The 415,652-nt window shown below is 65.5% G+C and carries 358 protein-coding genes, 2 tRNA genes, 3 pseudogenes and 2 riboswitches; of the genes and pseudogenes, 210 read left to right on the top strand and 153 right to left on the bottom strand.

What is annotated here, in order from left to right:
* Positions 1 to 1,003 precede the first annotated feature (1,003 nt).
* From PMO31116_RS08165 to PMO31116_RS08105, 13 genes are all read right to left on the bottom strand, one after another.
* Positions 1,004 to 1,750 carry an ABC transporter ATP-binding protein gene (locus PMO31116_RS08165; RefSeq protein ID WP_150566266.1) on the bottom strand — a complete coding sequence of 249 codons (747 nt, stop codon included), beginning with the start codon at positions 1,748 to 1,750 and terminating at the stop codon, positions 1,004 to 1,006.
* On the bottom strand, positions 1,750 to 3,546 hold the full coding sequence (locus tag PMO31116_RS08160; RefSeq protein WP_150566265.1) for a branched-chain amino acid ABC transporter ATP-binding protein/permease: 1,797 nt from the start codon (positions 3,544 to 3,546) through the stop codon (positions 1,750 to 1,752). Before PMO31116_RS08160 ends, PMO31116_RS08165 begins: the two co-directional genes overlap by 1 nt.
* Positions 3,547 to 3,564: 18 nt before the next feature.
* Positions 3,565 to 4,620, bottom strand: a complete 1,056-nt coding sequence (locus PMO31116_RS08155) for a branched-chain amino acid ABC transporter permease (RefSeq protein ID WP_150566264.1) — start codon at positions 4,618 to 4,620, stop codon at positions 3,565 to 3,567.
* A gap of 275 nt (positions 4,621 to 4,895) precedes the next feature.
* Positions 4,896 to 5,396 carry a homoprotocatechuate degradation operon regulator HpaR gene (hpaR, locus tag PMO31116_RS08150; protein WP_150566263.1) on the bottom strand — a complete coding sequence of 167 codons (501 nt, stop codon included), beginning with the start codon at positions 5,394 to 5,396 and terminating at the stop codon, positions 4,896 to 4,898.
* A gap of 241 nt (positions 5,397 to 5,637) precedes the next feature.
* Entirely contained in the window at positions 5,638 to 6,783 is a 1,146-nt protein-coding gene (locus tag PMO31116_RS08145) for an ABC transporter substrate-binding protein (protein WP_150566262.1), read from the bottom strand.
* Between the two features lie 240 nt (positions 6,784 to 7,023).
* Positions 7,024 to 7,806, bottom strand: coding sequence for a sulfite exporter TauE/SafE family protein (locus PMO31116_RS08140; protein ID WP_150566261.1), 783 nt, complete (start codon positions 7,804 to 7,806; stop codon positions 7,024 to 7,026).
* Positions 7,807 to 8,358: 552 nt separating this feature from the next.
* On the bottom strand, positions 8,359 to 9,357 hold the full coding sequence (locus PMO31116_RS08135; protein ID WP_150566260.1) for a branched-chain amino acid ABC transporter permease: 999 nt from the start codon (positions 9,355 to 9,357) through the stop codon (positions 8,359 to 8,361).
* A 10-nt stretch (positions 9,358 to 9,367) separates the two neighbouring features.
* Positions 9,368 to 10,252, bottom strand: a complete 885-nt coding sequence (locus tag PMO31116_RS08130; protein WP_150566259.1) for a branched-chain amino acid ABC transporter permease — start codon at positions 10,250 to 10,252, stop codon at positions 9,368 to 9,370.
* Between the two features lie 78 nt (positions 10,253 to 10,330).
* Positions 10,331 to 11,524 (bottom strand): ABC transporter substrate-binding protein, encoded by a 1,194-nt coding sequence (locus PMO31116_RS08125; protein ID WP_023872647.1) that lies wholly within the window; start codon positions 11,522 to 11,524, stop codon positions 10,331 to 10,333.
* Positions 11,525 to 11,600: 76 nt separating this feature from the next.
* Positions 11,601 to 12,362, bottom strand: a complete 762-nt coding sequence (locus tag PMO31116_RS08120; RefSeq protein ID WP_150566258.1) for an ABC transporter ATP-binding protein — start codon at positions 12,360 to 12,362, stop codon at positions 11,601 to 11,603.
* Positions 12,363 to 12,370: 8 nt separating this feature from the next.
* Positions 12,371 to 13,150, bottom strand: coding sequence for an ABC transporter ATP-binding protein (locus tag PMO31116_RS08115; RefSeq protein WP_150566257.1), 780 nt, complete (start codon positions 13,148 to 13,150; stop codon positions 12,371 to 12,373).
* 538 nt (positions 13,151 to 13,688) lie between these two features.
* Positions 13,689 to 15,323, bottom strand: a complete 1,635-nt coding sequence (locus PMO31116_RS08110) for a GMC family oxidoreductase (protein WP_150566256.1) — start codon at positions 15,321 to 15,323, stop codon at positions 13,689 to 13,691.
* A gap of 154 nt (positions 15,324 to 15,477) precedes the next feature.
* Positions 15,478 to 16,986: a CoA-acylating methylmalonate-semialdehyde dehydrogenase gene (locus PMO31116_RS08105; RefSeq protein WP_425494771.1), complete on the bottom strand. Its 1,509-nt coding sequence runs from the start codon at positions 16,984 to 16,986 to the stop codon at positions 15,478 to 15,480.
* Positions 16,987 to 17,181: 195 nt separating this feature from the next.
* Here PMO31116_RS08105 and PMO31116_RS08100 point away from each other — a divergent pair, with 195 nt between their 5' ends.
* The 7 genes from PMO31116_RS08100 to PMO31116_RS08070 all read left to right on the top strand — a co-directional run bounded on the left by PMO31116_RS08100 (position 17,182) and on the right by PMO31116_RS08070 (position 25,355).
* Positions 17,182 to 18,057: a LysR family transcriptional regulator gene (locus tag PMO31116_RS08100; protein ID WP_150566254.1), complete on the top strand. Its 876-nt coding sequence runs from the start codon at positions 17,182 to 17,184 to the stop codon at positions 18,055 to 18,057.
* Positions 18,058 to 18,365: 308 nt separating this feature from the next.
* Positions 18,366 to 19,754 carry a class II fumarate hydratase gene (gene fumC, locus PMO31116_RS08095; protein WP_150566253.1) on the top strand — a complete coding sequence of 463 codons (1,389 nt, stop codon included), beginning with the start codon at positions 18,366 to 18,368 and terminating at the stop codon, positions 19,752 to 19,754.
* 22 nt (positions 19,755 to 19,776) lie between these two features.
* Positions 19,777 to 20,679 carry a LysR substrate-binding domain-containing protein gene (locus PMO31116_RS08090; protein WP_150566252.1) on the top strand — a complete coding sequence of 301 codons (903 nt, stop codon included), beginning with the start codon at positions 19,777 to 19,779 and terminating at the stop codon, positions 20,677 to 20,679.
* A 217-nt stretch (positions 20,680 to 20,896) separates the two neighbouring features.
* Positions 20,897 to 22,186 carry an MFS transporter gene (locus PMO31116_RS08085; RefSeq protein ID WP_023598308.1) on the top strand — a complete coding sequence of 430 codons (1,290 nt, stop codon included), beginning with the start codon at positions 20,897 to 20,899 and terminating at the stop codon, positions 22,184 to 22,186.
* A 68-nt stretch (positions 22,187 to 22,254) separates the two neighbouring features.
* Positions 22,255 to 23,487 carry a metal-dependent hydrolase family protein gene (locus PMO31116_RS08080; protein ID WP_150566251.1) on the top strand — a complete coding sequence of 411 codons (1,233 nt, stop codon included), beginning with the start codon at positions 22,255 to 22,257 and terminating at the stop codon, positions 23,485 to 23,487.
* 238 nt (positions 23,488 to 23,725) lie between these two features.
* Positions 23,726 to 24,853, top strand: coding sequence for a hypothetical protein (locus PMO31116_RS08075; RefSeq protein WP_150566250.1), 1,128 nt, complete (start codon positions 23,726 to 23,728; stop codon positions 24,851 to 24,853).
* Between the two features lie 37 nt (positions 24,854 to 24,890).
* On the top strand, positions 24,891 to 25,355 hold the full coding sequence (locus tag PMO31116_RS08070) for a hypothetical protein (RefSeq protein WP_150566249.1): 465 nt from the start codon (positions 24,891 to 24,893) through the stop codon (positions 25,353 to 25,355).
* A 130-nt stretch (positions 25,356 to 25,485) separates the two neighbouring features.
* Here PMO31116_RS08070 and trpS read toward each other — a convergent pair whose 3' ends face one another.
* Positions 25,486 to 26,514 carry a tryptophan--tRNA ligase gene (gene trpS / locus PMO31116_RS08065; RefSeq protein ID WP_023872653.1) on the bottom strand — a complete coding sequence of 343 codons (1,029 nt, stop codon included), beginning with the start codon at positions 26,512 to 26,514 and terminating at the stop codon, positions 25,486 to 25,488.
* A gap of 250 nt (positions 26,515 to 26,764) precedes the next feature.
* Positions 26,765 to 30,382: an indolepyruvate ferredoxin oxidoreductase family protein gene (locus tag PMO31116_RS08060; RefSeq protein ID WP_150566248.1), complete on the bottom strand. Its 3,618-nt coding sequence runs from the start codon at positions 30,380 to 30,382 to the stop codon at positions 26,765 to 26,767.
* A gap of 228 nt (positions 30,383 to 30,610) precedes the next feature.
* Between PMO31116_RS08060 and PMO31116_RS08055 the strand changes: the two genes are divergently transcribed.
* The 6 genes and pseudogenes from PMO31116_RS08055 to PMO31116_RS08030 form a co-directional block, all read left to right on the top strand.
* Positions 30,611 to 31,072, top strand: coding sequence for an Lrp/AsnC family transcriptional regulator (locus PMO31116_RS08055; RefSeq protein WP_010806630.1), 462 nt, complete (start codon positions 30,611 to 30,613; stop codon positions 31,070 to 31,072).
* Between the two features lie 317 nt (positions 31,073 to 31,389).
* Positions 31,390 to 33,834 (top strand): TonB-dependent hemoglobin/transferrin/lactoferrin family receptor, encoded by a 2,445-nt coding sequence (locus tag PMO31116_RS08050; RefSeq protein WP_150566247.1) that lies wholly within the window; start codon positions 31,390 to 31,392, stop codon positions 33,832 to 33,834.
* Between the two features lie 108 nt (positions 33,835 to 33,942).
* Positions 33,943 to 35,055 carry a hemin-degrading factor gene (locus tag PMO31116_RS08045; RefSeq protein WP_150566246.1) on the top strand — a complete coding sequence of 371 codons (1,113 nt, stop codon included), beginning with the start codon at positions 33,943 to 33,945 and terminating at the stop codon, positions 35,053 to 35,055.
* The gene (locus PMO31116_RS08040) at positions 35,052 to 35,975 is read left to right on the top strand and encodes a heme/hemin ABC transporter substrate-binding protein (RefSeq protein WP_150566245.1); all 924 of its coding nucleotides are present in this window, start codon (positions 35,052 to 35,054) and stop codon (positions 35,973 to 35,975) included. The genes PMO31116_RS08045 and PMO31116_RS08040 overlap by 4 nt, the downstream gene beginning before the upstream one ends.
* A 92-nt stretch (positions 35,976 to 36,067) precedes the next feature.
* Complete coding sequence (locus tag PMO31116_RS08035; RefSeq protein WP_425494770.1) at positions 36,068 to 37,198, top strand: FecCD family ABC transporter permease; 1,131 nt, start codon at positions 36,068 to 36,070, stop codon at positions 37,196 to 37,198.
* 118 nt (positions 37,199 to 37,316) lie between these two features.
* Positions 37,317 to 38,099 (top strand): annotated as a pseudogene (locus PMO31116_RS08030) (ATP-binding cassette domain-containing protein); the annotation flags it as partial.
* 81 nt (positions 38,100 to 38,180) lie between these two features.
* Here PMO31116_RS08030 and PMO31116_RS08025 read toward each other — a convergent pair.
* The 4 genes from PMO31116_RS08025 to PMO31116_RS08010 all read right to left on the bottom strand — a co-directional run bounded on the left by PMO31116_RS08025 (position 38,181) and on the right by PMO31116_RS08010 (position 48,416).
* Positions 38,181 to 39,152, bottom strand: a complete 972-nt coding sequence (locus PMO31116_RS08025; protein ID WP_023598297.1) for a delta(1)-pyrroline-2-carboxylate reductase family protein — start codon at positions 39,150 to 39,152, stop codon at positions 38,181 to 38,183.
* A 173-nt stretch (positions 39,153 to 39,325) separates the two neighbouring features.
* The gene (gene pbpC, locus PMO31116_RS08020) at positions 39,326 to 41,578 is read right to left on the bottom strand and encodes a penicillin-binding protein 1C (protein WP_246185197.1); all 2,253 of its coding nucleotides are present in this window, start codon (positions 41,576 to 41,578) and stop codon (positions 39,326 to 39,328) included.
* A gap of 53 nt (positions 41,579 to 41,631) precedes the next feature.
* Entirely contained in the window at positions 41,632 to 42,372 is a 741-nt protein-coding gene (locus PMO31116_RS08015; RefSeq protein ID WP_150566241.1) for a lysoplasmalogenase, read from the bottom strand.
* A gap of 17 nt (positions 42,373 to 42,389) precedes the next feature.
* On the bottom strand, positions 42,390 to 48,416 hold the full coding sequence (locus PMO31116_RS08010; RefSeq protein WP_150566240.1) for an alpha-2-macroglobulin family protein: 6,027 nt from the start codon (positions 48,414 to 48,416) through the stop codon (positions 42,390 to 42,392).
* Between the two features lie 188 nt (positions 48,417 to 48,604).
* Here PMO31116_RS08010 and PMO31116_RS08005 point away from each other — a divergent pair, with 188 nt between their 5' ends.
* Positions 48,605 to 49,120 carry an FUSC family protein gene (locus PMO31116_RS08005; protein ID WP_150566239.1) on the top strand — a complete coding sequence of 172 codons (516 nt, stop codon included), beginning with the start codon at positions 48,605 to 48,607 and terminating at the stop codon, positions 49,118 to 49,120.
* A gap of 206 nt (positions 49,121 to 49,326) precedes the next feature.
* On the opposite strand, the gene PMO31116_RS08000 is transcribed toward PMO31116_RS08005, so the two are convergent.
* On the bottom strand, positions 49,327 to 49,818 hold the full coding sequence (locus PMO31116_RS08000; RefSeq protein WP_150566238.1) for an Lrp/AsnC family transcriptional regulator: 492 nt from the start codon (positions 49,816 to 49,818) through the stop codon (positions 49,327 to 49,329).
* Positions 49,819 to 49,959: 141 nt separating this feature from the next.
* Here PMO31116_RS08000 and phhA point away from each other — a divergent pair, with 141 nt between their 5' ends.
* Both phhA and PMO31116_RS07990 read left to right on the top strand, forming a co-directional pair.
* Positions 49,960 to 50,805 (top strand): phenylalanine 4-monooxygenase, encoded by an 846-nt coding sequence (gene phhA / locus PMO31116_RS07995; protein ID WP_150566237.1) that lies wholly within the window; start codon positions 49,960 to 49,962, stop codon positions 50,803 to 50,805.
* Positions 50,806 to 50,960: 155 nt separating this feature from the next.
* Positions 50,961 to 51,266: a 4a-hydroxytetrahydrobiopterin dehydratase gene (locus PMO31116_RS07990; protein WP_023598290.1), complete on the top strand. Its 306-nt coding sequence runs from the start codon at positions 50,961 to 50,963 to the stop codon at positions 51,264 to 51,266.
* Positions 51,267 to 51,290: 24 nt separating this feature from the next.
* On the opposite strand, the gene PMO31116_RS07985 is transcribed toward PMO31116_RS07990, so the two are convergent.
* The 6 genes from PMO31116_RS07985 to PMO31116_RS07960 form a co-directional block, all read right to left on the bottom strand.
* On the bottom strand, positions 51,291 to 51,743 hold the full coding sequence (locus PMO31116_RS07985) for an SET domain-containing protein (RefSeq protein WP_023872663.1): 453 nt from the start codon (positions 51,741 to 51,743) through the stop codon (positions 51,291 to 51,293).
* Positions 51,744 to 51,900: 157 nt separating this feature from the next.
* Positions 51,901 to 52,542, bottom strand: a complete 642-nt coding sequence (locus PMO31116_RS07980; protein WP_174970974.1) for a MarR family winged helix-turn-helix transcriptional regulator — start codon at positions 52,540 to 52,542, stop codon at positions 51,901 to 51,903.
* Between the two features lie 1,413 nt (positions 52,543 to 53,955).
* Positions 53,956 to 55,071, bottom strand: a complete 1,116-nt coding sequence (locus PMO31116_RS07975) for a YbdK family carboxylate-amine ligase (protein WP_150566235.1) — start codon at positions 55,069 to 55,071, stop codon at positions 53,956 to 53,958.
* A gap of 3 nt (positions 55,072 to 55,074) precedes the next feature.
* A complete protein-coding gene (locus PMO31116_RS07970) occupies positions 55,075 to 56,280 on the bottom strand; it encodes a cation:proton antiporter (RefSeq protein ID WP_150566234.1) in 1,206 nt (401 codons plus the stop codon).
* Between the two features lie 471 nt (positions 56,281 to 56,751).
* Positions 56,752 to 58,803: a bifunctional tRNA (5-methylaminomethyl-2-thiouridine)(34)-methyltransferase MnmC2/FAD-dependent 5-carboxymethylaminomethyl-2-thiouridine(34) oxidoreductase MnmC1 gene (gene mnmC, locus PMO31116_RS07965; RefSeq protein WP_246185190.1), complete on the bottom strand. Its 2,052-nt coding sequence runs from the start codon at positions 58,801 to 58,803 to the stop codon at positions 56,752 to 56,754.
* Positions 58,800 to 60,575, bottom strand: a complete 1,776-nt coding sequence (locus tag PMO31116_RS07960) for a ClcB-like voltage-gated chloride channel protein (protein ID WP_425494769.1) — start codon at positions 60,573 to 60,575, stop codon at positions 58,800 to 58,802. The genes mnmC and PMO31116_RS07960 overlap by 4 nt, the downstream gene beginning before the upstream one ends.
* Before the next feature lie 711 nt (positions 60,576 to 61,286).
* Between PMO31116_RS07960 and PMO31116_RS07955 the strand changes: the two genes are divergently transcribed.
* Positions 61,287 to 61,742 carry a MarR family winged helix-turn-helix transcriptional regulator gene (locus tag PMO31116_RS07955; RefSeq protein WP_150566232.1) on the top strand — a complete coding sequence of 152 codons (456 nt, stop codon included), beginning with the start codon at positions 61,287 to 61,289 and terminating at the stop codon, positions 61,740 to 61,742.
* A 78-nt stretch (positions 61,743 to 61,820) separates the two neighbouring features.
* On the opposite strand, the gene PMO31116_RS07950 is transcribed toward PMO31116_RS07955, so the two are convergent.
* Positions 61,821 to 62,768 carry a DedA family protein/thiosulfate sulfurtransferase GlpE gene (locus tag PMO31116_RS07950; RefSeq protein WP_150566231.1) on the bottom strand — a complete coding sequence of 316 codons (948 nt, stop codon included), beginning with the start codon at positions 62,766 to 62,768 and terminating at the stop codon, positions 61,821 to 61,823.
* A gap of 146 nt (positions 62,769 to 62,914) precedes the next feature.
* On the bottom strand, positions 62,915 to 64,486 hold the full coding sequence (locus tag PMO31116_RS07945; RefSeq protein WP_150566230.1) for a DHA2 family efflux MFS transporter permease subunit: 1,572 nt from the start codon (positions 64,484 to 64,486) through the stop codon (positions 62,915 to 62,917).
* Positions 64,487 to 64,914: 428 nt separating this feature from the next.
* On the opposite strand from PMO31116_RS07945, the gene PMO31116_RS07940 reads away from it, so the two are divergent.
* Positions 64,915 to 65,709 carry an MHYT domain-containing protein gene (locus tag PMO31116_RS07940; RefSeq protein WP_150566229.1) on the top strand — a complete coding sequence of 265 codons (795 nt, stop codon included), beginning with the start codon at positions 64,915 to 64,917 and terminating at the stop codon, positions 65,707 to 65,709.
* Between the two features lie 102 nt (positions 65,710 to 65,811).
* Here PMO31116_RS07940 and PMO31116_RS07935 read toward each other — a convergent pair whose 3' ends face one another.
* From PMO31116_RS07935 to rpmH, 10 genes are all read right to left on the bottom strand, one after another.
* A complete protein-coding gene (locus tag PMO31116_RS07935; protein WP_023872669.1) occupies positions 65,812 to 66,027 on the bottom strand; it encodes a hypothetical protein in 216 nt (71 codons plus the stop codon).
* 56 nt (positions 66,028 to 66,083) lie between these two features.
* A complete protein-coding gene (thpR, locus tag PMO31116_RS07930) occupies positions 66,084 to 66,668 on the bottom strand; it encodes an RNA 2',3'-cyclic phosphodiesterase (protein ID WP_150566228.1) in 585 nt (194 codons plus the stop codon).
* 83 nt (positions 66,669 to 66,751) lie between these two features.
* Positions 66,752 to 67,192, bottom strand: a complete 441-nt coding sequence (locus PMO31116_RS07925; RefSeq protein WP_150566227.1) for a hypothetical protein — start codon at positions 67,190 to 67,192, stop codon at positions 66,752 to 66,754.
* Between the two features lie 84 nt (positions 67,193 to 67,276).
* Positions 67,277 to 67,876, bottom strand: coding sequence for a YMGG-like glycine zipper-containing protein (locus PMO31116_RS07920; RefSeq protein WP_246185189.1), 600 nt, complete (start codon positions 67,874 to 67,876; stop codon positions 67,277 to 67,279).
* Positions 67,877 to 67,890: 14 nt separating this feature from the next.
* Positions 67,891 to 68,244 (bottom strand): hypothetical protein, encoded by a 354-nt coding sequence (locus PMO31116_RS07915; RefSeq protein ID WP_150566226.1) that lies wholly within the window; start codon positions 68,242 to 68,244, stop codon positions 67,891 to 67,893.
* 202 nt (positions 68,245 to 68,446) lie between these two features.
* Positions 68,447 to 69,841 (bottom strand): tRNA uridine-5-carboxymethylaminomethyl(34) synthesis GTPase MnmE, encoded by a 1,395-nt coding sequence (gene mnmE, locus PMO31116_RS07910; protein WP_150566225.1) that lies wholly within the window; start codon positions 69,839 to 69,841, stop codon positions 68,447 to 68,449.
* Positions 69,842 to 69,945: 104 nt separating this feature from the next.
* A complete protein-coding gene (gene yidC / locus PMO31116_RS07905; protein WP_150566224.1) occupies positions 69,946 to 71,604 on the bottom strand; it encodes a membrane protein insertase YidC in 1,659 nt (552 codons plus the stop codon).
* A 24-nt stretch (positions 71,605 to 71,628) separates the two neighbouring features.
* Positions 71,629 to 71,985 (bottom strand): membrane protein insertion efficiency factor YidD, encoded by a 357-nt coding sequence (gene yidD / locus PMO31116_RS07900; protein WP_023872673.1) that lies wholly within the window; start codon positions 71,983 to 71,985, stop codon positions 71,629 to 71,631.
* Between the two features lie 77 nt (positions 71,986 to 72,062).
* Positions 72,063 to 72,500, bottom strand: coding sequence for a ribonuclease P protein component (rnpA, locus tag PMO31116_RS07895; RefSeq protein WP_246185195.1), 438 nt, complete (start codon positions 72,498 to 72,500; stop codon positions 72,063 to 72,065).
* Positions 72,501 to 72,561: 61 nt separating this feature from the next.
* The gene (gene rpmH / locus PMO31116_RS07890) at positions 72,562 to 72,696 is read right to left on the bottom strand and encodes a 50S ribosomal protein L34 (protein ID WP_010806664.1); all 135 of its coding nucleotides are present in this window, start codon (positions 72,694 to 72,696) and stop codon (positions 72,562 to 72,564) included.
* Positions 72,697 to 73,511: 815 nt separating this feature from the next.
* Between rpmH and dnaA the strand changes: the two genes are divergently transcribed.
* The 3 genes from dnaA (at position 73,512) to gyrB (ending at position 79,046) form a co-directional block, all read left to right on the top strand.
* Positions 73,512 to 75,044 (top strand): chromosomal replication initiator protein DnaA, encoded by a 1,533-nt coding sequence (dnaA, locus tag PMO31116_RS07885; RefSeq protein ID WP_150566222.1) that lies wholly within the window; start codon positions 73,512 to 73,514, stop codon positions 75,042 to 75,044.
* Positions 75,045 to 75,283: 239 nt separating this feature from the next.
* The gene (gene dnaN, locus PMO31116_RS07880; protein WP_023598268.1) at positions 75,284 to 76,390 is read left to right on the top strand and encodes a DNA polymerase III subunit beta; all 1,107 of its coding nucleotides are present in this window, start codon (positions 75,284 to 75,286) and stop codon (positions 76,388 to 76,390) included.
* Between the two features lie 178 nt (positions 76,391 to 76,568).
* Entirely contained in the window at positions 76,569 to 79,046 is a 2,478-nt protein-coding gene (gene gyrB, locus PMO31116_RS07875) for a DNA topoisomerase (ATP-hydrolyzing) subunit B (protein ID WP_023872675.1), read from the top strand.
* A gap of 335 nt (positions 79,047 to 79,381) precedes the next feature.
* Here gyrB and PMO31116_RS07870 read toward each other — a convergent pair whose 3' ends face one another.
* Entirely contained in the window at positions 79,382 to 80,233 is an 852-nt protein-coding gene (locus tag PMO31116_RS07870; protein ID WP_150566221.1) for a LysR family transcriptional regulator, read from the bottom strand.
* A gap of 176 nt (positions 80,234 to 80,409) precedes the next feature.
* On the opposite strand from PMO31116_RS07870, the gene PMO31116_RS07865 reads away from it, so the two are divergent.
* Genes PMO31116_RS07865 through PMO31116_RS07850 form a run of 4 tightly spaced genes read left to right on the top strand, consistent with a single transcriptional unit; the run spans position 80,410 to position 82,984 of the window.
* Positions 80,410 to 80,724 carry an EthD family reductase gene (locus PMO31116_RS07865; protein ID WP_150566220.1) on the top strand — a complete coding sequence of 105 codons (315 nt, stop codon included), beginning with the start codon at positions 80,410 to 80,412 and terminating at the stop codon, positions 80,722 to 80,724.
* A 59-nt stretch (positions 80,725 to 80,783) separates the two neighbouring features.
* Complete coding sequence (locus PMO31116_RS07860) at positions 80,784 to 81,779, top strand: alpha/beta hydrolase (protein WP_217424726.1); 996 nt, start codon at positions 80,784 to 80,786, stop codon at positions 81,777 to 81,779.
* Positions 81,780 to 81,794: 15 nt separating this feature from the next.
* Positions 81,795 to 82,082 carry a hypothetical protein gene (locus PMO31116_RS07855; RefSeq protein WP_150566219.1) on the top strand — a complete coding sequence of 96 codons (288 nt, stop codon included), beginning with the start codon at positions 81,795 to 81,797 and terminating at the stop codon, positions 82,080 to 82,082.
* Entirely contained in the window at positions 82,046 to 82,984 is a 939-nt protein-coding gene (locus tag PMO31116_RS07850) for an NAD(P)-dependent oxidoreductase (protein ID WP_217424725.1), read from the top strand. The genes PMO31116_RS07855 and PMO31116_RS07850 overlap by 37 nt, the downstream gene beginning before the upstream one ends.
* A gap of 242 nt (positions 82,985 to 83,226) precedes the next feature.
* Here PMO31116_RS07850 and PMO31116_RS07845 read toward each other — a convergent pair whose 3' ends face one another.
* Positions 83,227 to 84,129 carry a hypothetical protein gene (locus tag PMO31116_RS07845; RefSeq protein ID WP_150566217.1) on the bottom strand — a complete coding sequence of 301 codons (903 nt, stop codon included), beginning with the start codon at positions 84,127 to 84,129 and terminating at the stop codon, positions 83,227 to 83,229.
* Between the two features lie 271 nt (positions 84,130 to 84,400).
* Between PMO31116_RS07845 and PMO31116_RS07840 the strand changes: the two genes are divergently transcribed.
* Positions 84,401 to 85,726 (top strand): ferredoxin reductase family protein, encoded by a 1,326-nt coding sequence (locus tag PMO31116_RS07840; protein WP_150566216.1) that lies wholly within the window; start codon positions 84,401 to 84,403, stop codon positions 85,724 to 85,726.
* Between the two features lie 56 nt (positions 85,727 to 85,782).
* On the opposite strand, the gene PMO31116_RS07835 is transcribed toward PMO31116_RS07840, so the two are convergent.
* Entirely contained in the window at positions 85,783 to 86,721 is a 939-nt protein-coding gene (locus PMO31116_RS07835; RefSeq protein ID WP_174970971.1) for a LysR family transcriptional regulator, read from the bottom strand.
* Positions 86,722 to 87,153: 432 nt separating this feature from the next.
* Between PMO31116_RS07835 and PMO31116_RS07830 the strand changes: the two genes are divergently transcribed.
* The 3 genes from PMO31116_RS07830 (at position 87,154) to PMO31116_RS07820 (ending at position 91,563) form a co-directional block, all read left to right on the top strand.
* The gene (locus PMO31116_RS07830; RefSeq protein ID WP_150566214.1) at positions 87,154 to 88,254 is read left to right on the top strand and encodes a porin; all 1,101 of its coding nucleotides are present in this window, start codon (positions 87,154 to 87,156) and stop codon (positions 88,252 to 88,254) included.
* Between the two features lie 26 nt (positions 88,255 to 88,280).
* Complete coding sequence (locus tag PMO31116_RS07825; RefSeq protein ID WP_150566213.1) at positions 88,281 to 89,729, top strand: amidohydrolase family protein; 1,449 nt, start codon at positions 88,281 to 88,283, stop codon at positions 89,727 to 89,729.
* Positions 89,730 to 90,018: 289 nt separating this feature from the next.
* Entirely contained in the window at positions 90,019 to 91,563 is a 1,545-nt protein-coding gene (locus PMO31116_RS07820) for an amino acid permease (protein WP_150566212.1), read from the top strand.
* A gap of 98 nt (positions 91,564 to 91,661) precedes the next feature.
* Here PMO31116_RS07820 and PMO31116_RS07815 read toward each other — a convergent pair whose 3' ends face one another.
* Together PMO31116_RS07815 and fmdA are read right to left on the bottom strand one after the other, a co-directional pair.
* A complete protein-coding gene (locus PMO31116_RS07815) occupies positions 91,662 to 92,006 on the bottom strand; it encodes an FmdB family zinc ribbon protein (protein ID WP_150566211.1) in 345 nt (114 codons plus the stop codon).
* 28 nt (positions 92,007 to 92,034) lie between these two features.
* Positions 92,035 to 93,282, bottom strand: a complete 1,248-nt coding sequence (fmdA, locus tag PMO31116_RS07810; RefSeq protein ID WP_023872695.1) for a formamidase — start codon at positions 93,280 to 93,282, stop codon at positions 92,035 to 92,037.
* Between the two features lie 336 nt (positions 93,283 to 93,618).
* On the opposite strand from fmdA, the gene PMO31116_RS07805 reads away from it, so the two are divergent.
* Positions 93,619 to 94,155: a hypothetical protein gene (locus PMO31116_RS07805; protein ID WP_150566210.1), complete on the top strand. Its 537-nt coding sequence runs from the start codon at positions 93,619 to 93,621 to the stop codon at positions 94,153 to 94,155.
* Between the two features lie 164 nt (positions 94,156 to 94,319).
* Positions 94,320 to 94,898, top strand: a complete 579-nt coding sequence (locus PMO31116_RS07800; RefSeq protein WP_150566209.1) for a hypothetical protein — start codon at positions 94,320 to 94,322, stop codon at positions 94,896 to 94,898.
* Between the two features lie 57 nt (positions 94,899 to 94,955).
* Here the strand turns inward: PMO31116_RS07800 and PMO31116_RS07795 are convergent.
* The 3 genes from PMO31116_RS07795 to PMO31116_RS07785 all read right to left on the bottom strand — a co-directional run bounded on the left by PMO31116_RS07795 (position 94,956) and on the right by PMO31116_RS07785 (position 97,740).
* Positions 94,956 to 95,040, bottom strand: a tRNA-Leu gene (locus PMO31116_RS07795).
* Between the two features lie 92 nt (positions 95,041 to 95,132).
* On the bottom strand, positions 95,133 to 97,019 hold the full coding sequence (locus tag PMO31116_RS07790) for a methyl-accepting chemotaxis protein (RefSeq protein ID WP_141570544.1): 1,887 nt from the start codon (positions 97,017 to 97,019) through the stop codon (positions 95,133 to 95,135).
* A 301-nt stretch (positions 97,020 to 97,320) separates the two neighbouring features.
* Positions 97,321 to 97,740, bottom strand: a complete 420-nt coding sequence (locus tag PMO31116_RS07785; protein ID WP_150566208.1) for a low affinity iron permease family protein — start codon at positions 97,738 to 97,740, stop codon at positions 97,321 to 97,323.
* A gap of 247 nt (positions 97,741 to 97,987) precedes the next feature.
* Here PMO31116_RS07785 and PMO31116_RS07780 point away from each other — a divergent pair, with 247 nt between their 5' ends.
* Positions 97,988 to 98,650, top strand: a complete 663-nt coding sequence (locus tag PMO31116_RS07780) for a hypothetical protein (RefSeq protein WP_150566207.1) — start codon at positions 97,988 to 97,990, stop codon at positions 98,648 to 98,650.
* A gap of 133 nt (positions 98,651 to 98,783) precedes the next feature.
* On the opposite strand, the gene PMO31116_RS07775 is transcribed toward PMO31116_RS07780, so the two are convergent.
* Together PMO31116_RS07775 and PMO31116_RS07770 are read right to left on the bottom strand one after the other, a co-directional pair.
* Positions 98,784 to 99,437 (bottom strand): ABC transporter ATP-binding protein, encoded by a 654-nt coding sequence (locus PMO31116_RS07775; protein ID WP_246185188.1) that lies wholly within the window; start codon positions 99,435 to 99,437, stop codon positions 98,784 to 98,786.
* Entirely contained in the window at positions 99,434 to 99,703 is a 270-nt protein-coding gene (locus PMO31116_RS07770) for a metal/formaldehyde-sensitive transcriptional repressor (RefSeq protein WP_023598248.1), read from the bottom strand. Before PMO31116_RS07770 ends, PMO31116_RS07775 begins: the two co-directional genes overlap by 4 nt.
* A gap of 115 nt (positions 99,704 to 99,818) precedes the next feature.
* Between PMO31116_RS07770 and PMO31116_RS07765 the strand changes: the two genes are divergently transcribed.
* The 3 genes from PMO31116_RS07765 (at position 99,819) to PMO31116_RS07755 (ending at position 102,470) form a co-directional block, all read left to right on the top strand.
* Positions 99,819 to 100,781, top strand: a complete 963-nt coding sequence (locus PMO31116_RS07765; RefSeq protein WP_150566297.1) for a nickel/cobalt efflux protein RcnA — start codon at positions 99,819 to 99,821, stop codon at positions 100,779 to 100,781.
* A gap of 119 nt (positions 100,782 to 100,900) precedes the next feature.
* Entirely contained in the window at positions 100,901 to 101,761 is an 861-nt protein-coding gene (locus PMO31116_RS07760; RefSeq protein WP_145864896.1) for a class I SAM-dependent methyltransferase, read from the top strand.
* Positions 101,762 to 101,897: 136 nt separating this feature from the next.
* Positions 101,898 to 102,470 (top strand): DUF1993 domain-containing protein, encoded by a 573-nt coding sequence (locus PMO31116_RS07755; protein WP_150566206.1) that lies wholly within the window; start codon positions 101,898 to 101,900, stop codon positions 102,468 to 102,470.
* 39 nt (positions 102,471 to 102,509) lie between these two features.
* On the opposite strand, the gene PMO31116_RS07750 is transcribed toward PMO31116_RS07755, so the two are convergent.
* Positions 102,510 to 103,388: a LysR substrate-binding domain-containing protein gene (locus PMO31116_RS07750; protein WP_150566205.1), complete on the bottom strand. Its 879-nt coding sequence runs from the start codon at positions 103,386 to 103,388 to the stop codon at positions 102,510 to 102,512.
* Positions 103,389 to 103,591: 203 nt separating this feature from the next.
* Here PMO31116_RS07750 and PMO31116_RS07745 point away from each other — a divergent pair, with 203 nt between their 5' ends.
* From PMO31116_RS07745 to metC, 7 genes are all read left to right on the top strand, one after another.
* Entirely contained in the window at positions 103,592 to 104,416 is an 825-nt protein-coding gene (locus tag PMO31116_RS07745) for a transporter substrate-binding domain-containing protein (RefSeq protein ID WP_150566204.1), read from the top strand.
* A 15-nt stretch (positions 104,417 to 104,431) separates the two neighbouring features.
* Complete coding sequence (locus PMO31116_RS07740; RefSeq protein ID WP_150566203.1) at positions 104,432 to 105,124, top strand: amino acid ABC transporter permease; 693 nt, start codon at positions 104,432 to 104,434, stop codon at positions 105,122 to 105,124.
* Positions 105,125 to 105,128: 4 nt separating this feature from the next.
* Complete coding sequence (locus PMO31116_RS07735; RefSeq protein WP_150566202.1) at positions 105,129 to 105,821, top strand: amino acid ABC transporter permease; 693 nt, start codon at positions 105,129 to 105,131, stop codon at positions 105,819 to 105,821.
* A 35-nt stretch (positions 105,822 to 105,856) separates the two neighbouring features.
* Positions 105,857 to 106,624 (top strand): amino acid ABC transporter ATP-binding protein, encoded by a 768-nt coding sequence (locus PMO31116_RS07730; RefSeq protein WP_150566296.1) that lies wholly within the window; start codon positions 105,857 to 105,859, stop codon positions 106,622 to 106,624.
* 103 nt (positions 106,625 to 106,727) lie between these two features.
* A complete protein-coding gene (locus PMO31116_RS07725) occupies positions 106,728 to 107,324 on the top strand; it encodes a cysteine dioxygenase family protein (protein ID WP_150566201.1) in 597 nt (198 codons plus the stop codon).
* 163 nt (positions 107,325 to 107,487) lie between these two features.
* Positions 107,488 to 109,107, top strand: a complete 1,620-nt coding sequence (locus PMO31116_RS07720) for a rhodanese-like domain-containing protein (RefSeq protein ID WP_150566200.1) — start codon at positions 107,488 to 107,490, stop codon at positions 109,105 to 109,107.
* Between the two features lie 89 nt (positions 109,108 to 109,196).
* The gene (metC, locus tag PMO31116_RS07715; protein ID WP_150566199.1) at positions 109,197 to 110,384 is read left to right on the top strand and encodes a cystathionine beta-lyase; all 1,188 of its coding nucleotides are present in this window, start codon (positions 109,197 to 109,199) and stop codon (positions 110,382 to 110,384) included.
* A 12-nt stretch (positions 110,385 to 110,396) separates the two neighbouring features.
* Here the strand turns inward: metC and blaPNC are convergent, their stop codons facing one another.
* From blaPNC to PMO31116_RS07700, 3 genes are all read right to left on the bottom strand, one after another.
* On the bottom strand, positions 110,397 to 111,605 hold the full coding sequence (gene blaPNC / locus PMO31116_RS07710) for a PNC family class C beta-lactamase (protein ID WP_150566198.1): 1,209 nt from the start codon (positions 111,603 to 111,605) through the stop codon (positions 110,397 to 110,399).
* A 300-nt stretch (positions 111,606 to 111,905) separates the two neighbouring features.
* The gene (locus PMO31116_RS07705) at positions 111,906 to 112,379 is read right to left on the bottom strand and encodes a DUF3331 domain-containing protein (RefSeq protein ID WP_174970967.1); all 474 of its coding nucleotides are present in this window, start codon (positions 112,377 to 112,379) and stop codon (positions 111,906 to 111,908) included.
* A 2-nt stretch (positions 112,380 to 112,381) separates the two neighbouring features.
* Positions 112,382 to 113,674, bottom strand: coding sequence for an NAD(P)/FAD-dependent oxidoreductase (locus PMO31116_RS07700; protein ID WP_150566196.1), 1,293 nt, complete (start codon positions 113,672 to 113,674; stop codon positions 112,382 to 112,384).
* Between the two features lie 155 nt (positions 113,675 to 113,829).
* Here PMO31116_RS07700 and PMO31116_RS07695 point away from each other — a divergent pair, with 155 nt between their 5' ends.
* Together PMO31116_RS07695 and PMO31116_RS07690 are read left to right on the top strand one after the other, a co-directional pair.
* Positions 113,830 to 114,489, top strand: coding sequence for a TetR/AcrR family transcriptional regulator (locus tag PMO31116_RS07695; protein ID WP_023598233.1), 660 nt, complete (start codon positions 113,830 to 113,832; stop codon positions 114,487 to 114,489).
* A gap of 97 nt (positions 114,490 to 114,586) precedes the next feature.
* Positions 114,587 to 114,940, top strand: a complete 354-nt coding sequence (locus PMO31116_RS07690) for a RidA family protein (protein WP_150566195.1) — start codon at positions 114,587 to 114,589, stop codon at positions 114,938 to 114,940.
* Positions 114,941 to 115,068: 128 nt separating this feature from the next.
* On the opposite strand, the gene PMO31116_RS07685 is transcribed toward PMO31116_RS07690, so the two are convergent.
* Positions 115,069 to 116,760: an SH3 domain-containing C40 family peptidase gene (locus tag PMO31116_RS07685; protein ID WP_150566194.1), complete on the bottom strand. Its 1,692-nt coding sequence runs from the start codon at positions 116,758 to 116,760 to the stop codon at positions 115,069 to 115,071.
* A 310-nt stretch (positions 116,761 to 117,070) separates the two neighbouring features.
* Between PMO31116_RS07685 and uvrA the strand changes: the two genes are divergently transcribed.
* Both uvrA and PMO31116_RS07675 read left to right on the top strand, forming a co-directional pair.
* Positions 117,071 to 123,010: an excinuclease ABC subunit UvrA gene (uvrA, locus tag PMO31116_RS07680; protein WP_174970964.1), complete on the top strand. Its 5,940-nt coding sequence runs from the start codon at positions 117,071 to 117,073 to the stop codon at positions 123,008 to 123,010.
* A gap of 298 nt (positions 123,011 to 123,308) precedes the next feature.
* The gene (locus PMO31116_RS07675; protein WP_150566193.1) at positions 123,309 to 123,614 is read left to right on the top strand and encodes a DUF4148 domain-containing protein; all 306 of its coding nucleotides are present in this window, start codon (positions 123,309 to 123,311) and stop codon (positions 123,612 to 123,614) included.
* Positions 123,615 to 123,999: 385 nt separating this feature from the next.
* Here PMO31116_RS07675 and PMO31116_RS07670 read toward each other — a convergent pair whose 3' ends face one another.
* Positions 124,000 to 124,920 carry a dienelactone hydrolase family protein gene (locus PMO31116_RS07670; protein ID WP_150566192.1) on the bottom strand — a complete coding sequence of 307 codons (921 nt, stop codon included), beginning with the start codon at positions 124,918 to 124,920 and terminating at the stop codon, positions 124,000 to 124,002.
* Positions 124,921 to 125,259: 339 nt separating this feature from the next.
* Here PMO31116_RS07670 and PMO31116_RS07665 point away from each other — a divergent pair, with 339 nt between their 5' ends.
* Together PMO31116_RS07665 and PMO31116_RS07660 are read left to right on the top strand one after the other, a co-directional pair.
* On the top strand, positions 125,260 to 126,576 hold the full coding sequence (locus PMO31116_RS07665) for an O-acetylhomoserine aminocarboxypropyltransferase/cysteine synthase family protein (protein ID WP_150566191.1): 1,317 nt from the start codon (positions 125,260 to 125,262) through the stop codon (positions 126,574 to 126,576).
* 176 nt (positions 126,577 to 126,752) lie between these two features.
* Positions 126,753 to 127,604 (top strand): undecaprenyl-diphosphate phosphatase, encoded by an 852-nt coding sequence (locus PMO31116_RS07660; protein ID WP_150566190.1) that lies wholly within the window; start codon positions 126,753 to 126,755, stop codon positions 127,602 to 127,604.
* 53 nt (positions 127,605 to 127,657) lie between these two features.
* On the opposite strand, the gene PMO31116_RS07655 is transcribed toward PMO31116_RS07660, so the two are convergent.
* Positions 127,658 to 128,521 carry a LysR substrate-binding domain-containing protein gene (locus PMO31116_RS07655; protein ID WP_150566189.1) on the bottom strand — a complete coding sequence of 288 codons (864 nt, stop codon included), beginning with the start codon at positions 128,519 to 128,521 and terminating at the stop codon, positions 127,658 to 127,660.
* A 158-nt stretch (positions 128,522 to 128,679) separates the two neighbouring features.
* Here PMO31116_RS07655 and psrA point away from each other — a divergent pair, with 158 nt between their 5' ends.
* On the top strand, positions 128,680 to 129,777 hold the full coding sequence (gene psrA, locus PMO31116_RS07650; RefSeq protein WP_150566188.1) for an iron-containing alcohol dehydrogenase PsrA: 1,098 nt from the start codon (positions 128,680 to 128,682) through the stop codon (positions 129,775 to 129,777).
* A 280-nt stretch (positions 129,778 to 130,057) separates the two neighbouring features.
* Positions 130,058 to 131,365 carry an MFS transporter gene (locus PMO31116_RS07645; protein ID WP_150566187.1) on the top strand — a complete coding sequence of 436 codons (1,308 nt, stop codon included), beginning with the start codon at positions 130,058 to 130,060 and terminating at the stop codon, positions 131,363 to 131,365.
* Between the two features lie 121 nt (positions 131,366 to 131,486).
* On the opposite strand, the gene PMO31116_RS07640 is transcribed toward PMO31116_RS07645, so the two are convergent.
* Entirely contained in the window at positions 131,487 to 131,741 is a 255-nt protein-coding gene (locus PMO31116_RS07640) for a hypothetical protein (RefSeq protein ID WP_150566186.1), read from the bottom strand.
* 777 nt (positions 131,742 to 132,518) lie between these two features.
* Between PMO31116_RS07640 and PMO31116_RS07635 the strand changes: the two genes are divergently transcribed.
* Positions 132,519 to 132,830 (top strand): DUF4148 domain-containing protein, encoded by a 312-nt coding sequence (locus tag PMO31116_RS07635; protein WP_023598219.1) that lies wholly within the window; start codon positions 132,519 to 132,521, stop codon positions 132,828 to 132,830.
* A 601-nt stretch (positions 132,831 to 133,431) separates the two neighbouring features.
* Positions 133,432 to 134,139 (top strand): hypothetical protein, encoded by a 708-nt coding sequence (locus tag PMO31116_RS07630; RefSeq protein ID WP_150566185.1) that lies wholly within the window; start codon positions 133,432 to 133,434, stop codon positions 134,137 to 134,139.
* A gap of 51 nt (positions 134,140 to 134,190) precedes the next feature.
* On the opposite strand, the gene PMO31116_RS07625 is transcribed toward PMO31116_RS07630, so the two are convergent.
* The gene (locus tag PMO31116_RS07625; RefSeq protein WP_150566184.1) at positions 134,191 to 135,477 is read right to left on the bottom strand and encodes a DUF445 domain-containing protein; all 1,287 of its coding nucleotides are present in this window, start codon (positions 135,475 to 135,477) and stop codon (positions 134,191 to 134,193) included.
* Positions 135,478 to 135,807: 330 nt separating this feature from the next.
* Between PMO31116_RS07625 and PMO31116_RS07620 the strand changes: the two genes are divergently transcribed.
* Positions 135,808 to 136,467, top strand: coding sequence for a hypothetical protein (locus PMO31116_RS07620; RefSeq protein ID WP_150566183.1), 660 nt, complete (start codon positions 135,808 to 135,810; stop codon positions 136,465 to 136,467).
* Between the two features lie 133 nt (positions 136,468 to 136,600).
* Here the strand turns inward: PMO31116_RS07620 and PMO31116_RS07615 are convergent, their stop codons facing one another.
* Complete coding sequence (locus tag PMO31116_RS07615) at positions 136,601 to 138,781, bottom strand: malate synthase G (RefSeq protein ID WP_150566182.1); 2,181 nt, start codon at positions 138,779 to 138,781, stop codon at positions 136,601 to 136,603.
* A gap of 443 nt (positions 138,782 to 139,224) precedes the next feature.
* Here PMO31116_RS07615 and pepE point away from each other — a divergent pair, with 443 nt between their 5' ends.
* Positions 139,225 to 139,938 (top strand): dipeptidase PepE, encoded by a 714-nt coding sequence (gene pepE / locus PMO31116_RS07610; protein ID WP_246185187.1) that lies wholly within the window; start codon positions 139,225 to 139,227, stop codon positions 139,936 to 139,938.
* On the opposite strand, the gene PMO31116_RS07605 is transcribed toward pepE, so the two are convergent.
* On the bottom strand, positions 139,939 to 140,361 hold the full coding sequence (locus PMO31116_RS07605; protein ID WP_023598213.1) for a hypothetical protein: 423 nt from the start codon (positions 140,359 to 140,361) through the stop codon (positions 139,939 to 139,941).
* Positions 140,362 to 140,520: 159 nt separating this feature from the next.
* On the opposite strand from PMO31116_RS07605, the gene PMO31116_RS07600 reads away from it, so the two are divergent.
* Entirely contained in the window at positions 140,521 to 140,874 is a 354-nt protein-coding gene (locus tag PMO31116_RS07600) for a DUF2288 domain-containing protein (protein ID WP_150566181.1), read from the top strand.
* Positions 140,875 to 140,915: 41 nt separating this feature from the next.
* On the opposite strand, the gene PMO31116_RS07595 is transcribed toward PMO31116_RS07600, so the two are convergent.
* A complete protein-coding gene (locus tag PMO31116_RS07595) occupies positions 140,916 to 141,290 on the bottom strand; it encodes a hypothetical protein (protein ID WP_150566180.1) in 375 nt (124 codons plus the stop codon).
* Between the two features lie 49 nt (positions 141,291 to 141,339).
* Positions 141,340 to 142,233, bottom strand: coding sequence for a LysR family transcriptional regulator (locus PMO31116_RS07590; RefSeq protein WP_150566179.1), 894 nt, complete (start codon positions 142,231 to 142,233; stop codon positions 141,340 to 141,342).
* 320 nt (positions 142,234 to 142,553) lie between these two features.
* Between PMO31116_RS07590 and PMO31116_RS07585 the strand changes: the two genes are divergently transcribed.
* On the top strand, positions 142,554 to 143,924 hold the full coding sequence (locus PMO31116_RS07585; RefSeq protein WP_150566178.1) for an MFS transporter: 1,371 nt from the start codon (positions 142,554 to 142,556) through the stop codon (positions 143,922 to 143,924).
* 79 nt (positions 143,925 to 144,003) lie between these two features.
* On the opposite strand, the gene PMO31116_RS07580 is transcribed toward PMO31116_RS07585, so the two are convergent.
* Positions 144,004 to 144,912, bottom strand: coding sequence for a LysR family transcriptional regulator (locus PMO31116_RS07580; protein WP_150566177.1), 909 nt, complete (start codon positions 144,910 to 144,912; stop codon positions 144,004 to 144,006).
* A 235-nt stretch (positions 144,913 to 145,147) separates the two neighbouring features.
* Between PMO31116_RS07580 and PMO31116_RS07575 the strand changes: the two genes are divergently transcribed.
* Positions 145,148 to 146,341, top strand: a complete 1,194-nt coding sequence (locus tag PMO31116_RS07575; RefSeq protein ID WP_150566176.1) for an MFS transporter — start codon at positions 145,148 to 145,150, stop codon at positions 146,339 to 146,341.
* Between the two features lie 36 nt (positions 146,342 to 146,377).
* On the opposite strand, the gene PMO31116_RS07570 is transcribed toward PMO31116_RS07575, so the two are convergent.
* Positions 146,378 to 147,181: a TOBE domain-containing protein gene (locus PMO31116_RS07570; RefSeq protein ID WP_246185186.1), complete on the bottom strand. Its 804-nt coding sequence runs from the start codon at positions 147,179 to 147,181 to the stop codon at positions 146,378 to 146,380.
* Positions 147,182 to 147,351: 170 nt separating this feature from the next.
* Here PMO31116_RS07570 and PMO31116_RS07565 point away from each other — a divergent pair, with 170 nt between their 5' ends.
* Positions 147,352 to 147,753: a hypothetical protein gene (locus PMO31116_RS07565; RefSeq protein WP_150566174.1), complete on the top strand. Its 402-nt coding sequence runs from the start codon at positions 147,352 to 147,354 to the stop codon at positions 147,751 to 147,753.
* Positions 147,754 to 147,830: 77 nt separating this feature from the next.
* Here PMO31116_RS07565 and PMO31116_RS07560 read toward each other — a convergent pair whose 3' ends face one another.
* Entirely contained in the window at positions 147,831 to 149,453 is a 1,623-nt protein-coding gene (locus PMO31116_RS07560; RefSeq protein ID WP_150566173.1) for an EAL domain-containing protein, read from the bottom strand.
* Between the two features lie 470 nt (positions 149,454 to 149,923).
* On the opposite strand from PMO31116_RS07560, the gene PMO31116_RS07555 reads away from it, so the two are divergent.
* Positions 149,924 to 151,159: an MFS transporter gene (locus PMO31116_RS07555; protein WP_150566172.1), complete on the top strand. Its 1,236-nt coding sequence runs from the start codon at positions 149,924 to 149,926 to the stop codon at positions 151,157 to 151,159.
* Positions 151,160 to 151,289: 130 nt separating this feature from the next.
* Here the strand turns inward: PMO31116_RS07555 and PMO31116_RS07550 are convergent, their stop codons facing one another.
* Together PMO31116_RS07550 and PMO31116_RS07545 are read right to left on the bottom strand one after the other, a co-directional pair.
* Positions 151,290 to 151,703 carry an RT0821/Lpp0805 family surface protein gene (locus tag PMO31116_RS07550; protein ID WP_150566171.1) on the bottom strand — a complete coding sequence of 138 codons (414 nt, stop codon included), beginning with the start codon at positions 151,701 to 151,703 and terminating at the stop codon, positions 151,290 to 151,292.
* Between the two features lie 146 nt (positions 151,704 to 151,849).
* Complete coding sequence (locus tag PMO31116_RS07545) at positions 151,850 to 153,214, bottom strand: aminotransferase-like domain-containing protein (RefSeq protein ID WP_174970961.1); 1,365 nt, start codon at positions 153,212 to 153,214, stop codon at positions 151,850 to 151,852.
* A 142-nt stretch (positions 153,215 to 153,356) separates the two neighbouring features.
* Here PMO31116_RS07545 and PMO31116_RS07540 point away from each other — a divergent pair, with 142 nt between their 5' ends.
* Positions 153,357 to 154,559, top strand: coding sequence for an MFS transporter (locus PMO31116_RS07540; RefSeq protein ID WP_150566169.1), 1,203 nt, complete (start codon positions 153,357 to 153,359; stop codon positions 154,557 to 154,559).
* Here PMO31116_RS07540 and PMO31116_RS07535 read toward each other — a convergent pair.
* On the bottom strand, positions 154,543 to 155,451 hold the full coding sequence (locus PMO31116_RS07535; RefSeq protein WP_150566168.1) for a MurR/RpiR family transcriptional regulator: 909 nt from the start codon (positions 155,449 to 155,451) through the stop codon (positions 154,543 to 154,545). The genes PMO31116_RS07540 and PMO31116_RS07535 overlap by 17 nt on opposite strands.
* Before the next feature lie 275 nt (positions 155,452 to 155,726).
* Here PMO31116_RS07535 and PMO31116_RS07530 point away from each other — a divergent pair, with 275 nt between their 5' ends.
* From PMO31116_RS07530 to PMO31116_RS07485, 10 genes are all read left to right on the top strand, one after another.
* Complete coding sequence (locus PMO31116_RS07530) at positions 155,727 to 157,070, top strand: aspartate aminotransferase family protein (RefSeq protein ID WP_150566167.1); 1,344 nt, start codon at positions 155,727 to 155,729, stop codon at positions 157,068 to 157,070.
* Positions 157,067 to 157,909, top strand: coding sequence for a beta-keto acid cleavage family enzyme (locus PMO31116_RS07525; RefSeq protein ID WP_150566166.1), 843 nt, complete (start codon positions 157,067 to 157,069; stop codon positions 157,907 to 157,909). Before PMO31116_RS07530 ends, PMO31116_RS07525 begins: the two co-directional genes overlap by 4 nt.
* A 218-nt stretch (positions 157,910 to 158,127) precedes the next feature.
* Entirely contained in the window at positions 158,128 to 159,777 is a 1,650-nt protein-coding gene (locus PMO31116_RS07520) for a methyl-accepting chemotaxis protein (protein ID WP_150566293.1), read from the top strand.
* A gap of 71 nt (positions 159,778 to 159,848) precedes the next feature.
* A complete protein-coding gene (locus tag PMO31116_RS07515) occupies positions 159,849 to 160,355 on the top strand; it encodes a chemotaxis protein CheW (protein WP_150566165.1) in 507 nt (168 codons plus the stop codon).
* Positions 160,352 to 161,818 (top strand): CheR family methyltransferase, encoded by a 1,467-nt coding sequence (locus PMO31116_RS07510; RefSeq protein WP_150566164.1) that lies wholly within the window; start codon positions 160,352 to 160,354, stop codon positions 161,816 to 161,818. Before PMO31116_RS07515 ends, PMO31116_RS07510 begins: the two co-directional genes overlap by 4 nt.
* A complete protein-coding gene (locus tag PMO31116_RS07505) occupies positions 161,815 to 162,465 on the top strand; it encodes a chemotaxis protein CheW (RefSeq protein ID WP_023598193.1) in 651 nt (216 codons plus the stop codon). Before PMO31116_RS07510 ends, PMO31116_RS07505 begins: the two co-directional genes overlap by 4 nt.
* Positions 162,462 to 164,936 (top strand): hybrid sensor histidine kinase/response regulator, encoded by a 2,475-nt coding sequence (locus tag PMO31116_RS07500; RefSeq protein ID WP_150566163.1) that lies wholly within the window; start codon positions 162,462 to 162,464, stop codon positions 164,934 to 164,936. The genes PMO31116_RS07505 and PMO31116_RS07500 overlap by 4 nt, the downstream gene beginning before the upstream one ends.
* A complete protein-coding gene (gene cheB / locus PMO31116_RS07495; protein WP_150566162.1) occupies positions 164,933 to 165,940 on the top strand; it encodes a chemotaxis response regulator protein-glutamate methylesterase in 1,008 nt (335 codons plus the stop codon). The genes PMO31116_RS07500 and cheB overlap by 4 nt, the downstream gene beginning before the upstream one ends.
* Positions 165,941 to 165,953: 13 nt before the next feature.
* The gene (locus tag PMO31116_RS07490) at positions 165,954 to 166,997 is read left to right on the top strand and encodes a diguanylate cyclase (RefSeq protein ID WP_425494768.1); all 1,044 of its coding nucleotides are present in this window, start codon (positions 165,954 to 165,956) and stop codon (positions 166,995 to 166,997) included.
* Between the two features lie 15 nt (positions 166,998 to 167,012).
* Positions 167,013 to 167,750, top strand: coding sequence for a glutathione S-transferase (locus PMO31116_RS07485; protein WP_150566161.1), 738 nt, complete (start codon positions 167,013 to 167,015; stop codon positions 167,748 to 167,750).
* Between the two features lie 42 nt (positions 167,751 to 167,792).
* Here the strand turns inward: PMO31116_RS07485 and PMO31116_RS07480 are convergent, their stop codons facing one another.
* The 3 genes from PMO31116_RS07480 to PMO31116_RS07470 all read right to left on the bottom strand — a co-directional run bounded on the left by PMO31116_RS07480 (position 167,793) and on the right by PMO31116_RS07470 (position 170,968).
* A complete protein-coding gene (locus PMO31116_RS07480; protein WP_150566160.1) occupies positions 167,793 to 168,389 on the bottom strand; it encodes a GNAT family N-acetyltransferase in 597 nt (198 codons plus the stop codon).
* Positions 168,390 to 168,538: 149 nt separating this feature from the next.
* The gene (locus tag PMO31116_RS07475) at positions 168,539 to 169,972 is read right to left on the bottom strand and encodes a TAXI family TRAP transporter solute-binding subunit (protein ID WP_246185185.1); all 1,434 of its coding nucleotides are present in this window, start codon (positions 169,970 to 169,972) and stop codon (positions 168,539 to 168,541) included.
* A 75-nt stretch (positions 169,973 to 170,047) separates the two neighbouring features.
* Positions 170,048 to 170,968 carry a LysR family transcriptional regulator gene (locus PMO31116_RS07470; RefSeq protein ID WP_023598186.1) on the bottom strand — a complete coding sequence of 307 codons (921 nt, stop codon included), beginning with the start codon at positions 170,966 to 170,968 and terminating at the stop codon, positions 170,048 to 170,050.
* A gap of 116 nt (positions 170,969 to 171,084) precedes the next feature.
* On the opposite strand from PMO31116_RS07470, the gene PMO31116_RS07465 reads away from it, so the two are divergent.
* Both PMO31116_RS07465 and PMO31116_RS07460 read left to right on the top strand, forming a co-directional pair.
* Positions 171,085 to 172,275, top strand: a complete 1,191-nt coding sequence (locus PMO31116_RS07465) for a M20 aminoacylase family protein (protein ID WP_023598185.1) — start codon at positions 171,085 to 171,087, stop codon at positions 172,273 to 172,275.
* The gene (locus PMO31116_RS07460; protein WP_425494767.1) at positions 172,272 to 173,600 is read left to right on the top strand and encodes an MFS transporter; all 1,329 of its coding nucleotides are present in this window, start codon (positions 172,272 to 172,274) and stop codon (positions 173,598 to 173,600) included. The genes PMO31116_RS07465 and PMO31116_RS07460 overlap by 4 nt, the downstream gene beginning before the upstream one ends.
* Positions 173,601 to 173,663: 63 nt before the next feature.
* Here the strand turns inward: PMO31116_RS07460 and PMO31116_RS07455 are convergent, their stop codons facing one another.
* The 8 genes from PMO31116_RS07455 to PMO31116_RS07420 all read right to left on the bottom strand — a co-directional run bounded on the left by PMO31116_RS07455 (position 173,664) and on the right by PMO31116_RS07420 (position 182,613).
* Positions 173,664 to 174,848, bottom strand: a complete 1,185-nt coding sequence (locus tag PMO31116_RS07455; RefSeq protein WP_150566159.1) for an acetyl-CoA C-acyltransferase — start codon at positions 174,846 to 174,848, stop codon at positions 173,664 to 173,666.
* Between the two features lie 169 nt (positions 174,849 to 175,017).
* Positions 175,018 to 176,517, bottom strand: coding sequence for a M81 family metallopeptidase (locus tag PMO31116_RS07450; protein WP_150566158.1), 1,500 nt, complete (start codon positions 176,515 to 176,517; stop codon positions 175,018 to 175,020).
* Positions 176,514 to 177,776 carry a Zn-dependent hydrolase gene (locus PMO31116_RS07445; protein WP_150566291.1) on the bottom strand — a complete coding sequence of 421 codons (1,263 nt, stop codon included), beginning with the start codon at positions 177,774 to 177,776 and terminating at the stop codon, positions 176,514 to 176,516. Before PMO31116_RS07445 ends, PMO31116_RS07450 begins: the two co-directional genes overlap by 4 nt.
* 120 nt (positions 177,777 to 177,896) lie before the next feature.
* Positions 177,897 to 178,598, bottom strand: a complete 702-nt coding sequence (locus tag PMO31116_RS07440; RefSeq protein ID WP_150566157.1) for an ABC transporter ATP-binding protein — start codon at positions 178,596 to 178,598, stop codon at positions 177,897 to 177,899.
* Complete coding sequence (locus PMO31116_RS07435; protein ID WP_150566156.1) at positions 178,595 to 179,362, bottom strand: ABC transporter ATP-binding protein; 768 nt, start codon at positions 179,360 to 179,362, stop codon at positions 178,595 to 178,597. Before PMO31116_RS07435 ends, PMO31116_RS07440 begins: the two co-directional genes overlap by 4 nt.
* The gene (locus tag PMO31116_RS07430) at positions 179,359 to 180,384 is read right to left on the bottom strand and encodes a branched-chain amino acid ABC transporter permease (protein WP_150566155.1); all 1,026 of its coding nucleotides are present in this window, start codon (positions 180,382 to 180,384) and stop codon (positions 179,359 to 179,361) included. The genes PMO31116_RS07435 and PMO31116_RS07430 overlap by 4 nt, the downstream gene beginning before the upstream one ends.
* A complete protein-coding gene (locus tag PMO31116_RS07425; protein ID WP_023598179.1) occupies positions 180,384 to 181,241 on the bottom strand; it encodes a branched-chain amino acid ABC transporter permease in 858 nt (285 codons plus the stop codon). Before PMO31116_RS07425 ends, PMO31116_RS07430 begins: the two co-directional genes overlap by 1 nt.
* A 166-nt stretch (positions 181,242 to 181,407) precedes the next feature.
* Positions 181,408 to 182,613, bottom strand: a complete 1,206-nt coding sequence (locus PMO31116_RS07420) for an ABC transporter substrate-binding protein (protein ID WP_150566154.1) — start codon at positions 182,611 to 182,613, stop codon at positions 181,408 to 181,410.
* A gap of 251 nt (positions 182,614 to 182,864) precedes the next feature.
* On the opposite strand from PMO31116_RS07420, the gene PMO31116_RS07415 reads away from it, so the two are divergent.
* A complete protein-coding gene (locus PMO31116_RS07415; RefSeq protein WP_246185184.1) occupies positions 182,865 to 183,845 on the top strand; it encodes a FadR/GntR family transcriptional regulator in 981 nt (326 codons plus the stop codon).
* Between the two features lie 17 nt (positions 183,846 to 183,862).
* Here the strand turns inward: PMO31116_RS07415 and PMO31116_RS07410 are convergent, their stop codons facing one another.
* The 3 genes from PMO31116_RS07410 to PMO31116_RS07400 form a co-directional block, all read right to left on the bottom strand.
* Positions 183,863 to 185,035, bottom strand: a complete 1,173-nt coding sequence (locus PMO31116_RS07410) for an agmatine deiminase family protein (protein WP_150566153.1) — start codon at positions 185,033 to 185,035, stop codon at positions 183,863 to 183,865.
* 75 nt (positions 185,036 to 185,110) lie between these two features.
* Positions 185,111 to 185,710 (bottom strand): molybdopterin-dependent oxidoreductase, encoded by a 600-nt coding sequence (locus tag PMO31116_RS07405; RefSeq protein ID WP_150566152.1) that lies wholly within the window; start codon positions 185,708 to 185,710, stop codon positions 185,111 to 185,113.
* A 140-nt stretch (positions 185,711 to 185,850) separates the two neighbouring features.
* A complete protein-coding gene (locus PMO31116_RS07400; protein WP_150566151.1) occupies positions 185,851 to 189,615 on the bottom strand; it encodes an AfsR/SARP family transcriptional regulator in 3,765 nt (1,254 codons plus the stop codon).
* 943 nt (positions 189,616 to 190,558) lie between these two features.
* On the opposite strand from PMO31116_RS07400, the gene PMO31116_RS07395 reads away from it, so the two are divergent.
* Positions 190,559 to 192,802, top strand: coding sequence for a TonB-dependent receptor (locus PMO31116_RS07395; protein WP_150566150.1), 2,244 nt, complete (start codon positions 190,559 to 190,561; stop codon positions 192,800 to 192,802).
* 34 nt (positions 192,803 to 192,836) lie between these two features.
* Positions 192,837 to 193,523, top strand: coding sequence for a Fe2+-dependent dioxygenase (locus PMO31116_RS07390; RefSeq protein WP_150566149.1), 687 nt, complete (start codon positions 192,837 to 192,839; stop codon positions 193,521 to 193,523).
* A 132-nt stretch (positions 193,524 to 193,655) separates the two neighbouring features.
* Here the strand turns inward: PMO31116_RS07390 and PMO31116_RS07385 are convergent, their stop codons facing one another.
* Together PMO31116_RS07385 and PMO31116_RS07380 are read right to left on the bottom strand one after the other, a co-directional pair.
* Positions 193,656 to 194,225 (bottom strand): Spy/CpxP family protein refolding chaperone, encoded by a 570-nt coding sequence (locus tag PMO31116_RS07385; RefSeq protein WP_150566148.1) that lies wholly within the window; start codon positions 194,223 to 194,225, stop codon positions 193,656 to 193,658.
* Between the two features lie 232 nt (positions 194,226 to 194,457).
* On the bottom strand, positions 194,458 to 194,865 hold the full coding sequence (locus tag PMO31116_RS07380) for a DoxX family protein (protein WP_150566147.1): 408 nt from the start codon (positions 194,863 to 194,865) through the stop codon (positions 194,458 to 194,460).
* 381 nt (positions 194,866 to 195,246) lie between these two features.
* Between PMO31116_RS07380 and PMO31116_RS07375 the strand changes: the two genes are divergently transcribed.
* From PMO31116_RS07375 to PMO31116_RS07365, 3 genes are all read left to right on the top strand, one after another.
* Entirely contained in the window at positions 195,247 to 195,834 is a 588-nt protein-coding gene (locus PMO31116_RS07375) for a hypothetical protein (RefSeq protein WP_150566146.1), read from the top strand.
* A 122-nt stretch (positions 195,835 to 195,956) separates the two neighbouring features.
* The gene (locus PMO31116_RS07370) at positions 195,957 to 196,358 is read left to right on the top strand and encodes a PaaI family thioesterase (protein ID WP_023598168.1); all 402 of its coding nucleotides are present in this window, start codon (positions 195,957 to 195,959) and stop codon (positions 196,356 to 196,358) included.
* 154 nt (positions 196,359 to 196,512) lie between these two features.
* Positions 196,513 to 197,361 carry a patatin-like phospholipase family protein gene (locus tag PMO31116_RS07365; RefSeq protein ID WP_150566145.1) on the top strand — a complete coding sequence of 283 codons (849 nt, stop codon included), beginning with the start codon at positions 196,513 to 196,515 and terminating at the stop codon, positions 197,359 to 197,361.
* A gap of 37 nt (positions 197,362 to 197,398) precedes the next feature.
* Here the strand turns inward: PMO31116_RS07365 and PMO31116_RS07360 are convergent, their stop codons facing one another.
* Positions 197,399 to 198,409 (bottom strand): D-2-hydroxyacid dehydrogenase family protein, encoded by a 1,011-nt coding sequence (locus tag PMO31116_RS07360; RefSeq protein WP_150566144.1) that lies wholly within the window; start codon positions 198,407 to 198,409, stop codon positions 197,399 to 197,401.
* Positions 198,410 to 198,888: 479 nt separating this feature from the next.
* Between PMO31116_RS07360 and PMO31116_RS07355 the strand changes: the two genes are divergently transcribed.
* On the top strand, positions 198,889 to 200,775 hold the full coding sequence (locus PMO31116_RS07355) for a phosphoenolpyruvate carboxykinase (GTP) (RefSeq protein WP_150566143.1): 1,887 nt from the start codon (positions 198,889 to 198,891) through the stop codon (positions 200,773 to 200,775).
* Positions 200,776 to 201,060: 285 nt separating this feature from the next.
* Here PMO31116_RS07355 and PMO31116_RS07350 read toward each other — a convergent pair whose 3' ends face one another.
* Both PMO31116_RS07350 and PMO31116_RS07345 read right to left on the bottom strand, forming a co-directional pair.
* Positions 201,061 to 201,693: a response regulator gene (locus PMO31116_RS07350; protein WP_063598767.1), complete on the bottom strand. Its 633-nt coding sequence runs from the start codon at positions 201,691 to 201,693 to the stop codon at positions 201,061 to 201,063.
* A complete protein-coding gene (locus PMO31116_RS07345; RefSeq protein ID WP_150566142.1) occupies positions 201,690 to 203,075 on the bottom strand; it encodes a cache domain-containing protein in 1,386 nt (461 codons plus the stop codon). Before PMO31116_RS07345 ends, PMO31116_RS07350 begins: the two co-directional genes overlap by 4 nt.
* Positions 203,076 to 203,463: 388 nt before the next feature.
* Here PMO31116_RS07345 and PMO31116_RS07340 point away from each other — a divergent pair, with 388 nt between their 5' ends.
* Positions 203,464 to 205,530 carry a carbon starvation CstA family protein gene (locus PMO31116_RS07340; protein ID WP_150566141.1) on the top strand — a complete coding sequence of 689 codons (2,067 nt, stop codon included), beginning with the start codon at positions 203,464 to 203,466 and terminating at the stop codon, positions 205,528 to 205,530.
* A gap of 21 nt (positions 205,531 to 205,551) precedes the next feature.
* Positions 205,552 to 205,749 (top strand): YbdD/YjiX family protein, encoded by a 198-nt coding sequence (locus tag PMO31116_RS07335; protein WP_023598160.1) that lies wholly within the window; start codon positions 205,552 to 205,554, stop codon positions 205,747 to 205,749.
* Positions 205,750 to 205,898: 149 nt separating this feature from the next.
* Here PMO31116_RS07335 and hemN read toward each other — a convergent pair whose 3' ends face one another.
* Positions 205,899 to 207,266 carry an oxygen-independent coproporphyrinogen III oxidase gene (gene hemN, locus PMO31116_RS07330; RefSeq protein ID WP_150566290.1) on the bottom strand — a complete coding sequence of 456 codons (1,368 nt, stop codon included), beginning with the start codon at positions 207,264 to 207,266 and terminating at the stop codon, positions 205,899 to 205,901.
* Between the two features lie 613 nt (positions 207,267 to 207,879).
* Here hemN and PMO31116_RS07325 point away from each other — a divergent pair.
* A complete protein-coding gene (locus PMO31116_RS07325) occupies positions 207,880 to 208,848 on the top strand; it encodes a LysR family transcriptional regulator (protein WP_150566140.1) in 969 nt (322 codons plus the stop codon).
* A gap of 118 nt (positions 208,849 to 208,966) precedes the next feature.
* Here PMO31116_RS07325 and PMO31116_RS07320 read toward each other — a convergent pair whose 3' ends face one another.
* From PMO31116_RS07320 to dprA, 3 genes are all read right to left on the bottom strand, one after another.
* Positions 208,967 to 211,657 (bottom strand): DNA topoisomerase III, encoded by a 2,691-nt coding sequence (locus PMO31116_RS07320; RefSeq protein ID WP_150566139.1) that lies wholly within the window; start codon positions 211,655 to 211,657, stop codon positions 208,967 to 208,969.
* Between the two features lie 218 nt (positions 211,658 to 211,875).
* Entirely contained in the window at positions 211,876 to 212,262 is a 387-nt protein-coding gene (locus PMO31116_RS07315; RefSeq protein ID WP_150566138.1) for a thioredoxin family protein, read from the bottom strand.
* A 52-nt stretch (positions 212,263 to 212,314) separates the two neighbouring features.
* Complete coding sequence (gene dprA, locus PMO31116_RS07310) at positions 212,315 to 213,658, bottom strand: DNA-processing protein DprA (RefSeq protein ID WP_246185182.1); 1,344 nt, start codon at positions 213,656 to 213,658, stop codon at positions 212,315 to 212,317.
* Positions 213,659 to 213,786: 128 nt separating this feature from the next.
* On the opposite strand from dprA, the gene def reads away from it, so the two are divergent.
* The 38 genes and pseudogenes from def (at position 213,787) to PMO31116_RS07120 (ending at position 250,959) form a co-directional block, all read left to right on the top strand.
* The gene (def, locus tag PMO31116_RS07305; RefSeq protein WP_023872755.1) at positions 213,787 to 214,290 is read left to right on the top strand and encodes a peptide deformylase; all 504 of its coding nucleotides are present in this window, start codon (positions 213,787 to 213,789) and stop codon (positions 214,288 to 214,290) included.
* Positions 214,291 to 214,437: 147 nt separating this feature from the next.
* Entirely contained in the window at positions 214,438 to 216,156 is a 1,719-nt protein-coding gene (locus PMO31116_RS07300) for an ArnT family glycosyltransferase (protein ID WP_150566137.1), read from the top strand.
* 30 nt (positions 216,157 to 216,186) lie between these two features.
* A complete protein-coding gene (gene fmt, locus PMO31116_RS07295) occupies positions 216,187 to 217,170 on the top strand; it encodes a methionyl-tRNA formyltransferase (RefSeq protein ID WP_150566136.1) in 984 nt (327 codons plus the stop codon).
* Positions 217,171 to 217,382: 212 nt separating this feature from the next.
* The gene (gene htpX, locus PMO31116_RS07290) at positions 217,383 to 218,243 is read left to right on the top strand and encodes a zinc metalloprotease HtpX (protein WP_023598151.1); all 861 of its coding nucleotides are present in this window, start codon (positions 217,383 to 217,385) and stop codon (positions 218,241 to 218,243) included.
* Positions 218,244 to 218,426: 183 nt separating this feature from the next.
* Complete coding sequence (gene rsmB, locus PMO31116_RS07285) at positions 218,427 to 219,740, top strand: 16S rRNA (cytosine(967)-C(5))-methyltransferase RsmB (protein ID WP_150566135.1); 1,314 nt, start codon at positions 218,427 to 218,429, stop codon at positions 219,738 to 219,740.
* Positions 219,737 to 220,321 (top strand): annotated as a pseudogene (locus tag PMO31116_RS24020) (DUF4390 domain-containing protein); the annotation flags it as partial. The gene rsmB and the pseudogene PMO31116_RS24020, both read left to right, overlap by 4 nt.
* A 295-nt stretch (positions 220,322 to 220,616) precedes the next feature.
* The gene (locus tag PMO31116_RS07275; protein WP_425494780.1) at positions 220,617 to 222,908 is read left to right on the top strand and encodes an ATP-binding protein; all 2,292 of its coding nucleotides are present in this window, start codon (positions 220,617 to 220,619) and stop codon (positions 222,906 to 222,908) included.
* Positions 222,909 to 223,649, top strand: a complete 741-nt coding sequence (locus PMO31116_RS07270; protein WP_150566132.1) for a response regulator — start codon at positions 222,909 to 222,911, stop codon at positions 223,647 to 223,649. It begins immediately after the preceding gene.
* 74 nt (positions 223,650 to 223,723) lie between these two features.
* A tRNA-Phe gene (locus tag PMO31116_RS07265) sits at positions 223,724 to 223,799 on the top strand.
* A 248-nt stretch (positions 223,800 to 224,047) separates the two neighbouring features.
* A complete protein-coding gene (gene queC, locus PMO31116_RS07260; RefSeq protein WP_150566131.1) occupies positions 224,048 to 224,785 on the top strand; it encodes a 7-cyano-7-deazaguanine synthase QueC in 738 nt (245 codons plus the stop codon).
* Between the two features lie 22 nt (positions 224,786 to 224,807).
* On the top strand, positions 224,808 to 225,443 hold the full coding sequence (gene queE / locus PMO31116_RS07255; RefSeq protein ID WP_150566130.1) for a 7-carboxy-7-deazaguanine synthase: 636 nt from the start codon (positions 224,808 to 224,810) through the stop codon (positions 225,441 to 225,443).
* Positions 225,444 to 225,455: 12 nt separating this feature from the next.
* On the top strand, positions 225,456 to 225,896 hold the full coding sequence (gene queD / locus PMO31116_RS07250) for a 6-carboxytetrahydropterin synthase QueD (RefSeq protein WP_412177685.1): 441 nt from the start codon (positions 225,456 to 225,458) through the stop codon (positions 225,894 to 225,896).
* Between the two features lie 309 nt (positions 225,897 to 226,205).
* Positions 226,206 to 226,628: a DsrE family protein gene (locus tag PMO31116_RS07245; RefSeq protein WP_023872760.1), complete on the top strand. Its 423-nt coding sequence runs from the start codon at positions 226,206 to 226,208 to the stop codon at positions 226,626 to 226,628.
* Positions 226,629 to 226,843: 215 nt separating this feature from the next.
* Positions 226,844 to 227,566 carry a tetratricopeptide repeat protein gene (locus PMO31116_RS07240; RefSeq protein ID WP_150566129.1) on the top strand — a complete coding sequence of 241 codons (723 nt, stop codon included), beginning with the start codon at positions 226,844 to 226,846 and terminating at the stop codon, positions 227,564 to 227,566.
* Between the two features lie 173 nt (positions 227,567 to 227,739).
* Positions 227,740 to 228,954, top strand: coding sequence for a PrgH/EprH family type III secretion apparatus protein (locus PMO31116_RS07235; RefSeq protein ID WP_174970958.1), 1,215 nt, complete (start codon positions 227,740 to 227,742; stop codon positions 228,952 to 228,954).
* 85 nt (positions 228,955 to 229,039) lie between these two features.
* On the top strand, positions 229,040 to 229,309 hold the full coding sequence (gene sctF, locus PMO31116_RS07230; RefSeq protein ID WP_150566127.1) for a type III secretion system needle filament subunit SctF: 270 nt from the start codon (positions 229,040 to 229,042) through the stop codon (positions 229,307 to 229,309).
* A 32-nt stretch (positions 229,310 to 229,341) separates the two neighbouring features.
* Entirely contained in the window at positions 229,342 to 229,662 is a 321-nt protein-coding gene (gene sctI, locus PMO31116_RS24265; RefSeq protein WP_174970953.1) for a type III secretion system inner rod subunit SctI, read from the top strand.
* Entirely contained in the window at positions 229,662 to 230,483 is an 822-nt protein-coding gene (locus PMO31116_RS07220) for an EscJ/YscJ/HrcJ family type III secretion inner membrane ring protein (protein WP_174970950.1), read from the top strand. The genes sctI and PMO31116_RS07220 overlap by 1 nt, the downstream gene beginning before the upstream one ends.
* A 2-nt stretch (positions 230,484 to 230,485) precedes the next feature.
* Positions 230,486 to 231,097: a type III secretion apparatus protein OrgA/MxiK gene (locus tag PMO31116_RS07215; protein ID WP_174970947.1), complete on the top strand. Its 612-nt coding sequence runs from the start codon at positions 230,486 to 230,488 to the stop codon at positions 231,095 to 231,097.
* Positions 231,054 to 231,836, top strand: coding sequence for a hypothetical protein (locus tag PMO31116_RS07210; protein ID WP_150566124.1), 783 nt, complete (start codon positions 231,054 to 231,056; stop codon positions 231,834 to 231,836). The genes PMO31116_RS07215 and PMO31116_RS07210 overlap by 44 nt, the downstream gene beginning before the upstream one ends.
* Positions 231,817 to 232,146, top strand: a complete 330-nt coding sequence (locus PMO31116_RS07205; protein ID WP_150566123.1) for a hypothetical protein — start codon at positions 231,817 to 231,819, stop codon at positions 232,144 to 232,146. The genes PMO31116_RS07210 and PMO31116_RS07205 overlap by 20 nt, the downstream gene beginning before the upstream one ends.
* Before the next feature lie 74 nt (positions 232,147 to 232,220).
* Positions 232,221 to 232,997, top strand: coding sequence for a helix-turn-helix domain-containing protein (locus PMO31116_RS07200; protein ID WP_174970944.1), 777 nt, complete (start codon positions 232,221 to 232,223; stop codon positions 232,995 to 232,997).
* Positions 232,994 to 235,030: a type III secretion system outer membrane ring subunit SctC gene (gene sctC / locus PMO31116_RS07195; protein ID WP_150566121.1), complete on the top strand. Its 2,037-nt coding sequence runs from the start codon at positions 232,994 to 232,996 to the stop codon at positions 235,028 to 235,030. The genes PMO31116_RS07200 and sctC overlap by 4 nt, the downstream gene beginning before the upstream one ends.
* Complete coding sequence (gene sctW / locus PMO31116_RS07190) at positions 235,017 to 236,159, top strand: type III secretion system gatekeeper subunit SctW (protein ID WP_174970941.1); 1,143 nt, start codon at positions 235,017 to 235,019, stop codon at positions 236,157 to 236,159. The genes sctC and sctW overlap by 14 nt, the downstream gene beginning before the upstream one ends.
* A gap of 1 nt (position 236,160) precedes the next feature.
* Positions 236,161 to 238,248: an EscV/YscV/HrcV family type III secretion system export apparatus protein gene (locus PMO31116_RS07185; protein ID WP_150566119.1), complete on the top strand. Its 2,088-nt coding sequence runs from the start codon at positions 236,161 to 236,163 to the stop codon at positions 238,246 to 238,248.
* 28 nt (positions 238,249 to 238,276) lie between these two features.
* Positions 238,277 to 239,638 (top strand): FliI/YscN family ATPase, encoded by a 1,362-nt coding sequence (locus PMO31116_RS07180; RefSeq protein ID WP_150566118.1) that lies wholly within the window; start codon positions 238,277 to 238,279, stop codon positions 239,636 to 239,638.
* Positions 239,622 to 240,083: a hypothetical protein gene (locus tag PMO31116_RS07175; protein ID WP_150566117.1), complete on the top strand. Its 462-nt coding sequence runs from the start codon at positions 239,622 to 239,624 to the stop codon at positions 240,081 to 240,083. The genes PMO31116_RS07180 and PMO31116_RS07175 overlap by 17 nt, the downstream gene beginning before the upstream one ends.
* The gene (locus tag PMO31116_RS07170) at positions 240,065 to 241,126 is read left to right on the top strand and encodes a SpaN/EivJ family type III secretion system needle length determinant (protein ID WP_150566116.1); all 1,062 of its coding nucleotides are present in this window, start codon (positions 240,065 to 240,067) and stop codon (positions 241,124 to 241,126) included. The genes PMO31116_RS07175 and PMO31116_RS07170 overlap by 19 nt, the downstream gene beginning before the upstream one ends.
* Positions 241,120 to 242,043 (top strand): YscQ/HrcQ family type III secretion apparatus protein, encoded by a 924-nt coding sequence (locus tag PMO31116_RS07165; protein ID WP_150566115.1) that lies wholly within the window; start codon positions 241,120 to 241,122, stop codon positions 242,041 to 242,043. The genes PMO31116_RS07170 and PMO31116_RS07165 overlap by 7 nt, the downstream gene beginning before the upstream one ends.
* Entirely contained in the window at positions 242,033 to 242,677 is a 645-nt protein-coding gene (locus tag PMO31116_RS07160; RefSeq protein ID WP_150566114.1) for an EscR/YscR/HrcR family type III secretion system export apparatus protein, read from the top strand. Before PMO31116_RS07165 ends, PMO31116_RS07160 begins: the two co-directional genes overlap by 11 nt.
* 12 nt (positions 242,678 to 242,689) lie before the next feature.
* On the top strand, positions 242,690 to 242,953 hold the full coding sequence (locus PMO31116_RS07155) for an EscS/YscS/HrcS family type III secretion system export apparatus protein (RefSeq protein WP_150566113.1): 264 nt from the start codon (positions 242,690 to 242,692) through the stop codon (positions 242,951 to 242,953).
* Between the two features lies 1 nt (position 242,954).
* Positions 242,955 to 243,752 (top strand): type III secretion system export apparatus subunit SctT, encoded by a 798-nt coding sequence (gene sctT / locus PMO31116_RS07150; RefSeq protein WP_150566112.1) that lies wholly within the window; start codon positions 242,955 to 242,957, stop codon positions 243,750 to 243,752.
* Between the two features lies 1 nt (position 243,753).
* Positions 243,754 to 244,968: an EscU/YscU/HrcU family type III secretion system export apparatus switch protein gene (locus PMO31116_RS07145; RefSeq protein WP_150566111.1), complete on the top strand. Its 1,215-nt coding sequence runs from the start codon at positions 243,754 to 243,756 to the stop codon at positions 244,966 to 244,968.
* Positions 244,969 to 245,153: 185 nt separating this feature from the next.
* On the top strand, positions 245,154 to 246,386 hold the full coding sequence (sicA, locus tag PMO31116_RS24260; protein ID WP_281350116.1) for a type III secretion system translocator chaperone SicA: 1,233 nt from the start codon (positions 245,154 to 245,156) through the stop codon (positions 246,384 to 246,386).
* Positions 246,383 to 248,104 carry a type III secretion system translocon subunit SseC family protein gene (gene sctE, locus PMO31116_RS07135; protein WP_150566110.1) on the top strand — a complete coding sequence of 574 codons (1,722 nt, stop codon included), beginning with the start codon at positions 246,383 to 246,385 and terminating at the stop codon, positions 248,102 to 248,104. Before sicA ends, sctE begins: the two co-directional genes overlap by 4 nt.
* A 16-nt stretch (positions 248,105 to 248,120) precedes the next feature.
* The gene (locus PMO31116_RS07130; RefSeq protein WP_150566109.1) at positions 248,121 to 249,182 is read left to right on the top strand and encodes an IpaC/SipC family type III secretion system effector; all 1,062 of its coding nucleotides are present in this window, start codon (positions 248,121 to 248,123) and stop codon (positions 249,180 to 249,182) included.
* A 53-nt stretch (positions 249,183 to 249,235) separates the two neighbouring features.
* A complete protein-coding gene (locus PMO31116_RS07125) occupies positions 249,236 to 250,426 on the top strand; it encodes an IpaD/SipD/SspD family type III secretion system needle tip protein (protein ID WP_150566108.1) in 1,191 nt (396 codons plus the stop codon).
* An 8-nt stretch (positions 250,427 to 250,434) separates the two neighbouring features.
* Complete coding sequence (locus PMO31116_RS07120; protein ID WP_174970938.1) at positions 250,435 to 250,959, top strand: hypothetical protein; 525 nt, start codon at positions 250,435 to 250,437, stop codon at positions 250,957 to 250,959.
* Between the two features lie 59 nt (positions 250,960 to 251,018).
* On the opposite strand, the gene PMO31116_RS07115 is transcribed toward PMO31116_RS07120, so the two are convergent.
* Positions 251,019 to 252,821, bottom strand: coding sequence for a winged helix-turn-helix domain-containing protein (locus PMO31116_RS07115; RefSeq protein ID WP_150566106.1), 1,803 nt, complete (start codon positions 252,819 to 252,821; stop codon positions 251,019 to 251,021).
* 345 nt (positions 252,822 to 253,166) lie between these two features.
* Between PMO31116_RS07115 and PMO31116_RS07110 the strand changes: the two genes are divergently transcribed.
* The 3 genes from PMO31116_RS07110 (at position 253,167) to PMO31116_RS07100 (ending at position 256,412) form a co-directional block, all read left to right on the top strand.
* Positions 253,167 to 253,634 carry a hypothetical protein gene (locus PMO31116_RS07110; RefSeq protein WP_150566105.1) on the top strand — a complete coding sequence of 156 codons (468 nt, stop codon included), beginning with the start codon at positions 253,167 to 253,169 and terminating at the stop codon, positions 253,632 to 253,634.
* A complete protein-coding gene (locus tag PMO31116_RS07105) occupies positions 253,631 to 253,963 on the top strand; it encodes a hypothetical protein (RefSeq protein WP_150566104.1) in 333 nt (110 codons plus the stop codon). Before PMO31116_RS07110 ends, PMO31116_RS07105 begins: the two co-directional genes overlap by 4 nt.
* Positions 253,964 to 254,030: 67 nt before the next feature.
* Positions 254,031 to 256,412, top strand: coding sequence for a hypothetical protein (locus PMO31116_RS07100; protein WP_150566103.1), 2,382 nt, complete (start codon positions 254,031 to 254,033; stop codon positions 256,410 to 256,412).
* A 186-nt stretch (positions 256,413 to 256,598) separates the two neighbouring features.
* Here PMO31116_RS07100 and PMO31116_RS07095 read toward each other — a convergent pair whose 3' ends face one another.
* The 10 genes from PMO31116_RS07095 to PMO31116_RS07055 form a co-directional block, all read right to left on the bottom strand.
* Positions 256,599 to 257,108 (bottom strand): hypothetical protein, encoded by a 510-nt coding sequence (locus tag PMO31116_RS07095; RefSeq protein ID WP_150566102.1) that lies wholly within the window; start codon positions 257,106 to 257,108, stop codon positions 256,599 to 256,601.
* 140 nt (positions 257,109 to 257,248) lie between these two features.
* Positions 257,249 to 257,632: a CesT family type III secretion system chaperone gene (locus tag PMO31116_RS23620; protein WP_174970934.1), complete on the bottom strand. Its 384-nt coding sequence runs from the start codon at positions 257,630 to 257,632 to the stop codon at positions 257,249 to 257,251.
* Entirely contained in the window at positions 257,607 to 258,542 is a 936-nt protein-coding gene (locus PMO31116_RS23615) for a hypothetical protein (protein ID WP_174970931.1), read from the bottom strand. Before PMO31116_RS23615 ends, PMO31116_RS23620 begins: the two co-directional genes overlap by 26 nt.
* A gap of 115 nt (positions 258,543 to 258,657) precedes the next feature.
* Complete coding sequence (locus PMO31116_RS07085) at positions 258,658 to 259,920, bottom strand: protein-tyrosine phosphatase family protein (RefSeq protein WP_150566100.1); 1,263 nt, start codon at positions 259,918 to 259,920, stop codon at positions 258,658 to 258,660.
* A 104-nt stretch (positions 259,921 to 260,024) separates the two neighbouring features.
* A complete protein-coding gene (locus PMO31116_RS07080; RefSeq protein ID WP_150566099.1) occupies positions 260,025 to 261,116 on the bottom strand; it encodes a hypothetical protein in 1,092 nt (363 codons plus the stop codon).
* A 291-nt stretch (positions 261,117 to 261,407) separates the two neighbouring features.
* On the bottom strand, positions 261,408 to 262,556 hold the full coding sequence (rodA, locus tag PMO31116_RS07075; protein ID WP_150566287.1) for a rod shape-determining protein RodA: 1,149 nt from the start codon (positions 262,554 to 262,556) through the stop codon (positions 261,408 to 261,410).
* Complete coding sequence (gene mrdA / locus PMO31116_RS07070) at positions 262,556 to 264,781, bottom strand: penicillin-binding protein 2 (RefSeq protein ID WP_150566098.1); 2,226 nt, start codon at positions 264,779 to 264,781, stop codon at positions 262,556 to 262,558. The genes rodA and mrdA overlap by 1 nt, the downstream gene beginning before the upstream one ends.
* A 52-nt stretch (positions 264,782 to 264,833) precedes the next feature.
* Positions 264,834 to 265,346: a rod shape-determining protein MreD gene (gene mreD / locus PMO31116_RS07065; protein ID WP_023598106.1), complete on the bottom strand. Its 513-nt coding sequence runs from the start codon at positions 265,344 to 265,346 to the stop codon at positions 264,834 to 264,836.
* Between the two features lie 9 nt (positions 265,347 to 265,355).
* Positions 265,356 to 266,324 (bottom strand): rod shape-determining protein MreC, encoded by a 969-nt coding sequence (gene mreC / locus PMO31116_RS07060; RefSeq protein ID WP_150566097.1) that lies wholly within the window; start codon positions 266,322 to 266,324, stop codon positions 265,356 to 265,358.
* Between the two features lie 184 nt (positions 266,325 to 266,508).
* The gene (locus PMO31116_RS07055; protein WP_010805637.1) at positions 266,509 to 267,552 is read right to left on the bottom strand and encodes a rod shape-determining protein; all 1,044 of its coding nucleotides are present in this window, start codon (positions 267,550 to 267,552) and stop codon (positions 266,509 to 266,511) included.
* A gap of 550 nt (positions 267,553 to 268,102) precedes the next feature.
* On the opposite strand from PMO31116_RS07055, the gene gatC reads away from it, so the two are divergent.
* The 13 genes from gatC (at position 268,103) to PMO31116_RS06990 (ending at position 282,363) form a co-directional block, all read left to right on the top strand.
* The gene (gene gatC, locus PMO31116_RS07050; protein ID WP_058376796.1) at positions 268,103 to 268,402 is read left to right on the top strand and encodes an Asp-tRNA(Asn)/Glu-tRNA(Gln) amidotransferase subunit GatC; all 300 of its coding nucleotides are present in this window, start codon (positions 268,103 to 268,105) and stop codon (positions 268,400 to 268,402) included.
* 118 nt (positions 268,403 to 268,520) lie between these two features.
* Positions 268,521 to 270,011 carry an Asp-tRNA(Asn)/Glu-tRNA(Gln) amidotransferase subunit GatA gene (gene gatA, locus PMO31116_RS07045; protein ID WP_150566096.1) on the top strand — a complete coding sequence of 497 codons (1,491 nt, stop codon included), beginning with the start codon at positions 268,521 to 268,523 and terminating at the stop codon, positions 270,009 to 270,011.
* 50 nt (positions 270,012 to 270,061) lie between these two features.
* Entirely contained in the window at positions 270,062 to 270,526 is a 465-nt protein-coding gene (locus PMO31116_RS07040; protein ID WP_425494779.1) for a hypothetical protein, read from the top strand.
* Between the two features lie 204 nt (positions 270,527 to 270,730).
* The gene (gene gatB / locus PMO31116_RS07035) at positions 270,731 to 272,203 is read left to right on the top strand and encodes an Asp-tRNA(Asn)/Glu-tRNA(Gln) amidotransferase subunit GatB (RefSeq protein ID WP_150566286.1); all 1,473 of its coding nucleotides are present in this window, start codon (positions 270,731 to 270,733) and stop codon (positions 272,201 to 272,203) included.
* Positions 272,204 to 272,468: 265 nt separating this feature from the next.
* Positions 272,469 to 273,275: a polyphosphate kinase 2 family protein gene (locus tag PMO31116_RS07030; RefSeq protein ID WP_150566094.1), complete on the top strand. Its 807-nt coding sequence runs from the start codon at positions 272,469 to 272,471 to the stop codon at positions 273,273 to 273,275.
* A gap of 493 nt (positions 273,276 to 273,768) precedes the next feature.
* Positions 273,769 to 274,374 (top strand): type II secretion system protein, encoded by a 606-nt coding sequence (locus PMO31116_RS07025; protein WP_150566093.1) that lies wholly within the window; start codon positions 273,769 to 273,771, stop codon positions 274,372 to 274,374.
* 39 nt (positions 274,375 to 274,413) lie between these two features.
* The gene (locus PMO31116_RS07020; protein WP_150566092.1) at positions 274,414 to 274,962 is read left to right on the top strand and encodes a toxin co-regulated pilus biosynthesis Q family protein; all 549 of its coding nucleotides are present in this window, start codon (positions 274,414 to 274,416) and stop codon (positions 274,960 to 274,962) included.
* Between the two features lie 48 nt (positions 274,963 to 275,010).
* A complete protein-coding gene (locus PMO31116_RS07015) occupies positions 275,011 to 276,777 on the top strand; it encodes a secretin N-terminal domain-containing protein (RefSeq protein ID WP_150566091.1) in 1,767 nt (588 codons plus the stop codon).
* A gap of 1 nt (position 276,778) precedes the next feature.
* Positions 276,779 to 278,140: a type 4b pilus protein PilO2 gene (gene pilO2 / locus PMO31116_RS07010; RefSeq protein ID WP_150566090.1), complete on the top strand. Its 1,362-nt coding sequence runs from the start codon at positions 276,779 to 276,781 to the stop codon at positions 278,138 to 278,140.
* Complete coding sequence (locus tag PMO31116_RS07005; RefSeq protein WP_150566089.1) at positions 278,130 to 278,633, top strand: hypothetical protein; 504 nt, start codon at positions 278,130 to 278,132, stop codon at positions 278,631 to 278,633. Before pilO2 ends, PMO31116_RS07005 begins: the two co-directional genes overlap by 11 nt.
* Positions 278,617 to 280,341: a GspE/PulE family protein gene (locus tag PMO31116_RS07000; RefSeq protein WP_174970928.1), complete on the top strand. Its 1,725-nt coding sequence runs from the start codon at positions 278,617 to 278,619 to the stop codon at positions 280,339 to 280,341. Before PMO31116_RS07005 ends, PMO31116_RS07000 begins: the two co-directional genes overlap by 17 nt.
* A 37-nt stretch (positions 280,342 to 280,378) precedes the next feature.
* On the top strand, positions 280,379 to 281,470 hold the full coding sequence (locus PMO31116_RS06995; protein ID WP_150566087.1) for a type II secretion system F family protein: 1,092 nt from the start codon (positions 280,379 to 280,381) through the stop codon (positions 281,468 to 281,470).
* Between the two features lie 2 nt (positions 281,471 to 281,472).
* Positions 281,473 to 282,363, top strand: coding sequence for a prepilin peptidase (locus tag PMO31116_RS06990; protein ID WP_246185181.1), 891 nt, complete (start codon positions 281,473 to 281,475; stop codon positions 282,361 to 282,363).
* Here the strand turns inward: PMO31116_RS06990 and PMO31116_RS06985 are convergent.
* The gene (locus PMO31116_RS06985) at positions 282,316 to 284,028 is read right to left on the bottom strand and encodes a GMC family oxidoreductase (protein WP_246185180.1); all 1,713 of its coding nucleotides are present in this window, start codon (positions 284,026 to 284,028) and stop codon (positions 282,316 to 282,318) included. The genes PMO31116_RS06990 and PMO31116_RS06985 overlap by 48 nt on opposite strands.
* A 386-nt stretch (positions 284,029 to 284,414) precedes the next feature.
* Between PMO31116_RS06985 and PMO31116_RS06980 the strand changes: the two genes are divergently transcribed.
* Both PMO31116_RS06980 and PMO31116_RS06975 read left to right on the top strand, forming a co-directional pair.
* The gene (locus PMO31116_RS06980; RefSeq protein WP_150566086.1) at positions 284,415 to 286,088 is read left to right on the top strand and encodes an acyl-CoA dehydrogenase family protein; all 1,674 of its coding nucleotides are present in this window, start codon (positions 284,415 to 284,417) and stop codon (positions 286,086 to 286,088) included.
* 226 nt (positions 286,089 to 286,314) lie between these two features.
* A complete protein-coding gene (locus tag PMO31116_RS06975) occupies positions 286,315 to 287,679 on the top strand; it encodes a coniferyl aldehyde dehydrogenase (protein ID WP_425494778.1) in 1,365 nt (454 codons plus the stop codon).
* A 168-nt stretch (positions 287,680 to 287,847) separates the two neighbouring features.
* Here PMO31116_RS06975 and metK read toward each other — a convergent pair whose 3' ends face one another.
* Positions 287,848 to 289,026, bottom strand: a complete 1,179-nt coding sequence (gene metK / locus PMO31116_RS06970) for a methionine adenosyltransferase (RefSeq protein WP_150566084.1) — start codon at positions 289,024 to 289,026, stop codon at positions 287,848 to 287,850.
* Between the two features lie 186 nt (positions 289,027 to 289,212).
* Between metK and PMO31116_RS06965 the strand changes: the two genes are divergently transcribed.
* The 5 genes from PMO31116_RS06965 (at position 289,213) to PMO31116_RS06945 (ending at position 294,260) form a co-directional block, all read left to right on the top strand.
* Positions 289,213 to 290,109, top strand: a complete 897-nt coding sequence (locus tag PMO31116_RS06965; protein WP_150566083.1) for a lipid A biosynthesis lauroyl acyltransferase — start codon at positions 289,213 to 289,215, stop codon at positions 290,107 to 290,109.
* A 42-nt stretch (positions 290,110 to 290,151) separates the two neighbouring features.
* A complete protein-coding gene (gene dapF, locus PMO31116_RS06960; RefSeq protein WP_150566082.1) occupies positions 290,152 to 291,003 on the top strand; it encodes a diaminopimelate epimerase in 852 nt (283 codons plus the stop codon).
* Positions 291,004 to 291,155: 152 nt separating this feature from the next.
* Positions 291,156 to 291,824: a DUF484 family protein gene (locus PMO31116_RS06955; protein ID WP_150566081.1), complete on the top strand. Its 669-nt coding sequence runs from the start codon at positions 291,156 to 291,158 to the stop codon at positions 291,822 to 291,824.
* Positions 291,824 to 292,867, top strand: coding sequence for a tyrosine recombinase XerC (xerC, locus tag PMO31116_RS06950; RefSeq protein ID WP_150566080.1), 1,044 nt, complete (start codon positions 291,824 to 291,826; stop codon positions 292,865 to 292,867). The genes PMO31116_RS06955 and xerC overlap by 1 nt, the downstream gene beginning before the upstream one ends.
* Before the next feature lie 178 nt (positions 292,868 to 293,045).
* Positions 293,046 to 294,260 (top strand): class I SAM-dependent rRNA methyltransferase, encoded by a 1,215-nt coding sequence (locus tag PMO31116_RS06945; RefSeq protein ID WP_150566079.1) that lies wholly within the window; start codon positions 293,046 to 293,048, stop codon positions 294,258 to 294,260.
* A gap of 23 nt (positions 294,261 to 294,283) precedes the next feature.
* On the opposite strand, the gene PMO31116_RS06940 is transcribed toward PMO31116_RS06945, so the two are convergent.
* Positions 294,284 to 295,159, bottom strand: coding sequence for a DMT family transporter (locus PMO31116_RS06940; RefSeq protein ID WP_150566078.1), 876 nt, complete (start codon positions 295,157 to 295,159; stop codon positions 294,284 to 294,286).
* A 147-nt stretch (positions 295,160 to 295,306) separates the two neighbouring features.
* Between PMO31116_RS06940 and PMO31116_RS06935 the strand changes: the two genes are divergently transcribed.
* The 7 genes from PMO31116_RS06935 to hslU all read left to right on the top strand — a co-directional run bounded on the left by PMO31116_RS06935 (position 295,307) and on the right by hslU (position 303,254).
* Positions 295,307 to 295,801, top strand: a complete 495-nt coding sequence (locus PMO31116_RS06935) for a Fur family transcriptional regulator (protein ID WP_150566077.1) — start codon at positions 295,307 to 295,309, stop codon at positions 295,799 to 295,801.
* A gap of 91 nt (positions 295,802 to 295,892) precedes the next feature.
* On the top strand, positions 295,893 to 296,981 hold the full coding sequence (locus PMO31116_RS06930; RefSeq protein ID WP_150566076.1) for a CobW family GTP-binding protein: 1,089 nt from the start codon (positions 295,893 to 295,895) through the stop codon (positions 296,979 to 296,981).
* 389 nt (positions 296,982 to 297,370) lie between these two features.
* Entirely contained in the window at positions 297,371 to 297,790 is a 420-nt protein-coding gene (gene dksA, locus PMO31116_RS06925; RefSeq protein WP_023598079.1) for an RNA polymerase-binding protein DksA, read from the top strand.
* 230 nt (positions 297,791 to 298,020) lie between these two features.
* A complete protein-coding gene (locus PMO31116_RS06920; protein ID WP_150566075.1) occupies positions 298,021 to 298,563 on the top strand; it encodes a hypothetical protein in 543 nt (180 codons plus the stop codon).
* 187 nt (positions 298,564 to 298,750) lie between these two features.
* The gene (locus PMO31116_RS06915) at positions 298,751 to 300,928 is read left to right on the top strand and encodes a TonB-dependent receptor (RefSeq protein ID WP_246185179.1); all 2,178 of its coding nucleotides are present in this window, start codon (positions 298,751 to 298,753) and stop codon (positions 300,926 to 300,928) included.
* 292 nt (positions 300,929 to 301,220) lie between these two features.
* On the top strand, positions 301,221 to 301,772 hold the full coding sequence (gene hslV, locus PMO31116_RS06910) for an ATP-dependent protease subunit HslV (protein ID WP_023598076.1): 552 nt from the start codon (positions 301,221 to 301,223) through the stop codon (positions 301,770 to 301,772).
* A gap of 123 nt (positions 301,773 to 301,895) precedes the next feature.
* Entirely contained in the window at positions 301,896 to 303,254 is a 1,359-nt protein-coding gene (hslU, locus tag PMO31116_RS06905) for an ATP-dependent protease ATPase subunit HslU (protein WP_023598075.1), read from the top strand.
* A gap of 169 nt (positions 303,255 to 303,423) precedes the next feature.
* Here the strand turns inward: hslU and PMO31116_RS06900 are convergent, their stop codons facing one another.
* Positions 303,424 to 303,966, bottom strand: coding sequence for a response regulator transcription factor (locus PMO31116_RS06900; protein ID WP_023598074.1), 543 nt, complete (start codon positions 303,964 to 303,966; stop codon positions 303,424 to 303,426).
* Positions 303,963 to 305,231 carry an ATP-binding protein gene (locus PMO31116_RS06895; RefSeq protein ID WP_023598073.1) on the bottom strand — a complete coding sequence of 423 codons (1,269 nt, stop codon included), beginning with the start codon at positions 305,229 to 305,231 and terminating at the stop codon, positions 303,963 to 303,965. Before PMO31116_RS06895 ends, PMO31116_RS06900 begins: the two co-directional genes overlap by 4 nt.
* A 246-nt stretch (positions 305,232 to 305,477) precedes the next feature.
* Between PMO31116_RS06895 and PMO31116_RS06890 the strand changes: the two genes are divergently transcribed.
* Complete coding sequence (locus PMO31116_RS06890; protein ID WP_150566074.1) at positions 305,478 to 305,984, top strand: copper chaperone PCu(A)C; 507 nt, start codon at positions 305,478 to 305,480, stop codon at positions 305,982 to 305,984.
* Between the two features lie 136 nt (positions 305,985 to 306,120).
* Here PMO31116_RS06890 and PMO31116_RS24405 read toward each other — a convergent pair whose 3' ends face one another.
* Positions 306,121 to 306,255 (bottom strand): hypothetical protein, encoded by a 135-nt coding sequence (locus PMO31116_RS24405; RefSeq protein WP_281350114.1) that lies wholly within the window; start codon positions 306,253 to 306,255, stop codon positions 306,121 to 306,123.
* Positions 306,256 to 306,826: 571 nt separating this feature from the next.
* Between PMO31116_RS24405 and argB the strand changes: the two genes are divergently transcribed.
* Entirely contained in the window at positions 306,827 to 307,732 is a 906-nt protein-coding gene (gene argB / locus PMO31116_RS06885; protein WP_150566073.1) for an acetylglutamate kinase, read from the top strand.
* A gap of 117 nt (positions 307,733 to 307,849) precedes the next feature.
* Positions 307,850 to 308,548 (top strand): adenine nucleotide alpha hydrolase, encoded by a 699-nt coding sequence (locus PMO31116_RS06880; protein WP_150566072.1) that lies wholly within the window; start codon positions 307,850 to 307,852, stop codon positions 308,546 to 308,548.
* 43 nt (positions 308,549 to 308,591) lie between these two features.
* Here PMO31116_RS06880 and PMO31116_RS06875 read toward each other — a convergent pair whose 3' ends face one another.
* Complete coding sequence (locus tag PMO31116_RS06875; protein WP_150566071.1) at positions 308,592 to 309,497, bottom strand: LysR family transcriptional regulator; 906 nt, start codon at positions 309,495 to 309,497, stop codon at positions 308,592 to 308,594.
* A 149-nt stretch (positions 309,498 to 309,646) separates the two neighbouring features.
* Between PMO31116_RS06875 and mdlC the strand changes: the two genes are divergently transcribed.
* The 3 genes from mdlC (at position 309,647) to PMO31116_RS06860 (ending at position 314,297) form a co-directional block, all read left to right on the top strand.
* Positions 309,647 to 311,275, top strand: coding sequence for a benzoylformate decarboxylase (gene mdlC, locus PMO31116_RS06870; RefSeq protein ID WP_150566070.1), 1,629 nt, complete (start codon positions 309,647 to 309,649; stop codon positions 311,273 to 311,275).
* Between the two features lie 81 nt (positions 311,276 to 311,356).
* Positions 311,357 to 312,826, top strand: a complete 1,470-nt coding sequence (locus PMO31116_RS06865; protein ID WP_150566069.1) for an aldehyde dehydrogenase — start codon at positions 311,357 to 311,359, stop codon at positions 312,824 to 312,826.
* Positions 312,827 to 312,920: 94 nt separating this feature from the next.
* Positions 312,921 to 314,297, top strand: a complete 1,377-nt coding sequence (locus PMO31116_RS06860) for an MFS transporter (protein ID WP_150566068.1) — start codon at positions 312,921 to 312,923, stop codon at positions 314,295 to 314,297.
* 155 nt (positions 314,298 to 314,452) lie between these two features.
* Here the strand turns inward: PMO31116_RS06860 and PMO31116_RS06855 are convergent, their stop codons facing one another.
* From PMO31116_RS06855 to PMO31116_RS06845, 3 genes are all read right to left on the bottom strand, one after another.
* Positions 314,453 to 315,403: a PDR/VanB family oxidoreductase gene (locus PMO31116_RS06855; RefSeq protein ID WP_150566067.1), complete on the bottom strand. Its 951-nt coding sequence runs from the start codon at positions 315,401 to 315,403 to the stop codon at positions 314,453 to 314,455.
* Positions 315,400 to 316,452 (bottom strand): aromatic ring-hydroxylating dioxygenase subunit alpha, encoded by a 1,053-nt coding sequence (locus PMO31116_RS06850; protein ID WP_150566066.1) that lies wholly within the window; start codon positions 316,450 to 316,452, stop codon positions 315,400 to 315,402. Before PMO31116_RS06850 ends, PMO31116_RS06855 begins: the two co-directional genes overlap by 4 nt.
* A gap of 87 nt (positions 316,453 to 316,539) precedes the next feature.
* Positions 316,540 to 317,208 carry a GntR family transcriptional regulator gene (locus PMO31116_RS06845; protein ID WP_063598793.1) on the bottom strand — a complete coding sequence of 223 codons (669 nt, stop codon included), beginning with the start codon at positions 317,206 to 317,208 and terminating at the stop codon, positions 316,540 to 316,542.
* A 213-nt stretch (positions 317,209 to 317,421) separates the two neighbouring features.
* Here PMO31116_RS06845 and PMO31116_RS06840 point away from each other — a divergent pair, with 213 nt between their 5' ends.
* From PMO31116_RS06840 to PMO31116_RS06745, 20 genes are all read left to right on the top strand, one after another.
* Positions 317,422 to 318,264 carry a gallate dioxygenase gene (locus PMO31116_RS06840; protein WP_150566065.1) on the top strand — a complete coding sequence of 281 codons (843 nt, stop codon included), beginning with the start codon at positions 317,422 to 317,424 and terminating at the stop codon, positions 318,262 to 318,264.
* Positions 318,261 to 318,620, top strand: a complete 360-nt coding sequence (locus PMO31116_RS06835) for a protocatechuate 3,4-dioxygenase (protein ID WP_150566064.1) — start codon at positions 318,261 to 318,263, stop codon at positions 318,618 to 318,620. The genes PMO31116_RS06840 and PMO31116_RS06835 overlap by 4 nt, the downstream gene beginning before the upstream one ends.
* A gap of 33 nt (positions 318,621 to 318,653) precedes the next feature.
* Positions 318,654 to 319,994, top strand: coding sequence for a LysR family transcriptional regulator (locus tag PMO31116_RS06830; protein ID WP_150566063.1), 1,341 nt, complete (start codon positions 318,654 to 318,656; stop codon positions 319,992 to 319,994).
* Between the two features lie 425 nt (positions 319,995 to 320,419).
* On the top strand, positions 320,420 to 321,616 hold the full coding sequence (locus PMO31116_RS06825) for an ABC transporter substrate-binding protein (protein WP_150566062.1): 1,197 nt from the start codon (positions 320,420 to 320,422) through the stop codon (positions 321,614 to 321,616).
* A gap of 43 nt (positions 321,617 to 321,659) precedes the next feature.
* Positions 321,660 to 322,532 (top strand): branched-chain amino acid ABC transporter permease, encoded by an 873-nt coding sequence (locus PMO31116_RS06820; protein WP_150566061.1) that lies wholly within the window; start codon positions 321,660 to 321,662, stop codon positions 322,530 to 322,532.
* A 22-nt stretch (positions 322,533 to 322,554) separates the two neighbouring features.
* Entirely contained in the window at positions 322,555 to 323,631 is a 1,077-nt protein-coding gene (locus tag PMO31116_RS06815) for a branched-chain amino acid ABC transporter permease (protein WP_246185178.1), read from the top strand.
* Complete coding sequence (locus PMO31116_RS06810) at positions 323,628 to 324,380, top strand: ABC transporter ATP-binding protein (RefSeq protein WP_150566060.1); 753 nt, start codon at positions 323,628 to 323,630, stop codon at positions 324,378 to 324,380. Before PMO31116_RS06815 ends, PMO31116_RS06810 begins: the two co-directional genes overlap by 4 nt.
* Positions 324,373 to 325,101 (top strand): ABC transporter ATP-binding protein, encoded by a 729-nt coding sequence (locus tag PMO31116_RS06805; protein ID WP_150566059.1) that lies wholly within the window; start codon positions 324,373 to 324,375, stop codon positions 325,099 to 325,101. Before PMO31116_RS06810 ends, PMO31116_RS06805 begins: the two co-directional genes overlap by 8 nt.
* 117 nt (positions 325,102 to 325,218) lie before the next feature.
* A complete protein-coding gene (locus PMO31116_RS06800) occupies positions 325,219 to 325,974 on the top strand; it encodes a PIG-L deacetylase family protein (RefSeq protein WP_150566058.1) in 756 nt (251 codons plus the stop codon).
* Between the two features lie 38 nt (positions 325,975 to 326,012).
* The gene (locus PMO31116_RS06795; protein ID WP_174970924.1) at positions 326,013 to 326,717 is read left to right on the top strand and encodes a 4-carboxy-4-hydroxy-2-oxoadipate aldolase/oxaloacetate decarboxylase; all 705 of its coding nucleotides are present in this window, start codon (positions 326,013 to 326,015) and stop codon (positions 326,715 to 326,717) included.
* 19 nt (positions 326,718 to 326,736) lie between these two features.
* Positions 326,737 to 327,855 carry a 4-oxalomesaconate tautomerase gene (locus tag PMO31116_RS06790; RefSeq protein WP_150566057.1) on the top strand — a complete coding sequence of 373 codons (1,119 nt, stop codon included), beginning with the start codon at positions 326,737 to 326,739 and terminating at the stop codon, positions 327,853 to 327,855.
* On the top strand, positions 327,852 to 328,586 hold the full coding sequence (locus PMO31116_RS06785) for an alpha/beta fold hydrolase (RefSeq protein WP_246185177.1): 735 nt from the start codon (positions 327,852 to 327,854) through the stop codon (positions 328,584 to 328,586). Before PMO31116_RS06790 ends, PMO31116_RS06785 begins: the two co-directional genes overlap by 4 nt.
* Positions 328,583 to 329,074: a nuclear transport factor 2 family protein gene (locus tag PMO31116_RS06780; RefSeq protein ID WP_150566056.1), complete on the top strand. Its 492-nt coding sequence runs from the start codon at positions 328,583 to 328,585 to the stop codon at positions 329,072 to 329,074. Before PMO31116_RS06785 ends, PMO31116_RS06780 begins: the two co-directional genes overlap by 4 nt.
* Before the next feature lie 266 nt (positions 329,075 to 329,340).
* Complete coding sequence (locus PMO31116_RS06775; protein WP_174970983.1) at positions 329,341 to 330,387, top strand: porin; 1,047 nt, start codon at positions 329,341 to 329,343, stop codon at positions 330,385 to 330,387.
* A 305-nt stretch (positions 330,388 to 330,692) separates the two neighbouring features.
* Positions 330,693 to 332,078 carry an MFS transporter gene (locus tag PMO31116_RS06770; RefSeq protein ID WP_150566054.1) on the top strand — a complete coding sequence of 462 codons (1,386 nt, stop codon included), beginning with the start codon at positions 330,693 to 330,695 and terminating at the stop codon, positions 332,076 to 332,078.
* Positions 332,079 to 332,276: 198 nt separating this feature from the next.
* Positions 332,277 to 333,068, top strand: a complete 792-nt coding sequence (locus tag PMO31116_RS06765) for an HAD-IA family hydrolase (protein WP_246185176.1) — start codon at positions 332,277 to 332,279, stop codon at positions 333,066 to 333,068.
* Between the two features lie 10 nt (positions 333,069 to 333,078).
* Positions 333,079 to 333,735: a nucleoid occlusion factor SlmA gene (slmA, locus tag PMO31116_RS06760; protein WP_150566053.1), complete on the top strand. Its 657-nt coding sequence runs from the start codon at positions 333,079 to 333,081 to the stop codon at positions 333,733 to 333,735.
* 318 nt (positions 333,736 to 334,053) lie between these two features.
* Positions 334,054 to 335,259 (top strand): homoserine O-acetyltransferase MetX, encoded by a 1,206-nt coding sequence (metX, locus tag PMO31116_RS06755; protein ID WP_150566052.1) that lies wholly within the window; start codon positions 334,054 to 334,056, stop codon positions 335,257 to 335,259.
* On the top strand, positions 335,256 to 335,918 hold the full coding sequence (gene metW / locus PMO31116_RS06750; protein WP_246185175.1) for a methionine biosynthesis protein MetW: 663 nt from the start codon (positions 335,256 to 335,258) through the stop codon (positions 335,916 to 335,918). The genes metX and metW overlap by 4 nt, the downstream gene beginning before the upstream one ends.
* Before the next feature lie 106 nt (positions 335,919 to 336,024).
* Positions 336,025 to 337,320: an AmpG family muropeptide MFS transporter gene (locus tag PMO31116_RS06745; RefSeq protein WP_023598041.1), complete on the top strand. Its 1,296-nt coding sequence runs from the start codon at positions 336,025 to 336,027 to the stop codon at positions 337,318 to 337,320.
* Positions 337,321 to 337,336: 16 nt separating this feature from the next.
* Here PMO31116_RS06745 and PMO31116_RS06740 read toward each other — a convergent pair whose 3' ends face one another.
* The 3 genes from PMO31116_RS06740 to PMO31116_RS06730 all read right to left on the bottom strand — a co-directional run bounded on the left by PMO31116_RS06740 (position 337,337) and on the right by PMO31116_RS06730 (position 340,093).
* Positions 337,337 to 338,074 carry a hypothetical protein gene (locus tag PMO31116_RS06740; RefSeq protein WP_150566051.1) on the bottom strand — a complete coding sequence of 246 codons (738 nt, stop codon included), beginning with the start codon at positions 338,072 to 338,074 and terminating at the stop codon, positions 337,337 to 337,339.
* Positions 338,075 to 338,190: 116 nt separating this feature from the next.
* Positions 338,191 to 338,964, bottom strand: a complete 774-nt coding sequence (locus PMO31116_RS06735; RefSeq protein WP_150566050.1) for an exodeoxyribonuclease III — start codon at positions 338,962 to 338,964, stop codon at positions 338,191 to 338,193.
* 184 nt (positions 338,965 to 339,148) lie between these two features.
* Positions 339,149 to 340,093, bottom strand: a complete 945-nt coding sequence (locus tag PMO31116_RS06730; protein WP_150566049.1) for a LysR family transcriptional regulator — start codon at positions 340,091 to 340,093, stop codon at positions 339,149 to 339,151.
* 197 nt (positions 340,094 to 340,290) lie between these two features.
* On the opposite strand from PMO31116_RS06730, the gene PMO31116_RS06725 reads away from it, so the two are divergent.
* The 12 genes from PMO31116_RS06725 to PMO31116_RS06670 all read left to right on the top strand — a co-directional run bounded on the left by PMO31116_RS06725 (position 340,291) and on the right by PMO31116_RS06670 (position 352,381).
* Positions 340,291 to 340,746 (top strand): CidA/LrgA family protein, encoded by a 456-nt coding sequence (locus tag PMO31116_RS06725; protein WP_150566048.1) that lies wholly within the window; start codon positions 340,291 to 340,293, stop codon positions 340,744 to 340,746.
* A 35-nt stretch (positions 340,747 to 340,781) separates the two neighbouring features.
* Positions 340,782 to 341,465, top strand: a complete 684-nt coding sequence (locus tag PMO31116_RS06720; protein WP_023598036.1) for an LrgB family protein — start codon at positions 340,782 to 340,784, stop codon at positions 341,463 to 341,465.
* A gap of 122 nt (positions 341,466 to 341,587) precedes the next feature.
* A riboswitch (S-adenosyl-L-homocysteine riboswitch) is annotated at positions 341,588 to 341,712 on the top strand.
* 31 nt (positions 341,713 to 341,743) lie between these two features.
* A complete protein-coding gene (ahcY, locus tag PMO31116_RS06715; protein WP_150566047.1) occupies positions 341,744 to 343,159 on the top strand; it encodes an adenosylhomocysteinase in 1,416 nt (471 codons plus the stop codon).
* Between the two features lie 133 nt (positions 343,160 to 343,292).
* Positions 343,293 to 343,652: a phage holin family protein gene (locus PMO31116_RS06710; protein ID WP_023598034.1), complete on the top strand. Its 360-nt coding sequence runs from the start codon at positions 343,293 to 343,295 to the stop codon at positions 343,650 to 343,652.
* A 46-nt stretch (positions 343,653 to 343,698) separates the two neighbouring features.
* Positions 343,699 to 344,514, top strand: coding sequence for a TlyA family RNA methyltransferase (locus PMO31116_RS06705; RefSeq protein ID WP_150566046.1), 816 nt, complete (start codon positions 343,699 to 343,701; stop codon positions 344,512 to 344,514).
* A gap of 27 nt (positions 344,515 to 344,541) precedes the next feature.
* On the top strand, positions 344,542 to 345,372 hold the full coding sequence (metF, locus tag PMO31116_RS06700; RefSeq protein WP_023598032.1) for a methylenetetrahydrofolate reductase [NAD(P)H]: 831 nt from the start codon (positions 344,542 to 344,544) through the stop codon (positions 345,370 to 345,372).
* 207 nt (positions 345,373 to 345,579) lie between these two features.
* The gene (locus PMO31116_RS06695) at positions 345,580 to 347,220 is read left to right on the top strand and encodes an ABC transporter substrate-binding protein (protein ID WP_150566045.1); all 1,641 of its coding nucleotides are present in this window, start codon (positions 345,580 to 345,582) and stop codon (positions 347,218 to 347,220) included.
* Between the two features lie 190 nt (positions 347,221 to 347,410).
* Positions 347,411 to 348,415 carry an ABC transporter permease subunit gene (locus tag PMO31116_RS06690; RefSeq protein ID WP_150566044.1) on the top strand — a complete coding sequence of 335 codons (1,005 nt, stop codon included), beginning with the start codon at positions 347,411 to 347,413 and terminating at the stop codon, positions 348,413 to 348,415.
* Between the two features lie 12 nt (positions 348,416 to 348,427).
* On the top strand, positions 348,428 to 349,348 hold the full coding sequence (locus tag PMO31116_RS06685) for an ABC transporter permease subunit (protein WP_150566043.1): 921 nt from the start codon (positions 348,428 to 348,430) through the stop codon (positions 349,346 to 349,348).
* Positions 349,345 to 350,358 carry an ABC transporter ATP-binding protein gene (locus PMO31116_RS06680; RefSeq protein ID WP_150566042.1) on the top strand — a complete coding sequence of 338 codons (1,014 nt, stop codon included), beginning with the start codon at positions 349,345 to 349,347 and terminating at the stop codon, positions 350,356 to 350,358. Before PMO31116_RS06685 ends, PMO31116_RS06680 begins: the two co-directional genes overlap by 4 nt.
* Positions 350,355 to 351,383: a peptide ABC transporter ATP-binding protein gene (locus PMO31116_RS06675; protein WP_246185174.1), complete on the top strand. Its 1,029-nt coding sequence runs from the start codon at positions 350,355 to 350,357 to the stop codon at positions 351,381 to 351,383. The genes PMO31116_RS06680 and PMO31116_RS06675 overlap by 4 nt, the downstream gene beginning before the upstream one ends.
* Positions 351,384 to 351,463: 80 nt before the next feature.
* A complete protein-coding gene (locus PMO31116_RS06670) occupies positions 351,464 to 352,381 on the top strand; it encodes a TraB/GumN family protein (protein ID WP_246185192.1) in 918 nt (305 codons plus the stop codon).
* A 57-nt stretch (positions 352,382 to 352,438) separates the two neighbouring features.
* Here PMO31116_RS06670 and ureG read toward each other — a convergent pair whose 3' ends face one another.
* From ureG to urtA, 17 genes are all read right to left on the bottom strand, one after another.
* Positions 352,439 to 353,077, bottom strand: coding sequence for an urease accessory protein UreG (gene ureG / locus PMO31116_RS06665; RefSeq protein WP_150566040.1), 639 nt, complete (start codon positions 353,075 to 353,077; stop codon positions 352,439 to 352,441).
* A 176-nt stretch (positions 353,078 to 353,253) separates the two neighbouring features.
* A complete protein-coding gene (locus tag PMO31116_RS06660; protein WP_150566039.1) occupies positions 353,254 to 353,979 on the bottom strand; it encodes an urease accessory protein UreF in 726 nt (241 codons plus the stop codon).
* Positions 353,948 to 354,778: an urease accessory protein UreE gene (ureE, locus tag PMO31116_RS06655; RefSeq protein WP_150566038.1), complete on the bottom strand. Its 831-nt coding sequence runs from the start codon at positions 354,776 to 354,778 to the stop codon at positions 353,948 to 353,950. The genes PMO31116_RS06660 and ureE overlap by 32 nt, the downstream gene beginning before the upstream one ends.
* Positions 354,779 to 354,785: 7 nt before the next feature.
* On the bottom strand, positions 354,786 to 356,486 hold the full coding sequence (gene ureC / locus PMO31116_RS06650) for an urease subunit alpha (protein WP_150566037.1): 1,701 nt from the start codon (positions 356,484 to 356,486) through the stop codon (positions 354,786 to 354,788).
* Entirely contained in the window at positions 356,483 to 356,788 is a 306-nt protein-coding gene (locus PMO31116_RS06645) for an urease subunit beta (protein WP_023598021.1), read from the bottom strand. The genes ureC and PMO31116_RS06645 overlap by 4 nt, the downstream gene beginning before the upstream one ends.
* A 41-nt stretch (positions 356,789 to 356,829) precedes the next feature.
* On the bottom strand, positions 356,830 to 357,435 hold the full coding sequence (locus PMO31116_RS06640; RefSeq protein WP_425494777.1) for a HupE/UreJ family protein: 606 nt from the start codon (positions 357,433 to 357,435) through the stop codon (positions 356,830 to 356,832).
* A gap of 204 nt (positions 357,436 to 357,639) precedes the next feature.
* Positions 357,640 to 357,942: an urease subunit gamma gene (locus tag PMO31116_RS06635; RefSeq protein WP_039407388.1), complete on the bottom strand. Its 303-nt coding sequence runs from the start codon at positions 357,940 to 357,942 to the stop codon at positions 357,640 to 357,642.
* 159 nt (positions 357,943 to 358,101) lie between these two features.
* A complete protein-coding gene (locus PMO31116_RS06630; protein ID WP_023598018.1) occupies positions 358,102 to 358,824 on the bottom strand; it encodes an amino acid ABC transporter ATP-binding protein in 723 nt (240 codons plus the stop codon).
* Positions 358,811 to 359,461: an amino acid ABC transporter permease gene (locus PMO31116_RS06625; protein WP_023598017.1), complete on the bottom strand. Its 651-nt coding sequence runs from the start codon at positions 359,459 to 359,461 to the stop codon at positions 358,811 to 358,813. The genes PMO31116_RS06630 and PMO31116_RS06625 overlap by 14 nt, the downstream gene beginning before the upstream one ends.
* Positions 359,458 to 360,138 (bottom strand): amino acid ABC transporter permease, encoded by a 681-nt coding sequence (locus tag PMO31116_RS06620; protein ID WP_150566035.1) that lies wholly within the window; start codon positions 360,136 to 360,138, stop codon positions 359,458 to 359,460. The genes PMO31116_RS06625 and PMO31116_RS06620 overlap by 4 nt, the downstream gene beginning before the upstream one ends.
* A 40-nt stretch (positions 360,139 to 360,178) precedes the next feature.
* A complete protein-coding gene (locus tag PMO31116_RS06615) occupies positions 360,179 to 360,949 on the bottom strand; it encodes a transporter substrate-binding domain-containing protein (RefSeq protein ID WP_246185191.1) in 771 nt (256 codons plus the stop codon).
* 468 nt (positions 360,950 to 361,417) lie between these two features.
* Positions 361,418 to 362,275 (bottom strand): urease accessory protein UreD, encoded by an 858-nt coding sequence (locus PMO31116_RS06610; RefSeq protein WP_150566278.1) that lies wholly within the window; start codon positions 362,273 to 362,275, stop codon positions 361,418 to 361,420.
* 142 nt (positions 362,276 to 362,417) lie between these two features.
* The gene (urtE, locus tag PMO31116_RS06605; RefSeq protein WP_150566033.1) at positions 362,418 to 363,119 is read right to left on the bottom strand and encodes an urea ABC transporter ATP-binding subunit UrtE; all 702 of its coding nucleotides are present in this window, start codon (positions 363,117 to 363,119) and stop codon (positions 362,418 to 362,420) included.
* Between the two features lie 2 nt (positions 363,120 to 363,121).
* Positions 363,122 to 363,958 carry an urea ABC transporter ATP-binding protein UrtD gene (urtD, locus tag PMO31116_RS06600; RefSeq protein WP_028731276.1) on the bottom strand — a complete coding sequence of 279 codons (837 nt, stop codon included), beginning with the start codon at positions 363,956 to 363,958 and terminating at the stop codon, positions 363,122 to 363,124.
* Between the two features lie 26 nt (positions 363,959 to 363,984).
* Positions 363,985 to 365,169, bottom strand: coding sequence for an urea ABC transporter permease subunit UrtC (gene urtC / locus PMO31116_RS06595; RefSeq protein WP_150566032.1), 1,185 nt, complete (start codon positions 365,167 to 365,169; stop codon positions 363,985 to 363,987).
* Positions 365,170 to 366,792: an urea ABC transporter permease subunit UrtB gene (urtB, locus tag PMO31116_RS06590; protein WP_150566031.1), complete on the bottom strand. Its 1,623-nt coding sequence runs from the start codon at positions 366,790 to 366,792 to the stop codon at positions 365,170 to 365,172. It lies immediately after the preceding gene.
* Between the two features lie 64 nt (positions 366,793 to 366,856).
* Complete coding sequence (gene urtA / locus PMO31116_RS06585; protein WP_425494776.1) at positions 366,857 to 368,053, bottom strand: urea ABC transporter substrate-binding protein; 1,197 nt, start codon at positions 368,051 to 368,053, stop codon at positions 366,857 to 366,859.
* Between the two features lie 444 nt (positions 368,054 to 368,497).
* Between urtA and PMO31116_RS06580 the strand changes: the two genes are divergently transcribed.
* Both PMO31116_RS06580 and PMO31116_RS06575 read left to right on the top strand, forming a co-directional pair.
* Entirely contained in the window at positions 368,498 to 369,781 is a 1,284-nt protein-coding gene (locus PMO31116_RS06580; RefSeq protein ID WP_150566029.1) for an MFS transporter, read from the top strand.
* A gap of 28 nt (positions 369,782 to 369,809) precedes the next feature.
* A complete protein-coding gene (locus PMO31116_RS06575; RefSeq protein ID WP_150566028.1) occupies positions 369,810 to 370,832 on the top strand; it encodes a GlxA family transcriptional regulator in 1,023 nt (340 codons plus the stop codon).
* 9 nt (positions 370,833 to 370,841) lie between these two features.
* Here PMO31116_RS06575 and PMO31116_RS06570 read toward each other — a convergent pair whose 3' ends face one another.
* The gene (locus PMO31116_RS06570) at positions 370,842 to 372,290 is read right to left on the bottom strand and encodes an aminotransferase-like domain-containing protein (protein WP_150566027.1); all 1,449 of its coding nucleotides are present in this window, start codon (positions 372,288 to 372,290) and stop codon (positions 370,842 to 370,844) included.
* Between the two features lie 179 nt (positions 372,291 to 372,469).
* Between PMO31116_RS06570 and aptA the strand changes: the two genes are divergently transcribed.
* Positions 372,470 to 373,798 (top strand): omega-aminotransferase AptA, encoded by a 1,329-nt coding sequence (gene aptA, locus PMO31116_RS06565; protein WP_023872831.1) that lies wholly within the window; start codon positions 372,470 to 372,472, stop codon positions 373,796 to 373,798.
* Positions 373,799 to 373,917: 119 nt separating this feature from the next.
* On the top strand, positions 373,918 to 375,450 hold the full coding sequence (locus PMO31116_RS06560) for a CoA-acylating methylmalonate-semialdehyde dehydrogenase (protein ID WP_425494775.1): 1,533 nt from the start codon (positions 373,918 to 373,920) through the stop codon (positions 375,448 to 375,450).
* Positions 375,451 to 375,562: 112 nt separating this feature from the next.
* Here the strand turns inward: PMO31116_RS06560 and pxpA are convergent, their stop codons facing one another.
* From pxpA to PMO31116_RS06540, 4 genes are read right to left on the bottom strand one after another with little or no spacing between them, the layout of a single operon-like run.
* Positions 375,563 to 376,303, bottom strand: a complete 741-nt coding sequence (gene pxpA / locus PMO31116_RS06555) for a 5-oxoprolinase subunit PxpA (RefSeq protein WP_150566026.1) — start codon at positions 376,301 to 376,303, stop codon at positions 375,563 to 375,565.
* Positions 376,304 to 376,361: 58 nt separating this feature from the next.
* The gene (locus PMO31116_RS06550; protein WP_150566025.1) at positions 376,362 to 377,372 is read right to left on the bottom strand and encodes a 5-oxoprolinase subunit C family protein; all 1,011 of its coding nucleotides are present in this window, start codon (positions 377,370 to 377,372) and stop codon (positions 376,362 to 376,364) included.
* Positions 377,369 to 378,022: a 5-oxoprolinase subunit PxpB gene (pxpB, locus tag PMO31116_RS06545; RefSeq protein ID WP_150566024.1), complete on the bottom strand. Its 654-nt coding sequence runs from the start codon at positions 378,020 to 378,022 to the stop codon at positions 377,369 to 377,371. Before pxpB ends, PMO31116_RS06550 begins: the two co-directional genes overlap by 4 nt.
* 3 nt (positions 378,023 to 378,025) lie before the next feature.
* Positions 378,026 to 378,583 carry a 5-formyltetrahydrofolate cyclo-ligase gene (locus PMO31116_RS06540; RefSeq protein WP_150566276.1) on the bottom strand — a complete coding sequence of 186 codons (558 nt, stop codon included), beginning with the start codon at positions 378,581 to 378,583 and terminating at the stop codon, positions 378,026 to 378,028.
* A 110-nt stretch (positions 378,584 to 378,693) separates the two neighbouring features.
* Between PMO31116_RS06540 and PMO31116_RS06535 the strand changes: the two genes are divergently transcribed.
* The 4 genes from PMO31116_RS06535 to PMO31116_RS06520 are packed head-to-tail and all read left to right on the top strand — an operon-like array spanning position 378,694 to position 383,650.
* Entirely contained in the window at positions 378,694 to 380,700 is a 2,007-nt protein-coding gene (locus PMO31116_RS06535; protein WP_150566023.1) for a lytic transglycosylase domain-containing protein, read from the top strand.
* 51 nt (positions 380,701 to 380,751) lie between these two features.
* Positions 380,752 to 381,702 carry a complex I NDUFA9 subunit family protein gene (locus PMO31116_RS06530; protein WP_150566022.1) on the top strand — a complete coding sequence of 317 codons (951 nt, stop codon included), beginning with the start codon at positions 380,752 to 380,754 and terminating at the stop codon, positions 381,700 to 381,702.
* A gap of 56 nt (positions 381,703 to 381,758) precedes the next feature.
* The gene (locus PMO31116_RS06525; RefSeq protein WP_150566021.1) at positions 381,759 to 382,403 is read left to right on the top strand and encodes a glutathione S-transferase family protein; all 645 of its coding nucleotides are present in this window, start codon (positions 381,759 to 381,761) and stop codon (positions 382,401 to 382,403) included.
* A complete protein-coding gene (locus PMO31116_RS06520) occupies positions 382,400 to 383,650 on the top strand; it encodes a multifunctional CCA addition/repair protein (RefSeq protein WP_150566020.1) in 1,251 nt (416 codons plus the stop codon). Before PMO31116_RS06525 ends, PMO31116_RS06520 begins: the two co-directional genes overlap by 4 nt.
* A gap of 91 nt (positions 383,651 to 383,741) precedes the next feature.
* On the opposite strand, the gene PMO31116_RS06515 is transcribed toward PMO31116_RS06520, so the two are convergent.
* The 3 genes from PMO31116_RS06515 to PMO31116_RS06505 form a co-directional block, all read right to left on the bottom strand.
* Positions 383,742 to 384,647, bottom strand: a complete 906-nt coding sequence (locus PMO31116_RS06515; protein WP_425494774.1) for a glutamate/aspartate ABC transporter substrate-binding protein — start codon at positions 384,645 to 384,647, stop codon at positions 383,742 to 383,744.
* A 287-nt stretch (positions 384,648 to 384,934) separates the two neighbouring features.
* A complete protein-coding gene (locus PMO31116_RS06510) occupies positions 384,935 to 385,129 on the bottom strand; it encodes a DUF2905 domain-containing protein (protein WP_023872838.1) in 195 nt (64 codons plus the stop codon).
* A 51-nt stretch (positions 385,130 to 385,180) separates the two neighbouring features.
* The gene (locus PMO31116_RS06505) at positions 385,181 to 386,395 is read right to left on the bottom strand and encodes a class I SAM-dependent methyltransferase (RefSeq protein WP_150566019.1); all 1,215 of its coding nucleotides are present in this window, start codon (positions 386,393 to 386,395) and stop codon (positions 385,181 to 385,183) included.
* Between the two features lie 257 nt (positions 386,396 to 386,652).
* On the opposite strand from PMO31116_RS06505, the gene PMO31116_RS06500 reads away from it, so the two are divergent.
* The 5 genes from PMO31116_RS06500 to glmS all read left to right on the top strand — a co-directional run bounded on the left by PMO31116_RS06500 (position 386,653) and on the right by glmS (position 392,334).
* The gene (locus PMO31116_RS06500; RefSeq protein WP_150566018.1) at positions 386,653 to 387,492 is read left to right on the top strand and encodes an SDR family oxidoreductase; all 840 of its coding nucleotides are present in this window, start codon (positions 386,653 to 386,655) and stop codon (positions 387,490 to 387,492) included.
* 21 nt (positions 387,493 to 387,513) lie between these two features.
* Positions 387,514 to 387,909 (top strand): dihydroneopterin aldolase, encoded by a 396-nt coding sequence (locus PMO31116_RS06495; protein ID WP_150566017.1) that lies wholly within the window; start codon positions 387,514 to 387,516, stop codon positions 387,907 to 387,909.
* A 13-nt stretch (positions 387,910 to 387,922) separates the two neighbouring features.
* Entirely contained in the window at positions 387,923 to 388,867 is a 945-nt protein-coding gene (ttcA, locus tag PMO31116_RS06490) for a tRNA 2-thiocytidine(32) synthetase TtcA (RefSeq protein ID WP_150566274.1), read from the top strand.
* 158 nt (positions 388,868 to 389,025) lie between these two features.
* On the top strand, positions 389,026 to 390,387 hold the full coding sequence (glmU, locus tag PMO31116_RS06485) for a bifunctional UDP-N-acetylglucosamine diphosphorylase/glucosamine-1-phosphate N-acetyltransferase GlmU (RefSeq protein ID WP_150566016.1): 1,362 nt from the start codon (positions 389,026 to 389,028) through the stop codon (positions 390,385 to 390,387).
* A 117-nt stretch (positions 390,388 to 390,504) separates the two neighbouring features.
* Positions 390,505 to 392,334, top strand: coding sequence for a glutamine--fructose-6-phosphate transaminase (isomerizing) (glmS, locus tag PMO31116_RS06480; RefSeq protein WP_150566015.1), 1,830 nt, complete (start codon positions 390,505 to 390,507; stop codon positions 392,332 to 392,334).
* 97 nt (positions 392,335 to 392,431) lie between these two features.
* On the opposite strand, the gene PMO31116_RS06475 is transcribed toward glmS, so the two are convergent.
* From PMO31116_RS06475 to gspG, 11 genes are all read right to left on the bottom strand, one after another.
* Complete coding sequence (locus PMO31116_RS06475; protein WP_217424724.1) at positions 392,432 to 392,935, bottom strand: type II secretion system protein; 504 nt, start codon at positions 392,933 to 392,935, stop codon at positions 392,432 to 392,434.
* The gene (locus tag PMO31116_RS06470; RefSeq protein ID WP_150566014.1) at positions 392,922 to 393,332 is read right to left on the bottom strand and encodes a type II secretion system protein; all 411 of its coding nucleotides are present in this window, start codon (positions 393,330 to 393,332) and stop codon (positions 392,922 to 392,924) included. The genes PMO31116_RS06475 and PMO31116_RS06470 overlap by 14 nt, the downstream gene beginning before the upstream one ends.
* Positions 393,307 to 393,774, bottom strand: coding sequence for a type II secretion system protein (locus PMO31116_RS06465; RefSeq protein WP_150566013.1), 468 nt, complete (start codon positions 393,772 to 393,774; stop codon positions 393,307 to 393,309). Before PMO31116_RS06465 ends, PMO31116_RS06470 begins: the two co-directional genes overlap by 26 nt.
* A 41-nt stretch (positions 393,775 to 393,815) precedes the next feature.
* Positions 393,816 to 395,945, bottom strand: coding sequence for a secretin N-terminal domain-containing protein (locus PMO31116_RS06460; protein WP_150566012.1), 2,130 nt, complete (start codon positions 395,943 to 395,945; stop codon positions 393,816 to 393,818).
* 546 nt (positions 395,946 to 396,491) lie between these two features.
* On the bottom strand, positions 396,492 to 397,067 hold the full coding sequence (locus PMO31116_RS06455; protein WP_150566011.1) for a hypothetical protein: 576 nt from the start codon (positions 397,065 to 397,067) through the stop codon (positions 396,492 to 396,494).
* Complete coding sequence (locus tag PMO31116_RS06450) at positions 397,064 to 397,513, bottom strand: hypothetical protein (RefSeq protein ID WP_150566010.1); 450 nt, start codon at positions 397,511 to 397,513, stop codon at positions 397,064 to 397,066. Before PMO31116_RS06450 ends, PMO31116_RS06455 begins: the two co-directional genes overlap by 4 nt.
* A gap of 140 nt (positions 397,514 to 397,653) precedes the next feature.
* Positions 397,654 to 398,433, bottom strand: coding sequence for a hypothetical protein (locus tag PMO31116_RS06445; protein ID WP_150566009.1), 780 nt, complete (start codon positions 398,431 to 398,433; stop codon positions 397,654 to 397,656).
* The gene (locus tag PMO31116_RS06440; RefSeq protein ID WP_150566008.1) at positions 398,414 to 400,069 is read right to left on the bottom strand and encodes a GspE/PulE family protein; all 1,656 of its coding nucleotides are present in this window, start codon (positions 400,067 to 400,069) and stop codon (positions 398,414 to 398,416) included. The genes PMO31116_RS06445 and PMO31116_RS06440 overlap by 20 nt, the downstream gene beginning before the upstream one ends.
* A 4-nt stretch (positions 400,070 to 400,073) precedes the next feature.
* Entirely contained in the window at positions 400,074 to 401,261 is a 1,188-nt protein-coding gene (locus PMO31116_RS06435) for a type II secretion system F family protein (protein WP_150566007.1), read from the bottom strand.
* Positions 401,258 to 401,830 (bottom strand): transglycosylase SLT domain-containing protein, encoded by a 573-nt coding sequence (locus PMO31116_RS06430; RefSeq protein WP_281350111.1) that lies wholly within the window; start codon positions 401,828 to 401,830, stop codon positions 401,258 to 401,260. The genes PMO31116_RS06435 and PMO31116_RS06430 overlap by 4 nt, the downstream gene beginning before the upstream one ends.
* A gap of 15 nt (positions 401,831 to 401,845) precedes the next feature.
* On the bottom strand, positions 401,846 to 402,289 hold the full coding sequence (gene gspG / locus PMO31116_RS06425; RefSeq protein WP_150566006.1) for a type II secretion system major pseudopilin GspG: 444 nt from the start codon (positions 402,287 to 402,289) through the stop codon (positions 401,846 to 401,848).
* 528 nt (positions 402,290 to 402,817) lie between these two features.
* On the opposite strand from gspG, the gene PMO31116_RS06420 reads away from it, so the two are divergent.
* The 3 genes and pseudogenes from PMO31116_RS06420 (at position 402,818) to PMO31116_RS06410 (ending at position 406,893) form a co-directional block, all read left to right on the top strand.
* Positions 402,818 to 403,915: a saccharopine dehydrogenase family protein gene (locus PMO31116_RS06420; protein ID WP_150566005.1), complete on the top strand. Its 1,098-nt coding sequence runs from the start codon at positions 402,818 to 402,820 to the stop codon at positions 403,913 to 403,915.
* Positions 403,916 to 404,085: 170 nt separating this feature from the next.
* Positions 404,086 to 405,243, top strand: a pseudogene (locus PMO31116_RS06415) (cysteine desulfurase family protein); the annotation flags it as partial.
* Positions 405,244 to 405,423: 180 nt separating this feature from the next.
* On the top strand, positions 405,424 to 406,893 hold the full coding sequence (locus tag PMO31116_RS06410) for a catalase (RefSeq protein WP_150566003.1): 1,470 nt from the start codon (positions 405,424 to 405,426) through the stop codon (positions 406,891 to 406,893).
* Positions 406,894 to 406,898: 5 nt separating this feature from the next.
* On the opposite strand, the gene PMO31116_RS06405 is transcribed toward PMO31116_RS06410, so the two are convergent.
* Positions 406,899 to 407,444: a hypothetical protein gene (locus PMO31116_RS06405; RefSeq protein WP_150566002.1), complete on the bottom strand. Its 546-nt coding sequence runs from the start codon at positions 407,442 to 407,444 to the stop codon at positions 406,899 to 406,901.
* A 44-nt stretch (positions 407,445 to 407,488) separates the two neighbouring features.
* Positions 407,489 to 408,064, bottom strand: coding sequence for a hypothetical protein (locus PMO31116_RS06400; RefSeq protein ID WP_023872856.1), 576 nt, complete (start codon positions 408,062 to 408,064; stop codon positions 407,489 to 407,491).
* Between the two features lie 155 nt (positions 408,065 to 408,219).
* Positions 408,220 to 408,297: riboswitch (Fluoride riboswitch) on the top strand.
* Positions 408,298 to 408,462: 165 nt separating this feature from the next.
* Between PMO31116_RS06400 and PMO31116_RS06395 the strand changes: the two genes are divergently transcribed.
* Positions 408,463 to 409,803 carry a voltage-gated chloride channel family protein gene (locus tag PMO31116_RS06395; RefSeq protein ID WP_246185172.1) on the top strand — a complete coding sequence of 447 codons (1,341 nt, stop codon included), beginning with the start codon at positions 408,463 to 408,465 and terminating at the stop codon, positions 409,801 to 409,803.
* Positions 409,804 to 409,916: 113 nt separating this feature from the next.
* On the opposite strand, the gene PMO31116_RS06390 is transcribed toward PMO31116_RS06395, so the two are convergent.
* Positions 409,917 to 410,876 (bottom strand): DUF72 domain-containing protein, encoded by a 960-nt coding sequence (locus tag PMO31116_RS06390; RefSeq protein WP_425494765.1) that lies wholly within the window; start codon positions 410,874 to 410,876, stop codon positions 409,917 to 409,919.
* An 84-nt stretch (positions 410,877 to 410,960) separates the two neighbouring features.
* Between PMO31116_RS06390 and PMO31116_RS06385 the strand changes: the two genes are divergently transcribed.
* The 5 genes from PMO31116_RS06385 to PMO31116_RS24400 all read left to right on the top strand — a co-directional run bounded on the left by PMO31116_RS06385 (position 410,961) and on the right by PMO31116_RS24400 (position 415,352).
* The gene (locus PMO31116_RS06385; RefSeq protein ID WP_150566000.1) at positions 410,961 to 413,072 is read left to right on the top strand and encodes an ATP-dependent helicase; all 2,112 of its coding nucleotides are present in this window, start codon (positions 410,961 to 410,963) and stop codon (positions 413,070 to 413,072) included.
* Complete coding sequence (locus tag PMO31116_RS06380; RefSeq protein WP_150565999.1) at positions 413,059 to 413,553, top strand: GNAT family N-acetyltransferase; 495 nt, start codon at positions 413,059 to 413,061, stop codon at positions 413,551 to 413,553. Before PMO31116_RS06385 ends, PMO31116_RS06380 begins: the two co-directional genes overlap by 14 nt.
* Positions 413,554 to 413,848: 295 nt before the next feature.
* Entirely contained in the window at positions 413,849 to 414,640 is a 792-nt protein-coding gene (locus tag PMO31116_RS06375; protein WP_150565998.1) for a bestrophin-like domain, read from the top strand.
* 89 nt (positions 414,641 to 414,729) lie between these two features.
* Positions 414,730 to 415,011: a DUF1653 domain-containing protein gene (locus tag PMO31116_RS06370; RefSeq protein ID WP_150566270.1), complete on the top strand. Its 282-nt coding sequence runs from the start codon at positions 414,730 to 414,732 to the stop codon at positions 415,009 to 415,011.
* Between the two features lie 197 nt (positions 415,012 to 415,208).
* Positions 415,209 to 415,352: a DUF6726 family protein gene (locus PMO31116_RS24400; RefSeq protein ID WP_425494773.1), complete on the top strand. Its 144-nt coding sequence runs from the start codon at positions 415,209 to 415,211 to the stop codon at positions 415,350 to 415,352.
* Positions 415,353 to 415,652 lie beyond the last annotated feature (300 nt).

Below are 415,652 nucleotides of genomic sequence, written 5' to 3'. Positions count from 1 at the left end.
CCCGTCGTGAAACCAGAGACTGTTTCACGTGGAACGGCGTCCTCATGATGATCTCTCTCAATCCCTCGCCGTTCACATCTCCCCATCCCGCCTACCACCACTTCGCCCTCTCCCACCTCCGGGCCGCGAAGCTCACCGGCACCCCGACTACGCTCCACCTTAAAGTCGCTCCGTCAGGGCACCGGCAAGCTTCGCCAATCCAATGCCCGAGAACCCGTTGCGAAGCCGGAGACTGTTTCACGTGGAACGCGGTTTGGGCGAGCCTTAGGACCTCGGCCGCACCGGAGATGCTGCACACCGCCTCGGATCCGACGCTTGGCGTTGCCCACCGGGCTACGGGTATGAGGTTCTTTTTGAAGCTCAAGAATGCGCGAGCACGGTTGGGGCACGCTCCCGCCCTGAGGCCTTGGAGGCAAAGAGCACCGGAACGGAGCGAATGGGTTGCGGGCGTGGGATGGGTGGGGATTGGCGGTGCCCCGACGGAGCGACTTTGAGGTGGAGCGCAGTCGGGGTACCGCCAATCCCCACTGCCCGGAGGACGGCGAGCATGCCGCCGCTGGCGCAGGATAGGGTTTTAATAGAACGCAGGAGCTCGCGAAAAACCCCAAACCGAAACCCAAGCAACAAAACCGAAAGCGCGCCGGATCTGGAAGCGATTCGGACGTCTTATCCACATGCCGCCGTCGGTAGATGGTTCGACGTTCGAAAATCTGCTTTTCTGTGGATAACCTCAATCATGATCCGTCTGGGATTTTTCGAAAAATCGCGCAATCCCTTATTGCGGCAGTGCGCCATAGGTTTCGGTTAGCCACAACTATCCACAAGCAACTGTGAATAACTAGGATCGCTGCGACTTGGGAGAACGGCTTGGGCGCATTGGGAATAAATGGGGACGGATGATCCGACGGAACGAGGAAAATCCCAAATTTCGAAAATGAAAAAGCCCGCCAATCGGCGGGCTCTTTCGAAGATGGTGCGACCGGGTTCGGGCCGCGAGCGCGAATCAGGCCGCCTTCTTGGCCAACCCCAGGTAGGTTTCGATGACCTTGGGATTGCTCGCCAGCTCTTGGGCCGGGCCTTCGAGGGCCAGCTCACCGGTTTCGATCACGTACCCGTAGTCGGCCACCTGCAATGCGGCACGGGCATTCTGTTCGATGAGCAGCGTTGCCACGCCGGTCTTACGCAGGTCGTTGATGATGTGGAAGATTTCCTTCACGATCAGCGGCGCGAGGCCCAGGCTCGGCTCGTCGAGCATAAGCAGCTGCGGCTTGGCCATCAGCGCGCGGCCAACGGCGAGCATCTGGCGCTCGCCCCCGGACAGCGTGCCGGCCTGCTGCACGCGACGCTCCTTCAGGCGCGGGAACAGCTCGTAGACCACTTCCATCTGGTCGAGGAAGTTCTTCTCCCCCGCCCGCTTGCGACGATATGCGCCCAGCAGCAGATTGTCCTCGACGGTCATGGTGGAAAACAGTTCGCGCTTTTCCGGCACGAGACACATGCCACGCGACACGCGCGCCTCGATGGTCAGCGCCGACATTTCGTGGCCGAGATACATGACGCTTCCCTTGCTCGACCCGTTGTGCGGCAGCGCTCCCATGATGGCGTTGAGCATCGACGACTTGCCCGCGCCATTCGGCCCGATCACGGTGACGATTTGCCCCGCCTGCACGCGCAGATGCGCCCCATGCACCGCCTCGACTTTGCCGTATGCGACGGCGAGGTCCTTGACCTCAAGAATCGCGTCTGCCATCACTCCACTCCTCCAAGGTACGCCTCTAGCACCGCCGGGTTCTTCTGCACGTCTTCCGGCAGACCCTCGGCGATCTTGGTGCCGAATTCCATCACCACCAAATGGTCGGTCAGGTTCATCACGAAGTCCATGTCGTGCTCCACCAGCAGCACGCTCATCCCCTCGTCCTTGAGCTTCTTGAGCAGGTCGCCCAGCGCCTGCTTTTCTTTGTAGCGCAAGCCCGCGGCCGGCTCGTCGAGCAGCAGCAGCGTCGGGTCGCACGCCAGCGCACGCGCGATTTCCAGAATGCGCTGCTGACCCAGCGCCAGACTGCCCGCCTCGTCGTACATGTGCGCGCCCAGACCCACCCGCTCGATCTGTTGCTTCGCCTCATGCAGCAGCATGGCCTCTTCACGGCGATCCAGTCGCAGCACGCTCGACCACACCCCGCCCTGCGGACGGCGACGCAGTCCGTTCCCATCGCGCAGGTACGCGCCGATGGCCACGTTCTCGAGCACGCTCATCTGCGGCATCAGGCGCACGTGCTGGAACGTTCGGCCGATCCCGCGCTTGACGATCTCGCGCGAAGGCAGACGATCGATGCGCTCGCCAAGGAACGAGATCTCGCCTCGCGTGGCTTGCAACACGCCAGTGACCAGGTTGAAGGTCGTGGACTTGCCCGCACCGTTCGGACCGATCAGGCCCACGATCTCGCCCGCCTTGACCTGGAACGACACGTCGTTCACGGCAACCAATCCGCCGAATTCCTTGCGTGCCTTCTCGAGCTTGAGCACCACTTCGCCCACCGCCGGCTTGGCGCGGTGGCCCAGCGGCTCGGCCTGTTCGGGCGCCTTCGCCACGCGTCGCGCCGGGAAGATCTTGCCGAAGAACGGCCACACGCCATCACGCGCGTATTGCAGCAGCAACACGAGCAGAATGCCGAAGACGATGGTCTCGAAGTTGCCGTTCGCCCCCAGCAGCACCGGCAGGATGTTCTGCAGGTAGTCCTTGAGCACTGTCAGGATCGCCGCACCCAGCACCGCACCCCACACGTGCGAGACGCCACCGACGACGGCCATGAACAGGTATTCGATGCCGTGGTTCAGGTTGAACGGGGTCGGGTTCACGGCGCGCTGCAGGTGCGCGTACAACCAGCCGGAGATCGCCGCGAGCACGGCCGCGTAGACGAACACCACGACTTTCATCCACGCGGTGTTCACGCCCATGGCCTCGGCCATCACGCCGCCGCCCTTGAGCGCGCGAATGGCGCGCCCGGAGCGCGAATCGAGCAAATTCTTGACCGACACGACCGCGAGCACGACCACGACCCAGATCAGGTAGAACATCTGGCGACCGCTCGCCAATTCCATACCGAAAAGGTTGATGGTCGGAATGTCGTTCAGGCCGTCGTATTTGCCCAGGAACTCGAGGTTGCCGAACAGGTAGTACAGCGACAGGCCCCACGCGATCGTGCCCAGCGGCAGGAAGTGCCCGGACAGTCGCATGGTGATGGCACCGATGACGAGCGCGGCAGCCGCGGTGATCACGATTCCAACGATCAGCCCAAGCCACGGGGACGCCCCATATGCGGTCGTCAGGTAGGCCGTGGCATACGCCCCGAGCCCGACGAACGCAGCCTGGCCGAACGATGTCATGCCGGCCACGCCCGTGAGCAGCACCAGCCCGATGGCCACGATGCTGTACAGGCCGATGTAGTTGAGCAGCGTCACCCAGTATTCGGGCAAGCGCACGGGAGCCGGCAGTACCGGCAACACGGCCAGCACCACCAGGAAAATCAGGAAGTATTTGTTTTTCATTCTGTGGTCCGCCCCGGCTTATTCCTCGTCTTCTTCCACGTGCTTGCTCGTGAGCGACAGCCACAGCAGCACCGGAAGGATCAGCGTGAAGACGATGACCTCTTTGTACGCACTCGCCCAGAACGACGAGTACGACTCCAGCAGGCCCACCAGAATGGCGCCCAGCGCCGCGACCGGGTAACTCACCAGACCGCCGATGATCGCGCCCACGAAGCCCTTCAGGCCGATCAGGAAGCCCGATTCGTAATAGATGGTCGTGATCGGCGCGATCAGAATGCCGCACAGCACGCCGAGCACCGCAGCCAATGTGAACGCCAGACGCCCCGCCTGCACGGTACCGATACCGACCAGCCGTGCACCAAGACGGTTGACCGCCGTCGCTCGCAACGCCTTGCCCGAAAGCGAACGGTCAAAGTAGAAGTACAGCGCCAGGATCATCACGACCGACACGCCCACCACCCACAGGCTCTGCCCCGACACCATCACCGAACCGATGTTGAAGCTCGCGTCGGAAAACGCCTGCGTGCGCGAACCCTCAGCCCCGAACATCACCAGGCCCAGACCCGTGAGCGCGAAGTGCACGCCGACCGAGACGATGAGCAGCAACAGCGTGCTGGCTTCGGCCAGCGGCTGGTAGGCCAGACGATAGAGCATCGGCCCCATCGGCACGACCAGCAGCAGCGTGACCGCAATCTGCACGAGCATCGGCAGCGTCATCGGCGCCAGCGCCTTGACGACGAAGAACACGGCGATCGGAAACAGGAGATATTTGCCCGCAAACACCGGCACCAGCCGCCCGGCCAGCTTGCGCCGCTCGCTGTGACGCAACACGCTCACCGTCTCCACGATGAACGTGCATACGCCCATCGCCACGAGCAACCAGCTCGTGAGCGGAAACTTCTGGGTTTGCAGTGCCGCCAGCGTGAGCGCGCCATACGACACGAACTCGCCCTGCGGAATGAAGATGACGCGGGTGACGGAGAACACCAACACGAGCGCCAATGCCAGCAAGGCATAAATCGCACCCGTGGTGATGCCGTCCTGCGCCAGGATGGCTGCAATCGAAAGATCCATGCTCCTCTCACTTCGTTTGAGTACTTCTTGAACCGGCCGGCGAGACAGCCGGTGTGATGCACGGCGCGGCGCGCTGCCGCACCGTTCCCCTTCACTTCGTCACCCGCGCAACGTCCCCGTGCGGCAATGCAACGAATTATGAATTGTATAAACGGTTATGCATTGGTAAAACTCGGGTGACTACTGAGGCGGCGACATTTGTCTCGTGGCGACCCACCTGGCCGCCGTTTGTCCCACCCTCGCACGTAGTCTCCCATTTTGATGCCCCACGCCTCTCAGGCCGCCGGCTTCTTGCGTCGGCGCGCCTTGGCCGGCAGCGTCGGCGCTTCGGCCAGGACTTCCGGTGGAAGCGCTTCGCGCACCACGTCGAGCAACCGGTAGATGTCGGCAAGCGTGTCCCGCCCGACCTTGTCTTCCAGATAGCGATAGCGCTCTTCGACCAGCGGGCCGAGTTTCTTGCACAGCGCGCGGCTCGACGGCGTGAGCGACACCATGACCCGACGCTGATCCGCGGCAACGCGCCGTCGCATGATGAGGCCCGATGCCTCCATGCGCTCGAGCATGCCCGACAGGCTGGGACTGAGAATGCAGCACTCGCGCGCGACCTGTCCGATTTCCATTTCCCCGGATTCGCTATCGTTGACGGCGCGTATGACACGCCACTGTTGCTCCGTGATGTCGTAACAATTGAGCAGAGGCCGGAACAGCCCCATCACCGCTTCACGTGTCTGTAGCAGTACCAGCGATAGGTTGCGGTGTTCGAATTCACCCGTCATGGATTTACGCTCGAAAGGATCGCCCGGTCAGCCCCCCGGCTGCGGCGATCAGGTTGGGACAATGCGGCCTCTCATGTGCCGCTCGTTTCGCATGTCCTGCCGTCTCTTTGCGATGCGCGAAACTACCACGCTCAAGAAAAACGGGCGCGAACGCCCGTTCTTCCGGCCCGGGCGGTCAATCCGGGCCCTGCAGATACGACAACGGGGCATGCCTGCGTGCTATAGGCAGCCCCGACGCGCATCAGTTCGCCAATTTCCACTTGCCGTTGACGATTTGCACCATGACGCGCGAGCGCTGATCAAGACCATTGTGGTCGTTCTTGCTCATGTTGAAGATACCGGCGGTGCCCGGCATGTCCTTCACGTTTTCCAGCGCCTCGCGCAGGGCGGCGCGGAATTCGGGCGTGCCCGGCTTGGCCTTCTTCAGCGCAACCGGGATGGCCGATTGCAGCAACAGGCCGCCGTCCCAGGCGTGACCGCCGAAGGTCGAGATCGAACCGGCGCCATAGGCCTTTTCATACGCGACCTTGTACGCGGAAGCCGACTTCTTCACCGGATTGTCGTTGGGCAGTTGGTCGACCACGAGCAACGGACCAGCCGGCAGGAACGTACCTTCGCAGTCCTTGCCGCAAACGCGCAGGAAGTCGTTGTTGGCCACACCGTGCGTCTGGTACATCTTGCCCTTGTAGCCGCGCTCCTTGAGCGTGCGCTGCGGCAATGCCGACGGCGTGCCCGAACCGGCCACGAGCACGGCGTCCGGGTTCGCGCTCATGATCTTGAGCACCTGCCCCGTCACCGACGTATCGGCACGGTTGAAGCGCTCGTTGGCCACGATCTTGACCTTGTTCAGATCCGCGGCCTTCTGGAATTCCTTGTACCAGCCTTCACCGTAGGCATCGGAGAAGCCGATGAACGCGGCCGTCTTCACTCCGTTGTCGGCCATGTGCTTGGCAATGGCGGTGGCCATCAGAATGTCGTTCTGCGGGGTCTTGAACGCCCACGCACGCTTCGCATCGACCGGCTCGACGATCGCCGCGCCCGCCGCCATCGAGATCATCGGGGTTTGCGTCTCGGCCGCCACGTCGACCATCGCCAGCGAGTTCGGCGTCACGGTCGAACCGAGCACGGCGTCGACGTGATCTTCGCTGATCAGCTTGCGCATGTTCTTCACGGCAGTCGTGGTGTCGGTCGCGTCGTCGAGCACGATGTACTGCACGGACTGGCCGGCAATCGTCTTCGGCATGAGCGAGATGGTGTTCTTCTCGGGAATGCCCAGCGAAGCCGCCGGACCGGTCGCCGACAGCGACACGCCAATCTTCACCTGGGCGTTCGCAACGCCCACAGCCAGCATCATCGCCGATGCCATGCACAGCAACTTCAGTTTCATTTGGGTCTCCTCACAAAAATTTCGAATTCGTTCTTCTGCCGCTATTCTGCCGCTTCTCTCTGCTCTTTCGCCTTCACCGCGTCGGCCTTCATCACCGCATCCGCGCCATTAACCGACCGAGCAGTCGGCAAATCGTCGCCCATCTTACGGGCACCTGCGTCGTTTCGTAAAGTGCGGTTTCCCCACATGTCGCATCGGGCACAGCACCGCGCGCCGCACCCGGGCATCCGCCGGACACCGTCAGGCGCGCAAAAAGGCGTCGTAGCCGGTCTTCACGATCAGCACGGCGAGCACGCACAGGAACATTCGCCGCACGAAGCCCACGCCATGCTTGAGCGCGAGCCGACTGCCCACCAGGCTGCCCAGCACGTTCATGACCGCCATGCCGGCACCCACCTGCCACCACACGTGCCCACCCATGCCGAACAGCCACAGCGCGGCCAGGTTGGTCGCCACGTTCACGATCTTCGACGACGCCGATGCATTGACGAAATCCTGCCCGAACAGGCGTACGAACAGGAATACGAGGAAGCTGCCGGTGCCAGGGCCGAAGAAACCGTCGTAGAAGCCGATGGCGCCGCCCACGGCGATCGCCATGAGGGTGACCCCTGCCCCACCCCTCACAGGGGCGTGAACCGTCCCGAAATCCTTCTTGCGCAGCGTGTACACCGCCACCCCCACGAGTACGAACGGCAGCAGCTTGCGCAGCACGTCGGCAGGCATGTGGGTAACGGCATACGCGCCGCAGAATGAGAAGACGAAGGCGGCGAGCGTGGCGGGCACCAGTATCGCCCACTGCAGTTGCACGCCCCGGGCGTAGCGCAGCGCTGCCGAGGCCGTTCCCCAGATGCCCGCCATCTTGTTGGTGCCGAACAGCACGGGCGGCGCGGCGCCCGGAAAGACGGCAAAGAGCGTGGGCACGGAGATCAGTCCCCCGCCCCCAACCACGGCGTCGACAAGCCCGGCAAGAAACGCCCCACCCGCGAGCATCAGCAATTCGCTCGGCGCCCAACTGACTAACATACATTCCCCATACATGCCCGACCGTCACAGGCCAATGGCCGGACGAAAACGCTGAGGATAGCGCCTTTAGTCCGCGTTGCGCGTAGTTAGGGGACGCAATTCTCGCAATATGGTGCGAGACCGATGGAAAGACGACGAAAAACCGGGGGACGCGGCCAAAACAACGGCCCGCCGAGGTGAAAAGGCGATGACGGGTGAACAGAATGATCGGGGAGGTTATGCACCACGCGCGGGAAATGGCTGTCGTAACGCGCGCCGGCGGGCGTGAGGCGCCCGCGGCGCCAAAAGCGAAACCAAAATATAAAAAGCGCTGTTGGAGTCTTCTCCAACAGCGCTTTCTTTTTTGGCGGTGCGCGTTCTCGCGCTTATTGTCTCCTCGTTCCTCGCCCCTATATCCTGCCGTGACGCGAATTGAGAGAGAGAATAAAGGAGCACCCGATGCACCACAAGTCAGCATTTACCCCTACGAATTAGGTTCTTTCCGACATACGTGCGCCAGGGTGATGATCGGACGCCCCAGTGCGGTGCGCCCGCCCCCTGCCGCACCGGACTTCAGGACGACTGCGACAGTGTCCGGAAGAACCGGCTTCGGGCCACCAGTTCGCCCACCAGACCACGGCGGAACGACAGCACGCAGATGATGAAGATGGCGCCGATGACGATGGTCACTGACTCGCCCAGCGTCTGGAACCACGCCACGCCGGTTGCCGTCGCCAGCCAGTCGCCGATATCGCCCAGCTTGTTTTCCAGCACGATGATGACGACGGCGCCCACTACCGGTCCGAGCATCGTGCCGAGACCGCCCACGAGCGTCATCAGAATCACCATGCCCGACATGGTCCAGTGCACGTCGGTGAGCGTCTCGAAGCCCAGCACCACCGTTTTCGTGGATCCGGCCAGCGCCGCGAGCGTGGCCGACAACACGAACGCCAGCAACTTGAAGCGATCGACGTCGTAGCCGAGCGAGATCGCGCGCGGCTCGTTTTCCTTGATCGCCTTGAGCACCTGGCCGAACGGCGAGTGCACGATACGCATGATGAACAGGAAGCCCAGCGCGCAGATTGCCAGCACCACGTAGTACAGGGTCAGGTCAGAGTCGAGCGGAAGCACGCCGAAGAGGTTTCCTCGCGGCACACCCTGCAAGCCGTCCTCCCCACCGGTGAACGGCGCCTGCAGGCACAGGAAGTAGAGCATCTGCGCGAGTGCCAGCGTGATCATCGCGAAGTAGATGCCCTGGCGCCGGATCGCCAGCAGGCCGATCACGAGCCCCAGCGCAGCACCCGCGATCACGCCGGCGAGAATGCCGACTTCCGGCGTGAACCCGAGATTGCGAATCGCGTAGCCGGTCACGTAGCCCGCACTGCCGAAGAACGCCGCATGACCGAACGACAGCAGCCCCGTGAATCCGAGCAGCAGATTGAACGCGCAGGCGAACAGTGCGAAGCAAAGCACCTTCATGATGAAGACCGGATAGGCACCCGCGAAGGGCGCCGCGATCAGCGCGAGCAGCAAAAGCGAATAAAGCGCCCGTTGTTGCGTCTGTTGTTGCATGTTCCGCCCCTTACTTTTGTTTGCCGAACAGCCCAGCCGGGCGCAACAGCAACACGATCACCATGATGACGAACACCACGGTCGCAGATGCTTCCGGGTAGAACACCTTGGTAAAGCCTTCGATCACGCCAAGCATCAGACCGGTGATGATCGAGCCCATGATCGAGCCCATGCCGCCGATCACCACCACCGCGAACACGGTGATGATCATCGACTGCCCCATGAGCGGCGAGATCTGGATGACGGGCGCGGCGAGCACGCCGGCGAACGCGGCGAGCGCGACACCGAAACCGTACGTGAGCGTGATCATGAGCGGCACGTTCACACCGAACGCTTCCACGAGCTTCGGGTTCTCGGTACCCGCGCGCAGGTAGGCGCCGATCTTCGTCTTCTCGATGACGAACCAGGTGGCGAAACACACGATCAGCGACGCCACCACCACCCAGGCGCGATAGTTCGGCATGAACATGAAGCCGAGGTTGGTTGCACCGGAGAGCATGTCGGGCGCATCGAACGGCTGCCCGGACACGCCGTAGATCGAACGAAACACACCTTCGAGCACGAGCGTGATGCCGAACGTCAGCAGCAGGCCGTAGAGGTGATCGAGCTTGTAGATCCAGCGCAACATGGTGCGCTCGATCACGATGCCGATGATGCCCACCACCACGGGGGCGAGGATCAGCATGACCCAGTAATTGAGGCCGAGATAATTGCCGCCCATCCAGGCGAGCATGGCACCCAGCATGAACAACGCGCCGTGCGCGAAGTTGATCACGTTGAGCAGACCGAAAATCACCGCCAGGCCGAGGCTCAGCATGGCGTAGAACGAGCCATTCACCAGTCCCAGCAGCAGTTGGCTCAACAGCGCCGGCAGGGGGATGCCTAGTAATTCCATCGAAATCGATTCTCTGGGAGAAGGGTCGCGACGGGACACACGTCCCGCCGCTTTCAACGCATCGCGTTCAGACTGCGCTTACTTGAGCTTGCAGGTCGACTCGGCTTCCGTCGTGAACGCCTTCTCGCCCGGGATCGTGGCGACGACCTTGTAGTAATCCCACGGTGCCTTCGACTCCTTCTTCGACTTGACCTGCATCAGGTACATGTCGTGAATCATCGTGCCGTCCTTGCGGATGTAGCCCTTGCTGAACATGTCGTCGATCTTGATCTTGTGGAGCTGATCCATGACCTTGTCGGCATCGGTGGTACCGGCAGCCTGCACCGCCTTGAGGTACGTCATCGTGGCGGAGTAGTCGCCCGCCTGGAGGCTCGACGGCATCTTCTTCATCTTCTCGAAGTAGCGCTTGGAGAAGGCGCGTGTCTTGTCGTCCTTGTCCCAGTACCAGCTGTCGGTCAGGTACATGCCTTCGGTGTTGTCCAGCCCCAGCGAGTGGATGTCGTTGATGAACACAAGCAGACCGGCGATCTGCATCTTCTTCGTGATGCCGAATTCCTTCGCGGCCTTGATGGCGTTGATCGTATCGCCGCCGGCGTTGGCCAGGCCGAGCACCTGCGCGCCCGACGACTGCGCCTGAAGCAGATACGACGAGAAGTCCGACGCCGAGAGCGGATGACGCACGTCGCCCTTGACCGTGCCGCCGTTGGCCTTGACCACGTCGGCCGTGGCCTTCTCGAGCGCGTGACCGAACGCATAGTCCGCCGTCAGGAAGAACCACGATTTGCCGCCCGCCTTCACCACGGCCGAGCCGGTGCCGCGTGCGAGTGCCACGGTGTCGTAGGCGTAGTGCACGCCGTACGGCTGACACTGATCGTTGGTGAGGGCGTCGGTGCCGGCGCCCACATTGATGTAGACCTTCTTCTTCTCGGCCGAGACCTTGTTCATCGCAAGGCCGGTACCCGAATTGGTGCCGCCGATGAGCATGTCGACACCGCCGCGGTCGAACCATTCGCGGGCCTTCGACGCCGCGACGTCCGCCTTGTTCTGGTGGTCGGCCGTGACCAGTTCGATCGGCTTGCCGAGCACCTTGCCGCCAAAGTCGGCGATGGCCATCTTGATGGCTTCCGCGCCGCCAGGGCCATCAATGTCGGTGTACAGGCCCGACATGTCGGTAATGAAACCGATCTTCACCGTATTGCCATCGGCGTGGGCTTGCGAGGCCATTGCCGCAAAACCGAACGCAGCCGCAACGGCCAACGCCTTCATCCGCATCGTCATCTTCGTCTCCTTCGTGGATTTGATCGCCTGGGTCCATCGCCCGGCACGCTCGCGCGCCGGGTAGCTCACCTCATACGCCCAACAACTCGTGCAGCACCGGCATCTTCGTTTCCAGCTCCGGAGCGCCGAAGCGCTCCACGATCTTGCCGTGCTCCATCACGTAGAAGCGATCGGCCAGCGGAGCCGCAAAACGGAAATTCTGTTCCACCATCACGATGGTGTAGCCCCTCGACTTGAGCGTGGTGATCATGCGTGCGAGTGTCTGCACGATCACCGGCGCGAGGCCCTCCGAGATCTCGTCGAGCAGCAGCAGGTTCGCGCCGGTGCGCAGGATGCGCGCCACGGCCAGCATCTGCTGCTCGCCGCCCGACAGTCGCGTGCCCTGACTGTGGCGTCGCTCCCTGAGGTTCGGAAACATGTCATAAATCTCTTCGAGCGACATGCCGCGCCCGCCGTCTTCGCGACGATTGCCGCGCATGCCGATGTACGGCGGCAGCAGCAGGTTTTCCTCGCACGACAGGCTCGCGAAGATGCCGCGCTCTTCCGGGCAGTAGCCCACGCCGTGGTGGGCGACCTTGTATGTGGGCAGATGAATCGTCTCTTCACCGGCGATGCGGATCGATCCCTGACGATTGCCTGTGAGGCCCATGATCGCGCGCAGCGTGGTGGTGCGCCCTGCGCCGTTGCGGCCAAGCAGGGTGACGACTTCGCCACGGCCCACCGTGAGGTCCACGCCATGGAGGATGTGCGATTCCCCGTACCAGGCTTGCAGCCCTTCGACTTCCAGCGCCGGGACGCTCGCCCCGCCGCTACCGTTGCCATTACCGTACATAGACGTCCTCACCCGTGAGCCCCCTGCAATTCGCCATCCGCGGTGCCCATGTAGGCCTCCATCACCTGCGGATTCTTCGAGACTTCGTGATACGGCCCTTCGGCGAGCACCTCGCCGCGCTGAAGTACGGTGATGGTGTCGGAGATCCCCGCGATCACGTTCATGTTGTGCTCGACCATCAGGATCGTGCGTCCCGCCGAGACCTTCTTGATCAGCGCGGTCACGCGATCGACGTCTTCATGCCCCATGCCTTGCGTGGGCTCGTCGAGCAGCATTAGTTCGGGCTCCATAGCAAGCGTGGTCGCGATTTCGAGGGCACGCTTGCGGCCGTAGGGCAGTTCCACGGTCAGGGTATGGGCGAATTCGGTGAGGCCGACTTCAGCGAGCAGCGCCATCGCGCGCTCGTCGAGCTGTCGCAGCGTGCGGCTGCTGCACCAGAAGTGAAAGGCGGTGCCGAGATTGCGTTGCAGGCCGATGCGCACGTTCTCGAGCACGGTGAGGTGCGGGAAGACGGCGGAGATCTGAAACGAGCGAATGATGCCGCGTCGGGCGATTTGCGCAGGTGCCTCGCGGGTGATGTCTTCACCGTTGAAAGTGATGCTGCCCGCGCTGGGCACGAGGAATTTCGTGAGCAGGTTGAAGCAGGTGGTCTTCCCGGCGCCGTTCGGCCCGATGAGTGCGTGAATGGTGCCGCGCGCGACGCGCAGGTCGACCCCGTTCACGGCGGTGAAGCCGCGAAACTCTTTCGTGAGCCCGCGGGTTTCGAGAATGTAATCGTTGTTCGCCATGTCTCCTGCCACATTCCTGGTTGGCGGTGCGAGGCATGAGTGGGGCCCCGGCACCATCGTCTGTGACAACCGCAAGGCAGGCAGATGACGCGATGTTGTTGCGTCGTCGGCGAGGTGCCCCGCGTCCCGTATGCGGCGTCGAATTCTTGGTTCGTTCGCACATAGGGAATCGTTATTGTGTGTGGTTTGCTGCAACGCGATCATTGGGATTTGCACTAAGCTTCACCCCCTCCGAAACGCGCATGTTCACACGCGTTCAAGAACGTTCTGCCACATGCCGGCGGCATGCGCAAAGCCCTTATGGCACAAGGCTTTTGCGGCACACGCAAAAGCGCGCGCCACCGCGTGTGCCGCCCGCGCAAGCGGGTGCACGCGCGCTGCATTAGGTATTACTACGTAAGATTTGGGCGATTGTCCGGAAATCCGGAATCGCAACGAGACTCGCGAACATCGGGCTTTTCGTCAGACAAGGGCACCACGGTAAGCGCCGACACCGATGCCATCACCCTGCTCACCGGTGTACCGATCGATTGCGCGCTTACCGCCCGGCTTTGCGAGCGGCGCGGATCATGTCGCTCGCCCGCTCGGCGATCATGATCGTCGGCGAGTTCGTATTGCCGGACGTGATCACCGGCATCACCGACGCATCGACCACGCGCAGGTTCTGTACACCACGCACGCGCAGCGCCGCGTCCACGACCGCATCAGGGTCGTCGGCGCGACCCATGCGGCAGGTGCCCACCGGATGGAAGATCGTCGTGCCGATATCTCCCGCCGCACGCATCAGCGCCTCGTCGCTCTGGAATGACGGCCCCGGGAGATACTCGCGCGGTTCGTAGCGCGCGAACGCCGGCGCGCCCACGATGCGACGCGTGAGCTTGATCGCGTCTGCCGCCACGCGCAGATCCGCTTCCGTCGACAGATAGCGCGGCGCGATGCTCGGCGCGACGCGCGCATCCGGCGAAGCAAGATGCACATGCCCGCGCGACGTCGGCCGGAGATTGCACACCGATGCCGTAAACGCGTTGAACGTGTGCAGCGGATCGCCGAACTTGTCCAGCGACAACGGTTGCACGTGATATTCGAGATCGGGACGCGCCACGTCTTCGCGACTGCGCGCGAACGCCCCCATCTGCGACGGCGCCATGCTCATCGGCCCGCGCTGCGCGAACGCGTATTGCATGCCGATCTTCAATTTGCCGAAAAGACTGTTGGCCGTGAGGTTCAGCGTCGTCACGCCGCGCAGCTTGTATACCGTGCGCAACTGCAGGTGATCCTGCAGGTTCTCGCCCACACCGGGCAAATGCGACACCACGTCGATGCCGAATCCGCGCAACCGCTCGCCGTCACCAATGCCCGAGACTTCCAGCAGGTGCGGAGAATTGACCGCCCCCGCCGCCAGAATCACTTCGGCGCGCGCGAGCGCCGTGAAATCCTCGTTGCCGCCGCGATACGCGACCCCGGTGCAACGCGTGCCCTCGAACAGCAGTCGACTCACGCTCGCCCCGGTCATCACAGTGAGATTCGGGCGCTGCATCGCCGGGCGCAGAAACCCTTTCGCGGCACTCCAGCGCACGCCGCGTCGCTGATTCACTTCGAAGTAGCCAATACCGAAGTTGTCGCCCCGGTTGAAGTCGTCCGTCTTCGGAATGCCGATCTGCTCGGCGGCGTCGGCGAACGAATCGAGCACGCGCCACGACAGCCGTTGCTTCTCGACACGCCACTCGCCCCCGCTACCGTGAAACTCGCTGCCGCCCTTGTAGTGATCCTCGCTGCGCTTGAACAGCGGCAGCACATTGTCCCAGCGCCAGCCGTCATCGCCAGTGGCTTCGGCCCACACGTCATAGTCTTCGCGCTGCCCCCGCATGTAGATCATGCCGTTGATCGACGAGCTGCCGCCCAGCACCCGCCCTCGCGGATACGCGAGCGAGCGGCCGTTGAGACCGTCTTCGGCCTGCGTGCGATACAGCCAGTCGGTGCGCGGGTTGCCGATGCAGTAGAGATAGCCGACGGGGATGTGAATCCAGTGATAATCGTCCTTGCCGCCAGCCTCGAGCACCAGCACGTTGACGTCGGGGTCCTGCGTGAGACGATTGGCCAACACACAACCGGCCGATCCGGCGCCCACGATGATGTAATCGAAGCTTTCCTGCTTCGGGGCCTGCTTGCTCATTCCCGCATGTCTCCGTCGATGGCGTGGCACTCGCCAGGGTGCGGTGCCGGCACTGGTGCGGCACCCGAGTGAGGTGGACTGCCGCCACCCGCACCAGGTTCACTTTTGTCGTTCTGTTCGCATCGAATCGTCGATCCGGCGTTACCCGGCCGCCCTACTTCGCCACGGGCATGGTGAATTCCGCGCCCTTGCCGATGCTGTCGGGCCAACGTTGCATCACACTCTTGAAGCGCGTGTAGAAACGAATGCCCTCTTCACCATAGGCGTGGTGGTCGCCAAACAGCGAACGCTTCCATCCGCCAAACGACTGCCAGGCCATCGGCACGGGAATCGGCACGTTGATCCCCACCATGCCAACCTTCACCTGACGCGAGAACGCGCGCGCCACGCCGCCGTCGCTGGTGAAACACGAGACGCCGTTGCCGAACTCGTGCGCATTGACGAGCGCAATGGCAGCCGCCAGATCGGGTACGCGCACCACCGCCAGCACCGGCCCGAAAATCTCCTCGCGATAGATCGTCATCTCGGGCGTGACATGATCGAAGAGCGTCCCGCCGAGGAAGAATCCCTGTTCGTGCCCCGGCACCGTCAACCCTCGCCCGTCGACCAGCAGCGTGGCGCCCGCGCTCACGCCATCGGCAATGTAGCCCTCGATCTTCGCCTTGTGGACCCCGGTGACGACCGGCCCCATTTCCGACGCATCGTCCACGCCCGGTCCAACGCGCAGCGCCTTCACGCGCGGCACCAGCGCGTCGACGAGACGATCCGCGACCTGACCCACCGCCACCGCGACCGAGATCGCCATGCAACGCTCGCCAGCCGATCCGTAGGCCGCACCGATCAGCGCATCGACTGCCTGATCGAGATCCGCGTCGGGCATGACCACGAGATGATTCTTCGCCCCGCCCAACGCCTGCACCCGCTTGCCGCGACGCGTGCCTTCGCTGTAGATGTACTCCGCAATCGGCGTGGAGCCAACGAACGACAGCGCTTCCACATCCGGGTGCGCGATGAGTGCATCGACCGCCACCTTGTCGCCCTGCACCACGTTGAACACCCCATCGGGCAGCCCGGCTTCGCGCAGCAGATCGGCGATCAGCAGACTGGCAGAAGGATCGCGCTCGGACGGCTTGAGCACGAACGTGTTGCCGCACGCTAGCGCGATCGGAAACATCCACATCGGCACCATCACCGGGAAGTTGAACGGCGTGATCCCCGCGCACACCCCGACCGGCTGGCGCAAATGCCAGTTATCGATCCCTCCGCCGATGTTGTCGCTGTGCTTGCCCATGAGCAGACTCGGCGCCCCGCACGCATACTCGACCACCTCGATGCCGCGGGTGACTTCGCCGCGCGCATCGGAGAACACCTTGCCGTGTTCGCGCGTAATGATGCGTGCCAGCTCGTCCTGATGCTCGTCGAGCAGCGCCTTGAACTTGAAGAGCACCCGCGCGCGCTTGAGCGGCGCCGTCTCCGACCACGCGGGCAAAGCAGCCTTGGCGGCAGCGACCGCGGCGTTGACGTCGCTCGCGCCGGCCAGCGCCACGCGCGCACTCACACGACCTTCGGCGGGATTGAAGACGTCGGCGAAGCGCTCGCCGTCGCCGGCCACGCGCTGGCCACCGATGAAGTGCTGCACCGTCGCAATATCAGCGTTGCTCATGTTCATTTCCCTCGGAATCCGGCGAGCGTCCTGCGCTCGCCCATTCGATTGCCCAGACGCCTGCCCCACGGTATACGCCACAATAGGCCAAGCGTACTGCCGCCGATTCACGCAATCCAATGAGAAATTATCAAAAGCAATATAAGATTCTCTTATATTGCCTCTGACGGGCGTTCCTCGGGACGCCTTCCGCCCATGGAACTCGCCCACCTTCGCGCCTTCGTTGCCATCGCCCGCGAGGGCAATCTCACTCGCGCGGCACAGCGTCTGCATTTGACGCAGCCTGCCGTCAGCCTTCAGGTCAAGGCGTTGCAGGAGGCGCTTCGCCTCACGCTCTTCACCCGCACGGCGCACGGTCTGGCGCTCACCCGCGACGCACAGGCACTGCTGCCGCTGGCCGAGCGCATGCTCGCGGCGCTTGCCGACTTCCAGCAGGCCGCGGGTGCGCTGCGCGACACCGTGCGCGGACGCCTGCGCATCGGCACCATCCTCGATCCGGAATTCACGCGCCTCGGTGCGTTCCTGAAACGCCTCGTGGAATCGTATCCTCAGATCGAGACGGCCTTGCGCCAGGGCATGTCGGGTTCGGTGCTGCAGCAACTCGGGCGCGGCGAGCTGGACGTCGGCTTCTACCTGGGGCGTCCCGACCCCGAGCGCTTCCATGCCATCACGCTTACGCCGTTCTCGTATCAGGTGGTCGCGCCCGCGGGTTGGCGCGAGCGGGTGGCACGTCGCGGCTGGCGCGAACTCGCGGCCCTGCCGTGGATCTGGACACCGCCCGAATCGGCCCACCATCGCCTGCTCTCGGCGGTATTCGGCGCCCTGGAAGTGTCGCCCGTGAAGGTGGCGGAAGTCGATCAGGAGCCGTCGATGCTCGACCTGGTGAAATCCGGTGTCGGTCTGTCGCTGGTACGCGACTCGATCGCGCTGCGCGAAGCGCAAGCCCATGGTCTGGTGATCGCCGACGGCGTGAGCGTGCCCACGGAGCTGACGTTCGTCACGCTCGCAACACGCCGCGACGAGCCTGCCATCGCCGCCGCGCTGCAACTGATCGCCGCCGTCTGGGCGTGAGGAGACGCCGCGATCCGGGCGCCGCCAAACAACCTCGGCGCCCCCATGCACCGCGCATAGGCGTCGAAACTCGGCGTCGGACACTTTCCCGACCTCGGCGCAACGTCCCGCCGCCGCGAATCAGGCGCATAATCCAAGCGGCTCAGGTCCTCGCCCTCGGACACCCGGCTCGCCCGGCGCCCCCAAGCGACGCTAGGCTGCCGACCTCCCCCGCAAATCATTCCCGTGACGTGGCACGCCCCGCCGGCCTGCCAAGCCATATCCCGCCCAACGCTCTAGAATTCAAGTCTGTCTTCGAGGAGTCGATCATGTCTGTGAGAATGGAACGCGATACCTTCGGCGAAATTGCTGTACCCGCCGACCACCTGTGGGGCGCCCAGACGCAGCGCTCGCTGCAGAACTTCAAGATTTCCACCGAGAAGATGCCGCGCGAGCTGGTGCGCGCGCTCGCCCGGGTCAAGCGCGCGGCCGCCGAGGTGAACAAGGGCCTCGGCGTGCTCGACGCGAAGAAGGCCGACGCCATCATCCAGGCCGCCGACGAGGTGATCGCCGGCCGGCACGACGACGAGTTCCCGCTGGCCGTGTGGCAGACCGGCTCGGGCACGCAGTCGAACATGAACATGAACGAAGTCCTCGCCAATCGCGCCAGCGAACTGCTCGGCGGCGTGCGTGGCGAGGAACGCCTCGTGCATCCTAACGACGACGTGAACAAGGGCCAGTCGTCCAACGACGTATTCCCCACCGCCATGAGCGTGGCCGCGCTCGACGCCCTCGTGAACCATCTCAAGCCCGGCGTGGGCCAGCTGCGCGACACGCTTGCGGCCAAGGCCCGCGCCTATGACGACATCGTCAAGATCGGCCGCACCCACCTGCAGGACGCCACGCCGCTCACGCTCGGCCAGGAAATCTCGGGCTGGGTCGCGCAGATCGACCACGGCCTGAAGCATGTCGACGACGCACTGCCCCATGTGGCCGAACTCGCCTTGGGCGGCACCGCCGTGGGCACCGGCCTGAACGCCCACCCGGACTTCGCCAGACAGGTGGCCGCCACGCTCGCGCGGGACACGGGACTGCCCTTCGTCACCGCGCCGAACAAGTTCGAGGCGCTTGCCGCGAACGACGCCATCGTTCATGCGCACGGCACGCTCAAGACCCTCGCCGCGAGCCTGATGAAGATCGCCAACGACGTACGCTGGCTCGCCAGCGGCCCGCGCTGCGGCATTGGCGAGTTGCAGATTCCCGAGAACGAACCGGGCAGCTCGATCATGCCTGGCAAGGTGAATCCGACCCAGTGCGAAGCCATGACGATGTTGTGCTGCCAGGTGCTCGGCAACGACGTGGCCATCAACATCGGCGGCTCGATGGGCAACTTCGAGCTCAATGTGTTCAAGCCGATGCTCATCCACAACTTCCTGCAAAGCGTGCGCGTGCTCGCCGACGGCGCCGTGAGCTTCAACGACAACTGCGCGATCGGCATCGAGCCGAACCGCGCGCGCATCGCTTCGCTGCTCGAGGAATCGCTCATGCTCGTGACCGCGCTCAACCCGCACATCGGTTACGACAAGGCTGCGCAAATCGCGAAGAAGGCGCACAAGGAAGGCACCACGCTCAAGGCCGCCGCGCTGGCGCTGGGTCATGTGACGGCGGAGCAGTTCGACGCCTGGGTGCGCCCCGAGCAGATGGTCGGCAAGCGCTGATCGCCCCCTTCGTTCACCGCGCATGCCTATCTCTCCGCTGCCGCCGCTGCATTGTCTGATCGCGTTCGACGCCGCCGTCCGGCACGCGAGCTTCACCCGGGCGGCAGCGGAACTCAATCTCACGCAAAGCGCCGTGAGCCGACAGATCGCGCAGCTCGAAGAGTTTCTCGGGCGCGCGCTCTTCACGCGCGAACACCGCACGCTTCGTCTCACCGTCGCCGGTCAACGCTACGCCGAGCAGATCCAGCGTCTGCTCGGCGAGTGCGCCGAAGCGACGGCCGACCTGATGAAGCGGCGCGGCGACCTCGAACTCACGGTGGCATGCTCGTCCGGCGTGGCCGTGCTGTGGATGACGCCGCAGCTCATGCGCTTTCGCGCGGCGCACCCCGACATCAAGATCCGGGTGATCGTCAAAGACGGCCTCACGACGCTGGCCGCGTCGGAGTTCGATCTGGGCGTGTATTACGTTCGCAACGACCTGCCGCCCGATTTCGCCGGGCGACGGTTGTTCGACGAGGAAGTCTTTCCAGTGTGCTCCCCCGCGTATCTCGACGGACGCAAGCTCGCGCCGGCCGACCTCATCAACGAGACGCTCCTGTTCATCGAGGACGGTCAGCGCAAGTGGATGTCGTGGCCCGACTGGTTCGAGCTGCAGGGCGTGAGCGTGCCGAAATTCCCTCGCATGGTGAGCGCCAATTACTACCCGCTGCTCGTGCAGATGGCCATCGAAGGCGGCGGATTGGTCATGGGCTGGCGGCACATGATCGACCCCTGCCTCGAGGCAGGGCTGCTCGTGCCCGCCTGCGACGCCACCGCGAGTCTGGGCGGCGGATACTACCTGGTGTGGCCTGCCGATCGCCACGAGCATGCCGCAGCGCGTATTTTTCGAAACTGGATTTACGCCGAAACCCGTTTCCCAGCATAGGGTCCGAGCCATCCTGAGAAAGTTGCCATGCGCGGCACGCATGGCAACATGCGTAATTTTCGTTTGGCCTGACTTTTTGTCTGCACTACTTTGTGACGGATCCGCGCATGTGCCTTCGCCCCGCGAGCGCACATGATTCGACAAAAGCAGGCGTATTACCGGCATGACGTGATTGCAAAGCACGCGACGGACGCCATCCATCCCCCGGGAGACCCAGATGCAGGCGACCTACGCAGTGCCTCAAGACAACCTGGCCCGCCAGCGCCGTCACGCGATCGTGGCGACGGTGATCGGCAACGGCCTGGAGTGGTTCGACTTCACCGTATACAGCTTCTTCGCGGCCATCATCGCGAAGCAGTTCTTCCCCACCGGCGACGATCTGTCGTCGTTCCTGCTCGCCGTGGCGACGTTTGGCGTGGGCTTCTTCATGCGTCCGGTCGGCGGCATCGTGCTCGGTATCTATTCCGACCGCGTGGGTCGCAAGGCCGCACTCTCGCTCACCATTCTGCTCATGGCCGCCGGCACCGCGATGATCGGTCTGGCACCGACCTACGACCAGATCGGTCTGGCAGCCCCGCTCATCATCGTGCTGGCACGTCTGCTGCAAGGCTTCTCGGCCGGTGGCGAGATGGGCGGCGCAACGGCCTTCCTGACCGAATATGCACCGCCCAACCAGCGCGCCTATTATTCGGCATGGATTCAGTCGAGCATCGGCTTCGCCGTGCTGCTCGGCGCCGCCGTGGGCACGTTCGTGACGACCGAACTCGACAAGGCGTCGCTCGAGTCGTGGGGCTGGCGCGTGCCGTTCATCGTCGGCATGCTGATCGGCCCGGTCGGCTTCTACATCCGTAACAAGATCGACGAGACGCCCACGTTCCAGCACGCGGAGAAATCCGACACGCCGCTGCGCGACGTCTTCTCGCAGTATCCGCGCGAGACACTCGCCAGCTTCTCCATGGTCGTGCTTTGGACGATCTGCACCTACGTGCTGCTGTTCTACATGCCGACGTATGCCCAGCGCGTGCTGCATCTGCCCGCGTCGTACGGCTTCACCGCCGGCATGGTCGGTGGCGCGATGATCCTGGTGTTCGCACCTGTCGTGGGCCGCCTGGCGGACCGTTTCGGCCGTCGCCCGTTCCTGTCGGGTTCTGCACTGCTGATCCTGCTGCTTGCATGGCCGATGTTCACTTACCTGAACGTGGCGCCGGGCCTGCACTCGCTGCTCGCGTTCCAGATCGTGTTCGGCCTGCTCATCGCGTGCTACACCGGTCCGATTCTCGCGGCATTCGCCGAGCTGTTCCCGGCCAAGGTGCTGTCGACTGGCCTGTCGGTCGCCTACAACTTCGCGGTGACGATCTTCGGCGGGTTCGCCGCCCTGATCATCACCTGGCTGATCGCCCGCACGGGCAGCAACATGGCCCCGGCAATCTACGTGATCGTCGCGGCCGCCATCAGCCTGATCGGCACGCGCTTCGTGAAGCCCCTGCCCAAGGTCAACAAGGCCTGAGTCTTCCCCCCCAAAGGCGCGCCGCATCGAATGGCGCGCCTTTTTGCATTTCATCAAGGAACCCCACCATGTCCATTACCCTGCTTCGCGGCGGCAATGTGCTCGATGCGGCTGCCGGCCGTCTGCTCGAACGTCACGACGTCGCCATCGACGGCGCGCGCATTACCGCGGTCAGCGCCACGCCGCTCGACATTCCCGGTGCGACGGTGATCGACGTCACCGGCAAGACCGTCATGCCCGGCATGATCGACTGCCACGTGCACGTGCTCGCCTCGCACCCGAATCTCGGCACCAATGCCAGCCAGCCGAACGTGCTGACGGTGCTCAAGTCGCTGCCCATCATGCAGGGCATGCTCAACCGCGGTTTCACGACCGTGCGCGACGCGGGCGGCGCCGACTGGGCGTTGCAGCAGGCGATCGAGCAGGGCGTGATTCCGGGTCCGCGCATCTTTCCTTCGGGCAAGGCGCTGTCGCAGACGGGCGGACACGGCGACTTCCGTCCGCGCAGCGACACGCTGGAGCCGTGCTCGTGCGCGTTTCGCGCGGGCGCGATCGGGCGCGTGGTCGACGGCGTCGATCCGATTCGCCTGGCCGTGCGGGAAGAAATCCAGAAAGGCGCAACGCAGATCAAGCTGATGGCCTCGGGCGGTGTGGCGTCGCCGGTCGATCCGATCGCCAACACGCAATATTCGGAAGATGAGATCCGCGCGGCCGTGGCCGAAGCGGAAGCCGCGCAGACCTATGTGATGGCCCACGCGTACACGCCGAAGGCGATCGCACGCGCGGTGCGCTGCGGTGTGCGCACCATCGAGCATGGCAATCTGTGCGACGTGCAAACCGCGCAGCTCATGGCCGAGAAGGGCGCGTATGTCGTGCCCACACTCGTGACCTACGACGCGCTCGCCAAGGACGGCGCCTCGCTGGGCCTGCCGCCGGAGTCGGTGGCGAAAGTGGAAAGCGTGCAGCGCGCCGGACGCGAATCGCTCACGATCTATCGCGACGCGGGCGTGAAGATGGGTTTTGGCTCGGACCTGTTGGGCGACATGCACAAGTACCAGTCCGACGAGCTCACGATTCGCGCCGACGTGCTCGGCACGGCCGAGACGCTGCGCTCGGCCACGGTCATCGGCGCGGAGATTCTCAATCGCGTGGGTGAACTGGGCGTGATCGCCGCCGGCGCGCTGGCCGACGTGCTGGTCGTGGATGGGAATCCGCTCGAATCGATCGACGTGCTCACTGGCCAGGGCGAAGGCATTCGCTGGGTGTTCAAGGACGGGAAGGTCGCCAAGCAGCCGCAGTAATCGTTCGGGCGACGTTCGGCGACGGGCATCTCGAACACCCGCGACGACACAGCACGACAAGCGAAAGACGTAGCGCCGCGATGTGAAGACATCGCGGCGTTTTTTTTCGTAACTCGACCGCGCGGCGGTGCGCGAAAAGTGAAAGAGACCCGACGGATCGTGACCTAGTCTGGCATCACAAGAACAACGTGAGCCCCCGATCATGACGAATGTTCTGTTGCCTCTCGAATTTCCCTGCATGCCTCCGGTCGTTGACAACGGCTGGTTCAAGGACGCCTCGGCCGCGCCGGCTCGCAACGATTGGCAGGGCGTGAGCGTGCGGCAGCGAAGTCCGGACACGCCGCTGCCGCGGGACCCCGAAACCATGGAGACGCTGCGCGCCTCCATCACGAGCGGCCTGCGCGAGATCGGCAACGATTGGGCGGCCATGGCAAGGGAGTTGCGTTGCGATCTGGCGGTCGCACCGCTGCCGGAAGCCTTCGGCGAACTCAGCGAACTGATCGCGAGCGTGAAGTCGCATCAGGTCGACGGCCCCGACAGCATCGATCGCCTGATGCTTCGCTTCGAGACAGCGATCGCCCGGATTTATCGATCGCGACAGGCCCCCTGGGGGTCGTGGCGCTCGGTGGGCGGCCAGCGTCACGCGACCGATCACGCTACCCTGACGCCCAACGCGAAGGCCGCCCTGACCGTGCTCTCGGAACTCGACCGGGCGGTGGCACAGATCCGCCTGACCGCGCGCGCGTTGCGTCGCCTCGACGTCCAAAGCCGCACCCTTCGGGGCAGTACGCGCGGCAGGGCATCGAAACGGGCACGGGCCCAGCTCGCGGCGGCGTTCGACGCGGCCGGACTGGTTCTGCGCGTGGCCGAGCCGCACATCGAGAACTTCCTAGCCAAGGCCGAGGCCGCAATTCCGCCGGAGCGGCGACGCTGGAAAACAAAGATTGCGATCCTGCTCGGCCTCGCGCTGGTGACGGCGTCGCTTGGCATCGCCTCGATGTTCCTGCCGCCAATGCTGCCCGCGCTCGTTGGACTGGGCCTCGGATTGAAAATCGGCGCGACCGCCACCGGTTTGATGGCGACCGGCAACGGCATCTTCAGCATTGTGGGTTACACCCGCAACCCCGGCTGGAGCGAGTTGGCCGAATGCATCAAGACGGTCGAGCACCTGCATCGCGACATCCATCGGGAAATCGAAACGCACCGACGGTACGACCTGAATCACGAGCAAGGCACCGCACGACGCGTGGCCGTACATTTCAACGACGACATCACGACCGCGTCGAGCACGCAGACGCGGGTTGTCGAGCAGTTGGACCATCTGGGCGGCGCGCTGGGGAGCACGACGCCCAGACGAGGCAAATGATGTACGAGTCCGTTCCCCTTTACCGGAGAGATTATCCATGCCCAACATCAACGACGCCCTGCCGCCGCCGCAACCACCTCCCGCCCCGTCCGGCGCGGCGCAAAGTTGTCACCAGCTCGCCAGCGCCATGCGCCTGACCGATGACATCATGCAATGCCGGGTGCAGTTGAACCGCTTCCGCGAGAACCAGGAGGTCATTCTCCAGAAGATCGCGTCCCTCACGGCCCAAAGGGAAGATATGGCCCGCAGCGGCGTAACGCTGAGCCCGGAACAGGAGGCGCGATTCCAGGCATCGCTGGCCGAGTGCAAGCAACTGAACAACTACGCGTTCTCGCTCCTGCCGACGAACGAGCAGATTCGCCGAGCCTTTGCCGGACTGGATCTCGACACGGATACCGACAGCGACACGGCAAGCGACCCCGACGACGATTTGGACACCGCCAACGACACCGACACCGATGTCCGGGCCGAGGCTGGCCCAGTGCCTCCTTCCGCGCAGTGAAGCACGGCCGGGCCTCGCCACGTCGCGCCCCATGCAAAAAGGGCAGCCCGTGAAATCACGACCTGCCCTCTTTTCATCGTCAGCCTCGCCGGAAGCGATGCCGTCGATATTTGCTATGTACTCCTGAACATTACTTCTTCCAACCCGGCGTGACGAAGACCGAGCGCACATCGTCGAGCGTTTGCGAGACGGTTTCGCGAGCACGTTCGGTGCCTGCGCGCAGCATGTCCCACACGTAGTCCGGGTTCCTGGCGAACTGCTCGCGGCGCTCGCGCATCGGGCGCAGCAACTCCTGCAGGCGCTCTTCCAGGCGCGCCTTCACCTTCGAGTCGGCCAGACCGCCGCGCACGTAGTGATCCTTGAGCGCTTGCAGGCCTTCCTTGTCTTCGTCGAAGGCATCGAGATAGGCGAATGCCACGTTGCCTTCCAGGTGACCGGGGTCTTCCACCTTCAGGTGCAGCGGATCGGTGTAGCACTTCTTCACGGCGGCGCGAATTTCGTCGGGCGTCGACGAAATGTTGATCACGTTGCCGAGCGACTTGCTCATCTTGGCCTTGCCGTCGATGCCGGGCAGGCGTCCGATGGGCGGCACGAGGGCCTTGGTTTCGACGAGGATCTCGCGATCGGCCAGACGGTTCAGGCGACGCACGATTTCGTTGGTCTGCTCGATCATCGGCAACTGGTCTTCGCCCACCGGCACGAGCGTGGCACGAAACGCCGTGATATCCGCCGCCTGGCTCACCGGATAGGTGAGGAAGCCCGCGGGGATATCCCGTTCGAAGTTGCGCAGCACGATCTCCTGCTTGACCGTGGGATTGCGCTCGAGCCGCGCGACCGTCACGAGGTTCAGGTAGTAGAAGGTGAGTTCGGTCAGCTCGGGCAGCCAGGTCTGCACGCAGATGGTCGTCACGTCGGGATCGATGCCGACGGCCAGATAGTCGAGCGCGACTTCCGAGACGTTGCGGTGCACTTTGCCGCGATCGTCCGTGTTGTCGGTAAGTGCCTGTGCGTCGGCCACCAGCACGAACTGCTTGTACTCGTTCTGATAGGCCACGCGGTTCTTCAGACTGCCGACATAGTGACCCAGATGCAGCGGCCCCGTCGGGCGGTCGCCCGTGAGGATCACCTTGCGATCCGCAGGTGCCTTCGAAACACTCATTTTCCTCTCCGTAATCAATCGCTTATGGCAATACCCGAAGTCCTGTGGCGGTGGGCGGCATGTTACCTGAGCCACGCCACGGGGCGTCCGGTTCGCCCAGTTGCATCAACCTTAACTCCCGAATGGTATCGCGTCGGCCGCGTGATGGTGCAGAAACCCTCGCGCCGAACACGGCGAGGCATCCTGCGGACCCATGAAAAACGGGGGCCGAAGCCCCCGTTTCATGCACCAGATTAGCGGACGGATACGCTCAGCGCGCCGTCACCACCGGAATACCCTTGAGCGACTTTCCGGTATGACGGGCATGCGCGAGGGCCTGCTCGACGGCGTCGCCGGTGGCAGGCGTCACGCCCAGACGGGCGGCGATCGTCGCCTCGACGCGCTTGGCCATCGCCAGATTCGCCAGCTTCACATGGCCGTAACCGCGAATCTTTGCGGGGACTTCGGCAAGCGCCACGACATCCGCCAGCGTGTCAGCCGTCAGCCCCGCCAACGCGCGTTCGATCGTGGTGCGGTAGTCGGCGATCAACTGGCGCTCCATGCGACGCTCCAGCGTGTAGCCGAACACATCGAGCGCGCCACCGCGCAAGCCGCGCAACTTCGCCATGCCACGCAACACCGGCCACAGCCACGGCCCGATCGTCACCTTCTTCGGCACCGCACCGTCCTTGCCGCGCGCGATGAGCGGCGGTGCCATGTGGAACTCGAGACGGAAATCGCGCCCCGGCTTGCCTTCGAACGCCTCGCCCAGCGCATCGGCGAAGGCGCTCTGCGCATACAGGCGCGCCACTTCGTACTCGTCCTTGTAAGCCATCAAACGCGAGAGTTGCTGCGCGACGGCGCGCGACAGACGGCCCGGCGCGCCGGCCACGCGCGTCTCCGCATCGACCACCTGCTTCACGAACGCGGTGAATTGCGCGGCATACGCAGCGCTCTGGTACTGCGTGAGCAGTTCCACGCGATGCGCGACGAGCGCATCGAACGTCATGTCGTCCGCGACCGGCGCATGCATCGGCGCGTGCGCCGCCTTTGCCGTGGTCTCGGTCAGTGCGGCCGGATCGCCGGCGGCCAGTCGCCCGATCGCTAACGCCAGCTGGTTCATCGGCACCGCCACGTTGTTCAGTTCGATGGCGCGTTGCAGCGCGTGCAGCGACACCGGCACCAGCCCCAGTTGCCACGCGTAGCCGAGCATGATGATGTTCGAGCCCATCGTGTCGCCCAGGAAGCGCTGCGCGAGCGCCTGTGCGTCGCAAGTGTCGAGCTTGCCGTTACCGGCCGCATGACGCATTTTCGCCAGCAGGGCGTCCGCGTGCAGGCTGGCATCAGGGTTCTGCACGAACGTCGCGTTCGGGATCGCATGCGTGTTGACGACCACGCGCGTACGGTCGCGCCGCACGGTCTGCAATGCGTCGGCACTGGCGCCCACCACCATGTCGCACGCGAGCAGCACGTCGGCCTGCTGCGTGTCGATACGTACCTGATTGAGCGCTTGCGGCGTGTTCGCGAACCGCACGAACGACAGCACCGCACCCCCCTTCTGGGCGAAACCCATGAAGTCGAGCACCGAGGCGCTCTTTCCCTCCAGATGCGCAGCCATCGTGATGAGCGCGCCGATCGTCACCACACCCGTGCCGCCCACGCCCGTGACCATGATGTCGAAAGGCGCATCACCGGCAAGTGCCGCCGGCTGCGGCAGCGCATTCAGACGATGCTCGAATGCCGCCTGATCGAACGCGGCGGCGAGCGCCTTCTTCAATTGCGCGCCCTTGACCGACACGAAGCTCGGGCAAAAGCCATTCACACACGAAAAGTCCTTGTTGCACGACGACTGATCGATGCGACGCTTGCGTCCGAGCGCGGTCTCGACCGGCTCCACCGACAGACAGTTCGACGCCACGCCACAATCGCCGCAACCTTCGCAAACGGCTTCGTTGATGAACAGACGCCGGTCCGGATTCGGAAATTCGTTTTTCTTGCGACGACGACGCTTCTCGGCCGCGCACGTCTGATCGTAGATGAGCACGGTCGCGCCCGGGATTTCGCGCAGCTCGCGCTGCACCGCGTCGAGCTCGCTGCGGTGATGGAACGTGGTGCCCTTGGGGAACTGGCCTTCGTGGCCGATGTATTTCTCCGGCTCGTCGCTCACCACCACGAGCTTCGCGATGCCCTCCGCTTCGACCTGACGCGCAATCTGCGGCACCGAGATCGAACCGTCGACCGGCTGGCCACCGGTCATGGCCACGGCATCGTTGTAGAGAATCTTGTAGGTGATGTTTGCCTTCGACGCCACGGCCTGTCGAATCGCGAGCAGGCCCGAATGGAAGTACGTGCCGTCGCCCAGGTTCTGGAACACGTGCGGCCGCTTCGTGAAGTGCGAGTGCGCCGCCCAGTCCACGCCCTCACCGCCCATCTGGATCAGGCCGGTCGTGTCGCGATCCATCCACGAGGCCATGAAGTGACAGCCGATGCCCGCCTGCGCAATGGAGCCTTCCGGCACCTTCGTCGACGTGTTGTGCGGGCACCCCGAACAGAAGTACGGCACGCGGCGCACGCCGTCGGCCGCGTTCGACAGGATCCCGTGCGCCACCAGATCGACCACGCGCTCGCGGCGATCGAGCGTCGGCCGATGCTTCGCGAGCCACTCGGCGAACACCGGCAGCACACGCGACGGCCGCAGCTCGCCAAGTGCCGAGAGCAACGCACGGCCATCGGCGTCGGTCTTACCGAGCACGATCGGGCGCGTGCCCGTCGTTCGGTTGTAGAGATACTGCTTGATCTGCTGCTCAACGACCGGGCCCTTCTCCTCGATCACCAGGATTTCCCTGAGCCCGGAGACGAACGCGTCCAGACGCGACATGTCCAGTGGGAACGACAAGCCCACCTTGTAGATGCGCACGCCGGCGGCTTCCAGATCGCTCACGGTGATGTCGAGGCGGCGCAGCGTCTCCATCAGGTCGAGGTGAGCCTTGCCGCACGTCACGATGCCGATATCGGCATGCGGCGCCGGCGCGATCCACTTGTCGATGCTGTTCACGCGCGAGAAGGCCCGCACGGCATCAAGCTTGTCGGCAAGACGCGCCTCGAGCGCCAGACTCGGCAAGTCGGGCCAACGATTGTGCAGCCCGCCCGCGGGCGCCACGTAGTCCTGCGGCTCGGCCCAGTCGGTGCGAATCTTGTCGAGATCGACGGTGCCTCGCGATTCGACCGTCTCGGAGATGGCCTTCAGGCCCGCCCACGCGCCGGAAAAACGCGACAGCGCGTAACCGTACAGTCCGAATTCGACGAGCTCGCCGATGTCCGCCGGGTTCAGCACGGGCATGCTCCACGACATCATCGTGAAGTCGCTCTGGTGCGGCATCGACGACGACACGCACCCATGATCGTCCCCCGCGACCACGAGCACGCCGCCATGACGCGACGCGCCATACGCATTGCCGTGCTTGAGCGCGTCGCCCGCGCGATCAACGCCCGGGCCCTTGCCGTACCACATGCCGAACACGCCTTCGACCGTGCGTTCCGGATCGGCTTCCACCCGCTGCGTGCCCATGACTGCGGTGCCGCCGAGCTCTTCGTTGATGGCCGGCAGGAATTTGACGTTCGCCGCGTCGAGCAGCTTCTTCGCCTTCCACAGTTGCTGGTCCACGCCGCCGAGCGGCGAGCCACGATAGCCGCTGATGAACCCCGCCGTATTCAGGCCGCGCTCCGCGTCGAGCTGGCGTTGCATGAGCAGGATGCGCACGAGCGCCTGCGTGCCGGTCAGGAAAATCTGCCCGCGACGCGCCGTGAGGGCGTCGGAGAGTTGGTAGTCGGGATGGGCCAGGGGGTTGGCCGTGGGCGTCGCCAATGTGGCGCGCATGGGGGCGTTCATCGTGTATCTCCTGATCCCCGCAGCGCGCGCCAGGTCAGGACAGACGAGGGCAATGGCCGGGCTTCGGGGGCATGTGTTCTGTTGATCTCGACCCACCGCGTGCGGATCGCACCCGGCCGCGTCGGTTATGCAAGCAGTGTATGGGGAGGCAGGAGAAAGATTTTTACTATTTCACTCCTTTTGGCGCACAATAAGAAACGTTCATTTCGAAAAATACGGATCTGGGAAATGGAACTACTCGACAATTTCGCGCGGCAGATTCTCCGGCTGTTGCAGATCGACTCACGCCGTTCGGCGCAGGAACTGTCCGAAAACGTCGGATTGTCGGCCACGCCGTGCTGGCGACGGATCAAGGACATGGAGCAGAGCGGCGTGATCCAGCGCTACACGGTGCTGCTCGATCGCGAAAAGCTGGGCCTGCACGTATGCGCACTCGCCCACGTGCAACTCACGCGTCACACGGAAGGCGGCACGGAGCAATTCGAACGCGAAATCCGCACCTGCCCTGAAGTCACGGAGTGCTACAGCACCACCGGAGAAGCCGATTACATCCTCAAGATCGTTGCGCCGGACATCAAGGCCTATGACGCGTTTCTGCACGAGCACATCTTCCGCCTGCCCGCCGTGGCGAACGTGAAAACGAGCGTCGTGCTGCGCGAGATCAAGTTCGACACAAGCCTGCCGATCTGACGGGCGCGCCTTTCCAATCCCGTCCGTCTGTCGACTTTGTGCGACAACGCCCTTGACGTGAACAAGCATCTTCGTTAAAAATGCAAATGATTCTCATTTGAGTTTCATCAAAAGCATTTCGTCCCAAGGCCGAACATCCGCGGCCGGGTGGCACGAAACATTTCGCCAGCCGCGCCTGCCAGCGTGTCTCACAGCGTCGATTCCGGCGTTGTTCGCACGCAGACTGCCACGAGCGCTCGCCAGCCAGAAACGGGGTTTTCTAGCATTGGGAGCCAGCAGTGAAGCAGTCGTCGAGCGGCGGGGGCCGCGCATTTTCCATGACCTTGCGCCGGGGACACGGCGCGAATCCGGGCTTCGCCGCACCATCGTCGCGACGCCATCCGACCCGCGCCGGTCGTCGGCGTCTTCAACCATTGGCCGGCGCGGTGCTCGCCGCCTTCTGGTGGCCCGCCGCCTTCGCTCAGCAGGCGCCGGCAGATGGTCGGGCCCTGACCGGCCACGCGGCGCAGGCAACGCGATCGGTCCAGGCGGATCCAGCAGATCCGGCAGCCACCGCCAACCGCACGCTGCAACTCGCGCAGACGGCGCCCGTGGCATCGCTGCAGCTCGCGGAAGCCAACCTGCGCGAGGTCAACGTAACGGCAACACGCACGCCCACTGAAGCGGAGCGCACGCCGGCGTCGATTTCGGTCATCACCGATCAGGATCTCGAGGAGCAGCAGGCGCAGGACATCAAGGAGGCGCTACGCTACGAGCCGGGCGTGACGGTGCGCCGCGCGCCGTATCGCCCCGCCTCCGCAGCCGCCGGCGGGGGCCGCGACGGCAACGCCAGCATCAACATCCGTGGCCTCGAAGGCAACCGTGTCGCGCTGTTCGAAGACGGCATCCGCATGCCCTCGTCGTATGCGTTCGGCCCACTCGAAGCGGGGCGCGGCGATTACATGAGCATGGACCTGCTGCGTCGCATCGAAATCCTGCGCGGCCCGGCCTCCTCGCTTTACGGCAGCGACGGCCTGACCGGCGTGGTGAACTTCCTCACCAAGGACCCGCAAGACCTGCTCGACGTGTTCGGCAAGTCGACCTACTTCTCGCTGCGCCCGTACTACAACTCGATGGACCGCAGCTTCGGCACGACGGCCCAGGCGGCGTGGGGCGGCGAGCAATGGCAGGGCATGGTGATCGTCGACGGCAACAAGGGGCATGAGCTCGACGGCAAGGGCACGAACAATTCGGCCAGCACCGCACGCACCACCGCGAACCCCCAGGACACCAACGGCAACTCGGTACTCGGCAAGCTGGTCTTCAAGGCCACGCCATTCTCCACGTTCAAGCTCACGGGAGAGAACGTGCGCCGCCGCGTGGATTCGAACGTGCTGTCGGCGATCAGCCCGCCGACCACCCTCGGCCTGACCACCAGCGACCGCCTCGAGCGCAATCGCATCAGCCTCGATTACGACTTCAACGACGCGTCGCGAGCCTATGTGCAGAACCTTCACGCCCTGCTCTACTTTCAGGACGCCAAAAACAGTCAGTATTCCTATGAGAAGCGCACGGCGGGCGATCGCACGCGTGACAACACGTACAAGGAACGCACCGTGGGTGGCTCGCTGCAGGCACAGAGCAACTTCGTGACCGGCCCGTTCGCCCACAAGCTCGTGTATGGCACCGATGCAAGCCTCGCGTACATCACCAGCTATCGAAACGGCACCGTGCCGGGCGTGGGCGAATCGTTCCCGAACAAGGCTTTCCCCGACACCGACTACACGCTTTTCGGCGCTTATCTCCAGGATGAAATTCGCTATGGTTCGCTGACCGTCACGCCCGGCATCCGATACGACGCGTACTGGCTATCGCCCAAGCAGAACGACCCGCTGTACGTGTCGCAAACGAGCTCGGGCACGCGCGTGCAACCGACCTCGTCCAACGATTCGGCCTTCTCGCCGCGCCTGGCGATCATGTACGAAATCGCCCCTTCGCTGATTCCGTACGTGCAATACGCGCGGGGCTTCCGCACGCCCACACCGGATCAGGTCAACAATGGCTTCTCGAATCCGATCTTCGGCTACATGTCGATCGCGAACCCGAACCTCAAGCCCGAAACCAGCGACACGGTCGAGCTGGGTCTGCGCGGACGCCTGGCCACCACGCTCGGCCCGATCACTTACAGCACGGCAGCGTTCGCGGGCAATTACCGCAATTTCATTTCGCAGCAGAACATTAGCGGCTCGGGTCGACCGAACGATCCCCTCATCTATCAGTACGTGAACTTCAGCCGCGCCCGCATTCAGGGGTGGGAAGGCCGGGCCACGTGGGCGCTCAAGTCAGGGGTGACGTTGCGTACCGCCATGGCCTACACGCATGGCACGACCGAAGATGACGGATCGGCCAGCCAGCCGCTGAACACCGTCAACCCGTTCTCGATGGTGCTCGGCGTGCGCTACGAGCCGAACAGTACTTGGTTCGCACAGGCCGACCTGCTCTTCCAGGCCGCCAAGTCGCAAGGCCAGATCGCGAAGACCTGTACGTCGGGTACGCAGCAGAACCAGAACTGCTGGGCACCTCCGTCGTCGGTCGTGCTCGACCTGTCGGGTGGCTATCACATCAACAAGCACGCCACGGTCTATGCCGGCGTCTACAACGTGTTCGACCGCCGGTACTGGAACTGGTCGGACGTTCGCAACCTCGCCGAGAACTCAACGCTCAAGGACGCGTATTCGGCGCCCGGCCGCAGCGTGGCCGTGAGCCTGAAGCTCCAATACTAATTGTCGTCTCACTTCAGAACCCGCGTCGGTGCGGTCCGGCCTTCGCCTGACGGGGCCGCCCCGACGCCTGCCAGCCACTGCCAGCAAACACGCAATCAAGGAATCGCCATGATGAACGCTCAAAACGCCACTGCCGCCGCCCACCCGGCATTTCCCGCGCTCGCCGACGTCACCCGTCTGCGCAGCGAATTCCAACGTATGAAGACCGAACGGAACCTGCGCGATCGCGATGCCGCCGCGGCGCTCGGCGTGTCCGAGGGCGAAACGGTCGCGGCATTCGTCGGCGAGCACGTCGTGCGCCTGCGCCCCGAATTCCCGGAGATCGTCGAAGCGCTGCCCGCGCTGGGCCGCGTGATGGCGCTCACCCGCAACGCCGCGGCCGTTCACGAGAAGGACGGCCAGTACGAAAAGCTCTCACACCAGGGCACCATCGGTCTCGGTCTGGGCAAGGAGCTCGATTTGCGCATCTTCTACCATCAGTGGGCATTCGGTTACGCCGTCGAGACGCCCACGGAACAGGGCCCGCGACGCTCGCTGCAATTCTTCGACAAGACCGGCACCGCCGTGCACAAGATGTTCCTGCGCGATCACAGTGACGTGGCCGCCTACGAGGCGCTCGTCGCACGCTTTCGCGCCAGCGATCAGACACCGGGCCAGCACGTGAGCGCCGCCGACACCCCGAAGCCCGAAACGCCCGACGCGGAGATCGATATTGCCGCCTTCCAGCGCGACTGGCTGGCCATGACCGACACCCACCAGTTTTTCGACATGCTCAAACGCCACGGCGTCTCGCGGGCTCAGGCGTTGCGCCTCGCCCCCGAGGGGCACGCCCGCCGTGTGAGCGCGGCGTCGGTGCGCGCCCTGCTCGAGGACGCCGCCGGCACCGGCCTGCCGATCATGGTGTTCGTCGGCAATGCCGGCATGATCCAGATTCACACCGGCCCCGTGAAGACGATTCGCGTGATGGGGCCGTGGGTCAACGTGCTCGATCCGGGCTTCAATCTGCACCTGCGCGACGATCTGGTCCACACCGCGTGGATCGTGCGCAAGCCGACATCCGACGGCATCGTCTCTTCGCTCGAACTGCTCGACGCCTCGGGCATGGTCATCGCCATGTTCTTCGGCGAGCGCAAGCCCGGACAACCGGAACTCGACGGTTGGCGCGAGACGCTCGCGCGAGTCGCACAAGCCGCGCAGGCCGAGTCGGAGACTCGCGCATGAACGGGCGGCTCGATGCGCATGGCGCGTCGCGGCGCGCACTGCTGGGCGCAGGCGTTGCGCTGGTGGCGGGGGCTGGCCTGAGCGCCCGCCTGCCGTCGCTGGCGCATGCCGGCTCACCGGGCGCGGCGCCCGCCGGCCCGAAACGGGTCGTCGTCGCGGGCGGCGCTCTCACGGAAATCGTCTACGCCCTCGGCGCGCAGGACCGTGTGATCGCCAACGATCTGACGAGCCTCTATCCCGAAGCCGCCACGAAGCTGCCCAAGATCGGCTATCTGCGCACGCTGTCCGCGGAGGGCGTGCTCTCGCTCCACCCCGACCTGCTGCTCGCCGGCGCGGAGGCCGGACCACCCAATGTGCTGTCGCAGATCGCGGCCGCCGGCGTGCCCGTCAAACGCTTTAACCACGGCTACACCGCCGAGCTGGTGCACCAGAACATTCGCGGCGTTGCCGCCGCACTGCGCGTGCCCGACGCAGGGGATCGTGTCGCCGGCGACTTCATGTCGAACTGGCGACGCGCTCGCGAGCAAATCGAGCAGCGCTACGGCATTGCGCGACAGCCGCGTGTGCTGTTCATCCTCGGACACACCGGCAATCAGGTCATGGTCGCCGGACAGGACACGGCGGCCGACGCCATGCTCGCGTTTGCCGGTGCCGAGAACGCGCTGCGAGGGTTCACCGGCTATCGGCCGCTCACGGCCGAGGCGGCCGTTGCCGCACGACCCGACGTGTTGCTCACGACCACGACGGGGCCATCGCCTGCGGATCCGGGCGCGACGCTGCTGGCACAGCCCGGCCTCGCCAATACGCCCGCCGGGCGTACAAAGCGTGTCGTGAGCTTCGACGCGCTGTATCTGCTCGGCTTCGGTCCTCGTCTGCCGCAGGCGGTGACCGATCTCGCGCAACGCGTGCACGCCGCGTGATTGCGTCCGGCGTGGCCTGTGGGGGACGCCCGATCCTGCGCCTGACCACGCCGGCACCTTTCGTATCCCGTCACTCGCCAGTCAACGAAGCCATGTCAGCCGCTCCTCCGATGTCCAAGACGACACCGTCCACCGCGCCCGGCGCACCGAAAGGCGTCGCGCCCCCTAGCACCCGCGGCAGCCGTCGCGCGCCCCGATGGATGGTCATGACGGTGCTGGTGGGACTGCTGGCCCTGGCAGTGCTGGCCGCGTTGTGCGGCGGTGCGTATCGCATCGCCCCGGGTGACGCCATGGCGGCGCTGTTCCGGAGCGCGTCCGGGGACTTTGCGCAGGACCAGGCACGCAGCGTGATGTTGCAGATACGTCTGCCACGCATCGCGCTCGGCGTGCTGGTGGGCGCCGGGTTCGGCGCGGCCGGCGCCGCATTGCAGGCGCTCTTTCGAAATCCGCTGGCCGACCCCGGCCTGATCGGTGTGGCCAGCGGCGCCGCGCTGGGCGCGGCCGGTGTCATCGTGCTCGGCAGCACGGTGTTGCCGGTCGCGCTCGCCGCGTCGCTCGGCCTGTGGTTGCTGCCCGCGGCCGCCTTCGCCGGCGCGCTTGGCGTGACCGCGCTCGTCTACCGGCTTGCCGCGGGGCGAGGACGTCTGGCACTGCCGCTGCTGCTGCTCGCCGGCATCGCAATCAACGCAGTGTCCGGTGCGGCCATCGGATTGCTGACCTACCTCGCCAACGACACCCAACTGCGAACACTCACCTTCTGGACACTCGGCAGTCTGGGTGCCGCGCAATGGCCGATGCTGGGAGTTATCGTGTGGCCGGTCGCGCTGGGGATCGCTGCGCTCGGCACGCAGTGCCGCTCGCTCAACGCCTTGCTGCTCGGCGAGGCGGAGGCGCTGCACCTAGGCGTTGCGGTCCAGTCGGTCAAACGTCGCGTGATGGTGGCCTGCGCGTTGTGCGTGGGAGCCCTGGTCGCCTCGAGCGGCATGATCGGCTTCATCGGACTGATCGCGCCGCACATCGTGCGTCTGGTTGTCGGTCCCGATCCGCGCGCGGTACTCCCGGCGGCGGCGCTTTTCGGCGCCGTCCTGACGCTGGTCGCCGACCTCGTCGCACGCACGTGGGTCGCCCCTGCCGAGCTGCCGTTGGGCATTCTCACGGCGTTGCTCGGCGCCCCCTTCTTCCTCATGCTGCTATGGCGCCGCCGCGGCCAGTTCGGACTGTGATGTCCGCACGAGACGGAACCACGAAATCGCCCCCGCACCGACGACCCAGGACTTCGCCATGCTCAGTGCCCACGACCTGACGATTGCGCACACCGATTCGCCCGTTCTCGACGGCCTGTCGCTCGATATCCGGCCGGGTGAGCTGCTCGTGCTGCTCGGGCGCAACGGCGCCGGCAAGAGCACCCTGCTCAAGGCGCTCGCGGGTGAACCGTTGCCGCCCCGCAGCCGGGTAAGCGGTGCAGTCACGGTCAACGGCTCGCTGCTCTCGCAATTCAGCGCGGCGGCGCTGGCCCGGTTGCGCGCCGTGCTGCCGCAAACGGCACAGCTGTCGTTTCCGTTCAGCGCACTGGAAATCGTGGCGATGGGGCGTTTGCCGTTTCCGAGATCGAGGGCGCGCGCCGGACAGCCCGTGAAAAGCGATGTCGAAATCGCCACGCTCGCGCTGGAGCGCGTGGGCGCCCTGCCGCTGCTCGAGCGCGACGTAATGACACTATCGGGTGGGGAATGGGCGCGTGTGCAATTCGCGCGCGTGCTCGCGCAACTGTGGCCCGACGACGCGGTCGCCCCCAGCGTGCCTCGCTATCTCCTGCTGGACGAACCCACGGCGGCGCTCGATCTCGCCCACCAGCACCACTTGCTCGCGCTCACGCGATCGCTCGCGAAATCGTGGGGGTTCGGCGCAATGGCGATCGTGCATGACATCAACCTCGCGGCGCGTCATGCCGACCGCATGGCCTTGCTTGCCGACGGACGCATTCTCGCCACCGGCGCGCCGCGCGACGTCATGCGCGCGGACCTCATCGAGATGACGCTGGGACTGCCGGTTCAAGTCATCACGCCCGCGATGTTGCCCGGACTTTCCGGGATGGGCTCGGGGATACCCTTCGCGCTGCCCGCCTGACGCACGTGTCGACACAGGTGGCGGACACACCACAGCGCCTCGACGGCAGACTGTCGGCGGTAATCCGTTGTACCGAGCCTTTCAGGCAGCAGGCACGCCGTCCTTTTCCAGATTGGCTCTCGCGCACAGCACGGCGGCCAGATCCCACAACGCGTAGCCCACGCTCTTGAAGAGCACAGGCCCACTGGAGCGAAAACGGTCGGGCGTGATGATTGCGTCCATGAGCGGCGCCGCGCGGCCCCAGTCGATCGCGGCATGCAGGAGGTCGCCGGCCTCGTGCTTGACCTCCCATGTGTCGACCACGAGCGTGCCCCGCACGGCAGCATCGCGACACAACTGGGGCGGCAACTCACGCATATCGGGACGAAATGCGCCCACGCCCGCCACGAAAATATCGTCGCGCCAGCGCATCACATCGCTGTCGGGCAGTACCGGCTCGCTGCTGGTCGTTGCCGCGATCACAACGCTCACGGTGTTGAGCACCGGCTCGATCGCATCGACGACCGTCGCCTCCACGCCAAGACCCGCGGCGTGCTCGGCAAGCGCATGCGCGCGCTCCGGGCTGCGGGAGAAAATCATGAAGTGACGCGTGCCCATGCCGGCGGCAAACGCCTCGAGGTGCGCCCGCGCCTGTACGCCCGCGCCCACGATCAGCACCGGTCCCTTCGGTCGCGGTGCGAACTTCCGTGCAGCGAAGAGCGTGACGGCGGCCGTACGCCGTCCCGTGACGGTCGGACCGTCGAGCAGCATGAGGCGTTCGCCCGTATGCGGATCGAACACCATCACTTCGCCGATGATCGACGGTTTGCCTACACGACAGTTCTCGGGATGCACGGTGATGTGCTTGGTCATCGCGACATCGCGATTGACGGCCGGCATGACCAGCAGCACGCCGCCTCGGCGGCCACGTTCCGGTTCGGTGAGGGAAAAATGCAGACGCTCCGGCGCACGGGCAGTCCCCGAGCGCATCTCCATGAGCATGGCCTCGATGCCGTCGGCCAATTGGGGATAAGGCAATAGCTGCGCGGTCTGATGCGCGTCCAGCGTGATCATCGATATGTCTCCGCTCCGGGGCGTGCGCCATCGGCGGCGGAATTCACACTCGTCGCCGTCACATTGCGTCACGCTTTGCCAAGTCTGAATTCAGTGTAGCGCGCATCGCGTCAACGCGTCTGCCACATCAAAATTTTTTGGCGACATTTCGTACGATCAATGCGCACATGCGCTCAGCGACTCGCATTGCGCATGCGCTTGCCGTCGTTGAGCGTCGCACCGCGTACCTCGAAACGCACGCTGTCGCGCACCGCTCCTGCGGCATCGACAAGTTCGAGGGTATGACGCCCCGGCCACGGCAACCAGCCCACGCGCGCGGCTCCCGCCAGCGGCTTGCCGTCGAGCCGCCATGCCGCCCCCTTGGGCCACGCGGCGGCCACCTGGAACCACAATCGCTGGTTCGCGGGAGGGATATCGGGATCGAGCGCCACGATCGTGCCGTCCGTGGGTGCGGCAATGCGCCAGAGGGGACCGCCCGGCGCCTTGGTCGCCAGCGACGACAACGCAATCGTGCGCTGCGAGGTGCCCGGCAGAAACCACTCTTCGCGGGACGGCTCCACGTGCTCGGCATACTGCACCGCGACATGTTCCAGCCCCTGCGGTGCGGGCGGTGGCAGACTCGCCGTGCGGCGATGCAGGTAGTCCATGACACGGTGCCAGATGGGCGCCGCGCCCGACACGCCCGACACGTCCCACATCGGCGCCCCGTCGGCGTTGCCGACCCACACACCGACCGTGTAGCGACGCGAGTAGCCAACGGCCCAGTTATCGCGCATATCCTTGCTGGTCCCCGTTTTGACGGCGGTCCAGTAGCGGGTCGAAAGGGGACTGTCGAGGCCGAAGGTACGCGTGCGCGCCTGTCGGTCCGAGATCATGTCCGACACGATGAAACTGACCTGCGGCGAGAAGACCGTGGTGCGCGCCGCATCGCGCGGCGACGAGCGCAATCCGGGGGTGCCTGGCGTACCGGCGCCGGGGGAACGGGAAGCGCGCACCGTTCCGGGCATGCGTTCGTTCACACCACTGGCGATGCCGCCGTTGGCCAGCGCACGGTAGGCATTGGCGAGCGACAGCAGGGTGACGTCGGCGCTGCCCAGCGCGAGACTGAAGCCATAGTAGTCGCCGCTTTGCGTGAGCGGCAGCCCCAGCGACACGAGCGTATTGGCGAACCGGCGCGGCGTGACCATGACGAGCGTGCGCACGGCCGGCACGTTCAGCGACGAGGCCAGCGCCGTACGGGCACTGACCCACCCTTTGAAGTGACGATCGTAGTTTTGCGGGATGTACAGGCCGCCCCCCGTGGGCAGGTCGATCGGGGAATCGTCGAGTAGCGAGGCCGCCGTCAGGCGATGTTCCGCGATGGCCTGGGCGTAGAGAAACGGTTTGAGTGTCGAGCCGGCCTGACGCAGGGAGGTCACGCCATCGACTTGTGCAGCGGCCGACAGTACGCCGGAGGAACCGACCCATGCGAGGATGTCACCGCTCGCATTGTCGATCACGACGATCGCGCCGTCCTGCACGTTGCGCGAGCGGCCGGGCGTGCCCAGTTCGCGCAGCGTTTGCTGCAGCGTCGTCACTGCCATGCGCTGAAGATTCACGTCGAGCGTGCTGGTGATCGTCGTGCCCGGTGGCGGACGGCTTGCGCTGAAAACGCGGCGCGCGAAGTGCGGGGCGAGATTGACGGCGTCGCGCGTGGTCATCACGCGGGCCGGTCGCGAGAACACGAGTTGCGCGTAGCCGTCCAGACCGTTGCAGTCCGCGCGCTGCCCGACGTCGCGCAGAATGCCGCAAGCCCGCTGGGAGACGCGGGCGACCGGCGCATTCGGCGCGCGCAACAGCGCCACGGCGAGTGCCGATTCGCGCGCATCGAGCCCGCTGGGCAGCTTGCCGAAGAGCGTTTGCGACACCGCCGAGATGCCAACGAGTTCCCCGCGAAACGGCACGAGGTTGAGGTAGGCCTCCAGAATCTGGTCCTTGCGCCAGCGCTGCTCCAGCCACAGGGCCGTTGCGGCCTGCCCGATCTTCTGCGTGACGGAACGATTGCGCGCGCTGGGACGCAAATCGTCGTCCAGCAGGCCGGCGAGCTGCATCGTCAGCGTGGACGCGCCGCGCGTGCGCGAATGCCAGAGATTGCCCCAGGCTGCTGCGGCCACCCCGCGCCAGTCCACGCCACTGTGCTCGTAGAAGCGCTTGTCTTCCGAGACGACCAACGCCTGGCGAAAGGCGGGAGAGACGTCGGCGAGCGTGACCCAGTCACCGCGCTGCGCCTGCATGTCCGCGCGCAGGCGTTGCAAGGGCTCCCCCCGGCGGTCGAGCAGAATCCAGTCCGATGCGCGCCAGTCGTGACGCACTTCGTCAAACGAAGGCACGGCCCACGCGGGTGCCGACGCGTGCAGCAGTCCGAGCGCCAGCGGCACACTCAACATCAGGTGACGCGCAACCCCAAGACCGCGCCCCTCAGACCACGCCCACATTCGTTTCATCCTTTGTCGTTCGTCAGTTGCGGCAACTTTCGCTGCGCATCGTATGGCAACCGCGGCGTGCGCACCGCCATGATGCCCGCGACGAGCAGGAGTTGCGCAAGCCCGTACAAGATCCAGATCGCGTAGTCCTGAGCGGGAATCGCCCCCACGAAGCGCGTGGTGCCGATAAGCGCGTCCGAGACCGTGAAAAGCAATGCGCCCACGGCGGCCCATTCGCCTTCGAGATCGGCGAGCAGCGCCGCCGAAGCCATCATCGAGAGCACCACCACGTAACACGCCACCGGCGCCTTGAGTTCTCCCATGCCCGGCCAGTACATGGCGTAGGCCAGCACTGCCGCCACCCAGACCAGCACGATGGCGATCCGATGCCAGCCAGGCACCTGCCGCCAGCGACGCCGTACTCGCCAGAACAGCACGAAGTACGCGACGTGGGCCAGCAGGAACGCCCCAAGCCCCAGCACAAACCCCTGCGAGAGCGCGGGCAGCGCCAGCAGCACGTCACCCGCGCCGGAGAAAATCAGCGCTGCGCACAGCCACCCCCGTTCGCCCGGCGCGCGGTGATACATCGCCGAGAACAGCAACAATGCACACATGAGGACCTTCGCGACGGCCTGATCCGCATAAGGCGCGCCGCGCAACGACACCGCATACGCAACGGCGGCCATTGCCGCGAGCCACCAGAAGCGGCGTGCTTCGCGAGGCAGCGCCGCCGCGGGTGCAACGAGGTTTGACGTCATGACGCTCGGGCCCCTGATTACGGTTTCGCCGGCACCACCTGTACCGGCGGGTTCGGCGTCTCGCCGTACATGGCGGGCTCGTACATCGCTTCGACTCGGGTGGGCGGTGTGGCGAACTTGCCAACGTTGTTCAGGCGCACCGTGTACTCGATGCGATGCTGTCCCTTGGGCAGGTAGTCGTAGTACGCGCGGTAAGCGTCCTGCGCCCGCTCCTCGAACGCGGGCATGGCGCCTTCGCTCTTCTCGCCTTGTGTGGCAATGGCGGAGTCGCGTCCCAGCCCGCCGCCCAGCACCGTCGCGCCACCCGGCAGCGGATCGCTCACGACTACCCAACGCATGTCGGCCTGCGCGTCGATATCGAGACGCACGCGCAACACGGCACCGCGTACGAAGCTCTCTCCCGAGCGCTCGGCGGCGTCCTGCACCTGAACGCTGCGCGTCACACGATAGCCTGCCGAGAATGGCGCCTTGAGCGGCACGGCGGCCAGGCTCTGAATCGTCGCCCACGGCTTGCCGGCACCGGATTGCTCGAGACGCAGCACGTCGCGCGCAGAATCCGAACCAGCCGTCGCGTGGCCCAGCCAGGGCAGCGACACCGCAGGCGGCAGCGTGCCCGCCTTGAGCTTGTCCCAGTCGACGGTTTGCACACCGCCAGTCGTCTGGTTGTCGCGCTGCCACTGAATCGCCGTCTGCCCCGTGGGCGTGTCGCGTTCGAACCGAGCCGAGAAGCGATCGACCGCCAGACCGCCCCAGACATTGGCGGTCGTCGTCGACCAGGCGCCTCGCGTCTGCAATCCCAGCAGGCCGATGACCAGACGCGGCATCTCGTCCTTCCAGGCCGGATTTGCGTTCATCAGGAGCGCCAGCCGGGCCGCATTCGTTTCAGGCCCCACCATCAGCCACCAAAGACCGTCACTGCCCTGTGTCGAGAACCCGACACGCGTGCCCTGATACGACAGGCGCGCACGCAGGATCTGCTCGGCCTGTGCCAGACGCTCAGCACGTTGCGGCACATCCTGCAGCCGCTGCAGGATTGCGTACCAGTCAATGACGGCGGACGTCGGCCAGTCGTTCGGCGCGAGCGTGAGCGAGCCCAGCATGCGCGCGTTCGCGCGGCCGTAGCGCGACAGCGCTTCGATGGCGGAGAGCTTGCGCAGGGTCAGGTCGTCGCGCGGTGCCCAGAAGCGGCGCGTGAGTCGCCCTTCCACGAACGCCGTCAGGCCGTCTTCCATCCGTGCCAACGCATCGTCGGGCAGTCCATATGCCGGATCGAGCGCCTTCGCCTCATGGCTCACGGCCAGCAGGTAAGCGGTCAGCGTATCGCTACCCTGGCTCGCAAATCCTTCTTGCGGCGGGAAATAGCTCGCCAGACCGTCTTCGTCGAGATACGACGGCAGCATGCCCGTGACGCGCTTCCACTGGGCGACATCGCGAAGGCCAAGGGCCTTCGATGCCTGCTGCTCCAGACACGCGTACGGATACAGCTCGAACCAGCGCCTCACGCCCGGCAGTCCCTGCGACAGACGCGGCTGCATGCTGACGCGCACGCCGCCGCGCAGCTTGCCCGTGCTGTCGGCTACGGCGCCGGCCGGCGGCGCCATCGGCAACGTGAGACTGCCTTCGACCTGGGTAAGCACCGACTGCTGCACGCTTGCGGGCAACGACGGCTGCACGTCCTGGCCGACCTTGATCGCGTCGCTAGCGGCGGGCGCGCCCCCTGTCGCAGGTGCCTGCGCACTGACTTCCCACAACAGCCGCTGTGCGCGCGTGTCCGCCGCGCCCGTCGGGGCCGTGACTTCCCACGCCACTTCGCGCGACTCGCCGGCCGGTACATCGATGTGTTGCGGCGCCAGCGTGAGTTGCGTCGCACGCGCCGTCAACTGCACCTGCATGGCGTGTTGCGTCGTATTGCGCACCGTGAATTGCGCCCGGTAATTGTCGCCCTCGCGAACGAGCGGCGGCAAGCCGGAGATGAGTTGGAGGTCTTGCGTTGTGCGGATAGTCGCCGAGCCCGTACCGAACCAGCCGAGCGCCTGCGCGCCGGGCTTGCCGTCGTCCGCCACGGCCACGATGCGGAAGCTCGACAACGCGTCGTTGAGCGCAACGTCCACGCTCGCCTCGCCCTTGTCGTCGAGTACGACGCGCGGCTGCCACAACAGCAACGTGTCGAACAATTCGCGCGTGGGACTCTTGCCGCCGCCGCCACCCGCCGGAACCGCCTTGCGGCCGTAGTGCCGGCGCCCGATGATCTCCATCTGCGCCGTGGCGGTCGTCACACTGTAACTGCGGCGTTGCCACATGGCGTCGAGCAGATTCCAGCTCGTGTTCGGCGCCAGTTCCAGCAGCGCCTCGTCGACGGCCGCCACCGCAACCTCGGTGCCTGCCGCAACGGGCTTGCCGTCCGGCTGGGTCACCTTAATGCGCACTTTTGCGTGGCCGCGCACCGGATACGTCGCGGCATCCGGTTTCACTTCCACGCCGAGCCGCTGGCCCGCCGTGCCGACACGCAATTCCGTCAAGCCGAAGCGATAGGCCGGCTTGCCCAGGTCCACGAGGCCGGTGGGCGCCTGATACTCCCGTCCCTCGTACCAGAACGCCCGGAACCATTCCAGCGGTTGCTTCCAGCCCCACTGGAAGAACGAGTACCAGGGCACTTCGTGGATCCGCCCACGCACCGCGAGCACCGACACGTAAACGTTCGGTCCCCACGACGGCTCGACTTTGAGCGAAACGTTCGGGTCCTTGCCCGAAATCTCCATCGTGCGCGTTTCCATCACGCCTTCGCGCTCGATCGCAACCAACGCCGTGGCCGATCGGAAAGGCATGCGCACCTGAAGCTTGGCGGTCTCGCCCGGCTCGTAGGTTTTGCGCTCGGGCAATACGTCCATGCGATCGGTGTTGTCGCCCCCGAACCAGACCTCGCCGCGACCGGTCACCCAGACACTCGTTGTCGACGTGCTCAGGTTATTCCTGTCGTCCTTCGCCTGCGCCACCAGCGTGATTTCCCCCGGCTGCGAAAGCGAGACATCACACGACAACAAGCCGTGCTCGTCGGTCTTTCCACTGCATACCGTGCCCAGGTCCTTCACCTCGGTGCGATTGTCATAAGCGTAGAAGCCGCCCACCATGCGCTTGCGGCTGCTGGTGGTGATGCGCGCCTCGGCGCGCACGTCCATCGCCACGCCGGATTTCGGCTTGCCTTGCAGATCGAGCGCCAACGCCTTGACGGGCAGCTTGTTCGTCACCGACACCCAGCTCTCGCTGCGCACGCCGGTGATCAGGTTCGCGGGCCACAGCGTTGCGTTGCCGCGAAGCGTCTGAATCTCGCCGTTCGGATCCGCAAAGCTGGCTTCGAGCACCAGGTCGCTCGGACGATCGACCTTCGGCAGATCCTTGAGCGTGAGGCTGCCGGCACCGTTGCGATCGAGCACGACGCGTTGCTTGTCGGCCACCAGCTTCTGGTCGCTCGACCCCGAGCTCTCGTCGTTGCCCTGATCATCGTCGCCGGCCCCCGACTGCGCCTGAGGTGGCCGATACGGGGTAAAGCTGAAATCGTCGTATCCGTCGAACGTCAGGTCACGCACGCGCAAGAGTGCCGACACCCGCACCGGCAGGTTGCCGGCCGGGCCGCCGGCCACGTAATTGACCTGCACGTTAACGGGCGCTTCGGTCTTGTTGATGAGCGGCGACTTCGCTGCATCACGCACGCCGATCGATCCGGCCAGCACCGGCAAGCGGAAGGCTTCCACGCGGAAATGCCCGGCATCGAGCGACGAAGGATACGCTTTCGGACGCGAATCGGTGTCGGTGTAATCGAGCGTGACCGAGTACTCCCCGAGTTTCGCGCCTTGCGGGATCTGGAAGGTGTTTTCGGCCAGGCGTCCGTGACGCCAGTGAACCGGCTGTGTGTAGGTCTGCCCGGAGCCTTCGTGCGTAATCGTCAGCTGCGACGGCAGACTGGCGGGCAACGCCAGTCCCTGCATCGTTTCCTGGCGGATGAAATGCTTCATCGAGACGGTCTCGCCCACGCGGAACAGCATGCGATCGAAGACCGTCTGCGCGCGAACCGTGGGGCTGTTACCGCCGTCCGTCGGCACGTGAAAGCGCCACGGTTCGATGCCGCGATTCCAGTCGGACGACACGAACGCCATGTCGGGGTCGCTGCCTTGCGTGCGCGCCACCACAAAGTAGCCCGAGCGCATCGTCTTCTCGCAATATCGGTACGTCTCGAGCGACTTGTCGATCCTCGCCACACCGGTCTTGTCGGTCACGGCGGAGGCCACTTCGCTGCCATCGCAGTCGAGCACCCGAACCTTCGCATTGGCGACGGGCTGCCCCTTGTCGAGCGTTGTCACCCACGCCACGGCATTCTCGCGGCCCATCTTGAAATGTACGCCCAGATTAGTCACCAGCACCGTGGTGCGCACGTACATCGGCAACGACTTGCCAAGCAGCGCCGCGCCCAGCGATGGCGACGCCAGTTCCACCACATAGAAGCCGGGCTTCTGGAACGGAATGCCGACCACTTCGAAGGGGCGCGGGTCATTCTCCTTGGGCACCGGCAACGTCAGCGCCTGCACGCCCGGCACGCCAGACAGCAACGAAAGACTGCGTGTGTCGTAGCGGGTGATCTTGTCCTCGACGATCATCGCCGCGTTCGGCCCGAATGCCTCCTTCGCCGCCGGGGCGGTGAGGATCGATGGCATCTCCTGGGCGATCTGCTTGCGCGTCATCGCCGTTTCGTCGAAGCGCCGCACGCGCGAGAGCCAGTTCATGACCTCGGCATCGTCGTCCACGCGCAACTGCATCGTACGCCCGTTCGCTGCCGCGGCGGCCGCCTGGCCCGACACGCCAAGTCCTTGTATCTGCAACGCCGGCTCGACCTTGCGCAGCGTGACCGGCAGCATCGGCGGCATGCCCGGCTCGGCGAAGCGCTCGACGATGCCGAACGGCGCCGCGGCGAACTTGGCCAGTGGCGGCATGGTCGCCGTCTTCGTCTTCAACGGGAATTCGCCCGCATTGTCGAGCGCGCGACCACTATCGTCGGTGAACCCCTTCGGCAACGTCAGGGTGAGCTCGGCCTTCTCGGGGAACGGGGGATCGAACGTCACGTCGCTCACGCTGGACGTGCGATCGGTGTCGCTGAACTTGGGCGAGCGCTCGGCCCCGGCGCCCTGCAGGCGTATCTTGGCGGCCATGTCGCGAGCGACCGGCGAGTTGAACGTCAGACGCAACGGCCGCAACGGCGTACACGGTGCATTGGCGTTCTCGCGTTCGCAACTGAAGCTCGCGGTAAATGGCTCGCGCACTTCGTACTCGAATCGGCGCGCCTGTTTCGTCGGCACCCCCGAGGGCGTGGCAATCCCCGCGCCCCACACCAGATGCATCTTTGCCCCGGCGGCCAGCGTGCGATTGCATTGCAGCATGACGACGCGCGGCGCCTGCTTCTCGATGTTGAATCGCTTGAGCAAAGTCGTGCGCGTGTCGCCTTCGATCCACTTCACCCCGATGCGCTCGCCCAACCCTTCGGTCTCGCACCAGGCGTTCTTGCGCACCGTCTCGGCGGCAGCCTCGCCATTGAGCGTGAGGATGAAAATCTGATTTTCGTCGATGGGACCGTACGACGGACGGATGGACGTGACAGCCGGGCCGCCCGTATTGAAGCCATACCGTGTCGTGCCGGATAGCGCCGCGCCCGAGACCGCCGCCAACGCGCTGCGCATCTCGACCGAGCACTTCGCGCCCGGTGGCAACGGCTGTTTGAAATCGTAGACCCAGATCTTCGGTTCGAGCCAATGCCCGTCGCCGGTGAGCGACGCGTCGGTACAGCGCACGGTGGCCGGCGCCTGGGCTCGCGGGTCGCCCGCCGGGACCATGGCTTCGTCGAACTTGACAACCACCTGATCGACCTTTGCCACCTCGCCTTGCGGGCTGACACTGACAACGCGCGCTGCATGCGCGAACGGCGTGACCCACATTCCCAGACACAATGCTGCCCACGCCAGCGGCGCGGCCGGCCAAACGCGTTGCGATCGGCTGTACATGCCGGACTCCTCTCGAGTTCAGGTGAGGCGATTCTAACTCGCTGTCTTTGGCATCTCGAACCGTTTCCCAAACGATCGGCTCCGGAAAATGACATTTGAGATTCCAGGCACGGGACGCTCGGAATTGTCTGCGTGCGAAATGGGGCTATGTCACACTGACGTCTTCCTGTATCTGCCTGTGCGCCTTCATGTCCATCGCCTTTCTCCATCCCAAGAAAAACGCGCTGGTCTATCTGGTCAAGATCCTGAGCGGATCGCTGATCGTGTGGTTTGGCCTTCGTGCCGCCGGCTTCCCCGAGCCGTACTGGGCCATGATCTCGCTCATCATCGTGACCGAGCCCGATCCCCTGCAGGCGCGCAGCAACTTCAAGGCGCGCTCGATCAACACGATCACCGGTGCGGTCGTGGCTTGTGCGGTGTTGCTCATCATGGGGCCGGGTTTGCCGGCAATGCTCGTTGGGATCACCATCGCCACGCTCGCGGCGATGCTGGTGCAGAACTATCCCGCGAACTGGCGCCTCGGGCCGGCCACGGTCGTGATTCTGATGTCGGCTGCCCTGAGCGGTCAGGGACAAGGACTGCATGAAGAGCTCAGCCTCGCCATGCTGCGCGTGATCGAGGTGTTGGTCGGCTCGACCGTCGCCCTGATCCAGTCTCTGGTCTATGGCCGCTACGTGAAGCCGTGGCTCATGCCCGCCGACTGACGTCGGAACGTCTCGTTGCGTGATCGAGGCTCGGGTCCGCAGACGCTACGAGAAGCTTGTGCAGATCCTCACCGCCTCGCTCCGGACGGTGCCGCGTCTCCAGCCCGTGGGCCGGAGCCATCACGCCCCCCCTCCAGCGACCCGGCAGGGAATCGGACAGACGGCGATTGGGCGAATCGTGCGAGGCGGCAAGACGCCGCCCCCCTTCAGCGCTGCGACTGTCGGTTCGCCAGATAGTGCAGCGGCAGCGCGTTGCTGCGCTTGAATGCGCTCAGCACGATGTTCGAACGCACATTCTCCACGCCCGGGACCTGCATCAGGCGCTTCATCACGAACGCCGAAAGGGCATTCAGGTCCGGAACGACGATCCGCAGCAGGTAATCGGCCTCACCAACCACGGCGTGGCACTCGAGCACTTCGGGCAGCAGATCGATCTCCGCCTGAAATCGTTCGATCACCTGATCGCCATGATGCTGCAATCGCAACGTGGTAAATGCCGTCACCGACAGACCCAATGCCTCGGGTCGCAACACCACGCGATACCCCTCGATCACGCCCGCGGCTTCGAGCCGTTGCAGGCGGCGGCCGATCTGCGACGCGGAGAGCGCCACGTGCTCCGCCAACTGGTGATGGGTGGCACGCCCCTCCTTCTGCAGCGCGTCCAGAAGGGCCAAATCGAAGCTATCCAGATCAAGCATGACGAATCTCCGCAATAAATCATGTTTTTATGCGAAATTTATGCAAACGCCTTTCACCACAGGCGCATTATGCGCCCATTTCGCATGTCATGCGCACTACACTTTCAATCATTGTCACCGCCTGATTGAGTCGTTCGCATCATGTCCCTTACTGCCATGCTCGAAGAGCAATTCGCCGCCGGTCTCACGACCCGGCCCGACTTCACCATCGATCAACCCGTCGAACAATACGGCGCGGTTGATCACGCGGTGTGGCAGCAGCTTTATGCACGTCAGACAGCCCTGCTGCCGGGCCGCGTCTGCGAAGCCTTCATGGATGGTATTCGCGCTCTGGACATGGACGCGCGCCGCGTGCCGGAGTTCGAACGTCTGAATGAAAAACTGATGTCCGCCACCGGCTGGCGAGTGGTGGCCGTACCCGGCCTGGTACCGGACGACGTCTTCTTCGACCATCTCGCCAACCGGCGCTTTCCGGCGACCTGGTGGATGCGCCGTCCCGACCAGCTCGATTACCTTCAGGAACCCGACTGCTTTCACGACGTGTTCGGCCACGTGCCGCTGCTCGCCAATCCGGTATTTGCCGATTTCATGCAGGCCTACGGCAGCGCCGGCAAAGTGGCGCAATCGCTGGGGGCGCTCCCGCTGTTGGCACGCCTGTACTGGTACACGGTCGAATTCGGTCTCATGCGTGACGGCGACGGCTTGCGCATCTACGGCGCGGGCATCGTCTCGAGCCGCACAGAGACGGAATTCTCGCTGACCTCGCGCGAGCCGAACCGCATCGGGTTCTCGCTCGAACGGGTGCTGCGCACTCAATACCGTATCGACACGTTCCAGCAGACGTACTTCGTGATCGACGACTTCGCTCAGTTGTTCGACGCCATGCGCGCCGACCTGCCCGCGATGTTCGAGGCATTTGCCCAAACCTCGGCTTTCGAAGCCGGCGAGCGCCGCGTCGACGACATGCCAATCCCGTTGCCGGCATGATGGCACGGCCCGGGTCGTCCGGGCCGAATTTTCCGCCGCCCCCGGCGCGATCACGGTTTCACACTATCGGAAGGCGCTTACACACGCGCCACATCCGCCTGTGAAACAATAGATCGCATGAATCGGCACCCCCGCCGATCTTTGAAAGGAATGCCATGACAACACGACTCTCTTCCGAGGCACGCGCGAGCCTGGCCGAAGTGCTGCCCGAGTGGCACCAGGTGGTCGGCCGCGACGCCATCCAGCGCAGTTTCACGTTTCACGACTTCAGGGAAGCCTTCGGCTTCATGGTTCAGGTCGCGTTGAGCGCCGAGAAGATGAATCATCATCCCGAGTGGTTCAACGTCTACAACCGCGTGGACATTACGCTCTCGACGCACGACGCCGACGGCCTGACCCAGCGCGACATCGATCTCGCACGCGAAATCGACCAGTTCGCCGGCGACCGCGCCTCGAGTTGAGCGCAGCCGGGCGAAGTCACAGGCTCAGCGCTTCGGCGCGAGCAACGTTCCGCGGCAGTCCTTGCTGCCGCAATGACAGGCATATTCGCGTTTGAGCTTTGCCGTGTACCGCGCGTCAATGACCAAACCGTAGTCGTAGAACAGTTCTTCGCCCGGCTCGATGTCGCGCGTGGCGTAGATGTAGACATGCTCTCCCTCTTCCCGCGCCTCGCAATTCGGCGAGCAGGCGTGATTGATCCAGCGGGCGTTGTTGCCGTCCACCTTGCCGTCGATGCAACGGCCATCTTCCAGGCTGAAATAGAAGGTGTGCGTCGGATGCGCCGGATCATGCGGATGTCGGCGCAAGGCTTCGCGCCACGAAATGATCTCGCCCTTGTACTCGATCACGCGATCGCCTTTCTTGAGCCGCTTGACCGCGTACACCCCCTTCCCGTGGACGCCCGATTTCCTGACTTCGATTCTGCGCTTGGCTGCCATCTGTATGCGACGAGGTTTCGTGGATGCAAAAAAGCGCAGTGTACAGGCACGCGACGTTCATGTGCGTGACAAGTCGCGACGAAAAAAAACGTCACCCGGTTGCGGATGACGTTCTCTCCCCTCGTTGGCGCCCTGCGTGCACCAGGATGGGCGCGGCTCAGGTTTTGCTGTACAGCTTCCAGACCTTGCGCTGCGTGACGATGTCGGCCCCTTCGTGCGCGTTGCAATCGAGCGGCAGTCGGGAATCGTCGTACGTTACGTTGAAGTGATCGCAGTGGTATTGCGCCTTGCCGCGCGGCGAGACCTCGAAGTGGCTGCAGGTCAGGCACATGCGCTGCGGCGGCATGTCGCCGCGCTCCTGCATCAGGAAGATCATCTTCACGAGCGACCGGTAGAGCTGGGCGCCCTCCTTCTCGCCAAGCGCGTCCGACGCGCTCGTCAGGAAGTTCGGCCATTGCGACGCCTTCTTGGCCGCCGTCTTGCCACGCGCGGTCAGGCGCAGCGCCAGCGCGCGCCCGTCATTGGCGTCGCGTCGTTTCTCGACAAGTCCCTTGTTCTCCAGGGTGCTCACGGCCTCGCTGACCGTGGCCGACGTGAGCGCGGCGTCCTCCGCAATCTCGCCCAAACGCATCGGCACGCCGCGCATGAGCAAGAGCGTGAGGATCTCGCCCTGTGTCGGCGTCAATCCAGCTAATGCCGCGCCCTCCCAGGCGTGGCTCCGTAACGCAGTCCCCATACGCAACAAACCTGCTGTCACTCGCTTGGAGAGCGCTTCATCTAGTGGGGTCGGAGTAGCCATGATTTTCGTTAGGATTTCTAAAAACTATACGTCGGTAAAACAGCTTGTCAAACAAACTCACGGGCGGTGCATCACACGTCTCATCAACTACTTTCCTGATATTTCGGCGCCCCGCCCGGGGGAAACCCTAAACGACCACTTCCGTGTCGATACGCGACGGCAAGTCGCTGTTGAAACTGCCGCCCCACCACGATTCCATTGTGTGTTCTGAGTTGAATTTTGGCGTATCAGTTCTTGTACTGATCTCCCAAATCCTACTCAGGATGTTTACAAAATATTGGTGTCCTGCGCACTGACGTCGAACTGCGTCGCATGCTCGAAAACATTTCGCATCCCATGCAAACACATGGGCCGCCAAGCAGATGCGACGCACGACGCCGCGCAGAACCGCCTCGTATCCCTCAACAAAATCCCGCTTTCGCGCAAAGCCTCGCCAGGCATGGCTCGCAGCCCTTAGCGATCCTTTCCTCCACCTCGCATTCGCGCCCGCGCCGCGCTGAGATTTCCCTCGATTCTCGAGACGACGGTGCACGCGTCACCCACTTTTGCGCGCGCGCACCGACCGTCCTGCGATTCGGACAGAACGCAAATGATTTGAAACGCAACCGACAGTCGTCAGTGACCGAAGGCCGCAATCAGCAAAAAAGTCGGATCCGCGCGTCCGCCGAAAACACTTCGGGACACGCAACAAGAGAAATTTGACAGTACCGGCGATTTCGCTCGTTACCACCAGCAAAACCAGCATCAATCATTTGTTACACCACGCACGGCAAGTCTGAAATCGGAGTGGCGAGATTGTATCCGCGAACCTGCCGGGTCACGCAAAAACATCAAAATTATCCACAAAACCGTGTTTTCAGCACCCCATTGCACAAAAAACAGGCACCTGTGGATAACTTTCTGGATAAGTTGTCGGACTAGATGTGCACGGGTTCGGGATAACTTCCGAATCTTTCCACAGGGGTCAAAAACTGTTCCGAGTTGTTCCCGGGATACCCGCTGTTTGTCCATCCAGTTCTCATTACGCCAACGTCCTGTTTACACAGCGTTAACTGTGGTTATCCACAGGAGTGGGTCGCCTTTGTTAACTACTACTATGTATACATACAGTAAACCTATTAAAACCTTAAAACCTTGCTACGAGCGACGCGAAATCCGGAAAACCGGTGCTGCCTGAACAGTGGAAAACGCAGCGCTCGCGATGCGTGAATCGAGCCTGTCCAGGGCCACACAGCCCGTAGGCGGCACAAAATGAGAGCACTTCCTGCCGGGTGCCGCGCAAACGGCAGGTCCGGCAGTACCCGGACAATAAAAAACCCCGCCAAGGCGGGGTTTCCTCACACCGACGGCATAACCGCCGCCACTGCCGACCACAAACCGGGCGTGCCCCACTCGGTTTGCGGACGCTTCAGATCATGCAGCCCATCGCAGGCATTGCTGACGCACCATTTCGTTGAGCGACTTCGCGTCGGCGTGCACTTCGCGCAACCACACCGCGTCGTTCTTGCCAGCAGACACCAACTGCGCGATCTCATCGCACGCCGCTTCGGCCTCGAGTGCTGCTGCGTGGGGCTTGATCGTCTCCAGTGTTTGCGCGATGTGTTGCCCCAACGTGGTGCGTTCACCGCTTTGCGGATTCACGTAAGCGCCTTCCAGACCGAAACGACAGGCCTCGAAGCGGTTGAACGTGTAGACGAGGTAATCGTCCTCGCTGAGCACGAACGGACGCTCCTCGAGCAGATAACGGGCCAGGGACTGGATATAACAGGCGATGGCGGCCGCGCGGTCGACCGAGAGGGGGGTATCCATCACCCGGACCTCGATCGTCCCAAAGCCCGGTTTGGGACGGATGTCCCAATAGAAGTCTTTCATGCTCTCGACGACGCCGGTCTTCACCATCTTGTCGAAATACGTCTCGAAGTCTTCCCACTTGAGCACGAACGGCGCACGACCCGACAGCGGGAATGCGAAAACGGAGTTCAGGCGGGCCGAATGGAACCCGGTGTCCACCCCCTGCACATACGGCGACGAGGCCGACAGCGCGATGAAATGGGGGATGTAACGGGACATGGCATGCAGCAGGTAGAGCGCACTGTCCGGGTCTGGACAGCCGATGTGCACGTGCTGACCGAAGACCGTGAACTGCTTGGCCAGGTAGCCATACAGTTCGGAGAGAAAGTGAAAACGCGGCGAGTCGTAAATCGTGCGCTCGCTCCACCGCTGGAACGCGTGGGTTCCCCCACCGCACAGCCCGACGTTGAGCTGCTCGGCGGCGCCGACCAGCACGTCGCGCACCCTGCGCAGTTGCGTGACGGCGTCGCTGTGGTGATGGCAGATATCCGTCGACAACTCGATCATGCTCTCGGTCATCTCGGGCTTGATCTCGCCGGGGTGAGTCTCCTTGGCAACGAGGCGCATCAGGTCGGCGGCCGCTTTGGTCAGATCATAATCGTGACGATTGACCAGTTGCATCTCGAGCTCCACACCGAACGTGCAAGGCTTCGAGGGAATGAATTCTTCTAATGACATGGCTTAATCCTTCCGTTCGCCGACAAGGGCCAATGCCCAATAGACCACCAGCGGTCCGGCCAGTTGCAGCAGCGCGATGGCGCACATCACCACGGCCTTGAGCATCGGATCGAACTGCGGGTAGATGTCGTACGTGTCGGCCACGAGTACGAACGCGAGACTGGCCATCGGGCACAGCGACATCCCGAGCGCGACGGCCTGCCTGTAGCTGATACCCGCCTGATGGGCCACGGCCACCGTGCCGACCACCTTGGCCAGGCCACGCACGACGATGATCGCCAGTGCCGCGAGCCCGCCGAGCACGAGGTACTCCCACTGGAACGCCAGCGACGTAAGCACGAAAAGCACCACGGCGAGCAGCCAGCCGGCCGTACCGAAGTAGGCGGGCCAGAGCTGCGGGCGCTCGTCGAGATTGCGGAAGATGATCCCGGCGAGCAGCAGCGTGAGCGAGTTCGGCAGCTTGAGCATGTGCACCAGCGCGACCATCAGCATGATCAGACCGATGAGCATCACGAAGGCGTGATGATCCTGGCTGCCGAACTTGCGGAAGACCAGATTGCAGGCCTTGGCAAGCACGAACGCCAGCACGATCGAGCCGACGAGCAGGTAAAGCGGGTGGAAAAGCACGACCCAGAAGCTGGAGTGGTACGCCTGGTGCATCCAGCCGTAGACCAGCTTGACCGCCACCACGGCATACACGCTATTGAGCGCCGCCAGGGCCAGCAGGCGCTCGGTGACCTGGCCTTCTGCGCGTAGTTCGTTCTTCAGCTGGATGACCACAGCCGGCGAGGTTGCCATGCTGATGGACGCGATCAGCACCGCCGTCAGGGCAGAGACACTGAAGACACGCAGCACCGCATAGACCGCGATGAACGTGAGCAAAGCCTCCAGCGCACTTGTGACGATGATCCAGGGATTGGCCCGCATCCATTTCAGATTCAGGCGACTGCCCAGCTCGAACAACAGCAGGCCGAGCGCCAGGTCGATCAGTAGCCGTATGGCAGCGCTTGTCTGCGCATCCAGCATCGATGAAAGACCCAGGGTGCCACCGACCAGCCCGACCACGGCGTAACCGGTGATGCGCGGCAGGCGCAGTCTCCGGAAACAGATTTCCCCCGCAAGGCCGGCAAATACCAATGCCAGCCCGGCGAAGAAAACGGGATCGGGCGCCGGCGGCCAGCCCGGGAAAAGGGACAGTTCCGACGTCATTAATGCTCGCTTTGCGCCGCTTGACGGCGCATCAAGTGGTGAAAAGGAAAGAAAGTCGCGCGCGGGGTTGCAGATAAAGGACAAATGCGCGACGAACCCGAAGGGTTGGGCCCATTTTGCCACACTCGGTTTGGAACGCTTTCAAACGGTCGCTCGACCGGCAAGCGTCACGCGCGTCGTGGGCAGGCCAACGGACGTCGTCCCTTTGTCTGACACACAAGCAAACGAGACGTACTCCGAGTCGCCGAACGAGCCGCGAAGCGGCACCAGACGGGGCACATGATGCGACGCAAGGCACGCATGAAAACGCGTGACAGCGTACGGGGGCGAGCGCCGACGGCGCGTCGCCCCCGCAGGGAGCGGGGCGTTAACCCCTTAAGGGTCAGATTCGATTTTTTTGAGAACGCCCCGCCCATTTCGTCCGTTTCAGACAGCCGGGGCACTGCGCGCGGGCCGGGGGCGCGGGGCGCTTCAGGCTTTCCGAAGCGACTGCATGAGATAGCGCGCCGGATCGACCGCATCGGCCAGATCGCTGCCGATCGGCCACGGCTCGCCTTCGATCTGGCTGGCCACCAGCTCGGCGCAAAGCGAGGCGAAGACCAGCCCGCGAGAGCCGAACGCAAAACTCGCGTAGAGCCCCTCCAGGCGCGGGATATCACGCAGATGTCCGCCCGCCAGACGTTTTCGTTGCGGCTCGATGGCCGCGAGATCAGGCATCTGGCCCGCCATGGGCAGCCGGTCGGGCACCAACGCCCGGAAAGCCGTGCGACCGCCCAGCTCGGCGGCGGCCCGTTCGCTGGCGAGGCCGGCGTCTCCGAAAGCTTCGGCATGGCCGGGCAACAATGCCGCGAGCCGTCGCAGGTTGGCCTGGTGGTCGCCGACACGGACTTCCTCGGCGGGGTCGTCGAAGCCGTACGTCGCCCCGGTGACGGGACCGGCGCCACCGAGCGGAGGCGGCGCGACGTAGCCGTCGCCACACACGGGGATGCGCAGCCCGACAAGCGTGTCCGGAGGAAGGAACGTCAACTGCCCCCGTACGCGTTTGACAGGCACGAATTCGGGCGGAAGATAGGGCGAGAGCAATGTTTGCGAGACGTCGGCGGCGGTCACGATGGCAACGTCGGCCTCTGCCAGCACGCGGCCGGCGCCGTCTAGTGCGGCCCACCGGCAGACGTCGCCCTCGCGCCCGTCAACGGATTCATGGTCTGCACCGCGGTCCACCCTCTCGAGTCGTTCGACGCTCACACCGTAGCGGGCGTCGAGCAAAGGGCCTGCCGCGACCAATTCGCCTCGGCAGAGCATCGCCGGCGCCAGCGAGCCGCCCTCGGGATACCACACACCGCCATAGGCAAGCGTCTCGCCCGCCAGCGCCGATGCGTGTTGCGCGTCGACCCACTTCGCATACGTGTCGGGATAGCCATGCGCGGTGACGAGTTGGGCCATGGCCTTGGCCTCGGCCTCGCTCGTGGCGACCTGGAGCAGGCCGTCAGCGCGCCCCGGCAGTCCCCCCGGGAGCGTGCGCCATTGAGAGAGTGCGTAAAGAAAGCCGGCACGCGTCAGGCGAGACAGCACGTTGTCGTCGGCTGAGAGCTGGGGATGGAATACGCCGGCGGGATTGCCCGAGGCGGCCGTGCCTGGCGCCTGCGCGCGCTCGAAAAGCCGCACTCGCCAGCCGCGCGCCACCAGACGCCGCGCCATGGCGGCCCCCGCCATGCCGGCGCCGACGACGATGGCCTCGCGCGCGCGTGGTGGTGGCGGCGCCGGCGGATCGTAGCGACGCATGCGATAAGGAGGCGCGTAACGGCCCGCGAGCATATCGCGCTTGCGACCGTAGCCGGGGCGTCGCGCCACGTCGAAACCCGCGGCGATCAGGTCGCGCCGGACTTGTCCCGCGGCGGTATAGGTGGCAATCGTCGCACCGTCGCGCGCCAGGCGCCCGAGTGTCTTGAAGACCTCCGCCGACCACATGTCCGGGTTCTTCGACGGGGCAAAGCCGTCGAGATAGAACGCATCGGCCCCGGCGCGCAACAGCGGCATGAGGTCGAAGAAATCGCCGAAGCCCACGCTCAGGATCACACCCGGAGCAAGTTCGAGCCGGTGCCAACCTGCCACGGGCGACGGCCAGACGTCGCACAGCCGCTGCATCAGGGGCGCGAGGGCCGTCATGCCGGGCAGCACCAGCATGGGCTCCAGCATGCGTCGCAGATCCTTGGCCCGGAACGGAGACTTCTCCACCGAGACGAAATGCAGTCTGGCGGGGCGTTGCGGGTCGTCGCGCCACGCGGCCCAGGTGGCGAGGAAATTCAGACCCAGGCCGAAGCCCGTTTCCACGATCACGAACTGCTCGCGGCCCCGCCAGCGTTCCGGGAGATCGTTGCCGCCAAGGAAAACGTGCTGCGCCTGACCGAGTGCGCCGTCGCTGCTATGGTAGACGTCGTCGAATGCCGTGGAGTATGGCGTGCCGTCGTCGGCGGTCGCCGGCTCGGCCGGCTGGATCGGGCCGGCGACCGGGCGCCGGCTCACTCGGCCCCCCGCTCTTCGGTCACGATCTCGATCAGCCCGGGCAGCGACACCACGCCGAGCCATTTGCCTTGCGCGTCGGCGACCGGCACCCAGTCGGCGTGCATCTTGCCCACGGAGCGCAACGCGCTCACGAGCGCCATCTCGCCGTCGAGTGCCTTGCAAGGCGTGATGACGTCGGTCCACTGCGCCGGTTCGCCGGTGGCCTGTCGCCGCCACCAGCTTGCGGCGTCGAGCATGCCGGCGAGACCCCCGTCTTCCGTACGCACGACGAGGTTGCGGTAGCCGGTGGCGATAAAGCGCTCGCCAATGGCGTCCGCCGGTTCGGTGGCGCTCACCACTGAATCGTTGTCGACCGCGAGCGACGACAGACGCATTTCGCTGCCCTCCCCCGTCATCGAAAGCCAGCGGCCCGCGACCTGATTGCGACGCAGCGACTTGGCGTAGACCGAGTCCGATCGCAGCGTATGCGCGGTCAGGTACGCCGTCACGCAGGCCAGCATCAGAGGCAAGACGACCTGATAACTCAGCGTCATCTCGAAGATCATCAGAATCGACATCAGCGGCGCGTACGTCGTCGCCGCGAGAAACGCCCCCATGCCGACCACGGCGTAACTGCTCGCCACCGATGCGGTGGACGGGGCGAGCGCGTTCATGGCAATGCCGTACAGGCTGCCCAGCGCCGCGCCGACGAACAGCGTCGGCGTGAATACGCCGCCCACGGCGCCCGAGCCGGCGGACGACGCCGTGGCGAGCACCTTGAACACCAGCACCATCGCGAGCGCCTGCCAGGCCCAATGCGTATGCAGGATCGAGTTCACCACGCTGTAGCCATTGCCCCACACTTGCGGGACCTGCAGCGAGAGCACACCGACCACAAGTCCGCCCAGCGCGAGCCTCAGGAACAGCGGCACCGGCATCGCACTGAAACGCTGCTTGGCGGTATCGAGCAATCGGAGGAACAATGGCGCCAGTATCCCGGCGAGCACGCCGAGGCCCACGTAGAAGAAGACTTCCCAGCCGGAGACGAAATCGAAGCGCGGCATCTGGTACACCGCCTCGTAGCCAAGGAACTGGCGAATCACGATGTTCGCGATGACCGACGCGACGACCAGCGGCCCGAGCGTTGCGGTCGAGATCGAGCCGTACACGATTTCCGAAATGAACAGCGCTCCGGCAATCGGTGCGTTGTACGCCGACGTGATCCCCGCGGTCGCGCCGCAGGCGACGAGCAGGCGCAGCCTTTCGGGGGGAAATGCGAGGATGCGCCCGACGAGCGAGGCAAACATCGCGGCGAGCTGCACCATCGGCCCTTCCCGGCCGATCGAGGCGCCCGACGCCACCGAGCACAGCGACGACAGACTCTTGACCAGCGTCTGGCGCAGGCTCAGCACGCCGGTGCCGATGGCGATCGCCTCCATGTAGTCGTCGGCGCCTTTTTTCGGCACCCACAGCGTGGCGTACTGGAGGATCAGCCCCGCTACCAGCCCGCCGACGGTCGGCAGCAGCAACCGCTGCCACCAGTTCAGGTTCTGCGCCAGCTCGACCATGCCGCTGCGATGCCCGGCGAGCAGGAACTGCATCCCCGAGAGCGCCTCGCGAAAGGCCACGGTTGCCAACGCCCCCAGCAGACCGACGATGCCGGCAAGCAGCAACGTGATTTGCAAGGTGTTCGGTGCGAACTGACGCCGCACCCACACAACGACGGGCGACTTGGCCCAGGCGGATACTGCTGACACGGATAAGAGACGGTCTTGATCGGAATTGGGTCTCATGGTATCGACCGACGGCCATTTTTGAAAGCACGCCCTGTCAACGCCGACCGGCGGCCGCACAATTCATGCTAAAAACTGAGGGATGCTCAGTTAACGCATTTTTCGCAGTAAATTTCGGGCGGCGGCGGCATACGACCGACTTCCGGATCTGGAGACGGGCCCGGAATTCCGCCTCCGCGATTCCGCGATCACATCGGCGTCATGACAGCTCCGGAGGTGGCTTCGTATTGCCTCACGCTTCCGACGCACGGGAGCCCGAACGCGCACCCCGCTCCAGCCTCACCTCCCGGATCCGGCGCGAACTCCGCTTGAAACCGAACCGCTTGAAACTGAGACATCCTCAGATAAAGCTTTTTTTCGTGACCATCAACGGGGGGATTGGCGGGCGGACAGAACGCCGGGCGGCCCTTTTTCCGAGCGTCGGGCGTATCGAATCCGGTTCGACAACCGGCGGTCACAGCAACACGGTCCCGACGGGCCCCTGCGTGGCACGAGGTGATTTTGACGATCGACCTCGTCACGCACCGAATGGGAAGCAGGTGTCTTCCCACCTGCGGGCCCGCCCGGGGCAGTGAGGGCTGCGAGCGCCGCCAGGAACACGTTGTATGCGGCTTCTCGGCGGCCGGCCGCTGCCGGCTCGTACCTGGTCACATTCCACGCGGTGAAATAGAATGGCGCGCAATCGAAAAGGAATTGAGACGTCGTACCGGAATGACCGTTAGCAAAAAAGCCGCACAGAAATCCCCCGTGCGTCTGGAAGAGCAGTTGGGGTTCGCGTTGTACTCGGCGTCGCTTGCGATGACAAAGGCGCACAAGCCGATGCTCGACAGGCTGGGTCTGACCTACTCGCAGTATCTCGCGATGGTCGTGCTCTGGGAGCAGGACGACATCGCCGTCAATCAGTTGGGTGCACGCCTGGGACTCGACTCCGGAACGCTCACTCCGCTGCTGAAAAGGCTGGAAACCATGGGGCTCCTGACGCGTCGTCGCGGTGAAGCGGACGAGCGTCAGGTATTCATCGACCTCACGCCGCGCGGCGTGAATTTGCGTCGCGAGGCGCGTCAGGTACCTGCGCAGGTGCAGGCGGCCACCGGTCAATCCGATGCCCAGCAAAAGGTGTTGCGCACGTTGCTGCTGCAACTGCGTGACGCGCTGACCGACGCCTGAAACGCAAAACGCGCGCTGTCTTTCGGACAAGCGCGCGTCATTGAGTTGCGCGCAATGCATTGCGCAACCGACAATGTATCAATGCGCGGGAACCAGCATTTCCAGCCCGTCGATCTTCTCCACGGTGTAGCCTGCCTCGCGCCATGCGTCGAGGCCACCGAGCAGCGGCCGGACCTCGGCGAAGCCCTGCTGACGCAGTTGCTGTGCCAGGCGCGCGGCCGTCACCTCGTTCGGACAGGCGCAAAACACCACGATCCGGCGATCACGCGGAATATCGCGCAGTTTTTCGCCGATCTCGTCGGGCTCGATGGCGAGCGCCCCGGGAATCGTGAACGGATCGATGGCGCGGCGCGCGGCGGAACGCACGTCGATCACCACCGGCGTGACCTCGTCCTTCATCCAGGATTCCAGCGTGGCAACGCCAATGCGCGCCATGCGCAGCGAGCGCAGCAGCCGGTAGCGGTTGAGCCAGCGGTTGAGCAGGTACAGCACGAAGACAAGCACCACGAGCCACAGCACGCCGCGACCGAGCGTGTCGAAGGCGTCGAGCACCGCCACGATGTGCGACGCGAAGACCACGCCGAGCGCCACGGCGACGCCCGACCACAGCAGCGCGCCGATGGCGTCGTACAGCAAGAACGTGCGCCAGGACACGCCGAGCGCGCCGGCCATCGGCACCGACAGGGCCGAGAGGCCCGGCACGAAGCGCGCGAACATCAGCACGCGCACCCCGTGGCGGCCCATTGCCCCTTCCGTACGGCTCACGCAGGTGTCCGGCGAAATCGACAGGCGGCACATCAGACGCAGGATGTGATGACCATAACGCCGCCCGGCCAGAAACCAGAGGGTGTCGCCCAGCAGCGCCGCGAAGATGGCGAGCGCGACGATCAGCATCGCCGGGAAGAGCGATGTCGACGCCGTGACGATGAGCGTGGGATAGGCCGGCAGCGGCAGACCGAGCGCCTGCCCGAAGATGTTCAGAAAGACGAGCCAGAGTCCGTAGCGGGCGATCAGATCGAACAGCATGCCGACACCTGTTGCAAGAAGAGTGAGCGCAATCCGGCGCAATACGCCATGGTAGCGTCCGGGAGTGACAGCCAGAAGCCGGCAATCCAAAAAGTATTGTTGCTTTTCTGGAACGATCGCTGGCGCCCGGTCCCGCCGGCGCCGGGTCAGTGCCCCACGGCGGCCTTGGCGCCGCGCTTCGGCCGGGTCAGCCAGACCAGCGCCGCCATGACGAGAAACACGTAGCCGGACAGGTGGAAGATGTCATTCGTGGCCAGCCTGAAGGACTGGCGGGTGACCAGGTCGTTGAGCATGCCGAAGTCGGAACCATTCCCAAGGCCGAGTCCCTGGCGCAATTGGTCGAGGTAGCTCGTTGTCGCGCTCGAGTACGGTGTGATGTTCTCGGCCAGACGCGCGTGATGGAAAATGGCCCGGTCTTCCCACATCGTCGTGCTCACCGCGGTGCCGATGGCGCCCGAGAGCGTGCGGAAGAAGTTCGACAGGCCCGAGGCCGCGGCGAGCCGGTCGTCGGAAATGCTCGATAGCGTGATGGTCGTGACCGGCACGAAGAAGCAGGCGATGCCAATGCCCTGCACCAGCCGCGGCTCGATCACTTTCGCGAACGACAGATTCAGCGCGAAATGCGAATTCCAGAACGACACACCTGCGAACACGAAGAAAGCGAACGAGGCGACCGCGCGAAGATTGAGTCGCTCCATGTTCTGACCGATGATCGGGGACAGCACGAGCGCAAGCAGGCCGACAGGCGCGGTGGCCAGACCCGCCTTGCCTGCCGTGTAGTCCATCACCGTTTGCAGCCACAGGGGGAAGATGACCACCGAGGCGAAGAACGTCATGAACCCGAAGGAAATCACCACTACGCCCAGCGCGAAGTTGCGATCCCTGAACAACGTGAGGTCGACGATGGGCTTGTCGGACGTGAGCTCCCAGATGACCAGAAACGACAGGCAGATCGCCGCCGTGAGCGCGAGCGTGACGATCAGGCTGCTATTGAACCAGTCGCGATCCTTGCCGAGGTCGAGCATCATCTGCAGCGAGCCCACGCCGATGGCGAGCAGCGCGAGGCCGATCAGGTCGATTGGCAGCGTCTGCGTCCTGGTTTCGTGCCCGCGCAGCAGTATGAAACACGATATCGCCGAGAAGATGCCCACGGGCACATTGATGTAGAAGATCCACGGCCATGTGTAGTTGTCGGTGATCCATCCGCCGACCACGGGGCCGAAGATCGGTGCGACGATCACCGTCATTGCCCACAAACCGAGCGCAAGGCCGCGCTTCTTCTCCGGAAAGCTGCGCAGCAGGATGGTTTGGGAGAGCGGTACCATCGGGCCGGACACGAGACCCTGGAGCAGGCGGAAGAGGACGAGCGTCTCCATGTTCGGCGCCAGACCGCACAGCATCGATGCGACGGTAAAGGCCGCGACCGACATCACGAACAGCTTCGTCTCCCCCACACGCCGGGCCATCCAGCCCGTGAGCGGCACCGCAATGGCGGCAGCCACGGCGTAGGAGCTGATCACCCACGTGCCCTGACTGTTCGAGACTCCCACGCTGCCCGCAATGGTCGGCACCGCCACATTGGCGATGGACGTGTCGAGCACTTCCATGAATGTCCCCAGCGCGAGGCCGACCGTGAGCAGCGCCAGGCGCGCGCCGGTCAGCGGCGCCCCCTTCGGCGCGGGGGTGGCGGTGGAATTGACAGTGACCGCGTCGGTCATGTGAAACGTCTCCCTGAAATGACGGCCTGACCTCGCCGGGCCCGATCAGCATCCAATCCGGATGGTGCCGCAGTTCGGCACCCATGTGCGACGTAGGTTTGGAACCTTGGCTCTAAATGACGGTAGCGACGCTCGACGGTTCGCTATTGGCGCCGCGTGCTGCGGCAATCGTGCGTGGACCGGGCCCTTGCGCGAGGACGCGCTCGACGGGCGCGGGGTTGGTGCGGCGAATCGACTGCGTCTGGCGAATCGCAATCGGTTTTGCCCCTTGACGCCGACGGGCCGTCGAGATTGAATCGCCCTGACGCCCGACGTGCTCGATGCCACGTCGTTGTCCCCCTGGGCGTAGTCGTGCAGGCGCAAATAATAGATCGCTCGTCGTCGCCCCGCGGGGCCTTTCGACGGTAGCAAAATCACAGGACAAGCCCATGCAGCCAGGAAGCGTCGTTCCTCTTCAATACAGTGAGTTCCTCGTTCTGCTTTCGTTCGTGATATCGGCGTTGGGGGCGTATGTCGCCTTGGTGGCGGCATCGCGCATTCGCGATGACGACGGCGGCATCAGTCTCGGTTACCTGACCGTATCTGCGCTCGCGCTGGGGGGCATCGGCATTTGGGGCATGCACTTCATCGGCATGGCCGCGCAACGCATGCCGTTCCCCGTGTCGTATTCCATTTGGCCGACGCTCGGCAGTCTGGCGCTCGCGGTATTGGTCTCGGGGGCGGCGCTCTGGTATGTCGCCAGGGCGCCCTATCGCAACGCCATCCGGTGTGTGATCGCCGGCGTTGCCGGCGGGCTCGGCGTTGCCGGCATGCACTATCTCGGCATGAGCGCCGTGCGCACGCAGGCGTATTTCGAATGGGACACGACGCTCGTGGTGCTGTCGGTGCTCATCGCGATCGTGGCGGCCAGTGTGGCGCTTTGGCTGGCGTTTCACCTGGAGACGAGCCTGCAACGCGCGTTGGCGGCGCTGGTGATGGCGGTCGCCGTTTGTGGCATGCACTACACCGGCATGCGCGCGGGTACGATCATCTGCACGACACAGACGCGCGCGCAGGTCAGCATGCGACTGCACGGCGACACGTTGCCGTACGGGGTGTTTGCCATAGCCTGCGTCGTGTTGCTGGCCATGGCGGTGTTGCTCTATCGCACGTCTCGTAGGCGGCGTGAGCGGATGGCGGCGCGTCTCGACGCACTCATGCGCCAGCGCGCGGGGCCCGTCTGACGCCGTCGCGAAAGCGGCGGATATCGGAAAAGAAAAACGCCGGCCAGTCTCTCGACGGGTCGGCGTTTCGATATGCGGGCGCCTGACGGCGCGGCACGCGGTTCAATGCAGGATGGGACTGCCTCCCACAGGCATGACATCGCCCGTTTCGATCAGGTCGACGATGAAAAACGGTTCGGTGTTGAGCTCTTTCGATGCCCCGGGCTGTCCGGAGTACCAGCGCACCATCGCCATATCGCCCAACACACGGGTCACGATTCCCATGGCGCCTTGCGGTACTGCGATGTGATTGGATTTGACGATCGATCCGACTTGCACTTGAACCTCCTGCGAATGACGAAAAACCGAAGCGTTGGCGGTTGGCCGGCGCTTCGTCATCCGACTATACCGTATTGCGTTGCAGCCATTGACGATTTCTCGTCCGGCGCGGCCAAAAGGTCTTCCGGCGTCGCGCCGTGATGCTCGGCGAGGACACGGTAGTGCGGCCCGCGCGGCGTGCGCACGGAATGAACGAGCGCGTAGCCGTCGCAGTGCCAGAGGAGCGGACGCGGATGCGGGTCGGACGGCGCGCGCCGGGCATGGCGCAGCAGTGTCACGTGCGGGCGGAACGCTTGCGTGAGCACGCGAGCCCCGGTGGCGCCCCATTGCGAGAGCAGCGCATCGCGTGTCGCGAGGAGGCTGTCCGGCACCGCTGCCGCCCCGGCCCACACGATCTTTCGATCGGACCAGAAGCTGAGATGATCGAGGGTAAGCGTGAATGGGGTGAGCGGCGTGCGCTGCATGAGCGCCAGAAGCACCGGCAGACGGGCCGGATCCACTTCGTCGAGAAAGGCCAGCGTGAGGTGCAGGGTTTGGGCGCGCAGCACGCGTCCGCCGCATTCGGCGTGCGCCGACACGGCCCATTCGTGAAGCTGCGCGCGTACGCCCGGCCCAGGCCACAGGGCGAGGAAGAGTCGCATGAGAACACCAGGGATCGGAACCTGCTGATGATTCTCATAGTAGACGCGCGTCCGGACGAATGCCAGCCGCGCGCTCGGCGCGATCAGTTCGTGGAGATGCCGGGCGTAATGCCGCGACGACCGCGACGGGGCGATTCGGCCGGCTTGTCTTCGGGCTTGGCCTGCACCGGCGGGTGCATGATGCTGTTCCAGTTGTTCTGGATCGCCGTGTCGGTCATGTCGCGCGAGACGGCGCGCGAGATGTCGGCACCCGGGTTGATCGCCTGGGCCGGCGCGACGCCCGCTGCGGCGCCGTTGGCCGTGCCTGCGCTCGACGGGGCCGCGTTGCTCTGCGCGTGGGCCCGCGGCGCGAACGCGATCGAAGCGACAACCGCTGCGAGAGCGACGGCAAGCATGCGCCATGACGGCTTGCGCAGCGACGACGTTTGCACGGGGAGTGTCGCGACCGAGGTGCGGGAGGTGCGTGATTGGCGCGATGCGGACGAAACGGGCGAAGCGAGCAGTACGGGTGAATGGCGGGCCATTGGGTGTCTCGGATGAGGCGACGCGAATTCGCCGGCGCCGGCCCGTCGCGGGGCCAGCGTCGGCGTCACGCCTTATGTGTGGAATCAGTACCCGGGCGGCGGCCGCCATCCCGGAGGTGGAGGCGGTGGCGGCGCGTAGCGTTGCACGGGCTGCGAAGGCATCATGTCCCCGCGAACGGGCACGCGGTTGCCGCTCGCGTACATGCACTGGACGTAGGCCTGATCATAGCGGCTTTGCGTCAGGTATGCAGACGACTGCGCGTTGCCCATGCCGACGGCGCTGCCGGTGAGCAGGCCGGCACCGGCGCCGATGGCGGCCCCCGAGCCGCCACCGAATGCGGCGCCGGCAGCGGCGCCGATGGCCGTCCCGATCACGGCGCTGCCGATCGCGCTGTTGTTGGCGGCGGTTGCCGCATCCATGCCGCCATTCTGGCCGGACGCGAACTGGCGGCAATTGAAGTCGTCGCGCCGGAACTGGTCGAAGGTCTTGTTGGTGCCCGGCAGCGCCATGACGCTCGGACCGGTGGGCACGACGGCGCAGCCCGCGAGCGCGGCGGCGGCAAGTGTCACGGCGAGTGGCGCGAGGCGGCGCCACACTCGCGTCGAGTGTTCGGTGCGACGCGTGCGCGCGGGTACCGACGATGGCGACACGCGCGCATCGCGAGCGAGAGAATCAAAGGACATGGCGCGTCTCCCGATCAGTTCGACGCCGGTTGCGCGGGCACTTCGCGCCATCCGGCCGGACACGTTTTCACATACGGGTAATAGGCGCCCGCCTTGTCGCAGTAGTACCAGGTGTCGCCATTGGCGCCGGTGAGATTGCCTTGTGCGCCGGGTTGCGGCTGCTCGATGTACTGCTGCGGCTGACTCGGCACGACGACGACCGGCGGCGCGTAGTACGACGGCGGCGGGTAATAGGGATAGCTGTAGGGATAGGGGTAATAGCCGGGACCGACCCAGACACCCACGCGGCCATGCCAGGCAAAGGCGCTGCTGCTCGCGGCGGCAGCGGCCACGGCGACCAGGCCGAGGACAACAGGAAGACGTTTCACGACACGGACCTCGAAGAACGAACGCCGAACGCGGTGGATTCCGCATCGCAGGTGCGCGTCGCGAACTTGAGGCTTGCGACCTCTCGCGACGCGATACCGCTCAGGTGTTCATGCTCCCGAGTCTAGGCGCGACGGCCTTCCCGGGCAATTACGACACGTGTCGGAAGTGTTTCAAAGCATTACGCTTTTCGTGTGTCGGGTGTTATTTCCCGATACAAAACCGGCTGAAAATCACGCCGAGCAGATCGTCGGAAGTGAACTCGCCGGTGATGGTGCTGAGCTGTTCCTGCGCAAGACGCAGCTCCTCCGCGAAGAGATCGAGCGCATTCGCGTTGCGACGCGCGTGCGCGTCCGCCATCTCGATGTGTTCGCGCGCGGCGCGCAGAGCCGACAGGTGACGTTCGCGGGCCAGAAATACGCCTTCGTTGCCTGCCTGCCATCCGGCAATCCGCAACAACTCCGCGCGGAGCAGATCGATCCCCTGCCCGCCCTTGGCCGACAGCCGCACGCCGAGCGGCGCCGCGCCTTCCTTGGGCAGCACCGTCGCCGGTTCCCCCGCGAGATCCGTCTTGTTGTAGACCCGCACGATCGGCACGTGCTTCGGCAACTGCTTCGCGATCGTCTCGTCGTCCGGCGTCATGCCGGTACGCGTGTCGAGCAGATGCAGCACGGCGTCCGCCTTCGCGATCTCACTCCAGCTGCGCGCGATGCCGATGCGTTCAACCTCGTCTTCGGTCTCGCGCAGCCCGGCCGTGTCGATGATGTGCAGCGGAATGCCGTCGATCTGGATCGTCTGCTGCACCTTGTCACGCGTGGTGCCGGCGATCGGCGTGACGATGGCCAGTTCCGCGCCGGCCAACGCATTGAGCAACGATGACTTGCCGACGTTGGGCTGCCCCGCCAGCACCACGTTGATGCCCTCGCGCAGCAACGCCCCCTGGCGCGCCTGTGAGAGCACCTGCGCCAGTTGCGCTCGAATTCGTTCGAGTTGACCGAACGCGTCGGCCGCCTCCAGAAAATCGATCTCCTCTTCCGGAAAGTCGAGCGTCGCTTCCACCAGCATGCGCAAATGAATCACCTGATCCACCAGTGCATGAATCTCACGCGAGAACGCGCCGTCGAGCGAGCGGCTTGCCGAGCGCGCCGCGGCCTCGGTACTCGCTTCGATCAGATCGGCCACCGCTTCGGCCTGCGCCAGATCGAGCTTGTCGTTCAGAAACGCGCGGTGCGTGAATTCGCCCGGCTCCGCCAGCCGCACGCCAAGCTCGGCGCCCTCGTCGAGGCAACGCTGCAGCAGCAATTGCAGGACGATGGGACCGCCGTGGCCCTGCAGCTCCAGCACGTCTTCGCCCGTGTACGAATTCGGCCCCGGGAAGTACAACGCGATGCCGCGATCGAGCGCCTCGCCGTTGGCGTCGAGAAAAGGCAGGTACGACGCATGGCGCGGCTTGAGCGGCTGCCCGACCAGGCGCGCGATCACGCGTTGCACCGCGTCGCCGCGATGCTTGCCGAACGACACGCGCACCACGCCGATCCCTCCGCGTCCGGGGGCGGTGGCAATGGCGGCGACAGGAACGGCGGAGACGGAGGCGCTCATGAACGGATTCGTGGAAAAGCAGAGGCTTATTTTGACATGCACCAAACAAAACCGCCCGCGAGAGACTCGCGGGCGGCATCGTCAGACGGTCCGGACGCGAAGCGTCAGGAGGTCGCCTTCTTTTCCTTCTTGGTGCCGAGCATTCGGTTGATCGACCATTGCTGCGCGATCGACAACGTGTTGTTCACCACGTAGTACAGCACCAGACCCGAGGGCAGGAAGAGGAACATGACCGAGAAGATCAGCGGCATGAACATCATCATCTTGGCTTGCATCGGATCCGGCGGCGTCGGGTTCAGCCTGGTCTGGATGAACATCGACACGGCCATCAGCACGGGCAGGATGTAATACGGATCCTGCGTCGACAGATCGTGAATCCAGCCCAGCCACGGCGCGCCGCGCATTTCCACCGACGACAGCAGCACCCAGTACAGCGCGATGAACACCGGAATCTGGATCACGATCGGGATACAGCCGCCGAACGGATTGACCTTCTCGGTCTTGTACAGCTCCATGAGCGCCGCGTTCATCTTCTGCGGATCGCTCTTGTAGCGCTCGCGCAGCGCCTGCATGCGCGGCGTGATTTCCTTCATGCGCGCCATCGACTTGTAGCTGGCGGCCGAGAGCGGGAAGAAGATCAGCTTGATGATCACCGTCACCGCGATGATCGCCCAACCCCAGTTGCCCAGCAGCCCATGCAGCTTCGAGAGCAGCCAGAACAGCGGCTTGGCAAGGATCGTGAAGTAACCGTAGTCCTTGGTGAGCTCCAGGCCCGGCGCGATCTGCTCGAGCATGTGCTCTTCCTGCGGACCGGCGAACAGACGGGCATCCACCGTTTCGGTGCCACCGGCAGGAATGCTCGCGAGCGGCTGCTTCACACCGACACGATACAGGCCGTTGTCGAGCTTGCCGATGTAGTTGTCGCGCTCGGCGCCCTCCTTCGGAATCCAGGCCGTGGCAAAGTAGTGCTGCACCATGCCGATCCAGCCGTCGCTCGACTGCTTGATGTACTTGGCCTTGTCCTTGTCGATGTCGCTGAACGTGATCTTCTGGAACTTCTCGTCGCTGCTGTAGACCGCGGGACCGGTGAACGTGTGCGAGAACTTCGCGCCGCTGATCTCGCGGCCGTCACGCACCAGCTCCATGTACAGCGTGGGCTTGATGGCGGCATCGGTCTTGTTGACGATCGTGTTCGACACGTCGATCACATAGCTGCCGCGGTGGAACGTGTATGCACGTACCAGCTGCAGACCGCCCTTGACCGGCGACTCGAACTTCACCGTCAGGGTGTCGCCCGTCATCGTGGTCGGACCCGGCACCTGCGTGAAGATGTCGTTGTGGTTCGGGAAGTCGCCGCCGATCAGGCCCGTGCGCGCAAAGTACTGCTGGCTCGGCGTGTTGTCGAACAGCACGACGTGCTTGTCGGCTTCCTCGGCGTCGGGCCACTTGGTGAGCGCGAGGAACGACAGCGTGCCGCCCTGCGTGCTGATGTCGGCCTCGTAGACGTCGGTCGTGATGCGCACCTTTTGAGCGGTGGCAGCGGCCGGCGCGTTGCCCGGGGCGCTACCCGCGGCGGCGCCGGCGTTGGCGCCTTGCGGCAGGTCGTTGGCCGGCGTCTTGTTCGTGCCTGTGGCGGCCGGGGTCGAAACCTCGGGCGTCGGGAAGAACAGCGACGAATGGCCATTGGCGCGTTGCCAGTTGTCGAAAAGCATCACGACAGACAGCGCGAAAATGACCCAGAGTACGGTGCGTTTGATGTCCATGCGGTAACTCGTGGTGGACGAAACTCAGGAATGGCCCGGCGCGCGGCGCGTAACTGCCGAAGCGGCCGCGGGCCCGGTCGAGACCGTCCGCTTCGCCCGCGACGCATCGCTTCCGGCGACCGTATCGGCGCCTTCGGCAGGAGAGTCGGGAACGTTGCAGACGTGTCGTGCCGGCGGTACGGGATCGAAACCACCGGGGTGAAACGGATGACAGCGGCATAGACGCCGGGCCGCGAGATAAGTGCCGTAACCGGCACCATGCTCGATGATGGCCTCGCGTGCGTAGTCGGAGCAGCTCGGATGAAAGCGGCAACGGTTCCCCAGCCAGGGACTGATCGCCAGCTTGTAACCGCGCAGGAGCAACAACAGCACGCTTCGCATCTCGATTCCGCCTGTCAGTCCGGCCGAGAGGCCGGGTGGCGGCGCATGCCCGGGAGTCGGGCGCTACCGTATGAGGACTAACTACCTTCCGTCTTGTCGCCGGTCGGGCGGTGCCTGCGGGCGGCCTTTTCAGCAGCTTCGAAGAGCTGCGTGAATTCCGCGTGACACAGTGTGTTCAACACTGGCGCCGCAGCTGCGGTGTACGTCCCCTTGTCGAAACGCCGGGTCAATCGCAGCACGAAATCCCAGCCCGCCAGAGCGGCGCGACGCTGACGGAACATCTCGCGCGCCTGACGCTTGATCAGGTTGCGAGTGACCGCGCGGGGCGCATGCTTCTTGCCGACGACAATGCCGATGCGGCCCTCTTGAGGCGTGGCATCGGCGGGGGTGTCCGGCGCGCTGTCGCGCCGGCGCATGTACAACACGAAGTGCGCGCTGCGACGCAGGGGGCGCAAACTAAAAACGGATGAGAACTCATCCGTTTTGAGAAGTCGCGCAGCTTTGGGAAACCCCAGCGCCGGGACTTCGCGCCTTGCGGATTTGACGCGCAAACCGCGGTACGACCGAGATCCGCGATTAAACGGCCAGGCGCTTACGGCCCTTGGCGCGACGAGCGGCGATGACCTTGCGGCCGCCACGGGTCTTCATGCGAACCAGGAAGCCATGGGTGCGCTTGCGGCGCGTCACGGAAGGCTGAAAAGTACGTTTCATGATGCACTCACTGTGTGAAAAAATTCCCGCGCAGCAGCATCGTGAAACGCCACATGAGCACCGTGAAAACCTGCAAATTCAAGGACTTTCACGCTCGGCCCAGCCGTCGGGAGTTGGATAGGAATCCGGTTGTCTTTCTAACGAACCCGCTATTTAATCGGCTTTTCCGTTGTGTGTCAATAGGTTAGCCATCACGGAAGATGCGCGTGCGCACTATCGGTGCCTGGGTTGTCGCAGACGCGCCATCCGGCCGTCCCGAGGCTGTGGATAATGGCAGGAAAGTGACCGAGCATCTTTTTCTGCCGGTGGATAAATGCTGTTCGGGGAAGATATTCACGCGCTCGCGGCAAAACGACGTCGTTGCCCCGCAAATGCGCAGCAGTCGCGCGAGACCAGGCCAGTTAACGCGGCAAGGCCGCCCGGAGATGCCGGTGCTGTGGGCATTCCTGTGGATAACTCGCTTTGCCGACGCTTTGGCGTTAAAATCCCCCATCAATTTTTTACCCAGCAGAGTACCGGTGATGCCGCCATGTGGATAGCGCGCCGGGTTTTGTCGTTTGCGCGCGCCGAGGCCGGCCGCCCGCGCGAGACAGGGCCCGAACGCAGCGCCATGGTCCAGGATTGCCGGTTGTCTGCATTGCGCCGCCGGTCCGACACGACCTGGCCGGTGACCCGTCGGAATGACGCATCTAGACGGGCTCGCCGGCTTGGTTCTGGCCGTTCTGCCCCCATATCCAATGTTACGGATGGTGGATGGCGAGAGCGCCGGAGGAAGCCTTCGGACAAGCCCCGCGCCACCCTGGATAACACGCTGCATGAACGACTTCTGGCAACACTGCGCGACACGTCTCGAACAAGAGCTGACGCCCCAGCAATTCCGCACCTGGATCAAACCGCTGGCGCCGCTCGACTTCGACGAACAGGCGCGCACGCTCAAGATCGGCGCGCCCAACCGCTTCAAGCTGGACTGGGTGAAGAGCCAATTCTCGGGGCGGATCCAGAGCATGGCGTCGGACTACTGGAATGGACCGATCGAGGTGACGTTCGTCCTGGATCCCAAGGCGGGCGTGCGTGTTCCCTCGTCGACGCCCGCGCCGGCGCCCGCACCGATTCCGGCCACGCCGGCCGTGCCCGCCGGCGTGGCGCGCCAGAGTCCGGCCGCGGCCGCCGCGCAAACGGCGGTGGCGGGTGCGCATGCGGCCGACGTGGCATCCCTCGACGGTGAGCGTCCGGATCTGGAAGCCAGCGAAGCCGAGGCGGTGCGCCGCAACTGGCGCGTCACGCCGCAGGAGCCCGCGCAAATCAGCGAGGCCGAGTCGATCTACGAGCGTTCCAAGCTCAACCCGGTGCTCACGTTCGACAACTTCGTGACGGGCAAGTCGAACCAGTTGGCCCGCGCGGCGGCGATTCAGGTCGCGAACAATCCGGGCACGTCGTATAACCCGCTGTTCCTGTATGGCGGCGTCGGCCTGGGCAAGACCCACCTGATCCATGCCATCGGCAACCAGTTGCTGGCCGAGAAGCAGAATCCGCGAATCCGGTACATCCACGCCGAGCAGTACGTGTCCGACGTGGTCAAGGCATACCAGCGCAAGGCGTTCGACGAGTTCAAACGCTACTACCATTCGCTTGATCTGCTGCTGATCGACGATATTCAGTTCTTCTCCGGCAAGAGCCGCACGCAGGAAGAATTCTTCTACGCGTTCGAGGCGCTGATCGCGAATCGTGCGCAGGTGATCATCACGAGCGATACGTATCCGAAGGAAATCACCGGGATTGACGACCGTCTGATTTCGCGTTTCGATTCGGGCCTCACCGTGGCCATCGAACCACCCGAGCTCGAAATGCGCGTGGCGATTTTGATCAAGAAGGCACAGGCCGAGGGCGTGGGCTTGTCGGAGGACGTGGCGTTCTTCGTGGGCAAGCACCTGCGCTCCAACGTGCGCGAACTGGAAGGCGCGTTGCGCAAGATCCTGGCGTACTCGAAGTTCCACGGCCGGGAAATCACGATCGAGCTGACCAAGGAAGCGCTGAAAGATCTGCTGACGGTTCAGAATCGTCAGATTTCCGTCGAGAACATTCAAAAGACGGTGGCCGATTTTTACAATATCAAGGTCGCCGACATGTATTCGAAAAAGCGGCCTGCCAATATTGCGCGACCGCGTCAGATTGCGATGTACCTGGCGAAGGAGCTCACCCAGAAGAGCCTGCCGGAAATTGGCGAGCTGTTCGGCGGACGCGACCACACGACGGTGCTGCATGCGGTACGCAAGATTGCGGAAGAGCGAGGCAAGGATGCGCAGCTCAATCACGAGCTGCACGTGCTGGAGCAGACGCTCAAGGGGTAAACCGGTGCGTCCGGGGGAGCGCGAGGCGGGGTTGCCGGCGTCCCTGTGGATAAGCTGGGGGTGGTTTGGGGGGAACTGGTGTTTTCGGGCACAATAGCGGATCGGCGCACAACGCGTCCCCGGCTCGTCCACAGTGTTTTCCGCCCTGTTATCCCATCTGCAAGCGATTGATAGATAAGGGAATCTTCGGGTTTTCGGCCGCAACCGGCACCCGTTAACAGTTACTACGAAGGATAAATATGCAATTGGTCAAAACTCAACGAGACAATCTGCTGCGGCCGCTGCAAATTGTGAGTGGCATCGTCGAGCGTCGCCACACGTTGCCGATTCTGGCCAATTTGCTTATTCGCAAGCACGGGCAGGACATTTCGTTCCTGTCGACCGACCTCGAGTTGCAGATCACCACCACTGCCGACTGCGGCGCCGGCGCCGACGATGTGGCGACGACCGTGGCGGCGCGCAAGCTGCTCGACATTCTGCGCAACATGCCGGATGCCGAAGTGGCGTTGTCGCTGTCGGACAAGCGTCTGACGGTGCAGGCGGGCAAGAGCCGTTTCCAGTTGCAGACGCTGGCTGCGGAAGACTTCCCGACGGTGGCCGAGGCGAAGGATTACGCCGCGAGCTTTGCGCTGCCGCAGCGGGCATTCCGTCAACTGCTTGGCATGGTGCACTTCGCGATGGCGCAGCAGGACATCCGTTACTACCTGAACGGCATGCTGCTCGTGGTCGAAGGCGAGAAGATCGAGGCGGTCGCCACGGACGGTCACCGTCTGGCGTACTGCAACACGACGATCGCGGGCGAGAAGTTCGCGCGTCAGGAAGTCATCATTCCGCGCAAGACGATTCTCGAGTTGCAGCGTCTGCTCGAGGACATCGACGATCCGGTGCAGATCGACGTGGCGCCGAGCCAGGTGAAGTTCCGTTTTGCGAACGTCGAGCTGGTGTCGAAGCTGGTCGAGGGCAAGTTCCCGGACTTCAACCGCGTGATCCCGAAGGGGTACAACAAGAGTTTCGTCATCAGCCGTGAAGAGCTGCATCGCTCGTTGCAGCGTGCGGCGATCGTGACGTCGGACAAGTTCAAGGGGGTTCGCTTCCTCGTGAGCGAGAACCTGCTGAAGATCAGCGCGAACAACACCGAGAACGAAGAAGCGCAGGAAGAAATCGAGATCGATTACACGGGCGAATCGGTCGATATCGGTTTTAACGTTACGTATCTGCTCGATGTGCTGTCGAATCTCAAGGTCGAGCAGGTGAAGGTGAGCCTTGGCGACGCCAATTCGAGCGCGCTGATCACCTTGCCGGACAACGACGAATTCAAGTACGTCGTGATGCCGATGCGCATTTGAGCGGAGTTTCCGCCATACGCGCCGTCACATGCGCGAAGGGGCCGAGCGCCCCTTTGGCGTTTCTAGAGAATTATCCTTTTGCGGGATAAGCCGACTTCGTGGCGCCACAAGCGCACGGAGACGACAGGTCATGAAGCAGTAATTCGTCAGTTAATGACGCAGTAACCGGAAGATTGTCATGAGCGAACAGCAAAAGCAGGCCGAAAGCGGCTATGGTGCAGCCTCCATCCAGATCCTCGAGGGTCTGGAGGCTGTGCGCAAGCGTCCCGGCATGTACATTGGCGACACGTCGGACGGCACGGGCCTGCATCACCTGGTATTCGAGGTGCTGGACAACTCGATCGACGAGGCGCTTGCCGGTTACTGCGATGACATCCACGTAACCATTCACGCGGACAATTCCATTTCCGTGACGGACAATGGTCGCGGCATTCCCACGGGCATCAAGTTCGACGACAAGCACGAGCCGAAGCGTAGTGCGGCGGAAATCGTGATGACCGAGCTGCATGCCGGCGGCAAATTCGACCAGAACAGCTACAAGGTGTCGGGCGGTCTGCACGGCGTGGGCGTGTCGTGCGTGAACGCGCTGTCGTCGTATCTGAAGCTCACCGTGCGTCGCGATGGCAAGAAGCACTTCATGGAATTTCACCGTGGGGTGCCGCAGAATCGCGAGATCGAGGTGGTCGACGGCGTCGAGACGTCGCCGCTGAAGGTGTTGGGCGATACCGACAAGCGCGGCACGGAAGTGCACTTCCTTGCTGACGAAACGATCTTCGGCAATGTCGAGTTCCACTACGACATTCTCGCCAAGCGGATGCGCGAGCTGTCGTTCCTGAACAATGGCGTTCGGATTCGTCTGACGGATCTGCGCACGGGCAAGGAAGACGATTTTGCGTTTGGCGGTGGCGTGAAGGGTTTCGTCGAGTACATCAACAAGTCGAAGACGGTGCTGCATCCGACGGTGTTTCATGTGATGGGCGAACGCGACGGTATTGGCGTGGAAGTCGCCATGCAGTGGAACGACAGCTACAACGAGACGGTGCTGTGCTTCACGAACAACATTCCGCAGCGCGATGGCGGCACTCACCTCACGGGGTTGCGCGCGGCCATGACGCGTGTGATCAACAAGTACATCGTCGAGAGCGAGATGGCCAAGAAGGCCAAGGTCGAGACGACGGGCGACGACATGCGCGAGGGTTTGACGTGCGTGCTGTCGGTGAAGGTGCCGGAGCCGAAGTTCTCGTCGCAGACGAAGGACAAGCTGGTGTCGTCGGAAGTGCGTGCGCCGGTGGAGGAATACGTGGCGAAGGCGTTGGAGGATTTCCTTCAGGAAACGCCGAACGACGCCAAGATCATTTGTTCGAAGATCGTCGAAGCCGCGCGCGCGCGGGATGCGGCGCGCAAGGCGCGTGAGATGACGCGTCGCAAGGGCGTGCTTGACGGCGTGGGTCTGCCGGGCAAGCTGGCGGATTGCCAGGAGAAGGATCCGGCGCTGTGCGAGATTTACGTGGTCGAGGGCGACTCGGCGGGTGGCTCGGCGAAGCAGGGTCGCGATCGCAAGTTCCAGGCGATTCTGCCGTTGCGTGGCAAGGTGCTGAACGTTGAGAAGGCGCGTTTCGACAAGCTGATTTCGAGCGAGCAGATCGTGACGCTCATCACGGCGCTTGGTTGCGGCATCGGCAAGGACGACTACAACATCGACAAGCTGCGTTATCACCGGATCATCATCATGACCGATGCCGACGTGGATGGTGCGCACATTCGCACGCTGCTGCTGACGTTCTTCTATCGTCAGGTGCCTGAGCTGATCGAACGCGGTTACGTCTACATTGCGCAGCCGCCGCTGTACAAGGTCAAGCACAACAAGGACGAGCGTTACATCAAGGACGAAGGCGAGTTGGCGCAGTACATGCTGAAGCTGGCGATGAACAATGCCGAGCTGACGCCGTCGACGGGCGCCGCGCCGATTTCGGGCGATGCGCTGGGCGAGTTGACGCGCAGTTATCAGTTGGCCGACAGCGTCATTGAGCGATTGAGCCGGCTGTATGAGGCGTCGGTGCTGACGGCGGTGACCGAAGGCGTGGAGATCAATCTCGACAACGAGGAAGCGGCGAAGCAATCGGCGCTGGCGTTGGAGGCTGCGTTGAGCGACGATCCGCTGGCGCCGGAGATCACGATCACGGCGGTGATGGAAGACGTCGAGAATGCGGATCCGGTGGCGGCGCTGCGTGTGGAGCGTCGGCATCACGGCAACGTGAAGTTGAGCATGATCACGCAGGACTTCCTGCAGTCGGCGGACTACGCGCAGTTGCAGAAGACGGCCGAGACGTTCAAGGGGCTGATTGGCGAGGGTGCGACGATCCGGCGCGGGGAGCGTTCGCAGCCGGTGTCGAACTTCAAGACGGCGATGAAGTGGCTGATGGCCGATGCCGAGAGCAAGGTCTCGAAGCAGCGCTACAAGGGGCTGGGCGAGATGAATGCGGAGCAGTTGTGGGAAACCACGATGGACCCGACGGTCCGCCGCCTGCTGCGCGTGCAGATCGAAGACGCGATCGCTGCCGACGGCATCTTCACCACGCTCATGGGCGACGACGTCGAACCGCGCCGCGCATTCATCGAAACGAACGCGCTGCGGGCCGGGAATATTGATGTTTGAGTTTTTTGTGCGGTCGTAGGGCGCCAGAGTAAGTGCGACTGGCGCCACAGTTTTGCGACTGGGAGAAGGCGTTTCTGCGATCAGCCTATCGGGGCATAAAGGTGGTGCGACGAAGTGGCTGGACCGGAAGCGAATTCCGGGCTGGAATCGCGTCGGGACGTTAGCACTCCGATGCCCTCATGTGCCACCGGGTTCGCAATGCAACGGTCGGGCAAGCGATCCTTCCCTGCTTCACTAAATGACAAGGGCTTACAGACGAATCGTCTGTAAGCCCTTTGTGTTTCCAGACCTCGTGCGACTGCTGTGCCTTGTATCGGAGATCTCGCACTCGTCTACTAATCAGCCAGGTGTCTGATCACGATATCCACGAACGCGCGGAGACGATGTAGCCGCCGGAGATCGCGGTGGTAACCCATCCATATTTCACGACTCGGTGGCCCTTCGCTCAAATCGAGCCTGCGAATCGTACCGACCTGATCTCCGACAGGTCGCGGCAATACAGCAATGCCCAAACCTATCCCACACATCTGGGCCTGGACATTACGGTTGTTCGACTGCAATACAACGCCAGCGTTTGGAAACCGATTCTTTAGCCATTCGATATCAGGAAAGCTACCGGTCGACGTGTCCATTGCGATCAAACGGTTCCCCGTGCCGTCACCTTCCACCGGATCGGCGCTCGCGTGACCCACGTAGACGCCATATCGCATCTGCGTCAACCGTCTTTGCACGATATCGGGCCCTTCGAACGGAACGATACGAAAAGCAATGTCCGCCTCGCGCTGCGCGAGGTTGAACAGGCGCGTTCCCGTAAGAACCTCGATCCCGACATGCGGATACTCGCGTGCGTATTCGGCAATCACCGGCGGCAGAACATAGGCGCCAAACCAGTCAGCCGACGACACCCTGAGCGTTCCTTCCAGCTGTTGCTGTTCACCAGCCAGCCGCCGCTCCATGGTCAGCGCACTGTCCTCCATCTGCTCGGCGAGTGGCAGGATCGCAGTCCCCTCCTCCGTCAGCACAAAGCCTTCCGCTGTTCGCTGAAAGAGCACTTGCCCCGTGGCTTCCTCCAGCGCGCGAAGCCGTCGTCCGATCGTCGGATGGCTGAGGTGCAACAGTCGTGCAGCTGCCCCCAATGTTCCAGTCCGCGCTATGGCAAGGAAGATCCGTACATCGCTCCACTCCATACTCGACACCCACAAAAATGAACGGGGAATGTTCAGTATATTGAATTGCCGAACAATAGTGAATGCGCGAAACTTCGATCCGTCCTGTGTCGAAGCGCCCTCGTCGCGAGCCTGCCTGATGCCCCAGGATTCCGGGCCGGCACTGCCCGGGAGAAATCGGAAAAAGGGAGATTGTCATGTCGCAACCTGCATCGCCGACTGTGTATGTCACCTACGAGGGTGCGCCAGGTGACCGTTTTGACCGGAGCTATTACGTCGAACGTCACCTGCCGCTCGTGATGCATGCATGGCAGCGCTACGGCCTTGAGAGCATCGCGGCGTTCTTTCCGCCGTCGACGCATGTCGGCACTCTTGTGATCTGCGAATGCCGATTTCGGGATGAAGCAGCCATCGCAACCGCGTTCGGGTCTCCGGAAACCCAGGAGGTCATGGCTGACGTCCGGAGCTTCACCGACCTTGCCCCGACACGCTTGCGCATCACGCCGCTCTGAGCGGGTCAATTCCATATCGGCGCCACGCGCCTCTCATCTGCAAACGCTGGAGAAAAATCTTGGCCTTCTGGAAAAATGCCGCCCCCCGCACCGTGCGCCGCGGCCATATGTGGATTGCGGGTGATCGCGTCGAACGAGCCGGAGAGACCTACCAATGCGGCCCGCTTTTCGTTGAGTGGGAGGCGCCGGAGCAGGTCACGCACCCCTGGCCGATTGTGCTTGTGCATGGGGGTGGCTATCAGGGAACCGAGTGGTTTGACACGCCGGATGGTCGTCCAGGTTGGGCACAACGTCTGGTGGAAGCGGGCTACGCGGTTCTCGCGGTCGATCGTCCTGGACACGGACGATCACCGTACCACGTCGAGACGATGGGGCCGATGGGGCCGGGGTTCTCCTATGAACACGGGCGCGATATCTACTTCCCGACAAAATATGAAGGTCAACACACCCAATGGCCTTTTGCCCAGGACGACGAGGTAGCGATGGACGCGTTCATTGCTGGCTATGGGCCGCTTCCCGCAGACCTCACGTTATCCGAGGACATGGACGCGGACCGGATCGCAAAGCTTCTGGACAGGATTGGCCCGGCGATTCTCCTGACACACTCAGCGTCGGGGCCGGTTGGTTGGCTTGTAGCAGACCGTCGGCCCGGGCTTGTCAAGGGGATCGTCGCCGTTGAGCCGATGGGCCCCCCGTTCGCTCATATTCCCAATATCGGGTCGCTGACGTGGGGCCTCGCGGCGGCGCCGCTGAACTGGGAGCCTCGCGTCGCCTCGCCAGAAGCGTTGCGCGCGGCCGCGCCTGGCAAACACCGCCTGCCTGCGCTGGCCGGGTTGCCGATCGTCGCCGTCACCGCTGAAGCCTCAGCCTTTGCCGCCGCCAGTCGACCCGCGGTTGAGCTACTGAAAGCGGCTGGCACCCGCGCAGAACTGATGCATCTTCCCGACCATGGTGTGTTCGGAAACGGCCACGGACTCATCTACGAGAAGAACTCGGATGACGCGCTGGTGCCAGTGTTGAACTGGCTTATCGAGAACACGGAAACACTCGACTGAGCGAGAGGAATAACCGTGAAAAAGACCTCGTTGATAACCCGTTGCTCGAGCGGCGTCGGTCAACATTTCGCTCAGTCTATCGCCGCGCGAGGCGACCAACTGGTAGCGACAGCTCGCAACCCGAAGGCCCAGCGGTTCCCGGACACGGTGCGCGTGTGTGCGCTGTACGTCACACGCACAGAACCGCCATTGCCCCTGCCCTTGGGACCCGTCGCCTATGGAATCGCCGATCGCAAGCTGGCTGCGTTCAGCGCGGACATCCACTCATGGCGTCACGTCGCCATCTCCAACAACTTCGATTGAAATTCGGCTGGCACCGGCTGGACGGCGCCATGCCTGCTTACCAGGGAAATCAAATGGAAATTGGAATCATTGGTTTGGGCGCGATGGGCCGGGAAATCGCTCGCAATCTGGTCGCTGCCGGTCACTCCGTCAACGCCTGGAACCGTTCGGGCGGGAATGTCGAAGGTGTACGCATGGTAGAGACGCCTGCGCAAGCGTTGCAGGCGGACATGGCCTTGACGATGCTGTCCGACGACTCGGCAATCCGCGACGTCCTGCTTAGCGCGAATCTGCTGTCTCAGGCACGTCCCGGCCTCGTGCATGTCGTGGCTTCAACAATCTCCGTGGCATTCGCGCAGGAACTGGTGGCGATTCATCGCGCGGCAGGTGTCGCCTATTTGGCGGCTCCCGTGCTCGGGCGGCCGGATGCCGCCGCCAAGGGCGAACTCAACGTCCTCGCCGCTGGCGCGCCTGGCGCGTTGGAAAAAGTGAAACCGGCGCTGGATGCCATCAGCAAAAAAGTTTGGCACATGGGTGATGAACCGCCCACGGCCTATGCTGCCAAGATCGCCTGCAACATGATGATTACGATGGCAATTGAGGCAATGGCGGAAGCCGTGGTGCTAACGGAGACGAACGGACTTTCGCGAGAGCGCTTCTTCGAATTGATTCTGGGCACGCTGTTCGGCAGTCGCCCCTATCAGACCTATTCCGGCAATATTATTCGGAACGATTACCAACCCGGATTCAAGGCAACGCTTGGCCTCAAGGATCTTCGTCTGGCGAAGGCGGCCGCCACCGATGCGGCTCGCGTGCTCCCGATGCTTGATGTCGTTCACGGCCGAATGCGGGACGCCGTGAACGCGGGTTTCGGTGACCGTGACTGGTCCGCAATTGCGAAGTTGACAATCGATCACGGCTAACGGGGTAGCGTAGATCCGTTTATGGGTGGCATCCATTGCAGGTTTGTGGCGGCACAAGGCCACCCGTACCGTTACTGTGCTAGCCGGGCCCAGACTACTATGTGCCACCCGCAGCCAGCGGTGTGGGACCAACGACTGATGTCATTCCGGAAGCAGTCATCTCGTTCGCCTTCGCTCGACCGTCCCTTGTGCGGCGTCATCGGCCGTTGATGTCCGACAACAATCGACACAAAACCGCCGCTTCAACCGAGAGCCTTCCACCAAGGTCGTTTCGATGGGCCAGGGCTGTCGCGCTCAGGCGTTGTCCGACAAATGCTCCCTGTCGCGGACGTGTTTGTTGCGGCGACGATTGCCTCGTTTGAAATGCGATACAGCTCCTCTGACAAGCGTTCGTATGTCGCTTGATCTTCGCCGTCGAAGCCGAGGTCATTCCACGACCCCATGCCGCCGAAGACCCACGCGGATTGCGCCGCCGAAAGGAGTTGGATCGCCTCCCGCGGGATGAGCGAGGGGTTGGCAAATTCCTTATGAAAACCGTGAGCAGGCGACTCTGTTGCAAGATCCCCCAGGCCTCCGGCAAAACAAGCGGCGAAGCCGTCCAGACCCTTGCGCGTAGCGAACGCCTGGATCTGTACTAAAACATCTCGAAACCGGTCGCGAAGCGCTGCAAGATCGATCTGCTCGACTTCGGTTGGCGGCCGATCCATGGCCACTCTTCCGTAGGTCACGCGCCATATCCGCCGGTCCGGGGCCTGCTGGTCGCCGATCGCCCAGCGCGCCACCCATTGGTCTGACCGATCCGGCTTGTTTGCCTGCACGGACCATTGCCCGCCGCCGCCAATGAAGCCCACCAGCATTCTGTCGGTAACTTCCGCCCCATCAACATTGGCATGATTCGACGGCTGACGCGACATGCGCAATTCCGTAAAGCCATCCTCCTTCAATTGCCGAAACCATTCGGTCGGGTCGGCGGCCACTTGGGTTTCCGACCATCCGGCCGGCGTCTCGTCGAGATCGACGAAGCGAACGAATTCGCAGAAGCGATTCGCGCTGTGCTCCATCCCCAAGCCAGACGATTCAACCCCTCGCAGCACTGCGTTCCCTTCGAGAACTAACGCAACGACGTGAGCGATGGTTCCTTGCATATTTTTCCTCGGACGTCACCAAAAGTGCAGTACGTTACACGCGATCGACTATCTGTATTTTAGTTAGGAAACTTAATAAAATTCGTTCATGAGAAGAGAGAATTTGCGTCGTCTTCCGGCGCGTCCTGCCGGTCCTGGCAGCAATCTCGACAACGGCATCCCCAACGATTCCCGCCCTTATCTTGACTGACATCATGCTTAGGTGGAAAAGCGTTTGCCACACCGGCGATAGGCGCGCATTCTTTAAAAAATGTCCTTCAGGGTGATCCGAATGAACAGGATACGTTGGGCGTTAGTGGCGGGAATGGCGATCGTGGTGGCCATCTGGCTGGCTGCGCACAGGCAGATCTTCTTTCTGAGCGAAGTTTTTGCGATGCGTCACGAATGGATCCTCGTGACGGGTCTGTTCGCGTTCGCCGCCATGGCGGTTGCGGTGATGCTGTCGGTACGGCCGGTTTCCATCGAGCCGCCGATGGGCGGACTGGACAAGATGTACCGCTTGCACAAGTGGCTTGGCGTGGCCGCCCTGTCGGCCGCCGTCGTGCATTGGTTGTGGGTCAAGGTGCCGAAGTGGGCCGTGGGTTGGGGCTGGCTGGTGCGTCCTCCCCGAGGGGCGCGTCCGCAACTGGAAGGCGTGGAGGCTTTTTTTCGCCAGCAGCGCGGCCTCGCAGAGACGATGGGCGAATGGGCCTTCTATGCGCTGATCGTGCTTGTCCTGATCGCGTTGATTCGACGCATCCCTTACGGCTACTTCCGGTACACGCACCGGCTGATGGCCGTCGTTGCCCTCGTGTTTTGCTGGCATGCCGTCGTGCTGACCGAGTTTCGCGATTGGTCCAATCCGGTTGGCTGGTTGACGGCCCTGCTCGTGGCGGGCTGTGTCGTAGGGGCGATCGTGGGTCTGTTGGGCCACATCGGACGGCGTCGGCAGGTATCGGCGCGAATTACCGAGCTCGAACGCTTCGAGCACAATCGCGTGCTCAAGGTCGTGTTGCATGTGCAAAAGCCATGGCCCGGCCATCAACCCGGCCAGTTCGCCTTTGTGACCTTTGATCCCCGGGAGGGGGCGCACCCCTTCACCATCTCGTCCGCCTGGACCGGTGACGACACGCTGACCTTCCTCATCAAGGGCGTGGGCGACTACACGCGCCGTTTGCCGGACACCCTGCAGGTCGGCGGCCACGCCAAGGTCGAAGGGCCTTACGGAACCTTCCAATTCACGGGACCTCAGCAGCGCCAGATCTGGATCGGCGCCGGTATCGGCATCACGCCTTTCATCGCACGCCTGAAAGCGTTGGCCGTCGAGCACGACAAACGCAAGATCGACCTGTTTTACGTGACCCAATTGCCCGATCCGGTATTCGTGGAAAGGCTGCAAAAGCACGCGGAAATGGCCGACGTTACCTTGCACCTTCACATCAAGGGACGAGATCCGCGCCTGACGGGCGAGGTCGTTCGGGAAGTGTTGCCCGACTGGCAGTCCGCCAGCATTTGGTTTTGCGGACCTGCCGGCATGGGCGAATCGCTCCAGGCCAACATGCAGAAGTGGGGCCTGGATGCGGCGGCCTTCCACCGGGAATTGTTTGACATGCGTTGAACGACGGGGCGCCGTGCCGAATGCCGTCGCCGCCAGTCCCACCCCATCGATGAACCTTACGCCGGCTCGCCGGCGCAGGTCTTCAGCGCCGCGATGAACGCCGAAGCGAGCGGCGAGAGCGGGCAGTCCTTGCGCCATGCCACGCCCATCGGGGCGGGCAATCTCGGCGAACGCAGCGACAGGATCGACACCTCGCCCTTGTCGCGCAGCGTACGGGCGAGCCGACTCGGCAGCACCGTCATTGCATCGCATGACTGCAACATGCCCAACGCGAGTGGGATGGAAAACGCCTCGACGATCACCGCCGGCCCCTGCACGCCATCCGCGAGGAACTGCGACTGAATCGCGTGGCTGATCGGCGATTCCTTCGGTGGCAGCATCCCGGGGTATTTCGCCGCCTCGCGCCACGTCAACGTCGGCGCCTTTGCCAGTGGATGACCGCTGCGACAGATCACAAGCAGTTCCTCCTCGAACAGCGGCTCGAGATTGACCGCCGAGCGGAAATACTCCGGCACGAGACGTCCCACCACCAGATCGAAACTCCCGTCGTGCAAGCCGGCCGCCAGGCCGAACGAGCCGCTCTCGCGCACAGTAATGACACACCGGGGATCCGACTGCGCAATCAGGGCAATGGCCTGCGGCAGCAATTGCGGCATTGCGACAAAGAGCGCGCCCACGGCAAGACTCTGCCGATGCTCGTTCATCAGATCGCGAAGCTCGTCCTCGGCGGACCGAAGATTTCCGAGGATCAATCGCGCATGGCGTGCCAGCGCACGCCCGAACGCCGTCGGCACCACACCGGCCGCCGTGCGCTCGTAAAGCTTTACGCCGAGCAATGCTTCGAGCCCCGCCAGCGTCTTCGAGAGCGCGGCGCGCGTGAGGTTCAGATGATCGGCGGCCTTCGCCAGACTATGCGTCTCGTCGAGCACGGCCACGACCTGAAGGTATTTGAGCTTGAGGCGCGACGGCGGCGCCTGACCGGTACTGACATTCATTTTCAATCTCCGACGGCACATTGACCGCAAGTCAGGCGCCCTTCCCACTCAACGCCGCAAAGGCGGCACGCTTGCCTGACCGACATCCTCTCACCGGTCTCGCGAGCGCGTGCTCATCACGTCAACCCGAGGTTGATGGCCCGTTCCAAAAATTCACCGGACGGGAGTTGCACCGAACCTAGAATCATTTCCCACAGCCACAGTGTGCCGACGGACGACTCCCGGGGCTGGGGTCTGCGCCTCCCAGGGCATACGGGCCGCAATGCATTCAATATGTTTAGGTTTCAATTATATAGATTTAAAACACAACGCAATCCAGCCCCCTGAACACAACTCGGGGATGCGACCAATGCGTAGCGGGCCATGCCTACCGGCGAATGCCATGCGAAAGCTGTCTTTGTGAAGCATCCAAAACCATTCAGGGGAGACAACGTGAACTTTCATGGCATTGGGACGCGCTCGCTCGTCGCCGCGGGCCTCGTGGGTGGCGCATTCGCCACAACGGCATCGGCACAGAGCAACCTCGAAATCAGCGGCCTGCTCGGCGCGGGCGTCGGCTATACGAGCAACGTTGACGGCGGTGCCGCCGTCACGGCAAATCCGGGCGTGTTGCGCCCGAACGCGGTGATCATTCGCGGCGCAGAAGACCTCGGCGATGGCCATCGCGCCGTCTTTTACCTCGGTACGCTGTTCAGCATCCTCAATGGCAACGTGTTCGGCGGACCGGCCGCGCTCTTCTCGCGCGAGTCGTATGTCGGGTTGGCGAATCGCCTTGGCACGCTGACCGTCGGCAACCAGCGCGACTTCATGTTCGACAGCCTCACGTTGAACCGCTATCCGGGCAGCTTCTTCGAAGGCGCGTATGCCGCGCACCAGGGGCCGTTCCCGAGATTCGGCGTCTCGTATTCCCCGCAAGGATCGTTCGACTTCGATCGCGTCAACGGTGAAGCGATCGCCAATACGGTCAAGTTCAAGAGCGCCGATTTCTCTGGCCTGACGTTTGGCGCCATGTACGGTTTCGGTGGCGTGGCGGGCAGCTTCGGGCGGTCGAGTGCCACGAGCGTCGGCGTCAATTACGAGCGCGGCAACGCGGGCATCGGCGCGGCATACACCATGGTCAAGGCGCCGCAAACGAACAACGGCCACGACGGCATTCGCAACATCGGACTCGGCCTTCGCTACGGCTTCGACAAGCTCACGATCTCCGGCCTCGCCACCGTATCGCGCAACACAGCCACCGGCGCACAGATCGACGTGTTCGACGTCAGCGCGGGCTACGACTTCACGGCGGCGTGGTATGCGTCGGTGACTTACAGCTACATGCACGGCAACGCGCAACTCGACAACCATCGCGCCAATCAGGTGACGTCGCTCATCGGCTATCGCTTCTCCAGGCGCACGACCGTGTATGTCGATGCCGCGTATCAGATCGCCTACGGCGAGGGCGCCAAAGCGCAGGTGAACGCGTCGACGGGGCCATCGGGCAATGACCGTCAGTTCATCGGCACGCTCAGCATCCAACACACTTTCTGAGGCAATCCCGCCCAAGGAGGCAGCACATGAAGGACGAAATACAGCAAGGACGGCGCGATCTGCTAAAGCTTTGCGGCGCGCTCGCCGGCAGTACCGTCGCGCCCGCATTGCTGGCGCCCGTTTCCGGGATCGCACGCGCGGCGGACACCGGCAAGGCGTCGTCGGACGACGAATACATTCTGCGCGGGGGTTACGTGTTGACGATGGACTCGTCGCTCGGCGAACTCCCATCTGGCGATGTGCATGTGAAGGCGGGAAGGATCGTCGCCGTTGCCCCACGCATCGACATGCGGGACGTGCGCATCGTCGACGCGAGCCGCAAGATCGTGATGCCGGGCTTCGTCGACACCCATCAGCACCTGTGGACGAGCGTGCTGCGTGGTTCGCTGCGCGGCGACGATCCGAAGTTCGGCTATTTCCCGAGCAAGGCGCGCGCCGGCGCGGTCATTACACCGGACGACTTCTACCACTCGGTGCGTTTTGGTGTGGCGCAGAACCTCGCTTCGGGCATCACGACGGTGCACGACTTCTGCCATAACGTGCCGTCTCCCGCTCACGCGGATGCGGACATGCAGGCGCTCGAGGATCTCGGTGTGCGCGCGCGCTTCTCATACGGCAGGTTCGGCGCGCCGTCGACCCGACCGATGGACTGGCGGGACGTTGAGCGCGTGCGTCAGACCATCGTGCCGAAGCGCCCGCGTCTGACGCTGGGGGTGGTCGTCGCGCCGACCACGGATAGCGACGGCATGATGCGCCAGAGCGTTTTCGACGATCTGAGCGTGTCGATGGCACACATCCGGGCCATGAATCTGCCTTACACGCTGCACTACGGGAATCTGACGCATGGCATCGTCGATGTCATGGCAAGGCATGGATGGCTTGGCGCCGATCTGCTGCTCGTGCATCCGCAGGGCTTCTCGGCAGCCGAGCGCGAAATGCTCGTCGCATCGAATGTCAATATCAGCATCGCACCGGTCATCGAGCTGCAATATTCGACGGTGCGAAGTGGCTACACCCAGTTCGCGGAAATGGAGACACTTCACGCGCGCATGGGGATCTCGATCGATTCGTCCGCGGCGTCGGCCAACGCGAACTTCTTCAATGAAATGCGCGCGTTGTTGTGGGCGCACAAGGCGCGTGGCACGCAGGTGCCGCTCACCCCGCGCCGACTGGTCGAACTCGCGACCATCGACGGTGCGAGAGCCCTAAATCTCGCCGACCGCACGGGTTCGCTCACGCCGGGCAAGCAGGCCGACATCATTCTCGTTCGCATGGACGATCTGGATATCGCACCCGTGGTCGATCCGTTCAACTCGCTGGTGTACTCGGCGCAGCCCGACAACGTGGACACGGTGATTGTGGACGGTCGCATGCTGCGCCGGGACGGCAAGTTCGTGTCGATCGACACCGATGAGATCATTCGCGACGCCACGCGGTCGGCAGAACGCCTGAGGAAGGCGGCGGGACTGGCATGAGCGGACGGATTGCCGATCGCACTATCGCATGGGAACTGTAGTGTTACCATATGCGCCCTATTGGCGATAGCAACGCTAAATCATTGATTTTCCTGCGTGCGTAGCGGTGTTGAATCGGCGCTGCGGGAGCTGCGAAGCGCCCGGGGGGGCGTGCGACAGGCATGGCGTCGAAGCGATGTTGAAGCAATCGGCAACACCGACGCGGGACGGAAACTGGAGAAGGCCTTGATGCGTATTCAAGGCCTTTTCTTTTACCCAACGCACTTTTTTGATTGAAGGGAACACCATCTTGGCATCATCGGAACACGATCAGCACCGCGACGGCGGCAAGGCGGGCGCGCCTGCGCCGGGCGAATTGCGCCGCACGTTGTCGGCGCGCCACCTGACGATGATCGCAGTGGGCGGGTCCATCGGGACCGGCCTGTTCGTGGCCTCCGGCGCCACCATCGCGCAGGCCGGGCCCGGCGGCGCCTTGCTCGGCTACGTCCTGATCGGCCTCATGGTCTACTTCCTGATGACGAGCCTCGGCGAACTCGCGGCGGCCATGCCGGTCTCGGGCTCGTTCTCGACGTATGGCGCACGCTACGTCGAGGAGGGATTCGGCTTCGCGCTTGGGTGGAACTACTGGTACAACTGGGCCGTCACCGTGGCGGTCGATCTGGTGGCGGCGCAACTGGTCATGGCGTACTGGTTTCCGCATGTGCCCGGCGTGTATTGGAGCGCGCTGTTCCTCGCCATCACCTTCGGGCTCAACGCGCTGTCGGCGCGCGGCTTCGGCGAAGCGGAATTCTGGTTCGCGCTGATCAAGGTGATCGCCGTGCTGGCCTTCGTGGCGATGGGCGTGATGATGCTGCTCGGCATCATCCGTGGCGGTGAAGCCGGCGGAGCGGTCAACTGGACGGTGGGCAACGCACCCTTCGCGGGGGGCTTCGCCGCATTGATCGGTGTGGCGATGGTCGTGGGCTTCTCCTTCCAGGGAACCGAACTCATCGGCATTGCCGCGGGCGAATCCCAGGACCCCGCGCGCAATCTGCCGCGTGCCGTGCGTCAGGTGTTCTGGCGCATCCTTCTGTTCTACGTGGCGGCCATTCTGGTCATCGGCCTGCTCATCCCGTACACGGACCCGCATCTGTTGCGCAACGACGTGACCGACATCAGCGTGAGCCCGTTTGCCCTGATCTTCGAGCGCGCCGGGCTGCTGGGCGCGGCGTCGATCATGAACGCCGTGGTGCTCACATCGGTACTCTCGGCAGGCAACTCGGGCATGTACGCCGCCACCCGCATGCTCTACAGCCTGGCGCGCGACGGCAAGGCCCCGCGCGTGTTCGCTCACGTGTCGCGCAACGGTGTGCCCCTCTGGGCGCTGTTCGCCACCGCCGCCGTGGCCGCGTTGTGCTTCTTCACCTTCGTGTTCAGCCCCAACGCGGTCTACATCTGGCTGCTCAACACGTCCGGCATGACCGGCTTCATCGCATGGCTGGGTATCGCCATCAGTCACTACCGGTTCCGTCGCGGCTATCTGAAGCGGGGCGGCGATCTGGCCAACCTCCCCTACGTGTCGCCGTTCTTCCCTTTCGGACCGATCTTCGCATTCGTGCTGTGCCTCATCATCACGCTGGGACAGAACTACGAGGCGTTTCTGCAAGACCGGATCGACTGGGGTGGCGTGGTTGCCACCTACATCGGCATTCCGCTGTTTCTCCTGATCTGGGCGGGTTACCGACTGGCGCGCCGCACGCGCTTCGTGAAGTACGCGGACATGAAATTTCCGGACGCGCGTCCGCGCCCCCGACAAACGCCCCCGATTTCCGACGCGGCGCCCGAGATGTCCTGAGCACGGGGTCGGCTGCGCTGAGGCCCTTCTGAAAAAGCCCCACGGGTCCTTCGACGCGTGGGGCTTTCAATTGCGGGCAGCGCTCGTCGGCGCCGGGACTAGTGACTGATCATCCAGGGCCTGCCGCCGGGGCGCTTGAGGCCCCCGGGCGCGTCTTTGCCCGCGCCCGCGAGCGTCGCCTTTGCGCCCGAGCAACAACTGCACCCCGGCCGGTGGTGAGGCGCCGGGCCATCGCGCGACTGGCGCGGTGCATTGGCCGCCCGCTCGTTCGTCGCGTGCGCGGCGCGGCTTGCACTGCCCATCAATGCCAGCGACGGTGCCGTCACCACGCGTGTTCCCTCGTTACCGCAGTCCGGGCAATGGCATGCGGCGTCGCGATCGGCAATGCGTCGCATCACCACGAACGGACCACAGTCCGCGCATTCGAAATCGTAAATCGGCATGTTGTCGTCCTCCGTCTGTCGCGATGCATCACGACTTCACGAGATCGGGGGAGCACGGCATGTCCACCCCACCCACCCCGCTCTTCACGTGCTGGATCGGCCCATCGGCATTCGGACGAATGTCGAAGTCGAAGATCTGCGTGGGCAGCCACAACGTGGCGCACGCATTCGGAATATCGACGACCCCGCTGATATGACCCTGCACCGGAGCGCATCCGAGCAGCGAGTAAGCCTGCGCGCCCGAGTAGCCGAACTTCTTCAGGTACTCGATCGCATTCAGACATGCCTGACGGTAGGCCACGGTCACGTCGAGATAGTGCTGCCCGCCCTGCTCGTCGACGGAGATGCCTTCGAAGATCAGATAGTCGTTGTAGGCGGGCGTGATCGGACTCGGCTGGAACACCGGATTGCGAATGCCGTACTTCGCCATCCCGTCCTTGATGACATTCACGCGCATGTGCACCCATCCGGCCATTTCGATCGCGCCGCAGAACGTGATCTCGCCGTCGCCCTGGCTGAAGTGAAGGTCGCCCACCGACAGACCCGCGCCATCCACATACACGGGAAAGAATACCTTCGACCCGCGCGACAGATCCTTGATGTCGCAATTGCCGCCATGCTCGCGCGGCGGCACGGTGCGCGCGCCGGCGGCTGCGGCCTTGTCCCGGGCCGCCCCCGTGAGCTTGCCCATGTGCGCGGTCGCGGCAAAGGGGGGATTCGCCAGCGGAGGTACGCGTTGGGGGGCCGTCGCGATCAGGCCGGTCTCGCGCGCGTTCCAGGTTTCGAGCAGCTTGGGGTCGGGCAGACAGCCGATCAAGCCCGGGTGAATCAGGCCGGCAAAGCTCACGCCCGGAATGTGACGCGAACTCGTGTACAGCCCGTGGAAATCCCAGATCGACTTCTGCGCGTGCGGGAAATGATCGGTGAGAAATCCGCCACCGTTCGTCTTCGAGAAAAAGCCGTTGAAGCCCCACTGACTGTCCGGCTTGGCTCCGATGTCCAGCAGATCCACCACCAGCAGATCCCCGGGCTCCGCCCCCTTCACGCCCACCGGCCCTGACAGGAAGTGCACGATCGACAGGTCGATGTCGCGCACGTCGTCCGCGCTGTCGTCGTTCTTGATGAAGCCGCCCGTCCAGTCGTAGGTCTCGAGGATGAAGTCGTCGCCGGGCTTGACCCAGCACGCCATCGGAATGTCCGGGTGCCACCGATTGTGCACTTGCTCGTTCTCGTATGCGGACTGGTTCAGGTCGACCTTGATGAGGGTTTCAGCCATGCGCTCGCTCCTGGTTTCAAATGCCGGCGGAAGACGCCGACGATCTAATGGGCGCCATCCGGCGCCGGTTTTGCAAACAGAGGTGTTCGAGGACGTACGGACATCGAGGGCAAATTACTTTGCACTACATCGGATCAAAGCATAAACCGGCGCATGCGCCAGACATTAATTCTTTTACTATCGTCTCGCGATCCTAATTGATATTTGGATGCCGTGTCGTGCGCAGCGCCCGACCGGACGACACATTCAGAATTGGCGAAATCGGATAGCGAATTCGCAGGATGAGGTGCGATAAGCATGGCAGCGTGAGCCGTTCGCTGCCAAGGAGATCGCGATATGCCGCCGTTGCCCATCCCGGATATCAGTCTGGTACCGCCGTCCGACATGGAAGAGTCGTGCCGCTCGAGCGCGACGCCTGACATCGGATGGCCACTCGATGGCGTGGGCAACGTGCCCGAACCGGCCTGGCCACTCCCTTTCCCGCCGGTGTCGGCGGATACCGATACGGCATTTCAGTTCCAGACGGACTTTCTCGGGTTCGCGCATGACGTGCCGGACGACTTCATGGCGCATTGGGCGCGGGCGGTGCGGCACGGCGCCGGCACGCCTGGTTGGCAGGCGTTCGTCGGGTACTGGCTGGCGAGAATGCCTGGTGACGACAAGCGCCACGCGCTCTTCCTACGTCTGATCCGCAACTTTGATCGGCTCGAAATCCATCTGCGGCTTTCGGCACTGGAGTGCATGCTTACGGATGGACCCGCTGGCCGTGCCGCGGTGTTGCGCCATTGGCGACGGCTTGGACTCGGGAGGTTCGCGCGAGCACATTGGGCGGCGGTGCGTCGCCTGTTGCGCGACGCCGCGATGGCGCGGTGAGCCGGGGCGCTGCCGGTGCCGTTGAGGCGGGGCGATTTCCCACGAAGCGCACTAGGCCTAGGCGCAGCGCGGTACCGAATCCGAAAGTCGCGTGAATGCAACTCAAAGGGCGACGTCGGTCTGGTGACAGGATGGCTTCTCTGTTGACCCTTTGGAGATCGACCATGGATCCCGCCCAGAACACAGGATTTTCGCCCATTCCCTTTTCCGCTCATGACGTTCGCGGCGCCGAAGGCCCGATGCCGGGCGCCGAACCGTCTCGCGGATTCGCCGGCAGCTTGACTCGTGTCGGTCACTCGCCAGCGGATGTCGCAATTACATCAGGCGCCACCGAGTCAGCGCTGATCGAGATGGCCTTCGGGAATTTGTGCCGGGCGCTCACAGTTGAAACGCTTTACGTTATGAGGATGTGTTCGGACTTGCGGATATTGCGCGAGATGCTTTGCGCAAGGGGGGAGCCTCCGGAAGCTGCGGCTTTACGTATGTTCGATACGCTGAATCGGCTGGATCCGCGGGACGTGCTCCGGGCATTCAAAATCCTGATTCGACTACCGCTGTACGACAACACGCCGCTCGATTTGCACGCGGTCGAGGCGAAGACCTACAACTGGAACTGGATCAATCAGTTTCCGCATAGCCTGTGGGTTCCGATGCGCGAAGCCGTGCGTGGTGCCATCGAAGGTGGCATCCCGAATGCGGTCCCTCACCCAGGCAATCACCCAGGCAATCACCCAGGGGCGTGACGACGCCAAAAAACGAAAAAGGCAGAAGACCTTTCGATCTTCTGCCTTTTTTAACCTTGGTGCCGACGGCGAGACTCGAACTCGCACAGCTTTCGCCACTACCCCCTCAAGATAGCGTGTCTACCAATTTCACCACGTCGGCTTTGTCCTGCAAGGGAGCGCGATTGTAACGGGAAAATCGACTTTTGTGAATGCCTCGCTCACGAAATCCCCTGCCGCCCGCGCCGGTTCCCTTCAGGCGGCGAGCCGCTTCGTGCCGCCGACGACGGACAACGACGGCGCATGTGCACCCCCCGGGCCGCGCGACTCGAACGACTGACTGTCGCGCAGGCGGAAGCGCGCCACGGTCTCGGCCAGCATGCGGGCCTGTTCGCTGAGCATGGCCGACGCCGCCGCCGACTCCTCCACCAGCGCCGCATTCTGCTGCGTGGCCTGATCCATTTCCGAGACTGACCGGTCGATCTGGCTGATGCCGGTGCTCTGCTCGGTCATCGCCCCGTGGATCTCGCTCACCAGACGCTGCACGCGGGCAATGCCGTCGACGATTTCATGCATCGTCGTGCCCGCCGCCTGTACCCGCTCGGTGCCGCTTTTCACGTTTTGCACCGACGTCTCGATGAGCGCCTTGATCTCCTGTGCGGCCGCCGCGCTGCGCTGCGCCAGCGTACGCACCTCGCCGGCCACCACGGCGAAGCCGCGCCCCTGCTCGCCCGCGCGGGCGGCTTCGACCGCCGCGTTGAGCGCGAGAATGTTGGTCTGGAAGGCGATGCCGTCAATGACGCCAATGATTTCCGTGATGCGCTCCGACGATTGCGTGATCGCGGCCATGGTGCCGACGGCGTCGGTCACCACCTGGCCGCCGCGGGCGGCGGCGGCGCTCGCGTCGTTGGCCAGACGCGTGGCGTGTTCGGCCGTGTCGGCGGTTTGTTTCACGCTGGAGGTGAGTTCCGTGAGCGCGGACGACGTCTCCTGCAGCGAACCGGCCGAGGCCTCGGTGCGCTGCGACAGGTCGCGGTTGCCCATTTCGATCTCGCTGGTGGCCGAGGTCATCGACGACACGCCGGAGCGCACGTCGAGCATGACCGAACTGATCTTGTCGACGAAGGCGTTGAACGACTTCGAGATCTGCGCCACTTCGTCGTGACCGATCACGTCCAGACGCTGCGTCATGTCCCCGTCGCCCGAACCGATGGTGTCCATCGCGTCGCGTACGATCGACAGGCGCTTGAAGGCGCGCGACGTGAAGATCGTGGCGATGACCAGCGCGAGCAAGGTCAGCACCACCAGCGTGACGACCGTGGCGGTGAGCACCCGCGTCAGGCCGGCGGTCGCTTCCGCGCGGTCGAGTGCCACCACGAGGTACCAGTCGGTGCCAGGAATGCGCTTCGCCCGGAGCAGCTTCGGTGCGCCGGCGAGCGTCATTTCCACCGGCGCCGCCCCATTGGCGGCCATACCCGGCAGCGATTCGGCGGTCAGTTGGGGGGCGACATCGGTCGACGGCTTGAGCGAAAACTTGTTGTCCGGATGGGCGATCACCTGCCCGTCGCTGGCGACCACGAGCGCAAGGCTCGACGGCGTGGGATGCACTGCCTTGATGATGTCCTGCACGCCGGTCAGGGCGACCGCACCGCTCACGGCGCCGGTGGTTTGGCCGTCGCGCACGATTGGCGCGGTGAAGGCCACGTACGGAATGCCCGTCGACGAATCGCCGTATGGCTTAGTGACGGTGAGTTTGCCTGCCGAAACGGCACTTTTGTACCAGGGGCGTGCGGTCGGGTCGTAGTCTGCCGGCGTGGGCGCTGTGGAGAAGAAAGTCTTGTCCGACCAGCCTACGCTGGTGATCGGAAAGTCGTTGGTCTTGCCCATGAGCTTGACGAGCCCCGCGGGATCGCCCTTCTCCACGACCTGCGACGTAGCCACGACAGCCTGGGCCTTGTCGGCCGACCAGCGATCGATGGCGCTGGCATTGCCGTCGGCCACGGCCGAGAGTGTATCGTCAATGCTCGACATCATGCTCCCGCGCACGATCACGTAGGTCGTGACGCCTGAGAGAATCAGCGCGCCCACCACCGTCAGGCAGGCAATGAGCAGAATGCGGGTTCGCAAGGAAGTGACTTTCATGGGCGATCTTCGATAGGCCCGCATGCGAGCCGTGGGGTCGGGGGGGCAACCGTTCGGCGCGGGGCTTGCGGTGCCCTCGCGTGGAGACAGTGCTGCGCTACTCCCTTCGCTTACGGCCGCGCGGAGCACGAACTTTAGTGAGCGAAAGTCAATGCGCCCGCGTTGCGTTTCAACCGTCGATGCCGAGGCGCGCACCGGGCCCCCCGTGATTCGCGCGCTCGACTCGCCCGGGCGCGCTCGCTTGCTTTTCGTTGATGTTTCGCGACCGCCCCCGCACCGCCCGAACCCGGGCGGGTTCGTCTCATTGCGGGTCGTCGACGAAGGGCGATCCCGTATCGCGCTTGCCGCTGCGAAGCGCCAGGCGGGCCTCGTTCGCGAGGGCTTCGTAGCGCTTGCGAAAGCGCGCGAGCTCCTTCTCGTCGAGCTCCTCGAGATCGAGCAAGGCGTTGTGCGCCCCTTCCATGGCCCGGATCAGCTCATCGAGCTTGATGTGCATCGCCGCCGTGTCGCGGTTCTGGGTGTTTTGAATGAGGAAGACCATCAGGAAGGTCACGATGGTCGTGGACGTATTGATGACCAGTTGCCACGTATCGCTGTAGTCGAACATGGGGCCGGTGACGGCCCAGAGAAGTACCAGCGACACCGCCAGCACGAACGCTGACGGTCGTCCGGTGACCGTGGAGAGGTAGCTCGAAAACTTCGAAAACCATCGGCTGCGCATGGCTGTCTCCTGTCGTCGAAACAATTGCCGAATGATGGCATGAACGACGGCCCCGCCGATAAGCGGCTGTCGTCGCTCGCGATCGCCGAATACGGCCAGCGGAACACCCCGCGAATATCCCAAGCGTTTTCGATGGGTGGCCCAATGCCAAAGTCCGGCGTCGACAACTTAAAGTGTGCCGCGTTTTCGGTGCCAATCTGAAATACCAACTTACCGGAGGAGTCGAATCATGGGCATTGTTTCAGAGATGGAAGTGCGCGGCATCCCGCCTGCTCCGGCGTTCATCGAGCCGCATGCGCCGGCGCAGGGTGGCGTCGCCGGCGATCTGTCGCGCGTGGCGCATTCGTCCACCGCACGTTTTGAGAACGACGCCGCATCACTGCGAACGCGCAAGGGCGCCTCGGTTGCCGGTGCCGCAAGCATCGATTCCGTGGAAGTCGCATACACGGAATTGCGCAAGGACTGGCATGCGGCGGCGAATAGCGAGAGCAGATGGTCATCCATGCGGGCGGTTCGGGTCCCCGCCTCGTTCAACAGCTTGAGCGAGATCGAGAAACGTCGGTGTGTGCAGTGGATCGTTGACGAGGCCGTCGGACTCAACCGGAACAATTTCTGGAAGGCGCTGATGTTGACGCGCGACCTGGGGCCGTATTACCGAGGGACGATCAGCCGCCGGGACTATAACGACTTCAGCCGCATGGGGTCCTCGACCGGCGCCGACGGCACCTATATTCGCAGCCAGATGACGAGCTATGGGATGGTCAGGGATTACTACGCCGCCGCAATGCCGGCCACGGCTTCGGTCACGGAGGATCAGGAGGATAGCGCTGCGGTAGCGTCGGTACGCTCGGACACTGCGGCCGAAGGCGCCTCATTTCCTGCCGGCGTGCTGATTCGAAGCCGCCTTTGACCCGGCAGTCAAGGTGACGCGTGCCGTTGCCGCCGGGGACCGGCGCGAGGTGAACCTGACGGTTTCGGCACGCTGCGACCCGACATGACGGGATGGCGCTCGAGGTAAATCTGTCGGCCCCTCGGCTGGCCGATCAAGGACCGCTGGCCGCGACGCTCGCGAGATCCGGGAATCGCAGCTGGGTGGCGTGGCAGCCTTCGGCCAGTTCGTCGTCATGCGTCGAAAAGAACACGCAACTGTTCTTGCCCAGCTCGCTGAAGAGATCGATCAGCACGCTGCGCGACGGACCGTCCAGGCCGCCGCTCGGTTCGTCGGCAAGGATCACGCGCGGCGAGCCGAATCGCGTGGCGCTCAGATAGAACTTCCGGCGCGTACCCAGTGACATCTGATCGAACCGCTTTTCCATGTGAGGCATCAAGCCAAAGCGCTCCACCCATTGCAGAACGTCCGCGCTCACATCGACTCGTCGCGCAGCCGCACGCTGCGCAAGAAACCCCATCCCCGTCTGCGCGGGCTCGGTCAGGCAATCGAACGGCACCACGGCCAGCGCGGCTTGCGCGGCGTCCGTCGCGCTCTGCATCGAATGCCCGTCGATCCAAACCCGGCCGCCGTGGGCATCGACCGTGCCCGCGAGCATGCCGAGCAGCGTGGTCTTGCCGCCACCGCCCTCGTCGCGCAATGCGAAGCAGCCGCAGTCGGCCTGAAACCCGAGGTTCTCGAACAGAGTGAAGTCGCCGAAACGTTGGGTGAGATGCGCGAAGCGGAGCAGGGGGCCGGGGCGTGTCATTTCAGATAGGCCTTGATCACGTGGAGGACAGGTGCCAATTCGGCTTCGCGATGCGCTTCATCGGACTCATGAACGAGGTGATCGACCAGATGTCCTTCGATCACCGCGCCCATCAGACCGTTGACGGCGCCGCGAATGGCGGCAATCTGCTGGAGAATCTCCACGCAGTCGCCTTCCTCGCTCAACTGACGCTCCAACGCCTGCGTCTGCCCTTGTATGCGACGCACGCGTGCCAGCAATTTGCTCTTGTCCCGAATCGTGTGCACGGTCTGTCGCGCCCTCGCAATTTTTTGACGATCAATGTGCGAAAAATGCTAACACAAATATACTATGGGGGAGTATATTCGCGGTTCCCTGTTCAACTCGATCGAGCGTGGCGTCATGACGGAGTTCTCGACCCTTCTGCAGCAAGGCAATGCCTGGCTGTTCATCCCGAGCGCGATCCTGCTCGGCGCATTGCATGGTCTGGAGCCCGGCCATTCGAAGACGATGATGGCGGCGTTCATCGTCGCAATTCGCGGTACCGTGGGGCAGGCCGTGTTGCTCGGCCTCGCCGCCACGATCTCGCACACGGCGGTCGTGTGGCTCGTGGCCATGGCCGGCCTGTATTTCGGCCGCAATTGGAACGCGGAAGCTACCGAACCGTACTTTCAACTGGCGTCGGGTGTGCTGATTCTCGGCGTGGCGGCGTGGATGCTCTGGCGCACCTGGCGCGATAACGCTCACGCGCACGGTCACAATCATGGGCACGACCACGACCACGACCACGACCACGACCACGACCACGACCACGACCACAGCCACGACCACAGCCACGGCCACGACCACGACCACGGCCACGACCACGACCATGGCCATGGCCACGGCCACGATCACGGGCATCCCCGCGATCAGCGCCCCGCCCAGCATCCGCATGCATCCGCCCAACCCGCCGGGCTCGCGCTGGCGGCCGATGAGTATCAGGACGCTCACGAGCGAGCTCACGCCCGCGACATTCAGCGGCGGTTCGCCGACCGAAATGTCACCACGGGGCAGATCGTGATGTTCGGTCTGACAGGTGGGCTGGTGCCGTGTCCCGCGTCGATCACGGTGCTGCTGCTGTGCCTCCAGCTGAAGCGCTTTGCGCTGGGCGCAGGCCTCGTGTTGTGCTTCAGCATCGGTCTGGCGCTGACGATGGTGGCCTCGGGAACACTGGCCGCGCTTAGCGTGCGACACGTGTCGCAGCGATGGGGCGGGTTCGGCGAGTTCGCTCGCAAGGCACCCTACGTCTCCGGCGCGCTCATCGTTCTCGTAGGACTTTACGTGGCCTATCAGGGCGCGTCGCATCTGTTCTTCGGCGCTTGAAGCGACGCCAGCCGGGCGGGGCGCATGGACGCCATCGGCGCCGGACCGACGTGTGCGGCGCGTTGTCCCACGGTGTGCAAGAATCGGCCCATCCGGTACCGCTCCGATGAGGCCCCATCATGACCGCTCCGAAGGACATCGCCCCCGAATCCACGGCTGCGCGCGTTGCATTATGGCGCGCACTGCATCTCGAAGCCGACGCGGCCCCGCCCGTGCTCGCCGACGACATCGGACTGAAGCTGCTCGATCCGCCGGACGACTGGCGGGAGCGCGGCGACATGGATCCGACGTTCACGCGCCCGTTTCGGGCGTCCATCGTCGCGCGGGCGCGCTTCATCGAGGACCTCGTGATCGAGCAGGTGCAGCGCGGCGTGAGCCAGTACGTGATTCTCGGCGCGGGGCTCGACAGCTTCGCGCAGCGGCACGCGTCGTTGGCGTCGTCGCTTACGATTTTCGAAGTCGACCGTCCCGGGCCGCAGCGATGGAAGCACGATCGCCTCATCGCGCTCGGCTACGGGGTGCAGGACTGGCTTCGTTTTGTGCCGGTCGATTTCGAAGCCGGGCAATCGTGGCGCGAGGCACTGGTGCGGCACGACTTCGATGCGAGCCGACCGGCCGTGATCGTTTCCACGGGCGTGAGCATGTATCTGTCGCGCGAGGCCAATGCCGCGACGCTGCGCGAGGTGTCGTCCTTCGCACCGGGATCGACGTTGGCGATGACGTTCCTGCTGCCGCTGGAGATGGCCGATCCGGACGTACGCCCCGGGCTGGAGATGGCGGAGAAGGGCGCGCGCGCCAGCGGCACGCCGTTCATCAGTTTCTTCACTCCGGACGCGATGATGGCGTTCGCCCTCGAAAACGGTTTTCAGGATGCCCGGCACATCTCGGCGGCCGCGCTGACCGAGCGATACTTCGCAAACCGAACCGACGGCCTGCACCCGCCGCGAAATGCCGAGGAGCTGCTGATCGCGACGACGTGAGCAATGCGCTCGCGTGCGGCCGACGTTGCCCGATACCGTCCGCCGCCGCATCGCATCGATCCTGCGCTGTGAGGCCGGAACGTTCGCGCTATGCTGCCCGCTGCGCAAGAATCGATACCGCTAACGGAGGCGTGGCATGACATTGACCGAACTTCTCGTTCCGACCTTTTCGCAGATGCTGCGTGGCCTGTCGGCATGGCTCGACAAGGCTGCCGACTACGAAAGCGCGAACGGCAAGCATCCCGATGCGCTCATGACGCTGCGGCTCGCGCCGGACATGTATCCGCTCGCCGCGCAGGTGCGCTTCGTGTGCTACCAGGCGATGGAGCCTGCTTACCGCCTGCGCAGCGAAACGATTCCGCAAGCGCTCGTGACGCTTCAGAAGGAAGGCTGGAATGCGGAACAGCATCCCGGCACGTTCGCCGACGCCAAGGCGTGCCTTGCGAACGCGCTCGCCTTTCTCGACACGCTGGCCGCGAATGCGCTCGACGCCGGTGAATACATCGATATTTCCCTGTCGCTCCCCAACGGTGTCATCTTCGACATGACGGGCGAGCAGTACGCGCGCGACTGGTCGCTCGCGCAGTTCTATTTCCACATCAACACCGCCTACGGCATCCTGCGTCAGCACGGCGTGGAACTTGGCAAGGCCGATTACGTGGCGCACGTGCTTGGGTATCTGCGCCCGGGGACCGCGCCGCAAGGCTAAGGACGTCGCCACACGCTTTGCCGCACCCCTCGCCGCGCGTCATTCCGCCATCAGGAACGGCGGTCCGAAGCGCGTGGCGATGTGCTCCGTCGACTCGAACAGTTCGCGCAGCACCTGGCTCGTGCACGTGGGCTGTACGTACAGATAGAACGCCACATCGGGTAGACGCGGCAGGCCGTCCGCTTCCGAGAGTACGCGCATGTTCGCATCGAGCAGTTCGGTGGTGCGCGCCGTTACGCCCAATCCCGCGCTGATCGCCGCCTTGATGCCCGTGAGCGTGGGCGAGATGAAGCTCGTGCGCCACGCGATGCCCGCTGCGTTCAGCCGTTCGATGGACAGTCGCCGGAACAGGCTCAGTCCGTCAGCCATCACCAGCGGCACCGGCGCCGACGCGTTGAAGATGAAATCGTCCGCGCAGATCCAGACCATCGGCGAGGTCCGGAGCTTGATGCCCGGAAATCCCTCGTCGTAACGTGTGGAGATCGCCAGGTCCAGTTCCTTTTCGCGCAGCGCGTCCATCAGGTGGGGGCTGCGTCCGACGATGATCTCCAACTGCAATTCAGCCGACAGCTTCGAGAGTCGCCGCAACATGCTCGGCAGGATCGAATCGGCGACGTCGTGTGGCGAGCCGATCCGCAACTTCTCCGCGGGACCGCGCGTTTGCATGACCTGCACCGCCTGATCGTTGAGCGCAAGAATCTTGTTCGCATACGCGACGAGCCTCACGCCGTCGGCGGTCATCGTCTTCTGTCGCCCCTGCTTTTCAAACAGGGCGCATCCCATTTCCTGTTCAAGCCGTTGCATCTGCTGCGTGATGGCCGATTGCGTGCGTCCCACCCGCGTGGCGGCCGCCGCAAACGTCTCGTGCTGCGCGATCGCCACGAAGGTGCGCAGCAGGTCGATGTCCAGATTTCGCATGATCGTCGAAGTCGATACTTCAGGGGCGTTAATGTTTCCGGGATAAAAATTAAATTGTTCTCAGGAATTTTGGTGGATAACCTGCCTGACACTCAAGCAATATTTATGTGACCGGGGGCAAAGCCGGCGCCGACCGGTCCCCCGCTAATCGATTCGCCGATCCATGATCGCCCCCAGGATCGCACCCAAGGAGACTCAGGACCATGTGGCAACGACACCTTGCAGCCGCGCTGTTCGCGACACTCGTCGTGACGGGCGTCGCCCGCGCCGATCAACTGGCCGACATCAAGGCGCGCGGCACGCTCGTTTGCGGCACGCAGAACGCGAGCGAGCCTTACGCGTTCCCCGACGCCGCGACGCGCAGGATCGTCGGCTTCGACGTGGACGTGTGCAACGCCCTCGCCAAGGGTCTCGGCGTGAAGCTCGACCACCGCGCCCTGTCGACCGACGCGCGCATCCCCGAACTGAAGACGCGCCGCGTGGACGTCGAGGCGGCCGCCGTGGCGTGGATGCCCGCGCGCGCGGCACAGGTCGACTTCAGCGACCAGTACTTCGTTGCCCCGATTCGCGTGCTGGTGCGCGCCGACTCGCCGGTGCAGACACTCGACCAGCTCGCCGGCAAGAAGATCGCCGCATCGGAAGGCTCGAGTTCGGCGGCCGTGTCGGTCACGCGTCTGCCCGATTCGAACCTGTTGACGTTCCATGACATCTCGTCGGCCTTCCTCGCCCTGCAGCAAGGCAAGGTTGAGGGGCTGGTCGCCGGTCAGCTGATTCTCGCGCGCTTCGCCAACGAAGCGGCCACCAAGGGTGGGCAGCAGTATCGTCTGCTCGCCAAGCCGGTGTTCGAGGAGCGCTGGGGCGTGGTGATGAACAAGGGCGAGCCCGCGCTGCGCGAGGCCGTGAACAAGATCCTGCTCGACTACGACAAGTCGAACGGCCTGCAGGAGAGTTTCGACAAGTGGCTCGGCAGCAAGTCGGTCTACAAGTTCACGCGCGACTACAAGGTCGAGCCGATCAAGGTGCAGTAAGCGAGACGCAGCACAATGTTCGATCTTTCGTTTTTGCTCGACGACGGCTACCTGAAGCTGCTTCGCGACGGGGTACTGACCACGCTGCGGCTGTTCGTGGTGTCGGGTCTGCTGGCGATCGTGGTGGGCATTGTGCTCACCACGCTGCGCGCCCTGCCGGTGAAGCTCTTCAAGGGCTTCGTCATCGTGATCGTGGAGTACCACCGCAACGTGCCGGTGCTGGTGCAGATTCTCGTGTGGTACTTCGGCGTGCCGCAACTGCTGCCTGCCGGCATGCGTGACTGGATCAATGCCGGCAACACCGAGTTCTTCTTCGCCACGGTGGCGCTCGCGCTCAACGCCGGGGCGTTTATCTCGGAAGACCTGCGCTCGGGGCTGCGCGCGATACCGCATACGCAACAGGAGGCCGCGTGGTCGATCGGCCTGACGTACCTCCAATCGTTCCGGTACGTGATCCTGCCGCAGGGGATTCGCGTGGCGTTGCCTGCCCTGCTCAACCAGGCGTTGCTGCTGTTCAAGAACAGCTCGTTGGCAATGGCCATCGGTGTGCACGAACTGCTGTACCGCACGCGTCAGATCGACAACCTGACGTTTCGCACCTTCGACGTGTTTCTGGTGGCCACGATTCTCTACCTCATCGGCACGCTCGCTCTGATGGCGCTCTCCGAGCACTTCGCCAAACGCCGCGCGGCGCCCTCGGGAGTCTGAGCCGATGTACCAGATCCTGCATGATTACTTCGCGTTGTTCCTCGTCGGCAGTTGGCCTAACGGTCCGCTGGGCGGCGTGGCCGTCACGCTCATTCTGTCGGCGCTCGGGCTGCTGATCTCGTTTCCGATCTCGGTGGTGATCGGCATGGCCCAGGTCTCGCCTTGGCGCGCCATGCGCCGCGTGGCCGGCGTCTGGACGCGGCTCGTGCGCGGTATTCCGCTGCTGATGATCATCTTCTGGGCGTACTTCGCCGTGCCGCTGCTGGTGGGCGCCGAAGTGTCGGCCTTCACCACGGCGGTGTGCGCGATCATCGTCTACGAGAGCGCGTTCCTGTCCCAGATCGTTCGCGCCGGTCTCGAAGGGTTGCCGCGCGGCCAGATGGAGGCGGCGCGCTCGAACGGACTGTCATGGCTGCAAAGCATGCGCTACGTGCAGTTGCCGCAGGCGCTCGCGAACATGCTCCCGTCAATCGTCAACCAGTTCGTATCGATCATCAAGGCGACGTCGCTGGCCTACGTTATCGGTGTACCGGAGCTCACCTACTCGGCCGCTCAGGTCAATACGATCGTGCTGACCAAGCCGCTGCAGACGTTCCTCGTGCTCGCAGCTTTCTATTTCGTGTTGTGTTTCGCCATTTCGCGCTTCGCCGGCTGGCTCGAGCGTCGCATCGCCCGCCAGCGCGCGGGACTGGCGTAAGCACGGGTTTCCACAAGGAGAACGCGACCATGTCCATGCTCGCATTCGAGAAAGTCGACAAGTTCTACGGTGAGCATCATGTCCTCAAGGGCATCGATGCCACCATCGGCCGCGGTGAAGTCGTGGTGGTGTGCGGGCCGTCGGGGTCGGGCAAGTCGACGTTGATCCGTACCGTCACGCGGCTCGAGGCCATTCAGAAGGGACGCATTCTCTTCGAGGGCAAGGACGTGAATGCCCGCGACATGAAGCTCAACCAGCTGCGCGCGCGCATCGGTTTCGTCTTCCAGAGCTTCAACCTGTTCCAGAACCTTTCGGTGCGCCAGAACCTGGTGCTCGGGCCGACCAAGGTGCTCGGCATGTCGCGCGAGGCGGCCGAGGCGCAGGCCGAGACGCTGTTGGCCAAGGTGGGGCTCGCGCACAAGATCGACGCCATGCCCGCCAATCTCTCGGGCGGCCAGCAGCAGCGTGTGGCCATCGCCCGGGCGCTGGCCATGAAGCCGCCGCTCATGCTGTTCGACGAGCCGACGAGCGCACTCGATCCGGAGATGGTGCAGGAGGTGCTGCAGGTCATGCGATCGCTGGCCGAGGAAGGGCTCACGATGATGATCGTCACGCACGAAATGGGCTTTGCGCGCGACGTGTCGAGCCGCGTCTGGTTCATGGATCAGGGGCAATTGCTCGAAGACGCACCGCCCGCCGAGTTCTTCAGTCAGCCCAGGCACGCGCGTGCGCAACGCTTCCTCCAGGATGTGTTGCGCCCGTCGCCGACGATCAGCGTGCCACGCGAGGCCGCGACGGTTTGACGGGCCCGCCGGCCCCGATGCCGGCAAGCCCTTGACGACACCCACGAGCGCGTCGCTCCCGAGCGCTTCGAAATAACAAGGTTTCACGGAGAAGACTTTCATCATGTCCACGTCCCAACTTTCCGAACAACGTCAGGCCGCCGTCAGCGACGCCATTGCCGCCATGAAGGCCGCCCTCGCGCCGGCCGGCGAGACACGCCCGGCTTTGGCCGCCGTGCTCGAACAGGTCAAGTCGCTGGCCGCTCGCAGCGCCTTGTGGAGCGAGGCGGACTTTCCGCCGCCGACCGACGGCGAACTCCAGGCGCGTTATCTGATTCATGAAGACGCCGACAAGACGTATGCGCTGTATCTGAATGTCATGCGCCCCGGCAAGAAGATCACGCCGCACAACCACACCACGTGGGCCTGCATCGCGGCAGTGGACGGCGTGGAATACAACTACGTCTATCGCCGTACCGACGACGGCCAGACCCCTGGCGTCGGCACGCTCGAGGTGAGCGAGACCGTGGTGGTCGATCCCGGCAACGGGATCGCACTCGCGTCGGACGACATTCACGCCGTCGAGATCAAGGGCGATGCGCCGATTCGTCACCTGCACATGTACGGCCGCGCGCTCGAGACGCTCACCGAACGCATTACCTTCGACCTCGAGAAGGGCACGTACCAGGTCATGGACATCGGCGTGAAGACTCGCCGCTGATCCGCTGACGCCGCGCCGGACCGGCGCGGCCCGAGGCCCTTTCCAGACGGCGCAAGCGCCACTTGCGCCAAGCGCGACACATCGCTCCTGACGGGCGGTGCGGGTGCGCTCATCCCTACGCTTTGGCAACGGCCGGGCGAAACCAGAGAACCGATACCACTTGATGACTTCGTTCACTCCTCAATTCGTGCCGGCTGCCCGTCTCAAGGCATGGCTGCACGACGGCGCCGAAATCGCCGTGTTCGACGTGCGCGAACACGGTCAATACGGTGAAGCCCATCTCTTCTATGGCGTGACGCTGCCTTACAGCCGTCTCGAACTCGATATCGTGCGGCTCGCACCGCGTCGAGACGCCCGCGTGGTCGTCTACGACACCGACGCGACCGTGGCCGTGCAGGCGGCGCAGCGTCTGGCCGAACTCGGCTACACCGGCGTGTACGTGCTCGAAGGCGGCACCGACGCCTGGCGGCAGGCCGGCTACACGCTGTTCGCCGGCGTGAACGTGCCGTCGAAGACGTTCGGCGAACTCGTCGAGATGGCGTATCACACGCCGCGCGTGACGGCCCGCGAACTGGCGGCGATGCGAGCGCGTGGTGACAACGTGGTTATTCTCGACGGCCGTCCCGTGAACGAGTATCTGAAGATGACGATCCCGTCGTCGATCTGCTGTCCGAACGGCGAACTCGGCTATCGCATTCGCGAGCTCGTGCCCGACACCACGACGCCCATCGTTGTGAACTGCGCGGGGCGCACGCGCAGCATCATCGGCGCGCAGACGCTCATCAATCTCGGCATTCCCAACCCGGTCATGGCGCTGGAGAACGGCACGCAGGGCTGGTATCTGGAAGACTTGCCGCTCGAGCACGGCAGCAAGCGGCGCTATCCGGACACGGTCGCGCCTTCGAGTGCGGCGCAGATGCGCGAGGCGAGCCGTGCGCTGGCCGAGCGCTTCGCGGTGCCCGAAGTCGATGCCGCGACATTCGCGCAGTGGGCCGCCGACCCCACGCGCACGCTGTTCCTGTGCGACGTGCGCACGCCGGAGGAGTTCGCCGCGGGAACGCTGCCGGGCGCGCAACACACGCCGGGCGGCCAACTGATTCAGGCGACGGATCAATATGTCGGCGTGCGTCACGCGCGCGTGGTGTTGTTCGACAACGACGGCGTGCGAGCGCCCATCGTGGCCAGCTGGCTGCGTCAACTGGGCCACGACGCGCATGTGCTGCGCGACGGCCTGTCGAGCGGTGCATCGCTGCCGGTGGGTGCACCGGGCGTAAGCGCCACGTTGCCCGAGATCGACGCCCCCGCGCTCCGGGCGGCGCTGGCCGACGCCGGCGTGGCGGTCGTCGATCTGCGTCCGAGCATGAACTTCCGCCGCGAGCACGTGCCGGGCGCGCATTGGGCGATTCGCCCGCGCGTGTCGGCGCTGGCGGCCGCTTCGGTATTGAATTCGGCGCGCCACGTCGTGCTCGTGGCCGACGAACGGGGCGTGGCCGAGTTGTTCGTTGCCGACTGGCGGCGCGCGCACGCCGGGGACACGCGAACGTTCTCGCTGCTTGCCGGGGGCATCAAGGCCTGGATGGCCGCCGGCTACCCGGTGGTCGGCTCGGCCGACGTCCCGCCCGACGCCGAGTGCATCGACTATCTGTTTTTCGTGCACGACCGTCACGATGGCAACAAGGCGGCTGCACGCCAGTACCTGGCATGGGAGACCGGTCTGCTCGCGCAACTCGACGATGAGGAGCGCGGCGCCTTCCGTGTTGGTGAGTCCGCCGCTTCGAAGTAAGCTGCGCCATGGGCGTGCGCACCGTCGCGGTGGCGCACGCCCCATTTCGCGATTCGTCGATTCTTCCTGTTACGCCACGCCCCCTGACCATGTCCCGACAACCGTCTTCCCAACGCCTTGCCACCCGCCTGATCAAGGGCGGCACGCACACGCCCGTCGTTGGCGGTCACGCCGTCAATCCGCCGGTGGTGCGCGCGTCCACCGTGCTGTTCGACTCGATGGACGACATGAACGATGCCCGTCGCCGTCGCGGCACCGAGCGCATGTTCACCTATGGCGCGCGCGGTAATCCGACCGGCTTCGCGCTGGAGGATGTCGTGGCGGAAATGGAGGGCGGCTACCGCACGCGTCTTTTTCCGACGGGCCTGGCGGCGATCTCGATGGTGTTTCTCGCCTACGTGCGACCTGGCGACCATGTGCTGGTCTCGGATTGCGTGTATCAGCCGCTGCGGCATTTCGTGGAGACATTTCTGAAGCCGTGGGGGGTGCACGTGACATACTTCCGCGCGGATGGCAGCGACGCCGCCGAGCACATGACGGCGCGCACCAAGCTGATCTATGTGGAAACGCCGGGGTCGCTGGTCTACGAGATGTGCGACATTCCCGCGCTGGCCGATCTGGCGCATCGTCACGGTGCGTGGCTCGTGGCGGACAACACGTGGGGCTCGGGCGTGCAGTGCCGACCGCTCGCACTTGGCGCCGACATCTCGGTGATGGCCGCGACGAAGTATCTCAGTGGTCACTCCGACGTCATGATGGGGACCGTCACCACGACGCAGGCCGTGTGGCCCACGCTTTCCACCATGGCCGACGCACAGGGCGTGGCGGTGAGCCCCGACGATGCCTATCTCGTGCTTCGCGGCATTCGCACGCTCGCGGCGCGCTTGCAGATGCACGAGCGCCACGCGCTCGAGGTCGCGCGTTGGCTCGAAACATCGCCCGAAGTGGCACGCGTGTTCTGTCCGGCGCTACCGACGCATCCGGGGCACGCCCTGTGGCAGCGCGACTGCGTGGGCACGAACGGTCTGCTCTCGTTCGAATTCGCCAACGCCACGACCGCGCAGGCGAACCGGTTCGTCGATTCGCTGGCGCTGTTCGGCATCGGGGCGTCGTGGGGCGGTTATGAGAGCCTGGCGACGGTCGTCAATGTGCCGGGTACGCGCACGTGCGAGGACTGGAGCGCGGCCGGCCCCATCGTTCGCCTGCATGTCGGACTGGAAGACCCGCAGGACCTGATCGACGACATGGCGGCGGCGCTGACGGAGGTGTTCGGCTAAGGCATTCCGCTGTCAGGGCCTGGCGCCGTCGAGCGTCGTCAGGATGTGATGCGCGGCGCGGATGCGCTCGTCCATCGCGTAATTCCTGTTCGCCAGCAGCACGATGCCCATCTGTTTGGACGGCACGAACGCAACATATGCGCCGAAGCCGTTCGTCGATCCGGTCTTGTTGACCCAGGCGACCGGTGTCGGCGCCATCGGCGGGGAGAGTTCCCGCACCGGCGTGGCGTTGAGCGCCATGTGCGACGAATTGCCTTCGAGCAGGGCGTCGAGCGTCACGGGATACGGGTATTGCTCCCACACCAGATCCTGCGTCATGGGGGCGTCGAAGTAATAGCCGGTGCGAGTCGTGTAGATCGCATGGCGCAATTTGCGATCGGGTACCGGCTGTCCGAGATTGGCATTGACGAAGCGCAGCAGGTCAGCGGCGGTCGTCTTCACGCCATAGGCTTCCGGTTCGAACAGCGCGGGTGTGACCCGAACCGGCTTGCCGTCCTTGTAGCCCCACGCGTAGTTCGCCTGTTCGGCCTCGGGCACGCGAATGAAAGTGTGCCGCAGATCGAGCGGCTTGAAGACGTGTTCCGTCATTAGTGTCGCGAAGTCGCCTTGCATGGCCCGTGCGGTGAGCCAGCCGAGCGCGCCGATGCTGACGTTTGAGTACGTGCGCACGGTCCCGGTCGGCTTCGCGGGCTTCCACGCCTTGAGGTAGTCAGTGATCTGGTCGGTCGTACGGACGTTGTCGGGCAACTGGAGCGGCATGCCGCCGGTGGTGTGCGTGCCGAGGTTCACGAGCTTGACGTCGCCGAACGGCGTGCCGGCGAACTCGGGGGCGAAGCGGCTCGCCTTGTCGGTGAGCGACAACGCCCCGTCGGCCTGCGCATAGGCGGCGAGGGTGGCGGTAAACGTCTTGCTGACCGACCCGATCTCGAACAGCGTGTCGGCGGTCACGGGCTTGTTGGCGGCCTTGTCCGCGACGCCGTAGTCGAAGACGTACGTGTGGCCGTCGAACAAAATGCCGACGGCCATGCCGGGAATGTCCTGCCGCGCCATGAGCGGGCGGATGGTGTTGTCGACCAGCGACCGGATCTCCTCCTGACGGGGATTCGTCCGAGTTGTCGCGTCGTCCGGCTCGGCCGCGAAACTGCGCGCACTGAATGCCATCCAGCCAATGGCGGCGGTGGCGACGAGCGAGGCAAACAGCGTGAGGTGTGGCTTGGTCATCGGCGATGGTCTCCGTGTGAGGGGGCATTGCGCAAATACGGCACTGACCGGGGCTGGTCGATGCCATTGTGAAGCGCTTGACGCGATGACCGAAGGGTAATCCCAAATGCCACCGCATCCGGCGGTGTGCGGCGTAACGGTCGTAACCTCGGTAACCACCGTAAATCGCTGGCCCGGAAATGCCGAGCAAAAAAAAACCGCCCTCGAAGGGCGGCAACACGCTGAAAGGAAACGGGGATCGGGGGGGATCGGTCTTTTCAGCGCGTGGGTTGGTCGTGCCTCACCGAGCGGTTTCCCGCCTCACAGGGCGGCTTCCAGCTCGCGGCTCTCCGAGGCGCGCATGGTGCGAATCGCGTCGGCCGAGATCATGGCGTCGGCGTTGAGCGGCGGTACGTCGCCGAACAGCGGCCGGTAGACGAAATCGCCCACGTCGATCGAAGCCCCCGTCAACGCACAAACGCCCGGATGATTCGCTTTGCGGATGCGCCAGATCTGCGCGCCGTAGTTGCCGCCCATGGCGTCGTTCCATGACACGGTGATCGTCAGTTCGCTGGAAATTTCCAGCACGCGCACGATCGGCGCGCGCCGCGTGTATGGGATGACCGGCAGGCACACCATGGGCTCGGCATCGAGCATCGCCACGGTGTGCTGCCACACGCCCTTGTCACGCACCGAGGCACGTGCGGCGCGCGAGGCGCGGGAGGTCGCCGAGGCGTTGACGGGAGCGCGGCTGCCGCCGCTTCGGTTGGAACAGTTGGTTCGGTCGCTTCGCATAGTCAGGCCAGCCGGATGCGCGGCCCGCGAGGGCCGCCGAGTTTTTCCGCCCCCAGCAACATCGTGGCGCGGGCGAACCCGTGCAACGCTTGCTGATGACGCCGATACAACATGGCGTGGCTCCATTGCGCAAAGCATCCGCGCACGATGCCACCTTTGAAAAAGCCGAATCGCCCAAGCGCACCGCACGCGTTGTAGCCCGAGAGCGACACCGACGCGCCAGGATCGCGATAAGCGAACGGCGGAATTGCGCGGCCCTCGAGCCACGCGCCAAAGTGACGGCTCAAATGCGCCGCCTGTTGTGTTGCCACCTGAGCGGTCGGCGGCAGTCCGCGTTCATCGTCCGACGACGTGAGCGACGCGCAATCGCCTAGCGCGAAAATCCGCTCGTCCTGCGCGCTCTGCAACGAGCGACGCACCATGATCTGGTTCGCGTCGTTGGTCGCGAGACCGCCGATGCCGGCCAGCACGTCGGGCGCTTTCATGCCAGCGGCCCACACCAGTAGATCGCCCGGGATCAACTGCCCGTCGTCGCGATAGAAACCATCGCGATCGGCGCACACGATGCGGGTGTCCGTCAGGACACGAAAGCCCAGCGCTTCGAGCTGCCCCTGCGTCGAGGCAGAAACCCCGGGCGGAAAGGCGCCCAGCACCCGCGGACCGCCCTCCACCAGCGTGAGCTTCAGGCGCTCGCCAATCTGAGGATCGCCGTACCCCGCGGCCAATGCGAACGTGCGGCTCAACTCCGCCGCCAGCGCCACGCCCGTGGTGCCGCCTCCGGCAATCACGATGCGCACTGCGTCGTCACTCACGGCACTGCGCAGGGCTTCGCAGCGCAGCGCCGCGTGAAAGGCCTCGGCCTGCGTCTGACTGTCGATGAAGTGGCATACGTCGCGCACACCGGGCAGACAGGCGTCGTCGGCCTGCGAGCCCAGCGCGAGCACGAGGGCGTCGTACGGCACGCGCCGCTCGCCCAGCAAGCGCGAACCGTCCGGCGCTACCATCTCCCCCAGCACGATTTCGCCGCGCGCGCGATCCAGCCCGCACAGCCGTCCCGCCTGATACGTGAAGCCATTGCCGCACGCATGGGCGAGATACGCCACCTGCGTGTGCGCGACGTCGCGCGTGCCAGCGGCCACGGTGTGCAGCATTGGCTTCCAAAGATGCGTGGGATGCTGATCGACGAGCGTCACGCGCGCGGCCCCGTCGCGCCCGAGCGTGCGGCCCAGGCGCGTTGCCAGCATCAAGCCGGCGATACCGCCACCGACGATCACGATTCGGTTCGCGCGAGACATTTGGGGGGAAATGTCAAATTCAACAAGTGATGAATAAGGGCATAATATAGAGCGTGTCCCCGGCGTGTCAAATGGGATGTGTCTGGGCAGGCAGGTGCGTTCGGGTCGGGTAGACTTGGCGCATTGCTGTTGCGAAATCGTTACCCCATCGCTCAATGACTCCTGAAAAAGCCGTCTCGCAAGCCGATTCACCCCGCAAGCGTTCTCGCGGACGCCCGACGTGCGACTGCGCGCATGGCGCCGATGCGTTGCTGCTCAACGCGCGGCGTATTTTTGCTCAACGTGGGTTTTATGCGAGCAGCGTGCGGCAGATCGCCGAAGCATCAGGCGTGGATGCGGCGCTGATTTCGCATCACTTCGGGTCGAAGGAAGCGCTTTGGATTGCCGTCGTCGACCAGATCGCCACGCTCACGCAGTCGCTGATCGAGCAAACGCACCTGCTGCGTCAGTCCGAGATGGCGCCAGCGGAGCGACTCGAGCAGGCGGTGCGCGAGTTCGTGGAAGCGGTGTTCGAGAATCCGGACGTCGGCATGTTCTTCTCGACCGCGGCCACCGAGGAGGGCGAGCGTCTGGACATCATCACGCAACGGCTGGTGCGTCCGTACCGCGATGCGATGGTGCCGCTCGTGTCCGACTGGCTCGTCACGCAGCACCGACCGGTGCAGGATGCCGACGTGATGTTCTTCATGCTGACGTCAGCCATCAGCAAGACCGTGTCATACCGACACATGATGGGGCCGTTCCTGCCGCCGGAAGGCATGGCCGATCTGAAGCGCACGGTGCTTGACTGCGCGATGGCGCTCATCCGGCAGTGACGCGGATCGTGGGGTGTGCGGGCGTTGCGATACCCGTCGTTTAAGATAGCGGCACTCGGGCCACTCCCGGCCCGCGTCTTCTTTACGGTGCCCCCCAATGTCGAACCAAATCAAGCGTCTGCACACCAACGTTCGCATGAGCCAGATCGTGATCGCCAACGGCGTGGTGTATCTGGCCGGCCAGGTGCCGGATGTCAACCTCTTGTCGATTACCGAGCAGACGCAGCAGATTCTGGAGCGCATCGACGGGTTGCTCGCCGAGGCGGGTGTGGACAAGACGCGCCTTCTCACGGCCAACATCTGGCTGTCGGACGCCAGGCACTTCGCCGAATTCAATACCGTTTGGGATGCCTGGGTGCCGGAAGGCCACGCGCCCACGCGCGCTTGCGTGCAGTCGCCGCTCATGCGCGACGGTATCGATGTGGAAATTGCCGTGACTGCCCTGGCGTAACCGTCGTCAGTCCACGAGGCTCGCGATGTCGTGCACGGCACGCGAGCCCGCCGCCTGTCTCGAACGTCTCGGGAAAACCGGCCTTCACCCGTCTGCCTGCCGTACACCCGCGAGACTGCACTACAGCACTACTGCGGCATCTCTTCCTGGGAATCGAGACCGGGCGCTCGCATGGCTTCTCCCCGGGGTTGTCCTGCCGCATCTTCCGCCCCGATCACGCTGATTTCGAATAGCGGCTTGCCCGCGAGCGACCGCGCCTGCGGATCTTCCGGATAGGTCTTGAGCAACGGAAGTATCACCGAGCCGCCGATCACGTTGCGGCGACTGTTGTCGGCCGGTGAGAGTCCCCACACGTTCTGATACGTCATCGGCACGCTCTCGCCATCTCGCTGGGCATTGCCCAGATACAGCATGATGTGCCCATTGATGTGGATCAGTGTCATGAGCGGCCGCCCTTGCTCGGAGAGCGTACGCAGTCGCGTGTCGATGTCGGCGTGGCGCAGGTCGGTGCGCTTTCCGGCGCGCAACTGGTCTGAGGAATGCCGGGGCAGCCACACGCCGAACGGCGCGAACAGGCTGCGTGTCTCGGCCGAGCAATCGTTGTAGAAGAGCGTGTTGCCCCACCCGTACGGACGCCCGATCTGCTGCTTCATTACCTGTGCGAGATGGCGCGGCGTAAGGGTCCAGGGCATCGCCACGAAGGTGTCGGTGTCGAGCGCCGCCGTGCGGATCTGCGCGCGACGCTCGATGTCGGCCACCGGAAACATCGCGGCCTGGCGGCCATCGGCCGCGCGGATGAGCGGGAGTACGGTGCCGATGGGTGCGAACGTCCGGTAAATCGGGGCCGGGGCGTCGGCGGCGGCATCGGCGAGCGGCGTATTGGCGCGCACGATGGCGCCGAGTCGTTGCAAGGCGGCGCTGCGCCACGTGGTAACGAAGCGCTCGTCCACCGATGCGACCGTGCGCGCGTCCACCCACCCGATCAGGTCGGGCGAATAGACGAGCAGCCACGCACCGTCGACGCTGCGCGCCAGCGTGTAGACCGGTGTGCCGGGACGCAGCGCGGAGTCCTGCAAGGCGTCGAACGGATAGCCCTCGCCCGCTTCGCGAAAGTCGTAGAACGCGGGATCGTTCGTGGGCAGTTGCCGCACCAGTGCATTGTCCACCGTGATGCCGCGGCGGCGCGCATCGTATCCCGAAGTCGCGCGATCGGGATCGAGTTGCGAGAGCGCCATGTTGGCTTCGATCGTCCGGATCCATGCGACGGTGTGCGGCTGGAAATTCTCACCGTAAGTCTTGCGCACGCCGGTCGCGCCATTGTCGAAGCGCCTGACGCGCCGCGCCTGGGAATCGCCGATCTGCTGGAGGCTTGCGGCATCGAGCAGCGACGCGGTGAGCCAGATGCCGTTCCATGGCGAGGGATCGCGCGGCCCGGTGCCGAAGTAGCGCGCGCGAAACGCTTCGAAACGTCGCGCCTGTGCCTGCGAGGAAAGTAGCGGCCGGTCATGGCCGGGCGCGTCTGGGCGAATCCAGTGATCGACGTTCTGATCGTAATGTTCGATGGGGAAGCGGCCGATGTTCTCGCGCGGGACCGAGGTCCCTGGCGCGGACTCCGCGGACGTGCGGGGCGGTTGCGGCGCACCCGCGCAGGCGGCCAGCAGGAGGACCGGCAGCAGCAATGCGGCGATGGTGCCGGTACCGCGGGCGCGCCGCGTCGTGGTCGGGAGCGGTCCGTCGCCGGCATGCGTCGGGCCGAGACGGGACGTCAGACGAATGCGGAAGCGCCGGATGGTGCCGCGCGCCGCGAGAATTGCGCCCATGTCGTGCGATAGAAAGCCTCGATGTCGCCATGCTACTCCATCGCAACCGGCCTGAGCCCGGCTCGGCGACAACGGTCTGCCGGGCTTGGCGGCGAGGCTTTCGCACGAGGCTCGCGAAGTAGGAACACCGGCCGTGGGGGAATGGCATTTGCTGTACAAATATACAGTACAATCGATCCGTGCCGAGCGTTGTCCGTATGCTGCCAGCGACTGTCGCATCGGCCTGATACAGTAGTTCCCCCGAGGCGCGTACGCGCGCCGTCAGACGTCACGCTGTCATCGTCAGTCAATCAAGCGGCCTCGATATCAAGTGGATAAGTCCTCCTCGAAACCCGACCCGTCGGCCAGCCACGCCATTCGCATTCGCGGCGCTCGCCAGCACAATCTCAAGAACCTCGACGTCGATCTCCAGACCGGTGAGATGACGGTGGTGACCGGCCCTTCCGGCTCCGGCAAGTCGAGCCTCGTCTTCGACACGCTGTTCGCCGAGGGTCAGCGCCGCTATGTCGAGACCTTCAGCGCCTATGCGCGCCAGTTCCTCGACCGCATGGACCGCCCGCAGGTCGACCATGTGGAGGGCGTGCCGCCCGCGATTGCCATCGATCAGACCAACCCCGTGCGCAGCTCGCGCTCGACGGTCGGTACGATGACCGAACTCAACGATCACCTCAAGCTCCTCTTCGCGCGCGCGGCGGCGCTGTTCGATCGCGACACCGCGCAGCCGGTGCGTCACGACACGCCCGAGACGATCTACGCAGACCTCATGGCGCGCACCGCGCAGGGCGATCCGCGCCTGGTCGTCACGTTCCCGGTGGAATTGCCCGCCAGCGTCACCCCGGACGAAGTCGAGCAATGGCTCTCGGCGTCGGGCTACACGCGCGTGCAGGCCGAGCGGGAGGTCGCCACGGCCGAGGGCGCCCGCAAGGTGCTCGACGTCGTTGCCGACCGGTTCCGTTTGCAGAACACGGAGAAAGCGCGCGCGATGGAGGCCATCGAGTCGTCGCTCAAGCGCGGCCGCGGGCGCTTGAACGTCTATCTGCCGGTGGACGACGGCGAGCCCGAGATCTGGCGTTACTCGCAGGACCTGCATTGCCCGGATAGCGATCTGCACTACGCCGATCCGCAACCCGCGCTCTTCTCGTTCAATTCGGCCTACGGCGCGTGCGAAGCCTGCCGCGGATTCGGCCGGGTGATCGGTGTCGATCTCGGACTGGTGATTCCCGACGAGCGCAAGACGCTGCGCGGCGGCGCGGTGAAAACCATCCAGACGCCGGCATGGAAGGAAATCCAGGACGATCTGCTCGAGTACGCCGGCAAGGCCGGCATTCCGCGCGATACACCCTGGTCGAAGCTCTCGCCCGAACACCGCGAGTGGGTGATCGAGGGCGACCCCGAGTGGAGGGGCGAGTGGAACAAGCAGTGGTACGGCATTCGTCGCTTCTTCGGCTATCTCGAGTCGAAGGCGTACAAGATGCACATCCGTGTGCTGCTCTCGAAGTACCGCAGCTACACCACGTGCGAGACCTGCGGCGGCGCGCGTCTGAAGACCGAGGGGCTGCTGTGGCGCCTGGGCACCAGGGAAAACGCGGACGCCGTGCTCCCTCCCGCACAGCGCTTCATGCCGCACGGGGTGTCGTGGTCGCGCGAGCAGCTCGAGGCGTTGCCGGGCCTGACGATGCACGACCTGATGCTCATGCCGATTTCGCGCGTGCGGCAGTTCTTCGATTCGCTGACCCTGCCGTCGAGCCTGCTCGACGACGCCCTGAAGCTGTTGCAGGAAGAAGTCGGCACGCGCCTGAAGTATCTGTGCGACGTGGGGATCGGCTACCTCACGCTCGATCGCCAGAGTCGCACGCTCTCGGGCGGCGAAGTGCAGCGCATCAACCTGACGACCGCGCTCGGCACGTCGCTCGTCAACACGCTCTTCGTGCTCGACGAGCCCAGCATCGGCCTGCATCCGCGCGACATGGACCGTATCGTTGCGGCCATGCACCGGCTGCGCGATGCGGGCAACACGCTCGTCGTGGTCGAACACGATCCGGCCGTGATGCTCGCGGCCGACCGCGTCATCGACATGGGGCCGGGCCCCGGCGAGCGCGGCGGCCGCATTGTGTTCGACGGCACGCCCGACGAGGTGCGCAGCGCCGACACGTTGACCGGCAGTTACCTGGGCGGGCGCAAGCACGTGGCCAATGCGTCGAACTGGCGGGCGCGTCCCGTCGACGACGCCACGCCGCGTCTCTCGCTCACCGGTGCGCGCGAGCACAACCTCAAGCACGTCAGCGTCGACATTCCGCTCGGGCGCCTCGTGTGCGTGACCGGCGTGTCGGGCTCCGGAAAATCGACGCTCGTGCAGGACATTCTCAGTCCGGCGCTCGCGCGTCACTTCGGCGATCCGACCGAGGCGCCGGGCGCACACGATTCGCTCGTCGGCGCCGAACAACTCGCGGGCGTGGTGTTCGTCGACCAGTCGCCCATCGGCAAAACCGCACGCTCGAATCCGGCAAGCTACGTGGGCGCGTTCGACGAGATCCGCAAGTTGTTCGCGGCCGAGCCGGTCGCCCTGCAACGCGGCTACAACGCGAGCACGTTCAGCTTCAACTCCGGCAACGGACGTTGCCCGACATGCGGGGGATCGGGTTTCGAACACGTGGAGATGCAGTTTCTGAGCGACGTCTACCTGCGTTGCCCCGATTGCGACGGCAAACGCTATCGCGCAGAAGTGCTCGACGTGAAGATTCAGCGCGCCGTACCCGGCGAGGCGATGCGCGAGCTGAGCGTGTCGGACGTGCTCGAGCTGACCGTCAACGAAGCCGTCAAACTGTTCTCGTCGGATCGCGACGTGCTGCGCGTATTGCAGCCGATCGTCGACGTGGGTCTGGAATACGTGAAGCTCGGCCAGCCGGTCCCGACGCTCTCGGGCGGCGAGGCCCAGCGCCTGAAGCTCGCGGGGTTCCTCGCCGAGGCGGCGCAGAAGAAGACGGCAAGCGGACAGAAGGTGGCGCATCGCGGTCGCCTTTTCATCTTCGACGAGCCCACGACCGGCCTGCACTTCGACGACATCGCCAAGCTCATGCGGGCGTTCGCCAAGTTGCTCGACGGTGGCAATTCGCTGCTGGTCATCGAACACAATCTCGATGTGGTGCGCGCCGCCGACTGGATCATCGACCTGGGGCCGGAGGGCGGTGAAGGCGGTGGTGAAGTCTTGTGCGCGGGCACGCTGGCCGACGTCGTGGCATGCGAAGGCTCGCACACCGGTCGTGCGCTGGCGGACTATGAACGCACCGTGGTGGCGCCGACGCAGGCCGTGGCGGGCGGGGCGAGCGATCCGGGCATGCCGCTGCAAACGGCGCTGCGTGCGGCACGGGCGCACCGCAAGCCGGCGGGCGGCGACGACATTCGCATCGTCAATGCGCGCGAGCACAATCTCAAGTCGCTGGATGTCGCCATTCCGCGCGGCAAGTTCAGCGTGATCACCGGCGTCTCCGGCTCGGGCAAGTCGACGCTTGCATTCGACATCCTCTTCAACGAAGGGCAGCGCCGCTACCTCGAATCGCTCAACGCCTACGCACGCTCCATCGTGCAGCCGGCCGGGCGTCCGGAGGTGGACGCCGTGTATGGCATTCCGCCCACCGTGGCCATCGAGCAGCGGCTCTCGCGCGGCGGGCGCAAGAGTACCGTGGCGACGACGACGGAGGTATGGCACTTCCTGCGGCTGCTGTACGTGAAGCTTGGTATTCAGCACTGTATCCACGATGGCGCGCCCGTTACGGCACAGAGTCCCGATTCCATCGTGGCCCAGCTCATGCGCGATCGTCGCGGCCAGCATGTCGGTTTGCTCGCGCCGCTCGTCGTCGGCCGCAAGGGCATCTATACCGATCTGGCCAAGTGGGCCAAGGCGCGCGGCCATACCCACCTGCGCGTCGACGGCGTGTTCCTGCCCGTTGACCCATGGCCGAAGCTCGACCGCTTTCGCGAGCACACCATCGAGCTGCCGGTGGGCGACGTGGTGGTCACGCCCGAGAACGAAGGGCTGCTGCGCACGCAATTGGCGGCGGCGCTCGAACTGGGCAAGGGCGTGATGCACCTGCTCGCACCGCTCGACGGTCTCGGCGACGCCATGAACGGCGCGCTGCCGGGCGAAGGGGCGGGCGAAGGGGTGGGCGACATCGAAGTGTTCTCGGTCAAGCGCGCTTGCCCGGTGTGCGGCACGAGCTACCCGGATCTCGATCCGCGCATGTTCTCGTTCAACAGCAAGCACGGGTGGTGCGCCACATGCGTCGGCACGGGGCTGGCGCTTACGCGCGAGCAGCGCGAGGCGTTCGACGACACCGTGCTCAATCAGGACAATCGCGGGCGCGAGCACTCGCTGCCATCGCAGGAGCAGGAGCCGGAAGACGTCGGCGATCAGCCATGTCCGGATTGTCACGGCGCGCGGTTGAATCCGGTCGCGCGCGCGGTGACCTTCGATGAGAATGCGATCTCCGATGTCGCGCAGTGGACCGTCACCGACGTGCGCGTCTGGATTCAGGGCCTCGAACTGAAGGGGCGCGATGCGAGCATCGCACGCGATCTGATCAGCGAGATTCAGGGGCGTCTGGCGTTCCTGGAGGAAGTCGGGCTTGGCTATCTCACGCTCGATCGCGCAGCGCCGACGCTCTCCGGTGGCGAATCGCAGCGCATTCGTCTCGCGGCGCAGCTCGGCAGCAATCTGCAGGGCGTTTGCTACGTGCTCGACGAACCCACCATCGGTTTGCATCCGCGCGACAACGGCATTCTGCTCAGCGCGCTGCGCAAGCTCGGCGATCAGGGCAACACGCTCGTGGTGGTCGAGCACGACGAGGACACCATTCGTCGGGCCGATCACATCATCGATATCGGCCCGGGGGCGGGCAAGCGCGGCGGTATGCTCGTCGCGCAGGGCAACGTGGCCGATCTGGCGGCGCATCCCGATTCGCTGACGGGTCAGTTCCTCGCGCATCCGTTGCAGCACCCGATCGCCCCGCGCCGCGAAGTGGTGGCGCCGGCGAAGGGCGTCGATGCCGTGCCGCCGTATTGGCTGACCGTCCACGGCGCCACGCTGCACAACCTGAAGCATGTCACGGCGTCGTTGCCGCTCTCGCGGCTCACGGCGATTACCGGCGTATCGGGTTCGGGCAAGTCGACCCTGGCGCGCGACGTGCTGATGACCAATCTGCTCGACGCCGTGGGACGCTCCGTGTTGTCGTCGCCGGCGGAACGGCGCGCCCGCAAGGGAACGGTGCGTCATGCCGTGAAGGCCGACGGCAAGCCGCGCGCGAAATCGGAGGCGACCGCCGAGCCGCGGCGCCCGGTGGTCCACGCGTGGCACGGCTGCGAATCGGTCACCGGCTGGGAAGCGATCGATCGCGTGCTCGAAGTGGATCAAACGCCGATCGGAAAGACGCCGCGCTCGTGCCCGGCAACCTACATCGGCTTCTGGGACACGATTCGGCGCCTCTTTGCCGATACGCTCGAAGCGCGCGCGCGCGGTTACTCGGCATCGCGCTTTTCCTTCAACACTGGCGAAGGACGTTGTCCGGCGTGCGAGGGGCAAGGTGTGCGCACCATCGGCATGAGCTTCCTGGCGGACGTGAAGGTGTTGTGCGACGTCTGTCACGGCCAGCGGTTCAACGCCGAGACGCTGGCGGTCACGTGGCGTGGCAAGAGCATCGGCGACGTGCTGACGATGGAGGTCGATGAGGCCGTGGCGTTCTTCGCGTCGATGCCCAGCATTGCGCATCCGCTGCAACTGATGAAGGACGTCGGGCTGGGTTACCTCACGCTGGGCCAGCCCTCGCCGACGCTCTCGGGCGGTGAGGCACAGCGCATCAAGCTCGTGACGGAACTGACCAAGGTGCGTGACGACGTCACCCGCCGCGGACAGAAGTCGCCGCACACGCTTTACGTGCTCGACGAGCCGACGGTGGGCCTGCACATGGCGGACGTGGCGCGTTTGATCAACGTGCTGCATCGTCTGGTGAACGGCGGGCACACGGTCGTCGTCATCGAGCACAACCTGGATGTGATTGCCGAGGCCGACTGGATCGTCGATATGGGCCCGGAGGGTGGCAAGGACGGCGGCACCGTCGTGGCGGCAACTTCGCCCGATGCGCTGGCCAGGGTGGCGGCAAGTCACACCGGCATTGCGCTCAGACCGGTGCTGGCGCAAACGTCCGCCGCCGGCACCGCTGCTCATACGCCGCTCGATGCTGCCGCCATGGCTAAATAGGCGATCGCGCGACGCATGGACCGGCGGCCTCGCATCGTGAGCCACCGTCGGTACCGCATCACCACGGGACACCCACGGGTGTCCCGTTTTCGTTCGGAGATCACCAACCCGAATCGGTGATTTGAAGTGCGCACACGCCAGTTGCGAAGATTTGTGCCAGTTTGTCGTTTATTGTTTCTGAAAATGAAATTAAAAATAGACAATTATCGTCTTTATTGCTATTGATGATGGCAATAGACTGCAACTGTCGACGATGAATTGAACATCGCCGCGTTTCAAACAGACAGGAGAAACCATCATGAAGCGCACTCTCATCACCTCTGCCCTGATTTCCGCGATGCTGGCCGTTTCCGCCGGTTCGGCTTTTGCTAGCGATGCCTTCGACGGTCCGTCGGAGTTCTCGTGGGTTCCCCAAACCAGCGTGCTGAGCCGCGCACAGGTTCGTGGCGAACTGGTGCAAGCGCAACAGGCCGGCCTGCTCCAGCAGCACGACTCGGTGTATCCGAAACTGGCCGCCACGGCGGGCGGCGCTGCCGCAGCTGGCGTGACGCCGGGTTCGGTCGGTCAGATCGCCCAGGCTGGCAGCACGTACTTCGGCAACTGATTGCCGCACCGACCGCGGTATTCGCATTCCCCCGTGAGCCTGCGCCATCAGGCCGCAACGAGACTCCGGGTAGCCGTCTCCGATGACAAATCGGCCGCACTTATGGCGGCCGATTTTGTTTTGTCCGCCGGTATTCGATCGGGCGCAGCCTGTGGGCAAGCCTGTCGATAACCCTGTGCGCAACCTGTGCCAAGGGTGTGGGCAACCCTGTGGACAGTCCTCTGGAAAAGCAGTGGATAGTCCGTGGATATCCAGTGAATATCTCCGGGAAAACTCGCTTGAATGCAGTGGATAACCAGTGGATATCCGGTGAACAGTGGGTGCATAAGTGGCAAAAATGCGTGGATAAGCCGGTGGATTTCCTGTGGAAATCCGAGGCGTGACGCTATCTGCCGAAGGCCCTGGCAAGAAAGGCCGTGACGCGCTCGATGGCGTCGGCGCGCGCCTCCGGTTGCGTGCCGGTGATCGGCACGACATGTGTGACCGGATTGGTAAACTCCGGGCGGCGCCGTACCGGCAGGTTCGGATAATCGAAGTCATGCACCGCGCCGGGATAGAGGTGGAAGGTAACGGGCGAGCCTCTTGCGATCACGTCCTGCATCAGGGCCTCACAGGGCGCCGCTTTGCTCCAGACATCGTCGGCCCCGCTCAGCACCAGCAGCGGGATGCGCGTGGACCAGTCCACACCCTGCGCCCTCGCGTTGCACCAGCCGGGGTAGAACGCCACGGCGGCGGCAAAGTTGGGCCGCTGTGTGGCGTCTGGATCGCTGGCAGGGTTTCTGGGACCGATGGAAAACAGAACCGTGCCACCACCGTGCGACCAGCCCATGAGCGCAACCCGATCGGGCTGAATGCCGGGCTGGCGTTGCAGGTAGCGCAATGCCCCGTAGGCGTCCTTCGGACGTTCGACGGAGGCACGCACGGTGCCGCCACCCCGGCACTCGCTGGCCTGCCCGCGCGAGGTGAAGCTGTCCACCGCAAGCACCGTGTATCCGAGCGCATTGAAGCGCTGCGCCCAATCGAGTTCGCGCCGGTCGATGCCCCCCTTGCGCGTGAACATGCCATTGCACCCGTGCATGAACACGACGGCGGGCGTCGGGCCCGTTGCATTGGCAACGGGAAACAGGTACGCGTCGATCATCACCGGCTTGCCGTCGCCGTCGGTGTCCAACGAGGGCAGGCTGACTTTCTGCTGGGCGAACGCCGCGTCGCTCAGGACGAGCGCGGAAAAGGCGACGGCGGCGAATCCGACCCGAAGCACAACGGGTAATCCTTGGGGGAGTGCGACGGCGAATCTGCGCAGCATGATCGAAAGCCTCCTGAAGACGCGGGGCTTCCCGCGATGCCGGATCCGCCCCGCGCGATGCGATGAGCGCGACGAACGCTGCCAACGCCGCCATCGTGGCTGCCGTCACGGCGAACCCGATGCGAGACGAGTATAGCCAGCCGCTGGTGCGCCAGATAGCGCGTGCGCCGTCTCCCATATTACGAACGATTGCGCGCCTGCCGGGCCCCCCCGCACCACAGCCAAGCATTCGCAAAACGAAGATAAGCCGGAAGCGGGCAGCCGTTTAGAATGGCCTCGGATACCTAACCAATGCGCTCCGCAAAGAGAGAGCGCCAAACCTGTCCGGAGACATTCGACATGACCGAGAAGACGAACGCAGCCCCGCAAGCCCCGCAATGGCGTCTTGAGACGCTGGCCGTGCATGGCGGTTATCGACCGGACCCGACCACCCGCGCCGTGGCGGTGCCCATTTACCAGACGGTGGCCTTCGCCTTCGACGACACCCAGCATGGTGCCGACCTGTTCGATCTGAAGGTGCCGGGCAATATCTACACGCGCATCATGAACCCCACGCAAGACGTGCTGGAGCAACGCGTGGCGGCACTCGAAGGAGGCGTGGCGGCGCTGGCGCTCGCGTCGGGGCAGGCTGCGGTTACCTATGCGATCCAGACGATCGCCGAAGCGGGCGACAACATCGTCGCCGCGAGCGCGCTCTACGGCGGCACTTACAATCTGCTGGCGCACACGCTGCCGCTCTCGGGAATTACCACCCGCTTCGCCGATCCGCGCGACCCGGCGTCCTTCGAGCCGCTCATCGACGACAGGACCAAGGCCATTTTCGCGGAATCGGTCGGCAATCCGTTGGGCAACGTCACCGATATCGCGAAGCTTGCCGACATTGCCCATCGTCACGGCATTCCGCTCATCATCGACAACACGGTGCCCTCGCCGTACCTGCTGCGCCCGTTCGAGCACGGTGCGGATATCGTGGTCCACTCCCTCACCAAGTATCTGGGCGGTCACGGCACGAGCCTCGGCGGCGCCATCGTCGACTCGGGCAAGTTCCCCTGGGCGGAGCACAAGGCGCGCTTCAAGCGGCTCAACGAGCCGGACGTGAGCTATCACGGCGTGGTGTACACCGAAGCGTTCGGCCCGGCCGCTTACATCGGACGCGCGCGCGTGGTGCCGCTGCGCAACACGGGCGCGGCGATCTCGCCCTTCAACGCCTTTCAAATCCTGCAAGGTATCGAAACGCTCGCACTGCGGCTCGATCGCATCACCGACAACGCCCTGAAGGTCGCGCAATTCCTGAAGACGCACCCGAAGGTGGAGTGGGTGAACTATGCCGGTCTGCCCGACCATCCGGAGCATGCGCTTGTCGAGAAATACCTCTCGGGTCGCGGCCCCGGCATTCTCACGTTCGGCGTGAAGGGGGGACGCGAAGCGGGCGCCGCATTCCAGGACGCCTTGCAGCTCTTCACGCGCCTGGTCAACATCGGCGACGCCAAGTCGCTCGCCACGCATCCGGCGTCGACGACCCATCGCCAGCTCTCGCCCGAGGAGTTGCGCAAGGCCGGCGTGAGCGAGGAGACCGTGCGGCTGTCCATCGGCATCGAGCATATCGACGATTTGCTCGCCGACCTCGATCAGGCACTGGCGGCACAGGCCCGCTGAGCGGCCAGGCGTCTCCCGCATCGGCGGATCGCCAATCCTGATCGGCGGTCGTTTCTGACGGCGTATCATGCGCGGCAGCCGGTGGCGGGCAAGCGACCGGCGCCGCCGCGATGTGACCGTCATGAAATTGTCACGAACGCGGCGTAGTGTCCTTGCCCATTTCAAAAGGATTGCGCATGGACTATTTGCAAGTGCTCGTGCTCGCGATTGTGCAAGGGGTCGCGGAGCTGCTTCCCGTGTCGAGCTCGGCACACGTGATCATGGCCGAGAAGGCGATGGGACTCGATCCGTCGGCGCCTGCCATGACGTTGCTGCTCGTCATGCTGCACACCGGGACGATGCTCGCCGTCATCGTCTACTTCTGGAATTCGTGGCGCGAGCGGTATTTCTCGTCGAAGCGCGACTTCGTCCACAACGCGAAGCAGGTCGTCATTGCGACGGGCTTTACCGGGGTGATCGGTCTGGCGCTGATGTTCTTCATCGAGAAGGTGCTGATGCGCGGTAGCGAGCACGCCGAGATCGAGCATCTGTTCGGCAACCTGTACATCATCTCGGCGGGCCTCGCGATGGCGGGCGTCCTGATCCTGATCTCGGGTCGCAAGCGTGCGCCGATGGGCGATCGTCCGATGCGCGCGGGCGACTCCGCGTGGATTGGTGCGGTGCAGGGCTTGTGCCTGCCGTTTCGCGGCTTCTCGCGCTCGGGCTCGACGATCTCCACGGGCATGCTTCGCGGGCTCGACAAGGTGCGGGTGGAGGAATTCAGCTTCGCGCTGGCGGTCGTGCTCACGCCGCCCGTGATCGCGAAAGAGGCGTATCGCCTGTATAAGTCGGGCGGCGCGCAGACGCTGTCCGGTCACTTCATGACCGTGCTCACGCCGAGCCTGGTCGGCATGGTCTTCAGCTTCCTCGCCGGCCTCGTGGCGCTACGCTGGCTCTCGCGCTGGCTCGAGCACGGCCGCTGGTACCTGTTCGGCATCTACTGCCTGGTGGCGTCGGTTGCCGTGCTGGCGTCGAGTCAGATCCTGTAACACCGAAGTGCCGCAGTGACTGATTGGCGGGGGGCGCGCATCCCCGCCGCACGTCACACCAGACCCGCAACCACCTCCAGAAACGCCGCGATGACCCGCGCGGCGCGGCGCTCCGCGAGGCACACGACGACGGTGGTCGTCTCCACGCGTGCGTTGCCGATCGACACCGTGGCGAGCCGCTCGTCGGGCGTATGTTCGCGGGCCGACACGGCGGCAATCCCCAGTCCCAACATCACGGCTTCGCGAATCGCCTCGCGGCTGCCGATCTCCATCGCCACCTTCGGTGTCACGCCAGCGTCCTGAAGGGCGCCTTCGAGCGCGTGACGCGTGGTCGAGCCCGGCTCGCGCATGAGCATCGGCTCGTTGGCCAGTTCCGAGAGCTTCACGCTGCGGCGCCGCGCGAACCGGTGCGTGCGCGGCACCAGCAGCACGACCGGATGCGTGCGATACGGCACGGTGTGCAACCGCGCGTCATCGTGATAGCGCGCGAGCACTGCCACATCCGTGCGATACGCGAGCAAGCCGTCGATCATCTCTTCCGAGTTGCCCGGCCGCATCGAGATGCGAATGCCCGGATAGCGCGGTTGGAATGCCGCCACGATTTCCATCGCGTGATGCGGCCCCACGGCGCCCAGCCGCAACTCGCCCGTGCGCAGCCCGCCATGCTCCTTGAGCAGACCGAGTGCTTCGGCCTCGTCCGAAAAAATTCGCAAACTCACCGCGTAAAGCGCTCGGCCCGTCGGCGTGAGCGTCAGTCCGCGGCCGTGCCGGTAGAAGAGCTCGACACCGTAGGTTTCCTCCAGCGCACGGATCTGCGTGGTCATGGTCGGCTGGCTCACATGCAACGCCTGCGCCGCGCGCGTCACGCTGCCGTGGTGCGCGACCGCGTGGAATGAGCGCAATTGGGTAATTCGCATCGATACCGCTCCTGGAGGGTCTCTCGCGAGGTATAGGTTTTATCAATACTTCGTCGAAAAAATGTGAATTGGAAGTATAGGACGGCGCTCACCATAATCCAGCTCAATCTTCGTCAATCGATCGCAACGCCCGCGGGCGCGGCGGCACCGCTCTCACCATGACAGCTCGTTCAAATTTTCATAATCCGGTCGACGTTCACTTCGGTGCGGGTGCGCTGTCGCATCTGCCGGCGCTGGTCGGCCCTCGTCGCGCGGTACTCGTCACCATGCCCGAAGCGCGCGCGCTGGGCATGACCGGGGAGATCGAGGCGTTGCTGGGGCAGCGTCTGGCCGGCGTGATCGATCAGGTGAATCCGAACCCGGACGTGCGCGAGCTGGCGCCGATGTATGGCGACTTCTGGCGGCGTTACGGCCAATGCGAAGTGATTGTCGCGCTGGGCGGCGGCAGCGCGCTCGATACCGCCAAGCTGTTGATGGTGGCGGGCGACGACGACCGTTTCGCAACGCTGGTGGACGCGCTCGACGCGGGCGTCGCCCTGCGGCCGACGCGCACCAAGCGCCTGATCACGATTCCCACGACGGCCGGCACCGGCAGCGAAGTCACGCCCTGGGCGACGCTCTGGGATCGCCATGTGAAGCGCAGGAAATACTCGCTGCACCTGCCGCAGACGTGGCCGGAGGCCGCCATCGTCGATCCGAATCTCACGCGCTCGTTGCCACGTGCCGTGACGTTGCAAAGCGGCCTGGACGCTTTGTCGCACGCACTCGAGGCGATCTGGAACGTCAATGCCAATCCCATCTCCGACACGTTCGCCGTGACGGCCGCGCGCGACATGATGCACGTGCTGCCCCGTCTCATGGCGTCGCTCGACGATGCCGATCTGCGCGCGCAGGCGGCGCTCGCCGCGCTGCAGGCGGGCATGGCGTTCTCGAACACGAAGACGGCGCTGGCGCACTCGATTTCGTACGACATGACGCTGCGGCACGGGCTACCGCACGGCATCGCCTGTTCGTTCACGCTGCCGGCGGTGATGCGTCTGGCCATCGGGCGGCGGCCCGATCGCGACGCGGTGCTTGCGCGGGTATTCGACGGCGATATCGCGAATGCCCCCGGGAAGCTCACGGCGTTTCTCCATGACCTCGGCGTGGCCACGGAATTCTCCGCCTATGGCGTGAGCGAGACGGAGTCGAGTGCCATGATCGCCGCCGCGCTGGACGGCCCGCGCGGGCGCAATTTCATCGGCGCCGCAGCCTGAGACGCCGGAGCGGCCCGGGTGCCGTCGGCACCGTCGGCCCAATCGTCGCCTTTAGCGCACTTGCGCTCGCGTGGGCCCTGGTGGGCCCGACCGGTGTATTGGACGCATGCCCATGCGCATGCGTGTTTTCGAGTCTTACCCGCAGTTCCCGCAATACCCATCATCACAACAAACGCCGCGTCGTGACTTCGCGGCACCGAGACATCCAGGAGACAGACGCCCGGCGCAGACCGGTGCGTCGCAGCGCGCCGCCACGGCGCGGCGCACAACAGGAGGCGCAATGGAACAGGTTCTCACCGGTGTTGGCGACCGCGCTGCCGCCAATACCGAAAAAGCGGTGCGCACTGTCGCGCTGGCCAGTCTGATCGGCACGACCGTCGAGTGGTACGACTTTTTTCTGTACGGGACCGTCACCGGGCTCGTGTTCAACAAACTCTTCTTTCCCAGCGGCGACGCGTTCGTCGCCACCGCGCTCGCCTACACCGTCTATGCCGTGGGCTTCGCCACGCGCCCGCTCGGCGGGATTCTTTTCGGGCACTTCGGTGACAAGCTCGGGCGCAAACCCTTGCTGATCGTCACGTTGACGATCATGGGCGTTTCGACGTTTCTCATCGGGCTCGTGCCGACCTATGACAGCATCGGCATTGCGGCGCCGCTGATCCTGCTGTTCCTGCGCCTGTTGCAGGGCATTGGGCTGGGCGGCGAATGGGGCGGCGCGGTGCTCATGGCATTCGAATACGCGCCGAGAGACAAACGCGGGCAGTTCGCCGCCTATCCGCAGATCGGTCTGGCAGTGGGATTGTGTCTGTCGACGGGTGTGGTCGCGCTGCTTTCGTCCACGCTGACCGACGCGCAGTTCATGGCGTGGGGCTGGCGTCTGGCCTTCATGCTTAGCCTGGTACTCGTGGCCGTGGGCATGTTCATCCGGCTGAGGGTGCTGGAGACGCCCGAGTTTGCCCGCATCAAGGACAGCCAGCACGTGGCTCACGTGCCGCTCTCGGAGATCGCTCGCGATTACCGGCGCAATGTGTTGCTCGGCTGGGGCGCGCGCTATATCGACGGGGTGGTGTTCAACGTCTATGCGGTGTTCGCGATCTCCTATCTCGTGGGCACGCTGCACTTTCCGAAGACACCGGTGTTGCTCGCGGTGACGGTGGCGGCGCTCGTGCTGATCGTCACGATTCCTTATGCGTCGAAACTCTCGGATCGTGTCGGGCGTCGCCGCGTGTTCGGCTGGGGCGCGATGGCATGCGGCGTGTGTTCGATCCCGGCGCTGGCGCTCATGCATTACTCGTCGAACGTCTGGTGGGTGTCGCTGGCCGTGATCGTGCCGCTGGGCGTGGTGTATGCGTTCGTGTACGGGCCCGAGGCGTCAATGTTCTGCGAGCTGTTCGACACACGCGTGCGATACACCGGCATCTCGGTGGTCTATCAGGTGTCGGGAATCGTCTCGAGTTCGATCACGCCGCTCGTGGCCGCAACGCTGCTCGAATACGGGGGGCACAAGCCCTGGTGGATTGCGGTGTACGTGCTCGTGGTGGGATGCTTGTCCGCGGCCTGTGCGGCGGCGATGAAACGGACCTACTGAGGCAGACGCGGCGCAGGGGTGAGGCGGGAAAGGCGGCGCGCGAGGGAAGGCTCGTCCCGGTAAGTCGGGCGCGCGGCAGGCCGGTGGATGGCTCCCCGGCTTGCCGCTTTTTTTTAGAAACTTACTGGCCGAAGTAGATCGAACCGGCGCGGTTCACGCGACCCGGCACTTCGTACACCGGGGCGACGGTCGTCGACGACTGTGCCGCGACCGGACCCGGCTGGGCCTGTGCCTGAGTCTTCGCCTGAGTCTTCGCCTGAGCTTGCTGCTGGACTTGCTGCGGCTGAGCGGCCGGCTGCTGTGCGCTCTCTGCGGCGCTGGCGGCACCGGCAACGAGCGCGAGGGCAAGGGTCGAGGCAATCAGAATCGGCTTCATTTTCATTTCTCCTGTCTGGCGAGACGTCCACCATGGGCGTCGTCATGGTCGCCAAATCTACGCTCGCGCGTGAGGGAGAAAAATGCGATCCCGAGGAAGGGCGCATTGCTGAAAACGAAATAATCACCCTTCAAGAATGCCGATTTTCCCTATTGGGCGGCAAGTCAGGGACGATATGTGCTCGCGCCGACCCGACGCGTCGGCGACATCCTTTTTGCAGTGCGGCAAGGCGTGCGCCGTGCGCAACTTACCGGCGGGTGATACGTACCGGCTGGCGGCGCACACGCGCGGTGCGGCTGCGCAGATACGAGGCGGTCAGCAGCGAGGCGCTCGCCAGCAAAAGGAAAGACCCGAGGGCAGCCATGGTATTGCTCCTGTTCGAACCGGGTCGTCCGCGGTGCGGCGCACCTTGCGAGCCACGATGCCGGTTGACTTCATCATGTTGTCACTCTACTGCCGACGCACTTTGCAATAAACCCCGTCGCGTCAAAGACCTTGTTGCGCGTGGCGGCATATCCGGTCGATTTCGCGCCCCGAGGGCGTCATTTACCTGCCATTTATAAGGTTTAACGGCGCTAACAAATTGATTTTCAATAGTTTTTTCGAATCGGACGATCGGTTGCGTTTTGTGGACGCTTAGTTGCGAAAAAACCACGGGTTTTCCCTAAGATTCATCCATGCCAACGCGACGGACACCGCAACGCAACAAACCAGGTGGTTCGATGCCCCGAACGCTAGCTGACCAAGCCGTTATCCAACATTGACAGGAGTCTCACCATGAACACTCGTATCCTTGCCGCCGTGGTTGCCGCCGCTTCGTTTGTGTCGGCCTCTGCTTTCGCCGATGCACGTTATGACAACAACGTGCCCGACATCGCCGTGACCGGTCAAAGCCAACTGAGCCGCGCCGAAGTGCGCAGCGAGCTTGCTCAGGCCGCCGCTGCCGGTGTGCTGAATCAAGTCGAAACCGGCGCACCGCTGGTCACGGCCAACCCGACGCAGGCCGCCGCGATCGCCGATCCGCTCACGCGTGCCGACGTGCGCGCTCAACTGAGCGATCGCACCCTGCTGCAGGACAACCGTTCGTAAGCTGCGCACGCGTCGATCTCAAGCGACGCGAAGCCGCCAGCCCCTCGGGGGCTGGCGGTTTTTTCATGGGCGAAACCACTGGCGAAGTGCATCCCCCACAGGTCGCAGCGGCTGAAGACGCCACCTCAGGAGCAAAACGTGAAAGCGGGCGGCGGGGTTTATCGACACGATGCATTCCGTGCGATGGCGTCCTTTGTTCGGGGGGAGGGGGGCGTGCGTTGGACTTTGCGATTGCAGCGAAATATCGGCCTGGCCACGCGATTGCCCGCAAGTGCGGCAGGTGCTTGCGGTCGGGCTGATCCATGCGTCGGCAGACCGTTATGTCGACGCAAGCATCCACTGATGGGCGGTGGGGACGACAGGGCCGTGCATATCGGCTTCGAACTGTACGGCGAATCCCGTGACATTCCTTCGATCGGGCGTGTCCCCGTGAAGGAAGTCACCTCTTTCAAGCCATACGAGGATTCATTCCATGAACATTGGATCTCCCACCGCCCAACCGCCCTTGCCGACGAGGGTCGCCACGAACGCTCCCGGTGCTTGCGCCAACACGAGGACCGCGGAAACCGATCAGGAAGTCAAGGACGCTATCCGACAGACCTTGCGCGGTCGCATTCCGGTAGTGATCGTCGGCGCGCACCCAATACCGTACTATCAGGGCGACTTTCACAACGCCGTCAAAGCCGATCTCCGGACGCTCATGGAGGCTGACTACGGACGGTCATCGCCCGTGGATCGGATGACTGTCGTTGCGAACGCGACCCGAGATGGCGGCGGCGCCATCTCGGTGGCTCGCGAGCTGAACGTGAAGACGTTGGGAGTCGGCTTCGCCGGACACGACATCGACGCGTGTGACGATGCGTTGCTGATCGCCAGCGGATCACCAGGCAACGGACACATCATGATGCCGAACTCCACCGTTCCGGTCCTGTTGAAACTGTTTTCATATCTGAACGACAGCGAGGACAACACGCGTGGCGGCATCATGCTGGCGTACGGTTCACGCTGCGACGAAGCGCTGCTACTACGCGTGAGTGGCGGCTGGCCGTACTTCAACATGTCGCTGGGCGGCCTGAACGAGAATGCGGTCAACGCGATGAACCGGGCCTTCGTGCAACGCTCATGTTTTGCGTCTCTCACTGGCTATGAACACCCGAACACCGGCGGCGTATGGCGATGCGTCGGCGATGCGGACGAGCGCGACCCGCTGCCGGAGCAAACAACGACGCTCTGGGAGACATTCTGGTCGCAGAAATGGATCAATATTCCGGGACTGGACTTCCATTTGGATCGTGGCGCAGACGTTTGAAATCGTCGCGCATTTTCACGCTGCGCGGTGGTCTCGCGCAGCGCGTGACGCTCACATGAACAACACCGGCGCCTGTGCGATCAGGTACAGCACGGCGCCAATCAACCCGCCGACGAGCGTGCCGTTGATTCGGATGTATTGCAGGTCCTGTCCGACGCTGAGCCGAATCTGCCGCGAAAGATGTTCCGCGTTCCAGCCGTGCACCGTGGCGCGGATGTGCTCCGTCACGAAGTCGGCGAAGCCCGGTGCCATGCGCTCGGCGGTGTCGAGCAGTTGGGCGTCGAGCGCGCGGCGCAGCGATTCGCTGCGGGCAAGCTCCTGGCCGATCCACGCCGCGGCGCCGGTGATCTTCGCGCCGATGACCGAATCGTCGCGTGCGAGGTCGTGCTTCACCCAGCTTCGCCATTCGTTCCACAGCCCGCCTACGTAGGCATTGAGCGCGGTATCGCCCTTGAGCTGGGCCTTGAACGCGTCGAGCTTGTCCTGCAAGGTCGCGTCATGCTTGAGCCGTTCGATGAGCCCGGCGACCGCACGGTCGAATGCCTGCCGCAACTGGTGCGTCTCGTCGGCCTCCATCTGCGCAAGCAAGCGCGTGAGGGCTGCCGAGATCATGTCCGATCCCTTGTCGCCGATCCACTCCGAGGGCAGCACTTTCTCCTTTTTCGGGTGGTCGCTCTTGAGCCAGTCGACGATGCGCGCCGAAATGAATTCACGCGTGCGCGGTTCGTTCAGGAGTGCGATGAGATAGTCGAGCGTCTCGTCGAGCAACGCCTGATGGCGCCCGTCGCGTGTGAGGGTGTCCAGAATCGCCGCCGCCGATTGCGAGAAGTCCAGCCGGTCGATCATCGTGTCGAGTGCGCGACGGATGAACGCCTGCACGTTGCGCTCGTCCATCACGTCGAGCACGCCGCCCGTCACCTTCACCAGGACGGCGCTCAATTGCCGGGTGTTTTCGTACGAGCCGAGCCAGTGCGTGACGGCGTCCGCCGGATTCTGCTGTCGAATGAGCCGCACGACCGACGGGGTGTCGAGAAACTTCTCGCGCACGAATCGGGCCAGGCCGTCGCCCAGCGCGTCCTTCTTGCGAATGAGAATGTTCGTGTGTCGCGAAAGCCCCGGAATCGGGATGCGCCGGAACAGCGCTTCGACCGCGAACCAATCGGCCAGCCCGCCGACCATCGCGGCTTCGGCCGCCGCGCGAATCCAGCCCGTCACGAAGTGCACGGGCATGAATAGCGTGGCGATGAAGATCGCCAGCGCGACCAGCAGAAAGGACAGGGCCCGGCGCTCGGCGCGCTGCAAGGCAATGGCGGGATCGGCGGAATCTGCGGAATCCATGCGCAGCCGGCTCCTGAAATGACGACGACGCTCGACAGGTTACCGCGACGGCCGCGTGATGATAAGTCCCGAATTCGCGTTTGCAAGCCCGTGTCCGCGCGCACCGGCGCGCTCGCGTGCGCGGTGTTGGGCCGATTCGCGCTGTCCGTGAAGCGAAACCCGGAAGTCGTGTCGGCGCACCGGGGAGGACACTTTGCGCGTGCTTCGACGCCATCGCGCCAAGGCGTGCGTCGTCGTGGTGCATCGTGACGTCGGTCCGACGCGCAGGCGCGTCGTCCGGACGCGGCGTTCCCGAGGATCTTGCGCGCCAGGCGCGATAGGAGCCATGTCATGCCATCCACTGTTGACTACTGCGGCAACCACCCGCCGCTTTCCCCGGTGACGCCGCCGGCCCAGGATTTGCCGGACACGGATGACTTTTTCGAGCGAACGCTGACCGACATCATCGACGGCAAGTATCTCGTGGTCGTTCAAGGGTTTGCGAATTCGGAATACGCGCAACCCGAGGGACTGAAGCTTGCGCTTACCCAGCAGTTGCTGGCGACGCGCGATGCGCAGAATGGACGTCGGATCGTCGTCATCGGGGGCGGTAGCGATGCGAATATCGGGGTCGTCTACGCCCTGGCGCAGGAACTCGGCATGACGACGGCCGGCATCTACCTCGAGGGCGCGCTCGACACGACCCACTGTGATCGGTTTGTCGAGGTCAAACACGTGCCCGGTACGTCCGACCAGGGCACCGTGATGCCGACCTCCGGGGAGGATCTGTTCGTGGCGGCAATGCGGATCGCCAACGGCCCCAAGGGGGCGGGTGGCACGATGCTGTGCTTCGGCGCCGACTCACCCACGGAAACGCGCGCGAAGGCGGCGCACGAGGCGGGATATGACGTCACGCTGTTCCGGGAACACTGGCCGCAGGGGCAAGCCGCGGTCGCCGACTACCAGGACATCATCGGCTCACTGATGGTGGCGGGTGTCGACGTGCGTTGAACAACGTTTTCGTTCCCCGGCGTGCGCAGGTCGCAGCTTCGCCGCAATGAGAAACGCCCGGCGGGGATTCCCTACCGGGCGTCTTGTGCCGTGACCGGATGCCGCGACACATCGCGGTATCCGTCACGCGTCATCAGCCGCGTTGCTTTGCCTTCAACGCCAGACGGTACTTGTGCAGCAGCGGTTCGGTGTAGCCGTTGGGCTGCGTGAGCCCTTCGAACACGAGCGCGCTGGCCGCCTTGAACGCGAGCGAATCGTCGAAGTTCGGTGCCATCGGCACGTAGTGCTTGTCGCCGGCATTCTGTTTGTCGACCACGACCGCCATGCGCTTCATGGTCTCTTCGACCTGCTCGCGCGTAATGACGCCGTGGCGCAGCCAGTTGGCCAGATGCTGGCTCGAAATGCGCAACGTAGCACGGTCTTCCATCAGGCCGATGTCGTTGATGTCCGGCACCTTCGAGCAACCGACACCCTGATCGATCCAGCGCACCACATAACCCAGAATGCCCTGTGCGTTGTTTTCGATCTCCTTGCGGATTTCATCGGCACTCCACTCGGCCTTCGCCACGACCGGCACGGTCAGCAGACCGGTGAGCAGCGCGTCGCGCTCCTTCGCGTAGTCGATCTCCTCGAGCGCCTGCTGCACCGCTTGCACGTCGACCATGTGGTAGTGCAGCGCGTGCAGCGTGGCGGCGGTCGGCGACGGCACCCATGCCGTGTTCGCCCCGGCTTTCGGATGCGCGACCTTCTGTTCGAGCATCGCGTGCATCAGGTCCGGCATCGCCCACATGCCCTTGCCGATCTGGGCGCGTCCGCGCAGCCCGGCCGCCAGGCCCACGAGCACGTTGCTCTTTTCATACGCGGTGATCCATGCCGACGACTTCATGTCGCCCTTGCGCATCATCGGACCGGCTTCCATCGCCGTGTGCATTTCGTCGCCCGTGCGATCGAGGAAGCCCGTGTTGATGAACGCCACGCGTGCCGCCGCGGCTGCGATGCAGGCCGAGAGGTTCACGCTGGTGCGGCGCTCCTCGTCCATGATGCCCATCTTGAGCGTGTTGCGCGGCAGGGCGTACAGATCTTCGATGCGACCGAACAGTTCGTCGGCGAAAGCCACTTCGGCCGGGCCGTGCATCTTCGGCTTGACGATGTAGATCGAGCCGGTGCGCGAGTTCAGCTGGTGCTTGCGATCGTGCAGCGCGGCGAGCACGGTGACCACGCCGTCGAGAATACCCTCCGGAATTTCGTGGCCGTCGCGATCGGTGATCGCCGGGTTCGTCATCAGGTGGCCGACGTTGCGAATGAACAGCAGCGAGCGCCCATGCAGCTTGACCGGCTTGCCATCGGCGCCGGTGTATTCGCGGTCGGCGTTCAGGCGGCGCGTGAAGGTCTTGCCGCCCTTGGCGACTTCCTCGGTCAGCGTGCCCTGCATCAGGCCGAGCCAGTTGCGATACAGGTCGACTTTGTCGTCGGCGTCCACCGCCGCGACCGAGTCTTCGCAGTCGATGATGGTCGTGACGGCGGCCTCGACGAGCACGTCCTTGATGTGGGCGGCGTCGGTCTTGCCGATCGGATGATTGGCATCGAACTGAATCTCGAAGTGCAGGCCGTTGTGCTTGAGCAGCACGGCGGCCGGTGCGGCGGCGTCGCCCTGGTGGCCCACGAACAGCGAGGGCGTGGCCAGGCCGGTCGTGCCCTGCTTCGTGGTGACGACGAGCTTGCCGTTCTCCACCCGATAGCCGGTCGCATCCTTGTGCGAGCCTTCAGCCAGCGGCGCGGCCTGATCGAGGAAGCCGCGCGCGAAGGCGATCACGCGTTCGCCGCGCTTCGGGTTGTAGCCGGCCCCCTTCTCGGCGCCATCGGTCTCGGGAATGGCGTCGGTGCCGTACAGGGCGTCGTACAGGCTGCCCCAGCGTGCGTTCGCAGCGTTGAGCGCGTAGCGGGCGTTGGACAGCGGCACGACAAGCTGCGGACCAGCCTGCTGCGAAATTTCGTCATCGACGTTCGCCGTGGTGGCCTTCACGCTCGCGGGCGCGGGCAGCAGGTACCCGATCTTCTCGAGGAACGCGCGATACGCGGCCGCGTCGGCGATCGGGCCCGGATTGGCGCGGTGCCAGTTGTCCAGTTCGCCTTGCAGCCGGTCGCGCTCGGCGAGCAGGGCGCGATTCTTCGGCGCGAGCTCGTGGACGATGGCGTCGAAGCCCTTCCAGAATGCGTCGGCATCGATACCGGTGCCCGGCAGGGCTTCCTTTTCGATGAACGCGATCAGATTGTCTGCGACCTTCAGGCCGCCACGCTGGGAAGTGGAAGTCATGATGCTGTACTCGAGTTTGAAAACCTGGTTGACGCGACTTCGTCCCCCGGCTTCGACGTTCCGGCACTCATTTCACCGGAGAGTCGTCGGCAGGGCGGACGATAAGGGGCAGTCTTATATAAGACTCTGAGTGTAATCCTTCTCTGCGCGCTCGGAAACCCGGGATTTCAGGTGGCGACACCACCGTCGGTTATAGGTGGCATAAGGGTTTGCGTATGAGATCGGTGCGACAAGGCTTGGCGGCCCGTGCGCATTTTTTCAGCAGCGGTTGCAGTATTCGATATGGCGTTTCACTTCATGAGAAATGGCTGCGACGCAAGGGGGCGCGCGACGCTGGCTGGATACATCGGCGTTTGTTCGTTTGCGCGGCGGGTACACTCGATCCTCTGGCCGGTCGATCCGGCGCGATCCCGAAGCCATTCTTTGCCCCGGAGGCATGTGACGTGAAACAGATTCTGATGATGAGCAGTTCCCGCAAGGGCAACCTGGGGTATCTGGAGCAGGTGGACGATCAGGTGCACGCGGTACTGCGCGGTCGCGCGCGGCGCGTGTTGTTCGTGCCCTACGCGGGCGGCATCACTTCCAGCTTCGATGACTACGAGGCACGCGTGAGACCGCCCTTCGAGCGGCTCGGCTATGCGCTCGAGTCGATTCACCGATACCCGGACCCGCGCGCCGCCGTGGCGCAGGCCGAGGCGGTGGTGGTGGGGGGCGGCAACACGTTCGCGCTGCTCGATCGTCTTTACAACGCGGGGCTCGTGGGTCTGCTGCGCGAGCGCGTGAACGCGGGCATGCCGTATGTGGGGTGGAGCGCCGGGGCGAACGTGGTGTGTCCCACGATTCGTACGACGAACGACATGCCCATCGTCGAGCCGCCGACGCTTAAGGCGCTCAACCTGATTCCGTTCCAGGTCAACCCGCATTTCATCAGCGGCAAGCCTGTCGGCCACAACGGCGAGTCGCGCGAGGAGCGGCTGGCGGAGTATCTGGCGATCAATCCCGATGAGTGCGTCGTCGCCATTCCGGAAGGCACCGCGTTGCACGTGCAGGGCGATCAGGCGACCGTGATGGGGGATTTCGACGCGCTCTGCTTCCGGCAGGGTGGCATCGTCGACAAGCTCGCGCCGGGCAGCACGTTCGCGCTGGCGTCGATTTGATCAGGCGTCGTCGTCGAGCCACGGGACTTCGACGTCGGTCAGGAAGGCGACCATGGCCAGCGGACGTGCCTCGTGGCGTCCCATCTTGCCGTCGGCGCGATGCCACACGACCTGGAAGGTCTCCGGATGCCTGTCGGCGATCAGTTGCACGGTACGCAACTCTTCTTCGTCGGCGTCCTCGATCGGACCGTCGAACGACAGCACGAGCGTCTGCGGCCAGACACCGTCTTCCGGGTCGTAGACCTTGTCGCCGTTGGGCACGTCCACCACCGCCTCGACGCCGATCGTTGCCGACGCCGCCACGATCATCTCGCCAAGTGCGCGCAGCAGCGCCGTGGCACGGGCGGAGTTGATCTGGCGCATGGCGAGATCGCCGCGCGTCAGGGCTTGTTCCAGCTTGGGATTGGTTTTTTGATTGGACATGCGGTTCCTCGGTAAAACGTTGACCACCCCTTGGCGGCCGTGTCATGTCATTGCGACACCGACGCTTCGCAGGGGGTTCCGATGCTACCACCGTCGCGCATGCCGGGGCGCATTACAATGCGGTTTTCGTTATTTGCGGTGCTCCCGGTACCTGTCGTCATGGATTCCCCAAAGCCTCTCCCGTCCGACTCCTCCGCCCAGGCCGCTGCCGCCGGGGCGAGCGACACCTATCTGCGTCTGCTCGGCGAGACCGCCAAGATCGACTGGAAGGACCTGGAATCGTTCTTCGCGCGCGGCGCGCTCCTCTATGTCGCACCAGGCGTCGATCTCGTGTCGGTCGCGCAAGCGGTTGCCGACGACGACACCACAACCGTTTCGCAGTGGCTTTCGTCGGGCCTGGTGCAGCGAATGCAGGCCGAACAGGCGTCGGATTTCGCGGCGCGCACGCCCGAACTCTGGGCCGTCGTCGTGGCACCGTGGGTGCTCGTGCAGGAGCGCGGCACCGTCGCCTGAGGGGCTTGCGCGGCCGCGCCCTCCGACGTGTTCCCCGCCGCTTATTCGGTAATGCCCGCCTCCACGAGGCGGCGCGTGCAGTCTTCCAGCAAATCCTGCGCCACCGCCGACGCGTACGCATAGTCCGCGTCGAGCGATTCCATCATCTCGTGCGCCGTGTACAGCCCCGCCTCGCGCGAGAGCGTGCCGGCCAGTTCGCGCGCAAAGTCGTCGCTCAGTGTCGAGAGCAGACGCCGCTCTTCCAGCGGCAATTGCAGCTTCGAGCGCGACAGCCACATCTGCGCGAGCGTCGCGCCCTGCTTGTCCGTCATCCACTGCCCATGTTCGTAGAATGCCGACAGACGCTCGGCCGTCAGCGCGAACAGCAGCGCGCGACGCGTGTTGAAATTCAGACGAATCGGGGTATTTTCCGGCATGACGGGAACCGCGGATTGCGGACAAAATCGGGATCAGGGGGCAAAGGTATCACGCGAACAGACGCAACAGCGCATTGCGCGCGTGGCGGATCAGCTCCGTCTCGTCGGCGCGTCCGGGCAGGAGGTGAAATTCCGCGCGCGGCAGCGGCGGCAGGCCGAGCGACGGCGGGCAGACGACGAGGTCGGCGGTGAGCGCCGATTCATTCAGACACGAGATACCCAACCCCGCGCTCAAGGCTAGCTGCATGCCAGCGACGCCCGCCGCGGAGTGCGACACGCGATACGGCACCTTGTGACGTTCGAGCACCCCCAGCACGAGGCTCTGCAAAGCGCACGACGGGGGCAGGGTCACGAGCGGCAGCGGCTCGCCGATGGGTTCCGTCAGCGTCGACGACATGGCCCACACGAGACGCTCGCGCCGCACCAGCGTGCCCGGCGTGCGATACCCCAGCGCCCTGGCGCCCTTGCCGATATCTTCATTCATCAGCCGTAGCGCCAATCCCACGTCGAAGTGCTCGCCGGTCATCGCCGTTCGCTCGATCTGCGCACTTTGCATGGCGCTCACGTGCAGCCGCAAACGTGGATACAGACTCGTGAATCGCTTGAGCACGCGGCCGACGTCGTGCGGTCGGTAGTAGTCCGTGATCGCGATGCGCAGCTCTCCGTCGAGCAACACGCCCTGCAAGTCTTCGAACGCCGCTTCGGAGAGCGCCGAAATCTGACGCGCATACGCAAGCAGGCGTGTGCCCGCGGGCGTGGGACGCATGCCCTTGCGAGAGCGCACCAGCAGCGGCTGCCCGGCGCGCTCTTCGAGCTTTTTGAGTTGCTCGCTGACGGTGGACTGCGACAGGAAGATCTGTTCGGCCGCGGCGGAAATGCTGCCTGCGTCGTGGATGGCGATGAAGGTGCGCAACTGCGTGAGATCGAAGGCTCGGGCGTTCATGGCGACTCTCGGATGTCTCGGAAATCCCCGGCGGGAATCGTGCCGTGCCAGGCGTCCGTGACGACGCCTTCGGCGAATCACGCCGCGTGGCCGTCGGGCAGGACCACCGTCCGGACGAACGGGAATATCCGTGCTTGTTAATCCGGAAAACACGATATAAGTCATCGAATTTTCCCGCTTTTCCGATGCAGTGTCCATCCGTAGGATGAGGCCATGGTGTTGGACCGTCCTCATGGCTGCATGGCTGATGGGGGGCTCGACGCCGCCGATCTCCTTCCGCTCTGAGTCGCGTGCCCTTGGGTTCGCGCATCGTGTCAACCATGAACGAACGTCTCTGTCCTGCTCCCGCCGTTTCCGTGAAGTCAGCGGCGCCCGCTGCGCCGGCGCAGCCCGTCTCGGGTGGGCTCGGTCCCAACCATCGCTGGAAGGTGCTCGGCGTCGGAGTGATCGCCAATGCCAGCTTTGCCGCCGCGATGGGCGGCATTCCCGCGACAGCCGTGCAAATGCGCAGCGCCTATGCGCTGGGCACCGGCGATCTCGGTGTCGTGCTCGGCATGATCGGCCTGGGCATCGCCCTGTCCGAATTGCCGTGGGGCATGCTGACCGACCGTTGGGGCGACCGCAGGGTGCTCCTCGTCGGCCTGCTGGTGACGGCGCTGGCATTCCTCGGCCTGGGGGGCTGGGTGGTGCCCAGGGCGCCGTTCATTCCGTCGGCGCCGGTGCTCGCGGCGGGCATGCTGCTCATCGGCGTGCTGGGCGGCAGTGTCAACGGGTCGAGCGGGCGCGCGATCATGCGCTGGTTTCACGACCGCGAGCGCGGTCTCGCGATGAGCGTACGGCAATGCGCGGTGCCGCTGGGCGGCGGTATCGGTGCTCTCGTACTGCCGGGCACCGCCGTGCACTTCGGCTTCGGCGCCGTGTACTTCGGGCTTGCGGCGGCGTCGCTGGCCGCGGCCGCCATGGCGTGGCTTTGGTTGCTCGAGCCGCCGCACGTGTCGAACGAGAGTGTGGGCCCGACGACGAGCGCGCGCGACGCCAAGCGCCCGTCGCCGACCAACGGCAGCGTCTCGCCGCGGCAAAACGGGCATTACTCGCCACTGCGAGACGTCCGGTTGCTGAGCACGGCGCTGGGCATGGCGGTGCTCGCCATGCCTCAGATCGCTGTGCTCACGTTCGGCACGGTGTTTCTCCACGATTTCGCGCACGCCAGCGTGGCAACGATTTCGCTCACGTTGGGCGCGGTGCAGGCCGGTGCGGCAATCACCCGGGTATGGAGCGGACGCTTTACCGACAAGCGTCGCAACCGTCCCCAGTACCTGCGCGTGTGCACGATGGTGGTCGGTGCGGTGTTCGCGCTGCTCGCCCTGCTCGTGGCGCTGCTCTCGCTGCGTCCCGACTGGCTTGCGCACGGCACGCCGTGGGTCGTGGTCCTGCTGATTGCAGGCGGCGTGGTGGCGTCCGCATGGCACGGGGTGGCGTTTACCGAATTGGCCACGCTCGCCGGCGCGTCGCGCGCGGGCACGGCGCTCGGTATCGGAAACACTGGCGTCTTCCTCACGATGTTCCTCACGCCGCTCAGCATTCCGTTGCTGCTGTCGATCGGCGGATGGGGGCTGGTGTGGGCGGGCGGCCTGCTTTGCGCGGCCATCGCGTGGCCGCTGTTCGTCTGGTCGCACCGCCAACACGGTTGAGCCGGGTGTGCCTGACGCGGCATCAGCGGTCGCCACGCCGGGCACACGCGCGACGCGCTCGCGAGGCCGGGGCGCCACATCAGGGCAAGTGCACGTTGTCCACGAGGAAGTCGAGAAACGCCCGCACGCGCGCGGGCAAATGACCGCCCTGTCCGACGTACACCGCGTGTACCGGCTCCGCCTCGCCCGCGTTGTAGTCCTCGAGTACGGTGACGAGGCGGCCGGCGCGCAGATCGTCATCGACGTGGTAACGCGCATGACGCGCCAATCCCAGCCCCTGGAGTGCGAGCCTTCGCATGGTCTCGCCGTCGCTCAGCGACACGTTGCCGGTCTGCTGGAAGTGCGTGATACCGCCCGAGCCGTCGCGAAACGGCCAACCCTGCACCTGGCGATCGAAGTTGAACGCCATGACGTTGTGATGAACCAGGTCGGCAGGCGTTCGCAGCGGGGCGCTGCGCGCAAGATAATCGGGCGACGCCACCACGTGCACCTGACTCTCGCCGAGCTTTCGTGCCACCAGTCTGGAGTCGCGTAGCGGACCGGCGCGCACGGCGACGTCGGCGCGCTGCTCCAGCAGGTCGACAACGGTGTCGGTGAGCGTGAGATCGAGCCGGATTTCGGGATATCGGGCGAGGAATGCCGGAATCACCGGCAAGAGGTAGAGGGTGCCGATCGGCACGCTCGAATTCACCCGCAACCATCCTCGCGGCACGGCGCCCGCAGCCGCTTCGCGCTCGGCCGCGTCGATATCGGCGAGTACCCGCATCGCGCGTTCATGGAATGCGACGCCCTCGGGCGTAAGTTGGAGCCTTCGGGTCGAACGGTTGAAGAGGCGCGTGCCCAGCCGCGTTTCGAGCCGTGCGATCAACTTGCTCACGGCCGAAGGCGTCATGTGCAATGCCCGCGCGGCGGCCGAGAACCCGCCGAGCTCCACCACTCGGGTGAATACCTCCATATCGCCGGAGCGATTGACGTCCTGTCGACCCATTCGATACCCGTGATTCCTGTCTGTCTCGGCCGCCCGGGCGGCCGCCTGCGTCCCGCCCTGTCCCTTGGCGTCCCGCATCAGCGCTCGCTGTTCGCCGATTTGTGCCTTGATATCACAAATCATTTTCCTGACGGCAGTCTATTTCATCAATGAAAGGACGTCTATATTCCGCACATCGCTGCGCCGCCGACATGTCGACGGCGAGGCCATTCCCTCTTTCAGAAAGGAGTTTTCCGTGCCCATCGCCCTATACGCCCTCACCGCCGGTGCCTTCGGCATCGGCGTGACGGAGTTCGTCATCATGGGCCTGCTGCTCAACGTCGGCGCCGACTTCGGCGTGTCGATCGCGGCGGCGGGCCTGCTGATTTCCGGTTACGCCCTTGGCGTGGTGGTCGGCGCCCCGGTCATGACCACCGCGACTGCCCGCTGGCCGCGCAAGACCGTGCTGCTCGTGCTCATGGCGATCTTCACCGTCGGCAACGCCGCCTGTGCGCTCGCCCCGACGTACGGCGCGCTCATGGCCGCGCGCGTGCTCACCTCGTTCGCCCACGGCACGTTTTTCGGTGTCGGCTCCGTGGTCGCGACCGGACTGGTGCCGCGCGAGCGTCGTGCGTCCGCCATCGCAGTGATGTTTACCGGACTGACCGTCGCCAACATTCTGGGCGTGCCGTTCGGTACGTGGCTTGGCCAGCACTTCGGTTGGCGCGCCAGCTTCTGGGCCGTGACGGCCATTGGCGTGATCGCATTCCTGGTCATTGCGTGGTTCGTGCCGAGGATCGCCGCGCCGACGCACGCGGGCGACTGGCGGGCTGACCTGCGCGCGCTGGCGCGGCGTCCGGTGTTGCTGGGCCTGCTCACGACCGTGCTCGGCTGGGTTGGCGTCTTCGGTGTGTTCACCTACATCGCCCCGCTGCTCACCGAAGTGACGGGGTTTTCGGAAGGGGCCGTCTCGCCGATCCTGCTGGTCTTCGGCGGTGGCCTGGTCGTGGGGAACCTGCTGGGCGGCAAGCTCGCGGACCGTCATGTCGTGCGTACGGTATTGGGAAGCCTGGTGGCGCTCTCGGTCGTGCTCGGCCTGATGACGTTCGCCATGCACTCTCACTGGCTGGCCGTCGTTTTCGTGGCGCTGCTCGGCGTGACCGCCTTCGGGACGGTGGCGCCGTTGCAGTTGTGGGTGATGGAGAAGACGTCGGGGGCGGGCGAGAGCCTCGCATCGAGCTTCAACATCGCGGCATTCAACCTCGGCAACGCCATCGGTGCGTGGCTGGGCGGCTTCGTCATCGATCACGGCCCCGGACTGGCTGCGGTGCCCTGGGTTGCGGCGCTGGTGCCGCTCGCCGGCGCAGGCGTGGCCGTGCTGAGCCTGCGGCTGGATCGACGCGATGCGCGCCGTCAGGTCGCGCCGAACTGCGAAACGCCCGCGCTGTAAATCGCCGGGTGGTCGGCGTGCGCCGACGCCGGGATGTCAGGCCATCACACCGATGATCACGCTGGCGGCGGTAAAGGCGGCCGTGGCACCCACGCCCGGCGCCAGCCCGCGCGCCGCGAGCGTATCGTGCGGCATGACGGCCGCGAGCCGCGTGCCGCCGGGCAGGGCGAGGATCACTTCGGCCTGCCCCTCGTCGTCCTCGATGGCGTCCACCGTGCCGCAGAGCCGGTTGGCCGTGGGCAAGCCGGCGAGATCGACACCGCGCGCGATCTCGATCCAGGGCGCTTTGATCAACGCAAATGCCTCGCCGCCGGTCGCCAGTCCCAATGCCTGCGCGCTGTGATGGGTGAGCGACGCGACGATGGCTTCGCCGCCCGGCAGCGTCAACGTCACTTCGTCGTTCACGCCGCACTGCCGGATGCCGCTGATCGTGCCGTGCAACTGATTGCGCGCGCTGGTCTGGAGTCCAAGGCGCGCGATGATCGGCAACTGTTCGTCGAAACGCTCCAGATCGGCCGCCACGCGCGCGAGGAATTGCTGCTGCGCCGCCTCCACGGCACGGAACGCGGCCACCAGTTTCGCGCCGCGGGCGGTCAGTCGCGTACCGCCACCGCGGCGCCCGCCCGTGCTGCGCGCCACGAGCGGCTCGCCTGCCAGTTGATTCATGGCGTCCACGGCATCCCACGCGGCCTTGTAGCTCATGCCCGCCGCCTTGGCCGCCGCCGTGATCGATCCGGTGGCGGCAATGTGTTCCAGCAGGGCGATTCGGGCCTGGCCTCCGAGCGACGAACTGCCACGATGCAACCACAGCGAACCGCTGACTTGCAGAGAGGCTTCCATTTCGTTGTGCAAAACGACGGGCGGCGTTGAAGAAGGTTCGGAAACCATAATGATTTTTTCGATTCAATACAGCGGGTGGCCGCATTGTAGAGGGCGGGGGAACCGGCGGAAAACACCGCTGGGCAGGGAACTGTTGCGGCGCACCAACGAAGCACGCTTCGGCGATTTTGTTGGGGGACGATTGGGGGACGTTTCTCCTCTACATTGAATTTGCCGCATGCCCCCCCAATGCCGGTCGTATTGCGTCAGGTCGAGTTTTGGCCGAATCAGCGCGCGCCGGGAATGCGACGTTTGCCGAAGTGCCCACTCACCTGACACAACAGAAACGGGGTGAAATGATGCGCGTCAGGAATATCAAGGAAACGGTTGACGGGGCTCGATACTATCGTCTGGTTCGCACGCTGCCCAACGGCAAGCGACATCAGATGCAAATCTCTTTCTCCGCAGGTGAAATGCGCTTCAGAAGTTTCGTCGCACAGCGGTTGTGGCTGCTGCGCGCCGAAATGCGTGACAGCACGCGCGCGGCCGCCACGCCGGCGCCTCGCAGCAACATGCCGCAATTGGTTTTCTGACGGCCACGTCAGGATCGTAGTCGCGAAACGCCGGCCAGGGCCGGCGTTTTCGCTATGCGCGGCATTGCGAGGGGACATCATCCCGTCATGCGAGGGGGCGACGGCCTGGTCGACGTCGCCGCCGTCGGGGTCGGCTCGCCGCGCTTGACCGCCGTCAGCCCGATGCCCGCGTGGGCGATCGCGAATTGCACGAGCTCGTCGAAGGAGATCGGGCGGGCAAACAGATACCCCTGGGCGTAGGTGACATTGCGCGCGCGCAGGTAACTCGCCTGCATCTCGTTCTCGACGCCTTCGGCCACGATCGTCATGTCCAATCGCTCCGCAAGGTGGATGATGGAGTCGCAGATGTTGCGCGTGACCACATCGTCTTCGGTCACGGGGAGGAATTCCTTGTCAATCTTGAGATAGTTGAAGTCGTAGCGCTTGAGATAGCCGATGGAGTTGTTTTCGGCGCCGAAATCGTCGAGCGCGGTTTCGATGCCGCGCCGCTGGAGCTCGGCCATCACGCCGCGTGCGGCGGCCGTGTCGCGAATCACGTAGCGCTCGGTGATCTCGGCGACCATCGGATAGGTGTCGTTCAGCGTACCGTAATAACGTTCGATGTCATGCACGATGGTCATGTCGCGCAAGTGGCGCTCGGCGAGGTTGATGCCGATATGAAAGCCCTGCGGCAATGCGCCCTTGGCTACGTCGTTGCGAATCTGGCGCAACAGCGAGCGCGTGAGCTCGACGATGAGGCCGTTGTCTTCGGCAATCGGAATGAACGCGTCGGGCCGGACCAGTCCCGCGACCGGATGATGCCAGCGCACCAGCGCCTCGGCGCCCGCGCAGCGGCCTGTGGCGAGCTCCATCACCGGTTGGTAATAGACCTTGAATTCGTTATGTCGGATGCCCTGCGCGATTTGTCGCTTCATGAACTGCGCGGGGCCGAGGCGGCGGAATGTCATCACGCCGAGCAGGAATGCGACGACCCCGCCGAACGAAAGAAAGATCGGCGCCTGGTTGGCCGCGAGCGATTGCATCAGGGACGGGCTACCCGCGAGCGACGTGACGAAGTGCTCCGACGCCAGCGTCACCTGCGCGCCGCGTGTCGCGATCCCGGCTGACTCCAGCCGGGGGCCCTCGGAGGTGAGCGCCACCTTGCCCACCGTCATGGCGGTCCAGGCCAGATCGCTGTTCTTGATGCTCAGGAGCGTTTCCGTCAGGTAGATGCCGTCGACGAAGCCGAGCACGCCGTCCGTCGCCGAGGTCGGCACGTAGAGGGCGAGTGCCGGGGCGTCGGGCACGTATGGCGATCCACCGACGAGCAGAGTGCGCGTGCCGGTCAGCAGCGGCACGAGATCGGCCGGCAGCGGCATGCGCACCGGCGTATCGGATCGAACCACCGACGAACAATAGAGCTGGCCGCGAGACACAAGCCAGATGGAGCGGAAATACGGGCTGAGCGTGCCGGCTGCCTGGAGCGAGGCGCTCACTTCGCCGCACGCGCGGCCAACCCACGGTGCGGCGCCCCGAAGCGTGCCGTGGGCTTGCGCGACGATGCGCTCGATCGCATCGCGCTGACGTTCGGCGTTTTCCTGAAGCACCGATTGCGACATGTGATAGACGCGCAACCACCCGAGCACGAGGACGACGACGAGCGTGACCGCCACGACAAGTCCGGTCACCAGCCACTGCACGACTCTGGAGTGTTGAATCATGTTCTGCTGTCAACCAAGGAAAGCGTCGGGCCACCCACTGGACCGGGCGCGCAAACCGTCCGGGACGCCTGAAATCCCGCTCGCGCGCGCCGTGTTGCACGGCACAACTCGTCAATCGACTCTACACGAATCCCCGACGGCGTCCGACCCCCGATAAACCCGCACAGCCCCGGAAGACGGGTGGGCAAGCCCGGGGAATGTGATTTGCCGCAAGTCCTCGCGGCGACATGCGCCGTGATCGTCTCGCGATCTCAGGCGTCATCAATTTCTGCCGTTCCCGCAATTTGCGGAGACCGGAGATGGCGCAATCGCGACAAAACTTGGCGTAACGACGATTTACGCATGCTCTACACTTCACTCATTCCATTTCCGGCGAAAATTAGGATTAATCCCAACTTTTGCGCATAGCTGGGCGAAAGCCGTCGGAATTGCCGCGTTTTCCTTAGCCTTTGACGTCATTTTTCCCGTCCATGTCGAGTCAACCTGCAACGACCCTCCCCGGCACCCCCGCGCCGGCGGCGCAGGGCACCGCGTTTCGCGTGCTGTCTGCGATCAGCTTTTCCCATCTGCTCAACGACATGATCCAGTCGTTGATCCTGGCGATTTATCCGCTGCTCAAGGCCGGTTTCCATCTGAGCTTCGCGCAGGTCGGCCTGATTACACTGACGTATCAGGTCACGGCGTCGCTGCTGCAGCCGGTGGTGGGCCTGTATACCGACAGGCATCCGAAGCCATACTCACTGCCGGTCGGCATGGGTTTCACGCTCGTGGGCCTGCTGCTACTGGCCGTCGCACCGAACTTCGGCGTGCTGCTCGTGGCGGCGGCGCTGGTGGGCATGGGTTCGTCGGTGTTCCACCCGGAGTCGTCGCGTGTGGCCCGAATGGCGTCGGGGGGCCGTCACGGCATGGCACAGTCGTTTTTCCAGGTCGGCGGCAATGTGGGTTCGTCGCTCGGGCCGCTGCTCGCCGCGCTCATCATCGCACCGCATGGCCGCGGCAGTGTGGCGTGGTTTTCGGTGGCGGCGCTCGTCGCCATCTTCGTGCTGTTCCAGGTAAGCCGCTGGTACGCCGCGCAGCGCGCCGCGCACCAGGGCAAGCCGGCCGCGCGCCGTGGCGGCACGGCGCATCTCTCGCGCAACCAGGTGATGTTCGCGATCGGCATTCTGCTGGTGCTGATCTTCTCGAAGTATTTTTACCTCGCCAGCATCAGCAGCTACTTCACGTTCTACCTGATCAGCAAGTTCCACGTATCGGTGCAAAGCGCGCAGGTCCATCTGTTCGTGTTCCTGTTCGCCGTGGCGGCGGGCACGATGATCGGCGGTCCGCTCGGCGACAGGATCGGTCGCAAGTATGTGATCTGGGGCTCGATCCTGGGCGCGGCGCCGTTTACGCTGATGCTCCCGTACGCCGACCTGTTCTGGACCGGCATTTTGACGGTCGTGATCGGTTTGATTCTCGCCTCTGCCTTTTCGGCGATTCTCGTCTACGCGCAAGAACTGATCCCGGGCAAGGTGGGCACGGTCTCGGGCCTGTTCTTCGGCTTCGCCTTCGGCATGGGCGGTGTGGGCGCTGCGGTGCTCGGTCAGCTCGCCGATGCGACCAGCATCGACTTCGTCTATCACGTGTGCGCTTACCTGCCGTTGCTCGGCATTGTCACGATCCTGCTTCCGAACGTCGAAGGCCACAAGAAGACGGCAGCCGCCTGACGCGGGACGCCGCAAGTCATTGCCGGTGTCCGCGCACCGGCACCGCCATGAAAAACGCCGGTTCCGACATTCCGGAACCGGCGTTCTTGCATCCGCGCCGCGACGCGGATGCCGTGCTGATGCGGGGCGCTTACTTCGAGCCGCGCTTCTGCAATTCCCAGCGGCCGTTCTCGCCCTTTCGGCACGCCGACAGGCGCAGCGTGACTTCCTGACCGCGCGCGCCGAGCAGCACGATCAGATCGCGGCAGGTCTGGGCGTCGGTCTTCTGGGTGTTGGTCGGGGTGAGTTGCGCGGTGATCGCGGTGGGATTGCCGGTGCCCTTGTTGCTCCACTCGACGGTTTCGTTGTCTTGCTGATCGGACAGCGCCGCGCCCGCAGCCCTGGCGATCGAGGCGTTATCGGCCTTGCGCATGAAAGCGAGCGGCGAGTTATCCATGAACGCGAGGTTCGAAGCGGCGAATGCGGGCGTGAACGCGCCTGCACCGATGGCGAGCGCCGTGCCAAGCGCGAGGGAGCGGGCACGCGACAAGCGGATATGTGACATTCGGAGTCCTTGAGATTGTGGACAGGGGACGGAGCCTGCACGACACCGGTCCGGCGCTTGGGCCGGCGCTCGGCGGCAGGGAGCAAAGCGATCATAAAAGAAACGGCCGGCGGCGTCATCCCGGCCGGCCGACGATGCACACACCGCTATTGCCGCCTGGCGGCGCGCATGACATCGGCGACTTGCCTGAGCGCCGCTTGCAGTGCCTCGTCGCTGCCGGGCGAGCCGAGCGCGACGCGAATGGCCGACGGTGCGCTTTGGCCCGGAGCCACGAAGGCATCGACCGGCGTGACGGCAATGCCTCGCGCATGCAGGGCGGCCACGGCGTCGTCGCAGCGCAGGGTCGCGGGCACCGGCAGCAGGCGATGAAACGAACCGTCGTGTCCCGTCGAATCGAGCCCTGCGAGACAGGCTTGCGCGATGGCCTGGCGCCGCCGCGCCAGCGAGCGTTTGCGGGCAATCCAGAGATCGAGCGTGCCGTCCGCGAGCCATCGGGAAGCCAATTGCACCATCAACGGCGCCGCGCTCCATACGCTCGCCCGCATGGCGGCGTGCACGCGCGGCAGCAGATCGGGCGGCGCGAGCAAATACGCCACGCGCAAGCCCGGAGCGCCCGGCTTGGAGAGGCTGCAGACCTCGAAAGTGCGCTCCGGGGCAAGCTGCCGGAGCGGGGGCGGCGCGTCGTCCACGAGGAATCCGTACGCGCTGTCCTCGATGAGCAGCAGATCATGGTGGCGGGCGACCTCCACCAGGGCGGCACGCTGCGCGAGCGGCATCACACAGCCCAGCGGGTTGTGCAACGTCGGCATGGTGTAGACGATCCGCAACCGGCCTGCATGCGCTCGGCACGCCATGTCGAGCGCGGCGGGGTCCATGCCGCCGGGCGTCATGGGGACGGCGACGAGCGGCACGTCGCGCAATGCGGCCAGCGCCTTCCAGCCGGGATAGGTCAGCGACTCCACGGCAACCGGTTCGCCCGCCCGGCACAGCGCCAGCTGGAGCACGTCCAGCGCGTGCTGGCCACCGGCGCACACCACCAGCGCATCCGGCGAGAGCGCGACGCCGTCGCGACGCGACAGCCATTGTGCGGCCGCGCGCCGGTCGTGCGGATGGCCGTCGTGCGGGGCGTGAGCGAGCAAGGCGCTCAGATCGCCCGCCGCCGCCGTCTCTCGCAATGCTTGCCGGAATGCCTCGGTCTGTTCCTGCAAGACCGGGTAGTTGAACGCCAGATCCACGCCGCCAAGGGCGCCTGGCGCCGGCGACCACTGGGCAAACGCGGCCGCCGCGCCGACGGCGGGCGACCGCGCATACGTGCCGCGCCCGACCTCGCCGACCGCAAGACCGCGACGCGCCAGCTCGGCGTAAATCCGGGTCACCGTGGAGACCGCCAGGCCGTGCGCGTCGGCGTAGGCGCGCTGCGGTGGCAGGCGCGTGCCCGAGGCGAGATCGCCGCGGGCGATGGCGTCGGACAGACGCTCGACATGTTCGAGATAGCGGGCAGGGGCGGCCATGTGCAATCCGTGCGCAATGACGACAGGGACACGGGACATATTGATATCAGGACAATTCAATAATTGCACTGAGTTGAGGGACTGGCAATACTGGGCTGTGAGCGCACCTTGCGCCGGCGTTCTTTCCCAACGGACTCACCGCATGTCTCGTCAAATCCCCGCCCCGACGCCCGCGATTCGCGTGCCGCGCCATGCCATTCCGCTGCTTGCGCTGCAACTCTTTCTGGTGACGTTCTCCGTCAATCTCCAGGCACCGCTGGTGCCGCACTACGCCGCCGCGAGCGGCTACGGCGCCGGCGCACAGGCGCTGGCGTTCGCCTGCTATGTGGGCGCGCTCGTACCGGCGCTGCTGCTGCTTGCGGGACTTTCGGACCGGGTGGGGCGGCGATTGCCGCTCGCCGCCGCCTTGCTGCTCGCGGTGGCGGGCACGTCGTTGACGCTGAAATGGCCGACGCTGGTGGCCCTGGGCGGCGCGCGCGCGTGCTACGGACTGGCGACCGGCCTGGTGGCGGGCAGCGGCACGGCCTATATGACGGAGCTATATGGCGCGCGCGAGGATGCCGCCACGCGAGGCGCGGCATGGGTGGCCGCCGCCACGTCGCTCGGGTTCGGCACCGGCGCGCTCGTGACGGGTGTGTGTCTGATCGCGGCGCCGACGACGTTGCCGCCGGTGAGCCTGTGGGCCTATCTGCCGGTGGCGTCGATGGCGGCCATGGCCGTGGTCGCGCTGCCGTCGCCCGCGCGACATCCGGGCGCTGCCTGGTTGCGTTGGCCGGTCGTGGCCCCGGGCACCGTGCCTCTGGGCGTGGCGATTATGCTCGCCTGGGCGGCGGTTGGCGTGGTCATCGGCCTGGTGCCCGCCGCGCTGGCGGCGCATGGACATGCGGCGTGGGCGGGCTTCGCCACGTTTTTCGTCGTCTCGACCGGGTTGCTGTTCCAGCCCGCTGCACGACGCCTGTCACCCGTGCGCGCGGTGCGCATCGGGCTGGTGCTCGTGCCGTCGGGCTTCGTCGTGCTGGCGCTCGGCGTGGTTCATGCGAACCTGCCGGCGCTGCTCGTGGGCGCGGCCATCGCGAGTTCGGCGTGCTACGGCTTCACGTACCTGGGCGGACTGGCGGCGGTCAATGCCGCCGTGGTGCCGACCTTGCGCGCGCGCGCCGCCGCCGGCTATTTTCTGTTTGCATACTTCGGCTTCTCGGTGCCGGTCGTCACGAGCGGGTGGCTCGCCGATCGCTTCGGCATGCCGGTGGCATTGACCGTGTTCGCGACGGCGCTGATCGCGGGCAGCGGCGCGCTCGGACTCAGGCTGCGACGCGAGACGGCCCCGGTCATGCGTCCGGTTTGACGCGCCCGCCCGCCGGCGAGACGTAGGCGCCGGTGCCGTGCAACTGATCCTCGGCCATCTCCAGCGCGCGCACGGCGCCGCGCCCCTTGCGGGCGAGCAACATCTCCACGAGCGTCTCGACCACGGCAATGCCCGCCGTGATCGACGGAAAGAACGACGGGCTTTCGTGCGAGAACAATACTGTCACGTCGGCGTCGAGCGCGAGCGGCGAGACGGTCGAGTCCGTGAGCGCCAACACCCGTGCCCCGGCCGCGCGCGCTGCGCGGGCCACGATCAGCGCCTCGTTCGAATAGGGCGCGAAGCTGATCACCACCACGACGTCGCGTGCCGACAGCGCACGCAATTCCATCTCCAGCGTGCCCGCTTCGCCGCGGATCAGATGCACCGTCGGGCGGAACAGCCGATAGACATACTGAAACGTAAAGGCGATGGGAAAGCACGCCCGAAAGCCCGCGACATGCACGGTGCCCGCGTTGGCGAGCAGGTCGACGGCTGCGCCCAGCGACGCGTTCGCACCCGCTTCGGTCAGGTCGAGGTTGTTGTGCTGAACGCGAAACATTTCCGGCACCATGCGCGCGGCGTCGCCCTCGCGGATCACCTGACGCGCGCGGCTCGCATACGGTTGCGGCCCGAGGCGGATCGATTCGAGAAACAACTCGCGCAGCCCATGCCAGCCGTCGAAGCCCAGGTGTTGCGCGAGTCGTACGAAGGTCGCGGGCTGCACGCCCGCCTCGGCGGCTATCGCCCGCATGGAACTGATCGGCACGCGCTGCGGATGGTCGAGCAGAAAACGCGCTCCCGACTGAAACTGCGGGCTGAGCTGCGAATAGCGCTCGCGCAACAGGGTATTGAGTTGTTCGAGCGTCTGCGGCGGCGCTGAGACTTGTGTCATTGGGAAAATGGCAACAGGGCGGCGAAAGAATGTAACGATTGTTGCATGAAATGCCGTGACCACGCACGCGCTTTCCCCGACGTTCGTGGGCTGCGATGCAACATCGTGTGGGGTAATGGGATTGCGCGAAGTGTTGCGAAGATAAAACGCATGAAACATATGTTGCGAAGACGGTGTGTTGCGCCTACACTGAGCGTCATCGTTCGCGAGGCGACGGCCGGGTGGCCGTGGTGCCCCACCGTCTCGCGTCAACTTTCTCCGTCAGAGGTTCAGGCATGACTCACGTGTTTCACCGCAATCCGCGCCAGACACTGCCCGTCGCGGTCGGCGGCCAGGGAATCGAGTTGATCGACAGCACCGGCAAGCGCTATCTCGACGCATGCGGCGGCGCGGCCGTCTCGTGCCTGGGTCACGGACACCCGCGCGTGATCGAGGCGATGCAACGCCAGGCGGCGCAATTGGCCTATGCCCACACGTCGTTCTTCACCACCGAGGTCGCCGAAGCGTTGGCCGATACGCTCGCGGCGAGCGCGCCGGGAGACCTGAATCACGTGTATTTCGTGAGCGGCGGTTCGGAAGGTGTCGAAGCCGCGCTCAAGCTGGCGCGCCAGTACTTCGTCGAGATCGGCCAGCCGCAGCGTCAGTACTTCATCGCGCGGCGCCAGAGTTATCACGGCAATACGCTCGGGGCGCTGGCCATCGGCGGCAACGCGTGGCGCCGCGAGCCTTTTCTGCCGTTGCTGGTGCCGGCGCACCATGTCTCGCCATGCTTTGCCTACCGCGAGCGATTCGAGGGCGAAACCGACGACGCGTATGTGCAGCGCCTGGCCGACGAGCTCGAGGCGAAGATTCTCGAACTCGGTGACGACAAGGTGATCGCCTTCGTGGCGGAAACGGTGGTCGGCGCGACGGCCGGCGCCGTGCCGCCGGTGGGCGATTACTTCAAGCGTATCCGCGCCGTGTGCGACAAGTACGGCGTGCTGCTGCTGCTTGACGAAGTCATGTCGGGCATGGGCCGCACCGGCTATCTGTTCGCCTGCGAGGAAGACGGTGTAGTGCCGGACATCCTCGTCATCGCCAAGGGGCTGGGCGCGGGCTATCAGCCGATCGGTGCCATGCTGTGCTCGGACAGGATTTACGACGCCGTGGTGGGCGGCTCCGGCTTCTTCCAGCACGGTCACACGTATCTGGGACACGCGATGGCCTGCGCGGCGGCGCTCGCCGTGCAGCAGACCATTGCCGAAACGCGCCTGCTGGAGAACGTGCAGGCACGCGGCGAACAACTGCGCGCCCGTCTGCGCGAGGTTTTCGCCGAGCATCCGAATGTGGGCGACGTGCGCGGCCGGGGTCTGTTCGTCGGCGTCGAGTTCGTTGCCGACCGGACGACCCGGCAGACGCTGCCCGTTGAGGACAAGACGCACGCCCGGTTGAAGGCCGCGGCGAAGGCGCGCGGTTTGCTGATCTATCCGATGGGCGGCACGGTCGACGGCGTCCATGGCGACCACGCGCTCATCGCGCCGCCGTTCATCTGCGAGCCGGGCGACATCGACCGTATCGTGGCGTTGTTCGCGCTGGCCGTGGGCGACGTGGTGGGCGCGAAGGTCGGGGTCGCGGCATGACGCGCGCCTTTGCGCTGGCCGTCGCGCCGAACGGCGCGCGACGCACGCACGCCGATCACGCGGCGTTGCCCATGACGCCCGCCGAACTCGGCGACTGCGCGAAGGCCTGCCTGACGGCGGGCGCGGCCATGATCCATCTGCACGTGCGCAAGGCGGACGGCACGCACAGCCTCGAAGTGGCGGACTACACGGCCGGCATCGACGCCGTGCACCGCGCCGTCGGCAACGAACTGGTGGTGCAGGTCACGACCGAAGCCGTCGGCATCTACACGCCGGCGCAGCAGATCGAGACGGTGCGGGCGTTGCATCCGGAAGCGATTTCGGTGGCCCTGCGCGAAGTGCTGCCCGATGCCGCTCATGAACCGGCGGCGCACGCGTTTTTCGCCTGGCTCTGGCAGGAACACATCACGACCCAGTACATCCTTTACGACACCGAAGACGTGGCGCACTACTGGCGTTTGCGCGCGAGCGGCGCGATCCGCCCGGGCCGTCACTGGGTGCTGTTCGTGCTGGGCCGCTACAGCAAGGGACAGTTGTCGTCGCCGTCCGACTTGCTGCCATTCCTCGCGGCCTGGCAGGCCGGTGCGCAGGCGCAGGGCGAGGCTGTCGCCGCAACGCCGTGGGCCATGTGCGCCTTCGGTCCGCGCGAGGCGGAATGTGCGCTCGCGGCAGTGTTGCATGGCGGCCACGCCCGCATCGGCTTCGAGAACAATCTATATCTGCCCGACGGCAGCGTCGCGCCGGACAACGCGGCGTCGCTGCACGCCCTCACCGTCGCCGCCGCGCCACTCGCGCTGGCGCCCATGACGGCGCAGGCGCTGCGGGCGCTCACGCGCTGAGCGGCCCGGTGCTCGCGCGCATCGCCGTGCGTCCATTGCACGCGCTTTCGCAGGCTTGATGTCACGCGCCGGGACGCCGGAAACCCAAAAATAAAAGCAAATACACGTCCTGACCGGCATTGCCGGGCCGGGACGCTGTAATAGAATCGGCGTAACCTCAAAAAAGGCCCGCGTCGCCCTCCCCGGCACCGGGCGTGAACAACGAACGGGAGCGCGGCGTGAAACACTGGTCGATCCGACATCGCATTCTGGCCAGTTTTGGCCTGATCCTCGCCTTGATGGCCTTCATGGCCGGCATTGCCTACACGCGGCTGGTCGCGATCGATCAGGAGGCCAACAGTGTAGAGACCGACTCCACGCCGGGGCTTTATTACAGCACGATGCTGCGCGGGGCCTGGTTCGAGAGCTATCAACTGCTCCAGCAGGCCATTGCCGTCGACGACAACGAGAAGACCCGCGCAATCGACCTGGACGCGCTGCGCGCCGCCGAGGCCCGCATCGACGGCTGGATCAAGGACTATGGCACCACGGTCAATCGCGACGTCGACCGCGTGCAGTACGGCGAGGTGCGCGCGGTGCGTCAGCAATACAGCCGCGTGGTCGGCCAGATCCTCAAGCTGGCGGCGGATGGTCAGCTCGCCGCCGCCCGCGCCACGCTCACGGATCAGCTGTATCCCGAATGGGGGCGTGGGCGCACGGCGATCCAGCGGCTGGTCGACACCAACAAGGCGTTTGCCGACGCGTCGACCCACAGCATTAGCGAATCGGTGACGGCTGCCAAGGCGACGCTGCTCATCGTACTGTGCGTGGCGCTCGCGGTCGCGGTGCTCGCCGGGTGGTTGCTGTTCCGCGCGATCAGCGTGCCGCTGGCGAGCGTGATGCAGATTCTGGAGGTCATGCGCTCGGGCGACCTGACCAAGCGGCTCGATCTGGACCGCCGCGACGAATTCGGCGCCCTCGAATCGGGCTTCAACCGAATGACGGACGAACTCACGGGCCTCGTCGGGCAGGCGCAGAAATCGGCGTTGCAGGTGACCACATCGGTCACCGAGATCGCCGCCACGTCGCGTCAGCAGCAGGCGACCGCCTCGGAAACCGCCGCGACGACCACCGAAATCGGCGCCACGTCGCGCGAGATCTTCGCCACTTCGCGCGACCTGGCCCGAACCATGACCGAAGTCGCGGGCGTGGCCGAGCATGCGGCGTCGCTCGCGGGCACCGGCCACGTGGGCCTCACCCGCATGGAAGACGCCATGCGGCACGTGATGGACGCGGCCGGGTCGGTCAATGGCAAGCTCGGCATCCTCAACGAGAAAGCGGGCAACATCAATCAGGTCGTGACCACGATCACCAAGGTGGCCGACCAGACCAATCTCCTGTCGCTGAATGCGGCGATCGAAGCGGAGAAGGCGGGTGAGTACGGACGCGGCTTCGCGGTCGTGGCGACCGAGATCCGCCGCCTTGCCGATCAGACCGCCGTGGCCACCTACGACATCGAACAGATGATCAAGGAGATTCAGTCGGCCGTGTCGGCCGGTGTGATGGGCATGGACAAGTTCTCGGAGGAAGTGCGTCGCGGCATGGACGAGATGCGCCAGGTGGGCGACCAGCTCGCCCAGATCATCGCGCAGGTGCAGACGTTGCCGCCGCGCTTCCAGGTCGTCAACGAAGGCATGCAGGCTCAGGCGACGGGGGCGGAGCAGATCAATCAGGCGCTGGTGCAACTCTCGGAGGCGGCGCAGCAGACCGCCGAATCGCTGCAACAGTCGAGCCAGGCCATCGAAGAACTCAATCACGTCGCCAACGGCCTCAAGAGCGGCGTGTCGCGCTTCAAGATACAGACGCTCCCGCCCGCCGGGCTCGTGTGACGGGAACGTGCCGCGCACAGCGCTCACCGAGCCGTTTTAGCACGCTGTCTTCGACCATCGCGCACACCGATATGTTGTTCCTGCGTTTCGCCATCGCGACCGATCACTATGTCATCGAGGCCAGCCATGTGGCCGAGGTGCTGCCGTGGCTCGCGCTCAAACGTCTGCCGGCAGCCCCGCCCTGGGTGGCCGGGGCGTTCAGCTATCGCGGCGAATCCGTACCCGTGATCGACCTGACGCATCTGGCGACTGGCGTGCCGGCGCCGGCGCGACGATCCACGCGCCTGGTGCTCGTGCACTACCCCGCGCCCGGCCCGGCCGCGCGCCGGCTCGGGGTGCTCGTCGAGCGCGCGACCGACACGCTGCGGGCCGACGCGGCGGCGTTTCAGCCCAGTGGTGTCGACCTGTCCGAGGGCCGCTACCTTGGGCCGGTGCTCGACACCGACGATGGGCTCGTGCAATGGGTGCGGGTCGATCAGTTGCTCACGGATGCGGCACGCGCCCTGCTCTTCGACGCCGCGCGCGATGCGATGGCCGAAGCCGCCACGGCGCGCCCGGCATCGGGAGAGTCGCCATGAGCCATGTGCGCGACATCGAACGGTTGCTGCGCGACACGATGGGCCTCGATGCCGAGACGCTCGGCGCGAACGCGGTGGAGCGGGCGGTGCGCGCCCGGCTTGCCGCGCTCGCCGAATCGTGGCCGGAAACACGCGACGGTTCCGCCGACGTCTTGTATTGGCAGCGATTGCAACAGTCGCCGGACGAATTGCAGGCGCTGATCGAGGCGCTTGTGGTGCCGGAGACATGGTTCTTCCGGCATCGCGACGCTTTCACGGCCCTGGCGGAAATGGCGCAGGATGAACGGCGTGCGCGGCGAGGCACGGTGCGCGAGGCGCAGCCGCTGCGTTTGCTGAGCCTGCCGTGCTCCACCGGTGAAGAGCCATATTCGATGGCGATGACCCTGTTCGATGCGGGCTTCGGGGTCGACGAATTCACCGTCGATGCCCTGGACATCAGCGAGCGAGCGCTCTCGGTGGCGCGCGCGGGGGTCTACGGCCGCAATTCCTTTCGCGGTCCACCCGCCACCCTGCAGTTTCGCGACCGGTATTTCACGCCGGTCGGCGAGCATCATCGCGTCGTCGATGCCTTGCGCACGCAAGTGCGCTGGCACGCGGGGAATCTGTTCGACGAAACACTGATCGACCGGCTGGGTACGTTCGACTTCGTCTTTTTCCGCAACGTGCTGATCTACTTCGACCGCGATGGGCAGCGACGTGCCATTGCCGCGCTGGAACGCCTCATGCGCATGGGGGCCACGCTGTTTGCCGGACCCGCCGAGGGCGGCACGCTGACCAGCAACGGCATGACATCGACCGGGCACGTGCAGGCTTTCTCGTTTCGTGTCGCCGGGCCGGTGCGCGACGTGACGCCGCCCGCGCCTGGGGCGCCGCGCTTCACGGGCACGCTCGACACGTTCAGCACCACGGCGCCCGCCAACGCGATGGCGGCGTTCGCGCAGCGGCACACGGCATCTGGCCACGTTGCGCCGACGGCACCGCTCGCACCGGTCGCGCCTCCGGCGTCTTCCTCGCCCGCATCGCCGGCACGATCGGCACGATCGGCGCCCGCGCCCGTGGCTTCGGTATCCGCCACCGTGGCGCGCCCCGCCGCGCCGTCGGCGCAGCGGGCCGACACGGGCGCATTGCTCGAACAGGCGCGCCTGGCGGCCGATGCGGGCGACTTCGTGCGCGCCGTCGCGCTGTGCCGCGACGTGCTCGCGGCGGATCGTGCCAACGCGCAGGCGGAGTACTTGCTGGGACTGGTCGAGGACGCACGCAACAACGCACAAGGTGCGATGATCCACTACCGCCGGGCGTTGTATCTCGATCCCGGCCACTACGAGGCCCTCGTGCACTGCGCGGCACAACTCGAAGCGCGCGGCGACACGCAAGGCGCCCGACGCCTGCTCGAACGCGCCGGGCGCGTCGCGCCTGCCGAAACCCCTGATCGCGACCATCGTCACGGGACCCGACATCGATGACTCAACGCGACATCGCCCATGAGGCCGGCTCCGTGTCCGGCGAGCACCCGCGGATGCTGCGACCGGACGCGGACCGCCAGTCGCTGCATCGGCAGGCGGCGACGCTGCTCGACCGGCTGCCGGTCGTGCCCGCCGATCCATCGCCGTGGCGCGCCGCACCCGATGCACAGGGCGCCACGCGGGGGGCATCGCTGCTGTTGTTCCGGCTCGGCGACGAATGGCTCGCATTGCCGGCGTCCGCCATCGAGGAGGTCGCGCCGATGCGGGGCTGGCATTCCGTGCCGGGGCATCGCCAGCGTGCGCTGCTCGGACTGGTGAATCTGCGCGGCGCGCTGGTGCCGTGCCTGTCGCTGGGCGAGTTGATCGGCGTACAGCCCACGGTTGCCCAGACGACACCCACAGGCGCTCCGCGCGCGGGCACGTCACGATTGCTGGCGTTGCGCCATGGCCACCATCTGAGCGCCTTCCCCGTGACCGAAGTGCACGGCACGGTGACGCCAACGACCGAACGGCTCGGGGCCGTGCCCGCGACGGCACTCGGCGCGGCCGACGGGTTTTCCGTGGCGGTGCTGCACTGGCGCGAGCAGGTGGTGGGCGTGCTCGATCCGTTGCGGGTAGGCGCGGCGTTCGATCGGAGTCTCGCATGAGCGACGATCTGCGCAACGCCACATTGCTCGACCTGTTCCGAATGGAGACGGAAACCCAGGCGCAGGTGCTCGGCGACGGGTTGCTGGCACTCGAGCGCACGCCGACCGACGCATCGCGACTCGAAGCGTGCATGCGCGCCGCGCATTCGCTCAAGGGTGCGGCGCGCATTGTTGGCGTCGACGCCGGCGTTGCGCTGGCCCACGTGCTCGAGGACGCGTTCGTTGCCGCCCAGCGCGGCGCGCTCGCCATCGACGTCCCGATCATCGATCGCATGTTGCAGGGCGTCGATTTGCTCATGCGCCTTGCGCACCCGCCCAGCCATGATCCAGGATGGGCGCAGGGCGCGGGCAAGGCAGAGATCGACGCCTACGTCGCCGCCTTCACCGAAGCGCTCGCAGGGCTGACGAACGACGCGGCGCCCGAACCCGCATCGCAGGCACCGCAGCACCCCGCGCGGGAAACCGGCAACGGGGACGCGCACGGAGAGGCGTTTTTGGACGAGGACGCCGCCTTCGATTACGCCGGCTACGGGGCCGGGACGACGGGGCTAATCGAGGCGATAGAGGCCATCGGGGCGAGCCGGGAGGTCCCGCTGGCGTCGGCGTCCGCGGGTGGATTGGACCACGTCGGCAAGCGCGACGAGTGGCGTGGCGACGGGCCTGACGACGGACGTCGGGACAAGCCCGACGGCGCGGGCGCGGACAACGCGTCGCGAGCGCTGCGCGTGTCGGCCGACAGTCTGGACCGGCTGCTGCGTCTGTCGAGCGAAGCCTTGGTGGCGTCGCGCTGGTCGCAGCCCTTCGCGCAGTCGCTGCTGCGGCTCAAGCGTCATCAGCATGAGGCGGGCGACGCGCTCGATCGCGTGAGTGCCGCGCTGGAGGGTGTCGCGGACCGTGCCGACGAGAACCGTCAGATGTTGCTTGCGGCACTGGCCGACTTGCGTCGCGCGCTGGGTGTCGGCGGCCAGTTGCTCGCCGAGCAGATTCACGAACTCGACCAGTTCGATCGCCGCTCGACGCAACTGTCGCAGCGTCTGTACGACGAAGCGCTCGCGTGTCGCATGCGTCCCCTGGACGACCGGCTGGGGGGCTTCGCGCGCATGGTGCGCGATCTTGGACGCTCGCTCGGCAAACCCGCTCGGCTCGAGATCCGCGGGGCGGACACGCAGGTCGATCGAGACATTCTCGACCAACTCGAAGCGCCGCTCGGACATCTGTTGCGAAACGCCGTCGATCACGGCTTGGAGAGTCCTGCGCTACGGGCTGCGGCGGGCAAGCCGGCCGAGGGCGTCATTACACTCAGTGCGCGGCACAGCGCGGGACTGCTGCTCGTGAGCGTGGCCGACGACGGTGCGGGAATCGATCTCGAACGGGTGCGTGCGGCGGTGGTCGCGCGCGGGCTGGCAGCGCCGGAGACCGCGCAGCGGCTCGACGACAACGAACTCGTCGAATTCCTCATGCTGCCGGGCTTCACGTTGCGCAGCACGGTCACGGATATCTCGGGACGTGGCGTCGGCCTGGACGCGGTACGCGCCATGGTGGCACAGGTGCGCGGCACGGTGCGCATCGAGCATGCGCCAGGACGCGGCACGAAGGTCATTCTTCAATTGCCGCTCACGCTTTCGGTCATGCGCAGTCTGCTGGTCGAAATTGCGGGCGAGCCCTATGCGTTGCCCCTCGCGAACCTGTCGCGCACGCTCGCGTTGCCGCGGGAACGTATCGACATGCTCGAAGGTCGCCCGCATTTCACGTTGGACGGCAGGCAGATCGGACTCGTCAGCGCACAGCAGGTGCTGTGCGGCAGCGAGCCGTCGGCCGCGCCGGGGGATCAGCCGGTGGTCGTGTTCGGCGACGGCGAGTCCCGCTATGGCTTGGCGGTCGACAAATTCCTGGGCGAGCGCATGCTGGTCGTGCAGCCGCTCGATGCGCGGCTCGGCAAGCTGCCGAACATTGCCGCCGGGGCGCTCAACGAGGACGGCTCGCCGCTGCTCATCATCGACACGGCGGATCTGGTGCGCTCGATCGCCAAGGCCGTGGAGACGGGTTCGCTCGAACGGCTGCCGGTGCGCGTGGCACAGACTGGCGGCCGGGGGCGCAAGCGCGTGCTCGTCGTCGACGATTCCTTGACCGTACGAGAACTCGAACGCAAACTGCTCGCGGCGCGCGGCTATGACGTCAGTGTCGCCGTCGATGGCATGGATGGCTGGAACGCGGTGCGCAGCGAGACGTTCGACATGGTGATCACCGATGTCGACATGCCGCGCATGGACGGCATCGAACTGGTCACGCTGATCAAGCGCGACGCCCGTACCGCGGACCTGCCGGTCATGATCGTTTCCTATAAAGATCGCGAGGAAGACCGTCAGCGCGGGCTCGATGCGGGCGCCGACTATTACCTCGCGAAAGGCAGCTTCCACGACGACGCGCTGTTGCGCGCGGTGGTGGATCTCATCGGGGAGTCGGGGTCATGAAGATCGGTATCGTGAACGATTCGGCCATTGCGGTGGAGGCGTTGCGCCGCACGCTCGCGCAACGACCGGGGCTCGATGTGGCGTGGGTAGCGCACGACGGCGCACAGGCCGTTTCGTTGTGTGCACCGAACCCACCCGACCTCGTGCTGATGGACCTCGTCATGCCGGTCATGGACGGGGTCGCCGCCACGCGGGAAATCATGCGGCGCACGCCCTGCCCGATCCTGATCGTGACGTCCGATGTCGGCCATCATGCGAGCCTGGTATTCGACGCCATGGGCGCCGGCGCGCTGGACGCCGTCGATACCCCGGTGCTCGGTGCGGCGGACATGACACGTCCGGCGTCGTCGCTGCTGACGAAGATCGAAGCCGTGGCGGCGCAGCAGGCCGACGCGTACAGGCCCGCGCCCGTGGTGATGCGCGCGGCTGCGGCCGGTACCGACGCGCTGGTGGCGATCGGTGCGTCGGCGGGCGGACCGGCGGCGCTTGCAACGCTCCTGGGGCGCCTGCCCGCTAACTTTGGCGCCGGGGTGATCGTGGTGCAGCACGTCGACGACGCGTTCACGCCCGGCATGGCGACGTGGCTCGATCAGCAGACGGCGCTCACGGTGCGCCTCGCGAAAGCGGGCGACCGGCCGACGGCGGGCACCGTGTTGCTCGCGGGCGGCAATCGCCACTTGCGGGTCGACGGGAGCGGACGCTGTGCATACAGCGACGAACCGAAAGACGCGGTCTATCGGCCGTCGATCGACGTATTTCTGCGCAGCGTTGCCGAACACTGGCGCGCGCGCGCCGTGGGCGTGCTGCTCACGGGCATGGGGCGCGACGGTGCGGCCGGGCTCGGCGACATGCGCGCGCGGGGTTTCATCACGATCGCGCAGGACCGCGCAACGAGTGCGGTGTACGGCATGCCCAAGGCGGCGGCCGAGGCAGGGGCCGCGTCGGAGATTCTGCCGCTGCCGACCATTGCGCCACAATTGGTGGCGCTGTTTGGAACTGTATGACAGGAAGCAAATCATGACGACAACCCCGCGCCAACTCAATCCCGCAGTGCAGCCGATCGGCAGCGAGAGCAGCCTGAACGATTCGTCGGCGATGGTGTTGCTTGTCGACGACCAGGCGATGGTTGGTGAGGCGGTGCGGCGCGCGCTGGCCGGCGAGTCGAACATCGACTTTCACTATTGCGCCAATCCGGACGACGCGTTGCGCGTGGCCGAGCAGACGCGCCCGACCGTGATCCTGCAGGATCTGGTGATGCCGGGCACCGACGGTCTGCAACTGGTTCGCCAGTACCGCGCAAGCCCGCTCACGCGCGACATTCCGATCATCGTGCTGTCCACGAAGGAAGAGTCGACAATCAAGCGCGAGGCATTTGCGGCGGGGGCGAACGATTATCTGGTCAAGCTGCCAGACACGATCGAGCTGGTGGCACGCATTCGCTACCACTCGCGCTCATACATGAACCTGCTGCAACGCGACGAAGCGTATCGCGCGTTGCGCGAGAGCCAGCAGCAATTGCTCGAGACCAATCTGGAGTTGCAGCGTCTCACGCATTCCGACGGTCTCACGGGGCTGGCGAACCGACGTTACTTCGACGAGTATTTCGGTGCGGAATGGCGCCGTGCATTGCGCGAGCAGCGCGAGATGGCGCTGTTGATGATCGACGTGGACAATTTCAAGATCTACAACGATACCTACGGACACATTGCCGGTGACGACGTGCTGCGGCGCGTGGCGAGCACCATCGCCGAAGCGGCGGCGCGTCCGGCCGATCTCGCGGCGCGCTTCGGCGGCGAGGAATTCGTGATGGTGCTGCCGAACACGTCGCCTGCCGGTGCGGCGGTGATCGCCGAAAAGGTGCGTGCGCAGATCGACGCGATGGCGATTCCGCACATCGGCTCGGCCAACGGCCGGCATGTGACGGTCAGTGTCGGCGGCGCGGCGCTGGTGCCGCGCACGCACATGGCATCGACGTCGCTGATCGAGTCGGCGGATCTGGCGCTGTATCGCGCCAAGCAACAGGGCAAGAATCGCGTGGAGATGCAACCCGGCGCTTCCTGAGCCCGAGGAGGATGCATGACCTTCGAGCTGTTCTATTGGCCGGGCCTGCAGGGGCGCGGCGAGTTCGTCCGGCTTGCCTTCGAGGCCACCGCCACGCCGTATGTGGAAATCGTGCGGGGCGATAGTCCCGGTCAGGGACTCGACGCGCTGCTCCACGCGATGGACGATCCCCGGTGCATCGATCCGCCCTACGCGCCGCCCTTCCTGCGCGTGGGAGACGAGCTGATCGGGCAGACCGCGAACATCCTCGCCTATCTCGGCCCGTTGCTCGGTCTCGTGGGGGAATCGCCTCGTGCGCGACGCTGGGTCAATCAACTGCAACTCACGCTGGCGGATCTCGTGGCCGAAGTGCACGACGGTCACCACCCGATTGCCAGCCGTCTTTACTACAGCAATCAGCGCGCCGAGGCGCGCAAGCGGACCGCCGACCTGATCGACTACCGCCTGCCGAAGTTCTTCGAGTACTTCGAGCGAGTGCTGGCGCATAACCCGCACCCCGGCGGATGGCTCTCGGAGGGGGCGATGTCCTACGCCGACCTCTCGTTGTTCCAGGTCATCGAAGGGCTGTACTACGCGTTTCCCCGCGCGATGACGGGCTTTGCCACGGCGTTCCCGCGCTGCCGGGCGGTGCGCGACGCCGTGGCGCGTGAGCCGCGCATCGCGGCATATCTGAAGTCGTCCCGCCGAATCGCCTTCAACACCACGGGCATCTTCCGGTACTACAGGGAACTGGATCGCGCCTCGCCGTTTTGACCGTTGCCGCCCACGCGGCGCCGCGCGACGCATCGGGCCGTGTCAGCGCGATGACTCCGGCAGCGTGGCGTCGCCGGCGTTGAGCGGGCGTTGCATGAGTACGGTGTCGACCCATCGGCCGAACTTGAAGCCGACCGATCGGAGCACGCCTGCCTGGACGAAGCCGCAGGCGCTGTGCAGCGCAAGCGAGGCCGCGTTGCCACTGTCGCCGACGTTCGCGATCAGCTGCCGCCATGGACCGCCCTCGCACCGCGCGATGAGCGTGAGCAGCAGCGCGCGTCCGATCCCCTGTCCGGTCGCGTCGGCGGCGATATACACCGAGTCTTCCAACGTGAAGCGGTAGGCCGAGCGCGGTCGGTAATGGGTGGCATAGGCATAGCCGAGCACCTTGCCGTCGCGTTCGGCGACGAGATAAGGCAGACCGGCGTCGAGTACCTTCGCGCACCGCGCGCGCATCTCGGACTCGTCCGGCGGAATTTCCTCGAACGAGGCCGATCCAGTGCGCACGTGGTGCGCATAGATGGCCGTGATGGCCGACAAATCGGCCTCGGCTACAGGACGCACGGCACAGGCGCTGCGCGCCAGTTCGTTGCCCACGCGTTGCGCATTGCTGGATGAGGGGACGGAAGACGACGGCATTCGGACACGCTAATTCGTTGAGTAACACGACGGACCGGCGAACCGGCCGCTACCTGCGGGCAGTGTGCGCCGCGTACGTCCATAAAAAAAGCTTGTGCTCATTATGAATTGCATAAGCGTTACTTTGAGATGCCACCGGTTCGATTGGCTCAGGCGCTGGCGCCCGCCTCGGGCGGCACGCCCCCCGCGCGCTGGATCGCGTGTGCACCCGCCAGCCCGCCTGTACCCGCGCCGGCGGGCTCGGGGTGCATGGCGTCGAGCCGCTGGCGCACGAAGCCGATATGCTCGCGAAGCACATAAAACTGATCGGCATAGGCGAGCGGAATCTTCAGCCGGTTGACGGCGGCTTCGATGGCGTCGAGTCGATGCCGCAGGTTCGTGTATTCGGCGTGCGCGTCATCGGCCAAGGCCTCGCGCTCGAGCGCGATGAGTGCACCGTACCAGCGGTAAAGGCGCGATTTCACGCGCCAGCTGTACAACGCCGGCACCAGTCGGAAAGCGGGAATCAGGACCACGATGATGGGCACGAGCAGCACGACGATCCGATCGGCGAGGCTCGCGATCCAGAACGGCAGATGCCGGTACAGGAATCCCTTGCCTGACTGGTAGTAGCGCGCCGCATCGTCGGAGAGCGGGAATTCGTGCACCTTCGCGGACGGGAATTCCCCTGCCCGCTGCAGCAGGTTCGCCTTGCCATGGACTTCCTTCGCGGCCTCGATGAGCAGATCGGACAGCGCGGGATGCAGGCTGTCACGGGCCACGAGCTCGACGGTCGGGCTGATGACGTGGACCGCTTGCGCGGGCAGGTTGCGTCCGAGGTCGAAGACGCCGCGCGGCAGCGTGAGCTGATTCAGATACGTGAAGCGGCGCGTGTATGCGTCGGCCTGCGCAAAGTCCATCAACCGGATGCCCGGTTCGCGGATGAGCTTGCCCATGGTGGGACCGGTGGCCGTGTCGCCGGTGAGCATGGCGGCGTCCACGTGCCCTTCGATCAGGGCCTGGGCGGCTTCCTGGCCATCGTACGCGGTGAGCGTCGTGGACCCGCCTGGCTCGATGCCGTTGGCCTTGAGCAGCGTGAGGGAAAGGGCGCGCGCGCCGCTGCCTTCGCGGCCGATCGCGATGCGTTTGCCGGTGAAGTCGGAGAGCTTGGTCACGCGCGGCCCGCGATAAAACACGGAAATCGGCGCATAGAACACGCTGCCGAGCGACACCAGGCCGTCGACGTTCAGGCCTTGCGATACGCCGCCCTGCACCAGTCCGAGATCGACGTTCTGCGAGTCGTCGGCCAGACGCTCGACGTTTTGCCGCGAGCCTTCCGACGTCAGAATGTTGAGCGTGATGCCGTCGCGGGCGAGGATCGTCTTGTAACGCTGTGCCGCGTTCCAGAACGAGCTGCCTTGCGGCCCGGCGCTGATCGTGACGGTGCGCGGCGGCGCTGGCTTGACCAGCCACACCGCGAGCCAGATGGCGGCAATCGACACGAGCACGACAGGCCCGAAGGAAACGGCGAGATCACGCCAGGAAATCGCGACGAAGCGCGCACGGAGTCGCCGATGGGCGGGTTGGTTCGAGTCGGTCTTCATCGATCAGGCAGGCTTTATCCAACACCCGGCAGATAATACGCCATCTGCGGTGCGGGACTTCGACGCGTTCCCAAGTCACCGATGCGCGAGACTCTGCGCGAGTTGCTTCCACAGGTGATCGGCCGCCGGCGAGAGGCGCCGCCCGACGCGCGTCATCATCTGGCTGGAAAACCCGAGCGCGATCGGGTGATCGATCGGCACGGCCACGAGTTCGCCCAGATCGATGCCGCGTCGCGCGGTGATGGCCGACATGAACGCCACACCCAGACCGGCCGCCGCCAGCGTCTGCGCGGTATTGAACAGGTCGACGCGATAGGCGGGCGTGACATTCAGACGAGCCGTATCGAGCACCGAGTGCACGAACTGCTGCACGCCGTGGGCTTCGGTCATGAAGATGAGTCGCTCGTGCTCCAGCTCGGCAGGCGGCACGCTGGCGAGCTTCGCGAAGCGGTGTGTCGGTGCGACCACGGCGCACAGCGCCTTCGGCGCGAAGGGGTGGATGCGCATCGACGGATCGTCCGCGGAGCGGGCACACAGACCGATGTCCACCACGTCGTCGCGCACGAGCGACAGCACGGCGGGCGTGGGGCCGGATCGGATCTCGACCAGGATGTCCGGATAACTCATCGAAAAGCGTTGCAATGCCTGGGCGATCAGGCGGCCGATGAAGCCTTCGCCAACGCCGATCGCCACCTTTCCCCGTTTCAGATGGCGATACTCCTCGAGCCGGGCCGAGAGGTCGCGCTGGCGGCGCTGGCCGTCGCGGTAATAGTCGATGAGCACTTGCCCGATCTCCGTCACGCTGACGTTGCGCCCGCGCCGCTCGATGAGCGGAAAGCGCAGGCGCCGCTCCATCGCCGCGATCTGTCGGCTCACCACCGACGGATTCACCCCCAGTGACTCGGCCGCCATGCGAACGCCGCCGGTGGCCGCAATTTCCGCGAGATATTTGAGCGGACGCTCGCCGATGTCGTCCATCCAGGTGTCGATCGTCATGGCACTACGCGTCCAATTGTTGCCTTGAGAGCAACATTTTGGCCTGGATTGCGTCATGGGTGGGAATTTTCGTCGGTGCAATACTCCGCGATATTCGAAAAAGAGAGGGAACCCCGATGAGTGAGACTCGCTATTGCGAAGTCGGCGATCTGGCCGACGCCCGCGAGCAACTGGCCGACATCCGGCACCATATCCACCAGCATCCCGAGCTGTCCTACGAGGAAGTCGACACCTCGCGCTACGTGGCCGAGAAGCTCGAGCAGTGGGGCTATCAGGTCACGCGCAACGTTGGCGGTCATGGCGTGGTGGCGTCGCTGCGCGCGGGCACCAGCGGCCGCACCGTGGGCGTGCGCGCCGACATGGATGCCCTGCCGATTCACGAGCAGACGGGCCTGGCGTACGCCAGCGTGCACGACGGCAAGATGCACGCGTGCGGTCACGACGGTCATACGACCGTGCTGCTGGGCGCCGCCCAGCAACTCGCCAGGACGCGCAACTTCGATGGCACTGTCCACCTGATTTTCCAGCCGGCGGAAGAAGCCGGCTCGAACAGCGGCGCCGAGCAGATGATCGCGGATGGCTTGTTCGAACGTTTCCCGTGCGATGCAATTTTCGGTTTGCACAATCACCCGGGCGTTGCCACGGGCACGTTCGGCTTTCGCGCCGGCCCGCTCATGGCCGCGTGCGATACCGTGAAGATTCGCATTCACGGCCGCGGGGGGCATGCCGCGCGCCCGCATCTGGCGATCGATCCGGTGATGATCGGCAGCAGCCTTGTGATGGCGCTGCAGACGGTGGTGGCCCGCAACATCGATCCGACCGAAGCGGCCGTCGTCACTGTCGGTACCTTCCATGCCGGCTTCGCACCGAACGTGATTCCCGAGGAGGCGGTCATCGAGATGAGCGTGCGTTCGTTCTCGGCGACGGTGCGCGCCACGCTCGAGTCGCGCATCTGCGCGCTGGCGAAGTCGCATGCCGAAGGCTACGGCGCGAGCGTCGACATCGACTACATCCGCGGTTATCCGGTGCTCGTCAACACCGAGGCGGAAACGGAATTCGCGCGCGGCGTGGCCGAAGAACTGGTCGGCGCCGATCATGTCATCGCCCCGTTCCCGCCCATCGCGGGCAGCGAGGACTTTGCGTACTACCTGCAAAAAGTGCCGGGCTGCTTCATCCGCCTGGGCAACGGCGAAGGCAAGCCGATGCTGCACAACGCCAAATACGATTTCAACGACGACAATCTGACCATCGGGGCCGCTTTCTGGACGCGTCTGGTCGAACGCTTTCTTGCCAAGGACCGCGCATGAACACCGCCGCACAATCCGCGCAATCCGCGCAATCGCTTCCGACCGAGGGTGCACAGCCGTTGCCGATGGATGCCGCGCAGCAACGCAAGATCGTTTTCGCCGCCGTCATCGGCAACCTGCTGGAATTTTTCGACTTCACCGTCTACAGCTATTTCGCGCTGACCATCGGCAAGCAGTTCTTCCCGTCGCATGATCCGATCACGTCGTCGCTGCTCGCGTTCGCGGTGTTCGCGGTGGGCTTCGTGATGCGCCCGCTCGGCGGCATCGTGCTCGGCCGTTACGCCGACCGCGCCGGACGCAAGCCCGCGCTCACGCTGACCATCCTGTTGATGGCGCTTGGTTCGGCCGCCATCGGTCTGGCCCCGACCTATGCGCAGATCGGGCTGGCCGCGCCGCTGCTCATCGTCGGCGCGCGTCTGCTTCAGGGCTTCGCGCAGGGCGGCGAATTCGGCGCGGCCACGGCCACGCTGCTGGAAGTCGGCGGTGCGAAAAGCCGTGGGTTCCGCGCGAGCTGGCAGCTGGCAAGCCAGGGTGCGGCGGCGTTGCTCGGTTCGGGGCTGGCGGCGAGCCTCGGCTTCCTGCTCTCGGACGACACCATGCACAGCTGGGGCTGGCGCATTCCGTTCCTGCTCGGCACGCTGATCGCGCCGGTCGGCATCTATTTGCGCCGGCACATTCAGGAGGAGCCGCCCAAGGTCAAGGTCGTGGCCGGTCGCCACGATCCGAAGCATGGCGTATACGTGCGCAACTGGTTCCTCACGATCTTCTCGATCATGGGCATGTCGGTGTCGACGTACGTGATGATGTACTACATGCCGACGTACTGCATCCAGTACCTCGGTCTGCCGCCGAAGATGTCGATGCTCGCGGGAGTGGCGGCCAGCACGATCTCGCTGGTGATGTGCCCGATTTACGGCGCATGGTCGGACAGGATGGGCCGTCGCAAGCCGCTCACGATGGCCGGCCGCGTGGCGCTCATCGTGCTGCTTTACCCGGCGTTCTGGATCATGACGCACTTCCCGTCGCTGCCGGTCGTGCTCGCCGCGCTGGTCGTACTGATGCTGTGCTACACCATGGGCTCGGCCCCGGCGTATGCGCTCATGCCGGAGAACTTCCCGAAGCACCTGCGCGCGGGCTACATGTCGAGCGCATACGCGATTGCGGTGTCGGTGTTCGGTGGTACCGCCCAGCTCGTCGCGGGCTGGCTGATTCGCGTGACCGGCAACAAGATGGCGCCGGCGTGGTACATGATCGTCTGCGTGCTGATCTCGCTCGTCGCCGTGTCGATGTTCGAGGAAACCGGCAACAAGGTGCTCGACGAGTAAGGCGCACGCCCCAAGGCGCATCGGCCGCGCGTTCCCGCGTGCCTGGCCGATGCATCTTGAACGTCAAAGACGTTCAAAGATGGCGGCGATGCCCTGTCCGCCGCCGATGCAGGTCGTCACGAGCGCATAGCGCCCGCCGGTGCGTCGCAGTTCGTGCACGGCCTTCGTCACCATCACCGCACCGGTCGCCCCGACCGGATGCCCCAGCGCAATGGCGCCCCCGTTCGGATTGACGCGGGACGCGTCCAGCGCCATCTCCCGCAGGAACGCACCGACGATCGAGGCGAACGCTTCGTTGAGCTCGATCACGTCCATCTGATTGATCCGAAGCTCGGCGCGCCGAAGCACCTCGCGCGTGGCGATCACCGGGCCGATGCCCATGTCCTCCGGCATCACCCCCACGCGCGCGTGGGCGATCAGACGCGCCATCGGGTGCCGACCGAGTGCGCGCGCGCGCTCACGGCTTGAGAGCAGGACGGCGGCGGCGCCGTCGTTGATGCCCGAGGCATTCGCCGCGGTGATGGTGCCGTCATTGCGGCGGAAGACCGGTTTGAGCTTCGCGAAATCGTCTGCGCGCGCGGCGGCGCGCACGCGCTCGTCGCGCGTGAACGTGGCCGGCTTGCCCGGCGAGCCGACGTCCACCGGCACCGTCTGTTCGTCGAAGTATCCGGAGGCCATGGCGCGCGCGGCCCGTTGATGCGAGGCGAGTGCGATGGCGTCCTGTTGCGCGCGGCTGATGTCGAAGCGCGCAGCGATGCGCTCGCCCAGCTCTCCCATGTGCGCACCGGTCATCGGATCGGTCAGTCCGCCCATCAGCGTATCGGCCGCGACGACGTCGCCCGGATGCGCGCCGAAGCGGTGCGCGGGCAGCAGGTACGGCGCCAGACTCATCGTCTCGGCGCCGCCGCCCACGGCGGCTTGTGCCTCGCCCGACTGGATGAACTGCGCGGCGAGCAGAACGGCTTCGAGCCCCGAGCCGCACAGACGATTGACCGTGAGCGCCCCCGCATGCGGGGCGATGCCGCCGCCGAGGGCCGCCACGCGGCCGAGGTACATGTCGGCCGGCGCCGTCTGATGCACGTTGCCGAAGACCGCCTGATCGACTTCCTCGCCGGAGACGCCCGTGCGCGTGAGCAGCGCCCGCACGACGCTTGCGCCGAGCTCGGCGGGCGGTTTGTGTCGCAAGCTGCCGCCGAACTCGCCGATGGGGGTGCGAACCGCCCCGAGAATGACCACGTCGTTGTCCATCGTCCTGTCCCCCGAACACGTCGGGCGATCGACCGGCGCACGCACGCGGCCCGGCGTTGAGGAAGATCGGATGAGGATCGCCCGACGTCTAAGCGTAGGACGCAATCGCTCGCGCGGCACCTGACAAGGTTGACAGGTGCCGCGCGTGGGTCAGGCGCGAACGGTACTGCTAAACCTGGAATGTCGCGTCGCCATCGAGCGGATACACCGGCCGTTTCACCCGCGAGAACGGGAACAGGCCGTAGTTCGAGCTGGTGACACCGTCGCTGTCGCATTCGACCAGACCGGCCGAGATCGGCACGAAGACCGGGCGGCAATACATGCGCGACTTGAGCAGCAGGAAGCGCTCGCTGCGCGGATCGAGGCCGACGCACGTGAACACGCCGTGATCCCACGGCTCGTGGGTACGCTCCGTGACCACGATGCGCGCCGGGCCGATGTCGAAGAGCACCGTGCGGCCCATATAGCAGCGCTGGCCGGTGTAGGTCGGACCGCTCACGACGTACTCGCCGTTGCTGATCCTGCGCACGATGCCCGTGAGCACCGTCGGCGTCTTGGTGATGCCCAACTGCGTGAGCGCGCGCTTGTTGCCGAGCGCGAGCGTGATCTCGGCGCCCTCGCCCGCGGCGATCAGCGTTGCCACGGCTTCCGGATCGCACAACGGCCCCACGCCAATGCCGGTCAGACCGCCCGCGAGCGCGGCGTCGAGCACGTCCATGGTGTCGCACGTGCCGCCCGACATGCAGTTGTCGCTGTGGTCGAGCAGCAATACCGGTTTGTTCGCGCCATCGGCGAGACGTTTCGCCTCGGCGATCGACGCCGCGAGCGGCGCGCTGCGGTAGACGAAGCCGTCGCGCTCGTCCCACGCCTGCGCGGCGATGCGGTCCGCCACCGCCTGTGCGCGTGCGATGCCCGCCGCGTCGCCCTCGGCCGTCACCACGACGCTAAGACATGGCGCGGGAATGTCGGCGAGCGAGAAGCCCGAGAACACCGACACCGCAAGAATGCCCTCCTCGGCTTCGGCGCGCCGCGCCGCCTCGATGGCGCGCTTCATCGCACCGTCGTGGCTCGTGCTGCGCAGCGAGTGCACCATGAGCGGGGGCTGGCGCCACACGACTTTCGGGCGACGCTTGCCCGCGAGCATGTCGAAGAGCAACCGCCCGGCGTGCTCGCCGGTTTCGTACATGTCGACGTGCGGGTAGGTCTTGAAGCCGACGACGATGTCGGCGTTGGCGATGATTTTCGGGGTGACGTTCGCATGCAGGTCGAGCGCCACGGCAATCGGTGTGTCGGGCGCCGCCTCGCGTACGCGCGAGAGCAGATCGCCTTCCCCGTCGTTGCTGTTCTCGGCAACCATCGCGCCGTGCAGGTCGAGCAGGATCGCGTCGACCCCCCGACTCGCGGCCACGATCCGGCCACAGAGTTCGTCGTACGCACCCGCCGCGACCGGACCACTCGGATTGGCACTTGCGGACACGGGCGTGATCAGTTGCCCGCCGGCCGCCTCGGCCAGATCGATGAACGCGGCCATGGCAGTGCGCATGCCCTTGTTCTCGCGATAGGCGGCCTCGTCGTATGTCGGCCCCTGATTGCCGAACGCCTCGAGCGGGGTCGGCACCGGCGAGAACGTATTCGTCTCGTGATTCATCCGCGCGATCATCACCTTCATGCGGCACCTCCCGCACGTTGGAGCATCGCCTGCAACAGCACGTTACAACCCGCTTCCAGATGCGCGGGATCGGCGTCTTCGATTTCGTTGTGGCTGATGCCGTCCTTGCAAGGCACGAAAATCATGGCCGTCGGCGCGATACGTGCGAGATACACCGCGTCGTGTCCGGCGCCGCTGATCGCGTCCATCGACGACAGGCCCAGTGCCCGCGCACCGTCGCGGATCGCCGCGACGAGTTCGGGCGCGAACGGTTGTGGCGGGAAGTACACGACCTGCTCGATGGCGACGTCGATCCCGTTCGTGCTCAGTGCGGCACACTCGGCGCGCAACGCGGCGTTGAGTGCATCGAGTGTGGCGTCGTCCGCGGCGCGCAGATCGACGGAGAGCTTCACGCGCCCGGGAATCACATTGCGCGAGTTCGGATAGTTGTCGACCCAGCCAACCGTGCCGCGCGCGTGCGGCGCGTGCTCGCAGGCAATGCGGTTCACCGCCTGGATCAACTGTGCGGCGGCGAGCAGCGCGTCTCGGCGCAGTTCCATCGGCGTGGGGCCCGCATGCGCTTCCATACCCGTGACGGTGACGTCGTACCAGCGCTGACCAAGCGCCCCCTGCACGACACCGATGGTCTTGTCGTGGGCTTCGAGCACCGGCCCCTGCTCGATGTGCGCCTCGAAATATGCGCCGACCGCGCCGGGACGTCCGACGGCGGAGGTCTCGCCGGCGTAGCCGATGGCGTGCAAGGCGTCGGCGACGCTCACGCCATCGTGGTCTCGCTGCGCCAGGGCATGTTCCAGCGAGAAAGCCCCGGCGTAGACGCCCGAGCCCATCATTACCGGGACGAATCGCGAGCCTTCCTCGTTGGTCCACACGGCGACCTCGAGCGGCGCCTGCGTCACGACGCCGTTGTCGTTGAGCGTGCGCAGCACTTCCAGGCCGGCGAGCACGCCGTAGTTGCCGTCGAACTTGCCGCCCGTCGGCTGGGTGTCGATGTGGCTGCCGGTCATCACCGGCGGCAGGGTGTCGTCGCGTCCGGCGCGGCGCGCGAAGAGATTGCCGATGGCGTCGACGCGCACCGTGCAACCGATCTCCCTCGCCCACTTCACGAACAGATCGCGGCCCTGGCGGTCGAGGTCGGTCAGCGCGAGGCGGCAGACACCGCCTTTTTCCGTGGCGCCGATCCGTGCGAGCTGCATGAGGCTGTCCCACAGACGCGCGCCATCCACGCGCATTGCGGCAGCCGGTTGATCGAGACGTTGCATGTTCATGGATCCTTCAGTGCACGCGGCACGGTGTGCGCGACGCCGCGTGCGTTGGCAAATGGCGCATGCCGCGCCGGAGCCTCCGGCAAGGCGGCATGCGTCGCGAAATGCGGGGGGCGCTCAGGCCACGCCCACGCCGAGATAGCGATCCTTGACCACTTCGTCGGCAAGGAACGTCGCGTTGTCCGCGCCGTACACGATCACGCCCTGCTCGACGATGTAGTGTCGATCGGCGAGCTGCGTGCAGACTTCCAGGTTCTGTTCGACGAGCAGGATCGCCACGCCCGCCTGCTTGATGAGCTTCAACTGCGCCACGATCTCCTCGACGATCACCGGCGCGAGCCCTTCGACCGGCTCGTCGAGCATGAGCAGACGCGGGTGATTCATCAGCGCGCGCCCGATGGCCAGCATCTGCTGCTCGCCGCCGGACAACTGGGCGCCGCCGTTCTTGCGGCGCTCCTGAAGGCGAGGAAAGATCCGGTAGATGTCCGCCAGTTGCCACGGCGAATCGCGTCGCGCGCCGAGCTTGAGATTCTCTTCGACGGTGAGCAGCTTGAAGACGCCGCGATGCTCCGGCACGAAGCACACGCCGCGCGCGGCAATGCGGTGCGCCGGTTGTCCGGCGACCGGTTTGCCGAGGAACGCGATGCTGCCGGCGCGAGGGGGAACCACGCCGGCAATGGTCTTGAGCGTGGTGGACTTGCCGGCGCCGTTGCGGCCAAGCAGCGTGACGAGCTCGCCGTCGCCGACGGAAAGCGACACGCCCTGAAGAATGTGGCTCTTGCCGTAGTAGCTGTGAATGCCTGCGACGTCGAGAATCATGCGCGGCCTCCGGTGATCATGTTGCCGAGGTACGCCGCGCGCACGCGGTCGTCGGCGCGAATCGCGTCGGGCTTGCCTTCGACGAGGACGCGGCCCTGCTGCATGACGGTGATCGTGTCGGAGATGTCCATCACGATATTCATGTTGTGCTCGATGAGCACGACGGTGTGGTCGTCGCGCAGGCCGCGAATGAGCTGCTTCATGTCGTCGAGGTCGTCGATACCCATGCCCGAAGTGGGTTCGTCGAGAAAGATTGCCTTCGGGCGCGCGGCGAGCGCCATTCCGACTTCCAGCCGGCGCTGCTGACCGTGCGAGAGCAAGCCGGCGGCGGAGTCCGCGTGACGCGTGAGTGCAAGGCGGGTGAGCACGTCGTCGACGATCTCGGCGCAGGCTCGGGCGCCGTCGGCCTTGCGCCAGCAAGACAGCGCGCGACGCGGTGTGACGCCCAGGGCCGCCAGGCGCAGGTTCTCGCGCACCGACAGGTTCTGGAACAGTGCCGTGACCTGAAACGAGCGCGCGATGCCGCGTTGCACGCGGCGATAGTCAGCCTCGGTCGTGACGTCGTGTCCGTCGAACAGGATGCGCCCGCCCGAGACCGGCACGGTACCGGTCAGCATGTGAAAGAGCGTGGTCTTGCCCGCGCCGTTCGGGCCGATGACGGAGTGCACGGTGCGCGGTGCCACGCGCAGGTCGACGCCGTGCAGCGCCGTGAATTTGCCGTAGCGCTTGACGATGCCCGAGGCTTCGATCAGTGCGTCGCTCATGTCGGGTCTCCCTGCGTATCCAGTTTGCCGCGCTCGCCGTTCTCGCCGTTCTCGCCGCTCTCGCCGTTCGCCGGGCCGCGTTTGCCGGCAACGCGTTGCCACAACGACTCGCCCACGCCCCACAGCCCGCGATGCATGAACAGGCTCACGGCGATGAGCAGCAGCCCGAGCAAGAGCAACCAGCGTGGCCAGAGCGTGGAGAGCCAGTCGGCTGCGAGCACGTAGAACGCTGCGCCGAGCACCGAGGCGAACAGATTGCCTGTGCCGCCGATCACGGTCATCACCAGAATCATCTCGCTCGTGTGATATTCGATGTTCGACAGCGGTGCGATCCCCGTCATCAACGCGTGCAGCGCGCCTGCGAGCGCCGTGACGGCGCCGGAGATGGCGAATGCCACGAGCTTGAACGTCTTCACGTGATAGCCGATGGCCGCGGCGCGTGTTTCGTTGTCGCGAATCGCGAGCAGCGTGCGCCCGAACACCGAATCGGCGACGCGCAGCAGGATGGCGAAAACAATCAGGAAGATCACCGCGACGAAGGTGTAGTACTGCCAGGGCGACTCGAGCGGAATCAGCGTCCTGCCGCCCAGGGAGAGCGAATTGCGCGGGATGTCGAGCAGGCCGTTGTCGCCGCCGGTCCAGTCCGTGGCGGTATAGGCCACGAAGTAGAACATCTGTGCGCACGCGAGCGTGAGCATGACGAAGTACGTGCCCTTCTGCCGGATCGCGAAGCTGCCGACGATCGCGGCGATCGCCGCGCCGAGCACGATGGCGATGACGACCGCGAGCGGCATCGGCAGCGACGTGCGGGTGAGCATGATGCCCAGCGTGTAACTGCCCAGACCGAAGAAGATGCCCTGGCCGAACGAGAGCAGGCCTGTGTAGCCGAGCAGCAGGTTGCAGCCGAGCACCGCCAGCGCGTAGACGAGCACTTCGGTGGCGAGCGTGCCCGACGAGAGCGTTAGCGGCAGGATCAGGGTGACGGCTGCCGCGAGAAGCCAAAAACGGTAACGTGCCAGCATCATCCCCTCCCGAGCAGGCCGTGCGGGCGCATGAGCAGCACTGCCGCCATGGCCACGTAGATCATCAATCGTGCGCCTTCCGGCCAGATCGTGCTCATCAGGCTTTGCACGATGCCGATCACGAGGCCGCCCACGAGCGCCCCGGCAAAGCTGCCCATGCCGCCGATGACCACCACCACGAACGCGATGCCGAGCGCTTCGATGCCCATGAACGGTTCGACACCCCGCACCGGCGCGGCCAGCACGCCGGCCAGTGCCGCCGTGCCCGCCCCCAACGCGAACGCGAAGCTGAACACCCGGAACACGTTGATGCCCAGCAGAGAGACCATCTCCGACGATTCGCTGCCCGCACGCACGGCACTGCCCAGGCGCGTGCCTTCGAGCAGCCACCAGAGCACCGCGGCAAACACGGCCGTGAAGCCGATGAGAAACAGCCGGTACTTGGGATAGATGAAGCTGCCCCACATCACCACGCCGTCGAGCATTTCGGGCACGGCCACGTTGTCGCCGAGCGGGCCCCACACGATGATGACGAGTTCCTGCACCACCAGGGCGAGCCCGACAGTGACGAGAATGTGGAATTCGTGCGCTTTCTCGTAGATGCGCGAGAGCAACACCTTCTCGGCGATCCAGGCCAGCGCGCCCACGACGATCGGACACACGATCAGGGCGAGCCAGAACGACAGGCCCCACTGCAGCGCCTGATAGCAGAAGTAGGCGCCGAGCAGATAGAAGGCGCCGTGCGCGAAGTTCACGAAGCGCAGCAGGCCGAAGATGATCGACAACCCGACAGCCAGCAGGAAGTACAGCATTCCGATGCCGACGCCGTTGATGACTTGCAGCAAATAGACGTTCATGCGCGTCCCGGGGAACGTGAGTGGACGTGAAGTCCTCCGCGCCGCGGCGTACTCGACGTACGGTGTGGCACGGACGACGCGCGGGGTGACGACGATGCGTCCCCCCGCAGGCAATACCCGACGCCTCGACGGCGTTATGGCGTTATGGTGCTATGGGACTAAGGCATCAAGCCATCTTGCACTCGGTCTTGTCGAGCGGAAGGAAGGACTTCCCGGCGCTGACGATGTCGGCGAAATCGTCGGCGTTCTTCATTTTCGACTTGGCCTTGCCCTTGAGCAGATAGTAGTTCTTGAGCACCTGGTGATCGCCCTTGCGGATCTCTTCCGGACCCGTGAGACCGTCGTACTTCATGCCTTCCATGGCGGCGATCACGGCCTTCGGTTCGGCGCTGCCCGCCTTGACCATGGCGTCGAGCATGAGCTTGGTGCAAATGTAGGAGCCGGCGAGGCTGTAGTTCGGGTTCTGCTTGAAGCGGTCCTGCGTGCGCTTGACCAGATCGAGGTTCAGCGGCGAAGCCACGGCGTGCCAGTACTGTGCGCCGAAGTACACGCCGTCGCACAGATCGGCGCCGAGCGTCTCGAACTGCTCCAGACCCGAGGCCCACGCCATCAGGATCGTGCAGTTCTTCTTCATGCCGAAGCTCACTGCCTGACGCAGGGCGTCGGACGATTGCGAACCGAAATTCAGCAACAGCAACACGTCCGGCTTGGCCGCCATCGCGTTGGTGAGGTAGCCGGAGAATTCCTTTTCCGAGAGCGAGTGATAACTGTTGCCGACGTGTTCGATGCCCTTTTCCTTGAAGATGTTCTTCGCGGCGGTGAGCAGGCCCTCGCCGAACACATACTGCGGCGTGATCGTGTACCAGCGCTTGGCCTTGGGCATCGACTCGATGAGCGGGCGCACGGTCTGCTCGATGGCGCCGAACGTCGGCACGGACCAGCGGAACGTTGCACTGTTGCAATCCTTGCCGGTGATCTCGTCGGCGCCCGCAGTCGTGATAAACACGCCGCCTGCCTTCTCGACTTCCTTGCCCATGGCGAGCGCCTCGGACGACAGGATGCCGCCCGCGAAGAAGCGCGCGCCCTTTTGCTGCGCGATTTCCTGAACGCGGCGGATCGCCGTGGCGGGTTTACCCTCGGTGTCGAGCGTGGTGTAGGCGAGCGGGCGGCCGAGCACCTTGCCGTACTGCTCCACGACGAGTTTCATGCCGAGGTCGGCGAACTTGCCGTTGGCGGCAAACGGTCCCGACATCGGCACCGGGCAGGCCAGTTGGATGGCGCCGGAGCCCTGTGCGAACACGTCGCGAGTGGTGAATAGGGAGGCAGGCAAAGACGCTGCGGCGGCGAGCTTCAACAGTTCACGACGATTCAATTTGGTCTCCAGGGAAGGGAGCAATCGTTCATGGGGTGCAAACGTGCAGCGCGTCACACAACGACCGGCCAGAGACCTGAGAAAGCGACCTGACAGTAACGACTTGCAACGTCCGGGCCTTATCCCTATCCGTCATATTTATTATGATAAATAGGATGAATTTGATCGTAGGTATAATGCTTTTCAGTGTCAACCGGAAAAAAACCCGAAGCCGATGCCGTCTTTTCCGACGGTAACTCACGAGGCGCCACATGGCATTGGATCCGCAAACGATGCGCGAGCCGTTGGAAATCAAACAGCAGAAACGCGGCGATCTGGTCGCCGAAGCCATCAAGCGCCTGATCACGGAAGGCAATCTTCTGCCCGGCGATCGTCTGCCGCGCGAAGTGGAATTGCAACAGATGTTCGGCGTGTCGAAGAGCACCATTCGCGAAGCGCTCAAGTCGCTCGAAGTGCAGGGGCTCATCAAGGTGAGCACGGGTCCGTCGGGCGGGGGCATGGTGGTGGAGGTGCCGCTCGAGCGCACCTTCCAGCTGCTTCAGAACTATCTCTTCTTCAAGGAAGTGAGCATCGACGACATCTACACGGTGCGTCAGTTGCTCGAGCCCGAGCTCGCCGCCGGCGCGGTGCCGCATCTGACCGAGGCCGACTTCGAGGCGCTGGAGCACAACATGGCGTGCTGCAGCCCGGCGTCGCAAGATCGGCGCGAGCTGCTGCGCCAGCGTCAGGCCGACGTCGACTTTCACGACATTCTCGCGGCGGCGAATCCCAACAGCTTTCTGCGCTTCACGTGCGAACTCGTCAACGAGATGATTCGCCAGCTGATCGTGTTCGGCAACGAGACACCGCGCCGCGAGCACGAAAAGTTCGGCACGGCCAACGTGAACATTCACCGGCAGATCACCGACGCGGCGCGCGCGGGCGATGCGTCGCGCGTGCGCGAACTGATGCAGATCCACATGCAGGAAGCGCGCACGTACATCAAGCGGATGAACGGCAAGTTGCGCGGTCGCCTCATTCTCGATTCGGACATCGTCGACATGCAGCAACGCGCGCGTTCGCACAAGAACAGCAGCGCGACGGCGCCGAAGACGGCTCGGACCATTCGAACCTCTCGGGCGGCCGGGACGACGAAGACGACGAAGACGATGAAGCCTGCGAAGGCAAGCGCAACGGCCGGTGTCGCTGCGAAGTCGCCGGCAGCGCGAAAGCGTCGCGTCGTGGACGACTGACTTCGCGCGATTGCCGCTTAGCGCGCGGCTGTGGCCGGCTGCTGCTGCGTGCAGCAGTGAACGCCGCCGCCGCGCCGCGCGATGGCGCGTAGCGGCAACTGCACGATGCGGCGCTCGGGAAACGCCCGCTGGACGATCTCGCGAGCCTGCGCATCCGTCGCCGGATCGCCGAACGCCGCCATCACGACGCCGCCGTTCGGCAGATAGAAATTCACATACTCGGGCGCAAAGTCGGCGTCGTTCGCCACGTCGGCGGGCAGGGCATCGAAGTCGGGCGAGCGCAGCAGGCCGATGTCGAAATGCCGGCCGCGCGCGTCGCGCGCGAGCAGCAGCGCCCGCAGGTTTTCACGCGCTTCCCGCGACCACTCGTCGTCGCCGTCCGCACCGGTTGCCAGCAGCACGCCTGGGCGCACGAAGCTGGCCACTCCGTCGACATGACCGTCGGTAATCGTGTCGAGCCATGAACCCGGCAACCACACCACGTGCGTCGCCCCCAGCCAGTGACGGAACAACGTTTCGGCCTCGCGACGCGTGAGGCCGGGATTGCGGTTCGGGTTGAGAATCGAAGTCTCCGTCACGATCAGCGTGCCCTCGCCGTCGACAAGCAGCGATCCGCCCTCGGCCACGATCGGCGCGGCCGATGCGTTCACGCCGAGCGTCAGCGCGACGCGTTCGGCCACGAGCGGGTCCGCCGCGGGCATTGGGCGCAGCTTTCTTCCCCAACTGTTGAAGTTCCAGCGCACCGCATGGAGCGAGGCCGTCTCATCGACCACGAAGGTCGGCCCGGTGTCACGCATCCAGTGATCGTCGACCGGCATGGGGTGGAGCGTGGCGTTGGCGGGCAGCAGACGCAACGCTTCGTCGAGATGCGCGGGATCGACGGCGACGTGCAACGGCTCGAACCGCGCAATGGCGTGGGCGATGCGTCCCAGTTCGTCGACGACTTCGGCGCGTCGTGCACCCGACAGGACCGTGTGGCCGGGCCACGCCATCCAGCCGGCCGCGTGCGGATGCCATTCGGGCGGCATGCGCCAGGGGCCGTTGGCCGGGGCATCGGCGCGGGTATCCGCTCGGGTATCGACTCCGCCGTGGGTGCCGCAGTCGTTGTCGCGGGGGGGGCCGTTGTGCGTGCGGCCGGTGGCCGTGCGGGTGGCTCGAGGCGCGGGGCGCCTGGAAAAGGTGTCCGTCATGGTCGCGCTGCCATCAATGAGGTGCCGGGAGAATTTGCCGCCAGTGTAGGGGGCGCTCGGCACGCGCGGATGACCTCAGGGCGGTGGCGAATCGGCCAGATGGACGCAGAGCCGCTTGAGCGCACGCACCTGGCGCAGCGCCACGCGAAGATCGCCTGTCGAAATTAGGCCGATGCCTCCCTCGTCCTCGCCCAGCGGCTGCCCGTCGCGCTCGTAGACGACGAGGGCGCCCACGCCAACCGGGGTGTTGTAGAGCTCGTGCCACGAGAACATGACGGTGTAGCCATCGGCGCCCTGAGCCAGCACGAAGGCGCGTGTGAAGTCGCGTGCCCGCGGCATGCGCAACTGCGCGACATCGAGCAGCGCGCTCAGGCGAACGCCCTTGTAGTCGCTCGCGCTACGCACCTTGCGACCAGAGAGACACGTGACATCAAGCGCTCCGGTCAGTTGCGTGGGCAGGCGCCGCAGCGCGCAAAGATCGAACGAATGACGGCGCTTGACGCAACCGGACACGACGACCTCGTGCGAGGCGAGTGGCGGGGGGCAGCGGGTGGCCGCGGGCCTGGATGTGGGCGCAAACGAAGGGGGCGTTGCCATCTGGCGCGCTTCGGCGTGGGTGGCGAGTCGGGCTTCCGTCGGGGCGGTCGACGGCACGCGCGGGGAGTCGATGGGCATGACGGATTCGGCGTAGGTGGATTGGGGGCACCAGCCGTCCCAATATAGCGACCGGGCGCCGCCCGGACATACGCGCCGCCTGATAGCCGCTATTTACATGAGCGGGAGGCGTGCGCCACCGTCAAGCCGGTGCGGCGCGCTCAGCTGCCGAATCTGACGGTACGCCGCTCGGGCCGCCGCGCAGCGACTTCCGCGAGCATGGCGCGCGCTTCCTGCACGTCCGCCAACGTCTCGCCGCCATGCAGCGCATCGAGGGCATCGCGCAGGATCGCGACGCAGTCGGCGTCGCGTTGCGGGTCGTCGTCGCCCAGGCGCAGCAGACTCAGCGCCGCGCGAAGCGTGAGCATCGGCGACGCCTGGGCCTGGGCGATCTGCAGCGCATGCTCAAGCCATGGACGCACGCTGTCGATGGGGTGATGCCCCGCGCGCAGGAAGTCGCCTTTCTGGCGCAGGAATTCGGCCTGCCAGTGGCCGTCGGCGCGACGGGCCGCCACGTGCGCGCCGCGTTCGGTGACATGCAGACCGAGCGCGATATCGCCCGTGCCCGCGCACGCCTCGGCCATCATGCCGAAGAAGATGCCCTCGACGCCGCCCATGATTTCGCTTAGACGTCCGACACTGTCCGTAATGCGTTCGAGCCCGCTCGCGTCGCCGCGCGAGGCGAGTGCCCAGCCGCGAATCGTCTGCCCGGCAAGCGCCCACAGCGCCACGCCGGTCTCGGTCGCCACTTCGGTGGCTTCGCTCGCCAGCGCCTCGGCCGAGGCGACTTCGCGTCGCAGACGTCGCAACATCGCCGCGAACACCAATGCGAACGAAAAGGAGTAACGGCGGCCGCTCTGACGCCCCAGCGCCAGCGCGGTCTCGCTGGCCGAGAGCGACGCATCGTGACGCCCGGTGAACCAGTAGGCCCACGACAGGAACGACAACCCCGTGATGCGGGCGTCTTCGCCAAGGCCGGTGTCGGCATGCTCCGGACGGTAATGCGAGAGTCCGGTCTCCAGCGCGGTGACGGCACCGCCGAAGTCGCCGTGGCAGCACAGGCTGTTGCCCAGTGCGTAATACGCATGCGCGAGCAGCGGTGCGGCGTCGGCCTGCTCGGCGATGAGAATGAGCTTGCGCGCGAGCTCGACGCTGCGGTCGAAATCGCTCCACGAGCTCGACCCTAGCCACAGCCCCCAGTAGACCGGGAACAGGGCAATGTCGTCGCCCATCGGTTGCGCCAGGGCCAGCGCCGTCTCGAAGTTGTGACGCGCGGGTTCGGAACCGTACCCATGCAGCGAGACGAGCGGCACGCCGAGTGCCATGCGCAGTTGCAGCTCGCGCTGCGCGGTCTGCACCCCGCCGCCGGACTGACGCAGCACGTCGAGCGCGCTCTGATAATGCGCGCAGGCTTCGCGGAACGCCTGGCGCTCGGTCGCGTACTGGCCCGCGAGACGATAGTGCTCGATGGCGGCGTCGGGTTCGTCGGCCTGACGGAAGTGCCAGGCAAGCACTTCAGGCTCAGCATGGACTGCCGCCGTACCCTGTTCGCGCATGGCGAGCGCAATGCGACGATGGGCGTCCTGACGTCGCTCCTGTGGTTGCGCGTCGTATGCGGCCTTGTGCAGCAGCGCATGACGGAAGACATAGCGGCCGTTGTCCTGGCGGTGCACGAGCGAGCAGGCGACGAGCGTATCGAGCGCGCGCTCGACGAGCGTCATCGACCGGCCGCTCGCGGCCGCGAGCAGATCGGCGTCGAACTCCTGGCCGAGACACGACGCGAAGTGCGCCACAGGCTTGGCGCTGCCGGCGGCGTCGATGCGCGCCATCATCAGCTCCTGGAGGCTCGCGGGCATGGGCATCGCGCCAGCGGCGCTGCGTCCGCCTTGCTGCGCGGCGGTTGCGCGCGCCAGTTCCTGCAGGAACAGCGGCACCCCCTCGGCGAGTGCCACGATGCGCTCGCGCATCGCCGCCGGCAGGGCGATGCGTGGCGTGGCGGCGCGCACGATCGAGGCCGCCGCGCCCGCGTCCAGCGGCATCAGATCGATGCGGCGCAGTGCCGCCGTGTGGCGCCAGGGAAGTTCGAATTCCGGGCGCGCACAGACAACCAGCAAGCGACCGGACGGCGGATTTTCCACCATGAACGCGAGCAGTTCCTGCGTGGAGGGGTCGACCCAGTGCGCGTCGTCGAGCACCAGTACGCCGCCGTCGGGCAGCAATGCGGCGAGCAGGGCGGGCGCCTCGTCCAGCACGGCCTGCTTCCAGGCGTGTGGCACGTTGCCGTCGGCCTGCATGTCGAACAGCGCGCGAAGGCGCCGATGCGCGAGCAGGGCGGGTTGCGGCAATTGCGACGCGTCGTCTGCCGACTGCGTGCGCAGCCAGCGTGCGATCGGATGAAAGGGTGTGCCGGCGCCGTCTTGCGCACAGGTCAGCTCGATGGCGCGCAAGCTGCGCGTCTCGATGAAGTGACGCACCAGTGCCGATTTGCCGATACCGGCTTCGCCGATCACGAGTGCGGGCACGCCGTGTCCGGCGTTGGCGCCCCGCACGGCCATGTGCACGGCCGCGAGGTCGGCGAGCGCGGCATCGCGCCCGAAGAGCATGGCGGCGCGGCGGCGAGAACGACGCTCCGGGGTCGGGTCGGGATTGACGCGAAAGACCGGGATGTCGCGATTGGCGTGGCGTTCGCGCACGCTGCCGTGCGACGTGGTGGCGATCGACACGCCGATGAGTCGCTGCGTGGCGTCGCAAATCACGACTTCGCCGGGCAGCGCCATGTCGGCGAGCTGCGTCGCGCAGCGTGAGACGCGCCCGCCGGTGTCGGGGCTGTCATCGGCGACCGAGCTGATGACCAGGCCGGTGTGCACGCCCACGCCGATCCCGACGTGCGCGGTGCCGGCATGCACGCAGCGCATGGCCGCCTCCACGGCGTGGCGCCCGGCGCCTTCGAGTGCGGTCGGATAGCCGAAGTAACCCAGCAGGCCGCCGGTGGGCGTGCGCAGCGTGTAACCCCACGACTGGCGCAGGATCGTTTCGCATTGCACGAGCGGCGGGCGCATCATGCCCACGAACTGATCGGGATCGTCCATGCCGCCGCTGGGCGAGAACTCGATGGCCACGACCGTCAACTGGCGGCGCTCCGGACCGGTGGCGCGTTGTTCCATGCGCGCGGGCGGCGTCTCCAGCAACTGCGTGAGGGCCTTGCCGGGGAGCTCGCCGAGTTCCTCCTGCAGAATGCCGCACAGGCGCTGGTATTCGGTCTCGGCGTCGTCGCGGCGACCGGCGCGCAGCAGCAACGCAAGCAGGCACTGCCAGCCAGACTCGTCGAGAGGCGCGAGCGCGACGAGCTGGCGCGCGTGCGCGAGCGCCTGATCGAGATCGCCCAGGCGCGCGTAGCCATCGGCAAGCAAGCGCTCACCGAACACGCGGCGGCGCTGGTATTCGTCGCGTTGGAGTTCTATCCATTGTTCGAGATCGGGCGTGTCGCGCACCGACAGGCCATGCAGAAACGGCCCCTGATAGAGCGCCACGGCGTCCGCCAGATGCTGCAGTTGCGCTGCCAGATCCAGACCGGTGACGGTATCGAGCGAGCGGCTCGCCTGCTCGATCATGCTCGCGAACGCGTGGGCATCGATCCACAGCCCCGTCTCGGGGCGCAGTCGTACGACCTGACGGTCGGATTCGAAGAGTTCGTCGCCCAGGGTGTCGCGCAGGTGGAACAGCATGCGCTTGAGCTTGTCGCGCCCGCCCTGGCCGTCTTCATCGGGCCAGAACAGGTCTGCGAGGGCGCCGCGCGTGTGATAGCCCGGTTGCAGGGCGAGATAGGCCAGCAAGCCGCGCGCCTTCGTGTACTTCACGGCGCAGGCTTGTTTGCCTTGTTCGACCCGCATTGGACCGAGCAGGTAGAGCGATCTGGTGGCTTGCATTGTCCCTGGACGGCAAATAGGCAACACCGGCGCACACGCAGAGGCGTTGTACCGGTGTCGCGAATTTCATGATGTCGTCGCGCCGGCCCGATCGGTTCGGAGTGCGGCGTGAGTACCGCATTCGGGGCCAAACCCACCGGACCGCCGGCGTGACGCCAAGGCCGTTCCGGGGGGGCTCCGGCCAAATGCTTCACGTATTACAGACCGAAGTATAAACACACGTATGAACTCCGTCGGAAATACCTGAGAAATTCTCGCGAAACTGTCGGAATTGCGCCATACGCGCAGCTTTTCATGGCGGGCAGCGGTCAGCCGGCCCGTGAATCCGACCCCGTCGGTATCGATGCCATTCGTCGGGGTGCCGCCCCACCTGCCGACTGCGATCATGAGCGGTTCGACGTCGCATCGGTCGCCGGAAAGGCGGACGCGACGTGTCGGATGCCTGATCGAGCCGGTTCGTCGCGGCGAATGCGCTTGCCAACGCGCCTCGGGCGAGGGGCGTCGGCATCGGCTCCGGTCGGGCGCTTGCAACGCAGGATGCATCGATACACGCTCGCAGCGTGGTTCCAGGGACGGCGCGTTGCGTGACGTCTTGTCAGTCGAAACCCGGATCGCGCCGTATTTGCGCGTGTCATGCAAAAAAATTAAGCATCCAAGATTCGATGATGCCTGGGGAATACCCGTAGATTCGTCGCCGCCGCCGCCGCGACGACAATGCCACGTCGAAAGCGCAATGCGCTTGCTTTCATTGACTTACCAACGTCATGCACTTCATTGGTGCGGAATTGTGGCGCATGGCGTGGGAAACAAGCGGAGTTTCAGCAAAGGCGGTGAGCAATTAGATATTGAAATGCAAATCATTCTTATTTATATTCGCGACCCAGACTGTTTCGCTCACTCGCTCACCCATCGGCGGTAGTTTCGCCGTTCTTCGACAACGATCATGACGCAACGCAAGCCCCTCGCGCTCGCGATGATGGCGCTCTTCGCCACGCCGCTCGCCCTTCCCTGTTCCGCTTCGGCCGCCGCGCAGGGCGCGGCCGTTTCCGAGGCGACCACGGCAGCCGAAGCCGCCACCTCCGGAACCGCGCCGGCCGCTCCCGCCGCGGCGTTGCCGCGAACCGACGTGTCGGGCGCGTCGATCCGCGACGAATACCAGCGTGACATGGCCACCGTCGGCGGCAAGGTGCCGACGGCGATCCGCGACATTCCACAGTCCGTCACGGTGATCGACAAGGCCGTGATGCAGGCGCAGGGCGCGACGTCGTTCGCCGATGCCCTGCGCAACTCGCCGGCCATCACGCTCGGCGGCGCCGAGGGCGGGCAGATCGGCAACAACATCAATCTGCGCGGTTTCACCGCGCGCACCGACATTTATCTGGACGGCTTCCGCGATCGTGGCCAGTACTATCGCGACACGTTCAATCTCGATTCGATCGAAGTGCTCGAGGGGCCGTCGTCGATGCTCTTCGGCCGCGGATCGACCGGGGGTGTCATCAACCAGGTGAGCAAGCAGGCGAACCTCAAGCCGCTCAACGAAGTGTCGGGCACCATCGGCACGAACGACAGGTATCGCGGCACGTTCGACTTCAATCGTCCGCTTTCGGACACCGCTGCCTTTCGCATCAACGGCTTCGCGCAGGACATCCACACCACGCGCGACGTCATGAACAATCGGGACTGGGGCGTCGCACCGACGCTCAAGCTTGGTATCGGGACCCCAACGCAGATCACGCTCTCGGCGCTGATCGAGCACAACCGCGACATGGCGGACTATGGCACGGTGGGTTACAACGGCAGTCCGCTGCCCATCTCCAAAAGCCAGTTCTACGGCCTGACGACCGATCGCACGGTGCAGGACGTGATGAGCTTCTCGGCGAAGATCGAGCACAAATTCGACGACAGCCTGAAGATCACCAACCAGACGCAGTACAGCCGCTATGTCATCGACGCCATCGAGACCTCGTCGCACGCGGTGGGCATTCGCAACGGCTCGGGCGGCTTCACCGCGCTGCCGGTCGGGCGCACGGCAGGGATTCCCTCATACTCGCTCGATCAGCTCTGGGTGCAGTTGCAGAGTCACGATCGCAAGATCACGGACTCGTCGCTGTACAACCAGACCGACGTGGTGAAAACGTTCACCACCGGGCCATTCACGCACACCCTGATCGCCGGGGCGGAGATCGGACACGATACGTACGAGAACCAGGCGTATTCACGCACCGGTGCCGGGCAGTCCACGGGGTTTCTCGGCTGGATTCCCGCCAATAGCACGGCGTACTACGCGAATCTGCCGAACGTGACGACCACTGCGGGCAATCTCGCGCAGGGGAGCGCGCAGACGCTGGCGTTTTATGCGAACGACACGATCGCGCTGAGCAAGCACTGGAAGTGGGTGGGCGGCCTGCGCTGGGATCGCTACAAGGCACAGCTTTCGAACACCACGAGTTCACCGGGCTACGCCACGCAAACGGTCAATTACACGAGCGTGCGCACCGGTGTGATCTACCAGCCCAGCGAGGCGCAGTCGTATTACTTCTCGTACGGCACGTCGTTCAATCCGTCGCTCGAAGCGCTGACCGTGACGAACAACACGCAGGCGTTGCCGCCGGAGACGAACGAGTCGTTCGAGGTCGGCAGCAAGTGGAATCTGTTCGACGACAATCTCTCGATCAACACGGCACTGTTCCAGATCACCAAGAACAACGCCCGCACGCAGACCGGCACTTCTGGGCAGTACTCCAACGCGGGCAAGGTGCGCGTGCGCGGCGCCGAGGTGAGCGCAACTGGACACCTCACGCCGAACTGGCAAGTGATGGGCGGCTACATGTTCCTGAACTCGCAGGTCGTGCAGGCCAACGACGGCACGCAGGGCAATGTGCTGGCGAATACGCCCCGCCATTCGCTGACCCTTTGGTCCACCTATACGTTCGGACACTGGGAAGTCGGCGGCGGCATGAACTACATGTCGATGCGCTATGCCGCGAACACCAACCTGATCCGGGTGGGCGGCTATACTCGTTGGGACGCCACCGTCGCCTATCATCAACCGAAGTACGACATCCGCCTGAATCTGCTCAACGTCTTCAACAAGACGTATTTCGACTCGCTCATTCCGTCGGACGGCGGCCGCGCCGTGCCGGGTGTCGGACGCACGGCCATGCTCACCGGCACGTACCGGTTCTGATCCAATCCCGATCGCTTTCGAAGGAAGTCCGCCGATGTTGCTGCGCATACCGAATGTCCTCAATCCGGATCAGGTGAACCGGGTTCGCGCCCGGCTCGACGGTGCGGGGCCTGCGTGGGTCGACGGACTTGCGACGGCAGGCTACCAGGGCGCGCCGGTCAAGCAGAACCAGCAGATCGACGAGCGCTCCGACGTTGCGCGGGAACTGGGCGACGTGATACTCGGTGCGCTGGAGCGCAACCCGCTGTTCATCAGCGCGGCGCTGCCCAACAAGGTCTACGCCCCGATGTTCAACCGCTACGGTGAAGGCATGCACTTCGGCAATCATGTCGACGGGGCGATCCGGCTCCAGCCGGGCAGCGGCATGCGCATTCGCACCGATATCTCGGCCACGCTTTTTCTCGCATCGCCGCACGAATACGACGGCGGCGAACTGGTGATCGAGGATCAGTACGGCGCGCATGAGGTGAAGCTGGCGGCGGGCGACATGGTGCTTTATCCGGCGACGAGCCTGCATCGCGTGAACCCGATCACGCGGGGCACGCGGGTGGGGTGCTTCTTCTGGGTGCAGAGCCTCGTGAAGGACGACACCCAACGCACACTGCTGTTCGACATGGACAACGCGATCCAGCGGTTGAATTCGACGGACGCCGACGACACCGCGAGACGCACGCTGGTCGGCTGTTATCACAACCTGCTGCGCATCTGGAGCGAGACCTGACGAGGTGCGCGCGCGAACGCGTCAACCGGTTCGCCGCACGGCATGAAAAAAACGCCCGATCCCCGGGCAATCCGGGAACCGGGCGTCTCACGACATGCCGGGCGATCGCGCCCGGCGGCGCTGGCCTCGCGCTTATTGAGCCTGACCTGCCGGCGGCTGCGTCGCCGGCGCGCCCTTGTGCATCGGACCTCGGTGCTGGCGTGCCTTGTCGTGCCAGGCCTTCATCTTGGCCCAACGCGCCTTGATGGCGTTGCTCACGAGCACCTTCTGATCGTTGTTCAGGCCGTTGTACACGTTCAGCCACGCGTCTTCGGTCTGGCTGCGCAGTTGGCGGTTCTGGTCGAACACCTTCTCGCGGGCCGCACGCATGCCCGCCAGATCGAGCACCTGCTGGTCCTTCGCCTGCGCGAACATCTCACGGAACTGCTCGCCGTTCTTGCGCATGGCCTCGCGATTCTGCTTCGACGTGTTCACCGCCTGCTGCCAGGCCTGTTCCTGCTGCGGGTTGAGCTTCAACTGATCGTGCAACTGTCGAATGTTGCCCAGGCCCCAGGGACCATGTTCGCCGCGCATGTGATGCATGGCGGCGTTGGGTCCCGTTGCCGGTGCCGTGGCGTCGGCGGCGTGCGCCAGACTGAACATCGAGCTGGCGGTGAGGGCGACGAGGGCGGCGGAGGCGGCGGCGATCTTCAGTTTGCGCATGGTGTTAACTCCTTTGGGTACTGCCGGAATTGGCAGTTTCAGAGTAAGTCATCGTCGCGACGAAGAAGTTGCAAAGTGCAACCGCTGTATTACCTGGCGTTACCGGCGCCCGCATTCGCAATATTCCGAAACGACTCGGCCCGCCCTTGCCGTCTGGCGACAGGGGCGGGCCGATCCAGCGTTCGCGCGAAACGACGCGAGCGTTTGGGGGCGCGGCAAGCGAACGCTGCAATCAGTCCCAGGTGCCGCGACCGCCCGACACGCTGTACCGTCCGGCGCCGAAAAGCATCACGCAGAGGCCGGCGAACAGATAGAAGCCCTGAAGTTCGAGCGCCCAGCCGCCCGTCTTCGCGAGGTCGCCGAGCTGGCCGAAGTGAACCAGTGTAAAGGCGATGATCATGTTGCCCACGACGAGCAGCCCACCCAGTCGGGTGAGCACGCCGAGAATCAACAACACCGGCGCGAGCACTTCGCCCAGATAGACACCGTAGGCGAGCCAGCCCGGCAGACCGTGCGACGTAATCATGCCCTGGATGAATCCCACGCCGTTGATGACCTTGTTGATGCCGTGAAACAGCAGCAGGATACCGAGGGTGAGGCGCAGGATCAGTTTGCCGAGGTCGTCTCTGGTGCTCTGCATGGTTGAGGCTCCTTCTTGAATCGCGGGGTCGCGAAAGGGGGCTGAAAGTAACGGGGTGACACGCTTAAAGGGTGACGTGCCGGCCAAATGGGCATCACTGTATCAAATCGTTACGGCGCTGTCTGCGGGTGTCCCAGCGATTTCAGGGACATAGCGCGATTCGGCCACGACGCGCCGATTACAAGCCGTTACTTTTCGGACTGCGCGGTTACACGGCCGCTGTCGGCGCGGTCTCGCGGTCCGCCGTTAATCCGCATAAGGACGCGGCGAATCGCTGGCAATCCCGCCACCGCCGAGCGTCCCCGCCGGTTTGCCGAACCCACCCGACATCGTGGTGTTCAGGCGTCCATCGAGCATTGCAAAGCCACTAAGGATTCCATCATGAACGTCCGTAAAACCCTGATCCTGAGCGCCGTGACCGTTGCCCTCGGCGGTGTGTTCGCCTCGCAGGCGTTTGCACAGGGCACTGCCACGCAAACTGCACGTGACATCCAGCAGCAGCAACGCATCGAGAACGGGCTCAAGAGCGGTCAACTGACCACGCGCGAAGCCTCCAAGCTCGAGAAGGGCGAAGCAAAGATCGACAAGATGCAGGCGCACGCCGACCATACCGGCGACACCGCCGCCGAGCAGGCGCGTATCGCGAAGGCACAGAACAAGGAAAGCGCGAAGATCGAGCAACTCAAGCACAACAGTAAGGCAGGCAACCCCGTGTCGGCGTCGTCGGAGCGCATGCAGTCCGACGTTCAGCGCAATGTGAACCAGGAAAAGCGCATCGCGCAAGGTCAGGCCGCCGGCACGCTGAGCCACCAGCAGGTGGGTAATCTCGAGCGCGGCCAGGCGCATGTGGACGCCGCCGAGGCGCATGCCGGAAAGAACGGTCACGTGAGCGCTGGCGAGCAGGCGGGCGTGCAGCACCGCGAGAACCATCAGAGCCAACGCATCCGCCGTGACAAGACGAACGGGTAAGCCGTTGTCGCCTGCCTCGAGCGGGCGTTCACATGCATGACCAGCGCGCCACCTCTTGCCGGGTGGCGCGCTTGTTTTACAGCTATCATCGGCGTCACAACGACAACCGGAGGACCGGCAGGATGGAACTGGTGCAAGCGCAGAAGCTGCTCGATGAACTCGTCTCGCCGTGGGTGCGGCAATTGAATTTGCGGGTCGAGGCGGTCGGGCCCGAGCAGAGCGAGCTGCGGCTGCCGTTCGATGCGGCCTTCAAGCATGCCGGCGGCGTGATCTGCGGGCAAGTGTTCATGTCGGTGGCAGACACGGCAATGGTGGTGGCGCTGTCGGCCGCGCTCGGCGGCTTCCAGCCGATGACGACCGTCACGCTCAATACTCAGTTCATGCGCCCCGTGACGGACGGCGATCTGCGCATCGTCGCGCGCATTCTGCGTCGCGGCAAGAACCTGGTGTTCGGCGAAATCGAGATCCACGACGCATCAGGCAAGATGGCCGTGCACGCCACCACGACGTACGCATTGCTGTAAGCGTCGGCGGCACGGCGGCGCAGCGGGGATCGCCCGCTCGTGTCGACGCGTTGCGTTGACGATTCGGCGATGCGGGCATATCGCGGCAGGAGAGCGGCGGTCGCACGCGAGCGCAAGGCGATTGCGCCACCCTATCAACCCACCGGGGTAACCCATGTTCGATCAGATCGTATTCGCCGGCGGCGGCAACCGTTGCTGGTGGCAGGCGGGATTCTGGGAGCGGGTGACGCGCGACGTACCGCTGCGTCCGCGCGTGATCACCGGGATATCGGCCGGCGCCGCCACGGCCTGCATGCTGCACATGCGCGAGTCGGACTGGGTGATGGACTATTACCGGAAGGCACTGGCGAGCAATCGCAAGAATGCTTACTGGGGCAATCTGCTGCGGCGCGAGCGTGTGTTCCCGCACTACCGGATTTATCGCCAGGCGCTGCTCGACATCTATGACGGGCAGCTCGACAAGCTTGCCGCCGGGCCGGAAATACGTGTGGGCATCTCGCACATCCCGCGCTGGCTGGGGCCTCGCTCGGCAACGGCGGCGGGCCTGGTCGCGTACAACATCGACAAGCACGTGCGTCGCACGCTGCATCCGACGCTCGCACGCCGCCTGGGCTTCACGCCGGAATTCGTGCGCGCGCAGGACTGCCGCACCGCGGCCGATCTCGCCGACCTGATGCTGCAGTCGTCGTGCACGCCGCCGTTCACCCCGATTCTGCGGCGCGGGGGGCGGGCCGTGCTCGACGGCGGCATGGTCGACAACGTGCCCGTCGACGCGCTCGACGCCGTGCCGGGGCAGGTGCTCGTGATGGTGACGCGCCGCTATCCGCGTCCGCAGATCTTCACACAGCACCATGCGGGGCAGGACCGGCTTTACGTGCAGCCGTCAGAGGCGGTGCCGATCTCCAGCTGGGATTACACGCGTCCCGACATGATGCGCCCGGCTTTCGAACTGGGCCGGCGCGACGGCGAGGCGTTCCTGCGCCATCTGGACATGCGGAAGTAGGGGCCGTTGCGAAGACCGACGATGTCGGCCGCCGCCCTCAACGTCCGAAGCCGAGCAGCGCGGCCGGATTCGCGACGTGCGAGCGATCGCCGTTCAGGAAGTCGACGATGTTCTGGAACGCCACGCGGAAATACATTTCGTAGCTCTCGCGCTCCACGTAGCCGATATGCGGCGTGCACACGCAATTCTCCAGCCGCAGCAGCGGATTGCCTTGCAGGATCGGCTCGCTCTCGAAGACGTCGATGGCGGCCATGCCCGGACGCCCGCGGTTCAAGGCTGTGATCAGGGCATTCTCTTCCACCAGTTCCGCGCGGCTCGTGTTCACGAACAGGGCGGTCGGCTTCATCTGCAACAGGTCTTCCAGTTTCACGACGTGACGCGTTTCGTCGTTCAGACGCAGATGCAGCGACAACACGTCGCTCTTGGCAAAGAGTTCTTCCTTGCTCCCGGCCACGCGCAGACCGTCGGCGGCGGCGGCCTCGCGTGAGCCTTCGCGGCCCCACACCATGACTTCCATGCCGAACGCGCGGCCATAGCCGGCCACGAGCCGGCCGATCTTGCCATAGCCCCACAGGCCGAGCGTCTGGCCGCGCAACACCTGCCCGAGCCCGAAGTTCGGCGGCATGCTCGACGACTTCAGCCCCGACTGCTGCCAGGCGCCGTGCTTGAGGCTGGCCACGTATTGGGGAATGCGGCGCTGGGCGGCCATGATCAGGGCCCACGTGAGTTCCGCCGGAGCCGTCGGCGAGCCCACGCCCTCGAGCACGGCCACGCCGCGCGCGGTGCAGGCCTCGATGTCGATGTGGTTGCCGGCGCGACCGGTCTGGCTGATAACGCGCAGACGCGGCAGTTTGTCGATGAGTTGCGCGGTGATGGCGGTGCGCTCGCGAATCAGGACGAGCACTTCCGCTTCGCCGACCCGGGCGGACAATTGCCCGACACCCTTCACCGTGTTGTTGAAGACCTTGACGTCGTGACCGGCCAGCAGGGAGAAGCAGTCGAGCTTGCGCACAGCGTCCTGATAGTCGTCGAGAATGGCAATTTTCATGGCAAAACGTAATCGGGTCGGTGCCGGACGATGCGTCCGGCGCCAACGGAATCAATGTCGGAGGCCGCCGCGAGGGGGCGGGCGTACTGGTCGTGGACATGGCGGACTCGTCGGCGAAAACGCCCGGCCAGCCTTGTTGCGACGCAGCACCGGCGCATTTTGCGCGGTGGTATGCTGACGCCTCGTTTTGCATAGTATGGCAGGTGTCCTGGCAACCATGGCGAAACCGCCTCAACACGATGGCAAAAAATCGAACCCACCCCGCAAAAGCAAGTCGGACCTGGTGAGCGAGACGCCTGATGCGCGCGTATCGGTGCGCGTGTTGCCCCCTGCCAACCCGCCGGTATCCCCAACCGGACGGGCCGCCTCGCGAGATTTCGTGCTCGCGAAGCTATCCGCGCAAAGCACACCCGGCGTCTGCGCGATGCGCACGCCCGGTGCCTGTCCCGATTCCTCGACTCTGCATGGAGACAACCCCCATGACGCAAGCCAGTGTGAGCGCCAGCGCGCTCAACGCCTCTTCCTCGTCCAATGTTGCAACGCGTGATTTGCCCGCCTGGGTGCGCCACCGCAAGCTGATCGACTGGGTGTCGCAGATCGCGGCGCACACCCAGCCCGAGCGCGTTGTCTGGTGCGACGGCTCCCGGCAGGAGTACGACCGTCTGTGCGAACAGATGGTGGCCGCCGGTACGATGCGGCGGCTCAACCCCGCCAAGCGCCCGAATTCGTTTCTCGCGCTGTCCGACCCCTCGGACGTCGCGCGCGTCGAGGACCGCACGTTCATTTGCAGCGAGAAGCGCGAAGACGCCGGCCCGACCAACCATTGGATCGACCCGCGCGAGATGCGCGCCACGCTCGACGGCCTGTTCCAGGGCTGCATGCGTGGTCGCACGATGTACGTGGTGCCGTTCTCGATGGGACCGCTCGGCTCGCCCATCGCGCACATCGGGGTGGAACTGTCCGACACGCCTTACGTGGCGGTCAACATGCGCATCATGACGCGCATGGGCCGCGACGTGTACGACGTGCTCGGCGAGGATGGCGAGTTCGTGCCCTGCGTGCACACCGTCGGCAAGCCGCTCGCCGCCGGCGAGACGGACGTGGCGTGGCCGTGCAACAGCACCAAATACATCGTTCACTTTCCGGAAACCCGTGAGATCTGGAGTTACGGCTCGGGCTACGGCGGCAACGCGCTGCTGGGCAAGAAGTGTTTCGCGCTGCGCATCGCCTCCAAGATGGGTCGCGATGAAGGCTGGCTCGCCGAGCACATGCTCATCCTGGGTGTGACCTCGCCCGAGGGCCGGAAGTACCACGTGGCGGCGGCATTCCCGTCGGCGTGCGGCAAGACCAACTTTGCCATGCTCATCGCGCCGAAGGGCTTCGAGGGCTGGAAGGTCGAGACGATCGGCGACGACATCGCCTGGATCAAGCCGGGCAAGGACGGCCGTCTGTACGCCATCAACCCGGAAGCCGGCTTCTTCGGCGTGGCGCCGGGCACGAGCGAGAAGACCAACCCGAACGCGCTCGCCACGCTGGGCGAGAACGTGATCTTCACCAACGTCGCGCTCACCGACGACGGTGACGTGTGGTGGGAGGGGCTGACCGACACGCCTCCCGCGCACCTGATCGACTGGCAGGGCAAGGACTGGACGCCGGAGATCGCCAGGGAAACCGGGCGCAAGGCCGCGCATCCGAACTCGCGCTTCACGGCGCCCGCCGCACAGTGCCCGTCCATCGACCCCGATTGGGAGAACCCGGCCGGTGTGCCGATCGATGCGTTCATCTTCGGTGGCCGTCGTTCGACGACCGTGCCGCTGGTGACCGAGGCGCGCGACTGGACCGAAGGCGTGTACATGGCCGCGACAATGGGCTCGGAGACGACCGCGGCGGCGGCCGGCCAACAGGGCGTGGTGCGTCGCGATCCGTTCGCGATGCTGCCGTTCTGCGGCTACAACATGAGCGACTACTTCCAGCACTGGCTCGACACCGGCGCGCATCTCGACAAGATGGGCGCGACCCTGCCGAAGATCTACTGCGTGAACTGGTTCCGCAAGGGCGCCGACGGCAAGTTCGTGTGGCCGGGCTTCGGCGAGAACATGCGCGTTCTGGCCTGGATGCTCGGACGCATCGACGGCAAGGCGCAGGGCGTGGAGCACGCGTTCGGCATTACGCCGCGGTACGAAGACCTGAACTGGAACGGGCTGTCGTTCACGCCGGCGCAGTTCGACGAGGTGACCTCGATGGATCCGGCCGCATGGCGTGACGAGCTGAAGCTGCACGCGGAGCTGTTCGAAACGCTCAGGCAAAACCTGCCCCAGGCACTGCTCGACACGAAGGCAGACATCGAGCGTCGCCTGAACAAGTGATGCCGAGCGTGCCGGAATGATCGGCGCGCTGAAGGCGAAACACCAATCGATCCCGTCGGTGGAAACGCCGGCGGGATTTTTTTGTTGTCCCGCGATCGTTCTGAAAGCCTTGTGACGCAGGGATTCCGGCGGCTTCGCGCGCTCGCGCGGTGATTGCATACCTCCCGTTGTTCCGTTCGGACAACGCTCTTCCGGTTACGCCAGTCTGACTGCGCATTAACCGGGAAGGCACCCCACCGCGCCACCGGGCCCCGTCATCTCATGACGCCGCCTCACGAGCCTGCATCACAATCGGTTTTCCACCGCGAACTTGATCAGCTCTGCCTGTCCTTCGATGCCGAGCTTGCGTTTGATGTTCAAGCGATGCGTCTCGACCGTACGGACCGAGAGATCCATCTCCGTCGCAATCTGCTTGTTGGCGAGGCCGCGAGCAATGCGCGAGAGGATTTCGCGCTCGCGAGGCGTGAGCGAGTCGATCGGTGCGTGCGACGTCGAGGCCTGCACCACGCGCGCGGCGATGGCGGCGCTGTAGTAGGCGTCGCCTCGGGCCACGCGTTCGATGGCGGTCACGATCTCATGCGCCGGTGCGTCCTTGAGCACATAGCCGCGCGCGCCGGCGCGCACGGCCTGACGGACGTACTCCGCGTTGTCGTGCATGGACAGGATCAGCACGGCGATGTGGGGAAACTGCTCGCGAAACAGGGCGGTCAGTTCGATGCCGTTCGTGCCGCGCATGCTGATGTCCATCAACGCCAGATCCGGCGACGATGTCTTCGCGCGGGCGAGGGCTTCGGCGGCGTTGCCGGCTTCGCCCACGACCTGAAGGTTCGGCGCGGCATCGAAACGCGCACGCAGTCCGTCGCGCACGAGCGGATGGTCGTCGATCAACAGCAGTCGGATGGGAGGGGTTTGCGTCATTGGCGTGAGGTTGCGCGAAGCGCCGCTTGCACGGCGGCGGGCGTGAGCGGAACCCACGCGCTGATGGTGGTGAGGCCGGGCCACGACTGGATGCCCAGCACGCCCCCAACGGCGTCGAGACGCTCGCGCATGTTGCGCAAGCCGATGCCGTGGCTGGGGTCGTGGTGCACGTCGGTCACATCGAAGCCACGCCCGTCGTCGGTGATCGACAGGTGAATGCCGTCGGGCTTGAAGATGAGCCGGATCGACACGCGCGAGGCCTGAGCGTGACGCTCGATGTTCGTCAATGCCTCCTGGGCGATGCGATACAACATTGTCTTGATGTTGTCGTCGAGCGCCGGGGGCTCGCCTTCGACCTGAATATCGACGGGCAATCCCGCGTGCGAGCCGAACTCGCGCGCGAGCTGATCGATGGCGGCCGCCAGCCCGAGGTCGTCGAGCGTGGCCGGGCGCAGCGCCTGTGAAATCCGACGAACCTCGCCGAGCGTGCCGTTCAGTCGCTCGATGGCCACGCCGAGCGTGGCGCTGACCGCCGCGGGCGACCCCGGCAGGCGCATCGACGCCGACTCGAGCAGCAGCTTGACCGACACGAGGAGCTGGCTGATGCCGTCGTGCAATTCGCGCGAGATACGCGAACGCTCGATCTCCTGCGACTCCACCACTTGACGCGCGAGCTGGCGCAGTTTGGCGTCGGCAGTCTTGAGTTCGGTGATGTTCACCACTAGTCCGCAAAGCCCCACGATTGCCAGACACGACGACGCGATGAGCGTGATCCAGATCAGCGTGCGATCGATGTTCGCCTGCGCGCGCTCGTCTGACGCACGCAACGTGGTTTGTACATCGTCGAGATAAATCCCCGTGCCGATCATCCAGTTCCAGCGCGGCAGCGCGATCACGTAGCCGAGCTTCGGCGCCATCTGGTGCAGTGACGGCTTTTCCCATGGATACTGCACGTAGCCGCCGCCAGCGCGCGCCGCGGCGATGAGACGCTGAATCGTCGGCGCCCCCGACGCGTCCTTGAGCGACCAGAGATTGTGACCCACGAGCTCTGGCTGGCGCGGATGCATCAGGCTGCGACCTTCGAGGTCATAGACGAAAAAGTAGCCGTCTTTGCCGAACTCCATGCGGGCCAGCGTGGCGAGCGCCTGCTCGCGCGCGGCCGGGGTGTCGGGACCGTCGTACAGCGGCTCGATCGCATTGCGCGCCAGACCGACGTAATGCAGCAGCTCGGCCCGCTTGTTGGCCAGCGATGTCGTCTGCACCGCGTCGTGCTGCGCGCGCGAGAGTTCGTTGCCCTGGTGACGCACGGCAAGCGCGATGGCGACCATGGCCAACGCCACCGGCAATAGCGCCAGGACGAAAAATTTCTGTCGGAGATTCATGGCATTCGAGAAGCCTGCAACACCGCCTTTCGCGGGGTAGGGTGGCAGGCGCGCTACGTAATAGCACGTAGCCGACCTGCGTAGTTCCGCGCTTGTGGCACGGCGGTCAAACGCCAATACTACACGCCGAATCGTGGCCGGGGCTGCCGAGTGGTATCGGGCAAGCCTCCCGACGACGCGCTGCAATCGGGTGTGCCCCCACACCGCTGTCTTGCGCCGCGTCGGCGGCGTCATCGACCCTCGCTGCATGCAGACCCCCGAAAAGAGGGGCGTGTTCAGAGAGCCACGTTTCGCGGCACCGTCGGGGTGCTGAAACAAGAGGCGGAACAGTGCTGCAACGGCGCCGTTCCGGGATCGCTGCCCTAGGAGGCAGTTCCGAGGAGAGACAATGAATCGCATCTGGCAACAACTGCCCTGGGCGGCGGTGGCCATCGTCGGCGCGTGCGCGCTCGGCACGGTGGCCCTATCGCGCGGTGAAACCATTAGCGCACTCTGGATCGTGATCGCAGCCATCTGCGTATATCTGATCGCGTATCGCTTCTACAGCAAGTTCATCGCCACCCGTGTGGCGCAACTCGACGGCACGCGCATGACGCCGGCCTGGCGTCACAACGACGGGCTCGACTACGTGCCCACGAACCGCTACGTGCTTTTCGGTCACCACTTTGCCGCCATCGCCGGCGCCGGACCGCTGGTCGGACCGGTGCTGGCCGCGCAGATGGGGTATCTGCCCGGCATGTTGTGGATCCTCGCGGGCGTGGTATTTGCCGGCGCCGTGCAGGATTTCATGGTGCTGTTCATCTCCACGCGTCGCGACGGCCGGTCGCTGGGCGACCTGGTGAAGTCCGAACTCGGCATGATCCCCGGCGTGATCGCCCTGTTCGGCGCCTTTCTGATCATGATCATCATTCTCGCCGTGCTGGCGCTGATCGTGGTCAAGGCGCTCACGGGGTCTCCGTGGGGCACGTTCACCGTCGGGCTGACGATCCCCATCGCGTTGTTCATGGGGATCTACACGCGCTACATCCGCCCGGGCCGCATCGGCGAAGTGTCGATCATCGGCTTCGTGATGCTGATGGCCGCGATCTACTTCGGCCAGAGCGTGCACGACAGTGCCACGCTGGCGCCGCTGTTCACGTTCGACGGCAAGCAACTGACGTGGATGCTGATCGGCTACGGCTTCGTGGCCTCCGTACTGCCGGTATGGTTGCTGCTCGCGCCGCGCGACTACCTTTCGACGTTCCTCAAGATCGGCACGATCCTGGCGCTGGCGATCGGCATTCTGGTTGTCGCGCCCGAGCTGAAGATGCCTGCGCTCACGCAGTTCGTCGACGGCAGCGGACCGGTCTGGTCGGGCAAGCTGTTCCCGTTCCTCTTCATCACGATCGCTTGCGGCGCCGTGTCCGGCTTCCATGCGCTGATCTCGTCGGGCACCACGCCCAAGCTGCTCGATAACGAACTCAACGCGCGCTTCATCGGCTACGGCGGCATGCTCATGGAGTCGTTCGTGGCCATCATGGCACTGGTCGCCGCCTCGGTGATCGACCCGGGCGTGTACTTCGCGATGAACAGCCCGGCGGCGGTGATCGGCACGACGCCGGAGGCCGTGGCCCATGTCGTCTCGGGCTGGGGCTTCACCATCACGCCCGACGTGCTCACCGCCACCGCGCATGCCGTTGGCGAGAACACGATCATCTCGCGCGCCGGCGGCGCCCCGACGCTTGCGGTCGGCATGGCGCACATCCTGCACCAGGTCGTGGGCGGCGAAGCGATGATGGCCTTCTGGTACCACTTCGCGATCCTGTTCGAGGCGCTGTTCATCCTGACCGCCGTGGATGCCGGCACGCGCGCGGGCCGCTTCATGTTGCAGGATCTGCTCGGCACGTTCGTGCCGTCGCTCAAGCGCACGGACTCGCTGCCCGCGAACCTGATCGCCACCGCGCTGTGCGTGGCCGCGTGGGGCTACTTCCTGTATCAGGGCGTGGTGGATCCGCTGGGCGGCATCAACACGCTGTGGCCGCTGTTCGGCATCTCGAACCAGATGCTCGCCGCCATCGCGCTGATTCTGGCGACCTGCGTGCTGTTCAAGCTCAAGCGTGAGCGCTTTGCCTGGGTCACGATCCTGCCGACGCTGTGGCTGCTCGCCTGCACGCTGACCGCCGGCTGGCAGAAGATGTTCGACCCGGACCCGAAGGTCGGTTTCCTCGCCCACGCCGCGAAGTATCAGGCCGCGCTGGCCGACGGCAAGCTGCTCGCGCCCGCGAAGTCGGCCGCACAGATGCAGCAGATCGTGTTCAACGACTATGTCGATGCCACGCTGTCCGGGGTGTTCATGTTCGTGGTGGTCGCCGTGGCGCTGTTCGGGCTTCGCACCATCCTCGTGGCACGCCAGGCCAACAAGCCGACGGCCAAGGAAACGCCGTTCGAGCCGATGCCCGCCGGGCGTCAGATCTGACGAACCGAGGGAGCCAGTCTCATGCTCGACGAAGTCGGCAAGGTCGGACGCTATCTCGGACAGGCCATGCGATTGATGGTCGGCCTTCCCGATTACGACACGTATGTGGCGCATATGCGCGCCACGCATCCGGATCAGCCGGTCATGAGCTACGAGGCGTTCTTCCGCGAGCGGCAGGAAGCGCGCTACGGCGGCAAGAGCGGCGGACGATGCTGCTGAGCTGACGGCGGCATCCCGTCCCGCGTGGTGCGTGTCGCGACGAAGGACGCAAGCCGCCTCGGCCGCGGTCATTGCATTGGAATGAAAAAGCGCCCGGTGGAAGGTCCACCGGGCGCTTTCGTCATTGGCCCCCGTGCGCGAATCCCCGCCTACATCACTTTTGCGCAGCGGGCGTTGGCCGCGCTGCGTCGGTAGCGGTCGAATACCTGGGCGACGACGCGGACCAACAGGTGCCCGGCAGGCAGCACGCGCAGCCCGTGCTCGTCGATGGCCACGAGCCCGTCCGCTGCCAGATCGGCCAGCTCGCCGAGCTCGTTGGCGAAGTAGACGGCGAAGTCGATGTCGTGTGCCTGCTCAATGGCCCCGAAATCCAGCGACATGTGACACATCACGCGCGAAATCACGTCGCGACGGATATGGTCGTCATCGTCGAGCCGCACGCCGCGCGCGATCGCGAGGCCGCCGGCATCGATGGCGTCATAGTAGTCCCGTAGCGTCTTGGCGTTTTGCGCGTAGCTGTCGCCGACGCGTCCGATGGCCGACATGCCCACGCCGACGAGGTCGCAGTCGGCGCGCGTGCTGTAGCCCTGGAAGTTGCGATGGAGCGTCCCGGCAGCCTGTGCCCGGGCCAGTTCGTCGTTGGGGCGCGCGAAGTGATCCATGCCGATATGGACGTATCCGGCCGCGGTCAGCCGCGCAACGATCGTCTGCAACAGCGCCAGTTTTTGAGGGCCGTCCGGCAGTGCGTCGGGCAGGCACCGCTGCATCTTGAACTGCTGCGGCAAATGCGCATAGCTGAATACCGACAGGCGCTCGGGCGCCATCTCGATGACGGCGTCGAGCGTGCTGGAGAACGATTCCGGTGTCTGATGGGGCAATCCGTAGATCAGATCGAAGTTGACGGAACGAAACCCGCTGCTCCGCGCGGCGTCGAGTGCGGCCTCGACGAGCGCGCGCGGCTGTATGCGATGAATCGCCTCCTGCACCCTCGGATCGAAATCCTGCACGCCGATCGACAGGCGGTTGAAGCCCAGGGCGCGCAAGGCGCGAATCGACGCCGGACCGGCGCTGCGCGGGTCGATCTCGATGGCGTATTCGGCGTCGTCGTCGTGTGTCATCACGAACTGACGCGCGATGGCGTCGACGAGCGACGCGATCTGTTCCAGCGAAAGAAACGTCGGCGTGCCCCCACCCCAGTGCATCTGCGCAAGTGCACGGCCCGCGCCCAGCAACGACGCCTGCCGTCCAATCTCGGTGTGCAGGCGCTCGACATAGGCGTCGGCGTGAGCACGGTTGTGCGTCACGATCTTCGTGCACGCACAGTAAAAGCAGACCGTGTCGCAGAACGGCACGTGCAGGTACAGCGAGAGTGGCTTGCCCGTGCGTTTGGATTGCGCGGCGGCGCGGGCGTAGTCTTCGGCGCCGAACGCGTCGTGGAATTGCAGCGCGCTCGGGTATGAGGTGTAGCGCGGGCCGTTCACGTCATATCGGCCAAGCAGGCGGGCATCGAAGAAGATGGGCGCCGGCGGGGCGTCCGCATTGGGCGGGCCGGGGTTGCGGCGTGTTTTACACGACGAATCGCCGTGGTCGTCATCTGAGGTGTGCGAGGCGTGCGAGGCGCACCCGGGGCACCGCGAGCCGTGGGAAGTGCGCGAGGCATTGGCACAGGACGTCGTAATCGGGGGCAGGGCGGACATGACGGGCACGGGACGATGAGAGATTCCTCAATGTAGCCTTGCGACACCCGCTCCGCCCTGACCTGCGTCAAACACCGGGGCGGGGGCGCTCGCGCCGCGCCCGGCCGCGTGCATGTGGCGGGACGGCCCCGTGAAGACCGTCACCCAGCGTGGAACTTCGCACCGGCACGCGCTCAATGCCCGACGGCCACGTCGCAAAATCATTGCCGCGACAGGCAATTTTTGGCTGCCTACGGTAAGCTAACGCCTTATTGAAGTCCCCGCCGTGTCGACACCCCTGGCGGCACGCGCGTGGCGCTCCCCGGAACCGTCCGGGGCGGCGGTCCGGCCAGTGCCTGCGGGTTTGCGCAGCACCGGAGCCTCTCTGGTCCGCTGACGCCTGCCTTTGCCTTTCTTCGCCGGATCGACGCGGCACATCACGATTGGAAACAACATGGACCGTCTGCAATCGATGCGCGTTTTCGTCAAAGTGGCCGACAACGGGAGTTTTGCCCGTACGGCTGCCCAGATGGATCTGTCGGCCGCCGTGGTCACGCGTCACGTCGCGGAGCTCGAATCCCATCTTGGCGTTCGTCTGCTCAACCGCACCACGCGCAGTCTGTCGCTCACCGGCGCCGGCCAGGTGTACCTCGAACGCTGCCGGCAGATCATCGACGAAGTCGACGAAGCCGATGCGCTCATCTCCAGTGCCTCGCGCGACCCGAAAGGTACGTTGAAGGTCGTGGCGCCAGTGTCGTTCGGGTTGCGCAACCTCGCGCCGCTGGTCAAGAAATATCAGGAGATGCACCCGAAGGTCGTGGTCGATCTCACGCTCACGGATCGGGCCATCGATCTGGTGGAGGAGGGGTACGACTGCGGCATTCTGCTCACGCGCATGATCAACAGCGAAAGTCTGATTTCGCGGGTGCTCGCCGAAACCCGCGTGATGCTGTGCGCCTCGCCGGCGTACATCGCCGAGCACGGCGAGCCGGTCACGCCGCAGGAACTGGGCGAGCATGGCGTGCTCGGCCTGCCAAATGACTTCTGGAGCGACGATCGCGTGTTCTCCGGCCCGGACGGCGAGGTGCGCGTGCGCGTGCAGAACAAGTTCATCTGCAACAACACGGCGCTGCTGCGCCAGTCGGTGCTGCTGGGCCATGGTATTGCGTTCCTGCCCTCCTATCTGGTCGGGAACGACGTGCGCGACGGCGATCTCGTCGCGCTGCTGCGCAACTTCTCGCAAACACCCGTCGACGTGTCGCTCGTCTACCCGAGCCGCAAGTACCTGTCGGCCAAGACGCGTGGGTTCATCGACCTGACGGTCGAGTACTTCCGCCAGAATGAAGGGATTTCGGCCGCCGAGCGCTGGGTGCCTCCCAAAATTCCGTCGCCCAACACGCCGATCAGTGAAATGCCCGTTTGACGTTTGACGCCCACTGCCTTCGCGCCATGAAAAACGGCCACGCCCCGCCAGGGATGTGGCCGTTTTTTTCATGGCTGCGATGTCTTGCGACGCACACCCATGGACGGTGACGACGCCCTCAGAACGGCGCGTCGTCCTCGTCGAACGAGGCATCGTCCGACGGGCTCGCCGTCTTGGTTGCCGGCTTGGCTTTCGCGGTCGTCTTCCTGGCGGCCGCCTTCTTGGCCGGTGCCTTCGTCGCCGCGGTCCTGGCCGCCGTCTTGCGCGCCGGGGTGCCCTTGTCGTCGCCTTCGGCGTCGCCCGACTTCGCGGCCGTCTTCTTCGGGGCCTTCGCCTCGAATTCGAAGCCGATGGTGCCGTCCTTCTGCTTGGCCAGATAAGCCTTGAACGTGCGGCCGGTGCGCGACGACTTGAAGTTCGTCAGCAGATCCGTCTTGCCCTCGGTCAGCAGCTTGTGAATCTGCTCCCGGGAGATTTCCTGCTGAAGAATGACCTTGCCTGACGTGAAGTCGCAGGTCTTGGGATTCGCCACGGCGTTTTCACAGACATAGCGCATACCGTGCTCGAACACTCGGCCGCCGCACTTCGGGCACTTGCCGACCGGCTCCTGTCCGGTGAAATCGGGCGCTTCGCCGTCTTCGTCGCCGCTGTCCTGGCCGAAGTCGAACTCGAGCTTGTAGCCCATTTCGTCGTCGGGCGAGAGCTTGAGAATCGCCGAGAACGGGCGCCCCATCTTGCTGCGGAAACCCGACAGCGGACCGATCGTCTTCTTTTGCAGCAGTTCTTCGACCTCGGGGATTTCGAACTGGCGTCCGCCGGGGATCTTCGAGATCGAGAACGCGCAGTTCGTACAGGCGAAACGTCGGTAGTTCTCCTTGACCACGCCGCCGCAGTGCGGGCAAGGGGTGGTCAGCGTGGCGTAGTCGCCCGGAATCGTGTCCGAGTCGTATTCCTTCGCGCGCTTGACGATGGTTTGCGTCATTTGCGCGATTTCATGCATGAATTCGTCGCGCTTGAGCCCGCCGCGCTCGATCTGCGAGAGCTTGGCTTCCCACTCGCCCGTGAGTTCGGGCAGGGTCAGTTCGTCCACGCCGAGGCCGCGCAGCAGCGTCATCAGTTGGAACGCCTTGGCCGTCGGGTGCAACTCGCGGCCTTCGCGCACCAGATACTTTTCCGTGAGCAGGCCTTCGATGATGGCCGCGCGCGTGGCCGGCGTGCCGAGACCTTTGCCGGCCATGGCTTCGCGCAGTTCGCCATCCTCGACGAGCTTGCCCGCGCCTTCCATCGCCGAGAGCAGCGTGGCTTCGCTGTAGCGCGCCGGCGGCTTGGTCTGCAGCCCCACGGCCTCGACCTTGTCCACGCCCACCTTCTCGTCCTTTGCCACCGGCACGAGGTTCGGCTGGTCTTCCTTGCCGGCCTTGGCATCCTTGCCGTCGTCGGCGCCTTCCTTGCCGTAGATGGCCAGCCAGCCGGCCTGCACGAGCACCTTGCCTTCGGTCTTGAAGTGATGCCCCACCACTTCCGTAATGCGGGTCGTCACCTGATACTCGGCCGCCGGGAAGAACACCGCCAGGAAGCGCTTGACCACCAGGTCGTAGAGCTTCTGCTCCGGCTCGGAGAGATTCTTGGGCGCCTGAAGCGTCGGGATGATGGCGAAGTGGTCGCTGATCTTGCTGTTGTCGAAGATCCGCTTGTTCGGCTTGACCCAGTCCTTGTTCAGGATCTGGTTGGCGAACTGGTGGTAATTGTTGCTTTCCTTGAGCACGGCCATCGTCTCCTTGACGGTGGCCAGGTAGTCTTCCGGCAGGGCGCGCGCGTCGGTACGCGGGTACGTGAGCACCTTGTGCTTTTCGTACAGCGCCTGCGCCAGGCCGAGCGTGTTCTTCGCCGAGAAGCCGAAACGGCTGTTGGCTTCGCGTTGCAGGCTCGTCAGATCGAACAGCAGCGGCGAGAGCTGGGTCGACGGTTTCGATTCCTCTGTAACCGTGCCATGCTTGCCACGCACGGCGGCGACGACCGATTCGGCGGCCGCCAGGCTCCACAGGCGCGAATCGCGCTGCTCGGGGTCGAATTCGTTGCGCTTGAAATTCGGATCGAACCAGCGGCCTTCGTAGAAGCCCGCCGAGGCCACGAACTCGGCCTTCACTTCCCAATAGTCGCGCGAGACGAACTTGCGAATCTTCTCTTCGCGCTCGACCACGATGGACAGCGTGGGCGTTTGCACGCGACCGACAGTCGTCAGGAAAAAGCCGCCGCCCTTGCTGTTGAAGGCGGTCATGGCGCGCGTGCCGTTGATGCCCACGAGCCAGTCGGCTTCGGCGCGGCTGCGCGCGGCATCGGCCAGCGGCAGCATGTCGCCGTCGCTGCGCAGGCGCTTGAAACCGTCGCGGATCGACTGCGGCGTCATCGATTGCAGCCACAGACGCTTGACCGGCTGCTTCGCTTTCGCGTGCTGCGCGATCAGGCGGAAAATCAGCTCCCCTTCGCGTCCCGCGTCACAGGCGTTGATCAGAACGTCGATGTCCTTACGCTTGATGAGACGCGTGAGCACCTTCAGGCGCGATTCGCTCTTGGCGATCGGCTTGAGGTCGAAATGGGGGGGAATCACGGGAAGGTTGGCGAAGCTCCACTTGCCGCGTTTGACTTCATAGTCTTCCGGCGCGCCGATTTCGACGAGGTGGCCAACCGCCGACGAGACGACATAATCGTCGTTCTCGAAGTACTCGTCATGCTTGGTAAAGCCGCCCAGCGCCCGTGCGATGTCGTTCGCGACGGACGGTTTCTCGGCAATGATCAGAGCTTTTGACATGACGTTCGGTAATGTTGAGGGGGTGTCGCCAGGCGACATTCGTTGGCTTTATAACATATAGCCATTCCGGCGTTGCCGTCGGATAGGGCACGAGGCGTGCCTGGAAGCGGCACATCATAAGCGCGTCGCAGGCCGGCGGCAAGCGTGGACCGACGGGTCGCCGCACGCGCGCAAAGCCGCACCGCGGCGCGCCCCGGCGGTCGTGCCGGCGAGCGCCGTCAGCCCAGCAGATGCTCGCGCAGGGCGGGCGCCGCGACCGTGGCGTCGCCCAGCACCCGGGCGTCGAGCATGCGCTCGAGGATGCCGATGGCCGGTAGCACCGGACCGAAAAAGCGCGCCTGTCCGGCGGGCTGGCTGGCATCCTGCACCAGCAGGGTGGGAAAGTTCTCGATGTCGTGATCGTCGAGCCAGTCGGCGTGGGTCTCGATGTCCACCCAGACGAAGCACAGTTCGGGATACCTGGCCGCCAGCGCTTCGAGCGTCTGCGCGTACTCGCGGCAGGTGCCACACCACGCTGCGCACAGGCAGGCCACGAGACGCGTCTTGCCATCGGCGAGTACGGCGGCCAGTGCGGAGCGGTCGGTGACGGGATCGAAAACAGGCATGGATCTGGGCGGTGGAAGTCCGGGAAAGGGTCGGGGTGTGTAGGCGGGCGGGTCATCGCGCGCCGCCTCGCGGCCTGTGCCGGACAAACCGGCCGCCCGGCAAGCGGGCGACGCTTGCGTCCAGTTCGAGTGCGCCCAGGTGGGCGAGCACCTCGGCAATGCCCAGGCCGGTGCGTCCGCAAAGGGTGTCCGCGCTGACCGGATCATACCCCAGCGCCTCGAGGATTGCTGCGCGGCCCGGCGGCAGCGGCCTCACTGCCGATGTCGCCGACGGCGACGTCACGCATGCCGTCGACGCCACGCTCGCCTGATCGGCCACGTCCGGCGCAGGTCGCAGCGGATTGCCGGCGCCAAGGGCTTCGAGCACGTCTTCCGGCCCGGTGGCAAGCGTGGCGCCATCGCGAATCAGGGCATGGCAGCCCCGGCTCTGCGGCGCGTGGATGGATCCGGGAACGGCGAGTACGTCGCGCCCGAGTTCGCCCGCCAGGCGCGCCGTGATGAGCGAACCCGATTGCGTGGCGGCCTCCACGACCAGGGTGCATCGCGCGAGCGCGGCGATCAGCCGATTGCGGCGCGGGAAGTGGTCGGGGCGCGGCGGCGTGCCGATGGGAAAGGCGCTCAGCAGCAGCCCGCTTGCGGCAATGCGCTCGGCCAGCGCGCCATGTCGGGCCGGGTAGACGATGTCCGCACCGGTACCGACGACGGCACAGGTGCCGCCTGGCGTGTCCAGCGCGCCGTCGTGGGCGGCGGCGTCGATGCCGGCGGCCAGTCCCGACACGACGTTGACCCCTGCATCGCCCAGCACGCGCGCGAAGTGCCGGGCGTTGTCGCACCCCTGCGGCGTGGCACGCCGGCTGCCGACAAGCGCGGCCGTCATCGCCCCCGCCCGATTCGGCAGTCCGGCGTCGCCGCGGCAGTACAGGATCGGCGGAGCGTCGCCGAGCGCGAACAGCGCGCGCGGGTAGGCAGGCTCGGACAACGTGACGACGGCGCATCCGGGTTGGCAGGCCCATGCCAGGGTCCGAGTGATTTGCCCGCCGAGATCGGGCGACGTTCGTGCGAGCAGTCGGTCGACGAGGGCCGGCGGCACGATTTGCGCCAGGTCGGCACGTGACGCCTGGAGGATCGCCGCGGGCAAACCGAACACCGTCAACAGACGCCGCACGGCCGCCGGCGGCACGCCCGGCGTGTGGCACAACCGAAGCCAGTCCTTGATTTCCTCGGGGCTCGCGCCGATCGGGTGGCCATGGTCCGCAGGGCACGATCCGCCGTCGTCGCCCTGGCCGGGCGCCTCGGCAGGCGCGCCGGGCCCAACCTTCGGACGGACTTCGGAGGGAGGCGCCACGTCGCCGTGCGCCAGCGCCGACAGGGGCGCTATGCTAAAATTTTTCATCATCCGGTAAGCATTGACCGGGGGGCCGGGGCAGGCTGGGAGTCGGCGCGAATGTCGCGACGCCGCAGTCATCGCAAGATTGTGCGATTGCAGCGGCCTGCGGGGCAATGCGGCGAATTCCCGTTTTCATCATGGCATTACTGACAATTCTTCAATATCCCGATCCGCGTCTGCACAAGGTGGCCAAGCCGGTCGCCGAGGTCGACGACCGGATTCGCCAACTCGTCAAGGACATGGCCGAGACCATGTACGACGCTCCCGGCATTGGTCTGGCGGCCACGCAGATCGACGTGCACGAGCAGGTGATCGTGATGGATCTCTCGGAAACGCGCGACGAACTGCGTGTGTTCATCAATCCCGAGATCGTCTGGCGCAGTGACGAGCAGAAGGTCTACGAAGAGGGCTGTCTGTCGGTGCCTGGCATCTACGACGAAGTCGAGCGCGCCGATCGCGTGCGCGTGCGCGCCCTGAACGAAAAGGGCGAGAAGTTCGAACTCGACGCCGACGGCTTGCTCGCCGTGTGCATTCAGCACGAAATGGATCACCTCAAGGGCCGCGTGTTCGTCGAATACCTCTCGCCGCTCAAGCGCAACCGCATCAAGCAGAAAATGAAGAAGCAGGCCGAACGCGCCTGAACGCGCCTGGCGCCGCCCCATACGTGGGCGCGCCCTGCAAAGTCCTCTATACTTGCAGCGCTCGCGGGCCATGAGGCCCGTCTTCCGCTGCTGCGACGGGGCGTCTCGAACGTCTGCCGTCGGGCCAACTCCCGACTGTTTGCCGAGATGTCCATCGCCATCACCTCGTCGTCTTCCCGCACCCGCACGCTTTACTGGCTGAGCGCCGCACTGCTGTTCGCGTTCCTGCTGGCGGGGCTGTTCGATCGCGACCCCTGGAAAGCCGACGAACCGTATTCGGTCGGCATGGTGCTCAACTTCTTCCGAGGTCACGATCTTGTCGTGCCGCGCGTGGGCGCCGACCCATTTGTGGAAAAGCCCCCCGTCATGTATTGGACGGGCGCGTTCTTCGCGCGGCTGGCAGCGGGGGTGCTGCCCGTCTTCGACGGCGCGCAACTGGCCGTGTTCGCATGGTTGGTGGTCGCCGTGCTCTGCGTCGGGCGTCTGGCCCAGCGCCTCCATGGCCCGGAGTCGACACACGACACCGACACCTTCAACTGGCTCGCGCCCATGCTGATGGTCGGCAGTTTCGGCGCCATCGAAAACATCCATAAGCTCACCGCCGACGTGCCGCAACTCGCGGGCGCGGCGCTCGCGCTGGCGGCGCTCGCCCGGCTGGCGAAGGCGGAGAATTCGGCGCGCCTGTGGGGGTTGCTCTTCGGCACGGGCGCCGGCATCGCGTTCCTGAGCAAGGGGCTGCTGGTGCCCGGGGTGCTGGCGCTGACCGCGCTCGCGGTGCTCGTCATCCCGGCCTATCGCACGCGTCGCTACGCTGGCGCGCTGGGCTGGGCGGTACTGGCCTCGCTGCCGTGGGTCGTCATCTGGCCGGTACTGTTCTGGCGCGCGTCCGAGCCGCTTTTCATCGAGTGGTTCTGGGACAACAACTTCGGACGCTTCTTCGGCTTCGTGCACCTGGGCGGGGAGCGGACCTCTTACCTGAGCGACATGACCAGCCTGCTGGGTCTGACGTTCCCCGCTGGCTGGCTGGCACTTGGCGCGCTGGTCGCGCAGTGGCGCGAGTCCGGCGTGCGCCGCTTCGTCGCGCAGCGTCCGGAGCAGGCGATGCTCTGGCTGTATGTGGTGCTCTTCGTGCTCACGCTCGTGGTGTCGTCGGCGATTCGCGATATCTATATGTTGCCGCTCTTCCCGGCGATCGCCGTGTTGGGCGCCGGAGCACGCCTGCCGCAATGGCTGGAGAAAACGTGGTCGGGCGTGGCGCTCGTACTCATGAGTGCGCTGGGCGTGTTCCTATGGGTTCGATGGGGATTGCAATTGACCGGGCACGGGCACGTCGCCGCAGGGCCGATCGGCAAGTGGCTGCCCCTCGACTACGTATTGCCGTTTTCGCCGGGGCTGGTGCTTGCCGCCGTGGCGATCGCGGCCCTGTGGGTCGTCGCGATCATGCACCGTCGCGAGCTCGGGGCGCTTGTCTTCGGTTTCGCGGGATTGATGTTCGTCTGGGGAACGCTCTCGACACTGCTGTTGCCCTGGATCAACGAGGCGCGCAGCTATCGCACGCCGTTCGCGTCGCTGCAACGCTCGCTCGCACAGGTCATGCCGTCCGGCGCGGCCACCACGTGCATCGGATCGTTCAATGTCGGCGAGTCGGAGCGCGCGATGCTCGATTACTTCATCGACGTGCGCCCGACCCAGTTGCCGGATCTGGCACACGCGTCGCGCTGCGGCGTGCTGTTGCTGCTCGACAAGGCCAACGCCCGCATTCCCGCGCCGCCGGGCTGGCGCGAGATCTGGCAGGGGGGCCGCGCCGGCGACACCAACGAGCGCTTCCGTGCCTTCGTGGCGCCGACGACGCCCGCCCTCAAGTAATTCACCGTATCGCGCAGGAGCACGTTCGTCATGACGCTTCGCATCGTATTCGCCGGCACACCGGAATTCGCCCAGACCGCGCTCGCCGCCATCGATGCCGCAGGTTTTCCCGTTGAGTTGGTGCTCACTCAGCCTGATCGCCCTGCCGGGCGCGGCATGAAGCTGCAGGCCAGCCCCGTCAAACGTTACGCGCAGGCCCACGGCATGCCGGTCTCACAGCCCCCGTCGCTGCGCCGAAACGGCAAGTACCCCGAGGAAGCGACCGCCGCGATCGAGCAACTGCGCGCGCTCGCGCCGGACGTCATGGTGGTAGCCGCCTACGGCCTGATCTTGCCGCAGGAAGTGCTCGACCTGCCGCGCTACGGTTGCCTGAACATCCACGGCTCGTTGCTGCCGCGCTGGCGCGGCGCCGCGCCCATTCATCGCGCCATCGAGGCGGGCGACGCCCAGACGGGCATCACCATCATGCAGATGGATGCGGGTCTCGATACAGGCGCGATGCTCTTGCGCGAGGCCGAACCGATCGGCCCCGATGACACCACGGCCACGCTGCACGACCGCATGGCGGCGCTGGGCGGCCGGATGATCGTCGACGCGCTGCAGCGGCTCGCGCGTGACGGCAAGCTGCCCGGCGAGGCCCAGCCCGAAGTCGGCGTGACCTACGCGGAGAAGATTGCCAAGCACGAAGCGGTGCTCGACTGGCGCAAGCCGGCCGAGGTGCTGGCGCGGCAGGTGCGCGCGTTCGACCCGTTCCCGGGCGCGCTCGGCACGGTACACGACACCGCCGTCAAACTGTGGCGCGCGAGCGCCGTGGCCGCTCCGGGCGGGGCGGCGCCGGGCACCGTGCTCGAAGTGAGCGCTGACGCCATTGTCATCGCGTGCGGCAACGGCGCGCTGCGCGTGACCGAATGTCAGAAGCCGGGCGGCAAGCGCCTGCCGGTTCGCGAATTTCTCGCGGGGTTCGCGCTCACTTCCGGCGACGTCTTCGTCCTCGCTCAACCGCAGGCGACGTGAGCGGCGCGTTTTACACCGTTCCGACCCTCAAAACCGAATGAAAACGTCGGAAAACGTCGTCGATCCAGCCGGGAAACTCCGGCAAACGTCCGAAAAAAGTCTAAGCTGGGGCCGCCGACGTTGAATTTTCGCCGGCCGGCCCCATCTAACGCCCGAGGACACGCAAAGTGCGTGAGTTCCTCGGGTCACCAAGATTTGCAGAGGAGAACACCATGTTCAACTGGATGAAGACCACCCTGCTGATGGCGGCCATCACCGCATTGTTCATGGTGGTGGGCGGCATGATCGGCGGCCGGCAGGGCATGATGCTCGCGCTGGCGTTCGCGCTCGCGATGAATTTCTTTTCGTACTGGTTCTCGGACAAGATGGTGCTGCGCATGTACAACGCGCAGCAGGTCGACGAGACGAGCGCGCCGCAGTTCTACGGCATGGTGCGGGAGCTGTCGCAACGCGCCGGGCTGCCGATGCCGAAGGTTTACCTGATCAACGAAGACGCCCCGAACGCGTTCGCCACCGGGCGCAGTCCCGAGCATGCCGCGGTGGCGGCCACCACGGGCATTCTGCGTGTGCTGTCCGATCGCGAACTGCGCGGCGTGATGGCGCACGAACTGGCGCACGTGAAGCATCGCGACATTCTGATTTCGACGATTTCCGCGACGATGGCCGGCGCCATCTCGGCGCTCGCCAACTTCGCCATGTTCTTCGGCGGGCGCGACGAGAATGGCCGTCCGGCCAATCCGATCGCGAGCATTGCCGTGGCGATTCTCGCGCCGCTGGCGGCCTCGCTGATCCAGATGGCGATTTCGCGGGCGCGCGAATTCGAGGCCGACCGGGGCGGGGCCGAGATTTCCGGCGATCCGCAGGCGCTTGCCATGGCGCTCGACAAGATTCACCGCTACGCGCAAGGCATTCCGTTCGAGGCGGCCGAGCAGCATCCGGCCACGGCGCAGATGATGATCATGAATCCGCTCTCGGGCGGCACGATCGCCAACCTGTTCTCGACCCACCCGGCCACCGAGGAGCGCATTGCCCGCCTGATGGAAATGGCACGTACGGGGCAGTATCCCGCCTGACCGTAGCGGCCGGGCGCGTCGAAGTGAGGACTGACCGCGCGGCGCCCGCAGTGGTGTGTCGACGCGAATGCGCGACGCGCCTGATGCGGGCGGGTTGCGCCAGTCTGCTATCCTGTCGCCCGACAGCCCTCCGATAGTTCCCATGCCCGCCGTCGTGCGGGCATGTTTGTTTGTAGAAGCCCCATGCCGCAACCGAGTCTGCCCACCGAATCCCTGGCCTACGCGCTGCAACGCGCCGCGCAGGCCCTCGAATCCGTCCAGAAGGGCACCGCGTTGCCGCAGGCACTGGCCCAGGCCACGGCACAATGCGCGCCGCCCGTGCGCGCCGCCGCACAGGATCTCGCCTACCGGGCCGTTCGGCGTCTGGGCAGCAGCCGCGCCTTGCTCGCCGTGCTGGTCAAGCCGGCCCTGCAGGCGCGCGTGCGCGACATCCTGCTGTGCGCGCTGGCCCTGCTGCAAGACGCGTCCGAAAATGCTGCGTACACCGAATTTACGGTCGTGGACCAGGCCGTCGAGGCCATTGCCGCGCAGCGCCGCACGGTTGCCGCGAAGGGACTCGCCAATGCCGTGCTGCGTCGCTTTCTTCGCGAGCGCGACGCCCTGATGGCCGAGATCGCCGTGCAGCCCGAGGCGCGCTGGAATTACCCCGGCTGGTGGATCGACATGGTGCGCGACGCCTATCCCGAGCAGTGGGAGACATTGCTCGCCGCGGGCGACCAGCGCGGGCCGATGACGTTGCGCGTGAACACCCGCCGCATCAGTGTGGCCGCCATGCAGGCCTGTCTGACGATGGCGGGCATGCAGGCCGAGGTGATCGGGCCCGTCGCCTTGCGTCTGGCGCAGGCCGTGCCGGTGGAGCGTCTGCCGGGCTTTGCCGACGGTTGGGTATCGGTGCAGGACGCCGGAGCGCAACTGGCCGCGCCGCTCGTGCTGGGCGACGCACCGCGCGCGGGCATGCGCGTGCTCGACGCCTGCGCCGCGCCGGGCGGCAAGACGGGGCATCTGCTGGAGATGGCCGACGTGCAGGTCACCGCGCTGGAGTCGGATCGCACGCGCGTGCCGCGCATCTACGAAAATCTCGAGCGGCTGGGACTGACGGCGGACGTGCGCATCGGCGATGCGGGCGCACCGACGAAATGGTCGGGCGGCGGCTGGGACGGTGTGCCGTTCGACCGCATTCTGGCGGACGTGCCATGCTCGGCGTCCGGCATCGTGCGCCGTCATCCGGACATTCGCTGGCTGCGCCGCGAAGCGGACATCGCCGCGCTGGTCGAGGAGCAGCGCCGCATTCTGCTCGCGCTGTGGGACACGCTGGCCGTAGGGGGGGAACTGATCTATGCCACCTGCTCGGTGTTCCCGGCGGAAAACGAGCAGCAGGCGCAATGGTTTGAACGTGTTTGCACAGATGCGGTACGATTGGACGCTCCCGGGCAACTGCTGATGACGCCAGGCGGCGCCCACGACGGCTTCTATTACGCTCGCTTCCAGAAACGGTGACCTTCTCCCAACGGCTACTGGCCTGCGTGCTGCCGCTGCTCCTGAGCGTTTTCGCGCTCGGCTTCGCAGCGCCGGCGCGCGCCGAAAACGAAATCCAGGTGCGCGAAGCCCGGCTCGAACCGTCCGACGGCGGCTGGTCGCTCGATGCGCGCTTCGCCTTCGAACTCAACAGCAGCCTCGAAGATGCCGTCAACCGCGGCATTTCCCTCTACTTCACGACCGACTTCGAACTCACGCGCTCGCGCTGGTACTGGTTCGACGAAAAGGTCGTGTCGTCCTCGCAGAGCGTGCGGCTGTGGTTTCAGCCGCTCACGCGCCAATATCGCGTCTCCAGCAACAGCGGCAACAGCAGCAACGGCCTGCAACTGGGCTTCGGTTCCTTGCGCGAAGCGCTGGCGCTGGTGCGTAACGTCAGTGGCTGGCGCGTGATCGACAAGGGCGTGGTGAAGCCCGGCACGCAATATCAGGCGTCGGTGCGCATGCGTCTCGACAACGCGCTCATGCCCAAGCCGTTCCAGATCGATGCGGTCAACAACCGCGACTGGAATCTCAGCTCCGACTGGGCGCGCTTCATGTTCACGCCCCCGCCGCCGGCGGCGGCGAGCCTGCCGGCGTCGGTCACGGTCGCCTCAGCGGTCTCCGCCGCGCCTGCGACGCCGGACGCTTCATCCGTGTCGGGCGCCGGTAGTGCGAGGGGGGCCGGCCCGGCGACCGCGGCGGCGACGCCCCCGGTGACGCTGCCCGAGCGCAATCCGGCCCGTCTGAGGGGCACATTGCCGCTCGCCTTCAATGCGGCGTTGCCGCCCGGAGTCGCGCGTGTCAAATAACGGCGGCAGCCTGCTCAAGCACATCGTCATCCGAACGTCGATCGTCACGATGGCGCTGGTCGCCATTGGGTTGTTCGGCCTGCTTGCGCTCGCCTCGGCCAATACCGAATTCTTCGACCGTTACTATTCGCTGCTCTACACCGCGAACATCGCCGTCGCGATCATTTTCGTCTTCATCGTCGGCGCACTCGTCTGGATCATCGTGGTGCGCCTGCGTCAGCGACGCTTCGGCACGCGCCTGCTCGCCAAGCTGGCGATTTTCTTCGCGCTGGTGGGCGTGTTGCCGGGTGGCATCATCTATCTGGTGTCGCTGCAATTCGTGTCGCGCAGCATCGAGTCGTGGTTCGACGTGCGCGTGGAGACCGCCCTCGATTCCGGCCTCGAACTCGGGCGCGCGATCCTGAACAACGGCCTGTCCGACCTGAGCGCAAAGGCACAGCTCGTGGCCGACAATCTGGCGTCGAGCGCCGACAAGGGCGGCACGCTCACGTTGCTGCGCATGCGCGACCAGTTCGGCTTGCAGGACGCGACGATCGTCGACGGCAATGGCCGCGTGCTGGCCTCCGCATCGGGCAACTTCAATGCGCTCGTGCCGGATCTTCCCACGCCGCTCATGTTGCGGCAGGCGCGTGCGCAGTCGCGCGGATATACGGCGATCGAGGGCGGCAGCGAGGGCTACGACAAACACCAGGGGAAAGATCAACTGCGTTGGCGTGTGGTGATGCGCATTCCGTCTGGCTACACGTCATCGTTGCAGGATGAGGAGCGTTTCCTGCAAGTCACGCAGCTGGTACCGGCCAATCTCGCGCAGAATGCCGAGGCAGTCCAGAACGCCTATCGCGAGTATCAGGAAAAGGCGTTGGGGCGCACGGGCCTGCGCAAGATGTACATCGGCACGCTCACGTTGTCGCTCTTTCTGGCCACGTTCGTGGCGATGATGCTCGCGCTGGCGCTCGGCAACCAGCTCGCGCGTCCGCTTTTCCTGCTCGCGCGCGGCACGCAGGAAGTGGCGGCGGGCGACCTCTCGCCCAAGGGCGAAGTGCGAACGAACGACGAGCTGGGTTTCCTCACGCAGGCGTTCAACGCGATGACCCGCCAGTTGTCGGATGCCCGTGCCACGGTCGAGCGCAACCGTCTGGCGCTGGAGAGCTCGAAGGCCCACCTCGAGAGTATCCTGTCGAGCCTGACCGCCGGCGTGTTCGTGTTCGACCGCGATTTTCGCCTGACGACGGCCAACGCCGGTGCCGAGCGCATCTTCAAGCAGAGTTTCCAGGGCGAGCTCAACCGCTCGCCGGTACATATTCCGGCGCTCGTGGAGTTCGGCGAGACGTTGCGGCGCGCCTTTGCCGATCGCGATGCGAATGCCGATCTCGGGCCGGGCGGACATTGGCAGCAGCAGATCGGCCTGACGCTGCCGGGCGAGACCGATCCGGTGACGCTGCTCGTGCGCGGCTCGCACCTGCCCGAACCGATGGTCGCCGTGGCCGGCGTTCCGACGCGCGCGGGCGGCGGATACGTGGTGGTGTTCGACGACATCAGCGACGTGATCTCGGCGCAGCGCTCCGTGGCGTGGGCCGAAGTGGCGCGGCGTCTCGCGCACGAGATCAAGAACCCGCTCACGCCGATTCAACTCTCGGCCGAGCGCTTGCAGATGAAGCTGTCCGACAAGCTGCCGCCGGCCGATGCCGAAGTGCTGCGCAAGGGGGCCACGACCATCGTCAATCAGGTCGCGGCAATGAAGCGCATGGTGGACGACTTCCGCGACTACGCGCGTCTGCCTCCTGCGATCATGCATCCGCTTCAGCTCAACGAGTTGATCGGCGAGGTCCTGACCCTGTACGGTGTCGACGAAGGTCGCGGCACGATTCGTCCGCACCTCGACGCCGACCTGCCGGAAATTCGCGGTGACTCGACGCAATTGCGGCAGGTTATCCATAATCTGCTGCAGAATGCTCAAGATGCCGTGGGGGGAACCGAAAACCCACTTATCACGGTGGAAACGAAGACAGTAGAATACGCAGGAACGGATGTGCATCCGGGTGAACCGAAGCGCACGGCAGTGCGTCTGACCATCACGGATAACGGACCGGGATTCCCGGCACGCATCCTGACCCGCGCATTCGAGCCGTACGTGACGACCAAGGCGAAGGGCACCGGGCTGGGACTGGCGATGGTCAAGAAGATCATCGACGAGCATCAGGCCCGCATCGACATTCGCAACCGGTCACTACCCGAGGGCGAAGGCAGTGCAGGCGCACAGATTTCGATCTTGTTTACTCAATTGGCTGACGACCAGGACCTGTCGGGCACCAAGCCGACGGAACACACGAAGGTAGCGTAAATGGCAACCATTTTGGTGGTGGACGACGAAATGGGGATCCGGGAGCTGCTCTCGGAGATTCTGAGCGACGAAGGGCATGTCGTGGAAGTGGCGGAGAACGCGCAGGAAGCGCGCGCTTATCGTGCCGCGAACACGCCTGACCTCGTGCTGCTCGATATCTGGATGCCCGATACCGACGGGGTGACCCTTCTCAAGGAATGGGCGGCGCAGCAATTGCTGACAATGCCCGTGATCATGATGTCGGGGCACGCCACGATCGATACCGCCGTCGAGGCGACCAAGATCGGCGCACTCAATTTCCTCGAAAAGCCTATCGCGCTGCAAAAGCTGTTGCAGGCCGTCGAGCAGGGGCTGGCGCGCGGCAAGCGCGACGCGTCCGGCAGCGCGCCGAGCGCGTTCGACGCCGACGACGAGGTGCTCGACACCGGGGTTTTCGGCGAGAGCGAGACGCGTCACCCGGGCGTCGGCCTCAATGGCGCGGCAACGCACCATGCCCCGCTGGGCGGGCACGACGCCGAGACCGGTGCCGGGGCCGCCGGGGCGGCCATGTCGGCGGACATTTCGTTCGACGTGCCGCTGCGCGAAGCCCGCGATGCGTTCGAGCGTGCCTACTTCGCCTACCATCTGGCCAAGGAGCACGGCAGCATGACGCGTGTGGCCGAGAAGACGGGACTGGAGCGCACCCACCTGTATCGCAAGCTCAAGCAACTGGGCGTGGAGCTGTCCAAGAGCAAGACCTGACGCTGCCGCCACATGGAATTTTCGAGATAGGGCTTGCGCAAAGCGGATTCAGTCTCTATAATCGCTTTTCTCTTGGCCCGGTAGCTCAGTTGGTAGAGCAGCGGATTGAAAATCCGCGTGTCGTTGGTTCGATTCCGACCCAGGCCACCAAATTCGAAGGGCTTGCGCATATCGCAAGCCCTTTTTGCGTTTGAACGAAAACGCGGCCCGATGATGGGTATAACGCTCCGGCGATAGCGACGCGGGGCAACGCGGTTCAAAATCGCGTGACATATCCCGCACGCGGGGTGTCCCGGACGGTCCGATGGGTACGCTGCCCATCCAGCCGGCCGCCGGCCGCCGCAAGCGCGTGCTCCGGCCCCCGTCGCTCCGACGGCGAGGGCGAAATTGCTAAGCGCATGATCATGACGACAAGCACCGACTCCGCTCTGGTCCTGTTCTCCGGTGGACAGGATTCGACCACCTGCCTGGCATGGGCATTGTCGCGCTATGAGCGCGTGGAGACGCTGGGCTTCGATTACGGCCAGCGTCACAGCGTCGAACTGGAATGCCGTACCGACGTGCTGGCGAAGCTGCGTCAGCGGTTTCCGGCGTGGTCGCCGCGTCTGGGCGACGATCACATGATCGACCTGTCGATCCTGGGCCAGATCAGCGAGACGTCGCTCACCCGCGAGACCACGATCGCGATGGCGGCCGACAATCTGCCGAATACTTTCGTGCCGGGCCGGAACCTGCTGTTCATGACGATCGGTGCGACCATCGCGTATCGGCGCGGCCTGCGCGTGCTGGTGGGCGGCATGTGCGAGACGGATTTCTCGGGGTACCCCGACTGCCGCGACGACACGATGAAGGCGCTGCAGGTCGCGCTGAACCTGGGCATGGACCGGCGTTTCATCGTCGAGACGCCGCTGATGTGGATCGACAAGGCCGACACCTGGCAAATGGCGCAGGACCTGGGTGGCCAGGCGCTCGTCGAGACCGTGCGCGAAGATACGCACACCTGTTACCTGGGCGAGCGCAGCGTGCTGCATCCGTGGGGCTACGGCTGCGGAGAATGTCCGGCGTGCCAGTTGCGGCAGCGCGGCTACGAACAATGGCGCGCCCGAGGTCACGATCAGGACCGGGGCGCGGCCTGACCCTTCGGAAATCGAGAGAATCATGACGTACGCGGTAAAGGAAATCTTCTACACCTTGCAGGGCGAGGGCGCGAATGCCGGTCGCCCGGCGGTGTTCTGCCGGTTTGCAGGGTGCAATCTGTGGACCGGTCGGGAAGAGGACCGTGCCGAGGCGGTTTGCCAGTTCTGCGACACCGACTTCGTCGGCACCGACGGCGAAAACGGCGGCAAGTACCGCACGCCGGCCGATCTCGTCGCGCAGATCGTGGCCCTGTGGCCGCAAGGCGACCGAGCCCACCGCTTCGTGGTGTGTACCGGTGGCGAACCGCTGCTGCAACTCGACGCGCCGCTCATCGACGCGTTGCATGCCGAAGGCTTTCGCATCGCGGTGGAGACCAACGGTACGCAGGCGATTCCGGAGGGTATCGACTGGGTGTGCGTTAGCCCGAAGGCCGACGCCGAAATGGTCGTCACGCGCGGCGACGAATTGAAGGTCGTGGTGCCGCAGGATCGCCAGCGCCTGGCCGACTACGAAGCCCTCGACTTCGCCCATTTCTATCTCCAGCCGATGGATGGGCCGCTGCGCGACACCAATACGAAGCTGGCGATCGACTACTGCAAGTCGCATCCGCGCTGGTCGCTGTCGATGCAGACGCACAAATATCTGAATATTCCCTGAGCCGTTGCCGTGATTACGATTACCCGGAAACTTGAATTCGATGCGGGCCACCGCATTCCCGATCACCGAAGCCAGTGCCGCAACCTGCACGGGCATCGCTACGTGCTCGAGATCACGCTCGCGGGCGAAGTGAGCCGCGAGAGCGGAGCATCCGACAACGGCATGGTGATGGACTTCGCCGACGTGAAGGCGCTTGCCAACGAGCACCTCGTGTCGGTGTGGGATCACGCGTTCCTCGTGTACGAGGGCGATACCGCCGTGCGCGCCTTTCTCGAGACCATGCCTGACCACAAGACTGTCGTGTTCGATCGCGTGCCGACCGTCGAAAATCTCGCGGCCGCGGCGTTCGAGACCCTGAGCGGCGTGTTCGACGCGCACTACGGTCGCGATTTGCGTCTGGTGCGGCTGCGTCTTTACGAAACGCCGAATTGCTGGTCGGAGGTCACGGCCTGAGCCGGGCGCCGAAAGGGCAATCCACCGGGATGCGAAGGTGCCTTCGGCACTGCGGATCCGTGCCGCGATGCCACGAAAGTTCGTCACCTGCGTCAGGGGGTGACCAAGCGTGAAAACCCGCCACCCGTGTGGCGGGTTTTTTCATTTCGGGCGCATGCGCGGGGCGCGTTTCGCGAAGCGACGGCGTCGTCGCCCGGCGCAGCCCCGACGCGTGCGCGCGGGCGCCGTCGCCCGGGCCCCGATCCCCCGTTGTCCGTCAACGCGCTATGATGCGGCTGGCACAACGCAACCAAAAAGGGGACACCTCACATGAAGACGCTGCTTCGCGGCCTGCTCACCGCCTTTCTGTTCACTGTATTTGCCGTACCCGCCACGTCGGCACTGGCGCGCGACAAGGTCGTGTACCACATCAACGATGCCGAACATCAGGCGCTTGCCGGCCTGCGCAACATCCGCAATCAACTCGACACCGCGCCCGACACCGACGTTGTGCTCGTGGCGCACGCGCAGGGGGTCGATTTCCTGATGGAGAATTACAAGGACGCCGCGACAGTGGGTCCGCTCATTTCCGCGCTGCATGCCCGCGGTGTGAAATTCGAGGTGTGCGAGATCACCATGAAGCAGCGTAACCTGAAGAAGGAGCAGTTCGTGCTCGACGCGGACTTCACGCCGTCGGGGGTGGTCGAGCTCACGCGTTTGCAGCAGAAGGGCTACGCGTACATCAAGCCGTAAATCCGCCCCGGTCGGGGCGATGACGATCGCGATCCAACGCCATCGGCGCGCGGCGAGTCAGCGACCGCGATCGATGCGCATGAGCCCCGGCCCCGCGCCGGGGCTTTTGCCGGGTGGTGCACCGCCTGCCCGTCCGCCGGGGCGTCGCCGGAGGTTTCCGGCAAGCGTTGCCCGTTTGGCGCACAATAGTCGAACGCTCGCCCCGGAGGTTCGCCATGTCGACGTCTTACGCTGCGCGCCGGCTGCTCGCCGGCTTTGTCGCGACGCTGATCAGCGCCGCGTGTGCCCCGATTCCCTATGCGGTCGCCGCGGCGCAGGCGCCGGCGCAGTCGCTGACCGAACAGGCGGTGCACCACTACGAGGCCGGGCAGCAAACGCAGGCGCTCGACGAGTTTCATCGGGCGGCGGAGCAGGGCAACCGGCTTGCCCAATTCGACTACGCGATGATGCTGCTCAACGGCGAGGGCGGCGCACCCGATCCCGACGGTGCCGTGCGCTGGCTCGAGCGTGCGGCCAATGCCGGAATGACGCAGGCGCAATACGTCTACGGCAAAATGTTCGACGACGGCTACATCGTGGGCAAATCGATACCGCAGGCCAACCGCTGGTACGAAAAGGCCGCGAAGCAGGGCCACGTTCAGGCGCAGGCGGCCATCGCCAACGAGTACTTCATCGGACGCGGCGTTCCCAAGGATTACAAGACCGCGTTCGGTTGGTACGAAAAAGCTGCGCAGGGTGGCGATCTGCCTTCGCAGTACATCGTGGCGAGTTACTACGAGCGCGGCTATGGCGTCGTGACGCCGGACCTCGACCAGGCGCGGGCGTGGTACGAGAAAGCGGCGGCGCAAGGTGACGTCGCGGCGAAAGGCAAGCTCGACGCGATGAAACGCGATCGCGAAGCCCGCGCTACCCTGGCGGCGCCCCCTAACGGGAAATAGCGTAGCCCTATCTGAAAATCTTGATCGCGCCTTTAAGAGTTGCGAAGAATCCCATCATGAATCGCTGATGCCGCATCGGTATTCTCATCCTCAACGAATTCATTGTTGAGGAGCGCGAACGCCGTATGCCGCCCGGGCCGCCAGCCCGCAGGCGCCCGCTTGCTCGCGAAGACATGATGGAATCAGACACCCGACCCGCATCGATCGACGGCAGTCCGGCCCGAGCCGTGCTGCGTCTGCTCACCGGTCCGATGCGTGGCTGCGAATTCTCGTTGCCCGGCGGCGTCACGCTGTTCGTCGTTGGCCCGAGCGATCCCGCCTTCGATCGCGGCTGGCAGACCGAGATGCCGCCGAATGCGATCTACGTGCCGATGGACGGCGACGGCGGCGACAACTTCGAAGTGCTCGTGGACGATGCCGGGCGCGAGGGGTTGTTCCTGCGCGTGCTGGGCGAGGGTGCCGGTACGGAAGTGGCGATCGACGCCACGCAGGTCGCCCGGGTGGGCGACGTGCATGTCGGTGTGAAGCGCGTGGACGATACCTGGTCCGACGAGGTGCTGCGCAGCCTGTGCAACGACGCACGGGCCGACGACACGACGCGCCCGGCCGCGCGTCTACGTCGCCGCTGGCTGCGGGCGATCGGGGCGATGGCGCTGATCGTGCTCGCCACGGGCGGCGCTTACTTCTACTGGCAGAGCGCGCCGCAGCGTCAGGCGCAAGGCGTCTCGGACTATCTGGAAACGCTCGGCGGGCGTGCCGTGGTGGTGCCGGGCAACGATCGCCAGATGTACGTCATTGCCCAGAACCGCGCGGAACGCAACGCACTCACGCGCGCGCTCGGACAGGCGGTGATCCATCGCGAGCGGCTGGTGGTTGTCGCCCTCGACGAAGAGAATGCACGCATCACGCAGTGGATCGATGCGTCGCGGACCAACGTGCCCTACTTCAAGCTGTCGCTCGACGATCCCACGACACCGGAACTCTGGATCAACCGACAGAAGTTCCGCCTCTCCGAGAGCGAGACGGCCAAATTCCGTCAGGCGTTGCTTGAGAAGATTCCCTACGCGCGACGTGTGAATCTGACATTGCACGACGAGACCGACGCGAGCAGCGAAGCCGAAGACGCGCTCAAGCGACAGATGGTGCCGTTCCTGCGCACCGACACACCCGATGGCGTGACCTTCCACATCAGCACCGAACTCGATGACGTGCAACTGCGCCGGCTCTACGGGTTCATGCAGGCGTTCGAGAAGCGCTGGGGCACGCATCTCGTGCGCTTCAACGTCGACCTTCGCGACGACTGGAGCGCGCAGCAATCCTACGCCTACGGCACGGCCGCGTATGTGAAGGACGGACCGCACCAGTGGCGCTTCATCAATCGTCAGTGAACGCGGTCCCTGGTTATCGCGCGACCGCGTCTCATCCGACTTCATCTGACTTCATTCGAATACATCAAGGAGCAAGGGAATCGTCATGATCGATTACACGAATATCCAGGGCGCGGAAGGCGGCAATCCGGATCGGTACCTCGAGTTGCTGTCGGCCGATTTCGACAAAAAGGTCAGCGACCTTCAGAAGCGTCTCAAGGAGGCGATGGATGCCCTCAAGGACGATGCGAGCAATGCCGAGACCCTGGCGCGCTATCAGGCCGCGTTGGGCGACTACACCACCATGCGCAGCGCGCAGTCGGCCGCGGTCAAGTCGATGAAAGACATCGCGCAGGGAACCATCTCCAAGTTCTGACGCAGTTCGCACGACCCGCACGCAAGGAGTTCATGATGTTGCCGAGCATTGTTTCGCTGCCGCCGCAATCCCTGCCGTCCATGCCGACCGACGCCACGTCGGCCGTGCTCGCCGCCGAGCCGGGCGCTAATGTATCGCTCGAGTCGCGCTTCCTCGACGCCGTGGCCCGGCTGTCGGCGGACTTCGAGGGCGAACGGCAGGGCATTGCCGACGCCGTGCGTGGCACCGACGCGTCCGATCCTGCGGCGATGATCCGTCTGCAAACCCAGATCTCCGACTACAGTCTCCAGGTCGCCATGGTGAGTACGCTGGCGCGCAAGAGCGTTGGCGCCGTGGAGGCGCTGCTTCGGTGATGTCGCGCTACGTTCTCGCCCTGTGTCTCGTGATGCTGCTCGGCGCATGCCGCAAGTCGGAGACGCTGCTCACCTCGCTCGATCAGCAGCAGGCCAACGAAGTGGCCGCCGTCCTGCTGCGCCACAGCATTGCCGCAGACAAGATCGACGGGGGGAAGGCGGGATACTCGATCACGGTCGCGCCGACGGACTTTCCGGCGGCGGTCGACTGGCTCAAAACCTACGACCTGCCGTCGCGCCCGCGCATGGAAATCGCGCAGATGTTCCCGCCCGATTCCCTGGTGGCCTCGCCGCGTGCCGAGCGCGCGCGGCTATATTCCGCCATCGAGCAGCGCCTGGAACAGTCGCTGCGCCTGATGTCCGGCGTGCTTGCCGCGCGCGTTCACGTGAGTTACGACGTCGATGGGCTGACGGTCGAGCCGACGCCCCCGACGCCGCACATCTCCGCCGTGGTGGTGCATCAGGGCGACATCGACGGCAGCGCACTGATCAACGACGTGAAGCGCTTTCTCAAGAACAGTCTCGACGACGTGCGCTACGAGAACATCTCCGTCGTGCTCTCGAAGCAGCCGAGCACGCTCGCCGCCGCGATCCCGCCCCCGCCGGACGCGCGCGACACCGGCCCGTCACCGTGGACGCTGGCGATCGCCGCGGCACTGGTCATGGGGATCGCGCTCGCCGCGTTGAGTGCACTGCGTGCGCGCCGATGGCAGCGCGGCGCAATGGCAGCACAAATGCCGCATATGCCGAACATGCCGGGCGCGCAGGAAACATCGCCGGGTGTCTCGACTTCGGGCACACCGGGCGCCCGGGAGGTTTGAGCATGGCGATTCAACCGACCCCCGGACTGCACGAGTCGCAGAGTGCCATCGCGGTGAGCTGGCGCACGATGATGTTCGATCCGGCCTCGTACATTCACGCCGCGCACTTTGTCTATCCGGCGCGGTTCATCTCGCCGAGACAACGCGCCGTCATCAACGAAATGCTGATCGCCGGTTTCCGTCTCGACGTGCACTGGCCGTTCGACCACGTCGGCATGGCCGAGCGGCCCTGGGTGCTCAACTGGCGGCGGCTCCCGCAAGTGGCTTACCTGATGGGCTGCCAGGCGCGCAAGGCGAGCCTGTGCCGTCGTGCGGCCTTGTTGAGGCTGCCCGCCTGGGCCTATGCGTTCACGCAATTGCCCGTGCTCGACGCCGTGCCTTCGACCCACTCGCGACCGCCCTCGGACGGCGATCTGCTGGCCGACGGCTTCGTGCGGCTCATGGCGCTGGCGGCCTCCTTGCGGGAGCCGCTTCGCCAGCGCCTGCCGCTGCTGTTTCCCCGCATCGAATCGTGCGCCGGCGACTTGCCGGATGGCCTCGACGTGCGTCTGTTCGTGACGGCTTTGCAATATGCCAAGAATCATCCCCATTCCCCCCCTGACAGCGGTCGTTGACGGCGTTGTCGTCCGACGCGCAGAACTGGCGCGTGGCGAACGGTTCGCTCGCGTCGACGACGATATTCGCCACTGGGCGCGACGTCGTGTCGTCGAAATGCAGGCCGGGCTCGAGACGCAGCGGCGCGACGCCATGCGACTGGGCTATCGCGACGGTGTGGCGGCGGCGCTCGGGGACGTGGTGGCGCATCTGCTGCGAACCGAGCAGGCGCAACGTCGCTGGCGCGGCGATCTGCTGGCACAGGTGCGTGAACTGCTGGCGGCCACGTCGCGGCACGCCGACACGATGCTCGCGGTGCTCGACGAGGTGCTCGACGGACTTCCCGAGGCCGGCGCCGACGCCGCGCCGGACGCGCCGCTCACGCTGGTGCTGCCCCTGCGGCTCAAGGTTCGCGCGGCAGCCATTCGAGAACGGGTCCAGGCCGTCTGCCAGGCGCCACTCAAGATCGAATACCGCACCGCGGGCGAGCGGATCTCCGTCCATCGGGCGGGGGCGGTCATCGAGTACGACCCGGACGACTTCGTGGCGCATGCCGAGGTGGCGCTCGCCTTCGATGCGCACCCGGCGCGCGACGACCTGCATGCGCTGCTCGCGCCGGCGCTGGCGTCGTTGCACGAGCGCGTGAGCGAGTTGACGCGCGACACGGAAGCAACCGACACGGCACGCACGACGGCAGCCCTGCCGGTCATCCCTGACACATCACTGGAGCGCTACACCGATGAATTTGAACGCGATTGAGGGCGCGGGCGGCGCCTTGCCACTGTCAGCCGACGACGACACCCGCCTGGCGCTCGCGCAACGCATTCGCGAAGCGAGCGGTCTCGGAGGCACCGCGTCAGCGACGGACGTGCCAGGCGCGCATCCGGTCGACGGCAACGGCACGACGACGGACGCCGACACCGCGCCGTGCGCGCCGCCCGACGGGGGAGAAGGCGTACCGGGTGAGGTCGACGTCAACGCGTTTTTTTTGAACATGTTCCGACAGAAGATGTGGACGGACTGGTTCGACGAGGGCAACGAGCGCTTTGAGGAGATCGGCGCTGTCTGACGGAGCGCGTTGCGCCGTCGGGACCCCGAGGAACCCTCGAGATTCGATGGGAAGTGAGGTGGGCGATGAGAAGTATGAAGATCATGGAAGCGGCGCAGGAGTTGTGCGCCAATCATCCCTGTGCGCTGGCGTGTGACGGCGTGTGGTTCGTGTGTCCCCAGTCGTCGACGCGCAGCCTGTTGCTCGAGCTGCAACCGGTGGGTGCAGCACCCGCCACCCGCGTTGAGCTTTCGCCGGGCTACCGCGGTCTGGTGCTGTTCGGGCGCGGCCATCTGCTGGTCAGAGGCGGCACGCTGCACTATCACCGCATGCACTTCGACGTGCTCGTCAAACTGCTCGCCTTCATGGACGAGGCACGAGCGGCGGGGCCGCACGAGGCGCACCGCCGCCCGGCCGTACCGGCGCTGCACCGGGTGCCGGTGGCGGGCCTGTGGAGCGATCGTCGTCAGTGCGAGCTCTGGTTCCTGAGTCAGCTCGCATCGCCGGGCGACGGCTTCAGCACCATGCTCGACGTGCTGCGCCGCTGCGAGTCGTACGACCTGATCCGGTTCTTGCTCTCGCGCGCGCCGACCGGCGGCACGCTGCGCCATATGTGCACAAAGTACGGCGTGTCGTATTCGCACTTCCGGCGCCTTTGCCGGGGTGCGCTCGGCGAGTCAGCGAAGATCGCATTACGCGATTGGCGCATGGCGCGCTCGATGCTCGAAGTGGCCCAGGGCAACGACAGTTACACGGAAATCGCCTTGCGCAACGGGTACGCCTCGTCGTCGCATTTCTCGACCGAAATCAAGGAGCTGATCGGCATGTCGCCGACCAGTGCCGCTGGTGCATTGCGAACGTTGGCCCGATGAGGAAAGCGCATCATCTCGCCTGCGTGCTTCTGGTCGCGGGTGTCTCGAACGTTGCCGTCGCATCCTGGGCCATGGCATTGTCGGATGCCGGCTCGCTGGAGGCGGCATCCGCGGTGCCGGCACCGGTGCCGCAGCCACCGTCGCAGCCTTCTCAGACGTTACAGACGACACAGTCGCCACCGATGCCACAGACGTCCCGGGCGCCGACGACCGACGTCCCGTCGACCCGTGTCGAGGCATCGGCACCACCACGCGCGGCCGCGTCCGTCCCGGACACCGGGCGTGCGCGGGGCGGTTACGTGGCGCGCAACGACAACCTGCGTGTCTTCTTCGATGCACTGTCGCCGTACCTGGGCCGCGCCGTGATCGTGAGCAAGCTCGCGGCGAAGAAGCAGGTCTCGGGCGACTTCGACATGACGAACGCACGGGCGCAGCTCGATTCGATTGCCACGAAGCTGGGTCTGATCTGGTATCACGACGGTCAATCGATCTACGTCTACGACGCCTCGGAAATTCGCAACGCGACAGTGTCGCTGGCTCACACGGGCGTGTCCGATCTCGTTTCGTATTTGCGCACGACCGGTCTGTACGACCGTCGTTATCCGATTCGTGGCGACGCCCGCAGCCGTGTCTTCTACGTGTCTGGTCCGCCCGTCTTCGTCGATCTCGTGATCGCCGCGGCGCGCTCGATCGATCGCCGCGTGAGCGACGGGCCGGTCTCCGGCCCGGACCAGATCGGCGTGGTGCGCATGGACAACGCGTTCGTGTCGGATCGCACGTACCAGCTTCGCGACGAAACGATCGTGATTCCCGGGATGGCTTCCGTGGTCACCGAACTGGTGAAGTCGTCGACGGGCGGTGGCGGAGTGTCGGGCACGGCGCCGACAACGGCATTGCCGCCACTGTCGTCGGCGTCCGCATCTGGCGAGGCTCGCGTCGGGGGGCTGCCACCCCCATTGCCGCCGCAGCTGCCGCTATCGCCGAATGCCGACGGCTCGCCGGTCGGTGCGGTCGACGCCGCCGCCGAGCGACGTGCGCCGTCCGCGGGCTCTCTCATCGTGAAGGCGTACCCGGCGGGCAACAGTCTGCTCGTGCGCGGCACCGCGGAGCAGGTCGAGCGAGTCGAGCGGTTGGTCTCGCGGCTCGACCGGCCGCGCCGCCATATCGAACTCTCGCTATGGATCATCGACGTACGCAAGGAGGCACTCGATTCGCTGGGCGTCGACTGGTCCGGCGGCGTGAACATCGGCTCGGGCATGGGGCTCGTGCTCAATGCCACGACGCCGCTCAGCACGCTCGACGGGATGCGTTTTCTCGCCAGAATCCAGGCGATGGCGTCGAACGGACAGGCAACCGTCGTGTCGCGTCCGGTGATCCTCACGCAGGAAAACATTCCGGCCGTATTCGATGGCAGCCAGACCTTCTACGTGCCGCTCGAAGGCGAGCGCACCACGGATCTGCGCAGCGTGACCTACGGCACCATGATCAGCGTGTGGCCACGCTTTGCCGGTCAGGGCGAGATCGAAATGACGCTCAATATCGAGGACGGCACCAGCACCCCGCACCGCGAGGGCGACGGCGAGAGCAAGTACACCGTGCTGCCGACCGTATCGCGCACGCGCATCAGCACCATCGCGCGCGTGCCGCAGGGCAAGAGTCTGCTCATCGGCGGGTACACGCGCGACAGCGGCGACACGGTCGAGAAGAAGGTGCCGTTGCTCGGCGACATTCCGTTGCTCGGGCGCGCGTTTCGCTACACGAGCCAGGCGCGAAACAACGATGTGCGCGTATTCCTGATCCAGCCGCGCGAGATTGCCGGCCCCATGGAGCGCGACGCAAGCGACATCGTGGCCGACACGATGACGACACTGCCCGGCACCTCGAGCGGCGTTGGGCGAGACGTGCGCGAGGCGACCGGACTCCTGCCGCCGCAGCCGCCGTCGAACGCCGTGCCGGTCTCCCCCGTCGTGCCGCCCGTGGCGCGCGACGATCCCTCCACTCACGACACGGGAGTCGACCGTGACAAGTCTTGATGCCATTCGGCACTCGCCATCGTTTTCCGAAGCGCCGACCAAATCGCAGGGCGGCAGGTTCCGCGCGGCCAAAGCGGCCGAAGATGACGACGGGCCGTTGCGCCTGCTTGCGGGCGGGCCCGTCTCGGACATCATTCGAGCGGCCTGCTCGGCGGATGAGGGCACTGCTGCCGGGGCCCAGTTCGGCGCGCGTTCCTCGTTGCGGCGCCACGAAGGCCAGCCGGTCGACGACAGCTACGCGTACCTGCTCGATGAGGACGCCCCGCAGAAGATTCGCGCGATTCTCGCGACGACGTGGGTGTCGCCCGAGGCGCTGACACGTCTGCTCTACGACGCGTTTGCCGACATCAGCGACCGCTGGCTCGCGCTTCAGGTGCTTGCGTCCGAACGCGACACGCTCGATGCGAATCGGCAGGCGGCGCTCGACGTGGTGCTTGCCCAGGCGCAGGATGTCCCGGCCGATGCGGTTCGCGAGCGCAAGGCGGGGATTCACTGCGCCATCAAGGCGCGGCTGACGAGCGTCGAGATGCGGCTCGAATACACGCCGGCCATGTTGCGTGCGACCTATCGCAACTTCCTGAGCAGTAACGCGCCCGATATCGAGGTCTACCAGAGCTGGATCGCGGGCTTCGGCCACGAGCGTCGGGCGACGGTCCTCCAGTTCGTGGAGGGCGCGCTTGTCGACGACATGCAGTCCGCCGACCCGAGCTGCACGCCGACCGAATTTCTGACGCCGCTCGAGCGCCTGGGTATCTTGCGGCGTCTGCGGTCCTGCGAGCGAACGTTCGTCGCGCAGGTGAGCCAGAGCCCCCATGCCGCGCCGTTCAACTCGCGCGAGGAAGACTGGCTGCATTTTTTGCTCGCGGTTCTGACCGATCCGGCGACGCTCGACGAATCCATGCGGGCAGTGACCGGCAAGGCCGGACTGTTGCAGGACAACGGCGCGCATGGCCGACTGATCGGCCTGCTCCATCGGGCGTGCGGCGAGTTGCCGGGTGAGCCGTTGCAAACGCCGCAGGCGCGCAATGCGCTGCTCGACGGCCTGCGCCTGTTGGCGGGATCGGCTTACCGTGACGAGCGCAGCGACGGTGCGTTCGATCCGGTGTCGCGTCATCGTCGGAGCGCCTGAGATGCCGGCGGCGTTGCTCAATGACATTCGCGGGCGTCCCGAGATCGTCATCCTGATTCTGATGTCATGCGTGATCGCGATGCTCGTGATTCCGCTGCCGACTTATCTGGTCGACTTCCTCATCGGGATCAACATCGCACTTTCGGTCCTGCTATTCCTCGGCGCGTTTCACATCGAGAAGATACTCAACTTCTCGTCGTTTCCGTCGATGCTGCTCATCACCACGCTGTTTCGACTGGCACTGTCGATCAGCACCACGCGGCTGATCCTCATCGACGCGGATGCCGGCAAGATCATCGACTCGTTCGGCCAGTTCGTCATCGGCGACAGCCTGGCGGTCGGGTTCGTGGTGTTCGCGATCGTCACGATCGTGCAGTTCATCGTGATCGCCAAGGGCTCGGAGCGCGTGGCCGAAGTCGCGGCGCGCTTCTCGCTCGACGGCATGCCGGGAAAGCAGATGAGCATCGACGCCGACGTGAAGGCCGGCACGCTCGACAACGATGGCGCGCGTGAGCGCCGCAGCGTGCTCGAGCGAGAGAGTCAGCTTTACGGTTCGTTCGATGGCGCGATGAAGTTCGTCAAGGGCGACGCGATTGCGGGCATCGTCATCATCTTCGTCAATCTGGTCGGCGGCATCATCGTTGGCATGACGCAACGCGGCATGGAGCTGAGCGGCGCGCTCGCCACTTATACGTCGCTGACCATCGGCGACGGACTGGTGGCACAAATTCCCGCGCTGCTGATCTCGGTGGCGGCGGGCTTCGTCGTCACACGCGTGAACGGCGAGGCCAACAACATGGGCCGTACCATCATCAGCCAGTTGATGGGCAACCGCTTCGTGCTCGGCGCGACCGCGCTGCTCACGCTGATCATCGGCACTCTGCCGGGGTTTCCGCTGACGACGTTCGCGCTGCTCGCCGGCCTGCTGGCGCTGGCGTGCTACTTCGCGAAGCCGGAGGCGCTCGCCAAGGGCAAGCGCGCCAGGGCGGCCGACAGTTCCGGCACGACAGCCGGGCGGGCGGACGCCAGCCGGGGCGCGGCGCCGGGGACCCAAGCGCACAGCGCGCTCATGTCCATCGACGATCTCGACAGCGTGGCGCCTTCGACGGCGCCACTGGCAGTGGTGCTGCCCGAGGCGCAACTGAGTGCCTTCGAGAGCGCGGCATTCCCGCAGCGTGTGCGCAGCCAGTTCTTCAACGATTTCGGCGTGCACCTGCCGGAGATTCTGTTGCAGGGGTCGGCTGCGCTCGAAGGCACGCGCGCGTCGGTCTATATCAACGAGGTGCGTGCCGACGAGTTCGTCGTGTTCTACGACCGGGTGCGCGTCGACGCCTTCACCGGCGAGATCGCTGCCCTGGATCTCGACCCGCTTTTCTCCGGCGCGGAGCGTGGACGCTGCGCCTGGGTCACGCCCGAACAGGGGGAAACGCTGCGGGCCATGCACCACGTCGTGCACACGCCGGCGGACGAGCTCTACCAATGTCTGGCCGTGCTGTTCACGCGCCACGTCAACGAATTCTTCGGCATTCAGGAAACGAAGAAACTGCTCGACCTGGTCGAGGGCCACTACCCCGATCTGGTCAAGGAAGTGCTGCGTCATGTGGCTTTGCAACGCGTGTCGGAAATCCTGCAGCGACTCGTGATGGAGCGCATCTCGGTGCGCAACATGAAACTTGTGATGGAGGTGCTGGCGATGTGGGCGCCGCGGGAAAAGGATGTGCTCAATCTCGTCGAGCACGTGCGTGGCGCGCTCGGGCGTTACATCTGCAACAAGTTTCTGCGCAACGGGGAACTGCGCGTGGTGATGCTCTCGGCGGACGTCGAGGAGAGCGTGCGCCGATCGATTCGCCAGACCGCGGGTGGCGCGTTCGTGAACATGGATCCGAAGGATGCGGAAGCGCTGCTCGACCGCGTGGCGCTCGCACTCGATGCTTCCGGGCGCGCGCACAAGGAGGTCGTACTGCTTGCCTCCGTCGACGTGCGGCGCTTTGTCAAGAAGCTGGCCGAAACCCGCTTCCGGGATCTGGAAGTGCTGTCGTTCGGCGAACTGGTCGACGGCGTCTCCGTTAACGTCATCAGCACGATATGAGCGTACGACCGTGAGATCGAATGTCTCCATGAACGCCATCGGGAAACCTGCCGGTACGCGCCCTGCCCGGATCCCGCTCGTCAAGCGCCTGTCGCTCGTCTCGCGGATTGCCGGGCACACGGCGGAAGCCCGTCTGCCGGGCGTGAGTATCGGCGAGATCTGCGAGATCCGCCATACGTGGCGCGAGGCGCAGGTGGTCGGGCAGGCGCAGGTCATCGCCGTGCACGACGATCGCGCCATCCTCAGCCTGTTCGCGGCCACGCAGGGGCTGTCGTGCGACTCCGCGCTGGTGCCGACCGGACGCCAGGCCACGTGCTGCCCGCATGAGGCCTGGCGCGGCGCCGTGCTCGATGCCGGGGGCCGTATCGTCGACCGGATCGACGGCGCCGATCTTACCGAACGACGCATCGGTCGCGGGTGCGAAGCGCCGCGCGCGGGTGTCGCCGAGCGCGCTCTGCTGGCCCCGGCGCTGTCCTACGATGCGCGGGTGGGGGTGGACGTCGCGCTACGCACCGGCCTGCGCGCCATCGACGCGTTGCTGCCGTGCGGCGTTGGCCAGCGCGTGGGCATCTTCGCGCCGGCGGGCTGCGGCAAGACATCGTTCATGAATGCACTGATGTCGGGGGTGGATGTCGACACGACGGTGGTGGCGCTGATCGGCGAGCGCGGCCGCGAAGTGGTGGAAATCGTCGACGCATTGCGGACATCGCCGGGCGCCGAGCGTTGCGTGGTGATTTTCGCCACGTCCGACGCACCGGCGGTCACGCGTCGCAATGCGGCGCTGCTGGCCACGACCGTGGCCGAATTCTTCCGGGATCAGGGGCACCGTGTCGCCTTGTTCGTCGACTCCCTTACGCGCTATGTGCGCGCCTGTCGCGACCTCGCGCTGGCCACGGGAGAAATGCCGATGCGCGCCGGCGTGCCGGCGTCGGTCTACTCGAGCCTGCCGCAGTTGCTGGAGCGCGCGGGCGCCGCGACGTGCGGCAGCATCACGGCCTTCTACACGGTGCTGGTCGAAGACGAGGACACGACAGATCCGATAGCCGAGGAGATTCGCTCGATCGTCGACGGACATATCCATCTGAGCGCGCAGCTGGCCAATCGCAATCACTACCCGGCCATCGACGTGCTGCGCAGCGTGAGCCGTGTGGCCACGCGCGTGGCGTCGCCCGAGCATCTGAGGCTCGCGGGGGCGATGCGTACCTGTCTGGCCCGCCTGGAAGCCCTGCAAACGCTCGTCGACCTGGGCGAGTACCGCCCGGGAGCGAACGTTCAGGACGATCGGGCGATGGACGCAAAGCCGCAGATCGAAGCCTTTCTGCGGCAGAGCAACGGGCAGTGGACACCGATCGACGACACCCTGGAGCGGCTGCGTGAAATCGTGGGCTGACGCGCGGCGCATGGGGCGCGGCGCTTTGCAGATGAAGCAGTTGCAGGAGCGGGATCTGCAAGACATTGCCGCGCGCGACGCCAAGCTGTCGGCCAGGTACGACGCACTTGCCGCGCAGCGCGACGCCGTGGCGGCGCTGATCGAATCGTCCCGACTCTCGCATGTCGAGGCCGAGTTGACCGAGCTGCGCGGCGAGATGCGCGCCGTGGCGCTGCTGCGGGGGCAGGTGCGTGAGCTGGAAGTGCGGCTGACCGCGCTCGACGAGTCGCGTGAGCAACTGGCCACGGATCGCGAACTCGCGGAGATGGAGTGGCGCCGCTGGTGGCGCAAGGAAACGAAGTATTCACGCATGGCGGAATCGATGCGCCGAGACGCGCGCAAGCGAGCCGAGCGGGTCGAAGCCGGAGAACTGGAGGATCGCCAATCATGGAAAGCTTGGGACTGAAAGGCCCTGTCGGGGCGGCGGGGGCGGCGTCGGCGGCGGAATCCGTCGAGGGGGCGGGGAGGGACCGCTCCGTGGCCGATCGTTTCGAGGACGCGCTACGCAAGCGCGAGGCGGCCAAACGCAAGCCGGACCCGCAGCCAAGCGGTGTCCCGACGTGGCTCCCGTGGCTCGTGGCGTACGAGCCGAATCTGTCGCTCGACGCCGATGCGCGGCGCGCGGCACTCGCTGCCGACGTCGCCGGGCGCGCTCACTTGGCAGGGTTGCACGACGCCGGGGAGGCGGCGCCACCCCTCGAGCGCGCGGAACGGACGGAACGCATCGACGCGCCGGGCGATGCCGCGGACCGCAGCCGGACAAAGCCCTCGCCGGACGATGCCGCCGCATCGCGCAAAGACGGCGGCGCGGATGTGTCGGACGCTCGCGAATCTAGGCGCCTGCAGACGGTCGCGGCCCAGGACGGGGGAGCGAGTGGACGGCATCACGCGACGGTCGGTGCGGCAGTGCCCGTGGGGGCGATCGCAGGTCATGCCGACGGGCCTGTGTCGATGTCCGGCCGTGGCGGGCGCGACATCGGCGAGCGCCGCAAAGGCGAGTCCGGCCCTGCCGGCGTGGCCGCCCTCGGCGCGTTTCCGGCGCCGGTGTTGCCCTGGCAGGGGTTGCCGCCGCGTGCACCGGCTCCCTTGCGAAGTCCCTTCGTGCGCACGGGATCGAACGTTCGGCATGAGATGTCGCCTCGCACCGGTGCCGCGCGCGGCACCGGCATGCGCTATGCGTTCCAGCAATGGGGCGACGGACATTTCGTGCAGATCAGGGCGGCCGAGATCGACGGGCAACCGGGTTTCGTGCTCGGGGCCTCCGACGCGACGGTGCAGCGCCGTTTGTCCGCGATGTGGTCGGGAGCGTCGTCGGATCCGAGTTCTCGTGTCGCCGCAGGCGGGATCGCGGTGCACGCCATCGAACCGGTCGGCGCCGATCCGCAATCGGAGGGCGAGGGCGGCGAGGGCGGAGAGTGCGGTGAAGGCGGTGAGGACAGCCCATGCTGAGGCTGCGCCGTGTCGACGAAGCCGCGGCGCGCCTGACGGCCGCCGCCGATGCGTGGCGCGCGCGTGGGTGGGCGGCGACGCTGGAACATCTGCCCCGCATGGGCACCTGGATTCAGGTGCAGGACACATTGCATACGTGGCAGGGATGGGTCGAGCCCGGCATGTGGCTCGAAGGCGTGTCGCATGAGCTGGCGTCGCTGTCCTGCAGTGCGGATTCGGAACGACTGGCCGCGCGTCTGTTTGCGGTGAGTTCGAGGCCGTTGCATCTGCCGATGCCGGAACTGCGCTACGACATGCTCGACGTTGCTTCGCCGATCGAGGGCGCTGCCTTGCCCGAGGGGCGACTGCTCAAGGTGCGCGCGGCGGAGTGTCCGGTGTGGCTCACGCGCGTGCCGGCCGTCGAAACGACGCAGTGGCTCGACGCTGGCGAAGTGAGTGTTTTCCTGGATATGGAGATCGGGCGCAGCCGGACCTCCGCCGCGATGTTGCGCTCGACCGGGCGCGGTGACGTGCTGCTCATCCGCCACACGCGGCGGCGAGTCAGTTGCCGCGGGCTGACCATCGGCAGTTTTGTACACGAGGAGGGAAGGGTGATGCTGGATTTTGACGAGCAGGCCGCGCCGGACGCGGGCGACGACCTGGGCGGTTTCGACGCGCGGACACCGATGCCGGCACCGACGCCGCTCGAACACTTGCCGGTCGAACTGGTGTTCGTGCTGCAGCGCGAGCGCATGACGTTCGCCGAACTGCAACAGGTCGGCCGAACGCGCATGCTCGCATTGCCGCCGGGGGCGGAGCAGCGCGTGGAGGTGCGCGTGAACGACACGCTGCTGGCCAGGGGCGAGCTCGTGCAACTCGACGGGCGGCTGGGCGTGGAAATTGGTCAATGGTTCGCGGGGAATGCGCATGTGGAGTGATGTGCCGTCCATCGGCATACTGAGCCTTTTCACGCTGCTGCCGTTTCTCGTGGCGTCGGGCACTTGCTTCGTCAAGTTCTCGATTGTCTTCGTGATGGTGCGCAACGCGCTCGGCCTGCAACAGGTGCCGAGCAACATGACGCTCAACGGCGTCGCCCTGCTCATCTCGCTGTTCGTGATGCTGCCGGTGGCCTCCGCCGTGATGGACGCCTATCAGGCCAACCCGGTGAATTTCGGCGACCCGAACTCGGTGCGCCGCTTTCTCGATGAGGGCCTGTCGCCGTACCGCGACTATCTGGTGAAGTATGCCGATCCGCAGCTCACGCAATTCTTTGCGCGCGAGGAAGTCGGGCGCGATGCAGGCGACATCAGCGCCGGCGCCGCTTCGCCGTCGATCTTCGCGCTGTTGCCTGCCTACGCGCTCACGGAAATCAAGAACGCATTCACCATCGGCTTCTATCTCTATCTGCCGTTCGTGGTGGTCGATCTCGTGGTGTCGAGCGTGCTGCTCTCGCTGGGCATGATGATGATGAGCCCGGTCACCATATCGGTTCCCATCAAGCTCATTCTTTTCGTGGCGATGGACGGCTGGTCGCTGCTCTCGCAGGGGCTGGTCCGCCAGTACCTGCCTTAGGGAGCGCCGCACATGGATAACCTGGTGTTTGCGGGCAATCGTGCGCTATACCTCGTGCTGATCCTCTCGGCCGCACCCGTGGCGGTGGCCACGCTCGTCGGCGTGATCGTCGGCCTGCTGCAAACGGTCACCCAGGTGCAGGAGCAGACCTTGCCGTTCGGACTCAAGCTGCTCGCCGTGTCGGTAAGTCTGTTCGTGCTGGCCGACTGGTACGGCGAGACGTTGGTGAGTTTCGGCGCCATGGTCATGCGACTGGCCATGACGGGGAAGTCCTGAGATGGACGCAAGCCTGGCCCTTGCCCATCATGACGGCATACTCGCCGCGGCCATCGCCTATGCGCGCGTGGCGCCCACGATATTCCTGCTGCCGATCCTGAACGGCAACGTGCTCTCGGGCGTCGTGCGCATTACGGTGTCGATGTGGATGGCCGTGGGCGTATGGCCGTATCCCTATGGTGCGCCTCTCGCATTGACCGGGCCCGTCTGGGTACTGCTGGTTCGCGAGGCGGGCATCGGCTTGTTGCTCGCGGTGGCGCTGGCGTTCCCCTTCTGGGTGTTTCACGCGCTGGGCGCGTATATCGACAACCAGCGCGGGGCCACGCTCAGCAGCGTGATCGATCCGGCCAATGGCGTCGATACGTCGGAATTCGCCGGATTCTGCCAATGGTTCGGTGCGGTGATCTATCTGCACCTGGGGGGCATGTCCTGGCTGCTCGAGGTGCTCGCGCGCAGCTATCGCGTGTGCGAGCCGTTCGGCGGCTGCGTGTTGTCGGCCGCTCGCGTGTACGAACTGCTCGACGGACTCGTCGGGCATGCCATCGCACTCTCGGCGCCCGTGGTCGCGGCGTTGTTCCTCTCGGAGATGGTGCTCGGACTGCTCTCGCGCTTCGCGCCGCAGGTCAACGCCTTCGCCCTGTCGCTCACGATCAAGAGCGCGATCGCCTTCGCCATCGTGCTCATCTACTTCTCGGCGACCCTGCCCGACGCGCTGGTCGCGCGTGTCATGCGTCCCGGCGACGTGGTGCGATGGCTATCGCCGACTTCGCCGGCGCAGCCTGCCGGCATGGAGCGCTAGCATGGGCGAGAAGACCGAGAAGCCAACACCGAAACGTCTGCAGGAAGCGGCGAAGAAAGGGCAGTCGTTCAAGAGCAAGGAACTGACGATGGTGATCCTCGTCTTCGTCGGCCTGCTCTTTACGCTCTCGACGGACCCGTTGCTCTGGCTGATGCAGGAGTACCGCCAGGTCCTCGCCGACGGCCGGTTCGCGGACGCGCAAGCCTACTCGGTACGGCTGTTTCGCCACGGACTCGAGATGATCCTGCCTGTGCTGGTCGTGTGCGCCACCGCCGCCGTGCTCCCGACGCTGCTGCAGACCGGGTTCATCTGGGCGACACAAGCGCTCAAGCTCAATTTCGGGGCCGTCAATCCAATCCAGGGCGCCAGGCGCATCTTCAGCATGCGAACCCTGAAGGACGCCGTCAAGGCCGTGCTTTACCTGCTGAGTTTCGCCGGCATCGCGATCGCGCTCTGGTCAGACGCCAAGGGGCTGCTGTTCGCGCAGTTGCACATGAGTGCGGCGGGCGTGGGGGCCACGTGGGTCGCGTTGTCCGTGAAGCTCGTCTGGATCTCGCTGATGTGTGTGGTTCCCATCGCGGTGCTCGACGCGATGGTCGAGTACTGGCTGTTCATGCGCGATCAGCGCATGGAGCTGCACGAGGTCAAGCGCGAGCGCAAGGACTCGGACGGCAATCCCGAGATCAAGCAGCGCCGGCGCGCGCTGCATACCGAGCTGCTCTCGGAGGCCGTGCGCTCCGACGTTCGCGACTCGCGTCTCATCGTCGCCAACCCGACGCACATCGCCGTGGGCATCTACTTTCGTCCCGACGTGATTTCGCTGCCGTTCATCTCGGTGATGGAGACGAACCAGCGCGCACTCGCGGTACGGCGCTACGCCGAGTCGCAGGGCATTCCGGTGGTGCAGGACGTGGCGCTCGCACGCCGCCTGTACCAGACGCATCACCGTTACACGTTCGTGTCGATCGAGGAGGTCGACGCGATCATGCGACTGCTGCTTTGGCTCGAAGACGTGGAGCGGGCCGGCATGCAGGAAGCGTGGGTGAACTCGGAGCCGACGGGGACCTCGCTCGGGGCACCGCAGGCGCACGACGAGGGCGCCGACGGACATCGCGACGTGGACGACGTCCGTGAGGCCGCGCGGCACGGTCCGGGCCCCCTCTTGGAATCGCAGGACGAAGTCGCGGAATCGAAAGCAATTGAACCGCCGCGATAGAACGCTTTTTGGAAGTCGTGCAGATGGCGGATTGTTTTAATGAAGCCATCGGGATGCCGGCAATTGCTATGCGCGGCAGTGGCGGCAGTGGCGGCAGTGGCGGCAGTGGCGGCAGTGCAGTGACCCACATTTACGTAATCCCGGGAGGACTGATGGTACGGCAGGACAGACGTCAATTCATCCGCATGCTTGATACCAGCATGCCTGCGGACACCATCGAGTCAGCATCGACGCCAACGGCGTCGGAATGTCTGCGCACGCTGGCCCGACAGGCCTTTATCCGGATGGTGCATACCGCGCGCGATGGGCGCGGCCGTGTCGACCTGCCGTCGGAGCGTGACCTGTTTCCCCGCAGCGTGGTGCGGCTCGAGGCGACGACGATCCGTCGCCGCGCCGAACGTGTCGCGTTGCGCGACGCCGCCCGCAGCGCGCTGGAGCGAAATGCGCAAGCGAGAGAGGCATTCGCACGAAGCCAGTTGCGCGCCATTCAGACGGACACGATGCTGGCCGAGGTTCAAACGGTACTCGACATTTTGTCGCCCGGCGATCCGCAGTATGCCCGGGCCGACAGGCAGCGCCATTCGGCCATCGAGGAAGCGCGCGGCGCGGCGGCGCTGGCCGACGCCCGCTATCGGGCGGTGCGCGACAGCGGGGTCGAGTCGTGGGTGCGCTGCCTGTCGCGCATGCCCGACGCGCCGCCCACGCCTCTGGTCGCGCGCCACGGCGACGGGGTCCCGGGCAAGGGGCCTGGCCGACGCCGCTTCAGCATTTCCCATCCCCCATTGATGTCTGCCAACAGGCTGGCAGGTCGAAGACTGACCCGATATCGGGTATCGGAAGGAGGTAGAACGATGACACACGCGGCAACGCAGTTGGAAACGGAAGACAGTCGCGTTACGAGCGCGATCTGGGAGGCTGTCCTGGCTGGCGCGAGCCTGAAGGATATTCATGGCATTCCGAATGAAACCATGGATGGCCTGTATGCGCACGCCTACGACTTCTACAGCAATGGCCAACTGGCACAGGCGGAAGCGTTCTTTCGCTTTCTTTGCATCTACGATTTTTACAACCCGGAGTACATCGTGGGTCTGGCGGCCGTGTGCCAGCTCAAAGAGGAGTACCAAAAGGCGATCGATCTGTACGCGATGGCGTTCGCCGTCGGCAAGAACGATTACCGTCCGGTCTTTTACGCCGGCCAGTGTCAGATGATGATGCGCAACATGGCGCTGGCCGGCGATTGCTTCGCGCTCGTGTGCGAGAGCAGCTGTGACGCCGACCTGAGGACAAAGGCGAGGGCGTACCTGAACGCGCTGGAGGCGGCGCACGCCGCCCGGCCGGCCGCGGACGATCCGAAGGTGCGCGATCTTGCGACGGCGCCCGAGGGGGCCGGTGTGGCCAGCGACAAGGAGGCGGCGTGACGATCACTTTTTCCCCAGGCCTGCCGCCGGCCTTCCCGACGTTCGACAACGAACTGGACGAGACCGACCGGTCCGACAAGCCGAATCCCGGCGCATCGGACCGTCCCGCATCCCTGCGCAGGCTGGCGTTGGAGGGTATCGCGCGCACGGATGCGAACGACCGGAATCTGTCACTGAACGCCGACACCCCGGAACTCGAGCCACCGCCGAATTCGACGCGTGCCAACCTGACGCTGTTGCTTGGTCGAATGCGCGAAATCATGGGGTCGTCATCGCTGTCCGAGTTGCAGAACCGGCTCGCGCAATGGGAAGCGCAGTCTGGCGCCCAGCAGGCGGAGGCCGATGCGCGCAATGAAGCGTTCAAGGAAGCGCTGGCCGAAGCCCGGAAGGCACTGGAGGCCCTTGAGGCGGCCATGGACGCGTTGGCGCAGGCGCAGGATGCGCTCGATCGTGCGAAGGCGCGTCTGGCGGATGCCAAGGCGCGGCTCGACGGACTCACGCCGGGAACACCCGAGCACGATGCGGCACTTGCGGAGTACGACGGCGCGAAGTCGGACCTGGACGATGCCACGAGTCGTTACCAGAACGCGAAGTCGGCCGCCGATGCGGCTTACGACGTGGCGAAGGACGCGATGAAGCGCAGTGACGACGCTTTCGAGACCTTGCGCAACGACGGCGACCGCCAACCGGGCGACACGGACAAGCAATATCTCGATGACCTGGATGAATTGTTCCGTCTCATGGGCCAGTTCGCCAAGCTCATGGGCGACAGCGCCGTCAAGGGCATCGAGGAGGACATGAAGTTCTTCGACGCCCTTCGCAAGACGCGCGAGAACGACATGCAACGTCAGAACGAGGAGTACCAGAAGAAGGTCAAGAAGGCGGGCTTTCTCGGCAAGCTGTTCGGCGTGATCGGCAAGGTCGTGGGCGCGGTGCTCGCTGTCGTGGGCGTGCTGGGCGCGGTTTTCACCGGGGGCGCCAGCATGGCCATGACCGTCGTCGGTGTGGCTTTGCTGGCCGACTCGGTGATCGGCGCCGCCACCGGCTTTTCGGTCGTCGGCGAAGCCCTCAAGCCGCTCATGAAACACGTCGTCCAGCCGCTGGCGTCGCTCATCGGCGACGGCATTTCGGGGCTGCTGGAGAAGGCGGGCGTGCCCAAGGATACGGCCGAGATGATCGGCGGCATCGCGGGCGCGGTCGTGGCGGCTGTCGTGGTCGTGGCACTGGTCGCGGTCGCTGTCGTCGTCGGCGGCGGTTCGGCGGCCGCCAGGCTCGGAAAGATGCTGGGCGATCTCGCCGGCGACTTGCTCAGGAAGATCGTGCCGGATCTGGTGCGCGAGGCGCTGAAGTCGGGCGTCTCGGCGGTCACGAACCAGCTCGCGGCGCTCGCCGCGAAGATGGGACTCAAGGAAGGCAACGCGAGAATGTTCGCCAACATGCTGGAGAGCATCGTCAAAGTCGGCGAGCTGGGGCTCGGCGCGACGCAGACCGGTGGGCAGACCGCGATCGGCATTCTCGACAAGGAAGCCGCCGACATTCGCGCGGACCTCACGGTGTCCCAGGAGTTGCTGGAGAACGTCAAGGAGTCCGTCAAGCAGGCGGCCGACCGGTTTGCGGGCACCGAAGGTGTCATCACCCGTCTGGTGTCCCAGATGTCGGACGCGGCGAAGGCGAAGTACGACGCGCAGCGCTTCGTGCTCAATCACGTGCGCGCATGAATCCGAGGAGGACATCATGAATATTTTGGAAACCGGTCGCCCTTACGTTCCGAACTGGCTCGATCCGGTGCCGTTGCCCGGGAGCGAGTCGCCGGGACCCCTGACGCCCGGCCCCCTGAAGCTCGACGCCTTCCGTCCCGAAGGGCAGACGACCGATCCGCGCCGCCCGTCGTTGAAGATGCCGCCACCCGACGCGGATCGGGAAAGCGCGGTCGATCTGCTGAACCAACTCAACGATGCGGATGCCGTCGACAGGCCGGGTGGCAAGCGAATGGAGGTCGGAGACGGGCAGGGCGGCGACGGCGGCGAAGGCGATGGCTCCGATGACATTGGCGGCATCGTTTCGAATGCCGCCGTGCTGCTTGGGGAAATCTTCGCCTTTTATCAGAAGACGTTCGACAACTCGATCCAGCTGCGCAATACGATGAGCCGCATGAACGCGCAGGCGGTCCTGGCGTCGGCCGATGCGATCCGGCAGCAGGGCCTGTCCAATATGGTGGGCAACATCACGGGTGCGTCGCTGCAACTGAGCATGGCCGGTGCCGGCGCGTTCAAGAGCATGCAGGGGCTGTCCGGCGAGCGCAATGCGATGAAAGCGCGCGCCACGACACCGGACAGTCCCGCGCCGCAGACGATGAACCCGGCAACGCGGGGGGGGGCGCCGCCGGTCGAAGCGCCATCGACGACGCAGCCACCGCCCGACCGACCCGATGTGCCCACCCCGTCGCCAGATCTCTCGCCAGCGCCTGACGTTACGCCCGCGCCGACGAATTCGCTTGCCGACGAGATGGACAACATCGCGAAGGTGGCGCAGGCCAAGGGCACTGCGCTGACAATGCTGTCCCGCCCAGTCGGCGATATCGCGACGGCTGGCGGCAGCTTTGCCGAACGCCTGGCGATGCAGGAGCAGAAGCTCAACGACGGGGCGTCGACCGTGAACAAGAATTCCGCCGACAGCATGCAGGAGGTGGCGAACCGCGATAACGCGCTGCTCGCCGAGATGCTAAGGGCGATCGACAGTGTCGCGCAGTCCAGGGCCGGCGCCATGTCGAACATCGCAGGCAACATTCGCGCCTGACGCATCCAACGCACCGGCGACACCGAACGCCCCAGACCACAAGGGAATGCACAATGAACCCAATTTCCGACGGGCTTCTCCCGCCGCCCTCGCTGTTCGACGACCCGCGACTTCAACCGCTCAAGCGGCTCCAGGAGTCCGAGGTGGACGGCGTCGATGACCGGCGCCCACCGGTCGACGATGCGACGCGCGACGACGCGGGGGCGCACAACGCGCTGATGGAGGGCCTCGTGACGAGCACGACGCAGTTACTTGCTCGACTGAAGGCAATGAACGACGCGCTGGTCAAGCCGTACGGGCCCGCCGAGCTCGACGATTCGCGCGACGACGTGCGCGTGGCCGCACAGGATCTCGAGGCGCGCCTTCGGGGACTGTCGTCGGCCAACGTGCCGATTGCGCCCGATGCCCGCGACGCCCTTCTGGACGCGATACCCGGGCTCCGCCCGCGCAACCTGCCTCCCGGCGCGACGGACAGGCCCCCCGGCGTGACGAATGTGCCGCCGCCGGCGACGCCTCCGTCCGACCCACCGAAAGCCGATACCGAGCCGCCGCCCATGCCGGGCATCACGAACACACCGCCGGAGGACGAGGAAGACCCTTACAGCGACTCCAAGCTGTGGGAGGATATCGCCGAGCTGATCGGCGATATCAAGGAAAACTATCTGGATGCGTATTCAGAGGCCGTCGCCAAGTACCTGGCGTTCAACAAGGCGCTCAGCGATCTGATCTCGAAGCTGTCCAGCTGGATCACAACCAGTTCGGATGGCAAGGAAGTGACACTCAACATCGGCGAGCTGAGAAAGGCGCTCAATGACATCCTGGCCGAGTTCAAGCCGCCGAACAAGAATTCCGTGCTGTATCCAAAGCAGGACAAGGATGGAGAGGAAATTGAAGGCGGCAGCAAGGAGGATGCGGAGAAATGGGCGCGTGATTTCGGGTTGCCCGAGTCGAGCGTGCAGGAACAGCCGGAGGGCAGCGGGAAGTGGGTGGTCGTCATCGATACGTCGCCGATCGATCGAGTGCTCGACAGCATTCCCAAGGATGGCGACGAGAAGAAGATGAACCCGTTCGAGCTCGATATCTGGCGCTCGGGATTCACGTCGCAGGAAAACCAGGTGAAGACCATGATGCAGCAATTGATGCAGCGCTACACCACCGCGAACTCGACCTACGACAATCTGGTGAAGGTACTCAGTTCCACCATCGCTTCGACGTTGGAAGTGGCAAAGGGGTTTTTCCGGTAATGCAGCAGATGGGTACTCTCAGCCATTCGGTGAGCGGACACGGCACGTTGCGCCTGCCGTTGTCCGTGGATCCGGAGGCGGGCTTTCGGGCGGGGCCGCTGCGCAATTTGCCGTCGCAGGCCTACTTTTCCCGATTGCTTCGCACCGGCGACGCGCAGTCGCTCGGCGTGGCGTTGATGATGGTCGTGCGCGACGCGTTCGACCCGTCGCCGCTCTCGGACATCGCCTTGCGGCGGCAGTGCATCGCCATGCGCGACGCCGTGCTGCCGCGCGACGCCATGCGCCAGCGCGAGATCCTCGATCGGTTCGCGCGAGGCGAGGCGAAGCATCTGGGCGATGCGCTGGGCCACATGATGACGCTGCTCGTCGTCCATCCGCAGCGGGATGCGCTGCGTGCCTTCGCGTTGCAGCTGTTTCAGCGCGATTCGCCCGCAGTGGTGCAGATTTGCCGCAATCCGCTCGTGGCGACGATGCTCGCCGGCATCGGGCTCTTTCCAAAGCCGAAGCCGCATCCGGCACCGACGCTGCAATAAGCGCCATCGACCCTGCGCTCACCGGGCCCTGTCGTCATCGGCAGGGCCTTTTGACGTTGTCAGAGCGAGAAAAGCGATTCGAGCCGAGGATCGTGGCGGTACAGGCGTTGCCACGGATACCAGTCCGAATGCATGCGACGCCACGCCTCGCGCGCAGTGGGCAGACCCTGGGTGCGCAGGATAAGGGGCAACAGTCCGGCGCGCACCTGTCTCGGGTCGATTTCCGCGAGCAGTTGCTCGGCGGCGCGTCGCGCGTCATTGCCACCGCGCGCGAGCTCGACGTAATGGCGATTGACGCGCAGCAGGCCCGTATCGTCACCGGTTTCGCGAACCGCCCGCACGAGCGACTCAGCCTCGCTGTGGCGACACTGATGCGACAGCATGGTCGCCATGGCGCTGATCAGCACCGGGTGATGCTGCCCGAGGCGTAGCAGGTTCTCCCTCGCGAACGCAATGGCGTCGTCGGTGCGCCGGTCGAAGAACAACGCCCACGTCTTCAGGATCGTGGCGGCGATGAGACTGGGGTCGTGCTCCAGCGCGATGTCGAGCGCCATTTCCGCAGCCTTGGCTTCACCCTTGAGAATGCAGTGCCAGGCGTGGTGATAGCGCACGTACGGATTGGAGGGCGCCGACCATAGCGCACGATCGAACAGAATGTTTGCCACGCTCGACTCGAATTTCATGCTGTGCAGAATGGCTAGCAGACTGATCGCGTGCGGATCTCGCGGCGCAAGGGCCAGCGCGGCCTCCACTGCCGCACGAGCGCCGTGCAGCGCAGCCTTCTGATCGAAAAGGCCGAGATGCGCGAGTGCGAGGTAACACTCGGCCTGACCGCAATACGGCGCCGTGCGCGAGGCGCCTTCGCCCACGCATTGGTGGAACAGCTGCAACGACTGTCGTAGGCTCGACGGGGTGTGCTGCTGGAGCTTGAAGCGCGCGTGCAGAAAGGTGGTGGCGCAATCGAAGGTGTCGAACGAATGCGAGAGATGCACCGATGCGCCCAGACCGGGCAGATGCTTCGTGACGATGTCGGTGATGCGGATCTCGATCGGCAACGTGGCGCTCGTTCCCACTGCATTCCGAGCGCCGCTTGCACCGTTCGTGCTGCTGTTACCGTTGGAACCGCTAATGCCGTTGGTGCCGTTGGTACCGTTGGTGCCGTTAGTACCGACAGTACCGTTCGCGCCATGTGTGCCGCTCGTTCCACCGAAGTCGGTCAAGGCAAAGTCTTCGCTGAACTTCAGCTCATGGCCGTCAGAGCGAACCAGCTCGATGCGTAGTCGATCGGTGCCGATGGCATGCCCTGTCACGTAGAAGTCCGGTGTGAAGCGCTCGACGAATTCCGCGATGTCGTGACATTCGAGCACGGTCCGGGTGATCGATGCGGGCAGCACACGCAGTCCGTAGGCCGTGTATTCGAACAGGCGCGTCACGAGCCGGTCGTGCAGCATCAGCGTTTGCGCCATGGTCGGCAAGCGAAACGGCATGATGGCCAGTGTGCACAGCGCGGCCGCGCGGGTGGCGGCTGACACGATGGCCACCGATCGGCGAATCCGGTAACCGGTGCCGTAAACCGTCTCCACGATGCGATCCGATTTCTTCTCGCGCAGCACGCGCCGGATCGCGTAGATGCAGCGCGTGAGCGACTCCTCGCTGACATCCTGGTGTGGCCACACGAGGCTGAGCAACTTGTCCTTGGTGACGACTTCCCCAGCGGCTTCGAGCAGGGTTCGCAGCACCGCCACTTCCTTGGGTGGCAGGCTGATCTGACGGTCTGCCTGTTTGAGAACGCCGTTGGCGTCCAGCGAGAAATCATCGAACAGGTAGACCTTGCCGATGTGCGGTGAGCTGATCTGATTCACTTGCCGTCTCTCCTGCCGGTCAACCCTTGCTCGTTCCGCGCGCCTGCGACGGCTCGCGGTATGACCGGTGTCGTGCAGAGGACGTGTGACGTGTTTGCATTCGGATGCATCGACGCAGGGGGTACCAGAGAAATCATGTTCCTCAAAGCGTGGAGACTATGCGACGAACGATCGCCCGCGTGGGTGCACGCCCTGAAAAATGGGCCAAATCCCTTGAGGGGAGGGTAGACGGTACCCATGGAACTGTTCTACATGGGCGAAAGATGAAATGCATTGTCACAACAACACCGGGATGATGTTTGAAAGCAAGACGCGTTCCCGAATTCCGACTACCTATCAGAAATCATGGATGTCCCCGCTGGGTTCGGCAGGTCGATATCGTCGACCGAGCTTCGCAGACACATCGCGGCACACCCGGTGCGCGCGTCGATCGATGCGCCTCCCGCACTGCACGGCCATCTCTCGATGGTCACCTTGTGCGATGCGATGCGCGAGCGTTGGGAAGTCGACGTGACGCTGCACCGCGAAGCGATATTTTTCGAAGCGCTCGACCACGACATCTATGTCATCCGGCACAGCGACGGCACCCACATCGAGCGTCGCATGTCTGATGCCGACGATGACGCCGCCGCGCTCGCGCTCGGCATGAACCCCACGCTGTTTCGCCGACGGATGGCCTTCGGCGTGAGCGGACCGACCCTGGTCCTGCATCGCTATGTGACGCCGTGGGAAAGCCTCGATGGATGTCTGTCGGCGGTGCGCGATTTCGTCGTGGTGTCGGATCGGATCAAACGCGAGCTGGTGCCGGCATGAGCGCCGACATCGTCGCCTTGCTGCTTGCCTCGCTGCCCGACACCGTCGGGGAGTTCCTGCAGGCGCGCGCGTCGCAAGACGCCGACCCGTTCTGGTTGCTCGAATACTCCCGAGGCGATCTCACGCTGCTGGTTGCGCCATCGAAGGGCGCGCCGTTGCCCGAGGTGCGCTTCGGCGAACGTACGCCCGAGTGCGACTTCTGGTTGTGCGGGCCGACCGTCATGGGCGCGCGCTGCATGCATCTCATACACGGTAGCGGCGTGGGCGCCACGCGCGCGGCGATCGTCGCTTGCGTGGAAATGTTCCTGCGCGCCGTGATTTCACTGTGACGCCCGCATACGTGCCTCGTGACGAGGGCACGCGCGGGTGTCGAACATTCTGAGGAGAGTTCGTCCCATGGGTACTGTACCGATCCCCCAGCGCGTCGGCGTTCAGACGACGCGCGTGTCAGGCGACGCGTTGCCTGTCGTCATTTCACGCAACGAAGGCGACGCGCAGGTCGCGAGCGACCCACGGTTGCTGCCGGCGGCCAACGGCAGCGACGAGATACCCGCCGTTCGCCTGACGCGGGCGGCGCACCCGCCCCCCGTCTCACGTGCCGAGGCGCAGGCGGCGATGTCCTCGCTCTGGAACGTATATGTCCAGTGCCGCAAGACATTGGGGTTGGCCGATAGTGGCAGGAAGCACGACGATCTGAAGTCGCGGGTCGAGGCGTTCATGAAGGCGTCGGAGAACGCGGAAATGGATGCGGAGGAACTCCGTCGCGCCTGCGGTCTGTTTGGCACGATGCAGCGGGCGCTGACCCGCCACGCCGATGCCGCCCCGCGGTTTCCCCGGGTCTACGAAAGCGCGATGTATGTGAGCCGTGGATTGAAGTGGCAATTCAGGGCAAGCGCGCACGAGTCGATCAAGCGCAAGCTGGATCAGGCGCTTCACGACCGATTGGCGTCGATGAAGCCCGGATCGTCCGAGTCGATGAGCGCGTCGCTCGGATCGGGTGTGAACGTGATACCTGGCGTGGGCGTCAAGGCCGGTTATGGTTACGACGCGGACTTGTCGTTCACACCGACGGAATGGCTGGTCGACACGTCGGGCCATAGGGTCTCGATCGCCGCGGATACGCAACTGCTGGGGTTCATGAAGGCGGAGCTCAAGCTCTCGGGTACGGCATCGCGTTCGGAGATCTACGCGTCGCTGTCGGACTACGTGGCGAGTGCGAGCCACAAGACGAAGACATGGTTGCGGCAGGGACCCCTGACACTGATCGCCAAGATCCGCGACCTCTTCTCGCTGTCGTCGACCTATGAGCGCGACGTGGAGCGCGCCGATATCAGTCGCCACTTTCTCGACAAGCACATGCGCAATCTTTGCGGCAAGAGCTTCGACATCGTCGGGCGCGACGTGCAGCGCGGGCCCATCGAGCGGCACGACACACTCATTGGCGAGGTGAGCGGGGGCGCGTCGGCCGAGATCGGCGTGTCGGCCAACGTGAAGGTGGCTGCACGTAAGTACATCACGCTCAAGCACGCGGAGATGGACATTCTGTCGCTCGCGGAGTCCAAGCCTGACGAGGCGCGTCGGCTGTTGTCGAAGACCCGCCTCGTGTACGATGCGGCGTCGCTGATCCAGGCCGCCCATGCGCACGTCGAAACCTCCAGCGAGCGATTCACGCTCGGCGCGATGGCCGGCATCGACGGCGGCGGCCGCGAGGCGATGGAGGCCGGCGCCCAGCGCCTGCTCGAGCAGTTCGCGCTGCTCAAGCTCGACGGCGACCTGCCGGCCGACACGGAATCGCTGTTGATGGATGTCTTCACCGAAAACCAGCGCATCCTGCGGCCGAAGGCACTCGCGGTCCACCAGCTCAGTTGTCGTCAGAACAAGTGGCAGGCGGAGCTCGACGCCGGGGCGGGGATGGGGATCGGGCTTCCCTTCGGTGCCCACGCCACGGTGACGTTCGAGAGGGTCACCGAGGATGAGGACGTCAACTACTGCGGCAATTTTCTGAACGTGACGATCTCCGGCGCGGTCAACGCGCTGGGCTCGATCATGGAGTCGCTCAATGCGGCCGGGGTCCGGGCGGGCGGCACGTGGGGACTTGCCGATATCGAGAACGCCCTGCGCGCGGGGGACGTCTCGTACGAGGTGGGCGTAGTGAGCACGCTACGCTTCAAGCTGAAGGAAAACGGCATTGCGCTGATGTACTCGACGCGGGGGATTCAGACGACGCTCGGCGGGCAACTGAGCGTGCCGTCGTCGCCGATCTCGGGCTCGGTCGGCATGACGCAGGTGACCCATTCGGCCGACGTCCTGACCATCGGCAGCGGTTGCCTGGATCTGCTCGCGCCGCTTGCCCGCATGCGCCTGGCCAAGCCCGATTTCGGCGGTCCGGAATGGTGGAGCGGGTTCGCCGAGAACCACAAGAAGGAGTTCGACGACACGTTCGTCAACATTGCCGAGCGTCGACCCGGCACGCCGCTCGAGGACGATCTACAGCGCATCGTGCGTGAAGTGCCCGCCACCCGCGCGTTGCTCGACACGCTGACAGAGGCGGCGCGCCGCCACGCCGAAACGCCGACGCCGTCGCATCGCGCCGAGGCCAACCGGGCATTGGCCGACTTCATGTTGGCCTACGTCAAAGGGGGGTATGCCGAGAAGACCTCGAGCCAATGGAGCTTGTCGACCGATCGCAAGCGGCTGCCTCAACGTGAGGCGAGCCCGCCGCCAGTGCGTGCGCAGCGCGCCCCGTTCTCGCAGCCGCGCGCGGGCGGCACGGCCTGACCGACTCCGGGCTACGTGAGCTAGCACGCGTCGCATGATCTCCTTCCGGCGAGCCTGGCGGGAGATCATGCAGGCATCGAATGGCGTGCCGCTCGCGCAGTACTTGCGAGTGACTTGCGCGCCAATGACGCTCCGGCGCGGCGCCGCTGGTGCATTGGTGGGGCGCGAACACCCGGTCGACCTTTTTCAGCGCTTCGGCGGTGCCGGTGGCGGCCGCAGGTCGGGTGCCGGAGGGATGCCGAGCGACATGGCGCGTGCGGGGGGCACGTCGGCGCCTTGCGCGCCGCGTCGCAGGGTCAGGCCATCGCCGTTGGCGGCACTCGTTCGCTTTCCCTGCACGTTCAGCGTCGAACCGCTCTCCGTTCGCCGGACGGCGGCCTCGCGCGGCCGCTGCGCGGTGATCTCGCCGCGCGCGGGCGTGTCCGGGCGCACGGCCGCCCGGACTGTCAACGACGGCACCACCCTCATGGGTTCGAAACGGGGATCTTCACGCGCCGCACCGGGTGCCCCCGGTGCGGGAGGAAGGCGCGTCGGGCGATGCAGGGTGACGACCCATCGCAGGACCGTCAGTCCGGCGAAGACGGCGCGAACCCGGGCGGCGAAGGCACCCCAGCGTCGGGGCTTCGGCCCGCGCTTCTCGCGCGACACGAATTTATCGGTCCGTGTGTTCTGCTGGGGAGGCAGACGAAAGTCCATGCCGCCGTATGAGACGCACACGCCACGCTTGGCGTGTCCGATACGGGCGTGCGGCGGCAGTTTCGCGAGGTCGCGAGGTGGGGGGAGACGTCCTGAGATGGCGTTGGGCATGGCGATGGCGCGCAATAGGAGCAGCGGGGTCAGGCGGCTTTGGGCATGGCCTGGGCGACGTCGAGCAGCTCACCGAAGGCGTCGGCCAGGGTCGACCTGTCCTGACCGAATAGCGGCATCTTGACCCAGCAGTTCAGCACGCCGTCGTCATTCAGGGAGAACACCGGCTGAATGGCGTCGGCGCGCAGGTGGTTGGCCTGCAACGCGACGAGCAGGGAATCGGAGGTGATCGCGTCGGTGAACTCCGCGAGCATGAACCACGATGCCTGGTCGATCGCGCCGAAGTGGACCGACATGCCGTCTTCGACGTCCAGACTCACGACCTCCTGATCCGGCGCCGGCTCGAACGCCGCGAAGCCGATATGCCGAAGCAGCTCACTGACAACGTTATGAAAGGGGTGAAGGTCGTGCATCGGGAAGCGTCCTGGACAGAGATGAAGGATCGATCGCCTGAGCGTTCGGCTCGATGGCCGTGCGGTCGTGTGACGTGCAACCGGGCAGTTCGCATGGCGACGCGGTGTTGCGACGATGGCGAGAGCGGGCAAGGCGCGCGAGCTCCTGGTATTGGCGAAAGGTCGGATCGAACGACTGCGCGCCGATACGGATGTCTCGCAGCACCGCATCGACCGATGCGTTGCCGCGCTCCAGCAATGCGGCGGCAGCCAGCCACATGCCGAGCCGGGCGGCGCGATGCCCCGACTGAAGCACCGGATCGTGCGTGACGAGATCGCGCGTTTCGGCATGAAACAGGCTGTGGCGCCGCGTGTGCTGCGCCGGCGTGGTGGCCTTGATGCGCTCCGCCGCGTAGTGCAGATGCGAGAGCGCGTCGGCGCGAATGATGGGTTCGCCGTCGTGGGTCCAGGCCTGTAGCGCCGGAAACGTCACGACTTCGCTGCCCTGGGTGATCGATACGACGCATGTGCGCAAGTGCGTGCTGTCGTGTCCGCACACCCCCTGGGTTACCACGTAGCTTGCATAGGCGATGTCGCCGAAGCGCACGCTCGTCGTGCGCAAGGGCGGGTATAGCGCATTGCGCGCCCGCAATTCCTCGTCGGAGGCAAGCGCGATCAGTACCGAAGGCGGTGCGATGAACCAGCGCCGCAGATACCGCTCGATGTCGGCGGCCTTCGGGGGCTCTCGTCTCAGGGCGAGGGTGCGCTTTGCGTATGACATCGCCTGCGATTCCCGCGGCAGCTTGAGTGCGGCCTCGGACGCCGCGTCGATGTGGCGATCCGGCGTGCCGCGGGCCGCGCCGCCGCGCGCGCGGGACGCGGCCGTCGCCCGGCGGCCGCCGCCGGGGGTGTCGTTCGCGGGTGGCAACATGATCAATCTCCTTCACACGATGGCATCGCGTAACGTGGGGTGGCGAAATGCGGGAGGGCAAGCGGGCGGCAACGCAGCCAAGCCGGCGGGCTGCCGCGCGGGACTTCGCATGCGGCTAGCGGTGCATCAGCAGCGGCACGCGCAGATCGTCGGCGAACGCCCCAATGACTTCGAGCTGATGCGTCGTGCCGATGAGTTGCGGGGAGCCCGTCAACCGGATATCGGTGACGACCTGCTCCACACTCAGACAGTCGGGCGAGCCACGAGACAGCGCGAGTGCGGCAACGAGCACGCCGGCGATGCCGTCGGTGTCATCGAAAACCACGACGGGACAGCCGGCGGTGCCGGCAGGTACGCCACGCGTCGGCGTGTCGTCGGGCATCGGCATGTGCCGCAGTGCGTTCTCGACGAACTGAAGCGTCTGCGTGACGTATAGCCGGTCGGACGGGACATCCGGCGTGTGACGATACGGCGCATGCAGCACGGAAAACGTGACGTCGCGCTCGCATGAGCGCAGCGTGGTCGAATAGGCGCTGAAGTCGGTGACGAATTCCGCCGCCGTGCTTGTCGTGACGTGACGCCGTTGGACGTGAATCGGCCCGTCGTGACGCTCCGCGCCGTGCGGCTCGCATTGCGGTGTGACATGCACCACGACCGGCGGGCGCAGCGTCATCAACATGCTCAGATACGCTTCGACTGCACCGGGCTGCGGTGTCTGACACACGACCGCGAGCGGTCGATCGCCGACTCGCACGACGCTCGCGGGCAGGCACGTACCGTCGTGCGCACGCAGCGCGGTGTGCCGTGCGACCCAGAGCTTGCGCTCGCGGCTGCCCGGCAATTCACGGTGGTAATGGTCGCGGTAGGGAGAGTCGCGCTCGGTGAGCAGCTTGTAATGCCCCACGAGGTTCTGCGCCGAACCCATGCGTAGCTTGAGTTCGGACAGCGCGTCGTGCGCGCGGCCGTGCTCGAGAATGTCGATCGCGCAGACTTCCGGATTGCCACGCCAGTCGAGCTGTCGCCGGATGCTTTGCAGCACGCGTTGCTTGACGCAAGCCGACGCGTTGCGCACCAGCCAGACGATGACGAACGGCTGATCGAGGCGCATGGCGCGAAGGCCCGGACGCGTCTGCACCACGCCGCGCGCGGGCAGACTCGCCAGCGCCAGCGAGGCGAGCGCCATGTCGCGCGCGCGTCGCCAGAGGCGCGGGTGGCGGTAGGCGCTCCATCCAATGAGCAAAATGAGCTTGCCGTCGCGCGTCACGCCCACGGTTGTCCTGGCAGGGTCGATCGCGTGACGGCAGATCAGTTGATGCAGCTGCTCGGCCTCGAGACTGGTCATGGTGGCCGCGTTGATCTGGGTATGGATCGATGCCATGCGTGGTTTGTCTCCCGAATTCTGAACGTTCGTCAGCCAATGGTCATGGTCGGCGAGCGATGTCGCTTGCAGGATTGGCTCATGCCCACGCGCGCGGCCTTGCGTCACAACGTCTGGTTCGTCCGCATGCGATGCGCCAGTCGAACGGTGCGGGGCGACCGGCTCAGATCGTCGATGTAGGCCTGACCCCGCTCGCTGCCGGCGGCGGAGGTGTCGCTGTCGCTGGACGCGGATGACGCTGCCGACGCCTGGCGTGCGATGTCGGGCGTGCGGGGTGCGCTGGGCGTGTCGAGCGTGGCGGGTGTGCCGGATGTTCCGACGGGGGCGGGGGATTGCGCGTGCAACCTTGGTTTGGGGATGGGACGCTGGGGCACGGGGTCGTCGTCGGCCAGGATGCGTGATTGCGTGGGAAGGCCCTCACCTTTGTTCAACAAGGCGTTGTATGTGCGGATCAGGCCCTGTCGATCGGATTTCGGTGGCACCGGCGGCAGTGCTTGGGAGGCGGGGGGCGCGGTGCGGTCGTCGGAGTAGGGGCGTTCGGCACGATTCACCGGGGACATCGACGGGGAGCCATACGGGAAGTGATAGGGCGGCGGCGGCGTGTCGGGATGGCCGCCGCAGGCCATCGTTTCGGGAGGACGGTCCAGCACGTGAAGCGCGCGACGGTTGGACGCCTCGATACCTTCACGCGTCGTTTTGTACCGCAATTCGACCGCCTTGCCCGGGGTGTATTCAAGCGACTTGCTCGAATAGTTGGAGGCGCGCGACGGCGTGGGGCTCGGCTGTGGGCTTGCCGCGTCGAACCCGTTGAACAGGCGCGACGTTCGAAGGTTCGCCAGCGTGACCATCGGGTTCACCTTGCCCGCCGCACTGCGATGCGAGGGGGCGTCGGTAAGCGGCTTGCCGACGCCTGTGGCCGACCGAACCAGGTCGACCAGCTTCCTGGCGGGTTCGCTGTTCAGGCGCAGATGTTTCGGATTCAGGTGGCTGCGGCGCTCGCCCAGCAGGTCGTTGCGTTTCATGAACGACATGGCGCGTCGGCATTGCTGTGGGTGAAGCAGGTACTTGTGCCCCTTGTAGACGACGAGCGTGCCGTCGTTCCTCATCGCGAATCGGAGCTTCGTGGGGTCGGCCGCCGCCAGATTGTCGATCAGGGGGGCGGAATTTGCGGCCAGTGCCTGCAATGAGATCGTCATGCCAGAGCCTCTCTCGGTGAGTTGCACGTCGCGGGGCGTCGCGCCATGCCAGCGGGGCCGGCGCGGCGCAACGCCCCGCGCGCATGCGTTGTCGGGGTGGCATTCTTTTTATTCAAATTGCGCCGGGCGGTATCCCACGTTTCGCTCATTGAAATGAAGTGGCAAGCGGCGGTGCGGCACCGGCGAATCGGGTTCGGGACGTATCCCACGACGCGCGTTCCCGGCGACCGGTAAAAAAAAACGGCAGGGCGGATGCCCTGCCGTCTTGCTGGCGTGATCGGGATAGACTCGCTAGCTCTGCATGAGACGCTTTTCTCGCGCGACACTCATCAGAATGCCGACCCCGAGGCCGAGCGTCACCAGCGCCGTGCCTCCATAGCTCATGAAAGGCAGCGGCACACCCACCACGGGCAGGATGCCGCTGACCATGCCCATGTTCACGAAGGCATAGGTGAAGAAGATCATCGTGACCGCGCCGGCGAGCAATCGGCCGAAAAGCGTGGCACCGCTCGCCGCGATCACCAGCCCGCGCGCCACGAGCAGCAGGTACAGCAACAACAACACACCTTCACCGATCAGGCCGAACTCTTCGGCGAACACCGCGAAGATGAAGTCGGTGTGCTTTTCCGGGATGAACTCCAGGTGCGCCTGCGTGCCCTTGAGCCAACCCTTGCCCGTTGTGCCGCCCGAGCCGATGGCGATGACGGACTGGATCGTGTGGAAGCCCTTGCCCAGCGGGTCCGACGTCGGATCCAGCAGTGTGCACACGCGGTGCTTCTGGTAGTCGTGCAGGACGTACCATTCGACGTCGGGCTGACAGATCTTGTCTTCGAGCGCGAGGATCGTACCGATGCCCAGCACGCCGGCGATGAGCACCGGCAGAATGAGTTTCCACGACAGGCCGGCCAGGTAGATCACGTAGAGACCCGCGGCGGCCACCAGCAGACCGGTGCCGAGATCGGGCTGCTTGGCGATCAGGCCGACCGGCACGCCCAGCAGCGCAATCGCGACGAGATAGTCGAACCAGCGGATGTTGCCTTCCCGCTTCTGAAAGTACCAGGCCAACATCAGCGGCATGGCGATCTTCATGATCTCGGAGGGCTGGATCACCATGCCGACGTTCAGCCAGCGCTTCGCACCCTTCTTCGTGAGGCCGAACATCGCCACCGCAATGAGCAAGGCCACGCCCGCGGTGTACAGCGGCACGGCGAACTTCATGAGCGTCTGCGTGGGCAACATCGCCAGCACCCACATCAGAATGAACGTGAGCACGATGTTGCGGATCTGGTCTTCCACGCGCCCGGGTACGTCGATGCTCGCGCTGTAGAGCGTGACCAGCCCCACGCAAAGCAACAGGAAGACGATCAGGGCGAGCGGTTTGTCGAACGCGGCGAAAACGCGTCGGACCTGCTCTTTCCAGGTGTGTTTGTCGAGCGCCATCATGGCGTTGCTCCTTTCGCGCCCTGGGCCCGGATGGCGGCGCGATGACGGGCCTCGTCGGCGACGGTCGGGCTCACGGCCGGCGTCTCGCGCTTCGGCGTGCCCGGAACGGTACCCCCCGCGGCGGATGCCTTGGTGTCGCGTGCGGGCGTTGCCGAGGTCGCCGACGCCGCTGTAGCTGCTGTAGCCGCCGTTGCCGCCGTTGCGCGTGCACCGAGTTCGGCCGCGCTCGCGGGCGGGGCGTCGGGCGTGGCCGAGATCGCCGTTGCCGCCGACGCCGCGGTGGCGCCGGACGCCGCCGCCTGCAGTGCGGCCGCCTCGGCGGCGCGTTCCTTCGGTTCGTCGATGAGGTAATAGTCGAGCAGGCGGCGGGCGACCGGCCCGGCCTGCGTGCCACCCCAGCCTGCGTTCTCTACGATCAGCGCGATGGCGATCTTCGGGTCGTCGGCGGGGGCGAAGGCGATGAACAGCGCGTGGTCGCGCTTGAACTCGGGAATCGCGTTGTGGTTGTACTTCTCGTTCTTGCCGAGCGAGTACACCTGCGCCGTCCCGGTCTTGCCGCCTGCCTCGTACGGTGCGCCGGCAAACGCCTGACGCCCCGTGCCCTCCTTGATCACGCCGACCATCGCGCGTTTGACGAAGTCGATGTCGGCCTGCTTGTAGGGCAGGCGCGCACTTTCCTTCGGCACGGTCAGCTGGCGCGAGTGTGTCACCGGGTCTTCGACCGCTTTCACCAGGTGAGGCTTCATCACCACGCCGTTGTTGGCCAGGGTGGCCGTGGCGTGGGCGAGTTGCAGAATGGTGAACGAGTTGTAACCCTGACCGATGCCCAGACTGATCGTCTCGCCGTCGTACCACTTCTGTTGCGCCGGCTTCTTGTACGCCTTGCGTTTCCACTCGGTCGACGGCAGGATGCCGCGCGCTTCGCCTTCGATGTCGATGCCCGTGAGTTGACCGAAGCCGAGCGGCGCCATGAAGTCGTGAATGGCGTTGACGCCGAGGTCATGCGCGAGCATGTAGTAATACGTGTCGTTCGACACCACGATCGAGCGGTACATGTCGATCCAACCCTGGCCATTGCGCACGTCGTTGCGGAACGTGTGGTTGCCCAGAGTGAACGAGCCCGTGTCCTGGAAGCCCCAGTTGGGCGTGCGCTTGCCGAGCTCCAGCGCGGCGAGTGCCATGAACGGCTTGTACGTCGAGCCGATCGGATAGGTGCCGCGCAGCGGACGATTGAGCAGCGGCCGGTCGGGCGAGTTGTTCAGGGCGTCCCAGTTCTGCTGGTCGATACCCTCGACGAACAGGTTCGGATCGAAACTCGGCGCCGACACGAAGGCGAGCACGTCGCCCGTCTTCGGTTCGATGGCAACGACCGCGCCGCGGCGTCCGGCAAATGCCTGCTCGGCCACTTGCTGAAGCTTGATGTCGATCGACAGCACGAGGTTGTCGCCCGGCGTGGCGGGAGTGCGGGAGATCGTGCGCACCGGGCGGCCGCCAGCCGTCACTTCGATTTCCTCGAACCCGGTAATGCCGTGGAGCTGTGTCTCGTAGCTCTGCTCGACGCCGATCTTGCCGATGTAATCGGTGCCCTTGTAGTTGTTCACATCGCGCCGGATGTCGTACTTCGCGCTGTCGCTGTCGTTTTCCTCGCTCATCGCCTCGATGCGCTGGCGGTCGCGCTGGGAAATCCGGCCGATATAACCGATGACGTGCGCGGCCGTCTCGCCGAGCGGGTACTGACGGAACAGGCGCGCGTGCACATCGACGCCGGGGAAGCGGAAGCGTTGCGCGGTGAAGCGGGCGACTTCCTCGTCGGTCAGTCGCGTGCGGATCGGCAGGCTCTCGAAGCTCTTGCTGTCGTCCATGAGCTTCTTGAAGCGCGCGCGATCACGCGGTGTGATTTCGACCACGTCGGACAGATCGGTGATCACGTCCTCGAGCGGGCGGCCGATCTTCGAGGGCGTGATTTCCAGTGTGTAGGCGGAGTAGTTGCGTGCAAGCACCACGCCGTTGCGATCCATGATCACGCCGCGGTTCGGCACGATCGGCGCGAGCGAGACGCGGTTTTCGTCCGCCTGCAAGGCGTACTGGTTATGACGGAAGACCTGCAGGTAGACGAAGCGCACCGCGAGCAGGCTGAAACAGATCAGCACGAAAAGCGCGGCCGCCGTCACCCGCAGATGAAACGTCTGCAGCTGTTGCTGGGGATTCTTGAACTCGGTCATGCTGAGTGGGCGGGCGAGGCTCGGTGGTGCAGTCGTACAGGCATTGTGCCCCTCAGATCGGACGCGTGTCGTCGCGGTCGACGGCCCGCTTCTGCGGCGCCAGCAGCAGGATACTGATGACCGGCCAGAGCAGCGCTTCGACGAAGCTTGCCGCGAGCGGCCACCAGCCCGGGAACGCGGCGCCGGTTGCCAGACGAATGATGAAGGGCACCACGTGCGCGAGCAGCAGCAGCGGCAGCACGGTCAATGCCTGACCGAGCAGTGTGAAGAACAGCACGCGGCGGTGAATCATGATCGCACCGTACGACAGCAGCGTGTACGCGAGTGCATGCTCGCCCAGCAGCCCGGCGTTGTGCACATCCATGAGCAACCCCAGGACGAACGCCACGCCCATGCCGACCTTGCGTGGCTGATGGATGTTCCAGAACATCAGCACCAGCGCCACGAAGTCGGGCATGGCGGGGGCGTGCCCCCACGGCATCAGGTTGACCAGGAACGCCACCACGAGGCTGAGCGCGATGAAGTACGGATTGACCGGCAGCAGAATGTATTGCGGTCGTGACATGTCGATTCCTCAATGACCCTTGCGGGCGCCCGGCGCGAGCTTCGGATCCGCGCGCGTGCCGCCCTTGGGCGCCGGCTTGGCGCCGCTGGCGGACGGATCGGAGGCGCGCGCGAGATCGGCGGCGGCGTCGGGGTGCAGCGCGAGCGGCGTGGTGTATTGCAGCACCAGCACCTGCCGCTGACTGCGCAGATTGGCCACCGGCTGACACAGGATGCGTGCGAACGCGGTGTCGGAGACTCGGTCGACCTTCGTGATGCGGGCCACGGGCAGGCCGGCGGGATAAATACCGTCCAGGCCGCTGGTGGCGATTTCGTCGCCGACCTTCACATCGGCCGACAGCGGAATGAACCGCAGGTCGAGCACGTCGCCGCGCAAGCCGCCATAGATCACGCTGTGCACGCCGCTGCGGGTGACCTGCACCGGCACCGCCTGTTCCTTGTCGGTGAGCAGCGTGACTTCGCTTTGCAGCAGGAAAACGCGCGAGACCTGGCCGAGCAGGCCCTGTTCGGTGACGACCGGCGCACCGAGCTTCACACCATGCTTCGTGCCGCGGTCGATCACCACGCGCTGCGTGAACGGGTCGCGCGTGTCGTATTCGATTTCGGCGGGGATGCTGGGTACGGGCAGACGCTGGCGCAGCTCGAGCATCTGACGCAGATGCTCATTCTCGGCGACGAGCTGATTGTTGCGCTGGGCCTGAACGGACAATTCCAGATTCTTTTCGCGCAGCGCGCTGTTTTCGCCGGTGAGCTGCGACTCGGTCGAGAAGAAGCTCGCGACGCCCAGAATGGCGTCGCGCGGCATCAGCATCATGCGTTGCACGGGATAGAGCGCGGTGCCGACGACGGCCCGGACCCGCTCCAGCGTGTTGTAGTGCGAGTCGACCACGAGCAGGCCGATGGCGAGCGCGACGAAACAAATCAGCCGGGCCAACGCCGACGGTCCCTGTTTGAACAGTGGCGGCGGACTGTACTGCATGGTGGGCCCTTCAGGGAAGCACGCGCAGCGAGACGCCGCGGTGCGCGAATGAGGTCAGTCGGGTGCGACGCAGCGGCTTGAGCGCAAGCGCCGCGCGCGGGGTCTTGCCGCGGGGCAGGTCATCCGGGGCGAGGTGTGGGGGGAAAGGTCCCACCGCGCCGGATGACGAACCACGCACGTTGGCTTACTCGTAGGAGAAGATGCTGCCGAGCTTGTCCATGCGCTCGAGCGCCATGCCCGAACCGCGCACCACGCAGGTGAGCGGGTCTTCGGCGACGAGCACCGGCAGGCCGGTCTCTTCGGCGAGCAGGCGATCGAGATCGCGCAGCAGCGCGCCGCCGCCCGTGAGCATCATGCCGCGCTCGGCGATGTCCGCACCCAGTTCCGGCGGGGTTTGTTCGAGCGCGATCTTCACGGAGGACACGATCTGGTTGAGCGGATCGGTCAGCGCTTCGAGGATTTCGTTGCTGGAGATGGTGAAGGCGCGCGGAATCCCTTCGGAGAGGTTGCGGCCCTTGACTTCCATTTCCTTGACTTCGGAGCCCGGGAAGGCCGAGCCGATTTCCTTCTTGATCGCTTCTGCGGTCTGCTCGCCGATCAACATGCCGTAGTTGCGGCGGATGTAGTTGACGATGGCTTCGTCGAACTTGTCGCCGCCCACGCGCACCGAACCCTTGTAGACGATCCCGCCCAGCGAGATCACGCCCACTTCGGTCGTGCCGCCGCCGATATCGACGACCATCGAGCCCGTGGCTTCCGAGACCGGCAGACCGGCACCGATCGCGGCGGCCATCGGTTCTTCGATCAGGTACACCTGCGAGGCGCCCGCGCCGTGCGCCGCTTCCTTGATGGCGCGGCGCTCGACCTGGGTCGAACCGCACGGCACGCAGATGATGATGCGCGGCGACGGCGAGAACAGACGCGACTCGTGAGCCATCTTGATGAACTGCTTGATCATCTGCTCGGTCACGGTGAAGTCGGCGATCACGCCGTCCTTCATCGGGCGGATCGCCTCGATGTTGCCGGGCACCTTGCCGAGCATCTGCTTGGCTTCCTTACCGACGGCCTGAATCGTCTTCTTGCCGCTCGGGCCACCTTCCTGGCGAATGGCGACGACCGACGGTTCGTCGAGAACGACGCCCTTGCCGCGCATGTAGATGAGGGTGTTGGCCGTGCCCAGGTCGATGGCCAGGTCGTTGGAGAAATAGCTGCGAAGAAAACCGAACATGCAAAATCCTGTGTTTGCGTGAGGCCGTCCCAATGGATGTGACTGGGACGGCGGCCTGTCATCTGGGTTCCGGCCTGTTCGCAAAAAAATCGCCAGGCGCTGCTTAGCGGCTCGCGAAACGTGCGGACAAACCGAGGAATGCTGTACCGGGCAGGAGGCGGGGCTGCCGTCATAAATCCGTCGCGTCAGGGTCTTCCGATGGACTGCGCGATCGTCTGTCACGCCCCCCGAACGCGTCGAGGCCCGCTTGCGCGACAGCGCCGAAGGGTGCAAAAACACGCTCCGACGCAAATTTAATGCGCAATGATACCTTATAATTTCGCAGGTTTTGCAGGAAAAACAAGCACGTTGAGGCCACATTCCACGCCCCCGCCACGCATGCCGGGAGCCTTGCGGCATGGCGTGCCGGCGGTCCTGCGCAGCCCGGTGCGCGGAGAGAAATGATGGGAATATTCCCCTTTGATCGCAGAATCTCCGCATTCTGGCCCTAATTTCGGCGTCAGGCATGCATCCGGCTGCTCTCCAATGCGCAATTTTTCGGGATTTCTTCATGGCTTTGAATCTCTCAGACGTCAAACGCATTGCCCACCTCGCGCGTCTCGAGCTGGCCGATGACGAGGCGGCTCACATGGAAAAGGAGCTCAACGGCTTCTTCGCGCTCGTCGAGCAGATGCAGTCGGTCGACACGACCGGGGTGGCACCGCTTGCGCATCCGATCGAACAAATTCAGGCGGTGGCGCAGCGGCTGCGCACCGATGCGGTGACTGAGGTGGTCGACCGCGACGCCAATCAGCGTCCGGCGCCCGCCGTGCAGGACGGCCTGTATCTGGTGCCGAAGGTCATCGAATGAGTCAGGCGGGCCACGCGAACCCGACCCGGGCCGCATGCCGGGCGCTCGCGTATCCGCGTCGTGCCGCGCCGTGCGGCATCGCGCACTCTCTCACGCGCCACTCAGTACAGCAGCCACCATGGAACAAGATCTGATTCATCTGCAGGATTTGCGCGCCGCGCTCGACGCCAAGCGCGTCTCGAGCGTCGAGCTCACCCAGCATTACCTGGACCGCATCGCGGGTGCGGCCGATCTGAATGCCTTTGTGCACGTCGACGCCGAGGCGAGCCTTGCGCAGGCGCGCGCGGCCGACGCCCGCATTGCCGCCGGTGACGGCGCGAACCAGCCGCTGCTGGGCATTCCCGTTGCGCACAAGGACGTTTTCGTCACCCGCGGCTGGCGCAGCACCGCCGGCTCGCGCATGCTCGAGAACTACGTGAGCCCCTACGACGCGGCCGTCGTCGAGCGTCTGGCCGATGCCGGCATGGTCACGCTGGGCAAGACGAACATGGACGAGTTCGCCATGGGCTCGTCGAACGAAAATTCGTACTTCGGCCCGGTGAAGAACCCGTGGGACACGCGCGCCGTGCCGGGGGGCTCATCCGGCGGGTCGGCGGCCGCGGTGGCCGCGCGCCTCGCCCCGGCGGCGACCGGCACCGACACCGGCGGCTCGATCCGTCAGCCAGCCGCTTTTTGCGGCGTGACGGGCATCAAGCCGACCTATGGCCGCGTGTCGCGTTACGGCATGATCGCGTTCGCCTCGTCGCTCGACCAGGGCGGTCCGTTCGGACACAGTGCCGCGGACTGCGCATGGATGCTCAACGGCATGGCGGGCTTCGACGCGCGTGATTCGACCAGCCTCGAGCGCGGCGACGAAGACTTCGCGCGCGGTCTGGGCAAGCCGCTCGACGGCGCCACGGCCGACAAGCCGCTGGCCGGTCTGCGCATCGGGTTGCCGTCCGAGTACTTTGGCGATGGCCTCGACGCCGACGTGCGCGCCGCCATCGACTCGGCCCTGAGCGAATTCGAGAAGCTCGGCGCCGTGCGCGTGCCGGTCTCGCTGCCGAAGACGGAACTGTCGATCCCCGTGTACTACGTGCTGGCGCCCGCCGAAGCGTCGTCCAACCTGTCGCGTTTCGACGGCGTGCGCTTCGGTCATCGCGCCGCGCAGTACCGCGACTTGCTCGACATGTACAAGAAGTCGCGCGCCGAAGGCTTCGGCACCGAGGTCAAGCGCCGCATTCTCGTCGGCACTTACGTGCTTTCGCACGGTTACTACGATGCGTACTACCTGCAGGCCCAGAAGATCCGTCGCCTGATCGGGCAGGACTTCCAGAACGCGTTTGCCCAGTGCGACGTGATCATGGGGCCGGTGGCGCCGTCGGTGGCGTGGAACCTCGGCGAGAAGAGCGCCGATCCGGTGCAGATGTATCTGGCCGACATTTACACGCTGTCGGTGAGCCTGGCGGGTCTGCCGGGGATGAGCCTGCCGGTCGGGCAGGGACGCGACGCGCGTCCGGTCGGCCTGCAGCTCATCGGCAACTATTTCGACGAAGCCCGCCTGCTGCAAGTGGCCGACGCGTTCCAACGCGCGACCGACTGGCACAAGCGTGCACCGGCGGGCGTCTGATCATGCGTGCCCCCTACGTGTCGACCAGGGTCCCGCCCGCGCGCACCGGCATTGCCGGCCCGGCAGGTGTGGCGTCAAAGGCGCTCGCGCTGGCGGGCATGGTGCTCACGCTCGCGTCGTGCTCGTTGCCGATCGGGCGGCCCACGCCCATCGCCTACCGCGAGATCAATCTGTCGGGCTATTGCTCGCAGACGGACGAAGATGGCTTTCGCGAACAGGCGACGCTCAAGGTGTCGGCCAACCAGGTGCAGACGCTCGACTGGCGTCTGTGGGTCGGCAATCGCGGCAGCTGTCACTTCAATCTGGCGGACTTCCACCAGACGAAATGGCGCCCGAGCATCGAGCTGCGCGCGAACCGCGGCAATTGCCAGTTGCTCATCTGGCAGGATCCGGGCAACGTGACGATCGGACATGCCAATTGCGAGGCGTACTGCACGCCGGGCATTTACCAGAACGCCTGGCCGGTGAGCTTCGATCCGCGCTCGGGGATTTGCGCGGCGGATACGCGCCGGTGACCGGCCGTTCGTAACGGGCTCGCATCGAGGTCGTAGCGAGGTCGTAACGGGCGACCGGCGACCGGGCTCGCGGGTTGGCGCGCGGGCCTGCCGGTCGGCATGTCCGCACAGGAAGAATAGGCCGGGGCGCTCCCCACACGGGGCGACCGGTGTCGACGGCGGGGCGAGCGCGCCACGCCGACAAGTTGAGACAGGGTGAACCTTATGCAATGGGAAGTCGTTATTGGTCTGGAGACGCACGCACAGCTCTCCACCGCTTCCAAGATTTTCTCGGGTGCGTCGACGCAGTTCGGCGCCGCCCCCAACACGCAGGCCTGCCCGGTGGACCTGGCGCTGCCGGGCGTGCTGCCCGTGCTCAATCGCGGCGCGGTGGAGCGCGCGATCGAGTTCGGTCTGGCCATTGGCGCCACGATCGCGCCGCGCAGCATTTTCGCGCGCAAGAATTACTTCTATCCCGACCTGCCCAAGGGCTATCAGATCAGCCAGTACGAGATTCCGGTGGTACAGGGCGGCTCGCTGAAGATTCAGGTCGACGCCGATCCGCGCACCGGCCGCGAGGCCTATGAAAAGGTTGTCACGCTCACGCGCGCGCACCTCGAGGAGGACGCGGGCAAGTCGCTTCACGAGGACTTCGCCGGCATGACGGGCATCGATCTGAACCGCGCCGGCACGCCGTTGCTTGAGATCGTGACCGAACCCGACATGCGCAGCGCGGCCGAGGCCGTGGCTTACGCCAAGGCGCTGCACGGCCTGGTCGTGTGGCTCGGGATCTGCGACGGCAACATGCAGGAAGGTTCGTTCCGTTGCGACGCGAACGTGTCCGTGCGGCCCGTCGGCCAGAAGGCGTTCGGTACGCGCGCCGAGATCAAGAACCTGAACTCGTTCCGCTTTCTCGAAGAAGCGATTCAGTACGAAGTGCGCCGCCAGATCGAACTGATCGAGGATGGTGGCGAAGTGGTGCAGGAAACGCGTCTGTACGATCCGGACAAGAAGGAAACGCGTTCGATGCGCAGCAAGGAAGACGCGCACGACTACCGCTACTTCCCGGACCCGGACCTGATGCCGCTCGTGATCGACAGCGAATGGATCGATCGCGTGCGCGCCGCGCTGCCCGAGCTGCCCGCCGGCATGCAGGCGCGCTTTGTCGAAACGTACGGCCTGTCCGACTACGACGCCGCGGTGCTCACGCAGTCGAAGGCGCAGGCCGCCTACTTCGAAGCCGTGGTCGCCAAGGCCGGCAAGGCGAACGCCAAGCCCGCCGCGAACTGGATCATGGGCGAGTTGTCGTCGTTGCTCAATCGGGAAGACCTGACGATCGAGGCCAGTCCGGTCTCGAGTGCTCAACTGGCCGGGTTGCTCGCCCGCATTGCCGACAACACGATCTCGAACAAGATCGCCAAGGAAGTCTTCCAACTGATGTGGGAGGAGCGTGCCACCGACGACGCCGCCGCCGATCGCATCATCGAGGCGAAGGGGCTGAAGCAGATCACGGACACCGGTGCGATCGAGAAGATCATCGACGAAGTGCTGGCGGCCAACGCCAAGTCCGTCGAGGAGTTCCGCGCGGGCAAGGAGAAGGCCTTCAACGCGCTGGTCGGTCAGGCAATGAAGGCGACCAAGGGCAAGGCGAACCCGGCGCAGGTCAACGAACTGCTCAAGAAGAAGCTCGGCGCCTGAGCCGGTCGCGCCGTTCCACGGGCGCGTTACCTGACGTGGCGCGCCAAGCATTGCGCATGAACCGGCGCTCCGATCCGGACGGCGCCCCGGCCTCGCCGGCCTGAAGGAAAAGACGCGGTTGCCTCAGGGCGCCGCGCTTTTTTTTGCCCGCGACGCCCGGCACGGCGGCGTACTCGCGCGACGCTCGCGCGGCGCTTGTTTGTGCGCCGTGAAAAGTGCGAGATACTGCCGGTGAGTCGGTCAGGCATGTCACGAGGAGTTGGCGATGTTCGAGAAATACCGCGTAGCGCTCGGCAAGAAGCTCGACCTGTCGGCATTCGATCCGGCCGACAAGCCGTTCGCCGGCGACAGCAAGGATGACGACAAGGTGCGCATGGCCGAGCTTGCCCTCAAGCTCGACGAATTGCAGACGATCCTGCATGCCAACAGCAAACATCGCGTGCTGCTGGTGCTGCAGGGCATGGACACTGCCGGCAAGGACAGCACCATTCGCGCCGTCTTTCAGAACGTCGACCCGCTCGGCATTCGCGTAGCCAACTTCAAGGCGCCGACACCCATCGAGCTGGCGCGCGACTTCCTGTGGCGCGTGCACAGGGTGGTGCCCGCGGCGGGCGAACTGGTGATCTTCAACAGAAGCCACTACGAAGACGTGCTCATCACGCGCGTGCACGACTGGATCGATTCCGACGAATGCAAGCGCCGCTACGAGCACATCAATCAGTTCGAACGTCTGCTCTCGGACAACCACACGCACATCATCAAGTGCTTCCTGTACATCTCCTCGGAAGAGCAACGCAAGCGCTTGCAGGAGCGTATCGACGATCCGAACAAGCACTGGAAATTCGAGCTCAACGATCTCAAGGAACGGAGCTTCTGGCCGCACTACACCAAGGCGTACGAAGCGGCGTTATCTGCCACTTCGACGGAGCATGCGCCCTGGTATATCGTGCCCTCCGATTCGAAACGCCACCGCAACCTGATGGTGGCCGAGTTGCTGGTGCACGCGCTGACCGAACTGAAGCTGACCTATCCGCCGGGTAGGCCCGAACTGGCCGGGATGAAGGTGGAGTGAGCCGCGCGGGCACCGTCGTTCGCGCTGCCCGGCGACAAGGTGGCCAGCGACGCCGGCCGAGAACGCGGTCATGCGCCCGCCGAACTCCCTCCACACCCTTACCCGCATCCGGCCGTGTCGTCAGGCTTGTGAATCTGCTGAATTCCCCCGTTTTCGCTCGCCTTTGTGTGCCCTCGGCTTGCGTCTAGTCACATTCTGATTTTTTCCTGACATCTTGCCTGCCGCTGCGTGGGCCGCATGCGTTCGCGCGTTTGTATTGGCGTGCGTTTCGTCCGTATCGGGACGGTTTTCGCGGTGCGCACGGAGGTGTCGGAAATGGTGCGTGGATGGGCGATTTCTTGCTTGCGCCGAATGTCAATTTGCGAAAGACACGCGCTGCAGGCCACAACGCGACGCCCGGTGTTCGGGCATAAATCGGCCCTGTCGTCGCGAGCCAGGTATCTCGGAGCGCGGCGTCGTTTCTTTCAACCTCTCGAAAATTCGGATCGGAAAAATGATTGTACGTACCGACGCAAACGCCATCGCGAAACGCCATACACCCCGGGGTCAAGGACTGCGTCAGCGCCGGCAGCGCGGCGTCACCCTGGTGGAACTTTCGGTCGCCGTCGCCGTGATGGGCCTGATCATGGCTGGCGCGATGGTCGGTGTGCCGCGGCTCATGAACAGCGTGAAGCTCTCTCAGGAAATGAAGGACTGGCAGATGTCGGCGCTGGCCGTGCAGAACGGCGTGGCCTCGGGCATCCTCACGACGCAATCGACCCCGGAAAAGATCCTGGAGATGGCCGTGGCGGAGCCGTTCAATCGCACTAACGGGGGCAAGTCGCTGCTCAATCGCTTCGGCGGCAACATCACGATCAATCCGGTACCCGGCACCACGTATCCCTCCAGCGGCGTCATGGTCAGGTCGGTCGGCTATCCGAGCGCGCAGTGCGAGGAATTCGCGGCGAAGATGATCGGCACGTTCGCCACGCTGAGCATCAACGGCGCGGAAATCAAAAAGGGCGACGCAGTCGACAAGACCAAGATCGTGGACGCGTGCAAATCCAACGGCGGCAACGATGTCACGCAGGCGGATCTGGACTTCACCATCGCCGGATGAGCAGGGTTCCCGGGGACCTGATATGGAGGCGAACCGAACATGACTCTTTCCGGCATGCGTATTGCCTCGCTCCTGGCGGCGCTCGGTAGCGGAATGTCGCCGGTGCACGCGCTCGAGGCGGGGGCACCGGCGTCTGCTGCGACGTGGACGTTCGCGAGCCACAAGCCGCTCACGCAGGCGGCCGCCGCCGAATCCACGACGCCGGCACACCGCCGCCCGAGCCAGGCCACCCAGACCCTGCGTGCCGGCGACGGTGACCTCCCGCCGGCGTCCGTCGACGGCGCTCGGCGCTTCGTGGCGTCGCCGGCTTCCTTGCCACCGTCGCGCGCCGCCGGTCTCGAGCTCGTGCTGCGGCCGGCAGACGGCCGCGTCTCGCAGGCCATGCGGCGTTACGCCGAGCGCCACGGCTGGCAACTTGCCTGGGAAATCGAGCGCGACTTCCCGATCGAGTATCCGGCCACGTTCCGTGGGGACTTTCTCGGCATCGTCGAACAGATCGTGCGCTCGCTGCAGAACACGGACGCGCCGATTCGCGTGAAGGTGTACGACGCCAATCGCGTGCTGCGCGTGGTGCACGCCACACAATGACAAGCGCCGCGCCTCGCGCGCGGCCAACGACTACGGAAGCGGTAATCCATGAGAAAGCGACTCGGCGTGTTGTGCGCCATCACGTTACTGGCGGCGTGCGGCACGCCGGGGATGCTGACCAGGACGGACGAGAATGTCACCGAGACGCGGGCGGCCGCCCAGGCGTCGATGGCAACGCGCTCGGCGCCGCCGATCCGCGCCATCGAACACGTCGACGGCGCGTGGCTGTCGAAGAAATCGGTTGCCGTGAGCGCGACCGTCGCACTTCCCGAGTTTTTCAAGCGCAATGTTCGTTTCTCGACCGGCGCCCCATTGCCCATGTCGGTATTGCTCGCGCAGGTGGCGCGCGGTAACGGACTGACGATTCGCCTGGCTTCCGACGTGGCGTGCGACACCGCCGGCGACATGGGCCGCGATCTGCGTGACGGCAGGAGCGGACTCGGCGGTCGTGGTGCCGGCGCCCTCTTTCAGGTGAGCTGCACCGAGTCGGGCGAGCCTGCCGTGCCGCTGCAATACCACGGCACGCTCTCCGGACTGCTGGACACCATCGCTCACCGGTCGGGCACCCACTGGCGCTATCGCGACGGCGTGGTGCAATTCGCCCGCTATGTCACGCGGACGTTCCAGATCAAGATGATGCCTGGCAGTTCATCGTATCGCGCGTCGGTCGGCAAGGCCTCGAAGATGAAGGCCGATCGCGGTTCGACCGACGGCGGCGGGGGCGGCACGCCGGGCGGTGTCGACCTGAGCTTCAACGCCGATGCGAACGTCACCGTGGCGTCGGAACTCGACTATTGGGCGGACCTCGTCAAGACCGTGACGGACATGCTCTCGCCGGGCGGGCGCGTGACGCCGTCGGTCGTCACGAGTTCGCTCGTCGTCACCGATACGGCGGATGTCGTCGAACGGGTCGCGCGCTATATCGACGCCGAGAACGCCGTGCTCGGAAGACAGGTGAAGCTCCGGGTACAGGTCTATTCCGTCGATCTGACCGAGCGCTCGGCGGCCGGCATCGACTGGAAGCTGGTGTACCAGTCCGCGAGCGGCCTGGTCGCCGGCTTGTCGGGTCCGGCGCTGAGCGGCGGTTTGATGGGCGATCGCGGCGGCCTGAGTCTCACGAAGATTCCGAACGGGCGCCTGGCCGGCTCCACGGCCTTTTTCAAGGCGCTCAGCCAGCAGGGGCGGGTGAGCACGGTGATCGACACCACGGTGGTCACGCTGAACAACCAGCCCGCGCCGGTGGCCGTCACGCAGAACCAGGGCTTTGTCGCGCAAACGAAGATGACGCCCGGCAACTACGGTGGGCAGGCGGTGGTCACGGCCGAACAGGCGGTGCTGACAACGGGCTTCGTCATGAACCTGCTGCCCACGCTGATGGACAACCGCAGCGTGATGCTCCAGGTGCAGATCGACATGTCCGATCTCAAGCGGCTCGAGAAGATCAACCTGCGCACGGGCAAGGAGTCGGCGAGCGGTGGCGAGGGCGCGAGCGCGCGCGTGCGGCTGGGTGAGGACGGCAAGGGGCCGCGCGTGGACATCCGCGACGATGGCGATGCGCGGGACCGGCGCGACCGCAGCGACGACGGCCTGGGCATTGGTACGTTCATGCAGTTGCCGCTGACCGCGTCGGTACAGACGATGCAGCGCGCGTCGCTCAAATCGGGCGATACGCTCGTGCTCAGCGGCTTTCGACGCAAGGACGACAGCACCGACCGCGACGGCATCTTCAACTATCAGGGCGGCACGAAAGAGGCGCATCAGCGCGTCAACGAGGTCGTGATTCTGATCTCGCCGGAACTGACCGAGGGCGTGTGACATGGGCCGTGCATTGTCGAATCACCTGGTCGTGGGGGTGCAGTGGGAGACGCTCATCGGGCTGCAAAAGGAGATGGCCGAGATCCGCAGTCTCGCTCGCAGTCGCGACGCCTCGCACTTCGTCGTGACCGACGACGGCGCGGGCACGCGCACCGTCGGTCTCGTGTCCCTGCCCACGAGCGCCGTCGACGGCACCGAGCCTGGCGGCCCCGCGCTGGCGTGCCTGATCGGGGCGCTCGTCGACGGGCCGAACGTCGCCTTCCTGCATCCCGACCCGGACGATCCGGCCATGATCCTGTTCGTCACGCTCCGGGACCGGCGTCCCGAGCTCGATCTGAGCGTGCCGGCCGAGCGGGTCGCGGCGCGTCTGGAGCAATGGTGCGCAGAGGTCGACGGGCCGGTGAAAATCGCGGGCGTCCAGCGTGCCTGTCTTCCGCATGCCGACGTGGTACTGACGCTTGACGACATCGTCGCTTCCTCGGGGAACGAAGCGCTTGCGCAGGCACACCTGAGGCCGGTGCGGAAGGCCTTGCCCACGCGAGCCATCAAGCTCGCGGGCGGTGTGCTCGCCATGCTCGTCATGATGGCGGCAGCCGGGTGGTGGGGATGGCGATGGTACGACGACGCGCAACAGGCCAGACGCGCGGCCGCCAATCGGGTCGATCCGGTCGAGGCGTACCGGCAGGCGCTGGCGCGGGCCATCGCGGCTGAGCCGTTCTCGGCCGGCGCGTCGTACGCGCGGCACTTGCAGCGTGTCGTGCAGCGGTTGCCGGCGAACGCCGGCGGATGGCGACCGGCGAGCATCGACTGCAAGGCGCAACGATGCGAGATCGAATGGCGCCGTCGGGAAGGCGGTACCTTCGACCTGCTTCTCTCGCAGCGGCCCGATGCCAGGATCGTCGATCTGGATCACGCCCGCGAAACCGTCTCGATCGCGCCGGACGAAGCGCACGCGGCGAGCACCGTGGCGGCGTCGCTGGGCGCCGCGAAAGGCGACGCCTCTGCCAGGAACGAGATCGAGTCGCTGGAAGACGATGGCGAGGCGCGCGTCACGCCGGTGCCGCGAAATCAATTCCTGCGCACCGCGGGTGCGCGACTGCAGGCATTGGGCGATTACGGCATGGACATCGCGCTCACGATGCCCGAACCGCTCGTGCCCGTGCCGCCGGGCGTGACGTCGCGCGACGACGTGCCGCCCCCGCTGTCGAAAGGGGAATGGAAGATGGCCGGGCATCTGGCGTTTTTCGATTCGGTCGCCGGCCTGATGATGCGGGCCGGCAACATGTCGCTCTCCGAGCTGAAGGTCGTCATCGACGACGGCAAACCCGTCTTCTCCGCTCAAGGAACCTACTATGTCCATTAAGTCCTTTCACACGGCATGTGCGGTTCTGCTGACCGCGTCGTGCGCGTTCGCGACGGCCGCCGGCGCGTCCGCCGAGGAGACTATCGACGCGTTCGCGCGCGCTCATCTGAAGGCGTCGCAGGCGGCGCAGGCCGCGAAGGACGCTGGCGAAGCGCAGGCCGTCCATCCGGCACCGGGGGCGGTGACGGCGGGACCGGTGCGCCCCGACGTGCCGCCCGAACTGCTCTTCATCTACGGCGTGGAGAACACGACGGCCGCCTATCTTCGCGTGGACGGCCGCTATGGCCGCAACGTGACGCGCGGCGACAAGGTGGGCGACTGGCAGGTCGTGGCCATCGGCGACGATTTCGTCGACGTGCGTCGCGGGGCGCAGCGGCGGCGCCTGTTGTTGCCCAACACGTTCGGCGCCGCGCCCGCGCTGCCTGAGCAGACCGATGACCGTTCGGCAGGTGGACGGGAGTCGCCGGGGTTGTCCCATGCATCCCCTCGCTGAGCGGTTGCGGGCCGGGCTGCTGCGTCTGGGGCGCCGCTCCGGCGCGCGCGTCGTGGCCCAGCCCATCGCCGATCTGCGCGAGCCGGAGATTCAGGCGTTCGGCTGGCGACAGGATCTCGGCATCACGTTGGCGGGTGCCGAGCACGGCTCGCTGGTTCTCGTGGCGATGAAGCCGCGCCTGTATCTGGTGTTGCTCGAGCACACGACGTTCCTGCGCACACAGGGCTCCGATCTGCTCGAACGCTTCGATCAGGCGGTGCGCGCCAGGCATCGCCTCGATCTGGAGGGTATCTACGTCGGCACCACCGAAGAAATCCTGCTGATGCAGTCACGCCTGCAGCAGCAGGGCGACGGCGACGACCGGCACGACGAGCGTCGCACCGGTGCGTATCGAAATTTCGATCTGATCATCGAGCGTGCCATCGATGCGGGGGCGTCGGACATCCACTTCGAATTTCGCGACAACCGGCAGGTGCGGGTGCGCATGCGCATTCATGGCAAGTTGCGCCTGACGGGCGAGAACGATCGTCTCGCACGCGACTATCACGCCATGCTCGACGCCGTGTCCGCCGCGTACAACTCGCGCGCCGATCCGAGCAGTCGCAGCCACAACCACTTCGACGAGGCGCAGCATCAGAGCTGCTCCATTCCGGTCACGTTGCGCCAGCGCAAGTATCAGTTGCGCTTCCAGAGCGTGAAGGAGAATCGCGGGGTGGACGTGGTGCTGCGCCTGCTCGTGAACGAGGCGACGGAAGGCGACGTGCTCACGCTGGCACAGCTCGGCTACTCCGCGGACCAGATCGAGGTCCTCGAAGACGCGGTGCATCGCAGCCCGGGGCTGACCGTCATCGCGGGCGAGACGGGCTCGGGAAAGTCGACCACGCTGCGCACGCTCATGACCTACGAGCGCGACTCCGGCAAGAAATTCTTCTCCATCGAGGATCCCGTCGAATACATTCAGCCCCACATGACGCAGATCCCGATTCAGCGTCGCGCGGAAGACGGCCCGGGAGATTCGGCGTTCGGCGCCGCCGCCAAGGTGCTGCTGCGGGGCGATCCGGACAAGCTCATGCCGGGCGAGATTCGCGACGCGGAGACCGGATCGTTCGCGAAGTCCATGACGGAGACGGGCCATCAGGTGCTCTCGACCGTGCATGCGTCGAGCGCGTTCGGGATCGTGTCGCGGCTCGTGAGCGACGAGATCGGCATGCCGCTTGCCGCCGTGGCCGCGCCGAATTTTCTCACGGCGATCGTCTATCAGAAGCTCATTCCGGTGCTTTGCGAGCACTGCAAGCGACCCGCGCGCGAACGACTCGACGACGCCACGCTCGCGGTCATCGGCGCGTTGGGCGTCGACGCCACGGCCCTGCGCGTGGAGGGACCCGGTTGCGAGCGGTGTCACGGACGGGGCACCAGTGGGCAGACAGTCGTCGCCGAAGTGTGCGAACTGACCGATGAGCTGCTCGAGCTGTTGCGCGCCGGCCAGTTCTGGGAGGCGGAGCGTCACTGGCGCGCGAGCCACGACGGCGATCTCACCAGCCCCGACATGACCGGCAAGTCGGCGATGGAGCACGCGATATTCAAGATGTCGCAGGGTCTCGTCGATCCGCGCGACGTCGAAGCGGCCTTCTGCAAGCTCAAGAAATTTCATCTTCGTCAGACGGCGTCGCCGGGCGGTGCCGCGTCGCGCCGGCTCGCCTGTGTATGAACGCGCGCACCGTGTCTGACACTTCGGGGTTTCCCTCATGATCGACGCTGCCAACCGCCTGCTCGCCAGGCTCACGACCGACCGCGATCCCTATCCGGGACTGGCGAAGGCGAAGCGGCGATTTCGCAAGAGCCGCGCAAAGTTCTACAGCGATTTCGCCGACGCCATCGAGGACGGTGCCAATCCGTTCGAGCTCTTCTCACGCCGATACGCTCGTGCCAAGGAACGTCGCAATCCGATGGCACCGCTTTACGCCGTGTGGCGCGACCGCGCGAGCTCGAAGAACTTGCAGAAGTCATGGGCGGGCACTATCCCCGACGAAGACCTGGTCGTCATCGCGGCCGGCGAGAAGGGTGACTTGCCCGGCACGCTGCGGTTTCTCGCGCGCGTGGTCACGCTCCAGCAACAGACGCGCGCGGCCATCGCGGGTGCCGTGGCGCTGCCGATCTTCATGTCGGTGCTGCTCGCCGCGATCCAGCTCGGCGTGGCGTACGGCATGATGCCGATCATGACGGAGATCATGCCGCCGGAGAAATTCCCACTGGTCGGCGCGGGACTGTATGCCATGTCGCGCTTCGTCGCCAACTGGTGGCCGCTGCTCTACGGCGTGCCGGTCGCGCTCGTCGTCCTCATGTCGCTGTCGTTCAGTCGGTGGACGGGGCCGTTGCGCCAGCGCGTCGACACCATCGGTCCCTACGCCGTGTATCGCGACGTGCGGGCGGGCGAATTTCTCGTCGCGCTCGCCGCCCTCACGGGCGCGAAGACCTCGGTGTTCGACGCCATCTCCCTGCTGCTCGGACGTGCGTCGCCCTGGCTGCGATGGCATTTGCTGCGCATGCGCGCCTCGCTCAAGAGCGAGCGCAGCATGATCAAGGCGATGGACACGGGCATTTTCAATGAAGAGATCTTCGACCGGCTCGTCGAGTATTCGGGGCGAACCAACTTCGACGCCGGCATTCGCAAGATCGGGCTGATGACGATCGAGGAGGTGGCCGAGCGCATCAAACTGCGTTCGGCGACCCTGCGCTCGGTGTTGCTGGCGCTCGTGGGCCTGACCATCATCTTCACGGTCGGCGGCATGTTGCAGATCGGTCATGCGGCGGGCGAGTACGCTCGCACGATGTTCTGACGATGCCGCCGTCACTCGATCCGCTCTGGCAGGCGCTGCACGCATTGCCCAACGATGTCGCGATGGCGATGATGGGGGCATTCGGCCTGCTCGTCGGAAGCTTTGTGAACGTGGTTGTGCATCGTGTGCCGCGCATGCTCGAAGCGCAATGGGCGCGCGAGGTGGCGGAATGGACCGGGCAATTGCCGCCGGTTGCGCCACGCTTCAATCTGGCCTGGCCGCCATCGCACTGTCCGCGTTGCGAGACGCGCATCGCCCTGCGGCACAACATCCCCGTACTTGGTTATCTCTGGCTGCGCGGACGCTGTGCCGGTTGCGGCGAGGGAATCTCCGTGCGATATCCACTCGTCGAAGTGGTGGCGGGGGCCATGTTCGCGGCGATTGCGTGGCACTTTCTGCCTTTGATGCAGTATCTGCCCATGCTCGCCTGGTGTGGGTTCGGCGCGACGCTGCTGGCGCTCGCGCTCATCGACGCGGACACACGCTTGCTCCCCGACGCGCTGACGTTACCGCTGGTATGGTCCGGATTGCTGTGCAGCGCCGCGGGGGTGACGTTGCCCGTCGATGCGGCGGTGACCGGCGCCGCGCTGGGATACGGTGCGATGTGGACGATGGCCGGCGCGTACCGCGCGCTGACCGGTCAGGACGGTCTGGGCGGGGGCGACGCCAAGCTCGTGGCCGCGTGCGGTGCGTGGCTCGGCTGGGTTGGCGTGCCGCTGATGCTCGCGTTCGGCGCCACCGCGGCTACCCTCGCCTTTGCGGTGCTGGCGCTTTGGCGCGGCCGCGCCGCGCATGCGCCGCTGCCGTTCGGACCGTGGCTGAGTCTCGGCGCACTGGCGAGCGCGCTATGGGGCGAGCGGTTCCTGGATCTGTGGCTGTATCCGGGCGGCTAAGGCCGGTGCACCCTCCGACGGTGTCGACGACGCGCGCGGCGTGGCGGCGCTCGTATGCGGCGCGCCGACGGCGTGGGCGAGCATCAGGTCGGCCGCCTTCTCGCCGATCATGATCGACGGCGCGTTGGTGTTGCCACCGATGAGCGTGGGCATGATCGACGCGTCCACCACGCGCAGTCCCTCCACGCCGCGCACCCGCAATGCCGGATCGACGACCGACGCCGCATCGCTGCCCATCCGGCAGGTGCCGACGGGATGATAGATGGTGTCGGCGCGTTCGCGAATCAGCGCGGTCAGCGCTTCGTCCGATTCCACGCCACGGCTGTGCAACTCCCGTCCCCCGAACCGTGCGAGCGACGGCGCGGCGAGGATGCGGCGAATCACGTGTACACCGCGCAGCAAGGTGTCGACATCTTCCTGCGCCTGCAGGAAGGCCGGGTCGATGAGCGGTGCGTCGCGCATGTCCGCCGAGGCGAGCGTCACGCGCCCGCGGCTCTTGGGTCGCAATACGCAAGCATGCAGCGACAGCCCGCGCGGCAGATGCACGCGGCGATTGTGATTGTCGCAAACCCCGACCAGGAAGTGCATCTGCAAATCCGGCCGCGCGAGCGCCGGATCGCTCTTCAGGAAACCACCGGCTTCGGCCACATTACTCGCGAACAACCCGCGGCGTGTGCGCAGATATTCGAAACCCTGCGTGAGCAGATGCCAGAGCCCCGCCGGGGTGTAGCCGACGAGTTCACGGTGCGCAACGTACTTGTTGACGATGAAGTCGATGTGGTCCTGCAGGTTCTCGCCCACCCCCGGCGCGTTGACAAGCACGGCCACACCGTGCGCGCGAAGTTGTGCGGCGGGGCCAATGCCCGAGCACATGAGCAACTGCGGCGAGTTGAACGCGCCGGCGCTCAGCACCACTTCGGCGCGAGCGCGAATCGTCTCGAGTGCGCCGCGACGTTGCAGCCTGACGCCCGTCGCGCGCTTGCCGTCGAAGACGATGCGCTGCACGAGCGCGTCGGTGATCACATGAAGGTTCGCGCGCGATTTGCCATGCAGATAGGCGCGCGCGGCATTCCATCGTTGCCCGTCCTTTTGCGTCACCTGATAGATGCCCGCGCCTTCGTACTGCGGACCGTTGAAATCGTCGGTCACCGGAAATCCGGCCTCACGCGCGGCGTCGACGTAATGACGCGAGAACGGATTGATCGTGCGAAGGTCGGCAACGTTGAGTGGACCTCCGCTGCCGTGCCACGCGTCGGCGCCATGCGTGTTGCGCTCGTTGTTCTCGCTGCGGCGGAAGTAGGGAAGCACGTCGTCCCATCCCCAGCCGTCGCATCCGGCCTGCGCCCAATCGTTGTAGTCGTCGGGGTGGCCGCGCGTGTAGATCATGGCGTTGATCGAGCTGGATCCGCCCAGGCCGCGCCCACGCGGCTGGTAGCCCTGACGTCCGCCCAATCCCGCCTGGGGTGTGGTGCGATAGCCGTAATTGCGGCGCGATCGGAACGGCACGAGTGCCGCCAGTCCCAGCGGCAGGCGAACGAGAAAGCTGTCGTCGGGCGGACCCGCCTCGATGAGCGCGATCGTGCACTGCGGCGCACCGTCGGCCAGTCGCGCGGCCAATGCACAACCGGCCGAACCGCCGCCGACAATGACGTAGTCGTAGTCCATGCTGTCATCCTCCCTTGGATGGGCACCGCTATCGCTGTTGCGCGGCTGTCCGGCCGCTTTTTTTGCGCCGACGGATTCGCTCCGCACGGCGTGTCGTTCGACCTGTCGTGGTGCTTTTCTTCGTGCGTGATGCCACGCTGCGCATCGCGCGACCGGCGGCGAGCGCACCTCTGATGGGCGGCACTTCGCGGCCGTACCTTGCGGCGTCAATTTGCAGTGTCGATTTGCAGTGTTGATTCGCGGCGGCACTCATTGTAGGCAGACAAACCGTGTGCGCGGGGGGCAAGTGAAGCATTCCTCTAATTTCTGCGAACATTCGACGCCAACCGCTATGATGAAACGATCGCCTCGGGTGACCGTCCGATACATGACCCATGGAGACACGGATGACTGAAGCCTGGCAGACCCACGACGTGACCAATCAGGTGCCGCCGCTCGTCGACTACAACCTTTACGCGACCGACGCGGCGCTGCAGGCCGCCGTGGCCGTCTTCGGTGCCGATTGGCACGCGAAGGAACTGCATCGTCAGGGCGCGCGTCTGGGCGAGGCGGAAGTGCAGCAGTGGGCGCAGGCGGCCAATCGTCACGAACCGGAGCTGCAGTCGTTCGATGCTCGAGGCAATCGCATCGACCACGTCGAGTTTCATCCGGCATGGCATGCCCTGATGGGTTTGTTGCGCGGTGCACAATTGCAGTCGCTGCCCTGGGCGAATCCGCGCGGCGGGGTCATGGCGGCGCGCACCGCGTCGTATTTCCTGCACGCGCAGAATGAAGCCGGCGCGTTGTGTCCCACGACGATGACGTTCGCGAGCATTCCTGTGCTGATGAAGGAAGCCGCGCTGTTCCCCGCGATCAAGGACAAACTGCTCGCGCCGCAGCATGATCCGCGCGACGTGCCGTTCGCGCAGAAGCACGCGATGCTGGTCGGCATGGGGATGACGGAGAAACAGGGCGGCTCCGACGTTCGCACCAACACGACGGTGGCGACCGACGGCGGTCGCGGCGAGTTTTCGCTCGTTGGCCACAAGTGGTTCTTCTCGGCGCCGCAGTGCGACGCCCATCTGGTCCTCGCGCGCGAGGGCGACACCGATGCGCTCTCGTGTTTCTTTGTTCCCCGGTATCGTCCTGACGGCGGCAAGAATGCCGTGCAGGTGCAGCGTTTGAAAGACAAGCTCGGCAATCGATCGAACGCCAGCAGCGAGGTCGAGTTTCTGGGCGCGTACGGTACACGCGTGGGCGCCGCGGGGCGCGGCGTGCCCACCATCATCGAGATGGCGACGTACACGCGGCTCGACTGTGTGATTGGCAGCGCGGCCATGATGCGCGCCGGCGTCGTCCAGGCGATCCACCATGCGCGGCATCGCGCGGCGTTCGGCGCGAAGCTCGTCGATCAGGATCTGATGACGGCCGTGCTCGCCGATCTCTCGCTCGAATCGGAGGCGGCGACGTGGCTGGCGATGCGACTCGCGCGTGCGTTCGATGCGAGCGCCGCTGACGACGACTCGCCCGTCGAGCGCGCATGGCGGCGCGTGGTGCTGCCTGCCGCGAAATTCTGGGTATGCAAGCGCGCGCTGGAACTGGCCGGCGAATGCATGGAAGTGTGGGGCGGCAATGGCTACGTGGAAGCGGGGCCGCTCGCGCGGCTGTACCGGGAGGCGCCCGTCAACTCGATCTGGGAAGGCTCGGGCAACGTCATGTGTCTCGACGTGTTGCGCGCGATCGGTCGCGAGCCCGACGTCGCGCAACGCTGGTTCGAATGGCTGACCGAACGCGTGGGCTCGCATGCCGTGCTGCGCGCGGCGCTGGCGCAGCTCCATGGGTGGCTGGCCGCCGATCCGGCAACGCACGCGGTGCGCGCGCGCGCCATCGCGCAGCAGATCGTGCTGCTCGCGCAGGCGGCATTGCTGCTCGAACACGCCCCGATCGCGCTCGCGCACGGCTTCATCGAGAGCCGTTTCGCCACGCAGGGCGGACGTGTCTACGGGGTGATGCCCGACACGCTTGCCAAGGCGGTGCAGCGTGCGTGGCTCGACCGGGCGTTCCCGGGGGCAGCGGGCTGACACGAATGGGTTACCGGCATACGGTTTATCGGACGTCACGACAAGACAGATCGACATAACAACGCCGCGACACGATGCAATCCCGCATCGCAGTGCGGGCAGGGAGGAGCAGGGCATGGGTCACCACCACGAACCGGGCGGGCTGCACGAGGCGACGCCGATGACACTCGATACCTCGGTCGACGACGACATCGCACGCGCGCAATTGTTGCCGCGCTTCGACGCCATGCGGCGCGCGCACGACGCGTCGCCGCACGTCGACTGGCCGATGCGCAAGCGTCAGCTCGAGGCGCTTCAGGCCATGCTGCACAAGTATCGCGACGCGTTCGCCACTGCCATCGATGCGGACTTCGGCGGACGCTCGTCGCAGGAAACCGACATGCTCGAGCTGTTCCCGGCGCACGGCAACCTGAAGCATGCGCTGGCGCACACGCGGCGCTGGATGCGGGGCGCCCACGGCTGGGCGCACCTGTGGCTGCTGCCGGGACGCCGGTCGGTCGTACCGCAGCCGCTAGGCGTCGTCGGGGTGATCGTGCCCTGGAACTATCCGCTGCTGCTCGCCGTGGGCCCGCTCACCGACGCCCTGGCGGCGGGCAATCGCGTAATGATCAAGGTCTCGGAAATCACGCCCCGTTTTGCGGAGGTGTTCGCGGCGGCCGTGGCCGATACGTTTGCGCCAGAATGGGTGACGGTGGTGACCGGCGACGCACAGATCGCCCGCGCATTCTCCACGTTGCCGTTCGATCATCTGCTGTTTACCGGCGCGACCTCGATCGGGCATCACGTGATGCGCGCGGCAAGCGAGCATCTCACGCCGGTGACACTGGAACTTGGTGGCAAGTCGCCGGCCATCATCGGCCCGGGCGCACGCTGGGACCATGCGGTGGAGCGCATCATGTTCGGCAAGCTGGTCAATGCAGGGCAGACCTGCATCGCGCCCGACTACGTGCTGGTGCCGCGCGAGAAGCTCGACGCCTTCGTGACGAGCGCGCGGCGGACGGCAGCTCGGCTTTATCCGAACGCGGTGGACAATCCGCAGTACACGAGCATCGTGTCGCCCCGGCATTTTGCGCGCCTGACCGGGTTGGCGAACGAGGCGACGGCGCAGGGTGCCACGGCACACGCGCTTTTCGACGCGGAACCGCAGGCGGCGCGCCGGCGTATGCCTCCGGTGGTACTCACGGGCGTGCACGACGGCATGCGTGTGATGCGAGAGGAGATTTTCGGGCCGTTGCTGCCGGTCGTGCCCTACGACAATCTGGACGCGGCGATCGCCTACGTCAACGAGAGACCGCATCCGCTCGCGCTCTATGTATTCGATACCGACGATACGCGCATCGATCACGTGGTACGGAACACGCTCTCCGGTGGCGTGACGATCAACGACACGCTGCTGCACGTGGCAGAGCACACCCTGCCGTTTGCGGGAGTGGGGCCGTCGGGCATGGGCGGCTATCACGGCGAAGCGGGCTTTCGCACGTTCTCCAAGGAGAAACCGATCTTTCGGCAGTCGCGCTGGAACGGCACCGCGCTGCTCAATCCGCCTTACGGCAAGGCGTTCGGCATGCTGATCCGGCGATTCCTGCGATGAGCGTGGCGCCCGGATCGCGAACCGGCCGTGGCGCGGTGATCACGCAGCGATATTGCGGCCATATCGCAGTCGCCGGCCTGTGAAGACAAAACCCCCGCCGGGGTGACCCGGGCGGGGGTTGTGTCGTTCGGCGCCGGCTGGCGGGGGCCAGCTTGGGTGCAACTCGGCTCAGGCCACGGCGCGCAGACCGGCGTCGGCGAGCAGGGCGTCGGCGCGGTCGGTTGCTTCCCACGAGAATTCCGGCTCTTCACGGCCGAAGTGACCGTAGGCGGCCGTCTTCTCGTAGATCGGGCGCAGCAGGTCGAGCATCTGGATGATGCCCTTCGGGCGCAGATCGAAGTGCTTTTCGACGAGTTCCGCGATACGCTGATCGCTGATCTTGCCGGTACCGAAGGTGTTGACCATCACCGACGTCGGGCGTGCCACACCGATGGCGTACGAGACCTGGATCACGCACTTCGAGGCCAGGCCGGCGGCCACGATGTTCTTCGCGACGTAGCGGCCGGCGTAGGCTGCCGAGCGGTCGACCTTCGAGGGGTCCTTGCCCGAGAACGCGCCACCGCCGTGCGGCGCGGCGCCGCCATAGGTGTCGACGATGATCTTGCGACCCGTGAGGCCGGCGTCGCCCTGCGGGCCACCGATCACGAAACGGCCGGTCGGGTTCACCAGGAACTTGATGTCACCCTTGATGAGGTCGGCCGGCAGGACCGGCTTGATGACTTCTTCGATCACGGCTTCGCGCAGCGCGTCCAGCGCGATGTCCGGATGGTGCTGCGTCGAGAGCACGACCGTGTCGATGCTGTGCGGGCGGCCGTTTTCATACTTGATCGTGACCTGCGACTTGGCATCCGGACGCAGCCAGGGCAGACGACCGTCACGGCGCACTTGCGACTGGCGCTCCACCAGACGGTGCGACAGGTAGATCGGCAGCGGCATCAGCTCCGGCGTTTCATCGCACGCATAGCCGAACATCAGGCCCTGGTCGCCGGCGCCCTGATCGAGGTTGTCGTCATGCGCACGGTCCACGCCCTGGGCGATGTCCGGCGACTGGCGGTCGTAGGCCACCAGCACGGCGCAACCCTTGTAGTCGATGCCGTAGTCGGTGTTGTCGTAGCCGATGCGGCGGATCGTGTCGCGCGCCACCTGCTGATAGTCCACCGTGGCGGACGTGGTGATTTCGCCGGCGAGCACGACGAGGCCCGTGTTGCAAAGCGTTTCCGCGGCAACACGTGCGTACTTGTCCTGCGTCAGGATGGCGTCGAGAACGGCGTCGGAGATTTGATCGGCAACCTTGTCCGGGTGGCCTTCAGAGACGGATTCGGAGGTAAAAAGATAATCGTTCGCCACTTCTGGCTCCTCAATACGAATTTGGCGACTCACGTTGCCGTCATCGGAGGCGAAGCGGCGACGCTTTAGCGGAAAATTGGTCGGATGCGCTGCCGGTAAGGTCGCTCACCCGAATCGCCCCGCAAGTTGTCAGTTAACTCGGCGATGTCGCTTATTATACGCCCCTGAAGAAATCCTGCTTGCGACATGGCATCCATTACCAAGAAATCCGTCGGGTACTACCTGAGCGTCGGCCTGCTGCGCGGGCTGAACTTGCTGCCCTACAGCTGGGTCGCGCGTTTCGGCGCGGCGCTGGGGCGCTTGCTTTACGCCATTCCGAGCTCGCGCAAGCGAGTTGTGCACACCAACCTGCGCCTGTGTTTTCCGCACTGGGACGACGCCACGCGCGAGCGCGTCGCCAAGGCGTCGTTCGTGCATGCGATTCGCAGTTACGCCGAGCGCAGCGTGCAGTGGTTCGCCGACGGCAAGAAGCTCGAGCGGCTCATCGAAGTCGATTCGGCCGTCGACCTCAAGGCCCCTGACATGCCGCCGACAATCCTGCTGGGGTTTCACTTCGTGGGCATCGAGGTGGCCTCGGTATTCATCAACTACCTGCTCGACCGGCCGTGCGCGTCGCTCTACACGCCGATGTCGAATCCGGCGTTCGACGCCATGGCGCGCGAGCAGCGCGGGCGGTTCGACGCCGAAATGATTCCGCGCGGCGACAGCGCCCGCGACGTGCTGCGCATGTTCCGCAAAGGCAAGCCCGTCATGCTGGCCGCCGACATGGACTATGGCGCGCGCAATTCGGTGTTCGTGCCGTTCTTCGGCGTACCGACGTGCACCCTGACGTCGGTTTCGCGGCTGGCCGAAGTCGGCCGCGCCCAGGTCCTCCCCTTCATCGGCGAGGTGCTGCCCAACTACAAGGGCTATCGTTTGAAAGTCTTTCCGATTTGGGAAAACTACCCGAGCGGCGACCCGGCGGCCGACGCGCGCCGCATGAACGCCTTCCTCGAGGAGCAGATCCTGAAGATGCCGGAGCAGTACTACTGGGTGCACAAGCGCTTCAAGACGCGGCCAGAGGGCCAGCCCGGGGTGTATTGACGGCACCGGATGCGCGTCGACCTTCTCCACTACAATAGCGGCATGAAGCTCAAATTCACCAAGATGCAAGGTGCCGGGAACGACTTCGTCGTGATCGACGGCATCTCGCAGACCATCGATTTCACGCCGGAACAGTGGCGTGCGCTCGCCGACCGTCATTTTGGCGTCGGCGCCGATCAGTTGCTGCTCGTGGAGCGCTCGACGCTGCCCGGCGTGGACTTCCGTTACCGCATCTTCAATGCCGACGGGGGCGAGGTCGAGCATTGCGGCAACGGCGCGCGCTGCTTCGTGAAGTTCGTGCGCGACACCGGGCTGACCGACAAGCGCTCGGTGCGCGTGGAGGTGCAGCAAGGCGTGATCGCGCTCACGATGCGCGAGGATGGACAGGTCAGCGTGGATATGGGCGCACCGATCCTCACGCCGTCGGACGTGCCGTTCGACACCGCCGGCCTGCAAGGTCGCCGCGAGGGTGACGACACGCTCTGGCCGCTGGACGTGGCCGGCAAGACCACGTGGATTTCCGTGGTGTCGATGGGCAACCCGCATGCCGTGCAGGTCGTGGACAACGTCGACACCGCACCGGTCGCGACTGACGGTCCGCTCGTCGAGCGACACGCCCGTTTTCCGCGTCGCGTGAATGCCGGCTTCCTGCAGGTGGTCGGGCCGCACCAGGCACGACTGCGTGTGTACGAGCGCGGCGCGGGCGAAACGCTTGCGTGCGGCACCGGCGCGTGCGCCGCGGCGGTGGCGGGTATCCGTCGCGGGCTGCTGCGCGCACCGGTCGCGATTGAGACGCACGGCGGCACGCTCACCATCGATTGGGATGGCGAGAGCGGTTCGGTCATCATGACGGGGCCGGCCGCCACGGTCTTCGAGGGCACGATCGAGATCTGACAGGCGACGCCGTTGCGTTGGACCTGACGGCCCGGCAGGACTGTACGATATTTGGTTTCTGACGAATTCTGATTTAGCGACCCAGGCGGCCGCCGGCCCTCCCTGAGCTCAGGGGCGGTACGTGGCAGTTGACGAACAGCAGACGGACACTCATGAACGACCGAGATATTGCGGAATACCTGATCGCGCATCCCGACTTCTTCGAGCGCCATGCCGAATTGCTGGCCGGCGTGCGGCTCACCAGCCCGCACGGCCAGCGAGCGGTGTCGTTGCAGGAGCGCCAGATCGAGATGCAGCGCGAGAAGACCAAGCAGATCGAGCGGCGCCTCGCCGAACTGATGCGCTACGGCCACGAGAACGACGACATCTCGGCCAAGTTGCACCGCTGGACGCTCGGTCTGCTCGGCGAGCGTGATCCGCACGCGCTGCCCGAGGCAATTGCCCGTGGCCTGCGCGACGTCTTCAACGTGCCGTATGCCGCCGTGCGTCTGTGGAACGTGGCCGCGCCTTATCAGCCGGCCGATTTCGCCCGCAGCGTGAGCGAGGAAGTGAAGATCTTCGCGTCGAGTCTGGTCACGCCGTATTGCGGCGCGAACACCGGTTTCGAAGCCGTGACGTGGTTGGGGGCGCCGAGCGATCCCGCGTCGGTGGCGTTGCTCGCGCTTCGCGACCCGCAGGTCACCGACGGGCCGGTCTTCGGCCTGCTCGTGATGGGCTCGGAAGACGCGCGCCGTTTCCACGAGGGCATGGCGACCGACTTCCTGACGCAGATCGGCGAGCTGGCCGGCGCGGCGCTGGGCAAGCTGCGCGCGCACGACTGATGTCCACCCGGCAGGCCGCGTCCGGCAAGTCGCAAGCCCGCGCGCCAGCCGGCACCGTGGCATCCGCCACGTCCCATGCGACGGCCGGTACTGCCTCCGATCGCACGCCCGCCGGTACGGCGCCGCTGGAACCCGGCATTCGCGCCTATCTCACGTCGCTGGCCAGCGAGCGCAAACTCGCCGGCCTCACCCTGGAAAACTACACGCGCGACCTGCGCCAGTTGCAGCGCCTGGCGGGCGGTCGTGCGCTCGAATCTCTGCAGCACGGCGACATTCGCCGGTTCGTGATGCAACTGCACGGCGAGGGCCTCGTCGGTCGCTCCATCGCGCGCAAGCTCTCGGCGTGGCGCGGGTACTTCGCATGGCTCGCGCAGCGCGCCGCGCTCGCCGCGAATCCCGTCGAAGGCGTGCGCGCGCCGAAGCAGCCCAAGCCGTTGCCCAAGGCGCTCTCGCCCGATCAGGCGTCGGCGCTCGTCGAGTTCGAGTCCGGCACGTCGGCGGAGGCGGTGCGCAACCGCGCGATGTTCGAATTGCTGTATTCGTCGGGGCTGCGGCTCTCCGAGCTCACGAGCCTGGACCATCGCTACGTCGATGCCGACAGTTACCGCTCGATCAGTTGGCTCGACCTGCCTGAGCGCGAAGTGGTCGTCACCGGCAAGGGGAACAAGCGTCGGCGGGTGCCCGTGGGAGAGAAAGCGGCGCAGGCGCTGGCCCAGTGGCTCGACGTGCGCGCGCCGCTCGCCACCGCCGAGCCGCATGCGCTGTTCCTGTCGGCACGCGGCAAGCGCATCGGCGCGCGCGCGGTGCAGCAGGGGCTCGCGCGTCACGCGCTGGCGGCCGGCCTGCCCACGCACGTGCATCCGCACATGCTGCGCCACTCGTTCGCCACGCATGTGTTGCAGTCCTCCGGCGATCTGCGCGCGGTTCAGGAAATGCTCGGGCACAGCAACATTTCCACGACACAGATCTACACCAAGCTCGACTTCCAGCATCTCGCCAAGGTCTACGACCAGGCGCATCCGCGCTCGCGCAAGAAGCCCTGAGGCTTTCCGGCCGGCGGCACGAGTCGGTGTAGAATCGCGTCCTTCCCCAGCAAGTCCGGCAGGTGACCCGCGTCGTGCGCGTCGGCATCGTTCCGTTGGTCGATTGACTCGCGCGAGACCGCCCAGCCGTGCCCTGCGACTTGCCGCCACTCCGAATGCAACCGTTGGTCCGTCCCGCATGAATACCTTGACCCTCAAGCCCGGCAAAGAAAAGTCCTTGCTGCGCCGCCACCCCTGGATTTACGCCACCGCCGTGGCGCGCGTGGACGGCAAGCCGACTTCCGGCGCAACGGTCGTGGTGCGCGCGGCGGACGGTCGCTTCCTCGCCCGCGCCGCCTTCAGTCCGGTCTCGGCCATTCGCGCCCGCGTGTGGACGTTCGACGAGGGCGAGCCGGTCGATCACGCGTTCTTCAAGCGCCGCGTGAGCGCCGCGCTCGCCTATCGGCAGCAGATGGTGCGCGACACGGGCGCCACGCGCCTGATCTTCGGCGAGGCCGACGGGCTCCCGGGACTGATCGTCGACCGTTACCAGTCGGCGCCCGGCGCACCGGTGTCCGATCAACTCGTGTGCCAGTTCATGGCCGCCGGTGTGGAAGCGTGGAAGGACGCCATCGTGAACGCCCTCGTCGGCGCGACCGGCTGCCCCAATGTCTATGAGCGCTCCGACGCCGCCGTGCGCGAGCGCGAAGGCTTGCCGAGCCTCACCGGCGTGCTGGCCGGCGCCGAGCCGCCGCAGGCGCCGGACCTGCTGACCACCCACGAGTGCGGCGTGAAGTATTACGTCGACGTGCGCAACGGCCACAAGACCGGCTTCTACGTCGACCAGCGCGACAACCGTCTGCTCGTGCAGCAACAGGCCAAAGGCCGCGACGTGCTCAACTGCTTCTGCTACACGGGCGGGTTTTCGCTGGCGGCGCTGGCCGGCGGCGCCCAAAGCGTGCTGTCGATCGATTCGTCTGGCGAGGCCCTGGCGATCGGCGCGCGCAACGTCGAACTCAACGGCTTCGACGCCGCCCGCGCCGAGTGGCGCGATGCCGACGTTTTCAAGACGTTGCGCGCATTGCGCGACGAGGGCCGCACGTTCGACATGATCGTGCTCGATCCGCCCAAATTCGCGCCGTCGGCGCATCACGTGGAGCGTGCCGCACGCGCCTACAAGGACATCAACATGGCCGGCTTCAAGCTGCTGCGTCAAGGCGGCCAGTTGCTCACGTACTCATGCTCGGGCGCCATCGACGCCGACCTGTTCCAGAAGATCGTGGCCGGCGCGGCCGTCGACGCCGGTGTCGACGCGCGCATTCTGCGCCGTCTCTCCGCCGGCATGGATCACCCGATGCTGACCCAGTTCCCCGAAGGTGAATACCTCAAGGGACTTTGGTTGCAACGCATGTAAGCAATCACTTCTTTGTGGGGGCGTCAGCCGAGCGTTAGCGCCACCACACCGAGGGCAATGAGGACGGCGCCGCCGATACGGCGGTGCATTTCACCCTCGCCGAGCACGCGCACACCGAGCAGCGCGGCGATCATCATCGACATCTCCCGGGCCGGGGCCACGTGCGAAACCGGGGCGTACTTCAGCGCCGTGAGGATCAGAAAGTACGACATGGGCGAGATCAGGGAGATCAGCACGATCTTGCGCCAGTTCGCCTGCCAAAGCATGACCATGCGGGCCGGCCGCGCGCAGGCCGCCGGCGCGGAGAGCGCGACGCGCAGCACGTTTTCCAGGTAGTAATAGACGAGCGGAGCCAGCAGCAGGGTGCGCATGGCGTAGGCGTCGGCGAGCGTGTAGGCCGCGATGAAACCGCCCGTCAGCACGCCCCAGCCGGCGCCCGCATGCATGCTGCCGCGCCGGAACAGGCGCTCGCCGCCCGCAATGATCAGCACGCCACCCACCACCAGAGCGATGCCGGTGAGCGCGAGCCAGCCCGGACGCTCCCCGAGCAGCACGATGGCACCCAGCGACGACAGCAGCGGGCCGGTGCCGCGCGCAAGCGGATACACCACCGACAGGTCGCCCACCCGGTAACCGCGCTGGAGCACCAGCGTGTAGCCGTAATGCAGAAAGGCGCTCAGCGCGATGACGCCCCAGCCGAGCGCGCTCGGCCAGTCGGCATGCGAGCCGATCAGGAAATACAGGGCGAGCGGGGTATAGAGCACGACCGTGGAGAGCGCGTACATGAAGACGAGCTGCGGGCCGCCCCCTTCGCGCGTGTCGATGCGTTTGGCGAGGAAATTCCAGGTGGCGTGCAGGAATGCGGCGGTGACGACAAGGGCGAGAGCGGTGGGCGACATGGCGGCGGGGGATTTTTGCGTCAATTGTATGACGCATCGCACACCCGCTTTCGGTCAAGATGACGCCTTTTTCCTCGAGACTGCCTCGGAATCGACAGTTTTTGCAACTCGGTTGCAGCGCTCACGGGGGTGTGCTTAAATCGATTCATGAGCCTTACTCAACTACAACCGTATCTGGAAGCTGCCCGCGCGAGCTTACAGGAGCAATCGGGCCGCGTGACCTCGGGGCGTGTCCGTGTGTTGGCGCTGCTGCTCAAGGCAGGCCGCCCGCTCACCCATCAGGAAGTGCTGGCCGACCTGGCTACCGACGCCGATCCGCTCGACCGCGTGACGGCCTATCGGGTGCTCGACTGGCTTGTCGCGCAGGGCTGGGCCATCAAGCAGGCAGGCGACGACCGCATTTTCCGCTTCGTCATGGCGGAGCACGTCGACCCCCAGCGCGCGGCTTCGCCCCGGCCGCACACGCAGCACGGTCATTTCCGTTGCGTCCGCTGCCATCGCACTTTCTGCCTTGACGATTGGCCCCAGCATCCCCAATTGAGTGAGCGCGAACTCAAGCGCCTGCCCAAGGGGTTCGTGGGCGAACAGGTCGAGCTGCTGATTCACGGCACCTGCGCGCAGTGCGCGGGTGCCCCCAACTGACGCGTCCCAAGCCGCCTTTCGTCACCTCGGGTACAGTAAGTGACATTCCGGCGGCACCGGGTACGCCGCATCACAACAGGACATTGCATTCATGACCCCCGTCACCATCCTGACCGGCTTTCTCGGCAGCGGGAAAACCACGCTGCTCAAGCGCATCCTGACCGAAGCGCACGGTATGAAGATTGCCGTCATCGAGAACGAGTTCGGCGAAGAGAACATCGACAACGACATCCTTGTGCAGGATAACGCCGAGCAGATCGTGCAAATGAGCAACGGCTGCATCTGCTGCACGATCCGGGGCGACCTGGTGCAGGCGCTGTCGGACCTGAACAGCCAGCGCGATGCCGGCACGATTCAATTCGACCGGGTCGTGATCGAGACCACGGGACTGGCCAACCCGGGCCCTGTGGCCCAGACGTTCTTCATCGACGACGAGGTGGCCGACACCTATCGGCTCGACGCGATCATCACCCTGGTCGACGCCAAGCACGGCCAGCAGCAGCTCGATCAGCACGAAGTGGTGCAGCGTCAGGTCGGTTTCGCCGACCGGTTGTTCATCACCAAGGCCGATCTGATCACGTCCGAGGCGCTCGACGACCTGAAGCACCGCCTCGCACACATGAACCCGCGCGCGCCGCAGCAGGTGGTCGATTTCGGGCAGGCCGACCTCAAGGAGATCTTCGATATCCACGGCTTCAACCTGAACGACAAGCTCGACATCGATCCGGAATTCCTCGCGGCCGACGATCATTCGCACGACCACGATCACCACGACCATGACCACGATCACGCCCATTGCGATCACGATCATGGCCAGTGCGCCCACGAAGGGCACGACCACGGGCACCACCATCACCACCATCACCACCACGCCCACCACGACGACGCCATCAAGTCGTTCGTGTTCCGTAGCGACAAGGCATTCGATCCGGCAAAGCTCGAGGATTTCCTCGGGAGCATCCTGCAGGTGTACGGCGAACGCTTATTGCGTTATAAAGGCGTATTAAACATGCGTGGCATCGACCGCCGGGTCGTGTTCCAGGGCGTGCACCAGATGATGGGCAGCGACGTGGGCGCGAAATGGCAACCCGGTGAGACGCCGAACACCAAGATGGTGTTCATTGGTGCCGAGCTGCCGAAAGACATCATCCTGCAAGGGCTGGAGCGCTGTCTGGTCTGAACGGGACTGCCGAGCCGAGCGACGGGAAACCCCTTAACCGGGACCGTCGAGCGATTCGGTTACAATACCTGCCCACTGGGCTGCCGCCAGCGAGTTGACGCGGCATTCCGGAGGGTAGGCAGGGGAGCACCTCCATGGCCACCGCCTCTCGCAAGACTGCCACCGCACGCCCCACGCGCCGGTCAGAACCGGCGCCGGACGCGGGCGCCAAGCGTGCTCCAGCAGGCAATTCGAAGACGGGCGAAAAGGCTGCCGCCAAAAAGGGGGTGCCCAAATCGTCCGGCAGGAACGTAACCCAAGAAGCCGCCCGCGGCATCGCCGGTAAGCAAGACGTCCCACCCGCTGCAGGGGCGTCGCCGGACTATCCGAAAGAGACGCCACAAAAACCCATGAGCAAGAAAAGACTTTTGACCGAGGCCGAAATTCTGAAGATGGGCGAGAAGGACTACATGAACGAAGAACAACTCGCCTTCTTCAAGGATCGTCTGGAAAATCTGCAAGCTGAAATTCTGCGCAATGCCGGTCAGACGACCGAAAACCTTCGCGAAACCGTCGTCGTGCCGGATCCGGCCGATCGCGCCACGATCGAGGAAGAGCACGCTCTGGAGCTCCGTACCCGCGATCGCGAACGCAAGCTGCTGAAGAAGGTCCAGCAGTCGCTCGCCCGCATCGAGTCCGGCGAATACGGCTGGTGCGAGGAAACCGGCGAGCCGATTGGCGTGCCGCGTCTGCTTGCCCGTCCGACGGCCACGCTTTCGCTCGAAGCGCAGGAGCGCCGCGAACTGCGCCAGAAGCTGTTCGGCGACTGATCCGCACGCGCAATCCGGTCCGATGCCGCGCGGTGGCGGCAGCCGCAAGGTCGTCGGGCCCCTCGGTTTGCCAAAGGCATGTCTGCACGACATGCCTTTTTTATTTCGTCATCGCCGCCGACCGGCCGTCGGCCTGCCCGCGACTGTGGCTTGCGTGCAACGCGCAGTAAGCCTCCCGGGACATCCCACTTTATGGCAGAATTGCAACTCAGTTGCAAATTCATCCTCCCATGTCGTCCATCGATCCCGCCTCCCGACTCCGGCGCGCGTGTCTTCGCGCGGCGCGCGGCCGTGCCTGCGGCGGCTGGACGGCGTGGCTCATCGTTGCGCTGGTTTGCGTGCAGATTTGGGGCCTGCAGCACGAGATCGTGCATGCGCGGGGGCTGACGCAGGTCGTCGCGCACGGCTCCCGGCCGGCAGTCAAGTCGACGTTTGGTGCACGCCTCCAAAGCGCGGTGCCGGGCGCCGATGCGCCGTCCGGCGTTCCCGACACCCGGGCGTCCATCGTTGCCGACGACGATGACAACGATGACGACGAGGCCGCGATCCCGCCGGAGCCATCCGCATACGCCGGCCAGATGGGCTTTGGCGGCCACCAACATCATTGCCACCTGTTCGAAGGCGCCACGCTCGCCGCAGCCTTCGCCGTTGCGGTGCTTGTGTGGAAGCACGCGGCCGTCGACGCAACGGTGCCCACGTGTACCACTGGCAGGCGCCACGTCAGTGCGCCGCAACTGCCCTTCGATTCCCGCGCGCCGCCGGGCGCGGTCTGAGTTCACGCGCACGTTCCGCGCGAATCCCTGCCGACTTCCCGACTGACCGTCGTGGCCTCCAGAGCCGCGAGGCAGGCGTGCGACCGCGCGCGATCTGCGCGGGGCAGGCGTTCGTTCGCGCCGATTCACGGGGTATTCGGGCGCCGCACGACGGCATCCCGATTCAACTCAAAGAAAACAGACCGACATGGCCAACCTAGTTTCCAACGCCGCGAAAGCCTCCGCGGTGTCTTCGCTCGCCTCTGCCTCCGTGGCCATTTCCCTGGCCGTTCCTTTCGTTGCCGGCCAACCGCCCGCGCGCCGCGAACGCCGTCGGGTGAAGCCGCTACCGCTGGCCGCCGCGCTGAGCGTCGGTGCGCTCGCGCTGGCGAGCCCGTCCACCCGCGCCGCCGATGTCACGCCCGCGCCGAGCGTCGTGCCGGAAGCCTTGCTGCCCGCCACTTTCGTGACCGGGAACCCGCTCGGGCGCGCGGTCGCGGAGCTGACCGTGCCGGTGACCGAGCTCGACGGCAAAGCGCTGGCGCTGCGTCGCGCCGGCACGCTCGGCGAGACGCTGGACGGCTTGCCGGGCGTCTCGTCCACGTCCTACGGCCCGAACGTCAGCCGTCCGATCATCCGTGGCCTGGACGGCGATCGCATTCGCGTGCTGCAAAACGGCACCGCCTCGCTCGATGCCTCGTCGCTGTCCTACGATCACGCCGTTGCGCAGGACCCCTTGTCGATCGAGCGCGTCGAAATCGTGCGCGGCCCCGCCGCGCTGCTCTACGGCGGCAATGCGGTCGGGGGTGTGGTCAACACCCTGGACAACCGCATTCCTCGCGAGTCGCTGACAGGAATTTCCGGCGCAACGGATTTCAGCTTTGGGGGGGCCAACCGCGAGCGCGCCGGCGCTGCGCAACTCGAATTCGGCAACGGCCAATTCGCCTTCCATGTCGACGGCTTCGCGCGCAAAAGCGCCGACCTGCGCATTCCCGGCTTCGCCCACTCGATACAACGTCGCGCCCTCGACGGAGAGGAGGCGCCGCAAGCGTCCGGCACGCTGCCCAACAGCAACGGGCAGGTCAGCGGGGCAGCGGCCGGGGCGTCGTGGACGTGGGCCGACGGCTACGCCGGGCTGTCGTATTCCGGTTATGACTCCGACTACGGTACCGTTGCCGAGGAAGACACGCGCATTCGCCTGCGCCAGCAGCGCCTGGCGCTGGCAAGCGAGGTGCGGAATCTGAGCGGTCCGTTCACGGCCTTCAAGTTCGACTTCGGTTACACCGACTACGAGCACAAGGAAATCGAAAACGGCGAGACGGGCACGACGTTCAAGAACCATGGCTACGAGGGACGCATTGAAGCGCGGCACGCGAGGATCGGGCCGGTGGAGGGCGCCGTCGGCGTGCAGTTCTCGCAGAACACCTTCTCTGCGCTCGGGGAGGAGGCGTTCGTGCCGAAGAGCGATACGAATACCGTGGCGCTCTTCGCGCTCGAGGAGTGGGCCGTCGATCCGGCGGTGAAGCTTTCGTTCGGCGCACGCGTCGAGCATTCGAGCGTGAAACCGACCGCCGGGGGCAACGCCCGCTTCGACAACCTGCCGTCGCGCAATTTCACGCCGGGCAGCGTGTCCGCCGGCGCCGTGTTCGGCCTTGCGCCGGTATGGTCGTTGGCGGTGAACACGTCCTATACGGAGCGTGCGCCCACCTTTTACGAGCTTTATGCCAACGGTCCGCATCTGGCGACCGGCGTGTGGGAGATCGGCAATCCGCAGGCGTCATTGGAAAAAGCTGTGTCGACAGACGTCTCGCTGCGCTACGCAAACGGCCCGAACAAGGGCAGCGTGGGCGTCTTCTATAGCCGCTTCTCGAACTTCATTGCGCTCAACAATACCGGCCGCACGCAGGCGCTCGACGACGACACGATTCCTGTCTACCAATATGCTGGCGTGCCCGCCGACCTCTATGGCGTGGAAGCCGAAGGCCGGGCACGTGTCTGGCAGGGCCATGGCAACCTGGACGTCGAACTGCGCGGCGACTACACCGTGGGCCGCAACCGCGATACGGGCGAACCTCTGCCGCGCATCGCGCCGTTGCGTCTGACGGGAGCGCTCGTGTACGGGTTGGGGCGCTGGGGCACCCGGCTCGAAGTGGTGCACGCGAGCGCGCAGGGTCGCGTGCCGGCCAACGAACTGACGACGAGCGGCTACACCACGCTCGGCGCGTCGCTCACGTACCAGTTCAAGGCGGGCGGTGCGCAGTGGCTGGCCTACCTCAAGGGCGAAAACCTGACCAATCAGGAAGTGCGTCTGGCGAGTTCGGTGCTGCGCGACATTGCGCCGCAGGGCGGTCGCGCCGTGCGGGTGGGGCTGCGCACCACGTTCTGAGTGGAAATCTGCCGCAAAAACGAAGCAAATTCCGAGAATTCGCTTCGTTACTATCCATTCGCGCGGTGCAATGCCGCGCGAATTTCGCGATCCATGCCGCGCTACGCAGTAGCGGCGGGCGCTCGGCGGAGAGGCTCTCGCTTCGCCGTCGACGCCTCTTGATATTCGTTCGATTGCCCTAAACTACAGTGACGTCTCGCCCGGTCCGGGCGCGTCGTCACGGTCGTGAGACGCGTCGGTCGTCCGGGCCAACCGTTACGGGGCGCGCGTCGCCCCCCGAAAAGGAACAGGCATGGAGCAATATCACGGCACCACCATCGTCTCCGTTCGACGCGGCGATCAGGTCGCGCTCGGCGGCGACGGACAAGTCACGCTCGGCAATATCGTGATGAAGGGCACGGCGCGCAAGGTGCGCACGATTTACGACGGCAAGGTCATGGTCGGCTTCGCCGGCGCGACGGCCGATGCATTCTCGCTGCTCGACCGTTTCGAAGCGAAGCTGCAGAAGCACCAGGGGCACCTGACGCGCTCGGCGGTGGAACTCGCCAAGGACTGGCGCACGGACCGCATGCTGCGCCGGCTCGAAGCCATGATGATCGTCGCCGACGCCGAGACCACGCTGGTCATCACCGGCAACGGCGATGTGCTCGATCCCGAGGGCGGTGTGGCGGCGATCGGTTCGGGTGGCTCGTACGCGCAGGCCGCGGCCCGCGCGCTGGTCGAGAACACGGAACTCACGCCTGCCGAGATCGTCAAGAAAGCACTGACGATCGCGGGTGAAATGTGCATCTACACCAACGGCAATCACATCATCGAATCGCTGCCGCCGAAGGCTGCGAAGTAACGACGGACGACGCTCGCGCCGCGGCAGGTGGACTCCTGCGGCGCGAATGGCCGGCCGACGGCACAACGACTGTCGGCCGGCCGCGCGTCACCCTCTGAGCGAACCCCTAATCTGGCGAACGTCATGACCCATATGACCCCCTCCGAGATCGTTTCCGAACTCGACAAACACATCATCGGCCAGCACAAGGCCAAGAAGGCTGTCGCGGTGGCGTTGCGCAACCGCTGGCGCCGTCAGCAGGTGGCCGAGCCCCTGCGCCAGGAAATCACGCCGAAGAACATTCTCATGATCGGCCCGACCGGTGTCGGCAAGACCGAGATCGCACGTCGTCTGGCCAAGCTGGCGGACGCACCGTTCATCAAGGTCGAGGCGACCAAGTTCACTGAAGTCGGCTATGTGGGCCGCGATGTGGACAGCATCGTGCGCGATCTGGCGGAAATCGCGATCAAGCAAACGCGCGAAGCCGAAATGAAGAAGGTGCGCACCAAGGCCGAAGACCGCGCCGAGGACCGCATTCTCGATCTGCTGCTGCCGACGGGGCGCGAGTCGTCGCGCGACATCCGCTTCGGTTCGGCCGCGCACGATACCGAGCCGAGCGGCGAGGATAACGCCACGCGCCAGACGTTCCGCAAACGTCTGCGCGAAGGTGCGCTCGACGACAAGGAAATCGAGCTCGAAGTCGAGATTCCGGCGCAGGGCATGGAAATCATGGGCCCGCCCGGCATGGAAGAGATGACCGAGCAGATCAAGGGCATGTTCGCGAATCTGGGCAACCAGAAGAAGAAGCGTCAGAAGCTCAAGATCAAGGACGCGCTCAAGATCCTGACGGATGAGGAAGCATCGAAGATGCTCAACGACGAAGAGGTCAAGCAACTGGCCCTGCGTAACGTCGAGCAGAACGGCATCGTGTTCCTCGACGAAATCGACAAGATCGCCACGCGCAGCGAAGTGGGTGGCGGTGACGTGTCGCGTCAGGGCGTGCAGCGCGATCTGCTGCCTCTGGTCGAAGGCACGACCGTGAGCACGAAATTCGGCATGATCAAGACGGATCACATCCTGTTCATCGCGAGCGGAGCGTTCCATCTGGCCAAGCCGAGCGATCTGATTCCGGAGCTGCAGGGGCGCTTCCCGATTCGCGTGGAGCTCGAATCCCTGTCGGTCGAGGACTTCGAAGCCATTCTCACGCAGACGGACGCAAGCCTCGTCAAGCAGTATCAGGCCTTGCTCGCCACGGAAGACGTGACGCTCGAGTTCGCGCCGGACGGCATCAAGCGTCTCGCCGAGATCGCGTTCTCGGTCAACGAGAAGACGGAGAACATCGGCGCTCGGCGTCTGTACACCGTCATCGAGAAGCTGCTTGAAGACATTTCGTACACCGCCGGCAAGCAGGCGAACGAGGTGGTGACGATCAATGCCGAGTACGTCAACCGCTTCCTCGAGGAAGTGGCGCAGAACGAGGACCTGTCGCGCTACGTGCTGTAACCGGCGCTGCCGGAAAAAGTCGAACCCCAAAGGTTGGAGTGACCTCCGGCCCTTGGGGTTTTTTCATGACTGTCGCCGTCGCTGGTGACGGGCGCGATGCGTGCCAGGGGTGTGATGTGTACAGGGAGCGGCGCGTCGATATCGGAATCGCGCTCGCTGACGGTGATCGTTACTGTTTGACCGGCCGCTTGAGCAGCTTGCGCTGCAACGTACGTCGATGCATGTTCAGGGCGCGCGCCGTGGCGGAGATGTTGCCGTGGTGCTCGGCGAGCACGCGCTGGATGTGCTCCCACTCGAGGCGTGCCACCGACAGTGGCGAGGGGTTCTCGATGGCTTCGTCGGCCTGCGCTTCGCTGGCGTCGCTGCGCAGCGAGGCGAGAATCGTGTCGGCGTTGGCGGGCTTGGCGAGGTAGTTGTCCGCGCCGTCCTTGACGGCCTGCACGGCGGTCGCAATGCTCGCGTAGCCGGTGAGAACCAGCATGCGGGCCTTGGGTTGCAAGGCGCGCAGCGGCGCGATGAGCGGCAGACCCGAGTCGTGCCCCAAATGCAGGTCGACCGAAATCAGATCGAACTGACGCGTGCGTGCCGCGAGCAGCGCGGCGGCGCTGTCGGCGGCGATCTGCACGTCGTAGCCACGGCGCGTGAGCGCACGGGCGAGCGTCTCGGCGAAGACCACGTCGTCGTCGATAAGGAGGAAGTGGGAGGCGTTCATGTCTGACTCCGCGAGCCGAAGAAGAAGGTGGCCATCGGCAGGCGCAGCTCGGCGCGCGTGCCTTGCGGCGTGTTGGGGGTAAGGGTGATGTCGCCGCCGAGGCGCTGCGCGCTGGCGAAGGCGAGATACAGCCCCATGCCGTGCCCGCCGTGCGTGCTCATGACCGGCGAATTGCCCAGGCGCGCTCGCAGGTCGGCGCTCATGCCGGGACCTTCGTCGCAAACGGTGAAGCGCACATCTTCGGCAGTGACCGACACGTCGAGCGCGACCGACGACGGGCTGAAGTAGGCGGCATTGTCGAGCAGGATCGTCAGAATCTGCCCGACCTGCACCGTGTCTTCGATGCGCGCCGTCAGGTTGGACGGCACATGTAACTGGAACTGAACCTGCGGGTGTCGCAGGCGCCACTGAGTGGTGAATGCGGGCAACCACTCGGCCATGGCCTGACGCACCGGGGCCGCCGCCCGCGTTTGCACGTGGCCGATGGCGCTCTTGCACAGCGCGATCTGTTGTTCGAGCGTCTGAAGATCGGGTTCGAACGGCTTCAAGGCGTCGTTGCCGCGGCTCTCGCTGCGCAGCTCACCGACGACCACGGCCATCGTCGAGAGCGGCGTGCCCAACTCGTGGGCGACGCTCGCGGCCTGAGCACCGAGGGCCGCCATGCGCTCGTCGCGCAGCAGGCGTTGCTCGGCGCGCGCGAGCTGGGCGTCGCGTGCGCGCAGGGCTCGCGACATGCGCGACACGAACCAGGCGATCACGAGCACGCTCACCACGAAGTTCACCCACATGCCGGCCAGATGCAGGCGCAGCAGATTGCCCGGATCCGCCAGATCGAGCGGCACGTACTGGAAGTTCAGCGCGCCGTAGGCGACCAGCGAGAGCAGTGCCAGTTGCGACGCATTGCGCCACGGCAGCACGGCCGCCGCGATGGCGAGCCCCGGCAGGAAGAGCGACACGAACGGGTTGGTCGCCCCGCCGGAGAAGAACAGCAGCGCTGTCAGCGCGGCCAGATCGACGAGCAACTGGCTCATCAGATCGAGATCGGTGCGGCGCTTGGCGCGCTCGACGCCGCGTCGCGCGCGCACCCACGTGAGCACGTTGAACAGGACTTCGAGCGCGATGATCGTGAGCATCGGCTCGAGCGGAAGACGTACGCCGAGCCAGAGTTGCGCCACGCCGATGGTCGCGAGCTGGCCGACGATGGCCAGGCAACGCAGCCAGAAGAGCTGCACGACGTTGGTTCGCTCGATGGGAAAATGAGTCATACAGGAAGTGTACCAAGTCCGCGTGTCCGCCCCGGTTGCCGCACCGACCGCTGCGACACTCTGCCGCACGGGCGCGTGCACCGCGTAATGTCCGACATCATGCGGCCACCATGCGCGCGATGCGGCGCGCGACTACAATGGTTCGCCACGTCTTTCGCGACACGGTGTCGCGCCGGGCGAACTGGCGGCACATCGCCAACGACGACGGGTCTCCGTCCGATCCAGGGATCACGAAAAGGAGTTTGCATGAAGCACAAGCTATGGGTGGCAGCCGCCCTGAGCCTCGGCATGGCCTCGGCGTTCGCCCAGACGGCGGCGGTGGACGTCTCGGACGCCTGGGTGCGCGGTACCGTCCCCGGCCAGAGCGCCACGGGGCTGTTCATGACGTTGCAAGCGCATCGGGCGACCACGCTCGTCGGTGTCAGCACGCCGGCGGCCGCCAATGCGGAGGTGCATGAGATGAAGCTCGAAGGCACGCTCATGAAAATGCGGGCGCTCAAGGGCGGCCTGCCGCTGCCGCCCAATCAGCCTGTGCAACTCAAGCCCGGTAGCTACCACATCATGCTCAACGACCTGAAGGCGCCGCTCAGGAAGGGCGATACCGTACCGGTGACGTTGCGCTTCGAGACGGCCGACCACAAGACGTCCGAACAGCAGGTCCAGGTGACGGTGCGCGACCTGACCGCGGGACCGCCGAACGGCGGCGGCATGGCGGGCATGGCCGGCATGGCCCACGGCGCGCACAGCCAGTAATCGCGCGGCCATGGCCAACAAATCCCTGGGTACCCGGCAAAAGCTGATGTTTCGCGGCATCGCCGGAACCCGATCGGGGGGACGACCCGGCTTGGGCGGCGCTCGGCCGCCGGTGGTGCCGGGGCGGCAACAGCGCTCAGTCGGCGGCGTCGATGGCGCTGCCCGCCAGACCGGCCACACCGGCTTCGCGCAGCGCCGTACGAAGGCAGGCGGGGCATAGGCAGGCGTTGGCGTCCAGCCGCGCGGAAGCCGGCAGGCGAGGCCAGTCCATGCACCAGCAGCGCACCGCCGCGCCGGAGGCTGCTTCGGAAGCCTCGGATGCCGCTGCCCCACAGGCGACCTCGACACCACACTTCGGGCAGCGCGATGGGGGGGCCGCGCTATGCATCCGCACCTTCTCGTGGGGCCGACGAGGGCCCCGATTTCCATACGATGAGACAGGCTCCCGGCCGGGCGCGAAGCCGCCGCGCGCCTCCCGGGGGTGACGAGTTGCGCAACTGCAACAATGCGCGCGCGTCCTTGGCGCGACCGAGCTCGGCCGCACGCGCGGCGCAAATCGGGCAAGAGAAGACGACAGGGGAAATTTCGGCCACTGACGGGCGTCCGTTAACAAGTGAAAGGGGTGATACGCACCCTTCGTGGTGTGCCGCTCACGGGGCGAAAATCGCCGCTTTCGCGGATGCCGCGCGGTACGTGACAAAGGGTAGTCACGCGAGCTCGCCGACGCAAGCGGCAGCCCCTTCCGAATCCCATCGGAGCCCCGCACGGCCGGGCTTCTTGGCTGTACAATGCGCCGTGTTTACCGGTCCACCTGCTCTATTTGCGAAAAGCACCTTCCTGCCATGTCCGCTCAGCAACTGTCTTCCATCGACGACATCGCACCCGCACTCAAGGCCGAGATCCTGGCTGAGGCGATGCCGTACATCCGCAAGTATCACGGCAAGACCGTGGTGATCAAATACGGCGGCAATGCCATGACCGAGGAGCGACTGAAGCGGGGCTTCGCGCGCGACGTCATTCTGCTCAAGCTCGTGGGCATCAACCCGGTGGTGGTGCACGGCGGCGGCCCGCAAATCGATCAGGCGCTCAAGAAGATCGGCAAGCAGGGCACGTTCATCCAGGGCATGCGCGTGACCGATGAAGAGACGATGGAAGTGGTCGAATGGGTGCTCGGCGGCGAAGTCCAGCAGGACATCGTCATGCTGATCAACGAGTACGGCGGCCAGGCGGTCGGCCTCACCGGCAAGGACGGCGGTCTCATCAACGCCCGCAAGATGATGCTGCCCGATCGCGAGAACGCCGGTCAGTTCATCGACATCGGCTTCGTCGGCGAAGTCGACTCGATCAATCCGGCCGTGGTGCGCGCGTTGCAGGACGATGCCTTCATTCCCGTGATTTCGCCGATCGGCGTGGGCGAAGACGGTCAGGCCTACAACATCAACGCCGACCTCGTGGCCGGCAAGTTGGCGACCGTGCTCGGTGCCGAAAAGCTCGTGATGATGACCAACATTCCGGGCGTGATGGACAAGGACGGCAATCTGCTGACCGATCTGTCGGCGCGCGAAATCGACGATCTGTTCGCGGACGGCACGATCTCTGGCGGCATGCTGCCCAAGATCTCGTCGGCGCTCGATGCGGCAAAGAGCGGTGTGAAGTCGGTGCACATCGTCGATGGACGTATCGAACATTCGGTGCTGCTGGAAATTCTGACCGAGCAGCCGTTCGGCACGATGATTCGCTCGCACTGAGCATCATGCGGTGCGGGCCACGCCGATGCCGGCCGGTCCCGCAGCGAGTCGAGAGGCGGACCCCGTGGGGTCCGCTTTGCATTGGTGGCATCCGTTCCGGCAGTGTTACGAGACCCCATGATCCCATTGGCTTTTTTCTCCTGGAGCGGCGGCAAGGATTCCTGCCTGGCCCTGCACCATGCACTCTCGTGCGATACAGGCGGCGAGCCGCACTTCGAAGTGCGACGCCTGCTGGCAATGTTCGACGAGTTGGGCGAGAGCTCGCGTTCGCATGGCCTTCCGCGCGATCTGGTGCAGGCTCAGGCCGACGCCCTGGGCATCGCGCTCGACATCGGACATGCGGGCTGGCGCGATTACGAAGCGACCTTCATCGCGCGGTTGCACGCCATGCGCGCGCAGGGCATCACGCACGGCCTGTTCGGCGACATCGATCTACAGGCGCATCGCGACTGGGAGGAGAAGGTGTGTGCGGCGGCAGACATGACAGCGGTGTTGCCGCTGTGGCAGCGCGAGCGCCTGTCTCTCGCGCACGAGTTCATCGCGCTGGGATACCGCGCGGTCGTCGTTTGCGTGGACGGGCGGCATCTGGGGCCGGAGTTCGTGGGCCGCGAGTACGACGCGTCGCTCCTGGCCGATCTGCCGCCGACGGTGGACGCCTGCGGGGAAAACGGGGAATTCCACACGTTCGCCTATGACGGACCGCGCTTTTCGCAGCCGGTGCCGTGGCGCATCGAACGCGTCGAGACAATTCATGGTCCTAAGGAATATGGCGGCACGCCGTATCATCGCGCGCATATCGTGGCAGTGAGGGATTGAACCGCCGGTGCCGCGCGCCGGCTTCCCGGCGCGACGTCCCTCGTCAATCCGGCGCCGTGAGCCGGCGGAGTTCGTCGAGCAACTTGGCTGCGGGGCTGGGCAGAATGCCCTGCCGGCGGCGAAAGGCCGTGAGCGTGCGTGTGGCGCGCACTGTCTCGATCGGTAGCGTGTCCATCACCTTCGCCTGCGCCTCGACGTCATACATCGGCTCCGGCATCCAGGTCAGGAAGCCGCAGCGCGCGACCATGCTCTTGAGCACCGGCACGGAGCGCGTCTCCACCACGATGTTCGGCAGCCCGAGGCCGTGCGCGGCAAATACCTCCTGCATGTGCGCGTATGGCGCGGTGCCGCGCGGCGGAATCGCCCAGCGCTCGCCGAGCGTGTCCGCCAGCGTGAGGGGCTTGCGCCGGCGCAGCGGATGGTCGCAGCGGGCCACCACGAAACTCTCGTCCTCCCAATGGCAATCGGTAATGGCGACAATGTCCTCGGTGTCCGGGGCGACGGTCGAGAGCGCCAGATCGATTTCGTGACGCATGAGCCCTTGGGCGAGCCGGTCCCACACGCCCTCGATGATTTCCACGCGCAGGTTCGGCCAGCGGTTGAGCACTCGATCGACGGCGAGCGGCAGGACATGGCTCGCGATGGCGCCGACCGCCCCGACCTTGATCGTGCCCCTGGCCAGTCCGCGCAACGCGTCGATCTCTTCCCGCGCATGTTCCGCCTCTCGCTCGAGCAGCATCGCATGCGGCAATAGCGCATGTCCAAACGCCGTGAGTTCCATGCCCTTGCTGTGACGCTCGAACAGCGGCGCGCCCAGGTCGGTCTCAAGTCGCTTGATCGTGCGGCTGAGCGCGGGCTGCGTGAGGTGTAGTTCGGCGGCGGCGCGCCCGAGACTTCCGGTGGCCACGATGGTCGTGAAGGCGCGCAATTGCTGGAGATTGAGGCTCATGAGGGACGCGGGCACCACGAGAAGAGGAGCGGCAGCGCGCATCTGGCGCACGCCAAAGTCATGCAAAAGCGTAATGACTTTGGTACATAAAAGCAATTCCTGTGCATATATAGGCTGCCTATACTCGGCCCATCGCCATGGGAGCCTTCATGAAAGACAGCCGAGAAGTCCGCGCCGGTCAGCCGACCGGTGCGCCGCAGACCCTCACCGTTCGCGAAGTCGTGATCGACCTGATGCGCCGTCACGGCATGACCAAGGTCTTTGCCAATCCCGGCTCGACCGAGTTGCCGCTGTTTCGCGATTTTCCGCCCGACTTCGAATACGTGCTGGGGTTGCAGGAGGCGGTCGTCGTCGGCATGGCCGACGGCTACGCGCAGGCGAGTGGCAATGCTGCGTTCATCAACCTGCATTCGGCGGCGGGCGTCGGCAACGCGATGGGCAACATCTTCACCGCCTACAAAAATCAGACGCCACTGATCGTGACCGCGGGGCAGCAAGCGCGTGCCATTCTGCCGTTCGATCCGTTCCTCGCGTCGGTGCGTGCCACGGAGCTGCCGCAGCCCTATGTCAAGCTCAGCCTGGAACCCGCGCGCGCCGAGGACGTGCCGCTGGCGCTCGCGCGTGCGTACCACGTCGCCATGCAGGAGCCCAGGGGGCCGGTCTTTGTGTCGATTCCGGTGGACGACTGGGATCGGACGGCTCAGCCGCTGCCGCCGCGTCAGGTGAGCACACGTGTCCAGCCGGATCCGTCGGCGCTCGTGCAGTTGGCGTCCGCGCTCGACGCGAGCGAGCGCCCGGCATTCGTTGTCGGTTCGTCGATCGATCGCGCAGGCGCCTTTGACGCGGTCGTCGCGCTGGCCGAGCGTCACAACGCCCGTGTGTTCACCGCGCCGATGTGCGCGCGTTGCGCCTTCCCCGAGGATCATCGTCTCTTCGCGGGCTTCCTGCCGCCGATGCGCGAGAAGATCGTCGGCCTGCTCGGCGGGCACGATCTGATTCTCGTGATCGGGGCGCCGGCATTTACCTACCACGTGGAGGGCGAGGGACCGCACGTTCCCGATGGCGCGTCGTTGTTCCAGCTGATCGAAGACCCGGGCGTGGCCGCCTGGACGCCGGTTGGCGCTTCTGTCGTGGGCAATGTGCGTCTGGGCGTCGAAGCATTGCTCGCGCGCGCCGTGCCGGGAGAGCGCGCGCTGCCTCCGGCGCGCGCCTTGCCGCCGGTGGCGGTGCCCAATGCTCCCGGCCAGCCGATGTCGACGGCCTTCGCGCTGCAAACGCTCGCGAAGGTGCGCGATGCAAGCGACATCGTGGTGGAAGAGGCACCGAGTGCGCGTCCGGTCATGCAGCAGTACCTTCCCTTCACTCGGCCGGGAACGTTCTACACCATGAACAGTGGCGGTCTCGGCTATTCGATGCCTGCCGCGGTCGGTGTGGCGATGGCCAATCCGGCGCGGCGCGTGATTGGCCTCATCGGCGACGGATCGGCCATGTACTCGATTCAGGGCTTGTGGAGCGCGGCACAGGCGAAGCTGCCGATCACGTTCGTGATCCTTAACAATCGCCGCTACGCGGCCTTGCAGGATTTCGCGCCGTCGTTCGGCTTCGGCCCGAAAGACCCGGTGCAGGGCACCGATCTGCCCGATCTCGACTTCGTTCGTCTGGCCGAGGGCATGGGCGTCGGTGCCGAGCGCGTCGAACGGGGCGAGGCGTTGCACGAGGTTCTGGCGAGGGCGCTGGCCAGTGGCGAGACACGCCTGATCGAAATCGTGGTGGCATGATGCACGGTGCCGCGCCGCGCGCCCATGACACGGCGCGCGGCGCGGTGCGAGACGAACAACCGAGCAAGGAGACGAAAGTCGATGCAATCGCAGCAAGACCCCCAAGCCCTCACCCTGCTGATCGCAGGCAAGCGCGTGAGCGCTGCTGACGGTGCCACGTTCGAGCGGCGCAATCCTCTGGACGGCGAAATCGCGTCGCGCGCTCCCGCCGCCACGCCGGACGACGCGCGCGCCGCCGTGCGCGCCGCATGGGCCGCGTTTCCGGCATGGTCGAACACCGGCCCGGGAGAGCGTCGGGCGTTGTTGACGAAGGCTGCCGAGCGACTCGAAGCGAAGGTCGAGCAGTTTCAGGCAGCCATGGCCGCGGAGACGGGGGCCTCCGGACTGTGGGCCGGCTTCAACGTGCATCTGGCCGCGCAGGGGCTGCGTGAAGCGGCCGCGATGACCACGCAGATCGCAGGCGAAATCATCCCGTCGGACGTGCCGGGCAGTCTTGCGATGGGCGTGCGTCAGGCGGCAGGCGTGGTGCTGGGCATCGCGCCATGGAACGCGCCGGTCATTCTTGGGGTGCGCGCTCTCGCGCTGCCGCTCGCGTGCGGTAATACGGTCGTATTCAAGGGCTCGGAGCTGTGTCCGGCCACGCATGGACTCATCGCCGATGCGCTCGACGAAGCCGGGCTGCCGGCCGGTGTCGTGAACTTCATCACCAACGCGCCGAAGGACGCCGGCGCCATCGTCGAAGCGCTGATCGCGGAGCCTGCCGTACGCCGCGTGAACTTCACGGGTTCCACACGCGTGGGACGCATCATCGCCGGGCTGTGCGCCGAGCATCTCAAGCCCGCGGTGCTGGAGCTTGGCGGCAAGGCGCCGTGCCTCGTGCTCGACGACGCCGATCTCGACGATGCGGTGGACGGTGTGACATTCGGCGCCTTTGCCAACTCCGGTCAGATCTGCATGTCCACGGAGCGCATCGTGGTGGCGGAATCCGTTGCCGACACCTTTGTCGCGAAGCTTGCCGCGAGGGCCAGCGCGCTGCCGCTGGGAGACCCGCGCCAGGGGCCGGTCGTGCTCGGCGCCGTGATCGACATGGCGACCGTGCAGCGCTGCAACGCGCTGATCGACGATGCGCTGGCCAAGGGCGCCACGCTGCTGTGCGGGGGCCGTGCCGAGACCACGCTCATGCCGGCGACGCTGCTCGACCACGTCACGCCGGACATGCTGATTTACCGCGAAGAGTCGTTCGGTCCGGTCAAGGGCATCGTGCGCGTGAAAGACGACGACGCGGCGGTCGCCTGTGCCAACGACAACGCTTACGGTCTGTCGTCGGCCGTGTTCAGCCGCGACATTGCGCGCGCGATGGGCGTGGCCAAACGAATCGAATCGGGCATTTGCCACATCAATGGCCCGACGGTGCATGACGAAGCGCAGATGCCGTTCGGCGGCGTGAAGTCGAGTGGCTGGGGACGTTTCGGCGGCAAGGCAGGCGTTCACGAGTTCACCGACCTGCGCTGGATGACGGTGCAGACCACCCCGCGTCATTACCCGTTCTGAGCGTGCCCGGCGCGGCTCGGACGCCATGACGTAACGCAAGACCACCATACCGCCGCAGCCGGGATACCGGAACAGACGGCCGGAGGAGACAATCGTGTCACAACAGTTCGAAACCGCTCCTGTGGGGGCGGGTGCAGCATCGGGTCATGCCGGCAATACCGGCGAGGGGCATCGTAACGACGCGCCGGCCGCGGCGCGGGCGGCGGCACCGGGCTACGGCCGCGTGGTGGCGGCCAGTTGTTTTGGCACCGCCATCGAGTGGTACGACTTCTTCGTCTACGGATTTCTTGCGCCCATCGTGTTCGACCGGCTGTTCTTTCCGCAGCTCGATCCGATGGCGGGCATGATCGCGGTGTTCGCCACCTTCGCCGTGGGCTTCATCGCACGGCCCATCGGCGGCATCGTCTTCGGTCACTATGGCGACCGCATCGGGCGCAAGTCGATCCTGCTGTTCACGCTCATTCTGATGGGGGTGGCCACGACCCTGATCGGCCTGCTGCCGACCTACGACAAGGTCGGCATGTGGGCGCCGGTCATGCTTGTCACGTTGCGTTTCATTCAGGGCTTCGCGCTGGGCGGCGAGTCGGTCGGCGGCCTGCTGATGACCGTCGAGGGCGCTCCCGCGCATCTGCGTGGCCTCTTCGGCGGATTGATTCAGGCGGCGGGGCCGACGTCGATCGTCGGCGCGTCGCTCGCCATCGTGCTCATCACGCGCTTGCCGGAGGACGACCTGCTCGCATGGGGCTGGCGTCTGCCGTTCCTCGTGAGCCTGTTGCTCGTGGCACTCGGCACGTATGTGCGTCTCAAGGTGGAGGAGTCGCCGAGCTTCAAGGCGGCCGAGCAGCATCGCGACATCGCGAAGGTGCCGGTGGCGGAAGTCATCACGCAATACTGGCGCCCCACGCTCGTCACGTTCTTCATCTGCCTGGCCGAGACGAGCTTCTTTTATCTGGTCGCGATCTTCTCGCTTTCCTACGGCACCAAGACGCTCGGCCTGCCGCGCAGCGTCATGGCCGATGGCGTGCTATACGCGAACATCCTCGCCATGCTCACCATTCCGGCGTTCGGCATGCTTTCCGACAAACTCGGGCGTCGTCCGATGTTCCTGATGGGCCTGGCCGCTACCGCGATCTTCATTTATCCGTTTTTCCTGATGATGGGCAGCAAGGAGGCCGCGCTGGTCATGCTCGCCATCGTGATCGGTGCGGGGGTGATTCACCCGATGATGTTCGGCCCCGAGGGCAGCTTCTTCTCCGAACTCTTCGACACGCGCGTGCGCTTCTCGGGCGTTTCCCTGGGCAAGCAGATCGGCACCGTGCTCGGCGGCGGTCTCGCGCCGATGATCGCGGCGAGCCTGCTCGCATGGAGTCACGGTCATATCTGGCCCGTCATCGCCTACTTCCTGGTGCTCGCCGCGATGGCGCTGATCTCGACGCTGCTGGTACGCGAGACGCGGCACAGAGCGCTGTAGCCGACGCGACGGATACGATCCGAGCGGACATCGACCGCGTTGCACCGCAGTCGATGCCCGTAAAAAAGCCCCGCTTCGCGATGCGAGCGGGGCCGTTTCATGGCGAGCTCCGAGGGTTCGGTGTGCCGGTCACCCCGGCACGTCCTGCGGCCGCGTCACAGATCGAGCACCAGCATGGCCGACTTACTGCGCGAGCAGCACGGCAGCATCTGATCGTTGGCGGCGCGCTCATCGTCGGTCAGGTAGACGTCGCGATGATCGGGAATGCCATCGATCACGCGGGTCAGGCAGGTACCGCACACGCCCTGTTCGCACGACATCTGCACTTCCACGCCTTGCGCCGCGAGGGCGGCGACGATGGTTTCGCCCGCCTTCACGTCGATCACCCGACCGCTCGAATGCAGCTTCACCTGGAAAGGCCGGTCGCCCTCGCCATTGGCATCGGCCTGCACCGGGGCGGCGAAGTACTCGCGATGCACATTGCCTTCGGGCCACTGCGCGGCCTCGGCGCGGGCGAGCACGGCTTCGATGAACCCGGCCGGGCCGCACACGTAGAGATGCTTGCCGGCGGAGGGCTGCGCGAGGATCGCGTCCAGATCGGCGCGTGCGCCCTCGCTGTCGAAGTAAAGATGCGTTCTCGAAGCGAGGGCGTCGTGCGCGAAGCGATCGCGAAACGCCGTGCGCGCCGGTTCGCGCGTGCAGTAGTGCACTTCGAACGAAGCGTTGCGCGCCGCGAGCGATTCGGCCATGCACAGGATCGGCGTCACGCCGATGCCGCCGGCGAGCAGAATGCTGTGCTGCGCGTCGTCGGCGAGCGGGAAGTGATTGCGCGGTGCGCTGATTTCCAGCTCGGCGCCGGGCGCGAGCGCATGCATGCCGACGGATCCGCCGCGCGACGCCGGATCGCGCAACACCCCCACGCAGTAGCGATGCGTCTCGCCAGGCGGGTTGCATAGCGAGTACTGACGCACCAGACCATTGGCCACGTGCACGTCGATGTGCGCGCCAGCGGTAAAGGTCGGCAGTGCGCTGCCGTCGATACTCACCAGTTCGAATTCGCAGATGTCGGTGGCGACATCGCGTTTGTTCGCCAGCCGGACTTTCATGCCGCGTTCTCCACGCCACGCCCGGCGCGCTCGGCCTCGATCAGACGGTCGAGCACCTTGCGCGACTGCACGCCACCGGCGTCGATGTTGAGCTTGAGAATCTTCTTCTCCGGATACGCCGAGAGATTGCGTTGCTGGGCTTCGAGCACTTCCTGGTCTTCGGCGAAGATGCCGCCCTGGCCGCGCTTGATCTGCGCGGTCAGTTCGGCGTCCTGCGGCTTGAAGTTGCGGGCCATGCCCCAGAAGTACCAGATCGATTCGTCAGTCTCGGGCGTGATGAAATCGACCACGATGCTGCCTGCCTTCTTGTCGGCCGGGGCGTGGTAGCCGCCGTGTCCCGCATGCGCCACCCCGACTTCGATCATCACGTGGCTCGGCGGCGTGAACCGGCAGATCTGCCAGCGGTCGCATGGCACCTGGTCGTCGAGGCCGTTCGCGCGCAAGGCGCTTGCCCAGAACGGCGGCGCCTTGATGTTCTCCATGTGGCGCGCCGTGATGACCATGTCGCCTTCGACGGTGGTCTTGGGCGGTGCTTCCTCGATCTCTTCCTGGCCAATGCTCGTGGCGTGTACGTAAGTCTCGTGCGTGAGGTCCATCAGGTTGTCGATCATCAGGCGATAGTCGCACTTGATGTGATACAGACCGCCGCCGTACGCCCACTGGTCGCTCACGGCCCATTCCAGATGCGGGATTTCGTCGGCATTGGCGAGTGCCTCGTCGCCCGGCCAGACCCACACGAAGCCATAGCGCTCGACGCAAGGGTACGAGCGCGTCTTCGGGAAGCCGCCCACGCGCTGACCGACCATCTTCGTGCACTTGCCGCCGCCGTCGACCGTCAGGCCGTGATAGCCGCACACGAGATGGCCGTCCTTCACGAAGCCCAGCGACAGCGCGGCGCCACGATGCGGACAGAAATCCTCGAGCGCCGCGACCTTGCCGTTGCCGTCGCGAAAGAACACCATCGCTTCGTTGCAGATCTTGCGGCCCAGCGGCTTCTCGGCGAATTCGTCCGGCGTGCAGGCCACGTACCAGGTGTTTTTCAGGAACATTTTCGTTTGTCTCCTAGGCGTGCCTTCGTCCGGCGCGCTCTCGTTTCGATTGGGGGTGAAGTGCGGGATTTCGGGGCCGGGCGCGTGTCAGAGCACGTGCGCGCCCATGCTGTGCTCCTGTGTGACGATGTGCTCGCGACACATGAATTCGGCGCGATCGGGCTGGCGCGCGGCGATGGCTTCGACGATCGCGTGATGCTGACGGTGCGCGTAAGCGATGATGTCGGCGTACTGGCGCCGGTCCTCATGACCGAAGGCGACCGTGCGCGGCGCGACGAACGGCACCAGGTTGCAGCGCGCAATGAAGCCCTCGAGCAGCGGATTGCGTGCGCCCGTGACGAGCAGATCATGAAAGCGCGCATTGAGCGATGCGTAACCGATCTGTACTTCCGGGGTCATGGTGTGATCGGCAAGCAGGGCGTCGCCCTCGGCAAGCAACTCGCGCAATTGCGCGAGCAGTTCCGCGCTCGCGCCCTTTTCGGCGAGCAGGCGGGCGGCGTAGCCTTCGAGCGCGCCACGCAGATGCAGCGCCTCGACGCTCTCGTCACGCGTATGCGCGCGCACCGCGTATCCGCGCTGCCCGGCGCGCACCACCAGACCTTCTTCCGCGAGCACCGGCAACGCCTGGCGAATCGGCATGCGCGACACGCCGAGCTGCTCCGCGAGCTTGGCCTCGGCCAGACGCTCGCCCGGGGCGAGTTCGCCCTTGAGGATCATCTCGCGCAATTGAACCGTGGTCGGCGTGGGATGCAGCATGCGTCTCCTTTCGTTTTCTGGAATGCCTGCCGGACACACGGGATGCCGCCCGATCCGGCTTTTTTTCATTATGGGATCCCATAATGCCGAATCGCATCAGTACATACCCTTGTTTATGCAAATATGGGATCCCGTATAGACTCGGCGCTACTCAAATGCGGGGGCCGTGATTCGCCGTCCGCGCAATACAAGACACAAGACGGAGACGACAGCGTGGCAAAGATCATTGGCGGGATCGGGACGTCGCACGTGCCGACCATCGGTGTGGCATATGACAAGGGCAAGCAGCAGGACCCCGCGTGGGCGCCGCTGTTCCGGGGTTACGAGCCGGTGGCGAAGTGGCTGGCCGAGAAGCAGGCCGACGTGCTGGTGTTCTTCTACAACGATCACGCCACCACCTTCTTCTTCGACATGTACCCGACGTTCGCGCTTGGCGTGGGCGAGTCGTTCCCGATCGCCGACGAGGGGGCCGGGCTGCGTCCGCTGCCGCCGATTCGTGGCGATGTGGCCTTGCAGGCGCATATTGCCGAGTCGCTCGTGAACGACGAATTCGACATCACCGTGTTCCAGGACAAGCCGATCGATCATGGCTGTGCGTCGCCGCTGCCGCTGCTCTGGCCGCACAAGCCGGACTGGCCGGGCACGGTCGTGCCGATTGCCATCAACGTGTTGCAGTATCCGTTGCCCACGGGCCGTCGCTGCTATCGGCTCGGTCAGGCGGTGCGACGCGCGATCGAGTCGTATCCGGAAGACCTGCGTGTGGTGGTCGTGGGCACGGGCGGGTTGTCCCACCAGATTCACGGCGAGCGCACGGGCTACAACGACGAGGCGTGGGATCGGGAATTCCTGGAACTGCTGGAGCATCAGCCGGAGAAGCTGACCGAACTCAAGCACGTCGACTACGTGGCGCGTGGCGGCGCGGAGAGCGTGGAGCAGATCATGTGGCTGTCGATGCGTGGCGCGATGGGGCCGCGCATCAAGCGCCTTCATCTGAACTACTACCTGGCGACGACCACCGCCATGACCGTGGCGCTTTACGAAGAGGAGGCCGTATGAATCCCCAACTCGAAGGGATCGAGGCGATCACCGGCACGTATGCGTTCGATCTGCGCGTGAGCAACCGCACGCTCAAGCTCAATCGGTTCTTCTGGCACATGATCCGAGCCGAGAATCGCGACACGTACCTCAGCGACCCGGTCGCCGCGATGACGGCCGCCGGGCTCACACCCGAGGAACAGACGATGGTGCAGGCGCAGGACTGGCTGGGGCTGGTGCGTCATGGCGTGAACTTCTTCGTGCTCGAGAAGTTCGCGCGCGTGGTGCGCAAGACCAACCTCGAAGTGTATGCCCTCATGCGCGGCGAGACCCTCGACGAGTTCATGGCCACGCGTCGCGTGCCGACCATGCGCTGAGCCGACATTTCCCCGCATTACAAGGCACTGCGCATGTCCGTCGACACCGTCATCCGTCTGTCCAATGTGCCGGCCGGCTCGCCGCTGGCCTGTCACGAGCGCGGCACCTGGAGCCGTGCGCCGCAGAGCAGCGAGGCGACACTGCTGTGTCGCAAGCTGCGCGGCCTGCGGGCGATGGTGGCCGTGCTCGAGTGCGATTCGGTCGCCCGCGCCGCGCGCATGCTGCATCTCTCGCAATCGGCCGTCGCGCGCTCGATCTCCGACATCGAGGCGGAACTGGGCTTTCCGCTATTCCACCGCAGTGGCCGTGGTCTGATTCCGAATGCGGCCGGCCAGCGCCTCGGGGTTCGGGCCACCCGCGCGCTCGCCGAGTTGGCCAACGGCTACCGCGAAGCCTTCGCGGCCACGGCCTCCCAGGCCGACGGCGGGGCTCGCGCGGCGAGCCGCTTCGCGGCGGTCGTCGCGCCGCAGCAGCTCACCAGCTTCATCGCGGTGGCCGAACTCGGCAGCGGGCCGCTCGCGGCCAACCGTCTGCAATGCTCGCAGCCGACGATCCAGCGCAATCTCGATCAGCTCGAGGATCTCATCGGTATCAAGCTCTTTCGGCGCACGCCGCGCGGCACACGTCTGACCGACGAGGCGCAGGCCCTGCTCGGGCCCGTCAAGCGCGCGCTGGCCGAACTCGCGATTGCGGAAGACGAACTCGCGCCCTTCGGCGGTCGTCAGCAGGGGACCGTGATCGTGGCCGCGCTACCGCTCTCGAGCGGCTTCCTGCTGCCCAAGGCGATCGATAGCCTGCTTCACAAGTCGCCCTATCTGAGCGTGACGGTCGTCGACGGCACGTACGAAGCGCTCGTTCGGCAACTGCGCCAGGCGGACGTCGACATGATCGTCGGCGCATTGCGCGCCAACGACGTGCCGCCGGACATCCGTCAGGAGGCGCTGTTCGAGGACCACTTGTCGGTCGTCGCCCGCGCCGGTCACCCGTGCCTGGCCACCGGCCGCACGCCGACGCTGGCCGAACTGGCCGAGTATGGCTGGGTGAGTCCGCTGCCGTGTACCCCCGCGCGCGGTGTGTTCGAGCGTGTGTTCCACGCGGCGGACCTGCCGTTGCCGAAGACGCAGGTTCATGCGAGCAGTTCGCCGGTGGTTCGCGGACTGCTTTCGGCGAGCGATCGACTGGCCCTGATCTCTCCGGTGCAAATCACATCCGAGCTGCGTACGGGGGAGCTCTCGGTGGTGCCGGTGTCGTTGCAACACGCGAGCCGCGCCATCGGCGTGGCGACACGGCGCGACGGGTTGCTCTCGCCAGCCGCCGAACAACTGCTCGACGAACTGCGCGCGCTTGCGCCGACGATGCAGCATCCGACCTGATTCGACGGCGTCGTGATGCCACGGCGGCCGCACGTTCGCGCGTCGCTCGTCGCGGCGTGCGCGAGCGCGGCGAAAATCGCCGGATTCGCCATGAGTTGCATGTGTCCCGGTGTGGGCAAACATGCGATTTTCTCCTCTCGCCCCGCAGCCCGACGACGGCTCGCCCCGCCTTGCACGACGGGCGTTCCACCCTCGGAACGCACTGCGTCCCACAGCGCGAAATTCAATCCGAAAAAAACGTCACATTACGTAGGGGAAAGCTCGGGGATATACGAAAAACGCAACGCTCGACGCGGGAGTTTCATTCGACGCCGCCATTTCGGCTGCCTAATCTGTTCCGGATACCTTGAATGGGCGTGCCAACCCCCGGCGCGCCACATCAGAAAAAACGGAGCGGCGCCCGACGCCGACGAGGAGACGACACCATGATGAAGCGCCATCTTTGGCTCGCTGTGGCAATGGCGAGTGTTTGCCAACTTACCGCTGTTTCGGCCCGCGCCGAGGAAATCAAAGTCGGCATGCTGGGCCTGTTCTCGGGCTCCGCGTCGTGGTGGGGCACGGAATATCGCCGCGGCGTGAATCTGTGGCTCGAACAGAACAAGAACAAGGTCGGCAACGATACGATCGTGATCCTCGAGCGCGACGAAGGCGGCGTGAATCCGCAGCGTACGCGTCAGCTCGCGCAGGAACTCGTGGTGCGCGATCAGGTGCAATACCTGTTCGGCGGCTCGTTCACGCCGAACGTGCTGGCCATGGCCGACGTGGTCAACCAGACCAAGACGCCGCTGGTCATCGGCAACTCCGGCACGTCGAGCGTGACCCTGAAGTCGCCGTATTTCGTGCGCACTGGCTTCACGCAGTGGACGGTGAGCGTGCCGCTCGTCGAGTACGCCGCGAGCAAGGGCGTGAAGAACGCCGCCATCGTGGTCGCCGACTTCGCCACGGGCTACGACGCCATCGACGCCTACAGCGAGACGTTCAAGAAGGCCGGCGGCAAGATCGCCACCGAAGTGAAGGTGCCGCTGGGGACGACCGATTTCTCGAGCTACCTGCAGCGCGTGAAGGACGCCAAGCCGGACGCCGTTTTCCTGTTCATGCCGGTGGGTCCGATGTCGGCCGGTTTCGTGAAGGCCTTCAAGGAGCGCGAGCTCGACAAGGCGGGTATCCAGTTGTTCGCCACGACCGAGACGATGGAGTCCGATCTGCCCGCCATCGGCGACAGCGCGCTCGGGACCATCACCGCGCTGCACTACTCGCCGTTCCTGACGACGCCGGAAAACACCGCGTTCGTGAAGGCCTACAAGGCCAAGTATGGCCCGGGTGCGCTGCCCTCCATCGCGTCCGTGTCGGCCTATGACTCGATGACGCTCATCGCGCAGATGATCAAGGCGACCAAGGGCAAGAAGGACGCCGACAAGGCGATCGCCGCGGTGAAGGGCTACGCCTGGACCAGCCCGCGCGGCCCGGTGTCGATCGATCCGAAGACCCGTGAAATCGTGCAGAACGTGTACATCCGCCGCGTGGAGAACATCGACGGCAAGCTCGGCAACAAGCCGATCGAGACCTTCAAGTCGGTGGTCGAGCCGTGGCATTTGAGCCACCCCCAGGTAGCTGCCAAGTAGGTCAGGCGACGTCGTTCAGTTCGTTCGGTTCCGGTAATTCCTCATGACGCAATCGCTTGCCACTTTCCTGTCGTTGTCGATCGACGGTGTGGCCTACGGGATGCTGCTGTTTCTCATCTCCGTGGGCCTCACGGTCACGCTCGGCGTGATGCGCGTGGTCAACCTCGCACACTCCGCTTTCGCGATGATCGGCGGTTATTTCACCCTGTGGGCCATGCAGCGCGCCGGGCTCGACTTCTTCGCCGCCCTGCTCGTGGGCGTGGCCGGCACGATGGTGCTCGGCGCGGTGCTCGAGCGCACACTGTATCGCTGGGTCTACACGGCCAATGGCCTGGGGCAGTTGCTCATGACGATCGGGCTGGCGTTCATCATCTGCGCGATCGCGAAACACCTCGCCGGCACCGAGTTGCAATCGATTCCGGTGCCGCAGGACCTGCGCGGCACGTGGGACTTCGGTGCGTTCTCGGTCTCGGTGTATCGCATCTTCGCGCTGGTGTGCAGCGCCGTGGTGGCACTGGGCATCTGGTGGGGGCTCGAGCGTACGTCGTTCGGCGCGAAGCTGCGTGCCGCCGTCGACAATCCGCGCATGGCGCGTTGCGTCGGCATCGACGTGCCGGTCGTGTTCTCGATCACGTTCGCCATCGGTTGCGGCCTGTCGGGTCTTGGCGGTGCCCTCTCCAGCCAGATCCTGCCGCTCGAGCCGTACTACGGCCTGAAGTACCTGGTGCTGGTGCTGATCGTGGTGGCCGCGGGTGGCTTGGGCAGCCTGCGCGGTTCGCTCTACGCGGGTCTGCTGCTTGGCCTGATCGACACGCTCGGCCGCTACTACGTGCCGGCGCTCGGCGCCTTCATGATCTATCTGGCCGTGCTGGCCATCTTGCTGATCCGCCCGCAAGGGTTGATCGGCCGCGCCTGAGCGGAGGGTAACGATGTCTCGGATGATGCCTTCGCAAATGCCTGCCGGCGCCGCGCAGATCTCGCCCGCGTTGCGCCGCAAGCGGCTCGGCGCGCTCGATGCCGTCCTGCTGCTCGCCGCGATTGCCACCTATTTCTTCGCCGATCTGTATCTCGCGCTCGCCACGAGCGTGCTGATCATGATCATCTTCGCGCTCTCGCTCGATCTCGTGCAGGGCTACTGCGGCATCGAGACGCTGGGACATGCCGCGTTCTTCGGCAGTGGCGCCTACGCGGCGGGGCTGTTCGCGCTGCACGTCTCGCCCGACCCGTTGCTCGGACTCGTCGCCGGCGCGGCGGTCGCCGCGCTGGTGGGGCTCGTCACGGGCGTGGTCGTGCTGCGCGTGAGCGGCCTCACGCAGATCATGCTCACACTCGCCTGCGCCACGCTCCTGTATGAAGCGGGCAACGTCGCCAAGTCGATCACAATGGGCGACGACGGCCTGACCGGTTACACCATCGCGCCCTTGCTCGGCCGCTTCGAGTTCGACATCTACGGTCACACCGCGTATCTGTACGCGCTGGCGGTCTTGCTGGTGGTCTACCTGTTCACGCAGTTCCTGGTGAACTCGCCGTTCGGTCTGACGGTGCAGGGTATTCGCGAGAACGCCATGCGCATGTCGCTGCTCGGCGTGCGCGTGGGACTGCGCCGCCTGATGCTCTACACGCTGGCCGCCGCGCTGGCGGGCGTGGCCGGCGCGCTGTCCGCGCAGGTCAACAACATCGTGGCGCTCGACACGCTGTCGTTCACGCTCTCGGCCAATGTGCTCGTGATGCTCGCACTCGGCGGCACCGGACGCCTGTATGGTGCCGTGCTCGGCGCGGTCGTGTTCATGGTGCTGTCCGACCGCATCGCGGCCATCGATCCCACGAACTGGCTGGCCGCGCTCGGCGTGCTGTTGATCGTCGTCGTGCGCTTTGCCCCCGACGGTCTCATCGGTCTGGTAGACCGCCTGACGGCGCGCTTGCGCCGCCGCACGACGGTCACGTCCGACGCCGCTCACGCAAGTGGCACCCAGGGCGCATCCGCGACGTCGAAGGAAGGGGAGGTGACGCCGTGAGCGCCGCACTCGAAATTCAGGGACTGTCCAAGCGCTTCGGTCAGCTGGACGTGACCCGCAACGTCAACCTGTCGCTCCCGGTCGGCGCGCGACACGCGCTCATCGGCCCGAACGGCGCCGGCAAAAGCACCTTGATGAACCTGCTCACCGGGGTGCTCAGGCCGAATGCCGGCGTGGTGCGCGTGGGCGGCACGGACGTCACGTCGATGCCGTCGCACAAGCGCGTGAAACTGGGTCTGGCCCGCACGTTCCAGCTCAATACGCTGTTCGACTCGCTCACCGTGGCCGAGAACGTAGCGCTGGCGCTCTCCTCGCGCCGTGGGCTTGACGGGCGCATCGGCAAGCCGCTCGCCAGCCGTGCGGCCGTCGTCGAGGAAGCGGCCGAGCGCCTGCGCGATCTCGGCATGCTCGATCTGGCCGGCAAGCGCATCAGCGAACTGGCTTACGGGCAGCGTCGCCAGGTCGAGATCGCGCTGGGTCTCGCCCTGGATCCGAAGGTGTTGCTGCTCGACGAACCGGTGGCCGGCGTGCCGTCGGGGCAGGGCCGCAAATTGTTCGAACTGCTCGAGCGCCTGCCGTCGGATGTGGCGGTGATGGTCATCGAGCACGACATGGATCTGGTCTTCCGCTTCGCGCGACGCATCACGGTGCTCGTCGAAGGCGCGGTACTGATGGAAGGCGAAAAGGACGAAGTGCGCAGCGATCCGCGCGTGCGCGATATCTATCTGGGGCGCCGCCATCATGACTGACATGCTGCTCGAAGCCGGCGGGCTGAGCGCCGGTTACGGCGAGACCATCGTGCTCGAAGACCTGAGCCTGCGCGTGGCGGCCGGCGAGGCCGTGGCCATTCTCGGGCGCAACGGGGTCGGCAAGAGCACGCTGCTCCTCAGCCTGCTCGGACTGACGACGCGCCACGGCGGCGTGGTGCGCTATCGCGGCGACGACATCTCGTCGTGGCCCGCATACAAGCGCGCCCGGGCCGGGCTCGCGCTGGTGCCCCAGGAGCGCGAAATCTTCAAGTCGCTCTCGGTCGAGGAGAACCTGCAGGTATCGGCCATGGGCGGCGACACGCGCGCGAAGACCGACTGGTCGCTCGAGCGTGTGTACGACCTGTTCCCGCGCCTTCACGAGCGTCGCCGCAATCTGGGCAACCAGCTTTCGGGCGGCGAGCAACAGATGCTCGCGATCGGCCGAGCGTTGATCGGCAACCCGCGCGTGATCCTGTTCGACGAACCGTTCGAAGGCCTCGCGCCGGTGATCGTCGATCAGTTGGTCGACGCGTTCTGGAAGCTGCGCGCCGACGGCGGCATGGGCGTGGTGCTCGTTGAGCAGCACGCGGAGCTCGGGCTGGAACTGACCGATCGGGCGCTGGTGCTCGACCGCGGCCGCGAAGTCTGGTCCGGGCGCAGCAGCGAGCTCGCCGCCTCGCCGGAATTGCTCGGCGCGCTGGTGGGACTGGAGAGCGTCTGACCGCGCGATGCGCCGTGCGGCATGCGTCGGCGCTGCGGAAAGTCTGATATTCGGCAATGTGGCAATGCGGTGATATGGCGATGCCGCGGTAAGCAAAGGGACAAAGGCGTCAAGCACATGAGCACATCACAGAACACCCAAACCCAGGGGTTGGCGGGCCTGGTGGTCAGCGCCCACTCGGCGGACTTCGTCTGGCGCGCGGCCGGCACGATCGCCACGCACGTTGCGCAGGGCTATCGCATGAAGATCGTCTGCCTGTCGTTTGGCGAGCGTGGCGAATCGGCCAAGCTCTGGCGCAAAGGCGCCGGGATGACCGAAGCGAAGGTCAAGGCGGCGCGTCGCGAAGAGGCGCAGCGCGCGGCCGACATTCTCGGCGCGGAGATCGAGTTCCTCGATATCGGCGACTATCCGATGCGCGTGTCCGACGAAACGCTGTTCCGGCTCGTCGACATTTTTCGCGAACTGCAACCGTCGTTCGTGCTGAGTCACTCCGAGAAGGACCCGTACAACTTCGATCACCCGCTGGCGATGCGCGTCACGCAGGAGGCGCGCGTGATCGCGCAGGCCGAAGGGCACAACCCGGGACAGAAGATCATCGGTGCGCCGGCCGTGCTCGCATTCGAGCCGCACCAGACCGAACAGTGCGAGTGGATTCCGAACACGTTCGTGGACATCACGCCGGTGTGGGACAAGAAGCGCGCGGCCATCGAATGCATGGCCGGTCAGGAGCATCTGTGGGACTACTACACGCGCGTGGCATTGCAGCGCGGCGTGCAGGCCAAACGCAACATCGGCATTACGGCCGCGCGAGACATCAAGTATGCCGAAGGGCTCATGCGCCTGACGCCGGTCGTGACCGAGCAACTCTCCTAATTCATGAAGCCACTTTCACCGTCCATGGGGCAACCGTCATGATTCGCGGCGTCGTCGTTCGTCAGATTCCCCGTGTCGATGCCGCCACGCTCGACACGCTTCGCAGCGCTGGCAGCGCCACGGTGCACGAAGCGCAAAGCCGTCTTGGCCTCATGGCCACCTACCTGCGTCCGATTTATCGTGGCGCGTCGGTCGCCGGCAGCGCGGTGACCGTGCTGGCGCCGCCGTCCGACAACTGGATGCTCCACGTCGCGGTGGAACAGGCCCAACCGGGCGACATCGTGGTGGTGGGCGTGACGTCGCCCTGCGACGACGGCTACTTCGGCGACCTGCTCGCCACGTCGATGAAGGCGCGCGGCGTGGCCGGGCTGATTATCGATGCCGGTTGTCGTGACATCGGCACGCTTACCGAGATGCAGTTCCCCGTGTGGTCGAAGGCCGTTTCCGCGCAAGGTACGGTCAAGGAGACGCTCGGCTCGGTGAACGTGCCGGTCGTATGCGCGAACCAGATCGTGAACCCCGGCGACGTGATCGTGGCCGACGACGACGGCGTGGTGGTGGTGCCGTTCGCCACCGCGCGAACGGTTGCCAGGGCGGCCGAGGCGCGCGGCGCGGACGAAGCCTACAAGCGCGGCGTGCTCGCCGGCGGCACGCTCGGACTCGACTATTACAAGATGCGTGAGCGTCTCGCGGCGAAGGGCCTGCGCTATGTCGACTCGCTCGACGAGCTGCAAGGCGAGTGAGGGTCGCGACTTGGCCGACATGAAGCATTCCCAGACGCGCATTCGCGCAGCCGTCATGCGCGGCGGCACCTCGAAGGGGCTGTACTTCCTCGCCGAGGATCTGCCCGCGGATCCCGCCGCGCGCGACGCTGTGCTGCTCGCGGCGATGGGCTCGCCCGACGCGCGCCAGATCGACGGCATGGGCGGCGCGCATTCGCTCACGAGCAAGGTCGCCATCGTCTCGCGTGCGACGCGGCCCGAGGCCGACGTCGACTTTCTGTTTGCACAGGTCTTGGTCGACGAAGCGCGGGTCGACTACGGACAGAACTGCGGCAACATCCTCGCCGGCGTGGGCCCGTTCGCGATCGAGCGCGGACTCGTGGCCGTCGCGGGCAAGGTGACGGAGGTCGGCATTCACATGGTCAATACGGGGCAGGTGGCGGTTGCCACGGTCCAGACCCCGGACGGCATCGTGAAGTACGACGGCGACGTGGCCATCGATGGCGTGCCGGGCACGGCCGCGCCAATCCCGCTGATGTTCCGTGACACCGCAGGCGCGTCGTGCGGTGCGCTGTTTCCGACCGGCGCGCGTCAGGACACGGTCGGGGGCGTGGCGGTGACGTGCATCGACAACGGCATGCCGCTGGTGCTCATGCGCGCGGCGGATCTGGGCGCGACCGGCGCCGAGTCGTGCGAGGCGCTGGAGTCGGGGGCCGATTTCCAGGCGCTGCGCGAGCGTATCGAGGCCATTCGGCTCGCGCTCGGGCCGCGCATGAACCTGGGCGACGTACGCTCGCGCACGGTGCCGAAAATGTGTCTCGTGGCACCGCCGCAGGCCGGTGGCGCGCTCGCGACACGCTGTTTCATTCCGCATCGCTGCCACACGTCCATCGGCGTGCTGGCCGCCGTGAGCGTGGCGACGGCCGCCGCGTTGCCGGGCACCGTCTGCCACGACATGGCGGTGGTACCCGAGGGCGACGCGCCACTGCTCGCCATCGAACATCCGACTGGCGAGTTCACGGTCCGCCTGACGTTGCACCGCGACGCCGATGGCGCGCCCGACGTGACCGGGGCCGGGCTGCTGCGCACGGCGCGCTGGCTCTTCGACGGCGAGGTGTGCATACCGCTTCATGTCTGGGCGCAGGGAGGGAAGCCATGAGCACCGAACGTCCCCCGTTGCTCATGCTTCCCGGCTTGCTCTGCGACCAGGTGGCGTGGGCCGCGACCGCAGCACTGCTGCCGCAATACGATTGCCGCGTTCCCGCGTGGGGCATGCTCGACTCCATCGGGTCGATGGCCGATCACGTGCTGGCTAACACGCCCGAGCCGCGTTTCGCGCTGGCAGGACATTCGATGGGGGGACGCGTGGCGCTCGAAGTCGTGCGCCGCGCCCCACATCGCGTGACGCATCTCGCGTTGCTCGACACCGGCTATCAGGCGCTGCCCGAGGGCGAAGCTGCGGAGAAGGAGCGTACCGGACGCGGCGCCTTGCTCGCGCGCGCGCGTGAGCAAGGCATGCGCGCGATGGGGCAGGTGTGGGCGACCGGCATGGTGCACCCGGACCAGATCGGCACGCCGTTGTTCGTTGCGATTCTCGACATGATCGAGCGCAGCCACCCGGATCAGTTCGCGGCGCAGATTCACGCGCTGCTCGGCCGCCCGGACGCGACATCGCTGCTTGCCGACGTGCGGTGTCCCACGCTCGTATTGTGCGGGCGCCAGGACACGTGGAGTCCGCTGGCCCGTCACGAAATCATGGCCGGCGCGATTCCGGGCGCGGCGTTGTGCGTGGTCGAGGACAGCGGGCACATGAGCCCGATGGAGCGGCCGGAGGATGTCGCCGGCGCGATGCGCGCATGGCTTTCTCAGGCGGAGGCGCGCGCGCGATGACCGAAGGTGTTTCGAACCTCGGCCCCCAATCGGCCAATGCGCTCGATGGTCTCGATGGTCTCGAGCTGTGCCTTGCAAAGCAGGCCTGTCACGACCTCGTCGTGCGTTTCGCCGCGTGCAATGACCGTCGCGACCCGAAGGGGCTCGGGGCCCTGTTCGCCGAGCATGGGGTGCTCGTGCGCCCAGGCGGCGACACCCTCGTGGGCCCCGCGGCGATCGCGCAGGCGTATGCGGCGCGTCCGGCCGACCGGATCACGCGGCATCTCGTGGGCAATGTCCTGATCGATGTCACGTCACCGACGCAGGCGATCGGCAGCAGCATGGTGCTGCTATGGAGCGCCTCGACGCAGGACGCCCCGGGACCTTTCGGCCGTGCGGTGCATGGGCGCCAGGTGATGGGCGAGTTCGACGACACGTTCGTGCGTACCGCGCAAGGCTGGCGCATCGCCCGGCGCGAAGCACGTTTCACTTTCGTACGCGAGGCGTGAGGAGAAAACAGCAACTCACGTCGCGCTGAAAAACGGCGGGCACCGGTGCCGAATGGTGCATCCAGGAGGCGGCGCCAGTTGCCCGACAGTGCAGGAAGGCAGTTGGGAAGGGCAGTAACCGAGACGGCCGCAGTGCCGTTCCACAAAAGGCTGGACCGGCTTCGCGCCAGTTCGGAGGTTGGAGTTGAGGGGCGACCCTCGTAGCTGTGTATTTCAAAAACAAGGGGACAGAAGTGAAAGTGAAACATGCATTGGCCGCAGGCCTGATGCTGGGTGCAGGCCTGGCGCAGGCGCAAAGCAACGTGACGCTGTATGGCATCGTCGATACCGGCGTTGCCTATTACAACAACGCCGCCAATGGCGGCAGCTTCATCGGCGAGCCGACCCTCACCGGCAAGGTGCCGTCGCGCTTCGGCCTGAGGGGCGTGGAAGATCTGGGCGGCGGTCTGAAGGCCGTCTTCACGCTGGAAAACGGCTTCCAGCCGGGTACCGGCAACCTGAACTACGGCGGTCGCCTGTTCGGTCGCCAGGCCAACGTCGGTCTGTCGGGTTCGTGGGGGACGTTCCTCATTGGCCGTCAGAACAACATGACGTTCTACGTCACGGGCAATGCCGATGTGATCGGGCCGTCGATCTTCTCGCTCGCGAGTATCGATCCTTACATCGCCAATGCCCGCAGCGACAGCGCCGTGGGCTACATGGGTAAGTTCGACGGTGTGACCGTCGGTGCGACCTACAGCTTCGGGCGCGACGGGTCGAGCGCGGGCGGGCCGTCGGCCACGAACTGCGCGGGTAACGTCGCCGGCAACTACCAGGCGTGCAAGCAGTTCACCGGCCTGCTGGGCTACGACTACCAGAACTTCGGCATTTCGGCGTCGTACGACCAGATGCGCGGCAACACGGGCGCCGCGGCCCCGCTGACCAGCTCGAACTACACTGACTCGCACTCGGTCATCAACGCCTACTACAAGTGGTCGACGGGACGCGTGGGCGGCGGCTGGATCCACCGCAACGTGAGCGCCGACGCCGCATCGCTGCGCTCGGACATCTACTTCCTCGGCGTGACCTACATGCCGACGATCACCTGGACGTTCGACGCACAGGCCATTCGCTATCAGCTCAAGAGCAAGGCCAACGCGACGATGCTCATCGGCCGCGCCACGTACTCGCTGTCGAAACGCACGTCGCTGTATGGCATGGCCGGCTGGGTGGCGAACAGCCAGAACGGCGCGGTGGCGATCGCGGCCGGCGGCTCGGTCGTGACCGGCGGCAACCAGTTCGGTACGATGCTGGGCATTCAGCACACGTTCTGATCGGGCACCGTTTGTAGTGTCAGAAAACGCGGCATCGCGTGCGTCAAGCACGTGCGACACGTCCGGGGGGGCGAATCGCGCGTGACGCGGTGCTGCGTCACTCCCTGTTGCGCGGCATGCGACGTGGTGGCGGTGTCGCGCACAACGAGAGAGTGATCCGGCAGACGTCGTGCGGCATGACCGTGTGCAGCCGAACATTCCCCGAGCTGCGCCATTGCGTGCGATTTTCCTGCCCGGCCTGGGCAACGTCGGATGGGTTCCCGGGCCGCATTTTTTCTCTCGTGCGTTTCACCCCCGTATTCCGAATGACCCGACCCAAGCCCCCTGACACACCGCTCGCCGAAGGACTGAGCGCGAACGCGCGGCGCATCGCCGTGCCGTCCATCCTGCTGGGCACGTTCCTGGGCAATCTCGACGCCTCGATCGCCAACGTGGCGCTACCGACCATCGCGCGCGACCTGGCCTCCGATCCGGCCTCGACGGTCTGGGTCGTGAACGCCTATCAACTGATCTTCGCGATGGCCGTGCTGCCATTGGCCGCGCTCGGCGAGAAGCTCGGCTACCGGCGAGTGTTTCTCTTCGGCGTGGCGGGCTTCACGCTGGCCTCGGTGGGCTGCGCGCTCGCGCCCAGTCTCGCCTGGCTCGTCGTCGCGCGCGTTGCGCAAGGGCTGTGCGGGGCCTGCATGTCGACGATCGTGCCCGCGTTGTTGCGCATGGTGTTCCCGCCGAATCTGGGCGGACGCGCCATCTCCCTGCTCGCGCTCACGGTCGCGCTGTCCACCGCCGCGGGGCCCAGTGTCGCGGCAGCGATTCTCTCGTTGGGCGACTGGCGATGGCTGTTCGCCATCAATCTGCCGATCGGTGCGGTGGCTTTCGCGGCGTCGTTCCGGTGCCTGCCGCGCACGCCGGGCGCCGTGCGACGCATCGACGTGCCCGGCGCCCTGCTCAATGCGGCGGCGCTCGCGCTTGTCATCATCGGTGTGGGACATCTCGGCGAGGCGGGACGCCGTGGTGTGGCGACGTTGCAGATCATGGCGGGGATCGTCACGGCCGTGCTTCTGGTGCGCCATCAACGCGGGCGCGAAACGCCGTTGCTGCCGCTGGATCTCATGCGCGTGCCGGTGCTGGCGCTGTCGTCGCTCACGTCGGTGGCCTGCTACATGTCGCAGACGCTGTCGTATGTCGGCATGCCGTTCCTGTTGCAGCACACGCTCGGGCGCAGCGAGGCGGTGACCGGCCTGCTCATCACGCCATGGCCGCTGGTCATCGTTTTCGTCGCACCGCTTGCCGGGCGCCTGTCGGACCGCTTCGACAGCACTCGCCTGAGCGCGCTCGGCCTGGGCGTCTTCGCCCTGGGGCTGGCCTCGCTCGCGTGGCTGCCGCCGCACGCCGGCGATTGGGACATCGCCTTGCGCATGGCGCTATGCGGCGTGGGCTTCGGCTTCTTTCAGACGCCCAACAATCGCATCATCATGATGGGCGCACCGCGCGAGCGCAGCGGGGCGGCGAGCGGGTTGATGACGATCGCGCGCACCGTCGGCATGACGCTGGGCGCCGCCGTCGTGGCGCTGCTCTTCGATACGTACGGTGACGACGGCGCGCGTGCGGCCATGGTCGCCGCCACCGCACTCGCGACATTGGGCGGGGTCGTGAGTCTGGTGCGCACGCGCGTGAAGGCTGCCAGGGCTTGAGCGTGGCGCGCCGGTCGGCGGTTCGACGCGACACGGGAGCATTGGCAGGTTGCGCGGAGGGATTTGTCAAAGCGGGCATCGCGCGCTAGCATCGTGCCTTGCCGCCGCCGCGTTGCCTTTCCTTTCCCCGGGAACCGGGAGGCTGCCGGTGCGGCGTCGTCATCTTCCTCCATTTGCTCGCATGATTGCGCTATCTCCGTGCCTTCTTCCCATGTCCTGAGCCGACGCCGACGCGCGCCTCGCGCGCGCAGCGAATATGGCTCGCGGGGTCCGGTCTGGCTGTTCGATCTGGACAACACGCTGCACCGCGCGTCGCACGCGATCTTCCCGCAGATCAATCGCGCGATGACCGCCTACATCGTCGAGAAGCTGGGACTGTCGCACGACGAGGCCAACCGGTTACGCACGGATTACACGTCGCGCTACGGCGCCGTGCTTCTCGGGTTGATCCGGCATCACGCGATCGATCCGCACGAGTTCCTGGCGCGCGTCCACGCGTTGCCGCCGCTGGCCGAGGTGTTGCGCGCGGAGCGCGGCGTCGCCCGCCTGATGGCCGGGCTGCCGGGGCGCAAGATTCTCCTCACGAACGCACCGGCGCACTACGCCCTGCCCATCGTCGAGGCGCTGGGCATCCGCCGCCATTTCGAGCGCTGCGTGAGCATCGAGGATATGGCCGACCGGCGTGCCTGGCGTGCCAAGCCAGACGCCATCATGCTGCGCCGCCTGCTGGCGCGCGAGGGCCTCTCGCCGTATCGCACGTGGCTGGTCGAAGACACGCGCTCGCATCTCAAGCACTTGCGGCACTTCGGCATCAGGACGGTATGGATCACGGGGCATCTGCCTGCCAGAAACAGTGTGGGCGACGCAATGCCGCGCAGTGGGCGCCCACACTACGTGGATATCAAAGTACAATCTCTGCGCGAGTTACGGGCTCGCCTTGCGACCGGGGCCATGGCCCATGCCGCCCGACAATCAAATCCCTACCGATAACGACCAGACGATGCAGCAGGAAAATTCTTCGAGCGGTGCCGGCTATGGCGTCGCCGATGCGCTGGAGGCCGCGCCCGCGCCGGTGAAGACAACCCGTCCCAAACCGGGTGAGCGCCGTGTGCAGGTCTTGCAGACCCTCGCCGCCATGCTCGAGACCCCCAAGGGCGAGAAGATCACCACGGCCGCGCTTGCCGCGCGCCTCGATGTCTCGGAAGCGGCGCTCTATCGCCACTTCGCGAGCAAGGCCCAGATGTTCGAAGGCCTCATCGAGTTCATCGAGCAAACCATCTTCGGACTGATCAACCAGATCTCCGCGCAGGACCAGGACGGCGTGACGCAAGCCCGCGCCATCGTGCTGATGCTGCTCGGTTTCGCGGAAAAGAACCCCGGCATGACCCGCGTGCTGACCGGCGAAGCGCTGGTCGGCGAGCACGAACGTCTGCAGGAGCGCATGAACCAACTGCTCGATCGCATCGAGGCGTCGCTGCGCCAGGTGTTGCGCCTGGCAAGTGCGCAGGGCACGTTGCCAGAAACGTTCGACGCCAACTCGCGCGCCAACCTGCTCGTGTCCTACGTGCTCGGCCGCTGGCATCGCTTCGCCAAGAGCGGTTTCAAGCGCTCGCCGGCCGAAGGGGCCGAACCCCAGGTCTCGGCGCTGCTGCGCTAAGCCAGCCCGTCTGCGCCTGCGGCGCGGATTACGTTATACTTTTGCTACCCGCGACGGGACTGCCGGATCATCGACTGGCCCTGTCGCGACGATTGGCGCGCCGATTTGGTGACTCGCTTGCGGGCGCGCGAATGACCTGGCCAGGGTTTCCCGAGGCTGGGACATTCACTAAAAATGCGGCTAAAGAGGTCGTTCGCGCACGCCGCCGTTTTTCCGTCGACCCCTTTTCCCGCACAGAACACTTCAGGACGCCGTCCATCGATCAATGTCGTCTCGTTGATCCGGGTGCCGGCGCCGGCATGTTTCGGACAGGGATTTATGGAATCTTCAATCGGAATCGTCACGCCGCAGCGGATGCATTTCGCTGAGCCGCTGGCCCTGCAAAACGGCAGCTCGCTCGCCGGGTACGACCTCATGGTCGAGACCTACGGCGAGCTCAATGCCGATCGCAGCAACGCCGTGCTCGTGTGCCACGCGCTCAATGCGTCGCATCACGTGGCGGGCATCGCCGCGGACAATCCGAAGGACGTGGGCTGGTGGGACAACATGGTCGGGCCCGGCAAGCCGCTCGATACCGACCGCTTCTTCGTCATCGGGGTGAACAACCTCGGCTCGTGTTTCGGCTCGACCGGACCGATGAGCGTCGACGAGGCCACGGGTACGCCTTATGGCGCACGCTTCCCGGTCGTGACGGTCGAAGACTGGGTCAACGCTCAGGCGCGCGTGGCCGACGTCTTCGGCATTCACAAGTTCGCGGCCGTGATGGGCGGCAGCCTGGGCGGCATGCAGGCGCTCGCCTGGAGCATCATGTACCCGGAGCGCGTGGGGCATTGTCTGGTGATTGCGTCCACGCCGAAGCTCTCGGCGCAGAATATTGCATTCAACGAAGTGGCCCGCTCGGCCATCCTCTCCGATCCCGACTTTCACGGCGGTGACTACTACGCCCACGGCGTGGTCCCGCGCCGCGGGCTGCGCGTGGCGCGCATGATCGGTCACATCACCTATCTGTCCGACGAGGACATGGCGACGAAGTTCGGGCGGGCGCTGCGGCGCGCAGAAGCGCTCGTCGACGGGGTGAAGGAGGCCGGCAAACGCGGCGGAAGCGGAAACGGTGGCGTGCAGGACGACGGTTACCGCTTCAGTTTCGACGTGGAGTTCGAGGTCGAGTCGTACCTTCGGTACCAGGGCGACAAGTTCGCCGAGTATTTCGACGCAAACACCTATCTGCTGATCACGCGCGCGCTCGATTACTTCGACCCCGCCAGGACGGTGGGCGGCGATCTGGCCAGGGCGCTGGCGCACACTACCGCCAAGTACCTGATCGTGTCGTTCACGACTGACTGGCGTTTCGCACCCGCGCGCTCGCGTGAAATCGTCAAGGCGCTGCTCGACACGCGCCGCACGGTGAGCTACGCGGAAATCGACGCGCCGCATGGGCACGACGCCTTCCTGCTCACCGACTCGCGCTATCACAATCTGGTGCGCGCCTACTACGAACGTATCGCCCGGGAGATTGGGGTATGAGTCAGTCCACCGCACCGGTCACCAGCGCACAGGCGGCGCAACTGGCCGCATCGCGCGGTCGCATTTCGGCCTCGCTGTCGGACCGTCCCGACTTTCGCGTCATTGCCCGATGGATCGAGCCGTCGTCGCAGGTGCTCGATCTCGGTTGCAGCGACGGCTCGCTGCTGCGCCTGCTCATGGACGAGCTCGACGTGAGCGGCTATGGCGTGGAGATCGACGACGCCGGCGTGCTTGCCTCCGCGCAGCGCGGCATCAATGTCATCCAGCAGAACATGGAAGACGGCCTGAAACTGTTCGAGGATCAGAGCTTCGATACGGTGATCCTGTCGCAGACGCTGCAGACCATCCATCGCACGGCGGACATATTGCGCGAGACGGTGCGCGTGGGACGCGAGGCGATCGTCTCGTTTCCGAACTTCGGTTACTGGCCGCACCGGTTGGCCGTCCTGCAGGGCCGCATGCCGGTGTCGAAGAGCCTGCCGTTCCAGTGGCACAACACGCCGAACGTGCGCGTGCTGACGATCAAGGATTTCGAGGCCCTCGCGCCGGACGTCGGCGTGAAAATCCTCGATCGCGCGGTGCTGCACAACGGCCGGCTCGTATCCGTGGGCGCCAACTGGCGTGGTAGTCTTGCGGTCTATCGCGTCAAGCGTTCCTGAACCGACGGCAATCGGCGGGACAGCGAAGCGCCTGGCCCCTGACGGGTGAGGTCAATCAGGGCCGGGTGCCGCGCACCGTCGTCGGCCGGCCCCTATTGTCTTTCCCATGACCGATTCGCTGCCGCCCGACGACGGGCGTGTCTTCCACCCCACGCGGATGCTCATCTGCGTGATTCTCGGCTTCACCTCCGGCCTGCCGCTGTTCATCCTGCTCAATCTCGTGCAGGCGTGGCTGCGCAGCGAACATGTGGATCTCAAGGCGATCGGCCTGTTCGCGCTCATCCAGTTTCCCTATACGTGGAAGTTCCTTTGGGCGCCGCTCATGGATCGCTTCGCGCCCAATATCTTCGGCTGGAAGCCGGGGCGGCGGCGCGGCTGGATGTTCGTCACGCAGTTGCTCGTGGCCGGTGCGGTGGCGCTCATGGGCACCTATTCGCCGCAGCGCGACCTGATGACGATCGCGGCGCTCGCGGCGGCGCTCGCGTTCTTCAGCGCCAGTCTCGACATTTGTCTGGACGCCTACCGACGCGAACTCCTGTCGGATCGCGAGCAGGGCCTCGGCACGGCGATGCACGTGAATGCCTACAAGGTCGCGGGGCTGGTGCCGGGCTCGCTCGCGCTCATCATGGCCGACCATCTGCCCTGGGCGCAGGTGTTCTTCGCAACGGCGGCGTTCATGCTGCCGGGTATCGTCATGACGCTCGTGGTGAAAGAGCCGGAAATTCGAGGCACGCCGCCGAAGACCCTGCGCGAGGCGGTGATCGAGCCGTTCCATGAGTTCGTCTCGCGCGGCGGCTGGTCGCAGGCGCTGCTCGTGCTGGCGTTCATTTTCCTTTACAAGCTGGGCGATTCGATGGCGACGTCGCTGGCGACGTCGTTCTATCTCGACCTGGGCTTCACCAAGACGCAGATCGGCGTGGTGGCCAAGGCCACCAGCCTGTGGGCGAGCGTGGCGGGGGGCATCATCGGCGGGATCTGGCTGATCAAGCTGGGCATCAACCGCGGGTTGTGGGTGTTCGGCGTGCTGCAACTCGTCTCGGTGCTGGGCTTCGCGTGGCTGGCGGAAGCCGGGCCCGTTATTTCGGGCCTGGGTGCGGTGATCGCGTTCGAGGCATTTACCGCCGGGCTCGGCACGGCCGCGTTCACGGCTTACATCGCGCGCACGACCGATCCGCGCTACACCGCGACGCAGTTCGCGCTGTTCACGAGTCTGGCGTCGGTGCCGCGCACGTTCGCGAATGCCGGCACTGGCTACATCGTGGACGGCGTGGGCTGGCTGACGTTCTTTCTCATCTGTACCGTGCTGGCGCTGCCCGGCATGCTGTTGCTGCCCAAGGTCGCCCCGTGGGGCGCGGACGACGGCGACGGCAACGGTGAACTGGCGCCGAGCGCGCCGCACTGAGGGGCTTCGGGCGGCGTCAGCCGCCGCGGAAGCTCACTCGCTGACGCTCGACCACCTGCGTGGCGAAGTCTGCATCGGCGGGAATCGGCTCCCAGAAGAAATCCCACTGAAAGATCGGCAGGAAGTTGAACTTGCGCGAACGGAAGATGCCCCGGTTGCGTTTGAATTCGCTGTACCGGTCACCCTTGAAGGTGCGGTTCACCGACGTGAATGGCAGGATGCGCTCCGCGATGTCGGGGAAGTCCAGGTCGGGATGCGAATCGCGGAAGGCTTCCATCGCGTCGAACTGGTCCTGGCAGATCACCTGAATGGCGGTCTCCGGCATGGCGTACCGCTGCGCCCACAGGACATGCCAGCCCGAGCGCGTTTGGTTGATGAAGTCCGCGAGCGGCTGACTCATGGTGAACGCGTCCGATTCGATGTGCACGATCTTGTCCGCGCCCATGGCCTTCGCCACCGTGAGCGAATGCAGGAAACTGCGCCACCAGCCGGGATAGGCGCTCATGCTTTGTCGTCCGAGGTTGGTCGCGAAGCGCAGTATGCAGTGCTTCGCTTCGAGTGCCCCGGGATCACGCTCGGCGGACACCGTCGGCAAGACGTCCGGCTCGGGCAGCCATGGCGAACCGTCGTCGATCATGATCATCCGGTCGGCCGCGATCGGGCCGTCGCGGTAGAAGTCGAGCCAGCGTCGATATCGCGTCCGCCAGGCGTCGGCATCCTTGATGTAGCTGGTGCAGAAAAGAAGGGTCGTCATGGAAAGTCACGTTCGGCCACGCGGCATGCGCGCGGCGGTTTGCGTGAGTCTGCGATGGGGTAGTGACTCGGATGTGAAACGGACCCGGGCGCGTTCGCGCCAGGCGCCGTATTGTCTTACAGGGCGTGGTCGTAGTCGACGATCAGCGGCGCGTGATCGCTGAACTTGATGTCGCGAAAGACCGAGGTCGTCTTCGCCGCGCTCGCGATGCCCGGCGTGGCGATCTGGTAATCGATGCGCCACCCCACGTTCTTCGCGTAAGCCTGACCGCGGTTGCTCCACCACGTGTACTGGTCCGCACGCGGGTCGAGCGTGCGGAAGACGTCGACGTAGCCATGTTCGTCGAACAACTGCGTAAGCCACGCACGCTCTTCGGGCAGGAAACCGGAGTTCTTCAGGTTGCCCTTCCAGTTCTTGATGTCGATTTCCTTGTGCGCGATGTTCACGTCGCCGCACAGCACGACTTCCCGGCCCGCGGCCTTCAGTGCCAGCAGATGCGGCATGAAGTCGGCCATGAAGCGGAACTTGGCCGCCTGACGTTCCTCTCCGCTCGAACCCGACGGAACGTACACGGAGATCACCGACAACGAACCGTAGCGCACTTCGACATAACGGCCCTCGGCGTCGAACTCGGCGTTGCCCCAGCCGATGAGGATGTCGTCAGGCTCCCGGCGCACGTACACGCCGGCGCCGCTGTAGCCCTTCTTCTCCGCGAAGTGGAAGTAACCCTGATAGTCGTGCGGCTTGAGGAAGTCCGGCGTCATGTCGGGTAGTTGGGCCTTGATTTCCTGAACGCACAGGATGTCGGCCTGCTGGTTGCCGAACCACTCGAAAAAGCCCTTCTTGGCGGCCGATCGCACGCCGTTCAGATTCGCGGTAATGATGCGCATGAGTATCGATGCGCCGCGCTCGCGCGGCTGGGGGAAATGGTCAGCGGCAAGGATACCGCAATCGCCGCGCCGTGTCGGATGGCGAGGGCGCCGCCGATCGGGTTGGGCCGTACCTCGCGAGGGCGAAGACATTGGAATGTCGTCCGCCCCGGTGGCGTCGGCAGGCGGCGACGGCGCGGCCGTATCAATTGCGTCGCGCCGCGCCGGCGATGGCGGCCTTGGCTTCGCCGTCGCCACCCGGGCCGAGGATGTCGCGCGCGAGTGCGAGCCAGCGCCGCGCGGCGTGCGACAAATAGGAATCGCGCCGCCATGCCATGGCCAGATCCCATGGAATTTCCGGATCGCGCACATCGACGATCACGAAGCGTTTGGGATCGAGTCGCGCGCAGAATGGCTCGGGCAGCAGCGCCACCCCCACGCCGTTGTCCACCATCGAGGCGATGAAGTCCCACTGGCTCGAGCGACCCGCGATCTTCGGCGTGAACCCCGCGCGGCGGCACGCGGCGATCACCAGTTCCGAAAGGGCGAAACCCTCCCCATAGAAGACGAAGGGCTCGTCGCGCAATTCACCTAGCCCGACGGACGCTCGCCCGTCCCAGCGCGACTCGCGCGGCGCGACGAGGCGCAGTTGGTAATGGCACACGGGCAGCACGTCGAGAATCGTCGGATCGACCGGCAGCAGCACCGCGCCCAGTTCGATGTCTCCCGCCAGCAGCGCCTGCTCGATGGCGCGCGAGCCGGTCTCGAAGAGTTTCATCTCGATGTCCGGGTAGTGCTGGTGAAACGCACCGATGACCGGGATGAACAGGTCGCCGCCCAACGGCGGAATTCCGATCGACAACTCGCCGCGCGCCACCGTTTCGAGGTCGGCCAACGCCTGCTGCAACCTCGCGTAGGCGGCCAGCACGTCCTGGCCCCGCTCGAACACGACGCGCCCGGCATCGGTCAACTGAAGCCGACGTCCCATGCCGCGCTCCTCGCGCAACATCAGCGGCGTGCCCAATTCGTCTTCCAGCGCCTTGACCATCTTGCTGACCGTTGGCTGGGTCACGAACAAGGCCTCGGCGGCCGCCGTGAAGCTCTGCTGTCGCACAACTTCCACAAATCCTCGCAACGCACGCAGTTCCATGTTGGTTCACTCGTTTGCACCGCATCGGTGCATTTTGCCGAAGCGGCCCGTCCTGCCAGCCTCTTGCATGCACTATAAGGGTTAATACCTAAATTATTCCATATTGGAATCAATTTCATGAGGCTAATTCATTATATTTATGTTGCACCGCTTCCTATACTGCTATCCATGTTGATGTAAACCCTAGGGAGTCCACCATGACCAAGATGATCGCCAGCCGTCTGTACAGCCGTAGCAAGCGCATTGTGGACGTGGTGTGGCAGGCCGCGCTCCTCACAGGCATTTACCTGATGGCCGATGCTGCATCGCGGCATTTTCATTTGCCGCTGCCCGGTGGCGTGCTCGGCTTGCTCGCCGTGGTGGCGCTGCTCATGAGCGGCGTGCTCAAGACCGAGAAGATCAAGCGTGGCGCCGACTGGTTTCTGGCCGAGATGATCCTGTTCTTCGTGCCAATGGTCGCCGCCGTCATGCAATACACCGATCTGTTGCGTCATGAGGGCCTGCAATTGCTTGCCGTGATCGGCGTGGGCACGGTGCTCGTGATGGTCTCGACCGCCCTGGCCGTCGACTTCGCGTGTCGCGCCGAGCGCCACCTGAAGCGCGCGCTGGTGCGCATCCCGGCCCGCCGCGCCCACGTCCACGACGTGCGCTGAGGCATCGCGTACCACCGCTTCTGCCGAGTCCAGCCATGAATCATACGGCGCTGCTGCTGCTCGTTCTGACCGTTGTCTTCTATTACGTGTCGAAGCGCCTCCACGCGCGTTTCGGCAAGGTGTGGCTCGGCCCGGCGATTCTCGCGCCGGTGCTGCTCATCATCGTCATGGTCGGCGGCGACATTTCCTACAAGACGTACATCTCCGACTCGCGCTGGCTCGTGTGGCTGCTCGGGCCCACGACCATCGCGTTCGCCGTGCCGATCTATGAGCATCGCGACATCATCCGCCGTCATGCCTTCGCGCTGATCGTGGGCGTGCTCGTTGCCATGGTTGTGGCCGTGGGCAGCTCGTTCGTGCTGGCGCGGCTGTTCGAACTGCCGCCGGAGATGGCGCGAAGCCTGCTTGCCCGCTCGATCTCCACGCCGTTCGCGCTGGCGGTCTCGGATCAGGTCGGTGGCTCGCGCGACCTGGTTGGCCTCTTCGTGATCATTACAGGCTTCATCGGCATGCTGCTCGGCGAGGCGCTGTTGTCGTGGTTGCCGCTGCGCACCCGCATGGCGCGCGGCGCGCCGTTCGGCGCGGGGGCTCATGGCTTCGGCACCGCCAAGGCACGCCAGATCGGCAACGAGGAGGGCGTGGTCGCCAGCCTCGTCATGATGATCAACGGCATCGTGATGGTGTTCGCCGCACCGTTGCTCACGCATCTGCCGCTCTGAGCGGCGGGCGGCCCGACCGCCATCGCCCTTGCCCTTTCCCGTTCCCATCGAAGACGTCGAAAATAACCCTTCGCGCGTCGCCGCGGCGCCGACGCCGTGCCTCAGTTTTGCTACAATGCCGGGGTCTTGAGGAGCGTTGCGACAGCGAATCCGCTGCCAGGCTCAAGACCCTTCCCATTGGCCCCGCCGGCCGCCGGTTTCCCCCGGATCGTTGGCGTGTGGGCCCCAAGAACGGCGCTCACGTCCCAACTATCTAGACTTTAGAGAAAGGAGGCGTGATGAACGCCGTAGTCGATTCGAAATTTTCCGATTTCCACGTTGCCGATATCAAGCTGGCCGACTGGGGCCGCAAAGAGCTGACCATCGCCGAGAGCGAAATGCCGGGTCTGATGGCCACGCGCGAAGAGTTCAAGGCCAGCCAGCCGCTCAAGGGTGCGCGCATTGCCGGCTCGCTTCACATGACGATCCAGACCGGCGTGCTCATCGAGACGCTCGTCGCGCTTGGTGCTGAAGTGCGCTGGGCCTCGTGCAACATCTTCTCGACGCAGGATCACGCCGCCGCCGCGATTGCCGCCGCCGGTATTCCCGTGTTCGCGTTCAAGGGCGAATCGCTCGACGAGTACTGGGAATACAGCCACCGCATTTTCGAATGGCCGAATGGCGAGTTCGCCAACATGATTCTCGATGACGGCGGCGACGCCACGCTGCTGCTGATTCTGGGCAGCAAGGCCGAGAAGGACATCTCGGTCGTGGGCAACCCGACCAACGAGGAAGAAGTCGCGCTGTACGCGTCGATCAAACGTCATCTGGCCATCGATCCGCAGTGGTACAGCAAGCGCCTGTCGCAGATCAAGGGCGTGACCGAAGAGACCACCACCGGTGTGCACCGTCTGTACCAGATGGAAAAGGACGGCGTGCTGCCGTTCCCGGCCATCAACGTGAACGACTCGGTCACCAAGTCGAAGTTCGATAACCTGTACGGCTGCCGCGAGTCGCTGGTCGACGGCATCAAGCGTGCCACCGACGTGATGATCGCCGGCAAGATCGCCCTCGTGGCGGGCTACGGCGACGTGGGCAAGGGCTGCGCGCAGAGCCTGCGCGGCCTGGGCGCCACCGTGTGGGTCACGGAAATTGATCCGATCTGCGCACTGCAGGCCGCCATGGAAGGCTACCGTGTGGTGACGATGGAGTACGCCGCCGACAAGGCCGACATCTTCGTGACGGCAACGGGCAACTTCCACGTGATCGATCACGACCACATGCTCGCGATGAAGCATCAGGCCATCGTGTGCAACATCGGTCACTTCGACTCGGAAATCAACGTGGCGTCGACCCGCAAGTACCAGTGGGAAAACATCAAGCCGCAGGTCGATCACATCATCTTCCCGGACGGCAAGCGCATCATCCTGCTGGCCGAGGGGCGTCTGGTGAACCTGGGTTGCGCCACCGGCCACCCGTCGTTCGTGATGAGCAACTCGTTTACGAACCAGACGCTCGCGCAGATCGAACTGTTCGTGCACGGCGCGAAGTACAAGAACAGTGTGTATGTGCTGCCCAAGCACCTCGACGAAAAGGTCGCACGCCTGCACCTGGGTCGCATCGGCGCCGAGCTGACCGTGCTGACCGACGATCAGGCGAAGTACATCAGCGTCGACAAGAACGGCCCGTTCAAGCCGGCGCACTATCGCTACTGATCGACACGTACCGGGCGGCCGGCGTTGACGCGCAAGCGTCGGCGTGCGGGCCGCCCGGCGCTGTCGGACGCGGTTTCACCACTGTCGGTGCAGGGAGCGACCTCCCGCACCGGCCTGTTCTTCGGAGCTTGCCATGCGTTTGCTGCTGATTTGGCTCATCAATGCCATCGCGCTTCTCGTTCTGCCCTACGTCGTCTCGGGCATCCAGCTCAAGGGCATCGGTACGGCCCTGATCGTTGCGGTCGTGCTCGGCCTGATCAACGCGTTCCTGCGCCCACTGCTCGTCATCCTGACGTTGCCGGTCACGGTGCTGACGCTGGGGCTGTTCATTTTCGTGATCAACGCGCTGCTGTTCTGGCTGGCCTCGCATGTCGTGAAGGGTTTCGAAGTCTCGGGCTTCTGGGCGGCGCTCTTCGGCTCGCTGCTGTACAGCCTGATCTCGTGGATTCTGTCGGCGCTGGTGTTCGGCGGCGAGCGAGCCACCAACGTGTAATGGCGGCGCATCGCCGTCGCCCGCTTCTTGCAGGAAACCCGTAGTCATGTCGCAAGCGCTTCGTGCCGATCAGGCCCTCGTCTGCCGGGGACTGGCCGCATCCCGCACCGCCGCTCAACGCCTCATCGATGCCGGACGCGTGTATTACGCCGGCACCGAAACGGCGTTGAAGAAGGCCAGCCAGATCGTGGCGGACGATGAGCACATCGAAGTGCGGGCGGCGCCCGATGGACTGCCCGACGAAGATCGCTACGTGTCTCGCGGCGGCCTGAAACTCGCCGGTGCGCTCGCGCAGACGGGGCTTGGCGTCGGTGGCCGCGTGGCCCTCGACGTCGGCCTGTCGACCGGCGGCTTCGCGGACTGTCTGCTGCAGGCGGGCGTGGCGCGTGTCGTCGGGGTGGATGTCGGGCATGGACAGTTGCATCCGCGTCTCGCGAGCGAGCGGAGGCTGGTGTCGCTCGAGGGCATCAACGCGCGGCACCTGTCGCGCGAGTTGCTCGACGAGCGTCTCGCAACGGCGAGCGCGCCGGACGCCGTGCCGGAAGCCGTGCCGGAAGCCGGCTTCGACCTGATCGTGGGCGACGTGTCGTTCATCTCGCTCACGCTGGTCTTGCCCGCGCTCGCGCCGTTGCTGGCCCCGGCCGGCGACCTGCTGATGCTGGTCAAGCCGCAATTCGAGGTCGGACGCGAGCATGTCGGCCGCGGCGGGCTCGTGAAGGACGCTGCGCAGTATGCGCAAGTGGAGACAAAAATCCGCACTGCCTGTGAATCGCTCGGACTGACGGTCGCCGCATGGCTCGACAGTCCCATCGCGGGCGGCGACGGCAACCGGGAGTTCTTCGTGCACGCCAGGCGCGTGTGATGGGGCTCCCAAGATGACAAGACGATCATGACGCAACCTTCCTTCAGTTTCGAATTCTTCCCGCCCAAGACGGCCGATGGCGCGGAGAAGCTGCGCGCCACGCGTCAGCAGCTGTTCCCGCTCGGGCCCAAGTTCGTCTCCGTGACGTTCGGCGCCGGCGGTTCGACCCAGCAGGGCACGCTCGACACCGTCGTCGAAATCCAGCGCGAAGGCGTGGAGGCCGCGCCGCACCTGTCGTGCGTGGGTTCGACCCGCGAGAACATCCGCGAGATCCTGCAGACATACCGTCAGCACGGTATCCGCCACATCGTGGCGCTGCGCGGCGACCTGCCCTCGGGCATGGGCGAGATCGGTGAATTTCGTTACGCGTCGGAGCTCGTGGAGTTCATCCGCGCCGAGACCGGCGACTGGTTCCACGTCGAGGTGGCGGCCTACCCGGAATACCATCCGCAGGCGCGCTCGCCCCGCCTGGACCTGGAGCATTTCGCCAACAAGGTGAAAGCCGGGGCCAACGCCGCGATCACGCAGTACTTCTTCAATGCGGACGCGTATTTCCGGTTCGTCGACGACGTGGCACGCCTGGGCGTGCAGGTGCCGATCGTGCCGGGCATCATGCCGATCACGAATTACTCGCAGATGATGCGTTTCTCGGAAATGTGCGGCGCCGAAGTGCCGCGCTGGATCGCCAAGCGCCTGGAGGGCTTCGGCGACGATCGCGAGGCGATCCGCGCCTTCGGGCTCGACGTGGTGACCGGCCTTTGCGAGCGTCTGCTTGCCGGCGGGGCGCCCGGGTTGCACTTCTATACGCTCAACGCGGCATCGGCGACCAAGGCGATGTGGCAGCGTCTCGGCCTCTAGGGCGCACGCAATCGTTTGCCAACGCAGGGGTGTCTAGGAAGTCAATTCTAATCATAAATGAGTGATTTCCTATCCAAAAACACCACAAATAGGCGGTTTGCTAGGGATTTGGCGTGTTGTGACGCACGGGAAGCTTCAGTAATATCCCCGTGAACCTGGCGACGGATCGTCGCCGGGGGTCATAACAAATCAAATTTCGAGGAGCCTATGAAACAGACTCACACCCTGCGTTTGCTTTTGGCTGCGACCTTGCTTGCCGGTGCGGCCGTGATCCCGCCCGCCGCGGCGGTCGAGCTCCCGAACAAGACCCTCGTCTATTGCTCCGAGGGCAGCCCCGCCGGTTTCGATCCGGGGCAACTCACCACCGGCACGGATTTCGATCCCGCCGACGCCATCTACAACCGTCTCATCGCTTTCGTGCCCGGGGAAACCGGCGTCATGCCGTCGCTCGCGGAGAAGTGGGATATCTCGCCCGACAACAAGGTCTACACGTTCCATCTGCGCAAGGGCGTCAAGTTCCACAAGACCGATTACTTCACACCCACCCGCGACTTCAACGCCGAGGACGTGAAGTTCACGTTCGACCGCATGGCCGATCGCGAGATGCCGTTCCGCAAGGCGTACCCGGCGGAATTCCCGTATTTTGTCGACATGGGCCTGCAGGCGGACATCGATCGCATCGAGGTCGTCGATCCGTACACCGTGCGCTTCGTACTCAAGAAGGTCGACGCACCGTTCATCCAGAACCTGGCCATGTCGTTCGCGTCGATCCTCTCCAAGGAATACGCGGACAAGCTGCTCGCCGCCAACAACGCGCGCGACATCGCGCTCAAGCCCGTTGGCACCGGCCCGTTCATCTTCCGCAGCTACACGAAGGACGCCACGCTGCGCCTGGACGGCAACAAGGACTACTGGAACACGAGCCTGCCGCCGAAGGTCAGCAAGCTGATCTTCGCGATCACGACCGACGCGAACGTTCGCATCCAGAAGCTCAAGCGCAACGAGTGCCAGGTGGCGACGTATCCGCGTCCGGCGGACGTCGATGCGCTCAAGGCGGAGATTCAGTCGCAAGGCAAGGCGTCGAAGCTGAAGATGCCGGACCAGGTCGGCTTCAATCTCGGCTACGTGGCGTACAACGTGCAGAAGAAGCCGCTCGATCGCGTGGAAGTGCGTCAGGCGCTCGACATGGCGATCAACAAGAAGGCGATTCTCCAGTCCGTCTACGGCTCGGCCGGTCAGTTGTCGAACGGTGCCCCGATGCCGCCGACGCAGTGGTCTTACGACAAGAACATCAAGCAGGCGAGCTACGATCCCGAGAAAGCCAAGGCTCTGCTCGACAAGGCAGGCGTGAAGGGCATGGAGATCACGCTGTGGGCCATGCCGGTGCAACGGCCGTACAACCCGAACGGCAAACTCATGGCCGAGATGATCCAGGCCGACTGGGCGAAAATCGGCGTGAAGGCCAACATCGTCACGTACGAATGGGGTGAGTACATCAAACGCGCCAAGGCCGGCGAACACGATGCGCTGCTCATCGGCTGGACCGGCGACAACGGCGATCCGGACAACTGGCTCGGCGTGCTGCTCGGCTGCGATTCGATCAACGGCAACAACTTCTCGAAGTGGTGCTACAAGCCTTTCGACGACCTCATCAAGCAGGCGCGTCAGACGACCGATCAGGCCACGCGCACCAAGCTCTACATGCAGGCGCAGGAGATCTTCGCGCAGCAACTGCCGTTCTCGCCCATCGCGCACTCCACGCAGTACAAGCCGATGTCCACGAGCGTGCAGGGCTTCAAGCTGAGCCCGTTCAGCCGCAACAGCTTTGCGGGCGTCTCGTTGAACTGAGTCCGCGACACGATCGACCGGTCCGGCGCCCCGCGCGCCGACCGGCGTCGAACCGCCGCCCGGGCCGCCGCGCCCGGGGTCGGCGGTCGCACCACGTCGGCAACGCGCCGACGATTGATTAACGCGGCACAGCACCGCTGGCCCCTGCGCCGGGGGCGGGCGGTGCGCGAAGCCCCCACGGAACCCTCCTATGCTGAGATTCGTCCTGAGACGACTGGGCATGGTCATCCCGACCTTCATCGGGATCACCGTGCTCGCGTTCGCGCTCATTCACCTCATCCCCGGCGATCCGATCGAAGTCCTCGTGGGCGAGCGCAATCTCGACCCCGTCATGCACGCCGAGGCGATGAAGCGGCTCGGGCTCGACCAGCCGCTCACCACCCAGTACTTCGTCTACCTGAAGCACGCCGCGCAAGGCGACCTCGGGCGCTCCATCGTCACCAACGAAGGTGTGCTGCACGAGTTCTTCGCCCGTTTTCCCGCTACGCTGGAACTCGCGCTTTGCGCGATGATCTTCGCACTGGTCGTGGGCCTGCCCGCCGGCGTGGCCGCATCGCTCAGACGCGGCAAGACGCTCGACCACGCCACCATGGGCGCGGCACTCACCGGCTACTCCATGCCGATCTTCTGGTGGGGGTTGCTGCTCATCATGCTGTTCTCCGTCAATCTGCAATGGACGCCGGTCTCCGGGCGCATCGGGGTCGAGTACGACGTGCCGAGCGTGACCGGCTTCATGTTGATCGACACGCTGCTCTCCGGCGACGAGGGGGCATTCTCCTCGGCGCTCAGCCACCTGATCCTGCCGACCATTGTGCTCGGCACGGTGCCGCTGGCCGTGATTGCGCGCATGACGCGCTCGGCCATGCTCGAAGTGCTGCGCGAAGACTACATCCGCACGGCGCGCGCCAAGGGGCTGTCGCCCTGGCGCGTGATCGTCGTGCATGCGTTGCGCAATGCGCTGATCCCGGTCATCACGGTGATCGGACTGCAGGTCGGCACGCTGCTCGCCGGCGCGGTGCTCACCGAGAACGTGTTCTCGTGGCCCGGCATCGGCAAATGGCTGATCGACGCGATTCTTCGTCGCGACTATCCGGTGGTGCAGGGCGGCATCCTGCTCATCGCGACGGGCGTGATTCTGGTCAACCTGCTGGTCGACGTGCTCTACGGCGTCGTCAACCCGCGCATTCGGCACTGAAGGAGGTCAACGATGAGTGACACGCCTGCCACGCTGCCGCCTCCCGCCGCCGTGACCGCGACACCTCGCGCGCGCGTATTCCGGGAGTTCCTGCGCAGTTTTACCGCGAACCGCGGCGCCACGGCCGCGGCCGTGGTGCTCCTGCTGATGTTCGCGGCCGCCATTCTGGCACCGCTGATCGCGCCGCACAGCCCGATCGAGCAATATCGCGACTTCGTCAAGATTCCGCCCGCGTGGTTCGAGGGCGGTAACGCCCGGTTCCTCCTGGGTACGGACGAGGCCGGTCGCGACATCCTTTCGCGCCTGATTTTCGGCGCGCGCCTGTCGTTCTGGATCGGTCTGTCGTCCGTGGTGCTCTCGCTGATTCCGGGCATTCTGCTCGGGCTGCTCGCGGCGTTTTTCCAGCGCTGGCTCGATACGCCGATCATGCGGTTGATGGACATGATGATGGCGCTGCCGTCGCTGCTGCTGGCGGTGGCGGTGGTGGCCGTGATCGGCCCGGGTCTGGCCAATACGACGATCGCCATCGCGATCGTGACATTGCCCGCGTACGTGCGTCTCACGCGCGCCGCGGCGCTTGGCGAGTTGCAGCGCGAGTACGTCGTGGCCTCACGCATGGCCGGAGCGGGAACGCTGCGGCTGATGTTCTCGACGGTGCTGCCGAACTGCGCGGCGCCGCTGATCGTGCAGGCCACGCTGAGCTTCTCGGTGGCCATTCTCGACGCCGCGGCGCTGGGCTTTCTCGGTCTGGGCGTGCAGCCACCGCTCGCCGAGTGGGGCTCGATGCTCGCGTCGGCGCGCGACTATATGGAAAGTGCCTGGTGGATTGTCACGCTGCCGGGACTGGCGATCGTCATTTCGGTGCTCGCGATCAACCTGGTCGGCGACGGCCTGCGCGATGCACTCGACCCCAAACTGAAGCGAATCGCATGAATCTGCTCTCCATTCGAAATCTGTCGGTCGACTTCGACGGCGCGCGCGCGGTCGACGCCATCGACCTCGACGTCGGCCAGGGCGAGATCCTTGGCGTGGTCGGCGAATCCGGCTCGGGCAAGAGCGTGACGATGCTCGCGCTCATGGGCCTGATCGACGCGCCAGGGCGTGTCCTCGCGGACGAAGTGCGCTTCGACGGCCGCGACCTGTTGCATGCGTCGGCACGCGAGCGCCGCAACATCGTTGGGCGCGACGTGTCGATGATTTTCCAGGACGCGCTCACCAGCCTGAATCCGAGCTACACCATCGGCTATCAGATCGGCGAAGTGTTGCGCCGTCACATGGGGTTGCGCGGCCGCGCCCTTCGAGCGCGCGTCGTCGAGTTGCTCGAGCAGGTCGAGATTCCCGACGCGGCCAACCGGCTGGGGGCGTATCCACACCAGTTGTCCGGCGGAATGAACCAGCGGGTGATGATTGCCATGGCGATCGCCTGCCGACCGAAACTGCTGATTGCCGACGAGCCGACCACGGCCCTCGACGTGACGATCCAGGCGCAGATCATGGCGCTGCTGCTCCAGTTGCAGAAGGATTACGGCATGTCGCTCGTGCTGATTTCCCACGATCTGGCGGTAGTCGCCGAAGTCGCGCACCGCGTGGCGGTGATGTATGCGGGCCAGGTGATCGAAGTGCAGCAGGTGCCGGCACTCTTCGACGCCCCGCATCACCCCTACACCGAAGCGCTGCTCTCGGCGATTCCCGAGCACAACCGGGGCGTGCGTCGACTGCGTACGTTGCCGGGCGTGGTTCCCGGACGCGACGACCGCCCGGCGGGCTGTCTGCTCTCGCCGCGCTGTCCATACGCGGACGATCGTTGCCGCACGGTGCAGCCGGCGCTCGAGCCCTACGCGGCGCCGGGCATGACGAGTGGAGTGGGCTCGCCCACGGTGCGGTGCTTCAAGCCTTTGCCGCATGCGGTGGCGGGCGATCGAGTGGCAGGGGGTGTGCGATGAGTGAAACCGTTTTCGCGACGCCTCCGGAGACCCCGCCGGCGCCGGCGGGGCAGGGGCGTGTCGTGCTGTCCGCGCATGACCTGACGCGCTGCTATGCGGTGAACCGCGGGCTACTGCGCGGGCAGGCGACGCTCAGGGCACTCAATGGCGTGTCGTTCGAGCTTGCGGCGGGTCGCACGCTGGCGGTGGTCGGCGAGTCCGGGTGCGGCAAATCGACGCTGGCCAGGGTATTGACGTTGATCGAGCCGCCCACGTCGGGCAGACTCGTCGTCGACGCGACCGAGACCACGTCGGCATCGGCCGGCGAGCTGGCGCCGCTGCGCACGCGGGTGCAGATGGTGTTCCAGAACCCGTACGCGTCGCTCAACCCGCGCAAGACGGTGGGGCAGGCGCTCGACGAGCCGCTGGCCATCAACACGTCGCTCAGCCGCGCCGAGCGGGGTGAGAAGATTGCAGCGATGATGGGCACGGTCGGCTTGCGCCCGGAGCATGTGGCGCGGTATCCGCACATGTTCTCGGGCGGGCAGCGGCAGCGGGTGGCGATCGCGCGGGCGATGATCCTGTCACCGGCCATCGTGGTCGCCGACGAGCCTGTTTCGGCCCTGGATGTCTCAATTCAGGCACAGATCCTGAATCTTTTCATGGATTTGCAGGACCGATACGCGACGAGTTACGTATTCGTGTCGCATAATCTCGCGGTGGTCGAGCATGTGGCCGACGACGTCATGGTGATGTACCTCGGCCGCGCGGTCGAACACGGTCCCAAGGCCGCCGTGTTCGGCAAGCCGCTGCATCCGTACACCAAGGCGCTGATGTCGGCCACGCCGGCGATCAAGGCGGCCGAGCGGCGGGTCAAGATCCCGTTGATCGGCGAGTTGCCGTCGCCCTTGCGACCGCCGCCGGGGTGTGCGTTCGCGCCGCGCTGTCCGTACGCAGTCGACCACTGCCGTGAAGAAGTGCCGCAACTGCGCAAGCTCGAAGGACGTCTGGTGGCGTGCCATCGGGTCGAAGACATTGAGGGATGACGAGATTGGGTGGACCACCACGCGCGACGCACGTTCGTCGGGGCGTTGCATTGACCGGCTGGCTGCTCGGTTGCCTGTTGATGGCGCTCGCCGTCACGCTGGATGCGGCGTCGACCGGGACGCCCCGCGCGATCGCGCCGCGCACGCTGCCGCTGGTGGTTCCGGAGCCCGGCGAGGCGCCGCCGGGCGCCAATCTCCCGTTCTACGAAGCCCGCAAGGGCGATATGACCATCTACGTGATGGGCACCCTGCACGTCGGCAAGCCCGACGACTATCCGTTCCGCAAGGTCGTGGTCGATGCACTGCGCGTGTCGAAGACGGTGGCGTTCGAGCTTTCGCCGGACGACCTGACGATGTCGCAGGACGACGTGCAGAAGTACGGCATGTGCGCGCGGTCGTGTCTGCCCCGCCTGATTCCGGCACCGCTCTGGCGCAAGTTGCGCGCGCGCCTCAAGGGCAATCCGGCAATGCTTGCCGAGATTCGTCACATGCGGCCGTGGCTGGCGGCGCTGCTCGTCGAGACACTCGATTCGATGGGGGCCGACCTGCAAACGGAGTACGGCACCGAGAACCAGCTGGAGAACATCTATCGCGGCCGCATCGTCGGCCTCGAGTCGCTGGCGGAGCAGATGGACGCTTTCACCGGCCTCACGCCCGCGCAGCAGAACGAGTTGCTGGCACAGGAGCTGGTGCTCACTCCGAAGAAGGCGACGGCGCAGGTGGAGGAGTTGCACCGCCTTTGGCGAGCGGGGGACGCGGAACTGGTCTTCGACTGGTCGCAGAGCAAGGCGGCGCAGGTGCGGCGCAACGTGGCCCTGGCCGACGCCATCGACGAGCGCATCCTGTATTCGCGAAACCGGCGCTTTCTGGCGCGCATGCTGTTCCTCGCCGACCCGGGCAAGCCGGTTTTCGTGGCGATTGGTACATTGCATCTTGGCGGTCCGCACGGCGTGTTGCAACTGCTGCGCGAGCATGGGTTTTCGGTGGCGCAGCGATAGCTCGCGCCGGATATCGCGATGCCGGCGGTCGAACGAACCGCCGGGTCTGGCGCCCACTTATGCCAACATCCCCCGCGCCTCGATAAAGCGGATGATCTCCTGAAGGCCCTTGCCTTCCTTCATGTTACCCATCACGAACGGACGCATGCCGCGCATTTTCTGCGTGTCCGAGCGCATGATGTCGAGCGAGGCGCCCACGTACGGGGCGAGATCGGTCTTGTTGATGACGAGCAGATCCGACTTCGTGATGCCGGGGCCGCCCTTGCGCGGGATCTTCTCACCGCCGGCCACATCGATCACATAGATCGTGAGATCCGAGAGCTCCGGGCTGAAGGTGGCCGCGAGATTGTCGCCGCCGGACTCGATGAAGACGACGTCCGCGTCGGGGAAGCGGTCCAGCATCCGGTCGACGGCTTCGAGGTTGATCGACGCGTCCTCGCGGATCGCCGTATGCGGGCATCCGCCCGTCTCCACGCCGAGAATGCGCTCCGGTGCCAATGCACCCGCAACGGTCAGCAGACGCTGATCCTCCTTGGTATAGATGTCGTTGGTGATCACGACGAGATCGTAGCGCTCGCGCATGGCTTTGCAGAGCATCTCGGTCAGGGTGGTCTTGCCGGAGCCGACCGGGCCTCCGATGCCGACACGCAGCGGCGGATTCTTCTTGGTACGACGGGTGTTGGCAGTGGTCGTCATGGCGAATGTCGTGGTGGCGGTGAAAGTAGCGGATTCGTGGAAAACGGCCAGGTGCTGGTCAATATCGAGTCAACAGCGAGTCAATCATGTGATGCCGTGGAACGCATTCGCGCGCAAGCGCGCGATGAGCGAGGATGCGGTCGCGCCGGCCGCGATCCCGATGCAGCGCTCGCGTCTCATGACCGGAACAGCCGCGAGTACTGGGTCTCATGACGCGACGCGAGAATCGCGAGCGCGGGAGAGAACGTGTTGATTCGATCATCCGGCAACGCCATGGCGCGACGAGCGGCCGCCACGATGCGTGGCCGTAACGCCACGATCACACGCTGTGCGGCGAGTTGTCCGAGCGGCACCGCCTTGAGCGCGCCGGCCACCTGATTCTCGAGCCAACTGAACGCGTAGGCGACCAGCGTATCGGCGAGCGTGGCGCCATGCGCCAGCGCGGCAAGCGAGAATGCCGTCGGCAGGGCGATCGGACGCAGCGCCGACAGACGCTCGCGCTGCATAGGGGTGCCCCATTCGAGCGAAACGATCAATTGCGTGAGCGACCATCCCATTTGCTCGGTCTCCGCGCGCAGCTCGGCCGCTTCGCGCGTGGCCAGCAGCCAGTCGTTCACGCGAATGAGCGCAGCGGCGTCGTCCGTCTGCCAATGACGCCATTGCCGCGCGAGCAGCGCCAGTTCGCCCGAGGCGAAAACCCCCTCGAGCTGACTGGCGATCCAGCGCTCGGCGCTGGGGGCATCGTGAACGATGCCGTGTTCGACGGCGGCTTCCAGACCTTGCGAATAGCTGAAGGCCCCGATCGGGAGCGCCGGCGATGCAAGATGCAACAGCGCGGCAAGCGACTGGAGCGACGCGTCGGCGACGGGCTCAGCGAGTGGACTGGCGAGACTGGCCGTCATCGGAAGGACTCACTTGGGAAGCCGGTTCGTCGGTCCGGTCGTGCGGCATGTGCGAGTGATCGTGCCCGCATGCGGCGCCATGCGCATGGGTGTGACCATGCGAGGTGTCTTGCGTGTGCGCGCAGCCGGGGCCATGCGCCGGATCGTGCTGACATGCCGCGCCGTGCGAATGTCCATGATCGTGATCGTGCGAATGCCCATGCGGATGGTCATGATCGTGGGCGTGTCCGTGATGCTCGTGGAAGACGCGCTGTGCGAGCGCGAAGTCCTCAGCGAAGGTGGCATCGTGCCCGTGCTTATGACCGCCGCCGTAGGCGCCCGCTTCGGGCTCGAACGGCATCAGCGCCTCGGCGACGTCGACGTCGAGGCGCAGGAGCATGTCGCGCAGTACGGGGTCGTGTTCGAGCTTGAGATATCCGTCGCCCACTTCCACCGGCGTGTGACGGTTGCCGAGATGGTACGCCGCGCGCGTGAGCGCCAGCGGCGTGGCAGCCGTCACGAGCAGCACCGTTTCGGGGGCGGCTTCCACGCGGATGAATCCGCCGTCGTCGGCCACGAGCACGTCGCCGCCGCGCAGTACGGTGCCGCGGGGCAAGAACAGTGCAACGTCTTCGCCGGTCTCCAGCGTGGCGCGCAGGCGGCTCTTGCTGCGCGCGTCGAACGGCAGCACGAGGGCCGGGGCGCGACGGGCGAGCGGTGCGGCGATGCGCCCGGCGGCAAAGTGTTTCTCCACGCGGCGAAGTGCCGTGGACGATGTTGCCGGATCCGGCGAGGAGGGCGATTCGGGGTCTTGCGCCATGGTGGGTTCAGAAAAGGAAGTAGCGTTGCGCCATGGGCAACACGGTCGCCGGCTCGCACGTCAGCAACTGTCCGTCGGCGATGACCTGATAGGTTTCGGGGTCGACGCTGATGTGCGGCAGCCAGGCGTTGTTCACCATGTCGGCCTTGGTGACCTGCCGGATATTGCGCACCGGCACCACGCGCTTGGTCAGACCGTAACGTCCGGCCACGTCGCCATCGTACGCTGCCTGCGACACGAACGTGAGCGAAGTGCGCGCCATGGCCCCGGCGCGCGCACCGAACATCTCGCGGTAGTGCACCGGCTGGGGCGTCGGGATCGACGCATTGGGGTCGCCCATGAGCGCCGTCGTGATCATGCCGCCCTTGAGAATCAGCGACGGCTTGACGCCGAAGAACGCCGGCTCCCAAAGGACCAGGTCGGCCCACTTGCCCACTTCGACCGAGCCGATCTCATGCGCCATGCCGTGCGTGATGGCCGGGTTGATCGTGTACTTCGCGACGTAACGCTTGACGCGGAAGTTGTCCGCATCGCCGGTGTCCGGGCCGAGCGCGCCGCGCTGCACCTTCATCTTGTGCGCCGTCTGCCAGGTGCGCATGACCACTTCCCCCACGCGCCCCATGGCTTGCGAGTCGGACGAGATCATCGACAGTGCGCCCAGATCGTGAAGGATGTCCTCGGCCGCGATCGTCTCGCGCCGGATGCGCGACTCCGCGAAGGCGATGTCCTCGGCGATGGCCGGGTCGAGGTGATGGCAGACCATCAGCATGTCGAGATGTTCGTCGAGCGTGTTGATGGTGTACGGCCGCGTCGGGTTGGTCGACGACGGCAGTACGTTCGCCTCGCCGCAGACCTTGAGGATGTCCGGCGCGTGACCGCCGCCGGCGCCTTCGGTGTGATACGTGTGGATCGTGCGTCCCTTGATCGCGGCCACGGTCGCTTCGACGAAGCCGCCCTCGTTGAGCGTGTCGGTATGAATCGCGACCTGGGTATCGGTGGCGTCGGCGACTGACAGGCAGGCGTCGATGGCCGCGGGTGTGGAGCCCCAGTCCTCATGCAGCTTCAGCCCGATGGCGCCGGCCTCGATTTGCTCCATCAACGGCTCGGGCTGGCTCACGTTGCCCTTGCCGAGAAAGCCGAGATTGATCGGCCAGCCGTCGGCGGCCTGGAGCATGCGTTCCAGATGCCACGGCCCTGGCGTGCAGGTCGTGGCGTTGGTGCCGGTCGCCGGGCCCGTGCCACCGCCGAGCAGCGTGGTCACGCCCGAGGACAGCGCCTCTTCGATCTGTTGCGGACAGATGAAGTGAATGTGCGAATCGATGCCGCCGGCCGTGACGATCATGCCCTCGCCGGCGATCACTTCGGTGGCGCCGCCCAGCGGAATCGTCACGCCGGGCTGGATGTCGGGATTGCCGGCCTTGCCGATGCCCCAGATGCGCCCGTCCTTGAGGCCGATGTCGGCCTTCACGATGCCCCAGTGATCGATGATCACGGCGTTGGTGATGACGGTGTCCACCACGTTGGCGCGGGGACGTTGAGATTGCCCCATGCCGTCGCGAATCACCTTGCCGCCGCCGAATTTCACTTCTTCGCCGTAGATCGTGAAGTCGCGCTCGATTTCGACGATGAGTTCCGTGTCGGCCAGACGCAGCCGGTCGCCGGTCGTGGGGCCGAACATTTCCGCGTACGCGCGGCGAGAGATTTTCATAGCGCCCCCATGACGCGACCTGCGAAACCGAACACGCGCCGCTCGCCCGCGAGCGCGACCAATTCCACCGTCCGCTGCTGGCCGGGCTCGAAGCGCACCGCGGTGCCGGCCGCGATGTTCAGACGAAAGCCGCGCGTGGACTCACGGTCGAATTGCAGTGCGTCGTTGACCTCGTAGAAATGGAAATGCGAGCCGATCTGGACCGGCCGGTCGCCGGTGTTGGCCACGGTGACGCGGATCGTGGGACGGTCCGCGTTCAACGTGATTTCGCCTGCGGCGGGCAAGAGTTCTCCGGGAATCATGTGGGTCTCCGAGATGATGGCGAGAGCCGATGTCCGCGACATCAGGCCACGGCCGCGAGCAGCGTCGCGCCGTAGGCCAGCACGCCTGCGCCCAGCACGCGAGGCAGCCATGCCGAGCGACGGCGCAGCGCCCCGCCGGCAGCGATGCCCACGCCGTGCAGCACGCCGGTGGCCAGCACGAAGCCGGCGAGGTAATGCATGGCGCTGGCCTGCGCCGGCAACTCGACGCCGTGCGCGAAGCCATGGAAGATCGCGAACGCGCCCACGATGGCGGCGCCCGCCCAACCGGGCAATCGCGCGCGCGTGGCGAGCAGCAGACCCAGCACGAGCAAAGAGACAGCGATCATCGGCTCCACCCCGGGCAGCGCCAGCGCGTGCGACATGCCGAGCAGGCCGCCTGCGGCCAGCATCGCCACGAAGGCGAGCGGGGCGAGCCAGACGCGTCGGGCAGTGAGCGAGCTCCACAAGCCCACGACGATCATCGCGCACAGGTGATCGGCACCGGAGAGCGGGTGCATGAAGCCTGCGGCGAAACTGGTCGCCGCGTCGTGGCCGGGATGACCCGGGTGCGCGAGTGCGGCGCCCGACGCGGCGAGCAGGGCCAGACCGGCGAGACCACGCGCGATACGTTGGCGCGAGACGGACACGGTGCCGGAGTCGGCGATGACGAGCGGGGGGCGGACCAGTGACATGAGACGTCCTTTCAAGTGAGTGGTTGACGACACGGCGTCGGTTATCGGATGTTGTCCGGCCATCGAGTGCGGTCGTGCGTGTCGCGCGCGATCGCCCCGAATGGTCGGGCGTCATCGGTGCATGCGAACCGACGGCGCCGGTTCGCGCATCGACGGACGTCAGGGAATCGGGTGATGCACGGTGACAAGCTTGGTTCCGTCGGGAAACGTGGCCTCGACCTGGATGTCAGGGATCATCTCGGGCACGCCCTCCATCACGTCGTCGCGGGTGAGCAGCGTGGTGCCGTAGTGCATCAGGTCGGCGACGGTGCGCCCGTCGCGGGCGGCTTCCATGAGCGCGGCGCTGATGAAGGCCACGGCCTCGGGATAGTTCAGCTTCAGGCCGCGTGCGCGCCGACGCTCCGCGAGCAGCGCCGCGGTGAAGATCAGCAACTTGTCTTTTTCTCGTGGGGTGAGCTTCATCTTGACGTGAAATTCAATGCGAAAGGGTCATGGGAGCAACGCTGCAGCCGCTCATCATAAGCACGAGTCGGGCCGCGCGCCATATCGATCGCACACGCGCGGTTCGCGCACCAAAACCGTGCCGGGCAAGGGCGACGCGGGCCGTGCCGGGCGGCAGGGTCATTGGCAGATGAACCGCTGCAGCTCCGGCGTCGCCGGCTGCGTGAAAAGGGTCTCGGGCGCGCCCGACTCCCAGATCTTGCCCTGGTGCATGAACACCACGCGATCCGAAACGTGGCGGGCGAACCGCATTTCGTGTGTCACCAGAATCAGCGTCATGCCTTCGGTGGCGAGGTCTTCGAGTACCTTGAGCACTTCGGCGACCAGCTCGGGATCGAGCGCCGAGGTGATCTCGTCGCACAGCAGCACCGATGGGCGCATGGCCAGCGAGCGGGCAATGGCCACGCGCTGCTGCTGCCCGCCCGACAGTTGCGACGGATAGCTGTCGAACTTGTCGGCGAGGCCCACCTTGGCGAGCATGGCGCGGGCGATCTCGCGTGCCTCGGCACCGGCGGTCTTCTTCACCACCTTCTGCGCGAGCATGACGTTTTCTCCGGCCGAGAGGTGGGGAAAGAGGTTGTACTGCTGGAACACCATGCCGACCTTCAGGCGCAGCGCGCGCAGGTCGGTGTCGCGCGCGCCGACGTGCACGCCGTCCACGGCGACGCTTCCGGCATCGAATCGCTCCAGGCCATTGAGCGTGCGCAGCAGCGTGCTCTTGCCCGAGCCGCTCTTGCCGATGATCGAGACGACCTGGCCGCGCTCGACGTCCATGTCGATTCCCTTGAGCACGGGGGTTTCGCCGAAGCGCTTTTGCATGCCCCTGACTTCAATGAGCGACATGGAGTTTCCTTTCGAGATGACGCGCCCACAGCGACAGCGGATAGCAGGCGGCGAAGTAGAACATGGCGACGAGGCCGTACACGGTGAACGGCTGGAACGTCGCGTTGGTGAGCATGGTGCCGGTCTTGGTGAGCTCGTCGAAGCCGATGATCGACGCGAGGGCGGTGCTCTTGACGACCTGCACCGAGAACCCGACCGTCGGGGCGATGGCGATGCGCAGCGCCTGCGGCAGAATCACGTGACGCAACTGCTCGCCGTATCGCATGGCCAGGCTCGACGACGCCTCCCACTGGCCGTGCGGCACGGCGTCGACGCAGCCGCGCCAGATTTCCGTGAGATAGGCGCTCGTGTAGAGCGTCAGGCAGACTGCGGCGGCGACCCATGGCGAGACGTTCAGGCCGAGCAGCGGCAGTCCGAAGAACACCAGGAACAGCTGCATGAGCAATGGCGTGCCCTGGAACACCTCGATGTAAAGCGCCACGGCGCGCGCGGCCCACGACACGCGTCCCACGCGCACCACCAGCAGTGCCAGCGCGACCAGTCCTCCGCATACGAAGGCGATGGCCGAGAGTGCGAGCGTCCAGCGCGCGGCAAGCAGCAACCCGCGCAGCATGTCCCAGATCGAGAACTCGATCATCGTGCGCCTCCCTTGGCCGTGCCTCGAAACAGGCGCCGCGCGCAGCGCATGAGCACCCGACGCAGCACGATGGCCAGCACGAGATAGAGCGCGGTGACGATCAGGTAGCTCTCGAACGCGCGGAAGGTGCGCGACTGCACGAAGTTGGCGGCGTACGAGAGGTCGGGGACCGAGATCTGCGAAACGACGGCGGACCCGAGCATCACGATGACGATCTGGCTGGCGAGCGCGGGAAACACCTTCGCGAACGCCTGCGGCAGGATCACGTGACGCAGGATCTGGCCTCGCGTCATCGCGAGCGACAGACCGGCTTCGGAAAGACCGCGCGGCACGGCGCGCATGCCCGCGCGGATGATCTCGGTGGCATAGGCCCCGAGGTTCACGCTCATGGCAAGGATCGCGGCCGTGGTCTCGTCGATGTGAATGCCGAGACTCGGCAGGCCGAAGAAGATGAAGAACAGCTGAACGATGAACGGCGTGTTGCGGATGAGTTCGACGTACAGCCCCGCGATCGCCCTGAGCCACACCGTGCCCGTCTCGCGGGCGACGGCGCACAGGGCGCCGATGATCACGCCCACGACCGTGGAAACGGCCGTGAGCGCCATCGTGAGCGCGGCGCCGCGCACGAACAGCATCAGGTATTGCCGCAGATCGGCAAAGTCGAGAACGTAATGCATGGGGAACCGGGGACCTGTCTCGGGACGCGTCGTACTGCGATCAGAGATCGGCGGGCAGCGGCATGCCGAGCCACTTCTGCGAGATCTTGCCGAGCGAGCCGTCCTTCTTCGACGCGGTGAGAATGTCGTTGACCTTCGCGAGCAGGCGCGGCTCGTTCTTGTTCAGTCCCACGAAGCAGGGCGAGTTCTTGATGAGGAACTTCGGCTCCGGCAGCTTGGGCGGGTGCTTGGCAACGATCGCCGCCGCCACCACATTGCCGGTGGCGACCAACTGTACCTGGCCCGAGAGGAAGGCGGAGATCGTGCCGTTGTTGTCTTCGAAGCGCTTGATCGTGACGTCGGGCGGCGCGACCTTCGAGAGTTCGAGGTCCTCGACCGCGCCGCGCGTCACGCCGATGGTCTTGCCCGAGAGATCGGCGGGCTTCGACACGGCGAGGTCCTTCGGCCCGAACACGCCGTTGTAGAACGGTGCGTAGGCTTCCGAGAAGTCGATCACCTTCTCGCGCTCGGCATTCTTGCCGAGGCTGGAAATCACGAGGTCGGCCTTGTTCGTGGTGAGGTAGGGAATCCGGTTGGCGCTCGTGACGGGCACCAGCTCGAGCTTCACGCCCATGCCCTTGGCCAGCAATGCGGCCGTGTCGATGTCGTAGCCGACCGGCTTCATGTCGGGGCCGATGGCGCCGAACGGCGGAAAGTCCTGCGGCACGGCCACGCGCAGGGTGCCGCGCTTCGCGATGTCGTCCAGACCGTCGGCGTGCGCGGTACGCGGCGCCAGGGTGGCCACGGCGGCCAGCGCGCTCACGGCGAGCATCAATGTGGTGAAGGCGCGGCGGGCGCGGGTGCGCGCGCCGAGCGCGGCGACAACGGCTTCATGGGAGACGGCGGTGCGGGAAAACGGCAGCATATCGGCAACCTCGGATTCAGGGGGCGAGCATTCCGGTAACGGGAGTGTTCCGGCGGCCGGCGCATCTGGTCTGACCGGTCGATACAGTGACGTAGCAGGAATCATGCCCGGGTGCGCGGGACCTCGTGACGCCCGGATCTCGCGCGCGACCCGGCGGGAAACGGGGGCGGCGAGGCGGTCGTTTCGGCGGCGACGTGCGCGCGGGCATGCGCCGAGTTGGTGCGAAATCCGGGGGGCGCGCAAGAAGGAACCCCATTCGTCACCGAACTGGTGCGTTCGGGGCAGGACGCACCGACGCAGAGGGGGGGGCGGCGCCGGCGATCGGCCGGTGTCCACGAAATCTCGCGTGCGCGGCGCTCGCCGCTCAGTGCCGGATCACGTCGCCCAGAGACGCAGCGGCTCGGCGGGTACGCCGTGCACGATCGGCCGCAGCGCCAGCCAATGCGCGATCAGCAACTGACGCACCGCTTCCATGTCGCGTCCGAGCACGCGCAGCACGAGCACATTGCCGGGCAGACAGGTGATGCCTGCGCGCAAGTCATCGTCGAACGGCAGGTCTTGCGCGAGCGATTCCGCGAGCTCCCGCGTGCAGGCGTCGCCCACGGCCCACAGTGCCGCGAAGACGGGAAAGCCCGCGAGGCCGGTTGCGCCGGAGCGCTGCGCGTCGTCGGCGCCGAGCACGGCCTGTTCAGCCCACAGCAGACGGTCGGCCGCGTCGCGCAATTCGAACGTCGAGCGCCATTGACCCTGCGTCCATTGCTCGCCGGCCGCCTGGCGTCCGAGCAGCGTCGCGTCCCAACCGATCACGCTGGCGCCGGCGCCGAGCCGGACCGTGATGCGCTGACGCGCGTCGGCATGCTCGAACACGATGTTCTCGAGCGGCAGCCAGTCGAGCTTCGCGCCGGCGCGCACGGTGAGGGCGATGTCCTGCGTGCCGAAACGGCCCTGCGACTTGTACCACTTCGTGGCGCCGGGTGTCGTCAACACCGCGTGCGCCCTGTCGCCGACGTCGACGTCGATCGACAGCGAGTCACCGCCCGCGATGCCGCCCGGCGGATGCACGACGACGGCGTGGCAGATGCCCGGCCCCTCCGGGTGCAAAGACTTCTGGACGACCAGCGGCCCCTGATGCCGCCGTGTGGCGAGCACTGTGCGGGTGTCGTGCCGGGCGAAGCCGAGCGACAACTCGGCGTGCCAGCCGGTGGGCACGGGAGCGGCGTGTGGTGAATGCATGAGCGATGGTAACGACAGCGGCAATGACGGCGGCGATGGCAACGACGGCGACGTGCCGTCGCGCGCGGGACGATGGCGCGAATCTAGCACGGGCTGCCGCCTCCTGACATCGGTGCGTCACATTGCGCTCGCGCGGCCGCGCTCATACGGCGACCATGTTACGCACGCCGTCGCGCTCCATATCCTTGCCGAGACCGCTTGCGACGATCGCGCCACGGCTCATCACGCGATAGTGATCGGCCAGTTCCAGCGCGAAGTCGTAATACTGCTCGACGAGCAGCACGGTCATGCCGCGCTCGTCGACCAGGCGTCGCAGCGTTCTGCCGATGTCCTTGATGATCGAGGGCTGGATGCCTTCGGTCGGCTCGTCCAGAATCAGCAATTGCGGCTCGCTCATGAGCGCGCGTCCGATGGCGAGTTGCTGCTGTTGCCCGCCGGACAGATCGCCGCCGCGCCGTTGTTTCATGTCGCGCAGCACGGGAAACAGTTCGTAGATGTGATCGGGCACGCCGCGCTTGGCCTCGCGTGCGGGACGGCTGGCCGCCCCGATCAGCAGGTTTTCCTCGACGCTCAGGCGCGGGAATATCTCGCGGCCCTGCGGCACGTATGCGAGTCCGTCGGCCACACGCGCATAGGGCGGCGAGGACGTGAGCGCCTTGCCGCGCCAGGCGATGCTGCCCGACTTCACGGGCACTACGCCCATGAGGCACTTGAGCAGTGTGGTCTTGCCCACGCCATTGCGCCCGAGCAGCACCGTGAGCTGGGCGTCGGGCACCGTGAACTCCACGTTGCGCAGGATGTGACTGCCACTGTAGTACTGGTTCAGAGCGTGAATTTCCAGCATGGTCAGCGTCCCAGATACGATTCGATCACACGTTCGTCGCGCTGCACGGCGTCGAGCGTGCCTTCGGCGAGCACGCGACCTTCGGCCATGACCGTGACGAGGCCCGTGTCGCCCGCGAGCGAGGCGACGAACGCCATGTCGTGTTCGACCACCATCATCGAGCAGTGGCCGCGCAAGCGGTTGAGCAGTTCGGCGAGCTGCGCCGTTTCTTCGTCGGTCATGCCGGCGGCGGGCTCGTCGAGCAGCAGCAGTTGCGGTTGTTGCATGAGCAGCATGCCGATCTCGAGCCGCTGCTTCTGGCCGTGCGAGAGCTGGCCGGCAAGAACGCGTGCCTGCCGTTCCAGATGCGTGAGCGCCAGCACTTCCTCGATGCGACGGCGCATCGCGGGCGTGAGGATTGCCCACAGCGCGCGAAACCAGCGCTTGTCGCCCGCGCAGGCGAGCTCGAGGTTCTCCCAGACGCTGTGATGCTCGAAAACCGTTGGCTTCTGGAACTTGCGCCCGACGCCGGCCTGCGCGATCGCCGGCTCGTCCAGGCGCGTGAGGTCGAGCGTCTGGCCGAGGAACGCGCGGCCCGTGTCGGGGCGTGTCTTGCCGGTCACGACATCCATCATCGTGGTCTTGCCCGCGCCGTTGGGACCGATGATGCAGCGCAGTTCATCGGTCTTGATCGACAGCGACAGATCGTTGAGCGCGCGAAAGCCGTCGAACGAGACGGAGATGTTCTCGAGGTAGAGGATCAGGCCGTGCGACGTGTCGATCTCGCCGGGCACCACGAGGTGCGACATGCCGGTGGTGTCGCCGCTGACGGTAACGCTCGCGTCCGGCGCGTCCGTCATTTGCCAGGCGATGTCGTAGTCGGGTCTCATGCGCGGTCTCCGGTGAGCGGGTGAGGTGCGTCGCCTTCGGCTTGCGCGGGGGCCTGCTGGGCAGGCTTGCGCGAGCGCCGCGTGACGAGGCCGATCACGCCCTGCGGCAGCAGCAGCGGCACGAGGACGAACATGGCGCCGAGAAAGAACAGCCAGTACTCGGCGAAGTACGCGGTGAAGAAGCTCTTCGCGCCATTGACGAGGAATGCACCGACGATCGCGCCGACGAGCGAGCCGCGTCCGCCGATGGCGACCCAGATCGCCATTTCGATGGAGTTGACCGGGGCCATCTCGCTCGGGTTGATGATGCCGACCTGCGGCACGTACAGCGCGCCCGCCACACCGCACAGCATCGCCGACAGCGTCCAGACGAACAGCTTGTAGCCGAGCGGGCGGTAGCCGAGGAACATGGCGCGAGACTCGCCGTCGCGCATCGCCGTGACCACCCGGCCGAACTTCGACACGACGAGCGCGCGGCACAGCAGGAAGGCGCCGACGAGCACCGCGAACGTCACGAGGAACAGCACCGTGCGCGTATTGGCCGACGTGATCGAGTAGCCGAGGATGCGCTTGAAGTCGGTGAAGCCGTTATTGCCGCCAAAGCCGGTCTCGTTGCGGTAGAACAGCAGCATGGCGGCGAAGGTCAGGGCCTGCGTGATGATCGACAGATACACGCCCTTCACGCGTGAGCGGAAGGCCAGGTAGCCGAAGATCCACGCCACCGCGCCCGGCAGCGCCACCACGAGGAACATCGCCCAGGCGAAGTGCTCGGTGCCTGTCCAGTACCAGGGCAGCGACTTCCAGTCGAGGAACACCATGAAGTCGGGCAGGTCGCTGTGGTACACACCGTCGCGGCCGATGCCGCGCATCAGGTACATGCCCATCGCATAGCCGCCGAGCGCGAAGAACAGGCCGTGGCCGAGGCTCAGGATGCCGCAGTAGCCCCAAACGAGATCGAGCGCGAGCGCCGCGATCGCGTAGCACATGATCTTGCCGACGAGCGTCATGGCGTAGGCGGACAGATGCAGCGGATGCGACGGCGGGAGCACCAATGCACAGACAGGCACCAGAATCGCCACGGCAAGCACGAAAGCGAGCAGCACCGGTGCGACGTGCCTGGGCAGGAGCCGGGCGCGCGGCGGCGCCTGCACCGGGATCGGAGACGAGTTAGCGGTCGACATTCAGGCCTCCGCGCTGCGCCCTTTGAGCGCAAACATGCCTTGCGGGCGTTTCTGGATGAACAGCACGATCAGGATCAGCACGGCGATCTTGGCGAGCACGGCGCCCCACACGGGCTCGAGCAGTTTGTTGGCAACGCCCAGACCGAACGCGCCCACGATGGTGCCGGCGAGTTGTCCCACGCCACCGAGTACCACGGCCATGAACGAGTCGATGATGTAGCTCTGTCCGAGATCCGGGCCGACGTTGCCGATCTGCGAGAGCGCGCAGCCGCCCAGCCCGGCGATGCCCGCGCCGAAGGCGAAGGCGTAGCTGTCGACGCGCCCGGTCTTCACACCGACGCAAGCGGCCATCGACCGGTTCTGCGTGACCGCGCGAATGAAGAGCCCGAGGCGCGTGAGATTGAGCACGGACCAGGTGAGCCCCACGACCACCAGCGCGAAGATCAGGATGGCGATGCGGTTGTACGGCAGCATCAGGTTCGGCAGCACCGCCACGCCGCCGCTCATCCATGACGGATTGATGACTTCGACGTTCTGCGCGCCAAACAGCGTGCGCACGCCCTGGATGAGCAACAGGCTGATACCGAAGGTCGTGAGCAGAGTCTCGAGCGGGCGGCCGTAGAGGTGTTTGATGACGGTGCGCTCGAGGACGAAGCCGAGGGCGGCGGCCACGAGAAATGCAGCGGGCACGGCGGCCACGAGGTAGGCGTCGAACGCCCCGGGCAGGAAGCGCTGGAACAGCGTCTGCACGACATAGGTCGCATACGCGCCGACCATCAGAAACTCGCCATGCGCCATGTTGATCACGCCGATGAGCCCGTAGGTGATCGCCAGACCCAGCGCCGCGAGCAGCAGCACGCTGCCGAGCGACAGACCCGCGAACACCGTGCCGAAGAACTCGCTGCGACGCTGCGCCGAGGCCAGTTTCGTGAGCGCGATGTCGGCGGCGCTGCGTACCGTGGCGTCGGGTTCGGCGTAGCTGCCGTCGGCCTGTCGGGCGACGATGGGCAGCAGCAGATCGCGCATCTGCGGGTCGCCGGCGGCCGCGATCAGATCGATCGCCTCGCGACGCCTGGCGGGATCGGCATCGTGCAACGCCGACTGCGCCCAGAGTTGATCGAGGCGCTTGCGCAGCGCGGGGTCGGTCTCCTTGCGGCGCGCCTGTTCGATGCGCGTCTTGAAGGCGGGGGACGGGTCTTGCAGCATCGTGTCGATCGCCTTCGCCCGGGCCTCGCGATCGGTCGAGAGCAGGGCGCCGGCCGCAGCGGCGGTGGCGACCTTTGCGCGCAGCACGTTGTTGAGGGTGAGCGAGCCGGCGTCGTCGGCCTTGACCGGCGCGCCCGTGATGGGATCGACGTACTTGTCGCCGTCCTGAATCGCGAGACGATCGCCGATCGTCACGGCCGAATCGTCGGCCAGTGCACGCAGCAACGCGGCGGCTTGCGGCGAGGCGTCGGCCGCGAGGTGGTCGATCGCCTGTGACTTGGCGTCGAAGTCGTCGCCGGCGAGTGCGTTGAGATCGGCGTCGGTGACCGCGGCCTGCGCGGCGGAGGACATCGTGAGTGTGCTACCCAGGCAAAGCAGGACAAGGGCGGCAGCGGACCAGCGTCTTATCGTTATCATTTGCAACCTCGGCATGCGTCCGGCGCCCGATGGCCGGGCGCCGACGCAAGAGATGGAAGGAGCGTCAGACCTTGTCGGGCTTGCCTTCGTTACCCGCGATGTACGGGCTCCACGGTTGCGCACGCACCGTGGTCTTGGTCTTCCACACGACGTTGAACTGACCGTCCGGGCGGATTTCGCCGATCATCACCGGTTTGTGAAGATGGTGGTTGCCGTCCATGACCATGTCGAAGCCGTCAGGCGACTTGAACGACTGGCCGATCATCGCCGTGCGCACCTTGTCGACGTCGATGCTGCCCGCCTTCTCCACGGCCTGCTTCCACATGTGCATGCCGACGAACGTCGCTTCCATCGGATCGTTCGTCACGCGCTTGTCGCCGCCGGGCAGACCCTTCGCCTTCACATAGGTGAACCATTCCTTCTTGAAGGCGTCGTTGGTCGGGTTCTTGATCGACATGAAGTAGTTCCACGCGGCCAGGTGCCCCACGAGCGGCCTGGTGTCGATGCCGCGCAGTTCCTCTTCGCCGACCGAGAACGCCACGACCGGCACGTCGGTGGCCTTGAGCCCCTGGTTGCCGAGTTCCTTGTAGAACGGCACGTTCGAGTCGCCGTTGATGGTCGAGACCACGGTGGTCTTGCCGCCCTGCGCGAATTGCTTGATGTTGGCGACGATGGTCTGGTAGTCGCTGTGCCCGAACGGCGTGTAGACCTCCTGAATATCCTTGTCGGCCACACCCTTCGAATGCAGGAAGGCGCGCAGGATCTTGTTGGTCGTGCGCGGATAGACGTAGTCGGTGCCGAGCAGGAAGAAGCGCTTCGCGCCGCCGCCTTCCTTGCTCATCAGGTACTCGACGGCGGGAATGGCTTGCTGGTTCGGTGCGGCGCCGGTGTAGAAGACGTTCTTCGACATCTCCTCGCCTTCGTATTGCACCGGGTAGTACAGCAGGCCGTTGAGCTCCTCGAAGACCGGCAGCACGGACTTGCGCGATACCGACGTCCAGCAGCCGAACACGGCGGCGACCTTGTCCTTGGTGAGGAGCTGGCGGGCCTTTTCGGCGAAGAGCGGCCAGTTCGATGCAGGGTCGACGACCACGGCCTCGAGCGGGCGCCCCATCACGCCGCCCTTGGCGTTGATGTCCGCGATGGTCATCAGCGCGACATCCTTGAGCGACGTCTCCGAGATGGCCATGGTGCCCGAGAGCGAGTGCAGAATGCCGACCTTGATCGGCGCCTTGCTTTGCGCGAACAGGTTCGGCGCCATGCCGGTGAGTGATGCGGCGCCCGAGAGGGCCGCCATCTGGAGTAGCGTGCGTCGTTTCATGGTACGTCTTCCCCTTTTTCCTGGTTAGACCGGTCGTTCCGGTATGCGAGGGGCTTACGCAAGGGCCGTGCCAGGCACGTCGTGGGGCGAAAGTGCCTGATGCCGGTGCAGCGCGCGCGGTCCGACGCACCGATTCCCCGCTTTTCGCGCCCCGGCGTGAGGCACGCCGGCGCGATGGCGTGCTGAGATGGTGCGCACCGAAATGGCGCGGGCGAGGCGCGGGGTACCTTGGGGAAGACGCGCCCGGACGGCGCTTCGCGTGCGCGCCGGCCGGTGGCGCGAGGTGACGATGTGGCATTTTTTGATGCATGATTGGCATTCGTGCCAATGAGGTCGACGGCAAGATGACGGTTCCCAACGACTCCCCGGTTCGACCTCCTGACCATGACCGATGCCATTGCCGGGCGCGCCGCGCCCCCTTCCCAACCGGATCCCGCCGAGCCCGCGGAGCGTCGCCGCCGCATGGGCCGGCGCTACGCGGCCGTGCTCGCTGCCTGTCAGGCGCTCTACACCGCGGCCTTGTCCGTCGATCTGACGCTGACCGGTCTGGTCGGCTACATGCTGGCTTCCGACAAAGGGTATGCAACGCTGCCGTTCTCGTTGATCACCGTCGCTTCGGCGATCACGACGATCTTCGCGTCAATGCTGATCCAGCGCTTCGGCCAGCGCATCGGCTTTGCGCTGGGCGCGTTGTTCGGCACCGTGGGCGGCCTGGTGTCGGTCATGGCGATCTACGAGCGTCACTTCGCAATGTTTTGCGCGGGTACGGCGTGCGTGGGCGTATTCCAGGCGTTCGCCCGCTATTACCGTCTCGCGGCGGCCGATGTGGTGCCCGTCGAAGACAAGCCGCGCGCGATCTCGGTCGTGCTCACGGGCGGCGTGCTGGCGGCGGTCATCGGCCCGGCGCTCGCGGCCGGCAGCAAGGACTGGCTCGCACCGGTGACGTTCGCGGGGTCGTATCTGGTCGTCACGCTGCTCTCCGGCATTTCTCTGTTGCTGCTCGCCGGCTTCCTGCGCGATCTGCCGGTGCATGCGGCAGTCGGCGTGGCTGGCAATCCCGACGCGTTGCCCGCGCGCCCGCTCGGCGAGATCATGCGCCAGCCGATCTACCTGGCCGCGTTGGCCAACAACCTGATCGGTTTCATGGTGATGATGTTCGTGATGACCGCCACGCCGATTGCCGCCGTGGCCTGCGGCCACAGCATCGACGACGGCGCGCACATCATCGAATGGCATTTGGTGGGGATGTATGCGCCGTCGTTCTTCTCCGGGCATCTCGTCAAGCGCTGGGGCGTGGTGCCGGTGCTGCTCGCGGGCATTGCGATGAGCGCGCTTTGCGGCGTGCTCGCGCTGACGTCGACGAGCCTGCCGTACTTCTATGCTGCGCTGGCGTTCCTCGGCGTGGGCTGGAACTTCATGTTCGTGGGCGGCACGACCTTGCTCACGATGTCGTATCGTCCGGCCGAGCGCGCACGTGCGCAGGCGGCCAACGAGTTCATCACCTTCGCCGGTACCGCGCTGGCGAGCCTGTTCGCGGGGCAACTGCTGGCGCGCTTCGGCTGGGCCACGATCAACCAGGCGACCTTCCCGTTGCTCGCGCTCGCCGCGTTGGCCACCGTCTGGTATGCGCTCGACGCCCGGCGCCGTCCGGCACAGGCGACGGCCTGACGACCGAGCCCGCACGCCCTCCCACACCATGAGCCAACCCCCTCGTCTCATTGCCTTTCTGATCGTGCCGCCCTTCGTGCTGCTCGATCTCGCCGGGCCGCTCGACGCCTTCCATGCCGTGATCCGCAACTTCACGGAGAGGGGGCAGCCCGAGCCGTATCGCACGATCGTGGTGTCGGAACATGGCGGCCCGGTGGAGACGGGCTCGGGGATCACGCTGCACACAGAGCCGATGCGCGCGCTCGACGCGATGCAAGTCGACACGCTGATCGCCGTGGGCGGTGCGGTGGCGCACCGGCCGGCAGTGCCGGCCGAGGTAAGCGAGTGGCTGCGTGCGTACGCTCCGCGCGTGCGACGCGTGTGTTCGGTGTGCGTGGGGGCGTTCATTCTCGGCTCCGCGGGGCTGCTCGACGGGCGGCGCGCGACGACGCACTGGCTCGATACCGCGATGCTGCAGACCTGCTTTCCGGCGGCCATCGTGGAAGCCGATCCGATCTACGTGCGACAGGACCCGGTGTGGACGTCGGCGGGCATCACGGCGGGCATCGACCTCGGGCTCGCATTGGTGGAGGACGACTGCGGCAAGGACGTGGCCTTGCAGGCCGCGAGGCGCCTTGTGGTGTTTCTCAAGCGCGCGGGCGGCCAATCGCAATTCAGTCCGCCCTTGCAGGCGCAGGTGGCGGCGGGCACGCCGTTCGGCGATCTGCACACGTGGATGTCCTCGAGGCTCGATGGCGATCTGTCGGTCGTGCGTCTCGCGGAGCAGGCCAACATGAGCCCGCGCACGTTTGCGCGCAGCTACCTGGCGCGCACCGGATCGACGCCCGCGAAGGCGGTCGAGCGCATGCGTCTGGAGGCTGCCCGCTTCGCCCTGCTTGATTCGGAAGCCCCGCTCAAGCGCATTGCCGCCCGGGTGGGCTTTGGCGACGAACAGAACCTGCGCCGCGCCTTTCAGCGCCAGTACGGCGTAACGCCCGCGGCATACCGCGAGCGGTTCGGGGTGGGGGAAAGCGCGTCGTCCGTCACGGTAGAGCGTCACCGTAGACCGTAGACCGTCAGTCTACGCGGCCAACTTCCCCGCAGCGGCGCGATCCAGGAAGCGGAACAGGCGAGCGTCGTCGGAGTAGGCCACGTTGAAGCGGAACCAATGGCAAGGTTCGTTGTGCGCGAGGAAGAACTCGCCCGGGGCGAGCATGATGCTCTCGAGAAGGGCCGCCTCGGCCAGCTCGCGCGCCGGCTGCGCCGTCGCCGGCAGGCTGCCGCACACGAACATGCCGCCTTCGGGCTGCGCCAGCAATGTCACGCCGTGCGATTGCAACTGCGTGATGAGGCGTGCCCGCGAGCGCGTGAGGCGATCGGAGAGCCGTTCGATGTGTTTGCGGTGACGCCCTTCGGTGAGGATCGCGTGCACGATGCGCTCGTTGATCTCCGAAGATGTGAGTCCCGCCACCATCTTGCTGCGTGCGATTTCGTGCGCCAGATCGCGCGAACACGCGAGATAGCCCACGCGCACCGACGGCGAGATCGTCTTCGAGAAGCTCGAGACGTAGATCACGCGCGAGAGACCGTCCATGGCCGCCAGCGACGGCGTGCCGGCCGGCGCCAGTTCACGATAGATGTCGTCCTCGACGATCCAGAAGCCATGCTGCTCCGCGCATTGCAGGATGCGATGGGCCGACGCAGGCGTGAGCGACGTGCCCAGCGGATTTTGCAACGCGGGATTCACGAACAGCGCGCGCGGGCGATGTGTCTGCGCCGCCTGTTCCAGTGCCGCGAGATCGAGTCCCGCCTCGGTGCGGGCAATGCCTACCACGTTCAATCCCGCCAGCCGCAGCACCGCCAGCAGATTGCAGTACGCGGGCGCCTCGACCAGTACGGTGTCGCCCGGCTTGAGCAACGTGCGCACCACGAGATCGAGCGCCTGCGTCGCGCCGTGCGTCAGTACGATGTGCTCGGGCGGCGCGTCGATGGACAGCTCCCCCAGGCGCCGTGCCAGCCATTGTCGCAACGGCCCGTAGCCGTGCGGATGTCCGTAGTGCGCGAAATGAGCGCCCGGGCCCTTGGAGAGCGTGCGAAGCGCGCCGTGCAGGCCATCCTCGTCGAGCCAGCTGTCGGGCAACCAGCCGCAACCGCTCTTCACGGCGATGGAGTCGTCGGCAAAGATCTCCGAGAGCAGCCACGCGTTCGTCACTTCGCTAGCGGTGGCGCCCATCGCCATCGCCCCGCCGGGGTTCGTCGCGCCCGCCTCGCGCGCGTCGGCGGCACCGGCCACGAAGAACCCGGCGCCGCGGCGCGCGACGAGCGTGCCATGCGCCACCAGCCGGTCGTATGCCTCCACTACCGTGAACGTGCTGATGCCGTGCGCCTTGGCCAGCGACCGGATCGACGGCATGCGCATGCCCGCATGCAGTGTCTGGCGCTGCAAAGCCCGCTCCACCTCGCGCACGATCTGGTCGACGAGGGCTTCGGGTTGGGCGCGGTTCAGGGAAAAGGCGAGAGGCTGGACCATGGTGTTGGGGCTGTTGCCAATACAGTTTGAGCAATTGACCGATACAGAATATACATTTTCCAAAGCACTGTACATGTCTGTACCGGTCGGCCTCTCGTAGCATCGATCCCATCCACCCGTGACGGCCTTGCCGTCTCCGGGACATCCTGATCGAGCCCAAGACCTGGGGAGCCCCCGCGATGAACATGAAAGACCTGAATCTCGACATGACGGCGTTCTGGATGCCGTTCACCAACAACCGTCAGTTCAAGCACTCACCGCGCCTGCTGGTGGGGGCCGAGGGCATGTACTACACGTCGTCGGACAACCGCAGGATTCTCGACGGCACGGCGGGGCTGTGGTGCGTGAATGCCGGTCACTGCCGCACCGAGATCGTCGAGGCGATCCGCAAGCAGGCGGGCGAGATGGATTTCGCGCCAACATTCCAGATGGGGCATCCGCTGGCATTCGAGGCCGCGAGCAAGATTGCCGCCATTACCCCGCAGGGGCTCGATCGCATTTTCTTCACCAACTCGGGGTCCGAATCCGTCGACACCGCGCTGAAGATGGCACTGGCCTACCACCGCGCGCGCGGCGAAGGTCAGCGCACGCGCCTGATCGGACGCGAGCGCGGTTATCACGGCGTGGGCTTCGGTGGCATTTCGGTCGGCGGCATCTCGCCGAACCGCAAGGCGTACTCGGGGCAGTTGCTGCCCGCGGTCGACCACCTGCCGCATACGCTCAACATCAAGGAAGCCGCGTTCACCAAGGGGCAGCCGACCTGGGGGGCGCATCTGGCCGATGAGCTCGAGCGCATCGTCACGCTGCACGACGCATCGACCATTGCCGCGGTGATCGTCGAGCCGCTCGCCGGTTCCACGGGTGTGCTGGTGCCGCCGAAGGGCTACCTTCAGAAGCTGCGCGAGATCTGCGACAAGCATGGCATCCTGCTCATTTTCGACGAGGTGATCACCGGCCTCGGCCGTCTGGGCGCACCGTTCGCCGCGCAGTACTTCGGCGTGACGCCGGACATCATGACGATGGCCAAGGGCGTAAACAACGCGGCCGTGCCGATGGGTGCCGTGGCGGTGAAGACGAGCGTGCACGACGCCATCGTCGACGCCGGGAACGCGGGTGCCATCGAGTTCTTCCACGGTTATACCTATTCGGGACACCCGCTGGCCGCGGCAGCCGCATGCGCCGCGCTCGATCTCTACAAGAGCGACGGCCTGTTCGAACGCGCCGCGAAGCTCGCGCCGCACTTCGAGAAGGCCATCCACGGTCTGCGCGACTTGCCCAACGTCATCGACATTCGCAATCTCGGCATGGTGGGCGGCATCGAGCTGTCGACCCGTGATGGCAAGCCGGGTGCCCGCGCGCACGAAGTCTTCGTGAAGTGCTTCGAGAAGGGCGCGCTGGTGCGCTACACCGGCGACATTCTCGCGTTCTCGCCGCCGCTGATCGTAAGCGAGGCGCAAATCGACGAACTGTTCGGCATCGTGGCCGAAGCCATTCGCGAAACCGCCTGAGTCGCGGCGTCTCTCACCGGCACGGGGCGGCCGCGCGCCGTCCGGGCCCTCTCACCCCTCGGGCTCCGATCGGAGCCAACCCGGGACAGACGTCTGTCCCGGACACGGAACTCACGGACATCGACATGAATCAGCGAGTCAACATCGAACGTATCGAGCATTGGATCGGCGGCGCGAACGCGGCGTCGGGCGAGACGGAACTGCGCTTTGGCGAAGTGACGAACCCGGCCACCGGCGAGGTGATCCGCCAGGTGGCCCTGGGCGGCGCGAGGGACGTGGCGACGGCCGTGGCCGCGGCACGCGCCGCGCTGCCGGCGTGGCGCGCCACGCCACCGATGAAGCGCGCGCGCGTGATGATGAAGTACCGCGAGCTGCTCGAGACGAATCGCGAAGCGCTCGTGCAACTCATTACGCAGGAGCACGGCAAGACGCTCGACGACGCGCGCGGCGAAGTCACGCGCGGCATCGAGGTGGTGGAATTCGCCATCGGCATCCCGCACCTGCTCAAGGGCGAGATTGCACCGCAGGTGGGTACGGGCGTCGATACGTACTCGATCCATCAGCCCGTTGGCGTCTGCGCAGGCATCACGCCGTTCAATTTCCCGTCGATGGTGCCGCTGTGGATGTTCCCGATGGCGGTGGCGTGTGGCAACACGTTCGTGCTCAAGCCGTCGGAGAAGGTGCCGTCGGCCGCGCTGCTGCTCGCTCGGCTGGCCAAGGATGCCGGCCTGCCCGACGGCGTGCTCAACGTCGTGAACGGCGACAAGGCGGCCGTCGACGCGTTGCTCACGCATCCGGACGTCAATGCGGTGTCATTCGTCGGTTCGACGCCGATCGCGCAGTACATCTACAGCACGGCGTCGGCCCACGGCAAGCGTGTGCAGGCACTCGGCGGCGCGAAGAACCACGGCGTGGTGATGCCCGACGCCGATCTCGACTTCACCGTCGATGCGCTGATCGGCGCGGCGTACGGATCCGCCGGCGAACGCTGCATGGCGATCTCGGTGGCCGTGGCGGTGGGCGAGGTGGCCGATCAACTGGTGGCGCGACTGGCCAGGGCCGCGAAGGCGTTGCCCGTGGGCGACGGCACCGATCCCGTCGCGCAGATGGGGCCGCTGATCACGCGCGTGCATTGCGACAAGGTCAAGGGGTTCGTCGACACCGGGCTCGAAGAAGGCGCCGAGCTGGTGGTCGATGGTCGCGGCCTGAAGGTCGCCGAGCGCGACAATGGCTTCTTCATCGGCCCGTGCCTGTTCGACAAGGTCACGCCGGAAATGTCGATCTATCGCAACGAGATCTTCGGCCCGGTGCTCTCGGTGGTGCGCGTGAACACGCTGGACGAGGCCATCGCGCTCATCAACCGCAATCCGTACGCCAACGGGACGGCGGTGTTCACCACATCCGGCGGTGCGGCGCGTCGTTTCGAAGACGAGATCGAAGTGGGAATGGTGGGCGTGAATGTGCCGATCCCGGTGCCGGTGTCGTACTTCTCGTTCGGCGGCTGGCGCAATTCGTTGTTCGGCGATCAGCACATCTACGGGCCGGAATCGGTGCGCTTCTATACGCGCTCGAAGGTCGTGACGCGCCGCTGGTCGGAGGGGCGTGCGGCCAACGCCACGTCCTCGCTCGCGATGCCGACGCTCGGCCAGTAAGCGAGCAAGGCTCCGGGGGGGGAGCGCGAGCGGGGCATCGCCCGCGCGACCGCACCCAATGCCATGAAAAAGCCGTCCGGGAGATCCGCGGACGGCTTTTTTGCGAATGCCGTTACCGGACCGGTGCGATCTCGATGCCCTCATCGAGCAGGAAGCTGCGAATGCGCCGCGCGAATTCGAGGGCATGTTCGCCGTCCCCGTGCAGACAGACCGTCTGTGCCTGAATTGGGACGAAGGTGCCGTCGATCGCACGCACGCGTTGTTCGCGCACCATCGTCAGCGTCTGGGCGAGCGCGTCTTCCTCGCGTTCGATCAGCGCGCCCGGCGTGCCGCGTTTGACCAGCGAGCCGTCGGCGTTGTATCCGCGGTCGGCAAACACTTCCTCCACCGCCTGCATGCCCGCCGCGCGCGCCGCTTTCACCAACTCGCCGCCCGCCAGTCCGAAGACCGCGAGGTCGGTATCGAATGCGCGGATGGCTTCGACGAGCGTCTCGGCCAGCGCCGGGTCGCGCGCGGCCTGGTTGTAGAGCGCGCCATGCGGTTTGACGTGAGAGAGCCAGCCGCCCTGGGCACGCACCATCGCGGCGAGCGCGCCGATCTGATACAGCATGCCCGCACGAACCTCGTCGAGCGGGAGTTGCATTTCGGTGCGACCGAAATGCTCGCGGTCGGGGAAGCTCGGATGTGCGCCGATGGCCACGCCGTTCGCCAGCGCCCAGCGCACCACCTGCTGCATGGTGCCGGCGTCGCCGGCGTGCCAGCCGCAGGCGACATTGGCGGAGCTTACGAGCGCGAGCAGTGCCTCGTCGTTGTCGCACCCTTCTCCGAGGTCGACGTTGAGATCGATTTTCATGCGATGTGTCTCCTGCGGGACCGCGGCCTTGCCGGCTTGCCCTTGCGTATGACGCGCTTCAGCGCTTGCGTGTGATGGCCGCCACGCGCGGCGTCGCGAGCACGCCGCTGTCGTGCCAGGCGAGCGCACGCTCGATCTGGGCGAGATAGCGCAGTTGTTCCCGCCATGCTTCGCGCGCCTCGGCGGCGCTGCACTCGGAAAAATATAGCGTACTGCCGAGCCGCGCCTGGCCGAGCCGCCACAGATCGGCGCTGATCACCGTGCCGATCTTCGGGTAGCCGCCGGTGGTCTGCGCGTCGGCCAGCAGGATGATCGGCTGGCCCGATGGCGGCACCTGAATCACGCCCGGCAGCACGCCGTGAGAGAGCAGGTCCTGGCTGCGGTTCTTCTTGCGGGCGAGAGGCTCGGGCCCCGACAGGCGATAGCCCATGCGGTTGCTGTTGGGCGTGACCTGCCACGGATTCTCCCAAAAGTGCTTGTGCGCAGCGGCCGTGAAATCGTCGTATTCCGGGCCGGGCAGCACGCGCACGCGCTGCACCAGCGGGTCCGACAGCCACAAGGGCGGGCGAACGCCCAGCGGTGCGGCGTGGCGTGCGGCGGCGCCCGGATGCGCGATGGCGATACGGTCGCCGTCGCGCAACGCGCGGCCCGCGAAGCCGCCGAAGCCCGCGGCCAGATCGGTACTGCGCGAGCCGAGCGTCTCGGGCACGTCGATGCCGCCGACCACCGCGAGATAGGTGCGCATGCCGAAGCGCGACGGGCGCAGCGTGAGCGTCTGTCCGCGAGCGACGGGGAAGCGCCACCACGACCACACGGGCGTGCCGTCAAGATCCGCATGGCAGTCGGCGCCGGTCAACGACACGACGGTGGCGGATGTGAAGCGCAGCACACACGCGCCCATGGTGATTTCGAGCGTTGCGGCGTTCAGCGGATTGCCCACGAGGCGGTTGGCCACGGCGCACGCCAGCGGATCGACGGCGCCGCCGCCGGCAACGCCAAACGCACGCATTCCGGTACGGCCCAGATCCTGAACCGTGGTGAGCAGGCCGGCACGATGGATATCGATCACAGGTCGAGACTCGCGATGGTGAAGCGCACGCGATCACCCGGCGCCAGCAGGGCGGGCGGCGATGCGGCAGGGTCGAACAGGGCGCTGTCGGTATGGCCGATGATCTGCCAGCCCCCGGGCGAGGTGAGCGGGTACACGCCGGTCTGATTGCCGCCGATGCCCACGGAGCCAGCCGGCACCGACAACCGAGGTTCGGCTCGGCGCGGCGTGGCGATCGACTCGTCGAGCCCCCCGAGGTAGGCGAAGCCGGGTTGGAAGCCCAGGAAATAGACGACGTATTCCGGGGCCGTGTGACGCTGTACCACCGTCTTCGGTTGCAGACGGGCATGCCTGGCGACGTCGGACAGGTCCGGGCCGTGCTGCCCGCCGTAATGCACGGGTATCTCGATGTCGCGCCCGACTTCCCCGGCCACCGGCTGCGTTTGCCAGGCGTCGCGCAGCCGCTCGGCAAGGCCGTCGATATCAGTGGCGAGCGGGTCGAACAGCAGTGTGAGGTTGTTCATGCCCGGCACGACTTCGCGCACGTCGGGCCAGCCGCGTGCAAGGGCCGCCACATGCCACACGCGGCGTTGCGTGGCGAGCGCCGGTGTGGTGCCTGCCTCGCACACCAGGGCACTGTCGCCGAGCGGCAGAATCTTGAGCGTTGTCATGGATTAGCGGGAGATGTCGCCGGGGCGCGGGTAAATGGTCGATTCGGTCACGATCGCGTCGAGCGCCAGATCATGCGCTTCGGCATCGAGTCGCTCGATCTCCAGGGCGTCGTAGGCAATGCCGAGCGTGTGGGGTGCGGGGACGAGCGAATGCAGCGTACGGTCGTAAAAGCCGCCGCCGTAACCGAGCCGAAGGCCGCCGCGCGTGAAGCCCACGCATGGCACGAGCAGCAAGTCGGGCACGACGACCTCGGCGTCGCGCGGCACCGGAATGCCGTAGCGGCCCTCGGTCATGGGCGTGTCGGGGGTCCAGCGATGGAAGACGAGCGGCGCCGACGGCGCGGTCACGACCGGCAGCGCGGCCAGCGAGGCTGCCGGCGCCTGTGCGAGCCAGGCCGAGACAACGTCGCGGGCGTCGAATTCGGCCTGGATCGGCCAATAGAATCCGACACAGCGCGGCGCCCTGGCGCGTAACTCGGCGGCGAGCCGGGCGGAGAGCGCGGCATCGCGCGCGGCGCGTCCGGAGAGTGTGCTGCGCGCCACGAGCAGGGCCTTGCGCAGCGCGGCCTTCGCGGCGCCTGCCGGCGCCCCGTTTTCAGACGTCTGGGCCGCCGTTTGGGCGGGGTCCCGTGCTATGCTTGAATCCACTTTTTACCCGACGCTCCACGAAGATGTCCGAACGTTTCACCCGAGTATATCGCGCCGCCGCGCTTGTCCTGACCGCAGCCGCGCTCGTCGCCTGCAGCACGACCGAGGCGACTGGACGTCCCAAGGCGCATGCGGCGGCCAGCCGCTCGGCGCCCTCGGCCGATACCCTGTCCCAGCGCTCGCCGGACGACATCTTCGTGCAACTGCGTGAGGCCGCCCGCAGCAACGACGCGCCGCGCGCCACCGCGCTTGCCGCCATGCTCACGGACTACGACGTGCCGTCGTACGTCCAGTACTTCCAGATCAAGCCGCGCATGTTCGACCGGTCGGGCAAGGCGCTCATCGATGCGCCGGACGACGACGTCCGGGCCTTCCTGCGCACGTACGACGGCCAGGCCATCGCCGATCGCATGCGCAACGACTGGCTGCTAGTGCTCGGCAAGCGTCACGACTGGCAGACGTTCGATGCCGAGTATCCGAAGTTCGTGCTCGACGACGACACGCAGGTCAAGTGTTACGCGCTCATGTCGCGGGCGTCGCGCGGCGAGAACGTCACGCAGGCCGCCATCGATCTGCTGACCGCGCCGAAGTACTACGGCGAGGGTTGCGTCGACATGATCAACACGCTTGCCGCGAGCGGTCAGTTGCCGCGCAAGGAAGTCTGGCACCAGATCCGTCTGGCGTACGAGGAAAACTACACATCGCTGGGCAAGCAGATCGCCGACGCCCTCGGCGCCACGCGCCCGGACGACACCCTGCTCGACATGGCGGCCACGCGCCCGGCGCAGATCCTCGCGCGCGGCATCGACGGCACGGAGACTTCGCGACAACTGGCGCTGCTCGCCACGGTGCGCATGGCGCGCTCCGATGCCATGCTCGCTGCCAGTAGCTTCTCCGGCATCGCCGGCAGCCTGTCGGCCGACGAGCGTGCCATCGGGTGGGGGGCGATCGGCATGCGCGGCGCGCTGTCGCAGAATCCGATGGCGATCAACTGGTACCGTCAGGCCGGATCGGCCAAGCTCTCCAATACGGCACAGGAATGGAAGATCCGCGCCGCGCTGCGCGCCGGCGACTGGAACCTCGTTCGCGCGGGCATCGAGGCGATGCCCGCATCGCTGCGCGACGACGGCGTGTGGACCTACTGGTACGGCCGTGCGCTGCGCGAAGCCGGCCAGGGCGACGCCGCACGTGCGCAGTTCCAGAAGATCGCCATGCAACCGAATTTCTATGGTCAGCTGGCGAACGAGGAACTGGGCAACAAGACCGCGTTGCCGCCGCGCACGACCGTTACCAAGGCGGAAATCGACGCCAACCGCTCGAACCCCGGCTTCATTCGTGCCGCCAAGTTCTACGACCTCGGTCTGCGCTTCGAAGGCAATCGCGAGTGGAACTGGGAGTTGCGCAACATGACCGACCGTCAGTTGCTCGCCGCCGCTCAGTACGCCAACAACATCGAGCTGTTCGACCGCGCCGTCAACACGGCCGATCGCACGAAGGTGGAGCACGATTTCACGTTGCGCTACCTGATGCCGTTCCGTGCCAAGGTCGAGCCGCTGGCCGCTGCCGTCGATCTCGACGAGGCGTGGGCCTACGGCCTGATTCGCCAGGAGTCGCGCTTCATCATTAATGCACGCTCGTCGGCGGGCGCCGGCGGTCTGATGCAGATCATGCCCGCCACCGCCAAGATGGTGGCCCGCCAGATCGGCATGGATTACACGCCGGGCATGATGCACGACATCGACACCAATATCCGGCTGGGCACGAGCTATCTCTCGGACATCTACAACAAGTTCGACGGCTCGGCCGTGCTCGCATCGGCCGGCTACAACGCCGGACCGGGGCGCCCGCGCACGTGGCGTTCCACGCTCGATCGTCCGGTCGAGGGCGCGATCTTCGCGGAGACGATTCCCTTTAACGAGACGCGTACCTACGTCGAGAACGTGTTGTCCAACACCACGTATTACTCGGCGCTCATCACGGGGCGTCCGCAATCGCTCAAGGAGCGGCTTGGCGTCATCCTGCCCCAGTGAGATACCAGGGACGGGACTTACGCGCCCGATGTCATGAAACGGAGGTGGCGCATGCGCTATAACGTTTGTGTCGTCGGTGGCACCGGATTCATCGGTGGCCATCTGGTGGCCCGGCTGGTGACGATGGGGCATGCCGTACGGCTGCCCACGCGTCGGGTCGAAGCGTCCAAGGCGCTTGGGGTGCTGCCCGGCGTCGAGCTCGTCGAGTGCGACGTGCACGACCCCCGGGCGCTCGAGCGCGTGATCGCGGGCAGTGACGTCGTGATCAATCTCGTGGGTATTCTGCATGGCGAGCGTGGCACGCCCTATGGCCGCGCTTTCGCCCGCGCGCACGTGGAGCTGCCGCGCAAGATCGCGCAGGCATGCAGCGATCGGGGTATCGGGCGCCTCATCCACATGAGCGCGCTGGGCGCCGACCCCAATGGCCCGAGCATGTATCTGCGCTCCAAGGGCGATGGCGAGACGGCGATTCGCTCGACCGGGATTGCCGCCACGATTTTTCGTCCCTCGGTCGTGTTCGGTCCGGGCGACCATTTCCTGAATACCTTCGCAAAGCTGCAACGCCGACTGCCGATTGTGCCGCTTGCCTGTGCGCATGCGCGCTTCCAGCCGGTCTTCGTGATGGATGTCGCACAAGCGTTCGCCGAGGCCATCGACAACGACGCCACCGTCGGCAAGACCTATGAACTTGGCGGCCCGGACGTCTACACGCTCGAAGCGCTCGTGCGATTCGCCGGTGCGGCATGCGGCTGCGAGCGGCCGGTGGTGCCGCTGCCGGATGGCGCCGCGCGGCTGCAGGCGGCGTTCTTCGAAAGGCTGCCGGGCGAGCCGATCATCACGCGCGACAATCTCGACTCGATGCGTGTCGACAATGTCATGACAGGACCGCTCGCGCCCGAACTGGGGCTCACGCCGAACGGCCTGGAAATCGCTGTCGATTACCTCGATGGCGACAATTGGGAACGGCGTCTTTCCGATTACCGGCGTTACGCCGGGCGCTGACGTCCGCCACGTGCCAATCGAAGCGGGCCCGTGCGGCCCGCGCAAGGAAGGTTCTCATGCAACTGATCGTCGCCAACAAGCGTTATTCGTCGTGGTCCATGCGGCCGTGGGTGCTGCTCAAGCATTTCGACATCGCGTTCGAAGAGCGCAACGTGTGGCTCGCACAGCCGGACTCGCGCGAGCAGATTCTGCGTTACTCGCCCACGGGCAAGGTGCCGTGTCTCATCGACAACGGCATCACGGTGTGGGACTCGCTGGCCATTTGCGAATACCTCGCCGAAAGCTACCTTCACCTGCCCCTCTGGCCGAAGTCCCGCGAAGCGCGTGCGCATGCGCGCAGCGTGTGTGCCGAGATGCACAGCGGCTTTACCGCGCTGCGCACGAACATGTGGATGAACGTGGCGGCGCATTGGCCGGGTGCCGGCGCCACGCCCGAGGCGCTTGCCGACGTTCGTCGCGTGGAGGCCATCTGGGAGGACTGCCTGGCGCGCTACCAGGGGCCGTTCCTGTTCGGCGATTTCTCGATTGCCGACGCGTTCTATGCGCCCGTCGTGATGCGCTTTGCGACGTTCGAACCCAAGCTCTCGGCGCACGCGCAGGCGTATGCCGACCGCGTTCGCGAGGTGGCGGCGGTGCAGGCATGGGTGGCGGCCGGACGGGCCGAGACGCAGACCGTGACTTTCTACGAAGTGCGTCCATGAAGATTTATGCTGTGGGCGGCGCGATTCGCGACGCCATGTTGGGGTTGCCCGTCAAGGACCGCGACTACGTCGTGGTAGGCGCCACCCCCGAGGAGATGGTGCGTCAGGGTTTCAAACCGGTCGGCCGCGACTTTCCAGTGTTCCTCCATCCGCAGACGCATGCCGAATACGCGCTGGCGCGCACCGAACGCAAGACCGCTCGCGGCTACCATGGCTTTTCGTTCTACTTCGCGCCGGAGGTCACGCTTGAGGAAGACCTGGTGCGGCGCGATTTCACCATCAACGCGATGGCCCGTGAGGTGTTGCCCGACGGCGGCTTGTCCGACGAACTGATCGACCCCTACGGCGGCAAGCGCGATCTCGATGCGCGACAGTTTCGTCACGTCGGCGAGGCCTTCGCGGAAGACCCGGTTCGAATTCTGCGCTGCGCGCGTTTCGCGGCGCGCTTCACCGATTTCACGGTGGCGGACGAGACGCTGGCGCTGATGCGCCGCATGACCGCCGACGGCGAGGTCGACGCGTTGGTCGCCGAACGGGTGTGGCAGGAACTCTCGCGCGGCCTGATGGAGCACCGGCCGTCGCGCATGTTCGACGTGTTGCGCGAGGCTGGCGCGCTCTCGCGCATCCTGCCGGAAGTGGACCAGTTGTGGGGCGTGCCGCAGCGCGCCGATTACCATCCCGAAGTCGACACCGGCGTTCACGTGATGATGGTGCTCGACTACGCGGCGTCGCAGGGGTATTCGCTGCCGGTGCGCTTCGCGGCGCTCACACACGATCTCGGCAAGGGCACGACCCCCGAGGACGTGTTACCGCGCCACCTCGGCCACGAGGGGCGCAGTGTCGGTCTGCTCGGCCCGCTGTGCGCGCGCTTGCGCGTGCCGGTCGAATGCCGCGAGCTGGCGCAGGTCGTGGCCCGCGAGCATGGCAACATCCACGCCAGTCAAAAGTTCGGTGCGGCGGCGCTGGTGCGCCTGCTGGAACGTTGCGATGCGCTGCGCAAGCCCGAGCGCTTCCTGGAAGTGCTGCAGGCCTGCGAAGCCGATGCGCGGGGGCGTGGTGGAGATTTCGCCAGCGCGCCGTATCCGCAGCGCGAGCGTTTGATGGGGGCGTTGGCTGCGGCGCGTGGCATCGATGCGGGCGCCGTGGCGCGTCAGTATGCCGATCGTCCGCAAAGGATTCGCGACGCGGTGCAGGCCGCGCGCATCGAGGCCGTCGAGGCGGCGGGCTTTCAAGAGCCGACGGCGTGAATTTCCGCGCCGCGGCGCTCCCGATCGACGCAAAGGCCGCCCATGGGGCGGCCTGCTTCATGCGTCATGGAACGGCTTCCGCCCCGGCGGCTTAATCGAACGCCTTGTCGTTCGGGTTTGCGTAGAGCTGCTTGAGTTGCTCGCTCATCGGGAAGTTGAAGTTGATGTGCTTCGGCGGCACCGGCGATTCGAACCACTTCTTGTACATCGTGTTGATTTCGCCGCTCTTCATCACGCCGGCGAGCGTGTCGTCGACGAGCTTTTTGAACTCGGTGTCGCCGTGCTTCATCATGAAGCCGTAGGCCTCGAACGACTGCGGCGTGCCCGTAACGACCCAGTCATCCGGATTGCGGCCCATGGTGCGCGCGCCGGCGAGCAGCACGTCGTCCATCATGAATGCCTGCACACGACCGCCCTGGAGCATGGTGAACGACTCGCCGTAGTCCTTGCCCGAGATGACGCTCATGTTCATCTTCTTGTCGTTGTTCATCTTGTTGAGGATGCGCTCCGACGTCGTGCCCGCGTTGGTGACCACCGGCTTGCCAGCCAGATCCGGGAAGTCCTTGATGCCGGACTGCTTGTTCACCAGCAGGCGCGTGCCCGCGACGAAGAACGTGTTCGAGAAATTCACCTGCGCCTGACGCGACTTGAGGTTCGTCGTCACGCCGCACTCGATGTCCACCGTGCCATTCTGCACGAGCGCGATGCGGTTCTGGGACGTCACGGGAATGAAGCGCACTTGTAGGTCGGGCTTCTTCAGACGCGTCTTCACCACCTCGACGATCTTGTTGCAGAGGTCCTGTGAATAGCCGATGACGTTGTGATTGTTGTCGTAGTACGAGAACGGAATCGACGATTCGCGATGGCCGATCGAGATCACCCCGCTGCTCTCGATCTTCTGCAAGGTCTCCGATGCGGGCTGGGCCTGCGCCACGCTCGTCGCGACACACATCGTCACGGCCAGCACCGCACCCAACGTTCCCCCGGTCAATCGCATCTTCATCATGTCCTGCTCCTGAAATGGTCTCACCCTGATTCATGATTGAATCATTTGTTTCATAATAATTTTTTTGCAACAAACGATCAAATCATTGTTAACCCTAGCGCTGGCATGGGGGTTGTCGACACGTCGCGTTCAATGACGCGCGAAGGCGCGCCGGACGGACATGGGCGACATGGACGTCGATCTTGAGGTGGGCTCGGCAATCGGGGATGGGGGAGGGGGAGCGCGGCCACAACATGCAACAGGTGTTGCGCCCTCCCCGGAGGTGTCACCGAAAAGTGTTACAGCAAGCGGATCAGCAGGTTGAAGACGAGCGAGAGCACGACCGTCGATGCGAAGGGAAACACCATCTCGCGTCCGCGCCAGCGCAGGCGCAGATCGCCAGGCAAGCGGCCGATGCCGAGCTTGGCGAGCCACGGCGAGGCGGCGGAGAGGATGCAGATCGCGAAGAAGATCGTCAACATCCAGCGAAACATCGGCATGGGGCCTCGGGGCAGGGTGGGTGGGCGGAAGGGCGTGAGGCGGCGTCAGAGCGCGTGGCTGCGGTCGCCGGTGGCGAAGCCGAGCAGTCCGGCCCACTCGTCCATGCCGCGTCCGAAGGCGATCACCTTGAAGAGCTCGCCCATCTCCGCTTCCGAGAGCAGCTTCTGCGCGGCGGACGTTGCCGGCAGGAAGGTCTTCGGATCGGTCGGATCGAGCGCGCTCATCAGATCGACGATGCCCGCGTTCATCAGGAATCGCGCCTGCGACGTGAAGCCGAGCAGATCGAGACCGGCCTCGACGCCCGCATCGGCGATGCCCGAGAACTCGACGTGCGCCGTGATGTCCTGCAGGCCCGGAAAATAGAACGGATCGTCGTGGGCGTGATGGCGGTAGTGGCACATCAGCGTGCCGTGGGCGCGCTGCGGATGATAGTACTCGCGCGCAGGGAAGCCGTAGTCGATGAGCAGCAGCACGCCGCGCGCCAGCAGCGGCGCCACGCTGCGAACGAAGGCCGCGCCGGCTTCGTGCGTTTCGGTCAGGTATTCCTGCGTCGGGGGCAGGCTGTCGAGCGACGCCAGGGCCTCGGGCAGCGGACCGGCATGGCGGCGGGCTTCCCACGCGAAGCCGCTGTCGGTTCGCACGACGCCGCGCTCGAACCAGGCCGGGTGCCCGGTCTCGTCCGGACGTCGCGCCCACAAGCGTACGGGCATGGCGTCGAGCACCTCGTTGCCAAGCATTACGCCGTGGAAGGCGTCGGGCAGACGGTCGAGCCAGGTGACGCGATCGAGCAGATGCGGCGCCGCGCCCGCGATGGTGTCGCGCTGGCGGGCGCGCAATTCGCCGGAGAGCTCCATGATGGCGTAGTGTTCGCACGGCGTGCCCTGCGCCTCGAGTGCGAGCAACAGGTCGGCTGCGAGGCGTCCGGATCCGGCGCCGAATTCCAGTACTCCGGCGTCGCCCGTCTGTTCGAAGATCTCGCCGAGCTGGCGCGCCAGCGTGCCGGCGAACAGCGGAGTGAGTTCCGGTGCGGTGACGAAGTCGCTGCCGTCGGCAGCCAGCCGGCCGAACTTCGCGGCGCCGGCGGCGTAATAGCCGAGGCCCGGCGCGTAGAGGGCCTGTTCCATGAAGCGATCGAACGGCAACCAGCCGCCGGCGGCGTCGATGGCATCGGCGAGGTGAGCCGTGAGGCGACGCGAGTGTTCGAGCGCGTCTGCCTCCGGAACAGGTAAACTATGGGGTTTCGGTGCGGCCTGATTCATGCGGGCATTGTAACGGAGACGGTGCCGGCTGGCTGCTTTGGACGATAGGGACGGCAGAAGCTCGGAATCGCCTTGATTTGAGAGGGTTTTCGTCGAATTTTGGCCGATTTCGCGTGTAATTCGCCAATTTCTGCCGCCTCCGACCGCCATTGGCATTCGCTTGGCAGCATGCGCACCGTCCGACGTCTCGCATGGACGCGAGCGAATCGCCGCGCCGCCCACGCCCACACACTCGTTCATAGACAGGAGTTCGCCGCATGACCGTTGCATCGACGCCACGCTCCACGCCCGCCCGTGACCCCGCCGCCACGCCCGTCGTGCCGCGCGTGGCGTTGGTGACGGGCGGCGCGCGCCGCATCGGGCGCGCGATCGCACTGCGCCTGGCCGGCGCGGGCTGGGACGTGGCCGTGCATTACGAGCGCTCGCGCGACGACGCGCTCGAGACCGTGGCGGCCATCGAGTCGCTGGGACGCCGCGCGGTGGCGCTGCAAGCGTCGCTGGCCGACGAAGCGGCAACGGTCGGCCTGATCGCGCAATGCGCCGACGCGCTGGGGGTGCCTGGCTGTCTGGTCAACAACGCGTCGCGCTTCGAGTACGATAGCGCGAGCGATTTCGGCTATCAGGCGCTCGAGCGCCACATGCGCGTGAACGCGGGCGCACCGCTCGTGCTGGCGCGCGAGATGCACGCGGCGCTGGGCGAGACGGGGCGCGGTGTCGTCGTCAATCTGCTCGATCAGAAGCTGGCGAATCCGAACCCCGATTACCTGTCGTACACGTTGTCAAAGGCGGCGCTGGATGTGGCGACGACCTTGCTGGCCCAGGCTTTCGCACCGCGGCTGCGCGTGGTCGGCGTGGCCCCGGGAGTGACGTTGCTGTCCGTCGACCAGACGCCCGCGGGCTTTGCGGCCGCGCACGCGTCCACGCCGCTGGGCGCCTCGTCGACGCCTGAAGACATCGCACAGGCCGTGGCTTACCTGGCCGAAGCGCCCGCCGTGACCGGCACGGTGCTGTATGTCGACGGGGGGCAACACCTCGCGAGTTCGTCGCGCGACGTGAAATTTCTGACCGAGCCGGCCGACGCCGACCGGTCTCGTTGATTGTCATTATGAGTTTTCAAAATGCATAGCGCTCTTTCCCACCCTCGCCTGATGGACTGCCGTCGCATGTTCCTGCGCGACTACGAAGTGTTCATCAACATCGGCGTGCACGATTACGAAAAGCGTGGCGAGCAGCGCGTGCTGATCAACGTGCAGCTGTTCGTGCCGCTCGCGGACAGCACCCCGGTGGCGGACAAACTTGAAGAAGTGGTGGACTACGACTTCATGCGCGAGACCATTGCCAGGCGCGTGGGGCAGGGTCACATCCACTTGCAGGAAACGCTTTGCGACGACGTTGCGGCTGCGCTGCTGGCACATCCGCGCGTGCGGGCCGTGGGCGTGTCGACCGAGAAGCCCGACGTTTATCCCGATTGCCACTCGGTGGGCATCGAAGTGTTCAAGATGAAGGATGCCTGACATGAGTGCCGTGATGCCCGAGACCGGTGCGCCGCTGGCCGCGACCGGCGGCGTTGCCGCCGACAGCGTGAAGAAAGCGCAGAAGCTCGCGTTTGAAAACAACAAGCTCGAAAAGCGCCTGTTCCGTCTGACGGGGCAGGCCATCGGCGACTACAACATGATCGAGCACGGCGATCGCGTGATGGTGTGCATGTCCGGTGGCAAGGACAGCTACGCCATGCTCGACATTCTGCTCAAGCTGCGCGAGCGCGCCCCGATCGACTTCTCGATCGTCGCGGTCAATCTCGATCAGAAGCAGCCCGGCTTTCCCGAGCATGTCCTGCCCGATTACTTCCGCGCGATCGGCGTGGATTTCCATATCGAGAACCAGGACACGTATTCGATCGTCAAGCGCGTGGTGCCCGAGGGCAAGACGACGTGCTCGCTTTGCTCGCGTCTGCGTCGCGGCATTCTGTACCGCGTGGCGGGCGAGCTGGGCGCGACCAAGATCGCGCTCGGCCATCATCGCGACGACATCATCGAGACGGTTTTCCTGAACCTGTTCTACGGGGGCAAGCTCAAGGGCATGCCGCCCAAGCTGCAGTCGGACGACGGCAAGAACGTGGTGATCCGGCCGCTCGCGTATGTGCGCGAATCGGATCTGGAGCGCTACGCCGAATACAAGCAGTTCCCGATCATTCCGTGCACGCTTTGCGGCAGCCAACCGAACCTGAAGCGCGCGGAGATGAAGGCGCTGATTCGCCAGTGGGAGAAGCAGCATCCGGGGCGCATCAAATCGATCTTCAGTGCCCTGTCGAACGTGATTCCGTCGCATTTGATGGACACGAATCTTCACGACTTCAAAAACCTGCGCGCCACGGGCCAGCCCGACCCGCTCGGCGACATTGCGTTCGATGAGGCCCCTTGCGGCGACGAGAGCGACGCCGGCATCATCCGTATCGCGCAGTTCGACGATTGACTGGCCTCGTACGGGCGGCGCGCGGCGGGTTTTGTGGCCGGCCGCGGTGCATCGACCGACGCGGCATATGACACGACACGACACGACGCGGCCCGCCGGATTTCCCGGCGTCGCCCAATTCCGACACCCGCATTTCACTTTCTGATCGTCACGACGCCATGAATATTGTGATTCTCGCCGCCGGCATGGGTAAGCGCATGCGCTCGAAGCTGCCCAAGGTATTGCAGCCCCTGGCCGGCCGGCCACTCCTGTCGCACGTGATTGCGACCGCTCGCACGCTCGCCCCTGGCAAGCTCATCGTCGTGATCGGGCATGGTGGCGAGGCCGTTCGCGAAGCCGTGGCCGGCGACGGCGTGCTGTTCGCCGAGCAGGCCCAGCAACTGGGCACGGGCCACGCCGTTCAGCAGGCGGCACCGTTGCTCGACGAATCGGTGCCCACGCTCGTGCTCTATGGCGACGTGCCGCTCACGCGCACCGAAACGCTGCGAGCACTGCTCGACGCGGCGGGCGGCGACAAGCTGGGCGTACTGACGGTCGACCTCGACAACCCGACCGGCTACGGTCGTATCGTGCGCGACGGCGCGGGCAACGTGCTGCGCATCGTCGAGCAGAAGGACGCCAACGAGGCCGAACTCGCCATTCGCGAAATCAATACCGGCATCGTGGTGGCGCCCACGCGAGCGCTCAAGGGCTGGCTGGGCGGGCTGAAGAACCAGAATGCGCAGGGCGAGTACTACCTCACGGACGTGATTGCCTGTGCGGTGGCCGACGGCGTGCCGGTGGTGACCACACAGCCCGCGTTTGCATGGGAGCCCAACGGCGTGAACGACAAGGCGCAACTGGCCGAGCTGGAGCGCGACTATCAGCGTAATGCGGCCGGGGCCCTGCTTGCCGCGGGGGTGACCCTGATCGACCCGTCGCGTTTCGACATGCGTGGTGAGGTCGTGTGCGGCACCGATGTCACCATCGACGTGAACTGCGTCTTCGAAGGCAAGGTGACGATCGGCGACGGCGCGACCATCGGCCCGAACTGCGTGATTCGCAACAGTGTCATCGGTGCCGGCACGCATATCGAAGCGTTCAGCCATCTCGACGGCGCGGTGGTCGGTGCCGACGCGCACATCGGCCCCTATGCGCGACTGCGTCCGGGGGCGGAACTGGCCGACGAAGTGCACATCGGCAATTTCGTCGAAGTGAAGAATGCGTCGCTCGGCAAGGGTTCTAAGGCGAACCATCTGGCCTACGTGGGCGACTCGACCGTCGGCACGCGCGTGAATATCGGGGCGGGCACCATTACGTGCAACTACGACGGTGCGAACAAGCACCGCACCGTCATTGAAGACGACGTGTTCATCGGATCGGACACCCAACTCGTGGCACCGGTGACGGTCCGTCGGGGGACCACCATCGCGGCGGGCACGACCGTTTGGAAGGACACGCCGGAAGACGCGCTGGTGCTCAACGGCAAGACGCAGGAAGCGAAGGCCGGGTACGTTCGCCCGCGCAAGCAGAAGCAGTAAAATCCTCGGTCATGGACCGGTGTGCGGTGTGCCAGGGCGCACGGTGCACACCGGGCGAGTCAAATCCGATCGAATCCAATCGAAAGAGCCAGGAATTCTGGCGTAAAGGGAAGGAATATGTGCGGCATTGTCGGTGCGGTAGCGCGACGTAATGTAGTACCGGTATTGGTCGAGGGCCTGCGCCGGCTGGAGTACCGCGGCTATGACTCGTGTGGCGTGGCGGTCCTGAAGGACGGCGTGCCGCAGCGCGCGCGTAGCGTCTCGCGTGTGGCCGATCTCGACGAGCAGCTTGCACAGACGCATCTGGCCGGCGAGACCGGCATTGCGCATACGCGCTGGGCGACGCACGGTGCACCGGTCACCGACAACGCGCATCCGATCTTCTCGCGCGACGAGGTGGCGTTGGTTCACAACGGCATCATCGAGAACCACGAGAGCCTGCGCGACGAGCTGCGCGGCCTGGGTTACACGTTCGTGTCGCAGACCGACACGGAGGTCATCGCTCACCTCGTCCATCACATGCTGTCGAACGGGGCGGCGGGCGATCTGTTCCACGCGGTGCGTCTGGCGACGCGTCGTTTGCACGGCGCTTACGCGATTGCCGTGTTCCGCAAGCAGGAGCCGCATCGGGTGGTGGGTACGCGCGCCGGATCGCCGCTGGTGGTCGGGGTGGGCGAGGGCGAGAACTTCCTGGCTTCGGACGCGCTGGCGCTGGCGGGCACGACGGACCAGTTCATCTATCTGGAAGAGGGCGATATCGTCGAACTCACGCTCGATGGCGTGAAGATCGTGGATCGCAACGATGGGGCCGTCGAGCGCGAGGTGCGCACGGTGCAGGCTTATACGGGCGCGGTCGAGCTGGGTCCGTATCGCCACTACATGCAGAAGGAAATCTTCGAACAGCCGCGCGCGATCGGCGACACGATGGAAGGTGTCGAGGGCATTTCGCCGACGTTGTTCGGCGAGAACGCGCAAGACGTCTTGAGCAACGTCGATTCGATCCTGATTCTGGCGTGCGGCACGAGTTACTACTCGGGCATGACCGCCAAATACTGGTTGGAGTCGCTGGCGCAGATTCCGACGCAGGTGGAAGTGGCGAGCGAGTATCGCTATCGCGACAGCGTGCCGAATCCGAAGACACTGGTCGTGACGATTTCGCAGTCGGGTGAGACGGCCGACACGATGGCGGCGCTGCAGCATGCGCAATCGCTGGGCATGACGCATACGCTGGCGATCTGCAACGTGGGCACCAGCGCGATGGTGCGCCAGACGGCCCTGCATTACCTCACGCGCGCGGGCACGGAAATCGGCGTGGCGTCGACGAAGGCGTTCACGACGCAGCTCACGGCGCTCTTCCTGCTCACGCTGACGTTGGCGAAGCTGCGCGGTCGTCTGACGGCGGCGCAGGAGGCCGATTATCTGACGCAGTTGCGTCACCTGCCGGCGGCGCTGCACAGCGTGCTGGCGCTGGAGCCGCAGATCATTGCGTGGGCGGAGGAATTTGCTCGCCGCGAGAACGCGCTGTTCCTCGGACGCGGCCTGCATTACCCGATCGCGCTCGAAGGTGCGCTTAAGCTCAAGGAGATCTCGTACATCCACGCCGAGGCCTATCCGGCGGGCGAGCTGAAGCACGGGCCGCTGGCACTGGTGACCGAGGAGATGCCGGTGGTCACGGTGGCTCCGCGCGACGCACTGGTCGAAAAGCTGAAGTCGAACATGCAGGAAGTGCGGGCGCGCGGCGGTCAGTTGTACGTCTTCGCCGATTCGGATACGGAGATCTCGAATGCCGAGGGCATCCACGTGATTCGCATGCCGGAGCATTACGGCCAACTGTCGCCGATCCTGCACGTCGTGCCGCTGCAACTGCTGGCATATCACACCGCCTGCGCCCGCGGTACCGATGTCGACAAGCCGCGAAATCTGGCGAAGTCGGTGACGGTGGAATAACGGCGAGGCGTCTGACGTACCAGAGACCTCGGTGCATCCCGGGCCGGCTGCGCGGATCGCGAGCCGGCCTTTTTCATGCGACTGGGCATGCATCGGGCTAGCGTGGCGTGTACAGGAACACCCATCCCGCGTAGCTGTCCTGCCCGGCGAATGTCCCGTCGGCTTCGTCGAATCCGGTCTGTCTGAGCGGCTTGCCCTTCGCGCCGCTGAAGACGCCCCTTATGCCCCCGTCAGGGGCGCGAACGGTATTCCAGCCGGCACCGGTCATCGGATCGGCGTAGGCGCGTCGAAGGTGATGGGCCGGGCGTGCGAGCCGGGTGTCCAGCACCAGATCGTCGAGCGACCTCGGATAGCGCCCCGGCGCCGGCCCCGACGCGTGGTAACGCGCAATGGCGCGCCGGATCTCGTCGCCCTTCGCCAGCAAGTCCGCTTCGCGCTCGCGTCGCCGCTGCACCGACCACAACGTCGACATCTGCATGAGCAGAACGCCGACGATCGTCACCGCCACGATCATGCCGAAATAGACGCTGCCCCGGTGCGTCGCGCAGGCTCGCGGACATCGTGACCGGACGGCCCGCTCGCCAGCATTACCAGGACGCATAGGTGCTCCCGTCGAGCGCCCGCCCCGTCGCGCCACTGTGGACGTCGGCCGGACGCCGGTCATCGCCCGGTGCAAGCCGCCACGTGTCGTTGCGCCCGGTCACCGGATCGAGCGGCAATGTCTTGAGATAGTGCGACGTGACCAGCACGTCGAGCGTCGCCGGCGATTCGCCCCGGTCGTCGCGATAGTCGTCGAGCGCCTGACGAAGTGCCTCCAGGTTGTGCCGCAACACGGTCTCGCGTGCCTTGTCGTACTGTCGGAAGTAGCGCGGCGCGGCGATGGAGAGCAGCAGCGCCACGATGGCGAGCACCACCAGCAGCTCGATCAACGTGAATCCGCAACTCAGCCGAGCGCCTGCCCGGGGTTCCGGCTTACCAGTCGCGATAGAACGTACCATCGAGTGCCTCGTCGTCGCTGGAGGAGTAGACATCGAACACGTCGGCCCCTTCGGCCGGCGCATCGGGCGGGCTGTCGTAGCTGCGCGATCGCCACGACGACGCGGCGTCCCGCTCTGCGCAGTGACACATCGGGTCGCGCGGCAGCCGCCGCAGGAAATAGCGCCTGCGCGTCCCGCTCGGATCGCGTGCGTCGCGCACGCCGTCGATGAGCGACGCGAGATTCGGTGGGTAGCCGCTCTCGTCGCTCCCGCGCGCCACCTCCCCCTTCTGTGCCGCGTCGTAGTACGCGTCGATGGCGTGACGAATGTCGCGCAGCGCCCGCCGCAGTTCGATTTCCTCGCTGCGGCGCCGGACCATCTGCGTCAACGGAGCGGCCGCGCTCGCGAGCAATGCCAGCAACGCCAGCGTCACGCTCAATTCAATCAACGTGAAGCCCGACATCCGGGCAGGCGACGCGCTTCGCGCGTGTCGACGACGGCCGATCACTTGTCGTCCACCTTGGGGCCGACGACCTTTCCCCCGAAAACGCGTGGCGGGTCGTCGCGATCTTCGGGCGACGACGGAAAGCCGCTGTCGGCGGGGTACTGCGCGGCCGATTCTGGCGATGACTCCCGTGGGGACCGCGCGGGCTCCGACCCGCCCGACGAGGACGCCGCCGGCATCTGCCGCCAGGTGTGCGATGACGAGCGGGAGGGAAAGGCATCCGACAGCGCATCCGCCGCCACGTCAGGCGGCGCGATGCCCGACGGGCGCCCGGATGAAACCGCCGCGCCCGACGGTGCGTTGGAAATCACCATGTGCGTCGTTGGGCCGAGTCGCAGCGTGTCGCCCGGGTGTTGCTCCGTGCCGCTCTCGAAGCGGCTCACGCGAGACGCCGGCACGGCCAGACTGCGCTCGACGTGCGGGGTGATGAGCAGCACCACCTCCGTCTTCGCATGATCCTCGGATCGCGATCCGAAAAGCCGACCCAGTAGCGGCATCTGGCTCAGTCCGGGAATGCCGGACATCTTCTCTCGTGCCTCGCGGTTGATCAGTCCGGCAAGCACCTGCGTCTCGTTGTTGCGGGCGGACAGCGTGGTTTTCGCGGTACGCGCGCTCAGGTTGTAGGCGATGAGCCCGGTCTTCGTCTGCACCTGCCGCGTGATGTTGCTCACATCCAGCGCGACCTTGATCACGATTTCGTCGTTCAGGCTGATGCTCGGTTCCACGTCCAGTTTCAGGCCGACGTCCTGATACGTCAGCGACTCCGTGACCGCGCCGTTCAGGTTGGTCGTGCTCACGACGGGCACGCGTTCGCCAATGCTGATCGTCGCTTTCTCGCGATTGCGCACCCGGATTCGCGGATTGGCCAGGATCTGCGCCTTGTTCGTCTCCTGCAGCAGATTCAGGCGCGCCAGTGGCGACGCAACGTCGAGATCGACGGCGTCGCCGCTCAGTCGCCCAAGCCGGCTCAGCGCGACGCCGCCGCCGGCATCCCGGACGGCGTCGGCAAAGTGCAGCGATACGCTTTCCGGATAACGGACGCCGAGATCGAGCAGCCCATCGTTGGAGACTTCGAGCACCTGCACATCGAGCGTCACCTCGGAGGTTGGCAGGTCGATGACGTCGATCATGCGGGCGATCGCGTCGAGCGCCTCGGCGCTGTCGCGCACGGTGATCGCGCCAAGACGCTCATCCACGAACAGGTTGCGCGCCCGCATGAGCTGCCTGACCTGCGCGGCGGCCTTCTTGACATCGGCATAGCTGAGGAAAAATGTTTGCACCGCGAGTGAACGGTGCTGGGCGAGCTTCTCGGCGGTCGCAGGGAAAATCAGCAGGGTGTTGGCATTGAGAAACTGCTTTTCCAGACCGTTCGTCGAGAGCAACAGGTCGACGACGTCCCCGGCCGTGGTTTGTGTCGCGTCGAGGCTCGCGCGCGCTGCGCGATCGAGGTCGCCGTCCAGCACGAAGTTGATGCCGGTGACTTGCGAAATCATCTCGAGGATCTCAGGCACTGGACGCGATTTGATATGGAGCGAGACTGGCTTGCGCAATACGGCGGCCGACGTCGATGCGGGCGACGGTGCGCTGTCGAGGGCGCTGCGAAGCCGGTCCGCCAGCGCGGTGGCTTCCCCCCAGTCGGGCTGTTGACGCAGCACGCGAGACACGATGCGCAGCGCCGCGCGCGGATCGCTCGATGCCATGCCTTGCGCATCCGCCAATGACCCGCGAAGGCGGTCGCGCATCCGCAGCCGGTCGAGCCATTGCGCCGCCGCCTGATTGGCCGCGTCGAAGCGCAGCGTTTGCGTCAGCCAGTGCCGCGCCTCGGTATCGTCGCCACGCGTGAGGGCGTCGCCCGCGTTGCGCAGATATTGCGCCGTGAGTTGCTCGCGTAAGAGCAGATAGCGTGTTCGCAGTGCGATGCTCTGTGGGTCGTCGCGCACATGTTCGGCAAGCCGCGTGACGGCGCCGGCGAGATCGCCCTTGCGAACGTCGACGTCGCTTTCGGACAACGCATTCGGCACGGCGCAGGCCCCGAGCACCGGGAACAGGCAAAGCACGCCGAGTCGCGCGAGCCATCGGGTCGCGGGCCGACACCGCGCGCCGTTCGGACTACCTGTTGCGGCGAACATCGGGTTCCGCTCCGGCGAGGTCTCGCCTGGGCATTGGCAACGGCAGGGTGGTGCGGTGAGCTCTGGTCTTGCGTGTGTAGGTCAGCGATTGTGCGTCGATGCGATCGAGTCGATACTCCCCGTCAAATGTGTCGCCTGGCGCAACGCGGCCCGGCGCGTCGCACGCCTCGCACAGTAACCATGTCTGCCCGTGTCGCTCCAGCACCACGACAGGCGGGCGGCTGTCGAAGCGCCACACCGCCGCCACGTCGAACACGGGGGGCGGCGTCGCGCTCGGCCCCGTTGGTGCCGGAGGGGGCGTGAGCCTCGATGCGGGTTGCGCGCGCGGTTCGCCCGGCGATGGGGCCCATTGCCGGGCGGCGAACAAATCGACGTCTGACACGGCGCCGTCGTTTGCGGATGCCATGGGGGCGCGCTGTCGAAGCGTCGCGGCGGGCGCGCGAAGCGCGGGCACTGCGGCGCTCCGCGCCCGGCGCGCGTGCCACGCCAGCGACGCACTGGCGCAAAGTGCCGCGGCCAACAATCCGCCGACGATCCGGCGCGTTCTCATCGGCCGTCCTCCCGGAGCGTGAGCCGGATTTGCGCGACCACGCGAGCGTCGGCGATGTCCTGGCGTTCGATGGTGAGCGTATCGAGTTCGGCGCCCGGCATGGCACCCAGTTCGCCCAGTGCCTTGCGCAGGTCCGGATACTCGCCGCTCAGCGGCAACGTCACGGCCATGTGCTCGCCACCGGCCTTCGGGCGCGTGAGCCGGTACTGCACGTCGCCCGCGGATAACCCGTTCTTGCGAACGATGTCGAACATGCGGCCCAGATCGGCCGCGTAGCCTTGCGGCCCGTCTCGTGTCGCCGCGCGTTGGGGCAGGGCAGCCGCGCGCGGCGCCAGCCGTCGCAGTTCAGTACCGGAGTCGGCAATGCGGCGCTCGGCGTCACGCAGCGCGGGCTCGATCCAGGCGACCTTCATCGCGAGCACGACGACGGCCAGGGGAGCGAGCAGCGCAAGGCCGGCGAGGACGGAGGCAGCAACCGAAACACCGGGGGCGCCGACGCGGTGTACGACCGCCGCGCAGCGCCATCCGACGCGGGCGACCGACAGGCCGAGGGGATCTCGGGCGATGCTCATGAAGCCCCCTGCGTGCGTAGCGTGATCGTCATCGATGCCTCGACGACAGGCGCGTCGGACGTCGCCTTGCGGGCACTGTGGTGCCACTGGATATCGAACGTCGGTTCCAGCCGGGTCGCGAACGCGATCATGCAATCGACGTCGCGCGCCTCGAAGCCGAGACGCGCGGTGCCGGCGTCAGCCGTCACCTCGATTCGACGCAACGCGATATCGGGCGAGAGTGCGGGACCCAGGCGGTCCAGTAGTGCCAGCGCGCGGGCGGTGCCCGCCCCAACGCGTGGGACCGTTGCGGCAGGTGTCGGGGCGGCGATACCGTGGACGACGCCACCGCGGCGCTGCGCATGCGCGACCTCGTTCGCCCGCGCGGCGGCCTCGGCCTGCGTCGTCCGAACGTGCTGCGCATCGTGCCAGACGATCCACGCCAGCCCCGCCAGCCCGATCACCATCGCGGCACTCGCTGGTCCCAGTTGGCGAGCAGTTCGCCCTCGGAGATCCAGGGGCGCAGCGGCGCGGTGCCATCGCGTCAGGCGCGACAGCTTCCGTGCACCCTTTGCAATGCGTGCCGTCGCGCGACGAAGTCGACGTGTCATGCCGCCTCCCACAACCAGGGGTGCGGCACGACGGCGCGGTGCACTTCGCGTCCGGCGCAGATCCGGTCGTCGTCGCACGACGGCACCCGCCCGTGCGCACGCGCAAGCCACAACGGCGCGTCGTCGGCACCGCACAGGGTCTGCAGGGTGTCGAGCGCCTGTGCCACGCAGCGCTGCGCGAGAGGCAGCGCACACGCGTCGTGCCACCGTCCGCCACGACGCAGCAAGCATGACAATCCGCCGGTGTGGTGCACCGCGATCGACGCATCGGCAATCGCGTCGAGCTTCGTGCGCCGCGCGACTTCGTGCAATACGCCGCGGCAGGACACCCAGCGCAGACGCGCTTGCGCGACAAGGCGCCGGACATTGTCGAGCCAATCGCCGTCGACGGCCACGGCCAGGTGGGGGCTGCCGAAAGTCGCATGCGTCATTGCAATCTTCCACCCGCGCGACGCGCACCCGAAGCGGCGTGTGAACAGACCTGTGGCAAGCGCTTCGAGATCGCGCAGCGATCGCGCACCGTCGGGCCAGGGCACGACCTGATAGTGCGCCAGACCGAAGCCCGCCAGCACGTGCAGGCGGTCCATGCGGCACAGTCGCCCGCGCGGCAGCGATGCCATGACTTGTGCGCAGCCTTCGACACCGCCGGTGTCGAGGCGCAGGCGCCAGGTTTCGTCGGCCCGCCGACGGACATTCGGTATCTCTACCGGTCGAGACGCTGCAAATATCGCGTCGCGCTCGACCAGCACGACATGCTCACGAAATCCCAAAGACACGGATGACCTCCTGAAGCGTGGTAGCCCCGGCGCGCGCGGCGGCCAGGGCGGCGTCGTTCATGAAAACGTGTCCGCCCTCGCGCGCGATCCCGCGCAACTCCGCGGCCGGGGTGCGCTGCCGCAGCGCCGCTGCGATCGCGCCGTCGATCTTCAACCACTCGGCTACCGCGATCCGGCCGGCATATCCGGTGTTGCGACATGCCGCGCACCCGGCGCCGCGGCGCCAGTGTCCGCGCCGGATCGACCCGGTATCCAGCCGCATCGCGGCGGCGGCGTCGCGATGGGGCGTGTCGTGCTCGGCGCATGCCTCGCATACCCGGCGCACCAGTCGCTGTGCCACGATCGCCCGCAGCGCTTCGGTCACGCTCACGGGGTCGAGCCCCATGTGCAGCAAGCGCTCGAGTACGCCAAAGGCCGAATTGGCGTGCAGCGACGAGAGCACCAGATGCCCCGTAAGCGCCGCTTGCACCGCGATCGTCGCCGTCTCGCCATCGCGGATTTCGCCGACGAGGATGGTGTCGGGGTCGTGTCGCAGAATCGAGCGCAGGCCGCGGGCGAACGTCAGTCCCTTCTTCTCGTTAACGGGAATCTGCAAGACGCCGGGCAGTTCATACTCGACCGGATCCTCGATGGTGATGAGCTTGCGCTCGCCGTTGTCCGACTCGGCCAGCGCGGTGTGAAGCGTGGTCGACTTGCCGCTGCCGGTCGGGCCGGTGACGAGCAGCATGCCGTGCGGCTCGGCGAGCGCGGCACGAATGCCGGTCACCGTGCGCACGTCGAGGCCGAGCGAGGCGAATGAGCGTGCGGCGTTGCGATGGCGCTTGTCGAGTATGCGCAGCACGGCATCCTCGCCGTGAATGCTCGGCATGACCGATACGCGAAAGTCGACATCGCCGCCCTCGATGCGCGCCCTGAAACGTCCGTCCTGTGGCACGCGCCGCTCGCCGATGTCCAGTCCGGCCAGCACTTTCAGGCGCGAGATCGCTTGCCCGGCATCGTCCTGACCCGGCCAGCGGCCGGCCAGGTGCAGGACACCGTCGATGCGGTAGCGAATGGCCAGGCCGTCCGCAGCCGTCTCGACGTGGATATCGCTGGCGCGTGCGCGTAGCGCGTCGAGCAGCGCGGCGTCGACAAGACGAACCACCGCGTCGCCGTGCCCGGCGATGCTCGCCCGCGAGATCTCCGTGACGCGGCGCGCGGTGCCGCCAGCGTCGTCGCTGACGCCGGCCGTATCGAGCACGCGCTCATGGCGCTCGGCGTCTTCGAGCGAGCGCGTCACCACGCCGGGCAGTGTCATCGCGGTGCGCATCCGGCTCGCGGCCGGGTGCGCGACACACCAGCTGCGCACGGCCAGGTCGAAGGGATCTTCCAGGACCAGATAGCGCATGCCGTCGACATGCACGGGCAGCACCCGGTGGCGTACGGCATCCGACAGCGGCAGGTGAGCGAAGTCCGTCGCCGCCACGAGCGACGCCGGGGCCAGCGCCTCGAGTCCGGCCGCGCGCGCGACCGCGGGAAGCAGCGACGCGTCGTCGGCGAGCCGCCGGGCAATGTGAGCGCCCAGTGGCTCGCCGGCGGCTCTTGCATCGTGCTGCCAGACGCGCAGCGTGTCTCGAGGTCGGGAGGACGATGTCACCGCGTCACCCCTGAAGACTGCCGGCGAGCTCGAAGATCGGCATGTAAAGCAGGAACACCACCAGTCCGATCACGCCACCGACGATGAGCATCAGCACCGGCTCGAACACCCTGCTGAAGGTGTCGAGTGCGCGTGCGAGCGATGCGTCGTGAAACTGGGCAATGCGCTCGCACATCGTGTCGATGCCGCCGCCGCGCTCGGCGACACGCAACAGGCGAACGGCGACGGCGGTCGTCAGGCCGTGGGCGAGGAAGGCGTCGGACATCGGCATGCCGGCGCGAATCTGCGCGAGCGCACCGACGCTGGCGTGTGCGTAGCTCGCGGGCAACAGTCCGCTCGCGAGGGCGATGGCGTCCACTGCGGGCATGCCGCCGCCCAGCAGCATCCCGAGCGTGCGGTAAAAACGTGTGAGCACGAATCGCTCGTGGTGCTCGCGCAGTCGCGGCAACCGCCACATGGCAGCCATCAGGCGCGAACGAACGTCCGGGGACCGGCCGGCGTAAACCAGTGCCGTCGCCATCAGGCCGAGGCCCATGAGCAACGCCGAGCGGTGCGCGTCGACCAGGGCACCCCAACCGACAAGGAGGCGGCCGGTGGCGGGAAGGTGCGGCGCGGACTGGAGGACGGCAGCGAAGCGAGGCACGACGTAGAACAGCAGGAAGACGAGAATCGCGGCGCCGGCGGCGATCACGATCGCAGGATAGGTCATCGCGGCCTGGAGCCGTTTGCGCAGCGTCTCGACGTGCTGCTCGTATTGGCGATAGCGCAGGAGCGCGGCGGCGAGGTGTCCCGTGTGCTCCGAGGCCGCGACGCTTGCCACGAACAGTGGCGGGAAAGTGGACGGCAGGCGGGCGAGTGCGACGGAGCACGGCAGGCCGTCGTACATCGCGTTCAGCAGGTTCCCGAAGATTCTGCCGTCCGCGGCGCGCGCCGCCTTCTCTCGCAACGCTTCGATGGCCTCGACGACGGTCAGCCCTGCGTCGAGCAGCGCGCCAAGTTCGTAGGCGAACAGTGGCACGTCGAAGCGCGGGGAGCGCGACGGCATGGTGAGCGCGCGTCCCGCGCGTCGGATTGACACGACTTGGCAGTCGTCGTCGACAAGGCGGGCTCGTGCATGGGCGGCGTCGCTCGCTTCGATGCGCTCCACGCAAACTCGGGCGTCGCGAACCACGCGTGCTTCAAAGGTTGTCATGGCCCGAATGCCACGTCGGATGGCGCGAGGCGCCGGTTTCGCTCGGCCACGAGGATCGCGTATCGCTTGCGGACCTTGTCGGCATATCGCTTGCGCAGCGACGCGCGCGCCTGGCCCGTGCCTGCGTTATATGCACCGACCGCTTCCCACCCGTAGCCGAACTGTTGCACGAAGCCCGCCAGAATCCACGCCCCCGTAATGATGGAGGTGCAGGCGTCTTCGCGCAGGCGGCGCTCCGTGACGCCATACTTCGCCAGACGGGGCAGATGGATGCTGTTGATCTGCATCAGGCCGATGTCGCGCGTGCCGTTGCGGTTGACGTTGTGAGCCGCCAGATCGAGGTTCGATTCGACCTGCGCGATGGCATACAGCAAAAGCGGATCGAGGCGGTAGCGGTTCGCGGCGACGTCCCAGCAATCGGCGCGGGCGCGGGGTGTGAATCCCGCGCCGACCGTCGTGATGAGGAGGGACGTCGCTACGCGCGCCATGACGCGACGCGCGCGATGCGGGCGGGCAAGCAGGCCCCCTGGCGAATCGGTGCGAAGCTTCGATGTCACGCTAGCCAGCATGGCGGACCGCTCCCGTCAGAAGCCATAAACGATGAGGCGTGCCATGTCGCCGTCGCCGCCGGGGCCGTACGACACGATTTCCACCTCGTGATCGGCACCCGGGTTCTTCCACACATAGGGACGGTCCCAGGGATCGTTCGGGAGCGATTTCGCGAGATACGGCCCCCGCCATCGCGTCACCCCGACGGGACCGACAACCAGTGCCTGAAGTCCCTGTTGCTCGGTGGGGTACTCACCAACGTCGAGCCGATACTGGCCGAGCGCGTCGGCGAGCGATTTCATTTGCGCCAAGGCAGTCTTTTCACGCGCGCGATCGACCTGGGAGAAGAGCTTCGGGCCAACGTATCCCGCGAGCAAGGCGATGATGAGCAACACCACGAGCAGTTCGAGCAGGGTGAAGCCGTGCTGGCACACCCGCGGGAACGCCGGCGTCGTGGCCAGGCGAATGCGTCTGTCCATGTCATTTTCCAAATAAGTAGTTATCCGAATAATTTGGACGAAGAAACCGAGTTGTCGTGACAGGGTGGATGCCATCGCGCTGCGCTTCCCAATTGAGAGGCGCAGCGTTGCTGTAGAAGCGTGCGGCGCTCCCTTGCGGGGCGATGAAAGCACGCGAGTTCATCTTGACAGTTAACCCAAGGGCTGCGTGTGGGATGTGCCCTAAAGTGCTCGATTCGGGCGGTGCCGGGATTGGCGGATGGCTTGCCGAAGCCGGAATCAGGCAAATTGCCGCCGATTATCGGCGGATTCGCGACGCCCGACTTTCAAGAAGGGCTGAGGCGGCGCCCGCTGCGACGTCCCGAGTGCGGGGGCGACACAAAGAAAGCACGATTTGTCGTGAAGTTCGTCGTTATGACGAAATTTTCATGTTTTTCGACGAATTGACGCTACATTTCATCAGGCACTCTCCATAAAATTGGAGCGTCGGCGCACCGCATGCCATGGGGGGTTGCACGACAACGACCGACGTTCCTGAAGGAGGAAAACATGAAAAAGATTGCCTTGCTCGGTGCGGGACACATCGGCCAGACCATCGCCCGGCTGTTGCACGACAGTGGCGATTACCAGGTGACGGTGTTCGATCGCAATGCCGCTGCCGCTGCGTCGGTTCGCGATTATGCGCATGCCTTCGTGGTGCTGACCGAAGCGGACACGGGGGCGTTGCAGCAGGCGATCGCGGGTCACGACGCCGTGATCAACGCGTTGCCCTACTCGATGGCCACCAGTGCGGCCACGGCTGCCGTCGCGGCCGGCTGCCACTATTTCGATCTCACCGAGGACGTCGCCGCGACGCATGCGATTCAACAACTCGCCGAGGGCGCGTCGACTGTGCTGATGCCGCAATGCGGATTGGCGCCGGGCTTCATCGCGATTGCGGCGCATCATCTTGCCGCCACGTTCGATCAGGTGGATTCGGTGAAGATGCGCGTCGGCGCGCTCCCCGCGTTCCCGACGAATTCGCTGAAGTACAACCTGACGTGGAGCGTGGACGGTCTCATCAACGAATACTGCCAGCCGTGCGAGGCGATCCGCGATGGCGCGCGCCTGACCGTGCAGCCGCTCGAAGATCTGGAGCACTTTTCGCTCGACGGCGTGGAGTACGAGGCGTTCAACACGTCGGGCGGTCTCGGTACGCTGTGCGAGACGCTCAGCGGGCGCGTCCGGGATCTGGACTACAAATCGGTACGCTATCCGGGACACGGCGCGTTGATGAAGGTGCTGCTGAACGAACTCCGGCTCAAGGACGATCAGGAAACGATCAAGGCCATTCTCAAGCGCTCGGTGCCGAGCACACTGCAGGACGTGGTGCTGATATTCGTCGTGGTCAATGGCTTGCGCGGTGGCGTGCTGACGCAGGAAGTCTTCGCGCGGAAGATCTTCGCGGAACGCAACAACGGGCACAGCGCGAGCGCCATCCAGATCACCACGGCGTCCGCGATATGCGCCGCCGTCGACATGTTCTTCGCGGGACAACTACCGCAGCGCGGCTTCGTACGTCAGGAGCAGATCGCCCTGCCGGATTTCCTCGCCAATCGCTTCGGTCAGGTGTACGCGCATTCGACCCACATCGAGTCCCTCTCCTGAGGCGGGAGAGGGAAAATGGACGACGGTGCGGCGGGCGTGGAAGGAATTTCCTGATTGCCGAGATTTTTGGGATCAAATTTCCACAAATTTCGGATTTGGCGGGTGATTCCGCAAGCCTTTTCTCGTTTTCGGCGCGTACGATCGATGCACTTTTTATCCGGGGCACGATCATGCGCGAAAGAGACACACTCCATTACTTCGACTACGCGGCGACCACGCCGGCCGACGCGGCGGTGATCGCGGCGATGGCGGACTGTCTCGGCGTGGACGGGGTGTATGGCAACCCTGCGTCGAGTTCGCACGCAGCCGGCGTGAGCGCGCGACGTCTCGTGGAGCGCTCGCGCGCCCAGGTGGCGGCACTCATCGGCGCCGATGCGGCAGAGATCGTGTGGACGTCGGGGGCGACCGAGTCGAACAATCTCGCGCTCAAGGGCTATGCCGAGCTGGGACAGGCGCGCGCGCACCTGGTGACCAGCGTGCTGGAGCACAAGGCCATTCTCGACACGATGGCCTATCTGGAGAAGCGCGGTTCGCCGGTCACGTATCTGTCGCCTTCGTCCTGTGGCGAAATCACGACGGACGCGGTCGCCGCTGCCATGCGGCCCGATACGGGGTTGGTGTCGCTCATGCTGGTAAACAATGAACTGGGCACGTTGACCGACGTGGCGGAGATCGCGAAGGTCGTGCATGGCGCCGGTGCGCTCCTGCACGTGGACGCAGCGCAGGCGCTTGGCAAGACGCCCATTGACGTGAAGGCCATGGGGATCGACATGCTCTCGATGTCGGCACACAAGGTCTACGGGCCCAAGGGGATTGGCGCGTTGTACGTGAACAAAGCCGTCATGTCGCGCATCGCCCCGCAGATTCACGGCGGCGGCCATGAGCGGGGCCTGCGCTCGGGCACGCTGGCCACGCACCAGATTGTCGGCATGGGTACGGCGTGCGAGCTGGCCATGCATGCAATGATCGACGACAACGCGCGCATTGCACGACTGAGCCGTCGCCTGCTCGATGGCGTGCTGGGACTCGACGGCGTGGTGCACAACGCTGCCCATGCGCGGCGGATTCCCCACACGCTCAGCCTGACCCTCGGGCACCCCGGCTTCCACACGTTCATGCTCAACGGCAATCTGGCGGTGTCCTCGACGTCCGCCTGCAATTCGACGTCGGGTCAGCCGTCGCATGTGCTCAGGGCGATCGGCCTGGATGCGGAGGCGGCGAGCCGCACGGTTCGCGTGAGCTTCGGACGCTTCACGACCGAGGCATCCGTCGATTTCGCCGTGGCATGCTTCGAGCGGGTGGTCTGCCAGTGCCGCGCGCTGGCGGCCTGATACGCCGAGACCGGCGTCGGCCTGCCCGGGCAGCCGGTGGCCCCGGGCGCGGAATACGCCTCACGACGCATGCTGCCGGGTCAATGTCGTCGACTTGTATTATGCTTTGAACGACTTGTGGTTTGACGCACTCCAATTCTCTCCCTCTCCCCACCCACCTTCATGTCGGAGGTCAGTATGAGCAAAGAGAAAGAACGTCTGGACACCGGGTCGACGACTGGCGCGGGCGCCCCGGCGGCAAGCGATCGAAACACGCTTTCGGTCGGCGCGGATGGCCCGCTCCTGCTGCATGACGTTCACTTCATCGAACAGATGGCGCACTTCAATCGGGAGAAAGTGCCCGAGCGCCAGCCGCATGCCAAGGGCGCGGGCGCCTTCGGCGTCTTCGAGACCACGGAGGACGTCAGTCGCTACACGAAAGCGTCGCTGTTTCGCAAGGGCGCCAAGGTCGAGATGCTCGCACGCTTTTCCACCGTCGCCGGAGAAGCCGGCAGTCCCGATACGTGGCGCGACGTGCGCGGCTTCTCCCTCAAGTTCTATACGGACGAGGGCAACTACGATCTCGTCGGCAACAACACCCCGATCTTCTTCGTGCGCGACCCGATGAAGTTCCCTCACTTCATCCGCAGCCAGAAGCGCCTGCCGGATTCGGGGTTGCGCGACAACCATATGCAGTGGGACTTCTGGACGAACAATCCGGAGTCGGCGCATCAGGTGGCCTACCTGATGGGAGACCGGGGGCTGCCTCGCACGTGGCGCCACATGAACGGCTATGGTTCGCACACCTACATGTGGATCAACGCCAGCGGCGAGAAATTCTGGGTGAAGTATCACTTTCACACGGAGCAAGGCATGGCGTTCTTCACCAATGCGGAAGCCGCAACCATGTCCGGGCAGGACGCCGATTTTCACCGTCGCGATCTGTTCGACGCCATCGCGCGCGGCGAGCATCCCAGCTGGATCATGTCGGTGCAGGTCATGCCGTATGCCGAAGCGAAGCAGTATCGCTTCAATCCGTTCGACCTGACGAAAACGTGGTCGCACAAGGACTATCCGCTGATCAAGGTGGGCCGCATGACGCTCAACCGCAATCCGGAGAACTTCTTCGCACAGATCGAGCAGGCGGCGTTTTCGCCGGGTAATACCGTGCCGGGCATCGGGCTTTCGCCCGACAAGATGCTGCTTGGGCGCGCCTTCGCGTATAACGACGCGCAGCGCAATCGCATCGGCACCAATTTCCATCAATTGCCGGTGAATCGCCCGAAGGTGCCGGTGCAGACGTACATGTTCGATGGCCATATGGCGTTCGATCACAGCGGCAATGCGCCGACGTACGCGCCGAACAGCGGCGGGCGTCCGTACGCGGATCAGACCGGGCCGGCAGAGGACGGCTGGGAGTCGGACGGCGACATGGTTCGCAGCGCATACACGCTGCACAAGGACGATGACGATTTCTCCCAGCCGGGCGATCTCGTGCGAAACGTCTACGACGATGCGGCGCGCTCGCGTCTGGTCGAAACGGTATCGGGCGCGTTGCTCGCCGGGGTCCGCAGTCCCGTGCTCGAACGCGCCTTCGACTACTGGAAGAAGATCGATCCCGATGTCGGTGCGCGTATCGAGCAGGCAGTGAAGCGCGCGAAGCAATAAGCGCTTTACTCCCAATGAAGTGATGGCGGCGGGCGACTGTGCATGACACGGTCCCCGCTGTTTTCATGACGCGCTGATTTCGATTCGAGCCTCGCAATGCGATTGAGAACGCTTTGCGCTATCGGCGTTGCGCGCAACTGAGCGCGCGATGTGTCGTCGAGGCGTTCGATGATTTCGGGTAATGTCATGCCCGCTTCGCCGATGGCGCGCTCGGGATCGTAGCGGCCCATCAAATGCAAGCGATCGGATGCCTCCTTGCCGAAGGTGCGCTTGAAGAGGATGGACGACTGAAAGAACATTCCCGGCAACGAGGGCGAAACAAGTTCGATTTCGAAGCGTTGTGGTGGCGCGGACAGCGTCAGCCTCTCCTCGGCTCTGCCCTCCAACCTCAAAATCAGTTGGCGATTCGTCGTATAGGCGTTGCAGATGAGCAGCGCTTGCAGCGGATGCGACTTCAATATGCTAGCGGCGGTCGATGGCGTATCGCTCAGGCGCGACGGCACGAAAAAGTGCGAAGTCTCCACAATGTCGACAGGCAGCCAGGCTCGCATGAGGGCTACATCGTTCGCAGAGTCGCATATGAGGCTTCGCGTCTTCATAGTGCACCCTCTCGCGAGTGAACGCCCGCGTGATGATCGCCTTCCTCGAGGCACGCACGATATTTATGCGTGAGCGCGCCCGCAAAATCCCGTCTTGACACGCATTGCGCGATGTCGTCGCCGTTCCAGCAAAGGATGGTGGCGGGTTTGGTGAAATGGCTCATCAGAATGGCGGCTTCCGAGTACCTGCCGCTGGTGAACAGGCATCCGACCAGGGTGGAAGGCCGCCGCGTCAGGCGCCCCTGAAGCTTGGCGATCGGATCATGCCCGACGCTCAGCCTGGCGCGGTTCGAGGACGTCGCGAAGTCCTTGCACTCCACCATCGCCGCGATGCCGGCCACGTAAACCATACCGTCGATCTGCTCGACATGTGTGGACTCGAGAAGAGTCACCGCGTACGGCCATCTCACCGTCGCGCCGCTGAGCTCGAATCCCTTCAAAACGACATATTCGAGTGCTTTTCCGGAATCCCACTCCGGTGTTCGGCAGTCGAGCACGTCATCCCACAACGCCGCCACATCGCTCCACCCGTAATCCTTGACCCGTTCGACGTATTCCTTGTCCGCGACCATGTTGACCTCCGTGAATCCGCGGACGATTCTAGGGCCACCGCGGGAGCGATGACGACGGGGGGCCGATTTATCGGAATGCGCCGACCCGGTTCGGCATTTCGGCGCAGAATATGTCACGCATTGTGAGTGCTCGCGCTTCCTGATAGCATGACGGCGTGCTGCACGGAGATGGCATACCTCCGGCGTTCCTGCGCAAACCGCTCCTCCCCGGGGCTGATGATGCCTGCAAGATCCTGGCGTGCCGGGAGGTTGCGGGCCATGCGTACGAGCGTATTCCGTGTTGGGTCGAAGTCCGGCACCGGGCTCCCCGCTTCCACCGCTCCCCCGCTTCTCGTTCCGGTCATGGCCAGGCAATTTGTCGACGGGCACCGCTCGTCCCCACATTTGACACCATGAAGATGTTTCACGATTCCCCGTTGCGCGATCTGAGTGGCGTGTTGCCGCGCGCGGCCTACGCCAGTGCGGTGGCGGCACTCGTTGGTGTGATGGCCGGCAGTGCCTCCGCGCTGTTTCTCGTTGCGCTCGACCTCGCCACCGACATCCGCGTTGCCCATCCATGGCTGCTCTGGCTGTTGCCCCTGGGCGGCTTCGCGGTCGGCTGGCTATATCTGCGGCTGGGCGCGCGCGTGGAGGCGGGCAACAACCTGCTGATCGACGAGATTCACGACCCGCAGCGCGTCGTGCCGCTGCGCATGGCGCCGCTGGTGCTGTTCGGTACGGTCGCCACGCACCTGTTCGGCGGCTCTGCCGGCCGTGAAGGAACCGCCGTGCAGATGGGCGGCGCGCTCGCCGATCAGCTCACGCATGTCCTCAAACTGTCCGGCGAGCAACGGCGTGTGGTGCTCATGTCGGGCATTGCCGCCGGCTTCGCCTCCGTCTTCGGTACACCGCTGGCCGGCGCGATCTTCGGACTCGAGGTGCTCGCGATCGGCCGCCTGCGCTACGATGCGCTGCTGCCCTGCCTCGTCGCCGCGCTCGTGGGCGACGCCGTTACGCGCGCCTGGGGCGTGCATCACACCGTCTATGCGATTGCACCGGGCAGTTTCGCCGCGTCGATGTCGCTCTCTGGCGCGCTCAGTGCGGCTGCAGCCGGCGTGCTGTGCGGTCTCGTCGGCATGGCCTTCGCCCAGTCAACGCACGCCACTTCCGCCTTCATGAAGCGACGAATCGCCTATGCGCCGCTGCGCCCATTCGTGGGTGGCCTGCTCGTCGCGGTCGCCGCCACGACACTCGGCACGCCCCAGTATCTCGGTCTGGGCATCCCGACCATCGTCGATGCGTTCCACACGACGCTGCCCTGGTACGACTTCCTAGGCAAGACGTTGTTCACTGTCGTCACGCTCGGTTCGGGCTTCAAGGGCGGAGAAGTGACGCCGCTGTTCTATATCGGCGCCACGTTCGGCAACGCGCTCTCGCATGTGCTCTTGCTGCCGGCAGCGGTACTCGCGGGCATCGGCTTTGTAGCGGTGTTCGCAGGGGCGGCCAATACACCGATTGCGTCGACGTTGATGGCGATCGAGATCTTCGGTCCGCAGATCGGGGGCTATGCCGCCATTGCTTGCGTACTCGCGTATCTGTGCTCCGGACATACCGGCATTTATCGTGCGCAACGCGTGGGGTACGGCAAGCATGGTGCGGGGGGCGGTGCGCCGGAAGGCACGCGGCTTGCCGATCTGCCCGCGTGGCGCGGTGCCATCGGGACGAAGCCGCCAGCCGACGACGCGTCACGGCGCCGATGAACTCGTGCGCCCAGTGAGGCGTCGATCGATGCAGTCGCCCAATGTCGCCGTGCCGTGCCGCGCCACGTCAAGGCGTGGCGTGCGCGGCGGCCAGGGGATCCCTCAGGCCGGCATCATGCACGCCGGCCCGGCGTCAGGGCGGCCAGATCCGACAGGGCTCGCTCGAACGCTGCCGCGTTCTTCATGCCCTGGTCTTCATGGTTCGTGTTGAAGAGCACGTGGGTGTCGTCCACGAGAGCGGCGATGCGCTCGACCCGGGCGGAGATATCGATCAGTTCGCCCGCGCTGTATTCGTACACGAAGCGCCCGGAGGAGGCGGTGATGTCGCGCCGGTTCCATGCGGCCGCGTTGCGCCCATGCAGCCGCACGACACACAGATCGTCGCGCGTCGTGGCCCAGACCGCCGGTACCGAATTCTCGAAGCCGGTTGGGCTGTCGACGATCGTGTGCGCCGCGCCCGTCTCGCGCAGCATGGCCAGCGTGGCGGCTTCACGCGAAGGCGTATCGAACCAGCTCCGGTGGCGGAACTCGATGGCGTGCCGCTCTGCGTCGAGTCGCCGTGCGATCTCGAACACGAGGGCACGTCCCGCCCGATCGTTGTGCACGCGTGGCGAGAGCTGGAAGTGGATTGCCGAGAGCTGCCCGCTTTGACGCAACGGCTCGATGCCCTCGAAGTAGCGGCGCCAGAGTTCGTCGCGCACCTCGGCCGGTAGCGTATGGGGTGCAAGCGAGTCGCCCGGGTGCGACTTCGTCGCGCCAGCCGGATCGAGCGCACACGCGATATCCGCCGGCAGCGCGGACAGTGGCGTCGTATGGCCCGTGAATGCGCGGAACGCCTTGATGTGAAAGCGGAACGATGCCGGCGTGCGTTGCGTCCATCGCCAGGCCATTGTGGCTTCCGGCAGACGGTAATAGCTGCTGTCGACTTCCACCAGACCGAACGTCGCCGCGTAATGGCGCAATCGCGCCTCGGGCGTGTCCACGCCCGGCGGGTAAAACCGCCCGCATGCAATGAGCGTGGGATCGGTCCAGGAAGACGTGCCGGTACGAATCATGATGGGCGTCGAAGCCATCGTTATAATGTATAAATATACAGTACTCTTGGTGCGTGTCCGCCGGCGATGTCCCGTGGGCGGGCGCCTCCCCCGGAATTTCGTATGTCACCTCAGCCAACCGAGCCAACCGAGCCGACCGAGCGAAACGTTAGCGCCCGCGATCCTTGGGCCGAACTCAACGACCGGCAGCGCGAAGCCGTCGACTACGGTGTGGGCGACAACGGCGCGCCCGGCGGGCCGCTGCTTGTCATTGCGGGCGCGGGGTCGGGCAAGACGAGCACGCTCGCGCATCGCGTCGCCAATCTGATCGTGCGCGGGGCGGATCCCAACCGCATACTGCTGCTGACGTTCTCGCGCCGCGCCGCAGGGGAGATGGAGCGGCGCGTGGGCGCCGTGCTGCAGAAAGTGCTGGGACTCGCGTCGTCGCAACCGCCGTCGCTGCCGTGGGCGGGAACTTTTCACGCCGTGGGCGCCCGGCTGCTGCGCGATTTTGCCCCGCGCATCGGCCTGTCGGAGGCGTTCACGATTCACGATCGCAGCGATGCCGAGGATCTGCTCGGCATCGTTCGCCACGACCTCGGCTTTTCCGCCACGCAATCGCGCTTTCCCCTCAAGGGGACGTGTCTGTCGATCTATTCGCGCGTGGTCAATAGCCAGGCGCCGCTCGCGGAGGTTCTCGCGAAGTATTTCCCATGGTGCGCGCAATGGGAGGCGCAGCTCAAGACGCTGTTCGGCGCCTATGTCGACGCCAAGCAGTCGCAGCAGGTGCTCGACTACGACGACTTGCTGCTTTACTGGGCCGAGACCATGGGCGAGCCGGCGCTTGCGCGCGAGCTCGATGCCCGTTTCGATCATGTGCTCGTCGACGAATATCAGGACACCAACCGGTTGCAGGCGAAGATTCTGCTCGCGATGAAGCCCGAGGGGCGCGGCCTGACCGTCGTCGGTGACGACGCGCAGTCGATCTACGCGTTTCGCGCGGCCACCATTCGCAACATCCTCGACTTCCCCGGGCAGTTCGCCACGCCCGCGCACGTGGTGACGCTGGAGCGCAATTACCGGTCGACGCAACCGATTCTCGACGCATCCAATGCCGTCATCGCCGAGTCGAGCGAGCGTTATGCCAAGGCGCTGTGGACGGACCGCCAGTCGACGCGGCTGCCGCAGCTCGTGAACGTGAGCGACGAATCGGGGCAGGCGCGATGGGTCGCCGATCAGGTGCTGGCGCAACGCGAGACGGGCACGCGCCTGATGCAGCAAGCCGTGCTGTTTCGCACCGGCAGCCACAGCGCCGCGCTGGAGCTCGAGCTCACGCGTCGCAATATCCCTTTCGTGAAATTCGGCGGACTGAAGTTTCTCGAGGCCGCACACGTCAAGGACCTGCTGTCGATACTGCGCTGGGCGCACAATCCGGCAAGCCGTCTGTCGGGCTTCCGCGTGGCGCAGTTGATCCCGGGCATCGGCCCGGTGAGCGCCACGCGCCTGCTCGACGCGATGGCCCAATCCGCCACACCGGCCCAGGTGCTCGCGCAGTTCAAGCCCCCGTCGTCGGCGGCCGCCGACTGGCGTGCGTTCGTCGACGTCTACATGACGCTGCACGACACGCGTCTGGCATGGCCGGCCGACGTCGATCTCGCCCTGCGCTGGTACGGCCCGCTGCTCACGCAACGGTTCGACGACGCCGCCGTGCGCCAGGCCGATCTCGAACAGCTCGCGCGCATCGCCAACACTTACGGCTCGCGCGAACAGTTCCTGACCGAACTCACCCTCGACCCACCGGACGCCACGAGCGCGCAGTCGGGCGCGCCGATGCTCGACGAGGATTACCTGATCCTGTCGACGATCCACAGCGCGAAGGGACAGGAGTGGCATTCGGTCTACGTGCTCAACGTGGTCGACGGGTGTATTCCGTCCGACATGAGCACGGGCGACAATGAGGACATCGAGGAGGAGCGGCGGTTGCTGTATGTGGCGATGACGCGCGCGAGGGAGTCGCTGCAACTGGTCGTGCCGCAGCGTTTTTACGTGCATCAGCAAGCGGGACTCGGCGACCGGCACGTCTATGGCACGCGAAGCCGTTTCGTGCCGGACGGCATGCTGCCACTGTACGAAATCTTTCCGAAGCCGAGAGAGGACGACGCGCCCCGCACGCCGGTGGGCGACGTGACGGTACACATCGATGTCGCGAGGAAACTGCGTAATGCCTGGTCCTGAATCGGCGCTCGAGATCGCACTGCGCGAAGCCCGCGCGTCGGATGAGGCGGCGCTGACGTCGCTCCTCATGCAGACTTATCACACCACATGGGCACCCATGCTGCGCCCGGAAGTCGCGGCGACGTTCGCGTCCGGCGACCGCACACGGGCCTACGTGCAATCGCGCTGGCCGGAATTCACGGTCGCGACGCTGCGTGCGAACGGTCCGATCGTGGGCATGGTGCACGTGACGGGTGATTTCATCGACGCGCTGCACGTGGCGCCCGCAGCGCAACGCCGTGGCGTGGGCGCCATGTTGCTGGCCCATGCGCAGGCGCACATGCGCGCGAACGGGCATCGGCTTGCGAGGCTCGAGACCGACACGTTCAACCGCCAAAGCCGGGAGTTCTATGCTCGACACGGCTTTGCCGAAGTCGCCCAATATCCCGACGAGGAATGGGACAGCGGCTTCACGACCGTGCTGTTGACCAAGCCCCTTTGACGCGCTGAGGCGCGCCGGCAATGCCACGCAGCGAGGTCGCCGGCGCAGCGTCGGATCCGGCCGGGTGACGGTGCCGGATGAAGCGCAATCAGCGCAACCAGCGCAACGGCGGGCAATACCCGAGGTTTTCGTCGCCGCCAATCGACGCGCCTGCGTCGAGAGCCGCTGAAATATTCCGCAGTTGCCGTCTTCCCTGCATCGGGTATAGTCGCCGCATCGGCGGCGCTGCGCAGGGCATCGCGGCGCAGCACAGGCTTTCAACGACCGCGGTCGAGAGGGAAACGAGGGGATCAGAATGAAATGGCCGGTTGATCAATTGACGATGCTGCCGACGGCACTGTTGCTTGTCTGCATGGCGTTGGTCACTGCGCTACTTGCGGTGATCGTCGCCTGGGCGGCGCGCGTCTGGTTGTTCGATCGGCTTGCCGATCCCGCGGAAGTGCGTGGCACGGTGGCCGACGTGGTGCACGGCAGTCTGCTCGCATTCATCGTGTTCGTGCTCGCGCATGTGCTCACCGACGTGCGCGCCAATCTCGGGCATGCCGACGACCAGGCGCTGCACGAAGCGTCGGTAGTGCGGCGCCTGGACCGCGAACTCAAGGCGGTCGGCGACCCCGATGCGCAGGCGGCCCGCGTGATGCTGCGTGCCTACGTTCGCTCTGCCGTCACCGACGAGTGGAAGTCGCTGAGCACATCGGATCCCGACCTGTCGCCGACGACGGAGGATGCCTTGACCGTGTTCGTGAGCGCAACACGCCGTGTCGTGGCGCGCCACGAAGAGAGCGCGAGTTCGATTCGCACACTGCTCGACCGGCTGGAAGAAGCGCGCCAGGGCCGCTTCGAGAATTCGACGAAGACGGTGCCGGGCGTGTTCTGGTGGGTCATCTCGCTCTTCATGCTGGCCGCCATGGCGATGAACGGACGCTATCCCGGTTCTTGGAAGAGCAATGTCATCATTGCGCTTCACATGGGCGCGATCGGCATGGTGATCGCGCTCATCATCAACCTCGATGAACCGTTCCGCGGCGCCTCCGGCATATCGCCGGCGCCGCTGGCCAAATCCGTCGGCGTGGCCGTGCCGCGCTAGCCGCCGCTCGCCACCTGACGTTGCACGGAACGTTTGTCATGCCTTTTGCGTCGGATGCGTTCCGACTGCCGCAGCAGGAGAAGTTCACGATGTTGTCGAATCCCCCCACGCCGACGGCGGAATCCACGCCGGAAATCGAGGCGTTCCGCCCGGGCGTCTATCGTCACTACAAAGGCAATTGTTACCTCGCGCTCGGTGTCGCCCGGGCCGACGAAACCGACGAACCGGTAGTCGTCTACACCCGCCTCTACCCCCGGGAAGGTCTGCCGATGAGTACGCGTCTGCTGCGCATCTGGAATGAATCGGTGATGACCGACGACGGACCGGTGCCGCGCTTCACCTATGTTGGCCACACGACACCCGCCGTCTGAGACGCTCTCGCCGACATTTCACCGCTTCAGGATCCCCCTCGATGAAGATGCTTTCCCCGATGTCCCGTCAGACCGACGGCGCTGCGTGCGAGTCGCGTGCGACGCTGGTCGCACTCGATCCCCGCGCGCGAGGCGAACCCGACGCGATCGTCCGGCCCGCCTCGCGCAATCTGCGCCGGTGGTGGGCGGTATTCGCCATGCTTCCGTTCGTGACGTCGGTGTCGGGCTGCGGATTGATGGCGGCGCCATGTCGTGTGGCCTCGGCAGGGCTGAAGATCGTGCCGGGCGTCGGCGGCGTGCTGGCGGCGCCCACGGACGCCTGCGCGGCGGTCATTGACTGACCACCCGGCAGCTCGCGGATTCCTGAGAACGGACCGCACGCACGAAAGCAGCGGCGTCAAGCGCTCGGTAGCAACGGCTCGATGACGCGCGACGGGCCGCCAACGTACTGGTTCGGTTGCGGAAAAAAAGAAAGCCCGCGTGTTTGCGGGCTTAATCCATATCAGGAGGAGACATGGAGGAGACGAGTTCAGTATAGGACGTCGTGTTGCGCCGCACCATATGTATTTTTACGTAATCGTCTCGGTGTTGCTTGATGGCAACGAAAAATAAAACGATGCATATCAATGAGTTATCGGAAC

This window comes from Pandoraea morbifera (assembly GCF_902459575.1).
Taxonomy (GTDB): Bacteria; Pseudomonadota; Gammaproteobacteria; order Burkholderiales; family Burkholderiaceae; genus Pandoraea; species Pandoraea morbifera.
The sequence above is the reverse complement of the archived record's forward strand: the minus strand, read 5'-3'. Positions and strand labels throughout refer to the sequence as shown.

Coding starts and splice junctions, on each gene's coding strand:
- PMO31116_RS08165 (WP_150566266.1), bottom strand. CDS start 1,750: ATGGCAGACGCGATTCTTGAGGTCAAGGACCTCGCCGTCGCATACGGC.
- PMO31116_RS08160 (WP_150566265.1), bottom strand. CDS start 3,546: ATGAAAAACAAATACTTCCTGATTTTCCTGGTGGTGCTGGCCGTGTTG.
- PMO31116_RS08155 (WP_150566264.1), bottom strand. CDS start 4,620: ATGGATCTTTCGATTGCAGCCATCCTGGCGCAGGACGGCATCACCACG.
- hpaR (WP_150566263.1), bottom strand. CDS start 5,396: ATGACGGGTGAATTCGAACACCGCAACCTATCGCTGGTACTGCTACAG.
- PMO31116_RS08145 (WP_150566262.1), bottom strand. CDS start 6,783: ATGAAACTGAAGTTGCTGTGCATGGCATCGGCGATGATGCTGGCTGTG.
- PMO31116_RS08140 (WP_150566261.1), bottom strand. CDS start 7,806: ATGTTAGTCAGTTGGGCGCCGAGCGAATTGCTGATGCTCGCGGGTGGG.
- PMO31116_RS08135 (WP_150566260.1), bottom strand. CDS start 9,357: ATGCAACAACAGACGCAACAACGGGCGCTTTATTCGCTTTTGCTGCTC.
- PMO31116_RS08130 (WP_150566259.1), bottom strand. CDS start 10,252: ATGGAATTACTAGGCATCCCCCTGCCGGCGCTGTTGAGCCAACTGCTG.
- PMO31116_RS08125 (WP_023872647.1), bottom strand. CDS start 11,524: ATGCGGATGAAGGCGTTGGCCGTTGCGGCTGCGTTCGGTTTTGCGGCA.
- PMO31116_RS08120 (WP_150566258.1), bottom strand. CDS start 12,362: ATGTACGGTAATGGCAACGGTAGCGGCGGGGCGAGCGTCCCGGCGCTG.
- PMO31116_RS08115 (WP_150566257.1), bottom strand. CDS start 13,150: ATGGCGAACAACGATTACATTCTCGAAACCCGCGGGCTCACGAAAGAG.
- PMO31116_RS08110 (WP_150566256.1), bottom strand. CDS start 15,323: ATGAGCAAGCAGGCCCCGAAGCAGGAAAGCTTCGATTACATCATCGTG.
- PMO31116_RS08105 (WP_425494771.1), bottom strand. CDS start 16,986: ATGAGCAACGCTGATATTGCGACGGTGCAGCACTTCATCGGTGGCCAG.
- PMO31116_RS08100 (WP_150566254.1), top strand. CDS start 17,182: ATGGAACTCGCCCACCTTCGCGCCTTCGTTGCCATCGCCCGCGAGGGC.
- fumC (WP_150566253.1), top strand. CDS start 18,366: ATGTCTGTGAGAATGGAACGCGATACCTTCGGCGAAATTGCTGTACCC.
- PMO31116_RS08090 (WP_150566252.1), top strand. CDS start 19,777: ATGCCTATCTCTCCGCTGCCGCCGCTGCATTGTCTGATCGCGTTCGAC.
- PMO31116_RS08085 (WP_023598308.1), top strand. CDS start 20,897: ATGCAGGCGACCTACGCAGTGCCTCAAGACAACCTGGCCCGCCAGCGC.
- PMO31116_RS08080 (WP_150566251.1), top strand. CDS start 22,255: ATGTCCATTACCCTGCTTCGCGGCGGCAATGTGCTCGATGCGGCTGCC.
- PMO31116_RS08075 (WP_150566250.1), top strand. CDS start 23,726: ATGCCTCCGGTCGTTGACAACGGCTGGTTCAAGGACGCCTCGGCCGCG.
- PMO31116_RS08070 (WP_150566249.1), top strand. CDS start 24,891: ATGCCCAACATCAACGACGCCCTGCCGCCGCCGCAACCACCTCCCGCC.
- trpS (WP_023872653.1), bottom strand. CDS start 26,514: ATGAGTGTTTCGAAGGCACCTGCGGATCGCAAGGTGATCCTCACGGGC.
- PMO31116_RS08060 (WP_150566248.1), bottom strand. CDS start 30,382: ATGAACGCCCCCATGCGCGCCACATTGGCGACGCCCACGGCCAACCCC.
- PMO31116_RS08055 (WP_010806630.1), top strand. CDS start 30,611: ATGGAACTACTCGACAATTTCGCGCGGCAGATTCTCCGGCTGTTGCAG.
- PMO31116_RS08050 (WP_150566247.1), top strand. CDS start 31,390: ATGACCTTGCGCCGGGGACACGGCGCGAATCCGGGCTTCGCCGCACCA.
- PMO31116_RS08045 (WP_150566246.1), top strand. CDS start 33,943: ATGATGAACGCTCAAAACGCCACTGCCGCCGCCCACCCGGCATTTCCC.
- PMO31116_RS08040 (WP_150566245.1), top strand. CDS start 35,052: ATGAACGGGCGGCTCGATGCGCATGGCGCGTCGCGGCGCGCACTGCTG.
- PMO31116_RS08035 (WP_425494770.1), top strand. CDS start 36,068: ATGTCAGCCGCTCCTCCGATGTCCAAGACGACACCGTCCACCGCGCCC.
- PMO31116_RS08025 (WP_023598297.1), bottom strand. CDS start 39,152: ATGATCACGCTGGACGCGCATCAGACCGCGCAGCTATTGCCTTATCCC.
- pbpC (WP_246185197.1), bottom strand. CDS start 41,578: ATGTTGAGTGTGCCGCTGGCGCTCGGACTGCTGCACGCGTCGGCACCC.
- PMO31116_RS08015 (WP_150566241.1), bottom strand. CDS start 42,372: ATGACGTCAAACCTCGTTGCACCCGCGGCGGCGCTGCCTCGCGAAGCA.
- PMO31116_RS08010 (WP_150566240.1), bottom strand. CDS start 48,416: ATGTACAGCCGATCGCAACGCGTTTGGCCGGCCGCGCCGCTGGCGTGG.
- PMO31116_RS08005 (WP_150566239.1), top strand. CDS start 48,605: ATGTCCATCGCCTTTCTCCATCCCAAGAAAAACGCGCTGGTCTATCTG.
- PMO31116_RS08000 (WP_150566238.1), bottom strand. CDS start 49,818: ATGCTTGATCTGGATAGCTTCGATTTGGCCCTTCTGGACGCGCTGCAG.
- phhA (WP_150566237.1), top strand. CDS start 49,960: ATGTCCCTTACTGCCATGCTCGAAGAGCAATTCGCCGCCGGTCTCACG.
- PMO31116_RS07990 (WP_023598290.1), top strand. CDS start 50,961: ATGACAACACGACTCTCTTCCGAGGCACGCGCGAGCCTGGCCGAAGTG.
- PMO31116_RS07985 (WP_023872663.1), bottom strand. CDS start 51,743: ATGGCAGCCAAGCGCAGAATCGAAGTCAGGAAATCGGGCGTCCACGGG.
- PMO31116_RS07980 (WP_174970974.1), bottom strand. CDS start 52,542: ATGGCTACTCCGACCCCACTAGATGAAGCGCTCTCCAAGCGAGTGACA.
- PMO31116_RS07975 (WP_150566235.1), bottom strand. CDS start 55,071: ATGTCATTAGAAGAATTCATTCCCTCGAAGCCTTGCACGTTCGGTGTG.
- PMO31116_RS07970 (WP_150566234.1), bottom strand. CDS start 56,280: ATGACGTCGGAACTGTCCCTTTTCCCGGGCTGGCCGCCGGCGCCCGAT.
- PMO31116_RS07960 (WP_425494769.1), bottom strand. CDS start 60,575: ATGAGACCCAATTCCGATCAAGACCGTCTCTTATCCGTGTCAGCAGTA.
- PMO31116_RS07955 (WP_150566232.1), top strand. CDS start 61,287: ATGACCGTTAGCAAAAAAGCCGCACAGAAATCCCCCGTGCGTCTGGAA.
- PMO31116_RS07950 (WP_150566231.1), bottom strand. CDS start 62,768: ATGCTGTTCGATCTGATCGCCCGCTACGGACTCTGGCTCGTCTTTCTG.
- PMO31116_RS07945 (WP_150566230.1), bottom strand. CDS start 64,486: ATGACCGACGCGGTCACTGTCAATTCCACCGCCACCCCCGCGCCGAAG.
- PMO31116_RS07940 (WP_150566229.1), top strand. CDS start 64,915: ATGCAGCCAGGAAGCGTCGTTCCTCTTCAATACAGTGAGTTCCTCGTT.
- thpR (WP_150566228.1), bottom strand. CDS start 66,668: ATGCGACTCTTCCTCGCCCTGTGGCCTGGGCCGGGCGTACGCGCGCAG.
- PMO31116_RS07925 (WP_150566227.1), bottom strand. CDS start 67,192: ATGGCCCGCCATTCACCCGTACTGCTCGCTTCGCCCGTTTCGTCCGCA.
- PMO31116_RS07920 (WP_246185189.1), bottom strand. CDS start 67,876: ATGTCCTTTGATTCTCTCGCTCGCGATGCGCGCGTGTCGCCATCGTCG.
- mnmE (WP_150566225.1), bottom strand. CDS start 69,841: ATGAGCGCCTCCGTCTCCGCCGTTCCTGTCGCCGCCATTGCCACCGCC.
- yidC (WP_150566224.1), bottom strand. CDS start 71,604: ATGGACATCAAACGCACCGTACTCTGGGTCATTTTCGCGCTGTCTGTC.
- yidD (WP_023872673.1), bottom strand. CDS start 71,985: ATGCGAAGCGTGCTGTTGTTGCTCCTGCGCGGTTACAAGCTGGCGATC.
- rpmH (WP_010806664.1), bottom strand. CDS start 72,696: ATGAAACGTACTTTTCAGCCTTCCGTGACGCGCCGCAAGCGCACCCAT.
- dnaA (WP_150566222.1), top strand. CDS start 73,512: ATGAACGACTTCTGGCAACACTGCGCGACACGTCTCGAACAAGAGCTG.
- dnaN (WP_023598268.1), top strand. CDS start 75,284: ATGCAATTGGTCAAAACTCAACGAGACAATCTGCTGCGGCCGCTGCAA.
- gyrB (WP_023872675.1), top strand. CDS start 76,569: ATGAGCGAACAGCAAAAGCAGGCCGAAAGCGGCTATGGTGCAGCCTCC.
- PMO31116_RS07870 (WP_150566221.1), bottom strand. CDS start 80,233: ATGGAGTGGAGCGATGTACGGATCTTCCTTGCCATAGCGCGGACTGGA.
- PMO31116_RS07865 (WP_150566220.1), top strand. CDS start 80,410: ATGTCGCAACCTGCATCGCCGACTGTGTATGTCACCTACGAGGGTGCG.
- PMO31116_RS07850 (WP_217424725.1), top strand. CDS start 82,046: ATGGCGTCACGTCGCCATCTCCAACAACTTCGATTGAAATTCGGCTGG.
- PMO31116_RS07845 (WP_150566217.1), bottom strand. CDS start 84,129: ATGCAAGGAACCATCGCTCACGTCGTTGCGTTAGTTCTCGAAGGGAAC.
- PMO31116_RS07840 (WP_150566216.1), top strand. CDS start 84,401: ATGAACAGGATACGTTGGGCGTTAGTGGCGGGAATGGCGATCGTGGTG.
- PMO31116_RS07835 (WP_174970971.1), bottom strand. CDS start 86,721: ATGAATGTCAGTACCGGTCAGGCGCCGCCGTCGCGCCTCAAGCTCAAA.
- PMO31116_RS07825 (WP_150566213.1), top strand. CDS start 88,281: ATGAAGGACGAAATACAGCAAGGACGGCGCGATCTGCTAAAGCTTTGC.
- PMO31116_RS07815 (WP_150566211.1), bottom strand. CDS start 92,006: ATGCCGATTTACGATTTCGAATGCGCGGACTGTGGTCCGTTCGTGGTG.
- fmdA (WP_023872695.1), bottom strand. CDS start 93,282: ATGGCTGAAACCCTCATCAAGGTCGACCTGAACCAGTCCGCATACGAG.
- PMO31116_RS07805 (WP_150566210.1), top strand. CDS start 93,619: ATGCCGCCGTTGCCCATCCCGGATATCAGTCTGGTACCGCCGTCCGAC.
- PMO31116_RS07800 (WP_150566209.1), top strand. CDS start 94,320: ATGGATCCCGCCCAGAACACAGGATTTTCGCCCATTCCCTTTTCCGCT.
- PMO31116_RS07790 (WP_141570544.1), bottom strand. CDS start 97,019: ATGAAAGTCACTTCCTTGCGAACCCGCATTCTGCTCATTGCCTGCCTG.
- PMO31116_RS07785 (WP_150566208.1), bottom strand. CDS start 97,740: ATGCGCAGCCGATGGTTTTCGAAGTTTTCGAGCTACCTCTCCACGGTC.
- PMO31116_RS07780 (WP_150566207.1), top strand. CDS start 97,988: ATGGAAGTGCGCGGCATCCCGCCTGCTCCGGCGTTCATCGAGCCGCAT.
- PMO31116_RS07775 (WP_246185188.1), bottom strand. CDS start 99,437: ATGACACGCCCCGGCCCCCTGCTCCGCTTCGCGCATCTCACCCAACGT.
- PMO31116_RS07765 (WP_150566297.1), top strand. CDS start 99,819: ATGACGGAGTTCTCGACCCTTCTGCAGCAAGGCAATGCCTGGCTGTTC.
- PMO31116_RS07760 (WP_145864896.1), top strand. CDS start 100,901: ATGACCGCTCCGAAGGACATCGCCCCCGAATCCACGGCTGCGCGCGTT.
- PMO31116_RS07755 (WP_150566206.1), top strand. CDS start 101,898: ATGACATTGACCGAACTTCTCGTTCCGACCTTTTCGCAGATGCTGCGT.
- PMO31116_RS07750 (WP_150566205.1), bottom strand. CDS start 103,388: ATGCGAAATCTGGACATCGACCTGCTGCGCACCTTCGTGGCGATCGCG.
- PMO31116_RS07745 (WP_150566204.1), top strand. CDS start 103,592: ATGTGGCAACGACACCTTGCAGCCGCGCTGTTCGCGACACTCGTCGTG.
- PMO31116_RS07740 (WP_150566203.1), top strand. CDS start 104,432: ATGTTCGATCTTTCGTTTTTGCTCGACGACGGCTACCTGAAGCTGCTT.
- PMO31116_RS07735 (WP_150566202.1), top strand. CDS start 105,129: ATGTACCAGATCCTGCATGATTACTTCGCGTTGTTCCTCGTCGGCAGT.
- PMO31116_RS07730 (WP_150566296.1), top strand. CDS start 105,857: ATGCTCGCATTCGAGAAAGTCGACAAGTTCTACGGTGAGCATCATGTC.
- PMO31116_RS07725 (WP_150566201.1), top strand. CDS start 106,728: ATGTCCACGTCCCAACTTTCCGAACAACGTCAGGCCGCCGTCAGCGAC.
- PMO31116_RS07720 (WP_150566200.1), top strand. CDS start 107,488: ATGACTTCGTTCACTCCTCAATTCGTGCCGGCTGCCCGTCTCAAGGCA.
- metC (WP_150566199.1), top strand. CDS start 109,197: ATGTCCCGACAACCGTCTTCCCAACGCCTTGCCACCCGCCTGATCAAG.
- blaPNC (WP_150566198.1), bottom strand. CDS start 111,605: ATGACCAAGCCACACCTCACGCTGTTTGCCTCGCTCGTCGCCACCGCC.
- PMO31116_RS07705 (WP_174970967.1), bottom strand. CDS start 112,379: ATGCGAAGCGACCGAACCAACTGTTCCAACCGAAGCGGCGGCAGCCGC.
- PMO31116_RS07700 (WP_150566196.1), bottom strand. CDS start 113,674: ATGTCTCGCGCGAACCGAATCGTGATCGTCGGTGGCGGTATCGCCGGC.
- PMO31116_RS07695 (WP_023598233.1), top strand. CDS start 113,830: ATGACTCCTGAAAAAGCCGTCTCGCAAGCCGATTCACCCCGCAAGCGT.
- PMO31116_RS07690 (WP_150566195.1), top strand. CDS start 114,587: ATGTCGAACCAAATCAAGCGTCTGCACACCAACGTTCGCATGAGCCAG.
- PMO31116_RS07685 (WP_150566194.1), bottom strand. CDS start 116,760: ATGGGCGCAATTCTCGCGGCGCGCGGCACCATCCGGCGCTTCCGCATT.
- PMO31116_RS07675 (WP_150566193.1), top strand. CDS start 123,309: ATGAAGCGCACTCTCATCACCTCTGCCCTGATTTCCGCGATGCTGGCC.
- PMO31116_RS07670 (WP_150566192.1), bottom strand. CDS start 124,920: ATGCTGCGCAGATTCGCCGTCGCACTCCCCCAAGGATTACCCGTTGTG.
- PMO31116_RS07665 (WP_150566191.1), top strand. CDS start 125,260: ATGACCGAGAAGACGAACGCAGCCCCGCAAGCCCCGCAATGGCGTCTT.
- PMO31116_RS07660 (WP_150566190.1), top strand. CDS start 126,753: ATGGACTATTTGCAAGTGCTCGTGCTCGCGATTGTGCAAGGGGTCGCG.
- PMO31116_RS07655 (WP_150566189.1), bottom strand. CDS start 128,521: ATGCGAATTACCCAATTGCGCTCATTCCACGCGGTCGCGCACCACGGC.
- psrA (WP_150566188.1), top strand. CDS start 128,680: ATGACAGCTCGTTCAAATTTTCATAATCCGGTCGACGTTCACTTCGGT.
- PMO31116_RS07645 (WP_150566187.1), top strand. CDS start 130,058: ATGGAACAGGTTCTCACCGGTGTTGGCGACCGCGCTGCCGCCAATACC.
- PMO31116_RS07640 (WP_150566186.1), bottom strand. CDS start 131,741: ATGAAGCCGATTCTGATTGCCTCGACCCTTGCCCTCGCGCTCGTTGCC.
- PMO31116_RS07635 (WP_023598219.1), top strand. CDS start 132,519: ATGAACACTCGTATCCTTGCCGCCGTGGTTGCCGCCGCTTCGTTTGTG.
- PMO31116_RS07625 (WP_150566184.1), bottom strand. CDS start 135,477: ATGGATTCCGCAGATTCCGCCGATCCCGCCATTGCCTTGCAGCGCGCC.
- PMO31116_RS07620 (WP_150566183.1), top strand. CDS start 135,808: ATGCCATCCACTGTTGACTACTGCGGCAACCACCCGCCGCTTTCCCCG.
- PMO31116_RS07615 (WP_150566182.1), bottom strand. CDS start 138,781: ATGACTTCCACTTCCCAGCGTGGCGGCCTGAAGGTCGCAGACAATCTG.
- PMO31116_RS07605 (WP_023598213.1), bottom strand. CDS start 140,361: ATGTCCAATCAAAAAACCAATCCCAAGCTGGAACAAGCCCTGACGCGC.
- PMO31116_RS07600 (WP_150566181.1), top strand. CDS start 140,521: ATGGATTCCCCAAAGCCTCTCCCGTCCGACTCCTCCGCCCAGGCCGCT.
- PMO31116_RS07595 (WP_150566180.1), bottom strand. CDS start 141,290: ATGCCGGAAAATACCCCGATTCGTCTGAATTTCAACACGCGTCGCGCG.
- PMO31116_RS07590 (WP_150566179.1), bottom strand. CDS start 142,233: ATGAACGCCCGAGCCTTCGATCTCACGCAGTTGCGCACCTTCATCGCC.
- PMO31116_RS07585 (WP_150566178.1), top strand. CDS start 142,554: ATGAACGAACGTCTCTGTCCTGCTCCCGCCGTTTCCGTGAAGTCAGCG.
- PMO31116_RS07580 (WP_150566177.1), bottom strand. CDS start 144,912: ATGGGTCGACAGGACGTCAATCGCTCCGGCGATATGGAGGTATTCACC.
- PMO31116_RS07570 (WP_246185186.1), bottom strand. CDS start 147,181: ATGGAAGCCTCTCTGCAAGTCAGCGGTTCGCTGTGGTTGCATCGTGGC.
- PMO31116_RS07560 (WP_150566173.1), bottom strand. CDS start 149,453: ATGATTCAACACTCCAGAGTCGTGCAGTGGCTGGTGACCGGACTTGTC.
- PMO31116_RS07555 (WP_150566172.1), top strand. CDS start 149,924: ATGTCGAGTCAACCTGCAACGACCCTCCCCGGCACCCCCGCGCCGGCG.
- PMO31116_RS07550 (WP_150566171.1), bottom strand. CDS start 151,703: ATGTCACATATCCGCTTGTCGCGTGCCCGCTCCCTCGCGCTTGGCACG.
- PMO31116_RS07545 (WP_174970961.1), bottom strand. CDS start 153,214: ATGGCCGCCCCTGCCCGCTATCTCGAACATGTCGAGCGTCTGTCCGAC.
- PMO31116_RS07540 (WP_150566169.1), top strand. CDS start 153,357: ATGTCTCGTCAAATCCCCGCCCCGACGCCCGCGATTCGCGTGCCGCGC.
- PMO31116_RS07535 (WP_150566168.1), bottom strand. CDS start 155,451: ATGACACAAGTCTCAGCGCCGCCGCAGACGCTCGAACAACTCAATACC.
- PMO31116_RS07530 (WP_150566167.1), top strand. CDS start 155,727: ATGACTCACGTGTTTCACCGCAATCCGCGCCAGACACTGCCCGTCGCG.
- PMO31116_RS07525 (WP_150566166.1), top strand. CDS start 157,067: ATGACGCGCGCCTTTGCGCTGGCCGTCGCGCCGAACGGCGCGCGACGC.
- PMO31116_RS07515 (WP_150566165.1), top strand. CDS start 159,849: ATGTTGTTCCTGCGTTTCGCCATCGCGACCGATCACTATGTCATCGAG.
- PMO31116_RS07510 (WP_150566164.1), top strand. CDS start 160,352: ATGAGCCATGTGCGCGACATCGAACGGTTGCTGCGCGACACGATGGGC.
- PMO31116_RS07505 (WP_023598193.1), top strand. CDS start 161,815: ATGACTCAACGCGACATCGCCCATGAGGCCGGCTCCGTGTCCGGCGAG.
- PMO31116_RS07500 (WP_150566163.1), top strand. CDS start 162,462: ATGAGCGACGATCTGCGCAACGCCACATTGCTCGACCTGTTCCGAATG.
- cheB (WP_150566162.1), top strand. CDS start 164,933: ATGAAGATCGGTATCGTGAACGATTCGGCCATTGCGGTGGAGGCGTTG.
- PMO31116_RS07490 (WP_425494768.1), top strand. CDS start 165,954: ATGACGACAACCCCGCGCCAACTCAATCCCGCAGTGCAGCCGATCGGC.
- PMO31116_RS07485 (WP_150566161.1), top strand. CDS start 167,013: ATGACCTTCGAGCTGTTCTATTGGCCGGGCCTGCAGGGGCGCGGCGAG.
- PMO31116_RS07480 (WP_150566160.1), bottom strand. CDS start 168,389: ATGCCGTCGTCTTCCGTCCCCTCATCCAGCAATGCGCAACGCGTGGGC.
- PMO31116_RS07475 (WP_246185185.1), bottom strand. CDS start 169,972: ATGAAGACCGACTCGAACCAACCCGCCCATCGGCGACTCCGTGCGCGC.
- PMO31116_RS07470 (WP_023598186.1), bottom strand. CDS start 170,968: ATGACGATCGACACCTGGATGGACGACATCGGCGAGCGTCCGCTCAAA.
- PMO31116_RS07465 (WP_023598185.1), top strand. CDS start 171,085: ATGAGTGAGACTCGCTATTGCGAAGTCGGCGATCTGGCCGACGCCCGC.
- PMO31116_RS07460 (WP_425494767.1), top strand. CDS start 172,272: ATGAACACCGCCGCACAATCCGCGCAATCCGCGCAATCGCTTCCGACC.
- PMO31116_RS07455 (WP_150566159.1), bottom strand. CDS start 174,848: ATGGACAACGACGTGGTCATTCTCGGGGCGGTTCGCACCCCCATCGGC.
- PMO31116_RS07450 (WP_150566158.1), bottom strand. CDS start 176,517: ATGAAGGTGATGATCGCGCGGATGAATCACGAGACGAATACGTTCTCG.
- PMO31116_RS07445 (WP_150566291.1), bottom strand. CDS start 177,776: ATGCAACGTCTCGATCAACCGGCTGCCGCAATGCGCGTGGATGGCGCG.
- PMO31116_RS07440 (WP_150566157.1), bottom strand. CDS start 178,598: ATGATTCTCGACGTCGCAGGCATTCACAGCTACTACGGCAAGAGCCAC.
- PMO31116_RS07435 (WP_150566156.1), bottom strand. CDS start 179,362: ATGAGCGACGCACTGATCGAAGCCTCGGGCATCGTCAAGCGCTACGGC.
- PMO31116_RS07430 (WP_150566155.1), bottom strand. CDS start 180,384: ATGCTGGCACGTTACCGTTTTTGGCTTCTCGCGGCAGCCGTCACCCTG.
- PMO31116_RS07425 (WP_023598179.1), bottom strand. CDS start 181,241: ATGAACGTCTATTTGCTGCAAGTCATCAACGGCGTCGGCATCGGAATG.
- PMO31116_RS07415 (WP_246185184.1), top strand. CDS start 182,865: ATGGCATTGGATCCGCAAACGATGCGCGAGCCGTTGGAAATCAAACAG.
- PMO31116_RS07410 (WP_150566153.1), bottom strand. CDS start 185,035: ATGACGGACACCTTTTCCAGGCGCCCCGCGCCTCGAGCCACCCGCACG.
- PMO31116_RS07405 (WP_150566152.1), bottom strand. CDS start 185,710: ATGCCCATCGACTCCCCGCGCGTGCCGTCGACCGCCCCGACGGAAGCC.
- PMO31116_RS07400 (WP_150566151.1), bottom strand. CDS start 189,615: ATGCAAGCCACCAGATCGCTCTACCTGCTCGGTCCAATGCGGGTCGAA.
- PMO31116_RS07395 (WP_150566150.1), top strand. CDS start 190,559: ATGACGCAACGCAAGCCCCTCGCGCTCGCGATGATGGCGCTCTTCGCC.
- PMO31116_RS07390 (WP_150566149.1), top strand. CDS start 192,837: ATGTTGCTGCGCATACCGAATGTCCTCAATCCGGATCAGGTGAACCGG.
- PMO31116_RS07385 (WP_150566148.1), bottom strand. CDS start 194,225: ATGCGCAAACTGAAGATCGCCGCCGCCTCCGCCGCCCTCGTCGCCCTC.
- PMO31116_RS07380 (WP_150566147.1), bottom strand. CDS start 194,865: ATGCAGAGCACCAGAGACGACCTCGGCAAACTGATCCTGCGCCTCACC.
- PMO31116_RS07375 (WP_150566146.1), top strand. CDS start 195,247: ATGAACGTCCGTAAAACCCTGATCCTGAGCGCCGTGACCGTTGCCCTC.
- PMO31116_RS07370 (WP_023598168.1), top strand. CDS start 195,957: ATGGAACTGGTGCAAGCGCAGAAGCTGCTCGATGAACTCGTCTCGCCG.
- PMO31116_RS07365 (WP_150566145.1), top strand. CDS start 196,513: ATGTTCGATCAGATCGTATTCGCCGGCGGCGGCAACCGTTGCTGGTGG.
- PMO31116_RS07360 (WP_150566144.1), bottom strand. CDS start 198,409: ATGAAAATTGCCATTCTCGACGACTATCAGGACGCTGTGCGCAAGCTC.
- PMO31116_RS07355 (WP_150566143.1), top strand. CDS start 198,889: ATGACGCAAGCCAGTGTGAGCGCCAGCGCGCTCAACGCCTCTTCCTCG.
- PMO31116_RS07350 (WP_063598767.1), bottom strand. CDS start 201,693: ATGACGCAAACCCCTCCCATCCGACTGCTGTTGATCGACGACCATCCG.
- PMO31116_RS07345 (WP_150566142.1), bottom strand. CDS start 203,075: ATGAATCTCCGACAGAAATTTTTCGTCCTGGCGCTATTGCCGGTGGCG.
- PMO31116_RS07340 (WP_150566141.1), top strand. CDS start 203,464: ATGAATCGCATCTGGCAACAACTGCCCTGGGCGGCGGTGGCCATCGTC.
- PMO31116_RS07335 (WP_023598160.1), top strand. CDS start 205,552: ATGCTCGACGAAGTCGGCAAGGTCGGACGCTATCTCGGACAGGCCATG.
- PMO31116_RS07325 (WP_150566140.1), top strand. CDS start 207,880: ATGGACCGTCTGCAATCGATGCGCGTTTTCGTCAAAGTGGCCGACAAC.
- PMO31116_RS07320 (WP_150566139.1), bottom strand. CDS start 211,657: ATGTCAAAAGCTCTGATCATTGCCGAGAAACCGTCCGTCGCGAACGAC.
- PMO31116_RS07315 (WP_150566138.1), bottom strand. CDS start 212,262: ATGCCTGTTTTCGATCCCGTCACCGACCGCTCCGCACTGGCCGCCGTA.
- dprA (WP_246185182.1), bottom strand. CDS start 213,658: ATGATGAAAAATTTTAGCATAGCGCCCCTGTCGGCGCTGGCGCACGGC.
- def (WP_023872755.1), top strand. CDS start 213,787: ATGGCATTACTGACAATTCTTCAATATCCCGATCCGCGTCTGCACAAG.
- PMO31116_RS07300 (WP_150566137.1), top strand. CDS start 214,438: ATGTCCATCGCCATCACCTCGTCGTCTTCCCGCACCCGCACGCTTTAC.
- fmt (WP_150566136.1), top strand. CDS start 216,187: ATGACGCTTCGCATCGTATTCGCCGGCACACCGGAATTCGCCCAGACC.
- htpX (WP_023598151.1), top strand. CDS start 217,383: ATGTTCAACTGGATGAAGACCACCCTGCTGATGGCGGCCATCACCGCA.
- rsmB (WP_150566135.1), top strand. CDS start 218,427: ATGCCGCAACCGAGTCTGCCCACCGAATCCCTGGCCTACGCGCTGCAA.
- PMO31116_RS07275 (WP_425494780.1), top strand. CDS start 220,617: ATGGCGCTGGTCGCCATTGGGTTGTTCGGCCTGCTTGCGCTCGCCTCG.
- PMO31116_RS07270 (WP_150566132.1), top strand. CDS start 222,909: ATGGCAACCATTTTGGTGGTGGACGACGAAATGGGGATCCGGGAGCTG.
- queC (WP_150566131.1), top strand. CDS start 224,048: ATGATCATGACGACAAGCACCGACTCCGCTCTGGTCCTGTTCTCCGGT.
- queE (WP_150566130.1), top strand. CDS start 224,808: ATGACGTACGCGGTAAAGGAAATCTTCTACACCTTGCAGGGCGAGGGC.
- PMO31116_RS07245 (WP_023872760.1), top strand. CDS start 226,206: ATGAAGACGCTGCTTCGCGGCCTGCTCACCGCCTTTCTGTTCACTGTA.
- PMO31116_RS07240 (WP_150566129.1), top strand. CDS start 226,844: ATGTCGACGTCTTACGCTGCGCGCCGGCTGCTCGCCGGCTTTGTCGCG.
- PMO31116_RS07235 (WP_174970958.1), top strand. CDS start 227,740: ATGATGGAATCAGACACCCGACCCGCATCGATCGACGGCAGTCCGGCC.
- sctF (WP_150566127.1), top strand. CDS start 229,040: ATGATCGATTACACGAATATCCAGGGCGCGGAAGGCGGCAATCCGGAT.
- sctI (WP_174970953.1), top strand. CDS start 229,342: ATGATGTTGCCGAGCATTGTTTCGCTGCCGCCGCAATCCCTGCCGTCC.
- PMO31116_RS07220 (WP_174970950.1), top strand. CDS start 229,662: ATGTCGCGCTACGTTCTCGCCCTGTGTCTCGTGATGCTGCTCGGCGCA.
- PMO31116_RS07215 (WP_174970947.1), top strand. CDS start 230,486: ATGGCGATTCAACCGACCCCCGGACTGCACGAGTCGCAGAGTGCCATC.
- PMO31116_RS07210 (WP_150566124.1), top strand. CDS start 231,054: ATGCCAAGAATCATCCCCATTCCCCCCCTGACAGCGGTCGTTGACGGC.
- PMO31116_RS07205 (WP_150566123.1), top strand. CDS start 231,817: ATGAATTTGAACGCGATTGAGGGCGCGGGCGGCGCCTTGCCACTGTCA.
- PMO31116_RS07200 (WP_174970944.1), top strand. CDS start 232,221: ATGAAGATCATGGAAGCGGCGCAGGAGTTGTGCGCCAATCATCCCTGT.
- sctC (WP_150566121.1), top strand. CDS start 232,994: ATGAGGAAAGCGCATCATCTCGCCTGCGTGCTTCTGGTCGCGGGTGTC.
- PMO31116_RS07185 (WP_150566119.1), top strand. CDS start 236,161: ATGCCGGCGGCGTTGCTCAATGACATTCGCGGGCGTCCCGAGATCGTC.
- PMO31116_RS07180 (WP_150566118.1), top strand. CDS start 238,277: ATGAACGCCATCGGGAAACCTGCCGGTACGCGCCCTGCCCGGATCCCG.
- PMO31116_RS07170 (WP_150566116.1), top strand. CDS start 240,065: ATGGAAAGCTTGGGACTGAAAGGCCCTGTCGGGGCGGCGGGGGCGGCG.
- PMO31116_RS07165 (WP_150566115.1), top strand. CDS start 241,120: ATGCTGAGGCTGCGCCGTGTCGACGAAGCCGCGGCGCGCCTGACGGCC.
- PMO31116_RS07160 (WP_150566114.1), top strand. CDS start 242,033: ATGTGGAGTGATGTGCCGTCCATCGGCATACTGAGCCTTTTCACGCTG.
- PMO31116_RS07155 (WP_150566113.1), top strand. CDS start 242,690: ATGGATAACCTGGTGTTTGCGGGCAATCGTGCGCTATACCTCGTGCTG.
- sctT (WP_150566112.1), top strand. CDS start 242,955: ATGGACGCAAGCCTGGCCCTTGCCCATCATGACGGCATACTCGCCGCG.
- PMO31116_RS07145 (WP_150566111.1), top strand. CDS start 243,754: ATGGGCGAGAAGACCGAGAAGCCAACACCGAAACGTCTGCAGGAAGCG.
- sicA (WP_281350116.1), top strand. CDS start 245,154: ATGCTTGATACCAGCATGCCTGCGGACACCATCGAGTCAGCATCGACG.
- PMO31116_RS07130 (WP_150566109.1), top strand. CDS start 248,121: ATGAATATTTTGGAAACCGGTCGCCCTTACGTTCCGAACTGGCTCGAT.
- PMO31116_RS07125 (WP_150566108.1), top strand. CDS start 249,236: ATGAACCCAATTTCCGACGGGCTTCTCCCGCCGCCCTCGCTGTTCGAC.
- PMO31116_RS07120 (WP_174970938.1), top strand. CDS start 250,435: ATGGGTACTCTCAGCCATTCGGTGAGCGGACACGGCACGTTGCGCCTG.
- PMO31116_RS07110 (WP_150566105.1), top strand. CDS start 253,167: ATGGATGTCCCCGCTGGGTTCGGCAGGTCGATATCGTCGACCGAGCTT.
- PMO31116_RS07105 (WP_150566104.1), top strand. CDS start 253,631: ATGAGCGCCGACATCGTCGCCTTGCTGCTTGCCTCGCTGCCCGACACC.
- PMO31116_RS07100 (WP_150566103.1), top strand. CDS start 254,031: ATGGGTACTGTACCGATCCCCCAGCGCGTCGGCGTTCAGACGACGCGC.
- PMO31116_RS07095 (WP_150566102.1), bottom strand. CDS start 257,108: ATGGACTTTCGTCTGCCTCCCCAGCAGAACACACGGACCGATAAATTC.
- PMO31116_RS23620 (WP_174970934.1), bottom strand. CDS start 257,632: ATGCACGACCTTCACCCCTTTCATAACGTTGTCAGTGAGCTGCTTCGG.
- PMO31116_RS23615 (WP_174970931.1), bottom strand. CDS start 258,542: ATGTTGCCACCCGCGAACGACACCCCCGGCGGCGGCCGCCGGGCGACG.
- PMO31116_RS07085 (WP_150566100.1), bottom strand. CDS start 259,920: ATGGCATCGATCCATACCCAGATCAACGCGGCCACCATGACCAGTCTC.
- PMO31116_RS07080 (WP_150566099.1), bottom strand. CDS start 261,116: ATGACGATCTCATTGCAGGCACTGGCCGCAAATTCCGCCCCCCTGATC.
- rodA (WP_150566287.1), bottom strand. CDS start 262,556: ATGGCGCTCGACAAACACACCTGGAAAGAGCAGGTCCGACGCGTTTTC.
- mrdA (WP_150566098.1), bottom strand. CDS start 264,781: ATGACCGAGTTCAAGAATCCCCAGCAACAGCTGCAGACGTTTCATCTG.
- mreD (WP_023598106.1), bottom strand. CDS start 265,346: ATGTCACGACCGCAATACATTCTGCTGCCGGTCAATCCGTACTTCATC.
- mreC (WP_150566097.1), bottom strand. CDS start 266,324: ATGCAGTACAGTCCGCCGCCACTGTTCAAACAGGGACCGTCGGCGTTG.
- PMO31116_RS07055 (WP_010805637.1), bottom strand. CDS start 267,552: ATGTTCGGTTTTCTTCGCAGCTATTTCTCCAACGACCTGGCCATCGAC.
- gatC (WP_058376796.1), top strand. CDS start 268,103: ATGGCTTTGAATCTCTCAGACGTCAAACGCATTGCCCACCTCGCGCGT.
- gatA (WP_150566096.1), top strand. CDS start 268,521: ATGGAACAAGATCTGATTCATCTGCAGGATTTGCGCGCCGCGCTCGAC.
- gatB (WP_150566286.1), top strand. CDS start 270,731: ATGCAATGGGAAGTCGTTATTGGTCTGGAGACGCACGCACAGCTCTCC.
- PMO31116_RS07030 (WP_150566094.1), top strand. CDS start 272,469: ATGTTCGAGAAATACCGCGTAGCGCTCGGCAAGAAGCTCGACCTGTCG.
- PMO31116_RS07025 (WP_150566093.1), top strand. CDS start 273,769: ATGATTGTACGTACCGACGCAAACGCCATCGCGAAACGCCATACACCC.
- PMO31116_RS07020 (WP_150566092.1), top strand. CDS start 274,414: ATGACTCTTTCCGGCATGCGTATTGCCTCGCTCCTGGCGGCGCTCGGT.
- PMO31116_RS07015 (WP_150566091.1), top strand. CDS start 275,011: ATGAGAAAGCGACTCGGCGTGTTGTGCGCCATCACGTTACTGGCGGCG.
- pilO2 (WP_150566090.1), top strand. CDS start 276,779: ATGGGCCGTGCATTGTCGAATCACCTGGTCGTGGGGGTGCAGTGGGAG.
- PMO31116_RS07005 (WP_150566089.1), top strand. CDS start 278,130: ATGTCCATTAAGTCCTTTCACACGGCATGTGCGGTTCTGCTGACCGCG.
- PMO31116_RS07000 (WP_174970928.1), top strand. CDS start 278,617: ATGCATCCCCTCGCTGAGCGGTTGCGGGCCGGGCTGCTGCGTCTGGGG.
- PMO31116_RS06995 (WP_150566087.1), top strand. CDS start 280,379: ATGATCGACGCTGCCAACCGCCTGCTCGCCAGGCTCACGACCGACCGC.
- PMO31116_RS06990 (WP_246185181.1), top strand. CDS start 281,473: ATGCCGCCGTCACTCGATCCGCTCTGGCAGGCGCTGCACGCATTGCCC.
- PMO31116_RS06985 (WP_246185180.1), bottom strand. CDS start 284,028: ATGGACTACGACTACGTCATTGTCGGCGGCGGTTCGGCCGGTTGTGCA.
- PMO31116_RS06980 (WP_150566086.1), top strand. CDS start 284,415: ATGACTGAAGCCTGGCAGACCCACGACGTGACCAATCAGGTGCCGCCG.
- PMO31116_RS06975 (WP_425494778.1), top strand. CDS start 286,315: ATGCGGCGCGCGCACGACGCGTCGCCGCACGTCGACTGGCCGATGCGC.
- PMO31116_RS06965 (WP_150566083.1), top strand. CDS start 289,213: ATGGCATCCATTACCAAGAAATCCGTCGGGTACTACCTGAGCGTCGGC.
- dapF (WP_150566082.1), top strand. CDS start 290,152: ATGAAGCTCAAATTCACCAAGATGCAAGGTGCCGGGAACGACTTCGTC.
- PMO31116_RS06955 (WP_150566081.1), top strand. CDS start 291,156: ATGAACGACCGAGATATTGCGGAATACCTGATCGCGCATCCCGACTTC.
- xerC (WP_150566080.1), top strand. CDS start 291,824: ATGTCCACCCGGCAGGCCGCGTCCGGCAAGTCGCAAGCCCGCGCGCCA.
- PMO31116_RS06945 (WP_150566079.1), top strand. CDS start 293,046: ATGAATACCTTGACCCTCAAGCCCGGCAAAGAAAAGTCCTTGCTGCGC.
- PMO31116_RS06940 (WP_150566078.1), bottom strand. CDS start 295,159: ATGTCGCCCACCGCTCTCGCCCTTGTCGTCACCGCCGCATTCCTGCAC.
- PMO31116_RS06935 (WP_150566077.1), top strand. CDS start 295,307: ATGAGCCTTACTCAACTACAACCGTATCTGGAAGCTGCCCGCGCGAGC.
- PMO31116_RS06930 (WP_150566076.1), top strand. CDS start 295,893: ATGACCCCCGTCACCATCCTGACCGGCTTTCTCGGCAGCGGGAAAACC.
- dksA (WP_023598079.1), top strand. CDS start 297,371: ATGAGCAAGAAAAGACTTTTGACCGAGGCCGAAATTCTGAAGATGGGC.
- PMO31116_RS06920 (WP_150566075.1), top strand. CDS start 298,021: ATGTCGTCCATCGATCCCGCCTCCCGACTCCGGCGCGCGTGTCTTCGC.
- PMO31116_RS06915 (WP_246185179.1), top strand. CDS start 298,751: ATGGCCAACCTAGTTTCCAACGCCGCGAAAGCCTCCGCGGTGTCTTCG.
- hslV (WP_023598076.1), top strand. CDS start 301,221: ATGGAGCAATATCACGGCACCACCATCGTCTCCGTTCGACGCGGCGAT.
- hslU (WP_023598075.1), top strand. CDS start 301,896: ATGACCCATATGACCCCCTCCGAGATCGTTTCCGAACTCGACAAACAC.
- PMO31116_RS06900 (WP_023598074.1), bottom strand. CDS start 303,966: ATGAACGCCTCCCACTTCCTCCTTATCGACGACGACGTGGTCTTCGCC.
- PMO31116_RS06895 (WP_023598073.1), bottom strand. CDS start 305,231: ATGACTCATTTTCCCATCGAGCGAACCAACGTCGTGCAGCTCTTCTGG.
- PMO31116_RS06890 (WP_150566074.1), top strand. CDS start 305,478: ATGAAGCACAAGCTATGGGTGGCAGCCGCCCTGAGCCTCGGCATGGCC.
- PMO31116_RS24405 (WP_281350114.1), bottom strand. CDS start 306,255: ATGGACTGGCCTCGCCTGCCGGCTTCCGCGCGGCTGGACGCCAACGCC.
- argB (WP_150566073.1), top strand. CDS start 306,827: ATGTCCGCTCAGCAACTGTCTTCCATCGACGACATCGCACCCGCACTC.
- PMO31116_RS06880 (WP_150566072.1), top strand. CDS start 307,850: ATGATCCCATTGGCTTTTTTCTCCTGGAGCGGCGGCAAGGATTCCTGC.
- PMO31116_RS06875 (WP_150566071.1), bottom strand. CDS start 309,497: ATGAGCCTCAATCTCCAGCAATTGCGCGCCTTCACGACCATCGTGGCC.
- mdlC (WP_150566070.1), top strand. CDS start 309,647: ATGAAAGACAGCCGAGAAGTCCGCGCCGGTCAGCCGACCGGTGCGCCG.
- PMO31116_RS06865 (WP_150566069.1), top strand. CDS start 311,357: ATGCAATCGCAGCAAGACCCCCAAGCCCTCACCCTGCTGATCGCAGGC.
- PMO31116_RS06855 (WP_150566067.1), bottom strand. CDS start 315,403: ATGAAAGTCCGGCTGGCGAACAAACGCGATGTCGCCACCGACATCTGC.
- PMO31116_RS06850 (WP_150566066.1), bottom strand. CDS start 316,452: ATGTTCCTGAAAAACACCTGGTACGTGGCCTGCACGCCGGACGAATTC.
- PMO31116_RS06845 (WP_063598793.1), bottom strand. CDS start 317,208: ATGCTGCATCCCACGCCGACCACGGTTCAATTGCGCGAGATGATCCTC.
- PMO31116_RS06835 (WP_150566064.1), top strand. CDS start 318,261: ATGAATCCCCAACTCGAAGGGATCGAGGCGATCACCGGCACGTATGCG.
- PMO31116_RS06830 (WP_150566063.1), top strand. CDS start 318,654: ATGTCCGTCGACACCGTCATCCGTCTGTCCAATGTGCCGGCCGGCTCG.
- PMO31116_RS06825 (WP_150566062.1), top strand. CDS start 320,420: ATGATGAAGCGCCATCTTTGGCTCGCTGTGGCAATGGCGAGTGTTTGC.
- PMO31116_RS06820 (WP_150566061.1), top strand. CDS start 321,660: ATGACGCAATCGCTTGCCACTTTCCTGTCGTTGTCGATCGACGGTGTG.
- PMO31116_RS06815 (WP_246185178.1), top strand. CDS start 322,555: ATGATGCCTTCGCAAATGCCTGCCGGCGCCGCGCAGATCTCGCCCGCG.
- PMO31116_RS06805 (WP_150566059.1), top strand. CDS start 324,373: ATGACTGACATGCTGCTCGAAGCCGGCGGGCTGAGCGCCGGTTACGGC.
- PMO31116_RS06800 (WP_150566058.1), top strand. CDS start 325,219: ATGAGCACATCACAGAACACCCAAACCCAGGGGTTGGCGGGCCTGGTG.
- PMO31116_RS06795 (WP_174970924.1), top strand. CDS start 326,013: ATGATTCGCGGCGTCGTCGTTCGTCAGATTCCCCGTGTCGATGCCGCC.
- PMO31116_RS06790 (WP_150566057.1), top strand. CDS start 326,737: ATGAAGCATTCCCAGACGCGCATTCGCGCAGCCGTCATGCGCGGCGGC.
- PMO31116_RS06785 (WP_246185177.1), top strand. CDS start 327,852: ATGAGCACCGAACGTCCCCCGTTGCTCATGCTTCCCGGCTTGCTCTGC.
- PMO31116_RS06780 (WP_150566056.1), top strand. CDS start 328,583: ATGACCGAAGGTGTTTCGAACCTCGGCCCCCAATCGGCCAATGCGCTC.
- PMO31116_RS06775 (WP_174970983.1), top strand. CDS start 329,341: ATGCTGGGTGCAGGCCTGGCGCAGGCGCAAAGCAACGTGACGCTGTAT.
- PMO31116_RS06770 (WP_150566054.1), top strand. CDS start 330,693: ATGACCCGACCCAAGCCCCCTGACACACCGCTCGCCGAAGGACTGAGC.
- slmA (WP_150566053.1), top strand. CDS start 333,079: ATGCAGCAGGAAAATTCTTCGAGCGGTGCCGGCTATGGCGTCGCCGAT.
- metX (WP_150566052.1), top strand. CDS start 334,054: ATGGAATCTTCAATCGGAATCGTCACGCCGCAGCGGATGCATTTCGCT.
- metW (WP_246185175.1), top strand. CDS start 335,256: ATGAGTCAGTCCACCGCACCGGTCACCAGCGCACAGGCGGCGCAACTG.
- PMO31116_RS06745 (WP_023598041.1), top strand. CDS start 336,025: ATGACCGATTCGCTGCCGCCCGACGACGGGCGTGTCTTCCACCCCACG.
- PMO31116_RS06740 (WP_150566051.1), bottom strand. CDS start 338,074: ATGACGACCCTTCTTTTCTGCACCAGCTACATCAAGGATGCCGACGCC.
- PMO31116_RS06735 (WP_150566050.1), bottom strand. CDS start 338,964: ATGCGCATCATTACCGCGAATCTGAACGGCGTGCGATCGGCCGCCAAG.
- PMO31116_RS06730 (WP_150566049.1), bottom strand. CDS start 340,093: ATGGAACTGCGTGCGTTGCGAGGATTTGTGGAAGTTGTGCGACAGCAG.
- PMO31116_RS06725 (WP_150566048.1), top strand. CDS start 340,291: ATGACCAAGATGATCGCCAGCCGTCTGTACAGCCGTAGCAAGCGCATT.
- PMO31116_RS06720 (WP_023598036.1), top strand. CDS start 340,782: ATGAATCATACGGCGCTGCTGCTGCTCGTTCTGACCGTTGTCTTCTAT.
- ahcY (WP_150566047.1), top strand. CDS start 341,744: ATGAACGCCGTAGTCGATTCGAAATTTTCCGATTTCCACGTTGCCGAT.
- PMO31116_RS06710 (WP_023598034.1), top strand. CDS start 343,293: ATGCGTTTGCTGCTGATTTGGCTCATCAATGCCATCGCGCTTCTCGTT.
- PMO31116_RS06705 (WP_150566046.1), top strand. CDS start 343,699: ATGTCGCAAGCGCTTCGTGCCGATCAGGCCCTCGTCTGCCGGGGACTG.
- metF (WP_023598032.1), top strand. CDS start 344,542: ATGACGCAACCTTCCTTCAGTTTCGAATTCTTCCCGCCCAAGACGGCC.
- PMO31116_RS06695 (WP_150566045.1), top strand. CDS start 345,580: ATGAAACAGACTCACACCCTGCGTTTGCTTTTGGCTGCGACCTTGCTT.
- PMO31116_RS06690 (WP_150566044.1), top strand. CDS start 347,411: ATGCTGAGATTCGTCCTGAGACGACTGGGCATGGTCATCCCGACCTTC.
- PMO31116_RS06685 (WP_150566043.1), top strand. CDS start 348,428: ATGAGTGACACGCCTGCCACGCTGCCGCCTCCCGCCGCCGTGACCGCG.
- PMO31116_RS06680 (WP_150566042.1), top strand. CDS start 349,345: ATGAATCTGCTCTCCATTCGAAATCTGTCGGTCGACTTCGACGGCGCG.
- PMO31116_RS06675 (WP_246185174.1), top strand. CDS start 350,355: ATGAGTGAAACCGTTTTCGCGACGCCTCCGGAGACCCCGCCGGCGCCG.
- PMO31116_RS06670 (WP_246185192.1), top strand. CDS start 351,464: ATGGCGCTCGCCGTCACGCTGGATGCGGCGTCGACCGGGACGCCCCGC.
- ureG (WP_150566040.1), bottom strand. CDS start 353,077: ATGACGACCACTGCCAACACCCGTCGTACCAAGAAGAATCCGCCGCTG.
- PMO31116_RS06660 (WP_150566039.1), bottom strand. CDS start 353,979: ATGACGGCCAGTCTCGCCAGTCCACTCGCTGAGCCCGTCGCCGACGCG.
- ureE (WP_150566038.1), bottom strand. CDS start 354,778: ATGGCGCAAGACCCCGAATCGCCCTCCTCGCCGGATCCGGCAACATCG.
- ureC (WP_150566037.1), bottom strand. CDS start 356,486: ATGAAAATCTCTCGCCGCGCGTACGCGGAAATGTTCGGCCCCACGACC.
- PMO31116_RS06645 (WP_023598021.1), bottom strand. CDS start 356,788: ATGATTCCCGGAGAACTCTTGCCCGCCGCAGGCGAAATCACGTTGAAC.
- PMO31116_RS06635 (WP_039407388.1), bottom strand. CDS start 357,942: ATGAAGCTCACCCCACGAGAAAAAGACAAGTTGCTGATCTTCACCGCG.
- PMO31116_RS06630 (WP_023598018.1), bottom strand. CDS start 358,824: ATGTCGCTCATTGAAGTCAGGGGCATGCAAAAGCGCTTCGGCGAAACC.
- PMO31116_RS06625 (WP_023598017.1), bottom strand. CDS start 359,461: ATGATCGAGTTCTCGATCTGGGACATGCTGCGCGGGTTGCTGCTTGCC.
- PMO31116_RS06620 (WP_150566035.1), bottom strand. CDS start 360,138: ATGCATTACGTTCTCGACTTTGCCGATCTGCGGCAATACCTGATGCTG.
- PMO31116_RS06615 (WP_246185191.1), bottom strand. CDS start 360,949: ATGCTCGCCGTGAGCGCGCTGGCCGCCGTGGCCACCCTGGCGCCGCGT.
- PMO31116_RS06610 (WP_150566278.1), bottom strand. CDS start 362,275: ATGCATTCACCACACGCCGCTCCCGTGCCCACCGGCTGGCACGCCGAG.
- urtE (WP_150566033.1), bottom strand. CDS start 363,119: ATGCTGGAAATTCACGCTCTGAACCAGTACTACAGTGGCAGTCACATC.
- urtD (WP_028731276.1), bottom strand. CDS start 363,958: ATGACGGACGCGCCGGACGCGAGCGTTACCGTCAGCGGCGACACCACC.
- urtC (WP_150566032.1), bottom strand. CDS start 365,169: ATGTCGACCGCTAACTCGTCTCCGATCCCGGTGCAGGCGCCGCCGCGC.
- urtB (WP_150566031.1), bottom strand. CDS start 366,792: ATGATAACGATAAGACGCTGGTCCGCTGCCGCCCTTGTCCTGCTTTGC.
- urtA (WP_425494776.1), bottom strand. CDS start 368,053: ATGGCGCCGAACCTGTTCGCGCAAAGCAAGGCGCCGATCAAGGTCGGC.
- PMO31116_RS06580 (WP_150566029.1), top strand. CDS start 368,498: ATGACCGATGCCATTGCCGGGCGCGCCGCGCCCCCTTCCCAACCGGAT.
- PMO31116_RS06575 (WP_150566028.1), top strand. CDS start 369,810: ATGAGCCAACCCCCTCGTCTCATTGCCTTTCTGATCGTGCCGCCCTTC.
- PMO31116_RS06570 (WP_150566027.1), bottom strand. CDS start 372,290: ATGGTCCAGCCTCTCGCCTTTTCCCTGAACCGCGCCCAACCCGAAGCC.
- aptA (WP_023872831.1), top strand. CDS start 372,470: ATGAACATGAAAGACCTGAATCTCGACATGACGGCGTTCTGGATGCCG.
- pxpA (WP_150566026.1), bottom strand. CDS start 376,303: ATGAAAATCGATCTCAACGTCGACCTCGGAGAAGGGTGCGACAACGAC.
- pxpB (WP_150566024.1), bottom strand. CDS start 378,022: ATGACAACGCTCAAGATTCTGCCGCTCGGCGACAGTGCCCTGGTGTGC.
- PMO31116_RS06535 (WP_150566023.1), top strand. CDS start 378,694: ATGTCCGAACGTTTCACCCGAGTATATCGCGCCGCCGCGCTTGTCCTG.
- PMO31116_RS06530 (WP_150566022.1), top strand. CDS start 380,752: ATGCGCTATAACGTTTGTGTCGTCGGTGGCACCGGATTCATCGGTGGC.
- PMO31116_RS06525 (WP_150566021.1), top strand. CDS start 381,759: ATGCAACTGATCGTCGCCAACAAGCGTTATTCGTCGTGGTCCATGCGG.
- PMO31116_RS06520 (WP_150566020.1), top strand. CDS start 382,400: ATGAAGATTTATGCTGTGGGCGGCGCGATTCGCGACGCCATGTTGGGG.
- PMO31116_RS06515 (WP_425494774.1), bottom strand. CDS start 384,647: ATGCGATTGACCGGGGGAACGTTGGGTGCGGTGCTGGCCGTGACGATG.
- PMO31116_RS06510 (WP_023872838.1), bottom strand. CDS start 385,129: ATGTTTCGCTGGATGTTGACGATCTTCTTCGCGATCTGCATCCTCTCC.
- PMO31116_RS06505 (WP_150566019.1), bottom strand. CDS start 386,395: ATGAATCAGGCCGCACCGAAACCCCATAGTTTACCTGTTCCGGAGGCA.
- PMO31116_RS06500 (WP_150566018.1), top strand. CDS start 386,653: ATGACCGTTGCATCGACGCCACGCTCCACGCCCGCCCGTGACCCCGCC.
- PMO31116_RS06495 (WP_150566017.1), top strand. CDS start 387,514: ATGCATAGCGCTCTTTCCCACCCTCGCCTGATGGACTGCCGTCGCATG.
- ttcA (WP_150566274.1), top strand. CDS start 387,923: ATGCCCGAGACCGGTGCGCCGCTGGCCGCGACCGGCGGCGTTGCCGCC.
- glmU (WP_150566016.1), top strand. CDS start 389,026: ATGAATATTGTGATTCTCGCCGCCGGCATGGGTAAGCGCATGCGCTCG.
- glmS (WP_150566015.1), top strand. CDS start 390,505: ATGTGCGGCATTGTCGGTGCGGTAGCGCGACGTAATGTAGTACCGGTA.
- PMO31116_RS06475 (WP_217424724.1), bottom strand. CDS start 392,935: ATGCGTCCTGGTAATGCTGGCGAGCGGGCCGTCCGGTCACGATGTCCG.
- PMO31116_RS06470 (WP_150566014.1), bottom strand. CDS start 393,332: ATGGTACGTTCTATCGCGACTGGTAAGCCGGAACCCCGGGCAGGCGCT.
- PMO31116_RS06465 (WP_150566013.1), bottom strand. CDS start 393,774: ATGTCGGGCTTCACGTTGATTGAATTGAGCGTGACGCTGGCGTTGCTG.
- PMO31116_RS06460 (WP_150566012.1), bottom strand. CDS start 395,945: ATGTTCGCCGCAACAGGTAGTCCGAACGGCGCGCGGTGTCGGCCCGCG.
- PMO31116_RS06455 (WP_150566011.1), bottom strand. CDS start 397,067: ATGAGCATCGCCCGAGATCCCCTCGGCCTGTCGGTCGCCCGCGTCGGA.
- PMO31116_RS06450 (WP_150566010.1), bottom strand. CDS start 397,513: ATGGTGATCGGGCTGGCGGGGCTGGCGTGGATCGTCTGGCACGATGCG.
- PMO31116_RS06435 (WP_150566007.1), bottom strand. CDS start 401,261: ATGACAACCTTTGAAGCACGCGTGGTTCGCGACGCCCGAGTTTGCGTG.
- PMO31116_RS06430 (WP_281350111.1), bottom strand. CDS start 401,830: ATGCTGGCTAGCGTGACATCGAAGCTTCGCACCGATTCGCCAGGGGGC.
- gspG (WP_150566006.1), bottom strand. CDS start 402,289: ATGGACAGACGCATTCGCCTGGCCACGACGCCGGCGTTCCCGCGGGTG.
- PMO31116_RS06420 (WP_150566005.1), top strand. CDS start 402,818: ATGAAAAAGATTGCCTTGCTCGGTGCGGGACACATCGGCCAGACCATC.
- PMO31116_RS06410 (WP_150566003.1), top strand. CDS start 405,424: ATGAGCAAAGAGAAAGAACGTCTGGACACCGGGTCGACGACTGGCGCG.
- PMO31116_RS06405 (WP_150566002.1), bottom strand. CDS start 407,444: ATGCGAGCCTGGCTGCCTGTCGACATTGTGGAGACTTCGCACTTTTTC.
- PMO31116_RS06400 (WP_023872856.1), bottom strand. CDS start 408,064: ATGGTCGCGGACAAGGAATACGTCGAACGGGTCAAGGATTACGGGTGG.
- PMO31116_RS06395 (WP_246185172.1), top strand. CDS start 408,463: ATGTTTCACGATTCCCCGTTGCGCGATCTGAGTGGCGTGTTGCCGCGC.
- PMO31116_RS06390 (WP_425494765.1), bottom strand. CDS start 410,876: ATGGCTTCGACGCCCATCATGATTCGTACCGGCACGTCTTCCTGGACC.
- PMO31116_RS06385 (WP_150566000.1), top strand. CDS start 410,961: ATGTCACCTCAGCCAACCGAGCCAACCGAGCCGACCGAGCGAAACGTT.
- PMO31116_RS06380 (WP_150565999.1), top strand. CDS start 413,059: ATGCCTGGTCCTGAATCGGCGCTCGAGATCGCACTGCGCGAAGCCCGC.
- PMO31116_RS06375 (WP_150565998.1), top strand. CDS start 413,849: ATGAAATGGCCGGTTGATCAATTGACGATGCTGCCGACGGCACTGTTG.
- PMO31116_RS06370 (WP_150566270.1), top strand. CDS start 414,730: ATGTTGTCGAATCCCCCCACGCCGACGGCGGAATCCACGCCGGAAATC.
- PMO31116_RS24400 (WP_425494773.1), top strand. CDS start 415,209: ATGCTTCCGTTCGTGACGTCGGTGTCGGGCTGCGGATTGATGGCGGCG.